Below are 461,373 nucleotides of genomic sequence, written 5' to 3' on the forward strand. Positions count from 1 at the left end.
AGCGGAAGCTCAACAGCTCGAAGTAGCGCCACATCAGGGAATCAGGAATCGACACCAGCTTGCTATACATAATACCCGGCGCTTCTTGAATGCCGACGTAGTTGCCTAGCGACTTGGACATCTTCTTCACGCCATCCAGGCCTTCCAGCAACGGCATAGTCAGGATGCATTGCGGCTCCTGCCCATAAGCGCGCTGAAGCTCGCGCCCCATCAGCAGATTGAATTTCTGATCGGTACCGCCCAGCTCGACGTCGGCCTTCAAGGCCACGGAGTCATAGCCCTGCACCAGCGGGTACAGGAATTCGTGAATGGCAATGGACTGATTGCTTTTATAGCGCTTGTCGAAATCATCACGCTCGAGCATCCGCGCGACCGTGTACTGCGAAGACAAGCGAATGAAGTCAGCCGGACTCAACTGATCCATCCAGGTCGAGTTGAACGCGACTTCAGTCTTGGCCGGATCGAGAATCTTGAAGACCTGAGACTTGTAGGTTTCGGCGTAGTCGAGAACCTGCTCACGGGTGAGCGGCGGACGCGTGGCGCTTTTACCGCTCGGGTCGCCGATCATGCCGGTGAAATCACCGATCAGGAAGATGATCTGATGCCCCAGATCCTGGAACTGCCGCAGCTTGTTAATAAGCACGGTGTGCCCAAGGTGCAGATCGGGCGCCGTCGGATCGAAACCAGCCTTGATACGCAGTGGCTGGCCACGCTTCAGCTTCTCGACCAGCTCGGCCTCGACCAGGAGTTCATCTGCACCGCGCTTGATCAGCGCCAGCTGCTCTTCAACCGACTTCATTACAGCCCCCAACTCAAAGGGAACCAACCTTACAAGATCAGAGCCCAATTACAAGTTTTGCCCAGCGTTTGCCTGCGAATCAGTGACTGATACGCGGGAAGGGTTGCTTCGAGCAGGTTTTGGTTATATTTTATACAGTTATTTCATCTTCATCATGTCATTCATCTTTTCCATTTCACCTTTTTCAAAGTCAAATTACCTATGAAAGACACACCGCCTAAAGCGCCCCCGCTTTATCCGAAGAGTCACCTGCTCGCTGCAAGCGGCATCGCCGCGTTGTTGAGCCTGGCTCTCCTGGTTTTTCCATCCAGCGATGTCGAAGCCAAACGAACCAACATTCCCCTCGATCTGGAGGCACCGGATCAGGACGTACAAGACCAAGACGCTCAACAAGCCACTCAAGCCACACCTGAAACCACCGAATCGCCATTTGCCCAGATCGACAACGCCGACGATCAGGCTCAAGACACCGCCAACGCACAGCCTCAGGCAGAGACTACCGCGCCAGCCGCTGCGAAAGATCCTGCCCACAGGGAGGTCACCGTCAGCAAGGGCGACACGCTGTCGACCCTGTTCGAAAAAGTCGGGCTACCCGCCGCCACCGTTCATGAAGTACTGGCCAGCGACAAGCAGGCCAAGCAGTTCAGCAAGCTGCAGAACGGACAGACGCTGCAGTTCGAGCTGACGCCGGATGGCCAGCTCAAGCAATTGCACACAAAACTCAGCGAAGTCGAGTCCATCAGCCTGTCGAAGACAGCAACTGGTGGTTACGCATTCAATCGCGAGATCAGCAAGCCCAACGTGCGTAACGCCTACGTACACGGGGTGATCAACAGCTCCCTGTCGCAGTCCGCGCAACGTGCCGGCCTGACTCATAGCATGACGATGGACATGGCCAACATCTTTGGCTACGACATCGACTTCGCGCAGGACATCCGCAAGGGTGACGAATTCGATGTGGTATACGAACAGAAAGTGGTCAACGGCAAGAGCGTAGGCACAGGGAATATCCTGTCCGCCCGCTTCACTAACCGGGGCAAGACCTACACTGCCGTTCGCTACACCAACAAGCAGGGCAATACCAATTACTACACGGCTGACGGCAACAGCATGCGCAAGGCCTTCATCCGTACCCCGGTCGACTTCGCCCGCATCAGCTCGATGTTCTCGATGGGCCGCAAGCACCCGATCCTCAACAAGATCCGCGCCCACAAAGGTGTGGACTATGCAGCGCCACGCGGTACGCCGATCAAGGCCACCGGCGACGGCAAGGTCCTGCTCGCCGGCCGCCGTGGCGGATACGGCAATACCGTCATCATTCAGCACGGCGACACCTACCGTACGCTGTATGGTCACATGCAGGGCTTCGCCAAAGGCATACAGACCGGCGGCACTGTCAAGCAAGGTCAGGTTATCGGCTATATTGGAACTACCGGGCTGTCCACAGGCCCGCACTTGCACTACGAGTTCCAGGTCAATGGCGTTCACGTAGACCCATTGGGCCAAAAGCTTCCGATGGCGGATCCGATCGCCAAATCCGAAAAACAGCGGTTCATGCAGCAAAGCCAGCCGTTGATGGCCCGCATGGATCAGGAAAAAGCCACCACGCTGGCCTCGAATAAAAGGTAATCCATGGACTTCTTCTATATAGGTGTGATGTCCGGCAGCAGTCTCGATGGGATTGATATCGCCCTTTTGAAGCAGGATGACCGATCAAGGCTTCTGGCTACTCACTACATCCCCATGCCGGAAGACCTGCATGCCGAGCTGCTGGGGCTTTGCTCCAGCGGCGCGGATGAGCTTGCGCGTGCGGCCATTGCGGAGCAAAAGTGGTGCAGGCTGGTCGCACAGGGCGTACAGACCTTGCTGCAAGATCAAAACATGGTGCCCGCTCAGATTCGCGCCATTGGCAGCCACGGCCAGACTATTCGTCATGAGCCATCGCGCGGCTACAGCATTCAGATCGGCAACCCTGCGCTGCTGGCAGAGCTGACTGAAATTACCGTGGTCAGCGACTTCCGCCGCCGCGACATCGCAGCAGGCGGCCAGGGCGCCCCCCTGGTGCCGGCTTTCCACGAAGCGTTGTTCGACGACAACAAGGATCATCGCGCCGTGTTGAACATCGGCGGGTTCAGTAACCTGAGCCTGATCGAGTCGGATCGCCCGGTCGAAGGCTTCGACTGCGGCCCCGGTAACGTACTGCTCGATGCGTGGATATCTTCACAGCTCCATGAAAGCTACGACAAGGATGGCGCATGGTCGGCGAGCGGCAAGGTTGATTCTGCGCTGCTCGAGAAACTGCTCAGCGATCAGTTTTTCCTCACCAAGGGCCCCAAGAGTACAGGCCGGGAAGTGTTCAACCTGGGCTGGGTTAAACACCATCTGTTCCAGTCGAAAACACTGGCTCCAGAAGATGTGCAGGCCACTCTGCTGGAACTGACAGCATTGACGATCACCGATTCCCTGAAATCTGCACAACCGATTACCCGGGAGCTTCTGGTCTGTGGTGGCGGTGCGCATAACAAGGCGCTGATGAAACGCCTTGCAGAGCTGTTGCCCGATACAGAGGTCAGCAGTACCGAGAAGTTCGGCGTAAACCCTGACTGGGTTGAGGCAATGGCGTTTGCCTGGCTGGCCCATTGCTGCCTCGAAGGCGTTCCGGCCAATCGTCCGACGGTGACCGGCGCCAAAGGCAGGCGCGTTCTGGGCGCGATCTACCCCGCCTGACGCGATGCCGCAATGCAAAACGCCGCTCAATGAGCGGCGTTTTTGTTTACAGCAAGCTTCGATCAGATCGAGAACGAGGAGCCACAGCCACAGGTTGTGGAGGCATTCGGGTTCTTGATCACGAATCGCGACCCTTCAAGCCCTTCCTGATAATCGACTTCTGCGCCGGCCAGGTACTGAAAGCTCATCGGATCGACAACCAGGCTTACGCCCTCGCGCTCGACGATGGTGTCATCGTCTGCCACATCTTCATCGAAAGTAAAACCGTACTGAAAACCTGAGCAACCGCCACCTGTAACGAATACACGCAGTTTGAGACGATCATTGCCCTCTTCGTCGACCAGGGTTTTCACCTTGTGCGCAGCATTTGGAGTGAACTCCAAAGCGGTAGGCGTGAAGGATTCGACACTCATGTCTGATATCTCCCGGCGTTAGCCGTCGTAATGCGTAATGACGGCATTATCCGCTTCTCCTAGAAAATCGGTCAACTATTTGATCGGGAGCGGCTACAAGCTACAAGCTACAAGCTACAAGCTACAAGCTACAAGCTACAAGCTACAAGCTACAAGCTACAAGAGCGTGGTCGGCCCGCCTTTGCCTTGCAACTTGAAGCTTGCCGCTTGAAGCTCAAAGCTGCCTCCCTCAGGGCATCATCCCCGCATGAGACAACCCGGCGCGCTCATCGAGGCCAAACAGGATGTTCATGTTCTGCACCGCCTGACCCGACGCACCTTTGACCAGGTTGTCGATCACCGAAAGCACGACGACCATATCGCCGCCCTGCGGACGATGCACCGCGATGCGGCACACGTTGGCGCCACGCACACTGCGGGTTTCGGGATGGCTGCCCGCTGGCATCACATCCACGAATGGCTCGTCGGCGTAGCGCTTCTCGAACAGTGCCTGCAGATCCACCGAGCGATCAGTGACCGTTGCATAGAGCGTGGAGTGAATGCCACGAATCATCGGCACCAGGTGTGGCACGAACGTCAGGCCGATGTCGCCACCGGCAGCGCGACGCAGCCCCTGGGTGATTTCAGGCAGGTGGCGGTGGCCCTTCACGGCGTAGGCCTTGAAGCTTTCATTGGCTTCCGAGTACAGCGAACCGATATTCAGACCACGGCCCGCTCCGCTCACGCCAGATTTGCAGTCGGCAATCAGACGAGTGTTATCGGCAATACCGGCTTCAAGCAGCGGCAGGAAACCCAACTGGGTAGCGGTGGGATAGCAACCCGGTACGGCGATGAGTCGCGCGTTCCTGATCTGTTCGCGGTTGACTTCCGGCAGCCCGTACACCGCATCCTCCAACAACTGAGGAGCACCATGAGGCTGGCCGTACCACTTGGCCCACTCGACCGGATCCTGCAGACGGAAGTCGGCAGACAGGTCGATCACTTTGGTGCCTGCCGCGAGCAATTCACCAGCCAGGGCATGGGCTACACCGTGGGGCGTGGCGAAGAACACCACGTCACAGGCACCCAGGGTTTTCACGTCAGGCACGCTGAACGCGAGGCCGTCGTAGTGCCCGCGCAGGTTCGGATACATGTCGGCGACTGGCATGCCGGCCTCCGAGCGCGAGGTAATGACCACTACTTCTGCCTGCGGATGCTGTGCCAACAGACGCAGCAGCTCGACCCCGGTGTAACCCGTGCCGCCGACGATACCGACCTTGACCATAACCTGCCCTCAACGAAACAACTGGAAAGCGGTCGATAATAGGAGCCTATCGCCTCTGCGACAACCGACAACGTGACGTATGGGCGCACAAGACACTACTATTCGGCCACCGTGAACCTGGGAATAATCAAAAATGCTCTATCTATGGATAAAGGCGCTTCATGTCATTTCAATGGTCTGCTGGTTTGCAGCCCTGTTCTATCTGCCAAGACTGTTCGTCTATCACTCGATGAGTGAGGACACGGTCAGCCGCGAGCGTTTCATCGTCATGGAGCGCAAGCTGTACCGTGGCATCATGACCCCGGCAATGATCGCAACGCTGGTCTTCGGCGGCTGGCTGATCAGCTTCGACCCCAGCGGTTATTTCAGTCAGGGCTGGATGCACGCCAAGCTCGCACTGGTTGTCCTGCTGATCGGCTATCACCACGTCTGCGGTGCACAGGTCAAACGCTTTGCCCGTGGCGAAAATGGCCGCAGCCACGTGTTTTATCGCTGGTTCAATGAAATCCCGGTACTGATCCTGATCGCTATCGTCATTCTGGTTATCGTCAAACCCTTCTGACTTCAATCATCAGTAACGCGACAGGGCGCCCTGTCTCAGACAGGCGCCCGGCATTGTTTTCCATTTAAAGACAAGGAAGCCCCGTATGGCCGATTCACACTTCAAGATTGTATTTGAAGGGCAGGTGCGTGAAGGCGTCGAGCTCGACACCGCAAAGGCCAACCTGGCGGGGCTGTTCAAAAGCGAACCGTCTGCAGTGCAGAAGCTGTTCAGCGGTCAACCCGTCGCGCTCAAGCGCGGGATCACTTATCAGGATGCGGAACGCTACCTGCGGGCGCTGGACGATGCGGGCGTCGAAGCACGTATCGAACCTGACGTTGAAATCAGCCTGAGTCTGGATGAAGTCGTCAGCCAGCCCTCCCCCAAACCCGCGCATCTGGAAATATCGCCCTACGCACCGCCCAAGGCACAGGTCGGCGCTGATCAGCCCGGTCATTCGACGCTGAAGGTCTTGAGTATCCATGGGCGTATCGGGCGCTTGCGCTATCTGGCGTGGAGCATGGTCCTGAGTGCCGCGACGCTGGTGCTGGTAGGTGTGTGCCTGCTGGTCATGAACGGTTCGCTGGTCGCCGGCGGCCTGCTGATGGCGGTGGTGCTCGTCGTGTTCGCTGTCATTGGTGCGCAGATCGGCGTTCAGCGGCTGCACGATCTGGGTTGGTCGGGCTGGCTTCTGCTGCTGACCATGGTGCCGTTCGTAGGCAGCGTCTTCCCGTTTCTGATGATCCTGCTGCCTGGAACGAAAGGCCCCAACGCTTTCGGCCCGCCGCCGCCACCGAATTCCCGAGGCGTGAAGACCCTAGCCATTCTGTGGGTGTTACTGATCCCGACTGTCCTGATCGGACTCACCGCCGGCGGCGCAGGCATGCTGCGTGATGAGCTGGAATTGCAGACCGACGAATACGAGCAATCGCTCCCTTATGATGACGAAGAAAGCCGTGACAGTGCCTTGACCGCACCAGCGGATGTCAACATAGAGCCCGAAGAACAAAGCGACAAGTAATAGACTGCTCACGGTTCGGCAGACTGCCGGTCGCAACACGCTCAATGGAGAAATGCATGACCCGTTACGCCCTGATCACCGGCGCGTCCAGCGGCATAGGCCTGGCGATGGCCGAAGCGCTGGCACGTCGCGGTCGCAACCTGATCCTGGTCGCCCGCCAGCGCGACCTGCTGGAAACAATTGCACTGGAATTGACTCAGCGTTTTGGCGTGGAAGTGCTGTTTCGAGCCTGCGATCTGGGCGAGCCGCTGAGACTCTCGGGCTTTCTGCTGGAACTGGAAGACGGTGCCCACCAGATCGATCTGCTGGTCAACGCTGCGGGCATCGGCACCTGCGGACATTTTCTGGCTCAGGACTGGAGTGCAGAGCAGGACCTGATCGATCTGAACATTCTGGCCCTGACGCGCCTGTGCCACACGGTCGGCAACCTGATGGCCATTCAGGGCGGCGGCCAGATACTCAACATCGCCTCGGTGGCGGCATTCCAGCCCGGGCCATGGATGAGCACCTACTACGCAAGCAAGGCCTATGTGCTGCATTTTTCCGAAGGGCTGCGCGAGGAAGTGAAGAAAGCCGGCGTGAAGGTCTCGGTGCTGTGCCCCGGCCCGACCAGGACGGCTTTTTTTCGCACCGCGCAGTTGCAGGTCAATGTGGATAACCTGATGAGCCCCGAAGAAGTGGCGCTGTATACCGTTCGCGCGCTGGCAAAAAACCGCGCAGTGATCACTCCCGGTTTCGGTAACCGGCTGTGGACGCTTAGCCCGCGCCTGGTTTCACGCTGGCTGGCTCGCCAGATCAGCGGCTACATCAACAAGAAATACTGCCCGCGCTGACCGACAAACGGCTGGGCGAGCCGCGTCTTGCTCAGTACACTCGGACGCGCTGAAGCACAGCGATACCCTGTGACGACCATCAACCGACAAGGAGCAAACGGCTGTGGACACTTTGTTTACCAAGATCATCAATCGGGAAATCCCGGCGAAGATCATCTATGAAGATGATCAGGTACTGGCCTTTCACGACATCGCCCCACAGGCACCCGTGCATTTTCTGGTTATCCCGAAAAAGCCCATTCGCACCCTGAACGATCTGACCGAGGAAGACAAAGGCCTGGCCGGACATATTCTGTTCACGGCGCAGCGTCTGGCCCTCGAGCTGGGCTGCGAAGAAGGCTTCCGCGTGGTGATGAACTGCAATGAGCTGGGCGGGCAGACCGTCTACCACATTCACATGCATGTACTTGGTCAGCGCCAGATGAACTGGCCACCGGGCTGAGCCAGCGTTTTCGGGCTTCCCGGCCGACCAGCGTGTGTGATCAGCGCTGGTCGGACGACACAAGCCCTGCCCGCTCCGGCTGATTGGGGTAAACTGCCCGCATGATCTTCCGGAGGTGCCCATGGCTACCGAACGTCAATACTCCCCCCTCGACCGTCTGTTACTGCAAGCCGACAGCGCGATGCGTACATTGCTACCGTCCAGCGCGCACTCGCAACGCCCTTCCCCCGCCGTTGTTCAGCCCGAGCACAAGATGAGCGAAGTCGACACGCGCCACGTCGCGGGCCTGATGCGCATCAACCATACCGGCGAAGTCTGCGCCCAGGCGCTTTATCAGGGCCAGGCGCTGACGGCAAAGCTGCCCAAGGTGCGCAAGGCGATGGAGCGTGCGGCTGAAGAAGAAATCGATCATCTGGTCTGGTGCGAACAGCGCATTCATCAGCTTGGCAGCCATACCAGTGTGCTGAACCCGCTGTTCTACAGCCTGTCCTTCGGGATGGGCGCAGTAGCCGGCGTTATCAGCGACCGGGTCAGCCTGGGGTTCGTCGCGGCGACCGAAGATCAGGTCTGCAAGCACCTGGCTGAACATCTGGAGCAACTGCCGACCGAAGACGGCAAGTCCCGGGCTATCCTGCAACAGATGCTCAGCGATGAAGAGCACCACGCTGAATCCGCACTGGAGGCAGGCGGTTTTCGCTTCCCGGCACCGGTCAAGTTCGGCATGAGTGTGCTGGCCAAGGTCATGACCAAGTCGACTTATCGCATCTGACAACACGTATACAACACCCATAAAAAAGGCGCCTGCATCAGGCGCCTTTTTAATGTCCGGAATCCGGGTTTATACGGCGACGTTGCGGCCGTAGAAGATTTCCAGCATTTCGTGTTTGACCTTGGCGGTCACTTGCTCGCGCTGCTCGGGAGACAAGTTGCTGGTGGCGTCGCCAAACAGGTAGTTGTCCAGTTCGAACTGCTTGAGCAGCATCTTGGTGTGGAACAGGTTTTCCTGATACACGTTCACGTCGGTCATCTGGTAACCGTTGCGCGTGTCTTCGGACAGGTAGTTCTGGATCGAGTTGATCTCGTGGTCGATGAAGTGCTTCTTGCCTTCCACGTCACGGGTAAAGCCGCGCACGCGATAATCGACGGTCACGATATCCGACTCGAATTTATGAATCAGGTAGTTCAACGCCTTGAGCGGTGAAATAACGCCACAGGTCGACACATCGATATCCACGCGGAACGTGGCAATACCGTCAACCGGGTGAATTTCCGGGTAGGTGTGGACCGTGATATGGCTCTTGTCCAGGTGCGCCAGGATGGTTTCCGGCAGTGGACCTGGCGACTCTTCGATCTGGCTTTCGGTAGGCGTCACCGGCTGCTCAGAGATCAGAATGGTCACACTGGCACCTTGTGGATCGTAATCCTGACGCGCAATGTTCAGGATGTTGGCACCAATGATATCGACAACATCAGTCAGAATCCGCGTCAGGCGTTCTGCATCGTACACACTGTTGATGTACTCGACATACGCCTGCTGGTCCTGCGGGGTTTCCGCATAGCAGATGTCATAAATGTTGAAGCTCAAGGTCTTTGTCAGGTTATTGAACCCGTGGAGCTTGAGTTTGCTTTTCACCGTTAAAAACTCTCTATATGGGTGCGGCGCCAGCCGCGTGATCAAGCATGCCCGTCAGGTGAGCCCGGCTCATCTGCGTAGGACGGTTAACACCTCTTCGCGTTGGCGATTTTGGTTGTCTGTTCGGACCGGCAGCAGAAAACCAATACATGCTGCGCCCGTAAAAAGTGGCGCATTATGCAGACGTCCGAAGCCGTCTGCCAGAGTGTGCGCCGTTTTTATGATCGTTGGATGTCTGGCGTTCAGCCCAGTTCGACAATTTCATAATCGTGAGTGATCTTCACACCCGCGTTGCCGAGCATGATCGAGGCCGAGCAATACTTCTCTGCGGACAGTTCGATCGCCCGCTTGACCTGCGCTTCTTTCAACCCTCGTCCCTTGACGACGAAGTGCAGATGGATCTTGGTGAACACTTTCGGGTCTTCATCGGCACGTTCGGCTTCCAGAAACGCCTCGCAGCTTTCCACGGGTTGGCGCGACTTCTTCAAAATGCTCACAACGTCAAAGTTGCTGCAGCCACCCAGACCGATCAAGACCATTTCCATCGGGCGTACACCCAGGTTGCGACCACCGCTTTCCGGCGGACCATCCATTACCACCACATGACCACTGCCGGACTCGCCGAGGAACATGGCTTCGCCAGCCCATTGGATGCGTGCCTTCATCGCCAAGACTCCACTGTAAAAAAGGGGTCGCCAGCTTAGCACAGGGCCAAAAGCCGGCCGGAAGAAATGCCTTTTGTAGGAAATGCGTAGGAATGTTCGCAAATAGCTTCCTACACGTCTGGAAAAGCTGGCGAGAATAAAGGCGCAGCCGATACCTATAGGTATGCCATTTGGCCATACACCTTATTTCGGAAGTCTCGCATGGTCGCAATAACCTTTACGCCCAAAGCAAACAGTCTGGACAAGCTGCTGCCCCATGCAGAACGCCGCCGCTGCCCCGCGAAAACCAACATCATCAATGCTGGTGAGCGTTCCGAGTCGTTGTTTCTGATCCTCAAAGGGTCAGTCACGGTTTTGATCGAAGACGACGAGCGCCGGGAGATGATTGTTGCTTACCTCAACAGCGGGGATTTCTTCGGCGAACTGGGCCTGTTCGAGCAACCGGGCAAGGAATCCGTGCGCAGCGCCTGGGTGCGGGCCAAGAGCGAATGCGAAGTGGCCGAGATTTCATATGACTCGTTCCGCGAGCTGACCAGGCAAGAGCCGGAAATTCTGTATGCGCTCGGCAGCCAGATGGCCGAGCGCCTGCGCAATACAACGCGCAAGGTCGGTGATCTGGCGTTTCTCGATGTCACCGGGCGAGTGGCTCGCACGTTGCTCGAGTTGTGCAAGCAGCCGGATGCAATGACTCACCCGGACGGCATGCAGATCAAGATTACCCGCCAGGAAATCGGACGCATCGTCGGCTGTTCGAGGGAAATGGTCGGACGCGTGCTCAAGGCCCTTGAAGAACAGAGCCTGGTCAACGTCAAAGGCAAGACCATGGTGGTCTTCGGGACACGCTGAGCCCTTGGTATTCAGAGCCCGGCGAGCAGCTTGCGGTAAGCCTGCGCCAGACGCTCCAGGACGTCAGCACCCGGAAACGCTTCGTACAAGGCAATGTGGCTGCCTGCCTGGACACGCGGCTCAAGCTCGCACAGCTCATTGAAACGGTTTACCGCGGCCGCCATCTGAACGCGCTCGTTATCCAGCAGCAAGGCACCATGCGCCAGCACTACGGGACGCCTTCCGCCCTGGCTCTGACGCCAGCGCTGAGCCGTTCCAACCATTTTGCGACCATTGAGGTTGACGTTGAAGCGACCGTCGCAGAATGCGCCTGCCACCTCACCCAGTGAGGCTTGGCCACCCAGGTCGGTCATCAGATCGAGAATCGGCTGACATAATCGCAGGTAGGCGGTTTCTATACGGTCACGATCCACGTCAGTGGGCGGTTGCGCGTAGACCAGTGCGATGTTCAGCGTGGCAGAGGACTGCGGCACTGGCTCGCCGCCGGTTTCACGCAAGAGGACGGGCCATGCGTTGTCCGACAGGGTCTCGCTGGCTTCGGCAAAACCCGCTAACCGGCTCATCCGCCGTGGCATGACCAGCGCGCGATCATTGGGCCGCCAGAACAGCAGCCCGTGATCTGCAGCACCTGCACATACCGACGCCAGAAGATCCTGCTCGGCCTGCAGGCCTTGTTCGACACATATGTCGATGATCGAGTCTTGCATGCCGGCCCTCGCAAAGATGTTCAGCTCAATACGCTCAGTCGCTGGACGAAGCGCTTACTGCAATCTTGCGCTCCGGGAAGAACAACCGCTGCAACTCGGCGCCCGGGTGTTCGGCACGCATGAAGGCCTCACCCACCAGAAACGAGTAGACATCGCTGATTTCCATCAGCTCGACATCCGCACGATTGAGAATGCCGCTTTCGGTAACGACCAGGCGATCACGCGGGATGCGCGGGAGCAAGTCCAGCGTGGTTTCCAGGCTCACCTCAAAGGTATGAAGGTTGCGGTTGTTGATGCCCACCAGCGGTGTATCGAGCGTTTTGAGTGCGCGCTCCAGTTCGTCGCCGTCGTGCACCTCGACCAGTACATCCAGCTTCAGGCCCTTGGCAACGGCAGCCAGTTCAGCCATTTGCACGTCATCCAGTGCCGACACGATCAACAGAATGCAGTCAGCGCCCAAAGCACGTGCTTCGACCACCTGATAAGGGTCGATCATGAAATCCTTGCGGATCACTGGCAGGTTGCACGCCGCACGTGCCTCCTGCAGATAGGCATCGGCGCCCTGAAAGAAGTCCACATCGGTCAGCACTGACAGACAGGTCGCGCCACCGGCCTGATAACTTCTGGCGATCTCGCCCGGCAGGAAGTGTTCGCGGATGACGCCCTTGCTCGGCGAGGCCTTCTTGATTTCCGCGATAACGGCAGGCTGCTTTGCCTTGGCCTGAGTGATCAATGCCTTGGCAAAGCCACGTGGCGCGTCGGCCCGGGCTGCCTGTTGTTCAAGCTCGGTCAGGCCCACAATCGCACGACGAGCCGCAACTTCCTCGGCCTTTCGGGCAAGGATCTTTTCCAGTACGGTTGGCACACTCATGCTTCGTTCTCCTGCTTGAATACCGCCGTGAAGGCACCCAGTTCTTCCAGTTTTTCCCGCGCCAGGCCAGTGTGCAGCGCATCGTGCGCCAGGGCCACGCCTTCTTTCAGGCTTGTGGCGTGATCAGCAGCATAAAGCGCGGCGCCGGCATTGAGCACGATCATCTCCGCAGCTTTCTGCCCGTTCTCGGTCTTGCGACGTCCCAACGCATCGCGGATCAGCTCCAGCGAAGCCGCCGGGCTTTCCACGGCAAGGCCGTACAGGCTCTGGCTTTTGATGCCCAGGTCTTCGGGCTGTACCCAGTATTCGGTGACTTCGCCGTTTTTCAGCTCGGCGACGAAGGTCGGTGCGGCCAGACTGAATTCGTCCAGGCCGTCCTGCGAGTGGACCACCAGCACATGCTTGCTGCCCAGACGCAGCAGAACCTCGGCCAGCGGGCGGCAAAGCGCCTGGTTGAACACGCCGACGACCTGATGACGAACGCCGGCCGGATTGGTCAGCGGGCCGAGCATATTGAACAGTGTGCGCAGACCCAGTTCGCGGCGCGGCCCGGCCGTGTGCTTCATGGCGGTGTGATGAGACTGGGCGAACATGAAGCCGATACCCACGCTGTCGATGCAACGCGCTACCTGAACAGGCGTGAGGTTCAGATAAACCCCGGCAGCCTCGAGCAGATCGGCACTGCCGCTTTTGCCCGAGACGGCACGATTACCATGCTTGGCCACGGTGCAACCCGCGGCGGCGATGACGAAAGCGGAAGCTGTCGACACGTTGAAAATATTCGCGCCATCGCCGCCCGTGCCAACGATGTCGACCACGCCGTCCAGGGTTTTCAGTTCGACCTTGCCAGCCAGCTCGCGCATGACCGACACCGCACCGACGATTTCATCGATGGTTTCGCTCTTCATGCGCATGCCCATCAGAAACGAACCGATCTGCGCTTCAGTGCATTGGCCGGTCATGATTTCGCGCATGACATCGCTCATCTCTTCAGTGGTCAGGTCCAGCTGGTTGACCACGCGATTGAGCGCGCTTTTGATATCCATGGGGGTACTCATAAAAAATCCTTAGCCCTGACGATGACCGCCACTCTGCTTGAGAAAATTGGCGAACAGCTCGTGGCCCTGCTCGGTCAGGATCGACTCGGGGTGAAACTGCACCCCTTCGACGTTCAATGTCTTGTGGCGCAGGCCCATGATCTCATCGACCGAACCGTCTTCCAGCGCAGTCCAGGCCGTCACTTCCAGGCAATCGGGCAGCGTATCCTGTTTGACCACCAGCGAGTGGTAGCGGGTGACCACCAACGGATGATTCAAGCCATCGAACACCCCGCCGTCTTGGTGAATGACCGGGCTGGTTTTGCCATGCATGACCTGACGCGCGCGGACCACGTCGCCGCCAAAGGCCTGACCGATGGACTGATGCCCGAGACACACGCCCAGAATCGGCAGTTTGCCCGCGAAGTGCTTGATCACATCCAGCGAGACGCCGGCTTCATTGGGCGTGCACGGGCCAGGCGAAACGACGATGTGCTCCGGGTTCAGGGCCTCGATCTCGGCGATGCTCAGTTCGTCATTGCGAATGACTTTGACGTCCGCCCCCAGCTCACCGAGGTACTGCACGACGTTGTAGGTAAACGAATCGTAGTTATCGATCATCAGCAGCATTTTGCTATCAACCTTTTGATTTACTGACTTGATTCAGGCCTTCCGGATTCTGCTTCACTCATGCATCCCCTCGTCAGCCACAAGGCCGGGGGACGGAGAAAAACATCACAAAATCGAAGGCATACAGGTACGGGACCGGCAGGGCCGGCAAGGAAATAGTCAGGCGCGCCAACGCCAACGGGCGTGAGCCTTGATAACGCGCATCAAAAGCTTGCTGACTGTCGTCACGGAAGGGGTCTCATCGGTACGTTTCAGGACATTAGCGTACCGAATCGGCCGGTGCAATATGAATGTACCGGGCCGCGTCGATTGAAAAGCAGTTAAAGGCTGAAAAGAGGGCCGCGCCTCCTTGCGGAGGCGGGATTGAGGCAGGGGCACGATGGCCTGGGAGGTGGGGAGCCGAGAGGAACATCAGTGCGCAATCTCGCGCACATAGGCTTGGCAGGCCTTCAAAGCGATCAATCCCTGATCGCCGTAGTCGGTGATGGCGACAATTCGTCCAGCAGCCGCTGGGTCAAGTTCGCCTCGCGGGCTTCCATGAACCACGCCGCCGGTGTCGGTGCCGGCTGGCATGCCATCGCGCTTGGCGGGGCTGTTGGCGAGGAGGACTGACAAGCGCAAATCAGCGGTAGCCAGGCGATCACGCAAACGAGCCTGAGCAGTCTGTGCATCGCTCAACTCCTTGTGGATGGTTGTATCGTTGGTGTGCAAACGGACTTCCAGCGCCCGTCGTTGTGCCTGCTCGGCGTTCTGCCAGTCGACGACCGCCAGCGCCGCCTGCTCGCGCTCGCGCTGCCACGTCAGCGCTTGCGTGGACAGTTGCAGGCCATAGCGGGCCGCCTGCCATTTCCAGGCGGCCCATGTACCCAGCCCTGACCCCAGCACGAATGCGAGGATCAGGAATCGCATATCCAGCACTTTCACGGCAGCACCTCCAATGCCCGCTGGTAAAGCGCCTGCCGATCCGCCAGGCCGTTGGTACCGCCGTTGATGCGGCGGGTGATCATCAAAAAATCACCCTGGTCTGCCAGCACGTTGAGGTTGGCCCGATCCCAGAACCATGCCGCCGACATGGCCGCGTGGCCGGGTTGTTCGAGCAGTTGCGGCTGGGCAAGCAAGTCCAGCCCGAGCGCCTCCCCGCACGCCTCGTAGTTGGTCCGCCCCGTCACCTGAATCAGCCCACGGCCCCGATACAACTGACCGTCGCCATCTGCTTCTGGCGTGTTGCCCAGACGCAGCGCCAACTGGCCCGTGTCGTACTTCGCCAGGTAGCTGTCACTGCCCAGCTCGCGCACATAACGAAGCTGCCCGGACTCATGCCCTATCTGAGCAATGAACGCGGCGATACGCAGGCGGGTGTCGATGGCGTAACGGGCCATGGCGATGTTGAGAGCAGGAACGAAAACGCCGGCTTTAGAGCCGGCGTTGGGGAGGATTTGCAGTAGTTGTTGCTGGTTGATAGGCATGGTTACTCCTGCCTTGCTTATGACGCTCGTCAGTGTCCCCCATCGACGAAGCTCTCGTGACTCAAGAACGACGCGCATTACGGGTAAAAAAACGCCCCATCATTGACCTGAGTCGTTAGCAGCAGTCATATCGGCAGGTCGCGGCCATAGCGAAAGCAGAAACAACAACTCCAGCCTCATAGCTGGCGCCGGATGCAATTCGTTTTCGCGCACGCCCTGCCAAATGGCTAACTACTCAGAAGGTGGCACATACACAAAAGGCTGCGCAGGCGCCACTGGCCAGTCGAACTTCCTTGGGTAACCTGGCAATGTGTCAATTAGGGAAAGCTGCACGCGATAAAGACGGAACGCGTACAGCTCAGCTTTTAGGGCTGGCACGGATTTCAATTGCTCTTCGGTCGCCAGATTCATTGCTATGGCGTCTTGAAGAATATCCAGTTCGTCCAGCAACGAGTGAATTCGATAAGTAGCGTTACTTGACAAGTTATTCCGCTGACTCGTCACCAGCTGCAGGACCGCCTCCTCGGTCGGCTCGAGAACCGGGCCGAACTCACCGGCGAGGGCACGGTTAAACAGATCGACGCCATGAGCAGCGGAGTCGTTGGGAGACGCACTAAAAGGCACCTCGCCGTAAGTGTCTTTAAACTCTGCAAACAACACCCACAGATTAATGTATGTGTGTGCCATATCGGACCAACGTGGATCACGAGCGCTTATTACTGTGTACATATGAATACCTTCGGTTTTCTAGTGAGAGAGTATGGGTTTATGAATGATTGACGCTTGCGGGCGTCGGCGGACCTCCTGTTTCGTTTGATGACAGGAACTAAAACGCCGGCGGTGGGGCCGGCGTCAGGGATGATGTTGAGTTGTTGTTGCTGGTTGACAGGAATTGATACTCCTCTGGGGCTTGCGGGACGAGCCCACCCCTTGAGTCGACAAGGCTCTCCTGTTCAAAAGCGAGATTAAATGGCGAATAAAACAACGCCCCCTCAGAGCGGGGCAGTTCGTCTGTACTTGCGCCCTACCGGGGCTAGCTGTTCTGTAGGCACGGGCAAAAAAAAACCGCTCTCGCAGTCATGTCTACAGGGCAGTTGTACCCGAGGGCGGTGAAGGCCATTTGATCTGGAGAGGGTAATCCGGGGTTTGCTCGATCCGGTTCAGTTCTACGCTATAGCGTTTCCATTCGAGCAAACTTGCCTTCTCCGCCTCGGTGGCATCTCCCAGTTCTTCGGCATACTGCAACGGGGCGATACGTGTAGCTGCTTCCTGCAAACGCTGGTCACGAACCAGCAGAGCGGCGGAAGCCAAAGCGGCCTTCTGCGCTTCCGTATCAAGAACCCATTCACCCTCTCGCCAAACGTAATACTTGCCGGGCCATTGTTTGGCGGTGAGCCGTTCAGGCGGCAGACCGAGGCTGCTCCACTCCTCTACCGAGCCGTCGTTTATTCGATACATCAAGCCACGGCGATCTATGACCTGCTGCAGCTCACCATTTATCAGTGTCCAGGCAAATCCTGTGTTCGGTTCGTTAAGCAACTCGGTCATGCTTACAGCATTGCTGGGCGTTTGCTCGCCCAGTCCAGGAACAACCGGTAATTCAACAGGCCCTATCAAGGCCCCAGAGTCGTCTATCAAGTAAGTAGGCATAATGTCCTCAGATCAGTTTAATACGGCCGGGATAGGCCATGTTGCGGCTACGGAAACGAATCCAGTTGTTCATCGGTTGCTGGTCGTCTCTCATAGCAGCTCCCGTCACGCCGTTATCTGTCGTTTCACGGAGATACGCAGAACCTCCAGCTGGAACCAATGCACCGATCGGCAACAAGCCATTAGGGCCTGTGGAGTTGAGGCGTCCATCTGCCTGGGCGTGACCACTGCCCAACAAGTAAGTACCCGTTTCTATGTCAGACCCGCTCCACTCCTGAGCCACCGTCCTCAGCCAAGTGCCGTCCTGCCAAGATCCGGCGACACGCGACGTATCGACGCCACGAGACTCATCCAGTACCCGCAGGAACTCGCCCCTACCTTCGGGCCCTCGGAAGGTCAGGGCGCCGTCGCCACTGCTCCATCCACCTTCCTTGCCGGTACGAGCTGCTTCGGTGTAAACCATCCCGGACTTTTGCGCATGATCCCAAAGCCACGGCCAGTCGGCGCGGTTGAGAAGCCCACCGTTCAACGCTCCGTATCCTCCTGGGCTGAACAACGTCGTTGTTTCGAAGACGGGTCGTCCCAGAGGTGTGTTGTCGTAGCGTCCTACCGGCCACCAACTCCCGGCACCATCGCTGCGCAGATGCCACCAGTCTCCAGCCCCCATCAGAACCAGAAAGGAATAACCAGCAGCATTTAGATGGGTATGAAACCTGATCTTTTCCCCGGCACTTGCATTAACGGTCAGCCGGTTGCCACTGCCGTCTATTCTGCGAACAATGACGTCCTTGACACCTAGTGCCGCGTTTGAGGAGGGCAGTGTGAACGCACGATTGCCGCCAGTGGCATCCAGTAGCAGCAACTCCATCTGGTCTCTTGTAAAAACTGTATCGGTGGTGAAAGAGAACACTTTTTGAGAGTCGACCTCCTCTACCTCTGTCATTTTGCCGCGCTTGGTGATGTAGATCGCGTCAGTATTAAAAACAAGCTCTACCCACTCCGCCGCATTGAGCTTCAACGTATTGCTGCCGGCACCGTATAGGGAGATGATCTCAGCACCATTGGCCTTGATAGTTGCCGCTGCTGGCGATGCGTTATGAAAGGTTATCGACTTACCTACCACTACGTTCGCTTTGGGAGGCAAGGTCAGCGTGATGCCCCCAAGGTTGATTCTGTGCCAATGCCCCGCCGCTCCGGGCAACAGAGTTTCAGAAGCGGTGTAGCCAAACCCGGCACCTTTATAGGCCTGCCTGACTTGCGAACCAATCTGCGTAATTGCGGTTGCGAGCTGGTCTGTTCTGGTTTCATCAGGCTGCTCACCACCGGCCGCCATCGCATTCAAAATCTCCTGCGTGATCGAGTTACCCCACTGCGCAGGAATAAGCGAGCCGGGCATGCCGGTCGCCGGGTTTTCATCTACAAACTTGCCGCTTGCCAAGCCTACGCCCGGCACACTCTTGGGATAATCCACATTGTGTTCCTCAGTTGAAGTTTACGAATTCGACGCTGTGCGCCGGTGCTGCTCGACGGATCAAACATTCGATTGCGAGCCCGGGATTCACCCCGAACCGCTCGCCCCAGTAGCTGGCCCCGAAGCGTCGGCCCAGGCGCTGGCGCCCGCCGGTGTTCAGGGTCCACATGAATTGCGCGTTCCAGGTGCCAAAGTGCGCCTGGCCAAAACGCGAACGCCCCATACGGGGCGCTCGGTGTTCGGTCACGGTGGCATCGGGGTAGCCCTGGCTGATGGCAATGTCGATGTAGAACGCCGCGTTCTGCCCTCCTGTCGCCACAAGCCGCTGTCGAACCGAAAGACGCCGGTCTGCGAACAACGGTTTGAGCCCCAGACACGGGTCGGGCAGGTTCATCACCCGCTCCCAGTCCGGGACCAGCTCACTGACGGTGGCGGGGTCCATCTCGTTGAGCAGGTCGAACGCGCGGCCATCGATGCGCGCGAACTCGCGGGACAGCCCGGTAATCACCTGCTGCAATTCCGGCACCCGCTCCGGATCCCACGCTGGGCCGGGGGGCAACAGCGCCTGCAGTTGCCCGGCGTAGTGTTCGGCAGTTCTTATGAAGACCATTGAATACCCCCGAACGTGAGCAGCTGGTTGGCCGCCGCGGTAACGTTGGCCACGGGTGAAACCAGCACATGATCGGTTTCGCCCGTCGCGCGACTGATAGCCTCGGCGATGTGCGTGAGCAGCAGGGTTTCGCCCAGCCCGCCCTCACGGTTGTGCAGGTCCAGCAGCTGCGCCTCGACCGCCGCCCGCACGGCGGAGGTGTCTGGTGTGAGCCGGATCGTGTAGACCACAGGTTTCTGCACCGGCGCCAGCACATACACATCCGCCGTAACCGGACGCAGCGGCTCGATATACGCCGCGACCGCAGCGAGCTGCTCAGCGTCAGGAATGGGATCGGCCTGGTCGTCACGCATGAAGAACACCGCCACCGTCCCTGGCCCCATGAACCGGCGCACACACCAGGCACGCGTCACGCCCGGTACTTCCAGCGCCCAGGTCACGTAATCATCCTGATTGCCGCCATGCGGGATGACCCGGTAGGAGCGCACGACACGCGCACGCAAGGACTCGATACTTTCCTGCGAGATACCGCCGGACAGTCCGTCGGCAATGACGGTGAAGGTGCTGTCGATGCCTTCGACCGGTTGCACGGCAGTCATCACCAGACCGGCATCCGCATTACCCAGAACACCGGCATCCACCGCTTCGACCGTGGTTGTGTTATTGCCCGCAACCGCGGTGACGCCTTTGGTGACACGGTAGAAGCGTCCATCGCTGAACTGCAGCACAGTGTCCGCATCCAGCACCGCGCCGGCTGCAGCGCTGAAGCGCACCGTGCCGGTAGCGGCCTGTGCCACCTTGCGCGGTTGCCTCAGGCGCAGGATGGCTTGCCGCTCGAGGGTTTCCTCGTCGGCGGTGTCCGGCAGAATCTGGTCGGCGATCCAGTCCTGATAGCCGTACAGCCCATAGGCTGCACCGCTGTGCGCGCGGGACAATACCCGGGCATCGGACTGACGCAGCGCTTCGTCGGCGAGGTCGACCTGGGTTCGGTTGATCAGCGCCGGTAACGTAGGTGTTTCAAACGGCATAAATCACCTGCCACTGTTCAGAAGGGTTGAAACGCACGATCTGACCGTCAGAGACGACCAGCTCGACGCCCAGGTTCAGGCGGTTGCTCTGAACCTGTTCGGTAAGGATGTTGATGTGCGTGACCTGGCCATCTTCGATCAGCCAGTCGAGCGCTTCGCGGGCATAGAACTCGGCATCGCGCTGGGTCTGGGCAGTCAGCCTGACCCGGCGCAGCAGCCACAGCCTGGAACCGATGCGGTCATTGGCCTGTGCCGGGTAGGTGTCGCCCCACCAGCCATAGCGCTCGGCATCGTCGAACGGGTCGTCCGCTTCGGCACGTCGCCAAGTGAACAGGCTGATGACCACCGAGCGCAGCAGAGACGCCTGCAGAGAGCCTTCGATGATCATCCGGCACCTCCAACGGGCGGCCCGCTCTGGCCATTCCCGCCCTGCACGTTGCCGTGCAGATGGCTGATCTGGCTGATACCCGCGGCGAGCTGGTCGCCCTGGGAGACGATCTTTCCGGTCTGGGTGATCTGCGGTGTGTCGAAGTTCACGGCCACCGTCGCCTTGATGTTCAAGGTGTCGGTTTCAATGTCGATGACCTTGCCGCGCTTGAGGTGAATCTTGTCGCCCTCGTCGGTGTAGATCGCCACTTCGCCCGACTCCAGCCCTTTGAGCCGATAGCGCCGGTCGGCCACCACCAGCAGCAGACCGTGCGACCGGTCGCCACCAATGAACGCGGCGATACCTTCAGCGCCGGCCAGTGGATTGCTGGTGAAACCGTAGGGTTCGAAGTGCTCCATGTCGTCCTTGACCTCTCCGGCGGTGAGGCGCATTTGCAGCGCCTGCATTTTGCTGCTGGCCCTGGCGAGCACCACGGTGCCGCGCACCAGCATGCGATTGAGTAAGCTCATGAGGTTGTTTCCTCGTCGATGGGCAGCAGCCAGGAGTAAGCATCCTGATTGACCTGCACCTTGCTGCGCTTGTTGGGGTCACCCGGCTCGGCCTGGAAACCTTCAGGCGGACCGACCACCAGTGTGGTGATCGTGCCTTGGTCACTCAGCGAATAGGTCACGGCTGAAATCAGCATGTTGCGGCTCGTAAAACCGATGACCGGATCGATCACCCGGACCATGGTGTTATGCCGCCAGAGCGCCCCGTTGGACTGCCGCCAGCCCTGGACCTTGTAGGTGGTGAGCAGCGCCTTGCCAGCCCGCTGACCACGCTCCCAATTGGCGCGACTCAGGGCGAGTTTGGGTGTGATCGGCGCATCCTCATGAACGACCAGTACGCGAAGCCGCTTTTTATGCGCGGGATCGTCATGCCGGTTATCCGTGACCTCGGCCGAGACCTCCGACGACTCCTTGCCGAACGTCTGGTCATTACCGGTCTGTTGACCGATGACCCGGTACTCGGAGAAAAGCCCGGAAAAGTCCCGCGCGATGTTCGCGCTCAACACATTCTTGCCAAGTTCGAGCGCGTCTGCGCTCTGTCCGCGACTACCCGGCCTGGCCAGCACCACATTGCCGTATTCGTCATCGGTGGAAAAAATCCGGAACAGGGTCAGCAGCCGGTCAATGGACTTGAACACGGTTTCGGCAGGCTCGATGGTGTGATCGGCCATCTTCGAGGTTTCCGGTATTTCGCTGATCACCGACAAACCATAGGGAGCAGCCAGCGCTTCAACGATCTTCAGCACCCCCACCTCCTTCCACTGACTCGGCTTGTTGATGGCAGAGCAGTCGATGAGGTCGGCGGTTTTCGAGCGTCCGGAAATCTTTAGCGTGACTTGCTTGCCGTCATAGCTGATCGGCGCGGCAAACACCCAGCCGGTCAGAATCAACTCGCCGCCGATACGCACTTCGCACGCGGCGCCGGGCGTGATCGGATGCGAGATTTCAGTGCCCGGCCACTGCCAGGTAATGCTCACGTCAAAGCTGCGCGCCTGACGCTCGATCCCGGCAGAGATTTCCACCGACTTCCAGCCGGCATAGTCGTGCTCGTCAACCGTCAGGGTGACAACGTTAGGGTCGATCATGGGTCACTCCTGAGCGATCTTCAGCGTGCCGGGCGGCACGAAACCCGGATGGGCCAGCCGATTGCGCTGCACCATTTCCTGCGCCCGGCTGGCGTCACCGAATCGGCGATAGGCCAGCACCAGCGCGGGCAACGGCTCGGACACCTTCAGGTCCACCAGACGTACGCCGGAGGCCGCCACCGCGTTGAGGTGCCTGATCAACGCCTGACGCAACGTGTTGAGCGCCAGGTAATGTTCAGGGTCGGCTTTCAACGACGCCTCCCAGATGGCTGAACTCAGCGTGTCGCGCAGTTCGATCACATCATCGGCAACCGGCACATCCACGCGCTGCAGTGCTTGCGTCACTTGCTGATCCAGCGACGGCACCACCGTGAGCGGCGTGACGGTCGTCGCAACCGGCATGCTCGCGATGATTTTCGCCACCTTGACCAACAAGGCATCCTGGACCAGATTGGCCGCGGCCTGCGCCGTCACGCCGGTATCCAGCCCGCTGCTCTGGCTGACCAGATTGATGCCGGACACTGCCTCCGCCTGTTGCGTGGCCTCGGAAATCACCGACCGGTAATCGACCGTTTCAACAGAGGACACGCCGCCATTGCTGCCGGACCTTGCTGCCGCGCTGCTCGCAGCGGTGCCGTTACTGCCACTCGCGGAACCGCTGCCTGAGCCGCCCCCTGTCGAGCTGCCGGAACCTGAACCAGCATTCGTTCCGGTACTCGCCCCGCCAATACTGCTGGTGCCATTCGCTCTTCTGGCTCGACGACTGTCCCCGTCGAAACTGGCGAAGAACGTGGTAAACAGCGTGCTGACCGTCAACGGCGCATTGACCAGCGAATGCACCAGCGCAGTGACATCCGAATAGATCGTCATGAACGGTGTGAACTGCCGCTGAATGGTCGCGAATACACCCGACAGGGCGCTGCGCAGCGCCTGAATATTGATACGCACCGCGTCCACTGTGGCCATCACCGAGCGATAGCGCCTGAGCGCCGAGTCCAGCAAGCTCTCGGACGCGCCCAGCAACTGCCGTCGCGTATTGAGCGTCGACACGGGAAACTTGAGCGGGTTGGCCGGATAGAATTTCAGGTCCAGCCGGACGAGTCCGCCTTCGCTCAGGTTGTGTGTGACGCCACATTCGCCAACCTGGACCTGCACGCGACCCAGCCAGGGATGTACCAGCTCGCCGGCACCTTCCTGCTCCAGTGCCTGCAGCAATTTGTCTCGCTGTTCGAAACAGTCGGGACCGACAATGAACCCCGTCAGCGTATGCACTTTCGACTGTTTGCCCAGCGACTCGAAATAAGGCTCGTCGCGTTGTGGAAACTCATGCAACTGCCCCTTGCGGCCTGCCGGGACGACGGCTTTTTCAATGAAAAAACCGACGCCCCGGAAAGACGCCGGCAGCAGGCTGTCACGCCATGTACTCATGATCCGGCTCCTGCGCCGAGGGTTCGATAACCGACGTTTGGCGATATCGTCAAACCCGGCTGGTTGGTTTGCACTTGCCCGGCACGCATGCCCGGCGGCGCGTTTTCAAAGCGAATGTTGAGCTCGCCTTCAAGTCGCGGGCCGGCCCCGGCTGCGCCCTGTTGCAACAACAGGCTGCCGGGGGCCAGCGGGGTGGGTACGCCGAGCAATTGGCTGGTCGGCGGCACGCCAGTGGCCTGATTGAGCAACTGCTGATTCGCGCGAACGTTCTCGACGGCACCGGCCGCCAGAAACGCACCCGTCCCGCCGCCTGGCCCTGCGTTGCGTATCCGCTGTTCTTCCGCGAACTGATTGGCCTTCTCGGTCGCCCGCTGCAGGACGGTCTTATTCGTGTCGCCACCAAACCAGCTCATGATCGGCTCGATGAATGGCTTGATGTCCGCCCACAGACCTGCGAACCAGGTTTTGATCGGCTGCCAGTTCTCGATGACCATGCCCAGCGGCGAAAAACTGAACAGCGTGGCCAGCACATCGGTAAACGGTTGTGCCTCGGCCTTGATGGTTTCCCACAGGCCGGCCAGGTACTCGGACAGCGGCTGCCAGTTGGCCACGACCATGCCCAATGGCGACCACGCAAACAGCGTCTGCAGAAAATCGAAGACCGGCGTGGCCAGCGCCTTGATCACGTCCCACAGCGCAGCAAAGAATTCGCTCAGTGGCTGCCAGTTGGCTGCGATCATGCCCAGCGGCGTCCAGGCGAAGACCGCCTTGAGTACGTCCCACAGCGCCATTACCGGTCCGCGAATCGCCTCCCAGACCGCCTGGAAATAAGGTGCGACGGTCGACCAGTTGGCGATCAGAAAACCTGCCGCCAGCGCGAGGCCGCGCACGATCAGGCCCAACGGTGACATGCCCATGACCGCAGCCAGCAGCCCGGCGGCACTCGTCGCAGCGAGAACGGCTACTTGCAGTACGCCGAAAGCAATCGCGGCGCCCACGACGCCCTTGATCACCTCTGGATGTTCGGCCGCCAGCGCGGCGACCTGAGAAATCATCGGCCCGATCACGGCCATCGCTTCGTTCATCGCCGGCAGAAACATACTGCCGATATTGATGCCCAGACGATCGACACGGTTGGTCATCTCTTTGATGGCAGTGGCCGTGGTCTGGGAGTTGTCTGCGAACTCCTTCTCGATGGAGCCGCTGTTTTGCACGCCCTCCCCAACCTTGGCCAGGTTGGACCTGAGCACATCGAGGTGGGCCAGCAGCGGCGTGATCGCGCCCAGCGATTCGGCACCGAACAGCTGCGTGATGACGTCCGACTGTTTGCCAGGATCAACACTGGAAACCGCCGTCAGGACCTTTTCAATGGTCCCGGACGGGTCACTCTGCATGCCTTGGGTCAGCTGGTTGACGTCGAGCTGCAACGCCTCGAACGCCCCGGCTTTCGCCGCGCCCCCTTCGGTCAACGATTGCATGAACCGCTTCATGCCGCTGGCGGCCACATCGGCCGGCACATCGACGCTGGCCAGGGTCGCGCCCATTGCCGCCAGTTGCCCGGAGGCCATCCCCGCAACCGGCCCGAGCGGGCCCATTGCAGTCACCATGGTGGCGATTTTCTTTTCCAGGTTGTTGCCGCCGAGCACGTTGATCTTCTCGGACAACGCCGCGACCTGCGGCTGAGTCATCTGAAACGATGACCGCCACGAGGCCATCATGTCGCCCGACTCGGCCGCCGTCTGATCGAATGCGACGCCCATTTTCACGGCGTCGCTGGCAAACCCGGTCAGTTCTTCGCGCGGTACGTTGGCCTTGGCACCTGCGGCGACAATCGCCGCGATACCGTTGGCGCTTTCCGGCAGTCGTTCACTGAGGTCCAGAATGTCGGAACTCATCTGCTGGAACTGTTGCGGTGTTTCAAAGGTGACCGATCGTTTCACGCCGGCCATGCTGGTCTCGAAACCGATCGCTGCCTTTACCCCGGCAATCAAGGGCTCTGCCAAAGCATTGCTCTTGATCATCTCGCCCACTTCGACGTTCCCAAGACCAGAGCCTTTAAGCCTGGTCTCGAAGCCTTCAACGTTGTTGCGGATGGTTGCCAGCGTTGGAGACAGCTTGTCGACGCCGGTAATCAGCGTCTTGATAGTGTCTGCCATCACTCCCCCTGCAGGATCTGGTTGATGCGTTGCGTCTGCAAGATCGACTCGGTGATGATGTCCAGCTCCCTGGACATCATCAGTTCGGGATCGGTCTTCCAGAAGTACGCGAGGTCGTAAACGACGGCGATCAGTCCTTCGAGGTCGCTGATGCCGCTGCCATGAAAAAACTCGCAACCTTCCAGCTCAGCGTGTTGATGTCGCACAGGTCCATCTGATTGACCGACGAGGGCGGGATGCCAGCGCAGACGGCGATGTATTTCGCCGCCACGTCCAGATCCAGGGAGACTTCCTCGTTCTTGTCAATTCTGTACGGCAGGGCCTTGATGGCCCGCGCTTCCTGCGCTGTAGGGCGCCGGAAGGTCAGTTGCGAAAGGGTTTCGCCGTGCGCTTCGATCGGGCTGGCCAGGTCGATGACTTCACTCATTGCCAGCTCCCCTGATTGCCGTCGAATTTCAGCTCGATGGTGCCGTCGTCAGCTTTGCTGCTCGGCTCATCGACCAGGTAGGCGCCGGACAGGACGTAGGTCTTGCCGTTCTTGAACTCACAGGTGATGGTCATATCCACACCGGTAGTGAGCAGCTTGAGCGGCAGATCTGCGGTATGCACGGCGGTGAATTTCAACCACGCGGCCTTATCGACTTCCTTGTAGTAGCCCGGTACGACGGTATCGCGCTTGATGTTCATCAGAGGCGCTTCGCCGCCGCCGCTGATGGTCAATTGGGTGCCATCCACTTTGATGTAGCAGGTACCCGCAACTTTCTGACCCATGTTGTTTATCTCCAGAATGAAAAAACCCGCACGAGGCGGGCTTGAAAGGGTTGGTTAGGCTTATGCCGCTTCGTCGTACTGCAAGCGGAACTGGTTGAGCAGCGCGAACACGCGTAGGCCGTTGATGTAGTCAGGCGGGAACATCACGTTCACGCGGCTTGGGTCATTGCCGTCACGCTCGACGATCAGGTGCTGGGCGAACGTTTCGGCGTTCTCCACATGACCCTCTTCTTCAAGACGTGCGTACTGCGCAATCAACTCGCCACGGATGGTGCTCGGCGTGATGATCGGCTGACCGGCACCGAAGCGCGTGCCATCGTTGGCCAGCTTGTGGCGGCCGTACTTGCTGGTGATGATGCCTTGCAGGCGACGGATGATGAACGCCGACTGGTGCATGGTTTCGCTGTCCAGGTACGAGTTGTCAGCCTGGCCATAAGCGTTCTTCTGATAGGTGGTGATCGAACGCTGAATGCGCACGTAACCGCCTTCGTAGTACGCCGTGGCGATGCCGTAACGCAGCAGCGACTCACGCTCGGTCAGGGTGAAACGCTGACTGGCCGGAGCCGGATCGATGCCAGGCATGGTGCCGCTCTGGGTCGGACGGCTGGCGTCGGCAGAGATGAACACCGCCGTGCGCGCAGCCAGTGCAGCGGCTTGCAGCCAGACCGGTTGCGGAACACCGTTTTCCACACCCTGCAGGGTGATGTGCTGATCGTTGCGCAGTTGACCTGCGGCCACCAGCGTACCGACCGTGCCGCGCTTGGCGCTGTAAACGTGACCGTACAACTGACGCGCCCAGCTCCAGCGACCGGTGCTGTCGTCCATTGCCGCTTTCCAGGCATCCAGCGTAGCGGTGTCGGTCCAGGGCATGCAGATGAACTCGAACGGCTCATCGCCCAGCGCAGCCAGTGCCTTGAGCTGATCAGGCGTACCCACGCCGCCGGTCATGGCTGATACTGCCGCCGTCAGGCCAGCCGGAATGACTTCGCCATTGGTCTTGCCCTGGCGATTGAATTCCAGCTGGATGTCATTGCCGCTTGCCCCGCTCCATTTGCAGGAAAGGGTCAGCACGCCCGCTTCGACAGCCGCAGTGATCGGCAGGTCAGGCGTGGCATTGATCTTCACCGACAGTGCCGTGGCCGCCTGGGCAGCGGTTGCACCGTTAACGACAGTGGCCTGCACTCGCATGCCGCCGACATACAGGTTCAGCAGACCGGCTTCGGTCGCCGCCCCGGTGAGGGTAACTTTCGCACCGGCCTTGGCGCCTTCGGTATTGAGCAGCGGCAGGCACCAGACTTCGCCGGTGGGGTCCGCCTTGCGCCAGGTTTCATACATGGAGGCCAGCATGGAACCCTGACCGCCGATGTTTTTCGCCAGCGCCACACTCGGCACCAGCACCAGAGAGCCCAGTTCGGGGCCGGACACGTCGTCGTTGACCTGCGCAACGATCAGGCGACGCATGCTGGCCGACGCGCTGTTGGCGGCAGAGTTGTCCATCTCCGCATAAAACAGCGGCACGCGGACATCGGATGGAATGTTGTTAAAGCTGATAGCCATTGTTTGGCTTCCTCTTGGTTAAGCCGTGAAGGCTTGATGGGTGGTGGTGGATTGCTCGGTTTTGATGGTGATGTCGCCGTCGTTCTGACGACGCTGCCACCAGGCGTTGAAGGTCACCTGCCGGCCTTCGACGGGCAGCAAATCGCCCGCCTCCGGATCCGGCACAGTGCGGCCCTCGGCCGGTACTACAGTGATGCGTTGAGTCATGGGGTTACCTCTGCTGTGAACTTCGCTTCGATACGGCCATCAGGGCCGGGGGATTTCAGATTCGGATCTGCGGGGTCAACGCAGTCCATCTCGAGGGTGGCGCCGGTAAACCCGGGCAAACCATCCAGATACGCTTCGTGCCAGGTCTCGGCAGGCTGATCGGCGGTGTTGCGGCCCAACTGGAACTGCGCGGCAAAGCCGAAGCGGTACGTCACCCGGTCGCCGCTGATCTGCACCAGCGCGCCACCGGTGTATTGCATCGCGTCGTAATCGTGATCCGGGTTCCAGCCCACCAGTGCACGCCACAGTTCGGCGCGCAGGGCATGCAGTTGCTCACTGGCTTCCTGCCCGCGCTTGTCACCACCATCGAGCACCACCACGACATCGATCGTGTCGGTGATGTTCTGGCGAATGACGTTCTGCAAATCGTTGGCCGTGGACTGATCGCCAGTGGCAATCACGTAAGCCGACGGGTGAGCGAGCTGATCGCCGAGGGCGACCGCAGCCCAGTCGATACCGGCACTGATTCGCCCGGCAAAGCTCGGGCAGGTCGCCTGCAAATGGGCAACTATCGGGGTTATCTTCATAAGGAGTTCCGCGTGTGTTGGAGTGATCTGACGTGATGAATGCGCCTACTGGCTTACCTTGCCCAGCGCCTCATCCGCCTTGTCCGCCGCGCGACTGGCCGCATGCGCAGCCTGGCTGGCGATGGAGGCAGCCGTCTCGACCTTGTCCGCCGCCTGCGTTGTGGTTTCGGCCAGCCTGTCCAGGCGCCGGTCGCGTTTGCCCAGTGCTGCGTCATAGGCATTGCGAACCTCGGCGAGCTGCTGCGTATGCTCGGCATTGGCCGACCACTGCCCGGCCTGAAAACCGAGCATCAGGCAGCCAGCGATCAGCAGCATGGAAATCAACCAGACCTCCAGGCGCCGCCACCAATGGCGAGCGATGAAATCAATTGCGCATCTGTGCATCGTTTGCACCTCCGAGTTGGGATCGCAGCCGGGCTATTTCGGCGCTTTGCGTAGTGACCTTGTCGGTAAGCTGAACGATGTGGCTGGTGAGGGCTTCGATCTTGCCCTCCATCCGGCCAACCGCTGCGGCGAGTTCGTTGCGCTCCTTGGCGAACTGATCAGCCCGCGCTTCAGCCTCTTTGCGCGCCTGGCGCTCGGAGTCGAGCAGTTCATTGAGGCGGCGAACCGTGCCGATGTCCGCGTTGTCCATCGCCCGGTCTGTTGCATCTCTGGAAAGAAACTTGCGCAGCCATAAAAAGCCGCCAAGCAGAATTGTGCCCGTGCCGCCCAGCCAGGTAGCTGTGCCTGGGCCTAGGTCGGTTGGGTCCATGGGTACTCCGTAACAGGCTGGTGGACTCTCAAGGCCCTCGTTGATCGAAAGCCTGAACAAACTGGAAAGAGCCCCTTGATACGGGGCTCCGTTGTCGGGTCAGAACGGAATGACTTGCACCGTCATGCCTGTGCATAACCCCACAGGGCAATGCGCTCGGCAAAGTACGGTGTGACCAGTGCGACGGTCTGCGCCTGGTTGCTGGCTTCCAGGCTCATCTTTTCGCCATCGGTGCCGGGTCCTGTAACCCACAGCGTCACTGGCACCATTTCTGCCTTCGCTTTATCGAGCAGGTTTTTCAGCGCGGTGCGACCGGCAGCCGTTGGCGGAATCCCTGTTTCACCGATAAATGCGGCCATCTTGTTAGTCTTGGCATAGGTCAGAAACGGACCCACGATTTCATCGCGCAGAACGGTCGGCGAGATCAAATCGTTGTTATTGGCGTAGGCACCGCTGGAGCTTTTATCGTAATCGCCGTAAGCGTGGGCTTCCCAGACGATTGCATTGGCCGGATCGACAATCTTCGACTGAAGGTTGGCAGAGACGGTGGCCCAGTTTCTGGCGCTTGCAAACTCCAGCCCACAAATGAACACCGGCTTTTTCGAGCTATTGCGCAACGCCTGCAGCACGGTATTCATCGTGCTGATGTACAGCGCTTCAAGATCAGGCAACGTAATGTAGTCTTTGGCACCTGCCGTGGTATTCGAATACGGCTCGTTACCCAACCCCCAGCCCAGCACCATCGGATCGTCGCATTCAGTGACCAGCTTCTGGTGGAAGTTGGCCAGGTGAACGGCGCTCCAGAAAGTGCCGTTGACACCGTTCCCGTCCTTGATCAATACCGATTCGGTTGCCTTCCAGCCATTCTGATTACCGGCCTCTGCGGCAGGAAGAATGCGTCCGGTCAGCGTCCCGTTTGCATCTGTTTCGTAGCGATGCAACCGCATGTAGTGGTGCGGATCAGGAATGATTCTGGCCTCGCCGTTGGAGTCATCGCGAATCCAGCCAAGCATTTCTTTCCAGCGCTTCACAAAATCGGTGTTCAGGTTCGCCCCTTGGCCTGGCAGACCGTCCAGAGTCGACAGCTGAATGGCGCGCTGAAGTTCGAACGGGAACCGGATCAGACGCACGCCCCGGTTCTTGACCCAGGTCGTGATGGTTCCACGATTGGGCCACTGGTAATGAGTCCCGGCCTCGCCCGGCACGATCTGTCCGGCGTTCGCCACCGAACCCAGGTTGATACCTACCAGCGGAATATTCTTCAGCTGGCTGACAGCAGAACTGCTATTGGACATGATTGATACCTCTAGTTGGCACCGCGAGGCAGCAGCGACGCTGCTGTACCTCTTTCGCTCAACGGCGATAACTCGAGGCTCGCGGCCTTCACATGATTCAACGTCCCGCAGCGGGAACATTTGATCTGGAGCTCTGTGTATTCACCCATGCGGGCCAGCAGTTTCTTGCACTGCCCGCATCTAAAGTTTTTCAACATCTACATTGGCCTCCATGCGCCTGGCCCAATGAAAAACCCCGCCGAGGCGGGGTTTGAGGTGGGTCGCCAGTGACCGGTTGTGGCTGTTGATCAGCCTGTTTCCGGCTGCTGCCCTGAGGCGCAAATCGCATATCGTGGGACCTTTTTACCCCCCTCCGGAAAGCCTGGGAAGGGGCAGTTTCGGGGTGGGTCGAGTTTGACCGGAGTTCAACACGAGTTCGGCCACAGCTGTGCAATCGACCCGGATAAACGGCGTGAAACCGTGTCTTCATTCACCCTTGCGCAGCTTTGTCGGCGACGGCGTTGTTGCTTCTGGAAGCGCTGCGCTCGGCGAGAATCGCCAGCACTTGCTGGTGAAGCTTGTTGATCCAGTTGCGATAGGTGCGGTCTGCGCCCTCATTAATGCCCACTAGGCGCATCTGCTCGCGCACCGGCAACGACTCGACATAACGCAATGTCGCCAGCTGGGCCAGTTCGGGCCCGCGGCTCTTTGCCGGGCTGCGCGACAGCTGCGCAATGGCCGCCTCCACTTCGCTGCTTATATAGTCCAGACCGCTGCCATTGCCCACCAGCGCGCGCGAGCCGGGTGTGCGACGCGGAATGTACGCGCCCCATTCCATGATCCCGGCCATCGGACTGCTCAGCCCGCCGCCCAGACCAATGCGCATGCGCTGTTCACCCCAATGCTGCATCACGGCTTCTACTTTCTCGATCATTGTGTCTCTCCTGTAGGACCTTTCTGAAAAGCTGCGCAGCGTCTTTCGCTACACAGAACAAAGGCCTTACAATACATTTTGTATTTTTATGACACAACGAAGCATTACATTATGTATATTGCTCAACAACCTACAGCCTGTATGATTCGACGCATGAACAGAAAATGGTATGAAGTCGCAAGACAGGTCATGGAAACCCAGGAAATCAGCCAGGAAGAAATGGCTGAGCGGATGGGCGTGACGCCCGGCGCGGTAGGGCATTGGCTGAACGGCAAGCGTGAACCGAAGATCGAGGTCATCAATCGATTTCTGACCGAGCTCGGCCTGCCGATTCTCACCACCTCCATCCCGGCCAGCGAACCCGGCATGCACAACGTGGAGCCCACGGTGCAGCCTTCGCGTTTCTATCGCTATCCGGTCATCAGCTGGGTCGAGGCCGGTGGCTGGAGTGAGGCCGTCGAGCCCTACCCTGCCGGCTATTCGGACACTTTCGAGATCAGCGACTATAAAGCCAAGGGCAGAGCTTTCTGGCTGGTAGTGCGTGGTGACTCGATGACCGCGCCCGCAGGGCAGAGCATTCCCGAAGGCATGTTGATTCTGGTCGACACCGGAATCGAGCCCACTGCCGGCAAGCTGGTCATCGCCAAACTGCCGGAAAGCAACGAGGCCACCTTCAAAAAACTGGTCGAAGACGCCGGACGCTACTTTCTCAAGCCGCTGAACCCCGCCTACCCGACCCTTGCGGTGACCGAGGAGTGCAAACTGATCGGCGTCATCAGGCAGATGACCATGCGCCTCTGAATCCCGGCACGCCCCGCCCAAGCCCCGATAATCGGGGCTTTTTCATGCGCCACTGTTTCAGTCCGGGCAGGTGTCCGTGTAGGAAACATTTGTAGCTTGCGTGAGAAACACCCCTCAATTACTGTATGCACATACAGTAAAAAGGAGTTCACTCATGCTCAAGCAGTTCCCCGACACCTCGCAACATGACGCTTATCTGGCCTTGGCACAGCGGATTCAAGACGCTATCACCAGTGACAAGGCCCAGATCGAGCATCAGGTCCTCCTGATCAGGGAGCCTGGCGAGTCGGTGGCCCACTGGGAGCGCATCATGGATCAGATCAGCGAGGCCGACGGCATCAACGTAACCCGCAGCTCTGAAAACGGCACTGCCCACGTGTTCTGGTACATCGATTCCCTGTGATGCGGACTATACAGATCGTATTTAAAATACAAACTGTATTGTCACGACGCGCTACATATCGTATTGTTTGTCTGCACCCCATTTCGGGAGTACTCACATGCAAACCACAGGGAGTCATGGAATGAACGAAATACTGGATCAACTCCGCAAAGAATTCGCCACGCCGTGCCCTTCGCTGAGCGCCGTCAGAGAGCGTTATTTTTCGCACCTGTCGAACGACAGAAATCTGCTGCGCAAGATCAACGCAGGGCGCATCGACTTGAAGGTCAGCCGTACAGGCGGCAGTCGTCAGGGGCACCCCTTCGTGTACCTGCACGACCTGGCCAACTACCTGAGCGCCATCGTGACCAACAGGGCCGCCTGAGGTCAAAAAAGCACCGCCGCAGCGCGATAATGTTCATCGAACTTTGCAGTCATGAAAAATCTTGCTACGTTTCCGGTACAAAACAAAAACAATCGGGATCCGTTCATGACCAAGACATCGAGGCGCTGGCCCTTCGCGGCCTGCCTGTTATCGCTTGCCTGCGGCACCGCTGCTGCCGCGCCCTATTCGACCATGGTGGTGTTCGGTGACAGCCTGGCCGATGCCGGGCAGTTTCCCGACACCGCCGGGCCCAGAGGCTCTACGCTTCGGTTCACCAATCGGGTCGGCCCCACTTATCAGGACGGCAGTGGAGAGGTGTTCAACCTGAACTCGTCGACGCTGATCGGCAGGATGCTCGGTGTGCCGGCAGGAGATCTGGCGGCTTCCACGTCGCCGGTCAATGCTGCGCTGGGCGCACCCGATGGCAATAACTGGGCAGTCGGCGGCTATCGGACCGACCAGATTCTTGACTCGATCAACTCGCAATCCACCGTCGTCGACCCGAACACCGGCACATTGCTGCGCAGCCGGACCGGTTATCTGCCCGCCAACGGTTTTCGCGCCGACCCCAACGCGCTTTATTACCTGACCGGAGGCGGCAACGACTTCCTGCAGGGTCGTGTGTTGAGTGCCAGCAGCGCCGCGCAAGCTGCCAATCAGCTGGCTGACAGCGCGCAAGCCCTGCAACAGGCCGGTGCGCGCTACATCATGGTCTGGTTGCTGCCGGATATCGGTAAAACGCCAGCCTTGAGCGGTTCGCCACTGGCTTCGGCAACTTCCGCACTCAGCGCGGGCTTCAATCAGCAGTTAGTCAGCCGACTGGCGCAGATCAATGCCCAGATCATTCCGCTGAATGTTCCATTGCTGATCAATGAAGTCCTCGCCGAACCGGCACGCTTCGGGTTCGATCCCAACGAGAATCTGGTCAGTACCTGTTTCAGCGGCAATAGCTGCCGGGAAAGCACCACCAACGGCCGGTCCAGTGCGACGCCGAATCCAAACCGGCTGTTCTTCAACGATCGCGTGCATCCGACCGAGGCCGGGCAGAGGTTGCTGGCCGACTACGCCTACTCGCTGCTTTCGGCCCCCTGGGAAATCTCCCTGCTGCCGGAAATGGCCAATGGCACGCTGCGCATGCATCAGGACGAGATCCGCGCCCAGTGGCTCAGCGACTGGGGCAACTGGCAAGGCATAGGACAGTGGCAGAGCATGCTTTCGGCAGGCGGTCAGAAAATGGACTTCGACGCGCAGGACAGTTCGGCTGATGCTGACGGAAGAGGCTATAACCTGACCATCGGCGGCAGCTACCGATTTGCCGAAAACTGGCGCACTGGGGTTGTCGCCGGGGCGTATCGCCAGAGTCTCGAGGCAGGGCCAAGGGATTCGGACTACAAACTCAACAGCTACATCGCCACTGCGTTCCTGCAGTATCAGGCCAACCACTGGTGGGGTGATCTGGCGGTGTCGGGCGGCAAACTGGACTACGAAAATGCCGAGCGCAAGTTCGCGCTGGGCGTCAGCGAAGGTCAGGAAAAAGGCGATACCGACGGCGAAATGTGGGCTGTCAGCGGGCGGGTCGGTTTCGACATCGCGGGCCCGACCAGTCGCTGGCATCTGTCGCCTTTCGTCAGCGCCGATTACGCGCACATCGATGTCGACGGCTACTCGGAAAAAGGCGACCGCTCGACCGCGCTGACCTTCAGTGACCAGACGCGCAAATCGCGGCGTGCTGGCGTGGGTGTGCAGGGCAAATTCCAGGTGACACCGAGCACACAGGTATGGGGCGAAGTGGCCCATGAAAGGGAGTTCGAGACCGATCAGCAGGACGTGACCATGGCGCTCAACAGCGTCCAGTCAGTCGGTTTCACGCTGCAAGGCTACACGCCGCAACGCGATTTGAACCGGGCCACGCTGGGCGTCAGCCAGAAGCTGACTCAGGACCTGACACTGCGCGGCAATTACAACTGGCGCAAGAACGACGACGTGACCCAGCAAGGGGTGAATGTTGCGTTGAGTCTGAGTTTCTAGACTGCCCGCAGGAGGGAGCGTGAGGAACGATAATCTGACTATCGTGCCCATGCTCCGCGTGGGCATGCCGTTCTGGACGCTTCGCGTCCTGTCCTGAGAGCTGCGGCGCGGCGCAAATCTGTGACGCGGAGCGTCACCCGCGGCATTCCCACGCTGGAGCGTGAGGAACGATAGCTCTCCAACTACCGTTCATTACCAGAGCAGCAAGCCTGACTATCGTGCGACGCTCCGCGTCGCATGCCGTTCTGGACGCTCCGCGTCCTGTCCTGACTCTGCGGCGCGGCGCAGATCTGTGACGCGGAGCGTCACCCACGGCATTCCCACGCTGGAGCGTGAGGAACGATAGCTCTCCAACTACCGTTCATTACCAGAGCAGCAAGCCTGACTATCGTGCGACGCTCCGCGTCCTATCCTGAGAACTGCGGCGCGGCGCAAATCTGTGACGCGGAGCGTCACCCGCGGCATTCCCACGCTGGAGCGTGAGGAACGGTAGCTCTCCAACTACCGTTCATTACCAGAGCAGCAAGCCTGACTATCGTGCGACGCTCCGCGTCGCATGCCGTTCTGGACGCTCCGCGTCCTGTCCTGACTCTGCGGCGCGGCGCAGATCTGTGACGCGGAGCGTCATCCACGGCATTCCCACGCGGGAGCGTGAGAAACGATAATCTCAACTATCGTGGGATGCTCTGCGTCCGCTTTGAGACGCAGAGCAGCAAGCCTGCTCAACCCTCGGCAGGCTGCGAGGCCAGGGCTACGGCGCGGAACATGGCGCGGCGTTTGTTCAGGGTTTCTTCCCATTCCAGCACTGGCACGGAGTCGGCGACAATGCCGCCGCCGGCCTGTACATGCAGCTCACCATCCTTGATCACCGCAGTCCGAATCGCAATCGCCGTGTCCATGTTGCCGTTCCAGGCCAGGTAACCGACTGCGCCGCCATAGACGCCGCGTTTGACCGGCTCCAACTCGTCGATGATTTCCATGGCGCGGATCTTCGGCGCCCCGGACAGGGTGCCCGCCGGCAGAATCGCGCGCAGCGCGTCCATCGCGCTCAACCCGCTTTTCAACTGGCCTGTGACGTTGGATACGATGTGCATGACGTTGGAATAACGCTCGATGACCATTTTCTCGGTCAGTTTGACCGTGCCAATCTCGGACACCCGACCGGTATCGTTGCGGCCGAGATCGATGAGCATCAAGTGCTCGGCGATTTCCTTGTGATCGGAGAGCAGGTCTTCTTCCAGCGCGCGATCCGCCTCTTCGGTGGCGCCGCGAGGACGAGTACCGGCGATCGGACGCACAGTGATCAGATTGTCCTCGACCCGCACCAGCACTTCCGGCGAACTGCCGACGACATGGAAGTCGCCGAAGTTGAAGAAATACATATAAGGCGTCGGGTTGAAGCAGCGCAGCGCCCGATACAGATCGATCGGCGCGGCGCTGAAATCGATGGACATGCGCTGCGACGGTACAACCTGCATCACGTCGCCGGCGAGGATGTACTGCTTGATCGTATCGACCGCCGCCTCGTAATCGTCCTGGGTAAAGCTGGAACGAAACACCGGGTCGGCCGCCGGCGGCCGGTCCAGATCAAGGCCGCGGCGCGGCGTGATCGGCTGACGCAGCTTGTGCATCAGTTCATCGAGCTGTGCAACACCACTCGCGTAAGCGTCCTGTTGCGCCGGATCGATCAGCACGATGGCGTGCATCTTGCCCGCCAGGTTGTCGAACACCACGACCGCGTCAGACACCATCAACAGGATATCCGGCACGCCCAGCGGGTCGGGATTCGGGCAGTTGGCCAGACGCTTCTCGACATAGCGCACACAGTCATAGCCAAAGTAGCCCACCAGCCCGCCGTTGAAGCGTGGCAGCCCGGCAATGGTCGGCACGTTGTAACGCGCCTTGAAGGTTTCGACGAAGTCCAGCGGGTCTTCGACATCCAGGCTTTCGATCTCGACGCCATCATGGGTCACGCTGACGTGATGACCATGCACGCGCATCACGGTGCGGCACGGCAGGCCGATGATCGAATAACGCCCCCACTTCTCGCCGCCCTGCACCGACTCCAGCAGATAGGAGTTGGGCTGATCGGCAAGCTTGAGGTAGATCGACAGCGGCGTGTCGAAGTCGGCCAGGGTTTCGCGGGCAAGCGGGATGCGGTTGTAGCCTTCGGCGGCCAAACGCAGGAATTCTTCACGGTTCATGAGCAACCTCGTGGTTTGAGGACAAAACGGTCAGTAAGGCAAACGTGCCGGCAGGCCGGCCAGAATCAGGTCAGGCGCGCCAACGCCAGCGGGCCAGGGCCTTGATGACTTTCATCCAGAGTTTGCGAGTGACCACCACGATGGATTCTCTTGAGGAGGGACGTTTGATGTCGGGCAACAGTATCTCAGCGTCCATGTCCAGGCAACCGGGAATCAGTCTGCGCAGATCATCGATGACCATCGCCGGGTTTTCCTCGGCAATCGGTCGCCCGTGGTTGTAGCCATAGCTCAACGCGACGCAGGCCACACCGGCAGCCTTGGCAGCCTGCACGTCACTGCGCGAGTCGCCGACGAACAGCGATTGCGAGGCAGGTGCACCAGCCATTTTCATCACGAAGAACAGTGCAGCAGGATCAGGCTTTTTCTGCGGCATGGTGTCACCGCCGACAATCCAGCGAAAGAAACGCCCCAGCTTCATCTCGTCCAGCAGCGGCGCGACGAAGCGCTCCGGCTTGTTGGTGATGAGCGCCATTTCGACACCCATTTTCTGCAGCCACTTGAGGGTTTCGCGCACGCCGGGGTAGACCACGGTGAATTTATGCTTTTGTGCATAAGCGCGCATGAAGATTTCCAGGCCCTGCTCGGCCAGGGCGTCATCGACTCCACTGTGGTCGAGGTTGTTGGCCAGCGCGCGGCGTACCAGCACCGGCGCACCGTTGCCCACCCAGGCCCGCACCGATTCCAGCCCGGCGATCGGACGCCCCAGTTCAGAGAGCATGGTGTCCACCGCCACGGCCAGATCGGGCACCGAGTCCACCAGGGTGCCGTCCAGGTCGAACATGATCAGCTTGGGAAGCTTGCCTGCAAACAACTGCTCGAAGCCGCTCATGCGCGGGATGACGCCAGTTCTGTGCGCATCTTTTCGATCACTTCGCGGTAGTCCGGCGCATTGAAAATGGCTGAACCGGCGACGAAGGTATCAGCACCTGCCGCTGCGATTTCGCGGATATTGTTGACGTTCACGCCGCCGTCGATTTCCAGGCGGATGTCGCGTCCGGAAGCATCGATCAGGGCGCGCGCTTCACGCAGCTTGTTGAGCGTACCGGGAATGAACTTCTGCCCGCCGAAACCGGGGTTGACGCTCATGAGCAGGATCATGTCGACCTTGTCCATGACGTATTCGAGCAGGTTCAACGGCGTGGCCGGGTTGAACACCAGGCCCGCCTTGCAGCCACCCTCGCGGATCAACTGCAGCGAACGGTCGATGTGCTGGGTCGCTTCCGGGTGAAAGGTGATGTAGGTGGCACCGGCCTCGATGAAGTCGCCGATGATGCGATCCACCGGGCTGACCATCAGGTGCACGTCAATCGGTGCAGTGACGCCATATTTGCGCAGCGCGCTGCACACCATCGGACCAATGGTCAGGTTCGGGACGTAGTGATTGTCCATGACATCGAAGTGGACAAAGTCGGCGCCGCTGGACAGCACGTTGTCGACTTCCTCACCCAGACGGGCGAAGTCAGCGGAAAGAATCGATGGGGCAATAACGAAGGGCTGCATGACGCACCTGTTTGAGCAGAATCACGGTGCGCGGATTGTACGCCAAGCTTCGCCCGGAGCGGTAAGCTTCGAGCCTCAAGCCTCAAGCTTCAAGCCTCAAGCCTCAAGCCTCAAGCCTCAAGCTTCAAGCTTCAAGCTTCAAGCATTTTGATTTGCTTCTGCTTGTAGCTTGTAGCTTGTAGCTTGTAGCTTGTAGCTTGTAGCTTGTAGCTAGCAGCTTGCAGCTTGCAGTCACTGCGCCGTTCGCAGTTTTTCGCTGCGCCCCCTCAGCCACTCCAGCACCAGCAGCAAGACCACCGAGAAGCCGATCAGCAGGGTCGCAGCGGCGGCGATGGTCGGGCTGAGGTTTTCGCGAATGCCGCTGAACATCTGCCGAGGCAGGGTCGCCTGTTCCGGCCCGGCGAGGAACAGCGTGACCACCACTTCGTCGAACGAGGTCGCGAAGGCGAACAGCGCGCCGGAAATCACCCCCGGCGCAATCAGCGGCAGCGTCACGCGCCGGAACGCGGTCAGCGGCGATGCACCGAGGCTGGCAGCAGCGCGCACCAGGTTGTGATTGAAGCCCTGCAAAGTAGCCGACACGGTGATGATCACGAACGGCACGCCCAGCACCGCATGGACCAGAATCAGCGAGGTGTAGCTATTGCCCAGGCCCAGTGGCGCGAAGAACAAGTAGCTGGCGACGCCGACGATCACCACCGGCACCACCATCGGCGAGATCACCAGGGCCATGACCAGCGCCTTGCCGGGGAAGTTGCCGCGGGTCAGGCCGATCGCCGCCAGCGTGCCGAAGCCCATCGCCAGCAGGGTCGCAGCCGGGGCGACAATCATGCTGTTCTTCAGCGCGCGCATCCACTCGGCAGAGTTGAAGAAGTCCTGATACCACTGCAACGAGAAGCCTTGCAGCGGATAGACCAGAAAGCTGCCGGAGTTGAATGACAGCGGCACGATGACCAATACCGGCAGCACAAGAAACAGCAGCACCAGCGTGCAGATGATGCGCAAGGTGTAATACCAGAGGCGCTCGATCGGCGATGTGTAAGGGTTCAGCATGGTCACGCTCCTCAGCTCAGACGCAGGCGGCTGGCGCCGACCAGCCAGCTATAAATCAGGTACAGCACGATGGTCGCCAAAAGCAGCAGCCCGCCAAGCGCGGTGGCCATGCCCCAGTTGATGCTGGTGTTGGTGTAGAACGCGACGAAATAGCTGACCATCTGATCGTTCGGGCTGCCCAGCAACGCCGGGGTGATGTAGTAGCCGATCGACAGAATGAACACCAGCAGACAGCCGGCACCGATCCCGGCGTAGGTCTGCGGGAAGTACACGCGCCAGAAGCTCGCAAACGGATGGCAGCCCAGCGAAATCGCCGCGCGCATGTAGGTCGGGGAAATGTTCTTCATCACGCTGTAGATCGGCAGGATCATGAACGGCAGCATGATGTGCACCATCGAGATGTACACGCCGACGCGGTTGAAGACCAGCTCCAGCGGCTTGTCGATGATGCCCATCGCCAGCAAGGCACTGTTGATCAGACCGCTGGACTGCAACAACACGATCCAGGCAGCCACGCGCACCAGAATCGAGGTCCAGAACGGCAGCAACACCAGAATCATCAGCAGGTTGCTCTGCCGCGCAGGCAGGCTGGCCAGCAGATAGGCCAGCGGATAAGCCAGCACCAGACAGATCGCGGTAATCACCAGGCCCATCCAGAACGTGCGGGCGAAGATGTCCAGATAGATCGCCTGGTCCGGAGTCGCCGGGGCGATTTCGCCGAGGTCATCGACACGATGGTCGACCGCCGCCAGCAGGTAATACGGGGTGATGCTGCTGGTATTGCGGCGCACCGCCTGCCAATAGGCCGGGTCGCCCCAACGCTCGTCCAGCGCTTCGAGTGCTTCTTTATAAGAGGCCGGCTCAGTCTTGAACGGCAGCGCGCGGGCGGTCTTGCTCAGCAGGCTGCGGTATCCGGCCAGCTCGATGTTCAGACGCTTGGACAGATCACCCAGCGTGGAATTCTTGCGCGTTTCGGCCAGGTCCAGGCTCATTGCCTTGTAGACCGACTCGGGCGGCAGCCCTTTACCATCCCACTTTTGTACTTCGACCACGGTGGTCGGCAGCGCAGTCACGACTTCGGGGTTGCCGACGCTCTTGTACAGCAGCGCAGCGATGGGCACGAGAAACACCAACAGCAGGAAAATCACCAACGGCGCGATCAGTGCCTGAGCCTTCCAGCGGTTGACCCGCTCGGCGCGAGCGAGACGTTGCTTCAAGTTAGGGCTGGCGCCTTCAGTCAAGGGCACGGCGATGGCCATAGCGAACTCCGGAATCTTTCAACGAGGGGGCGCTCCCCGCTTCAGGGAGCGCCCGGTTCTGACTCAACGCAAACGGATTACTTGGCAGCCCAGGCAGTGAAACGCTGCTCGAGGGATTCGCCGTTGTCGGTCCAGAACGCCACGTCCATCTGCACCTGATCCTTGATGTTCTCAGGCGTGGTCGGCATGTTCTGCAGGGTTTCCTTGTCCAGCAGCTTGACCGCCTGGGTGTTGGCCGGGCCGTAGGCGATGTTCTGCGAGTAGGTCTTCTGCTGCTCGGGGCTCAGCATGTAGGCGATGAACTTCTTCGCGGCATCGGCGTTTTTCGAACCCTTCGGGATGGCCCAGGCGTCGAAGTCATACACGCCACCGGTCCACACGACTTTGAGGTTGCTTTCCTTCTGCACGGCGGCGATCCGGCCGTTGTAGGCCGAGCTCATCACCACGTCACCGGAAGCGAGGTACTGCGGCGGCTGTGCGCCAGCTTCCCACCACTGAATGCTTGGCTTGAGCTCATCCAGCTTTTTGAACGCGCGGTCCTGGCCGTCTTTGCTGGCCAATACCTTGTAGACGTCTTTCGGCGCAACGCCGTCGGCCATCAGGGCGAATTCCAGGGTGTACTTGGCGCCTTTGCGCAGGCCGCGCTTGCCCGGGAATTTCTTGGTGTCCCAGAAATCGGCCCAGCCGCTGGGTGCAGTGCTGACCTTGTCAGCGTTGTAGGCCAGCACGGTGGACCAGACGAAGAAGCCGGCACCGCAGGTGGTGATGGCGCCAGGCACGAAGTCAGCGGCATTGCCCAGCTGTTTCGGGTCCAGCTCTTCGAACATGTCTTCGTCGCAACCACGCGCCAGTTCCGGCGATTCGACTTCTACCAGGTCCCAGGAAACGCTTTTGGTGTCGACCATGGTTTTGACCTTGGCCATCTCCCCGTTGTACTCACCGGCGATGATCTTGCCGTTGCCAGCCTTTTCCCAAGGCGCGTAGAAGGCCTTTTCCTGAGCGGCCTTGTTGGCACCGCCAAAGGAGATGACGGTCAGGTCGGTGGCTGCCATGGCTTGCGCCGCGCACATCATGCCCAACGTGATGGCGGTGAACTTCAAAGATTTCAACATGTGTTCTTTTCTCCACGAGCAGTGTTGGTAAGCGATTGGGATGGGCGATCAGGTCGCCTCTGTTATTGCTTTTGTCGGTAGATCAATGCACTTGCTGCAAGGGGTCGAGCGCTCGGACGTGCTCGACTTGCCAGCCGATGGGCACCACGTCGCCCACGCTCAGGCCGGGGTCCAGTTCGGCAATCGGCTGTTTGACGAAGAAGTCGTGCTTGCCTGCCACTTCCAGACGCACGCGAACGTGGTCGCCCAGATAGATGAACTCGGCCACACGACCGGAAAAACGGTTGGCGCAGCTCTCGCTGCGGCCATTGAGGTTGATGCGCTCGGGACGGATCGACAGGGTGACCGGGCCACCTGGCTGACCGACATTGATTGCCAGCGCGTGGACTTTTTCGCCACGCTCCAGCTCGACCACACAGCGGTCGCCGTCCTGACTGACCAGACGTCCGTTGAGGCGGTTGTTCTCGCCGATGAAGTTGGCGACGAAGGTGTTCTTCGGTTCTTCGTACAAGCTGCGGGGCGGCGCGATCTGCTGGATCTCGCCCTGATGGAAGACCGCGACCCGGTCCGACATGGTCAGCGCTTCGCCCTGGTCGTGAGTCACATAGACCACGGTCACACCCAGGCGCTGGTGCAAGTGCTTGATCTCCATCTGCATGTGTTCGCGCAGCTGCTTGTCGAGGGCGCCGAGCGGCTCATCCATCAGCACCAGTTGCGGTTCGAAGACCAGCGCACGCGCCAGCGCAACGCGCTGCTGCTGGCCACCGGACAGCTGCGCCGGATAGCGATGCGCAAAGGTATCGAGCTGGACCATGCCCAGTGCCTTTTTGACCTTCTCGCCGACGTCGGTCTTGCTCATGCCACGCACCGATAACGGGAACGCCAGGTTCTCGGCCACGGTCATGTGCGGAAACAAGGCGTAGTTCTGGAACACCATGCCGATGTCGCGTTTATGCGGTGGCACGTTGTTGATGGCGCGGCCACCGAGGAGGATTTCACCGGCCGTCGGTGTCTCGAAACCGGCCAGCATCATCAGGCTGGTGGTCTTGCCGGAGCCGGAAGGACCGAGCAGGGTCAGGAACTCGCCCTTGCGAATGTCCAGGTTGAGGTCTTTGACGATCAGTGCTTCGCCGTCGTAGCTCTTCTGCACACCACGAAAGCTGACCAGAACATCATTTGCTCCAGCGCTTGTATCGACGTCGCTCATTACCCACACCCTTGTTTTGTCTGCGTGGGCTCCAGCCTAGAGCAGCCCGAAGCCCCCGCAAATCGGTGGCCGGGAGAGAATCGCCTAGGCCGGCTGGAAGGCCAGGGGTAGGGATTGCCCTACAGAGATGGCGCGATTGGATAAGTCGGCTCAGGCATCCTTCTCGACGCACTGCGTTGCAAGAGGACGCAGAGCGTCCCGAACGGCATGCCCACGCGGAGCATGGGCACAATAGTGCTCTCAAGGACGCCTATCGTTCCGCACGCTCAGCGTGGGAATGCGGGTCTCGACGCACTGCGTCGCAAGAGGACGCAGAGCGTCCCGAACGGTATGCCCACGCGGAGCATGGGCACAATAGTGTTCTCAAGGACGCCTATCGTTCCGCACGCTCCGCGTGGGAATGCAGGTCTCGACGCTCTGCGTCGCAAGAGGACGCAGAGCGTCCCGAACGGTATGCCCACGCGGAGCATGGGCACAATAGTGTTCTCACGGACGCCTATCGTGCCGGGTGTCGTTTTCAGACTCAGAGCAGCTTGTGCTCCATCGCGTACTTGACCAGATCGGCCAGCGAGTTGAGTTTCATTTTTTGCATCAGCCGGGCCTTGTGGGTGCTGATGGTCTTGCTGCTCAAGGCCAGTTGCTGAGCGATGTCGTTGACGTTGGCGCCCTGGGCAAGGCGCTCGAACACCGAAAACTCGCGCTCCGACAGCAGCGAGTGCAGAGGCCGGCTGTCGGTGAGACCCACTTCAAAGACCATGCGGTCGGCCAGGTCCGGGTCGATATAACGACCGCCGGCCGCCACCCGGCGAATGGCCGTCAGCAGCAGCGCCGGGTCGCTGTCCTTGGTGGCATAACCTGCTGCGCCGACCTTCAGGGCACGCGCGGCCATCTGCGCCTCATTGTGCATCGACAGCACCAGAATGGCCGGCGGGTTGGTCAGTGCGAGAATCCTCGGTATCGCCTCGAGGCCATTGACGCCGGGCATGGAGATATCCAGCAGCACCACTTCGCAGGCCACATGACGCAGGGTTTCGAGCAACTGTTCGCCGTTGCTGGCCTCGCCCACCACCTGCAGATCCCTGGCCAGGCCAATCAATTGCTTGATCCCTTCACGCACGATGGTGTGGTCTTCGGCTACCAAAACACGAATCACTGTCTTCGCTCCTGTGCGAGGGTGTCCAGCGGGATATAGGCGCGCAAGGTTGTGCCCTCACCCACCTCGCTGTCCAGCTCCAGTCTGCCGCCGAGCATCAGCACCCGCTCGCGCATCCCGACCAGACCGAACGAAACCGCCCTGCCCGACTCGATGACAAAGCCCTGCCCGTCATCAGCGATGCTCATGCACATCATGCCGTCCTGCAGCGTCAGGCTGATCTCTACCGTGTGCGCGCGGGCATGGCGCATCACGTTGGTCAGCGCCTCCTGAAGGATGCGGAACATGCCCGTAGCCCTGGCATCGCTGAGCGCCGGGAGATTGTCCGGCACCTGCACCAGGCACGGAATCTGCGTACGCGCCTCGAAACGGCGTGCCTGCCATTCGATGGCCGAAGCGATACCGGCGTCGAGAATCGGTGGGCGCAAGGCCGTGGCAACATCGCGCACCAGTTGAAACAACTGAGCGATCAGACGCTTCATGCTGTCCAGCCGCTCGCTCAGGCTAGGGTCGAGGTCGGCATAGGCCAGCTCGCACATCGACGTCTCGAGCTTCAATACCGTCAGCATCTGACCCAGCTCGTCGTGAACCTCGCGGGCAATATGCGCCTTCTCTTCTTCACGCACGCTTTCCAGATGCGCTGACAACTCACGTAACAGATCATGCGCGCGGCGCCGCTCGCTGACGTCAGTGAGGAACACCACCAGGTATTCAGCGTCACGAAAGCGCAGGAAGCTCAACGAGACATCGACAGGCAGCAGGCTGCCATCGGCGCGCAGGCAATGGGTCTCGAACACTTGCGGGCTGTCTTCGCTGGAACGCGCGCTCTTCCACAGGTTGAGCCAGCGATCCATGTGCAGACCGGGCTCGAAATCGATCAGCGGGCGCTCGACCACCTGCCCCGGCGCATAGCCCAGCATGGATTCCGCCGCCCGGTTGGCGTAACGCACGCGGCTGTCCCAGTTGACCCACAGAATGCCGACGGTGCTTTGATCAATGGAAAACTGCGCCAGGCGCAGCGCCTCCTCCTCTTCGACACGGCGGGCGAGTTCTTCACGCGCAGCCAGCAGCTCCTGCTCCAGCGCCTGCTGCTGGCGACGCTGCCAGATCACGATGGCGAAACACGCCAGCAACATCACCAGCAGCAGAATGCACAGGTTCTTCCAGAGTTTGGTCGACTCGATGAAGTGGGACGGGGTCAGCGGCATCCAGCGCGCGTGCAACTGCTCCAGCTCCTTGGCAGGGATCGCTCGCAACGCTTCGCTGACGATGGCGGCCAGCTCCGGCATGTCGCGTCGTGAAGCCACACGCAACAATTGCGGCAGCCCGATATCCCCCACCACCGCCAACCCGGCGAACTCCGGCTCGCGCAGCAGACGACTGAGTTGCGCTTCGTCCACCACGGCATAACGAGCTTGCTGGCTGAGCAACAGCTGCAAGGCCTGGCGCTCCAGCGGCACGCCTTGCAGGTTGAGGTGCGCAAAGTTGCTGCGCAGGTAGTCGGCCGTGGTACTGGGCATGCGTACCGCGACGCGCGAAAGGCTGTCGAGTTTCTCCAAGTCCACGGCAGTGCTGCCATCACGTTCGCCGATCAACAGCTGCGAAACACGCAGATACGGGTCGGAAAACAACCACAGACGCAGGCCTGCGGGGGTTTGCATCAAGCCGGGCGCAACGTCGATTTCCCCCTTGGCCAGCGCGTTCTCCAACGCGCTCTGGTCAGGAAAATTCCGCCACAGCAAGTCGACCGGCAGCGTCGCCGCCAGCGCATTCATCAGGTCGACGTTGGCACCGGACAACTGCTGCAAGCGTTGATCGAACTGCGCGTAAGGCGCGCGCAGTACCAGCCCTACGCGCAAGGGTCCGTGCTGGTCGAGCCAGTTGCGTTGCGCTGCGCTCAACTGCGCAACGGCAGGTGTTTGAGGTTCGTCAGCCTGCGTATTCGCCATCTGAGCCATCAAGAGCAAGGCCAGGCAGCCGATAAAACCGGTACGCAGAAGACGAATCATCAGTATGTCGCTCTCGTGTGTGCGTATCACGGCCGTGTGCCGCGCAGGCTCAGGCCTGACAAAAGCCGATCAACCCATTAGGCTGCCGGGATAGTTTCTGGCTTGGAATATCCGATGTCCTACACCTTTCGCGCAACGTTTCCTGCATTGTTTCTGTCATTGATACTGCCTTGCGCCTTGCCTGCCCTCGCAGCCGACCCGGCGCCTGCCCCGGCCAAGGACGCGGCTGCAGAAGCGCCCGTCGAAAGAGCCCCGCTGCTCAGCCGCTCGCAGGAAGACGCAATAGCGCTGGAACGTCAATTGCCGCGCGAAGATCAGCAACAACTTCAGGCTGGAGACGACAGCTTTCTCGCGCTCTGGAAACCCGCCAACACTGAGGCCCCTGAAGGCGCGGTCATCATTGTGCCTGGCGACGCCGAGTCACCGGACTGGCCCGACGCTGTCGGCCCGCTGCGACGCAAGTTTCCGGATGTCGGCTGGTCGAGCCTGAGCATCACCCTGCCGGACCCGCTCGACAACACGCCGGGAGCACGCGAGCCCGATGCTGCTCCAGCAGATGCAAACACCGCCAAAGCCACTGACGCACCGAAGGAAACCCCCAAGGACGCCACCGCGACGGCAAAAGACCCGGCCGCAGAAGCCGAGGCCCTGGCTGCGGCTGAAACGGCCAAGGCTGCTGCCGACGAAGCGCTCGACAAGGCTCAGGCCGAGCGCATCTTCGCGCGGATCGAAAGTGCGATCAGCTTTGCGCAGCAGAACAAAGCACGCAGTATCGTGTTGATCGGCCACAGCAGCGGCGCGTACTGGGCGGCCAGGTTCCTCAATGAGCGGACATCGCCTGTGGTGCAGAAACTGGTGATGCTGGCGGCGCGTGAGCCTATGAATGCCAAGCCTTCGCTGTTGGACATGGTGCCTCAGCTGAAAGTAAAGGCCGTCGACTTCATCTACAAAAACTCACCTGACGAGGCCGCGAAGGCCCGCCTGCAGGCCAGTAAACGCACCAAGGGGCCAGGCTTTACCCAGATCGGCCTGATCAACATCGCCGGCAGCGGAGATACCGAACAAGAGCAGCTATTCCGCCGTGTTCGTGGCTGGATAGACGCCAAAGAGGAAAAATAAGCGCCACACGCACCAGCAGGTTCAGTTGAACCCGCGTCGGGCTTTGACCACCCGATAGGCATTGTGCAACTCGCTGGTCTTCTCGGTCGCCACCCGCACTTGCTGAGGATTGGCGCCCGAACCGGCAATCTTGTCAGGATGATGGCGGCTGAGCAGACGCCGATAGGCGCGCTTGATGCTCAAAGGATCGGTGTCCGACCTTACCCCCAGCAGCGTCATCGCACTTTTGTAGTCGTCGCCGCTGCTGATCGGCGAGCGCTTCATGGGGTCGTGGTCAGCAGCCAGCGCCTCGACTTGCGGCCCTGTCCAGCCAAGCCACATCCCCCATACCCCGATCAGCTCGCGCTCGACCCGAGAAGCCTTGCCGTCCGCCCAGGCCATCCGCCAGCAGGCACGCAACATATCTTCGGCAATGTCCGGCTGCCCTTGCAGACCACGCAGATAACTGCGCAGGCCATCGCTGCCATCGCGGCCGCGCTTGAAGGCGTTGATGGCGCGCAACTGATCCGTCTCGTTCAGATTCAAACGGCGCATCTCGATACGTGCCTGGTGGATATGACTGGCCAGAACCCGTCCGCCACTTTTGGCCAGACGGCCCAGCAACACAAACAGCAGGTCATTCTGGGGGATCGTTGCACGTCCACCCAGGCGCTCACGCAGATGCGCCCAACTCTGCAGTTTCAGGCGCCGATCCAGCGCCTGACCCAATAGAGCGCCGAGCATCGCGCCTGGAATGCTGGCAATTGCATAACCGACTCCAGCGCCGATCAATGTGCCGGGCCAGAGCATTCAGCGAGTCTCCGCAAGCATCTGCTCGACTTCAGCCAGACGCTCGTGGGTGCCGACATCGACCCAGCGCCCTCTGTAGTGCTCACCCGTGACCAGCCCCTTATGCATCGCCTCGCGCAACAGCGGCGCGAGCTTGAACGCGCCGGGCTCGCAGTTGGCAAACAGCTGTGGATGGAGGATGGCGATACCGCTGTAGGTCAGCCGCTGCCCCGCCGAATCGTCGTCGCGCACCTGACCATCGACCAGCGAGAAATCACCTGTCGGATGATGCGCGGGGTTATCGACCAGTACCAGGTGCGCAAGGCCTTCAAGCGGCACGCGCAATGCGCCGAAGTCGTAATCGGTCCAGATATCCCCGTTGATCACCACGAACGGCTCCAGGCCAAGCAATGGCAACGCCCGCTGTATGCCGCCTCCCGTTTCCAGCGGCAGACCTTCGGGCGAGTAACGGATGCTCAGGTCGAAACGCTGACCGTCGCCCAGGTAATCCTCGATCTGCTGGCCCAGCCACGCATGGTTGATGACCAACTGGTGAAACCCTGCATTGCGCAAGGCGTTCAGGTGGTATTCGATCAACGGTACATCCCCGACACGCACCAACGGTTTGGGCGTGTGCAGGGTCAACGGGCGCATTCGCTCGCCTTTACCGGCAGCGAGAATCATCGCTTTCATGCAGTCCTCTTCGACACAATCAAGATCTTTTCCAAAGTGGCCATCTTTCAAAGCGGCCCTTTATAAAACCGGCTGTTTATCACGTTGACGGTTTCTGTCAGACAGCGGTGTCTACCGGCTGCAGACTGGTAAGCAATTGCCCGAGCTGCGCCAGCTCTGGGCGACGTGACAGTACCGCCTCTATATAAGCGAAAAAGCGCGGAACGTCTTCCAGGTAACGAGGTTTTCCATCGCGGTGGCAAATACGGGCAAAAATGCCGATCACCTTCAAATGTCGCTGTACGCCCATCAGATCACTGGCGCGCTCGAAAGCGGCAAAGTCTTCCTGTACCGGAATGCCGATGGCCCGCGCCTGATCCCAGTAGGTGCGCAGCCAGTCACTCACGCGCTCCTGTGGCCAGCTCAGGAATGCGTCCTTGAACAGGCATGTCACGTCATAGGTAACCGGGCCATAGACCGCGTCCTGGAAATCCAGCACGCCCGGATTGGGCTCGCTGATCATCAGGTTGCGCGGCATGTAGTCGCGATGCACCAGCACTTTGGGCTGTGCCAGGGCGCTGTTGATCAGCAGCTCGCTGACCTGCTGCCAGTCGCTCAGCTGCGCCTCGTCCATCTCGACACCCAGGTGCCGCTTCACGTACCACTCGGGAAACAGCTCCAGTTCACGGCGCAGCAGCGCGACGTCATAGCTGGGCAACGGCGCGTCCATAGGCAGTTGCTGGTAGGCCAGCAACGCCTGGATAGCATCAGCGAACAAGGCATCGGCATTGTCGTCGTCAATGACATCCAGATAAGTCTGACGGCCCAGATCGTTGAGCAGCAAAAAGCCTTGTGTCAGGTCTTCGGCATAAATTTTTGGAACATTAATGCCCGACTTTTCCAATAAATGAGCGATATCCACGAACGGTTTGCAGTTTTCCTGCGGCGGAGGGGCGTCCATGACAATAAAAGTTCGGCCCGCACCCTCCCAGCGAAAATAACGGCGAAAACTTGCGTCACTACTGGCCGCAGTCAACGTAGCCGGGGGCACGGCGCCCCAACCGTGCGCCGAAAACAGCGCCGGCAACTGCTCATCGAGCCAAACTTTCAGGGATTGCAGGCGTATATCTTGATCTGACATTACAAGGGTCTCCGACGGCGCTAGCCGTCAAGCGGGTCATGCTTTATTATCCGGAATCTTTTTCAGCCCATCGAGAGGCGTGCGGCCCCCCCGCGGGCAGATGGCGCGCAGGAAGCCCGGACTAATAAGATGGCATTGAAATCCCCCGCGTTTCGTAAAAAATTTCCGTTGCTCGTAACCGGCAGTCTGCTGGCGATGCAACCTCTGGCCACTCAGTTCGTGGTCGCCGCGGAACAGTATGACTGCTCAGTCTCTGCTTCGGGTGCCTGGAACTGTGCGCCGAAATCCAATGCTGCTGCAGTGGATCTGCCTCCGCGCCCCGTGCATGACACGACGTCGGTCAGCTCCAACGGCACGGTCACCTCACAAGGCACCTCTTCGGGTGAACAGTCTGCGGGTACGCAACTGGTCACTGAAGCCAAGGGCAAAGGTCTGAAGTCGCGTAGTGCTGACTACAGCCACCTCGATTGGGTTCCTCGCGAAAAGCTTACCGCAGCGCAACTGGCCGAGACCGGCCCGTATTGCTCGGGTGCCTACGTCGAACCGATCCGTCCTGGCATGGACGACAAGACGCCGATGAAAGACGCGCCGATGTTCGTGGGAGCCAAGGCTTCGCGTTACGAACAGGACGCGCAGGTCGCGACGCTGGCCGGTGATGTGGTGATGCGCCAGGGCAGCATGCAGGTGCAGGCCCAGGAGGCTGCACTGCATCAGGCCGAGAACCGTGGCGAGCTGAACGGCGATGTCCGTCTGCGCGACAACGGTGCGCTGATCGTCGGTGACAAGGCCGAACTGCAACTCGACACCGGCGAAGCCCGTGTCGACAACGCCGAGTACGTCCTGCACAAGTCGAACATTCGCGGTAACGCCCTGTACGCCAAGCGTGCAGAGAACGCGATCATCCGGCTCAAGGACGGTACCTACACGACGTGCGAGCCGAACAGCAACGCCTGGACGCTCAAGGGCAACAACATCACGCTGAACCCGGCCACCGGCTTCGGTACAGCGACCAACGTTACCCTGCGGGTCAAGGACATACCGGTTCTGTACACGCCGTATATCTACTTCCCGATCGACGACCGTCGTCAGTCCGGTTTCCTGCCGCCGACCATTGCAGCAGGTGGCGACAACGGCTTCACGCTGGTCACCCCGTACTACTTCAACCTGGCACCGAACTACGACGCCACGTTGTACCCGCGTTACATGGCTGATCGTGGCTTGCTGATGGAAGGCGAGTTCCGCTACCTGACCAAGGGCAGCGAAGGTCAGTTTGGCGGCGCGTACCTGAACGACGAGAATGACGACCGCAAACAGCAGTCCGATTACGACAAGACCCGCTGGATGATCAACTGGCAGCACAAGGGCGGGCTTGATACGCGCTGGCTGACCCAGGTCGATTACACCGATATCAGTGATCCGTATTACTTCCAGGATCTGGAAACCGATCAGATCGGCGTAAAAAGAACAGACTTCCTCAACCAGCAGGGCTCCCTGACCTACCGTGGCGACAGCTTCTCGGCAGTGCTCAATGCTCAGGCCTACAAGCTGGCGACGGTTGCCAACGTTACGCCGTACAACCGCCTGCCTCAGCTGACGCTCAACGGTACGTTGCCCTACAACCCCGGCGGCCTGAAGTTCGATTATCAGACCGAAGCCGTCCGCTTCGAGCGTGATCTGCGCAGCGGCGCGTTCATCGATGAAGATGGCAACTCCGAAACACGTCTGGACAACAACATCTCCGGCCTGGCTCGCGCCAACGGTGATCGCCTGAACCTGGCACCGTCGGTCAGCTTGCCGATGAACTGGACCTATGGCTTCCTGACGCCGAAGCTGAAGTATGTCTACACGCAATACGATCTGGATCTGGACAGCCAGGGCAAAAACACCCTGCTGGCCGGCGAAGAGTACAGCAGCAGCCAAAGCCGCAGCGTACCGATCTTCAGCGTCGACAGCGGTCTGTACTTCGACCGCAATACCAACTGGTTCGGCAAGGATTACCGCCAGACCCTGGAGCCGCGCCTGTTCTATCTCTATGTTCCCGAGAAAGACCAGACCGACATCCCGGTATTCGACACCAGCGAAAGCACGTTCAACTTCGCCTCGCTGTTCCGTGACAACCGCTTCACCGGTTCCGACCGCATCGGCGACGAGAACAAACTGTCGCTGGGCGTCACCAACCGCTGGATCGAGAACAACGGTTTCGAACGTCAACGCTTCAGCATCGGTCAGGCGCTGTATTTCGAAGACCGCAAGGTGCAGTTGCCGGGTGTCGCGTTCGCTGACCGTGACGATGCGCGCTCCAACGTTTCGCCTTACGCACTGGAATACGAATACCGCTTCAACCGCGACTGGCGCTTCAACTCCGATTTCAACTGGGATCCGGACAGCCGAAGCACCCGTTCGGGCAGCGCAATGTTCCACTACCAGCCTGAAGACAACCCGAACAAGGTCGTCAACCTCGGCTATCGCTATCGTAACGACCAGATTCGTTACGACGAAAGCACCGGCCGTTGGGTCGTGGGCGGTGGCGACTACGGCACTCCGGGTTCGCCAAACTACGTGAAGGACTACTACAAGATTCAGCAGCACGATTTCTCGGTCATCTGGCCGATCGTGCCGCAGTGGAGCCTGATCAGCCGTTGGCAGTATGACTACAACCGTGAACGCACCATCGAAGCTTTCGGCGGGTTCGAGTACGACAACTGCTGCTGGAAAATGCGTCTGGTCAATCGTTACTGGATCGACTACGACGAGTTCAGCCAGGCAGCACCTCAGAACGAGAAAGGCGACCGCGGCATATTCCTACAAATCGTGTTGAAGGGGCTCGGCGGTGTAACTGGCGCCAAAGTAGACAGCTTCCTCGACAAAGGCATCCAAGGTTATCGTGAACGTGAAGACCAAGCTTTCTGATTGTCTGCGCCCGCTGATGCTGGGCGCGTTACTCCTGAGCGGTGCAGTGCATGCTGCGGTTCAACCTCTGGACAGTGTCGTGGCCATCGTCGACAACGACGTGATCATGAAAAGCCAGATGGACCAGCGTGTACGTGAAGTTCAGCAGACCATTGCCAAGCGTGGCTCTGGTGTACCGCCTGCCGAAGCCCTGCAACCACAGGTTCTGGATCGTCTGATTCTGGAAAACCTGCAGTTGCAGATGGGCGAACGGTCTGGCATTCGAGTCTCCGACGAAGAGCTGAACCAGGCCATCGGCACCATTGCCCAGCGCAACAACATGAGCGTGGAGCAGTTCCGCGCCGCGCTGGCGCATGACGGCCTGTCCTATAACGATGCGCGCGAACAGGTGCGCCGGGAAATGATCATCAGCCGCGTGCGTCAGCGCCGGGTGGCCGAACGTATCCAGGTGTCCCAGCAGGAAGTGAAGAACTTCCTCGCCTCCGATATGGGCAAGGCTCAGCTGTCTGAAGAGTTTCACCTGGCCAACATTCTGATCGCCACACCTGACAGCGCTTCTTCGGACGCCATCCAGGCCGCAGCGGTCAAGGCCAAGGGTATCTACGACCAGCTGAAGAAAGGTGCTGACTTCACCCGTCTTGCAGCCACCTCCTCGTCCAGCGAAAACGCACTGGAAGGCGGCGACATGGGCTGGCGCAAGGCTGCACAGTTGCCACCACCCTTCGGCGACATGCTCAGCTCGATGCCGGTCGGTGACGTAACGCCTCCTGCGCGTACGCCGGGTGGTTTCATCATTCTCAAGCTGTTGGAAAAGCGTGGCGGTCAGGGTCAGGCGCAAATGCGTGATGAAGTGCATGTGCGTCATATCCTGATCAAGCCAAGCGAAATCCGTAATGAGGAAGAGACCAAGCGTCTTGCCCAGAAGATCTACGACCGCATCGAGAACGGCGAAGATTTCGCCGAGCTGGCAAAAAGCTTTTCGGAAGATCCGGGTTCTGCACTCAATGGCGGCGATCTGAACTGGGTTGATCCCAATTCTCTGGTTCCGGAATTCCGTCAGGTCATGAGCGAAACACCACAAGGCGTCTTGTCCAAACCGTTCCAGACCCAGTACGGCTGGCATGTCCTCGAAGTGCTCGGTCGTCGCTCCACGGACGCTACCGATCAGGCTCGCGAACAGCAGGCGCTGAACGTACTGCGTAACCGCAAGTACGACGAAGAGCTGCAAACCTGGCTGCGTCAGATCCGCGACGAAGCCTACGTTGAAATCAAACTCCCTGGCGCGACCCAGGCTGCACAGTGAAACCCAAGCGTTTCGCACTGACACCCGGCGAGCCGGCCGGCATAGGTCCTGACCTTTGCCTGCTGCTCGCCACGCAGCCTCAGCCATACCCCCTGATTGCCATTACCAGCCGTGACCTGCTCCTGGAGCGGGCCGCGCAACTGGGTGTAGCGGTCAGTCTGATCGATGTCACCCCCGAAGCGTTTCCCGACCTGCCTGCACCTGCCGGCAGTCTGTACGTCTGGGATACGCCACTGGCTGCTCCGGTGGAAACCGGCGTACTGAACAAGGCCAACGCGGCGTTCGTCCTGCAAACCCTGACCCGCGCCGGCCAGGGCTGCCTGGATGGGCTGTTCAGCGGCATGGTCACCGCCCCGGTGCACAAAGGCGTCATCAACGACGGCGGTATCGCATTTTCCGGACACACCGAATTTCTCGCTGAACTGACTCACACCGAACAGGTGGTGATGATGCTGGCAACCGGCGACCTGCGCGTGGCACTGGTGACCACTCACCTGCCGTTGCGCGATGTGGCCGACGCTATCACAGCGGATCGTCTGGAGCGAGTGACACGCATCCTGCACGCTGATCTGGTCACCAAGTTCGGCATTGCCCACCCACGCATTCTGGTCTGCGGCCTCAACCCTCATGCCGGCGAAAGCGGGCATCTGGGTCGTGAGGAAATCGACATCATCGAACCTGCTCTGGAGCGCCTGCGCAGCGAAGGCCTGGACTTGCGCGGCCCGCTGCCTGCAGACACTCTGTTTACCCCCAAATATCTGGAGCACTGCGATGCAGTGCTGGCGATGTACCACGATCAGGGCCTGCCCGTGCTGAAATACAAAGGTTTCGGCGCAGCGGTCAATGTGACGCTCGGCCTGCCAATCATCCGCACCTCTGTCGATCACGGCACGGCGCTGGACCTGGCTGGCACCGCGAACATCGACACCGGCAGCCTGCACGTCGCACTGCAAACCGCCTACCAGATGGCCGAGACCCATTCATGACCGAGCAATACCAACACCGGGCGCGCAAGCGCTTCGGGCAGAACTTCCTGCACGACGCAGGCGTTATCGACAAGATCCTGCGTGCCATCCGTGCCAGACCTGAAGACCGGCTGCTGGAAATCGGGCCGGGCCAGGGTGCACTGACCGAGGGCCTGCTCGACAGCGGCGCTCAGCTGGACGTGGTCGAGCTGGACAAGGACCTGATTCCGATCCTGAACGGTCAGTTCGCCAGCAAGCCGAACTTCAACCTGCATCAGGGCGATGCACTGAAGTTCGACTTCAACACCCTCGGCGCCGAACCGCGCAGCCTGCGGGTGGTGGGCAACCTGCCGTACAACATCTCGACACCGCTGATTTTTCACCTGCTGCAGAACGCCAGCCTGATCCGCGACATGCACTTCATGCTGCAAAAGGAAGTGGTCGAGCGCATGGCTGCCGGACCCGGCGGCGGTGACTGGGGTCGTCTGTCGATCATGGTCCAGTACCATTGCCGCGTGGAGCACCTGTTCAACGTCGGACCGGGTGCGTTCAACCCGCCGCCGAAAGTGGACTCGGCCATTGTGCGCCTCGTCCCATACGAAACACTGCCGCACCCTGCCAAGGATCACCGTGTGCTGGAGCGCATCGTGCGTGAAGCGTTCAACCAGCGTCGCAAGACCTTGCGCAACACGCTCAAGCTGCTGTTGACCAGCGATGAGATCACCGCTTCCGGAGTAGACGGCAGCTTGCGCCCCGAGCAGCTCGATCTGGCTGCATTCGTTCGTCTGGCGGACACTCTCAGCGAAAAAGTTGTGACAGAGTGAACCCTGGGGACAAGTAAACGGCAGGCTCAGTCGTCATTTTCCGCTTACTTGTCCTAGACTGATCTACCTGCCGCACACGCCCTTTTTTCGCAGCTATGGATTTCAAGGCCTATTGCATGCCCGATTCTCGTTACAAGGTCGACGTCAGCGTCGTCACACGCTTCCTCTCGGAGCAGTCGCAACCCGAGCAGAACCGCTTCGCTTTCGCCTACACCATCACCGTGCACAACAACGGCGAGTTACCTGCCCGACTGCTGTCGCGGCACTGGGTCATCACCGACGGTGATGGCAATGTCGAGGAAGTGCGTGGCGAAGGCGTGGTTGGCCAGCAGCCACTGATCAAGAACGGCCACAGCCATACCTACAGCAGTGGTACGGTCATGACCACCAAGGTCGGCAACATGCAGGGCACCTATCAGATGCTGGCCGAAGACGGCAAACGCTTCGATGCCGTCATCGAGCCATTCCGGCTGGCCGTTCCGGGCTCGCTGCACTGATGGCGGTGTACGCCGTGGGTGACCTGCAAGGCTGCCTCGAACCTCTGCAATGCCTGCTCGAGCACGTTCACTTCAACCCGGAGCAGGATCGCCTCTGGCTGGTAGGTGACCTCGTCAACCGTGGTCCGCAATCGCTGGAAACGCTTCGCTACCTGTACAGCCTTCGCGAATCGCTGGTGTGCGTGCTGGGTAATCATGACCTGCACCTGCTTGCAGTGGCGCGCAAAAAAGAGCTGCTGAAAAAAGGCGACACGCTGCTTGAAATCCTTGAAGCGCCTGACCGTGACGACCTGCTCGGCTGGGTGCGTCGGCAAAAGCTCATGCATTACGATGCTCAACGCAATGTCGCCATGGTGCATGCCGGTATCGCACCACAGTGGACGCTGAAAAAGGCCTTGAAGCACGCTGCCGAAGTCGAGCACGCGCTGCAGGACGAGCAGTTGTACGGCGCCTTTCTTGACGGCATGTACGGCAATGAACCGACCAGGTGGGACAACGACCTGCAAGGCGTGACGCGTCTGCGGGTCATCACCAACTACTTCACGCGTATGCGCTTCTGCACCAGCGACGGCAAGCTCGATCTGAAGAGCAAGGAAGGGGTCGGCACCGCGATACCTGGCTACGCGCCCTGGTTCAGCCACCAGAGCCGCAAGACCCGCGACGTGAAAATCATTTTCGGCCACTGGGCTGCGCTTGAAGGTCGCTGCGACGAACCGGACGTCTTTGCCCTGGACAGCGGATGTGTCTGGGGCGGTTCGATGACGCTGCTCAATGTCGATACGCTTGAACGCCATCAGTGCAATTGCGATGCTATGGGCAATGCCGCAGACGGGCTTGTTACCCGAGTGCAACCCGGCGCTACTCCCCTTCCGTAACCTCAGGCTCAGGAGCCCAGGCAATGACTGAATTCAAACGTATCCCACCCGAACAGGCCCAGGCTCTGCGCGAGCAAGGCGCCGTGCTGGTCGATGTCCGGGATCCGCAGGCTTTCGAGAGCAATCACATTCCCGATTCCGTGCATCTGGACAACCACTCGATCGCCGACTTCATCCGCGAAGCCGACCTGGACAAGCCGCTGGTGGTCGTCTGCTACCACGGCAACTCCAGCCAGAGCGCTGCAGCCTATCTGGTCAGCCAGGGTTTCTCCGATGTGTACAGCGTGGACGGCGGTTTCGAGCTGTGGCGCGCCACTTACCCACAAGAAACCGTGCAAGGCTGATAGAAAATATTTTTATGACAGCTGATCCCGCGTTCTACGCGGGCTCGCGAGCCATCTGACGAACGGTCAGCCCGTCTTCTCGCGCATCCCTTCTTTATCTTTCCGAATCCGAACTATCCTTAGCCTAGGCCATCCGTATTCAGGGGAGAGCCGGTACACCGGCGCGTGGGTCATCGGTAGTTACTTTTAGGGTGTTCTGGGGGGAAACAGTGGCCGTTAAGCGGCTGCTGCCAGCATCGACTGACGATCCGCCGCCGGCTCCACGTATCGAGCGAGGTGACGTCATGAGTATATTCAGCCACTTCCAACAACGCTTCGAAAGCACGAGGCAAGAAGAGCTCTCGCTACAGGAGTACCTTGAGCTCTGCAAACAGGACCGCAGCGCCTATGCCTCTGCCGCAGAACGTCTTCTGCTGGCTATCGGCGAACCTGAACTGGTGGATACCTCCACCAACTCCAGGCTGTCGCGCATTTTCTCCAACAAGGTCATACGCCGCTATCCGGCCTTTGCCGACTTCCACGGAATGGAAGAATGCATCGACCAGATCGTTTCGTATTTCCGCCATGCCGCCCAAGGCCTGGAAGAGAAGAAGCAAATCCTGTATCTGCTCGGCCCGGTGGGTGGCGGTAAATCGTCCCTGGCGGAAAAACTCAAGCAACTGATCGAAAAAGTCCCGTTCTACGCCATCAAGGGCTCGCCAGTCTTCGAGTCGCCCTTGGGCCTGTTCAACGCCACGGAGGACGGCGCGATTCTCGAAGAAGACTTCGGGATTCCGCGACGCTACCTGAGCACCATCATGTCGCCCTGGGCGACCAAACGCCTGGCCGAGTTCGGCGGCGACATCAGCCAGTTCAAGGTGGTGAAGCTCTATCCGTCGATTCTCAACCAGATTGCCGTGGCGAAAACCGAGCCTGGCGACGAAAACAACCAGGACATCTCTGCGCTGGTCGGCAAGGTGGATATCCGCAAACTGGAAGAATTCCCGCAGAACGACGCCGACGCCTACAGCTACTCGGGCGCACTGTGCCGGGCCAACCAGGGCCTGATGGAATTCGTCGAGATGTTCAAGGCACCGATCAAGGTCCTTCATCCGCTGCTTACCGCAACCCAGGAAGGCAACTACAACAGTACCGAAGGGCTGGGCGCGATCCCGTTCACCGGTATCCTGCTGGCGCACTCCAACGAGTCGGAATGGCACAGCTTCCGCAACAACAAGAACAACGAAGCCTTCATCGACCGTATCTACATCGTGAAGGTGCCGTATTGCCTGCGTGTCAGCGACGAGATCAAGATCTACGACAAGCTGCTGTTCAACAGCTCGCTGTCCAAGGCGCACTGCGCGCCGGACACCTTGAAAATGCTTGCGCAGTTCACCACGCTCTCGCGCCTCAAAGAGCCGGACAACTCCAACATCTACTCCAAGATGCGCGTGTATGACGGCGAGAACCTGAAAGACACCGACCCGAAAGCCAAGTCGATCCAGGAATACCGCGACAGCGCGGGCGTCGACGAAGGCATGAATGGTCTGTCTACCCGCTTCGCGTTCAAGATTCTGTCCAAGGTGTTCAACTTCGATCCGCATGAAATCGCGGCCAACCCGGTGCATCTGCTTTACGTGCTGGAACAGCAGATCGAACAGGAGCAGTTCCCTGCCGAAACGCGCGAACGCTATCTGCGCTTTATCAAGGAATACCTGGCACCGCGCTATATCGAGTTCATCGGCAAGGAAATCCAGACGGCGTACCTGGAATCCTACAGCGAGTACGGTCAGAACATTTTCGACCGTTACGTGCTGTATGCAGACTTCTGGATTCAGGATCAGGAATACCGCGATCCGGAAACCGGCGAGATTCTCAACCGTGTGGCCTTGAACGAGGAACTGGAAAAGATCGAGAAACCGGCTGGCATCAGCAACCCGAAAGATTTCCGCAACGAAATCGTCAATTTCGTGCTGCGTGCCCGCGCCAACAACAACGGCAAGAACCCGACCTGGCTCAGCTACGAGAAGCTGCGGGTGGTGATCGAGAAGAAAATGTTCTCCAACACCGAGGACCTCCTGCCCGTTATCAGCTTCAATGCCAAGGCCAGCAAAGAGGATCAGCAGAAGCACAACGACTTCGTGACACGAATGGTCGAGAGGGGCTACACGGACAAGCAGGTACGTCTGCTTTCCGAATGGTATCTGCGCGTGCGGAAATCGCAGTAAAGCAGCTGCAAGCTTCAAGCTATCAGCTGCAGGCGAAAAGCGATCACCCCCCGGGCTCGGGATTCATCGCGGCTCGCCTGCAGCTTGAGGCTTACAACTTGAAGCTCCCCGGAGGAGCCTATGAGCTATGTGATCGACCGACGTCTCAACGGCAAGAACAAGAGCACGGTAAACCGCCAGCGGTTTCTGCGGCGCTACCGTGACCACATCAAGAAGGCGGTGGAGGAAGCGGTCAGCCGACGCTCCATCACTGACATGGAACACGGCGAGCAGATCAGCATTCCCGGACGTGACATCGACGAACCGGTCCTGCACCACGGTCGCGGCGGCAAGCAGACCGTTGTTCATCCTGGCAACAAGGAGTTCACCACAGGTGAGCACATCGCCCGCCCTCAAGGCGGCGGTGGCGGCAAAGGCCCCGGCAAGGCAGGCAACTCCGGCGAAGGGATGGATGAGTTTTCGTTTCAGATTACTCAGGAAGAATTTCTCGAATTCATGTTCGAAGACCTGGAGCTGCCGAATCTGGTCAAGCGTAACCTGACCGGCACCGACACCTTCAAGACTGTGCGCGCCGGGATCAGCAACGAGGGCAACCCGTCGCGGATCAACATCATCCGTACGCTGCGCTCGGCACATGCACGCCGCATTGCACTGTCCGGCAGCAGCCGGGCGAAACTCAGGGAAGCGACCGCCGAGCTTGAACGCATGAAGCGCGAAGAGCCGGATAACTTTGGTGACATTCAGGAACTGGAAGTAGAGATCGACCGACTGAAGGCACGCATTCGTCGTGTGCCCTACCTCGACACCTTCGACCTCAAGTACAACCTGCTGGTCAAGCAACCCAACCCCAGCTCCAAAGCGGTCATGTTCTGCCTGATGGACGTCTCCGGTTCCATGACCCAGGCGACCAAGGACATCGCCAAGCGCTTCTTCATCCTGCTGTACCTGTTCCTCAAACGTAACTACGACAAGATCGACGTGGTCTTCATTCGTCACCACACCAGCGCCCGCGAAGTGGACGAGGAAGAGTTTTTCTATTCCCGGGAAACCGGCGGCACCATCGTTTCCAGCGCCTTGAAACTGATGCAGGAAATCATGGCCGCACGCTACCCGAGCAGTGACTGGAATATCTACGCGGCACAAGCGTCGGATGGCGACAACTGGAACGATGATTCGCCCATCTGCCGGGAAATCCTCACCAAACAGATCATGCCCTTCGTGCAGTACTACACGTACGTGGAAATCACGCCGCGTGAGCATCAGGCCTTGTGGTATGAATACGAACGCATCGGTGAAGATTTTGCCGACACGTTTGCCCAGCAACAGCTGGTCTCTGCCGGTGATATCTACCCGGTATTCCGCGAACTCTTTCAGCGAAGGTTAGTGTCATGACCGCCAGAGAGCAGAAGCGCCAACCCCTCTCCACGGGGTCAGAGTGGACATTCGAACTGATCCGCGCCTACGACCGCGAAATCGGCAGGATTGCCGAGCGGTATGCGCTGGATACCTACCCCAACCAGATCGAAGTGATTACGGCCGAGCAGATGATGGATGCCTATGCCTCGGTGGGTATGCCCTTGGGCTATCACCACTGGTCCTACGGCAAACACTTCCTCAGCACGGAAAAATCCTATTCGCGAGGCCAGATGGGCCTGGCCTACGAGATCGTCATCAACTCCGACCCGTGCATCGCCTACCTGATGGAAGAGAACACCATCTGCATGCAGGCGCTGGTCGTGGCTCATGCGTGCTATGGCCATAACAGCTTCTTCAAGGGCAACTACCTGTTTCGCACCTGGACCGACGCCAGCTCGATCATCGATTACCTGGTGTTTGCCAAGCAGTACATCATGCAGTGTGAGGAACGGCATGGCATCGATGCCGTGGAGGACTTGCTCGACTCCTGCCATGCACTGATGAACTACGGGGTGGATCGCTACAAGCGCCCCTACCCGATTTCCGCCGAAGAGGAGCGGCGTCGGCAGAAGGACCGGGAGGAGCACCTTCAGCGGCAAATCAACGACCTGTGGCGCACCATCCCGAAAAGTGCCGACAAGAGCAGCAAGGAAGACAACGCGCGCTTTCCGGCAGAGCCGCAGGAAAACATTCTCTACTTCATCGAGAAACACGCCCCGCTGCTGGAGCCATGGCAGCGTGAAGTGGTGCGCATCGTGCGCAAGATCGCGCAGTATTTCTATCCACAGCGCCAGACCCAGGTGATGAACGAAGGCTGGGCGACGTTCTGGCATTACACGCTGATGAATGATCTGTACGACGAAGGCCTGGTCACCGACGGCTTCATGATGGAGTTCCTGCAGTCGCACACCAGCGTGATTTTCCAGCCCGGTTTCGACAGTCCGTATTACAGCGGTATCAATCCCTACGCGCTGGGCTTTGCCATGTATCAGGACATCCGCCGGATGTGCGAAAACCCTACTGACGAAGACCGCCAGTGGTTTCCGGAAATTGCCGGCAGCGACTGGCTCACGGCGATCAAATTCGCAATGACCAGCTTCAAGGACGAGAGCTTCATCCTCCAGTACCTGTCGCCCAAGGTGATTCGCGACCTCAAGCTGTTCAGCATCATGGACGACGACCAGCAGGAGGACCTGCTGGTGCCCGCCATTCATGATGAAAACGGCTATCGGACCATTCGCGAAATACTCGCTGCGCAGTACAACCTGGGCAATCGGGAGCCCAATGTGCAGATCTACAGCATCGACCGCCGAGGCGATCGCTCGCTGACCCTGCGCCATCAACAGCACAATCGCAAACCACTCGGTGACTCGACAGACGAGGTGCTCAAGCACCTGCACCGGCTCTGGGGCTTTGACATCCACCTGGAAACCCTGCAAGGCGATCAGGTGGTCAAGACTCATCACGTCCCCCCGAAAGGCGAGCATGCCGACAGTGAATATCCCCGGCTTGATATGGCGGTCGTTCACCTTTAAGCACTAGGGGAATAGGGTTTTAAACGCTTGTTCATGCAGCTTTAGCCTCCGCAAGTACGACACAAGGTTTATCCTGTCGCGCTTACGGAGGCTTTTTATGCAGATTTATAAAGTGGGCGGTGCTGTACGCGACCGTCTTCTGGGTCAACCTGTCACGGACATCGACTGGGTCGTGGTCGGTGCAAGCACCGAGGACATGCTGATCAAGGGCTATCGCCCGGTCGGTACAGATTTCCCGGTGTTTCTGCATCCGCTGACCAATGAGGAATACGCGCTGGCGCGCACCGAGCGCAAGAGCGGCGTGGGCTACGGGGGCTTTGTTTTCCACGCCAGCCCCGAGGTGACGCTTGAGCAGGATTTGATTCGGCGTGACCTGACGATCAACGCCATGGCTGAAGACAAGGACGGTAATTTAACCGACCCCTACAACGGCCAGAAGGACTTGGAAGCGCGGATATTACGTCACGTTTCCCCCGCTTTCGCCGAAGATCCGCTCAGGGTTCTGCGCGTAGCGCGATTCGCCGCACGCTACGCCGGTTACGGTTTTACCATCGCGCCCGAGACCCTTGGGCTGATGCGACAGCTCAGTGAATCGGGCGAACTCAAGGCGCTGACTGCCGAGCGAAGCTGGAAGGAAATCTCGCGCGCGCTCATGGAAGAACAGCCTCAGGTATTCATTCAGGTGCTGCACGACTGCGGCGCGCTCAAAGAGCTGATGCCCGAAGTCGAAGCGTTGTTCGGTGTACCGCAGCCGGCGGCGCATCACCCGGAAATAGACACTGGCGTCCACGTGCTCAGCGTCCTCGAGCAGTCCGCACGCCACAAACACCCGCTGACGGTGCGCTGGGCCTGCCTGCTGCACGACCTCGGTAAAGGGCTGACGCCGGAAGCCGAATGGCCAAGGCACATCGCTCATGAACACACAGGCCTGCGCCTGATAAAAGCGGTCAACGAGCGTTTTCGTGTGCCGAGGGACTGCCAGGAACTGGCGCTGCTGGTCGGCCAGTACCATACCCACGGCCACCGTGCGCTGGAGTTGAAACCTTCGACCCTGCTGGAGTTGCTGCAAAGCTTCGACGTCTACCGCCGCCCGCAGCGCTTTGAAGAGTTCATTGCAGCGTGCGAGATGGACGCCCGAGGACGTCACGGCTTCGAACAACGCAGTTATCCACAGGCCGACTACCTGCGCGGCGCCGCCGAGGCCGCACGCGCGGTATCAGTACAGCCGTTGCTGGAACAGGGTCTGAAAGGCAAGGAACTGGGTGACGCGCTGAAGAATGAGCGCTTGAAGGCACTGAAAACCTACAAGACCAGCACTGTGTGACGCGGAGCGTGAGGAACGAGAGGTGTCCGGGGGAGCACTTTTCGTAACTATGCGCAGCCATGGACGCTCTGCACTCGGGCTGAAAGACGAGGATGACCTCAGCTACGCAGCAAATCCTCAGGCGTCAGTGCCAGCCCGCGCCACTCGAACGCCACAGGCCAAAGCTGCTGATCGATCTGCGCATCAGCCCAGAGTTTGCTGAAGGCAATGCCCACACCGGGATGCAGACGTTCAGGGGCAATCAACGCCAATGGGCGAAGCACGAAGGCATTCTTCAGGATTTCTGCCCTCGGCAGGATCAGCCCGTCGAAATTACCGACCTGCTCGCCATACAGCAGCACATCGATATCCAGCGGCAACCCTTTGCGATCCGGGGCGTAGCGGCCATTGTCCGCTTCGATGAATTTCAGGCGACGATCCAGCTCCATCAGGGGCAAATCAGTCAGCGCCGATACGACGAGATTGAAGAACGGCCCGCTCTTGATACCCACGGCATGGCTTTCAAAAACCGGCGAACAGCTCAGATCGGTCAGGAAGCCATCCAGCGCATCGAGCCCCGCAATCAGGTGGCGCTCACGCTCGATGTTGCTCCCCAGGCCGAGGAAAATCCGCGTCAGCGACATCCGCGCTCGATCTCCACGCCCACACCGGCAGCGGCCGCTACAGCACCGGGCTTGGTCAGTTTCAGGCGCAGCCAGGGAATATTGAATTCACCCATCAGCACTTCAGCCAGTCGCTCGGCGAAGGTCTCCACCAACTGGAACTGTGCCTGCTCGGCGAACGCCTGAATACGTGTCGAGACACTGGCGTAGTCGAGGGCCTTGCTCAGATCGTCGCCTGCGGCTGCGGGGCGATTGTCCCAGGCAAAGCTGAGGTCCAGACGCAGGCACTGACGAATGCCACGCTCCCAGTCATAAGCGCCAATGACCGTATCGACCTCAAGGCCCTCGATGAAAACTCTGTCCAAGCACTACTCTCCACTGCACGACAAGGGCGCGATGCGCCGTTAGAATCAGGGCATCCTCGCCCGGAATGGTTCGCATGTTTTGGTTACTGGCCACCTTCGCCTACCTGCTTGGCTCGCTGTCCTTCGCCATCCTGCTCAGCCGCCTGAGCGGCAGGCCGGACCCGCGCGCCAGTGGCTCCGGCAATGCCGGCGCGACCAACATGCTGCGTCTGGCCGGGAAAAAACTCGCCATCCTGACCCTGCTCGGCGACCTCTGCAAAGGCCTGGTACCGATCCTGATCGCCAGCACCTTGAGCATGGACATCGCACAACAGGGCTGGATCGGCGTCTGCGCAGTGCTGGGCCATCTGTTCCCGGTGTACTTCCGCTTCCGCGGTGGCAAAGGCGTAGCGACCGCCGCCGGTGTGCTGCTGGGCCTGTATCCGCCCGCCGCTGCCCTGGCGATAGTCGCCTGGCTGCTGACGCTGTACCTGACCCGCACCAGCTCGCTTGCCGCCCTGATCGCCACACCCCTGACACTGCCATTGCTGGCGTGGCAGGAGCCTCATGCGCTGCTGCCGATGAGCGTGTTGACCCTGCTCATCGTCTGGCGCCATCGCGGCAATCTACGCGACCTGCTCGCCGGGCGCGAACGACATTTCTGAGGCGTAACCCGCCTGGTCTGCCGTCACAGCCCCGACAACTGCTCCATGGGCCAGCGTGCCTGCACGCTGATGCTCAAATCTTCCTTCTGCCCGACCTGCAAACGCTGGCACCCGGCAAACGCGATCATCGCGCCGTTATCGGTACAAAACTCGGGCCGTGCGTAATAGACATGGCCGCGCAGGTCGCCAAGCATGCTTTCCAGCGAAGCACGCAGTGCCTTGTTGGCGCTGACGCCACCGGCAATCACCAGGCTCTTGAGACCGGTCTGCTTCAGCGCGCGCTTGCACTTGATGGTCAAAGTCTCCACTACCGCCTGCTGGAAGGCCAGAGCGATGTCGCAGCGGGTTTGCTCACTGTCGTCTCCAGCATTCCGGCATTGCTGCCAGGTATTGAGCGCAGAGGTTTTCAGGCCGCTGAAGCTGAATTCCAGCCCGGGACGATCGGTCATCGGCCGAGGGAAGACAAAGCGCCCTGCCACGCCCTGCATGGCCGCCTTTGAAATCTCCGGGCCGCCGGGGTACTGCATGCCCATCATCTTGGCGGTCTTGTCGAAGGCCTCGCCTGCGGCATCATCCAGCGTCTCGCCCAGCAGCTCGTACTGACCGATGCCGTCGACGCGCACCAGTTGCGTATGGCCGCCCGACACCAGCAAGGCGACGAACGGGAACTGTGGCGGGTTTTCTTCCAGCATCGGGGCCAGCAGATGACCTTCCATGTGATGCACGCCCAGCGCCGGGATATCCCAGGCGAACGCCAGCGCCTGAGCGCACGAAGCGCCGACCAGCAAGGCGCCGACCAAGCCAGGGCCGGCCGTGTAGGCAATGGCGTCGATATCAGTGGCCACGCAGTCCGCCTCGGCCAGTGTCTGGCGAATCAGGGGCAGCATGCGCTTGACGTGATCGCGCGAAGCCAGCTCCGGTACCACACCGCCATAGGCACGATGCAGGTCGATCTGGCTGAATAATGCGTCCGCAAGCAAACCGCGTTCGCTGTCGTATAACGCGACGCCGGTTTCGTCGCAGGAGGTTTCTAATCCCAGTACTAGCATGGGGTTGCGCCTTGTAGGGGGCAGATTTGAAGGCGCGCATAATAGTCGCCGACCGAGGTGCCGACCAGCGGTTTTCGATCAGAGGCTTTGCATTCCTCTCAATGAGGGGTTAACATCCGCAACCCTTAAAAACCGACGTACTTTTGTGCAGTGTTTGCACTGAGCGTTGACCCCGGTAATGAATGAAGGTAGCTCTGGATGCCAGCCGTCAAAGTTAAAGAGAACGAACCCTTCGACGTAGCTCTGCGTCGTTTCAAGCGCTCCTGCGAAAAAGCCGGTGTTCTGGCTGAAGTTCGTAGCCGCGAATTTTACGAGAAGCCGACTTCGGAGCGTAAGCGCAAGGCAGCAGCTGCTGTCAAACGCCACGCCAAGAAAGTCCAGCGCGAACAGCGCCGCGCCGTTCGTCTGTATTAATTTACAGACCTTCGTCGCAAGCTTCTGCCTTGCCCGGCCAACCAGCCGGGCTGTCGGCAGTTACAGCTTCGCTGTTTTGCGTTCGCTTTATTGATTGACCCTGTCCAGGCCGCCGATGCGACTCAGACATTCATTCAAGCACGTCCAGCCTGTTCACAGGCTACATCAGTCATGCCCACTCGGGCAGCACATCGACCGATGACAAGACGAGTATGCCTTGATGACTTCGCAAGAAGCTCAGCCAAGGCAGCGTCTCCGTGTCCCCAGGCTCTGACCACTCGCGTGGGCAGCGAAGCTTGTGGCCTTTCCGATCCTCTCGCGGGATCAAGCTTCATTCCTTTCAGGCCAACACCGTCCTTCGGATGCAAAGACGTGCCCGTTTATTGCCGACGTCTTCAAAAAAGACGGCTGACAGGCTGACGGAACGCTCGTAGAGTCATCCGATACTTTTGCACCACGCTTGAATGATGAGAACGCCATGGCCGGGCTGATTCCCCAGAGCTTTATCGACGACCTTCTGAACCGCACCGATATTGTCGATGTTGTCAGTTCGCGCGTGCAGCTCAAGAAAGCCGGGAAGAATTACACAGCGTGCTGCCCGTTCCACAAAGAGAAAACACCCTCTTTCAGCGTCAGCCCCGACAAGCAGTTCTATTACTGCTTCGGTTGCGGCGCAGGCGGCAACGCCCTCGGCTTCATCATGGACCACGACAACCTGGACTTCCCCCAGGCTGTCGAAGACCTGGCCAAGGCCGCCGGCATGGAAGTGCCTCGCGAACAGAGCGTAAAAGGCCAGAAGCCCCGGGAGCCGACCGATTCCCCGCTCTACCCGCTGCTGACCGCCGCCGCCGAGTTCTATCGCCAGGCCCTGAAAAGCCACCCGTCACGCAAGGCTGCGGTGGATTACCTCAAGGGCCGCGGGCTGTCCGGCGAAATCGCCAGAGACTTTGGCCTGGGCTTCGCGCCGCCCGGCTGGGACAACCTGTACAAACACCTGAGCAGCGACTCCTTGCAGCAAAAGGTGATGATCGATGCCGGGCTGCTGATCGAGAACGCCGAAACCGGCAAGCGCTACGACCGCTTCCGCGACCGGGTGATGTTTCCGATCCGTGATTCGCGCGGGCGCGTCATTGCCTTTGGCGGCCGTGTGCTGGGTGATGACAAACCCAAGTACCTGAACTCCCCGGAAACACCGGTGTTCCACAAGGGCCAGGAGCTGTACGGGCTGTTCGAGGCGCGCAAATTCAATCGCAACCTCGATGAAATCATCGTCGTTGAAGGCTACATGGACGTCATCGCCCTGGCCCAGCAAGGCTTGCGCAATGCCGTGGCGACGCTGGGTACTGCGACCAGCGAAGAGCATTTGAAGCGCCTGTTCAGGGTCGTGCCCAACGTACTGTTCTGCTTCGACGGCGATCAGGCCGGACGCAACGCTGCATGGCGTGCGCTGGAAGCGACCCTGTCGAACCTGCAGGACGGACGCCGGGCGCGCTTTCTGTTTCTTCCCGAAGGCGAAGACCCGGACACGCTGGTGCGCTCCGAAGGCACCGACGCGTTCAAGGCACGCATCAATCAGCACGCGCAGCCGCTGGCCGATTATTTTTTCGAGCAACTGACCAAAGAGTCCGACCCGCGCTCGCTGGAGGGCAAGGCGCACATGGCCACCCTCGCGGCGCCATTGATCGACAAGGTGCCCGGCGCGAACCTGCGTATTCTGATGCGTCAGCGCCTGACCGAAATTACCGGGCTGACCGGCGAGGCCGTCAGCCAGCTGGTGCAGAGCGCGCCGGCAGAGGCGCCACCGAGCTACGACCCGTACGTCGACTACGACGCCATGCCTGATTTTGCCGATTACCAGCCACAAGGCGGTTACGAGCCTCAGCAGGAATGGACGCAGAAGAAAACCGGCGGTCCGAATCAAAAAAAATGGGACAACAAATCCTGGGGCAAAAAAGGCAAGCGCCAGGACTTCGAACCTCGAACGCCGCGTGTACCCACCGCCGTCGAGCCACCCATGCAGGCCGCACTGAGAACCTTGCTGCATCACCCCGAATTAGCGGAAAAGGTCGAAAATGCCAGCCATTTCGCTGCAGAAGACCAATCCAACGCACAACTGCTGGTCGCTCTTATCGAAGCCCGGCAAAAGAATCCGAACCTTCGGTCGTTACAGTTGATAGCGCGATGGCACGGGACTGAACAGGGCCGCTTGCTGCGTGCTCTGGCAGAAAAGGAATGGCTGATTGAGGCCGATAACCTTGAACAACAGTTTTTCGACACTATAACTAGCTTATCCGCTCGCCAGCGCGAGCGCAGTCTGGAACATCTGATCAGCAAGGCTCGGCAGACCGAGCTGAGCGCAGAAGAGAAAATTCAGCTTAGGGAACTGCTAAATCGCAATGTTCCCGCACAAACCCCGACCTCAACTGGCGCGTGAGGTCATAGCTCGGGTATAATCCTCGGCTTGTTTTTTGCCCGCCAAGACCTTCAGTGGATAGGGTGTTATGTCCGGAAAAGCGCAACAGCAATCTCGTATCAAAGAGTTGATCACCCTGGGTCGTGAGCAGAAGTATCTGACTTACGCAGAGGTCAACGACCACTTGCCCGAGGATATTTCAGATCCCGAGCAGGTGGAAGACATCATCCGCATGATCAACGACATGGGGATCCCGGTACACGAGAGTGCTCCGGATGCGGACGCCTTGATGCTGGCCGACGCCGATACCGACGAGGCAGCCGCAGAAGAAGCGGCTGCAGCGTTGGCAGCGGTCGAGACCGACATCGGTCGTACCACCGATCCTGTTCGTATGTACATGCGGGAAATGGGCACCGTTGAACTTCTGACCCGTGAAGGCGAAATCGAAATCGCCAAACGTATCGAAGAAGGCATCCGTGAAGTGATGGGCGCAATTGCGCACTTCCCAGGCACGGTTGACCACATTCTCTCCGAATACACACGCGTCACCAGTGAAGGCGGTCGCCTTTCCGATGTCTTGAGCGGCTATATCGACCCGGACGACGGCATTGCGCCGCCTGCCGAAGTACCGCCGCCTGTCGACCCCAAAGCCGTCAAGGCCGAAGGTGCCGATGACGACGAGGAAGAGTCGGCAGACGCCAGCGACGAAGAAGACGAAGTCGAGAGCGGTCCTGATCCGGTCATCGCCCAGCAGCGCTTCGGTGCGGTTTCCGATCAAATGGAAATCACCCGCAAGGCCCTGAAGAAATTTGGTCGCGACGACAAGCACGCCATTGCCGAAATGGTGGCACTGGCCGAACTGTTCATGCCGATCAAACTGGTTCCGAAACAGTTTGAAGGTCTGGTAGAGCGTGTACGCGGTGCACTCGAGCGTCTTCGTGCCCAGGAACGCGCCATCATGCAGCTGTGTGTACGTGATGCACGTATGCCGCGCGCCGATTTCCTGCGCCAGTTCCCGGGCAACGAAGTCGACGAAAGCTGGACTGACGCACTGGCCAAGGGCAAGAGCAAATACGCCGAAGCCATCGGTCGCCTGCAGCCTGACATCCAGCGTTGCCAGCAGAAGCTGTCTGCGCTGGAAGAAGAGACCGGCCTGAAAATCGCCGAGATCAAGGACATCAACCGTCGCATGTCGATCGGTGAGGCCAAGGCCCGCCGCGCGAAGAAAGAGATGGTTGAAGCGAACTTGCGTCTGGTGATCTCCATCGCCAAGAAGTACACCAACCGTGGTCTGCAATTCCTCGATCTGATCCAGGAAGGCAACATCGGCTTGATGAAGGCTGTGGACAAGTTCGAATACCGTCGTGGCTACAAGTTCTCGACTTATGCCACCTGGTGGATCCGTCAGGCGATCACTCGCTCGATTGCCGACCAGGCACGCACCATTCGTATTCCGGTGCACATGATCGAGACGATCAACAAGCTCAACCGTATTTCCCGGCAGATGTTGCAGGAAATGGGTCGCGAACCGACCCCGGAAGAGCTGGGCGAACGCATGGAAATGCCTGAGGATAAAATCCGCAAGGTATTGAAGATCGCGAAAGAGCCGATCTCCATGGAAACCCCGATCGGTGACGACGAAGATTCGCACCTGGGTGACTTCATCGAAGACTCGACCATGCAGTCGCCAATCGATGTCGCCACTGTTGAAAGCCTCAAAGAAGCGACACGCGAAGTGCTGTCGGGCCTTACCGCCCGTGAAGCCAAGGTTCTGCGCATGCGCTTCGGCATCGACATGAATACCGACCACACTCTTGAAGAGGTTGGTAAGCAGTTTGACGTGACCCGCGAGCGGATTCGTCAGATCGAAGCCAAGGCACTGCGCAAGCTGCGTCACCCGACAAGAAGCGAGCACCTGCGCTCGTTCCTCGACGAGTAATCGCACCCGCGAGTCAACAAAACCCCCGGCATGCCGGGGGTTTTGCGTTTCCGGGCAGAAGAAAATTCAAAATTTGCAGGCCCAGTTGTCAATTCACCGAATCAATAAGAGGTCAGACATCAGTCTAATTGCAGCGCCTGAAAAATTGACCTACAACTATGTATCACACCAGACACCAGCGCTCTTCGAATCAAGCCTTGGATCATTGTAGTTACAAGGTTACGCCACACCATCATCAGCGATAGTCAGACACGGACGTAAGCCGCATATGCGTGGAGTAATCAACACCAGTGACCGGGAAGCGTCATGCCTGTCCGAGGGAAAATTCGCCTCGATCTTCGCTCAATGCCCGGATGCCATGCTTATCGTCAGCCTTGCTGACGGGCACATCATGGATGCCAACGAAGCGTTCGTAGAGCGAACCGGTATCCCCCTTGATGAAGTGATTGGCAAGACACCCACAGAACTGAATCTGTGGGCAGTGCCAGGCATCGGCCCAAAAGTCTTGCTGCAATTGCAGACCGGCGATATCCATAATCTGGAGATACCCTTTCGGCGCAAAAACGGCGAAACCTTTTCAGGGCTCATGTCCGCCCAGCCGTTCGAGCATAGCCCGATACCCGCCGTGCTGGTGATAGTGCGTGACATCACCCAGCTCAAACTGGCCCGACAACAATTACAGCTTTCCGAAGAGAAGTTCGCCAAAGCCTTTCATGCCTCGCCTGACGGGATGGCGATTACCCGGCAGCAGGACGGCATGCTTCTGGAGGTCAACGAGGGGTTCTGCCGCTTGACCGGTTATAGCGAAAAGTACTGCCTTGACCACTCGACATTCGAGCTGGGCATTTGGGTCGACCTGAGCGAGCGTTCAAAGCTCATCGAACGCATGAAAAAGCATGGCTTCGTCAAGGATATGCGGGTCCGGATTCGTAACAACAATGGCGATATTCGACTGTGCGAACTGTCCTCTCAACCCCTCATCATTGCGGGTGAAGACTGTCTGCTGACGATTACCCGGGATATCACCGAAAGCAGGCAAATGCAGGAGAAGCTCCATCTGGCGGCGACAGTTTTCGAGAGCACTGCCGAAGGTGTGCTCATCACCAATACCGACCAGAGCATCAGCGCCGTCAACCGCGCGTTCACGGAAATCACTGGCTACAGCGAAAGTGAAGCCATCGGCCAGACCCCTCGCCTGCTTGCCTCTGGCCAACACGACAGCGCGTTCTATGCCGCGATGTGGCATCAACTGGCAGCCGAGGGCCACTGGCAGGGCGAAATCAGCAACCGTCGAAAGAACGGCGAGCTTTACCCGAGTTGGCTGACCATCAGCGCCGTGCGCAACAAAGACAACCTCTTGACCCACTTCGTCGCCGTGTTCGCCGATATCTCCAGCCTCAAACAAGCACAGGCGCGGCTCGACTACCAGGCGCATCATGACCCGCTCACCGGCCTGCCCAACCGAATACTGTTCGAGAGCAGGCTTCAAGCCGCTCTGCTGCACAGCGAAGAATCCGGCAGCCTCGGTGCAGTTCTGTTTCTCGATCTGGACCGCTTCAAGCACATCAATGACAGCCTGGGCCACCCGGTCGGCGATCTGCTGCTCAAAGGCATCGCACACCGGCTCAAGGAGACCCTGCGCGACATCGACACCGTTGCACGCCTGGGTGGCGACGAGTTCATCGTCCTGCTGCCCGGCCTGCTGCAAACCAGCGACGCACAGGCCATCGCCAATAAATTACTGGCCTGCTTCAGCACGCCCTTTGAAGCTGGCGAACATGAGCTCTACATCAGCCCCAGCATCGGCAGTTGCGTGTTCCCCACCGACGGCACCGACGTGGCCACGCTGGTCAAAAATGCCGATGCGGCGATGTACCGCTCCAAGGCAAAAGGCCGCAACCGGGTCGAAAGCTATACCTGCGACCTCAGTGACCAGGCCAGCGAGCGCATCGCCCTCGAGCAGGAACTGAGAAGAGCTCTGGAGCGCAATCAACTGACACTGGCCTACCAGCCCAAAATCGACCTGCTGACCCACACAATGGCAGGCGCAGAAGCCCTGATCCGCTGGAACCACCCAACCTTTGGCGAAGTGCCGCCCGAGCACTTCATTCCCCTGGCTGAAGAAAACGGCATGATCCTGCAGATCGGCGACTGGGTGCTGGAGCAGGCCTGCCGCCAGATGGGTGTATGGCGCAAGACCTGTCAGCCGTTCGGCCCGCTGTCGGTGAACCTGGCAGGCGCGCAACTGCGCCAGACCAACCTGCTCGAACGCATCGAACAGCTGCTCACGGACAACGGCCTGGAACCCGGTTGCCTGCAACTGGAGATCACCGAAAACTTCATCATGAGCCAGACCCAGGAAGCACTGGCCGTGCTGCACCAATTGAAGACACTCGGCGTGCAACTGGCGATCGACGACTTCGGCACCGGCTACTCCTCACTGAGCTACCTCAAACGCCTGCCACTGGACATCCTCAAGATCGACCAGTCCTTCGTCCGCGGCCTGCCGGAAGACACCCACGACGCCGCTATCGTCCGCGCCATAATCGCCCTGGGGCGCAGCCTGCAACTGACCGTGATCGCCGAGGGCGTGGAGAACAGCGAACAGCAGCAATTCCTGACCACCGAAGGCTGCGAACAGATCCAGGGCTACATCATCAGCCTGCCCCTCGACGCCGAAGAATTCCGCGCAAGATTTCTTCTGATGAATCTTTCGGACTTTTCGGATAGCACAGCCGCGAAACCGCCGTTATAATCCGCGACCTACTGAGGGCCCATAGCTCAGTTGGTTAGAGCAGAGGACTCATAATCCTTTGGTCCACGGTTCGAGTCCGTGTGGGCCCACCATCTTTGAAAGCCGCGCATTGTGCGGCTTTCGCGTTTCTGGGTGGTTCTCCACTAATACAGTCCCATGGTCCAAAAGTACAAGATCGGTACAGTGCTGGTGCGCCAGTACACCTTTGGTGTCCTTTCAGATGGCAACACTAGTCAAACCCCCTTCCGGCACTTGGAAGGCTTTGATCCGCAAAACCGGCTGGCCAACTGTGGCTAAAACCTTCCGCACCAAGCGTGATGCGGAGGACTGGTCACGTCGCACCGAAGACGAAATGGTCAGAGGTGTGTATATCCAGCGCACCGGCTCCGAGCGCATGACGCTGGAGGCAGCTCTCAAACGCTACTTGAGCGACATCACCCCCACTGAGAAGCCCAAACGTCGAAAGCGAAGAAGCTCACAGAACACCTGGGCAAATATTCACTCGCGGCCCTTTCCGCTGAAACTATCGCGAACTACCGCGACAAACGCCTAAACGAAAAAGGGCGTGCCGGCACTACCAGCAATAACACCGTACGCCTAGAGCTCGCTCTGCTGAGCCACCTATTCACGGTCGCAATTCAAGAATGGGGGCTGGGCCTTACATTCAACCCAGTCCTAAACATCCGCAAGCCTAGCCCAGGGGAAGGCCGCAATCGCCGGCTATCACCTGACGAGGAGCGCCGGTTACTGGCCGCCGTAAGCAAGCACAGCAACCCAATGCTTGGCTGGATCGTTGGTATCGCTCTTGAAACGGGTATGCGGTCCACAGAGATCAGCTCTCTACACCGGCCCCAGGTCGATCTAGAGCGTCGCATCGTGAAGCTTGTGGATACCAAGAATGACGCACAACGTACTGTGCCTTTGAGCAAACGGGCGACAGCGCTATTTCAGTCGGCTATGGAAAATCCAGCTCGGCCGGGTGACTGCAGCCTGGTGTTCTTCGGTGAGCCCGGTAAAGATGCAAAGCGTCGACCTTATGCCTTATTAATCATGCAATAGGGACTTGTTTGCTCAGTGATCGAGATACTGGTGATGGACCGGCAACATGAGGAATCTGACATGCATCCTCGACGACGCATAGGGGGCCATCAACCACTTGGGTCGTTTTGGCTTTGCGAAAACCGCCAGAGGAGTCGTTCCCTTTAATGGCTTGCAACACAGCTTCGCCCATTAGCTTGAGGGCGCTTTCACGGCCAATGGAGTCAATTAGTGATTGGCGCATGTCTGATCCCCCTGTTGCCACAAGAGCCGTCTCCGGCCGTGAACTAACGGTGCAGCTCGTCGAAAGTCAGCGTAGCGCGGGCGCTCTCGATAAACCCACCCTCCAACTTTTCACATACATACTCACCTTCGCGATTTCTATAGCCTAAAGCAAGCATCTGTCAGATGCTCTCGGTGAGCCATGTATGCCGCTGTGGCCCGTGCTTGGCTAGCGTACTCCGACGCCTGAAAAATAGCCCTCAACCCTCCCATCGCCAAATCGCTGATCTCGTTTTGCGCTCGCAAAAAATCGATGAACAGCTGCTGTCTCTCGGCCAGCTCCGCTTTTACGCCGCGTGGTAGGCCATCCTCATGCTCGATCCCAAAGATGAAGGCGGCACCGTTGGACTCAACGAACATTACCTCTCTGAATATGCGGCATTCTCCGCCCGGCACAAATGCTTTGATGTCAGCGATCCATAGCTCGTCCGAGCTGCTGTCTGGAAATTTTCCCGCAAAGCGAGGAACTGAAGCCGTATAAATTAATGCGGCCCTTGTCGACTTCTTCATCCCCGCACCTTCTAGCGACCCGGTTACAGACTTTCAAGACGGTGGCACCAACCTGCCGCTGTTGCTTAACGTAACCGTTATTCGTTGCCTGCGAAAAATGTTTTCAACACGAAGAGCGAACTCAGCCGGGTCTACCATTCAGCTTATGAAGCGGGATAGCAGGAAGCAGGCCATTCACGCGACGATGCCGACACCGCCCCCCCCCAACCTGCACATTCCATCCCCAGAGGGTCTCCACACAACTTCTGGACGCAGATTCCAACACGGGGGTCAAGGACTGCTACGCCAGACTGTCTTACGTCCTCCGCCGAGCATCGCCTCACGTGCTACCATCGCCAGACTCTAACGACCAGTGGATAGGACATGCAGATAAGTGACGTTTTCGGCGCACAACCAAAGAGTGTATGGGAGTACCTCTGCGAGAATGGACAGGGTTTATATGTCCCGGCATATCAGCGGCAATACTCTTGGGATAAGTCAAAAATCGCTCGTCTTTTCGAGGACGCTTGTCACGGCTTCTCGATGTTGATAAGCCAAAAAGACGCTATTACGTTTTTGGGAACAATTATTGCGATTCATGACACCCAGTATACGACCGTAGATCCACTGGTAAAAGGGGATGTTCCGTCGAGGGTCATGACGATCATTGATGGCCAGCAACGCCTCACAACTCTACTGCTTATAAACACTTCACTGCATGAGGAGATTCGCGCTCGACAAGCTCGGCTGAAAAACGTCGAGTATCCAGACCGAGAATGGCTGCGCGAGGAATGCATGAAAGTTGTAGGGCGTCTGGCTAAGACTTTCGAAGAAGACAAGGATTACGGAGACGAGGGCTTTCGTTACTATCCAAGGATGATCCGGGCATACGACGATTCCTGGTCCCGAAAAAAAGACAAGGCTAACTATCAATCACCGATCGGCTACTATTTACATTCCTACGGAAAGCATGGCCGTGGCGACCCAACGAAACAATATAAATTCGAAACACCAGAAGAGCGTGATCAGGCGCGCTACAAACTACTCTCAGACGGAAGAAAAATAATTCAAAGCCTCATAAAGGATGTGGCTAAAGAGAAGGACGAGCTGGAATTACCTCGAATTTCTGACATGCTTGATGCATCAGACTTTCAAGATATATTGATAAAGGCTGACTTCCCAGACATTGTCAAGACGACACTACTCGCGGAAAACAACGAAGACTTCAAAGAACTACTTCGCCTTGTTATGTTTGCGAATTTCATTCTAGATCGTGTGGCAGTTACAATTGTAACCGCAAAGAATGAAGACTATGCCTTCGACATGTTCGAGGCACTGAATACTACTGGGGAACCGCTTACTGCATTTGAGACTTTCAAGCCCCGAGTAATTAATAGCGAAAGGCTTCAAAACTACGAAAAGTCCAAAGCATACGAATACATGAAATCCGTAGAGGCATACCTTGACAGGTTTGGTAAAACGGATGACAAGCAGGACGCAACTAGCAGACTTATTGTCGCGTTCGCCTCAGCTGAACGGGGAGAAAAACTCTCAAAGAGACTAAGTGAACAGCGAAGATTCTTCAAAGACAACTTTGATAAGCTGGAAGACGGCGAACCGAAACAAAATTTTGTTAGACATCTTTCCCACTCTGCTCTATTCGTACAGTATGCTTGGCCTGATGAGAAAAATGCTAAGCCGAAGTTGTTCTCCGTAGCTGAGGCTGACACTGATGACGTCGCTCTGTGCTTAGACCTGCTACGCAGCTTTAAACATACGATAACACAAGCCCCATTGATCAGATTTTATTCAGCCATAAGGGTCGCAACTGCGGATGAACGTCCAAAAGCGGTAACTGATTTCGTAAAAGCAGTGAAATCATGCGCTGCCTTCTCGGTACTATGGCGAGCATCCCGCCGGGGCACCGACAACATCGATATGCATTACAGAAAGTTAATGGAGATTGGCCACCCAGGCGTTGGTATGCCACCACTGGCTCGCCGATCAAACGGCAGTGAATCGCCGGTACCTGATGCCGATATGCTGCAGCGAGCATTATCTTACATTCTCGAAGCCGATGGGAAAGTTGGTACTAAAGACGAATGGTGTAAGGCGGCAGCAAAGACACCTGCTTATAAAAATCAACGGGCAATTGCTCGGTTCGTATTACTCGCAGCGGCGCACGATAGTGCTTGTGATCCAGCATCACCAGGGCTCACCGTCGCCGGAAAGCCTGGACTACTCGATCTGCTAAAATATGACAAGTGGATTGATGAAAACTCGCAAACTCTAGAGCATATCGCCCCCCAGTCCAAAGACACTGGATGGTCTGACACACTGTATCATGATGATGAAACAATCGATCGCCTAGGCAATTTGACACTGCTCCCCCGCATCGAAAACGCTTCACTTGGAAACAGTTCTTGGGCAAAGAAGAGATTGATCTATAAAGTCTTGTCTGCTGAGACATCAGATGAACTAGATCCTTTATTGCAGCAGGCGAAAGCTCAGAAAATCGATATCGGCAAAAATACTGCTGAGCTTTTGGCAGTTTCACGCTACCTACCTCTCGCGAAAGCCGTTGCATTGGTAGAAGGTGATTGGTCTACAGATCTGATTGATCGACGTTCGCTCCGCATAGCGGAGCTGGCCTGGGCACGAATTGCCCCATGGCTAGGCCTACCAGGGTAAGAATGCGGTATTGCGGCTGGTAATTCCCGCCGCAATACGTGTCATTTATGACATATCGCGCAGGAACCGTTGCCCTCGTCGCAGCCATAAAGCTCATCCAGGTCTGGCGGTAACGCTGGTCTCAAAGGATTCACAGGTCGACGTTTCTCCTCTCTCGCTCTACGTAGTTCGTAGTCTTGAAGGATTTGCTCCACTCTTTTTGGCTGCTCCAGCTGTTCCAATGACTCTCCCTTAGTCCATGTAAATGGAGATCCGTGTTCGAGAGCATCTTTTTCATATGCTTTAGCGTTTTCGAATTCTTCCGGGTGCTTGACTTTAAGGCGTACCCACTCAACTTTCTGCTGGAAAAAGCAGAAGGTGCAGCCACTCCTGCTCCTCCACTCGTAATAGGTAGGCCAGCCTACGCCAGAAGCTTCAAGGATTTCAGAAACTGCGGGCTTATCAATACCATCATCCCGAAAGGGCAGTTTAACTCTCAGATTTTTGTGCTTTGAAGAATACCCTTCACGAAACTCTTCATCAGCTCGTATGGCAACATATGATGTAACGATGTCGCCGCTATCCAACATCGGTCGAACCCACCGCTCAAACGGTAGTAGTTTAAGTTGCCGAGTACACCACCGAGTTTGAGGTGAAGGTAGAAAGTGGTTGTACTCTCGCAGCCAGAAATCAAAGTCACGATCCGGATTGAGCCGGGTAATTTCTTTTCCAAGAAACCCCTCAAGCTTCCCTAAAAACTCATAGACTTCCGGGAGTTCTTTACCAGTGTCAGTAAAGAAATATTCAATATCGAGCTCAGGTCGATTTTGTCTTAGGTAGATTGCCAGGGCAGCACTATCCTTACCTCCTGAAACACCTAGAACGTGGCGCTCACCCATTACTCAATCCCCCTCATTGACTATAGCTAGACCGACCTTGGCCAAAACTGCGAGCAATATCTCATCGCTATACGCATTAGCACGCAATTGATGTACAAGTGAGGCCGCGAGGTCATTGACCGCGACCCTGTCTCTTTCAGCGATATCAAATTCTCGGATAACCGATTTTGCAGAACTCCCAGAACCCACAACGAACGCAAACGCTTCTCGCGTTGGAGCTCTTCCCTTCACAGCAGCTAAAGCCTCTGCCTGACGGAATTTCGTAGCCCACGACGATATCTCAAATAATGACGAATCGATATCGCCGTCTGCCCACAACCGTGGAGGCTTATTAGCAGCCAGGCTTAAAATACTCTCTAAGCTTGTAGCCTGGCCATCATGCTTCATGAGCCTAGCAGCAAATGCATTCAACCTAAAGTCACCAGTAACGCCCTCAACGATGCTGGCACGATGCCGCAAACTATCCAGATCCGTCGAGCTTGAATCGAGTTCCATTAGCATCTTGGATTCAATAGAGCTCAAAAGTGCTGCATAGGCATTCGATATTTCTAAAATTGGCTTTTCCAGGAGATCCAAATATGACTCTGAAGATGAAGCACCTAGAATCGCGGGAAGATCTACAAATATGACTTTATGCGGGTCATTTGCTCGGAGTAAAACATCCCGAACCGCCATAGCATCAGGAGATAAGGTTCTGGTCTTCCGCACCCAATCTGGGAGTTCATAGACAAGACCTACTAGACCGCGTGCGACATTTAACGCGTCAAACGAGAACGCACCTGCGCCGGTACGTTGGAGAATTTTAGAAATCCCCTCAAGCACTTCATTTTTTTCTTCGTCAATAGCTATCTGACGTAACGAATAACGAGAGTGATCTTGGAGAAACTCATCCATATCCGCGTCTGTGATTTTAGGTAAGAACATCCCATCTTTATAGATGGCAATAGTCCTCTTACGCGATAGAAAGTACGCTGTGAATAGTACAGGATAGCAGCCATTTCTGACGCCAAACGGTGCGGCGCGCCAAATGTCATACACTTCTTTAGCCTGTATTAGTTTCTCGCCGGCTCCGAACAATGCGTCGGCTGCTCTCCACAGAGGAACGAACTGGCAGAGATCAACACAATCCGGCTCCGAAATATGCCAGGCGCCGCGCTCATCTTGTCGATGTAAACCAGTTCTACGCAGTATTGTCTCGTGAAGGCCTCTTTCAGCAGGCCACCCGTTTAGACCTAAATTCTCTTCTCCCTCAGAATTTATCATCCGATGTACTAGATCGCGACGAGCCTTAACTGCATTGGAAGAAAGAACATCACGATTTACCAGCTCGCTAAATATTACCGGTGCCGCATGAAATATTTTGTCTGCCAGATCGGACGCCATCGATGATAGCTTGTTAGCCTTTATCCAAACCTCATCTATAAGCCACGAGGCACCGTCCATAGCCTCACGCATTTCATCCTCAAGTGCTGAGCGGACGGATGCAAGACGTGCAGATAATTCACGCCTTGCAACAGGATCACCTACCAACTGGTGATTTTCTTCGGAAACTTGCTGAAGGCACACAAGCTCTTCGCCTAGCTCCATTATTATACCGTGATTAGGTACATGCCCAAAAATGGTCTCTGGTAGACTATTTTCGCTTAGCTTTCGTATTTTTCGTTTTACTTTTTCTGGTGTCTCGTCGCGCTGAGGAAGATAGAGAACAAACTTGCCAAAACCACCGGTTTCAGATTTTCTCTCCGATACAGCTTCCATATCACTAGAGTCGGAAATAACGACATCCATCCATCGCATCGTTCCAGTCATCTGATAATGGCGCTTGGCAACTATCGGGCGTAGCTTAGCCATATCGGACAATACAGATAAGGCAACTCCGCCCCCTTTAGAATGAGCGTCTGCTACAGCAGCATCTATATCAAAATCACTGCCTTCAAAAGTACTCCAAGAGCCAGTGTGTTTTTTGAAAATCGCAGCACGCCATGCAACTAAATCTGCTAATGCCCTATCTAGAGCACTGCTATCTACGTTATTGAATAGTGCTTTTAGTACTTCTCCATCGGCTGACAAACCAGACCCATTGCGGAAAAGATCTATAATTGCAATATTCTTAATCAGAGCGGTACGCAGCTCATCTCCACGGTTTTCTACTCGTTCAACTGCGTCAACCGCCTGCGCCCAGCGATGCCCGTCAGGAGATGACAATATCGCAGGCTCGAGATTTGCGCGTAAAAAATCCCAGTAATCTCCAGGACGATACCATGCATGTGCGGATGAATCAGTAGACTCTAGAAAAGCGGTAAAGCCAAAGGGTTCCACCGAAGACAAAAACCCAAAGGTGCTCCTCTCATTCTGACCAAACTGTCGCTTTGAGATTGGCCCCAATAACGCCGCCATTGCTGGATGCAACGGCCAGCAGGCGTCTAAACTTTTGGAAAAACCTTTCCCAACACCAGGTCGGCGCCTGCGAACAGCATCTGCAACGACCTCAGAACTACTTATAGTCCAGTCATGCTCAAGCTCACTCTTTAGCGCTTTACCGATGAGTTCTACAACTTCGTCACTTGAAGCGACTAATGGAATATCTACAAATCTTCCCTGAATTTTGGCCCAATCCTCTTTAGCGTCAGAACCAAGTCGCGCAGCGTATTGTCGGAAAGCTTGATGAAGTATCCCTATGACAACGAAAGGAGCCGTACAACGCGCAGCTTGCTCAGCTAGCTCCTGAAAGAAATGAACATCATCCCCACCTAGAGCCGAAGATTCTAAAAACTTCCCCATTTCATCGATAATAAGTAGCAGTCCATCGACAGTTTCTGATACCGCAAGATCTTTTAAAGCCTGGATCAGCACCTCGCCATTCACTTTTCGAGGGTCTACTAACTCAACGCCCGCAACCTTGTTAATTGCTGATGCTATTTCTGCAACAACCCCCGTCCGACGACCAGAAATGGCAATTATCTGCCAGCCTTTTTTTACTGGAAATGCCGTATCAAGCGCAGAATGTAACGTACTCGTTAGTCGATCCCTAGCTAATCCTCGCAGCTTCGCATCCTTGTGAAGCGCGGATGCAAAAGTCACGGCTAGCGAGGACTTCCCTCCGCCAAAAGGCCCGGTCCAAGTAAACGCTCGCTGGGAACTCGCAGTTACCTGCCGTGCCATACTTTCGATCACTGCCTTAGCTGTTCCGTGACAAACATAGCCGCCCAGCGAGTCATATCGACCAATATCAGAGTCGAGACGAATAGAGCGACGGTAGTGCTGGGCTACCGTGATATATTTTAGAAGATTATTTTCTTTACTCACTTATAAGCATCCTTCAGAAGGCGTTCCATAAGGCGCTTAGTTTTTTTACCGTCCATATCACGCCTCATAACTTGCCTAATCCCTGAAGAATCGGACCAAAATAATAATCCGTCAGTTCTAGATTCCAACCCCTGCAGGCGCTCCGCCAAGGAGCTCTCATCCATTTTAAAAACTCTGCCCGGCGCCCCACGACCATGTGCGATAGACTCAAATGCCATCGAACTCTCGCCCGTCGAAACGGGCCAATAATCCAAAATTGCTAAATCAAAAATCCCATCAGGCAGGGAAGCTTTCGGACCCCGCCTAAAAGAAAATGAACCCCGCCCCTCATCTAATATAAGTCCTAACTCCGCCAGCATAGGCTCGGCTAGATCCTCTATTCCAGAGTCTAGTTTGGGACAATACCCTCTTAAGCAGGTTTCAATATCTCGACGCAACGTAGACTCTGAGACCTTGACGCCTCTTTTCGATGCATAATCTGCAATTTGTCGCTGCACTTCCTCGCGCGTAAAGGTTGGGGTCAAAATATTATTAAAAACCCACCACCACGTGGTGGAACGATGCTTGCCAACAGGTACTCCCGCGAGCCGCCAATGCACCAGCCAAGATGTAGCCGGATTCTCACAGAATGGGTCTAGAGATCGTGCCTGATCCCCCAGAATGCGAGTCCATATATCATTCTTCTTAAATAGAGCTTTGTCGGTGGCAGCTTCCTCAAAGACACCGCACGCCAAGGCCCAATGCTTAATTGACGAAACCATATTTTTGCCAACACCAAAAAGCGCAATAGCACTTTCGTCAGTAAATACAGCTTTATCTACGGCATCGCCGCTACCGGCTTCAAAGGCTTTCTTTAGCCACATTTGACGTAACGGAAACGTTTCATGGCCAGAAAAATGAGGAGTGTATGCTTGGTCATCGACAATATTTTTCATAGGACGATCTTACTGGACGCTCTCCCCAGGAGCAATAGTTTCCAAACTGGGGAGGTTCTCCAGTCCGGCAATGGCCTTGATCGTAGCATTTTACTGTATAAAAACACAGCAAAAATATCTATGTCCTCTAAATCGCGCGTTGTCGTACGAACACGCCTGCGTGCATGATGATTGCAATTGTTCCGCAGCACCGACGCACCCCAACGGTTAAGGTCTACGCTTTCGAATGACGAGCTATTCGACCGCTCCGATTTCCTCCCATATTTCATGCCGACGGTGCGCTCGACCATTCGTCTTTTTGACAGCAATCGTTCATCCAATACCGAAGCATCGGTACGATTACGGTACACTCCTGGGCTTACGCTACCTTCGCTCAATTGTGCTCAACACCACGTACTACGGGGCCTCTAGCTATGCCAACCTACGTTCACCTACGAACGCTTTCTCTAGGCATACTAGCTCGCCCAGCAACTCATAATCCTTTGGTGCACGGTTCGAGTCCGTGTGGGCCCACCACCTTTAAAAGCCGCACATTGCGCGGCTTTTGTGCCTCTGGTGATGTCCTCTCAGATAAACCCCTGTAGTGGTCTAGCGATTCCAGACACTCATTCAGGCGAGAATATCGCCAGATAGAAGTGTCTGATTACCACTACAGCTGCATGCATGACAGAGGCAGGTCAGCTTTTGCGCTCTCCCCTATCGCAGCCTTTCCCGGTGCGATTCAGGTTCAAGCCCGCTTGGGCAACTTCCAGTTCGGCCGGATGAAGTGGCAGGTATAACCGTTCGGTATCCGCTCCAGATAATCCTGATGCTCCGGCTCCGCCTCCCAGAACTCTCTGGCGGGCTCGATTTGCGTGACCACACGCCCCGGCCACAGCTTGGAGGCGTCCACGTCAGCCGCGGTATCTTCGGCAATATCCCTTTGCTGTTCGCTCAGGTAGTAAATCGCCGAACGATAGCTTGGCCCAAGATCATTGCCCTGCCGGTTAGGCGTGCTCGGGTCATGGATCTGGAAAAAGAACTCAAGAATCTGCCGATAGCTGATCACCGCCGGGTCAAACACGATCTCAATCGCTTCGGCATGGTTGCCGTGGTTGCGGTAGGTGGCGTTCGGTACGTCACCACCGGTGTAGCCGACTCGCGTATGCAGCACGCCGGGGTAGCGTCGCAACAAATCTTGCATGCCCCAGAAGCAGCCGCCGGCAAGGATGGCGGTTTCGGTTGGGTTGGTCATGGTCTGTCCTTGCGGTTTATGGAGACAGGGATAGTTATGGGGTGATGCCGGGCAATACCAAGCCGGATGAAGTAAAAAACAGGATCGTGTTGCGGAACGAGTAAACGTCCTACAGAAGCCTTGGCGCCTTGCTCCGTTGCCTACAGTTGCGTCAGAATCCGCTGGCTTGAGCGCTTGAGTCAGCGTTTCCAAGGTGGCTCGGTCGCTGACAACTCAGTGATCGGGTTGAGTTGACCCACTGCACACCTGCCAACCAAACAACTATAAGCCCACCCCCGCGAAACCTGCCCACTCATCGACCCTCTCAATCACCCGATCAAAACATCCGATTGGCCATCCTCCGAAACATTCCGTAACATTGTTTCCCGGTGCGACAGATGCGCGCACCGCTTGAGCTTTTATTCCCCATGCTCAGCCCACGACCACGCACGAGCCCACCATGTCTTTGAACACCCCGCAGCAAATCGCTGAAATTGCCGTCGAAAGCGGCGTCAAGAAGGCCCACTTGGGCCTGTCGTCGTTGATGATTCTGGGCTTTCTGGCAGGGGCTTTCATCGCCCTCGGGTTTCTTCTCGATATTCATGTCAGCACCATGATCCCTCACGAGTGGGCGTCGCTGGGCAATCTGCTTGGCGCTGTGGTGTTTCCGGTCGGGCTGATTCTGGTGGTGCTGGCTGGCGGTGAGTTGCTGACTGGCAACATGATGAGCCTGCCCATGGCGCTATTCGCCGGGCGCATCGGTCTGGGTCAGCTGGTGCGTAATTGGGTACTGGTGACGCTGGCCAACCTGATCGGTGCGCTGTTCGTTGCTTATTGTTTCGGCCATGTGGTGGGGCTGACTGAAGGCGCCTTCATGGCCAAGACCGTGGCCATCGCCAATACCAAGGTCGGGGCCAGCTTCGAACAGGCCTTCATCTCGGGTATTGGCTGCAATTGGCTGGTGTGCCTGGCGGTGTGGCTCAGCTACGCGAGCAAGGACGTGATCGGTAAAGTGGTCGGCATGTGGTTTCCGGTGATGGCATTCGTCGCGATCGGCTTTCAGCACATTGTCGCCAACATGTTCGTCATTCCTGCAGCGATCTTCGCTGGCGCCTTGAGTTGGGCGCAGTTCGGCGAGAATTTCGTTCCGGTATTTTTGGGTAACGCAGTGGGCGGCGCGGTGTTCGTCGGCCTGGCCTATCATTTGGCCTTTTCCAATGCGGCAACCCGACCGGCTGAGCTGTCCAGGACCAGCGGCGCGCAAACACCGGAATAATCCGGTCCAACGCCATACAGACGATGCGGCGATAAGAGATGACGACCGCAGAGCGAAAAGCTCTGCGGGGGTGAGTGTCAATACGGCTCAACAGCCACAAACCCTAATAGCGGAGAGCACCGCCTGAGCTCAGAGTACGATCAATCAAGGTGCCGTGCGCCGCTGAGTCGATTGCGCGTATCGGATTACACGCGCGTCAAAGCACACGCCACAATGTCTCCCGCGTTGCAGGACTGAACGTCATCGATTGACGATCCACGACACGCCTCAGCCCTTCGCCAATTTCAATGTCCGGCATAAGACCAAAGCCGTGTTTCCTGAACCACGGCCCGTTCCACAGCGGCTCGCGGAAGGTCGTCAGGCTCACGGCCTGAACCCGAAGGGCCTGCGCATGCGTCACAACGGAGGACAGCAGAGTCTTACCCACGCCACTGCCTGAAGCACGAGGAACGACGGAGATATTGTCCAGATACAACAAACCATCGAGTGGCCGCATGGCGGCGTACCCGATGACCTCATGAGTGCTCTGGTCAACAGCAACGACAACGCGGCAGGCTTCGAATCTGTCTGCACTCAGCGGAGGGAGGTCGGCGACATGTGCCAGAGAGGAAATGGTTTTATAGCGATCACGGGCCAGCGCCGAGAGGCGCCTCAAGTCCGGTAGATCGCTATCTTTCGACAGGCGCAGGTCGAACGCCACCGAGCCTCTCATGCTAATTACCGTAACGGCTCAGGAAAATAGCCGCCCGTTTTGTTACCACGGGCAAAGAGCTCAGATCGATGGTTTCGTTTTCACTGTGCGCACCTTCACCCCAGGCACCTAGCCCGTCCAGGCTTGCGGTTACATAGTTGTTCACATAGGAAATGTCAGCTCCGCCTCTTTCCGCTGACGGTGCCGATTTCAGAACAGGCCCGTCGAGATCCTGGCTGACCTGGCTGTAGGCTTCCAGTAGTTTGCGATTGCTCTCACGATCAGCCATGACCGGCATGATGGCTTTGATTTTCACATCGCTGTTGGTCAGAGGCAGCGGGTAACTGGCTATTTCTTTCAGCTGGTTTTCCGCGGAGACTCTCTGAGCCTCACTGCTGAACCGCAAATCGCCATGCACAGAAGAAATCCGGGCAACCGTTGTCTTTCTTCCAGAAGCAGTACCTTGTCCACTGGCGACATCTTCGACCGCTGTAGAGCCACCCAGAATGAGTCCCGGATTGATGGTCAGGCCTTGCTCATTCGAAAGCTTCCGACGAATCTCATCAAGCACTCGAGCCGACTCATACACTGCCCCGAAACCGGTTTCAGGCTGAAAAATAGTCGCTGAATGTTTGTCTACGCCGGTGCTGGTCAAAAACCACTCGCTCAATCCCCTGCGCTCGGTGATCAACTGGTTGGGCGACAAGGCGAATTCGAAACCCAGCGCAATGTCGCTTCTTTTGGCTTCGGCGATCAGCCATTCTCTGGAGATCTCCGTCGGTTTGGCCGCCAGCTCTTCATCACCGATCAGGACCACCGAGATATTCATGTTCTCCAGCGCGCCGGTGTGTTTCAGCGCCTGCAAAGCGTAGAGCATCGTGACCATGCCGCCTTTGTCATCGATGACGCCAGGGCCCTTGGCTTTTTTACCGCCCTCAAGGTAGGTGAATTTCTGGAAACTGCCTGTTTCAGGAAAAACCGTGTCCAGATGGCCTATCAGTAGAATTCGTTTCGCAGACTTATTGCCATCATGGATCGCAACAAGGCTACCCGCATGATTCATTCCTGCAGGCAGGTCGTGCCAGGTTGTTTCGAAGCCAAGCGCCTCCAGCTCCGGCTTCATCAAATTACCCACTTTGACGACGCCCTCAACATTATCGGTACCGCTGTTGATGTTGACGAGTTTTTCAAGCAAAGCGATCTGCTCGGCGCTGTGGCTATCGACATAGGACGCCATGCTTTGCTCATCATGTGCCGTTCCTGCAGATACACCAGTGCAGAAAAACAGAATCAGGAGCGAGGGGAGAAGACTTTTCATGCTGGATAGCGTCCGCTTTTGTGGTGTCGAGCCAGTGTGCCCAAGAACCCGTCAGATTATCCATGACGGGCGCTATTGTGGCGTCCTGAGTGGCAGGAAGCCGGGCAAGGTTCCTTGAACGACGCCAAAAAAGAGGGATATCAGAAGCTGAGACTTTCCAGTCTCTGAAAGCAAGTCTGGAAGATAAGTCGACGATGCTGCTCGTGCTGATCGGCAACAATCCCCACCCATCTCCCGTCAAATGTGGCTTACTGGGAAATACCACCATCCAATCAGGGATCTCTTCCCTACCCTCGCGGTCTCTTTACGCATGACGAATTCGCGCTCTGCTTTCATACCCTCCTGGCTTCGCCCTGTTCTGCGTCCCTTGCTGGACCCGTATCGCCGTTATCGGCATGCGCGGCTGATCCACGCGGCGCGGATTGCGGTGGGCTTGCTGGTGACTATCCTGTTGACCACCGGCCTCAACCTGCCCCATGGCGAGTGGGCGTCGGTGACCATGCTGATCGTGATCGGCGGTTTGCAGCATCACGGCAATATCGGCAAGAAGTCGGTCGAACGTGCCTATGGAACGTTGATCGGTGCCGGCCTCGGTCTGATCGTGGTGGTCCAGCAGGGCTATCTGGAAATGCCGCTGCTGACCTACGCAATGATGTCGGTGATGTGCGGTTTCTTCGCCTATCACGCCATTGGCAAAGGCGGTTACACCGCGCTGCTGTCGGCGATCACGCTGTTCATCGTTGCCGGTCATGGTTACAACCCGATCAGCGACGGGCTGTGGCGTACCGTCGATATTCTGATTGGTATCGCGCTGGCCCTGGCGTTCTCCTTCGCCCTGCCGCTGTATGCGGTGTTTTCCTGGCGCTACAACCTGGCCAGCGGCTTGCGTGACTGCGCCAAGGTGTACGGGCGCATCGTGCAGGGCCAGCCGGTTACCGCCGATGAGCATTTGAAACTGACCGCCAGGCTCAACGGCACGATGCTGCAACTGCGCTCGCTGCTGCCGTCGGTGTCCAAGGAAGTGAAGATGTCCATGGTCGAGCTGGACGCCATCCAGGGCCACTTCCGCATGTGCCTGAGCACCCTGGAGATTCTCGCCAATATTCGCCCTGCGAATCTGAATCAACTTGCCGACGAGACGCTCAAGGCATCGCTGGACGCTGACTACCGCCAGATTCGCCGGCAACTGATCGGCATGGCCCGCGCCCTGCAAACCGGGGCCACCGAACGTCTGGCACGCACGACCGAAACACCTGAGACACCTGCAGTGAAGGCCGTGATTCCTACCGAGTTGAAGGGCTACCACTTGATGACCCAGCAGTTGGCGCTCAACCTCGACGGCCTGCAGGCGCGTCTGGCCAAGACCGCCAAACGCTGGAAGTTTTAAGGAACCGCCCGTGCCCGATACCCGCCCGCCAGTGCTGGATGAAATCGATCGCCAGCTGATTGCCGCGCTGCAAATCAACGCGCGCGAAAGCGTCGCCATGCTCGCCCGGCAACTGGGCATCGCCCGCACCACCGTCACCTCGCGGCTCGCGCGCCTGGAAAGCAGCAAAGTGATTACCGGTTACGGCGTGCGCCTTGGCCAGCGCGTGGTCAGTGGCGGGTTGCAGGCGTATGTCGGGATTACCGTGCAACCTCGCTCGGGCAAGGAAGTATTGCGGCGCCTCAGTGCCATGGCGCAGGTTCAGCAACTCTGTGCAGTGAGTGGCGAGTTCGATTATGTCGCCTGGTTGCGCACGGATTCTCCCGAGCAACTGGACCAGTTACTCGACCTGATCGGCAGCGTGGAGGGTGTCGAGAAGACCACCACATCGATCATCCTCAGCAGCAAGATCGATCGCGGCCAGCCGGTGTAACTGGTTACTCGATCAAACAGCCATACAAACCGACCAGCAGATTCGTCACTTAGCCCAAACAAACAGCATATCGACGACACTTTGCGTCTTATTAACGTGCCCGCCCTTCTCTAGACTGTTGTTTTTCGCCGTTGCCCATCAAGGTCCGTCATGAAGAACAACCGTCACCCCGCCAACGGCAAAAAGCCGATCACCATGTTCGGCCCCGACTTCCCCTTCGCCTTCGATGACTGGATCGAGCACCCGAAAGGCCTGGGCAGCATTCCCGTGGAGAACCACGGCGCTGAAGTGGCAATTATCGGTGCCGGGATAGCCGGTCTGGTGGCGGCCTACGAATTGATGAAGATGGGCCTCAAGCCGGTGGTGTACGAAGCCTCGAAAATGGGTGGCCGCCTGCGCTCGCAGGAGTTCGAAGGCGCCAAAGGCATCGTGGCCGAACTGGGCGGCATGCGCTTTCCGGTGTCCTCGACGGCGTTCTTTCATTACGTCGACAAGCTGGGCCTTGAGTCCAGGCCGTTCCCCAACCCGCTGACCGCGGCGTCTGGCAGCACCGTTATCGACCTGGAAGGCACCACCTACTACGCACAGATGCTCTCGGACCTGCCGGCGCTGTTTCAGGAAGTCGCCGACGCCTGGGCCGACGCACTGGAAAGCGGCTCGCAATTCGGCGACATCCAGCAGGCCATCCGCGACCGCGATGTGCCGCGTCTTAAGGAGCTGTGGAACAAGCTGGTGCCGTTATGGGACGACCGCACGTTCTATGATTTTGTCGCGACTTCCAAGGCCTTCGCCAAGCTGTCTTTCTTTCACCGCGAAGTATTCGGCCAGGTGGGCTTCGGCACGGGCGGCTGGGATTCGGACTTCCCCAACTCGATGCTGGAAATCTTCCGTGTGGTGATGACCAACTGCGATGAACACCAGCACCTGATCGTCGGCGGCGTGCAGCAAGTGCCGGTCGGCTTGTGGAGCCATGTACCCGAACATTGCGCGCACTGGCCCAAGGGCACCAGCCTGTCGTCGTTGCACCGCGGTGCACCACGTCCCGGCGTGAAGCGCATTGCGCGCGCCGAGGATGGCAGTTTTGCGGTGACCGACAATTGGGGCGACACCCGGCAGTACGCCGCTGTGCTGACCACCTGCCAGAGCTGGCTGCTGACCACGCAGATCGAGTGCGAAGAGTCGCTGTTCTCGCAGAAGATGTGGATGGCCCTGGACCGCACCCGCTACATGCAGTCGTCAAAGACCTTCGTGATGGTCGACCGCCCGTTCTGGAAGGACAAAGACCCGGAAACCGGCCGCGACCTGATGAGCATGACCCTCACCGACCGGCTGACCCGTGGCACGTACCTGTTCGATAACGGCGACGACAAGCCAGGCGTGATCTGCCTGTCCTACTCGTGGATGAGCGATGCACTGAAGATGCTCCCGCAGCCCATCGAGAAGCGGGTGAAGCTGGCGCTGGATGCCTTGAAGAAGATCTACCCGAAAGTGGACATCGCAGCGCGGATCATCGGTGATCCGATTACCGTGTCATGGGAAGCTGATCCGCACTTCCTGGGTGCGTTCAAGGGTGCGCTGCCGGGCCATTACCGCTATAACCAGCGCATGTACGCGCACTTCATGCAGCAGGATATGCCCAGCGAACAGCGCGGCATGTTCATCGCCGGCGACGATGTCTCCTGGACACCGGCGTGGGTCGAAGGCGCTGTGCAGACCTCACTGAACGCCGTGTGGGGGATCATGAACCACTTCGGCGGCAAGACTCACGCCGAGAACCCCGGCCCCGGTGATGTGTTCCACGAGATCGGCCCGATAGCACTGGGCGACTGACAGAAGGAAAACCCCATGCGCGTTGCGCTGTATCAATGCCCACCATTGCCGCTGGATGTCAGCGGCAACCTGACTCGCCTGGAACAGCAGGCTCAGGCCGCCGCCAAGCAAGGGTCACAGGTGCTGATCTGTCCGGAAATGTTCCTCAGCGGCTACAACATCGGCGCTCAGGCTGTCGGTGAGCTGGCGCAGGCGCAGGACGGTCCGGCAGCGACGCGCATTGCCGCCATCGCGCAGGCCAGCGGCATTGCGATCCTCTACGGCTATCCGGAGCGCGCGGGCGATGGGCAAATCTACAACGCCGTGCAGTTGATCGACAGCCAGGGCACGCGCCTGTGCAACTACCGCAAAACGCACCTGTTCAGCGAGCTGGACAAGTCGATGTTCGCCGCAGGCGACGATCATTACCCGGTGGTCGAATTGAATGGCTGGCGCCTGGGCCTGCTGATTTGCTACGACGTGGAATTCCCCGAAAATACCCGTCGGCTGGCCCTGGCCGGGGCCGAATTGATTCTGGTCCCCACCGCGAACATGCTGCCTTACGATTTCGTCTGCGACGTGACGGTTCGGGCGCGGGCTTTCGAGAATCACTGCTACGTGGTGTACGCCAACTACTGCGGCAGCGAGGGCGCGATTCGTTACTGCGGGCTCAGCAGCCTCTGCGCACCGGACGGCAGCCGCCCGTTGCTGGCAGGTCAGGACGAGGCACTGCTGGTCGGCACGCTGGACAAGATACTGCTGGCCCAGGCCAGAACCGCGAACGACTACTTCGTGGATCGCCGCCCGGCGCTTTATACGTCGCTGACTTGATCAGATTAGCCGGATGGATAATTCCCACGCAGGAGCGTGCGGAATAATCCTATAACTATCGTGCCCACGCTCCGCGACCATCGTCATACACAAGCCCGCTTTTGATTCTGGCCGGAGCCCGTAGCGAACTTGTTCGCGAAGACGGTCGCATCAGGCGATGCATTTTCGGAAAGCTTGACGGCCCCTTCGCGGACAAGTCCGCTCCTACGCCCGTTGGGCAGAATCAAAAACGGCCTCCTGCCCGAGGGGTAGGGGCGAACTTGTTCGCGAAGACGGTCGCTCAGGCGATGCATGTCCGGAAAGCTTGGCGGCCCCTTCGCGGACAAGTCCGCTCCTACGCCGGTTGGGCAGAATCAAAAACGGCCTCCTGCCCGAGGGGTAGGAGCGAACTTGTTCGCGAAGACGCTCGCTCAGGCGATGCATGTCCGGAAAGCTTGGCGGCCCCTTCGCGGACAAGTCCGCTCCTACGCCCGTTGGGCAGAATCAAAAGCGGCCTCCTGCCCGAGGGGTAGGAGCGAGCTTGTTCGCGAAGACGCTCGCTCAGGCGATGCATGTCCGGAAAGCTTGGCGGCCCCTTCGCGGACAAGTCCGCTCCTACGCCCGTTGGGCAGAATCAAAAACGGCCTCCTGCCCGAGGGGTAGGAGCGAACTTGTTCGCGAAGACGGTCGCTCAAGCGATGCATGTCCGGAAAGCTTGGCGGCCCCTTCGCGGACAAGTCCGCTCCTACGCCCGTTGGGCAGAATCAAAAACGGCCTCCTGCCCGAGGGGTAGGAGCGAACTTGTTCGCGAAGACGCTCGCTCAGGCGATGCATGTCCGGAAAGCTTGGCGGCCCCTTCGCGGACAAGTCCGCTCCTACGCCCGTTGGGCAGAATCAAAAACGGCCTCCTGCCCGAGGGGTAGGAGCGAACTTGTTCGCGAAGACGGTCGTTCAGGCGATGCATGTCCGGAAAGCTTGGCGGCCCCTTCGCGGACAAGTCCGCTCCTACGCCCGTTGGGCAGAATCAAAAACGGCCTCCTGCCCGAGGGGTAGGAGCGAACTTGTTCGCGAAGACGCTCGCTCAGGCGATGCATGTTCGGAAAGCTTGGCGGCCCCTTCGCGGACAAGTCCGCTCCTACGCCCGTTGGGCAGAATCAAAAACGGCCTCCTGCCCGAGGGGTAGGAGCGAACTTGTTCGCGAAGACGGTCGTTCAGGCGATGCATGTCCGGAAAGCTTGGCGGCCCCTTCGCGGACAAGTCCGCTCCTACGCCCGTTGGGCAGAATCAAAAACGGCCTCCTGCCCGAGGGGTAGGAGCGAACTTGTTCGCGAAGACGGTCGCTCAGGCGATGCATTGTCGGGAAGCTTGACGGCCCCTTTGCGTCCTCTATTTCGCAGCCTTGAGCAGCAGGCTCGCGAACGGGTCGGCTAATCCGCTAGCATGACGCTTCGCCTTGCAAAGCTTTCCGGACGCCCCTCATGCCTGCCGCACACTCCGCCGACACTCAACGCCTCACGCTGGCCAACGGCCTGAATGTGCTGCTGTGTCACGAGCCACGGCTCAAGCGCTGTGCGGCCTCATTGCGCGTGGCAGCCGGCAGTCACGATGCGCCACAGGCTTGGCCAGGGCTGGCGCATTTTCTGGAGCACCTGTTTTTTCTCGGCACCGAACGCTTCCTGGCCGGGGACAACTTGATGACCTTTGTGCAGCGTCATGGCGGGCAGGTCAATGCCAGCACCCGCGAGCGCACCACTGACTTCTTCTTCGAACTGCCGCAAGCCGCCTTCGCCCAAGGGCTGGAGCGCCTGTGCGACATGCTTGCCCGGCCGCGCATGGACATCGCAGATCAATTGCGCGAACGCGAAGTGCTGCACGCCGAGTTCATCGCCTGGCTCGGCGATAGCGCATCCCGCGATCAGGCGCGCCTGCTGACAGCGATCAACCCTGAGCATCCGCTACGCGGCTTTCACGCCGGCAATCGCTACAGCCTGTCAGTGCCTAACCCGGCGTTTCAGCAGGCATTGCATGACTTTTATCGAGGCTTCTATCAGGCCGGGCAGATGACGCTGTGCCTGACTGGCCCGCTGCCGATAGCTGAACTGCAGGCGCTGGCGACAAACCACGGCGCGGTTTTCGCCACTGGGATAAAGGTCACACAGCGCCCGCCTCCAGCATTAATGACCAGCCCTCGACAGGCTGGCGAGCAAAACCATCTGCTGTTTGCCTTCGAGGACTTGCCGGACAAGGCTGACGAAGCGGTGGCCTTCTTCTGTCACTGGCTGAACGCAGCGCAGCCTGGCGGGCTGGTTGCCGAGCTGATCCGCAGGGGCCTTTGCACTTCACTGCACGCCGCGCCGCTTTACCAGTTCGGCGGGCAGCTTTTGCTGGATATCGAGTGTAAAGGCGACCCGGCGAACGCGACCGCTATCAGCAGCCTGCTTTTCAGCTGGCTCGGTTTCTTCGAGGCTCACTGGCCGACGCGAATCGAGGAATACCACCGTCTCGAACAACGCCGTCTGCAGATGTGCGGAGCATTGGCTCTGGCCAACCATCACTGTCGCGAAACGCCCGCGCAGTTGAGCGAGCAAGGCCAAAAAGCCTTAAGCGCATTTCTCGCAAAACTCACGGCTGACGTGGATAACCTCGATCCAGAGCCGGTCGACTGGCGCCTGCCCGCCCCGAACCCGTTTCTTGGTACGGCAGTGGACGACCCCGCTGAAGCCGCGCTGTACCTGCGCTGGCAACTGCCGTCCCCACAGCCCGCCTTTTGGCGGATGCTCGACGCCGCGCTCAAGCCACTGGCCGAAGACGCACGTCAGGCCGGGGTAACACTGACCTTCACCGCGTACGGCCCCTACTGGCAGCTACAGTTGAACGGTTTGCGCGAACCCATTGTGGCAGTCCTGCAACAGAGCCTGCTGCGCTTGCAGCACCCCGATACCCACGCACAGGAACACGACGAGCCAGTGTTGATCCCGATTCGTCAGTTGCTCAAGCAGCTTGCCGATCACTTCCTGCGCAGTAACCCGGAGGTGAGCATAAGCGACCTGCCAAGCGTATGGGCGGCTTCGCGCTGGATCAGTTTCACCAGCGGTTTCGGCCCGGCCAGCCAGTCAATGCTGGACGCGGTGTTGAATGCAGCACCCGGCGTTCGGCAAACTTCCCCGGCCGATCTGCCAACCATTCGCGCTGGCAAGCACTGGGCAGCGCAAGCATCGTCTTCCTCGGAAGACGCCGTGCTGGTGTTCTGCCCGGCGCCCACGACTTCCATCGAAGATGAAGCCGCCTGGCGTTTGCTCGCGCACCTGGCCCAGCCGCCGTTCTATCAGCGGCTGCGGGTCGAGCTGCAATTGGGTTACGCGGTGTTCAGTGGCCTCAGGCAGATCGACGGAAAGACCGGCTTGCTGTTCGGTGTGCAATCGCCCACCTGCAATGCCCAGCAACTGCTTGAGCACATCGCGGCCTTTATCGGCAGATTGCCGCAGTTAGTCCACGACGCAGATTTGCCTGAACAGACAAACGCCCTTGCAGCGCAGTTCGAGCCGTCGAACCTGCCGGAGCAACAGCGTGCCGACCTGCAGTGGCAGGCACACCTTGCCGGGCATCAGAGCGACCATGCGCCCACCTTGCAGCGGGCGCTGTCAAATCTGGAAACACACTCGTTGCTGGCCTCTGCGGATCAATTGATCAAGGCCACAGGTGGCTGGCTGATCGTGGCCAATCGCCCTGCCAGCGCGGCCGTTCCGCAATCCTTACCTGAACAGTAACGGTCTTTCATGCAGATTCTAGCCCTGCTGAATTGTGAAAATGAGTAACATAGCTCCCTAAGCATCTGAACGTATGCCTCCAGCGATGCACTAAGATGTAGTCACCCACCGCTGCACTTATCCGAGGAGATTTTTATGTCGTGGACTAAACCTGCTTACACTGATCTGCGTATCGGTTTTGAAGTCACCATGTACTTCGCAAGCCGTTGATTTCAGTGCGCTGTGAAGCCTCGGTTCGCCGGGGCTTTTTTTATGGTTGTGGCTGTTTTTTATTTCAGAGCGTGTCCCAGGAGCTGTCATGTACATCCAGATTCTAGGTTCTGCTGCTGGCGGTGGATTCCCCCAGTGGAACTGCAACTGCGTCAATTGCGCGGGTTTTCGCGACGGCAGCCTGCGTGCCCATGCGCGGACCCAGTCGTCCATTGCGCTGTCCGACGACGGTATCAACTGGGTGCTGTGCAACGCCTCACCGGACATTCGCGCGCAATTGCAGGGCTTTGCGCCGATGCAGCCGGGTCGCGCATTGCGCGACACCGGCATCAGCGCGATCGTGTTGATGGACAGCCAGATCGACCACACCACCGGCCTGCTCAGCCTGCGTGAAGGCTGCCCGCATCAGGTGTGGTGTACCGACATGGTCCATGAGGACCTGAGCACCGGCTTCCCGCTGTTCGAAATGCTCAAGCACTGGAACGGCGGCCTGAGCTGGAACCGCATCGAGTTGCAGGGCAGCTTCGTGATTCCGGCCTGCCCGAACCTGCGCTTCACGCCCTTCCCGCTGCGCAGCGCCGCGCCGCCCTACTCGCCACACCGTTTCGACCCGCACCCGGGCGACAACATCGGCCTGCTGGTCGAAGACACCCGCACCGGCGGCAAGCTGTTCTATGCCCCGGGCCTGGGCAAGGTCGATGAAGCACTGGCCGAGAAGATGCGTGACGCCGACTGCCTGCTGGTCGACGGCACAATGTGGGACGACGACGAAATGCAGCGCCGTGGCGTGGGCACCCGCACCGGCCGGGAAATGGGCCATCTGGCACAGAATGGTCCCGGCGGCATGCTCGAAGTCCTCGAAGGCTTCCCCGAGCAGCGCAAGGTGCTTATCCACATCAACAACACCAACCCGATTCTCGACGAAGACTCCCCGGAACGTGCGGAGCTGCTTCGTCGCAACGTCGAAGTGGCCTTCGATGGCATGAGCATCGAGCTTTAGGAGCTGACATGAGCGAAGCGACTGCGCTGTCCCCCGCCGAATTCGAACAGGCCTTGCGCGCCAAAGGCGCCTATTACCACATCTATCACCCGTTCCATGTGGCGATGTACGAGGGCCGTGCGACCCGCGAGCAGATTCAGGGCTGGGTCGCCAACCGTTTCTACTATCAGGTGAACATTCCGCTCAAGGACGCGGCGATTCTGGCCAACTGCCCGGATCGCGAGATCCGTCGCGAGTGGATTCAGCGCCTGCTCGATCATGACGGTGCGCCCGGCGAAGACGGCGGCATCGAAGCCTGGCTGCGCCTCGGCCAGGCCGTGGGACTGGACCCGGACCAGCTGCGCTCGCAGGAACTGGTGCTGCCAAGCGTGCGCTTTGCCGTCGACGCCTACGTGAACTTCGCCCGCCGCGCCAACTGGCAGGAAGCCGCCAGCAGCTCGCTGACCGAACTGTTCGCCCCGCAGATCCACCAGTCGCGTCTGGACAGCTGGCCGCAGCACTACCCATGGATCGACCCGGCAGGCTATGAGTATTTCCGCACTCGCCTGGGTCAGGCCCGACGCGATGTAGAGCACGGCCTCGCCATCACGTTACAGCACTACACTACGTACGAAGGTCAGCAGCGTATGCTGGAAATCCTGCAGTTCAAACTCGATATCCTGTGGAGCATGCTCGATGCCATGTCCATGGCCTACGAGCTGAACCGCCCGCCGTATCACAGCGTCACAGACCAAAGGGTCTGGCATAAGGGGATTACCCTATGAAGCACGATCCGCAGTTCCGAGCGTTGACACCCAAATGGCATCAAGGCTATCGCTTTCAGTACGAGCCTGCGCAAAAGGCGCGTGTGGTGCTTTACCCTGAAGGCATGATCAAACTCAATGAAAGCGCGGCCCTGATTGGCGGGCTGATCGATGGCAAGCGCAGCATCGCCGCCATCATTGATGAGCTTCATCAGCAGTTCCCCAATGTTCCCGAACTGGGCATGGACGTCGACGAGTTCATGGAAGGCGCCAAAAAGAAAAACTGGATCGATCTTGTCTGACATAGCACCCGTCACCAACACCCCGTACATACCGCCCACTCCCGAGGTCGGGCTGCCGCTGTGGCTGCTCGCCGAGCTGACCTATCGCTGCCCGTTGCAATGCCCGTATTGCTCCAACCCCCTGGATTTCGCCAAACAGGGCCAGGAGCTGAGCACCGCGCAGTGGTTCAAGGTCATGCAGGAAGCGCGGGAAATGGGTGCGGCGCAGATCGGTTTTTCCGGCGGCGAGCCGCTGGTGCGCCAGGACCTCGCCGAACTGATCGCCGAGGCGCGGCGTCTGGGCTTCTACACCAACCTGATCACCTCGGGCATCGGCCTTACCGAAGAGAAGATCATCGCCTTCAAGGAAGCAGGCCTGGACCACATCCAGATCAGCTTTCAGGCCAGCGACGAGCAGGTCAACAACATGCTCGCCGGCTCGAAAAAAGCCTTCGCGCAGAAGCTGGAAATGGCCCGAGCGGTGAAAAGGCATGGCTACCCAATGGTGCTGAACTTCGTGACCCACCGTCACAACATCGACCGTATCGACAAGATCATCGAGCTGTGTCTCGCGCTGGAAGCGGACTTCGTCGAACTGGCGACCTGTCAGTTCTATGGCTGGGCGCATCTGAATCGCGTCGGTCTGCTGCCGACCAAAGATCAACTGGTCCGCGCCGAAGCCGTCACCAACGAATACCGCGCCCGGCTGGAGGCAGAGAATCATCCGTGCAAACTGATTTTCGTCACCCCTGATTATTACGAAGAACGTCCCAAAGCCTGCATGAACGGCTGGGGCAATATCTTCCTGACCGTGACACCGGATGGCACGGCGCTGCCCTGCCACGGCGCGCGGCAGATGCCGATCCAGTTCCCCAACGTACGCGATCACAGCATGCAGCACATCTGGTACGACTCGTTCGGCTTCAATCGCTTCCGCGGTTACGACTGGATGCCCGAGCCGTGCCGTTCGTGTGACGAGAAGGAAAAGGATTTCGGCGGCTGTCGCTGCCAGGCCTTCATGCTGACCGGCGACGCTGCCAATGCCGACCCGGTGTGCAGCAAATCCTATCACCACGGGATTATCACTCAGGCTCGTGACGAGTCCGAAACCGCTACTCAAACCATTGAAGAGCTGGCCTTTCGCAATGACCGAAACTCACGACTCATCGCAAAATCCTCCTGACCGCCTGAGCGCCGCCCAGGCGGTCGCTGCAGGCGTCGACTTCGCCGAACTGGATGTCAGCTCGGCGGGCCTGTTCTGGAACGAATACCGCCCCGAAGACGGCGCGAGCCGCATCTGGCACTGGTACGCCAACAGCAAGCGCTGCCTGACGCCACAAGGTTTCAGCGTACGCAGCCGGGTGTATGAATACGGTGGTGGTTCGTTCTGCCTCGCCGACGACGCCGTAGTCTTCGTCAACGAGCGCGACCAGCAACTGTATCGACAGGCCCTGGACGCCAGCGAGCCGGTGGCGCTGACCGAGGGCGACAAGCGCTACGGCGGCGTGTTCTTCAGCGGCGGCCGGATTCTGGCCGTTGAAGAGGACCGCAACACGCATCGACTGGTGGCTATCGAGCTGGCTGACGGCAAGCGTCAGTTGCTGGCCGAAGGCGCTGATTTCTACTCATCGCCGATTGTCAGTGCCGACGGCAGACGCCTGGCCTGGATCGAATGGCAGCGCCCGCATCAGCCGTGGACCAGCACCCGTTTGATGTGTGCGACCAGACAGGACGACGGCAGTTGGGCCACTGCGCAGTGCATCGCAGGCGACGGTGCGCAAGAGTCTCTGCAACAACCACGCTTCGATGCCCATGGGCGTCTGTATTGCCTGACTGATCGTGCAGGTTTCTGGCAGCCGTGGGGCGAATCGCCTTCCGGGTTTGCGCCGCTTCACGCCCGTCCGGCGGATCATGCTTCCGCGCCGTGGCAAATGGGCAGTTGCACCTGGCTGCCGATCAACGATGGTTACCTGGCGAGCTGGTTTGCAGACGGTTCAAGTATCCTGGGGCTTTCTCAGGCTGACGGCAGCGTCGAGGACTTCAGCGCGGGTTACAGCCGCTTTCGCAGCCTCGCCATTGACGAAGAGTTCGTCTATTGCATCGCCGCCTCGGCCATCAGCACCTCAGCGGTACTGGCCATTTCTCGCCACGACGCCAGTGTTCAGGTGCTTGCCGGAGGGGGGTCGCCGCTGCCGGCCGATCAGATCAGCCGTCCTCAGACGTTGCGTTACCCCAGTGGCGGGGCCGAGGCTCATGGCTACTTCTATCCGGCCATGACCGGCGCAGAAAAACCGCCGCTGGTGGTGTTCATCCATGGCGGCCCGACCTCTGCGTGCTACCCGGTGCTGGACCCGCGCATTCAGTACTGGACGCACCGCGGCTTCGCCGTCGCAGACCTCAATTATCGCGGCAGCAGCGGCTACGGCCGCGTGTACCGGCAAGGCCTGCACCTCACCTGGGGCGTGGCGGACGTCGAAGATGCCTGTGCAGTGGTCAACCATCTGGCCGAGCGCGGCTTGATTGACGAACGACAGGCTTTCATTCGCGGCGGCAGTGCCGGTGGCTACACCACGCTCTGCGCGTTGGCCTTCCGCGACGTATTCCGCGCAGGGGCCAGCCTTTACGGCGTCAGCGACCCGGTAGCACTGGCCAGGGCGACGCATAAATTCGAGGGTGATTATCTGGACTGGCTGATCGGCGATCCCGACAAGGACATCGAGCGCTATCAGGCTCGTACGCCCCTGCTGCACGCCGACAGCATCAAAGTGCCGGTGATTTTCTTTCAGGGCGAACTGGATGCCGTGGTGGTTCCGGAACAGACCCGGTCCATGCTCAAGGCCTTGCAGGACAACGGTATCAAGACCGAAGCGCACTTCTATGCGGACGAGCATCATGGGTTCCGCAAGGCAAACAACCTGGCAGATGCGCTGGAGAAGGAATGGCGTTTCTATCGGGAGGTGCTGGATGCCTGATCAGGCCGTGTGATCGTTCCCGCGTCAGGGAACGATCAGCGTGTGCAGCGAGGTGTTACTTACGCGAAACGATGATATAGATCGCGTGGATGATGCCCGGGATGTAACCCAGCAGGGTCAGCAGGATATTCAACCAAAAAGCGCCAGCAAAGCCTACTTGCATGAACACGCCTACCGGAGGCAGCAGAATGGCGAAAATGATACGAATGATGTCCATGAAAAGCTCCTGATTGATTGGCTCTGATTGGCCATACAGCTAATCGACCCTGCCCGGCGGCGAGGGTTCAACCGGCTCTGGCACCGCGCCATTATTCTTTCTCGGGAGAGGATCAGGACAAGCATTGCACTGCGGGCACAACATCGTGTGCTGCGAGCAGAAAGAACATCGAATCGTTAAAACGCAAACAAAGAAAACCCCGCCGAAGCGGGGCTTTCCCGACTGTTTCCCTGATTTCCCTTTCACCCCGCCATCCTGGCAGGCTTCCCTACGTGTCCCTGTTATGTCTTGTTGCGCGTCCTGCGCTACGTCCATGAACAAAGATTAACTTTGGATCCCTTTCTTGGGAAGAGGCCAATTGGCGTCACGTAGTGTAAGCAAATGCTTACAAGACTTTTCCAGGTCAGAATTGTGACGCCTTCAACAGGTACAGCGACTCGCTACCCGCGCGTACCGAGGCATCCAGCGAGTGAATACGCGGCAGCAGACGTGCGAAGTAGAAGCGTGCGGTCCCCAGCTTGCTTGCGTAGAACTCCTCCTGCTGCTCCTTGCCGAGTGCTGCCTTGGCCATCATGGCCCACATGTAGGCATACGCGGTGTAACCGAACAGATGCAGATATTCCACAGAGGCCGCACCGATTTCATTGGGGTTGTTGCGCGAGCGATCCAGCACCCAGCCGGTCAGCTCATCGAGCATATTCAAGGCTTTGCTCAGCGGCTGAGTGAACTCGCTGAGCGCGTTGTCCGAGCCGGTGATGAACTGGCGGACTTCATCGGAGAACAGCTGATAGAACGCGCCATTCGAGCCGACGATCTTGCGCCCGACCAGGTCCAGCGCCTGAATGCCGTTGGTGCCTTCGTAGATCTGCGTGATACGCACGTCACGCACCAGTTGTTCCTGGCCCCACTCGCGGATGTAACCATGGCCGCCGAATACCTGCTGGCCATGCACGGTGGTTTCCAGACCGATATCACTCAGGAACGCCTTGGAGACCGGTGTCAGCAGTGCTACCAGATCATCGGCACGCTTGCGCGCGGTATCGTCTTCGCTGAACTTGGCAATATCCAGTTGCAGGGCGACGTAGCTGGAAAACGCCCGACCGCCTTCGTTGAAGGCTTTCATGGTCAACAGCATGCGACGCACGTCAGGATGGACGATGATCGGGTCAGCGGCCTTGTCCTTGTTCTGCGCACCGGTCGGGGCACGGCTCTGCAGACGGTCCTGCGCATACTCGACGGCGGCCTGATAAGAGCGCACGCCAGACGCCAGGCCCTGGATACCGACGCCGAGGCGCTCGTAGTTCATCATCGTAAACATCGCCGCCAGCCCTTTGTTAGGCTCGCCGATCAGGTAACCGGTGGCGGCGTCGAAGTTCATCACGCACGTCGCAGACGCCTGGATGCCCATCTTGTGCTCGATCGAGCCACAACTGACGGTGTTGCGCTCGCCGAGGCTGCCGTCGTCACCAACCATGAACTTGGGCACCAGAAACAGCGAGATGCCCTTCGGGCCAGGCGGAGCATCCGGCAACTTGGCCAGTACCAGATGGATGATGTTTTCGGTCAGGTCGTGTTCGCCACCGGTAATGAAAATCTTGCTGCCGGTGATCTGGTAGGCGCCGTCCGCCTGGGGTTCGGCGCGCGTGCGAATAATGCCCAGGTCAGTACCGGCGTGGGCCTCGGTCAGGCACATCGACCCGGCCCAGACGCCCGAATACATATTGGGCAGAAATTTGTTCTTGAGCTCCTCGGTCGCGTGGGTGTCTATCGACACGCAGGCGCCGGAGGTGAGCATCGCGTACAGACCGAACGCCAGGCTGGCAGAGTTGAGCATCTCTTCGACCTGAGCCGACACCACCTTGGGCATGCCCATGCCGCCAAACTCGGGGTTACCGCCTACACCGACCCAGCCGCCTTCGGCGTAGATCTTATAGGCCTCGGGAAAACCGGCAGGCGTGGTGACGACGGTGTCCTTCCAGTGGCAGCCCTCCTCGTCACCATTGCGGCTCAGCGGCGCAATGGTCTTGCTGGTCACTTTACCGGCTTCTTCGAGAATGGCTTCGACCGTTTCGACGTCGACTGTTTCGGCCAGCTCGGGCAGTTGAGCCCAGAGCTTTGAAACCTCGAAGACTTCATTGAGGACGAAGCGCATATCGCGCAGTGGCGCTTTATAGTCAGCCATGGCAAACCTCGTGAACACGGATCGAAATGCTTTGGGAAGCCGATCGATGCATCCAGCGACGCAGATCAGCAGTCGAGTTCCACGAGTCTAACCGAACAACATTTCAGAGACATAGGGTCGTGTCATGACTGAATAGTCATAACAGGTCACGGGAAGTGCCAGGGTTTGCTCAGGTTGCCGCTTCAGTGGTGCGCACAGCGCCGCGTCGGTTCAACTGCCCGTAAGCCACCACACAATTGCGCCCGGCGCCCTTGGCTGCATACAGCGCCTGGTCGGCGCTTTTGAGCACTTCTTCGGGCGTGCGATGCTCCGGCTGGCGTTCGGCAACGCCGATACTCACCGTCACCGACACGCTGCCAGCCTGCGCGCCGCTTCGACGCTGTCGGCCTTGCTGGTCGTCCTGAGGGCGATTGTCCTTGTTGCGCAGCTGAATTTCGTAACTGGCGATGGTCTCGCGGATGGCTTCCAGGTGCGGCATGCACTCATTGATGCTCTTGGCGGCGAACACAATGGCGAATTCCTCACCGCCATAGCGATAGGCCTTGCCGCCACCATTGGTGATTTTCGACAGCTTGCTGGCCACCAGACGCAGCACCTGATCGCCCACATCGTGGCCGTGGGTGTCATTGAATTTCTTGAAGTGATCCACGTCGCTCATCGCCAGCACATAGTTGCGACCCAGACGCTGCATGCGCTCATTGAGCGCCCGACGCCCAGGCAGCCCGGTAAGCTCGTCGCGGAAGGCCATCTGATAGGCCTCGTGAGCGACGGCAGCGGCAATCATCAGCATCACCTGGCTGCAAAGGATGTTCAGTGTGAACGGCAGGATGAAGGTTTTGGGCAATGCCCAGAGCAAACCCAGCAGGCCGACGATCTGCGCCGCATGCAGCGGTCGCGGCTTTTCCAGGTATTGCCAGATCAGCACCCCGAACGACACCAGAAACATCGCATAGGACAACTGAATCAGGCTCATCCATGCGCCATGCAGGACAGGCCAGCGAATGTCCGCCAGCCAGACTTGCAGCTCGACCGGATAACTTTGCTCAAGCCCCACCGCCACGCCGCCCAGCGCCACCAGCACCGCGAGCCGCGCAACCATGTCCTGGAACAGATGCGTTCGTTCCTCCCATGCCGCATATAACCCGAACAGCAGCGGCAGCAGCAGGCAGACCAGGTGAAAGATCACCGCCGCATCCTCGCGAACCTTGCCGTTGTCACGGTAGTAGTCGGTCTGGGTGTCGAGCAGGTAGTAGGCGATATACACCGTGAGCATCAGAAACAGCTCGCGCTGACGTCGATAAACACAGCAGTACGCACCGCCCAACAGAAGAACCAGAGTAGGAAGCACGTTGAACAGCGAGGTGAAGAAGACGTTCAGGTCCTTTACGTACGCAGCCGCCAGCCCCGCCACCAGCAAACCCAGTGAAGGCAGAAAATGACTCAAGCGTGCAGCTGATGGACGCAACAAAAGGGGTTATCTCCTACCCGGCATCTGGATGACTGGCTGGCCTAATGGCATTGTGCCCTTCGTCAGCGAACAATGCATCGGCAGGATCAACAAACAACTTAATTTCTGTAACGGCAGGAAGTGGGAAATGTTTATTGCGGGATTTCTCGTACCCGTACGTTGGCATGCAGTTCGTGACGCTCTAGGTCGTGCTGCAGCGCAAAGTCATGCTTTACCTGTCATCACTGCACATAAAAGCGCTTTGTTATCGCGATGGCACAGACGACGCAGAGTGCGACGTTAGTGACGGCTGAGTCCTGGCGCTGATCCGGCGGTAACTCGGCAAGGATGCCGAGTTAGCCGCATCCGGGCCATGGATGGCCCGTTGCGGCGACCCCCGGATCAGTGACAGGGCAAAGGAACCCGACGAAGTCGGGCCGGAAACGGAGCTGCGGGCTTTGCCTACTTTGGCCCCATCAAAGTAGGTCGCCGAGGGGCGAAAAGGTGACCTGAGTCGAACCCCAATCCACCCGACATCGCAGAGCCCTGTGTGACGCAGAGCGTCACGAACTGCATTCCCACGCGGAGCGTGAGGAACGATAGTCATCAGGTTCCGGGCCGTGCCTCTAGCCCGACTACTCTAAAGTGCTTTTCGGACACGATGGCATAGACGACGCAGAGTGCGACGTAAGTGACGGCTGAGTCCTGGCGCTGATCCGGGGGTAGCCTGGCAGGACGCCAGGCTAGCCGCACCGGGCCATGGAGGGCCCGTTGCGGCGACCCCCGGATCAGTGACAGGTCGAAGGAACCCGACGAAGTCGGGCCGGAAACGGAGCCAGGGGCTTTGGTCACTTTGGCCCCATCAAAGTGACTCGCCGAGGGGCGAAAAGGTGACCTGAGTCGAACCCAAATCCACCTGACAAAGAAAACCCCTGTGTGACGCAGAGCGTCACGAACTGCATTCCCACGCGTGCGTGAGGAACGAGAGGTGTCCTGGAGAACATCGTGACTATGCACGGGGCCTGAGCGCCTTCTCAGGTCTCGCCGGGAATTCGAATACAGCCATGCGCTAAAACGCACCCATAAAAAAACCGCCTGATCAGCGATCAGGCGGTTTTCATGACAGCAGCGACGCTTAGTAAGCCAGGCCGAAGTCTTCTTCTTTCATGTCCATCAGGTTGGCAGCGCCCGACAGAATGGCCGCCACGTGGGTGCGGGTGCGCGGCAGGATGCGCTGGAAGTAGAAACGCGCGGTCTGGATCTTCGCGCGGTAGAACGCCTCGTCCGACGCACCGGCCGCCAGCTTCTCGGCCGCAACACGCGCCATATCAGCCCAGAAGTACGCCAGGCAGGCATAGCCGGAAAACATGATGTAATCCACCGATGCAGCACCCACTTCTTCGCGATCCTTCATCGCCGCCATGCCGACTTTCAGAGTCAGGTCGCCCCACTCCTTGTTCAGCGCAGCCAGTGGCGTCACGAATTCCTGCACAACTTCGTTGCCTTCATTGCTCTGGCAGAACTTGTGCACGATCTTGGTGAAGCCCTTGAGCGCTTCGCCCTGGGTCATCAACACCTTGCGGCCCAGCAGATCAAGCGCCTGGATACCGGTGGTGCCTTCGTACAGCATCGAAATCCGGCTGTCGCGAACGTTCTGCTCCATGCCCCACTCGGCAATGAAGCCATGGCCGCCGTAGATCTGCACACCGTGGTTGGCGGCTTCAAAGCCCACTTCCGTCATGAACGCCTTGGCGATCGGGGTCATGAACGCCAGCAATGCATCAGCGGCTTTCTTTTGCTCCGGGTCTTCGCTGTACTTGACGATGTCGACCTGCTTGGCCGTGAAGTACACCATGGCACGCGTGCCTTCGGCGAACGCCTTCATGGTCAGCAGCATGCGACGCACATCAGGGTGAACGATGATCGGGTCAGCGGCTTTTTCCGGTGCCTTGGGGCCGGTCAGCGAACGCATTTGCAGGCGATCACGGGCATATTGCAGGCCGCCCTGGAAGGCGACTTCGGCGTGCGCCAGACCTTGCAGTGCAGTGCCCAGACGCGCAGTGTTCATGAACGTGAACATGCAGTTCAGGCCCTTGTTCGGCGGACCGATCAGGTAGCCGGTAGCGCCGTCGAAGTTCATCACGCAGGTGGCGTTGCCGTGGATGCCCATCTTGTGCTCGATGGAGCCGCAGTTCACCGCGTTGCGCTCACCGATGCTGCCATCGGCAGCCGAGAGGAACTTGGGCACGATGAACAGCGAAATGCCTTTGGTGCCAGCCGGTGCATCCGGCAGGCGGGCCAGCACGATGTGGACGATGTTATCGGCCATGTCGTGTTCGCCGGCGGAAATGAAGATCTTGGTGCCGGTGACCTTGTAGGTCCCGTCAGCCTGAGGTTCGGCCCGGGTGCGCAGCATGCCCAGGTCGGTACCGCAATGCGACTCGGTCAGGCACATGGTGCCGGTCCATTCGCCGGACACCAGCTTGGTCAGGTACGCGTCCTGCTGCTCGGGCGTGCCGTGCTCGGAGATCGTGTTCATCGCGCCATGCGACAGGCCCGGGTACATGCCCCACGACCAGTTGGCTTCGCCGACCATCTCGCTGACCGCCAGGCCCAGCGACTCGGGCAGACCCTGACCGCCGTGCGCAACGTCATGCGCCAGACTCGGCCAGCCGCCTTCGACGAACTGTTTGTAAGCCTGTTTGAAGCCGTTCGGCGTCTTCACGCCCGACTCGCTCCAGGTGCAACCCTCGGTATCGCCCACACGGTTCAGCGGCGCCAGCACCTGCTCACAGAACTTGGCGCCCTCTTCAAGAATGGCGTCGACCATGTCCGGAGTGGCGTCATGACAGGCTGGCAGACTCTGATAGTGCGCTTCATAGCCGAGCAGTTCATCACGAACAAAACGAATATCACGCAAGGGGGCCTTGTAGTCAGGCATAGCGATAACCTCTGCTGATGAATCCTGGAACGAATGACCGGGCGGTCGCTGGAGAGACACCCTCAAGCGCCAGACAATCTCGTATGCCTCGCGGTCAAACAGGTGTTTGAAACATACGTTTACGCCCAAACCTTGTCAATAGTGCAGCATGCACCATTCGTCCACGGCCCATGCGTAAGCCACGCAGGCGTACGTCGTGCGGGGGCGAGAGAAGCGTAAGCAAAAGTCTAGTGGAGGGCGAAACCAGGTGCAGGCGTGATACAGGACAATGATGCGGAGAAATTCAGGGAGCAACGCCGTGCGCTGAGGGCACGGCGAGAATTGACGCGAAAATCAGGCGTAGGTGTCGATCAGCGTGCCAAGCATTTCATTGCTGGCTTTCTGCGCAGCCAGTCCGGCTGCAAACTGATCCTTGCCGGCTTCGAGTTCGACCATATTGGACGACAGGTCGGAGCGCTGGCTACGGTCGACCGAGCGCAGGTTCTCGAGCTGAAAGTCTGAAGACTGGCTTCTGCCCGACACTTCGATATTGGAGCTGGCAATCTGGGTGGCCGCCTGATCCACACGACTTTGCCCGACCTGCATTGCGCTAAGGCCCGGGTAGAGGGTGTTGTTCATGGTGATTTGCATAAGCCGATCCTCAGTTCAAAAAACGAACACAAGCCATTGAACCAGCATTTGTCCGGAAATACTCGACAAACAGACTAATGGCACTAGGCCGCACGATAGCCTGGGTCTTGAAAATCCAAAACTGTCTTGCTGGTCAGCCACATAGCGGCGCTGTCAGCTCAACACCTTCAAATCAAGATACTGCGCCACATTTTCGGCACTTGCCTCATCCAATCGCGGCACCCGCCCCAGACAAGGTGCGGGCAGACGCTCGACCAGCGTGGCGAGGTTTTCTTCAAGCCGCGAGGTGTCGGCATCCACGATGTTGGCCACCCAGCCAGCCAGACGTAAACCGTCGCGGGCAATCGCTTCAGCAGTCAGCACCGCATGATTGATGCAGCCCAGACGCACGCCCACCACCAGAATCACCGGTAGATCCAGGGCAATGGCCAGATCGGACAACGTGCTCTGCCCGGACAGCGGCACACGCCAGCCGCCTGCCCCTTCGATCAGGGTGAAATCGGCCTGTCTGGTGAGCATATGCCGCATGGGTTGCAGCACCGAGTCGACCGTCAGCGCGACGCCGGCTTCGCGTGCTGCCAGGTGCGGAGCAATGGCCGGTTCGAAGGCCAGCGGATTGACTTCAGCGTAATCCAGCTCGACAGAACACTCGGCCAGCAACGCCAGGGCATCCGGATTACGCAGCCCCTGTGGCGTGACCAAACAACCGGACGCGACGGGCTTGCCGGCTGCCGTGCTCAGGCCGGACGAACGGGCGGCATGCAGCAAACCGGCAGCCACCGTGGTCTTGCCAGCGTCGGTATCGGTTCCGGTGATGAAGTAGGCGGCAGTCATCTCAGCAGTCTTTCCTGTCAGTCCATCAGTTTTTTTCAAGCACCGCGTACAGCACTTGATAGGTGGCGGGCAGCCCGGCGTCCTGGCGAAAGCCTTCATAGGCCTGAACCATGCCCATGATCCGCTCGCGCCCGGTCAGGCCATTGGGGCGTCCGGGGTTGAGATTGTGCGCACCGAGCGCCTTCAACTCGTGCGTTAGGCTGCGCACGTCCGGGTAATGCAGCACCTGCGGGCGAACGTCGAGGCTGCGCACTTGCAGGCCGCTCGCCGCGCACAGCTGGCGATAGTCATCCTCATGACGAAAGCGGTTCACATGCACCCGCCCGTCCACGGCCTGCCAGCTGTCGCGCAGTTCGTACAATGTGCCGACACACAGGCTGGCAAAAGCGAATACGCCGCCTGGCTGCAATACGCGGCGAGCTTCACTGAGCACTGCAGCGAAATCGGCGCACCACTGCACCGCGAGGCTGGAAAAAATCAGCCCGCAACTCTGCTCACGCAGCGGCAGATGCTCGGCGTCACCCGCAACGAAGTGCTGTGCGCCGCGCAAGGGCTGGGCATGACGCAACATGCCTTCGGCGATATCCAGTGCAATACCTTCGCTGCCACTGAACGTCTGCGCCAGCGCCCGGCTGAAATAGCCGGTGCCGCTGCCCAGGTCCAGCCAGCGAGACGGCTTGCATTGCGCAGGCAGACGCGCCAGCAGCTCATTACCGACGTTGCGCTGCAGTTCGGCAACGCTGTCATAACTGCCTGCAGCGCGGGAAAACGACGCAGCGACCCGACGTTTGTCAGGCAAAACAGAAGGTGGTTTGGGGATTGAAAGATCAGTCATCGTCCAGCTCGTGCAGAAAGGCGTAGATCGCGGCCGCTACCCCGTGAGGGTTTTCCAGCAGGAATGCATGACTGGCCTGCTCGATCAGGCCCACTTCGACATCCGGCAACAAGGCCAGCAGATCACCTGCTGCCTCGGCGGGCACGAAGGCATCCAGCCCGGCGAACAGGTGCAGTTGCGGGCCACGATAGGTTTGCAGCGCGCTGCGGGTGTCGAGTTGCCGGAGTATTTTCAGGCCGTCGAGCAACGCCGTTTTCGACAGGTGCGGCGCGCCGGCCTTGAGCAGCCGTGCCAGACCGCGCGGGTCTTCTGCACCTTGCGTGCACAGCAGGCTGAAACGCTTGAGGGTCAGGTCCGGATCATCAGCACAACCTGCCAGAAATGCCTCGAAATCCTGCGCGGGCATCGCATTCGGCCACGCCCCTTGGGTGACGAAGCAGGCGTTGCTGGCCAGCGTCAGCAACCCGCAGCAACGGTCGCCACGACGCGCTGCCAGTTCAGCCGCGAGCATGCCACCCAATGACCAGCCGCCCAGCCAGGCGTCGTCTGGCAGGTTGGTGTCCAGCTCGTCGAGCCAGTCTGGCAAATCGCAACTGTCGATATCCGGCAACGGCTCGATTTCAACCCGCAAGTGCTCGTCCAGTCCGCGCAACGCAGCGGCAAGCGGCTCCAGCGGCGAAACGCCAAGGCCCCAGCCTGGCAACAGAATCAGACGATCACGCATGAACAGGCTCCGAGGAGTGGCTGGCATCCAGCAGCGGGTAGCACTGCTCCAGAGTGTTCAATAATAGCTGCACGTCCGCTTCGCTGTGCACGGCAGACAATGTCACACGAAGCCGCGCGCTGCCCGCAGGCACGGTGGGCGGGCGAATGGCGGTGACCAGCAGACCACGCTCGCGGAGCAACTGCGAGAGGTGCAACGCCCGACCGGCATCACCGATCATGATCGGCTGGATCGGGGTAAAGCTGTCCATCAATTGCAGCCCGATCTGCTCGGCACCGCGACGAAACTGCTGGATCAGGCGCGTCAGATGCTCGCGACGCCAATGCTCGGTACGCAGCAACTGCAGACTTTTCAAGGTGGCGCAGGCCAGCGCGGGCGGCTGGCTGGTGGTGTAAATGTAAGGCCTGGCGAACTGGATCAAGGTTTCGATCAGTTCTTCACTGCCGGCCACGAACGCCCCGGAAGTGCCGAACGACTTGCCCAGGGTGCCGACCAGCACGGGCACGTCATCCATGCTCAGGCCGAAGTGCTCGACGATACCGGCGCCGTTGGCACCCAAAGGGCCGAAGCCGTGAGCGTCATCCACCATCAGCCAGGCCCCTTTGGCCTTCGCCGAACGGGCCAGCGCGGGCAGATCGGCGATGTCGCCGTCCATGCTGAACACCCCGTCTGTCACTACCAGGGTATCGCCCACGGATTTTTCCAGCCGGGCTTCCAGGCTGCTCACATCGTTGTGCAGATAGCGCGAGAAGCGTGCACCGCTGAGCAGACCGGCATCCAGCAGCGAGGCGTGGTTGAGACGGTCTTCCAGCACCGTATCGCCCTGCCCGACCAACGCGGTCACCGCGCCGAGGTTGGCCATGTAGCCATTGGAGAACAACAGGGCGCGCGGACGACCGGTCAGCTCGGCCAGCGCTTCTTCCAGCTCGTGGTGCGGCGCGCTGTGGCCGATGACCAGATGCGAAGCCCCGCCGCCCACGCCCCAGCGCTCGGCACCCGCCTGCCAGGCAGCGATCACCTCGGGATGATTGGCCAGCCCCATGTAATCGTTGCTGCAGAACGCCAGCAACGGCTGGCCGTCGACGATGACCTGCGGCCCTTGCGGACTTTGCAGCAGCGGACGCTGGCGATAGAGGTGTGCGGCGCGACGGGCATCAAGGCGCGCGCGGAGATCGAAAGACATGCAGGCCCCGGTCCGGAAGATGACAATTCAAAACGGGCCGGAACATGCCAGCCCGTTCAACGGATCAGGCAGAGGCAGCGTCGTAGAACATCGAGCTGCTTTGCTGTTCGACCAGCGCCTGTTCGATAGCGGCCTGGTGCACTTCGTCGGCGTGCCCTTCGCCCGCTTCGGGTTTGATGCCCAGACGCGAGAACAGCAGCATGTCCTTGTCGGCTTGCGGGTTGGCGGTGGTCAGCAGTTTGTCGCCGTAGAAAATCGAGTTGGCCCCGGCGAAGAACGCCAGCGCCTGCATTTGCTCGTTCATCGCTTCGCGACCGGCAGACAGGCGCACGTGGGATTTCGGCATGAGAATACGTGCCACGGCGAGCATGCGAATGAAATCGAACGGGTCGACATCTTCAGCATTTTCCAGCGGCGTACCGGCAACCTTGACCAGCATGTTGATGGGCACCGACTCCGGGTGCTCCGGCAGGTTCGCCAGCTGAATCAGCAGCCCCGCGCGGTCGTCGAGAGACTCGCCCATGCCCAGAATGCCGCCGGAGCAGATCTTCATCCCCGCATCGCGCACATAAGCCAGGGTTTGCAGGCGTTCGCTGTAGGTACGGGTCGTGATAATGCTGCCGTAGAACTCCGGCGAAGTGTCGAGGTTGTGGTTGTAGTAATCCAGCCCCGCGGTGGCCAGCGCTTCGGTCTGTTCCTGATCGAGGCGGCCCAGGGTCATGCAGGTTTCCATGCCCATGGCTTTAACGCCTTTGACCATCTCCAGCACGTAAGGCATGTCCTTGGCGGAAGGATGCTTCCAGGCTGCGCCCATGCAAAAGCGCGTCGAGCCAATGGCCTTGGCGCGCGCGGCTTCTTCAAGCACCTTCTGCACTTCCAGCAGTTTTTCTTTCTCGAGACCGGTGTTGTAGTGGCCGGACTGCGGACAGTACTTGCAGTCTTCCGGGCAGGCGCCGGTCTTGATCGACAGCAGCGTGGAGACTTGCACGCGGTTGGCGTCGAAATGAGCGCGGTGCACCGTTTGCGCCTGAAACAGCAGGTCATTGAATGGCTGTACGAACAGCGCCCTGACCTCGGCTAAAGTCCAGTCGTGACGCAAAGTGGCGGTGGTGCTGGCGCTCATCGGGCGGCTCCTTGGTGTTTCTGGGCAATGCGCGAGGGCGGGAAAGACCCCACTCGCTACACGGATGTCGGGCATATTTAAGGAAGAGTCATGCGCTGTCAACCCAGCTACCCGCACGAGGTTTACATCTGGTTAAAAAACAAACAATCCTGTTTGTTATGTGATGAACGCAGTGAGGTGCCCGCGCCCATCTGCGTGCCCTGCGAAGCAGAGCTGCCGTGGCTGGGCAACGCTTGCGAGTGCTGTGCGCTGCCGTTACCCCGTTCAGGCATGAGCTGCGCGCAATGCTGCAAGCAACCGCCCGGCTTTACCCAGGTCATCGCGCCCTGGCTGTACGATTTCCCGGTCGACGGTTTGATCACCCGCTTCAAACATAACGGTAAATGGCCCATGGGACGACTGCTGGCGGAACTGTGCGCGCACTATCTGCAGCATCGTTTCGAGGAAGACCTGCCACGTCCCGACTGCCTCATTCCGGTGCCGTTGGCCAACAAACGCTTGCGCCAGCGCGGCTACAATCAGGCGGCAATGCTGGCCGGCTGGCTGGGTAAACAGCTGCAACTGCCTGTCGACGAAGGGCATGTGTTGCGCAGCCGCGAGACAACCGCGCAACAGGGCCTGGACGCCAAGGCCCGCAAACGCAACCTGCGCGGTGCTTTCACCCTGATTGATCCCGACGGGGTAAAAGGCCGGCACCTGGCGCTGGTCGATGACGTTCTGACCACCGGCTCGACAGCAGAGGTCATTGCAGGTTTATTGAACACCGCCGGTGCGCGGCGGGTGGATGTGTATTGCCTGGCGAGGACGCCCAGGCCGGGGGATTGATGGGGCGCTGCGGGCTAATGTTCTCATCGCTCCCACGCTCCGCGTGGTAGCGCGGACCACGCTCCGCGTCCGGTTTCGACGTCATGCACAAGAGCGATCATACTGCCCTCTCCTACTCGACCACCCCGGATCACCATGTCCCTGCCTCCCTTACTCACGCAACACATGGTCCGCCGCCCGCAACGCATTGCGCTGCTGCAGCATATTGCCGAACAGGGCTCGATCACCCGTGCGGCGAAAAGCGCAGGGCTGAGTTACAAGGCGGCCTGGGACGCGATCGACGAGCTGAACAATCTGGCGCAAAAACCGCTGGTAGAGCGCAGTGTCGGCGGGCGCGGCGGTGGTGGCGCTAAGTTGTCGGTCGAGGGCGAGCGAGTGCTGCGTCTCTATCAGCGCGTTCAGGCCTTGCAGGCCCAGGTGCTGGAAGCCGCCGAAGACAGCAGCGACCTCGACCTGCTCAATCGTCTGACCATGCGCACCAGCGCACGCAACCAGTTGCTGGGGCGGATCGTCAGTATCACGCGTCAGGGGCACAACGATCAGGTTCGCCTGCAACTGGCCGACGAGGTATTTATCGAAGCACAGGTCACCCATGACAGCACGCTGCGTCTGGAGCTGGAGAACGGCACGGAAGTGGTTGCACTGATCAAGGCCGGCTGGCTGGAACTGCACGCAGACAGCAGCGAAGAAACAAATGGAAACAATTCCCTGACCGGCCGAATCGACAGTGTGACCGACGCTGAAGATGGCCCAAGCGAAGTACGCATCACACTCCCCGGCGGCCAGACGCTGTGCGCCCTGGCGACACCTGAGCACCTGCGTGCACAGCAGTTGAAAACCGGCGTCACGGTGCAGGCAAGATTCGCGGCTTCACTGGTGTTGCTGGGCATACCGCTGTAAGCGCTGGCAGGTCATCACCACGACACAATTTCGTCATATGCGCGCACTAAGGTGGCTGCCATATTCGAGGGAGCCGTGATGATGAAACTATTAGAAGAAAACCAAACCACCGATCTGGAAAACATGGTCGGCGACGATAAGGTCGGCCTCACCCGCCGCGGTTTCATCAGCGCCGTTGCCCTGTGTGGCGCGGCGATGTTCCTGGGCGGCAACCTGCTCAGCCGCACCGTCCTGGCGGACAGCGTCAGCGCGGCGTCTGGCAGATTGCTCGGCTTCCAGAGCATTCCTGCTGCCACCGCCGACAGCATCAGCCTGCCGGCAGGTTACACATCCTCGGTACTGATCAGTTGGGGCCAGCCTCTGCGCGCGGGCGGTCCGGCGTTCGACCCGAGTGGCAAGGGTACCGCCCAGGCTCAGGAGGTGCAGTTCGGCGACAACAACGACGGCATGTGCCTGTTCCCGATGCCGGGTCGCAAAGACCGTGCCTTGCTGGCGATCAACAACGAATACACCAACTACCGCTACCTCTTCGAGCATGGCAAGGAGCCGCAATCGGCTGAAGAAGTCCGCAAGGCACTCGCCGCAGAAGGCGTGTCAGTGATCGAGATACAGCAGAAAAACGGCAAATGGCAGTTCGTGCAGGACTCGCGTTACAACCGTCGCGTGCATGGCAATACGCCGATCAGGCTGAGTGGCCCGGCGGCCGGTCACGACTGGCTCAAGACTGACGCCGACAAGACCGGCACCCGCGTGCTGGGGACTTTCCAGAACTGCTCCAGTGGCCAGACACCGTGGGGCACTTACCTGACCTGCGAAGAGAACTTCACCGACTGCTTCGGCAGCAGCAACGCGGAGCAGACATTCGATGCGGGCATGAAGCGCTATGGCGTCGTGGCTGCCAGCAAAGAGATCAACTGGCACCCGCACGACCCGCGCTTCGACGTGGCGAAGAACCCCAACGAGGTCAATCGTCATGGCTGGGTGGTCGAGATCGATCCGTTCGACCCCGACTCGACGCCGGTCAAGCGCACGGCGCTCGGGCGTTTCAAACACGAAAACGCCGCCTTCACGCAAACCAGGGACGGGCGCGCCGTGGTGTATATGGGCGACGACGAGCGTGGCGAGTTCATCTACAAATTCATCAGCCGCGACCGGATCAATCGCAAGAACCCGAAAGCCAACCGCGACCTGCTCGACCACGGCACCTTGTACGTGGCGCAATTCGACGCAGGCAACGGCAACCCGGATCATCCAAAGGGCAATGGCCAGTGGATCGAACTGAAACATGGCAAGAACGGCCTCGATGCTGCTGCCGGTTTCGCTAATCAGGCTGAGGTGTTGATTCATGCACGGCTGGCCGCCAGTGTGGTCAAGGCCACGCGCATGGACCGTCCGGAATGGATCGTGGTCAGCCCCAAGGATGGCCAGGTGTATTGCACCCTGACCAACAACAGCAAGCGTGGCGAAGAAGGTCAACCTGTCGGCGGGCCGAATCCACGCGCCAAGAACCAGTACGGGCAGATCCTGCGCTGGCGCGAAGGCGGCAACAATGCGTCGGCGCTGGCGTTCGAGTGGGACCTGTTTGTGGTCGCGGGCAACCCGACTGTGCATGCCGGTACGCCACAGGCCGGGTCAAGCAACATCAACGCGCAGAACATGTTCAACAGCCCGGACGGGCTGAGTTTCGATCGGTCGGGTCGGCTGTGGATCCAGACCGATGGCGATTCCAGTAACAAGGGCGACTTCGCTGGCATGGGCAACAACCAGATGCTCTGCGCCGATCCGGCCAGCGGCGAGATCCGCCGCTTTCTGGTCGGGCCGGTCGGTTGCGAAATCACCGGTATCAGCTTCGCGCCCGACTACCGGACGATGTTTATCGGCATCCAGCATCCCGGTGAGAACGGCGGCTCTACCTTCCCCGAGCATTTGCCCAACGGCAAACCGCGCTCATCGGTGATGGTCATCACCCGGGAAGATGGCGGCGTTATCGGCGCCTGATCGGCAATCAGGAAGAGGACGCAGATCGCTCATCGTTATATAAAGGTCTGCTATTGATTCTGGCCGGAGGCCGTGGGAGCGAACGTGTTCGCGAAGAGGGCTGTATGATCGTCGAAAATGCATCGACTGAAACACCGTCTTCGTGAGCAAGCTCACTCCCACAAGGATCTTTACTCCGCCTGATACTGCGCGTCGAGCCCCGCTTTCAGGGCTCATCAAGACCTGAGTATCACGCCGGGCGCAGAGCGTGGGAACGATGAGCAATCAGTCAGTCGATCAACCCGTTCACATCGTAGAACGGGTACGGCCCTTCATAGTCGCCGAACACGGCGTTATGGCTGACAAACCCCTGCTCCGATTGCCAGCGGTGCAGCACATAGCCTGCCGGTTCGAGGTTGAAATGCGCAGGCGCGGCTTCGTCGAGGTCGAGGACGATCTGGTGTGAGGTGCCCGGGCAGATGCTCGCCAGGCTGCCGCCGAAACGTCGCTGCATCGGTCGATGCAGATGTCCGCACAGCAAACGCTCCACCTGCGGATGCTGGGCGATCACACGCTCCAGCGCCGATGCATTGCCAAAGGGCTCGCGGTCCATGTGCCCTATGCCGGTAATGAACGGCGGATGGTGCATGACGATCACGGTCGGCACATAAGGACGACGGGACAGCTGCGCGTGCAACCAGTCCAGCTGACAGTAATCCAGTTGCCCGCCATGCTCGCCGGGAATGGTCGTGTCCATGCCGATCAGGCGCACCGGGTATTTCTCCACCACCCAGTCCAGAGGCCCGCTGGCCGACAACGGCAGGTACACCTGCTCGGCAAACGCAGCCAGCAGGTTGTGTCGATCGTCATGATTGCCGGGCACCAGATAGAACGGCATCTGCAGACGTTCCAGTTCGGGTTTGAGCACGGCGTATTCGTCCTCGCGACCGAAGTCCACCAGGTCACCGCTGATCACCACGATGTCGGGGCGCTGCTTGCTGGCATTGATGTGCGCGACAGCGCGGCGCAACGCCCCCAGGGTGTCGACCACGCCATAGGTCAGGCGCCCGTCGGCTTTGAGGTGCAGGTCACTGATCTGGGCAATAAGAAACGGACGATTCAAAATAATCTCTCTACGAAAAACGGTTTCACGAATGCAGGGTAAACAGCACTTGCGGGTCGACACTCAGGGAAATGACTGCGTTGGCGGCGTAAATCACGTTGTCGGTGCTGTCCACCAGCAGCGGCTGCGGGCCACCGACATCGACCAGCAAGCGACTTTGCGCGCCCTGAAAAAACTGCCCGACCAGGCGCCCATGAAGATGGCCGTTTCCAGACATCAAACGCAGGTGCTCGGGGCGGCAGTAAACAGTGCCCGGTACGTCAGCACCGTGCCACGGCAGCTCGCCACCGCTCACCTTGAGGCCTGAGGTGGTGCGCTCGACCACACTGAACGCATTCAGATTGCCGACAAACCCGGCGACGAACGCATTGGCAGGCTGTTGATAGATTTCCCTCGGCGTCGCCAATTGCGAGACGCAACCTTTTTCCATGACCAGAATCCGGTCGCCCAGGGCCATTGCCTCGCCCTGATCGTGAGTGACGAACACCGAGGTGATGCCCAGCCCGCGCAGCAGCTGGTCCAGCTCACTGCGCAAGCGCTCGCGCAACTGCGCATCCATTGCTGCCAGCGGTTCGTCGAGCAACAGCACCCGGGGACGCGGCGCCAGTGCCCGGGCCAGTGCGACCCGTTGCCGTTGACCGCCAGACAGCTCGTTGACGCGGCGATTGCCGTGGCCGGTCAAACCGACCAGTTCCAGCAACTCATCGCAACGCTTGTTACGCTCGGCAGCCGACAGACCACGAATCTTCAGGCCGTAAACGATATTGCCGGCCACATCGAGGTTGGGAAACAACGCGTAGTTCTGAAACACCATGCCCACGTCGCGCCGCTCGATGGGCAGACGTGTCACGTCCTGATCATCGAAGAGCACCTGGCCGACGTCCGGGCGTTCAAGCCCGGCAATCAGCCGCAAGGTGGTGGTCTTGCCGCAACCGGACGGACCGAGGATCGCCAGCGTTTCGCCGGGTTCGATGGTCAGGTGCAGATCCTTTACAGCAACGGTGCCGTCGGCAAATGCCTTGCGGCAGCCTTTCAGGCGAATGGTGGTTCCGCTCATCGGCTCTCTCCACGGGCAAGACGCGCGCTGATGGCCTGCAACGCAATCAGCAGCGGCACAATCAGCAACAGAAAAAGAAGGGTGTAGGCGCTGGCGACTTCCAGTCGGGCCGAGGCGTAGCTGTCGGCCAGACCCACCGGCAGGGTTTTGGTCATCGGCGTGTGCAACATCCAGGTCAGGTTGAATTCGCCCAGCGACAGGGTCACGACCATCAGCACGCCAGCGAGAATCCCGGCGCGGCAGTTAGGCACCACCACACTGAAGAAACGCTTGATCGGCCCGGCGCCCAGACTGGCGGCCGCCTCTTCGAGCACCGGCAGTTGCTGACGCTGCATCACCGCCATGACCGGGCGCACCAGGAACGGCAGGGTGAACAACACGTGGCCGACCAGAATGAACAACCAACTGCTGCGAAAGCCGCCGAACTGGCCGTAGGTCAGCAGTAACGCAAGGGCGCTGGCCAGACCGGGCATGGCGACGGGCAAGACCATCAATTCCTCGAAGGCCCGGCTGAAGCGATTGTTCATGCGCACCAGTGCATACGCGGCTGGAACACCCACCAGGCACACGCAGATCGCGCACGCCACGGCCAGTTGCAATGACAGCCAGACGGTTGGTGAATAGGCCTGCCAGACCTGCACCAGCCAGTCGAAGGTCAGACCGCTCGACAGACCGAGAAAATAATTGCGCGTCAGGCCGGCCAGCAGCGACAGCACCACCGGCACCAGCATGAACGCACAGACCAACAGGGTGAACGCCAGTTGCGCCACGAACAGCGGTGAACGTTTCACAGGACAACTCCCGATTTACCGACCATACGACGTGCCAGCAACAGCACTGCCCACGTCACCAGCCCGAGGATGACTGACAGCGCGGCGGCCACGGTGAAGTTGGCGTAATTGGTGAACACGTTGTAGATCGCTACCGGCGTGACGTTCAGGCGCGTGCCCAGGGTAAAGGCGGTGCCGAAGGCGCCCATCGACGTGGCGAAGCAGATCGCGCCGCACGACACCAGCGCGGGCGCCAGCCCCGGAACGATCACATCGCACACCACCCGCCAATGACCGGCACCCAATGAATGCGCGGCTTCTTCAAGGCTGCGGTCCAGGCTTTCGCAGGCCGCCATGACGGTCAGAATCACGCGCGGAATCGAGAAATACAGATAGCCGATGAACAGCCCGGTCAGCGAGTAGGCGAACACCCAGCGCTCGCCCGCCAGGTGCAGCCCGAGCGCGGCGAAGATGCCTTGGCGACCAGCCAGCAGAATCACCAGAAAGCCGACCACCACACCGGGAAACGCCAGCGGGAAGGTCAGCAAGGCCACCAGCGCAGAGCGTCCGAAGAAATGATTGCGGGCCAGAAACACACCGCTGATGCCGCCGACCAGCAACGCTGCGAGCGTCACCACCAGCGCCAGCAGGCAGGTTTGCACCAGGCTGCCCAGGTACTGAGCACTGCTCAGGACCTGCCAGTAACCGCTGGCATTGCCATCGGTACTTTTTGCACCGAGCACGATCAAGTGGGTCAGCGGCAGCAGCCAGAATGCCAGCAATACGGCCATCGCCGGGGCCAGCGCCACCGCAGCGGTCGGGCGCAGCCGCAGCCTGAAAAATCCGCCCTTGCGCAGAGCCAGCGCTTGTTCCGGCGAGGCCGACATTACTTCACCTCACGCAGATAACGGGCGGCGAAGGCTTCCTGCACGGCGGCCATGTGCTGGTAATCCACCACGCCGGCACGGGCGTAATCGCTGTCCGGCAGGAACTGCGCAGCCACCTCGGCAGGCATCTTCGAGCGCACCGGACGCAGGTAAGCCTTGGCCCACAACGCCTGCCCTTCATCGGACAGCACGAAATCCAGCACCTTCTCGGCGTTGGCACGATGCGGCGCCTTGGCGACCATGCTCATCACGTACGGAACGCCGATGGTGCCTTCCTTGGGAATCACGAAGGCGACGTTGGCCTTGTCCTTGTAGCGAGCGCGATAGGCGTTGAAGTCATAGTCGACCAGAATCGGCAGTTCGCCGGACAGCACGCGTGCATAGGCGGTTTGCTTGGGCACGATGGGCGAGTTCTTCGCCAGTTTCTGGAAGTAGTCGATGGCCGGACCAAAGTTGTCCAGCGTACCGCCCATGGCCTGGTTGATCGCCACCGCAGACACGTAACCGACGAACGCACTGGACGGGTCGAGGTAGCCGACCATGCCCTTGTACTCGGGCTTGAGCAGATCCGCCCAGCTTTGCGGTACCGGCAGACCGCCCAGTGCGTCGACGTTGACCATGATGCCGAGGGTCCCGGAGTGAATGGCGAACCAGTGCCCTTCAGGGTCTTTCAGGCCTGCCGGAATCTCGTCCCAGTGCTTGGGTTTGTAGGTGTCGACCACGCCGGCCTTCTGCGCCTGCAGGCCGAACGTCACGCCGTAATACACCACATCAGCGACCGGCGCGGCTTGCTCGGCAACGATCTGTGCCAGCGCCTGGCCCGAGTTCTTGTTGTCCAGCGGCACCTGGACACCGGTGCTGTCGGCAATCGCCTTGAGCTGCGTTCCCCAGTCGGCCCATTCGGGCGGGCAGTTGTAGCAGATGGCGGTTTCGGCGGCCTGGGCGAGGCTGGCCGCACCGCATAACAGCAGTGCCGCGAGGGTTTTACTGAGGCTGAGCATGAAGCATCTCCTGGTAGGGCTGGGTGCTTTCGCCGGGCCGGATGTGGCACGGCAGACAATGAGAAACCGGTACTGCGCCAGCAATCCGTGCCAGTAGTTGGTCGATGACGATATGCGCCAGCTCGGCGATAGGCTGAACCACGCTGCACAAGGTCGGGTGCATCTGCGTGCCGAGTGCGATGCCGTCGAAGCCGATCACCGACAGACGCTCGGGAACGCCCCAGCCGTTGCGGCGCAATTCGGCAATCAGGCTGATGGCCAGCAAATCGTTGGAACAGACCAGCGCGCTGGGCGCGTCCGGGCCACGTAACAGGGGTTCGAGTGCAGCGAAATCGGCGCTTGTATGAGCAGGCATCTCAATCACTGGTCGCGCTTCAAGCCCACACGCGGCCATGGCGTCGCGGTAGCCTTCATAACGCAGTCGGGCGCGGTCGGACTGCATGGCCGGGCCTGCGACCATGGCGACGCGCTGATGGCCTGCATCGATCAGGTATCGAGTAGCCAGCGCCATGCCCGCCCGGTTATCCACAGACACCGCGCTGTAATCCGGATTGCCGGTCTGGTGATAGGCCAGCACGAACGGGGTGTCTTCATTGATCAGGCCTTGCAGCACCCGGTTGTGCTCGGCGTCGGTCACCGTCAGCACCAGCCCGTCGACCCGCTGACGCAACAACTCCTCAACCACAGCGCTTTCACGCTCTGCGGTGTAGTCGGTGGTCGCCAGCAGCAGGTTATAGCCCCGCGCCCGCGCCGCCCGCTCCATGGCCTGAAACTGCTCGGCAAACACCGGGTTGAGCAGGTTGGGCACCACCACGCCAATCAGGTTGGTGGTTTGCAGGCGCAGCTGGCGGCCCAGCCGGTTGGGGCGAAAACCCAGGGCGCGGGCAGCGGCGAATACCCGCTCGCGGGTCTCCAGGCGCACTACGTCGGGGCTTGCGAAGGCTCGTGCCGCCGTGGCTCGGGAAACCCCGGCCAGATGCGCTACCTCTTTCAGATCAGTCATGGTCGCTCGCTTGAGATCGATCTCATTGACGGCAACTCTAAGCGGCGAACATGGCCAAACCGCGACCGGGTGATGACCGTTTGGTGACAATCCGACCCTTGAGCACTTTAATCGGATGGGTTTGGCGAAGCGGGACCGGTCTGCGTTACCATCAGCGGTCCGACGCGGCAACCTGCTGCGCGCAGGAGTAGTCATGGCTCACCCGTTTGCAACACTTACTCCCGATCTGGTTCTGGATGCTGTCGAAAGCATCGGTTTTCTCAGCGATGCCCGCATCCTGGCGCTCAACAGTTACGAAAACCGCGTGTATCAGGTCGGTATCGAAGACGGCCAACCGCTGATCGCCAAGTTCTACCGCCCACAGCGCTGGACCACCGAAGCCATCCTTGAAGAGCACAGCTTCACTGCTGAACTGGTCGAGGTCGAAGTGCCCGTGGTCGCGCCCATGGTGCACGACGGCGCCACCCTGTTCGAGCACGCCGGTTTCCGTTTCACGCTGTTCCCGCGTCGCGGTGGACGAGCGCCGGAGCCGGGCAATCTTGATCAGCTGTATCGCCTGGGCCAGTTACTGGGCCGTCTGCATGCCGTCGGCTCGACCAAACCGTTCGCCCATCGTGAAGCCCTGGGCGTGAAGAACTTCGGCCATGATTCGGTCAACTTTCTACTGGAAAACGACTGCATTCCGCGCAGCCTGCTGCCGGCTTACGAGTCGGTGGCCCGCGACCTGCTCAAGCGTGTCGAAGACGTTTACGCGGCCACACCGCACACCAACATCCGCATGCATGGCGACTGCCACCCCGGCAACATGATGTGCCGCGACGAGATGTTCCACATCGTCGACCTTGACGATTGCCGCCTTGGCCCTGCCGTTCAGGATATCTGGATGATGCTGGCCGGCGACCGTCAGGAACGTCTGGGTCAGCTGTCGGAGCTGATGGACGGCTACAACGAATTTCATGATTTCGACCCACGCGAGCTGGCGCTTATCGAGCCATTGCGAGCCCTGCGCCTGATGCACTACAGCGCCTGGCTGGCCCGGCGCTGGGATGACCCGGCGTTCCCGCACAGCTTTCCGTGGTTCGGCACGGAGCGCTACTGGGGCGACCATATCCTGGCCCTGCGCGAGCAGATGGCAGCACTGAATGAAGAGCCGTTAAAACTGTTTTGACCTGATGAGCGTGCAGAACGATAACCCCGACTATCGTGCGACGCTCCGCGTCGCATGCAGTTCTGGACGCTCCGCGTCCGATCCTGAATGTGCGGAGCGACGCAAATCTGTGACGCGGAGCGTCACGAACGGCATTCCCACGCTGGAGCGTGAGGAACGATAGTTCTGTAACTATCGTGCCGACGCTCCGTGGACTGCCCCCCGAAAGTTGGACAGTTTTAACTATCGTGCGACGCTCTGCGTCGCATGCAGTTCTGGACGCTCTGCGTCCGATCCTGAATGTGCGGAGCGACGCAAATCTGTGACGCGGAGCGTCACCCAAGGCATTCCCACGCTGGAGCGTGAGGAACGATAATCTCAACTATCGTGCGACGCTCTGCGTCCGATCCTGGGCAAGCGGCGCGGCACAGATGTCGTGAATCGGTCGAACCTGTGTATAACATCGAGCGCTGCAGCGTGAGTACGATCAAAACCATCAACTGCATCACCCCACAATAAAACCGGAATTTTCTGTATTAAAGGGACGCTCCATGCAAGCTGCCAATCCACGCCGTGGGTACATTCTGGGCCTGAGTGCTTACATCATCTGGGGACTGTTCCCCATCTACTTCAAAGCCATTGCCGCCGTTCCGGCCATCGAGATCATCATCCATCGCGCGCTCTGGTCAGCGCTGTTCGGCTCGATCGTGCTGATGTTCTGGAAGCATCCCGGCTGGTGGCGCGACCTGCGCAACAACCCGCAACGACTGGCCGTACTGGCGCTGAGCGGCACCCTGATCGCCAGCAACTGGATCATCTACGTCTGGGCGGTGAATAACGGACGCATGCTTGAAGCCAGCCTCGGGTATTACATCAACCCGCTGGTCAACGTGCTGCTTGGCATGTTGCTACTGGGCGAGCGCCTCAGACGCCTGCAGATGCTGGCGGTCGCCTTCGCCGCCATTGGCGTCGCCCAGCAGGTCTGGCACGTCGGCAGCCTGCCGTGGGTGTCGCTGGCACTGCCATTGACCTTCGCGTTCTACGGGCTGATCCGCAAACAAGCCCCGGTCGCCGCCCTGCCCGGCCTGGTCGTCGAAACCTGGATGCTGGTGCCGCTGGCGCTGATCTGGCTGGCGCTCAACCCGACGGCCGTGAGCGTCCAGCCAGAATTCTGGACCACGACTCAAGCCATCTGGCTCGCCGCAGCCGGCCCGGTCACGCTGGTACCGCTGGTGTGCTTCAACGCCGCCGCCCGTCATTTGCCTTTCACCACCCTGGGCTTCCTGCAGTACGTCGCGCCCACACTGGTCCTGCTGCTGGCCGTGCTGCTGTATGGCGAACACCTGACCACCAGCACCCTCATCACCTTCGCCTTCATCTGGGCCGGGCTGGCGATCTACAGTGTGGATATCTGGCTGAAATCCCGCGGCCGTCACTGATCAAAAAACACACAAATACTTGCAGGCCACGCCCACTGTGGCCTGCAAGAGGTTCTCCAAGGGTTATCCACAGGCAGACTGACCTTATCTGTGCACAAGCCCTTGAAACTGTTGAATTTTTGATCAATACGCGCCAGGCCTCAGCGGGTATGGCCCGCAAGGCTATTCCCCCAGGTTATCCACAGGCAGGTGCACGATTAACTTGGATAACCCGAAACGGATGACTCCTTGGCCCCCAGCACCAACTCCACCATCAAATCATCCGCCAGGGTCTCGAGCGCCATCTGCAGGTCATCCAGGGACAAGTCCTGCGGGACGCCCAGCACTGCTTTGGCCTGGAACAGTAGTTCGCTGCTCATGGGCGCAGGGGACACGTCGGTGATCAGGTGTTCGACGTTGACGCCCTGCCCGGCCAGCAAACGGGTGATGTCGCGCACGATGCCGGGGCGGTCGTTGCCGACCAGTTCCATGCTGATCAGCCGGGTGGTATCGGACGTCTCGACCACGCTCTCGGCCAGCAGCATGCGGATGCCATGGGCTGACAGGCCGTTCAGCGCCTTGATCAGGTCGTCGTACTTTTCGGCCTCGACGCCGACCTTGAGGATCCCGGCAAATTGTCCGGCCATCCGCGACATGCGGCTTTCCAGCCAGTTGCCGCCGTGCTCGGCAATGCACTTCGAGATGCGTTCGACCTGACCCGGTTTGTCGGGAGCAACCAGCGTTACGACGAGATGATCCACGGTCAATTCCTCTTTCTGCACAGATGATTAGGAGACAGCGTCGGTCATACGAGTATAGGCATGCCCGACGGGCACCTGGCTCGCGGTAAATCGTGTACCGTTTGCCACGCTTTATGGAACAATCCTGAGCGCCTTTGGGGACACGGTGACTATCATCGTGACCCGATATGAATATCCAGTCGTTTAGTGACATATTCAGCGACGTTTTCACGCGACGGCGGCTCATGTAGTATCCCGAATTTCGCACTACATGACACCCGGATCAATAACAGAGCGCTCCCCGAGTGTGCTCGACCCTGCTGAGCAGAGTGAGGCAAGTGCAATGACTGAGTACGTTCAAGTCGGTGACCTGCAAGTCGCCAGAGTCCTGTTCGACTTCGTGCAGAACGAAGCCACCCCCGGAACCGGCGTCGATGCCACTGCGTTCTGGGCCGGTGCGGACAAACTGATCCACGACCTTGCGCCAAAGAACAAGGCACTGCTCGCCAAACGTGATGAGTTACAGGCGAAAATCGACGCCTGGCACCAGTCGCATGCCGGGCAGGCTCACGACGCCTCGGCCTACAAAGCCTTCCTTCAGGAGATCGGCTACCTGCTGCCAGAAGCGGCGGATTTCCAGATCACCACGCAAAACGTCGATGAAGAAATCGCCACCATGGCTGGCCCGCAACTGGTCGTGCCGGTGATGAACGCCCGGTTTGCGCTCAATGCGTCGAATGCCCGTTGGGGTTCGCTGTATGACGCGCTCTACGGCACCGACGCCATCAGCGAAGCAGGCGGCGCGCAAAAGGGCAAGGGCTATAACAAGGTGCGTGGCGACAAGGTGATTGCTTTCGCTCGTGCCTTTCTCGATCAGGCAGCGCCTCTGTCAGCAGGTTCACATGCCGACTCGACAGCTTATAAGCTGATCGACGGCAAGCTGGTCGTCAGTCTCAAGGGTGGCAGCAATACCGGCCTGCACGATGACGCCCAACTGATCGGTTTTCAAGGCGATGCCCTGGCGCCGTTTGCCTTGCTGCTCAAGCACAACGGTCTGCACTTCGAACTGCAGATCGACGCCGCCAGCCCGGTCGGGCAGACCGATCCGGCGGGCGTGAAAGACATCCTCATGGAAGCCGCGCTGACCACCATCATGGACTGCGAAGATTCCATTGCCGCTGTGGACGCCGACGACAAAGTGGTCGTCTACCGCAACTGGCTGGGCCTGATGAAGGGCGACCTGGCCGAGTCGGTGTCCAAGGGCGGTGAAACCTTTACCCGCACCATGAACCCGGACCGCGTCTACACCACGCCAGAGGGCGGCGAAGTCACCCTGCACGGTCGCTCGCTGCTGTTCATTCGCAACGTGGGCCACTTGATGACCATCGATGCGATACTCGACAAGCATGGCAACGAAGTGCCAGAAGGCATTCTCGACGGCCTGCTGACCAGTCTCGCCGCCCTCCACAACCTCAAGGGCAACACCTCGCGCAGCAACAGCCGCAGCGGCTCGATGTACATCGTCAAACCGAAGATGCACGGTCCGCAGGAAGCTGCATTCACCAACGAACTGTTCGAGCGTATCGAGCAGGTACTGGGCTTGCCGCGTAACACCTTGAAGGTCGGGATCATGGACGAGGAGCGCCGTACCACGGTCAACCTCAAGGCCTGCATTCAGGCCGCCAGCGAGCGTGTGGTGTTCATCAACACCGGCTTCCTCGACCGCACCGGCGACGAAATCCATACCTCCATGGAAGCGGGTCCGGTGGTACGCAAGGCACAGATGAAAGCCGAGAAGTGGATCGCTGCCTACGAAAATTCCAACGTCGACATCGGCCTGAAATGCGGCCTGCAAGGTCGCGCACAGATCGGCAAAGGCATGTGGGCCATGCCGGACCTGATGGCCGCCATGCTGGAGCAGAAAATCGCTCATCCACTGGCGGGTGCGAACACAGCCTGGGTCCCCTCGCCTACCGCGGCTGCGCTGCACGCCCTGCATTATCACAAAGTCGACGTGTTCACCCGTCAGGCCGAGCTGGCGCAGCGCGAGCAAGCCTCGGTGGATGACATTCTGACCATTGCGCTGGCACCGAACACTGACTGGACGCCGGAAGAAATCCAGAACGAACTGGACAACAACGCGCAGGGCATTCTTGGCTACGTAGTGCGCTGGATTGATCAGGGCGTGGGGTGTTCGAAAGTGCCGGACATCAATGACATCGGCCTGATGGAAGACCGCGCTACGCTGCGCATCTCCAGCCAGCACATGGCCAACTGGCTGCGTCATGGTGTCGTCACCGAAGCTCAGGTGCTTGAGAGTCTCAAGCGCATGGCATCGGTGGTGGATCGCCAGAACGCCAACGACCCGCTGTATCGCCCGCTGGCACCCGACTTCGACAGCAACATCGCCTTCCAGGCGGCGGTCGAACTGGTCATCGAAGGTACCCGGCAGCCCAACGGCTACACCGAGCCGGTATTGCACCGCCGCCGTCGGGAGTTCAAGGCCATCAACGGCCTGTAACGCGCCGCACGCCCCCTTGCGGGTTCTGGTCCTTGCCGGACCAGAACCTGCAAGGGCTCACCGCCTCAACTTATCCCCAACTCCCGCTTGACCAGCTTCACCAACTGCTTGGTATTGAGCGGTTTGAGAAGGAAGTCCACCACGTTCAGGTGCATGGCATCGATGGCATCGCGCACGTTGGCGTCGCCGGACACGATGATGATCGGCAGTTCGGCACGATCCGACTCACGAACCTTGCGAATCAGATCCAGCCCGTCAAAAGGAGCCATCCGCAAGTCGGTGATCAGCAGTCCGATGGACTGACGCGAGTGGATCATCTGCAGCGCCGTATCGCCACCGGGCGCGGTCATGCAACTGATGTCATTGAGGCTCAGAATTTCGGCCAGCAGCTCGCGCGCGTCGCTGTCGTCATCAACGATCAGGACCCGTTGCGGGGCGTCACGTGCAGGCGTGAGCATGACCTCATGAAGGGCATCGCGCTCATCGTCGCTCAGAATATCGTGGTCAATCATTGCAGTCTCATCATTCCCTGAACTAATCCGACAGCAGATACGGGTCAATCTGCGATGCATTTCGTCGGCATCCTGGCCAATCTTCGCTCGCAATCCATTGCGCTCGTCAAATCAGTTATGCCGCAAGCAGCACGGCGGTGTCACGGGGTTCAAGGTAAGACTTACGTCCAATGGGCACCTGGCTGCAAGCGGCCGACCATGAGCACCAATAACAAGAACGCGGAACAGGCCATGAGCAAGGCAGATGCTTTCACCCAGGCAGGCAAGACAGCCGTGCTGCAGAACATACACGGCACCATGCAGTTTCTGCAAAAATTCCCGCCATTCAATCAGATGGAAAACGCCCATCTGGCGTATCTGGTCGAGCAGTGTCAGCTGCGCTTCTACGCGGCCGGTGAAAGCATCATCAAGCCTGGCGACGGACCGGTGGAGCACTTTTACATCGTCAAGCAGGGTCGCATCGTCGGCGAGCGCCCGCATTCTGCCAAAGGCGGTACGGAAACAACATTCGAAATAACCACGGGCGAGTGTTTTCCACTCGCCGCCCTGCTCGGCGAGCGCGCCACTCGCACCGAGCATCTGGCTGCCGAGGACACGTTCTGCCTGCAGTTGAACAAGCAGGCGTTCATCAAACTGTTCGCGCTCTCCACAACCTTTCGCGACTTTGCCTTGCGCGGTGTCAGCAGCCTGCTCGATCAAGTCAATCAACAAGTCCAGCAGCGCGCCGTCGAAACCCTGGGCACGCAGTACTCTCTGAATACCCGGCTGGGTGAACTTGCCATGCGCCATCCGGTGATGTGCAGCCCGGAAACGCCCATGCGCGACGCCGTGCGGCTGATGCACGAGCAGCAGGTAGGCAGCATCGTGATTGTCGACGAGCGGCAGGCGCCGCTGGGCATCTTTACCCTGCGCGACCTGCGTGAGGCGGTTGCCGATGTGGATGCCGACTTCAGCGCACCGGTCAGGCACGCCATGAGCCTGTCACCGTTCCACCTGAGCCCGGACGCCAGTGCATTCGACGCCGCCATCGCCATGACCGGTCGCCATATCGCCCACGTCTGCCTGGTCCGGGACGGGCGGTTGTGTGGCGTGGTGTCGGAGCGGGATCTGTTTTCCCTGCAACGGGTCGACCTGGTGCACCTGGCGCGGACCATCCGCAACGCGCCACGCATCGAAGCGCTTGCCGGCTTGCGCGGCGATATTGTCCAGCTGGTCGATCGCATGCTCGCCCACGGCGCGTCTTCAACCCAGATAACCCAGATCATCACCCTGCTCAACGACCACACCGTATGCCGGGTGATCGAGCTGACGCTTGCAGAGAAAGGCGACCCCGGCATTGCCTTCAGCTGGCTGTGCTTTGGCAGCGAAGGCCGTCGCGAGCAGACGCTGCATACCGATCAGGACAACGCCATTCTGTTCGAGGCCCGAGATGCAGCAGAGGCAGAGCAGATTCGCCGATCACTGCTGCCGATCGCCGAACGTATCAATCAGAGCCTGGCGCAGTGCGGTTTTACCCTGTGCAAGGGCAACATCATGGCCGGCAACCCCGACCTGTGCCTGTCGCGCCTTGAATGGTCGCAGCGCTTCTCGACGTTTATTCGCGAGGCGACACCGGAGAACCTGCTGGCCTCGAGTATCTATTTCGATTTGCGCGTGGTCTGGGGGGATGAAAGTGGCGTCGAGCAACTGCGCCGCGGCATTCTTGATCAGGTCGCAGACAACCGGCTGTTCCAGCGCATGATGGCCGACAACGCACTGCGCCAGCGTCCGCCAGTGGGGCGCTTCAAGGATTTCGTGCTGGCCCGCAAAGGCAGTGAAAAGGACACGCTGGACCTCAAGGTCGAAGGCCTGACGCCCTTCGTCGACGGTGCGCGCCTGCTGGCACTGGCCAACGGTATCGGCGTCAACAACACGCAGGAACGCCTGCGCCAACTGGTCGAGCGCGAAGTCATCGACCCGCTCGACGGTGCTGCGTATGAGGAGGCTTATCACTTCATTCAGCAGACCCGCATGCAGCAGCACCAACTGCAGAGCCGCCAGAATCTGGCTTATTCCAACCGCATCGACCCCGACACCCTCAACCATCTGGACCGGCGCATTCTGCGCGAATCGTTTCGCCAGGCGCAGCGATTGCAAACCAGCCTGACCCTGCGTTATCAGCTATGAACTTGTTCGAATGGCTCAAACCACGGCCGAAAAAGACACCCTTGCACGCGCACCAACTGGAGCGCCTTGAACGACTGCCGGTGTGCGCGAACCTCAGTGACACATCACTGCGTGAACAGCGCTGGGTCGTGCTGGACCTGGAAACCAGTGGCCTGAACATGAACCGCGATCAGGTGCTGTCCATTGGTGCGGTGGTGATTGAAGACGGCGCCATCGATCTGGGCCAGGAGTTCGAGCGCACGCTGTTGCGCGTCGACCACAAGATCAGTCCGGCCGTTCTGATTCATGGGCTGGCGCCCAGTGCGATTGCCGCTGGCAGTGAGCCGGTCGAGGCCTTGCTGGACTTCATGGAGTTCGTCGGAGACAGCCCGATTCTCGGCTTTCATGCGCCATTCGATCAGCACATGCTGTCGCGCGCCTTGAAGGAAAGCCTGGGCTATCGCTTGCAGCACGCGTTTTTCGACGCCGCCGAAATCGCCCCGATGCTCTGCGAGCACGCCAACCTGCGTCATGCCGGGCTGGATGACTGGACCCGTTTCTTTGGCCTGCATGCCGAACAACGTCACCACGCCAGCGCCGATGCGCTGGTCACCGCGGAACTGGCGCTGATTCTGTTCAGCCACGCCCGTCGTCAGCAGATCGACAGCCCCTTGCGGCTGGAGGAAGCACTCGGGCAATGGCGCAGGCGCAGACAGTCGCATTCGTTCTGACTGCGACTGCGTCAGCGCCTCCCGTTCAGTTCGGGGCGATGGTCTTGGCGATCACATCCACCGTCGCTTCGACCTGCTCCCGGTAGCGCTTGAGCTCGACCTTGTGCAGTTGCTCGAGCTCGATCTGCTGTGAGCAGAGGTTCAGCGCTGCAAGGACCAGCAGACGGTCACCGATCAACGTCGGGTATTTGCGTTTGGTGTCGGCCAGCGACGCATTGAGCATCGCAGCGGCCTTCATGAGGGTCAGGTCTTCGCCAGCCGGCGCCTTGACCGAGTACTCATTGCCCAGAATGGTGAGAACGGTTACACCGCTGCCATCGACGTTCATGCGCCGACAGCACTTGCGCTGGTGGCGCGATCAACCAGTGCCTGGATACGCGCGGCAGTGCTGCCATGCTTCTCTTCCTGCTCCATCAGACTCAGTTGCAAGTTCTCGTTCTCGTCCTTGGCTTTTGCCAGCTCGGCACTGAGCTGTGCATTTGTTTCCTGAAGGGCCTGGTTCTGCTGCACCAGATCGCCGACAAGTTGTTCCAATTGGCTAAGGGAGGCTTCCAACATTTTGATTTCTCGAGCAAATTTCAACGGGCGCGTACGATAAAGAAAAGTCGCTGCGCATACCAGCGCTCACCGCTCTGTCATCACATCGACACATCGATAACGTAGACGCGTAGGGGGCTTGTGACTCCTTATTCGGTATCCGGTTCCTGCTGTTCGTCAGACCGTCTGAAACTGCGACAAATGCGCGCAGGCAATGGGCAGACTGCCATCGTGAAAAAAGCATCCGCCTCGTCTTTTCAAAGGCTTGCGCCCGATCGGCGAAAGAAATGAAGAAATCGTCACGATTAAGTCACCCCCAATACGTGCCTATCGGCTCAAGACTTTAGTCGCACGTCCGATAGGCACCCCACTTACGGCTTTATCTCCGTCTCTAAATCGCATGGAACGCGTAAATGACCCTGGAAGCTTTCTATGTCCCTGCGAAATATGAACATCGCGCCTCGAGCGTTTCTTGGATTTGCCATGATCGGCACCCTCATGCTGATTCTGGGCGTCTTTGCACTGTCACAGATGAGCAAGATCCGCAGCGCCACCGAGGTGCTGGCCGACAGCAACGTGCCCAGCATCAAGAGCCTCGATCGCTTCGCTGAAGTCAGCATTCGTCTGCGGGTGCTGTCCTATCGATTGCTGGTCAATCGCGATCCGGAAACCCAGCAGAAAACCATCGAGCTGATGGCGATGCGCAACAAGCAGATCACTGACGCTCAGGCCGTTTACGAGAAGCTGATCAGTACCCCCGACGAGCGCAACCTCTATAGCCAGTACGTGCAGTTGCTGGGCCAGTATCGCCAGCTTGAAGACCGCCTGAAAACGCTGACCCGTGCGAACAACATCGACGAATTGCAGGGCTTGCTCAACAACGAAATGGTCAGCAACTCCGACCAGATGAACGTTGTGCTGCGCAAGCTGGTGGATATCAATACGGCGCAGTTGAATGAGGTCAAGGAGCAGGCCTCCATCGAGTATGACTCGGCATTCAATATGGTGATCGGACTGCTGATCGCCGCCACCCTGCTGACCCTCGTGTTTGCCTGGATGCTGATCAAGAGCATTACCACACCGATTGCCACCGCACTGCTCGCAGCGGAGACCATCGCGCAAGGCAACCTGACCCGGCCGATCAGTATCGACGGCACCGATGAAGCCGGTCGTCTGCTGCTGGCCATGAAAACCATGCAGGACAAGCTGCGCGATACCTTGCAGGGTATTTCCGGCTCGGCCACGCAACTGGCTTCGGCAGCCGAAGAACTGAATGCCGTCACTGACGAAAGCGCACGCGGGCTGGTGCAGCAGAACGACGAAATAGAACAGGCTGCCACTGCGGTCAACCAGATGACCAGCGCCGTGGAAGAAGTGGCGCGCAACGCCACCAGCACCTCGCAGGCCTCGCGCAGCGCGGCGACCTCTGCGGGCGATGGCCGCGACCTGGTTCAGGAAACCGTCAGCGCCATCGAGCGTATGAGTGGCGACGTGCAAGGCACCGCCGAGCTGATCATCAGCCTGGCCAATGAGTCGCGTGATATCGGCAAGGTGCTCGACGTGATTCGCGGCCTGGCCGACCAGACCAATCTGCTGGCATTGAACGCCGCCATCGAAGCAGCGCGGGCCGGTGAAGCAGGACGTGGCTTTGCCGTCGTGGCCGACGAAGTCCGTGCCCTGGCCCATCGCACCCAGCAATCGACCAGCGAAATCGAACGCATGATCAGCAGCATTCAGACCGGCACGGAACAGGCCGTCAGCTCGATGCGCAACAGCACCGAACGCGCCGAATCGACGCTGAACATCGCCAAGGGCGCAGGCCAGGCCCTGAATACCATCAACAGCGCCGTGGAAGAGATCAACGAACGCAACATGGTCATCGCCAGCGCCGCCGAAGAACAGGCACAAGTCGCCCGCGAAGTGGACCGCAACCTGGTCAACATCCGCGACCTGTCGGCACAATCCACCAACGGCGCCAACCAGACCAGCGCAGCCAGCACCGAGCTGTCACGCCTGGCAATCGACCTCAACGGCATGGTGGCGCGCTTCGCGCTTTGATGCTCGAAAACGGGCGTTTTATTTCCGGAAGCTATGTTGTGTGAAAGCCAGTCTTCGCGAACAAGTTCGCGAAAAATGCTCACACCCTTCGGGCAGAAGCAAACCGTGATCCCTCAGCTTCTGGCCGCAGGCCGTAGGAGCGAACTTGTTCGCGAAAAATGCTCACACCCTTCGGGCAGAAGCAAACCGTGATCCCTCAGCTTCTGGCCGCAGACCGTAGGAGCGAACTTGTTCGCGAAAAATGCTCACACCCTTCGGGCAGAAGCAGACCGTGAGCCCCAGCTTCTGGCCGCAGGCCGTAGGAGCGAACTTGTTCGCGAAAAATGCTCACGCCCTAAGGGCTGAAGCAGACTGCGATCCCTCAGCTTCTGGCCGCAGGCCGTAGGAGCGAACTTGTTCGCGAAAAATGCTCACACCCTTCGGGCAGAAGCAAACCGTGATCCCTCAGCTTCTGGCCGCAGGCCGTAGGAGCGAACTTGTTCGCGAAAAATGCTCACACCCTTCGGGCAGAAGCAGACCGTGAGCCTTCAGCTTCTGGCCGCAGGCCGTAGGAGCGAACTTGTTCGCGAAAAATGCTCACGCCCTTCGGGCAGAAGCAAACTGTGAGCCTTCAGCTTCTGGCCGCAGGCCGTAGGAGCGAACTTGTTCGCGAAAGCTGCCCGTGCCTCAAACCCAGATAGCATCCCACAGCGGGTAATCCCCAAGCTTTTTAACCAAGCCCGCACGTAAAGGATTGGCCACGATATAACGGGCTATCGGCGCAATATCCTCTTCGTCGCGGATTGCTCTGTCGTGGTACCCGGATTGCCACAAAGCGTGAGGACGGACACACAGTTTTCCAACTGCAATCGAGCTTCGGGCCTTTAATTGTTTCATCAAGCTGGGCAAATCACCGGCCTTGAGTTCAAAAAGCCAGTGGAGATGGTCAGGCATGACTACCCATGCCATAGACTTGACCAGCCCCTGCTCTTCGCAACGCTTCATTTCTCGTACGAGCAGCCGTCCCAGCTGCATTTCGGCGAACACAGTTACACGGCCCTTCGTTACTGAAGTGACCATGTAAGTCTGACCAACTGCCGAGTATCTGCCTTTGCGCAGGTGTCGTGTCGTTGCGCAATGAGGCATTCCATCGCCCTCCAGAACCGGTTCAACGTTGAACCTTAGCGTCTGTAGGGCGATGAGCAGAGCGAATGTTTTACAGCCTGTGAGAGATGCTTTCTCGTCGTGAGCATTTGCAAACCGGACGTTTTGTTACAGCCTCACACTCGCAAACGTCGACTCATTACGCGCCTGACTCAGGGCCGACATCGGCCCGGACAGCGGGGCGAGTACCAGGGCCTGCGGGATCGGCATCATCGCGACCTGCTGTGCGGTGTTGGACCCTACGCGCTCGTCACGTGGCGGGATGCCGAAGTATTCGCGGTAGCATTTGGAGAAGTGTGGCGTCGACACGAAGCCGCACACTGACGCCACTTCGATGATCGACATCGGGGTCTGCTTGAGCAGTTGCCGGGCGCGAATCAGGCGCAGTTTCAGGTAGTAGCGCGAAGGCGAACAATGCAAATACTTCTGGAACAGCCGCTCCAGCTGCCTGCGCGAAACGGCGACATACACAGCCAGCTCGTCAAGGTCGATCGGCTCTTCAAGATTGGCTTCCATCAGCGCCACGATTTCCTGCAGCTTCGGCTGATTGGTACCGAGCATATGCTTGAGCGGCACGCGCTGGTGGTCCTGTTCGTTGCGAATGCGCTCGTAGACGAACATTTCGGAAATGGCTGCCGACAACTCGCGCCCATGATCACGACTGATCAGGTGCAGCATCATGTCCAGCGGTGCGGTGCCGCCCGAGCTGGTGAAACGGTTGCGGTCCAGCGTAAACAGCCGGGTGCTCATCGACACCCGTGGAAAGGCTTCCTGCATCGAGGCCAGACATTCCCAATGCACGCTGCACTCGAAACCATCCAGCAAACCCGCACACGCCAGCGCCCAACTGCCGGTGCACACGGCGCCCAGACGACGCGACTGACGCGCCTGGCCCTGTAGCCAGCTGACGTGTTCACGCGTGACGGAGCGCTGAATACCGACACCGCCGCAGACGATGACCGTGTCGAGCAAAGGAGCCTTGTGCATCGCCGCATCCGGCGTGATCTGCAGACCATCGCTGGCCCAGACCTGGCCGCCGTCGACACTCAGCGTGGTCCAGCGATACAGCTCGCGGCCCGATAACTGATTGGCCATGCGAAGGGGTTCTACCGCCGATGCGAGGGAGATCAGGGTGAAGTTATCCAGCAGCAGAAAGCCGATGGACTGAGGCGCGCGGTTCTGGGGTTGAGTCCCTTGATTGAACGATGTCATCACACTATCTCCTCTCATATGGCAATGGTTGGCCCCAGGACAGGCTCTTCTTGTAGCCCTCGTTATTGCAGGGCTTGGTAATGACATCGCAAATCCCATGCCGGAATTTGATCGCTCATTCAAGAACACCTGAAAACGACGTCGCGAAGCGTCTACCCGGCTGCGACCCTCATACCTGTTTGCGACGGCGAGGCCGCCGCACGCGGAGTTCGATGAGCAGTTCGGTAGCACTTCAGGGAAACGATCGAGGGGCGTTCACACGCCGAGTGCTACTCAAGGCACATCCCGAGGCAGCCGTGCCGAGGGCAGGCGTTCGCGCTAAAAAGTGGCGGCCTGCAGGGCGCGTGATCGAAAAGCGCGCAGCCGCAAAAAAAGGGCACGCGACCTGGCATGACCACTGGCGGATCCGCCCCGATAATGAACTTGTCGGCGTTACTCCCCTCCAAAGCACCGCGTTCGCGCAGGCACCGACCTGCCAACCGACCGCTGCCGACCTGCGCAGCAACCGTGTAACGTACTGGCCGTTTTTTCGCAGTTCCGACACTGCAACCGGGCGTGCGTACGATGCAACGAATCTGTAAGCGACCTTGCGCGCACTGGATACGACGCCTCCTGCACTGGATACGACGCCCCCTGTAGGCGTTTGATTTTCCCTGTTACATGATCGGTTCCGACTCGATCGCCCGGCGCAGTGATGGAGCTTCGCGAAAAGCCTCGCCAACCCATAAGCCGCGTCAGCGTTCACCTGCTGATGACCAGAAGAAACTCACAGGAGTCCACCCCATGAAAGGTTCCAAATCGTTGCTGTTGGCCGCTACGCTCTGTATGCCGGTGCTAGCCCAGGCAGCCGAGCCAGAGGCCTGTCATACGGTCAACTTCTCCGATGTCGGCTGGACTGACATTACCGTCACTACTGCGGTAACCAGCGCCGTACTCGAGTCACTGGGTTACAAGACCAAAACCACCATGATTTCCGTACCGGTGACCTACAAGTCGCTGGCCGACGGCAAGAACATGGACGTGTTCCTCGGCAACTGGATGCCGACCATGGAAAACGACATCAAGCCCTATCGCGAAGCCGGGACCGTCGAAACCGTGCGTGCCAACCTGGAGAACGCCAAGTACACCCTGGCGGTCCCGGAAGCGCTTTACGACAAAGGCCTGCATGACTTCGCCGACATCGCCAAATTCAAGAAGGAACTGGGCGGCAAGATCTACGGCATCGAGCCTGGCAACGACGGTAATCGCCTGATCCAGAGCATGATCGACAAGAACGCCTTCGGCCTCAAGGACGCAGGCTTCAAGGTCGTTGAATCCAGCGAAGCCGCAATGCTTTCGCAGGTCGACCGCGCCGTGAAACGCAAAAACGATGTGGTGTTCCTCGGTTGGGAACCGCATCCGATGAACACCCGCTTCAAGATGAAATATCTGACTGGCGGCGATGACTTCTTCGGCCCCAACTACGGCCAGGCGACCATCTACACCAACACCCGCAAAGGCTACAGTCAGGAGTGCAGCAACGTAGGTCAGTTGCTCAAGAACCTGTCCTTCACGCTGAACATGGAAAGCACCCTGATGGGCAACGTGCTGGACGACAAGATGAAGCCTGATGCCGCCGCCAAGGCGTGGATCAAGAAAAACCCTCAAGTACTCGACACCTGGCTCGCAGGCGTAAACACCGTCGATGGCAAGCCAGGCCTGGAGGCAGCCAAAGCCAAGTTGACCCAGTAAGCCGACAGCAGGCGGGACTGACCCGCCTGCTGCCCTCTTCACCTTCCGCAAGCGGACACCCGAAATCATGCTGACTGACCATAAAATCCCTCTGGGCGAGTACATCGCCGCATTTGTCGATTGGTTGACGGCCAACGGCGCCGATTACTTCGACGCGATAGCCTCGACACTGGAAATGATGATCCACGGGTTCACTTTCGCGCTGACCTGGTTCAATCCATTCGTACTGATCGGCCTTATCGCCGCCCTCGCGCACTTCATCCAGCGCAAGTGGGGCCTGACGGTTTTCGTCATCCTTTCGTTTCTACTGATCCTCAACCTGCACTATTGGCAGGAGACCATGGAAACCCTGGCGCAGGTGCTCTTCGCCACGCTGGTCTGTGTCGTCATCGGCGTGCCGCTGGGCATCATTGCCGCGCACAAGCCGCTGTTCTACACCATCATCCGGCCGTTACTCGACCTGATGCAGACCGTGCCCACCTTCGTCTATCTGATTCCGACGCTCACGCTGTTCGGTCTGGGCGTGGTACCCGGCCTGATCTCGACGGTGGTTTTCGCCATTGCCGCGCCGATTCGCCTGACCTACCTGGGTATCCGCGATGTGCCTCAGGAGTTGCTGGATGCCGGCAAGGCCTTCGGTTCGTCACGCCGCCAGTTGCTGACACGCATTGAACTGCCCTACGCGATGCCCAGCATTGCAGCCGGCATTACCCAGTGCATCATGCTGTCGTTGTCGATGGTGGTCATCGCCGCCCTGGTCGGCGCCGACGGCCTCGGCAAACCAGTGGTCAACGCGCTGAACACGGCCGACATCGCGCTCGGTTTCGAAGCCGGTCTGGCAATCGTATTGCTGGCCATCATGCTCGACCGCATCTGCAAACAACCCGAAGCCAAGGTAGGGTCCGACGCATGAGTATCATCAAATTCGACAAGGTAGACGTCATCTTCTCCAAGGACCCGCGTGAAGCCCTCAAACTGCTCGACGAAGGCCTCACGCGTGACCAGATCCTCAAGAAAACCGGACAGATCGTCGGCGTCGAAAACGCCAGTCTGGATATCGAAAAGGGCGAAATCTGCGTCCTGATGGGCCTGTCGGGCTCCGGCAAATCCAGCCTGTTGCGCTGTATCAACGGCCTCAACACCGTCAGCCGTGGCTCCCTGTTCGTCGAGCATGAAGGCTCGCAGATCAACATCGCCAACTGCAGCGCAGCCGAACTGAAAATGATGCGCACCAAGCGCATTGCCATGGTCTTTCAGAAGTTCGCCCTGATGCCCTGGCTGACGGTGCGCGAAAACATCAGCTTCGGCCTGGAAATGCAGGGTCGCCCCGAAAAGGAACGGCGCAAGCTGGTGGATGAAAAGCTCGAGCTGGTGGGCCTGACCCAGTGGCGCAACAAGAAGCCCGACGAACTGTCTGGCGGCATGCAGCAGCGAGTGGGCCTGGCGCGAGCATTGGCGATGGACGCCGACATCCTGCTAATGGACGAACCCTTCTCGGCGCTTGACCCGCTGATCCGCCAGGGTCTGCAGGACGAACTGCTTGCCCTGCAAACCAAACTGAGCAAGACCATTGTGTTCGTCAGCCACGATCTGGACGAAGCACTGAAGCTCGGTAGCCGGATCGCCATCATGAAGGATGGCCGCATCGTGCAATACAGCGTGCCGGAACAGATCGTTCTCAATCCGGCCGATGAATACGTGCGCACCTTCGTTGCACATACCAACCCACTGAACGTGCTGTGCGGTCGCAGCCTGATGCGTACCGTCGAGGAGTGCACCCACGTCAACGGTTCGGTGTGCCTGGACCCGAGTGGCGACTCATGGCTCGATCTGGCCGAAGGCAACGTGATCAAAGGTGCACGGCAAGGTGCCTCGGCCCTCGATCTGCAGAACTGGACCCCCGGCCAGGACGTCGCCTCCCTGGATCGACGCCCCACGCTTGTGCATTCCAACATCGGCATGCGCGACGCGCTGCAGATCCGCTACCAGACCGGCAACAAACTGGTCCTGCAGGACGGCAATAAAGTGGTCGGCATTCTGGGTGATACCGAGCTGTATCACGCGTTGCTGGGCAAAAACCACGGCTGACAAGGCCTGCAACCGACAAGCCCGCTCCACCGCGCTGGACTCATCCAGCCGGGAGCGGGCTTTTTTTCGTCCACAGCCTTCACCCGGGTAACTCCCCTGCCGCTATTTCTGCTCCCTCAGCCGCATGTCGTAAACGCACCTTTGTGTGGCGTCCATAGGCATTTGGCGTCTTCGGTCCGGCCCTACCATCGCTCTCAGAGGGCTCTGTTCAGCCCGAACGACAAGTCAGGCGCCGCGCCGCCGCTGGGAGATCCGCGATGTTCAGCAAGCAAGACCAGATCCAGGGTTATGACGATGCACTATTGTCGGCGATGAACGCCGAGGAGCAGCGTCAGGAAGACCATATCGAGCTGATCGCCTCGGAGAACTACACCAGCAAACGCGTGATGCAGGCGCAGGGCAGCGGCCTGACCAACAAGTACGCAGAGGGCTATCCCGGCAAGCGTTACTACGGCGGTTGCGAGCACGTCGACAAGGTCGAGCAACTGGCCATCGAACGCGCCAGACAGTTGTTTGGTGCCGACTATGCCAACGTTCAGCCGCATTCCGGAAGTCAGGCCAACGCAGCGGTCTATCTGGCGCTGCTTCAGGCCGGCGATACCGTGTTGGGCATGAGCCTGGCGCACGGCGGTCACCTGACTCACGGCGCCAAGGTCAGCTTCTCGGGCAAACTCTATAACGCCGTGCAGTACGGCATCGACACCGCGACCGGGCTGATCGATTACGACGAAGTCGAGCGCATCGCCGTCGAGTGCCAGCCGAAAATGATCATCGCCGGGTTTTCAGCCTACTCCAAGACCCTCGACTTCCCGCGCTTCCGCGCAATCGCCGACAAGGTGGGCGCCTACCTGTTCGTCGACATGGCGCACGTCGCCGGTCTGGTTGCCGCCGGTCTTTACCCGAATCCGCTGCCCTACGCAGACGTAGTCACCACCACGACCCACAAGACCCTGCGCGGCCCACGCGGCGGCCTGATTCTGGCCAGGGCCAACGAAGAGCTGGAAAAGAAATTCAATTCCGCCGTCTTCCCCGGTGGTCAGGGCGGCCCGCTGATGCACGTCATCGCCGCCAAGGCCGTGTGTTTCAAGGAAGCCATGGAGCCCGCCTTCAAGGCCTATCAACAGCAGGTCATCGACAACGCGCAAGCGATGGCGCAGGTGTTCATCGAACGGGGCTTCGACGTCGTCTCCGGCGGCACCGACAACCATCTGTTTCTGGTCAGCCTGATCCGTCAGGGCCTGACCGGCAAGGACGCCGACGCCGCGCTGGGCCGTGCGCACATCACCGTCAACAAGAACTCGGTGCCCAACGACCCGCAGTCGCCGTTCGTGACGTCCGGCCTGCGCATCGGCACACCGGCCGTTACCACCCGCGGCTTCAAGGTGACCCAGTGCGTCGAGCTGGCCGGCTGGATCTGCGACATCCTCGACAACCTCGGTGATGCCGATGTCGAGGCCGACGTCGCCAGCCAGGTCGCCGCCCTGTGCGCCGATTTTCCGGTTTATCGCTGAGTCAGGAGTAGCCTCACATGCAGCATTACTCAGGCTTCGGCCTTCTCAAGCATTCCCTCAGCCACCATGAAAACTGGCAGCGCATGTGGCGCACGCCGACCCCGAAAAAGATCTACGACGTGGTCATTGTCGGCGGCGGCGGGCACGGTCTGGCGACGGCCTATTATCTGGCCAAGGAGCACGGCATCACCAATGTGGCCGTGGTCGAGAAAGGCTGGCTGGGCGGCGGCAACACTGCGCGCAACACCACCATCGTGCGCTCCAACTACCTGTGGGACGAGTCGGCCCACCTGTATGAACACGCGATGAAACTGTGGGAAGGCCTGTCCCAGGACCTGAACTACAACGTCATGTTCTCCCAGCGCGGCGTCTACAACCTGTGCCACACCCTGCAGGACATGCGTGACTCCGAGCGCCGCGTCAGCGCCAACCGGCTTAACGGCGTGGACGGCGAATTGCTCAACGGCCAGCAGGTCGCCGAGGAAATCCCGTACCTGGATTGCTCGAAAAACACCCGTTACCCGATCATCGGCGCAACCGTTCAGCGCCGTGGCGGCGTCGCCCGTCACGATGCGGTGGCCTGGGGCTTCGCCCGCGCGGCCGATGCGCTGGGCGTCGACCTGATTCAGCAGACCGAAGTCATCGGCTTTCGCAAGGAAAACGGCGTGTGCATCGGTGTGGAAACCAACAAGGGTTTCATCGGTGCCAAACGTGTCGGTGTGGTCACCGCCGGCAACTCCGGGCACATGGCCAGGCTGGCAGGCTTCCGTCTGCCCATCGAATCACATCCGTTGCAGGCACTGGTTTCCGAGCCGATCAAACCGATTATCGACAGCGTCATCATGTCCAACGCGGTACACGGCTACATCAGCCAGTCCGACAAGGGCGACCTGGTGATCGGCGCCGGTATCGACAGTTGGGTCGGCTACGGCCAGCGCGGCTCGTACCCGGTGATCGAACACACCATCCAGGCCATCGTCGAGATGTTCCCGGTGCTGTCCCGCGTGCGCATGAACCGTCAGTGGGGCGGCATCGTCGACACCACGCCGGACGCCTGCCCGATCATTTCCAAGACCCCGGTGCCGAACATGTTCTTCAACTGCGGCTGGGGCACAGGCGGCTTCAAGGCCACGCCGGGCTCGGGTAACGTGTTTGCCGCCAGCCTGGCCAAAGGCGAGATGCATCCGCTGGCCAAACCGTTCTCCATTGACCGTTTCCACAACGGCGCACTCATCGACGAACATGGCGCTGCAGCCGTAGCCCACTAACAGGAGAACCCGACCATGCTGCATATCTTCTGTCCTCACTGTGGCGAACTGCGCTCCGAAGAGGAATTCCACCCGTCCGGTCAGGCGCACATCCCGCGCCCGCTGGACCCCGGTGCCTGTACCGATGAGCAATGGGGCGACTACATGTTCTTTCGCGATAACCCGCGCGGCCTGCATCACGAACTGTGGATACACGCCGCCGGTTGCCGCCAGTATTTCAACATGACGCGTAACACCGTGACCTACGAGATTCTCGAGACCTATCCGATCGGTACCAGACCGCAGTTCACGGATCAGGGAGACAAGGTATGAGCCAGACCCATCGCCTGCCCAACGGCGGCCGTATCAATCGCAGCAAGGTGCTCAACTTTACCTTCAACGGCCAGACCTACCAGGGCTTTGAAGGTGACTCGCTGGCCTCTGCCCTGCTCGCCAACGGTGTCGATATCATCGGCCGCAGCTTCAAATACTCCCGCCCGCGCGGCATCTTCGCAGCGGGTTCGGAAGAGCCCAATGCGGTGCTGCAGATCGGCGCGACCGAAGCGACGCAGATCCCCAACGTGCGCGCTACGCAACAGGCGCTGTACTCGGGACTGGTCGCAACCAGCACCAACGGCTGGCCGAGTGTGAACACCGATGTCATGGGCATTCTGGGCAAGGTCGGCGGCAAGCTGATGCCGCCGGGTTTCTACTACAAAACCTTCATGTACCCGCAATCGTTCTGGATGACTTACGAGAAGTACATCCGCAAGGCTGCCGGCCTGGGGCGCTCGCCGACCGAGAACGACCCGGACAGCTACGATGCGATGAACCAGCACTGCGACGTGTTGATCGTCGGTGCGGGCCCGGCAGGTCTGGCCGCCGCCCTGGCAGCAGGTCGCTCCGGTGCCCGCGTGATCATTGCCGATGAACAGGAAGAGTTCGGCGGCAGCCTGCTCGACAGCCGCGAAAGCCTGGACGGCAAACCGGCCGCCGAGTGGGTGTCGACGGTCGTCGCCGAGCTGAAAAGCCTGCACAACGTCACCCTGCTGCCGCGTGCCACGGTCAATGGTTACCACGATCACAATTTCCTCACCATCCACGAGCGCCTCACCGACCACCTGGGTGATCGCGCGCCAATCGGCATGGTCCGCCAGCGCATGCACCGGGTACGTGCCAAACGTGTGGTGCTGGCCGCCGGTACTCACGAGCGTCCGCTGGTCTATGGCAACAACGATGTGCCCGGCAACATGCTGGCCGGTGCCGTATCGACTTACGTCCGCCGTTATGGCGTGGCACCGGGCAAGAAACTGGTGCTTTCCACCAACAACGATCATGCCTATCGCGTCGCTCTGGACTGGCTCGACGCCAGCCTGCACGTGGTAGCGATTGCCGATGCACGGCATAACCCACGCGGTCCGCTGGTTGAAGAAGCGCGGGCCAAAGGCATTCGCATCCTGACCGGCAGCGCGGTCATCGAGGCCCGCGGCAGCAAGCGCGTGACGGCTGCCCGCGTTGCCGCCATCGACGTAAAGACGCACAGCGTGACCAGCCCCGGCGAATGGCTTGAATGCGATGTGGTTGCCAGCTCCGGCGGTTACAGCCCGATCGTGCACCTGGCCTCGCACTTGGGCGGCAAGCCGGTCTGGCGCGAGGACATCCTCGGCTTCGTACCAGGCGAGGCACCACAGAAACGTATCTGCGTAGGCGGCGTCAACGGCGTCTACAGCCTGGCTGACAGTCTTGCCGATGGCTTCGAAGGCGGCGTGCGCGCTGCCAGTGAAGCGGGCTTCAAGGTGGTCGAAGGCGTGATGCCCAAAGCCCTCAGCCGTGCTGAAGAGCCGACGCTGGCGTTGTTTCAGGTGCCCCATGAAAAAGGCACCGCTCGGGCACCCAAGCAGTTCGTTGATTTTCAGAACGACGTCACCGCCGCCGCCATTGAACTGGCAACGCGCGAGGGTTTCGAGTCGGTCGAGCACGTCAAGCGCTACACCGCGCTGGGCTTCGGCACCGATCAGGGCAAGCTGGGCAACGTCAACGGCCTGGCCATCGCCGCCCGTTCACTGAATGTGTCGATCCCGGAAATGGGCACCACCATGTTCCGTCCCAACTACACGCCGGTGACCTTCGGCGCGATAGCCGGACGTCATTGCAAACACATCTTCGAACCCGTGCGGTTCACCGCGCTGCATGCCTGGCATGTCAAAAACGGTGCCGAATTCGAGGACGTCGGCCAGTGGAAACGGCCGTGGTACTTCCCGAAAAACGGCGAAGACCTCCCCGCCGCCGTTGCTCGCGAATGCAAGGCGGTGCGCGACAGCGTCGGCCTGCTGGACGCATCGACACTGGGCAAGATCGATATTCAGGGCCCGGATGCACGCGAGTTCCTTAACCGTATCTACACCAACGCCTGGACCAAGCTGGACGTGGGCAAGGCGCGCTACGGCCTGATGTGCAAGGAAGACGGCATGGTCTTCGATGACGGGGTAACCGCCTGTCTCGCTGACAACCACTTCCTGATGACCACCACCACGGGCGGCGCAGCGCGCGTCCTGCAATGGCTGGAAATCTATCAACAGACCGAATGGCCGGACCTGAAAGTGTATTTCACCTCAGTGACCGATCACTGGGCGACCCTGACGCTGTCCGGTCCCAACAGCCGCAAGCTGCTCAGCGAAGTCACCGATATCGATCTGGGCCGTGAAGCCTTCCCGTTCATGACCTGGAAGGAAGGTCTGGTCGCCGGAGTGCCGGCCCGGGTATTCCGCATCTCGTTTACCGGCGAACTGTCCTACGAGGTCAACATTCAGGCCGACTACGCCATGGGCGTTCTGGAAAAGATCGCCGAGGCAGGCAAACAGTACAACCTGACGCCTTACGGCACCGAGACCATGCACGTGCTGCGCGCAGAGAAGGGTTTCATCATCGTCGGTCAGGACACTGACGGCTCGATGACGCCCGACGACCTGAACATGGGCTGGTGTGTCGGCCGTACCAAGCCGTTCTCCTGGATCGGCTGGCGCGGCATGAATCGCGAAGACTGCGTGCGTGAACAGCGCAAGCAACTGGTCGGCCTCAAGCCGGTGGACCCTGCCAAATGGCTGCCGGAAGGCGCGCAACTGGTCTTCGACACCAAACAGACGATTCCGATGAGCATGGTCGGCCACGTGACCTCCAGTTACGCGCACAACTCGCTGGGCTATTCGTTCGCGATGGGCGTGGTCAAAGGCGGCCTGGCGCGTATGGGTGAGCGGGTCTTCGCACCTCTGGCCGATGGCAGCGTGATCGAAGCCGAGATCGTTTCTTCGGTGTTCTTCGATCCGAAGGGCGAGCGGCAGAACGTCGAGTAGCACACGATGAGCCGATCATCCGCGGCACACAGAATTCAAGCAGGTGAATCATGAGCACAGCCAACGTTTACCAGCAGCGCCCGACCTCCGATGTCAAAGCCGAGTCGCCGCTGTTCCATGCAAACCTCGACAGCCTGATTGGCAAGGGGCGCGCCAGTCCGGGGGTTTTCCTGCGCGAGAAAAAGCTGCTGGGGCATCTGACGATTCGTGGCAATGCCCACGATCCGGCCTTCGCCGCTGGCGTCCACAAGGCGCTGGGCATGGAATTGCCCGCCGCGCTGATGCTGGTCATCAGCGGCGAGAGCTCGCTGCAGTGGCTTGGCCCGGACGAGTGGCTGCTGATCGTGCCGAGCGGCGAAGAGTTTGCGGCAGAACAGAAGCTACGCGACGAACTGAGCGGGCAGCACATCGCGATCGTCAATGTCAGCGGCGGGCAGTCGATTCTTGAACTGAGCGGGCCGAAGGTGCGCCAGGTACTGATGAAGTCGACCAGCTACGATGTGCACCCGGACAACTTCCCGGTGGGCAAGGCAGTCGGCACCGTGTTCGCCAAGTCGCAACTGGTAATCCGCCGGACCGGAGAAGAAACCTGGGAGCTGCTGGTCCGCCGCAGCTTCTCGGATTACTGGTGGCTGTGGCTGCAGGATGCGAGTGCCGAGTACGGGCTGAGCATTCAGGCGTGAAGCGCCCGGAACCGGCGCTGAAACCGCAGCGTCAGTCTTAATGGAGACTCCTGCGGGAGCATTTGCACGATAGCCGACACGATGATTATTGTCCCCACGCTCCGCGTGGGAATGCAGTTCCGGACGCTCTGCGTCCAGCTTGAGCAGGCTGGCTGACACTGTCAGTCAGATTTGCGGATAACGAATACTCTGGAGCATTCATTTAATGAGCCGCGCGCCCGACACATGGATTTTGACCGCCGACTGCCCCAGCATGCTGGGCACGGTAGACGCAGTGACGCGCTTTCTGTTCGAGCAGGGTTGCTACGTCACAGAACACCACTCCTTCGATGACCGCCTCTCGGGACGCTTCTTCATCCGTGTGGAGTTTCGTCAGCCCGAGGCTTTCGACGAACAGGCGTTCAGGGCCGGGCTGAGTGAGCGCGGCGAAACGTTTGGCATGATCTTCGAACTCACCGCGCCCAACTACCGGCCAAAAGTAGTGATCATGGTCTCGAAAGCCGATCATTGTCTCAATGACCTGCTCTATCGCCAGCGTATCAATCAACTGTCCATGGACGTGGTCGCGGTGGTGTCCAATCACCCTGATCTTGAGCCACTGGCTGGCTGGCACGGCATTACGTACTACCATTTCCCACTGGACCCGAACGACAAGCCTGCGCAGGAAGCCAAAGTCTGGCAGGTCATCGAAGAGTCTGGTGCAGAACTGGTTATTCTTGCCCGTTACATGCAGGTCCTGTCGCCGGACCTGTGTCGCAAGCTGGACGGCAAGGCGATCAATATCCACCACTCGTTGCTGCCCGGTTTCAAGGGCGCCAAGCCCTACCATCAGGCGTACAACAAGGGGGTGAAGCTGGTCGGTGCCACGGCGCATTACATCAACAACGATCTGGACGAAGGTCCGATCATTGCTCAGGGCGTGGAAGTGGTCGATCACAGTCACTATCCCGAAGACCTGATCGCCAAGGGTCGAGACATCGAAGGGCTGACACTGGCCCGCGCGGTGGGTTATCACATCGAACGGCGGGTGTTCCTCAACGCCAACAGGACAGTGGTTTTGTAGGCGCAAGCTGCAAGCTGCAAGCTGCAAGCTGCAAGCTGCAAGCGATCCGTATTTCTCGCCGCTTGAAGCTTGCAACTGTTCTTCTCTGCTCTAAATCTGCTTCATCACAATAAAAGCGAGGTGACATGTATGTCTGGTAATCGCGGTGTAGTGTATCTCGGCGCTGGCAAGGTCGAAGTGCAATCAATTCCTTTCCCGAAAATGGAAGATCCACGCGGCAAGCGCATCGAACACGGCGTGATTCTGCGCGTAGTCTCCACCAATATCTGTGGCTCGGACCAGCACATGGTACGCGGCCGCACCACGGCGCAGACCGGGCTGGTACTCGGTCATGAAATCACTGGCGAAGTATTGGAAGCCGGTCGTGACGTGGAACATCTGAAAGTCGGTGATCTGGTTTCTGTGCCATTCAACGTGGCGTGCGGCCGCTGCCGCAGCTGCAAGGAACAGAACACCGGCGTCTGCCTGACGGTCAACCCGGCGCGTCCCGGTGGTGCCTATGGTTATGTCGACATGGGCGATTGGGTCGGCGGCCAGGCTGAATACGTGCTGGTGCCTTACGCCGACTTCAACCTGCTCAAACTTCCGGACCGCGATGCGGCGATGGAGAAAATTCGCGACCTGACCTGCCTGTCCGACATCCTGCCCACCGGCTACCACGGCGCAGTGACTGCCGGGGTGGGGCCGGGCAGCACAGTCTACGTTGCAGGCGCTGGCCCGGTCGGCCTGGCTGCGGCGGCGTCAGCACGCTTGCTGGGCGCTGCCGTGGTGATCGTCGGCGACGTCAACCCGACACGCCTGGTTCACGCCAAGGCCCAGGGCTTCGAAATTGCCGACCTGTCCCAGGACACCCCCCTGCACGAGCAGATCGCTGCCCTGCTCGGCGAACCTGAAGTGGATTGCGCCATCGACGCCGTAGGCTTCGAAGCACGCGGTCACGGCCATGCTGGCGCTCAGGCCGAAGCACCCGCCACTGTTCTCAACTCGTTGATGGGCGTAGTGCGCGTCGCCGGCAAGATCGGCATCCCCGGCCTGTACGTCACCGAAGACCCGGGAGCCGTGGACGCCGCGGCAAAAATGGGCAGCCTGAGCATCCGCTTCGGTCTGGGCTGGGCCAAATCCCACAGCTTCCACACCGGCCAGACCCCGGTCATGAAATACAACCGCCAGCTGATGCAGGCGATCATGTGGGACCGCATCAAGATCGCCGACATAGTGGGTGTCGAGGTGATCAGTCTGGATGATGCCCCGCGGGGTTATGGCGAGTTTGATTCGGGCGTGCCGAAGAAGTTTGTGATTGATCCGCATGGGTTGTTTAGCGGGGCGTAGATCCATCTTCGATCTTTTAAAGCAGCGTAAAGCAGCGCACTTATGCAGGTGCGCTGTTTCCTGAGAGGTCAGTCGAATTTCCTTTCTAAAACCGCACGGCAATATTCACGGAAGACGTGGGATCTGACTGCCTGAAGTTAACACTTACTGAAATACTTTAAGAATGATCTCTCTGCAACATTTCCCCTCTTCTGATTACCTTCAAGGCACGTGCTTGAGAGCGTGAAAGTCTTGGATACTGATAAATTGTATCCATTGGCAGATCTCCAGTGAGCACACGCTGGAATGGCGTTGCGGGAAGCTCGATACGCTTTGGACGGCGCACCACTCCGCTTGGGAGGTGGTAGATATTACGAGGTGCTATTGAGGACTTAGGGGCGGCCCATCTTGTATGCAGCCGCGCGTCGCTTGGTACCGCAGGTAAACGCCGTCGAGTTTTTAAATGAGCCGGCACATTTTCAGGTTGGGCCAGTTTATTGATGAAATCTGGAACAGCTACGGGCCCTTTAGCCCCTGAAACGCCTCCTGTACGCGTTAAACGCGAGGAGGTTGGACTGCCAGGCACAAGAACGCTATGGCGGTGCTCAGTGACTTTTTTCGCAGCGACCAAAGCTTGTCTATTTCGGAATATCAGTGCCAGTATTCGAGCATTAACGTGCCCCGTCGGATCAACCCGATTAACCGGATCCCCCCCACAGTACCCATACGCATTCACCCCACCCTCACCAAACGGGCTCAAACTGTCGGGGCTATTGAACCTCATCAACACCGGGTTAAACGCCCGATACCCGTTACCCAGCAAATAGTGCCCCGTCACCGGGTCAACTCGCTGGCCGGTAAAGCTCGGCAGGCCAGCGGGGCCTGAAGGATGACGATGTCCGTAAGGTGTGTAGGCAAACTCCAACCACTGAGCGACGGTCACTGACTGCTGTTGATCCGTTACCAACAACGTGCCCTCGCGCTGATTATTTTCTGCACTCAGGCACGCCAGCAAATACTCATCCGTGCGCATAAGCGTGTGCTGGACCTGCCCCTGAATCTGCGTAGCCAATTGAGTCTTCTGATAAAAAAAGCGAGTGCTGCCCTGCCCCGCAGGCGAACAATCGGCCAGGCGATCCAATGGATCGTAGCGATAGACACAGAGCACGGATTGCCCGGACGACGCCATGTTGTCACTCCTTTGAAGTCACCCTATGGCAGCAAGTCTGGGCTGACGCTCTGCTGCCGCCCAGCTAGCAGAACTACTAGGCTGTTCCGCCTGCGGGACAAAAAACGCTGGGGAAGCGCCCTACTCCCGCACAGCCCTCACCAATACCGAGTAGTAATGCTCCTGCACGTAGGCGTTGCTGTCAGGTTCCGGCGACCCGCGCATGCTGTCGATTGACGGGAAAAGCCCCAGATTCCAGTTCCGTCTGGCCGGCAATTGCGGCGTGACTCCGTCTTGATCAGGCTCACGTGCAGGCTCGGACAAATCCGAGGCCAGCACCCCGGTAACCTGCCCGTTCTGGTCCAGCACTTTCCCGGCCACGAACATGAAATGAAACGGGTAGTCGGATGACGGGCTGCCCTCCAGCCCCCCTCGCTCGATGAAACCGATACCTTCACCGATCTCGGGAAATGACTGCTCGCCGACGAAGTAATCAGAGTGGCCGCGTGCATTTATCCAGTCATCGAGCGCTGTTGTCGTGATATTCAGGCTCACCGGCTGGCCATCCTGCAGGGCGACGACCTCGACATTGGGCACCACGGGCGTCGGATCGTTAAGGCTCTCGCCCTGGTAATCGAACGCGACTTGTCCACCGGCATATTTCGACACCAGGAATTCGGTGCTGGAGATGCAGCTTTCAGGCACCGCTGCCCTGGCTTCGAGCCTCACATAACCGTCACGATCTGCTGCGATGGAGTGGAAAAGGCTCGATGGCACATTAAGCTTGCCGGGCACCAGAACGTCGTCGTCCATAATGTGCAGGTCTTCATGGTGAACCTGAAGCGTTCCGCTCGCCGTGTCATGAGCGGAATGGGACTCGTGGGTTGCGAAGCTATCGGTCGGCCGCCGGGTGCGGATGCTGCAGATCATTTGATCGACGACATTGCCGCCCTTGAGCGTTGGCCGGTTGATCAGCGTGAACTCATGCCCGCCGATGTGACGCACCCAGGGCAGTGCCAGGCTCTCGGCGCGCGACCTGCCCTGCGGCGGCACCAGCAGAAACACCCGGTTGCGCTCATCCCATTCGGCCCGGTAGATCCTGCCGTTATCCAGCTTGATGTAGTCACGCCCCTCAATCGAGTAACTGCCGCGCTTTGGCCCGCTGCTGATCGCCTCGGCACCTGTCAGGTCGACAGCCGCGCTGGCAATCCCCACACCTCGGGTTCGCTCGGGATAAAGGGCATCGTCGATGTGCAGTTGCAGTTGCGCACCGCTCAGATGTGCATGCTCGGCCGGCTGCTCCAGGCTGGTGACCGACTCATAGGTGTAGCCGCGCTGCGAGGAAAGAAAAATGCGTCGCGCATCGGTTTCCGAGACGTCATCGAGCGACAGCACGGCGATACTTTCGATTCTCGACGGGTCGCTAAAACAGGCTTCGACATGATCGATGACCGACCCCGCATGACTCAGGTAAAACTCATCGTGCAGATGCCCCGCCAGCATGCCGAGATGCCTGGCAGGCGAATGGGCGAACCAGGCTTTTTCCCCTGACTTCAGGCTGACTTCAGCCATCATCAGGTTGTTGCGGGCCAGCTTCTCCTGAAGCTGACTGACCAAGGCAGCTCGCTCGCTGGCGTGCGGCGGAATGTTTTCCTGCGCGGCCAGCAGCGGCCCGTTCAGACGAAGCTGCTTGAGGATATTTTCCCCCAGGCTTAACTCCCTGGACCTCGATGCCGCTCCCCATTCAATGGTATGGCCCAGCAAGGTATTGGCCAACGCCGCCTGGTTGCGCGCAGCAAAAAGAATGGCCAGTTCCTCGGGGGTATCGAGTACATAGTATGGATTTTCCACCGAGGTAATAGACGAGGGCAGCCGCGACTTGATTTTGGCCACGGCGTCGATGTTCCTGGCGACCCACTGAGGGTTGCGTGCATAGGCTTCGTTCGCCGCTTTCGCGCCATAGAACAGCTCCAGTGCAAAGTCATCATGGGCGATGCCGTCGCGATAATCCGACTGGTCGTGCCACAGGTGAGGCAACGCCCGTTTGGGATCGGCTTGCGGGCTGATTTTCTGCAGGGTCAGGGCAACAGGCCGCTGGTCGTGCAACGTCTCGCCCGGCGCCAGCGCCAGGAAGTGCTCGATGGGCAGCGTGCCGCGATAGTGAACGCCGCGATCCGCTTCGATCACCAGTTCCTGCCCGCGGCCATCACTGAGCGTCGCCAGAACGCCGGCCACGGTTTTTCTGCCGACCAGACCTTGCAGCGTATCGCTTATCCGGACAGTCACGAACATGCCCTGAGCGGCAACAATCTGTGCCTGAATTTCAGGCTTGTAGGTCGGGATTGCGGGCAAGACCCTGGCGACGTCCATGCGGCTGCCGTCAGCGCGAATGAAGGCGGTCGTCTCAACATCGGTGCCCGCATGTTCGAGTACTTCGACATGACCCTTACGCTCGGTGACGTATTTGTGCTCGATCACGCCAAGCGCCACGCTCTGCTGGCTTACCCTGCCATCTGCGTCGATGACCCGCACGGAGGCTGTTTCAAGTGTCACCACGCAGTTGTCATACCAGCTGACCGTGTTGGCGGGAGCCAGAAAACGCTGCGGTCGGCCGCTGAAGCCAAGCGGAAAATCTTCGGTGTGGGCAAAACGTGAAAGCTGCGGGGCGTCGACCGTTGACTGCGGATGCCTGCGCCATTGCCCTGCTTCCAGGTCCAGCGTATGCAGCGGTCGCAATTCCGTCCCCGCCAGCCCGCTGACCATCCGGCAGGCATAGCCGTTGAGCATGTAAATCTTCTCGCTTATCCCACCCAGCAGCACCGCCCGAGCACCGCCCTCGACCATCGCGTTGCCGTTCCAGTCGAGGCGCGTGACCTTTCTGCCCGTGGGCCTTTCGGATATCTGTCCATCCTCGGAGACCCGCCAGTGGGAGCTGCTTGTCGACGGCCGACGCCTCGCGAGGTGTTCGCCCTCGGCTTCGCGCTCGATGGCATCGCTGTGCTCAGGGTGTCGAGCCGTTTCGGTCAGATCAGACCTGTCAGACACGCCGTGCTCGCTGACGGTCTGTTGATAATGCAGTGTCGCGGAGCGCAGCCCTTTCACCGCCGATATGCCGCAGTGCAGCGCCGAACGCAGACCGACCAGCAGAAAACCGAAGTTCTTCACCGACGCCTCGTAGTCGTTGGCCCTGATCGACTCGCCGAGGGCCTGGACCTGCTGGCTCATCGTCCAGCTGTTGGTGCCTTGCAGCATCAGCACACCCAGCACCCTGGGAGGGAGCGTGCGCAGCTTGCACAGCACCAGCTCGGCAATGATGTTGAGTGCATCCGTAGCGATGCCTTCATCATTGCCGTCGTAAATATCGAACCCCAGGTTGATGAAGTTGCCCAGTACAGGAATCAGTCCGCCGACCTGATGCACCAGTTGCAGCACATGCTGCGCGCTGGTCGACATGTTCTGAATGTCATCATAGTTAGCCCGGGCACTCAACATCTGCCTGAACGCCAGAGCACTGGCTTCAAGGCGGACCTTCTCGTCGGCGCTCAATAACTCGATGCAATGAACCGGCCTGTCACTGTCCGACAGCGTGGCCCCTTCCAGAGATTGCAAGCGCTCGGCGGCAGTACCGGAGACCAGCACGAGCCGCTCGGCCTCCAGCGCCCGGTAGGTTTCGGTCGCCTGGATGGCGTAGTTCTCGGCCTCGCGCTTGAACGCTGCCTGTGGTGCGGTCAGTCGAGCAGGCAGAAGGCTGTTGTTGACGAAGGCAATGTTCGCCTCGAATAAACCGGTCAGCTTCGCCTGCAACGCGTCCAGACTTGCGGTGTAACGGGTTTTATCGGCGAGCGCCTGAGCCAGCTGCCCGAGCCGTTCATCACGATTGTCGGCAAGCGCCAGCTCGCGGCGCAGGTCTTCGTCATACACCACACTCAGCAGGGTTCGATAACCGAGCGACTCTTCGTGCCTGAAGAACGTGCCGGTATTGATCCAGCCGGCCTGGTAACTGATATCGAACGAAGACCGCGCAATCACCGGCCAGCAGGATTCGTTCAGCCCCAGATAACGGCACAGTTCACGCGCCACGAACTCCGGCTGGGTCGGCTGCAGAACGACTTGCAGTCGCTGTTGGTCCTCGAGGTTCTGCGCAATCACGCTGTAATAGGCGTTGACGGCATCATTCAAGCGCCGGGTATAGGCCGCGTGACGCTGCGCGTGCGGCAACGCCGGCAGGTCCTCCTTGTAATGTGCCAGCAGATAGCGGACCGCGCGCTGCAATGTCACCGAGTGGCCGGCGTCCCATTGCACCTCGCGCAGCTCCTCGGTCAGCGCCACAAACCGCGACCTGATGACGTCATAAGCACCCAGTGCAAGCGGGTCTACGTACAGAAACGGAGGTTCTTTGCTGCGGATATCGAAGGCTTCGATGTCGATATCGCTCAGCGGATGACGACGCTGGACAGGATTGGGCACGATCACTTGCACGATCAGCCGTTCGATATTGATCGCCCCCTCGGCCTCGCCATAGCAAATGGTATTGATCATGTAAGACGACAGTTCCTGGCGCGCCACGTCGAAATATTCGGCAAGATCTTTCGCGCGCCAGGGATTGACGGTGTGCTGCTCCCGGTAGATATCCTGGTGGCCGTCGCTGTCGTAAACGACCAGTTTCAGGGTGATGCCACCGGCTTGCTGGAACATTGCCAGCAGCGCGTTTTCGTTGTCTTGCAGCGATGCACCGAAATGCCGGTAGCTGTTCAGCAAGGTGCGGCATCGATCAAGATGCCACTGCATCTCTTTCTCCAGCTCAAGGTCGATGACACCGTAATCGTCAGTGCCATGCGCCTGGACCTTGTGCTGCCGGAAGGTGTAGACCTGCGACGTATCGAGCATGAAACGCTGGTGTTCTGCCAGGGTGAAAGGCAACGCGGGCGCCATCACTGCGGGGTCGGCTTCGCGCTCTCCGGGCAACAGCGCAGTGATCGCCTGCAGCAGGTCGTCTCGGGTGGCAGCCAGGGGAATATCGACACCGTAGTAATCGAGCAGGCCGTGCAATGAGACGGTTCGATCGTCGCGAATGGCCAGAATGCACCTGGCATCTGCGGACTCCAGATGCGGCGCCAGCGGGGCCAGGCAGTCCGTGAAACGGATCACTCGCAGGTGCAGGTCTGACAGCGTGGCGTGTGCAGGTTGCCGGCCCTCGGAAATGCCCTGCAGTTGCAGCGAGTGAACCGGCCTGCCCTCATTCATCCTGACATGCAGCACACAGGTGAAAGGCTGCATGAAGTCCACCTGAGTCGTGTTGACCAGATCAAGAACGTAGCGCAGGTCTTTAAGGCGTACCCCGGGCAACAGATCTTCATCGATATCGCCAGCAGGGTCCACGCCGGCGATAGCCCGGAGCAACACCTTGAACTGCTGCACGATAGAACCGCCAAAAGCGACGCTCGCAAACAACGGCGAGTCATCGGCCACCGCCACGAACACTCTGTTGGTCGCACAGGTGCCGGTCGTCACGTCCCGTATTCGTGCCCGCAGCGTATTCAGCAACCTGCGGTAATCGCCCCGGGTACGATCGATGCGCTCGCTTCGGACACACGACGAATGTGACTCGCGCTGATGACTCTGCGCAATATCGAACGCCGCTTTGGCCAGTTCGTGCTCGGGGCCTTCCCCCGATGCCGGCGAAGCGACAGAACGGGTAACGCGTTCTGCGCTGTCGCTGAGGGCGTTCAGGTCGTCATCGAACAGCATTGATTTCAGGGTACTCAGGAGTTCGATGTCGTCGGCCCATCGCCCGAACGAGCTGGCAGCCCCAAGTACCTGGATCTCGTCCAGTAGCGTGAAACCTTCGGGTCGGGGACGTTGCAGAATGGCGGCCAGTTGCTCGCGACCTTCAGTTGCCAGTACGAGATGAAGGCTTTCCCTGGTGGCAGCTGGCATGGAAGGAAGTGAGGTGTAGGTGTCGGTCATTGCTGATGCTCCGTGCATTCCAAATGACCGACACCATGCTGTTTCGCGGAAAAAGCGGGGTAATACATAGATGTTTCAGGACGACCCAGGTCCAGTCACCGAGCAAATACCGGACGTTGCCGTGGTTCGCGGCCCCGCCCCGGGAACAAGCTTCTGTTCCTCCAGTCAAACCCTCTGCTTCATCGCCCACTCACGGGCGGTTCGAGTTCGATAAAGGTGACGCAATGAAAACTGCACGCGCAATGGCTTTGGCAACGTTGATGGCTGTGGCGGCAAGCCCGGCATTTGCCTTCAATCTGAATGACGCCGCGAACGCGGTCTCCAATGCCACCAACGGCAATCAGAAAGCCACGGCGGCACCCGAAGTCGCGGGGCTGCTCAATACCCTGGGTACGCAGCTCAATGTCACCCCGGAACAGGCGGTTGGCGGGACGGGCGCATTGCTCGGGCTGGCGAAGAACAAACTGACCAGCACCGATTACTCGCAGTTGGCCAAGTCGGTCCCGGGCCTGGAGCAAATGTCCGGCACGTCCGCGCTGGACAGTCTGGGCGGCGCCAACGGGCTGGGCAGTCTGCTGGGCGGCAAGTCAGGCAATAGTTCGATGCTCAACAGCGCACTGGGCAACGTGCAGAGCATGGGTGATGTGAACAATGCCTTCAAGGCGTTGGGCATGGACAGCACGATGGTCAGCCAGTTTGCCCCGCTGATTCTGCAATACCTGGGACAGCAAGGTGCCAGTGGTTCGGCGTTGCAGAGTCTGAGTGGGTTATGGGGTACCGGGAGCTGAGCCGGACCTTATACGCGTAGCCTTCCTCAATATATCTCCGCTCTTGTACTGCTTTTTTTGCATAGCGCCCGAGATCATCGCACCTGCTGAATTGAAGGCCGCGCCAACCATGGCGGTGCTGCGGCCTTCAGGTAATTGCCGAGCCCATTTGAAAGCAGCCGCCCCAAACGCTGTCGAGTCGTTTTTTTTCCCGGAGTACACTTGCGACGCCAGTCGCGCGTAATACTCGGCCTGCTCAAAACTCAACCCTGAGTCTCCGTGACTGGCAAAATTGCGATTCACTTGACGGAGGTTTTTGATGAAGGAAGACTGGCTGTCATTGAATGGTTCAAGCGCGTCATCAAGCCATTTTCTACTGCCTTGCAGAGGCATCGGTGAGCTAGCAGCAGGGATTAAGCCTTTGCGGGTTGTTTCAATCACATCGCCAAATTGCGCGCTGATCAGTTTTACCGACTTTAGCGCACGCGGAATGAACACTGCCAAAACCATCCGAAATACTTGTCCCGTCGGATCGACGTTATTGACAGGATCTCCTCCACAGTAGGCATAACCATTTATCCCGCCTTCACCAAACGGGCTCAGCGTATCCGGGCTGTTAAAGCGCATCAGCGTCGGGTTGAATGCGCGAAGTCCATTGCCCAGCAAGTAATGTCCAGTGATCGGATCAATCGTCTGCCCTGTAAAACCAGGTACGCCCAGTGCGGCTGTTTGCAGGGATCGCCTGCCATAAGGGCTGTAGACAAACGCCTGATTGCGCATGGCATCAAGGCTGTGCAGCACCGAGCTGGCTTGATCTGTGGCAAGCAGATCGAACAGGAGCTGATCAGATTCCACACGGCGCAATGCCAGTAAAAGATCCTCTGTCTGAACGACAGACTGGCGGGAAGTGCCCTGTATTGCTGTGGTCAGGCGGTTGTTTCGATAGAAACGCCTGACGACCTCCTGCCCCGCTGGCACTATGCTTGCCAGTCGGTCCAGTCCGTCGTAACGGTATAAGCCGATCAGCGAAACATCGGGCGATGACATGAGAGCGGATTCCGGCAACATTAAAGGCCAGTCTCATCCGCCCGTTTCGCCTCGTCTACCTGTCAGAACTGTCAGTGCCCGGGCAACTCCAGCCGCAACGCCGCAATACGCGCGTCCTTTTCGTCCCAGAGCTGATTGACCCAGCCCTGCACTTTCTCGCGAAACACAGGGTCGTTTTCGTAATCGCCCTGCCACAGCGCCGGGTCCAGTTCACGGGTCTTGATATCGACGATCACTTTGGAGACCCGACCGCAGAGCATGTCCCAGAAACCGGGAATGCCTGAATCGGGATAGACGACCGTGACGTCCAGAATGGCATCGAGTTGCTCGCCCATTGCCGCTAGCACGAAGGCTACGCCGCCGGCCTTGGGTTTGAGCAGATGGGTGTAGGGAGAGCCCTGGGCGGCATGTTTGGCTGCAGTGAAGCGCGTGCCTTCCAGGTAGTTTACGATGGTCACCGGCTGGCGCTTGAACAGCTCGCAGGCAGCCTTGGTGATTTCCAGGTCCTTGCCCTTGAGCTGCGGATGCTTCGCCAGGAACGCCTTGCTGTAGCGCTTCATGAACGGGTAGTCCAGCCCCCACCATGCGAGGCCCAGCAGCGGTACCCAGATCAGTTCCTTTTTCAGGAAGAACTTAAAGAACGGCGTGCGCCGGTTGAGTGCCTGGACCAGCGCGGGAATATCCACCCACGACTGATGATTGCTGATGACCAGATAGGAGGTGTCACCACGCAGCCCCTCATCGCCACGAATGTCCCACTGCGTCGGTATGCAGGTGGCGAAGATGACCTTGTCGATCTCGGCCCAGGTTTCGGCGATCCACATCACCGCCGCTGAACAGCGATCGCGCATCCGGCCTCTGAACAACAGCTTGAGCAACGCAAAAATCAATAGCGGACCGATAAGCAGCAGCGTATTGATCAGTAACAGCAGGGCAACAAAACAGCCGGTGAACAGACGGCGCATGACGGACTCTTGAAGGTTCAGGGGCGGCAATAATAAAGATCCTCGCGTTTTACGCCAATTACACAGGTACTTACAAATGTTTCACGTCTCGGCCTTTATGCTGACGTCACATTTATTCTGACGAACCTACCGCAGGTTCGCTGTCTAAAACCGGGCGCCAATCAGGCGCTGACTATTGCGAGGAACCTCCCACGTGAAACCGATCCTGGCGCTATTGTCTTTGCTGGCCCTGCCGGTCATGGCCGCTGAACCGACGTTGTATGGTCGCTACGAGAACATCAAGGTTGCGGAAATAGGCCAGACCTTCAAGGCCAAGATGGACACCGGCGCACTGACCGCCTCGCTGTCGGCTAAGGACATCGAGTTGTTCAAGCGCGATGGTGATGACTGGGTACGTTTCCGCCTGGCAACCAAGGGTGCAGACAACAAAGTGTATGAGCACAAGGTGTCGCGGATCAGCAAGATCAAGGGGCGTGCAGAAGGTGACGACGATGACGACGAAAGCATCAACCCTGCCAAGCGCCCTGTCGTTGACCTGGAACTGTGCCTGGGCGACAAGAAGCGTACGGTCGAGGTCAACCTGGTGGACCGCAGCCACTTCAACTTCCCGCTGTTGATCGGTGCCAAGGCATTGCGTGAGTTCGACGCCGCAGTCAATCCGGCCCGTCGTTATACCGCTGACGAGCCTGATTGCTGAGGTTGTTCATAGTCCTCAGTATCGTGTGACGCTCCACGCCCTATCCGGGATGTGCGGCACGGCGCAGATCTGTGACGCAGAGCATCACCCACGGCATTCCCACGCTGGAGCGTGAGGAACGATAGCCGCCCGCGAGAACACCATCGTACCCATGCTCCGCGTGGGTATGCATTTCTGGACGCTCCGCGTCCTATCCCGAATGTGCGGCGCGGCTCAGATCTGTGACGCAGAGCGTCACCCACGGCATTCCCACGCTGGAGCGTGAGGAACGATAGCCGCCCGCGAGAACACCATCGTGCCCATGCTCCGCGTGGGTATGCATTTCTGGACGCTCCGCGTCCTGGCTTGACTGTGCAGCGCGGCGCAGATCTGTGACGCAGAGCGTCACCCACGGCACTCCCACGCTGGAGCGTGAGGAACGATAGCCGCCCGCGAGAACACCATCGTACCCATGCTCCGCGTGGGTATGCATTTCTGGACGCTCCGCGTCCTGGCTTGACTGTGCAGCGCGGCGCAGATTGACTCAGACCGGCGGCTGGGTCGCGATCATCGACGGGCGTTGACTGACGTCCAGGTACCAGGCGGCCAGTCGCGGATAAGTGCTGCGCCAGTTCAGATCCGGCTGGCGGAAATCCAGATAGCCGAGCGCCGCGGCGACGCTGATCGATGCGACATCGAACGACGTGCTGAGCTCGGTGACCGCATCGCTTTCGAAGTAATGCAGCGAGCGTTCAATCTTCTGCTGCTGGTTGTCCAGCCACTGATCCCAGTGTTTTTCCTGCGGACGCAAGGCGGTTTCATAGCGGATCAGCACCGCTGCATCCAGCACCGCATCGGCCAGCGAGGCCAGGGTCATGCGCCTCCAGCGTGCCGAACCTTCCCGTGGGATCAGTGGCAGGCCCACGTGCTGATGGTCGAGGTAATCAAGAATCACCCGGCTGTCATGAATGACGTTGCCGTCGGCCAGCCTTAACGCGGGAAGTTTGCCGGCCGGGTTGTCTTCATTGAGCTCGGCAGACGGGCTGACCGGTGTCAGTACTGTGGTCTGCAACTCGACGCGATCGAGCTGAGCGGTTTCATGCAGCATCACCATCACCTTGCGGGCGAAGGGCGAAGCGGCGTTGAAGTACAACGTCATCGTGGGCGCTGACATGGGTATTCCTCGAATGAGACAGGATCCTAGACTAGTCAGCCTGTGCTGTGCCTGCAATCAGCACTTCAATCAACCGCGCCGTACCAGCAAGCCCTTGATACTCAACAGGGCCGCCGTCCCCATGCCCAGCCACGCCAGCGTATCCCACCAGCCGTCACCCAATAGCGCAGCGAACAGCCCGCCGCCGATAAGCAGCGCTATGACGGCGGGTATCGCAAAGGTCTTCCAGAATCGCGATGGCTTCGAACTCATTGCGCCACCTGAGCCTGAACAGCGCTCACCGAGCGCGCGGCACGACGCCTCACCCACCACAGATAAACGCCGCTGCCGAGTACGATGATGGTCAGCACGTCCAGCACCGCCCAGAGGATCTTCATCGGCATGCCGCCGTAATCGCCGAAATGCAGCGGTTGCGACATCCCCAGTGCGTCCATGTACCAGGGACGTTCGACCACGGCGGTGACGTGCAGGGTCTGGGCGTCGATCAGCACCGGTGTGGCGAGGTGCGCAGTCAGGTGTGTATTGCCTTTGAGGAACACCGCGTAATGATGCTCGCTGGAGAAGCGCGTGCCGGGGAAGGCGATGAAATCGGCCTGCATGCCGGGCGCAGCGGATTCGGCAATCTCCAGCAATCGAGTCGCCGGGGCGCGCTGGGTCAATGGCGGCGCGTCCTTGTAGGGAGCGATCATGGTAGCCAGCGCATCATTGCGCCAGGAGGCAATCAGCAGATCGGCGCAGGCGCTGATCACCCCGGTCACGCCGACCACCAGCGCCCAGGTCAATGTCACTACGCCAATCAGGTTGTGCAGGTCCAGCCAGCGCGTACGCCTGGATTTATTGACCCGCACCTGGCCGAACTCCAGCTTGCGCATGAACGGCGCATACAACACGGTCCCGGAAACGATCGCCACCACAAACAGCAAGCCCATGAACGCCAGCAACAGTTTGCCGGGCAGATTGGCGTACATGTCTACGTGCAGGCGCAGCATGACCATCATGAAGCCGCCGTTGGCAGAAGGCATCTCCAGTGCCTCACCGGTGCGCGCATCGAGGGCGAAGGTGTGCGAGGAGTTGGGCTCGGTGCCGGCGGTTGCAGCGGTGATTGCCATGACGCCATTGGGGTCTTCGTCGTCCCAGCCAAAATACTGCATCACCTCGCCGGGGCGATGCGCTTCGGCAGCCCTGGCCAGTTGCTCCAGGTCCAGACGTGGCGTATCGGCAGGCATCTCTTTGTAATGCGGAGCGTCGCCGAGCAGATGATCGATTTCATGATGAAAGATCAGCGGCAGGCCGGTGACAGCCAGCATCAACAGGAACAGGGTGCAAATCAGGCTGCTCCAGGTATGCACGATGGACCAGCGGCGCACGGTTTGGCTTTTCATGGTTTATCCACAGACGAAGAGACGCAGCGCTGAGCGCGTCCCCGAAATGACTTGTAAGACTAAGCCGCTCGAAACCGAAAAAGTGTCAGGGCGATCCGTTGTCCGCATGAAAGGGTATGTTTCAGAGTTTTGCCGGAGGGGTGCCGGGCTGTTGATCCCTGGGCAGCACCGACACCCACCACGCCGTGTGTTGCTCGATCTGCACAGGCAAGGTCGGCAGCAGCGCCTTGAGCGCCAGGTCGGTATCGGTCAACGGGAAGGTGCCGGTGACGCGCAGATCGGCCACCTTCGGGTCGACGCCCAGATGTCCTGTCCGATAACGCCCCAGTTCAGCGAGCATGTCGGCCAGCCGAGCGTTGTCCACCACCAGCATGCCGCGCGTCCAGGCGTCGGCGCCGGAAGGCATGCCAAGCAACGGGCCAAGTCCGTTACGGGTCAGCAGCACCTGTTGGCCCTCACGCAGAACCTGTTCACCGGAAGCATTGCGCGGGTGGGCGACAACCGCCGATTGCAACACGCTGAGCAGGGTTCCATCGGACTCGCGCCGGACCAGAAAACGCGTTCCCAGAGCACGCATCTTTCCATCCGCCGTCTCGACGATGAAGGGCCGCGGGTCATCATGATCGCCGGTCTGCACCAGTATTTCACCGTCCTGCAGAATGACCCGACGTTGCTGCGCATCGAAGCGCACATCGATTGCGCTGTGGGTGTTCAGACGAATCAGGGTGTTGTCCGCCAGACGCACGTCGCGCTGTTCACCGGTGGCGGTGCGCTGGTCGGCAAGCCAGTAATCGATCGGCAGATAGCGATCGCCGACGAACAATGCCAGGCCCAAGGCCATGAACACTCCGGCCAGACCGCCACCGAGCTTGCGCAAGCTGTGCCGCAGGGCACCCGGTGACTGTTGCAACGCCTTGCGTGCCGGACCTGCGGGCAAAGCAAAGCGCTGATTGACCATGCCCAACTGGCTCCAGGCCCGGGCATGCTCTTCGTCGGCGGCCAGCCAGCGCGCCAGCTCGGCGTCATTGCCGCCGTTGCTGTCCATGTTCAGTTGCCACTCGATGGCCGCATTGAGCACACGGGCAGAGACCGGTCTGGTGTTCACGTCGGCTCACCGTAGAGCGCCACGTAGCACTGACGCATGGCCTGAGCCAGGTACTGCCTGACGCGCGAGACCGAAACGCCCAGCTGCTCGGCAATCTCGGCGTGACTCATGCCGTCGAGGCGACTGTACAGAAAAGCTGCACGCGCTTTGCTGGACAGTGTGCCGAGCATGCGGTCGATGGCCTTGAGGTCTTCCACAATCAGCAGCTGCTCTTCCGGAGAGGGCTGCTCGGCCTCGGGCACCTGCATCAATTCCCCGAGGTAAGCCTGCTCCAGCGCAGCGCGTCGGAAGTGATCGAACATCAACCCTTTGGCGACGGTTGCCAGAAAAGCGCGTGGTTCTCTGGGCGCAAGCAATTCATGGCGCCCCAGCAAGCGCACGAACGTGTCCTGACTCAAATCCTGAGCACGTTGCGGGCAGGCGACATTGCGTCTGAGCCAGGCCAGCAGCCAGCCGCGATGATCGCGATACAGCGCACCAACGATCTCGCTATGAGTGCTTGGGACTGACGACACGAATGGCCTCGATGAGAAAGTTCTAACTAAAGAGAATCATTCGCGATTGTGGCAGAGCGGAGGGGTAGTGGCAATTCGCGTCTGTCGGGAGGAGGGTCTGAATCGAGCGGGTTCTCGTCCCCACGCGGGAGCGTGAGGAACGAGAATCTCGTAACTGTCGTACCAATGTTCCAGTGTGGACATGCATTCCACGCTGGAGCATGCACAACGCAAGGCGTCCCGGGAGGACGCCTGGTCGTCGGATCAGGCCTGATGGCTGATCTCGCGCAGCGGCTTGCCACGTGCCGGCTTGTCGCCTGCGACGAAGTAGTCGGCCGTGCTGCGTGGCAGAGGCTGACGACCACGGATCTTGTCGGCGATTTTCTCGGCGATCATGATCGTCGGTGCATTCAGGTTACCGGTGGTGATGATCGGCATGATCGAGGCATCGACCACGCGCAGGCTTTGCAAGCCATGCACGCGACCCTGACCATCGACAACTGCCATCTCGTCGGTGCCCATCTTGCACGAGCAGGACGGGTGATAAGCCGTTTCGGCATGCTCACGCACGAACTGGTCCAGCGCCTCGTCGGACTGCACGTCGATGCCGGGGCTGATTTCGCGGCCACGGTACGGGTCCAGCGCCGGTTGCTGCATGATCTCGCGAGTCAGGCGGATGCCGTCACGGAACTCCTGCCAGTCCTGCTCGCTGGCCATGTAGTTGAACAGGATGCTCGGGTACTCGCGCGGGTCTTTGGATTTGACCTGCACACGACCACGGCTCGGCGAACGCATGGAGCCGACGTGAGCCTGGAAACCGTGCTCCTGAACGCCCTTGGTGCCGTTGTAGTTAATCGCCACCGGCAGGAAGTGGTACTGAATGTTCGGCCATTCGAACGCTTCGCTGGAGCGAATGAAACCACCGGCTTCAAACTGGTTGCTCGCGCCGATACCTGTACCGAGGAACATCCACTCGGCACCGATGGCCGGCTGGTTCCACCATTTCAGCGAAGGATACAGCGACACCGGCTGGGTGCAGGCGTACTGCAGGTACATCTCCAGGTGATCCTGAAGGTTCTGGCCAACGCCCGGCAGGTCATGAACCACCGGGATATCGAGCTTGTTCAGCACTTCGGCCGGGCCGACGCCGGAACGCTGGAGAATCTGTGGCGAAGCGATCGCGCCGCCACACAGCAGCACTTCCTTGCGGGCACGGGCCTGGATGCGCGTGTCGCTGTCGCCCACCAGGTAGGCCACGCCGACGGCACGCTTGCCTTCGAACAGAATGCGATCGGTCAGCGCGTGAGTGACGATGGTCAGGGTCGAGCGCTTCTTGGCCTCGTCCAGATAACCACGGGCGGTACTGGCGCGACGACCGTTAGGCGTCACGGTGCGGTCCATCGGACCGAAACCTTCCTGCTGATAACCGTTGAGGTCGTCAGTACGCGGGAAACCGGCTTGCACGCCCGCCTCGACCATCGCGTGGAACAGCGGATTGTTGCCCGCCTTGGGCGTGGTCACGCTGACCGGACCTTCACCACCGTGGTAATCATTCGGGCCGATGTCGCGGGTTTCGGCCTTGCGGAAGTACGGCAGGCAATCGAGGTAGCTCCAGTCTTCGAGACCCGGCTCCTTGGCCCAGCCGTCGTAGTCCATCGCGTTGCCGCGGATATAGCACATGCCGTTGATCAGCGATGAGCCGCCCAGGCCTTTGCCGCGACCGCATTCCATCCGGCGGTTGTTCATGTGCGGCTCTGGCTCGGTCTCGTAGGCCCAGTTGTAGCGACGGCCCTGCAGCGGGAATGCCAGGGCGGCAGGCATCTGGGTACGGAAATCCAGACGGTAGTCCGGGCCACCGGCTTCGAGCAGCAGAACGGTGACGCCTGCGTCTTCGGTGAGACGGGCTGCCAGGGTGTTACCGGCCGAGCCGGCACCAATGATGATGTAGTCGTATTCGGATTGAGTCGTCATAGAGGCTCCCTCATAGAGCTGCGAGTTTCAAGCCTTGGCCGCAAGCAGAAGCCGCCAGGCGATACTCGTGAAAATGGGGTGCGGCAGGCAGCTTTTGAGTGCGTCTGCTTGAGGCCTGCCGCGTGCCACTGAAACCGTGCTTAGAAAACCGAGGCGTAATCGCCCAGTTCGATCTGTACCGACTTGATGCGCGTGTACTGGGCCAGCGAGCTGATGCCGTTCTCACGGCCGACGCCCGACTGCTTGTAACCGCCGACCGGCATTTGTGCCGCCGACTCGCCCCAGGCGTTGATCCAGCAGATACCGGCTTCCAGCAGATGAATCACGCGGTGGGCGCGGTTCAGGTCGCGGGTCACGATGCCTGCGGCCAGACCGAAGTCAGTATCGTTGGCGCGGCGCACCACTTCATCTTCGGTGTCGTAACCGAGGATGCTCATCACCGGGCCGAAGATTTCTTCACGCACGATGGTCATCTCGTCGGTGCAGTCGGTGAACACGGTCGGCGCAACGAACGCGCCCTTGTCGAACACACCGCCGGTCAGGCGATCGCCGCCGCACAACAGACGTGCGCCCTGCTCTTTGCCCTTGGCGATATAGCCCAGCACGCTTTCCATGTGCTCGAAGCTGACCAGCGGGCCGAAATTGATGTTTTCGTCTTCCGGGTTACCGGCGCGGATGCGCTTCACACGCTCGAGGATCTTCGCTTCGAACTCGGCTTTCAGGGCATTCGGCACGAACACGCGGGTGCCGTTGGTGCAGACCTGGCCGGAGCTGTAGAAGTTGGCCATCATCGCGATGTCAGCGGCGCGATCCAGATCGGCATCGTCAAACACGATCAGCGGTGACTTGCCGCCCAGTTCCATGGTCACTTCCTTGAGCGACGAGCTCGAGGCGCTGGCCATGACTTTCTTGCCGGTGTCGGTGCCGCCGGTGAAGGAGACTTTCTCGATGCGCGGGTGCTCGGTGATCCAGGTGCCGACTTCACGGCCGCTGCCGGTCAGCACGTTGAATACGCCGTTCGGTACACCCGCTTCGGTGTAGATTTCTGCCAGCTTCAGGGTGGTCAGCGAAGTGACTTCACTCGGCTTGAAGATCATCGCATTGCCCGCCGCCAGTGCCGGGGCGGATTTCCACAGTGCGATCTGGATCGGGTAGTTCCATGCGCCGATACCGGCCACCACACCCAACGGCTCGCGGCGGGTGTAGACGAAGGAAGAGTCGCGCAACGGGATCTGCTCGCCTTCAATGGCGGGCACCAGACCTGCGTAGTATTCCAGCACGTCGGCGCCGGTCACGATATCCACGTAGCGGGTTTCAGAGATGGCCTTGCCGGTGTCCAGGGTTTCCAGAGCGGCCAGTTCATCGTTGCGCTCGCGCAGGATGTCGACGGCACGGCGCAGGATGCGCGAACGCTCGACCGCAGTCATGGCGGCCCAGATTTTCTGACCCTTTTCGGCCGCGACGACGGCGCGCTCGACATCGTCCTTGCCGGCGCGCTGGATCTGCGCCAGGACTTCGCCGTTCGCCGGGTTGATGGCGTCGAAGGTTGCAGGGTTGCTGGCATCGACATAACCGCCATCGATGTAAAGTTTCTGCAGTTCAAAACGGGCCATAAAGTCCTCGCAAATTCAGTGGGGGGCGATGACTGTTTTCAGTGTGCCGGGTTGGTTCGGCAACAGGCTTATACAGTCGCTCGGTGAGGAGCTTCGAAAGCTTCAGCTCGCCGATTTCGCCAATTGAAAGTCCATGTACTCGTAAGCGATCCGTTGCGCTTGCTCGGTGTCGAATGCATCGCCTGACAGCGCGCCTCTCAGCCACAACCCGTCTATCAGGGCTGCCAGCCCGCGGGCGGCGCTGCGTGCCTGTTCCAGTGGCAAGGTGCGGCGGAACTGACAGCACAGGTTCGAATACAAACGGTGGTCGTTGATACGCTGCAATCGGTGCAGCGAAGGGTGATGCATGCTGGTCGCCCAGAAGGCCAGCCAGGTTTTCATGGCCGGGCCGCTGACCTGACTGGCGTCGAAGTTGCCTTCGATGATCACTTGCAGATGAGCCCTGGGGCTGTCTTCGGTCAGCGCCTGACGGCGTTCGCGGACTTTCTGGATCAAGGCGTTCATCAGGTGCCGCATCGTGGCAGCGATCAGGCCGTTCTTGTCCTGAAAATAGTGACTGATGATGCCGTTTGATACGCCTGCCAGCCGCGCAATCAAGGCAATGCTGGCGTCACCCATACCGACCTGATCGACCGCAGTCAGCGTGGCCTGGATCAACTGTTGGCGGCGGATGGGTTGCATTCCGACCTTGGGCATTGGCGCGATTCTCCCGGGTGTCTGCAGTGATCGTTGTATCGAAATGACGGGGCCAGTCTAAAGATTTTTTATTGAACGATCAATCAATAAAAAACAAGAAGCGCGTTTTCACTGCTTGTCGGGCAGTCTGAATCCGTCCAGCCATCACTTTGCGGCAAGGCACAGATCTGTGACGCGGAGCGTCACGCAAGGCATTCCCACGCTGGAGCGTGCGGAACGATAGGATCTACAACTATCGTGCCCATGCTCCGCGTGGGTATGCCGTTCTGGACGCTCCGCGTCCTCCCTTGAGCAGGTGGCGCGGCTTGGATCTGTGACGCGCAGAGCGTCACGACAGGCATTCCCACGCTGGAGCGTGAGGAACGATGACCTCAACTATCGTGCGACGCTCCGCGTCGCATGCCGTTCTGGACGCTCTGCGTCCGCTCTTCAGAGCCGCAAGGGCTCAATCCTGCAACACCACATCCGCCAGCTCATCGATTGCTTCCTGCCTCTCGCCCTGATTTGGCTTCGGATGTGGGTTGAGCGTCGACCACTGCGGGTGGGCGCGGGCTCGGGAGAGGGGTTCGGGGATTTTGCCTTTGCGCCAGGTCTTGTCCTGCGGTGTGGTCAGTTCGATGCTGTGCAAGGCAGCGTGGCCCCTGACACCCAGCGCCAGCAGCAAGTGACGCTGACGCAGGGCGAGCAGGCGCAGTACCGCATCGTCGACGGTCAGCTCTCTGCGCCCCTTGAGCTTGCCGAGCAACCGGCCGCCGTAGCTGCGCGCGGTGGATAACGCACCACCGGCAATCGCCCCGACCAGCGCCGCCGCACCCAGCGTCACGCCGCCAACCATCAGATCGACCCCTGCCCCGGCCGCCGCGCCAGCCGCCACGCCGCCGCCAACGCGCACGCCCATCAACTTCAGGGTTTCCGGGTTGAACAGGTCATCGCCCCAACGGCCGTCCATCAACGGCAAATCGCTGCTGGACACATCATCCTTGCGAAACGCATACAGCTTGAGCAGTGCCTCGACACACTGCTGCTCGCGCTGCCGAACCGCCTTGCGCAGCGCTTCCACGGCCTGCTGCTCCTGGTCGGCGGTGGTTTCGACACTGCGTCGGCACGCTGCGCAATCAATCAGCAGCTCGGCGATCAGGCGAGCAGCGCTATGGCGTTTGGCCGAGCGCTGTTTTTCCTGATCATTAATCAGCCGTTCAAGCCGCGGCCGCGCGCTTTCCAGCAACAGCGCCAGGCTTTCATACAGACGACGACCGCCGTCTTCCGGGGGCGCTACGCTGTCGAAACGTACCAGCGCATGCAGGCCCAAGCGTGAAAGCGCTTCGCGCCACTCCGGCTCGCGGTGCTGCTGCGCACTGACGAAATTCAGCACCGGCAGCAGTGGCTTGCCGCAGCTCGCCAATACCGCCAGCTCGTCACGGTATTTGGCCAGCACCGGCTCACGCGCATCGATCACATACAGACCCGCGTCCGAGTCGAGCAACTGGCGCATGACCTTGGCCTCTTGCTCGAAACGCTGGCGTGCCTCGCTGCCCTCCAGAAAACGCGCCAGTCGTGCCGGCCCGTCCAGACGCTCGCCGGGTCGGTCCAGGCGCTCCAGATAATCGAGCAGCGCAATGGCGTCTTCCAGACCCGGCGTGTCGTACAGCTCGACCACGGCCTGACCGTCCACAGAAAGGCGCGCGCCCTCGACATGGCGAGTCGTGCTGGGACGATGGGACACTTCGCCGAAGCTGACATCACCGGTCAACGTGCGCAGCAGCGAGGTCTTGCCGACGTTGGTATGACCGACCACCGCCAGCTTGATCGCACGAGTGCCGTCTGCTTCAGTCATGGCCTGTCTCCAGCCAGTTCAAGGGCACAGTGTCGGCGTGCGGCAACTGCAATTGATCCAGCGCGACGTGCCAGTCGCTCAAACGCTCCGAATCAAGCCTCTGCCCGGCAGGCGCGGGAAGCAGCCAGATGCGCGCTGCACCGGCGCAGCGTGCCAGTTCGGCGATCAACGCCAGACTGCCACGGTCCGGCGAACGGCGCGGGTCGCAGGCGATCACTATGCGCGCAGGCGGATACTGGGTCAGTTGCTCCAGCAGTTTGTGGCGCGACTCACGGCTGTCGAGAATACCTGCATCGGCCACACCCGACGGCAGCGCTGGCGGCCAGACCTGCTGATCATCCAGCTCGATGGCCACTAACAAGGCGCCATTGCTTTCAACAGCCCCCAGGCCGGACTGCACCTGATGCAGCGCAGCAGGTTCGGCATCGTTGACACCCAGGCGCTCGCTGCTGGGCATCAGGCGCTCACGCAATTCAAGGTATTCGGGCAAATCCAGATCAAGGCGCAGCGCTGCCCTGCCCTGCTTCCAGCGCCACAGGCAGAACCCGGCCAGCAACAGACGCGGCACGATGCCGTACACCAGCAGCACACCCACCAGCCACGCCGCCCAGGCCTGACGCGCATTCTCGATACTCAACGCGCCATTGCCGCTGGCACGAATCATGGTTTCATCCGGCACGCTGAACCCCAGCCATGCCGGGACGGTACTGAGCGTCTGGGTGAGGCTGACAAACGTGTCGCTGCTCAGAATGGTGGTTTCCCAGACAAACCCGTAACGCCGGGTCGCCATCAGCATCAACAGCAACAGCAGCGCAGTGAGTAACGCCAGCAGCCACAGGCTGTGAACCACCAGCCCGAGCGCCCAGCGATTCAGGCGCTGGCGTTGCAGCAGCAAAACCAGCGCGGGGGCGAGTTGTGCGGCCTGGGCGTCACGGGCGAGCTTTTCACTCAGCCACAGCCACACCCGGCCCAGCCCGGTATTACTGCGCCCGGCGAAGATCAGGCCCAGCGCCCAGGTCAGCAACAGCACAAGGTTCAGCCCAAGCAGGCTGCCCAGCGCCCAGAACACATTGACCGGTGCCTGCCCGTCGCCCATTGCGGCGAACGCCAGGCCCGCGCCACTGATGACCGCGAGCACCGCCAGCGCAATCAACGCCAGCCGTGCGCCCTGCTTCCAGTGATGCAGCGCGCCAAGCATGCCGTCGCGCTGCGCAAGGCCGAGGGCACGGTGGGTAATGCGCGCAGTCAGGTCGCCTCCGGCAGCGCGGGCACGGCGATTGGCTTCCAGATCATCCAGCACGCCAGCCTGCTGTTCACGCAGGCGCACGGCTTCGGTCAGCCAAAGGGTATCGAGGGGGGTCAGTGCAGTCACACAGTGTCTCTTGATTGAATTCAGCGGTGAGCATAACCGCAGTCATGGGACTGAGCACGGCGCATGTCAGTTCATTCGCCTGCCCTGCGACCTCTGATATCCTCGCGGCATGAAAACTCATCTCCCCCTCAGCCTGATTGCCGCCCTCGGTGAAAACCGAGTGATTGGCGTCGACAATTCCATGCCCTGGCATTTGCCGGGGGATTTCAAATACTTCAAGGCCACGACGCTCGGCAAGCCGATCATCATGGGCCGCAAGACCTGGGATTCGTTGGGCCGCCCGCTGCCCGGCCGCCTCAACCTGGTGGTCAGCCGCCAGACTGACCTGCAGCTTGAAGGCGCGGAAGTCTTCGCTTCGCTGGACGCCGCCGTTGTGCGTGCCGAGCAGTGGGCGCAGGAACAGGGTGTCGACGAGGTGATGCTGATCGGCGGCGCGCAGCTTTACGCCCAAGGCCTCCCTCAGGCCGATCGCCTGTACCTGACTCGCGTGGCGCTGAGCCCTGATGGCGACGCGTGGTTTCCGGAGTTCGATACCGCGCAGTGGGCGCTGGTATCCAACACCGAAAACGCCGCCGTCGATGGCAAGCCTGCCTACAACTTCGAAGTCTGGGAACGCGTCTGATCAGCGGTTTTCGGCGCAACTGCAACCGATGACGAAAAACTGCAACAAAAGTGTCGTTTTTGGTTTCACCGTCGCAAATAAAGGGGCAAACGGCGTCATTTGGCCTTTTTCGGGTCGCTGACGTACTTTTGCCTTCACAATAATTTGTTACGGTCTGCCCCTTCGTTTTTTCGACAAGGGGAAATCGCCTATGAAACTCGTGCCAAAACTGTTGGCCGCTGCCGTCTGCTTCGGGCTTGCCAGCCAGGCTATCGCGGCCACCGAACTGAAGCATTGGCCCGAGCCTGCCGCCAAGGCGCTCGACGCAATGATTGCGGCGAATGCCAACAAGGGCAATTACGCGGTCTTCGACATGGACAACACCAGCTACCGCTTCGACCTCGAAGAAGCGTTGTTGCCGTACATGGAAAACAAAGGCCTGATCACCCGCGAAACACTCGATCCCTCGCTGAAGCTGATCCCCTTCAAAGACACCGCCGAGCACAAGGAAAGCCTGTTCAGTTACTACTATCGTCTTTGCGAAATAGACGACATGGTCTGCTACCCGTGGGTCGCGCAGGTGTTTTCCGGCTTTACGCTTCAGGAGCTCAAGGGCTACGTCGATGAGCTGATGGCGCTGAAAAAGCCGATCCCTGCGACCTACTACGAAGGCGACACCGTCAAGCAAATCAACGTCGAGCCGCCGCGGGTATTCACCGGGCAGGCCGAGCTGTACAACAAGCTGATGGAAAACGGCATCGAGGTGTATGTGATGACCGCTGCGTCCGAAGAGCTGGTACGCATGGTCGCTGCCGATCCGAAGTACGGCTACAACGTCAAACCACAGAATGTGATCGGCGTGAGCACACTGCTCAAGGACCGCAAGACCGGCGAGCTGACCACCGCACGCAAGCAGATCACGGCGGGTAAGTATGATCCGAAAAGCAATATGGGCCTGGAGCTGACGCCTTATCTGTGGACCCCGGCGACCTGGATGGCCGGCAAGCAGGCGGCCATTCTGACTTACATCGATCAGTGGAAAAAACCGGTCCTGGTCGGCGGCGACACCCCGACCAGCGACGGCTACATGCTGTTCCACAGCGTCGACGTGAGCAAGGGCGGCGTGCACTTGTGGATCAACCGCAAGGACAAATACATGACCCAGCTGAACGGCATGATCAAGGACAATGCCGAAGCTCAGGCCAGGGAGAAACTGCCGGTTACGGCGGACAAGAACTGGGTGATCGTCAAGCCGGACGAGATTCAGTAAGCGGCACAACATCGCGGGATTGCGGGTTGTTACCAACCCGCAATCCCGGTCAGTCGACTTTTTCGAACTTCAGATCCCAGACGCCGTGCCCGAGCTTCTCGCCACGGCGCTCGAACTTGGTGATCGGCCGTTCCGCAGGGCGCGGGACGTACTGGTTGTCTTCAGCCTGGTTGCGATAACCGGGCGCCACGCTCATCACTTCCAGCATGTATTCCGCGTAAGGCCCCCAATCGGTGGCCATGTGGAACACCCCGCCGACCTTCAGCTTGCTGCGCACCAGTGCGGCGAATTCAGGCTGCACGATGCGCCGCTTGTGGTGACGACTCTTGTGCCACGGGTCCGGGAAGAACAGCATCAGACGATCCAGGCTGTTGTCCGCAACGCAGCGGTTCAGCACTTCAATGGCGTCGCAATCGTAGACGCGCACATTGGTCAGCCCCTGGGTCAGAACGCCGTTGAGCAGCGCGCCTACGCCTGGAGAGTGCACCTCGACACCGATGAAGTCGTGCTCGGGAGCGGCAGCCGCCATTTCCAGCAGCGAGTGGCCCATGCCGAAGCCGATTTCCAGCGTGCGCGGCGCAGAGCGGCCGAACACCTGATCGAAATCCACCGGCGTGTCAGTCAGCGACAGGCCATACAACGGGAGGCCTTGATCGAGGCCGCGCTGCTGACCTTCGGTCATGCGGCCGGCTCGCATCACGAAACTCTTGATGCGGCGGTGCGGGCGCTCTTCGCCTTCTTCGACAGCAGGCGACTCTGGGTGCGGAACGTGCGAATCAGTCATCAACGGGCTCTTACTTGATCAGGCCATCCAGCGGCGAAGACGCGCTGGCATAGAGTTTTCGTGGCATGCGCCCGGCGAGGTAGGCCAGACGACCGGCAATTACGGCGTGTTTCATGGCTTCAGCCATCATCACCGGCTGCTGGGCGTGGGCGATGGCCGAGTTCATCAATACGGCTTCACAGCCAAGTTCCATCGCGATGGTGGCATCGGAGGCAGTACCGACACCGGCATCGACCAGCACCGGCACTTTGGTTTCTTCAAGAATGATCTGCAGGTTGTACGGGTTGCAGATGCCCAGACCGCTGCCGATCAGGCCGGCCAGCGGCATGATCGCGATACAGCCGATTTCGGCCAGCTGGCGGGCGATGATCGGGTCATCACTGGTGTAGACCATCACGTCGAAGCCGTCCTTGACCAGGATCTCGGCGGCCTTGAGGGTTTCGATCACATTCGGGAACAGGGTTTTCTGATCGGCCAGCACTTCGAGCTTGACCAGGTTGCGGCCGTCGAGCAATTCCCGGGACAGGCGGCAGGTGCGCACGGCCTCGGTCGCATCGAAGCAGCCAGCGGTGTTCGGCAATATGGTGTAGCGATCAGGCGGCAGCACGTCCAGCAGGTTCGGCTCGCCGGGGTTCTGGCCCAGGTTGGTGCGGCGCACGGCAACGGTGACGATCTCGGCACCCGAGGCTTCGATGGCCAGACGGGTCTGTTCCATATCGATGTACTTGCCGGTGCCCACCAGCAGGCGCGACTCGAAAGTCCGACCGGCCAGGACGAAAGGCTTGTCGCTGCGAACATTGCTCATCGGAAATCCTCATAACGTGCAGATGGGGTTGGGCGCAGTGCGGATTGCGAACTAGCCACCGCCAATGGCATGCACCACTTCGACCTGATCGCCTTCGCTCAGGACGGTCGTCACATGCTGACTGCGCGGCACGATATCCAGGTTCAGTTCCACCGCGACCCGGCGCCCTGCAAGGTCCAGACGGGTCAGCAATGCCGCGACGGTTTCGCCATCGGGCAATTCAAAGGGTTCGCCGTTCAACTGAATGTGCATGCGAGAGCAGCCATCATTTTTGGGGGGCCAGCATTCTAGCCCGATCAGCCGGTATGACCAAGGCAAAGCCACGCCATTCGTCTCATGCGCGCCTGCTTTGCGGGGAGCAGATACTCAAGGAGGCGAACCCAGCCTCCAGGCCGCCAGCCCGAGCATCGACCAGCCGAACAGAAAGGCCAGACCACCGAACGGCGTGATGATGCCCAGCTTGCTGAAACCGGTGAGGGTCAGGGCGTAGAGGCTGCCGGAAAACAGCAGAATACCGACCGCGAAGGAGAATCCGGCCCAGGTGACCAGGCGTCCGGGGATGTGCGTTGCCAGTATCGCCACGCCGAGCAGGGCCAGCGCGTGAATCAGCTGATAAAGCACTCCCGTGTGGAACACCGCCAGGTACTCGGCACTCAGGCGTTCCTTGAGGCCGTGGGCGGCAAACGCGCCAAGGGCCACACCGGTGAAGCCAAAGAAGGCGGCCAGCATCAAAAAGCTACGAAGCATCAGGGACTCCAGGGAAAAATCGTCGAAAGGCGCACGGTCTGTATAATGGCCCGCTCAACGGGTTCGGCCAAGCCATCTCTATGCTGCAGTCTATTCTTCGTCGCATCGTCAAAGCCCTGCTGTGGTTCGCCGCAGGCAGTGTTCTCGTGGTTCTGGTTCTGCGCTGGGTGCCGCCACCGGGCACGGCGCTGATGGTCGAGCGCAAGGTAGAATCCTGGTTCGACGGCGAGCCTATCGACCTGCAACGCGACTGGGAACCGTTGGACAAAATCTCCGACAATCTGAAAATCGCGGTCATTGCCGGCGAAGACCAGAAATTCGCCGAGCACTGGGGTTTCGACGTCGACGCGATTCAAGCGGCCATTCTGCACAACGAGCGTGGCGGTTCGATACGCGGGGCCAGCACGCTCAGCCAGCAGGTATCGAAAAACCTGTTCCTGTGGTCCGGCCGCAGCTACCTGCGCAAGGGGCTGGAAGCCTGGTTCACCATGCTGATCGAGCTGCTCTGGTCCAAGGAGCGCATCCTCGAGGTGTACCTCAACAGTGTCGAGTGGGATGAAGGCGTATTCGGCGCACAGGCTGCGGCGCAACACCACTTCCGCACCAATGCCAGCGCACTGTCGGCGCAACAGGCCAGCTACCTCGCCGCCGTCCTGCCCAACCCGCGCCAGTGGAGCGCCAGCCACCCGAGCAGCTACGTCTCGCGTCGTGCAGGCTGGATTCGTCAGCAGATGCGTCAGTTGGGTGGGGATGAGTACCTGCAGGGGCTGAACAGCAGCCGTCGGTGGTGATGTTTGCGCTCGGTTTCAATGGCCTCTCGCTACCTACGTTCGAGCATGAGAACGGGCCTTTGTAGGAGCGAACTTGTTCGCGAAGGCATTGTTTCAAACGACGAATCTTTTGCGACTGTACGGGCCCTTTCGCGAACAAGTTCGCTCCTACGTTTGGGCATGGGAGCCGGATGGCTTTTGTAGGAGCGAACTTGTTCGCGAAGGCATTGTTTCGAACGACAAATCTTCTGCGACTATACGGGCCCTTTCGCGAACAAGTTCGCTCCTACGTTTGGACATGGGAGCCGGATGGCTTTTGTAGGAGCGAACTTGTTCGCGAAGGCATTGTTTCGAACGACAAATCCTCTGCGACTATACGGGCCCTTTCGCGAACAAGTTCGCTCCTACGTTTGGGCATGGGAGCCGGATGGCTTTTGTAGGAGCGAACTTGTTCGCGAAGGCTTTGTTCCGAACGCCAAATCTTCGGCGCCTGTACGGGCCCTTTCGCGAACAAGTTCGCTCCTACGTTTGGGCATGAGAGCCGGATGGCTTTTGTAGGAGCGAACTTGTTCGCGAAGGCATTGTTTCGAACGACAAATCTTCTGCGACTGTACGGGCCCTTTCGCGAACAAGTTCGCTCCTACGTTTGGACATGGGAGCCGGATGGCTTTTGTAGGAGCGAACTTGTTCGCGAAGGCATTGTTTCAAACGACGAATCTTTTGCGACTGTACTGGCCCTTTCGCGAACAAGTTCGCTCCTACGTTTGGGCATGAGAGCCGGATGGCTTTTGTAGGAGCGAACTTGTTCGCGAAGGCTTTGTTTCAAACGACGAATCTTCCGCGACTGTACGGGCCCTTTCGCGAACAAGTTCGCTCCTACGTTTGGGCATGGGAGCCGGATGGCTTTTGTAGGAGCGAACTTGTTCGCGAAGGCATTGTTCCGAACGCCAAATCTTCGGCGCCTGTACGGGCCCTTTCGCGAACAAGTTCGCTCCTACGTTTGGGCATGGGAGCCGGATGGCTTTTGTAGGAGCGAACTTGTTCGCGAAGGCATTGTTTCGAACGACAAATCTTCTGCGACTATACGGGCCCTTTCGCGAACAAGTTCGCTCCTACGTTTGGGCATGGGAGCCGGATGGCTTTTGTAGGAGCGAACTTGTTCGCGAAGGCATTGTTCCGAACGCCAAATCTTCTGCGACTGTACGGGCCCTTTCGCGAACAAGTTCGCTCCTACGTTTGGACATGGGAGCCGGATGGCTTTTGTAGGAGCGAACTTGTTCGCGAAGGCATTGTTTCAAACGACGAATCTTTTGCGACTGTACTGGCCCTTTCGCGAACAAGTTCGCTCCTACGTTTGGGCATGAGAGCCGGATGGCTTTTGTAGGAGCGAACTTGTTCGCGAAGGCATTGTTTCAAACGACGAATCTTTTGCGACTGTACTGGCCCTTTCGCGAACAAGTTCGCTCCTACGTTCGGGCATGAGAACGGGCTTTTGTAGGAGCGAACTTGTTCGCGAAGGCATTGTTTCGAACGACAAATCCTCTGCGACTATACGGGCCCTTTCGCGAACAAGTTCGCTCCTACAAAACTATGCAGTTAGTGACGCTCTGCGTCACAAAGAGGACGCAGAGCGCCGCACGATAGCTGATACACAAACAAAAACGCCCCGATCATCTCGGGGCGTTTTTCGTTGCCGGGTAGCCTTACGCGGCGATCGACGTCTTGAGCTTGTTCATCGCGCTTTTTTCCAGCTGACGAATACGCTCCGCGGAGACGTTGTACTTCTGCGCCAGGTCGTGCAGCGTGGCTTTTTCTTCTGCCAGCCAGCGCTGGTAGAGAATGTCGCGGCTGCGTTCGTCCAGCACGTCCAGCGCCTGATGCAGATTGGCGGTGGAGTTGTCGGTCCAGTCGGAATCTTCCAGTTGACGCGCCGGGTCGTAGCGGTGGTCTTCCAGATAATTGGCCGGCGACTGGAACGCGCTGTCGTCATCCGCTTCGGCGGCCGGGTCAAAGGCCATGTCATGGCCGGTCAGACGGCTTTCCATCTCCCGCACTTCACGCGGTTCGACGCCCAGGCTTTCCGCGACGCGATGCACTTCATCGTTGTTCAGCCAGGCCAGACGCTTCTTCTGGCTGCGCAGGTTGAAGAACAATTTGCGCTGCGCCTTGGTCGTGGCGACCTTGACGATGCGCCAGTTGCGCAGGATGAACTCGTGAATTTCGGCCTTGATCCAGTGCACGGCAAAAGACACCAGACGCACGCCCATTTCCGGGTTGAAACGCTTCACGGCCTTCATCAGACCGACATTACCTTCCTGGATCAGGTCAGCCTGAGCCAGACCGTAACCCGAATAACTGCGAGCGATGTGCACGACAAAGCGCAGGTGGGCGAGGACCATTTGTCGGGCCGCGTCCAGATCCTGCTCATAGTAGAGACTCTCAGCCAGTTCACGCTCCCGCTCGGGCGTCAGCAATGGAATGCTGTTGACCGTTTGCACATAGGCCTCGAGGTTTGCACCCGGGACTAAAGCATAAGCAGGTTGCAAAGAAGTGGTCATACGAAAAAACCTCCAGCGCACAGGTTATGTGCAGTTCAGCATTAGCCAGATTGACCCGGAACCGCTAACCAAGTTCCTTGATTTTCAGAGGCCAGCCTGGTGAAACAATAATGTGGCTCTACCGGGGCGCCAGTTCACGAAGATGTCGGGCCACCGCAATCCAGGCACCGATATACCCTAACAGAACCGCTCCAAGCAAGAGGGAAAGACCATCACCCATCGGCACACCGGCCAGCGCGAAGTCACTGCCATAGAGACCTGCCAGCCCGACGACCGCGCCGTTCAGCCAGTTCAGGCCATAAGCCAGAACGCCCCAGGACAGAATGCCTGCCCCGAAGCCGTACAGCGCGCCCATATAAAGGAAGGGCCTGCGCACGTAGCTGTCGGTACCGCCCACCAGCTTGATGACTTCGATTTCGATTCGGCGGTTTTCAATGTGTAGACGAATTGTGTTACCAATTACTAACAGCAAAGCCGAGACCAGCAAAACCGTCAAGCCGAAAACGAACCGATCACCCAGTTTGAGGATCGCGGCCAGTCTTTCGACCCAGACCAGGTCCAGCTGCGCCTGCTCTACTTTAGGCAATTGGGCCAGTCGCGTACGCAAGGCTTCCAGCGCAGGCTTGTCCACTTCGTCCGGCGTCACCAGCACCACGCCCGGAAGCGGGTTCTCCGGCAATTCCTTGAGCGCCTCGCCCAGCCCGGACTGTTGCTTGAACTCGCCCAACGCCTGTTCGCTGCTGATGTACTCGGCATCTGCCACGCCGGGCATCGCCTTGATTTCATCGCGCAGGCGAGTGCCATCAGCGGTGCTGGCATCCAGGTTCAGGTAGATCGAAATCTGCGCCGCGCGCTGCCACGAACCTCCCAGACGCTCGACATTGCTCAGCAGCAACGACAAGCCCATCGGCAGGCTCAAGGCAATCGCCATGACCAGACAGGTAAAGAAGCTGCCAATCGGTTGCTTGCCCAGACGGCGCAGGCTGTCCAGCAGACTGGAGCGATGGCTTTCCAGCCAGGCAGACAACAGCGCGCTGAAATCAGGGCCGTCGTCATCGTGGTCGTGGCGCTGCTTTTTCTGTTTCGGCGGCACTGGATCGGCGGCTTTGGGCGCGACGCGCTCTGAAACCTTGGGGCTGCGTGTGGCACTCATACTCCGGCCTCCCCGTCACCGATCAGACGACCGCGCTGCAGGGTCAGCATGCGATGGCGCATGCGGGCGATCAATGCAAGGTCGTGACTGGCGATCAGCACGCTGGTCCCCAGTCGGTTGATATCTTCAAAAACACCCATGATTTCCGCTGCCAGGCGTGGGTCGAGGTTACCGGTCGGTTCATCGGCGAGCAGCAGGGCCGGGCGGTGAACGATGGCGCGGGCAATGCCGACACGCTGTTGCTGACCGGTAGAGAGGTCACCGGGGTACAGCTCGGCCTTGTCGGACAACGCCACCCGCTCAAGCGCCGAGTCGACCCGCTTGGCGATCTCGGGCTTGGACAAGCCGAGGATCTGCAAGGGCAACGCGATGTTGTTGAACACCGTGCGATCGAACAGCAACTGATGATTCTGGAACACCACGCCGATCTGGCGACGCAGAAACGGGATTTGTGCGTTGCTGATTTGCCCAAGGTCCTGACCGGCCAGCATCAGTTTGCCGGTGGTCGGACGCTCCATGGCCAGCAACAGGCGCAGCAGCGTGCTTTTGCCGGCACCGGAATGCCCGGTGACGAACAAAAACTCGCCGCGACGTACTCGAAAGCTCAGTTCATGCAACCCGACGTGTCCATTCGGGTAGCGCTTACCGACCTGCTCGAATCGAATCATGGACGCTCCCGCTCCGCAAACAGTGCCTGAACAAAGGGTTCGGCCTCGAAGGTACGCAGATCATCGATACCTTCACCGACGCCGATATAGCGAATTGGCAAGCCGAACTGCTTGGCCAGGGCGAAAATCACGCCGCCCTTGGCGGTGCCATCCAGCTTGGTCAGCGCCAGCCCGGTCAGCGTGACGGTCTGGTTGAACTGCTTGGCCTGATTGATAGCGTTCTGCCCGGTGCCCGCATCGAGGACCAGCAGGACTTCGTGAGGAGCGTCTGCGTCCAGCTTGCCGATCACGCGGCGAACCTTCTTCAACTCCTCCATCAGGTTGTCCTTGGTGTGCAGACGGCCAGCGGTGTCGGCGATCAGGACGTCGATGCCACGAGCCTTGGCGGCCTGCACGGCGTCGAAGATGACAGAAGCCGAGTCGGCACCGGTGTGCTGGGCGATGACCGGTATGTGATTACGCTCACCCCAGACCTGCAATTGCTCGACGGCTGCAGCACGGAATGTGTCGCCCGCCGCCAGCATGACCTTCTTGCCTTCCAGTTGCAGCTTCTTGGCCAGCTTGCCAATGGTCGTGGTCTTGCCCGCGCCATTGACGCCGACCACCAGAATCACGAACGGCTTGTGTTCGGCCTTGATCACCAGCGGTTGCTCGACAGGCTTGAGCATCGCGGCCAACTCACCCTGCAACGAGGTGTACAGTGCCTGGGCGTCGGTCAACTGCTTGCGCGCGACCTTCTGGGTCAGGCTCTTGATGATGACCGAGGTGGCTTCAACGCCGACATCGGCGGTCAGCAGACGGGTTTCGATTTCTTCGAGCAGGTCGTCATCGATGGCCTTCTTGCCCAGAAACAGGCTGGCCATGCCTTCGCCGATGCTGGCACTGGTCTTCGACAAGCCCTGCTTGAGGCGTGCAAAGAAGCCGACCTTGCCGGTTTCTGGCTCGGGTGCCGGAGCAGGCACTGCAAGCGCCTGCGCAGCAGGCTGAACCGGTTGCGGCACTGCCTGCGCGACGACTGGCTCTGGCTCTGCAACAGGCTGAACCAGCACCGGCTCAGGCATCCCGAGCGGCACGATATCCGCCACAGGCTCCGCTACGACGGGTTCAGGCTCCAGCGGCTCGGGCGCAACAGGGGCATGGCTTTGTTCAGGGATGGCCGGCGTGACATGCGGCTCGCGCTCGTCGCTCAAGGCCACCGGCTCTTCGGTCACCGGCAAGGTCAGCCAGGGCTGAGGCGAAGGCGCGCCGGGCTCCACATGCAGTTGCGATGCAGGCGCAGCTGCTTCGACAGTGACTTCAGGCACCGATTGCGAGGCAACATGAGGCTCAACCTGCGGCGTCGCGGCAACCTGATCGGCGATCGGGTCGGGTTGCATCGGGGATGATTCTGCTGGCTTCGGCTCGGTTTGCTGCGGCTTCTTGCGCAGCCATCCGAACAGGCCTTTCTTCTCTCCAGCCTCGGCTGGGGTCTTCTTGTCGTCGTTGGAACCAAACATGGATGACGGCTATCTCAAGGTTGCGGGGCGCCAGAGGGCGACCCGGAAAATTCTGACATGCAAAACAGACTGCGTTTAGGACTTCTTGTTCACTCACCGGCCGCTTGTGCAGCTACCTTTACCTGCGTTTCAGACAGGTTTCACTCGCAATCGGCCAGTGAAGGCTGTCTCTGAAGCAAACGGATCAGTATCCTAACACCCCCGCGCCCGCCGACGCTAAGTTCACGCGGGCCGTCCTACAGGTTCAAACTACGAATGAATGCTTTAGCCCGCCGCGCCGCAGGCCTGCTGCTCAGCACAATTTGTCTGCCTTTGACAGCATTGGCTGCCGATCCGCAACCGACTCACGAATTCACCCTCGACAATGGCCTGAAGGTTGTTGTCCGCGAAGACCACCGCGCTCCGGTGGTGGTTTCGCAGATCTGGTACAAGGTCGGCTCCAGCTACGAGACGCCGGGACAGACCGGTCTGTCCCACGCACTTGAACACATGATGTTCAAAGGCAGCAGCAAAACCGGACCGGGCGAGTCTTCGCTGATTCTGCGCGATCTGGGCGCTGAAGAGAATGCGTTCACCAGCGACGACTACACCGCCTATTACCAGGTACTGGCGCGTGACCGCCTGAGCGTCGCGCTGGAGCTGGAAGCCGATCGCATGGCAACCCTGAAATTGCCCGCCGACGAGTTCAGCCGCGAGATCGAGGTCATCAAGGAGGAACGTCGCCTGCGTACCGATGACCAGCCAATGGGCAAGGCGTTCGAGCGCTTCAAGGCGATGGCCTACCCTGCCAGCGGCTACCACACGCCGACCATCGGCTGGATGGCGGACCTGGAGCGCATGAAGGTCGAAGAACTGCGCCACTGGTACGAATCCTGGTATGCGCCGAACAACGCCACGCTGGTGGTGGTCGGCGATGTGCTGCCGGACGACGTCAAAGCCCTGGCAGAGCGTTTCTTCGGGGCGATCCCGCGCCGCGCTGTACCGCCTTCGAAAAAACCGCTTGAACTGGCCGAACCTGGCGAGCGCAAGATCACCCTGCACGTCAAAACCCAGTTGCCGAGCCTGATCTACGGCTTCAACGTACCGAGTGTCGCAACCGCTGAAGATCCACGTTCGGCGAACGCCCTGCGCCTTATCGCAGCGCTGCTCGACGGTGGTTACAGCGCACGCATTCCCGCACGCCTGGAACGTGGCGAAGAGCTGGTCTCCGGTGCCTCGTCGCGTTACGACGCGTTCGCTCGCGGCGACAGCCTGTTCATGATCAGCGCCACACCCAACCAGCAGAAGAAGAAAACCCTGGCCGATGTGGAAGCCGGGATCTGGCGCCTGCTCGATGAGCTGAAAACCAAGGCACCGTCCGCCGAGGAGCTGGAGCGTGTCCGGGCTCAGGTCATTGCCGGTGTGGTCTATGAGCGCGACTCGATCACCAGCCAGGCGACCATGATCGGAGAGCTGGAAACCGTCGGTCTGTCCTGGAAGCTGATGGACAATGAACTGGAGGCGCTGCAGAGCGTGACCCCGCAAGACATCCAGAAAGCTGCCAACACCTATTTCACCCGTGAGCGCCTCAGCGTTGCGCACGTTCTGCCTGAGGAGAAAGCCAAATGATCACGCGCAATGCTCCACGTCATGCGCTGCTTGGCCTGATCCTGGCCGGTTCGCTCGGTGCCTTTTTCGCACTGCCGGCCCTGGCCGACGACGCCCCTGCCGAGCAGAGCCAGGCCGCTCCCGCGCTGGGCAGCAACCTGCAGACCCTCAAGGAACTGGACGGCAAGGCTCCGGCCCGTCGCGCCCTGAATATCCAGACCTGGAATACCGCCGAGGGCGCCCGCGTGCTGTTCGTGGAATCCCGCGAATTGCCGATGTTCGACATGCGCCTGACGTTCGCCGCCGGCAGCAGCCAGGACCAGAAATCGCCCGGCATTGCCCTGCTGACCAACGCCATGCTCAACGAGGGCATCAAAGGCAAGGACGTCAACGCCATCGCCCAGGGATTCGAAGGCCTGGGCGCCGACTTCAGCAACGGGTCCTACCGCGACATGGCGGTGGCCTCGCTGCGCAGCCTGAGTGCTGCGGACAAGCGCGATCCGGCCCTGAAGCTGTTCAGTGAGGTGGTGGGCAAGCCCACCTTCCCTGCCGACTCCCTGGCCCGCATCAAGAACCAGTTGATCGCCAGCTTCGAGACTCAGAAACAGAGCCCCGGCGCTATCGCCAGCAAGGAGCTGTTCAATCGTCTGTATGGCGATCACCCCTACGCTCATCCGAGCGAAGGCGACGCCAAGAGCGTCAACGCCATTACCCTGGCTCAGCTCAAGGCATTCCACGCCAAAGGCTACGCGGCGGGCAATGCGGTGATTGCCCTGGTCGGCGACCTGTCGCGAGACGAAGCGCAGGCCATCGCGGCACAGGTCTCGGCCTCGTTGCCCAAAGGCCCGGCGCTGGCCAAGGTCGCTGACCCGGTCGAGCCCAAGGCCGGCACCACGCACATCGAATTTGCCTCCAACCAGACGCACCTGATGCTCGCGCAGTTGGGTGTCGATCGCAACGACCCCGACTATGCAGCACTGACCGTGGGTAACTCGGTACTGGGCGGTGGCGGCTTCGGCAGCCGGCTGATGACCGAAGTGCGGGAAAAACGTGGCCTGACCTACGGCGTGTCTTCCGGCTTCACCGCCATGCAGGTGGCGGGGCCGTTCATGATCGGCCTGCAGACGCGTGCGGAAATGAGCGAAAACACCCTCAAGCTGGTGCAGGACATCGTTCGCGACTTCCTCGCCAACGGTCCCACGCAGAAAGAAGTCGACGATGTGAAGCGCGAACTGACCGGCAGCTTCCCGCTGACCGCAGCCAGCAATTCGGCCATCGTGGGTCAGTTGGGTGCCATCGGCTTCTACAACCTGCCGTTGACCTACCTCGAGGACTACATGGCCGCCGCCCAGAACGTGACCGTCGAACAGGTGAAAGCAGCCATGAGCAAGCACCTGAGCGCCGACAAGATGGTCATCGTCACCGTGGGTCCTACCGTTGAGCAAAAACCATTGCCGGCGCCGACCGACAAACCCGTCCGCCAACCTGCAGGGGTCCCGGAACACTGATGGCCAATCCACGTCCGAAGGGCCACAACGGCCTGGGTCAGCTTCGTATCATCGGCGGAGAATGGGGCAGCCGCCGCCTGACCTTCCCCGACGCACCCGGCTTGCGCCCGACGCCGGACCGCGTGCGCGAAACCCTGTTCAACTGGCTCGCGCCTTACATTGCCGGCGCCAGGGTACTGGATGTCTTCACCGGCAGCGGCGCGCTGTTTTTCGAGGCCCTGTCGCGTGGTGCCAGCATGGGCCTGGCGCTGGACAGCAACGCCGCGGCCATCGCCAGCCTGCGCCAGAACCTCAATGCCCTGAACTGCGCCAGCGGCCAGGTCTCCCAGACCGACGCCCTGCGCCATCTGGAAACCGCCACCGCCTCGCCCTTCGACGTCGTATTCCTCGACCCGCCCTTCCATCAGGGCCTGCTGGCTTCAGCCTGCAACCTGCTGGAAAGCCACGGCTGGCTGGCCGACACCGCCTGGATCTACACCGAAAGCGAAACCCCGCCATCGACCACCGGCTTGCCGGGCAGCTGGCGATTGCACCGCGAGAAAAAGGCCGGGCAGGTGTATTACGCGTTGTGGCAGCGGGGCCAGGCCTGACAGCTCACGTACCAATGCTCCGCGTTTGGCATGCAGGTCTTGACGACGCAGAGCGTCATGAACGGCATTCCCACGCTGGAGCGTGCGGAACGAAACCCTTGTAACTATCGTGCCGATGCTCTGCGTCAGCATGCAGTTCTGGACGCTCCGCGTCCTCTTGACGACGCAGAGCGTCATGAACGGCATTCCCACGCTGGAGCGTGCGGAACGAGACTCTTGTAACTATCGTGCCGATGCTCTGCGTCGGCATGCAGTTCTGGACGCTCTGCGTCCTCGTGGTCATGCAGAGTGTCATGAATACATTCCGGCGCTTCCCCCTTACATCCCGGACAGCTTAGTGGCAACGTATAGCCAGTCACCCCTGAATTGATCGTTGAGCAAGCACGTGCCCACACGCCCTACCTTTGTGTCCCATGCCAATCCATTCGTCCCGGCCGTCGGCATGGGCAATCCGCATTTGCAGACGCTTTGGGGGCCGCTGCTGCGCAAGCCGACGTTGCTGGCGCGCACGCGCGAGCGGTTGTGGTTGCAGGACGGGGACTTTCTGGACATGGACTGGCATGGTCCTGATCAGCCCGATAAACCCTTGGTGCTGGTACTGCACGGCCTGACTGGGTCGTCCAACTCGCCCTATGTCGCCGGTCTGCAAAAAGCCATGGCGGCGCAGGGCTGGCCGAGTGTGGCGTTGAACTGGCGCGGTTGCTCGGGAGAGCCCAACCTGCTGTCGCGCAGTTATCACTCCGGGGCGAGCGAGGATCTGGCCGAGGTGATCGCCCATTTGCGTTCGCTGCGGCCATTGGCTCCGATTTATGCGGTGGGGTATTCGCTGGGCGGCAATGTGTTGCTCAAGTACCTGGGTGAATCCGGCGCCAACAGTGATTTGCGGGGGGCCGTGGCGGTGTCCGTGCCGTTTCGTCTGGACGAATGCGCCAACCGTATCGGCCAAGGCTTCTCGCGGGTTTATCAGCGGCACTTCATGCGCGAAATGCTGGCTTATATCCGTGACAAGCAGCATCGGTTCCAGCATGAAGGCATCAGCGAGGGGCTGGCCGAACTCGCCGCGCTGGGTTCACTGGAGAACATGCGCACCTTCTGGGACTTCGATGGCCGGGTGACTGCACCACTGCACGGCTTTACCGATGCCACGGATTATTACCGCAGGGCGTCCAGCCGCTACTACCTGGGCCAGATTCAGACGCCGACGCTGATCATCCAGTCCAGCGACGACCCGTTCGTGTTCCCTCACAGCCTGCCCGAACCCAGCGAACTGTCGTCCTGCACCGAATTCGAACTGCACACCAAAGGCGGGCATGTCGGCTTCGTCGAAGGCTCGCTTCGCACTCCGCGTTACTACCTCGAACGTCGCATCCCGCTGTGGTTATGCGCCGCTCAGGAGCGCGAAGGCTCGCCCACGATTTGATAACGAATCAGGCGCCCGTGGCGATTTCACGCTCAGGATCGGTGATCCACTCGCTCCACGACCCCGCATACAGCGTAGCCAGCGGATAGCCAGCCAGACACAGGGCGAACAGGTTGTGGCAGGCGGTGACACCTGAACCGCAATAGGACACCAGACTCTCCGGCGGGCGATCCTGCAGCTTTTCGGCGAAACGCTGCCTGAGCTGCCCGGGCGGCAAAAAGCGTCCGTCCGCGCCGAGGTTGTCGGTACAGGCGGCACACTGCGCACCGGGAATATGCCCGGCCACCGGATCCATAGGCTCTACGTCGCCTCGAAAGCGGGCTTCGGCGCGCGCGTCGATCAGGGTCATTTCCGGGCGCCCCAGACGACCCTGCAAGCGACTGCCGCTGAGCACCATGGACATGTCTGGCTCACCGCTGAAATGACCGGATTCACGGTTCGGCGCATCGAGGCTCAACGGCAGCCCCGCCGCGTGCCAGGCCTTCAGCCCGCCATCGAGCAGGTAGACGCCTTCACGCTTGCCCATCCACGCCAGTAACCACCAGGCCCGTGCGGCATACATTCCCGGCCCATCGTCATACAGCACCACATCGCTGTCGGCGTTGATGCCCCATGCCTGAAAGCATTGCAGCAAAGCGGCGGGATCGGGCAGTGGATGACGTCCGGTCTTGCCCTTGATCACAGTCCCGCTGAGGTCGCGCTTCAGATCGGCAAAAGACGCGCCTTCGATATGCCCTTGGGCGTAACTGCGTTGACCGTAGTCGGAATCTTCGAGCGCGTAACGGCAATCGAGAATCACCAGGCCTGGAGTTTTCTGGCGTTCAGCCAGTTGCTCAGGGTTGATCAGTTGCGCAATGGACATGACACTCTCCCGTGGCAGAGAACTGACAAGCAGGCTGCTCGTCGGTCCCGGAATTCACATCAGAACCTCGGGCAGCGACGCGTGAAACGTTTCGCACAGTGCATCGAACGCTTCGCGAGCCTGAGGCGCGACAAAAACAGATTCGAGCATAAGTACCTGATAGACGCCACGTCGAATAGCCGACTGGTTGATCTGCGTGGAGTTTTCCCGGTTGGTGCACAGAAAACGCACCCACGACGTGAGGACGATCCAGGTGTTGAGACTGGTCCACTCGATCTGCGACTCATCCATCTTCAGGATGCCTGCCTTGATGAATCCCCGATAGATGGTCATCGCCTGCATCAGACAGCGGTATGAGAAACGCCGATAGCGCCGCGCCAGCTCCTCATCGGACGTCAGCAGGTGCTCAAGGTCACGGTGCAGAAAACGGTAGCGCCACATGGCGTCGATGATCGCCAGGAAGTAATCGCGCTTGTCCTCGATGGTCGGCGCACGATCGGCTGGCAAGGTCAGGAAACTGCCGATCAGCACCTCGTACTCGGAGAACAGTTCGGCGATGATCGCCTGCTTGTTGGCGAAGTGGTAATAGAGATTGCCGGGCGAGATTTCCATATGCGCAGCGATGTGATTGGTGGTCACACTACGCTCACCCTGCTGATTGAACAGTTCCAGACTGGTTTGCACGATTCGTTCACGGGTTTTGGTACGCGGTGCCATGCTGGGCCAGACCACTCTATGCTGATCAGATGATGGCAATCTTAGCGCAGGCTGATGCTGCAATGGTGGCAGAATCGTCGCGGTGAGAGTGTTATGTCGACGCAGGCACACGGACCTGGGCCGACACCCGGACGGACCGAAAATCCGCATGACACCTCGCTCATCAACCAGCGTCATCCTTACAAACTTTTTCATACGCCGACCAGGCCCCGTGACTGCGCCAAATAGCCCCAAAATCAGGGATTTCAGTAGAAACATGGCCGATAATCGGCGCAATACGACGTTTGATACCTGCCGCACAGCTTGGCCCATCGGGAAGGCTGCGATACCATCCGAGTCCCACAACGGACTCCGACCAGGACGACGCGATGAACCGAGTGTTGTACCCAGGCACCTTCGACCCGATTACCAAGGGCCATGGAGATCTGGTCGAGCGCGCCTCGCGCCTGTTCGACCAAGTGGTCATTGCGGTTGCCGCCAGCCCGAAGAAAAACCCGCTGTTCCCTCTGGAGCAACGCGTCGAGCTGGCCCGCGAAGTCACCAAGCACTTGCCCAATGTGGAAGTGGTCGGTTTTTCGACCCTGCTGGCGCATTTTGCCAAGGAACAGAATGCCAATGTCTTTCTGCGCGGACTTCGTGCCGTCTCGGACTTCGAATACGAGTTTCAGTTGGCCAACATGAATCGTCAGCTGGCACCGGACGTCGAAAGCCTGTTCCTCACGCCGTCGGAGCGCTACTCGTTCATTTCCTCGACGTTAGTGCGTGAAATCGCCGCGTTGGGCGGTGATATCACCAAGTTCGTTCACCCTGCAGTTGCCCAGGCGCTGACCGAACGCTTCAAGCGCTAGACGCGCTGCATGTGAAGGTGCATCCCGAAGCCTAATGCGGCACAATTCGCCGCATTGGTTTTAATGTGCCCCGGCGTCGGCCGCGGCAGGAGCAATTCATGTCCCTTATCATCACTGACGATTGCATCAACTGCGACGTCTGCGAACCCGAGTGCCCAAACGAGGCGATTTCACAAGGCGAGGAGATCTACGTGATCAACCCGAACCTGTGTACCGAATGCGTCGGTCACTACGACGAGCCTCAATGTCAGCAGGTTTGCCCGGTCGACTGCATCCCCCTGGATGAGAATCACGTCGAGAGCAAAGAGCAGTTGATGGACAAATACCGGATCATCACCAGCAAGGCCTGATAACGGTCTTTACTGCTGCTTGCCGTACCCGTCGCCCGTGCAACCCAGACAACGCACGAAGGCTGCCTTGCCCGGATCCACCACCAGCGCCTTGCCTGTTGCCCCGAGGTTGCCGCCTGCCGCCGCAAAAGGCGCAGCGATCACGAACAGTCCCGTGCCGATGACGGTTGCCGCGATCAGCAAGGGTCGGGCAATCAGCAAGTCACCGATCATGGCAAACGCCGGCGGGTTCTGGATGGTGTAGACCGGATCGCCGCTGCCTGTGGTGACATCGGCGGCAACCGCCGGCAGCGCCTGCAGGCCGATGAACAATGCCAGCGTGGCAGCGAGAATACGAAACGGGCTCATGGCTTGATCCTTCAGGCGTAGCAAATAGTTAAGGTGCCATCACTATAAACAGGGCTGTGGGTTAAGCAAATGGCCCAGAGCCCCTGTCATACGTATTTCAGCGCTGGCATTTCGGGCAATACACGCTGGCGCGCTGGCCGAGTTTGACCTCACGCAGCGTCGTGCCGCACACCTTGCATGGCTGACCGCCACGCCCATATGCAAACAATTCCTGCTGGAAATACCCGGGCTTGCCGTCACCGCCGATGAAGTCACGCAGGGTGGTGCCGCCACGCTCTATGGCGTAGGCCAGAATGCGTTTGATCTCGATGGCCAGCTTCAGGTAACGCGCCCGGGACACACTCCCCGCTTCGCGGCGCGGGTCGATGCCGGCGGCGAACAGCGCTTCGGTCGCATAGATATTGCCCACCCCGACCACAACGGCGTTGTCCATGACGAACGGCTTGACAGCGATCGACTTGCCACGCGAACGCTCGTAAAGACGCTCGCCATCGAACAGATCGGTCAGCGGCTCCGGCCCCAGGCGGATCAACAGTTCGTGGTTATGCGGATCAAGACTCCAGAGCATCGCGCCGAAGCGACGCGGGTCGGTATAACGCAAGGCCAGCCCGGACTCCAGTTCGATATCGACATGCTCATGTTTGAGCGCCGGAAGCCCGGCCTCGACCAGACGCAGATTCCCGGACATGCCCAAGTGGCTGATCAGGGTGCCCACCTCGGCCTGGATCAGCAGGTACTTGGCGCGCCGATCAACCTGCACGATGCGCTGGCCGGACAGGCGCACGTCCAGATCTTCGGGAATGGGCCAGCGCAAGCGGCTGTCGCGCACGATCACGCGGCTGACGCGCTGACCTTCAAGATGCGGCGCAATGCCACGACGGGTGGTTTCGACTTCAGGTAATTCAGGCATGGACAACTCGGTCGTGCAGAAAGGACAGGCCGGGACGGCGCCGGATCAGCGCGCGCCCAGCTCGCGAATGCTTTCCCTCAGGTATTCAAAGTCATATTCGGACAAACCCACGTAGTCCAGCACCAGCGCACCGATGGATTCCCACTCGTGGTCCTCGTCCTGGTTGCCCAATACCCGATAGGACTGGCAGATATGCTCGGCCATTTTCAGGGGCGCCAGGAGGTTCTTGAGCGTGGCATTACGACTGGTATCGTCCTGAAAGATCGCCAATGCGTTGTGATGGTTGGCAATCGCGTCGGTAATGTGCGCAGGCAGACGCCAGGATTTGGCCGTGTAATAGCCAACCACCGAATGGTTGGTGTCGAAGGCGCTGTTTTCAGTATCGACGATGCGGCAATCGGGCCCCGCGTTGGCGTAGGCCTCTTCCAGCACTGGCATGTAGTTGGGGAAACGCTTGAGCATCAACGGAATGCCGCAGTCGTGAAACAGGCCCAGAGCATAGGACTCGTCTGCCGTCTGCGAGCCGATGCGCTTGGCCAGGGTCAGACTGGTCATGGCGACATCCTGCGCCGTATCCCAGAAGCGGTTGAGCGCGACGATGGTTTCATCGGTCATCTCGCCCCTGATCGACTGCGCGTTGATCAGGTTGATCACCGTCCGACTGCCCAGCAGGTTTACCGCCTTGTCGATGGAGGCAATCTTGTTGGACAGGCCGTAGTGGGCGGAGTTGACGATCTTCAACAGCGCCCCGGACAACCCGGGATCCTGCGCGATCAATCGCGCAATCGCCCCCAGGTCCGGGTCGGGCATGTATTGCTCCATCTGCAGGTCCACCATGATTTGCGGCTGCGGGGGCACACTGATGCCCTGCAACGCTTGCTGGATCTGTTCTGGGCTTAGCTCTTCGGACATAGGAATTTACTCACGGTGATGACTGGATTCTGACCCCTTGCGGAGAAACGGTCCATCATCCGAGACGAAGATATTCTCGGAACTTTGCCTGGTACGAAGCTTCGGACTCTGTGTTAACGGCGTGAACGGCGGCTGCAAAACGGCCTGCCAGACGCTACTTTTAAGCCCGACACTGGAGGATCCCATGTCTAAAGCATTGACTGGCAAACGCATAGCAATTCTTGTAACCGACGGTTTCGAACAGGTTGAACTGACCGGTCCGAAAGAAGCGCTGGAGCAAGCAGGCGCCACCGTGGAAATCCTTTCCGCTGAAGAGGGCAAGGTCAAAGGCTGGAATCACGACAAACCTGCCGATGACTTCAAGATCGACGGCACGTTCAAGGCTGCCAATGCCAGTGACTACCATGGTGTGGTGCTGCCGGGCGGAGTACAGAACTCAGACACCATCCGCATAGACAGCGACGCGCAGAAGATCGTCAAGGACATCGAGGCCGCGGGCAAGCCGGTGGCGGTTATCTGCCATGGCAGCTGGCTGTTGATCTCGGCCGGCCTGGTAAAAGGTAAAACCCTGACCAGCTTCAAGACGCTGAAAGATGACCTGGTCAACGCTGGCGCGAAATGGGTCGATCAGGAAGTTGTCACCGACGGCAAGCTGATCAGCAGCCGCCAGCCCGACGACATCCCCGCGTTCAACAGCAAACTGATCGAAGCACTGTCTGCCTGACAGATTCCGTCAGTTAATTGCAGTCATCCCGGCCCAGCGCCGGGATGACGCGTTATAATCCCGCTCTTTTTTCAGGAGCGACGTCATGTCCCTGCCTAGCTTGCGCCTCAAAGCCAACGCCGACCGCCGCCTGCGCGCCGGTCATCTGTGGGTCTACAGCAACGAGATCGATGTAGCCGCCACCCCACTGCATGGTTTTGCAGCCGGTGATCAGGCCATCCTCGAAGCTGCGGGCGGCAAGCCGCTGGGCATCGTCGCCATGAGCCCCAACAACCTGATCTGCGCACGCCTGCTGTCGCGCGACATCAAGCTGCCGCTCGACAAGTCTCTGCTCGTCCATCGCCTCAACGTTGCGCTGTCGCTGCGTGAGCGCCTGTTTGACAAGCCCTTCTACCGCCTGGTCTACGGTGACTCCGACCTGCTGCCGGGTCTGGTGGTCGATCGTTTCGGCGACATTCTGGTCGTTCAGCTGGCCTCGGCCACCATGGAAAACCACAAGGAAGACATCATTGCGGCGCTGGTTCAGGTCATCAAGCCAAGCGGCATCCTGTTCAAGAACGATTCGGCGGCTCGCGATGCGGAAGGCCTGAATCGTTACGTCGAGACTGTTTTCGGTCTGGTACCGGAATGGGTCGCACTGGAAGAGAACGGTGTGAAGTTCGAAGCACCGGTCATGGCCGGGCAAAAAACCGGCTGGTTCTATGACCACCGCATGAACCGCGCGCGCATCGCTCCTTACGTCAAAGGCAAGCGTGTGCTGGACCTGTACAGCTATATCGGCGGCTGGGGGATTCAGGCAGCGGCGTTCGGTGCCAGCGACGTCACCTGCGTCGACGCGTCGTCCTTCGCCCTCGATGGCGTGGAGCGCAACGCAGCCCTGAACGGCTTTGCAGAAAAAATGACCTGCATCGAAGGCGATGTCTTCGAAGCGCTCAAGGAACTGAAAGCCGCTGAAGAGCGTTTCGACGTGATCGTCGCTGATCCGCCTGCGTTCATCAAACGCAAGAAAGACATGAAAAACGGTGAAGGCGCCTACCGCCGCCTGAACGAGCAAGCCATGCGCCTGCTCAGCAAGGACGGCATTCTGGTCAGCGCGTCGTGCTCGATGCACCTGCCGGAAGACGACCTGCAAAACATCCTCCTGACCAGCGCCCGCCATCTGGACCGCAACATCCAGCTGCTGGAACGCGGCGGCCAGGGCCCAGACCATCCGGTACACCCGGCGATCGCCGAAACGCGCTACATCAAAAGCATCACCTGCCGGTTGCTGCCCAACAGCTGATACCGAAGCGCCCCGACCTCTTCGCTCCTGCAAGAGCTCGCTGTTCCTGACTATGACTATCGTGCCAATGCTCTGCGTTGGCACGCCGTTCCGGACGCTCAGCGTCCTCCTGCGACGCAGAGCGTCGCGAAATGCATTCCCACGCGGAGCGTGAGGAACGATAGTTTCGTGATTATCGTGCGACGCTCTGCGTCGTCATGCCGTTCCGGACGCTCCGCGTCCTCTTGCGACGCAGAGCGTCGCGAACTGCAGTCCACGGAGCATGGGAACGATAGTCAAGACCGCAGCCACTGCCGCAAAAGTGCTTTTCTCCCACGGTGGCGCTGACGACGCAGAGTGCGACGTTAGTGACAGGGCGAAGGAACCCGACGAAGTCGGGCCGGAAACGGAGCTGCGGGCTTTGCTTACTTTGGCCCCATCAAAGTAAGTCGCCGAGGGGCGAAAAGGTGACCTGAGCCGAACACCAATCTACCTAACAAAGAAAAACCGCCGTGTGACGCAGAGCGTCACGAACTGCATTCCCACGCGGAGCGTGAGGAACGAGAAGTGTGTGAGGACGCACTGCACACTCCCGATCAACCCCTGCCCAACACCATCCGCAACCCCAGCAACAGCAGAAAGTGCAGCGGGTAGATCGCGTAAGCCCAGCGCCGCATGGGAATCACTGCGAACCCGGGCTTCGCCCGCAGCAGCGCGATGCCCAGCACAGGCGCCAACACGCAGGCGACTATCGAACCGATGGAAATCGGATCGCCCCAGCTCGCACCGGCAAACATCTGCGACCACGCATTACCCGCCAGACAAAAGACCGCCGGGAACACCGCATACCAGAGCCGCTTTTCCAGCACCAGCACAAAGACCAGCGGCAGCAGCACACCGGCAAAGCCAAACATCAGGTATTTCTGGAAGATCGCCGTCAGCAGCAGTGCGACAAGGGCCATCACTCGCGTCGTCGGATTGCGATGCTGCCAGCCCTGAGCAATCACCAGCCCCAGCAGCAGGGTCGGCATCACATTCAGCACCGTCGCGTCAGCCATGAACAGCCGATACGGAATCTCCGCCAGCCCGGCAAATGCCAGCAGCCAGCCCAGATAACGCCATTGCACCTGCGGGGCCACAATCGCTGCGCTGCGCCGGGAAAGATTCACGGCGATGGCCAGGCAGAACCAGGGAAAGGCAAAACGCCCCGGCACGTAAAGAAAATCGACTGACCAGCCCACATAGCGAAGGTGGTCAAGCACCATACTCAACATCGCCAGCCACTTGAGCAGGTCCAGCGCCTTGTTGCGTCCGGGCAGAAAAGGCGGGTTGGAAAGATCCATAGTGCTCCTGAACGGGGAATTGCGTCATGCAGCCAACACATGACCGAACCTTATATTGTCGCTACAGTGCGCACCATAATCGCCCATAAGGAATCGGCCATGACAGACCAAAGCCAACAGTTCGCCAGCGACAACTATTCCGGTATCTGCCCTGAAGCCTGGGCAGCCATGGAGCAGGCGAACAAGGGCCATCAACGCGCTTATGGTGACGATCAATGGACTGCACGCGCTTCGGATGATTTCCGCCGACTGTTCGAAACCGACTGCGAAGTATTCTTCGCCTTCAACGGTACGGCGGCCAACTCGCTGGCATTGTCATCGCTGTGCCAGAGTTACCACAGTGTCATCTGTTCGGAAACGGCTCACGTCGAAACTGATGAATGCGGTGCGCCGGAGTTTTTCTCCAACGGTTCCAAACTGCTGACAGCCCGCAGCGCGGGCGGCAAGCTGACCCCGGAATCGATTCGTGAAGTGGCGCTCAAGCGTCAGGACATTCACTACCCCAAGCCGCGCGTCGTGACCCTGACCCAGGCCACCGAGGTGGGCGGCGTCTATCAGCCGGAAGAACTCAAGGCGATCAGCGCGACCTGCAAGGAACTGGGCCTGCATCTGCACATGGACGGTGCCCGCTTCTCCAATGCCTGCGCCTTTCTGGAGGCTTCCCCGGCTGAACTGACCTGGAAGTCCGGCGTTGACGTGTTGTGCTTCGGCGGCACCAAAAACGGTATGGCGGTGGGCGAAGCGATTCTGTTTTTCGACCATGATTTGGCTGAAGACTTCGACTATCGCTGCAAGCAGGCCGGGCAACTGGCGTCGAAGATGCGCTTCCTGTCTGCACCGTGGGTCGGCCTGCTGGAAAACGACGCCTGGCTCAAACACGCCCGTCACGCCAACCGCTGTGCACAACTGCTCGCCGAACTGGTCAAGGACATTCCTGGCGTGGAGCTGATGTTCCCGGTGCAGGCCAATGGCGTGTTCCTGCAGCTGTCGGAGCCGGCCATTGCTGCATTGACCGCCCGCGGCTGGCGCTTCTACACCTTCATCGGCAACGGCGGCGCCCGTTTCATGTGCTCGTGGGACACCGAAGAAGACCGCGTGCGTGAACTGGCCGCCGATATCAGGCTGGTGATGCAGGGCTGAAGCGTCTAAATCAAGCTTGCAGGTGCAGCCTGACGAGCGACGGGTTAATCTCCTTCTTGACGGCAAACGGCCCACAAGGCCGTCCGGACTTTACCGACCGCCCTCAAGAAGGAGCTTGTCTGCATGTTCGATTTCTCCGCCCGGCTCAAGCAGCATTTCGCTGCCCTGCAGAGTGAAGCGCAATTCTTTTCCGTACGTTACGTGCACCGCACCGGCCAGCGCCTGTGCGTGCGCAAGAATGTGGCCGAGCCGCCGTCACTGATCAGCGACGAGGGTGCCATGCTGACCGTGCGCCTGAACGGCGTTGAAGCCTACGCCGCCACCAACGACATCTCCCTGAAGGGTTTGCAGGCGGCCTTGCAGCAGGCCGAAACGCTGGCCCGCCGTCTGGCACCGCATGCGCTGCTGGACCTGAGCGATCAAGCTGTCTCGAGCGCCAAGGCTGACTACCTGTCGCCAAACATGGATCGAGCCTTCCCGCCGCTGAGCGACTGCATCGGCCTGTTGATGGCCGAATCCAGCGCGGTCCCGGCAGACGAACGCCTGGTCAACTGGCAGGCCATACTGGACCTGGAAACCGTCGAGCAAATCTACCTCAACAGCGCGGGCGCAGAATTGCGTCAGGCACAGCGCTTCGTGTTTCCCGGCATGAGCGTGACGGCCTACGACGGTCGCGACAGCCAGACGCGCACCCTGGGCGGGCATAACTTCGGCCAGCAAGGTGGCATCGAAGTGCTGAGCAGTTGCGGCCTGATCGGGTCTGCCGCCACTGTTGCCGACGAGGCCTTGCAGCTGATCCTCGCCCCCAACACACCATCAGGCCCACGCGACCTGCTGCTGATGCCCGATCAGATGGTCCTGCAGATTCACGAGTCCATCGGCCATCCCCTGGAGCTGGACCGGATTCTCGGTGACGAGCGCAATTACGCAGGCACCAGTTTCGTCAAAACGACTGACTTCGGCACCCTGCAATACGGCTCCAGCCTGCTGAATGTAACCTTCGACCCGGAGATTCCCGAGCAACTGGCCAGCTACGCGCACGACGACGACGGCACGTCAGCCAGCAAGCAGTTCCTGATTCGTGACGGCCTGCTGCAGCGCCCGCTCGGTGGTGCCCTGTCGCAATACCGCAGCGGTCTGGCAGGCGTCGCCAACAGCCGCGCCTCCAGCTGGAACCGTGCACCCATCGATCGCATGGCCAACCTGAACATCGAACCGGGTGACCAGTCGCTGGACAGTCTGATCGGCAACATCGAGCACGGCATTCTGATGTCGAGCAATCGCTCCTGGTCCATCGATGACGCACGCAACAAATTCCAGTTCGGCTGCGAATGGGGCCAACTGATCGAGAACGGCGAGCTCAAGGGCGTGGTGAAGAACCCTAACTACCGTGCGATCTCCGCGCAATTCTGGAAAAACCTCAGCGCCGTAGGTGATGCCAGCACGTTCAAAGTGCTGGGCACGCCGAACTGCGGCAAGGGCGAACCCAACCAGGTGATCCGTGTAGGTCATGCCTCTCCGGCGTGTGTGTTTGCCAATGTCGATGTGTTTGGAGGAGATGCCTGATGTCGCACCAACAGCAGTTCGAGGCGCTGGTCGCCGTGCTCAAGGCTGCCATCAGCCCGACGGAACACTTCACTCTGGCCTACGACGCCGAGGCGTCTGACTTCATCCGGTTCAACCACGGCCAGGTTCGACAGGCCGGGAGCGTCCAGCAGGTCATCGCCACGTTCAAACTGATCGATGACGGCCGGCATGCCAATCTGGAACTGACCTTGTCCGGCGACGCCGAGACCGACCAGCAGCGCCTTGTCGACGCCCTGCAAAAATTGCGCGAAACACTGCCGTCGCTGGCCAGGGATCCCTATCTGTTGCCGAACACGACTGCCTGGCAAAGCAGCAACGTTCAAGACTTGCCGCTGCCGGACAGCGCCCGGGTTGTCGAGCAGATCAGCGAACTGGCAGGCGATCTGGACCTGGTAGGCTTTTATGCCGCAGGCCCGCTTTACCGCGGCTTCGCCAGTTCGTGGGGGGCGCTGGGCTGGCATCAGGCCAACAGCTTCAATTTCGACTGGAGCCTGTTTCACGAAAACGGCCAGGCCGTGAAAGCCAACTACGCCGGTCACCACTGGAGCAACGAAGCCTTCGCGCAGCGTTTTCAGCAGGCCCGCGAACAGCTGGAGTTTCTCGGCCGCCCGCTCCATGCACTCAAGCCCGGACAATACCGCGCGTACCTGGCGCCAGCGGCTCTGGACGAAGTCATCGGCATGCTCACCTGGGGCGGATTTTCCGCGCAGTCACTGGCCAGTAAACGCAGCCCGTTGCAAAGGCTGTATGACGGCGAGACGCCTTTCAGCCCGTTGGTCAACTTCGACGAAAAAGTCAGCGGTTCACTCTCGCCAGCGTTTTCACGCGAAGGCTACCCGCGCAAGGACCTGAAACTGATCGTCGACGGGCAAGCCCGCGATCGACTGGTGGATTCGAGCAGCGCAGCCGAATACGGCCTGCCTGCCAACGGCGCGGATTACGGCGAAGGCCCAAGCGCGCTGAGTATTGCCGGCGGTTCGCTGGAGCTGGATCAGATCCTCGCCAGGCTCGGCACCGGGCTTTACATCAGCAACCTCTGGTATCTGAACTTCTCCGACCGCGCCGCTGCGCGCCTCACCGGAATGACACGTTTCGCAACGTTCTGGGTCGAAGAGGGCAAGATCGTCGCGCCGGTGAGCACCATGCGTTTCGATGACAGCGCCTACAGCCTGCTGGGCAGCGCACTGGAGGACCTGACCAGAGAGAGGGAACTGATTCTCCAATCGAGTACCTACAGTCAGCGCCAGACCGGTTCAATCCAGTTGCCTGGCGCATTGATCAGCCGACTCACCCTCACGCTATAGCAGGAGCCTATGCAGAACTCAGCAGCGCCGATCATGGACGAAAAGACCCTGCGCTGGATGCCCTGGGTCATCGCCATCGCATTCTTCATGCAAAGCCTGGACGGCACGATTCTCAACACCGCCTTGCCGTCCATGGCCCGCTCACTGGCAGAAGACCCGTTGCGCATGCAGTCGGTGGTCATCGCCTACATGCTGACCATTGCGCTGCTGATCCCGGCTTCGGGCTGGATCGCCGACCGGTTCGGGATCAAGCGCATCTTCTTCAGCGCCATCCTGCTGTTCAGCTTCGGATCATTGCTGTGCGCGCTGTCCTGGTCACTGAACGTGCTGGTGGCCGCCCGGGTGATTCAGGGGCTTGGAGGCGCGCTGATGCTGCCCATCGGGCGCCTGATCGTATTGCGCGCCTATCCGCGCTCGGAGCTGGTGCGAATCATGGGTTTTATCACCGTGCCGGGCCTTTTGGGCCCATTGCTCGGCCCGACGCTTGGCGGCTGGATGGTGGAGTACCTGAGCTGGCACTGGATTTTCCTGATCAACATTCCGGTCGGCATCCTCGGTTGCTATGCCGTCAAACACTTCATTCCTGATCTTCCGGGAGGCGGTCGAACGCGGTTTGACGGCGTCGGCTTCATCCTGTTTGGCGCGGCGATGGTATTGATCACCATTGCCCTGGAGGGCCTGGGCGAGCTGCACTTGCCACACATGCGCGTGGTACTGCTGCTGTTTGCCGGAATGGGCTGCCTGGCGGCTTACTGGCTACGTGCCGGGCACATCGAATCGCCGTTGTTTGCCCCTTCATTGTTCCGTACCCGGACGTTTGCCGTCGGTATCATGGGCAACCTGTTCGCCCGCCTGGGCAGCGGCGCGCTGCCCTTCCTGGTGCCATTGCTGCTGCAAGTGGCCCTGGGGTATTCGCCGTCTCAGGCGGGTATGAGCATGTTGCCGCTGGCCGCCGCTGGCATGTTCGCCAAGACTGTCGCCCGCTGGCTGATCGAGCGGCTGGGCTATCGCATGATTCTGACCGGCAACACACTGCTGCTGGGCATCCTGCTGGCCAGCCTGGCGCTGGTCGATGTGCAAACCCCATATTGGGTGTTGCTGGTGCATCTGGGGCTGCTCGGCGCGGTCAACTCCTTGCAGTTCACGGCGATGAATACGGTCACCCTGATCGATCTGGACGATGCCAGTGCAGCGAGTGGCAACAGCCTGCTCTCGGTGGTGGCGCAGCTGTCGCTGAGTCTTGGCGTGGCAAGCGCAGCAGCCTTGCTGGGTGGTTTCAGCGAAGAAGTAGCCACCGGCGAGGTCAGCAGCACGCTGGGGGCGTTCCAGATGACCTTCCTGAGTGTCGGGGTGCTGGCCATGTTTGCAGCAGGTATTTTCCTGCAATTGCCCGCGAAGGAGCCCAGGATGGCCAAAGCCTGATTGACAACGGCTCGTGACTGGAGCACATCTGCAAAGCGAATTCCCCTGGAAAACGGGGGTTTCGCCCGAAAAATCAACGAATTTGAGTATCCGACCAGATACACTGAAGAACCTGGACAACCGGCCGACACTTTTATAGCACTAAGCCACTGTGGTCTCTTGTAAGCACGGGCCGCATGATGCAACCTTGCCATACGCGAAAGTGGGGTTTACCCCTGTCGCGACTAGTATTCCGGAAGCGAGTTTGTTCATGAAAAGCCAAACCGATGCTGCCGGTAGATCCGCAGCCGAGGTAGTGACGCAATTGCCAGTGCCCTCGCGCCTGGGCATGCTGCGTTTCGAGCGGCTGAATGAAGCCAATTGGGCGCTATTGTTTCTCGATCCAAATTGCGAAAGGCAGTTCGGACTGGCAGCCGTTGACCTTTGCGCCTTGATTGGATCCCCTTATGCCAGCCTCATGGAGCCGGAAGCTCGTTATCAACTGCACGATGACATCCAGCTGCAACTGGCCTCTTCCCCGAATTACCTGATTCGTTACACCCTTCACAGCCCCAAAGGCCCGCTTGGCCTGCTGGAAATCGGCGAAGCCTACAAACAGCACAACCGCCATTTGTTACGTGGTTATTTTCTGATCGTCGAAGGCCTTGTCACGACTGGCGAACCGGTCACGGACTCCGATCTGGAAACCCGCAACCTGCGACTGCAGATTGCCCTGGAACTCAACCAGCGCGCCCAGCGCGATCAGTTTGCTCACCTGGAGCGCGTGCGCGCCCAGCAGGATCTGATCCTGCGCCTGACCCGACATCGCTACACCACGGCCAATACCCTGCTCGAAGCGGCAGAGCTGATCACCAAAAGCGCCTGTGATATCTACGATGTCGATCATGTCAGTATCTGGAACCTCAACGACAAGCGCCTGGAGCCGATCACCGACTACAGCCGCGAAACCGGCGACTACCAGTCGCGCACGCCGGTGGATATCAGCCCCTACCCCACCTACCTGCAAGCGCTGAATACCAGCCGAGCGATCGACGCCAGCAATATCCAGACTGACCCGCGCACCTGCGAAATGGCCAAAAGCCTGAACCCGGGAGAAACCAGGGCGGTGCTCGATGCCAGTATTCGTATCGATGGGCAGGTGATCGGCGTGCTGTGCCTGGAAGAGTCCGGCTCGACGCGCGAATGGCAGTCCGACGAGATCGCCTTCGCCGGCGAGCTGGCTGACCAGTTTGCCCAGGTCATCAACAACCATAACCGACGCGCTGCGACCAACGCACTGCACCTGTTCCAGCGCGCGGTCGAACAAAGCGCCAACGCCTTTCTGCTGGTCAACTGCAACGGCGTGGTCGAATACGTAAACCCGAGTTTCACGGCGATCACCCAGTACAGCTCGGAGGAAGTCTCCGGGCACAAGCTGTCGGAATTGCCCGCGCTGGAAAACCTCAACCAGTTGCTGCTGGAAGCCAACTCCAGCCTGACCAACAGCAACAGCTGGCAGGGCGAGTTCAAAAGCCGGCGCAAGAACCTCGAACCCTACTGGGGCCAGCTGTCGATTTCCAAGGTGTATGGCGATAATCGTGAGCTGACGCACTATATCGGCATCTACGAAGACATCACCCAGAGCAAGCTGGCCCAGCAGCGCATCGAGCGCCTGGCGTACACCGACAACCTGACCAACCTGGGCAACCGTCCGGCCTTTATCCGCAATCTGGACGAACGCTTTGCCCGCGACACCGATACGCCGATGAGTCTGTTGCTGGTCGACATCGACAACTTCAAGCGCATCAACGACAGCCTTGGCCACCAGACTGGTGACAAACTGCTGATCAGCCTGGCGCGGCGCCTGCGCAATACCTTGAGCCCGTCCGACATACTGGCGCGCTTTGCCAGTAACGAATTTGCCGTGCTGATCGACAACACCGATCAGGAAGCCGGGCACGCCACCGCCACCCAGGTGCTGGCCACGCTGGACAAGCCGATGTTCGTCGACAATCAGTTGATCAGCGTCACCGGCTCGGTGGGCCTCGCCTGCGCGCCGCTGCACGGTCGTGATCCGCAGACCCTGATGAAAAACGCCGGTCTGGCCCTGCACAAGGCCAAAGCCAATGGCAAACATCAGGTTCAGGTGTTCACCGAAGCATTGAATGCCGAGGCCAGCTACAAGCTGTTCGTGGAAAACAACCTGCGCCGCGCCCTGACCCAGAACGAGCTGGAGGTGTTCTATCAGCCCAAGCTGTGCCTGCTGACCGGTCGTCTGCTGGGCATGGAGGCGCTGTTGCGCTGGAATCATCCTGAAAAAGGCATGATCCGACCGGACCAGTTCATCAGCGTGGCCGAAGAGACCGGCCTGATCATCCCCATCGGTAAATGGGTCGCGCGTCAGTCCTGTCGCATGAGCAAGGACCTGACCGCCGCCGGGTTCGGCAACCTGCAAGTGGCCATCAATGTATCGCCCAAGCAGTTTTCCGACCCGGAACTGGTGTCATCGATTGCCGCCATCCTCAAAGAAGAAGAGCTTGACCCTTCGCTGCTGGAACTGGAGCTGACCGAAGGCCTGCTACTGGAAGCGACAGAAGATACCCGCCAACAACTCGACTCGTTGAAGAAGCTCGGCCTGTCACTGGCCATGGACGACTTCGGCACCGGTTACTCGTCGTTCAGTTACCTGAAGAAATTCCCCATCGATGTGATCAAGATCGATCGCAGCTTCATCCGCGATATTCCGGATGATGAAGACGACATGGAAATCACCTCCGCGGTCATCGCCATGGCTCACAACCTCAAGCTCAAAGTGGTCGCCGAAGGCATTGAAACTGCGGCTCAGCTGGCTTTCCTGCGACGCCACCGCTGCGATGTCGGCCAGGGCTATCTGTTCGACAGGCCTATCCCAGGCCAAGAGCTGATCGAGAAACTGAAGCGCTACCCTCGTCGCCCATCCGCCTGACAACCTTCCCTGCACCCCGCTCTCTCGGGCACACTGTCAGTCTGTTATTACACGGCAGCACTTGTTTCTACGTGTAACGGGACCTATGTAATTGCATTCATCCGTCCTGGCCCCTGCTGCCTGTCTCTAAACGAGAGGATATGGTTCATGACTTTGCGCTCGGAAATTCTAGTGAACAAAAATGTACTGCCTACCGCCGCACAAGCATTGCCGGGTCGTGAAACACCTATGGCGCTTCCGGAATTTCACTTCGTCAACGGCAATCCGCTGCTGGGGCCGTTTTCGAGCAACGTCGAATTCGCCATCTTCGGCATGGGTTGCTTCTGGGGCGCAGAACGCCGTCTGTGGCAACAGGAAGGTGTGGTGAGCACTGTCGCCGGCTACGCAGGCGGATTTACCCCGAACCCGACCTACGAAGAAGTCTGCTCCGGGCTGACCGGCCACACCGAGGTGGTGCTGGTGGTCTACGAGCCAGCAAAAATCAGCTACGAAGAACTGCTCAAGGTGTTCTGGGAAGTGCACAACCCGACTCAGGGCATGCGCCAGGGCAACGACATCGGCACGCAGTATCGCTCGGTGATCTACTGCACGACGCCCGAACAGCTCGACGCCGCCAAAGCCAGTGCCGAAACGTTCCAGGCGCAATTGAACAAAGCCGGCAAGGGCACCATCACCACCGAAATCGAGCAGGCACCGACGGTTTACTTTGCCGAGGCCTACCACCAGCAATACCTGGCCAAGAACCCACAGGGCTACTGCGGGCTGGGCGGCACGGGCGTGTGCATGCCGGCTTGATTCGCGCCTAGCGGCCAGAAAACAGCGTTTTTCAGGCTTCTGCCCGCTGGGCGTAGGAGCGAACTTGTTCGCGAAGATAGTAGTTCAGGTGACGCATTTTCGCCGAATATACTGGCCCTTTCGCGAACAAGTTCGCTCCTACGACCTACGGTCAGAATCAAAAGCGGGCTTATGTATAACGCTGAGCTCCGCGTGGGAATGCAGTTCTGGACGCTCTGCGTCCGCTAGGCAGCGCAACTCGGCCTGGCTATGAACACGCCTACTCGGCAATCAACCAGTCCATCTTCCAGCCGCCCTGGGTCTGGCCCAGTTTCTGGGCGAGGTACGGCATCAGCTCGCGCAGTTCTTCTTCCAGACCCCAAGGCGGGTTGGCGATGGCCAGGCCTGAACCGTTGAGGCTGGCCGGGGTGTCCAGCGGGTGGACGAACAGTTCGACGCGCAGCAGCTTGGGCGCGCCGGTTTCTGCCAGGTCCTGATAGAAGCGGCGCAGCAGGCGGGTATCCTTGATCGGATACCAGATCGCCGCCACTGTCTGACGCATGCGGCCGATGGCTTCCTGGAGCGCGACCGCGCAACGCTTCATTTCATCGAGCTGCTCGAATGGCGGGTCGATGAGCATCACGGCGCGCTTTTCGGCCACGGGCAGCAAGGCGCGCGGGACATGCCAGCCTTCCCCGAGATGCACCGCCACGCGGCGGTCGCCCTTCATGTTCTCCTTGAGCAGACGCCCGTCTTCGGGATGCTTCTCGTTGAGCAGCACACGCTCGCGCTCACGGGTCAGGCGGCGAGCCAGTTCCGGCGAACCGGGGTAGTAGCGCAGCTCGCCATCCGGGTTCATGTCGTGCAGCACTTGCAGATAGTCGGACGCCAGCGCAGGCAGGTCGGTGGCGTTCCACAGACGGCCGATACCTTCCAGCCATTCTCCGGTGCGCGTGGCCTGATCGCCTTTGAGGTCGTACAGGCCGAGCCCGGCGTGGGTGTCGAGATAGGCGAACGGCTGCTCCTTGCGCGCCATGAGGGCGATCAGGCGAGTCAGGGTCAGGTGTTTGAAGACGTCGGCGTGGTTGCCGGCATGGTAGGCGTGACGGTAATTCATGGCAGCTCCTGGCAAGCTGCGCAGTTTAGCAAACCTGAGCAATGAACAAGAATTTGTAACGAATTTGCGGGACTCGTCTCTTTCACTTGAAGGAAATTTCCGAGAAACTCCCGGCCCCTTGTGCCTGCCTGTTTCGATCTCTACTCTGCGCCCGCCGCTGCATATTCAGCGGTGAGGATTAGTAGCCCTCGTTATCCAGGCGCATTGCGCCACCTTGTGCAGGTGCCCTTTCACGGCCTGCGCTTTTATGGTGGTCGTGCGTGGGGCATCTTTGGATGCACCGGGGTTCCTGGACCGGGCTACTACCTGCGCATGATCACCACCCTCGATTAGTAGCCGACGGTGATGGTCTTCTAAAACTTCAGGAGATACATCACATGCTAAAAATCGTCCCCGATCCGCCCCTCTTCACCGCCAACCCCAACGTCAGCCATGAAGACGCCCTGATGCATGCCAGCGACCTGCTGCGCTGCGCCGCCACCAGCGCCTGTGAATTCAGCGACAGCATGACCGGCACCCAGCGCGACATGACGCTGTCGATCATGCACCTGGTGGAAATGGCCAAGGTCATGGTCGACAGAACCATAGACAACCTGCAAGCCGAATGACCCCATGAACTGAAAACGACGCACTTGTAGCCAATCCTGCCACTCACGACAGGCAGGGGTTGCCCGCAGGCGGTTGTCCTTCCAGAATCGGAAAAAGCCCGATCAAAGGAACAGACGTCATGATGCACGCGGATTTGATTGACCAGGAAGACCTGCTCGGCCAGCTCAGAGCCCTGGGCTTCGAAGCACCCGGCGGCGCAACCGCTGAACAAGCCTGCGCAAACGCCGTCTGCGGCCTCAACGCCGAACGCGCGACCGCCTTGCGGCGCCTGGTAGAACAACTCCTCACCGGCAGCGCCACCCTCCTCCCCGCCGTCCGCCAGGCCATCGACCAGCAACTGCTGCCCGCGCTGGCGGCTTACAAGCAGAGTCAGAGTGGATCAGGACGATAAACGCCCGAAAGAACGCCTATCGTACCCATGCTCCGCGTGGGTATGCCTTTCCGGACGCTCCGCGTCCTGCCTTGAGCCTGTAGCGCGGCGTAGATTTGTGACGCAGAGCGTCACGCAATGCATTCCCACGCTGGAGCGTGAGGAACGATAAGGCTCTGACTATCGTGCCCATGCTCCGCGTGGGTATGCCGTTCCGGAGGCTCTGCGTCCTGCCTTGAGCGTGTAGCGCGTCACATAGCGTCAGGCGTGCTCAATACTCAATCCGCACATCGCCCTTCGGCACGCTGCAGCAGGACAGGATGTATCCCTCTGCAACATCATCGTCGGTGATGCCGCCGTTGTGTTCCATCTCGACTTCACCGCTCAGCTTCATGACCTTGCAGGTCCCGCAGATGCCCATCCCGCAGGCCTTGGGGATCATCAGGCCGAGTTTGGCGGCGGCGGCGTGCACGGTTTCGCCCGGTCCCACACGGATGCTCTTGCCGGTGTCGGTGAACTCCACCTGATGCAGGTCGGCGATGTCGACGTCGGGCGCGTCGGCAGCGATTTCGGCCTGCTCGACCGCATCGGCCCTGGCTTCTGGCGGTGTCGCACCAAACGACTCTTCATGGTACTGCGCCATGTTGAAGCCGTTTTCCTGCAACAGACGCTTGACCGCGGTCATGTACGGCGTCGGCCCGCAGCAGAACACCTCGCGCTCCATGAAGTCCGGGGCCATCAGTTCAAGCATCTTCTGGTTCAGGTAACCGCGATAACCCGCCCACGGCTCGCCCAGCCCGTGTTTTTCACAGACCAGATGCAGGTTGAAGTTGTCGATCCGCGACGCCATGTGCTCCAGCTCGCGGTGGTAGATGATGTCCTTGGGCGAGCGGGCGCTGTGCACGAAGACCATGTCGACATTGGCGTTGGTGTCGTAGAACCAGCGCGCCATGGACATTACCGGCGTGATACCGACACCGCCGCTGAGGTAGAGAATCTTCGGGTTCGGGAAGTCGATGGCATTGAACAGCCCGACCGGCCCGTGTACCGCCAGCTCCTGCCCTTCAATCAGGGTGTCATGCAGGTAGTTGGAAACCCTGCCGCCCGGCACGCGCTTGACGGTGATCGAAAAACTGTACGGCACCGATGGCGAGCTGGAGATGGTGTAGGAGCGCATGATCGGCAGGCCGTCGATCTCCAGCTCCAGGGTCACGAACTGGCCCGGCTTGAAGAAGAACATGATCGGCTGGTCGGCCATGAAGCAGAACGTGCGCACGTCCCAGGTTTCCTGGATGACTTTGACGACACGTACCAGGTGACGCCCGTTGGCCCATGTCTGGGTCGTGACCGGGCTCAGGAAACTTTGGGACATACTCGATCTCCACGGCCGACTGTCGGCCTCTCATGCTGCGGATTCTGCGTAACGCGCGAGGCGGCCATTTACCTATCAACGACATTCACGTACTTACCGCGACCAGCCCCGTCCAACAAGGCCTGTCGCGTCGGGAACGGATGCGGCCATGTCGCCCATGGATAAGGTTCACTGCGCGCCCGGCTCCACACTCGCCACCAAGGGTCATAAGCATGATCGACTGATCTATCCTCATGCTTGAAACGCGATCACACCCGTATCAGCCACATTCGCAGGCCGCCCATGCCGCGGTCATGAGGGATTCAATCGATGGACGTCACCGCAACCTTGAGCCTGGGCGATCCGCTGGAACCTGCACGCAAGGCCACTGCCGAGATGCTGCAGAATCGCGAGCGCACGTACTCGCTGCCGCAGCCTTTCTACAGTGATGAGCGACTGTTTGAAATCGACATGCAGGAAATCTTTCACAAGGAGTGGCTGATTGCCGGGATGACGTGCGAAATCCCGACCAAGGGCAATTACCTGACGCTGCAGATCGGCAAGAACCCGATCCTGGTCGTGCGCGGCCCGGACGGTGCCGTCAACGCGTTCCACAATGTGTGCCGCCATCGCGGCTCGCGCCTGTGCACAGCCGAAAAAGGCAAGGTCGCCAAACTGGTTTGCCACTATCACCAGTGGACGTATGAGCTGGACGGTCGCCTGCTGTATGCCGGTACCGAGATGGGCGACGACTTCGACATGAAGCAGTTCGGCCTCAAACCGGTCCACGTCAAGACTGCGGGCGGCTACATTTTCATCAGCCTGGCAGAAAACCCGCCGGCCATCGACGAGTTCCTCTCGACGCTGCGCCACTACATGGAACCCTACGATATGGAGAACACCAAGGTGGCGGTGCAAACCACCTTGATGGAGAAGGCCAACTGGAAGCTGGTGCTGGAAAACAACCGCGAGTGCTACCACTGCAGTGGCTCGCACCCGGAATTGCTCAAGACGCTGCTGGAATGGGACGACGTCACCGATCCCCGCGCCGATCAGACCTTCAAGGATCATGTCGCCGCGTCCGCCGCTGCCTGGGACGCAGAGAAAATTCCCTACGCCCACGCCAGCTTCGGCCTGCGCAACCGTATCGTGCGCATGCCACTGCTTAAAGGCACAGTGTCGATGACCATGGACGGCAAGGTCGGCTGCAAGAAACTGATGGGCCGTATCCAGAACCCTGACCTGGGCTCGATGCGCATTCTGCATTTGCCGCACTCCTGGAACCACTGCATGGGCGATCACATCATCGTCTTCACGGTGTGGCCGATCAGCGCGCAGGAAACCATGGTCACCACCAAGTGGATTGTCCACAAGGATGCGGTCGAAGGCGTCGATTACGACGTCGAGCGTATGCGCCAGGTCTGGGACGCTACCAATGATCAGGACCGTCGTCTGGCCGAGGAAAACCAGCGAGGCATCAACTCCAGCGCCTATCAACCCGGCCCTTACTCGAAAACCTATGAGTTCGGCGTGGTCAACTTCGTCGACTGGTACAGCTCGCGCATGCTGGAAAACCTCGGCGCGGAGCCTGCACCGTATTTGAAGGGCGTGGCGGTCAATCACGAGTAGCGTTTACCCCGCCAACGCGATACGTCAGGGCTGACTCACTTCACGCACGAAGCGAGTCAGCCCTGAAGTATCGCCGACACAAAAGCCTTCCCGCCGATACCGTCATTTCTGACAGTTACGTGAAAAAACCTTTCGTGATCAACTCCCGTTGCAGTCAATCCAACGGACGGAGACACGAATCATGCTCAACCCAAAAATCATCACTCAATACAAAAACAAGAAGGTCGACGCCGCATCGACCATGACGGATATATCAGGGAAAAATATCCTCATGGGCTTCTGGCATAACTGGCCCTCGGAATCAGGTCAGGGCTACCAGCAGGGAATGTTTGCCGAAATGCCGCTGACAGGCATAGATAAGGCCTACAACGTCATTGCAGTGGCTTTCATGAAAGGCGCCGGCATACCGACCTTCAAGCCTTATAACCTGAGTGATGAGGCGTTTCGCGCTCAGGTAGCGGAACTGAATGCCCAGGGCCGGGCGGTGCTGATCTCGCTTGGCGGGGCTGATGCGCATATCGAGCTGCATGCCGGCCAGGAAGAAGCGCTGGCCTACGAGATTATCCGGCTGGTCGAAGTCTATGGCTTTGACGGCCTGGATATCGATCTCGAACAGGCCGCCATTACCTTTGCCGATAACCGCACCGTATTACCCGCCGCACTGAGAATGGTGCGCGAGCATTACGAGACCGAAGGCAAGCATTTCATTATCAGCATGGCTCCGGAGTTTCCTTATCTGCGATCGGCTGCCCGCGATACGCCACTGCTGAAAGAAATCACCACCTACTTTCCGTTTCTGAAAGAAGCCGTCGCCTTCCTCACGTCCTTCAGAAGTGGCGGCGCGTACCTCGCTTATATCGAGGCGCTTGAGGACCTCTATGACTTTATCGCCCCCCAATACTACAACCAGGGTGGCGACGGCATATGGGTCGACGAGCTCAACCTGTGGGTGACGCAAAACAATGATGCCCACAAGAAGGAATTTCTCTATTACCTGACCGACAGCCTGATCCACGGCACGCGCGGCTTTACCAAAATCCCGGCGAACCGGCTTGCGATCGGCTTGCCCACCAATAATGACGCCGCCGCGACAGGTTATGTGATCAACCCGGACGACGTGAAATACGCCCTGGACACCCTGCAGGCCGACGGCAACCCGATTCGCGGTCTGATGACCTGGTCGGTCAACTGGGACAATGGCACGCCCAAGGTTGGCGAAGCCTATAAATGGGAGTTTGCCAAACGCTACGGTTATCTCACCGGCGGCGAAACGCCCGTACCTGACAAGCCTTCAGTACCCACTGGCCTCAGGTCAACCGAACAAACCCCAACGTCGGTGAAACTCGTCTGGTCGCTGTCGGCAGGCCAGAACCCGGTACTGCGCTATGAACTGCGCCGCGACAACAGCGTGTCGTTATTTGCGGACAGCCCTTCGTATGAAGACACCGGCCTTCAGTCCGGTATCACTTACAGTTACCAGGTACGTGCCATTGATGTCATGGGCAACACCTCCGCATTCTCTCCAGCGATCAGCGTGAGTACCCAGGCAGGCGGCGGCGGTGCGGCGAACCCGACACCACCGGTCTTGAGCCTGGCAGGCGTCACCGATAGAAGTGTATCGCTGGAATGGACACAGTCCAGCAGCGAAGCTGGACTCCTCGAGTATCAAATTGCCCGGGATGGCTGGCCTTTTGTGAAGGTCCCTGCTGACCAACCACGCGTCTATACCGATGAGAACCTCACAGCGGGCAGAACGTATACCTACTTCGTTATTGCAAAAGATATACAGGGTAAGTGGTCGGAGATCAGCAACGAGCTGGAAGTCCCAACCGATCTGGAACCCTATAGACCTTCAGTGCCTGTCGACTTCAGGTCAACCGGGCGGACCACCACATCGATAACGCTGGACTGGAGTGTTTCGACGGATGCCAGCGGTCCGTTTGACTATGAGCTGTTCCGCGAGGGTGTTTCGATAGGCAAGGGCAAGGTTCCTCCCTTCATCGACGAAGGCCTTCTGCAAAGCCGCCTTTATGGTTATCACATCATCGCGACCGACAGTCTGGGCAACAGCTCAGGACTCTCTGAAGAACTTCTGGCCACTACAGAATCCGAGGCGTCCAATGATCGACCTGCGCCACCCGGCAACTTGCGTCAGACAGGTGCGACCCCCACCAGTGTTTCACTGGCATGGGATGCACCTACCGGGGGTACTGCCGTTGACGTCTACCATGTCTACAGTTTCGACGCGCCTACTGTGACCGTCGACTCAACCGTACTGACTTATACCGTCAGAGGCCTGACCCCAAGCAAGACCTATCAGTATCTGGTCGGCGCACGCGATAAAGATTCAGAACTGTCCGGGCCCAGCAACGTTGTGCAGGCCTCGACCAGCGCCGCATTGCTTGAATGGAAAACAAATACTGACTACGTGAAGGGGGATAAGGTGATGTATGCCGGTGCCTCTTACATCTGCCTCAATCCTCACCATTCACAAACAGACTGGTACCCAGGCGGTGCGCCGACGCTATGGGCACCCTGGACCGAGCAAGCAGGCGGCAGAGGTTTCCGCGACTGGCCGAAAGAATGGCAGTGAACCTCGCGAGTACCTGCCCTGGCTCATAAACAGACGGTGACGGTGTAATAACTGAACGACTTATCCACAGTGCCCAAAAAGCGTTTATGGATAAGTCGTTTTTTCGTAGGCCCGCAAATAGCTGGGGCAACAACGACTTACCGTGGAACACCTCATTCACAAAGCCTGTATGTTTTTTAACCAACTCTCTGCAGAGCTTAATTTCATTGGGCTACAGACGAGCACGAACACCTTATCCACAGAAGCGCCAACAGACTTTGGGTACAACTTGGTCCAGATAACCCACCCGCTGTGGACAACGTCTGAAATGGCCAAAAAAACCTCGCCGTCAGGAAGATTTCGCGCGCAATCTTCCATCCTGATCATTTTTTGAACAACAGCTCAAGACCCTTTAAATATATGGCCTGCAGACAACCACAAACAAGTTGTCCACAGTCACACCAACAGAGATTGTGGGCAAAGTGAGTGACTGACAGGTAGCGCCTGAATGCTTATCCACAAAAAGCCCAATGGAAATAACCACTTAGATTGATCAATTTTTGATCGCTACGTCACACGCCACGTCCAGCAAGAGCTTCAGCGATTAACGAACACTTTATCCACAGGCACGCGCACAGGGATTGTGTGTAAGTCCATCACGGCTGCCACGTCCACCTATCAGTTTTGCGAGTATCTCGACGCGTGGCACGCGCATAGGCTCTTTTCAGCGCTCCTTGATTAATCAAAGAGGCAATTCCGAGCCACTGTGAATGGACGCACCGGTGCCATGAAAAAATACCAAAGGACTGTATTGTCAGTGGCGTTCATCACAGGCCTGCTATTGGCCTGGCTCGTCAGTGCGGCCCCAGACCAGGGACCTTCTTCTCTGCCAGCGCCAGCGGTGTCGATTGCGCAAGTGTCGACCGTTAGCAGGGAAGTGAATGCGGGCACGTTCGAACAACCAAGACAGGCCGGAGAACCCGCCTTCGAGGGCGCCGTGTTCTTCGTCCATACGGGCCAGTTCATTGCACTCTTTATCGCAGCCTTCGACAGCCAGCCTGAACAGCTCGATCCAGCCCTTCCCGACACACCCCATTCGACGGACTTCTGGACCTACGCCGGCCAGCATTCAGGTCTGGGACCTGACCTTAAGCCATTCGACGAGCCAACCCGCGAGGGGGCGCTGCACCTGGCGATGATCGAAGGCAAAAACGCCTTGCTGAGCTCGAAAATCAACGGCATGCCCGGTCCGCAAACGCCCTATCCAACCACAGCGCAAAGCAATGACTTCTGGGACTTCATCGGCTTTTTTGACAAGCCCGGTACACCTGAAGCGATGAAAACCGATCAGGATCTGGTCTGGCCTGGCGTCTTCGTCTATTTCGAGCAGACCAAGGCCGTTTATCTGGCGCAGCACACCGGACGCCCAAGCGTCGATGCATGGCCTGCACCCGGCACAGAGCGCGGCGCCGGGTACTGGACGTTTGCGGGGACGCTGTCAGGCATTCAGACCTCCCTCCCCAAACCCTGGACCGACCTGAGCACGTCGAAAGGCTCTTATTATCGCAACCCGCTGACGCCGCTACGCAGTGACTACTACGCCTCCACCTTTATCGGATTCGCGCCCCTTCTGAATGCACAATTCCCGGGCGGCGCGCAGAGCAATCAGTACTGGGATTATCGCGGCGTCCATGAAGGCTCATACACCGACCAGAAAGCCTTCGGAGAAAACACCGCGCTCGAAAAACTGCATCGCGCCAAACTGCAGGGCAAGTGGGTTTCGTTTGCGGCCCACTTCTCAGGGGCAGTTGAACAGCCTTACCCGACCTCGCCCACCAACACCACTTATTGGGGAGTGCGCCACATCACCCAGAATGCCGGAACCTGGCAGGACCCCAGGACTGATCTGGACACCGAGACGTGGGTCGGCGCTATCCATTCGGTACAGCAGGGCCAGGGAAAAGCGCTGTACCGTGCGCTGAAATCCTGGACCGCGCCGCCAACCGGCTGGGATTACAGCCAGACCGACGAGTTTGAGTTATTGGGGACCTCCCTCCATGCAGGAACAGTGGCCGACCCCAAAACCCAACAGGAATTTACCTGGCCAGGCGCAGTGCACGAAACGCTGATCGACCACAACCCGGTGTATTTCGTCTCGCTGGCGGAAGGCCTTCCCTCCAAGCATGACTGGCCGCTACCAGCCACACCAGAAAGCAACGAGCACTGGTCGTATATTCCAGAGATACCACCGCTGGGTACCTTCGAAGCCCCGAGACGATTCGATGACTACAGCCAGGCAGGTTCGGTGTACGTGGATGGCACCGTTCCAGGCGCGCGCACGTTCTATGTTTCCAGCTACGAAGGCTATCCCGCCAACGATCTCGACAGCTTCTCGACGGTGGGCATCGTCGATCCTTACTGGGTCTATGCAGGCGGACACGCAGGCACATGGAGCGACTTCAAGCCCTTCGATGACATTACCCGGATCGGCGCACTGCATGAAGCCTCGATCAAGGGGCAGCGTGTAGTGCTGCGCTCACTGTTCGACGGCATGCCCTCTGCCGCGACGCCTTACCCAAGTGATCTTGCCAGTAACACCCACTGGGAATTCGTCACAGTGTTCAAACATGCCGGTACGGCAGACGACCTCAAAGGCCGTGATGACGCCACATGGCCAGGCGCACTGCACCTGGATGACGATCAGCACATCATTTTCGCGGCCCGGCAGCAGGCTCAACCGGTTGCAGGGGGATGGGTTTATCCGGTGGGTGAAACAAGCGATGAGCAGTGGAGCTACGTGACCTCACTCAACGGCGGCACTGCCGAAACGCCACGCGAACGTAACGACATCAACACCCCCGGCGCAATCTTTGCCGACCAGCTTGGCCTGACCCGTCAAAAACTTTTTCGCTCCAGATTTGCCGGATTTGCCCAGGATGTGGGTGCCGTCTATCCCTCAGGTGAAGAATCCAACACGTTCTATGAGTACGCCGGAGAACATGCCGGCACCTTCTCGGACCCAAAACCCTTCACCGATCCTACCTGGCCGGATGCGATACACGTGGCCACCATCAATGGCCAACGGGTGCTCCTCAAATCGAAGATGACCGGAAAGCCCACTTCGCAAACGCCTTACCCGCAAGACCCCACAAGTACAGACTTCTGGGAGTTCATGTTTACCTCAGATCAGGCAGGCACTTACGCCGACCCCAAATCAATGAGCGGCCAGACCTGGATTGGCGCTGTTCACGAGTACAGCTCATCAGGCAGGAGCCAGCTTTACATCGCTCAGCAGTCGGGAAACCCGATCGCCGACAATTGGCCTCTCCCGACTTCGGGCGACACACAGTATTGGAAAGTGCTGGGCCTGGTCCGGCACAAAGGCACGTTTGCCGATCCGAAAGACTTCGATGAAATGACCAGCCAGGGGCTGATTCACGCCACCATCGTTGAAGGGCAGCGCGTCTATTATCGCGCCCTCGCACGAGGCGTTCCTCAAGCCAATGACTGGAGTTACCCCGCGCCCGGAACCCACAACGAGCACTGGGAGTATCTGGGCACAAACCTTCCCGTGGGCACCTGGGCCGATCCGAAAGGCGACTCCGGCTTTACCACGCCGGGCAGCATTCACGCGATGCAAGCCAGAGACCGTACTCTGTATCTGCTTTCCAAGGTCGATGGACTGCTTGCCGAGCACGACTGGCCGATTCCGCTGGTCGGAGAAAATGATTACTGGACAGTGGTCGGGGAATCCCGGCATTCGGGCGAGATCATCGACCCCAAGGATCAGCAGGAAGTGACCTGGACCGGGGCGATTCATATGCGCCAGGTCGACAACACCAGGCGTTATTACCGCTCGAAGATTACGGGCAATCTCGCGGTCATCGGCATCGATCACCCGCTGCCGCTGGAGGCAACCGACAACGCCTGGTGGGAGTTCGCGGGGCAGTCCTCTCACCAAGGCACACTGACTGATCCAGTGCAGACGGGGGAGATGATCAGGCCCGGAGACACTGTCAAGGTTATCCATACTGCGGACGAGTATTACCAGGCTCGCTTTGCCGGTGTTTTCAATACCGGGCATCCGCTGCCTGACTCACAGCAAAGCAATGACAACTGGTTTTATGTGGGTAAAAGTGCCTTTGCAGGCACCTTGCAATCGCCCAAGGACGCTTACGAAATCACCTGGCCCGGTGCGATTCACCGCTTTGAAGTTGATGGAAAGGCTTACTTCGCAAGGGCCCTCATCGATGGCGCTCCCGGCCAGGAAGGATGGCACTATCCGGCACCGCCTGACAGTAACGAGCAGTGGTCTTACCTGGACATGGGCATTCACGCGGGCAGTTGGCTCGATCCGAAACCTCAATCCGATGCGACCTGGCCAGGCGCGCTGCACGTGGTGAAGATCCCCACCGGCATCGGCGAAAGTTTCACCCGATGGTTCTACAGATCAAAAATCTGGGGGCATGTAGCGGATGATGAAGAGGGTTACGCGAACGAAAACAACTTTGATCGTGTGGGCTTTTCGATTTACCAGGGCACGCTGAACAGTCCCAAGCTTTTCGATCAGCCCACCTGGGTGGGCGCCATCCATCTGGACCGGGGAACGCAGTTTCTGTTTGAAGCCAGAAAATCCGGCGAAATGGGTATAGATGTAGGCGAGCGGCCAATGACGCCGACGGATAACGAATCCTGGCACTTCCTGGGTATCAGCAAGCACTTCGGCACCCAGAACGATCCCAAGGAATGGGATGAATACACCTGGCCCGGACGTCTGCATCGCTATGAGCATGACGGCAAAACACTCTATTTTCATGCACAGATGACAGGGACACCCTCAGCCAACAACTGGTACTACCCGACCGATGAAAGCAGCACCGAGCAGTGGGCCTATTACGGTACAACATCCCATGCAGGCACTTTTGCCGACCCTCATATACCTGACGAAGTTACGTGGAGGGGAGCGATTCATCGCGTAGAAAAAGACGGCATACGGTTCTATTTCAAAGCCAGAAGCGCTGGCATACCCGAGCAGCAGAACTGGACCTACCCCACGGACGCGACGAACAATGAGCATTTCATCTACGTAGCGACCGAAAGACACGCCGGCACGCTCAGCGATCCCAAGGATGAGAAGGAGCCCGTCGTACCGGGCGATTATGTAAAAACACCCCATGAGGGCATTGATCTTTATTTCATCGCAAAAAACAGCGGCGTTCCTTCATTGAATGACTGGCCGTTCCCCTTCGACATGCGAGACACCGAAAACTGGGTTTTCTATGGCATCTCCAGAAACGCAGGCACCCTCGATGCCCCCAAGGAGTGGGACGAAGTCAGCTGGCGCGGCGCCGTGCATGTGCACAACGTCAGCGGGATGCGTTTATTGTTTAGCGTGAACTCCGACAAGGAGGGCATTGCAGAACAGGACAAGTGGACGCTGCCTCCGAACGCGCCACTGGATGCGGACGAAGAAAAGAAGCCTCCGGCTCTGGTCGAAAAGTCACCGGCCTGGAAGTTTCTTCAGGTCACGCACCTCAACGGAACACGCGAACAGCCCAAAAGCGTAGCTGACTGGACGCAGAACGGGCTCGTCCACCAGACCACCATCGACTATCAGCGCATGCTGTTCAGGTCGAAGTTCACAGGGAAGAACGACTACCCCAAGGGGCAGCCCGCAAAAGATGACCCCGTTGCCCCCAAGAGTTCTACATGGTGGGAGTTCTTCAGCAAGGGACGGGGCACCCTCCAAGTGCCCAATACCTGGAACGACTACGCCTACCCGGATGATATCTACAGCTACGACTACCAGGGCGAACGGTTGTTATTCCGCGCAGAAAAAGAGGGTCGTCCTTCTGAAAAAGGCTGGTACTTTCCGACCTCGGAATACAGCACGTCAGACTGGACATACCTCTACAAAAATGAAGGTAACTACGCCGATCCCAAAACGTGGAACGAATTTACGCGTGTGGGGGAAATCCATCGTTCCGATCACGACGGCCAGACGTGGTTCTTCAAAGCCTTGCAGGAGGGCAGCCCTGCCAGACACAACTGGTATTACCCTGCTGGTGCCGCAGACAATGGTTTCTGGACCTATGCCGGCAAGCATGCAGGCACCTGGCAGGACCCGAAGGAATGGAACGAGCCTACTTATCCTGGCGCCATTCACTCGCTGAATAACATCACTTTTTACCGTTCGAAATTTTCCGGTAACGCGGCGACGCACTATTGGTACTACCCGACCGCCGAAACAGAAAACGCCTACTGGATCAAGGTCAGCAAGGACGCTTATGCAGCGCCGGGCATCAATGATTTTACCAGGCCATTCGATCAGTACACATGGGTCACCGCGCACAACGCCTATCTGGACGCCATTACCCCGCAACTGGAGCGTGGGATCAGAGGGTTCATGCTGGATATCCACATGGATGTGGGCGATTACAACGGGCAAAAACGGGTTCGGGTATGCCATCTGCCGGCGATCGGTGCATGCTGGGCGGACGCGCCCTTGTTAAGCGACGTACTCAGAGAGTTTGTTGCCTATATGCAGAAAGACCGAAATGCCGTCATTTCCCTGCTGTTCGAATCGACGCTGAGCTCAGACGAACTGCGTCCGGTGCTGGAGCAAGTGCCGGAATTGGCAGATTACAGCCATGTGTCCAATGGATACAGCTGGCCAACGCTTAGGGAAATGATCGACAGTAACAAACGCCTCGTCATGTTATCGAACGGAGAAGTGGCCAAAAGGTACACGCTGGCCGGCAAGCAGGCCGAGGTTCTTTGGGCACCCGATACAGAAGTCGAGAACACCTATAACCTGGGTATAACGTCGCTGGTGCATGACTGGCAGTGCAAAAGCCGCTACGGTTACATGGACCTTTCGTTACGCACCCGGGACGGCGGCCTGCCGCGGTTATTTGTCCTCAATCAATTCCATTCCTGGGGCAGTACTACGCTGCATGCAGGGGACGTGGATAACAACCTGACCTGGTTGCAGCGCAGGGTAGAAAACCATTGCGGTGAAGCGACCGGTTGGCGCAAACCCAACTATCTGGGCATTGATTTCAACCAGGTGGGTGACGCACTGCCCTATGCCGCGACGCTTTCTCAAGGCGGTCTTTATTTCTACGAACGCAACAATGCCGATCGTGGAGGCGACGCCTCCTGCGTGTTGCCGGTCAATCAGAGCGGGGGCAGCAGCGGCGTTCAATATGATCTGAAGCTTGCCTCACGCGGGTGTGAGAACGACGAACTCAGGTCAATGGAACTTGAAGGTGTTCGAGCGGGCACGCGTATCGAACTGTACGACAACCCCAACGGTGACCGGCAAGATGACTTCACGATCATAGACGTCAAACAATCGGTCCCCATGGGCAAAAGGGTGCGAATCGATTCATTCGAGGGCACGACCGATACGTTCTATTACCGTAAGCTCGCCTCTCGCAATAACGGGCTCGACGGTAAGGTTTCACGAATAAGAGTGCTTAACAAGCCAGACGATAACGACATCAGTGACGCAAGCATTGTGTTCTATGAAGGCAACGGGGCAACACAGAATATTGTCTGCACCGTTCCCTTCAACGTCGACAGGCAATTCAAGATGGGCAGTGGCAACAACAACTATGGCTGCGACAACGATGAAATACGCTCGGCCAAAATACTCAAGGCCGGCAAGGGATCAGTGTTCTCGGTTACCGGCAGGCCGGACGGCGGCTTTGGTCAAGGTCGTACAGGCGTGACATTCAAACGGACCATTTTGTTACCCATCACGATTTCCAGTTTCAACCGCAGTTACGAAAACGCGGATGTCAAAGTCGAGGTCAGCAATGGCGGCGGTCTGGACGGGAGCATTTCCTATGCCTACTTCCGGCCGGCCTCCGAACAGAAAGGCAAACCGCCTATCAAAGAGGGCAGCACAGGACCCTAGGGTTACCTTACAACGCCCTCATCGATCAACAGCTTCAGAATCGCGGCTGCGCCCTCTTCAGGGCGCAGCCCCTTGAGCACCTGCCCCCCGCCACCACTGGCCTTGGCGGTGGCGGCTTTCATGCGATCAGCGCCGCTCTTGGCCTTGATCACTTTCAGGCGTTTGGGCCGCGGTCTGGCGGGCTGCAGCGATTGGTCGGTCAATAACTCATCGGTAACTGCCTGAACGATTTCGGTGTCCAGCGTGCCACGCTGCGCGGGCCCGAAGGCGCTTTGTCGAGGTTTGGGAGCCGCGTTATCCACAGTGGCCAGAAACGGCAGGCGAACCTTCAGCCGGCGACGCTGGCCGCGAGGCAGAGCCTGCAAGACCAGCGCGGTGCCGTTGTTCAGCGCCTCGACTTCAGCCAGACCGGTCACCAGCGGCCAGCCCAGCCTCTCAGCCAACAGAAAGGGCAGCATGCCCGACCCTTCACCGGCTTCAGCCTGACTGCCGGCCAACACCACCTGTGCGGCAGAATCGCGAAGGTAGTCAGTCAACGCAACCAGCGCATCGGCGCCCTCGGGTTGCTCCAGCACATGCAGCTCGTTGAGCCCCATGCCAAGGTAAGCGCGCAGCGCCGGTTCTTCGGCATTGCCGGCGTGCAGCACCTGCAAGTTATCCCCAGCCAGTTGCAAACCGAGCTCGACGGCCCGCGCATCCTGTTCGGCGCGGCGCGCACGACCTGATGTCGGGTGCGCCCCGATGGACACCAGACTGATGATCTGTACCGCATGCTTATCCACAGACACTTCAGGCTGCATCGCGTTTACCTCCGCTGCGCCAGGCTTCGACGGCGGCGATCAGCGCCGTGAGTACTTCGGCGCTCTCGCCGATGACCGATAGATCAGCGCGCTTGACCATGTCGCACCCCGCATCCAGATTGATCGCAATGACCTTGTCACAGGCGCCGATGCCCTGCAGATGCTGGATGGCTCCGGAAATACCGACGGCAACATACACCCTTGCGGTCACCCAGGTGCCACTCGCGCCGACCTGCCGTTCGCGGCCCATGAAACCATCGTCCACCGCCACCCGCGACGCCCCTTCGGTGGCACCGAGAGCCGAAGCGGCCTGATGAAACAGGTCCCAGTCCCTGACGCCATTGCCGCCAGACAGAATGAATTCGGCTTCAGCCATGGGGATAACCCGGGGATCGACGGCTACCGCCCCCAGGTCTTCGATACGCGGCAGGCTGCGCGCCACGCCTGTGGACAACTCGACCGGCAATGCCTCGTGGCGGGTTTCGCTGACCGGTTCGGCGCACTCCACAGCGGCCAGAATCAGGCGCGCCAGAGGCCGAACCAGGTCTTCGCGGCCTGCACCTGCGCGGCTTATGCACAGCTGGTCCTTGACCTGCCAGACCCGCGTTGCGGGTCGCTCGCCGATGCTGGCGGCAAAACGTCTTCCCAGCTCGCCACCGCCGCTGCGGCTGTCCGGCAGCAGCCAGTGGCGCGGGTTGAACTGGTTATCCACAGCCCGCAGCCCTTGCACACGCTGTTCAGGTGAATAACCGTCGAACTCGGCACCGTCGATAATCAACAGCCGATCCGCGCCAGCGGTGTCGAAGGCAGTTTCCTTGTGCTCGCCGAACACCACCGTCAGCACGGCGCCCTCGGCCCCCGCCAGCTGACGCGCCAGGCCCAGCAAATCACGGTCATGGCTGCTCAGGCGGCCGCCGACCATATCGGGCACCACGGTGATATAGAACGCTGGCTCGACGAGGGTATGCAGCGGCAACTGCACTTCGGCAGCAACCGAACGCTTGACCGCGCCGCCCTGCTGCGCGCCGCTGCGGTCAATACGCTTGATGCCGTTGGGGCCGATAAATCCCTGACCATGCAGGTTTTTGCGCATCAGGCCATTCGGCCCCATCCAGCTGTTCTGTACGGGCTGCATGGCCGCGTGCAACGGATGCAGTCGATTGCGGGCGATCCACTCGGCGCGTGGATCACGGCGGATAAGGTCGCTCATCAGTGCACCTCCGCAGGTTCACGTTTGGCCGGTGCTGGCGTGCTGGGGATAACTTCCTCGATCAACGCATCGGCCACCAGCTCGGCGATGTCCTTGATCAGCGGTCGCGGTTCGACAACGCCTTCGAGCATGGCTGTGCACTGTGGACAACCCACGGCCACCAGTTCGGCAGCCGTTTCACGAATGTCGTCCATGCGCATGTCGGGAATCCGCTGTCTGCCGGGAATATCCGTGATCGGCGCGCCACCGCCGCCACCGCAGCAGCGGGAACGGAAGCCCGAGCGCTGCATTTCCCTGATCTCGATCCCCAGTGCCCGCAGCACTTCACGCGGCGCCTCGTATTCGCCGTTGTAACGGCCCAGATAACACGGGTCGTGATAGGTCACGCTGGCGCCTTTGTGCTGACTCAGATTCAGGGCGCCGCTGCGCACCAGCTCGGCCATGAAGGTGCTGTGATGCTGCACCTGATAGTCACCGCCAAAAGCGCCATATTCGTTTTTCAGTACATGAAAGCTGTGCGGGTCGCAGGTCACGATGCGTTGGACACTGTACCGGGACAGGGTCTGAATGTTGCGCCGGGCGAGCGTCTGGAAGGTCGCTTCATCACCCAAACGTCGCGCCACGTCGCCGCTGTCGCGTTCTTCGAGGCCCAGCACGGCAAAATCCACACCGGCCGCCTTGAGGACTTTGACGAACGCGCGCAGGGTACGCTGGTTACGCATATCGAACGCGCCGTCACCGACCCAGAACAGCACATCCACGGTTTTTTTCTCGCTGAGCAGCGTCAGGTTCAGATCGGCCGCCCAGTTCATTCGCCCGCCCGGCGCAAACCCGCCGGGGTTGTCGGTAGCAATCAGGTTGTCCAGCACTTCAGCGCCCTTGTTCGGCGTAGCGCCCTTTTCGAGAGTCAGGTGGCGGCGCATGTCGACGATGGCGTCGACGTGCTCGATCATCATCGGACACTCTTCGACGCAGGCCCGGCATGTGGTGCAGGACCACAGCGTTTCGGCGTCCACCAGCCCGTTGACGATGGGCTGATGCGGATTGCCGCCATGCTCGCCCAGCGGTTTGCCTTTACCGTCCAGCGATGGATACGGACTGCCCGCAAATTTTGCGTCGGTGCCACCGGCAAGGCCGACCACCATGTCCTGAATCAGCTTTTTGGGGTTGAGCGGCTGGCCCGCCGCAAACGCCGGGCAGGCCGCTTCGCACTTGCCGCACTGCACGCAGGCGTCGAAGCCCAGCAGTTGATTCCAGGTGAAGTCCTGGGGCTTTTCTACACCCAACGGCGCGCTGCGATCGGCCAGGTCCAGCGGTTTCAAGCCCGTGGAACGTCCGCCACCAAAACGCTCGGCCCGGCGATGCCAGGCCAGGTGCAGCGCCCCGGCGAAGGCATGCTTCATCGGCCCGCCCCAGGTCATGCCGAAAAACAGTTCGCTCACGCCCCACAGCACGCCCAGCCCAAGGACGGCCACCAGCACCCAGCCACCGAAGTGCTCGGGAAGAATGCCGGCCACCGGCAGCGTGACCAGAAAGAAGCTCGCGGAAAACGCCATGAGGCTTTTCGGCAGGCGCATCCATGGGCCTTTCGACAGACGCGCAGGAGGGTTCAGACGACGACGATAGACAAACACCGCGCCGACAAACATCACCGCCGTCATCAGCAGCAGCGCATAGCCAAGCACGCGATTATGCAGACCGAAACCGTGCACCAGAATCGCCAGCACAATCGAGGCCACCGCACCGCCCGCTGTGGCCACGTGGGTATTGGCGATGTATTTGTCGCGTGCGACCACATGATGCAGATCGACCATATAACGCTTGGGCATAGCCAGCAGGCCACCCAGCCAATCGACTTTCGAGGACCGACCGTTGCGCCACAGGGTTACCCGCCGCCAGGCGCCCAGCGCCGCAAGGGCCAGGGCGCTGAACAGCAGGATGGGAAGAAGAGTGTCTAGCATCATGTCGCTCTCAAGGCAAAAGCCTCAAGCTGCAAGCTACAAGCTTCAAGAAAAAGCACGGAACAGAAGCGCTTACTTGCCGCTTGAAGCTAACAACTTGCAGCTGCTCTCAGAAATCCTTACACAGCCGCAAGCCGTCATAGATCGCCGCGTGGGTATTACGCTGCGCCACGCAATCGCCTATACGAAACAGCAGGTAACCGTCACCCGGCTGGCTCAACGATGGCTGTGGCTGAATGGCGAACAGCGCGTCGATGTCGATCTGGCCTTTGTTGCGCGAGCCTTCCTTGAGCGCGTAGTAGATCGCTTCGTCCGGACGCACACCGTTTTCCACCACCACCTGATCGACCACCCGCTCTTCCTTGGCGCCGGTGTATTCGTTTTCCAGCACCGCTACCAGCTTGTCGCCCTCGCGATAGACCTTTTCCAGCATCATGTCGCCGGTCATGATCACTTCCTTGGGGTACATGCTGCGGTAGTAGGTCGGGAACGAGGTTCCGCCAATCGCCACGCCCGGTTTGATGTCATCGGTGACGATTTCGACCTGGCAGCCCTTGTCGGCCAGAAAGTCGGCCACCGACATACCGGTGAACTCGCAGATGGTGTCGTAGACCAGCACGTTCTTGCCTGGCGCCACCTTGCCGTCCAGCACGTCCCAACTGCTGACCACCAGGCCTTCCGCCGCCCCCCAGTGTTCGTTCTGCTCCAGAAACGGATGACCGCCGACCGCCAGCACCACGATGTCCGGGCGCAGGTCGAGAATGGTTGCCGCATCCGCGGCGGTCCCCAGACGCAGGTCGACTTTCAGGCGCGCCAGCTCCAGCTGGAACCAGCGGGTGATGCCGGCGATCTGGTCGCGCTGCGGTGCCTTCGATGCCGTGGTGATCTGCCCGCCGATGAAGTCCTTCTTCTCGAACAGGGTCACGTCATGGCCGCGTTCGGCGGAGACCCGCGCCGCTTCCATGCCGGCAGGCCCGGCACCGACCACGACTACCTTGCGCTTCGGCCCGGCGGATTTCTCGATAATGTGCGGCACGCCCATGTATTCGCGGGAGGTCGCGGCGTTCTGGATGCACAGCACGTCCAGGCCCTGATACTGACGATCGATGCAGTAGTTGGCACCGACGCACTGTTTGATCTGATCGATCTGGCCCATTTTGATCTTGGCGATCAGGTGCGGGTCGGCAATGTGCGCGCGGGTCATGCCGACCATGTCGACATAGCCGCCTTCCAGAATTCGCGTTGCCTGGTTCGGGTCCTTGATGTTCTGCGCGTGCAGCACCGGGGCCTTGACCACTTCCTTGATGCCGGCCGCCAGGTGCAGGAACGGCTCCGGTGGATAACTCATGTTCGGAATGACGTTGGCCAGGGTGTTGTGGGTGTCACATCCCGAGCCCACCACGCCGATGAAATCGATCATGCCGGTGTCGTCGTAATACCTGGCGATCTGTTTCATGTCCTCGTGGCTGAGGCCGTCGGGGTGAAACTCGTCGCCACAGATGCGCAACCCCACACAGAAGTCGGGGCCGACTTCCTTGCGCACCGCCTTGATCACTTCCAGACCGAAGCGCATGCGGTTCTCGAAACTGCCGCCCCACTCATCGGTACGCTTGTTGACGCGCGGGCTCCAGAACTGGTCGATCATGTGCTGATGCACCGCCGACAACTCGACACCATCCAGACCACCGGCCTTGGCACGCGCCGCAGCGCTGGCGTAGTTGCCGATTACCCGCCAGATTTCTTCCGGCTCGATGGTTTTACAGGTTGCCCGGTGTACCGGCTCGCGAATGCCCGACGGCGACAGCAGGGTCGGCCAGTGATCGCCATCCCAACGCGAGCGACGGCCCATGTGGGTAATCTGGATCATGATCTTGGCGCCGTGCTTGTGCATGGCGTCGGCGAGGTTCTGGAAGTGCGGGATGATTCTGTCGGTCGCCAGGTTGACCGATTTCCACCAGCCTTGCGGGCTGTCGATGGCCACGCTTGAAGAGCCGCCACAAATGGCCAGACCGATGCCGCCCTTGGCTTTCTCCTCGTAGTACTTCACGTAACGATCCGTGGTCATGCCGCCGTCGGTGGCGTAGACCTCAGCGTGCGCGGTGCTCAGCACGCGATTGCGGATGGTGAGTTTGCCGATCTGGATCGGCTGGAACATCGCTTCGAAAGCCATAACCCGATCCTCGATTTACAGCGGCTTGACGACGAACAGACCGTCGTCATGACCTTCTTCGGAACCACCGTAAACCTGCTCGGCAACCGTGCGCACAGGGCTGCCGCTGGCAGCGAGGATCTGGTCCATGGCCCCGGCGAACCAGCCGGTGAACATGTAATCGACCTTGCGCCCGACCTTGCCGTAGACGTACACGAAACAGGAGTGCTCCAGCTTCACGCTGGCAGTGCCTTTCTCGACGTCGATGTCCTGGATCTTGAACAGGCCCCAGCCACGCTGCGACAGGCGCTTCATGTAGTGCTCGAACACCGCAACGCCTTGCAGACCATGGCATTCGGCTTCCTTTTCGCACCAGTGCCAGGCGGATTTGTAACCCGCCTTGTAGAGGATGTCAGCGTAGGCATCGGCGCCCAGCACTTCTTCGATGCCCATATGGTTGTTGACGAAAAAGTGCCGGGGCACGTACAGCATCGGCAACGCATCGGAGGTCCAGACGCCGGTTTCGCTGTCGACTTCGATGGGCAGTTGCGGGGCGATTTTAGCCATGGCGGTCAAACTCCAGATGATTCGGGCTACACCCACCGCTCGAAGGGCCGTGGGGGTTCAATTCGATAAGGTATGGCGGGCGGTTTACTCGCCCCAGACGTCGGCCAGAACGTTGACCCAGTTCTCGCCCATGATCTTGCGCACCACGCGTTCGGAGTGACCGCGCTTGAGCAACGTTTCAGTCAGATTGGGAAACTCCCCGACGGTGCGGATGCCCAGCGGGTTGATGATCTTGCCGAAGTTGGTCAGGCGGCGGGCGTAGCCCTTGTCGTGGGTCAGGTACTCGAAAAATTCCTGGCCGTGACCCTGGGTGAAGTCAGTACCAATGCCGATGGCGTCTTCGCCGACGATGTTCATCACGTATTCGATGGCTTCGGCGTAATCGTCGATGGTCGACTCGATGCCCTTGGCCAGGAACGGCGCGAACATGGTCACGCCGACAAACCCGCCATGGTCGGCGATGAACTTCAGTTCGGCGTCAGACTTGTTGCGCGGGTGTTCCTTGAGGCCGGACGGCAGGCAGTGGGAATAGCAGACCGGTTTTTTCGATTCGAGAATGACTTCTTCCGAGGTTTTCGAGCCGACATGGGACAGGTCGCACATCACCCCGACACGGTTCATTTCAGCGACGATCTCACGACCGAAGCCCGACAGCCCGCCGTCGCGCTCGTAGCAGCCGGTGCCTACCAGATTCTGGGTGTTGTAGCACAGCTGCACGATGCCGACGCCAAGCTTCTTGAAGATCTCGACGTAGCCGATCTGGTCTTCATAGGCATGCGCGTTCTGGAAGCCGAACAGGATGCCGGTCTTGCCCAGTTCCTTGGCCTTGCGGATATCGGCTGTGGTGTGCACCGGCATGACCAGATCGCTGTTCTCGCGCATCAGTTTCTGGCTGGTGCAGATGCTGTTGATGGTCGCCTGAAAGCCTTCCCACACCGACACGGTGCAGTTGGCCATGGTCAGGCCGCCCTTGCGCATGTCTTCAAACAGCTCGCGGTTCCACTTGGCGATGATCAGCCCGTCAATAACGATGCTGTCGGCGTGTAATTCGGCTGGGCTCATCAGGCTGTCCCCTTTTTTGATTCCGGTGCGCCGAATCGGCTGTCGGCGCTAATGGGGTCAGCATATGCCGGAGGGTCAGGGGAACCGGGTGCAAAAACGACAGGGGGTTTGCCGAAAGCGTCAAGATGCGACAAAGGGGTACGGCGCGTGGTCGTGCGATGTCGTAAACCTGTTCAATGTCTCGCGCTTGAGACAGAATCGAGCCTATCAATGGATCGGAGCGACTCGATGAAAACGTTTTTGCTGACCCTGGCCCTTATGACGACAGCTGTGACAGGCGTACATGCTGCTCAGAATCCGGACGCGTCGCCCTGCGACGGTGTCGAGGACGACAAGCAGACACTGGAATGCTCGGCCTACAGCCGTACCACTGCCGAACAGTTGCTCAAGGAGAACTTCGACAATCTGCTCAAGCGGGTTCAGTCCCAGTTCGTTGCCAATAAGACGCAGTTCAACGACTTTACCAGCAAACTCAAAACCGCCCAGCAAGCCTGGGAGAAGCTGCGTGACGCCGACTGCGCGGTGGAAGTCTTTCCTTCTGCAGCAGGCAGCAAGGCCTTCACCATCAGCGAAAACGACTGCATTGCACGCATGAGTGACGAGCGCTCGGAGTATCTGGAGTCGATAGCTCAGGAATAACGTCTACGATGAGATAACCTGCCTCTTTATATGAACGAGCTCATCAGGTTTTCTCATGATTATTTGCGGTGTAGAAATCAAAGGCAGCGAAGCCATCTTCGCCCTCGCCACACGGCAGAGCAGCGGCCTCGCCCACCTGCCGCTGGCCACGAAAAAGATCGCGCTGGAGGACGATGAAGAGCCTGCCAACGTCAAGGCTTTCGCCACGCAAATCGCAGGCTTCGTGCGTGAAAACGGCGTCAGCCACATCGCCATCAAGAAGCGCAGCAAGAAAGGCGAATTCGCTGGCGGCCCGACCACCTTCAAGATCGAAACCATCTTTCAACTGATGTCCGATTGCGACGTGGTGCTGATCTCGCCGCAAACCATCAACGCACAGAACAAGAAACACTCCTTCGCCCTGCCTGACACCCTGAACAAGTACCAGCACGAAGCGTACAAGGCGGCGTGTGCAGGGTTGATGAAGAGCGTTTAAGCGCTTCAAGAGCGTCCGGAACCGCATGCCCACGCGGAGTACCCATCGTTACGCACAAGTCCGCTTTTGATTCTGGCCGAAGGCTGTGGGAGCGAACTTGTTCGCGAAGACGGTCGTTCATAAAATGCATTTTTGGAGAATGTACCGGCCCTTTCGCGAACAAGTTCGCTCCTACGCCCGCCGCGCAGAAGCGAGATGTTCAGGCTCTTCAGTACTTGTGTCTAACCATGAGCGCGGAGCATTCATTCACCCGGCAGGTGCTTTTGACCGGACATAAAAAAACCCGCATTTCTGCGGGTTTCTTCAATGCTCAGTCAACTCAGTTGACCTTGGCATCCAGTTCGCCACGCGCGTAGCGTTCGAACATGGCGTCCAGGGAGATCGGCTTGATCTTCGAGGCGTTGCCAGCGGTGCCGAATGCTTCGTAACGAGCGATACATACATCACGCATCGCCGAAACGGTCTTGGCCAGGTACTTGCGCGGGTCGAACTCGCTCGGGTTTTTGGCCATGAATTCGCGGATGGCACCGGTCGACGCCAGACGCAGGTCGGTGTCGATGTTGACCTTGCGCACGCCGTGCTTGATGCCTTCAACGATTTCTTCGACCGGCACACCGTAGGTTTCTTTGATGTCGCCGCCGAACTCGTTGATGATCTTCAGCCATTCCTGTGGAACGGACGAAGAACCGTGCATCACCAGGTGAGTGTTGGGGATGCGCTTGTGGATCTCTTTGATCCGCTCGATCGCCAGGATGTCGCCGGTAGGCGGCTTGGTGAACTTGTAAGCGCCGTGGCTGGTGCCGATGGCGATGGCCAGGGCATCGACCTGAGTGCGCTTGACGAAGTCAGCGGCCTCTTCCGGGTCGGTCAGCATCTGGCTGTGATCCAGAACGCCTTCCGCACCAACGCCGTCTTCTTCACCGGCCATGCCGGTTTCCAGCGAACCCAGCACGCCCAGCTCGCCTTCCACGGAAACGCCGCAGGCGTGAGCGAAGGACACCACGCGACGGGTAACGTCGACGTTGTAGTCGTAATCGGCCGGGGACTTGCCGTCTTCACGCAGCGAGCCGTCCATCATGACCGAGCTGAAACCCAGCTGGATCGAGCGCTGGCAGATGTCAGGGCTGGTGCCGTGGTCCTGATGCATGACCACCGGGATGTGCGGGAATTCTTCGATCGCGGCGAGGATCAGGTGACGCAGAAACGGCGCACCGGCGTATTTGCGGGCACCGGCAGAAGCCTGGACGATCACCGGGGAGTCGGTCTTGTCGGCCGCTTCCATAATGGCGCGCATCTGTTCCAGGTTGTTTACGTTGAAGGCTGGAACGCCGTAGCCGAATTCGGCTGCGTGGTCCAACATCTGGCGCATGCTGATAAGTGCCATTGTCTGTTTCTCTCCCGGTAGGGTCGTTAGTCGAGCAAGCCTGCCGTAGTGGCGGCTGCCATTCAAGTTATAAGCTCAGCCGCGAGGCCGTGCGTGTGTGCCCGAGATCCGACTTATCTGGCCTTGCAGCCGCGACCGATCAGATCGTTGGTAGCGTCCCAGTAGATCAGGCCCTCGCTACCCTTGTTGACGAATGCCAACACATTGTTGCTGTACAGCGTTCCGCTGGCAGCGCCGGGTTCGGCCTTGAGCCTGAACACCTGATCGCTCTGATTCAGACGCACATCGACTTCCTTTTTGGCCGAGTCGATGTAGCGCCAGTTGACCTCAGCATTGCTGTCGCATACCCAGCGATTCCAGGGGTCATTCTGCTGCGGTGAAGTCATGCTCGAACAACCGCCAAGCACTGCCAAAACCCCGAGGGCAATCAAGCCTTTCATTACGTCTCCTGGCTGCCCTGCGAAACGCGGCGTGTGCCGGCCGTTTCAACTGTCAGGGGCAGTTCTGTTCCTGTTTTCGGTCATCGGCCGGCTCACCGGTCACATGCGCCTCGACCCGTTGACTGTTTTCGGTCGTCGGCACATTCACGTCGGCCGGGCTGAATATCTGACAGGTCTTGGCACGCGAGCCAGAACCGGTACAACCAGCCAGTACAATGCAGCTCATAAGAGCCAGGGCAGCGATCTTCATGGCGAAACTCCTTTCGCGGAAAAATATCCACCCTTTAAAGACCACTGAAGCCCGTCAATGTTGCCAACGGGTTTCAGACCTGGCTCACAGACAACCTACATTGCCGGTCCGCGGCATGAATTCGTAACGATCCCATACTTCCGGGCCGCCGCGCTTGTAGACAACCGGCACCGTTTCGGCCTGCCAGCCCGCCTGATAGCAGCTTAGCTGGAGCGGTTGCGTCGGGGAGTCGCTCTCCACCTCTTCAGCCGCAGGCTTGCCCGCGCAACCGGCCAGTAAACCTGCGATGAGAAACCACGGTAACGCCCTGACCATTGACCACTCCTTGTCCAAGGCTTTCACTCAAGCCTTGGCGCGTTGTTCGAGCACTTCCACCGCTGGCAGGACCTTGCCTTCCACGAACTCGAGGAACGCACCGCCACCGGTCGAAATGTAGGAAATCTGTTGTGCAACACCATACTTGTCGATGGCCGCCAGTGTGTCACCACCGCCCGCGATGGAGAACGCCTGGCTTTCAGCAATGGCCTTGGCCAGCGTTTTGGTGCCTTCACCGAACTGATCGAACTCAAATACGCCGACCGGACCGTTCCACAGGATAGTCCCGGAAGATTTCAGTAATTCGGCGAAATGTGCAGCAGTTTGCGGGCCAATATCGAGAATCATGTCGTCATCGGCGACATCGGCAATCAGCTTGACGGTAGCGGCAGCGCTCTCGGCGAACTCCTTGGCAACCACCACGTCAGTTGGCAGTGGCACGCTGACCTTGGCGGCGATGGCGCGGGCGGTGTCGAGCAGATCAGGTTCGTACAGCGATTTGCCGACCTTGTGACCGGCTGCAGCCAGGAAGGTGTTGGCAATGCCGCCGCCGACGATCAACTGATTGCAGATGCCGCTCAGGCTGTTGAGCACATCCAGCTTGGTGGAGACCTTGGAGCCGGCAACGATGGCGGTCATCGGCTGGGCCGGAGCGCCCAGGGCCTTGCCCAGTGCTTCGAGCTCGGCCGCCAGCAAAGGACCCGCCGCCGCCACCTTGGCGAATTTGGCCACGCCGTGAGTAGAACCCTCGGCACGGTGCGCGGTGCCGAAGGCATCCATCACGAACACGTCGCACAGCGCTGCGTATTGCTGCGCCAGCTCGTCGGCGTTCTTTTTCTCGCCCTTGTTGAAGCGAACGTTCTCGAACAGGACCACATCACCGGCCTTCACGTCGACGCCGTCCAGGTAATCGGCAACCAGCGGAACGTCACGACCCAGCGCCTTGCTCAGGTAGTCGGCAACCGGCTTGAGACTGTTCTCGGCAGAAAACTCACCTTCTGTCGGGCGGCCAAGGTGCGAGCAGACCATGACGGCCGCGCCCTTTTCCAGCGCCAGCCTGATGGTCGGCAGCGAAGCGAGGATACGTGCATCGCTGCTGACCACGCCGTCCTTTACCGGGACGTTGAGGTCTTCGCGAATCAGTACACGTTTACCTTGCAGATCGAGGTCGGTCATCTTCAAGACGGTCATGAGCATTCCTGTTTTTTTACTGTTATTGGTCAGCGACGCGCAGAAAGTGATCAGCGACGTCGAGCATTCGATTGGCAAAGCCCCACTCGTTGTCGAACCAGGCCAGCAGATTGACCAGCCGGGGTCCGGAAACGCGGGTCTGACTCGCATCGACAATGGCCGAATGCGGGTCATGGTTGAAATCGCAACTGGCGTGCGGCAATTCAGTGTAGGCCAGCAGTCCCTTGAGCGGACCGCTGGTGGCGGCCTCACGCAGGATACGGTTGATCTCCACGGCATCGGTGTCTCGCGACATCTGCAACGTAATGTCCAGACAGGACACATTCACGGTCGGCACGCGAACAGCTTTGGCCTGAATTCGGCCGGCAAGTTCCGGAAGCAGCCGTTCGATTCCTCGCGCCAGACCGGTGGACACCGGGATGATCGACTGGAAGGCCGAGCGGGTACGGCGCAGATCCTCGTGATGATAAGCGTCGATCACCGGTTGATCGTTCATCGCCGAGTGGATGGTGGTAATGGTCATGTATTCCAGGCCGATGGCCTGATCCAGCAAGCGCAGCAGCGGCACACTGCAGTTGGTGGTGCACGACGCGGCGGAGACCAGCAGCTCGCGGCCGGTCAGCTTGTGCTGGTTGATGCCGAACACCACGGTGGCATCGACATCTCGTTCACTGGCCATCGGCTGGGAAAACAGCACCCGCGGCGCGCCGGCATCCAGAAAGCGCTGGCCATCTTCGCGAGTGTTGTAGACACCGGAACACTCAAGCACCAGATCGACTTCCAGAGCGGCCCAGTCGATGCCTTCCGGCGTCGCACTGCGCAACACCTTGATCCGGTGATCATTGATGTGCAGGTATTGCCCTTCGACCCGCACTTCGCCGGGGAACCGGCCATGTGTGGAATCAAAGCGCGTGAGGTATTCGAGACTGGCCATGTCGGCCAGATCATTGATGGCAACCACTTCAAACCCGGCCTTGGCCCCTCGCTCGCACAGCGCGCGAACGACGCAACGACCAATACGGCCGTAACCGTTCAGAGCAACTTTGTAAGGGCGGGGCTGGGGCATGAAGTTTTCGCCAGGGAATAACAATCATGTGGGAGCGAAGCGTCGCCCGGTCCGCTCCCACAACATCAACATCACATAGCTGATCAGTCTTCCAGCAGCTCTTCAGCAGTGCTCAGGACGTTTTCCAGCGTGAAGCCGAACTCTTCGAACAGCGCTGGCGCAGGGGCCGACTCGCCGAAGGTAGTCATGCCGATCACGCGCCCTTCCAGGCCAACGTATTTGTACCAGTAGTCGGCGTGAGCCGCTTCGATGGCAATACGCGCGCTGACCTGCAACGGCAGCACCGCCTGCTTGTAAGCAGCATCCTGAGCTTCGAAAATGCTGGTGCATGGCATGGACACCACGCGCACGTTGCGACCCTGCTCGGTCAGCTTGTCGTACGCCTGCACAGCCAGACCGACTTCCGAACCGGTTGCGATCAGGATCAGTTCAGGCTCGGCAGCACAGTCACGCAGCACGTAGCCGCCACGCGCGATGTAGGACAGTTGCTTCTCGTCACGCGCCTGATGGGTCAGATTCTGACGGGAGAAGATCAGTGCCGACGGGCCATCGTCACGCTCGATCGCGTGTTTCCAGGCTACGGCCGATTCCACCGCATCCGCAGGACGCCAGGTGTCCAGGTTCGGCGTGGTACGCAGACTGGTCAATTGCTCGATCGGCTGGTGAGTCGGACCGTCTTCGCCCAGACCGATGGAGTCGTGGGTGAATACGTAGATCACGCGCTTCTTCATCAACGAGGCCATACGCACCGCGTTGCGCGCGTATTCCATGAAGATCAGGAAGGTGGCGCCGTAAGGCACGAAGCCGCCGTGCAAGGCGATGCCGTTCATCATGGCGCCCATGCCGAACTCGCGAACACCGTAATGCAGGTAGTTGCCGTTAGGGTCTTCGCCGGTGATGCTCTTGCAGCCTTTCCAGATGGTCAGGTTGGACCCGGCAAGGTCAGCCGAACCACCCAGAATTTCAGGCAGCAACGGGCCGAGTGCACCCAGCGCGTTCTGGCTGGCCTTGCGGCTGGCGATGGTTTCGCCCTTTGCGTTGACTTCGGCGACATAAGCCGCTGATTTTTCGGCGAAATCAGCAGGCAATTGCCCGCTCATGCGACGAATGAAATCATTGGCCAGTTCCGGGAACGCGGCGGAATAATCAGCAAAGCGCTGGTCCCACTCAGCTTCGGCAGCCAGGCCTTTTTCCTTCCCGTTCCACTCGGCATAGATATCAGCCGGGATTTCGAAAGGACCGTAGTTCCACTTCAGTGCAGCACGGGTCAGGGCGATTTCGTCAGCACCCAGCGGCGCACCGTGGGACTCTTCCTTACCCTGTTTGTTCGGCGAACCGAAACCGATGGTGGTCTTGCAGCAGATCAGCGTCGGCTGATCGCTCTTGCGAGCGGTCTCGATGGCCGTCTTGATTTCTTCAGGATCGTGACCGTCGACATTGCGGATCACCAGCCAGCCGTAGGACTCGAAACGCTTTGGCGTGTCGTCGGTAAACCAGCCTTCCACTTCGCCATCGATGGAGATGCCGTTGTCGTCGTAGAACGCGATCAGCTTGTTCAACTGCAACGTACCGGCCAGCGAGGCCGCTTCGTGGGAAATACCTTCCATCATGCAGCCATCACCCATGAACACGTAGGTATGGTGATCGACGATGGAGTGGCCTGGGCGGTTGAACTGCGCGGCGAGCGTCTTCTCGGCAGCAGCGAAACCGACAGCGTTGGCAAAGCCCTGACCCAGCGGACCGGTGGTGGTCTCGATGCCAGGCGTGTAACCGTACTCCGGGTGACCCGGTGTACGGCTGTGCAATTGACGGAAGTTTTTCAGGTCGTCGATGGACAGGTCATAGCCGGTCAGGTGCAGCAGCGAATAGACCAGCATCGAGCCGTGGCCGTTGGACATGATGAAACGGTCACGGTCGGCAAACGAAGGGTTTGCCGGGTTGTGTTTCAGATAATCGCGCCAAAGAACCTCGGCGATATCCGCCATGCCCATGGGGGCACCCGGATGGCCGCTGTTGGCTTTTTGCACGGCATCCATGCTGAGGGCACGAATAGCGTTGGCACGCTCACGACGGCTTGGCATCGCTGATCTCCTGGGAATTAAGAAATAGGATTGAGAAAAAGAAGGCCATTTTCCCTCACGGACAGGCCGGGGGCAATCACAGATAGACGACCATAGGCTTTTTTCCGGGGTTGCGGACATTATTTGCCACGCAAAGACTGGATCACCCGCCTGCACGACAAGTTCACAACGCCTGACCGACGCCATCCATCCCGCAATATCAAAACTTTTTGATATTGCCCTTGCGACACTCCGGATCGCTCTCTAGACTGCGCAGCTATGAACCTGCGTGTACCTGCCATTCGCCACGATGCATGCGACGACCTCTCTGCATTGTGCAAGGCCGGCGGCGATCCCTTGCGGCTGAACGTGCTGCGTGTGCTGACCAACGACTCGTTCGGCGTACTGGAACTGGCGCAGATTTTCGCCATCGGCCAGTCCGGCATGAGCCACCACCTCAAGGTGCTGGCGCAGGCTGATCTGGTCGCGACACGGCGTGAAGGCAACGCGATTTTCTACCGCCGCGCCCTGCCCCACACCGAATTACCGGGTGGCAGGCTGCATGCGGCGCTGCTCGATGAAGTGGATACGCTGGACTTGCCGGACGACGTACAAAGCCGTATCGGCCTGGTGCATCGGCAACGGGCATTGGCCAGTCAGGATTTTTTCGCCCGCACCGCAGAAAAGTTTCGCGCCCAGCAGGACCTGATCGCCGGTTTGGCGCAGTACAGCGAAAGCCTGCTGACCTTGCTCGACAAACTGAGCTTCGGCGCGCAAGCGACCGCTCTGGAAGTAGGCCCCGGCGACGGCGGCTTCCTTCCTGAGCTGGCGCGACGCTTCGGTCAGGTGATCGCGATGGACAACAGCCCGGTCATGCTGGACCTGGCACGCGGCGTCTGCGAGCGCAAGGCACTGGCTAACGTTGAGCTCAGACTGGCCGATGCACTGACCGACGCTAAAGTCAGTGCCGATTGCGTCGTCCTCAACATGGTGCTGCATCATTTCGCGGTACCGGCCGAAGCCTTGAGGCAACTGGCCGAACATGTAAAACCCGGCGGTAGCCTGCTGGTAACAGAATTGTGTAGTCATGACCAGAGTTGGGCCAGGGAGGCCTGTGGCGATCTCTGGTTAGGTTTCGAGCAGGAAGACCTGGCCCGTTGGGCCATCGCTGCGGGGCTAGTTCCCGGGGAAAGCCTCTATGTAGGCTTACGTAATGGTTTCCAGATCCAGGTTCGCCATTTTCAGCGACCGGCTGGCGACACTCACCATCGGTAAAATGAAGGAAACCCGTAGAGATGAGCGAATACTCACTTTTCACCTCCGAGTCCGTGTCCGAAGGGCATCCGGACAAGATCGCCGACCAGATTTCCGACGCGGTTCTGGACGCCATCATCGCTGAAGACAAATACGCCCGTGTAGCGTGCGAAACACTGGTCAAGACCGGTGTGGCGATCATCGCTGGCGAAGTGTCGACTTCGGCCTGGGTCGATCTGGAAGACATCGTGCGTAACGTCATCCTCGACATCGGCTACAACAGCTCCGACGTAGGTTTCGACGGCGCGACCTGCGGCGTGATGAACATCATCGGCAAGCAGTCGGTAGACATCGCCCAAGGCGTTGACCGCAGCAAGCCAGAAGATCAGGGCGCTGGCGACCAGGGCCTGATGTTCGGCTATGCCAGCAACGAGACTGACGTGCTGATGCCAGCGCCGATCACCTTCTCCCACCAGCTGGTGCAGCGTCAGGCCGAAGCGCGTAAATCCGGCCTGCTGCCGTGGCTGCGCCCGGATGCCAAATCCCAGGTGACCTGCCGTTACGAAAACGGCAAGGTGGTCGGCGTCGACGCCATCGTACTGTCGACTCAGCACAACCCGGATGTGTCGTACAAGGACCTGCGCGAAGGCGTGATGGAGCTGATCGTCAAGCACGTCATCCCTGCGCACCTGCTGCACAAGGACACCCAGTTCCACATCAACCCGACCGGCAACTTCATCATCGGTGGCCCGGTAGGCGACTGCGGTCTGACCGGCCGCAAGATCATCGTCGACACCTACGGCGGCATGGCCCGTCACGGCGGCGGTGCTTTCTCCGGCAAGGACCCATCGAAGGTTGACCGTTCGGCTGCCTACGCCGGTCGCTACGTCGCCAAGAACATCGTCGCTGCCGGCCTGGCCGAGCGTTGCGAGATTCAGGTGTCCTACGCCATCGGCGTCGCTCAACCGACTTCGATCTCGCTGAACACGTTCGGCACCGGCAAGCTGTCCGATGACAAGATCATCAAGCTGGTCCGCGACAACTTCGACCTGCGTCCTTACGCAATCACCACCATGCTCGACCTGCTGCACCCGATGTACCAGGCCACTGCAGCCTACGGCCACTTCGGTCGTATCCCGGTCGAAATGACCGTTGGCGATGACACCTTCACCGCCTTCACCTGGGAAAAAACCGACCGCGCCGACGCCCTGCGCGCAGCTGCCGGTCTGTAAAACCCAGAAAAAAGCCCCGGACGACCTGGTCGTTTCGGGGCTTTTTTTCGTCTGGAGATATGGACGCTCCGAGTCCGATCAAGAAAATGCGGCGCGCCGCAGACTTGTGACGCAGAGCGTCACCCAAGGCATTCCCACGCTGGAGCGTGAGGAACGAGAGCCAGCCGGGAGAACACTATCGTGCTCATGCTCCGCACTCACCGTTATACGCAAATCTTGTGGGAGTGAGCTTGCTCACGAAGGGGCAGGTGCAGGCGCGACTATCGTGCGGCGCTCTGCGTCGCATGCCTTTCTGGACGCTCCGCGTCCTCTTGACGACGCAGAGCGTCGAAAACTGCGTTCCCACGCTGGAGCGTGAGGAACGATAACCTCAACTATCGTGCCCGATGCGCTGCGCTTCTGCCCGAAGGGCGTGGGAGCTTGCTCACGAAGACGCCGGTGCAGGCGCGACTATCGTGCGGCGCTCTGCGTCGCATGCCTTTCTGGACGCTCCGCGTCCTCTTGACGACGCAGAGCGTCGAAAACTGCGTTCCTACGCTGGAGCGTGAGGAACGATAACTTCAACTATCGTGCCCGATGCTCTGCGCTTCTGCCCGAAGGGCGTGGGAGCTTGCTCACGAAGGGGCAGGTGCAGGCGCGACTATCGTGCGGCGCTCTGCGTCGCATGCCTTTCTGGACGCTCCGCGTCCTCTTGACGACGCAGAGCGTCGAGAACTGCGTTCCCACGCTGGAGCGTGAGGAACGATAACCTCGACTATCGTGCCCGATGCGCTGCGCTTCTGCCCGAAGGGCGTGTGAGCTTGCTCACGAAGACGCCGGTGCAGTCACTGATTACTCTGCGTGGACATGCCGGCCTGCGCAATCGCAAAACCCGGTAACCAAGCCCCACGCCTTCACCACGCGACGACGACTAGCCTCATCGGGCCCATTCCTAAAGCAAGGATGCTTCGATGCTGCCTACCGTTCGCCTGATGACGTGCGCTCTTGTGTTTGTTCTGCCCGGCCTCGGCCATGCCAGCCAATGCCCTGACTGGCCAGCAGCCAAGGCGCGCAGTGAGGTCACCGCCTTGCAACAGCAGATTGCCGAGTGGGACGACAGCTACCACCGGCAGGGCATTTCGCAAATCGCGGATGAGCTCTACGATCAGGCGCGGCAGAAGCTGAGCCTGTGGCGCTCGTGCTTTGCCGTTTCCATTCCCGAGTCCGATCCGCTAAAGACAGCAGTCGGCCCGTTGCCTCATCCCGTTCCGCACACGGGCGTCAACAAGCTGGCCGACGAAGGCAGCGTCAAGGACTGGCTCAAGGGCCGCAACGATCTGTGGATTCAACCCAAGGTCGATGGCGTAGCCGTCACGCTGGTCTACGAAAAGGGCCGGCTTGTGCAGGCGATCAGTCGTGGTGACGGGCGCAAGGGGCAGGACTGGACCTCGCAGGCGCGCCTGATCAAGGCCATTGCTCAACAACTGCCCCAGGCTGAATCCCCAATCCTGCAAGGCGAGCTGTACTGGCAGCTGGACGATCATATTCAGGCCGCATCCGGCAGCGTCAACGCGCGCAGCAAGGTCGCGGGACTGCTGGCAAGACAGACGATCAGCCCGCAGCAGGCCGACGCTATCGGGCTGTTCGTCTGGGACTGGCCGAACGGGCCTGCCGATATGGCGCAACGACTCGCGGGCCTGCAAGCCATGGGCTTTGAGGACAGCGCGGCCTATACGCATCCACTGGAAAACTACGCCCAGGCCGCCCGATGGCGCGAACATTGGTATCGCAATCCCCTGCCGTTCGCCACGGACGGCGTGATCATGCGCCAGGGTCAGCGCCCACCTGCGCAGCGCTGGCAAGCCAGTGCGCCTTACTGGATTGCCGCCTGGAAACATCCCTACGCCCAGGCGCTGGCCGAGGTGCGCAAGGTCAACTTCAAGATCGGCCGCAGTGGCAGGATTACGCCGGTGCTGGAGCTGACCCCGGTGCGCCTCGATGATCGTACCGTCAGCCGCATCAGCACGGGCTCGCTGCAGCGCTGGCAAACACTGGATATCAGGCCTGGCGATCAGATCGCGGTGAGTCTGGCCGGGCTGACGATTCCACGACTCGACGGCGTGGTGTCGCGTGCTGCCGAACGCGCTGACATGATCGTCCCGCGAGCTGACGACTTTCATGAACTCAGCTGCTGGCAAGCCACTCCCGGCTGCGAAAGTCAGTTCCGCGCCAGACTGGCATGGCTCAGTGGCAAGAAAGGCCTGGCCTTGCCCGGCGTTGGTCCGGGGACCTGGAACGCACTTATCGACAACGGCCAAATCATGGGCTTACTCGATTGGATGACCCTGAATCATGCTGAGCTTGTTAACATTCCCGGCTTCGCTGAACGCAGTAGCGCTAAACTGCTCGACAGCCTGCAAACCGCACGCGAACGGCCGTTTCAGACATGGCTCAAGGCCATCGGACTGCCGCCCACGGGAGGCGCCAGACTGCCCGACAACTGGCACGAGCTGGCTGGCCGCAGCGTCGAGCAATGGCAAGCAGAGCCCGGCATCGGTCCTGGTCGTGCAGCCAGGCTCAGGGCTTTTTTTCAGGACCCACAGGTACAGGCACTGAGCCAGCAATTGCAGGCACAGAGCATTTCAGGTTTTAAGTAGCGGACGTTCATTTTTCTGTCCGTATTCAAACGGAGTTCATATGCAGTTTTTATCACCACTGATTCTTTTCACCAGTTGCACGCTGCTCGCCACAACCGTATTCGCAGACGCACAGGCCCCCGTGCAGTCCGAATGCCAGATCAAAAGCCAGGAAATCAGCAGCAAGATTCAGAACGCCAAGACCGAGGGTGACAAAACGGAGCAGGCCAACCTTGAAAAGGCACTCGCCGAGGTCAATGCCAACTGCACCGAAACGTCATTGATCAAACAACGCAAGCAGAAGGTGCTCGACGCCAAGCAGGAAGTCAGCCGCCGTCAGACCGACCTGAACAAGGCCATGGAAAAGGGCGATCCAGAGAAGATCAACAAGCGCAAGGACAAGCTCGCCGATTCGCGCAAGGAATTGCAGGAAGCCCAGACCGAACTCGAGAAAGTCCAGCCGGACGATTGATCAGGTTGCGACGCTGCCCATGATCGGCAGCGTCGCAAAACGGCTGTCAGGACACGGCCGGGAAAGCCGACACCCCGAACAGCGCAATGATCAGGCCCATGCCCACCAGCCAGACAAGCGAGCGCAGTGCGGCCAGATCAGCCAGGTAAAAGATGATGTACAGCAGGCGACTGGTGATAAACAGCACCGCCAGCACGTCAATGGTCACCAGCTGCGCGTTACCGGCAATGTGCGCAATGATCACCGCTGCAGCAAACGCCGGGGTCACTTCAAAGCTGTTCAGCTGGGCAGCATGCGCGCGGCGCGGGAACCCCTCCAGCTTGTCGAGAAAGGCACGCGGGTCATGATTGTGCCCGCTGCCAAATTTGCCGCTGCCGAACTTGGCGATACCGGCACAGATAATCGGCAGCAGGATCGCGACCAGCACGCACCAGAAAGCAACTGTCATACGTCCATCCTTATAGGTTCAGCTTCATCTGAAGCATCCGGGCAATACCCGCTCACACATTATGAGCCGGGGGTCAGCGAAAGGTTCTTGAAGAACGACCACCGACCTGACGCATTACACCAGTTTAGGAAAGATCAGGCTGAACGTGGTGAATTGGCCTGGCTCGCTCCGCACCGTGACCTGCCCTTCATGCAGGCTCATGATGGAACGCACAATCGCCAGACCGAGCCCGGTCCCGCCCTGCTGTCGCGCGCGGCTGACGTGCACCCGATAGAAACGATCGAACAGGCGTGGCAGGTGCTCGGCATCGATACCATCCCCTGCGTTGCGCACCGCCAGTGTCACTTCATCTTCATGCGTGGCTAGCGTGACGGTAATGACGCTGCCCGACAGACCATGGCGAATGGCGTTGGACAGCAGATTGGAAATCGCTCGCTGAATCATCAGCCGGTCACCGGTCGCCCTGGCGTGCCCCTGAACCTGCAAGGTGATGTCGCGATCCTCCGCCGAAGAGGAAAACAGTTCGGCGACCTTGTCCGCCTCCTCGCGAAGGTCGATGACCTCGACCGGCAACGGCGCTGCTGGCTGACTGACACTGGCCAGAAACAGCATCTGACTGATCATGCGCGACATGCGCTCCAGCTCTTCGGTGCAGGACTCCAGGGCCTGTTTGTACTCCTCCGCCGGACGCGGTCTGGACAGCGTGACCTGCGCCCTGCCCATCAGGTTGTTCATCGGCGAGCGCAACTCATGCGCGAGGTCGTCCGAGAACTGCGCCAGTTGCTGCACATCGCCGTCCAGCCTGTGCAGCATGAAGTTGACGGCATGTGCCAGGTCGCGCAATTCGTCAGGCAGGCCCTTCACTTTCATGCGATGAGACAGGTCGCGAGCCGAGATCAGCGCGGTGACTTTCCTGAACGCCCCCAGCGGCCTGAGCCCGCGACGCACCACCCACCAGACGCCAAAGCCGACCAGCAGCAGAATCACCGGCAAGGCCAGGCAGGTCGATGTGACGTAAGCGTGCAGCAGCACGGTGTCGCTTTCCCTGTCCATGGACAGCCTGACCAGCACGTCCTGACCGGTCTTGAGGCGCACGGTCCTGTAACCCAGCAAAATCTTGTGGCCCTGGGCGGATTTCAGTTCCTGAAAGCCTTGCGGCAGCGTGTCGGCATCGGGAACCGGCAGATTTCGTCCCTCTACGTTACCAACGCTCATCAGCTCTTGCCGAGGGTTGCCCGAGTCGAGAATGGTCAGCGAGAAGCTGTCATGCCCGACGATCTGGTCACGCAGCGTGTGCGGGTACTGGACGATGTCGGCGACGCCCAGAAACCCCTCGCTCATGCTGTGTTCGATCTGCCTGAACTTCTCGCTCAAAGCGTCTTCGGCACGTATATCGAGCTGACGGGAAATGGCTGTATAGGCGAGCATTTCCATGACCAGCACCAGACACCCGATGAGTGCCGCGACCGTCAGTCCGAGACGTGTCGAGAGACGGGTCAGCTTCATTCACGCACTTCCAGTACGTAACCGACACCACGCAGCGTGTGAATCAGCTTGGTCTCGAACGGATCATCGATCTTCGCGCGCAGACGGCGGATCGACACCTCCACCACGTTGGTATCGCAATCGAAATTCATGTCCCAGACCAGCGAAATGATCTGGGTGCGCGACATGACCTCGCCGCTGTGCCGCATCAACAGGTGCAGCAGCGCGAACTCCTTGGTCGTCAGGTCGATGCGCTGCTTGCCGCGAAACGCCCGGTGCCGGCCTTGATCGAGCTCCAGGTCGCCGACCTGCAACACCTTGGCAGTCGTGGTCTGTTCGCTGCGGCGCATGAGGGTGCGGACCCGGGCCAGCAGCTCGGGAAACTCGAACGGCTTGACCAGATAATCATCGGCGCCCATTTCCAGCCCCTTGACCTTCTCCTCGAGACGCCCTCGTGCAGTGACCATCATGATGCGCGTGTTGACGGTTTTCCTCAGGCGGCTCAACACCTCCCAGCCATCCATCTCCGGCAGGTTCACGTCCAGAATCACGACGTCGTAGGCCTGATGCTGCGCGAGATATAGCCCATCGAGTCCGGTGTTGGCGATGTCGACCACATAGCCGCTTTCGGTCAGCCCCTGATGCATGTACTCGGCAGTTTTCGGCTCGTCCTCTACTACAAGGATTCGCATAACCAGGCTTCCTGTTTGATGAACGGTGAATGACGATGCCGTGCAGTGTACTGAAAAGAAACGCCTGTCTCGCGAGATAACAGAATCGTAATTTTCCAGCAATCCCTGTGATAGCTCCCATTGCATAAAGTCCCGCTCAGCCAACTTCAGTGCCTTGGTGCCTGTTTGTATTCTTGCTTTGATGGGGTGATTTCATGGATCTGGAGAACAACGTACGCATTCGGCGTACCGAAGAGTTGGCAGGGAGCCCGGCATGAGAGTCGGCGCACTTTGTCTGATGTTGTTACCGTTCATTGCTCCGGGCATGGCGATGGCCCAGGGCATCAGTCTGCCTCAGGCACTGGAAGCCGCCTTTGCCCGTAACCCGGAACTGGCCGCAGCCCAGTGGGAGATCGGCGTTGCCGAGGGTGATCGCCAGCAGGCTGGACTGATTCCCAACCCGACAGTGTCATGGGAAGTCGAAGACACCCGCCGCGAGACCAGCACCACCACCGTGATGCTCAGCCAGGCACTGGAACTGGGCGGCAAACGCGGGGCGCGCATTGAGGCCGCGAGCAAGGGTCAGGACGCTGCGCGTCTGGAGCTGGAGCGCCGCGGCAATGAACTGCGTGCCGAGGTGGTTCAGGCGTTCTACGCAGCCGCGCGGGCACAGGCTGGCCTGGAGCTGGCGCGCCAATCCAGGACACTGGCCGAACGCGGCCTTGAGGTTGCCGAAGGGCGAGTCCGGGCGGGTAAGGTATCGCCGGTGGAAGCCACACGCGCCCAGGTGCAACTGGCCGAAACCGACCTGCTGGTGCGCCGCGCCGAGACCCTGAAAATCAACAGCAAGCGCGAGCTGGCGCGCACCACTGGTTCGCCGCTCGCCTCTTTCGAACGTCTGGACTACAGCGACCTGTCGCCGGGCAAGCTGCCACCGAGCGCAAAGCTACTGACCGCCCTCAATCAGTCCGCCGAGCTGCGCCTGGCGCAGACCCAGATCGAGCAAAGCGAAGCCGCGCTGGGGTCGGAACGCGCCAAGCGCATCCCCGACCTGACCGTCAGCGTCGGCAGCCAGTACAGCCGCGAAGAGCGCGAGCGGGTCAACGTCGTGGGCCTGTCGATGCCACTGCCGCTGTTCGACCGCAATCAAGGCAACGTGCTCGCGGCATCACGCCGTGCCGACCAGTCACGCGACCTGCGCAACGCCGTCGAACTGAAGCTGCGCACGCAGACGCAGTCCGCCCTCGATCAATGGACCACCGCCGCGCAGGAAGTCGAGTCCTTTGACCGCGTGATCCTGCCCTCCGCGCAACGTGCCGTCGACACGGCAACGCGCGGTTTCGAGATGGGCAAGTTCGGTTTTCTGGAAGTGCTGGATGCGCAACGGACGCTGATTTCGGCGCGCAACCAGTACCTCGAATCGCTGGCCACCGCCACCGAGGCCAGAGTCGCCATCGAGCGAATACACGGTGATCTCAACCGCTTCAGCCTCAACCCCTGACTTTCCTTTTCCGCCTGTATCGAGCGTATCGAAAGGTGCTGCACGCACCTGATCGCCGGGAGCCTTCATGAACAACAAACGAAGCATTGCCATCGCGCTGGCGGTGGTGGTCATCATGGGTCTGGGCAGTCTGACCCTGAACCCGCAGATGCTGCCGTTCGCAGCCGGACCCAAGCCATCGGCCGAGGAGCACGCGCATGACGCCGAGCAGGGGCACTCTGAAGAGCCAGGCCACGCCGACGAGCAGGGCCACGGCAACGAGGCGAAAAAACCGGATGCCGCAGCCTCCGAGCCTTCCCATGAAGAAGAGGAAGAAGGACACATCGAGCTGACCGCCGAGCAGATCAAGGCGGCAGGCATCGAGCTGGCCAGCGCAGAACCCCGGCAGATGAGCACGACCGTGACCTTCCCCGGTGAAATCCGCTTCGATGAAGACCGCACTGCGCATGTCGTGCCGCGGGTCAGCGGCGTGGTCGAAGCGGTGAAGGTCGATCTGGGTCAGGCGGTGAAAAAGGGCCAGGTACTGGCGGTGATTGCCAGCCAGCAGATTTCCGATCAACGCAGCGAATTGAACGCCGCACAACGACGCCAGGAACTGGCGCGCCTGACCTTGCAACGCGAAAAGAAACTCTGGGAAGACAGGATCTCGGCCGAGCAGGATTACTTGCAGGCGCGTCAGGACTTTCAGGAGGCCGACATCAACCTCGCCAACGCGCGGCAGAAGATCAGCGCCATCGGTGCCAGCACCCACCCTTCAGCGGGAAGCCGCTACGAGCTGATCGCACCGTTTGACGCCGTAGTCGTGGAAAAACACCTGGGCATCGGCGAGATGGTCAGCGAGGCGAGCAACGCCTTCACGCTGTCCGACCTGTCGCGTGTCTGGGCCACCTTCGGCGTGGCGCCCAGGGATCTGGACAAGGTGGTGGTCGGTCGTCCGGTCATCGTCAGTGCGCCCGACCTGAATGCCCGGGTCGAAGGACGGGTCGGCTACGTCGGCAGTCTGCTGGGCGAGCAGACCCGCGCTGCGGCCGTGCGCGTGACGCTGGCCAACCCGCAGGGCGCCTGGCGTCCCGGCCTGTTCGTCTCGGTGGAAGTCGCCGCCGAGCAGTCCAGTGTGGCGGTCAGTCTTCCCGAATCGGCGATTCAGTCGGTTGAGGACAAGCCCTCGGTCTTCGTGCGCAACGCTGAAGGGTTTCAACTGACGCCGGTGACACTTGGCCGCCGCGATGGTGGCCACGTGGAAATCGTCAAGGGCCTGGCGGCCGGCACACAAGTGGCCACCGCCGGCAGTTTCATCCTCAAGTCGGAGCTGGGCAAAGGCTCCGCCGAGCACGCCCATTGATCTGCGTCCCACGAGTACACCCACATGTTTGAACGGTTGATTCAATTCGCGATTGAACAGCGCATCGTCGTGATGCTCGCTGTATTGCTCATGGCTGGGCTGGGCATCGCCAGTTACCAGAAACTGCCCATTGATGCGGTCCCCGACATCACCAACGTACAGGTGCAGATCAACACCTCTGCGCCCGGCTTCTCGCCGCTGGAAACCGAGCAGCGCATCACCTTCGCCATCGAGACCAACATGGCGGGGCTGCCCGGTTTGCAACAGACGCGCTCGCTGTCGCGCTCGGGCCTGTCGCAGGTCACGGTGATTTTCGAGGACGGCACCGACCTGTTCTTCGCCCGCCAACTGGTGAACGAGCGCCTGCAGATCGCCAAGGACCAGTTGCCGGAAGGCGTCGATACGATGATGGGGCCGATCTCCACCGGCCTTGGCGAGATCTTCCTGTGGACAGTCGAGGCTCGTGAGGGCGCGCTGAAAGAGGACGGCACGCCGTACACGCCGACCGACCTGCGGGTAATTCAGGACTGGATCATCAAGCCGCAACTGCGCAACGTGCCGGGCGTGGCCGAGATCAACACCATCGGCGGTTTCGCCAGGCAGTACCAGATCGCGCCTGATCCGAAAAAACTGGCCGCCTACAAGTTGACGCTCAACGATCTGGTGGCAGCGCTGGAGCGCAACAACGCCAACGTCGGCGCAGGCTATATAGAACGCGGCGGCGAGCAGTTACTGATTCGCGCACCGGGTCAGCTGGGCACCGTGGACGACATCGCCAACATCGTCATCGCCAATGTGCAGGGCACGCCGATCAGAATCAGCAGCGTGGCCGAGGTCGGCATCGGCAAGGAAATGCGCTCCGGCGCAGCCACCGAAAATGGTCGTGAAGTGGTGCTCGGCACCGTGTTCATGCTGATCGGTGAAAACAGCCGGACGGTCTCGCAGGCGGTGGCCGCCAAACTCGCCGAGATCAACCGCACCCTGCCACAGGGCGTAGAAGCTGTAACGGTTTATGACCGCACCACGCTGGTGGAGAAAGCCATCGCGACGGTCAAGAAGAACCTGATCGAAGGCGCGATTCTGGTCATCGTGATTCTGTTTCTGTTCCTCGGCAACATCCGTGCTGCGCTGATCACCGCCATGGTGATTCCGCTGGCCATGCTGTTCACCTTCACCGGCATGTTCACCAACAAGGTCAGCGCCAACCTGATGAGCCTGGGTGCACTGGACTTCGGCATCATTGTCGATGGCGCGGTGGTGATCGTCGAAAACGCCATTCGCAGACTGGCGCATGCCCAGCAAAAGCACGGCCGCATGCTGACCCGCAGCGAGCGTTTCCACGAGGTATTCGCCGCCGCCAGAGAAGCCCGTCGACCGCTGATCTTTGGTCAGCTGATCATCATGGTCGTGTACCTGCCGATCTTCGCCCTTACCGGTGTGGAAGGCAAAATGTTCCACCCCATGGCCTTCACCGTGGTCATCGCCCTGCTCGGCGCCATGATTCTTTCGGTGACCTTCGTGCCTGCCGCCATCGCCATGTTCGTGACCGGCAAGGTCAAGGAAGAAGAAGGCTTTGTGATGCGCACCGCCCGCCAGCGCTACGCGCCGATCCTGAGCTGGGTACTGGGGCATCGCTCGATAGCGTTCGGCATGGCCTTCGTGCTGATCGTGCTGTCCGGCTTCACCGCCAGCCGCATGGGCAGCGAGTTCATCCCGAGCCTGAGCGAAGGCGACTTCGCCTTGCAGGCATTACGTGTGCCCGGGACCAGCCTGACCCAGTCGGTGGACATGCAGCAGCGTCTGGAAAAAGCCATCATCGAAAAAGTCCCGGAAGTGCAGCGCGTGTTCGCCCGTACCGGCACCGCCGAGATCGCCGCCGACCCGATGCCGCCCAACATTTCCGACAGCTACGTAATGCTCAAGCCGCAAAGCGACTGGCCTGACCCGGACAAGTCTCGCGAAACGCTGATCGCCGACCTGCAAAAGGCCGCAGCCAGTGTGCCGGGCAGCAATTACGAACTGTCCCAGCCGATCCAGTTGCGCTTCAACGAACTGGTTTCGGGGGTGCGCAGTGACGTCGCGGTGAAAGTGTTCGGCGACGACATGAGCGTGCTGAACCAGACTGCCGCAAAAATCGCCTCTACGCTGCAAAAAGTGCCAGGCGCCTCGGAAGTCAAAGTCGAGCAGACCACCGGGCTGCCGGTGCTGACCATCAACATCGACCGCGACAAGGCCGCGCGTTACGGCCTCAACGTGGCTGATGTGCAGGACGCCATCGCCATTGCGCTGGGCGGTCGTCAGGCGGGCACGCTGTATGAAGGCGACCGCCGCTTCGACATGGTGGTGCGCCTCTCTGAGCAACTGCGAACCGACGTGGACGGGCTTTCCAGCCTGCTTATACCGGTGCCCGCAGTTACAGGCAGCAGTGCTGGCAATCAGCAGATCAGCTTCATCGCCCTGTCCCAGGTCGCCAGCCTCGACCTGGTGCTCGGCCCGAACCAGATCAGCCGCGAGAACGGCAAACGCGTGGTCATCGTCAGCGCCAACGTGCGCGGCCGCGACCTCGGCTCGTTTGTCGAAGAAGCGGGCACCACTATCGACAACGGCGTGCAGATCCCGGCCGGCTACTGGACCAGTTGGGGCGGGCAGTTCGAACAACTGCAATCGGCCGCCAAACGCCTGCAGATCGTCGTGCCGGTGGCGCTGCTGCTGGTACTGGCGCTGCTGTTCATGATGTTCAACAACCTCAAGGACGGCCTGCTGGTCTTCACCGGTATCCCGTTCGCCCTGACCGGCGGCGTCATGGCCCTGTGGCTGCGCGACATTCCGCTGTCGATCTCCGCAGGCGTGGGCTTCATCGCCCTGTCGGGTGTAGCGGTGCTGAACGGTCTGGTGATGATCGCCTTCATCCGCAGCCTGCGCGAACAAGGCCACTCGCTGCACGACGCCATCAACGAAGGCGCCCTCACCCGCCTGCGCCCGGTGCTGATGACCGCACTCGTCGCCTCCCTCGGCTTCATCCCCATGGCCCTCGCCACCGGGACTGGCGCCGAAGTACAGCGACCGCTGGCGACGGTGGTGATTGGCGGGATTCTGTCGTCGACGGCGCTGACGTTGTTGGTGTTGCCGGCGTTGTATCAGTGGGCGCATCGGCGGGAGGATGAGGAGGCCGTTGAGGCGTTGAAATAGGGTTCAAAAAACAACCGCTCAAGCTCCAGAAAGCTCGGCACACAGCCTTCTGGAGCTTTGCCCTACCCACAGTGAACTTTCATTTGGGAAAAGGTCGAACGATTCAGCCTTCGACAGTAGACTGTGTCCGTAGCCTTCTTCGCACAGGGGTTTCAGACATTTCCAGGCAAGCGGGTAACCGCAGGACATATAAATCACGCGCGCAAGTGCTTATCGTCAACTTGCAAATGGCAGTCATTGGGGCCGCCGTGCATAAGGACATGTAGATGTTGACGAACAAGGTTCCGGCCATATGACGCGCACCAGTATTTATGACCGCATCTCCGAACGCCGACTGGCTGACGAAGCACTGGCGCGTGAGGCAGCCGAACGTGCTGCCGCGCAGCAGGCACTTGAACGTGTCGAAGCGCTCATTCCTGTTCCAAAGCCGTTGCTCAACGCGCCCTGCAGTTTCAATTTCGGCGGGTTCCACTTCGGCTTTCCGGAAGGTTTCCAGTGCAACGCGATTGAAGCCACCGTTCAAGTGGGTGGAGAGCCTGTCGTGATCTCCGTTCAGCGTCGCGATGTACCTGAAGAGGCAACGCTTGCCGAAGCGTTCGCCGAAGCCGTCAAGGCGCTGCAGCCACTGCATGGCGAAATCCAGGTCATTCGCCACTATGAAACGCTGTTGGCGGGTAATGCAGCGCTGGCGCTGGATTTTCATTTTCGCGCAGGCCTCGAAGAACGGCATGGACGCCTTATCGGTTCCATCGTGCCATGTGCCGATCACAACGAACGCCAATGGCTGAGCGTGGGCTGCGTGATTGACTCCGAAAAGCCCGCGCTGAAAACCTGGTTGCTGGATTTCGACAGCATGCTTGAAGGCCTGACCGCCCCCTGAACTCTATTTCATCGCTGACAGGACACGCTTTAATGGACTATCCGTTGCAGAACATCAGCGTCACCCCAGGTGATCGCACCTCAACTACTCGCAGCCCGCAGGAGTAACGGCGATGTTCGAGGCAGCGCGGTTACTGGATGATATCGAACACACCGGAGCGATGGCGGGCTTTGTGCTCGGAGCGATTGTGGGCATCGCGGCCGTGGCGTATGTCTCGCTCACCGTCGCCACGTGCGGGTTCGGCGGTTTTTTACTGGCCATGGCGGTCGGTCTGGCCGGTAATGCCATTGCCAGCATCGGGGAGAGTATCGGCAGCGCCTTCAGCTCTCCGGCGGGGCAGATCGAATCTGCCTCGCCCAACGTGTTCATCAACGGTAGACCCGCGGCCTTTGCCATCGAAAGCACCGCCGTGTGTGACAAGCACTCGCCGATCGTCAAGGTCGCCGAAGGCTCCAGCAACGTCTTCATCAATGGCCAGCCCGCCGCACGCAAGGGCGACAAGCTGACCTGCGGCGCGAAGATCGGCACCGGCTCGCCCAACGTCTTCATCGGCGGCGGTACCCAACGCTACCTGCCGGTGGACGACGAAGTCTCGGCGATGGCCCGCTACACCGTGGACATTCTGTTGGTCGTGGCCGGCGGCGCCAAGGCCGTGCTCAGCATTGCCAAGTTGGGCATGCAGGCTGGCCTGAAAGCGGCAGGCCCTTGCGCGCTACAGTTCATGGGCGGTGTCTTTCTCGGGGACGCCATTTTTCGCTTCGGCGTCGCCCCCGTGGCCGAAAAAGTGCTGGGCGGCCTGCACGGCAACCCGGTCGACACCACCAGCGGGCGCAAGCTGCTGATCGACGAGTCCGATTTCAGCCTGCCCGGCCTGATGCCGATCGAGTGGACACGCTTCTACGCCAGCGACCTTGATGTCGACAGCGCGCTGGGCAAAGGCTGGGTGTTGCCCTGGGAACAAAGCCTGCGGCGCAAGGGCAGCTTTCTGTACCTCAGCGACAATCAGGGCCGCAGCGTGCCGTTCGTGACACTGGACTACAACCAGCGCATCTACAACGCACAGGAACAGCTGTACCTGGTGCGTACCGAGGGTGGTCATTACCTGCTGCAAACACTGGATAACGTCTTTTACTACTTTGGTGACGTCCCCGACGACAACCAGCCTGTTCCCCTGCAACGTGTCGAAAACGCCCTCGGTCATTTTCTGCATTTCGTACGCAGCGAAGACGGCGTTCTGACCGACATTTGCTCCACCGGCGGGCATCGCGTGCACCTGCACTACGACGAGGTGACCAACCGTCTGAGCACCGTCAAGCGAATCGTCGGCGACCAGGCCGTCGAGACGCTGGTGCGCTATGGCTACGACAACAATGGCCAGCTGAACAGTGTGTACAACCGCAATGGCGACTCGGTGCGCAACTTCAGCTACACCGATGGCCTGATGACCCGCCACGCCAATGCGCTGGGGCTCAGTTGCGAATACCGTTGGGAGGTTCTCGACGGCAAGCCGCGCGTGGTCGAGCACTGGACCAGCGACGGCGAGCACTTTCATTTCGATTATGATTTCGAGGCACGCCAGACGCGCGTAACCGATGTGCTGGGTCGTCGCGCCGAGTTGACCTACAACAAGGACCGTCGCGTCATCGCCAGCACAGATTTCGGCGGTGAGCAGTACCGTATCGCGCTGGACAACACCGGCAATATCACCGGCCTGACGCTGCCCGATGGCAACCAGCTGGGCTTCGAGTACGACGATCTGTCACGCCTGACCGCAGAAACCGACCCGCTGGGCCGAACCACCCGTTATCAGCATCACTACAAGACCACGCTGGTCAAACAGATCACTTACCCTGACGGCGCCGTCTGGACGGCCCGCTACGATTCGAAAGGCAATCTGGTTGCCGAGATCGACGCGTTGGGTCAAAAGACCGAATACCTCAACAGCGAAGATGGCCTGCCACACACCATCATCGATGCGACCTACAAATCCAAATACCTGTGGTGGAACAACCTGGCGCAGGTCGAGCGCTTCCAGGACTGCTCGGGCAAGAGCACCTGGTACCGTTACGACGAGCGCGATCAACTGGTCGCCGTCACTGATGCCCTGAACAACACCACCACACTGGAACGCAAACCCGGTGGCGAAGTGCTGAGCATCAACCATCCGGACGGCACCCGCGAGAGCTTCACCTACAACGCCCACGGCCAGGTGCTCACGCACACCAACGGCAAGGACCAGACCACGCACCTGGCGCGCAACGCCCGTGGCCTGCCGATCAGACGCCAGGACCCCAAGGGTTTGATCGTAGGCTACCAGTACGACAAGGCCCTGCGCCTTGCCGCGCTGATCAATGAAAACGACGCCACCTACACGTTCGCCTACGACGACTCCGACCGGCTGATCGAAGAAAAGCGCATCGACCAACTGACCCGCCGTTTCAGCTACAACCTCGGCGGACATCTGACTCAGGTCGAGGAAATCGGCTACAGCGAGAAAGGTGAGCGACCACAGCGCAGCACGCATTTCGAGCGCGACCCGATTGGCCGCTTGCTGGCCAGACTCAACGACGACGCCCGTCAGGATTTCACCTACGACGACAGCGACCGCCTGCTGTCCATTCAGCGCACGCCCACTGACGGCGGCAGAAAGATCGGTGTCACGGCTGAAAAACTGGAATTCGCTTACGACATTCTGGGCCGCCTGACACAGGAATCGTCGCCCCAAGGCGCGCTGACCTACGACTACGATCCACTCAGCAACCTGACCACGCTGACCCTTCCCACCGGTCAGCACCTGAACCACCTGTATTACGGCAGCGGCCACCTGCATCAACTGAACCTCGATGGCCAACTGATCAGCGACATGGAGCGCGACGACCTGCACCGCGAGATCTATCGCACGCAGGGCAAACTCACCAGTTGCTTTGGGTATGACGCTCTGGGCCGCAAGACCTGGCAGTATGCAACCACCCTGCCCGCGGAAAAACTCTCGCAGATCCAGAACCCGCTCATAAAGCCAGAACGCTACGTCGAGCACGCCTACAACCCGCTCCACCGCCGCTACGAATACGACCCGGCCGGCGAACTGAGCCGCACCCTCGACAAACTGCGTGGCGAAGTCACATACGAATACGAAGCCAACGGCCGCCTGCTTGAACACAACCCCGAAAAACGTTTCGACGGCGAAGAATTCCGCTACGACGCTGCCGGCAACCGCCTCAACTTCAACACCAGCCGCTTCGACCGCGTCAAAGACAACCGCCTCAAAAAGTGGAGCAACCACGAATACAAGTACGACGCGTGGGGCAACCTGGTCGAGAAAATCGTCGGCATCGTGCGCTGGCAAACCTTCACCTACGACTGCGAAAACCGCCTGGTCAAAACCGAGACCATGGCTAACAGTCAGGTGGAAAGCACCAGCAGCTATCAATACGACAGCCTGGGTAGGCGCGTTGGCAAACAGTGGGAGATCAAGGGGCAGACCGACCGGAAACGCTTTCTCTGGCAAGGCCTGCGCTTGCTGCGTGAAGAAAGCCCGGGACAGAGCAGCCTGTACCTGTACGAGCCCGGCAGTTATGCGCCTTTGGCCCGTATTGATGAGAAAGAGGGCGAGGCAGAGAACAAGGTCTACTACTTCCACACCGACCAGATCGGTACACCGCTGGAGATGACCGACGCCGAGGGTCAGATCGTCTGGCAGGCCAAATATCGGCCGTGGGGGGCGGTTGAGAAGCTGGTGGTGAACGAGGTCGAGCAGAACCTGAGGTTTCAGGGGCAGTATTTCGATGTCGAGACAGGGCTTCACTACAACACGTTTCGGTATTACGATCCGGAGATTGGGCGGTTTATTACGCAGGATCCGATTGGGTTGAGTGGTGGGGATAACCTGTATCAATATGCGCCGAACCCTTATGGGTGGGTTGACTCACTTGGCTTGAGCTGTGACTCACTGCATAAATTAGAGACCAAGGGCTATACCGGAGTTACTCGTAATCACTCAGGAGGGCTAGACTACTCAAAAAGCAATGCTCTTTACTCAAATCCAGGACGCCTAAAACCAGATGGCACTCCAGCCAGCGCAATAGTTAAAATAAAATACACCGGCGACTACCAAAAAGACTTTTTAGCAGCTAACAAATTAGGTTTTGGTCAAACTTCAAACCCTAAACTCAACGGAGAAAGCTATGTATGGCATCACCTTGATGATTTCAACCCAGAGACTGGAATAGGCACGATGCAATTAGTCAAGACCGGCGCACATAATGGAATACCCCATGTGGGTGGCGTCAGTCAATACCAAGCTGCGACTGGCCTAAAATATATATATAACGTTTGGTGAGGAAAATTATATGGCAAGCTTAGTCAACACTGAGCAATCATTGACTGACGTAGATATCCAGAGCTTTGAAAAGCTCCTTTCAAATGCTATACCAAATAGCTTTAAAGCGCATTACAAAACCAACAACGGAGGCAGTCCATCTGAAAGCGATATAGAAGAAGGCCACTGGGGTTTACCTGTGTGCGGATTTTACTCGATCAAATACGGGAAGTTAAGAATTGAAGATGTGATATCTGACATATCCCCCATTGAGCCCGAAGATAATGAATATGGAACTTGGACTAGATATGAGTTCTTACCCTTTGCTTACGATTTTGGAGGAAACCCAATATTCTTGTCACTACGCGAAAAAGACTACGGCCGTATTTATTTGTACGCACCTGACGGAAAAAACATTTTCAATGTATCAGATAGTTTTGAAAACTTCCTGCAAAGACTCTATGAGCCAGACTCGACAGCAGGTTAAGTAACGACCTATATCTTTGCTAGCTATCACTACCTTCGATCGTGCGATGAGGCACCATTGATTGAACCTCTGCTAATTTCTGATATTAAAAGTGTAAATATTGATCCCTAACGTTAAAAGTCTGCTCTTTAAAAACTAGACACCACCACACTGGAACGCAAACCCGGTGGCGAAGTGCTGAGCATCAACCATCCGGACGGCACCCGCGAGAGCTTCACCTACAACGCCCACGGCCAGGTTCTGACGCACACCAACGGCAAGGACCAGACCACGCATCTGGCGCGCAACGCCCGTGGCCTGCCGATCAGACGCCAGGACCCCAAGGGTTTTATCGTGGGCTACCAGTACGACAAGGCCCTGCGCCTTGCCGCGCTGATCAATGAAAACGACGCCACCTACACGTTCGCCTACGACGACTCCGACCGGCTGATCGAAGAAAAGCGCATCGACCAACTGACCCGCCGTTTCAGCTACAACCTCGGCGGACATCTGACTCAGGTCGAGGAAATCGGCTACAGCGAGAAAGGTGAGCGACCACAACGCAGCACGCATTTCGAGCGCGACCCGGTTGGCCGTTTGCTGGCCAGGCTCAACGACGACGCCCGTCAGGATTTCACCTACGACGACAGCGACCGCCTGCTGTACATTCAGCGCACGCCCACCGACGGTGGCAGAAAACTCGGTGTCACGGCTGAAAAACTGGAATTTTCCTACGACATTCTGGGCCGCCTGACGCAGGAATCGTCGCCTCAGGGCGCGCTGACCTACGACTACGATCTACTCAGCAACCTGACCACGCTGACCCTTCCCACCGGTCAGCACCTGAATCACCTGTACTACGGCAGCGGTCACCTGCATCAACTGAACCTCGATGGCCAACTGATCAGCGACATGGAGCGCGACGACCTGCACCGCGAGATCTATCGCACGCAGGGCAAACTCACCAGTTGCTTTGGCTATGACGCTCTGGGCCGCAAGACCTGGCAGTACGCAACCACCCTGCCCGCGGAAAAACTATCGCAGATCCAGAACCCGCTCATAAAGCCAGAACGCTACGTCGAGCACGCCTACAACCCGCTCCACCGCCGCTACGAATACGACCCGGCCGGCGAACTGAGCCGCACCCTCGACAAATTGCGTGGCGAAGTCACCTACGAATACGAAGCCAACGGCCGCCTGCTTGAGCACAACCCCGAAAAACGTTTCGACGGTGAAGAATTCCGCTACGACGCCGCTGGCAACCGCCTCAACTTCAACACCAGCCGCTTCGACCGCGTCAAAGACAACCGCCTCAAAAAGTGGAGCAACCACGAATACAAGTACGACGCGTGGGGCAACCTGGTCGAGAAAATCGTCGGCATCGTGCGTTGGCAGACCTTCACCTACGACTGCGAAAACCGCCTGGTCAAAACCGAGACCATGGCCAACAGTCAGGTGGAAAGCACCAGCAGCTACCAGTACGACAGCCTGGGCAGGCGCGTTGGCAAACAGTGGGAGATCAAGGGGCAGACCGACCGGAAACGCTTTCTCTGGCAAGGCCTGCGCTTGCTGCGTGAAGAAAGCCCGGGACAGAGCAGCCTGTATCTGTACGAGCCCGGCAGTTATGCGCCGCTGGCCCGTGTTGATGAGAAAGAGGGCGAGGCAGAGAACAAGGTCTACTACTTCCACACCGACCAGATTGGTACGCCGCTGGAGATGACCGACGCCGAAGGGCAGATCGTCTGGCAAGCCAAATATCGGCCGTGGGGGGCGATTGAGAAGCTGGTGGTGAACGAGGTCGAGCAGAACCTCAGGTTTCAGGGTCAGTATTTCGATGTCGAGACGGGGCTTCACTACAACACGTTTCGGTATTACGATCCGGAGATTGGACGGTTTATTACGCAGGATCCGATTGGGTTGAGTGGTGGGGATAATCTCTATCAATATGCGCCTAATCCTAATGGGTGGGTTGATCCGTTAGGCTGGTGCGTGAATGCGAGTGTTACCCGAGGCACCGCAGGACAGCCTTTGCGAGCAACGGCTACGATTACCATGGCCGACATCAAAAAAGGCGGAACTGCGACAAACGCGTCGTCCCGGAGTTGGGCGAGAAGCCTTGGCAATCCGGACGATGATGCTGGTCACATAATCGCTAAACTTCTTGGTGGATCGGGTGGTAAGGATGGGGTGTTTCCGCAGCTATCAAGAACCAATCGAGGCTTATTTAGAGATTTTGAGGGTGAGATAGCAAACTACGTCAAAACTAACGGCCCAGTAGACGTTGACATTAGGTTTGTGTATGGATCTTCTAATACGAGGCCGTCCAAAATACTCTATGACGTTTATCAAAATGGTCATACCGTCCTATCAGACATGTTCAATAATTGAGAGTTCTCATGAGCAAAGAGAATATAGATGCAGTAGACACACTAAAGCAGTTTATGGGTGCCATGCGTGACTGGGAAGAAAAATTTTATAAAGAACAGATGGAACTCATAAAAGCAGGGCTTGACACCGGTGAGAGCGAAGAAAAATACAAGACAGTTCTAGCTGATATATTCGAAAACTTTTCTATTCCTGATCAGAGAAGCTGGGCGCGTCTAGTAGATTTAGGGTGTGGGCATCCGCCAACATATGACCCTAACCGGGACGATATCGCTACCCCTGTGCTTTCAGGAAAAACGCATACAATAGTAGTTCAACAGACAGCCAGACTAAAAGCCATCTATAAATTTTATTTAAAACCAATAGATGGATCCTACAAGATAATAAAAAAAGAAACAAAAAATGGAGATAGCTGGAAAAAAACTGCACTTTGAAGCATTAAAATGCTGACTAAATCAATAATAAACTTGCCAATGCACATACTACTTGTAGGGCAGACCGACCGAGAAAATCGTCGGCATCGTGCGCTGGCAAACCTTCACCTACGACAGCGAAAACCGCCTGGTCAAAACCGAGACCATGGCCAACAGCCAGGTGGAAAGCACCAGCAGCTACCAGTACGACAGCTTGGGCAGGCGTGTTGGCGAACAGTGGGAGATCAAGGGGCAGACCGACCATCGACTATTTCTCTGGCAAGGCCTTCGCTTGCTGCGTGAAGAAAGCCCGGAACAAAGCAGCTTGTATCTGTATGAGCCTGGTAGCTATGCGCCTTTGGCCCGTTTTGATGAGAAAGAGGGCGAGGTAGAGAACAAGGTCTACTACTTCCACACCGACCAGATTGGTACGCCGCTGGAGATGACCGACGCCGAAGGGCAGATCGTCTGGCAGGCCAAATATAGGCCGTGGAGGGCGATTGAGAAGCTGGTGGTGAACGAGGTCGAGCAGAACCTGAGGTTTCAGGGTCAGTATTTCGATGTCGAGACGGGGCTTCACTACAACACGTTTCGGTATTACGATCCGGAGATTGGGCGGTTTATTACGCAGGATCCGATTGGGTTGAGTGGTGGGGATAACCTGTATCAATATGCGCCTAATCCTAATGGGTGGGTTGATCCGTTAGGCTGGTGCGTCAATGCGAGTGTTACCCGAGGTACCGCAGGACAGCCTTTGCGAGCAACGGCTACGATTACCAAGGCCGACATCAAAAAAGGCGGAACTGCGACAAATGCGTCGTCCCGGAGTTGGGCGAGAAGCCTTGGCAATGCGGACGATGATGCTGGTCACATAATCGCTAAGCTTCTTGGTGGATCGGGTGGTAAGGATGGGGTCTTTCCACAGCTATCGAAAGTTAATAGAGGGTTGTTCAGAGACTTCGAACGAGCAATTGCGAATGAGGTTAAAGACAATGGGCCAGTTGATCTTGAAATCGTTTTCCAATATGCAAATGGCGGCACACGCCCCACTAAAATTTATTATGACCTTTATCGTAACGGGAAGTTAATTGATGGCGCAGAATTCAACAACTAACATAAGCACCGAGCTTAACGAGGAAATCGTAGAAAAAACGTTTCGCGATTTTTCGACGGCATTGCGCAATTGGGAAAATTGGTTTTATACGCACAAGAGAGAGAACAGAAACGCAAATAACAGTACGCCTAATGCGGATGGACGTGCGCGCGCTGAGTTACTAGCAATCTTTTCGACTTACGTTACTGAAAAAGGCAGAAACTATGATCGATTAGAGAACCTGGTATGCAGCATGCATCCTGAATATGAGTTTGAAGAAGAATCGATAAGATTAGAAATCTCTTCAAAAAATACTACAACCTTAGTATATAAAAAAAAGCACGGCCTAAGACAAACCTACAGATTGACCTTCTCAATAAAAGACAATACATGCAGAATACAAAAACGCGAATTTCAAGACAACGAAAAATGGAGAACCACTTACATCTAGACTTGAAGAAAACCAGAAGACCAACAAGCGAAAGGAACATCATTAAACATTCTCTTTTGGCCGTAAGCATCCAAGACGCGGATGATAATATTGAATATTAAAAATGGCTCTTTAAAAACTCAGATAGAGCGATATAGATGAGCAATGGCGCTAAGTATATGACCCGGCCGACAAATTGCGTGGCGAAGTCACCTACGAGTACGAAGCCAACGGCCGCCTGCTTGAACACAACCCCGAAAAACGTTTCGACGGCGAAGAATTCCGCTACGACGCTGCCGGCAACCGCCTGAACTTCAACACCAGCCGCTTCGACCGCGTCAAAGACAACCGCCTCAAAAAGTGGAGCAACCACGAATACAAGTACGACGCGTGGGGCAACCTGGTCGAGAAAATCGTCGGCATCGTGCGCTGGCAAACCTTCACCTACGACTGCGAAAACCGCCTGGTCAAAACCGAGACCATGGCTAACAGTCAGGTGGAAAGCACCAGCAGCTATCAATACGACAGCCTGGGCAGGCGCGTTGGCAAACAGTGGGAGATCAAAGGGCAGACCGACCAGAAACGCTTTCTCTGGCAGGGATTGCGGATGTTGCGTGAAGAGGGTCCTGAGCAGAGCAGCCTGTACCTCTACGAGCCCGGCAGCTATGCGCCGCTCGCCCGTGTTGATGAGAAAGAGGGCGAGGTAGAGAACAAGGTCTACTACTTCCACACCGACCAGATTGGTACACCACTGGAGATGACCGACGCCGAAGGGCAGATCGTCTGGCAGGCCAAATATCGGCCGTGGGGGGCGATTGAGAAGCTGGTGGTGAACGAGGTCGAGCAGAACCTGAGGTTTCAGGGGCAGTATTTCGATGTCGAGACGGGGCTTCACTACAACACGTTTCGGTATTACGATCCGGAGATTGGACGGTTTATTACGCAGGATCCGATTGGGTTGGCTGGGGGTGTGAATCTCTATCAGTATGCGCCTAATCCAATTCGATGGACTGATGCTCTGGGTTGGGCTTGCGAACTGTTCCGGGGAGTGAGCGCCAACCATCCAGCTATTGATGATGCTCGGAAAGGCATAGCTAAACCTGCAAAAGCTGATAGCACAATCACTCCATCAGAACACAACTATGGTGCCGTATCAGACGTCAGCCCTTACACTTCATGGACAAGGGATTTAGAAATCGCTAAATGGTGGGCAAATAAAGATGGCCCAGGTGGTGTGATTCTCGGCACACCTACAGGCGCGCCCAAGCCAGGAGATAACTGGCATTGGGAGCTATCTCCAGACGACTGGGGTGAATCAGAGCTATTGCTTAAAGGAGTCCGGTCTAAACTAGAGGTTTTTAACCCAAATGAACTTTAAAACAATCAACCAAGAAACCATTGAAAATATATTAAAATCTGACGACATAGATATGCACACAGCCAAAGTCCTAGAGCAGGCTAAGGCATGTGTTGAATTCATAAACGGGTTAAATCTTGACATCTATAATGTGGATAGCAGCTCAAGCATGAGACAAATTGTAGATTACAGAATAGGCACTCTCGAGAAAAGCGGCAGAACTTTCTACGGAGCAAAAGAATGCACGCTCAAGTTAGAGAAATTAGCACCAGACCACCCGGTCAGCTGGATCGCTAAAAAAGTGAAAAACAATATTCTAGTTTTAATAATCGACCGCAAATTCAACAGCGTTATACATGCAATGTCAACCGCTACTAAAAGCACTTAACATTAGGTATATAGAGCCCATCAAGACCTCGTTAAAACAGCTACTGAATTGAAGTTGGCGTAGTATGAAGCAACGGCTACGATTACCAAGGCCGACATCAAAAAAGGCGGAACTGCGACAAACGCGTCGTCCCGGAGTTGGGCGAGAAGCCTTGGCAATCCGGACGATGATGCTGGTCACATAATCGCTAAGCTTCTTGGTGGATCGGGTGGTAAGGATGGGGTGTTTCCGCAGCTATCAAGAACCAATCGAGGCTTATTTAGAGATTTTGAGGGTGAGATAGCAAACTACGTCAAAACTAACGGCCCAGTAGACGTTGACATTAGGTTTGTGTATGGATCTTCTAATACGAGGCCGTCCAAAATACTCTATGACGTTTATCAAAATGGTCATACCGTCCTATCAGACATGTTCAATAATTGAGAGTTCTCATGAGCAAAGAGAATATAGATGCAGTAGACACACTAAAGCAGTTTATGGGTGCCATGCGTGACTGGGAAGAAAAATTTTATAAAGAACAGATGGAACTCATAAAAGCAGGGCTTGACACCGGTGAGAGCGAAGAAAAATACAAGACAGTTCTAGCTGATATATTCGAAAACTTTTCTATTCCTGATCAGAGAAGCTGGGCGCGTCTAGTAGATTTAGGGTGTGGGCATCCGCCAACATATGACCCTAACCGGGACGATATCGCTACCCCTGTGCTTTCAGGAAAAACGCATACAATAGTAGTTCAACAGACAGCCAGACTAAAAGCCATCTATAAATTTTATTTAAAACCAATAGATGGATCCTACAAGATAATAAAAAAAGAAACAAAAAATGGAGATAGCTGGAAAAAAACTGCACTTTGAAGCATTAAAATGCTGACTAAATCAATAATAAACTTGCCAATGCACATACTACTTGTAGGGCAGACCGACCGAGAAAATCGTCGGCATCGTGCGCTGGCAAACCTTCACCTACGACAGCGAAAACCGCCTGGTCAAAACCGAGACCATGGCCAACAGCCAGGTGGAAAGCACCAGCAGCTACCAGTACGACAGCTTGGGCAGGCGTGTTGGCGAACAGTGGGAGATCAAGGGGCAGACCGACCATCGACTATTTCTCTGGCAAGGCCTTCGCTTGCTGCGTGAAGAAAGCCCGGAACAAAGCAGCTTGTATCTGTATGAGCCTGGTAGCTATGCGCCTTTGGCCCGTTTTGATGAGAAAGAGGGCGAGGTAGAGAACAAGGTCTACTACTTCCACACCGACCAGATTGGTACGCCGCTGGAGATGACCGACGCCGAAGGGCAGATCGTCTGGCAGGCCAAATATAGGCCGTGGAGGGCGATTGAGAAGCTGGTGGTGAACGAGGTCGAGCAGAACCTGAGGTTTCAGGGTCAGTATTTCGATGTCGAGACGGGGCTTCACTACAACACGTTTCGGTATTACGATCCGGAGATTGGGCGGTTTATTATGCAGGATCCGATTGGGTTGGCTGGGGGGGATAACCTTTACAAATATGTTCCAAATCCCACAGCGTGGGTTGATCCATGGGGATGGGCTTGCAATCGTCCGGAGGGCTATAAATCAGGTGACGTCGATGCCCATGGCAATTTATCACCGGGCCTAAACAGAGCGCCTGGTAATAAAAACATCCCCAGTGATAAATCAGTTCAGTCACACCACTTTATTCAGGATGAGTGGGCAAAGAGGAATGTAGCAGGATATAAGCGTAACGCGGCGCCAGCAGTTTTATTAAAGAGTTCCTCTGGAGAATCACACGCTATTGTTTCATCACTTCAACGAACCAGACGCAGATTGGGTGGATTTAATGGAACCATCAAGGAAGAGTTTGGAACCGCATACAAAGAGCTAATAGACTCTGGAGTTAGTCCTAGCGCAGCAAAGAAAGCTGCGAGCAGATCATATAAATACTTTGATTCCTTGGGAGCATTTGATTAATGATATCCTTCACTGAAAAGAACAGCCCTGCCAACGTAAATGAAATAGAATCCATCTGCAAAGAGTTAGGAATCTCAGAAAAAAACTGGTTGAGAAAATTTTGGCCTGAATGCAATGGTGCGGTATTAGAAGATCAAATCGTATTTTATCCTACCGATCAAATTGTCGAGCGTAATAAAACATATGAAATAGATATAAATTTCCCCGAGTACATTTTGATAGGAGATGACTCTGGAGGCGGATTAATATTAACCCCCAAAAAAGGCTTGGAGAAATTCTACTTTATAGGGTCTGGAGATCCCTTTATTAATGACGCTGAAGTCTTTGACTCCATTGAACAGCTAACTGCCTACGCGATGGCTGATGTAGATAGTGATAGTGATAGTGATAGTGGCAACATAGTTTCAGTTGCAGAGATCAAGCCAAAAGCATCTGACGCGCTGAAAATCAAAAAAGATTTTAATTTAGACTATTCAATAGCACTGCTAACTAAAAAACTAGAAAAAAAAGATGAGATCATCTCAGAAAATGTGAAACTTATTAAGTATAAATCCGCATTAAAATTACACAGGCAATTTGTTAGATTCTCATCAAACCCCTGATTTCAAAAGCTAGCACTAACATGCGGACTCAAAGTAAATTTTATTGATTTCTCATACTTGCTCAATAAAGTTAAAAACTACATAAATGCCAACTGGCTCAGCTTATTTTGAGAAGCAATGCTAGCGATCTTTAAAAATTTAGATTTATTTCTTCTTAAAGATATAGCTTTATTTTTAATCGTAGCTTGGCAGTAGCCCTAATAAAGCAGTTTAATCCCAAACACCAACTGATCAGAGACATGAGTATTGGGACTATCGCACCCAAAACAAACTCACCAGTTGCTTTGGCTATGACGCTCTGGGCCGCAAGACCTGGCAGTACGCAACCACCCTGCCCGCTGAAAAACTGTCACAGATCCAGAACCCGCTCATAAAGCCAGAGCGCTACGTCGAACACGCCTACAACCCGCTCCACCGCCGCTACGAATACGACCCGGCCGGCGAGCTGAGCCGTACCCTCGACAAACTGCGCGGCGAAGTCACCTATGAATACGAAGCCAACGGCCGCCTGCTCGAACACAACCCCGAAAAACGTTTCGACGGCGAAGAATTCCGCTACGACGCTGCCGGCAACCGCCTGAACTTCAACACCAGCCGCTTCGACCGCGTCAAAGACAACCGCCTCAAAAAGTGGAGCAACCACGAATACAAATACGACGCGTGGGGCAACCTAGTCGAGAAAATCGTCGGCATCGTGCGTTGGCAAACCTTCACCTACGACAGCGAAAACCGCCTGGTCAAAACCGAGACCATGGCTAACAGCCAGGTGGAAAGCACCAGCAGCTACCAGTACGACAGCTTGGGCAGGCGTGTTGGCAAACAGTGGGAGATCAAGGGGCAGACCGACCATCGACTATTTCTCTGGCAAGGCCTTCGCTTGCTGCGTGAAGAAAGCCCGGAACAAAGCAGCTTGTATCTGTATGAGCCTGGTAGCTATGCGCCTTTGGCCCGTGTTGATGAGAAAGAGGGCGAGGTAGAGAACAAGGTCTACTACTTCCACACCGACCAGATTGGTACGCCGCTGGAGATGACCGACGCCAAAGGGCAGATCGTCTGGCAGGCCAAATATAGGCCGTGGAGGGCGATTGAGAAGCTGGTGGTGAACGAGGTCGAGCAGAACCTGAGGTTTCAGGGGCAGTATATGGAAATTTTGGTTAGATAAGAGTAGCTCATCCGGTATGTTTTCTAGCGCACATAAATGCGCACCCAAGCTTTGAAAAAATTGGCCGCAGGAGTTTTTTGCGGCTAGGATTAGAGAGCAAGTAGATTACTACTTAAAGCAAATCAATCGTGAATTAAGGCATTCAATCCAAATGAACGCTAAAGACATCATAGAAAAAGTCGACTTCAAATCGTACGTTTCTTCGAATCTATGCGACCCCATCACACGCGAATTATTTAGCAAGTCAAAGATATCTGACATTTCCTTTCTGCTACCTCCAGAAGTATCTGCCTATGATGATCAAAACAAAAATACGCTAAAATCCATTATAGAATTCAGAGCCAACAACCTGGCAGCCCAAGGGCGCCAGCTTAATGGCGCAGACCTATGCGCAGCATCGCTTGAAGGTTCAAGGGATGAGGCGTTGCGAAGCTGGGTCCCCTTGGAAGTAGAAAATCATATCGTAATTTTTATAATAAACTCTGAAAGCTTTGAAATTGACGGCTGCATGTCATTAAGATAAAAACCTCACCTCAACACAGCTAAAATTTATAACAAAACTTAAACATCAGGACACTCACAACAACCAAGACATCAAACTATTCAACTGCGGACTTCATTAGTTGAAAAAATATTAGCCAAGGATGGGCGACATAACTCCGTAGCACATGCCCTTCCTATATAACGTATAAGCCCGGGACTGTGAGAGTATTCACGCCTCATCAAAAAAAGCGCCCCAAAGGACGCTTCACTCAATCATCCACCTCAAAGCACACTCAACGGATACTCCACAATCACCCTCACCTCATCCAGATCCGATTCGAACGCCGTGGCCCGGGTCGTTGCCTGGCGCACGCGCAGCGACAGGTCTTTCAATGATCCGGTCTGCACAATGTATTTCGCTTCGATATCACGCTCCCAGCGTTTTTGATCGGTCAGCGGGTTGCCTTGTGCGTCGCGGCGCATGTAGGTGCTGTTGGCGTTGGAGTAGTCGGCGTCGGTGCCTTTGCCGTAGCGGGTCATGAACGACAGGCCGGGCACGCCGAAGGTGGACATGTCGAGGTTGTAGGTGACCATCCACGAGCGCTCCTTGGGTGAGTTGAAGTCGCTGTACTGGATGGAGTTGGCCAGGTAGATGGAGTCGGACTGCCTGAGGTAGTCGAAGTCATCATCACCTTCGTTGCGCTGGTGCGAAAGCGACAGGGTGTGTGCGCCGTATTGCAGGGCGAGTTTTGCGCTCCAGATGTCGTTGTCGAATTCGCCGAGCAGCTTTTTGCCCTCGTCGGTGGCGTTGTAATAGTTCAGGCTGCCGGTCAGTGCGAGGTCATCGGAAAGTGGCAGCACATAAGACGCCGAGGCGTATTTCTGGTCCCAGGCGTCTTTCAGGCGGCTGGTGTAGAGGCCAAGGCTCAGCGCGTCGGTGGCCTGGTAATCACCGCCGAAGTAGGCAACCCAGGGAGAGTCGACCGCGCCGCCGTAGAAGGTCACGAAACCGTCGCGCATATTGCTGGAAACCGGCTGGCTCATGGAGTGCAGACGACCGCCTTGCAGGGTCAGACCGCTGATACTGTTGTTGATCGCTGTGACGCCACGGAAGCTTTCCGGTAGCAGGCGCGAGTCACCGAATGCCACCACCGGCGTCGACGGGAAGACATCGCCCACGTTGACGACGGTGTCGAAGGCCCTGGCCTTCAGCGAGCCGCCGACTTTGCTGTACTCGTCGCGGGCATTGCCCTGCCCATCGACCGGCAGCACATCGAATGCGCTGCGCCCGCCGTTGCGTCCATCGCCTGTGTCGAGCTTGATGCCGATCATGGCAAAGGCATCGACCCCGACGCCGAATGTGCCTTGAGTGAAACCTGACTGGAATCGCCCGATGATGCCCTGCGCCCATGCTTCGGAGTAACCATTGCCGGTCGGGCTTGACTCGCCGTTGCGGTGGTCGCGGTTCATGTAGAAGTTACGGTTGAGTACCGTCAGCGTGCTGCCTTCGATGAAGCCTTCTTTCTGTTCTTCGGCGAGTGCGGTAATCGGCGTTACACCTGCCAGTGTCGAGCACAGGGCAAGGGACAATGTTCTGAGTTGGGTCATATGTGCTCCGATGGATCGGCAGATTGTTTTAAACGTGTCGACCTGGCTCTTTTTATAGGTGCGAGAGCTGCCAGCGGGGCACCATCTTGAAGTGGCGAAGATAACGTCGAGGTGACAGCGGGATTACAAATATGAAAGGAAGTGAAGTACCGCCTGCGTTAGTTCAATACGGTGAAACAGGCATTGAACGGATACGTCTGTTTTTATTCTCGCCGAAGGCCGTAGGAGCAGGCCGGGCGACGTTTCGCTGGTTAGCGAAGATGGTGCATTTGCAGCGAGCATACCGGCCTCTTCGCGAACAAGTTCGCTCCTACGCCCTTCGGGCAGATGCATGAAAAACGCTTATCGCCGACGTTTTGCCGGGAATAAAAAAAGCGCCCCGAAGGACGCTTAAAGATTCGCCCCGACCAAAGGAGCAGGGAGCTGCTACAAAGGGCGAACAGGGGTGCAGCGGGTCGGGCAGCAAAGGCATCAGCCTTCGGACTTGGTCGACCGCTCAGCCTCGGCTTTCTCGTCAGCATTGACGTACCGCTCGGCTTTGCTGCTGTTCTGTTCCTTGAAACGCATCTCCTGCGCCAGGCGCATCTTGTCGGCAGCGGGGCTTGCGTACTCGTTACCGTCGTCGGCAAAGGCTGCAGTGGCGGACAAGGCAGCTACGGCGAAGACCATCGATTTGACCAGTTTCATCATCATTACCTTTCTCGGTTGAATGTCGGACCTGCGCAGCGCTCGGCGCTCGTCAGGGATGAAACAAGCTTACGGAGGGGGAGCTAACAGGAAGGTGAGCGAACAATGACAATACTGTTAGGAAGCTGACATCTTCGAGATGACCGATTTGTAATGTTTCAGCAACCTTCCGGTTAGTGCGCATTGGTTAGGGTTAAGCCACATTCAAACGGAGACAAAAGAAAATGCGCACAGCCAAATCGTTGTTACTTGCCCTGGTCATCCTTTCGCCCATCAGTGCTTTCGCCTACACCTCTGATGAGGTCAAAGCCACTACGGTGATCAAGGAACACCAGGCCAGCGTGCAGAAGTATGCCGCCCTCCATAACAAGCCGATGCCGGAGATCAAGGAGTACACCTACGGCATGAAGCTGGACGTTGCCAAGCTGGTCCGCAAATCCCCGGATCTGCAAACCTGTAGCGTAATGCCGAAACTGATGACCTACGAAGACTCCAAGGGCAAGCTGAACACGGTTCAGTACCAGGTCCTCAGCGGATGCAGAAACAGCCAATGATTCTGACCCTGCCAGGAAGGCCACTCAGCGTTACATCCCCCGTCAGCCCGGACCTTCATTCGGGCTGACTTTTTTGCGTCTGCAATCCCCTCCTTTTCCCGTCTCAAATCCAGCTTCGTTTGGTAATTCCGGCCTTTTTTGCAACATCACCGCCTCTGCGTGGTCAACGCAAACCCCACTGTGGCGTGTCGAGATGTGTCTGGACGTAGTTCCGGTCCATCAAACACAGGCTCGGTTACGGTGATCGAGACACTGCACTTACGGATTCTGGAATGACCGATGCTTGAACTCGCTGCTGGTTTTATCTGCCTCACTGCGCTTCTGACCTACGTGAACTACCGTTTCATCGGCCTGCCGCCCACCATCGGCGTGATGGTCACCGCGCTGATGTTCTCGTTGCTGCTGCAGGGTCTGAGCTTTCTGGGCTATCCCGGCCTGGAAGATCGCGTTCAGCAATTGATCGGCCAGATCGACTTCGGCGACCTGCTGATGAACTGGATGCTGTCCTTTCTGCTGTTCGCCGGGGCGCTGCACGTCAACCTGGGCGACTTGAGAAGCTACCGTTGGCCCATCGGCCTGTTGGCGACTTTCGGGGTGCTGATTGCCACCACTGTGATCGGCGCACTGGCCTACTGGATCTTTGCCCTGTTCGGCTGGCACGTCAGCCCGTTGTACTGCCTGCTGTTTGGTGCACTGATCTCGCCTACCGATCCGATTGCGGTGCTTGGTGTGTTGCGTACCGCCAACGCCTCGAAACCGCTGAAGACCACGATCGTCGGCGAAAGCCTGTTCAACGACGGAACCGCAGTGGTGGTGTTCACCGTGTTGCTGGGTATCGCGCAGTTGGGCGAGACGCCGACGGTTGGCGAAACCGCTCTGCTGTTCGTTCACGAAGCGATGGGCGGGGTGCTGTTCGGCGGCCTGATCGGTTACGCCGTGTACCTGATGATCAAGAGCATCGAGCAGTATCAGATCGAGGTCATGCTCACGCTGGCGCTGGTGATCGGCGGCTCGGCGATGGCGTCTGAACTGCATGTGTCCGGTCCTATCGCGATGGTCGTGGCCGGCCTGATCATCGGCAACCTGGGACGCAATCTGGCGATGAACGACATGACCCGTCGCTACATGGACGGTTTCTGGGAGTTGCTGGATGACATGCTCAACGCGCTGCTGTTCGCGCTGATCGGTATGGAGCTGTTGCTGTTGCCGTTCTCATGGCAGCACCTGATTGCAGCCAGCCTGCTGGCGGCGGCGATTCTGCTGTCGCGCTTCGTCACCGTCGCTCCGGCCATCCTGCTCCTGCGTCGCTGGCGCAAGGTGCCGCACGGCACGATCCGCATCCTCACCTGGGGTGGCTTGCGCGGCGGAGTCTCGGTTGCCTTGGCGCTGGCGCTGCCGACCGGGCCGGAACGCGATCTGCTGCTGAGCATCACCTACATCGTGGTGCTGCTGTCGATTCTCTTGCAGGGCCTGACCATCGGCAAGCTGGTGAATGCCGTCACCCGCGCCCCGCAGGCCAAAGACCCGGCAGAGCATTGATCAGGCGGATGCAGCGGCGCGCCGGTATTCACTGGGCGTCTGCTGCATCTCCACGCGGAAGTGTCGGTTGAAGTTGGACAAATTGGCATAGCCGACTTCAAAGCAGATGTCCGACACCGACATCTCGCTGTGCAGCAGCAACCGGCAGGCCCGCTGGACCCGCAGTTTGCGCATCAGGTCGATAAAACAATGGCCCGTGGTGCGCTTGAAGAAGCGTGAAAACCCCGGATCGCTCATGTCCAGTCGCTGCGCGATGACGGACAGGCGAATATCGCTGGTCAATTCGGTCAACAGATAGTCGAACGCCTTGTTGATCCGCTCGGAACTGCGCGCATCCAGAGTCGGTGCATACCAGGTGCTGGCCAGCAGGCGAACCTCCTGCGCAGGCGCTTTCATCAGCGTGTTGACCAGTTGCAGGAACAGAATCAGCCGCTCCAGCCCCTGAGCCGGGCCAATCTCTTCGAGCAGGCGCGCGGCCTGCACCGCTGTCGCACCGGTGAACTCCAGGCCGCGTCGCGCCTGCTCGAACAGACGCTGCAAGTCACCCATCTCCGGCAGCGTGCCACGCAAGGCGAGCAACGCTGCACCGTCGAACTGCAGCACCACGTCCCGCCCGGGCAGATGCTCACCGGGGGCCAGATCGCCGATCCAGTCATGCGGCAGATCCGGGCCGATCAGGGCCACATGCCCTGCCGCGAACTCACCGATGTAATCACCGGCCACCAGCTTGCCGCTGCCCTGGCGGATCAGATGGATTTCGAATTCCGGATGATGGTTCCAGCGCGCCAGCGCGTAGGGATAGTCATGCTCGTACCAGCGAAAGCAGTGGTCGGGCTGCGGGAGAATAACCTCAAGCTCGGCAGGGCGCTGCTCGAGCAAGGCGGCTCGGCTGTCAGGCACGGGATGCCCCTTTTTATCGTTATGAATGCGCTGTGGACGCTTGAACATACGCCCTCGCACCTAGCCAACGCTAGCTCGCGATCAAACCGGCACTGATACTTTTTTGCTTTCGGACCGCCGGAGCGCGCTCGGTTAAAAAAGTATCAGTCGCTCATCCGCCCTGCGTTTGTTCAACCTCTTGAGGGCTGCTGTAATCGAGCCGTCCACCAGGGTGACTCAACCGTGGCCAACAACAAAAACAATGACTCCCGCCAGACAAGGCGCGGGGTGGAGAGCACTACGATGAACATTCGGAAAACGCTTTTCCTGTCCGCAGGCGTGTCCGCCGCCCTTTTCAACCTGACCGTCCAGGCTGCCGAAACCGTGACCATCGCCACCGTGAACAACGGCGACATGATCCGCATGCAGCGCCTGTCGAAAACCTTTGAACAGCAGCATCCCGACATCAAACTCAACTGGGTGGTGCTCGAAGAAAACGTCCTGCGCCAACGCCTGACCACCGATATCGCCACACAGGGTGGCCAGTTCGACGTATTGACCATCGGCACCTACGAGACCCCGTTATGGGGCGCCAAACAGTGGCTGGAGCCGATCACCGGCCTTGCGCCGGACTACGATCTGCAGGATATCTTTCCCTCGGTGCGCCAAGGCTTGTCAGTCAAGGACACGCTCTATGCCCTGCCCTTTTACGGCGAAAGCACCATTACTTATTACCGCACCGATTTGTTCAAGCAGGCTGGCTTGAGCATGCCCGAACACCCGACCTGGACGCAGCTGGGCGAATTCGCCGCGAAGCTGCATCAGCCCGACAAGGGCGTTTACGGCATGTGCCTGCGCGGCAAGGCCGGTTGGGGCGAGAACATCGCCCTGCTCAGCACCATGGCCAATGCATTCGGCGCGCGCTGGTTCGATGAGCAATGGAAACCTGAATTGACCAGCCCGGAATGGAGCAAGGCGGCGAATTTCTACGTCGACACTCTGAAAAACTATGGCCCGCCGGGCGTGTCGAGCAACGGTTTCAACGAAACCCTCGCGCTGTTCAACAGCGGCAAATGCGCGTTGTGGGTGGATGCCAGCGTGGCCGGCTCGTTCACCACCGACAAGGCGCAGAGCAAGGTTGTCGACAGCGTCGGCTTTGCACCTGCGCCGGTCGAAGTGACTGACAAGGGCTCGTCATGGCTCTATGCCTGGTCGCTGGCAATACCGACTACCTCGAAACACAAGGATGCAGCCAAGGCGTTCATCACCTGGGCGACGTCCAAGGCGTATATCCAGCTGGTCGCCGAGACAGACGGCATCAGCAACGTGCCACCTGGCACCCGCGCCTCCACCTACAGCGAGGCTTATCTGAAAGCTGCGCCGTTCGCCAAGGTCACGCTGCAGATGATGCAACACGCCGACCCGGCGCACCCGTCGGCCAAGCCCGTGCCCTATGTCGGTATCCAGTACGTGACCATTCCCGAGTTTCAGGCCATCGGCACCTCGGTCGGCAAGCTGTTTTCTGCCGCTGTAACCGGGCAAACCACCACTGAACAGGCGCTCACAGCCGCGCAGGCGGTGACCGAACGCGAGATGAAACGTGCCGGCTACCCGAAGTAGAGCGCCAGCCCTCAACTGTATTGAACGGATGATGAACCCATGAAACGACTTGAAGGTAAAAGCGCGCTGATCACCGGATCGGCGCGAGGCATCGGCCGGGCGTTTGCGCAGGCGTACATTCACGAAGGTGCGCGCGTGGCGATTGCCGATATCGATCTGCAACGCGCACAGGCGACAGCGACCGAACTGGGACCCAACGCGTATGCGGTGCGGATGGACGTCACGGATCAGTCGTCCATCGATCAGGCCATCGCCGCAGTGGTCGCGCAGGCCGGCAAGCTGGATATCCTGATCAACAACGCCGCGCTGTTCGACCTGGCACCGATCGTCGACATCACCCGCGACAGCTACGAGCGGCTGTTTTCGATCAATGTCGCTGGCACGCTGTTCACCTTGCAGGCCGCAGCGAAGCAAATGATTGCCCAAGGGCACGGCGGCAAAATCATCAACATGGCCAGCCAGGCCGGGCGCCGGGGCGAGGCGCTGGTGGCGGTGTATTGCGCGACCAAGGCGGCGGTGATCAGCCTGACCCAATCGGCCGGGCTGGACCTCATCAGGCACGGCATCAATGTCAACGCCATCGCACCGGGTGTGGTCGATGGCGAACACTGGGATGGCGTCGATGCGTTGTTCGCGCGCCATGAAAACCGGCCATTGGGCGAGAAGAAAAAGCTGGTGGGCGAACAAGTGCCTTACGGGCGCATGGGCACGGCGGACGATTTGACCGGCATGGCCATTTTTCTGGCTTCAGCGGACAGCGAGTACGTGGTCGCCCAGACCTATAACGTCGACGGTGGCAACTGGATGAATTGAAGTGAGACAGAGGTAAAGATGAGCCGAACCGCGCAAAAAAGCCTGCGACCGCTTCCATTGCCGAAGCGATTGGCTAAGATGCGCGGACCGTCTGCTGCCTGAGCCGGCTCATTGATGTACAGGAGTACGAATGTCCACTGAAGAGGAGATCGCCATTTCCGGCGGTACACCTATGATCCCTGATCAGCGTCGAGAGCTGATGCTGCGTCAGTTACGCAAGCATCAGGTGCTCAGCGTGCATCAGTTGATGGAGATGTTCGATTGCTCGCACATGACCATCCGCCGCGACATCGCCCTGCTGGAGCAGGAAGGTCGCGCCTACTCGGTCACCGGCGGCGTGCGTATCGCCAGCCAGGTCCACAGCGAACCCAGCCACCAGTCCAAGGCGGTGGTGGAGTTGCCACACAAGCAGGGCATGGCGCGGCTCGCAGCGGGGCTCTTGCACCCGGACATGACGATCTATCTGGACGCAGGCACCAGCACACTCGAAATCGTCCCGCACATCATCGCGCTGTCGGGCATGACCGTGGTCACCAATGATTTCGGCGTGGTCAACGCGCTGGCCGATGCTGCGCATGTGGATGTGATTCATACCGGCGGGCTGCTCGATCATCCGAATCGTTCCAGCGTCGGCGGCCTGGCAGCGGCAACCTTGCGCCAGCTGGCGACCGATGTGGCCTTCATGTCCACCAGCTCGTGGGACCTGCAACGCGGCACCACCACACCGTCGGCGCTGAAGGTCGAGGTCAAGCAGGCCGCCATGCAGTCCGCCTCGCAAACCGTGCTGATCGCCACCAGCTCCAAGTACGGCACCTTCGGTATGTACAAGGTCGCCGGGCTCGAGCAGTTCGACACCATCATCACCGACGCAGCCCTGGCCGAAGCGGCTGCCGACGGGATTCGCAAGCAGCGTATCGAGTTGCTGCTGGCGCCAGTGGGCGGCCGTTCGAAGTAGCTTGTCGCCAGGCGAGCTGTGCCACAGGCCACGAATGGCAGGCATAAAAAAACCCGGTCTCGCGACCGGGTTTTTTGTGTCTAGCCGACTAACCGATTACTCAGTTGCCCGACTTCTTGGCAGCACGAGTACGCTCGCTTTCACCAAGGATTTTCTTACGCAGGCGGATCGACTTTGGCGTCACTTCGCAGAGTTCGTCTTCTTGTACGAATTCCAGCGCTTGTTCCAGAGTGAAACGGATAGGCGGAACCAGAGCGATGGTTTCGTCTTTACCGGAAGCACGCATGTTGTCGAGCTTCTTGCCTTTGGTTGGGTTGACACCCAGGTCGTTGTCGCGGCTGTTGATGCCGACGATCTGACCTTCGTACACGTCTTCGCCATGACCCAGGAACAGCTTGCCACGGGCTTGCAGTGTTTCCAGGGAGTAGGTCAGCGCCTTGCCGGTAGCAACCGAAACCAGAACGCCGTTCTGACGGCCGGACATGTCGCCAGACTTCATCACGTCGTAACGGTCGAAGATGCTGGTCAGGATGCCTGCGCCGGAAGTCAGGGTCAGGAACTCGTTACGGAAACCGATCAGGCCACGTGCCGGGATGTTGTACTCAAGGCGCACACGGCCCTTGCCATCCGGAACCATGTTGGTCAGGTCGCCTTTACGGTTACCCATTTGCTCCATGATCGCGCCCTGCGCTTCTTCAGGCAGGTCGATGGTGACGTTTTCGTACGGTTCGTGCTTGACGCCGTCAACCATGCGGATGATCACTTCAGGACGGCCGACACCCATTTCGAAGCCTTCGCGACGCATGGTTTCGATCAGTACCGAGAGGTGCAGCTCACCGCGGCCGGAGACCTTGAACTTGTCGGCGGTGTCGCCTTCTTCAACGCGCAGAGCAACGTTGTAGAGCAGTTCCTTGTCCAGACGCTCCTTGATGTTACGGCTGGTGACGAACTTGCCTTCCTTGCCGCAGAACGGCGAATCGTTAACCTGGAAGGTCATCGAAACGGTTGGCTCGTCAACGGTCAGCGGCTTCATCGCTTCGACGTTCAGTGGGTCGCACAGAGTGTCGGAGATGAACAGCTGGTCGAAGCCGCTGATGCAGACGATGTCGCCGGCAGCTGCTTCTTCAACGTCGATACGGTGCAGACCGTGGTGACCCATCAGCTTCAGGATACGACCGTTACGCTTCTTGCCGTTGACGTCGATGGCAACCACCGGAGTGTTCGGCTTGACGCGACCACGAGCGATACGGCCAACACCGATGACGCCCAGGAAGCTGTTGTAGTCCAGTGCGGAAATCTGCATCTGGAACGGACCGTCACGGTCAACCTTTGGCGCAGGGACGTGATCGACGATCGCCTGGTACAGCGGGGTCATGTCTTCAGCCATGGCGGTGTGTTCCAGACCGGCAATACCGTTCAGGGCCGAGGCGTAGACGACTTTGAAGTCCAGCTGTTCTTCAGTGGCACCCAGGTTGTCGAACAGGTCGAAGATCTGGTCCAGAACCCAGTCCGGACGTGCGCCTGGACGGTCAACCTTGTTGATGACCACGATCGGACGCAGGCCGGCTTCGAAGGCCTTCTTGGTCACGAAACGGGTTTGCGGCATAGGGCCGTCCTGGGCATCGACCAGCAGCAGTACGGAGTCGACCATCGACATCACGCGCTCTACTTCACCACCGAAGTCGGCGTGGCCCGGGGTGTCCACGATGTTGATGTGGTAGCCATTCCAGTTGATCGCGGTGTTCTTCGCGAGAATGGTAATACCGCGCTCTTTCTCCTGGTCGTTGGAGTCCATCACGCGTTCGTCGTTGAGCTCGCCGCGCTCCAGAGTGCCGGATTGACGCAGGAGTTTGTCTACCAGGGTGGTCTTACCATGGTCAACGTGAGCAATGATGGCGATGTTACGTAGATTTTCGATCACTTGTGTATCTCGATCAGAGGATTCGGTCTGCTGACTGGTTAAGGACAGCGATTACTATTTTGAGTCGGCAAAAGCCGTAACGGCATGACGACGGGTGTCGGGGGGCCGGTGACGCAAGCCACAGGCAAACAGCCCCGGGCACTTAGCTCGGTCGATATACGCGCACATTGGCATGTCCCTCACTGAGCAAATGGTGGGCATGCAGGCGACTCATGACGCCTTTGTCGCAATACAGCAGGTACTGGCGCGTGTCATCCAGTGCCTTGAAACGGCTGTTCAATGCGTAGAACGGCAACGTCTGTATCTCCACGCCGGGCACTTGCAGCGGTTGGTCTTCCTGGGCATCCGGGTGACGGATGTCGAGGATCACCTGACCGGCCAGCGCCTGGCTGACTTCTTCTATATCGACATTGCGGCTCAGATCGTCGATCACCCGATCGATCGAAACCAGCTTCGCGCGTTCGAGCGCCTGCTCGAGAATCGCCATGTCGAACTGTTTTTCTTCGTACTCAACGCGATTTCGCTTGGCGTTGGTCTTCGGGTTGACCGAAATCACCCCGCAATACTCTGGCATGTGCCGGGCAAAATCAGCGGTGCCGATTTCAGTCGCCAGGTCCACGATGTCCTGCTTATGGGTGGCAACCAGCGGCCGCAGGACCAGCTTGTCGGTTGCCGCGTCAATCAGCGACAGGTTGGGCAGCGTCTGGCTGGCAACCTGTGAAATCGCTTCGCCGGTGACCAGCACATCGATTTCAAGACGATCAGCCACGGCGGATGCAGCGCGTAACATCATACGCTTCAAAACTACACCCATATGACTGTTATCGACTTTCTGCAGAATTTCTCCGAGAACTTCCTCGAACGGTACGCTGACGAACAGCACGCGCTGTGAACTGCCGTACTTCTTCCAGATGAAGTGCGCGACTTCCATCACGCCCAGTTCATGGGCTCGTCCGCCCAGATTGAAGAAGCAGAAGTGCGCCATCAGGCCGCGGCGCATGATCTGGTAGGCCGCAACGGTTGAATCGAACCCGCCGGACATCAATACCAGGGTCTGCTCCAGCGCGCCCAGCGGGTAACCGCCCATGCCCTGATGCTGGTCGTGAACGACAAACAACCGTTGGTCGCGAATTTCCATGCGCACGACCAGATCGGGCTTTTTCAGCTCGATTCCGGCCGCGCCGCACTGCATGCGTAGCTTGCTGCCGACGTATTTCTCGACGTCCATGGAGCTGAAGTCGTGGCGACCGGCGCGCTTGCAACGCACTGAAAACATCTTGCCAGGCAACAGGTCGGCGTAGTGCAGCTTGCACTTGGCGACGACGTCGTCGAGATCGCCCAGCGGGTACTCGGCGACCTGCAGAAAGTTGGCAATGCCGGGCATGCAGCTCAGCCGCTCCCTGATGCCCTGCAGCACTTTGGGGTCGGTCAGCCGGGTTTCGACCTCAAGGTTGTCCCATACGCCACCCACGACAATGTCCGCGTCCAGTTCACGGAGCACGGTACGAATGTTCTTGCCCAGTTGCCGGATGAACTTCTTGCGCACCGGCGGGCTTTTAATGGTGATTTCTGGGAAAACTTTAACGATTAGTTTCATGGAAACGGAGCGTGAGGTGCCGACCAAAAAAGGGGGGCGCGGATTATAGCGGAAATTGCTCAAGGTTTAACCAGTTATCGTACACGCAATCAGCTACGCACCAAAAAGAGTCGGCGCACCAAATTGCAGCGCCATAAAGGTGCGTGTTTTTCACGCGTGGTGCGTTTTCGCCCCCTGAAAACCTGCGTTTGAGGCAAAAAACCCAACACGGGGCACTGGCATGCAAATTGCTCCCTTGTGAGGCAGGTTGCCTTGGCAGAGTATCTGCGCCGGCATCACCCAAATTCAAGGGACCATAACTCTATCAAGACGGTCTCTAGCCACCCGGAGGACACCATGTCGAAGTCGGTTCAACTCATCAAAGATCATGACGTTAAGTGGATTGATCTGCGCTTCACAGACACCAAGGGCAAGCAGCAGCACGTCACCATGCCTGCGCGCGATGCACTGGAAGACGATTTCTTCGAAGTCGGCAAAATGTTCGACGGTTCCTCCATCGCTGGCTGGAAAGGCATCGAAGCGTCCGACATGATTCTTCTGCCAGATGACGAAACCGCCCTGCTCGACCCGTTCACCGAAGAGCCGACCCTGGTTCTGGTCTGCGACGTCATCGAACCTTCGACCATGCAAGGCTACGACCGCGACCCGCGCGCCATTGCCCACCGTGCCGAGGAATACCTGAAGTCGACCGGTATCGGCGACACCGTATTCGTAGGTCCGGAGCCAGAGTTCTTCATCTTCGACGAAGTGAAATTCAAGTCCGACATCTCCGGCTCCATGTTCAAGATCTTCTCCGAACAGGCTTCCTGGATGACCGACGGCGACGTCGATGGCGGCAACAAGGGCCACCGTCCGGGCGTCAAAGGTGGTTACTTCCCGCTGCCACCGGTCGACCACGACCACGAAATCCGTACCGCCATGTGCAACGCTCTGGAAGAAATGGGCCAGACCGTGGAAGTTCACCACCACGAAGTGGCGACTGCCGGCCAGAACGAAATCGGCGTGAAATTCAACACGCTGGTCAAGAAGGCTGACGAAGTTCAGACCCTCAAGTACTGCGTACACAACGTTGCCGACGCTTACGGCCGTACCGCTACTTTCATGCCCAAGCCACTGTACGGTGACAACGGCTCGGGTATGCACGTACACATGTCCATCTCCAAGGATGGCAAGAACACCTTCGCAGGCGAAGGCTATGCCGGTCTGTCCGATACCGCCCTGTACTTCATCGGCGGCATCATCAAGCACGGCAAGGCGCTGAACGGCTTCACCAACCCGTCGACCAACTCCTACAAGCGTCTGGTCCCGGGTTTCGAAGCACCGGTCATGCTGGCCTACTCGGCGCGTAACCGCTCCGCATCGATCCGTATTCCTTACGTCAACAGCCCACGCGGCCGCCGTATCGAAGCACGCTTCCCGGATCCGGCAGCCAACCCGTACCTGGCCTTCGCGGCCCTGTTGATGGCTGGCCTGGACGGCATCCAGAACAAGATCCACCCTGGCGACGCAGCTGACAAAAACCTGTATGACCTGCCGCCTGAAGAGGCCAAAGAGATCCCACAAGTTTGCGGCAGCCTGAAAGAAGCCCTGGAAGAACTGGACAAGGGCCGCGCGTTCCTGACCAAGGGCGGCGTCTTCAGCGACGACTTCATCGATGCCTACATCGAGCTGAAAAGCGAAGAAGAAATCAAGGTTCGCACCTTCGTACACCCACTGGAATACGAGCTGTACTACAGCTGCTGATCCAGCCACGCCAGCGTTGATGGCGTAACAGGAGACCTCCTTCGGGAGGTCTTTTTTTGCCCGGATTTTACCGCGTGAACATTTGTTCACCCCGCAACACTGGCTCTGACCGGTCGCCTGGAGTTAAATCTGCATCTCCCAACCGAACCGAGATGGAACTGCCATGCGCCTTATTCTGGCCACTTCCCTGCTGACAATGACGTTCATGTCTACCTGTTTCGCCTTCACTGCCGAGCAAAAACCTTCTGCACTTGAACCTCTGCTGCAAGCGATCAGCGAGCGCCTGACCATCGCCGATCAGGTTGCCCTGAGCAAGTGGGACAGCGGCAAGGCTGTCGAGGACCCGCCGCGCGAGCAGCAAGTGATCAGCGCCGCCCAGGCCCGTGCTGCCGAGTTCAAGCTCGATCCCGATGACGTTCAACGCCTGTTCCGCGCGCAGATCGAAGCCAATAAACAGGTGCAGAACGCCCTGCTCGCCCAATGGCACGCGGCAGGCAAGGCGCCCGACACGGTCAGGCTCAGTCTGGTCGATGACATTCGTCCGAAGCTGGATCGCCTGCAAACCCAGTTGCTCCAGGCCTACGCGGACTTCCAGCCACTGCGCAAGGCAGAAACCTGCCGGATACAACTGGATGCGGCACTAAAGCGTTATCAGACCGACCCGATTCACGATCAGGCGCTGGTACTGGCCACAGCCGACCTTTGCCCTGCGAAACTCTGACACATCAGGCGGATAGCGCAGCATAGGACGATGTGTTCTATGCTGACGGCCAATCTTGCCCTGCTGTCGAGAGTCTCATGCGTCAAAGTCTGATTTGCCTGCTGCTGTTGATCAGCCTGCCTGCGCTGGCGCAGATCTATAAGTACACCGATGCGAACGGCAACACCGCGTTCAGCAACCAGCCGCCCAACGGCACCAAGACCGAAGTGGTCGAGTTACCGCCGCTCAACAGCATCGAAACGCAGACACCTTCCAGGCCAGCCCTCAACCGCGAGCCGCAACCGGCCCCTGTGGCGCCACCCTCGCAGCCGCAAACGGCCTACGACGTGCTGGAACTGAAAGACCTGCCCACCGATGAAGCGTTACGCGCCAACAATGGCACGTTCATCATCGGTGTGAAGATCGAGCCACGCCTGCAACCGACTCACAGCCTGCAACTGCTGCTGGACGGCAACCTGTACGGGCAGCCCTCCAACCTGCCGCGCTTTCAGGTGGTCAACGCAGATCGCGGTGAACACAGTTTCGCGGTGGTCGTGAAAGACGGCGAGCGGATCATTCAGCAGAGCGAAACCATCACCCTGACCGTACAGCGCGTACACCTCGGCAAGCCATGAGCAGACACACGATGCGCCGCCTGCTGACCTGCCTGTTGTTGCTCTTGACGCTGCCCGCAGTGGCCGACGTCTACATCTATATCGACGCGCAGGGTAATCGGGTGTTTACCGACCAGCCGCGCAAGAACGCCACCCGCGTCGACATCGCCCCCAGCAACAACATGACCGGCACGCCGCCGACCCGCACCTTGAAGGCCCACCCCGCCAAACCGGCAGTACAACCGATGTTTCATTACCAGTTGCTGAGAATCCTGGTGCCCGAACCGGACGCTACCCTGGTCAATCCCAGTGGCGACCTGATCGTTACCGTCACCAGCGAACCGGTGTTACAGGCGGGCCACAGCTACCGGCTGCTGCTGGATAACGTTGCCGTCGGTCAGGCCGGCCGCAGCCCGGTGTTCCCGCTGAGCAATGTAGATCGCGGCACCCATCAACTGTCGGTAGAGATTTTCGACGAGCTTGGCCGTGTTCTGGAAAAAACCCCGAACCAGCCGTTTCACGTGCAGCGCATTTCCCTGGCGCAAAAGCGCGCGACCCACCCCTGCAAGGATGATGACTACGGCGTGCGTCCGGAGTGTCCGCTCAAGGACAAGCCCGAGCCAAAAAGCAGCATTCTGCCCTTCTTTTGATCTCGCCAAATCGTCGGCACCTTTTTGGTGCGCTCAATGCCTGCCTGCGCAACAATACAGCCCAATCTGGTTCAGGAACCTTGGCCGGGTAGCGCCGTATGCGGGCACTCTTTACAAAAACGGCCCGATTTTGCAGATAAAGCGCTTCTTTTCGGAGCCTTGGTTTGTTTTTTGCAACTTCACTGGCAAAGCACCGTATTGGTGGCCTTGCTCCTGCTGGTGCAGACCAACCAGCACCCGCATTGCGCGACTGCAATGTGCCAAAAGAGGTCAACACGATTCATGACTATCAGCGATGCGCTGCACAGACTGTTACTGGATAACCTGACCACTGCCACCATTCTGCTCAACGCCGACCTGCGACTTGAGTACATGAACCCAGCGGCGGAAATGCTGCTGGCCATCAGCGGGCAGCGCAGCCATGGGCAATTCATCAGCGAGCTGTTCACCGAGTCGGCCGAAGCATTGAGTTCGCTGCGTCAGGCAGTCGAACAGGCTCATCCTTTTACCAAGCGCGAAGCGATGCTCACTGCACTGACCGGCCAGACCCTGACGGTCGACTACGCGGTGACGCCTATCCTTAGCAAGGGCGATACCCTGCTGCTGCTTGAAGTGCATCCGCGTGACCGGCTGTTGCGTATCACCAAGGAAGAGGCTCAGCTGTCCAAGCAGGAAACCACCAAGATGCTGGTGCGTGGCCTGGCTCACGAAATCAAGAATCCACTGGGCGGCATTCGCGGGGCCGCACAATTGCTGGCCCGCGAGCTGCCTGAAGAAAGCCTCAAGGACTACACCAACGTCATTATCGAAGAGGCCGACCGCCTGCGTAATCTGGTCGACCGCATGCTCGGCTCCAACAAGCTGCCATCGCTGGCGATGACCAACGTGCACGAAGTGCTGGAGCGCGTGTGCAGCCTGGTCGAGGCCGAAAGCCAGGGTTGCATTACCTTGGTGCGCGACTACGACCCAAGCATCCCGGACGTGTTGATCGACCGCGAGCAAATGATCCAGGCCGTGCTCAATATCGTGCGCAACGCCATGCAGGCCATCAGCGGCCAGAACGAGTTGCGCCTTGGCCGGATCACCCTGCGTACCCGCGCCATGCGCCAGTTCACCATCGGCCACGTTCGCCATCGACTGGTGAGCAAGATCGAAATCATCGACAACGGCCCCGGTATTCCGGCCGAACTTCAGGAAACCATTTTCTATCCGATGGTCAGTGGCCGCCCGGATGGCACGGGACTAGGTCTTGCCATTACCCAGAACATCATCAGCCAGCACCAGGGTCTGATCGAGTGTGACAGCCATCCCGGCCACACCACATTCTCGATCTTCCTGCCGCTGGAACAAGGAGCAGCTTCGACATGAGCCGTAGTGAAACTGTCTGGATCGTAGACGACGATCGTTCTATCCGCTGGGTACTGGAAAAGGCCTTGCAACAGGAAGGCATGACCACGCAGAGCTTCGACAGCGCCGACGGGGTGATGAGCCGTCTAGCCCGTCAGCAACCGGACGTGATCATTTCCGACATCCGCATGCCGGGTGCCAGTGGCCTGGACCTGCTGGCGCGGATTCGCGAGCAGCATCCGCGTCTGCCGGTGATCATCATGACCGCCCACTCGGACCTGGACAGCGCCGTGGCGTCCTATCAGGGCGGTGCGTTCGAGTACCTGCCCAAGCCATTCGACGTCGATGAAGCCGTGTCGCTGGTCAAGCGCGCCAATCAGCACGCTCAGGAACAACAGGGCCTGGACGTCGCCCCGACGCTGACCCGCACTCCCGAGATCATTGGCGAAGCGCCAGCGATGCAAGAAGTGTTTCGCGCCATCGGCCGTCTGAGCCACTCCAACATCACGGTGTTGATCAATGGTGAGTCGGGTACTGGCAAGGAACTGGTCGCTCACGCATTGCATCGCCACAGCCCGCGTTCGGCCTCGCCGTTCATTGCGCTGAACATGGCGGCGATCCCCAAGGACCTGATGGAGTCCGAGCTGTTCGGGCATGAGAAAGGCGCGTTCACCGGCGCGGCCAACCTGCGCCGTGGACGCTTCGAACAGGCCGACGGCGGCACGCTGTTTCTCGATGAAATCGGTGACATGCCCGCCGACACCCAGACCCGTCTGTTGCGTGTCCTGGCGGATGGCGAGTTCTACCGGGTCGGCGGTCACACGCCGGTCAAGGTCGACGTGCGCATCATTGCCGCCACCCACCAGAATCTGGAAACCCTGGTGCAGGCCGGCAAGTTCCGCGAGGACTTGTTCCACCGCCTGAACGTGATCCGAATCCACATTCCGCGCATGTCGGACCGTCGCGAAGACATCCCGACCCTGGCCAAGCACTTCCTCAGCCGCGCGGCCCAGGAACTGGCGGTCGAACCCAAGCTGCTCAAGGCCGAGACCGAGGAATACCTCAAGCATCTGCCGTGGCCTGGCAACGTTCGTCAGCTGGAAAACACCTGCCGCTGGATCACGGTCATGGCTTCGGGTCGTGAAGTGCACGTCAGCGATCTGCCGCCGGAACTGCTGAGCCTGCCGCAGGACGCCGCGCCGGTCACCAACTGGGAACAGGCACTGCGCCAGTGGGCCGATCAGGCCTTGTCTCGCGGTCAGTCCAGCCTGCTGGACAGCGCCGTGCCGACCTTCGAGCGGATCATGATCGAAACCGCCCTCAAACACACCGCCGGCCGCCGCCGCGACGCCGCCGTATTGCTGGGCTGGGGCCGCAACACCCTGACCCGCAAGATCAAGGAACTGGGCATGAAGATCGATGGCGGGGACGACGACGAGGCCGATGAGGGCTGAGTGGTTATATGATGGTTGTTCATACCTACGCGGAGCGCTCAGCGTTATACAAGTCCGCTTTTGATTCTGGCCGTAGGGCGTAGGAGCGAACTTGTTCGCGAAAGGGCCGGTATGATCGCCGAAAATGCGTCGTCTGAGACACTGTCTTCGCGAACAATGCGGACGCCGCCCCGATCGCTCCTACGCCCTATGGGCAGAAGCCTGAAAGCCCTGTATTACGGGCTTTCAAGGAGTTATGTATAACGATGAGCGCGGAGCGCGGGAATGACGGTCATAGGCCGCAGCGCATCACTCAGCCAGCGACGGCTTTTCCCACAGGTTGATCCCGCCTTCCACCGCAAAGCTGTCGATCTCGGTCAGCTCTTCGGGGCTGAACGCCAGGTTCTTCAGCGCGCCGACGTTTTCGATGATCTGCTCGGGACGGCTCGCACCGATCAACGCTGAAGTCACACGCGGATCGCGCAACGTCCAGGCCAGGGCCATTTGCGCCAGGCTCTGACCGCGACGCTGGGCGATTTCATTGAGCGCGCGCACGTGGGCGATGTTCTGCTCGGACAGGTGCGAAGCCTGCAGCGAACCACCACCCGGACGATTGACCCGCGCATCCTTGGGCACGCCGTTCAGGTACTTGTCCGACAGCAGTCCTTGGGCCAGCGCGGTAAACGCAATCACGCCAGCACCCAACTCTTCAGTAGCATCGAGCAAGTCTTTCTCGACCCAGCGGTTAAGCAGGTTGTAGGCCGGCTGGTGAATCAGCAGCGGCACTTTCCACTCTTTGAGCAACGCGGCGATTTCTCGGGTCTTGGCACCGGAATACGACGAGATACCGATGTACAACGCCTTGCCCTGCTGAACTGCGGTGGCCAGTGCGCTGGCGGTTTCTTCCAGCGGAGTGTCCGGGTCGAAACGGTGGGAATAGAAGATGTCGACGTAATCGAGGCCCATGCGTTGCAGGCTCTGGTCGAGGCTGGCGAGCACGTATTTACGTGAACCGCCGCCCTGCCCGTACGGCCCTGGCCACATGTCCCAGCCGGCCTTGCTGGAGATGATCAGCTCATCACGGTAGTGCTTGAAGTCTTCGCGCAGCAAACGGCCGAAGTTGATCTCGGCGCTGCCGTACGGCGGGCCATAGTTGTTGGCCAGGTCGAAATGGTTGATGCCCAGATCGAACGCCGTGCGCAGCATGGCGCGCTGGGTATCGATCGGCGTGCTGTCACCGAAGTTGTGCCACAAGCCCAAAGACAGTGCCGGAAGCACCAGCCCGCTGCGGCCGGTACGGCGATAAGGCATGTCTTCGTAACGATTTTCGGCAGCGATGTAGGTCATTGAATCCTCTCTTGTCTGGGGGATATTCGAGGCGTCTTGATTGCGTTTGCGAACAGGCGACGCCTGTTCGCAACGCCGGAATCATGGCTTTTGCCAGACCACCTGCTGAATGTCGACCCGCTTGGGTATCAAGTGGTTGTCGTAAAACAGATCAGCGGTCGCCTGCTGCGCACGCACGATCTCGGGCGTGATCGGCAGACTGGGTGATACAGGCCGATGGTCAAGATACTGAGTGATGACCGCTTCGGACAAGCCCATGCTGCGCGCCAGTATCTGAATACTCTCGGCACGCTGCGAGCGCGACAGCCCGTCGGCCACCGTCAGTTCGTCGAGTACCTGCTGCACGAGCGCCGCGTTTTCGTCGGCAAACGCCCGCCGTGCGGTATAGAACGGACCGGACAATCCAAGCCCCTCGCCGTTGGCCAGCAGGCGGCTGTGGCCTTCGCTCATGGCGATGGAGTAGTAAGGGTCCCAGATCGCCCAGGCATCGACACTGCCGTTTTCAAAGGCCGCGCGGGCATCGGCGGGGGTCAGGTAAATCGGCTGAATATCCTTGAAGGTCAGGCCGGCTTTGTTGAGCAAACGCAGCACCACGTTGTGCGAGCTGGAGCCTTTCTGCAGCGCGACCTTGCGGCCTTTCAATTCCGCGACGCTGTGCACCGGGCTTTCGTTGCGCACCAACAGGGTTTCCACCTGCGGCTTGGGTGGCTCGGCACCGATGTAGACCAGGTCGGCACCTGCGACCTGGGCGAAGATCGGCGGGATGTCGCCGGTGGAGGCGATGTCCAGGCTGCCAATGTTCAGCGCCTCCAGCATCTGCGGCCCGGCCGGAAACTCGATCCATTTGATTTTTTTCTCGGGAAACCGCTTTTCCAGCAGGCCGTTTTCCTTGGCCAGCACCAGCGTGATCGAGCCCTTCTGATAGCCGATGCGAAGAGTGTCGGGCTCGTCGGCAGAAGCTGTACCGAAAAGACCGCTGAAGGCCAGAATGGCGGCGATAAACGTGAATGGTTTCATGGGTGATCCTTTCTCGGTCGACTCTCGTGCCAATGCTCCGCGTTGGCATGCATCCCGTGACGCTCCGCGTCACCTCTCTGCAGCCAGGCTTGGTATCTGGTACGGGAAATTATCAAAATCTATAAGCAGGCCGTTGCAAGCCCAGGTTCTCGCGCAAGGTCGTGCCTTCATACTCGGCGCGAAACAGCCCGCGCCGCTGTAACTCCGGCACCAGCAACTGCGCGACATCTTCCAGGCCGCCCGGCAGGTGTGGCACCAGCACGTTGAAGCCATCCGCCGCACCTTGCTCGAACCAGCGTTGCAACTCATCGGCAATCTGCTCTGGCGTACCGATCAGGCTGTAGTGCCCTCGCCCACCGGCAATCCGCCGTCCCAGTTGCGCCAGGGTCAGGTTTTCCTGATCAGCCAGTTCGGTGAGCAGTTTCTGCCGGCTGCGCTGGCCGCTGTCGGTCAATGGCAACTCTGGCAGCGGGCCGTCCAGCGGGTAGCCCGACAGGTCGAAATTGCCCAGCATGCGGCCCAGCAGAGCGACCCCGACCTGAGGCTCGACCAGTTCCTGAAACGACTCGAATTTGGCTTTGGCCAAGGCTTCGGTTTCGGCCACGACGATGAACACGCCGGGCATGATTTTCAGTGAGTCTGCGTCACGCCCAAAGGCGCGTAACCGGCCTTTGATATCCGCATAAAACGCTTGCGCACTGGCCAGCGAGGTCTGCGCGGTGAACACCACTTCCGCCGTCTGCGCCGCCAGATCACGTCCGACTTCCGAGGAGCCGGCCTGCACCACCACTGGCTGCCCCTGCGGCGAACGCGCCACGTTCAGCGGACCCTTGACGCGGAAATGCTCGCCCTGATGATCGAGCACATGCAGCCTGGCCGGGTCGTAATACTCGCCACTGGCCTTGTCGCGGGTGAAGGCATCGTCTGCCCAACTGTCCCACAGGCCGGTCACCACCTGATGAAACTCTCGTGCGCGGCTGTAGCGCTCGGCATGCGCCACATGCTCGGCGCGACCGAAGTTCTGCGCTTCGGCGGCAGCATCCGACGTCACCAGATTCCAGCCCGCTCGCCCACCCGAGAGATGATCCAGCGAGGCGAACTTGCGGGCTACGTGATACGGCTCGTTGTAGGTGGTGGTCGCTGTCGCGATCAGACCAATATGCTCGGTCACCGCGCTGAGTGCCGAGAGCAGGGTCAGCGGCTCGAAATGATCGGAGCGCGCCATGCGGCTGGCGATATCACCGGTCGCGGCAGCCACACTGTCAGCGACGAACAGCGCATCGAATTTTGCCGCCTCCGCGACCCTGGCCACATGCCGGTAATGCTTGAAATCCAGCCCTGCATCCGCAGGCACATCCGGGTGCCGCCAGGCGGCGACATGGTGCCCGGTGGCCATCAGGAAAGCGCCCAGCTTCATCTGTCGGGCAGTGGTGCTCATACCTCACTCCTTACGTGTTGCCTGGGGTCTCGGCTCAAAAATCCTTGCGCAACTGCACGCCGAAATAACGTTCATCATCACGCGGCACTGATCGATAAACGTAGTTGCCCCCGGTCGCCAGCATTGGCGAGTAGGACTTGTCCGCCAGGTTCTTGCCCAGCAATGCAACGCGCCAGCCACTGTTGTAATCGGCCAGTGCCACGCTGGCGTTCCAGATGCCGTAAGCACCCTGCCTGGTGTCCGGGTTCTGGCTGATGTCGTACTGCACTTCGCTCTGCCAGCTGTAATCGGTGCCCAGTTCGATATCCAGGCCGTTGTCCAGCGGGATGGTGTAATCGGCACGAACGTAGCTTTTCCAGTCCGGGCTGTACGGCAGGGTCTTGCCGTCGACATTGCAGGACGCCGCCGCACCGGCCGGGCAGGCAAAGCTGTCGATGCGTGCTCTGGTGTAGGACAACGCCCCGGAGAATTTCAGGTTTCGGGTGGCTTGCAGGGCGTAATCCAGCTCGACGCCTTCGGTGCTGACGCTGCCTGCGTTGATCAGGCGCGTCACGACCTGCCCGGCAACACTGTCGAAGAAATTCGCCTGATAGTTGTCGTACTCGCTGTGGAACACCGCCAGGTTGGTGGTCAGGCGATTGTTCCAGGTGGTGGCCTTGAGGCCGACCTCCCAGGTGTTCGAGGTTTCCGGCTTGAGCGCCTCGGTGTCACGCGGCTGCATGTTGAAGAACACGTTGTAGGCCGGGCCTTTGTAGCCGCGCGAGTAGGTGATGTAGGTCATCACACTGTCGCTCAGGTCGTACTGCAAACCGAGGCGTCCGGACTTGCCGTCTTCATCCACCGAGCCGGAACTGCTGGTTGCTGGCTGAATGCCGCTGACGGTGGTAGCCGATGTCGATACGCGGCGATGATCGTATTCCAGGTCGTCGTGGGTCCAGCGTGCCCCGGCAATCGCACGCAAGTCCGGGGTGAAGTTGAACGTGGTTTCGCCGAACACCGAATAACTGTCGGTGGTGGTGCTGTAATCGGCGATGCCGCGATCCTGAGTCGTCGGTGTGATCAGCGTGCGCTGATAGGTCTCGTCGCTCTTGCCGTGCATGTAAAACAGCCCGCCGACGTACTCGACAAACCGGCCTTTCGGCGACGCCAGACGCAACTCCTGGGAATACTGGTTGAACGCCAGATCGCCCTTGTCTTCAGTGCCGGGGAACGCCGCGGTGACAGTGCCAAGCCGGTCGCCGTCCTGATACTGGGTGTTGTCCCAACCACGCCAGGCGGTAATCGAGGTCAGGGTGTAGTCGCCCAGTTGCCAGTCGAGCTGGCCGGACAGGCCTTTGTTGACGTCCTCGACATGGCTGCGGTAATCGCTGACGACATTGCGGTTATCGCTGTCGGCACGTACCGGCGCCAGGGCACTGGCGAAGGACGGGGTCAGCGCCTTGGTTACGACACCGTTGGGTGCATCGTCATGGGACTGCATGTAGTCCGCTGCAAGGGTGAAGGTGATGTCGTCATTGGGTGTGAATTCCAGCTTGCCGCGGGCACCCTTGCGGTTGTAACCGTTGACTTCCTGACCATTGAGCTTGTTGTCGACATTGCCGTCATAGCTGCCGAACAACGTCGTGATCGAGCCTTTGAGGGTCTGCGGAATCAGGCTGCCGCCAATGCCGAAACGGGTGCGGCTTTCGTTGCCGCTGTAATAGGACTGATCGATGTAACCGTGAGTCGCTTCGGTCGGTGCCTTGGTGGTGACGTTGAGCACGCCCGCCGAAGCATTCTTGCCGAACAGCGTGCCTTGCGGGCCGCGCAGTACTTCGATGCGTTCCAGGTCGAGCAAGTCCAGCGTGGCCTGACCCGGCCGCGCATACACCACGCCATCGATCACCGTGGCCACGGTCGGTTCGACGCCTGGCGAGGTGGAAATGGTGCCGACACCGCGAACGAACAGCGAAGTGTCCTTGTTGGAAGCCCCGGTGCGGAAATTCAACGACGGCACCTGCTGCACGATGCTGGCCACGCCGTTACGGTTATCGCGCTCCAGTTGTTCGCCCTCGATCACGGACACGGCGACCGGTACTTTCTGCAGCGATTCCTCGCGGCGTGTGGCGGTCACGGTCACCGATTCCAGCGCTACCGTTTCCGTGTTCTGCCCTGCCGCTGTCTCTGCCATGGCCGGAACACACGGCAATGCCGTCAGCCCCATCAGCAACCACCCACAACGACGCCCCCGCGCGGTATGAGCCTGATCGATCGCCTGCGCCAGAAGCGTGTGTCTGACGCCATCCCTACCTGTTGTGTGCATCTGCGTGCCTACCTGAAATATGCCCTGATCCGACAGTGCGATGCGCACTGTCGCCTGTGCGTGCTGACTAAACCGGGTCCGGGCATTCGCGGTGGCGAGTAGCAGAAAAACCATCTTTGTTAGCGCTAACATCACCAGTATCGGAAAACGACTTATAGATCGTCCAATACTGAAAAATTAGTTTTATATTGCTTTTGATTTTATGCGAAGTGATCGAGCATGGCCGACGAAAAGCCTCTGACACGCAAACGCCGCGGCGCAGATGTGTGACGCGGAGCGTCACGAAAGGCATTCCCACGCTGGAGCGTGAGGAACGATAGTCGTCAGGAAGATCGCGGAACGGGTAGCGCGCGAGGTGTCCGGGCAAACACCATCGTACCCATGCTCCGCGTGGGTATGCCGTTCTGGACGCTCCGCGTCCTGGCCTGAACATGCGGCGCGGCGCAGATGTGTGACGCGGTGCGTCACCCAAGGCATTCCCACGCCGGAGCGTGAGGAACGATAGTCGTCAGGAAGATCGCGGAACGGGTAGCGCGCGAGGTGTCCGGGCAAACACCATCGTACCCATGCTCCGCGTGGGTATGCCGTTCTGGACGCTCCGCGTCCTCTCCTGAACATGCGCCGAGGCGCAGATGTGTGACGCGGAGCGTCACGAAGGGCATTCCCACGCTGGAGCGTGAGGAACGATAATCGTCAGGGAGATCGCGGCAAGGGTAGCGCGCGAGGTGTCCGGGCGGACGCTATCGTACCCATGCTCCGCGTGGGTATGCCGTTCTGGACGCTCCGCGTCCTCTCCTGAACATGCGGCGCGGCGCAGATGTGTGACGCGGAGCGTCACGAAGGGCATTCCCACACTGGAGCGTGAGGAACGAGAGTCGTCAGGAAGATCGCGGAATGGCTAGCGCGCGAGGTGTCCGGGCAAACACCATCGTACCCATGCTCCGCGTGGGTATGCCGTTCTGGACGCTCCGCGTCCTGGCCTGAACATGCGGCGCGGCGCAGATGTGACGCGGAGCGTCACGAAGGGCATTCCTATGCGGGAGCGTGAGGAACGATAGCCGTCAGGAAGATCGCGGAACGGGTAGCGCGTGAGGTGTCCGGGCAAACACCATCGCACCCATGCTCCGCGTGGGTATGCCGTTCTGGACGCTCCGCGTCCTGGCCTGAACACGAGGTGAGGCGCAGAGCGTGAGGAACGATAGTCGTAACCGCCCCCCACCCCTCGATCAACGCACCAGGTGCAGGAACTGCATATGCCGTTCGTACTGATCGAGCACGTCGTTGATGACTTGTTCCTTGGTGTAACCCACCAGGTCGTAGTCCTGACTGCCCTCGCTCAAGTGAACCTCGGCGCGGTAGTAGCGGCGGTTGTTCAATTGCTTGGAGCCCATGCCGCCACGGGCGAACGACGGGGTGAAGAAGCCTTTCATCTGCACCTGGTAGATGAACGGACGCTCTTCGCCGTGACCGATTTCCAGGGTCACCGAGTCGTTGGACGGATCGGGGACGTTGACCACGTTCAAGCCCTTCTCGACGAACACCGCTGTCACTTCTTCAATCGCCGGGCGCACGGTCTGATCAAGGAAGCGGTACACCTCGTCTCGCGACGGGTAATGCACCGCCTGGCTCAGACGCTGGCGCCAACCGCCGCGTCGTGAACCGGATACCGGCGCCAGCGAGTACAACTGCGCGATCTTGCGCTGCGACTCCATGACGAACGCCTTGTGCAGGCCCCACATCATCAGCAGCAGAATCAGCGAGAACGGCAACGACGTCAGCACTACAGCCGATTTCAGTGCATCGATGCTGCCCGAGAACAACAGGCCACTGGTGATCAGCGCCGTGGCCACACCCCAGAACACCCGCAGCCATTTCGGACCGTCTTCGTCAGGGTTGCCGCCTTTGGCTGACAGTGTCGACAGCACCACCGTGCCCGAGTCGGCCGAGGTGACGAAGAACACGAAGCTGATGAACACCGTGACGGCAATCACCGTCTTGCTCCACGGATAGGTTTCCAGCAGCAGGTACAGGGTCATCGACGGATCGTCGATAGCCGACTGACCCAGCGCCGTCATGCCATGGTTGAGCACTTGATCGATCGCGCTGTTACCGAAGATCGACATCCACGCCAGGGTGAAGCCCAGCGGGATCAGCAAGACACCGAAGACAAACTCACGGATGGTCCGGCCACGGGAAATACGCGCAATGAACAGGCCCACAAACGGCGCCCAGGCAATCCACCAGGCCCAATAGAACACCGTCCAGCCGCCCAGCCAGTCACTCGGCTCGTTATAGGCATACACGTCGAAACTCTTGCTCGGCAGTGCGCCCAGGTAGTCACCGATGTTCTGCACCAGCGTGTTGAGCAAGTGCTGAGTCGGGCCGGCAAACAGCACGAACAGCAGCAGCGCGCAGGCCAGCAACATATTGATGTCGGACATGACGCGCACGCCCTTGTCGACACCGGCGATCGCCACCAGAATCGCCGCGCCCATCATCAGGGTAATCAGACCGACCTGAATCCAGTGGGTGTGCGCCACGCCGAACAGGTAATCCAGACCGGAGTTGAGGTGCAGCACCCCGAAGCCCATGTCTGCGCCGAGACCGAAGATGGTCGCAATGATGCCGAAGCCATCGACGGCATAACCGATAGGACCATTGATGCGTTTACCAATCAGCGGATACAGCGCCGAACGCAGGGCCAGCGGCAGGTTGTGCCGATAAGCGAAATAGGCCAGCGCCATACCGACGAAGGCAAACACGCCCCAGCCATGCAGGCCCCAGTGCAGAAACAGCAACTGCATGCCCTGGCGCGCAGCTTCTGCAGTGCCACCCTCGCCCTGCGGCGGCTGCAGCAGGTGCGTCAGGGGTTCTGAAACGCAGAAAAAGAACAGCGTGATGCTGATGCCGGCGGCAAACAGCATCCCGGCCCATGACAGGTAACTGAACTCGGGTTCGTCGTGGTCGGCACCGAGCTTGATCTTGCCGAAGCCCGACAAGGCGGTGACCACCACGAAGACCAGGTACAGGGTCATGACCATCATGTAGTACCAGCCGACCGTGTTGGCCGCCCAGTTTTGCGCCGCCAGCAGCCATTCGCCGCTGGCTTGCGGGAACGCGATCACGACGATGCCGAAAATCAGAATAAAACTCGCAGCGAAATAGAACACTGGAGCATTCATGCGAACCATGCCGCTTGAAGAGGAACTCGCAGAACTCATCGGTTGAGTGCCTCCGGACTGATAAAACCAACTGCAAAAAGCGGATACGGCAAGGGTAAGCCTCCTGTTGTGAGCGGGCAGCGAACCACCGGTTTAACTTGAACGAGCGTTCAATTTAAACATGAAAACCCCCACGAGACCTAATCGCGGGCCGGTGAATGCAGGCTCAGGCGTGGGTATGACGCATGCTTGAGCGGGTTCGTTCCCACGCCAAAGAGACCATTTGCAGCCCGCCAAATGCGCGCTCTGTGAACGCTCATGGCGCTTCAATCCCGGCCCGAACGCTGCGCACATCGTCACCGCACCAACCTGTTACCAACTGCCCCAAAACTGCGCAAAAAGTCATTCAGGTAACAGCGCCGCGCTCTTCTTGGAAAAATGCTTTCGTGCTGACCAAAACTGCAAGACCCCGTAAACAAAGCCCTTCAGGCCAATTCGATGAGCAAAAAACAGCAAAGGCGCAAAGTTGGTCTTTTGATTGCATATGCTTGTATGTACAAGTAGAGACAGGCTAAACATTCCGCCTTCTACCCAACTGAATCGGCCTGCTTCGCCAGGCTTTGCTCGCCCTTCATCGGGCTGGTTCGAATTGATCGCCGAGGATTTTTTTGTGACCGAGAATAATCAACACCTGAAGCAGGACTGGACCCGCCATCGCGAAGGCGTCGTACGGGCTGCACGCGGTACTCAATTGACTGCCAAGAGCTGGCTGACCGAAGCGCCGCTACGCATGTTGATGAACAATCTCGACCCGGAAGTCGCCGAAAACCCCAATGAGCTGGTGGTTTACGGCGGCATCGGCCGCGCCGCGCGCAACTGGGAGTGCTACGACAAGATCGTCGAGAGCCTCACTCAGCTCAACGATGATGAAACCCTGCTGGTACAGTCCGGCAAGCCGGTCGGCGTGTTCAAGACCCACAGCAACGCCCCTCGCGTATTGATCGCCAACTCCAACCTGGTACCGCACTGGGCCAGTTGGGAGCACTTCAACGAACTGGATGCCAAGGGCCTGGCCATGTATGGCCAGATGACCGCCGGCAGCTGGATCTACATCGGCAGCCAGGGCATCGTGCAAGGCACTTACGAAACCTTCGTCGAAGCCGGTCGCCAGCACTATGACGGCAACCTCAAGGGCCGCTGGGTGCTCACCGCAGGTCTGGGCGGCATGGGTGGCGCGCAGCCGCTGGCCGCGACATTGGCCGGGGCCTGCTCGCTGAACATAGAATGCCAGCAGAGCCGCATCGATTTCCGCATCAAGACCCGCTACGTTGACGAACAGGCCGCAGATCTCGATGACGCACTGGCGCGTATCGCCAAATACACGGCCGAAGGCAAAGCCATCTCCATCGCGCTGTGTGGCAACGCGGCGGAAATCCTGCCGGAAATGGTCCGTCGCGGTGTGCGCCCGGACATGGTCACCGACCAGACCAGCGCCCACGACCCGCTCAATGGTTACCTGCCCAAAGGCTGGACCTGGGACGAGTACCGTGCCCGTTCGGTGAGCGAACCGGCCAGTGTGGTCAAGGCCGCCAAGCAGTCGATGGCCGAGCACGTCGAAGCCATGCTCGCCTTCCAGCAAGCCGGCATTCCGACCTTCGACTACGGCAACAATATCCGTCAGATGGCCAAGGAAGTCGGCGTCACCAATGCCTTCGATTTTCCAGGCTTCGTCCCCGCCTACATCCGTCCGCTGTTCTGCCGTGGCATCGGGCCGTTCCGCTGGGCCGCGCTGTCGGGCGACCCGCAGGACATCTACAAGACCGACGCCAAAGTCAAAGAGCTGATCCCGGACGACGAGCACCTGCACAACTGGCTGGACATGGCCCGCGAGCGCATCAGCTTCCAGGGCCTGCCGGCGCGTATCTGCTGGGTCGGCCTGGGTCAACGCGCCAGACTGGGTCTGGCGTTCAATGAGATGGTCCGCAGTGGCGAGTTGTCGGCACCGGTGGTGATCGGTCGCGACCACCTGGACTCCGGCTCGGTCGCCAGCCCCAACCGCGAAACCGAATCCATGCGTGACGGCTCCGACGCTGTTTCCGACTGGCCGCTGCTCAATGCTTTGCTCAACACCGCCAGCGGTGCGACCTGGGTCTCGCTGCACCACGGTGGCGGCGTCGGCATGGGCTTCTCGCAGCATTCCGGGATGGTAATCGTCTGCGACGGCACGGACGAAGCCGCCGAGCGTATTGCCCGCGTGCTGCATAACGACCCGGCCACCGGGGTGATGCGCCATGCCGATGCCGGTTACGACATCGCTATCGACTGTGCCAGAGAGCAGGGCTTGAACCTGCCAATGATCGGACGTTGACAACGTTGTCGGCCATCAGGCCGGCACACGTCGGGGACGGGCATGAGCATGCCCACGGGCCGGATGCCTACTTGAAGCTGCCGTCATCCATTTAAGGCTTAGGAGCATCGACAATGAATATGAAAAAGGCCCTGTTGACCACATTGGTATCCGCTGGCCTGCTCGCCAGCGCAGGCGCAAGTCAGGCTGCCGGCTGGTGCGAATCAGGCAAGCCGGTGAAATTCGCCGGTCTTAACTGGGAAAGCGCGATGCTGCTGACCGATGTACTGCAGGTCATTCTGGACAAGGGTTACGGCTGCACCGTTGACGCCCTGCCCGGCAATTCCATCGCCATGGAAAATGCCCTGGGCACCAACGATATCCAGATCTTTGCCGAAGAATGGGTAGGTCGCAGCGAGGTCTGGAACAAGGCCGCCGCTGCCGGCAAGGTGGTCGGTGTCGGCGCACCGATCGTCGGCGCTGTGGAAGGCTGGTACGTGCCACGCTACGTGATCGAAGGCGATGCCAAACGCAAGCTGGAAGCCAAGGCACCCAACCTGAAATCCATCAGCGATCTGGCCCAGTATTCAGCCGTGTTCAAGGATCAGGAAGAGCCTGGCAAGGGCCGCTTCTACAACTGTCCGGCCGGCTGGACCTGTGAGCTGGAAAACAGCGAAATGCTCAAGAGCTACGGCCTGGAAAGCAAATACACCAACTTCCGCCCGGGCACCGGCCCCGCGCTGGATGCGGCGATTCTCTCCAGTTACAAACGTGGCGAGCCGATCCTGACCTACTATTGGTCACCCACGCCGCTCATGGGTCAGGTAGACCTGGTGCGTCTGGAGGAGAAAGCCGGGGTCAACAAGACGATCGATATCAAGGTCGGCGTGTCCAAAGTGTTCCACGATGAGGCCCCTGAACTGGTCGCCATCCTGGAAAAGGTCAACCTGCCGATCGACCTGCTCAACCAGAACCTGGGGCGCATGGCCAAGGAACGCATCGAATCGCCGAAGCTGGCGAAGATTTTCCTGAAAGAGCACCCCGAAGTCTGGCACAAATGGGTCAGCGAAGACGCCGCGAAGAAGGTGGACGCTTCGTTGTAAACGACCGGGCTGTCGGACCGAACGGTTCGACAGCCCTGTCGTTGACCCGACACACCTCATTTGAGAGCCGCTTATGTTTCCTGAAAGCTTCACTTTCTCGATCGCCAACTGGGTCAACGATGGCGTCGACTCACTGGTCACGCAGTACGGCGATGTGTTCCGGCACATCTCCGACACCCTGCTATGGGCCATCGTCAACCTCGAAGGCCTGCTGCGCATGGCGCCGTGGTGGCTGATGCTGATGATCGTCGGCGGCATTGCCTGGCACGCGACACGCAAGATCGTCACGACGCTGGTCATCGTCGGCCTGCTGTTTCTGGTCGGTGCGGTCGGGTTGTGGGACAAGCTGATGCAGACCCTGGCGCTGATGCTGGTCGCCACGATCATCGCGGTGCTGATCGGCATTCCGCTGGGCATTCTTTCGGCACGCAGCAATCGTCTGCGCTCGGTGCTGATGCCGCTGCTCGACATCATGCAGACCATGCCCAGCTTCGTTTACCTGATCCCGGTGCTGATGCTGTTCGGTCTGGGCAAGGTTCCGGCGATCTTCGCCACGGTGATTTACGCCGCGCCGCCGCTGATTCGTCTGACCGATCTGGGCATTCGTCAGGTGGACGGTGAAGTGATGGAAGCCATCAACGCGTTCGGCGCCAACCGCTGGCAGCAACTGTTCGGTGTGCAACTGCCGCTGGCGATGCCGAGCATCATGGCCGGGATCAACCAGACCACCATGATGGCGCTGTCGATGGTGGTGATTGCCTCGATGATCGGCGCACGCGGGCTTGGCGAAGACGTGCTGGTGGGCATTCAGACCCTCAACGTCGGGCGCGGGCTGGAAGCGGGCCTGGCCATTGTCATTCTGGCGGTCGTCATCGACCGTATCACGCAGGCCTATGGCCGCCCACGGCATGAGGCGCACAAATGAGCAGCGTGGAACCGAACAAAATCGTCGTCAAAAACGTGTTCAAGATCTTCGGCAACCGCTCCAAGGAAGCACTGCAGTTGATCCAGCAAAACCACAGCAAGGACCAGGTGCTGGCCCAGACCGGCTGCGTGGTCGGGGTCAACGACCTGTCGCTGTCGATCGGCAGCGGCGAAATCTTCGTCATCATGGGCCTGTCCGGCTCGGGAAAATCAACGCTGGTGCGCCACTTCAACCGGCTGATCGACCCTACCAGCGGCGAGATTCTGGTCGATGGCGAAGACATCCTGCGTTACGACATGGAGGCCTTGCGCCAATTCCGCCGGCACAAGATCAGTATGGTGTTCCAGAGCTTCGGCCTGCTGCCGCACAAGACCGTGCTGGCCAACGTGGCCTACGGCCTGACCGTGCGTGGCGAGAGCAAGGCGCTGTGTCAGGAACGCGCGCAGCACTGGATCACCACCGTAGGCCTCAAGGGCTACGAAAACAAATACCCGCACCAGCTTTCCGGCGGCATGCGTCAGCGTGTAGGTCTGGCCCGCGCACTGGCGGCCGACACCGACATCATTCTGATGGACGAAGCATTCAGCGCCCTCGACCCGCTGATCCGCGCCGAGATGCAGGACCAGTTGCTGGAGCTGCAAGCCAGTCTGCACAAGACCATCGTGTTCATTACCCACGACCTGGACGAGGCCGTGCGCATCGGCAATCGCATCGCGATCCTCAAGGACGGGCGATTGATTCAGGTCGGTACGCCGAAAGAAATCCTTCATTCGCCCGCCGACGATTACGTGGATCGTTTCGTTCAGCGCCGCGTAGCCACCCTTTAAGGACCGTTGCAGATGTCGCGAGCAGAACAGATCGTCATCGGTGAAGCACCTGCGGGCTGGCAGGACGTGGTCGCCGTGGCTCGACATGGCGCAAGACTGGTCCTGTCGGACGCCGCTTGGGCACGGATCGACAACGCTCAGGCCATCGTGCAGCGCATCGTCGTCAGCGGCGAGCGCGCCTATGGCGTGAACACCGGGCTCGGCGCGCTGTGCAATGTGTCACTGCAAGGCGAACAGCTCAGTCGCCTGTCGCGCAATACCCTGCTCAGCCATGCCTGCGGCGTCGGTACGCCACTGGCCGACGAGCAGACCCGCGCAATCATCTGCGCCGCGATTCTCAACTACAGCCAGGGCAAGTCCGGCATTCACCGGCAAGTGGTCGAAGCGCTGCTGGCCCTGCTCAACCGCGGCATCACGCCGCAAGTACCGGCGCAGGGTTCGGTGGGTTATCTGACGCACATGGCGCACGTCGGTATCGCGTTACTGGGCATCGGTCAGGTCAGCTATCGCGGGCAGATCGTCCCGGCTGAGCAGGCCTTGAACGAAGAGGGTCTGGTTCCGGTCATCCTCGGAGCCAAGGACGGTTTGTGTCTGGTCAACGGCACACCGTGCATGACCGGCCTGAGCTGTCTGGCCATCGCTGATGCCGAGCGCCTGAGCCAATGGGCCGACGTGATCGGCGCGATGAGCTTCGAAGCCCTGCGCGGCCAGCTGGACGCATTCGATGCAAGCATTCTCGCCCTCAAGCCGCATCCGGGCATGCAGCAGGTGGGCAAGAACCTGCGCATGTTGTTGGCAGGCAGCGACGTGCTCGCCAGCAGTGAAGGCATTCGCACTCAAGATGCGCTGAGTATCCGTTCGATTCCCCAGGTGCATGGCGCCACCCGCGACCAGTTGGCTCACGCCACTCGGCAGGTCGAGATCGAGCTCAATTCAGTCACCGATAACCCGCTGCTGCTCGGCACGCCCGAGGCTTTCCGCGTGGTGTCCCAGGCCAATCCACACGGCCAGTCGGTGGCCATGGCGGCAGACCTGCTGTGCATGGCGATGGCCGAGCTGGGCTCGATCGCCGAACGACGCCTCGACCGCCTGATCAACCCGATGGTCAGCGGCCTGCCGGCGTTTCTGGTCACCCAGCCGGGCGTCAACTCGGGAATGATGATCGTCCAGTACGTCGCCGCTTCGCTGTGCGCGGAAAACCGCCAGATGGCGCAACCGGCCGTGGTCGACAACTACGTGACCTCCGGTCTGCAGGAGGATCACCTGAGCCTGGGCACCAGCGCCGCGCTCAAGCTGCACAAGGTGCTGGGCAATACCACGCAGATTCTGGCCATCGAGTATCTGCTCGCGGCCCAGGCGTTCGAATTTCTCAAGACACAGGGTTTTGGCGTGGGCACCGGTGCCGCGTGGCGACTGCTGCGCGAGCGCATTCCGGCCTACGACGAAGACCGCTGGCTGGCCCCGGACATCGCCAGCAGCGCGGCCCTGCTCAAAGACGAAACGTCGCTGGAAAGGGTTTTCCAGCACTGCCGTGACAACGCGGCAGGCCTATAAAAGCAGCGTACGGCCACACGCCGTCGCTGACACTTATCAAGGAGTAGCAGCATCGTGACCACCTTATCTGCCAAGACGCTGAACCTGATCCCCGGCCAACTGACCCTGGCGCAACTGCGCGGCATTTATCTGCAGCCGGTCAGCCTGACGCTGGACAGCAGCGCGAACCAGCAGATCGACGACAGCGTCGCCTGTGTCGAGCGCATTCTGGCCGAGAACCGCACCGCCTACGGCATCAACACCGGCTTCGGCCTGCTCGCTTCGACGCGGATTGCCAGCGAAGACCTGGAAAACCTGCAGCGTTCGCTGGTGCTGTCGCATGCGGCCGGTGTCGGTCAGCCGATCAGCGATGAGCTGGTGCGACTGATCATGGTGCTCAAGGTCAACAGCCTGAGCCGCGGCTTCTCGGGCATTCGGCGCGTGGTCATCGACGCCCTGATTGCGCTGATCAATGCCGAGGTCTACCCGCATATTCCGCTCAAGGGCTCGGTCGGTGCTTCCGGTGACCTGGCGCCGCTGGCGCACATGTCGCTGGTGCTGCTGGGCGAAGGTAAGGCGCGCTACAAGGGCGAATGGCTGAACGCTGTCGATGCACTTGCCGTTGCTGGCCTGAAACCGCTGACCCTCGCCGCCAAGGAAGGGCTGGCGCTGCTCAACGGCACGCAAGTGTCTAGCGCCTACGCATTGCGCGGCCTGTTCGAAGGCGAAGACCTGTTCGCTGCGGCTCTGACTTGCGGCTCTCTGACCGTTGAGGCGGTACTCGGTTCGCGCTCGCCCTTCGACGCGCGCATTCATGCCGCACGCGGGCAGCGCGGGCAGATCGACGCGGCGGCCTGCTACCGTGACCTGTTGGGCGAAAGCAGCGGCGTGTCCGAGTCGCACCGCAACTGCGACAAGGTTCAGGACCCCTACTCGTTGCGCTGCCAGCCACAGGTCATGGGCGCCTGCCTGACCCAGCTGCGTCAGGCCGCCGAGGTGCTGGAAATCGAAGCCAACGCGGTGTCCGACAACCCGCTGGTGTTCGCCGCCGAGAACGACGTCATATCCGGTGGCAATTTTCACGCCGAGCCGGTCGCCATGGCGGCGGACAACCTCGCGCTGGCCATCGCCGAGATCGGCTCGCTCAGCGAACGACGCATTTCGCTGATGATGGACAAGCACATGTCGCAGTTGCCGCCCTTCCTGGTGGCCAACGGCGGCGTCAATTCCGGGTTCATGATCGCGCAGGTGACCGCCGCCGCACTGGCCAGTGAAAACAAGGCATTGGCCCATCCACACAGTGTCGACAGCCTGCCAACCTCGGCCAATCAGGAAGACCATGTGTCGATGGCCCCGGCCGCCGGCAAGCGCTTATGGGAAATGGCAGAAAACGTTCGCGGGATTCTTGCCGTAGAATGGTTGGCTGCCTGCCAGGGTCTGGACTTGCGTGAAGGTCTGAAAACCTCTCCGAAGCTGGAGCAAGCCCGCAGCCTGTTGCGCAGCAAGGTCCCGTTCTATGAAAAGGACCGCTTTTTTGCACCGGACATCGAAGCTGCCAGTCAGCTGCTGTCCTCCACTTGCCTGAACCCGCTGGTTCCTGCACGTCTGCTACCGAGTCTGTGATGCACCGCGAGCCTGGCAGGGCTCGCTTTGGTCATCGCTGCGGGAGGCCGGATGCAGGCGTTCTCGCGGCTTTTGCCATACCTGTAATGAAATGGACCTGAAATGACGTCACAAGATGGTTTGAAACGCGGGTTATCCGCCCGCCACATCCGCTTCATGGCCCTAGGCTCTGCCATCGGTACAGGGTTGTTCTACGGCTCGGCCTCGGCGATTCAACAGGCCGGGCCTGCCGTACTGCTGGCTTACCTGATCGGCGGCGCGGCGGTGTACATGGTGATGCGCGCGCTCGGCGAAATGGCGGTCCACGACCCGGTGTCCGGTTCGTTCAGCCATTACGCCACGCGCTACATGGGCCCGCTGGCCGGCTTCGTGCTCGGCTGGACCTATGCGTTCGAGATGATCATCGTCTGCCTCGCCGACGTGACCGCATTCGGCATCTACATGGGCTTCTGGTTTCCGGAAGTGCCGCGCTGGATCTGGGTGCTGGGCATCGTCTTTCTGATCGGCGCGCTCAACCTGTGCAACGTGAAAGTCTTCGGTGAAACCGAGTTCTGGCTGTCGATCCTCAAGGTCAGCGCCATCGTGGCGATGATCGTCGCAGGCTTCGGCATCATGATCTTCGGCATTGGCAGCTCGGCCAGCGGCAGCGAAATCGGCATCAGCAACCTGTGGGCGCATGGCGGCTTCATGCCGAACGGTGTCACCGGCCTGATCGCCTCGTTCGCGGTGGTGATGTTTGCCTTCGGCGGCATCGAAATCATCGGCATTACCGCAGGCGAAGCGAAGGACCCGCGACGCAGCCTGCCGCAGGCGATCAATGCCGTGCCGCTGCGCATTCTGCTGTTCTACGTGCTGACACTGTTCGTGCTGATGTGCATCTACCCGTGGCCGCAGATCGGCACGCAGGGCAGCCCGTTCGTGCAGATTTTCGACAACCTGGGTATCGCCTCGGCGGCGACCATCCTCAACATCGTGGTGATCTCGGCGGCCGTCTCGGCGATCAACAGCGACATCTTCGGCGCAGGCCGCATGATGTATGGCCTGGCCCGTGAAGGTCAGGCGCCCGCCAGTTTTGCCCGTGTGTCGCGTCATGGCGTGCCGTGGATGACCGTGCTGGTCATGGGCATCGCGCTGCTGGGCGGCGTGCTGCTCAACTACCTGATCCCCAAGGACGTGTTCCTGCTGATCGCTTCGCTGGCCACCTTCGCCACCGTGTGGGTCTGGCTGATGATTCTGCTGACGCAGGTCGCCATGCGCCGCTCGATGAGCCGCGAGGAAGCGGCACAGCTGAAATTCGCCGTGCCGTTCTGGCCTTACGGGCCGGCGGCTGCCATCGCCTTCATGCTGTTCATCTTCGGCGTGCTGGGTTACTTCCCGGACAACCGTGCAGCCTTGATCGTCGGCGCAATCTGGATCGTGCTGCTGCTCATTGCCTACGCTGTGTGGGTCAAGCCCAAGGCGCTCAACACCACTCATTGATCAACGAGGCCTCGAATGAAAACGCTCTGGAAAAACTGTCACATCGCAAGCATGGCGCACGGCAAATACTCGATCATCGAGGATGCCGCCATCGTGACCTCCGGAGCGCTCATCGAGTGGCTCGGGCCTCAGGCCGAGCTGGCCGAGCCGGAACATGACAACTGCATCGATCTGGACGGTGCCTGGGTCACGCCCGGCCTGATCGACTGCCACACCCATACCGTGTTCGGCGGCAACCGCAGCGGCGAGTTCGAACAGCGTTTGCAGGGTGTGAGCTACGCCGAGATCGCCGCAGCGGGCGGCGGTATTGCCAGCACGGTGCGTGCCACTCGCGCCGCCAGTGAGGATGAGCTGTACGCCAGTGCCGAGCGCCGTCTGCGGCATCTGCTGAAAGACGGCGTCACGACCGTCGAGATGAAGTCGGGTTACGGGCTGGACCTGGAAAACGAGCGCAAGATCCTGCGGGTGATCCGGCGTCTGGGCAACACCCAGCCCGTCACCGTGCGCGCCACCTGCCTGGCCGCCCACGCGCTGCCACCGGAATACGCCGATCGCGCCGACGATTACATCAACCACATCTGCAACGACATGCTCCCGGCGCTGGCAGCCGAAGGACTGGTCGATGCAGTGGATGCCTTCTGTGAATACCTGGCGTTTTCGCCCGCCCAGGTCGAGCAGGTGTTCATCACCGCAGGGCAGTTGGCACTGCCGGTCAAACTGCATGCCGAGCAGCTGTCGTCATTGGGCGGATCGAGCCTGGCCGCGCGCTACAAGGCGCTGTCGGCGGATCACCTGGAGTTCATGACCGAAGACGACGCCATCGCCATGGCCGCCGCCGGAACCGTCGCGGTGCTGCTGCCGGGGGCGTTTTACTTCCTGCGTGAAACACAACTGCCGCCGATGGACGCGCTGCGCAAGCACGGCGTGCCGATCGCGATTGCCACCGACCTCAACCCTGGCACCTCGCCGGGCCTGTCATTGCGCCTGATGCTGAACATGGCCTGCACGCTGTTTCGCATGACGCCCGAAGAAGCACTGGCGGGGGTGACGTTCAATGCCGCCAGGGCGCTGGGCATGAGCGCGACCCACGGCTCGCTGGAGGTTGGCAAGGTCGCGGATTTCGTCGCCTGGAACATCGAACGACCGGCTGATCTGGCCTACTGGCTAGGCGGCGATCTGGACAAACGCATCGTGCGCCACGGCGTCGAATCATCGATCTGAAGGAGAGCCCTGTGGATAACGTTCTGACATTCAAGCGTGGCCGCATTCCGCTGCTGATCAGCATGCCGCATGCCGGTCTGAAACTGACCCCGGTGGTCGAAGCCGCGCTGGTGGACGAAGCCTTGAGCCTGCCGGACACCGACTGGCACATTCCGCGTCTGTATGACTTCGCCGCCGAATTGGGCGCCAGCACCCTGGCCGCCGAATACTCGCGTTTTGTCATCGACCTGAACCGGCCCGCTGACGACAAGCCCATGTACGCAGGTGCGACCACCGGCCTGTTTCCGTCGATCCTGTTCGATGGTGTACCCCTGTTCAAGAATGGCCAGACGCCCAGCGCCGAGGAGCGGGCGCGCTATCTGCAGCAGATCTGGACACCGTATCACCAGACGCTGGAGCAGGAACTGCAGCGCATGCGTGACGAGTTCGGTTATGCGCTGCTGTTCGACGCCCACTCGATTCGCGGCCACATTCCGCACCTGTTCGACGGTCACCTGCCGGACTTCAACCTGGGCACCTTCAATGGCGCCAGCTGCGACCCGGAGCTGGCCAGCCGGATGGAGCAGGTCTGCGCAGCGGCCAAGGACTACAGCCATGTGCTGAACGGACGCTTCAAGGGCGGCCACATCACCCGCCACTACGGCAACCCGGCCAACAACATCCACGCCGTACAGCTGGAGCTGGCGCAAAGCACCTACATGGACGAATTCGTGCCCTTCCACTACCGCCCGGACCTGGCTGAGCCTACTCGCGCCGTGCTCAAGCCACTGCTGGAAACCTTCATTGCCTGGGGGCAAGAGCGGTTCGGCTGACAACGTCGGACGCAGAGCGTCCAGAAAGGCGCTACCACGCGGAGCGTGGGAGCGATGGCCAGTGTTCGGTGGCCACGATTATCGTTCCCATGCTCCGCGTGGGAATGCCGTTCCGGACGCTCCGCGTCCGCCCTTCAAGGTTCCCGCCTGATCACTTCTTGAGCAAGCGCAAGCCGTTGAACACCACCAGCAAGCTCACGCCCATGTCGGCAAACACCGCCATCCACATGGTCGCCAGACCCGCGAAGGTGATGCCGATGAACAGCACCTTGGTCACAATGGCCAACACAATGTTCTGCTTGAGCACTGCCGAGGTTCGACGGGACAGCTTGATAAACGTCGGTATCTTGCGCAGATCATCGTCCATCAGGGCGACATCTGCCGTTTCGATAGCCGTATCGGTGCCTGCCGCAGCCATGGCGAAACCAATCTCCGCACGGGCCAGCGCAGGGGCATCATTGATACCGTCACCGACCATGCCCACCCGGTGATTGCGGCTGTAAAGCGCCTCGATCGCACTGAGCTTGTCGGCAGGCAGCAGATTGCCCTGCGCTTCGTCGATGCCGACCTGATCGGCAATCGCCTTGGCCGTGTGCGGGTTATCACCGGTCAGCATGACCGTCTTGATGCCCAGCTCGTGCAACTGAGCAATGGCTTCGCGGCTGGTCTCCTTCACCGTATCGGCGACAGCAAACAGCGCAATCGGGCCAGAGGCATCGAGCAACAGCACCACGGTCTTGCCCTGCATTTCCAGCGCATCGAGCCTGGCTTCCAGCTCTGGCGAGCACAGGCCAAGTTCTTCCACCAGGCGATGGTTGCCCAGGTGATACATCTGGCCGTTGATCTCGCCTTTCACACCGCGCCCACCCAACGCCTCGAACGCACTGACTTCATGCAGCGTCAGGCTGCCATCGGCGGCCTTGGCAATGGCCTGGGAAACCGGGTGATCTGAACGACCCGCAAGGCTCGCGGCGATGGCAGGCGCGCTGTCGGCGACTGCGGGGTTCAACGGCACATAGTCGGTCTGCACCGGCTTGCCGTGGGTCAGCGTGCCGGTCTTGTCGAGGGCCAGGTAATCAAGCTTCTCGCCCATTTCCAGATAAACGCCACCCTTGATCAAAATCCCCTTGCGCGCCGCCGCTGCCAGACCGCTGACGATGGTTACCGGCGTGGAAATCACCAGCGCACACGGGCACGCCACCACCAGCAACACCAGTGCCCGGTAGATCCAGTCAAACCATTCGCCACCGAAGAACAGCGGTGCAATCAAAGCCAATGCCAACGCTACGACGAACACCACTGGCGTATAGATACGGGAAAAGCTGTCGACAAAGCGCTGAGTCGGCGCACGCGAACCCTGAGCCGCTTCCACCGCATGAATGATGCGCGCCAGCGTCGAGTTATTTGCCGCCGCAGTAACACGGTATTCCAGTGAACCCGCCTGGTTGATGGTGCCCGCGAAAACCTTATCGCCGACGGTCTTTTCCACCGGCAGACTTTCACCGGTAATCGACGCCTGATCGATGGTCGAGCTACCAGACACCACTTCACCATCAAGGCCGATACGCTCGCCCGGCTTGATCCGGACGATAGCCTCCAGTTCGACGTTTTTGGCTTCGACCTCCTGCCAACTGCCATCCGCCTGCTTGACGGTGGCAAGCTCTGGCGTCAACTGCATCAGGCCGCTGATTGCATTGCGCGCGCGGTCCAGCGACTTGGCTTCGATCAACTCGGCAATGGTAAACAGGAACATCACCATCGCCGCTTCCGGCCACTGACCGATCACAATCGCGCCGGTCACCGCGATGCTCATCAGCGCATTGATATTCAGGTTGAAGTTCTTGAGCGCGATCCAGCCTTTCTTGTAGGTCGTCAGGCCGCAACTGAAGATCGACACCAGTGCCAGCAGCGCCACAACCCAGGTCGGGCCGAGCGAGGCAAAATGGACCACCTCTGCGCCAAGCGCCGCAACGCCGGACAACGCCAGCGGCCACCAGTGTTTCTTCACCACCGGCGCCGGTTCGGCAGACGCTGCACCTTCCTCGACCGGCTCGGCCTGCATGCCCAGCGAGCTGATGGCCTCACGAATCGGGTCGGTGGACGGCAGATCGTGCCAGACGCCCAGCATGCGATTGATCAGATTGAATTCCAGCTTCTGCACACCGGCCAGCTTGCCCAGTTTGTTCTGGATCAGCGTCTGCTCGGTGGGGCAATCCATCGCCTCGATACGGAAGTTGCTCAGACGACCGCCCGCTGCTGGCGCTTCGCCAAAGGTCACTACGGCAGGCTGTGCATCGCTGGAGCAGCACGAATGCGCATGCTCCACGGGTTTTTGCTCGTGCGCGTGCTCGCCGTGATCATGATCGTGGTCATGGTCATGGTCATGTGCGGGGGGGTTCTTGATCGTCGTGCCCATTCGTTGTGGCTCCAGGATTCTGCTTGTTGCCAAGTGAACACCCTGTAGCCACTATAGGGTCAAGCACTCAAACGAGATGAGTCCAAATGAAAATCGGCGAACTGGCAAAACTGACCGACACCCAGGTCGAAACCATCCGTTATTACGAACGCGAAGGCCTGCTGCCCGCGCCCGCCCGCAGCGATGGCAACTACCGGCTGTACACCCAGGCACACACGGAGCGCCTGTCGTTCATCCGCAATTGCCGCAGCCTGGACATGACCCTTGGAGAAATCCGCAGCCTGCTCAACCTGCGCGACAGCCCGCAGGACCAGTGCGAAAACGTCAACGCCCTGATCGACGAACACATCGAACACGTCAACGCCCGCGTCGCAAGCCTGCAAGCACTCCAGGAACAACTGCTCGACCTGCGCCGCCGCTGCAGCGATGGCACGACAGAACATTGCGCGATACTGGAAAGGCTGGAAGTGACGGGCGCTGTGGCAGCGCCAGAGGGCGAGCCTTCACATGTGGGGAGGAGTCATGGGCATTGAGACGGGTTTGAGACCTCTGATGCAAGCTGCGCAGCTTGCACCACCGCCACAAGCTCAGTGATCGCCTTGACGAGCTGATCTTTGGCAGCTTTCTCTTTCGCTGTCTCTTCACCCGCCCGCTCAGAATCAACGCGTTTGAACGCTTCGCGTACCTCCTCGCTGAAGATGCTGATGGAGACAATATTTTCCTGCCGAAAACCAATAGGCCTGAGCGGTGTATCACTTGGGTAATCGGTCGTGTACACCACTTTCAGGGTGTCCTTGTCCCGATAGCCACTGACGGTCGGGATAAGCAAAATTTCCTGATTCACACCCGTCACTTCGGTAGGGGCTCCGACGTCCATGATGTAACCGACGTAGACCTTTCGATCCGCCATCGTGATCATCACTTCGTCCTTGTCGACAAATGCATCGAAAAGCGTCGAGCAGATAGGGCTGTGATCTACAGACTCGCCCAGCAGATAGGCCACAATTTCTTCTTTTTTTCTGGCACCCAGTTGCCACTTGAGAATCCTGACAGTAAGAAAAGCCCCTAGGTCTGGCATCACAAAGGTCAGTAAACCTGACAAGGCAAGGAATACGCCCACTTGGCTAAAATTCCTGCCAGTGATGTCGAAATCCTGCCCTACTTGACTTAAAGCGCCCATGAAATCGGTGTTCACGGCAAAACAGAGTGGGGAGGTCGCGCTCGCCGTTTGGAGCCATTCGGGACACAACACACCCCAGTCATGCGAGAACAGTCCTGCAAGGACTGCGGTGGCAGACATGGCCGCTACAAAGCAGTAAATCCCATAACGGCCCACCTGCAGATAAAGCATCTGGCCCTCATAGCGATGCAACCTGCAGTAAATGGTGGGATCTTTCAGGCACACCAAAAAGCCGCTGACGAGTAGTGGCAGCAGAAGTAAAAAAGCCATTTATCAGGATTCGGCTTGCGGAGTGACCAGTTTTTTAGCCTTGTCGCGGGAGGAGCGAACCAAACCTTCGATTTCTTTGGCGTCCATGGACATGCGGCCGCCCCTCACCACAAGAGTGTCGATGTTCTTGATTGCCTGCATGAAGGCTTCATCTTCAGCCTTCTTCGTATCACTACGATGTCCAATCCGATTGAAAAACATAGTCGATTCCATTGAACAGGGTCAGGGGAGTTACGCCAAAACTATAGCACAACGCTCAATTCACTCTTACGGACTCAAACAGCCATCGGCGCCGTCATTGCCGGGTGATGCTGATAGCCTTCCAGTGAGAAGTCCGAAGGCTCGATCAGCTCTAGCCATTCAGGCTGGTACACACCGGTCTTGGCGAATTCCGGCACGCGGTCGGAGATCACCAGTTTCGGCATCGGGTACGGCTCGCGGGTCATCTGTTCGTTGAGCATGTCCAGGTGGTTTTCGTACACGTGGGCATCGCCGATGAAGTAGGTGAACCAGCGCGGCGTGTAGCCGGTCAGACGGCCGATGAGGCTTAGCAGCGCGGCGCCTTCGGTCAGGTTGAACGGCGTACCGAGGCCCAGATCGTTGGAGCGGATGTACAGCGTCAGCGAGATTTCGCGGGTCTGCGGGTTCGGGTGCAGCTGGTACAGCAGGTGGCACGGCGGCAGGGCCATTTCATCGAGCTGTGCGCAGTTCCAGCCGTGGAACAGGATCCGCCGGCTGCCCGGGTCGTTGATGATGGTGTCGACGCACTGGCGAATCTGGTCGATGGCCTTGTACAGGACCACGAAAGACTGGCCGTCTTCTTCGGACTCGGCAATCTGACGATACCCCTGGCCCAGCGCCAGTTCGATGGCCGCGACATTGCCGGCATCGATACGCTTGTAGGCAGGCCACTTGCGCCATTGCACGCCATAGATTTCGCCCAGATCGTCCTCGCCCTTGCGGAACGGGTTGTTCAGCCACTGAGCGTTTTCGTTGGCGTTCTGATCCCAGACCTTGCAGCCCAGTTCGCGGAATTCGGCGGCGTTGTTTACGCCACGCAGAAAGCCGACCATCTCGCCGATGGCCGATTTGAAGGCCATGCGCCGTGTGGTGATCGCCGGAAAACCTTCCTGCAAGTCATAACGCAGCATCGCCCCCGGAAAGCTGATGGTGTTCACGCCGGTACGGTTGGCTTGCAAGGTCCCGTGCTTGATCACATGAGCGACCAGTTCCAGATATTGCTTCATAAATCACCTGCATTGTTGAACGCGCCGGGCGTTGTCTCACCCGGCGTTTCGGTATTAGGCCGCTGCTTTGCTGGCGGACGGGTCGCGCTTGTAGGCCAGCCAGATCAGCAACAGGCCCGCGATGATCATCGGCAGGCTGAGGATCTGACCCATGGTCACCCAGCCCCACGCCAGGTAACCCAACTGGGCGTCAGGGACGCGGACAAACTCGACCACAAAGCGGAAGATCCCGTAGAACAGCGCAAACATGCCGGAAACGGCCATGGTCGGACGCGGCTTGCGGGCGTACAGATTGAGGATGATGAACAGCGCAACGCCTTCCAGCGCGAACTGATACAGCTGCGAGGGATGGCGCGCCAGTTGCGCAGGGTCGCTGAACGGCGGGAAGACCATGGCCCACGGCACATCGGTCGGCTTGCCCCACAGCTCGGCATTGATGAAGTTGCCGATACGCCCGGCACCCAGGCCGATCGGCACCAGCGGGGCAACGAAGTCCATCAGCTGGAAGAAGCTTTTGCCGTTGCGCTTGCCAAACCACCAGGCCGCGATCATTACGCCGACAAAGCCGCCGTGGAACGCCATGCCGCCCTTCCAGACCTCGAAGATCAGCAGCGGGTTGGCGATGTAGGCCGACAGGTCATAGAACAGCACGTAGCCCAGCCGCCCACCGACAATCACGCCCATGGCCAGCCAGAAAATCAGGTCGGAAAGTTTTTCCTTGGTCCAGGTCGGGTCGAACTTGTTCAGGCGACGCGACGCGAGCAGCCAGGCGCCGCCGATACCGACCAGGTACATCAAACCGTACCAGTGAATTTGCAGCGGGCCGATAGCGACGGCTACCGGGTCAATCTGCGGGTAAGGCAGCATTGCGACTCCTCAATTGGAACGCCCTTGCGAGCGACTGAATCAGGCGCGCATGTTACCGGAGCCCGGCAGGATGCTCTAGCGGCGACCGATGGAAGCCGCCTGAACGAAGTGAAAAAAGATGCGATTGATGTGTCCGGCCGTATGGTTATCGCTTCCACGCGCAGCGTTATGTACAGGTCTTGGAGAGCACTGAATACGTGCCTTTCAGGCTTCTGCCCGCAGGACGTAGGAGCGCACCGGGCGACGCCTGGCTTATTCGCGAAGACGGTGTTTCAGACGGTACGTTTTCGGCGATCATGCCGGCCTCTTCGCGAACAAGTTCGCTCCTACAGGGGCAATGTGTACTCCCTGTGGGAATGAGAGGGCGTAGGAGCGCACCGGGCGACGTCTGGCTTGTTCGCGAAGACGGTGTCTTCAGACGATACGTTTTCGGCGATCATGCCGGCCTCTTCGCGAACAAGTTCGCTCCTACTAGGGCAATGTGTACCCCTGTGGGAGTGAGTTTGCTCATGAAAGCATTAGTAGCGCTTAGTGCCCTTTGACCGAGCTCGGGTTGATCATCCGCGACAGGCCGAGGTTTTTCAGTGCCAGTTGCAGGGAGCTGCTGATGACTTGCGGGTTGTCGTTGGTCATCAGTTGCGCCAGCAGTTCCTTGGCCTTGCTGAGGTTGATCTGGCGCAGCATCCATTTCACTTTCGGCAGGTTGGTGGCGTTCATCGACAGGCTGTCGAAACCCATCGCCATCAACAGTACCGCTGCTGCCGGGTCACCCGCCATTTCGCCGCAGATGCTCACCGGTTTGCCCTCGGCGTGAGCATCACGCACCACGCTTTGCAGCGCCTGAAGCACCGCCGGGTGCAGGTAATCGTAGAGATCGGCCACACGCGGGTTGTTGCGGTCGACCGCCAGCAGGTACTGGGTCAGGTCGTTCGAACCCACCGAGAGGAAGTCTACCTGCCGCGCCAGGTCGCGAGTCTGATAGACCGCAGCCGGCACTTCGATCATTACGCCCACGGGCGGCATCGGCACGTCGGTGCCTTCGTCGCGCACCTCGCCCCAGGCGCGGTGGATCAGGTGCAGCGCTTCTTCCACTTCGTGGGTGCTGGAGATCATCGGCAACAGAATGCGCAGGTTGTTCAGGCCCTCGCTGGCCTTGAGCATCGCGCGGGTCTGGACCAGGAAGATTTCCGGGTGATCGAGGGTAACGCGAATACCGCGCCAGCCGAGAAACGGGTTGTCTTCCTTGATCGGGAAGTAGGACAGCGACTTGTCGCCACCGATGTCCAGGCTGCGCATGGTAACCGGCAGTGGATGGAAGGCGGCCAGTTGCTCGCGGTAGATCGCCAGCTGTTCTTTTTCGCTCGGGAAGCGCTGGTTGATCATGAACGGCACTTCGGTGCGGTACAGGCCCACCCCTTCGGCGCCTCGCTGTTGCGCACGCGCCACGTCGGCCAGCAGGCCGGTGTTGACCCACAGCGGCATGCGATGCCCGTCGAGGGTCACGCAAGGCAGTTCGCGCAGTGCATCCAGGCCCTGGGAGAGCTGACGCTCCTCCTCCACCACCTTGCCGAACTGCTTGCGCATGATTTCGCTGGGGTTGGTGAAGACTTCGCCGTGATAGCCGTCGACCACCAGATCGATGCCATCGACCTTGGAGTAAGGGAAGTCCACCAGGCCCATGACCGTGGGAATGCCCATGGCCCGCGCCAGAATCGCAACGTGGGAGTTGCCGGAACCCTGAACCGACACCAGGCCGACCAGTTTGCCTTCTGGCACCTCGCCGAGCATCGCCGGGGTCAGCTCTTCACTCACCAGAATCGTGTTGTCGGGATAGACCAGCGCCTGTTGCCGCGCTTCCTGGAGATAGGCCAGCAGACGGCGGCCCAGGTCCTTGACGTCCGACGCCCGCTCGCGCAGATAGGCATCGTCCATCAGTTCGAAACGTTTGACGTGCTCACTGACCACCGAGCGCAAGGCACCCTGCGCCCATTGGCCGGTCTTGATCACGTCGGTCACTTCGCTGCCTAGCGAGGCGTCGTCGAGCATCATCAGGTAGACATCGAACAGCGCCCGCTCTTCGGGACGCAACTGAGTGGCCAGCTTGGCTGACAGGGTGCGCATGTCACCGCGTACGCCTTCCAGCGCGTTCTGGAACAACGCCAGTTCGGCGGCGATGTCAGTGACGGTCTTGTCGGGGACCACTTCCAGATCGGCTGGCGGCAGCATGACCACAGCGACACCGACCGCAGCACCCGGCGAACCGGCGACACCGACGAACTTGGCTTCCTGAATGCCCTTGCCCTGACGTCCCAGACCGCGGATCGAGCCGGTCGCTTCGGCATGCGCGATAACGCCCGCCAGTTGCGCGCTCATGGTGACCAGGAAGGCTTCTTCGCCCTCGTCGAACTGCCGGCGCTCCTTTTGCTGGATGACCAATACGCCGACCACACGCCGGTGGTGGATGATCGGCGCGCCCAGGAACGAGGCATAGCGTTCTTCACCGGTTTCGGCGAAATAGCGATAACGAGGGTGATCTGCGGCGTTTTCGAGATTCAGCGGTTCTTCGCGCGTACCGACCAGACCGACCAGGCCTTCATTCGGTGCCATGCTGACTTTGCCGATAGAGCGCTTGTTGAGGCCTTCGGAAGCCATCAGGACAAAGCGGTTGACCTCGGCATCGAGCAGGTAGACCGAGCAGACCTGGCTGCCCATGGCCTCCTTGACGCGCAACACAATAATGCCCAACGCCGCCTTGAGATCCTTGGCGGAGTTAACTTCCTGGACGATCTTGCGCAGCGTATTGAGCATGGCTCGGGGTCGAACTCCGTGTCAGTCGCGCGATAAGAGGCGCGGGGCAAGCTCTTTGAGTGCGCGTCGATACACCTCGCGCTTGAATGTCACCACCTGGCCTAACGGATACCAATAACTGACCCAGCGCCAGCCATCGAACTCCGGTTTACCGGTCAAATCCATCCGCACCCGCTGCTCGTTGGAGATCAGGCGCAGGAGAAACCATTTTTGCTTCTGGCCGATACACAGCGGCTGGCTGTGGGTACGGACCAGTCTTTGCGGCAGACGATAGCGCAACCAGCCCCGAGTGCAGGCAAGTATTTGCACATCATGTCGTTCCAGACCGACTTCTTCATTCAATTCACGATAAAGCGCGTCTTCCGGCGTCTCCTGCGGGTTGATACCCCCTTGAGGAAACTGCCAGGCATCCTGGTTAATACGCCGAGCCCATAGGACCTGACCAGCATCGTTTGTCAGAATAATCCCGACATTAGGACGGAAACCATCGGGGTCGATCACGGCAACAACCTCGCAAACGCATGTCGTCGCATTGTTCCACAAAGGCGATCAAACCAGCAACGAGGCTTATCACCTTATGTGAAGACTTGTGAAAACCTCGTATTCTGGGGCTCTTTTTTCAACTATTTCAGCGAGTAACCCTATGCGTCTGGCTTTATTCGACCTCGACAACACCCTTCTGGGCGGCGACAGCGATCACGCCTGGGGCGATTACCTGTGCCGGCGCGGGATCCTTGATGCCGCGACCTACAAAACCCGCAACGACGAGTTCTATCAGGATTACCTGGCCGGCACGCTGAACATGACCGATTACCTGAATTTTACCCTGGAGATTCTGGGCAACACTGACATGGCGCAGCTCGATCAATGGCATCGCGAGTTCATGCGCGACTGCATCGAACCGATGATGCTGCCCAAGGCGCTGGAATTGATCGCCAAACACCGCGAGGCCGGCGACAAGCTGGTGGTGATTACCGCCACCAACCGCTTTGTGACGGCACCTATCGTGGCGCGACTGGGGATCGATACCCTGCTGGCGACCGAATGCGAGATGGCTGACGGCCGCTATACCGGCCGCACCACAGGTGTGCCCTGCTTCCGTGAAGGCAAGGTGACACGCCTCAATCAGTGGCTGCAAGACAACGCGTTCAGCCTTGAGGACAGCTATTTCTACAGTGATTCGATGAACGACCTGCCTCTGCTGGAGCAGGTGGCCAACCCGGTTGCGGTCGATCCGGACGATAAATTGCGTGCCGAAGCCGAGCGACGCGGCTGGCCGGTAATTACCCTGCGTCACTGAGTGCTGGCAATACTCAGGCCGGTTTGAAGCCCGTCAGACCGGCCATCGCCACGAAGCACACGAGGCTGATCACCGTCAGCGCCAGGGTAAAGCCGCGCTTGCCGCCTTGGGCACCGAGACGCAACCGGTTGAGCCTGGCCACCAGCCAGACCCAACTGCACAGCCCCAGGGTGTAAAGCACGCTGCTGCCCAGCACCCAGGTCTGGCCCAGTGACAGGCCTTTCAAATGCACCAGCCACCAGCCACTGAACGGCAGCGTCGCCAGGCACACGGCCATCAACACCCAGAAAAACAGCAGTGGCCGCTTGAGCAGGCGATTCTGCACGGTCGTGTCGCCTTCAAGACGCACCTTGATCACCCCGCTGGCCAACACCAGCGCGCTGATCAGCAACAACGCGATGGCGACGATGTGCAAGGTATTAAGGGTGGTGATGGGTTCCATGACGCGGTGTTCCTCTGGAATCGGGCTTGGGTGAGTTTAGCAGTGTGGACACTAGAATCGCGCCTTAAGCGCCATCGCGCCCGTGCTCCGGTGGTTACACCTGTCTGGACGCTCCGCGTCCTCTTGCGACGCAGAGCGTCGTGAACTGCATTCCCACGCTGGAGCGTGAGGAACGATAGTCGTCAGTCAGATCACCATCGTGCCCATGCTCCGCGTGGGTATACCGGTCTGGACGCTCTGCGTCCTCTTGCGACGCAGAGCGTCACGAACTGCATTCCCACGCTGGAGCGTGAGGAACGATAGTCGTCAGGGATAACACCATCGTGCCCATGCTCCGCGTGGGTATACCGGTCTGGACGCTCTGCGTCCTCTTGCGACGCAGAGCGTCGTGAACTGCATTCCCACGCTGGAGCGTGAGGAACGATAGTCGTCAGTCAGATCACCATCGTGCCCATGCTCCGCGTGGGTACACCGGTCTGGACGCTCCGCGTCCTCTTGCGACGCAGAGCGTCGTGAACTGCATTCCCACTGGAGCGTGAGGAACGATAGTCGTCAGTCAGATCACCATCGTGCCATGCTCTGCGTGGGTATGCCGGTCTGGAGGCTCCGCGTCCTCTTGCGACGCGGAGCGTCGTGAACTGCATTCCCACGCTGGAGCGTGAGGAACGATAGTCGTCAGTCAGATCACCATCGTGCCCATGCTCCGCGTGGGCATGCCGTTCTGGACGCTCTGCGTCCTCTTGTGACGGAGCGTGAGGAACGAGAAGTATCCTCGGCCTCAGCCCAGAAACAACCGGTACGCCGGGTTCTCGCTTTCATCCCAGTACCGGTAACCAATCTCGTCCAGCGCAGCACCGACCAGGTGCCGCTCTTCCTCCGGCACTACCAGCCCGGCAACCACTCGGCCATCGGCTGCGCCGTGGTTGCGGTAGTGGAACATCGAGATGGTCCAGCGCCCGCCCAGGCGGTTGAGGAAGTTGAACAGCGCGCCCGGTCGCTCCGGGAACTCGAAGCGCAGCACCACTTCATCGTCGACACGCTCGGCATGCCCGCCGACCATGTGGCGGATGTGCAGTTTGGCCAGTTCGTTGTCGGTCAGGTCCAGCACCGGGAAACCCTGTCCGGTCAGGCTGGCGATCAGGGCGCTGCGCGGATCGTTCTCGGGATGGGTCTGCACGCCGACGAAGATGTGCGCCTCGCGATCGGTGTGGTAGCGGTAGTTGAATTCGGTGATCTGCCGCTTGCCGATGGCCTCGCAGAACGCCTTGAAGCTGCCCGGTTGCTCGGGGATGGTCACGGCAATGATCGCCTCGCGGCCTTCGCCCAGTTCGGCGCGCTCGGCCACGTGCCGCAAGCGATCGAAGTTGACGTTGGCCCCTGAATCAATCGCCACCAGCGTCTGGCCGCTGACGCCGCGCTGCTCGACATACTTCTTGATCCCGGCCACGCCCAGCGCGCCGGAGGGCTCGGTGATCGAACGAGTGTCGTCATAGATGTCCTTGATCGCCGCACAGATCTCATCCGTGCTGACGGTGATCACTTCATCGACATAATGGCGGCACACTTCAAAGGTGTGATGGCCGATCTGCGCGACCGCCACGCCATCGGCAAACAGCCCGACCTGGCTCAACACCACGCGCTCCCCGGCAGCCATCGCCGCCTGCAGGCAGTTGGAATCGTCAGGCTCGACGCCGATCACCTTGATCTCCGGGCGCAGGTATTTCACGTAAGCCGCGATACCGGCAATCAGACCGCCACCCCCGACCGGAACAAAGATCGCATCCAGCTGGCCCGGTTGCTGACGAAGGATCTCCATCGCCACAGTGCCTTGCCCGGCGATGGTGTCAGGGTCGTCATACGGATGGATGTAGACGAAACCCTGTTCGTCGACCAGCTTCAGCGAGTAGGCCAGCGCTTCCGGGAACGAATCGCCGTGCAGCACCACGGTGGCACCCCGCGAGCGCACGCCTTCGACCTTGATCTCCGGCGTGGTGCGCGGCATGACGATGGTCGCCTTGATCCCCAGCTCACGCGCTGCCAGCGCCAGGCCCTGGGCATGATTGCCTGCCGAGGCCGTCACCACGCCCCGTGCGGTCTGCTCTGCGGGCAGTTGCGCGAGCTTGTTGTACGCACCGCGAATCTTGAACGAGAACACCGGCTGCAGGTCTTCGCGCTTGAGCAGCACCTGATTGCCCAGCCGTTCGGACAGCTGGCGAGCGCCTTGCAGCGGCGTTTCGATGGCAACGTCGTAGACGCGCGAGGTGAGGATTTTCTTGACGTACTGTTCAAGCATCGGGGTGGCATCACTGACGAAGCGGGCAAGGTCGGGAAGTCTACTCTGCGTACCGAAAGACGACCATACGAATGACAGGGCTTTGCGGCGCAGTCGCCGCTATAATGCGGGCCTTTTTGCATCCCCCCTCTTCTACCTACATCAGGCACCGTGGAGCCCGCATGACCCAGGATCAACTCAAACAGGCAGTCGCCCAGGCAGCTGTCGACTTCATCCTTCCGAAGCTCGATGACAAAAGCATTGTGGGCGTAGGCACCGGCTCCACGGCCAATTGCTTCATCGACGCACTGGCAAAGCACAAGGCCGCCTTTGACGGCGCTGTCGCCAGCTCGCAAGCCACTGCGGCGCGCCTCAAGGCGCACGGCATTCCGGTCTATGAGCTGAACACGGTCAGCGACCTGGAGTTCTATGTCGACGGCGCCGACGAAAGCGACGAGCACCTGAATCTGATCAAGGGCGGCGGCGCGGCACTGACTCGCGAAAAAATCGTCGCGGCGGTGGCCAAGACCTTCATCTGCATCGCCGACGGCAGCAAGCTGGTGCCGGTGCTGGGCGCGTTCCCGCTGCCGGTCGAAGTCATTCCGATGGCCCGCAGCCACGTTGCGCGGCAACTGGTGAAACTGGGCGGCGACCCGGTTTACCGCGAAGGCGTTTTGACCGACAACGGCAACATCATCATCGATGTGCACAACATGAGCATCACCAACCCGGTGGAGCTGGAAGCACAGATCAACGCCATCGTCGGCGTGGTCACCAATGGCCTGTTCGCCGCACGTCCGGCCGATCTGTTGCTGCTGGGTACCGCTGAAGGCGTGAAAACCCTGACGCGCTGATAAAACCGGTCATGCCCACGCAAGGTGGGCATGACCCTCACAGGCTCAAGGCTTGCGGAACACGTAAAACAGGTTCGGCTCGCTCACCAGATACAACGCCCCTTCCGCATCCATGGCCATCCCTTCAGCCTGCGGCACGTCCTTGCTCAGCCCCATCGCCCCTTTTGCCAGCGAGCCGCTGCCAATCGGATGACCGCTGGTGTCGAGTTCGAGAATGCGCTTCGACTCATCGGACAACGCCAGCAAATGGCCGCTGGTCTCATCGAATTGCAGGCTGGAGAGGTCACGAACCGACAGTCGGCCATCGCGTTTGCTATTGGAGATGACCTGCAGATTGCCGGGAGCCTCGGAGTTGGTCCTGGGAAAGCCGCGCACCTCGATGATCTGCACCGGATCACGCTCGCGGGCGACAAACAGGCGCTTGCCGACCGAATCATAGGCCAGCCCTTCATAGCCTTTGTTGCCGCTGGCGGTGATGCCCAGCGTCAGTTGCTCGGCCTGGGCGGCGTCCAGACTTTTGGTGTTGTCATCGACGTGAATCTGAATCAGCCGGAGCCTGCGCTCATCGCTGATCACGTAAGTGCCCGGACTGATGTATTCGACGGCCTCGGCATCACCGAATCCCACCAGTGGAATGCGCCGCAGGACGCGACCGTCCAGGCTCAGTTCGACCAGTTCGGGGTTCTGGTTGGTCACCGTAAACAGGCTCTTGCGGTCCGGGTCGTAACTCAGGCCCGAGACATCATCCTGCAGCCCGTCGATCACCTGTGCTTCTGTGACGACGCGGTACTGATCCAGGCCAATGGAGTGAAGCGAGTCGGACTGCCAGAACACCTGCCAGTCGAACAGGGCGCTTTCAACATAACGGTATCGCTGATTGGCGATCACGAATATAACGATCAGAGGTACAAGGGCCAGAAGCAGGACTAAAGAGCGAGTAGAGCGGCGCATTAAGGGTGACTCGGACGGATTGAGCGGACGGGATTGATACCATGCCATCCTGAAAGCAAGCTTAATGGCATGGTGCTATATGTTTGCCGAATGTGTATCGGCGACCTGTGTAGCTGCCGTCCTGGCTCAGTGCTTGCGCAGCGCCCTGTGAAACGAATAGAACAGGTTCGGTTCGCTGACCATGTACAGCGTACCGGCCTCATCGAGGGCCACGCCTTCTGCGCGCGGAATTGTATCCTTCAAACCGTTCATGCCGCCCAACAATGTCATGAAGCTCACCTGCTCGCCTTGATCGTCGACTTCCAGCAACATGTGCGAATCGGCAGACAGCGCGAGCATGTGGCCCGTGCGCGGATCAATGCTCAGCGAGGACAGATTGCGCATGTCCAGCGAGCGACTCGATAGCGGCTGCTTGTCGCCTGCCAGCACGTCGCTACCATTACTTTTCCAGGTGTACAGCGCAGGAGGTCGCTCCTCGCCCAGTATCAGCTGCTGACGCTGCGGGTCCCAGGCGATGCCTTCGAAGCCCTTGTTCTGGTTGGCGGACTTGCCGAGTTCGTACTGGGGGAAATCCGCGATGTTCAGGGTGGTGGTGTCGGCGTTCACTTTAACGATGGTCAACTTGTGCTGGCGCTCATCGGTGATCGCAATCAGGCCATCGTTCATGACGGCAACGCCTTCCGGATTGCTCCAGCCCACCAGCGGGATCTTGCGCAGTACATCGCCCGTGAGCGTCAGCTCCACCAGAAACGCATTTTTGCCCATGACCGCAAACAGCGTTTTGGTCACCGGGTTATAGGACAGGTCCGACGCCTCGTCCTTTTCCATGCCGGGCAGCACCTTGGCGTCGATATCCACGTGGTAGTCCGGCAGCCAGATGCTGGCGTGACGGCCTGCCTTGCTCTCGAATCGCTCCTGGAACCAGAGCAGCGCGCGATCATCCCAATGCATGATGAACGCCAGCCCATAGCCCAGCAAGGCAACCACTAACAACCACGAATACCAGCGCATGTTGCGCAGGTAAGCGAAGCGTTTTTTGGTACGAGGCGGCGTTGCGGCAGTACTGGCCATTCATGTGTTCCTGAGCAAATGAGACTTCATGACGACGGGGTGCCCTTGCAGGGACGGCCGGATTATCCGGAACAGGTGTGAAAAAAACGCAAAATCGACCGAACTATCAGTCACCCCACAAACAAAAGCCACCCGGGAGTGATCCCGCGTGGCTTTGGGCGCTGCCTGAACATGCTGTCGGCTTACCTGACGACGCTCTCGAACGGCGTCTGCCCGACCAGTTCCAGGGCGATCTGGTCGCCGGCTTCGAACGGCCCGACACCGGCAGGCGTGCCGGTCATGATCAGGTCGCCGGCCTGCAGCGAGAAGTTGGCTGCCATGTGCTGGATCATCGGCACGATCGGGTTGAGCATCATGTTGCTGTTGCCGTCCTGAACCACCTTGCCATTGAGGGTCAGGCGGATACCGATGTCCTCCAGATCAGGGAAGGTCTCGGCGGGCACGAACGGCGGGATCACCGCAGCGCCGTCAAAACACTTGGCCAGCTCCCACGGCAGGCCTTTCTCACGCAGACGCGACTGGACATCACGCAACGTCAGGTCCAGACCAGGCGCAAAGCCGCTGATCGCGTCGAGTACTTCTTCGCGCGAAGGGTTCTTGCTCAGGGGCTTGCCGATCAACACCACGATCTCGGCTTCGTAATGCACCGAACCGCGGTCTGCCGGGATGCAGAAGCCACCCTCCAGCGCAACCACCGCGCTGCCAGGCTTCATGAACAGCAGCGGCTCGGTAGGCACCGCGTTGCCCAGTTCCTTGGCGTGTTCGGCGTAGTTACGCCCGATGCAGACCACTTTACCCAGCGGGAAGTGAATGTTGGTGCCATCGACATATTTGTGCTGGTAGCTCATGACGTCTCCTGAGGCTGTAAGAGGTAGCCTGCTTATTGTTGCGACCTTGTTGTTGCGACGGATCAAATGGTTGTGGCAGCTCAAACGGCGAAGATTTTGCCGGGATTCATGATCCCGTTGGGATCGAACACCGCTTTCAACGCCTTCATGTATTCGACTTCGACCGGCGAGCGACTGTACGTCAAATAGTCACGCTTGGTCATCCCGACGCCATGCTCGGCCGAAATCGAGCCGTTGTATTTTTCGACGGTCTCGAACACCCACTTGTTGACCTTGGCACATTTGACGAAGAACTCGTCCTTGTCGAGGCTCTCGGGCTTGAGGATGTTCAGGTGCAGATTGCCGTCGCCAATGTGGCCGTACCACAGCACTTCGAAGTCCGGGTAGTGTTCGGCAACGATGGCATCGATTTCAGCCAGAAACTCCGGCACTTTCGAGACAGTGACCGAGATATCGTTTTTGTATGGCGTGAAGTGCGAGATGGTTTCCGAGATGTATTCGCGCAGCTTCCACAGGTTGCGTAATTGCTGTTCGCTCTGGCTCATCACGCCGTCCAGCACCCAACCCTGCTCGACGCAGTGCTCGAAGGTCGCCAGGGCCTGATCGGCGAGGTCTTCGGTGGTCGCTTCGAATTCCAGCAATACGTAGAACGGGCACGGCGTGTCGAAAGGCGACGGCACATCACCGCGCGCCATGACGCGGGCGAAGGATTTGTCCGAGAAGAATTCGAAGGCGGTCAGGTCGAGCTTGCCGTGAAAGGCATGCAGCACCGGCATGATCGAGTTGAAGTCCGAGGTGCCCAGCACCATCGCGGTGAGGTTCTTCGGCGCACGATCGAGGCGCATGGTCGCTTCGACGACAAAGCCCAGCGTACCCTCGGCACCGATGAACAATTGGCGCAAATCGTAGCCGGTGGCGTTCTTGATCAGGTCCTTGTTCAATTCCAGCAGATCGCCCCTGCCGGTGACGACCTTGAGGCCGGCGACCCAATTGCGCGTCATGCCGTAGCGAATGACCTTGATACCGCCGGCATTGGTGCCGATATTGCCGCCGATCTGGCTGGAGCCCGAAGAAGCGAAATCGACCGGGTAATAAAGGCCGTTGTCTTCAGCCAGCGCCTGCAACTGACGAGTGATGACGCCCGGCTGACAGACCGCCGTGCGGTCGGTGAGGTTCAGATCCAGCACCTGGTTCATGTAATCGAACGAGACGACCACTTCACCGTTGGCGGCCACCGCGGCCGCCGAAAGACCGGTTCGTCCACCCGAAGGCACCAGCGCCACCAGCCGCTCATTGGCCCAGCGCACGATGGCCTGCACCTGTTCGGTGGTCTTGGGGAATACGATGGCCAGTGGCGCGGGGGTGAACTGCTTGGTCCAGTCCTTGCCGTACGTCTCCAGAGAACCGGCATCCGTGAGTACCTTGCCAGGGTCAACCAGGGTCTGCAGCTCATCAATCAAAACGCGATCGGTCATTGAATCAACTCTCGAACGATTCATGGGCATCCTGAGAACGGTTCACGTTCGGGATGAGGTTTCGCGGGGCTCATATGCTAGCATACGCCCCCCGCGAGTCGTGCCCAGAGCCGATCCGGCCCCCCCCCCTGCCAATTTTCTTCGGGACACAGGTTTACGCAGATGAGCAAGACTTCCCTCGACAAGAGCAAGATCAAGTTCCTTCTTCTCGAAGGCGTCCACCAATCCGCTGTCGACGTCCTCAAGGCAGCCGGTTACACCAGCATCGAGTACCACACCAAGTCTCTGCCGGAAGCCGAACTGAAAGAAAAGATCGCCGACGCCCATTTCATCGGTATCCGCTCTCGTACTCAGTTGACCGAAGAGCTGTTCGATTGCGCCAAGAAACTGGTTGCGGTCGGCTGCTTCTGCATCGGCACCAACCAGGTTGACCTCAACGCGGCGCGCGAGCGCGGTATCGCAGTGTTCAATGCGCCCTACTCCAATACCCGTTCGGTCGCCGAACTGGTATTGGCCGAAGCCATCCTGCTGCTGCGCGGTATCCCCGAGAAGAACGCTTCCTGCCACCGTGGCGGCTGGATCAAGAGCGCGGCCAACTCCTTCGAGATCCGTGGCAAGAAGCTGGGCATCATCGGTTATGGTTCGATCGGTACGCAGCTGTCGGTGCTGGCCGAAGGTCTGGGCATGCAGGTGTACTTCTACGACACGCTGACCAAACTGCCGCTGGGCAACGCCACTCAGGTGTCGAGCCTGAACGAGCTGCTGGGCATGTCCGATATCGTCACCCTGCACGTTCCGGAAACCTCGGAAACCCAGTGGATGATCGGCGAGAAAGAAATCCGCGCGATGAAGAAGGGCAGCATCCTGATCAACGCCGCGCGTGGCACGGTGGTCGAACTGGACGCACTGGCTGACGCCATCAAGGACAAGCACCTGATCGGCGCCGCCATCGACGTGTTCCCGGTCGAGCCGCGCTCGAACGACGACATCTTCGAAAGCCCGCTGCGCGGTCTGGACAACGTGATCCTGACGCCGCACATCGGTGGCTCCACAGCCGAAGCGCAGGCCAACATCGGTCTGGAAGTGGCGGAAAAACTGGTCAAGTACAGCGACAACGGTACGTCGGTGTCCTCGGTCAACTTCCCGGAAGTGGCGCTGCCTGCGCACCCTGGCAAGCACCGCCTGCTGCACATCCACGAAAACATCCCGGGCGTGCTCAGCGAGATCAACAAGGTCTTCGCCGAAAACGGTATCAACATCTCCGGTCAGTTCCTGCAGACCAACGAGAAAGTCGGTTACGTGGTCATCGACGTCGACGCCGAATACTCCGACCTCGCCCAGGCCAAGCTGCAACAGATCAAAGGCACCATCCGCAGCCGCGTGTTGTTCTGATCTGAGCGCCGTGCCCACCCCGTGTGGGCACGAGCGATGTTCTTGCGGGCACCTATCGTTCCTCACGCTCCAGCATGGGAATGCAGTTCACGACGCTCCGCGTCGCAAGAGGACGCAGAGCGTCCAGAAAGGCATGCGACGCAGAGCGTCGCACGATAGTTGCGATAATCGTTCCTCACGCTCCAGCGTGGGAATGCCGTTCACGACGCTCCGCGTCGCAAGAGGACGCAGAGCGTCCAGAAAGGCATGCGACGCAGAGCGTCGCACGATAGTTGCGATAATCGTTCCTCACGCTCTGGTGTGACCCCCGAAGGTTGGACAATTATCCACCTACGCTGCCTTGGCGGCCTGCATTCTGTATTCCACAGGACTCAGGCCGTTAAGCTTCAGTTTTATGCGTGAGTGATTGTAATACTCAATGTACTCTTCGATACCCGCTTGAAGCTCATCCAGATCGTTAAATTTGTTCAGGTAGAAAAATTCGGATTTCAGCGTGCTAAAAAAGCTCTCAATAGCCGCGTTGTCGTAGCAGTTACCCTTGCGCGACATGCTGGCTGCGATCGAATTCTCATTGAGCAGTCGCTGGTAAATAGGCATCCGATATTGCCAGCCCTGGTCGGAATGCAAAATCGGCTTTTCATGCGGTCCAAGCCGCTTAAATGCTCCTTCAAGCATTTCGTCGACCATGGAGTACAGCGGGCGCCTGGCAATCGCATAGGAAATGATTTCGCCGCTGTACAGATCCATGATCGGCGACAGATAAAGTTTCTGGCCTCCTACTTTGAATTCGGTCACGTCGGTGGCCCATTTCTGGTTAAGGTATTGCGCTTTGAAATCACGCTTTAGCAGGTTAGGCGCGGCCTTGCCTGTTTCGCCTTTGTAGGAACGGTATTTCTTCACGCGTATCAGGCTCTTCAGGCCTAGCTGCCCCATTAGTTTCTGCACCGTCTTGTGGTTCACAAGATGGCCCGCCCTGCGCAAAGCTGCCGTGATGCGACGATAGCCATACCGGCCCTTGTGCTCGTAGAAAGTTGCCTGAATCAGGTCTTTCAGCCCGGCGTATTTGTCATCTACCAGCAGTACCTTTTGTTGATAGTAAAAAGTGCTGCGTGCCAGACCGGCAAACTTCAGCAGGCCGTCCAGAGAATGTAAAGGCCTCAGTTCCATCACGATTTGCGCTTTTTCTGCTGCGCTATTCGTTGCTTCTTCTGAACCAAGGCATCGAGCTTTTTTAGATAATCGACCTCCATCCGCAGTTGCTTCACCTCGGCAAGCAACTCGTCACGCGAGCGCGATTCATCGTTGATCGGAGCGGAGTTCACAGGGGGAAGGGGCGTCGTCATCTTTCTTGGGCGTCCAACTTTCTTAGGGGGCTTTGAGGATGCGTTAAGAGCACCTTCGTCAAAAAGGCGCTGCCATAGATTGATGATGCCGAACTGACGGATATCGAACAAGGCCGCTGTCTGGCGCAGTGATAATCGCTCATCATGCATGCGCTTCAAAACAGCTAGCTTGAATTCGTCACTGTAACGCTGCCGCCTTTTCTCTTTAAGAGCGGCTGGGCCGTGGATCTGATAAGCCGCGACCCACTGACGAAGGCAGGAAAAGTCCACATCGTGGCGACGCGCAACATCCCTCAAACCTGCCTTGCCGGCACAATACTCTTTCACGGCTGCGAGTTTTGCCTGCTCTGTATATTTACCCATGACGCCTCCAAAGGTTGCATCCAACCTTCGGGGGTCACACCACTCCCGCGTGGGAATGCCGTTCGTGACGCTCTGCGTCACACCAGCACTGACAGCCCTACTTCACGTTGATGGTGATCTTCTTCGATTCGACCGAAGGGTTCAGCGGCATGTGGCCTTTGTCGCCCATCAGCAATTGCAGGGTGTGCTGGCCCGGCGGCAGGTTGATTTCGGTTTCGGTCTGGCCCTTGCCGAAGTGGCGGATGTTGTCGCTGACCGGCAGCGGTGCATTCATCGCCGGCTGGTCCTTCACGTCGATCAGCAGGTGATGGTGACCGGTCTCGGGAACATCGACACCCGCAGGCGCGACGCCCATGCCTTTGAGACCGAATTGCACCTTGAACGGTGAGGTGACCGTTTCACCGTCCTTGGGCGAGATGATGTACACCTCGGCGCCTTCAGGGGCTGCGGTGCGTGGTATATCGGCGGCGCTGGCCAGCATGGATGCGCTGAGCAACAGGCCGGCGACCATCGTTCCAGAAAATAAGGATTTCATGATTGCTCCGGCTGCAGTTGGCGTAAGTCGACCCTCATACGACGAATCCGTCGGTTCAGGAGTGCTCACGATAGACCGCAGCCAGGCTCAATGGCTCATTGCGTTGATGAAACTGTTTTCATGAACGCAGCCTGCAGGTCACTGGAACAGCTCGTTGCCCCGGCGTCTGAACCACCCCGTCAGTGACAGTCGATCACGACTGGCGGGCATGACTTCGTGGGGAATTTCGCCGGACAGAAAGACCACCAGGCAGCCGCCCGCAGGCTGAACGTCGTAAGCCACATCATCCTTGAGGTACATGCGCAACTGACCGCCGTGCTCGGGCAGCCAGGCGTTGTTGAGGTAGAGCACCGCCGACACCATGCGCCTGTCGTCATCGCGGAATCGGTCCACATGCCTGAGGTAGCGGGCACCCGGCGGATACAGCGCAAAATGGCTTTCGTAATCCTCCAGCCCGAGGAAAAGGCCGCGATTGAGCGCCTGACGCAAACTGTCCATCAGCTCAAGATAGCGATCGCAGCACTGCACCTGCCCCGGTTCAAGCCACTGAATGCGGTCACCGCGAATACCCTCGCGTATTTCCAGTGCCGGCCCTTTGCCAATCGCAGCAGGCTCGAGCTCACCTTCCGCTGCACGTTTGCGGCACTCTTGCTCAAGTTCCAGAGTCAGAGCTTCGGGCAGGAAAATATTCTGCTGCGACCAGCCGTTGGCGGCCAGATCGTCGACGATTCGCAACAGCAGTGGGTGGTCAGAGGGTATGCGCATGGCGTGCATAGTATCCATAAGCTCTGAAATCGGACAGAGGCTTATACAGGCGGTATCACGCGCGCGAGATTTCATTCACCGAAGGCACTCATAACTCGACAAATCCACGCCAACACCGGGAGAATAGCGGCCTGCCGACAGGAGTCCCCAATGCGTCGTTTGTTTGTTTTGCTGTTGATGTTCTGCACCTCACCTGCCTGGGCAGACAGCTACGATCAGTTGTACAAGTCTGCAGGCTGGCCGGAACAGCGCGCGCATTTCAACGATGCCCTCAAAGCTGCCCAACAGCGTTACAGCAACAACCTGCCGCCTGCGGTTTATCAAGCGCTGGTCAACAACAGCAATCAGCGTTTTGCCCCCCAGGCCATGGACCAACGCGCCTCGAAGCGCCTGCGTGAAAGCCTCAAGGACCCTGCCCCGTCGCTGCAGTTTTTCCAGTCGCCGCTGGGCCGCAAGATCGTCAATGCCGAGCTGACCGCCACTCGCGCCGATCAACTGGCCAAACATGCCCAAGGGCTGCCGCATATCGAAGCGGACGCAACGCGTCAGTTGTTGATCGGCCATCTGGCCCAGGCGCTGCCGGCCAGAGAGGCCGGCGCGGAAGTCAGCCTTGCCATCGCCGGTGTTGCCGCAGACAGCCTGAGCCAGATGATTCCCGGCCTGTTCGGCGGAGGCCAGGCGCAGGGCATGCTCGAAGGCCAGCGCGAGCGACTGATGGCGCAGATGAGTGCCGATCTGAACAACACGCTGCTGTACGTCTATCGCGACCTGTCCGACCCTGAGCTCGAAGAATTCTCGACCTTCGCCGAATCGCCGGAAGGCAAAGCCTATTACCAGGCCGCTCTGGCCGCGATTCGTGCCGGGCTGGCGGTCGGGCAGAGTGCGTCGAGCCTCAATCCCGGACAGTAAAAACCGTTCAGGCCTTCAAGCGCCTGAGGTCAAAGGAATGGACACCATCGTATGAAAGACTCATTGGCTTTGCTCGCCACCGGTATCGTAATGGCCTTTTTCGCCTGGCTGTTCTGGAGTTCTCTGGGACAGGACGCCTTTGCCGTGTTTGGGGCGTTGATGCTCGTCATAACGGCCGTTGACAACTCCCGCCTGCGCCGACAGGTAAAGGCGCTGCAGGCCGGCAAAACTGAAAAACTCTAACGCAAGCGCCCTTTCAGAAAATCAAAGTACCGAGCCCGCAGCTCTGGCGTTTCGTTGGCCAGATGATGCCGGGCGTGCCCGAGCATCAGTATCTGCGGCTGGCTGAACTTGTCTTTCAGGATCGCCAGATTGTGCGACCAGTCGACCGTCATGTCCGCCTCGCCCTGGATGATCAGCGGGCTGCGCAGGCTGCGCGGCGCACTTTCAACACGCACGATCCATTGCGCCAGCGCGCCGACCCAGGCCGTGGGCAGTCGCAGCGGCTGTAACGGATCGGCCATCAGAAACGGCAGGAACGCGGGCGCATTGGAGTTTTCGGTGAAACGGCGGGCAATGCCGTTCACGAACGGTCTGAGCAGGTGATAACTCAGACGCGACCAGCCCCAGGCGCGCGGCCTGACCAGCGGCGCCAGCAGGATCACCTCGCCCTGCGCGGGCGAGTCTGCGCCTTGATGAAGCAGGTGATCCGTCACGATGGCACCACCCATGCTTTGTCCGCACAGGTGCCAGGGGTGCGGCAACCCAAGGCCTTCGGCTTCAAGCAGCAGGCGCTGCAACACCAGCTGGTACTCGGCAAAGTCATTGATGCAGGCACGGCTGCCGCTCGACAGACCATGCCCCGGCAGGTCGCAGGCGATCACCGCAAAGCCCTGCTCCAGAGCCCATTCGATCACATGCCGATACAGCCCCATGTGGTCATAGAAGCCGTGAAACAGAAACAGCGTGGCGACCGGGCTGTCAGGCAGCCATACCTGCCCGACCACCTCGTAGCCCGCCACATCGAGGCGCCCCAGCCAGCTGCGTATGACGTTCTCGCCACACAGTCCGGCAAGACCGTAGAAGCGCTGATAGGCCAGTCCCTCCATGGAAAGCGGGTCAATAACGCTCAGCGGCAGCAGGCTGGCACGCAGGTTATCGGGGTCAAACGTGGCGGACATGTGGTTTCCAGATTTCAACAAATGGCTCGTAAAGTTGTGTAACGATATTCTTCTGTCTGCTTCGGCATGGCAAGCTAAGCGGCTGTAATCGCAGATATCTGTCATCGAACGTGCACATTGTTGTCTGCACACTGGGCGATACTCGCGAATTCACCCGCCCGAATTCGCCCTGAAGCCGTTTCAAACAGACTCGTGTGTCGGGTTTCATCGAGTCAACTGCGTCACAACGATAGTCTCCATTCCTGCCTACGCCATTTACAGAGAAACCGGATGAAACGCAGCCTCTTCATTCTAGCCATCATCATCGCCCTGCTTGCGGGTGGCGCGGGCTGGTACGTAAATAGCAAACTGCCGGTACGTGATGGCGAGATCGCCATGAGCCGTCTTCAGGCCCCCGTCACCCTGCGCTACGACGAGCGTGGCGTGCCGCACATCCGCGCCGAGAACGAAGCCGACCTTTACCGTGCGCTGGGCTATGCCCAGGCTCAGGACCGACTGTTCCAGATGGAAATGCTGCGTCGCCTGGCACGTGGCGAGCTGGCAGAGGTACTGGGGTCGAATCTGCTCGAGACCGACAAACTGTTTCGCACCCTGCGCATTCGCGAACACGCGGACGCGTATGTCGCACGTCAGGACAAGAACACCCCGACCTGGAAAGCGCTGGAAGCCTACATCGACGGCATCAACCAGTATCAGGACACCCACGCAAGGCCGATGGAGTTCGACGCGCTGGGCATTCCCAGACGACGCTTCACCCCAGAGGACACGGTCAGCATCGCCGGCTATCTGGCTTACAGTTTTGCCGCGGCGTTCAGAACCGAGCCACTGCTGACCTACGTCCGTGATCAGTTGGGTCCGGAGTACTTGAAAGTCTTCGACCTGGACTGGCACCCGGACGGCATGCTCGACTCGAAACCGGCACTGGCCGACGCCGACTGGAAGGGCCTGAATCAGCTCGCGCAGTTGAGTCACAAGGCGCTTGAAGACGCTGGCCTGCCGCAGTTCGAAGGCAGCAACGCCTGGGTGATTTCCGGCAGCCGCACGCAAAGCGGCAAGCCGATCCTCGCCGGTGACCCGCACATCCGCTTCTCGGTGCCTTCGGTATGGTACGAAGCGCAGCTGTCGGCGCCGGGCTTTGAGTTGTACGGGCACTTTCCGGCGCTCAACCCGTTCGCGTTGCTGGGCCATAACATGGACTTCGGCTGGAGCCTGACCATGTTCCAGAATGACGACGTGGACCTGATTGCCGAGAAGACCAACCCGGATAACCCGAATCAGGTCTGGTACCACGGTCAGTGGGTGGACATGAAACGCACCGAGCAGCAGATCGCCGTCAAAGGCCAGGCCCCGGTCACACTGACGCTGCTCGAATCGCCGCACGGCCCTATCGTCAACAACGTGATGGGCAAGAACGCCGGCCAGGCGCCAATTGCGATGTGGTGGTCTTTTCTGGTGTCTGCCAACCCGGTGCTGGACGGTTTTTACGAGGCCAACCGCGCCGATACGCTGGACAAGATGCGTAGCGCGGCCGAGAAGATTCAGTCGCCGGGCCTCAACATCGTCTGGGCCAACGCCAAAGGCGATATCGGCTGGTGGGCTGCGGCGCAATTGCCGATCCGCCCGCAAGGCGTCAACCCCACCTTCATTCTGGACGGCAGCACGGCGCAGGCCGATAAGCTCGGTTTTTACCCGTTCAGCGCCAACCCGCACGAAGAAAACCCGGCGCGTGGTTACATCGTCTCAGCCAATTTCCAGCCGCTGTCGCCGACCGGTATGCAGATTCCCGGCTACTACAACCCGGCCGAACGTGGCCAGGAGCTGAACCGACAACTGAGTGACGCCAGCATCAAGTGGGACCTGGCCGCCAGCAAAGCGCTGCAACTGGGCACGCAGACCGACTATGCACCGAGCATTCTCAGGCCATTGATTCCGGTGCTGCGCAGCGTTGTCAGCGACCCGGACGAACGGGCACTCGTGGAGCGACTGGCCAGCTGGAAAGGCGATTACCCTGTCGATTCGGTGGGTGCCACGCTGTTCAATCAGTTCCTGTTCGACCTGACCGAAGAGACCTTTCACGACGAACTGGGCGACGCGATGTTTGAAACCCTGCTGTCGAGCCGCGTACTGGACGCTGCCCTGCCGCGCCTGGCCGCCGATGCCGATTCGCCGTGGTGGAACAATCGCAATTCACCCCACGAAGAAAGCCGCGCCAACACCGTCAAGGTGGCCTGGCGCGCCAGTGTTTCGCATTTGAGGTCGCTGTACGGCACCAACCCGGACGAATGGGTGTGGGGCAAGGCGCATACCCTGACCCAAGGCCACCCATTGGGTTCGCAGAAGCCGCTGGACATGATTTTCAACGTCGGCCCGTACGCAGCGCCGGGTACGCATGAAGTGCCGAACAACCTGTCGTCGAGCATCCGCCCTGCCCCGTGGCCAGTCAGCTACGGCCCCTCGACCCGCCGCCTGATCGACTTCGCCGACCCGGCACATAGCCTGGGGATAAACCCGGTAGGACAAAGCGGCGTGCCATTCGACAAGCACTATTCGGATCAGGCCAAGGCCTTCGTGAACGGCGAGTACCTGCCACAGCGCTTCAGCGAGAAGGATGTGGCGGAGCATACGGAAGGGGTTCTGCGGCTGGTGCCGGGGGCGTAGCGACACTCTCTGCGCCGAGCCCGGAAATGGGGCTTCTGCCCGGAGGGCGTGGGAGCGAGCTTGCTCGCGAACTGTCGGGAACCGACAGTGAAACCGTCACGTGCGGTACATCAGGCACAACCGAGGTCGCTGGTTTGGCTGCCGGTCCCCGGCAGTTCGCGAACAAGTTCGCTCCTACGCCCTGCGGGCAGAATCTGTGTATCGCCCCGATCAGGCTGCTTCCAGGCGTTTTGCGGCTGGTGCAGGGGGCGTAGCGACACTCTCTGTACCGAGCCCAGAAATGGGGCTTCTGCCCGGAGGGCGTGGGAGCGAGCTTGCTCGCGAACTGTCGGGAACCGACAGTGAAACCGTCACGTGCGGTACATCAGGCACAACCGAGGTCGCTGGTTTGGCTGCCGGTCCCCGGCAGTTCGCGAACAAGTTCGCTCCTACGCCCTGCGGGCAGAATCTGTGTATCGCCCCGATCAAGCTGCTTCCAGGCGTTTTGCGGCTGGTGCAGGGGGCGTAGCGACACTCTCTGTACCGGGCCCGGAAATGGGGCTTCTGCCCGGAGGGCGTGCGAGCGAGCTTGCTCGCGAACTGTCGGGAACCGACAGTGAAACCGTCACGTACGGTACATCAGGCACAACCGAGGTCGCTGGTTTGGCTGCCGGTCCCCGGCAGTTCGCGAACAAGTTCGCTCCTACGCCCTGCGGGCAGAATCAAGAGCGGACCTGCGACCAACGTCTTCGCGAACAAGTTCGCTCCTACGCCCTGCGGGCAGAATCTGTGTATCGCCCCGATCAGGCTGCTTCCAGGCGTTTTTCGGCTGGTGCAGGGGGCGTAGCGACACTCTCTGCGCCGAGCCAGGAAACGGGGCTTCTGCCCGGAGGGCGTGGGAGCGAGCTTGCTCGCGAACTGTCGGGAACCGACAGTGAAACCGTCACGTACGGTACATCAGGCACAACCGAGGTCGCTGGTTTTGCTGCCGGTCCCCGGCAGTCCGCGAACAAGTTCCTACGGCCTTCGGCCAGAATCAAGAGCGGACCTGCGACCAACGTCTTCGCGAGCAAGCTCGCTCCCACGCCCTGCGGGCAGAATCTGTGTATCGCCCCGATCAGGCTGCTTCCAGGCGTTTCGCGGCTGGTGCAGGGGGCGTAGCGACACTCTCTGTACCGAGCCCGGAACTGGGGCTTCTGCCCGGAGGGCGTGGGAGCGAGCTTGCTCGCGAACTGTCGGGAACCGACAGTGAAACCGTCACGTACGGTACATCAGGCACAACCGGGGTCGCTGGTTTTGCTGCCGGTCCCCGGCAGTTCGCGAACAAGTTCCTACGGCCTTCGGCCAGAATCAAGAGCGGACCTGCGACCAACGTCTTCGCGAGCAAGCTCACTCCCACGTCCTGCGGGCAGAATCTGTGTATCGCCCCGATCAGGCTGCTTCCAGGCGTTTTGCGGCTGGTGCAGGGGGCGTAGCGACACTCTCTGCGCCGAGCCCGGAAATGGGGCTTCTGCCCGGAGGGCGTGGGAGCGAGCTTGCTCGCGAACTGTCGGGAACCGACAGTGAAACCGTCAAGTGCGGTACATCAGGCACGACCGAGGTAGCTAGCTTTGCTGCCGGTCCCCGGCAGTTCGCGAACAAGTTCGCTCCTACGCCCTGCGGGCAGAATCAAGAGCGGACTTGCGACCAACATCTTCGCGAACAAGTTGGCTCCCACGCCCGGAGGGCAGAATCAGGAGCGGACTTGTGTATCGCGCGCAATCAGGTCTTCACGCCGCCGGAGCACGCCTTGGATCAGGCTGTTTCCAGGCGTCTGCCGCGCTTTCCTCGATGGCTTGCTGGATCGCACGCTTGCGGTTGTTTTCCGCGCGGCGGGTGAAGAACCAGACCAGAAAGGTCGCCAGTGACACGGCCAGCAGGATCAGGCTCGCCACGGCGTTGATTTCAGGCTTCACACCCAGACGCACGGCTGAGAACACTTCCATTGGCAAGGTGGTCGAGCCGGGCCCGGAAACGAAGCTGGCGAGTACCAGGTCGTCCAGCGACAGAGCGAAGGACATCATGCCCCCGGCTGCCAGCGACGGTGCGATCATCGGGATAGTGATCAGCAAGAACACCTTCCACGGACGGGCGCCCAGGTCCATTGCGGCTTCTTCGATCGACAGGTCCAGCTCACGCAGGCGCGCCGACACCACCACCGCCACGTAGGCCGCACAGAACGTCGTGTGCGCGATCCAGATAGTCATGATGCCGCGTTCCTGCGGCCAGCCGATCATCTGCGCCATGGCCACGAACAGCAGCAACAGCGACAGACCGGTGATCACCTCCGGCATCACCAAGGGAGCTGTGACCAGCCCGCCAAAGAACGTGCGGCCCTTGAAGCGGCTGATGCGGGTCAGCACAAACGCAGCCATGGTCCCCAGCGCCACCGCAGCAACGGCGGTGTAGCAGGCGATTTCCAGCGAGCGCATCACCGAGCCCATCAGTTGCGAGTTGTCCAGCAGGCCGACGTACCACTTCACCGACCAGCCGCCCCAGACCGTCACCAGTTGCGAGGCGTTGAACGAGTAGATGACCAGAATCACCATCGGTGCATAGATGAACAGCAAACCCAGCACCAGCATCAGGTTCGAGAATCGAAAGCGGTTCATGCCTTGCCCTCCAGTTCTTTGGCCTGACTGCGGTTGAACAGGATGATGGGCACGATCAGCACCAGCAGCATGATGACCGCCAGCGCCGAAGCCACCGGCCAGTCACGGTTGTTGAAGAATTCCTGCCACAGCACGCGGCCGATCATCAGGGTTTCCGGGCCGCCGAGCAGCTCGGGAATCACGAACTCACCGACCACCGGAATGAATACCAGCATGCAGCCGGCGATCACGCCGTTCTTGGACAGCGGCACGGTGATTTTCCAGAAGCTGTTGAAGGTGCTCGAACCCAGGTCGGACGCGGCTTCCAGCAGGCTGGTGTCGTGCTTCACAAGGTTGGCGTACAGCGGCAGGATCATGAACGGCAGGTAGGAATAGACCACGCCGATGTACACCGCCAGGTTGGTGTTGAGGATCTGCAACGGCGCGTCGATCAGGCCCAGCCACATCAGGAATGCATTGAGCAGCCCGTTGTTGCTGAGAATGCCCATCCACGCATACACGCGAATCAGGATCGCCGTCCAGGTCGGCATCATGATCAGCAGCAACAGCACGGTTTGCAGGTCCTTGCGCGCGCTGGCGATGGCGTAGGCCATCGGATAGCCAATCAGCAGACACAGCAAGGTGCTGATGAAGGCCATCTTCAGCGAGCCCAGATAGGCCGAAACGTACAGATCATCGCCACTGAGCAAGGTGTAGTTGGCGAAGTTGAGGACCATCTGCAGCTTTTCGTCGGCGTAGCTGAAGATTTCGGTGTACGGCGGGATCGCGACGTCGGCCTCGGCGAAGCTGATCTTGAGCACGATCAGAAACGGCAGAGCAAAGAACAGGAACAGCCAGAGGAACGGCACGCCGATGACCATCTGCCGCCCGTTGGGCTTTATGCGCTCGAACGCGCGCTTGATCTTGCGGATTTTCATGAGCGCAGTACCACGCCGCTGTCGTCTTCCCACCACACGTAGACTTCATCACCCCAGGTAGGCCGTGCGCCCTGACGCTCGGCGTTGGCGACAAACGACTGCACCAGCTTGCCGCCCGGCAGCTCGACGTAGAACACCGAATGACCGCCCAGATAGGCGATGTCGTGGACCTTGCCACGCGACCAGTTGTATTCGAAGCCTGGCTGCTCGGTGGTGATCAGCAGCTTCTCCGGACGCAGTGCGTAGGTAATGTGCTTGTCTTCCACCGACGTACTGACGCCGTGGCCGACATAGATATTGCGCTCCAGCTCGGGACTGCGGATCAGCGCATGGGCTTCCATGTCCTCGATCACGTCACCTTCGAAGAGGTTGACGCTGCCGATGAATTCGCAGACCAGACGGCTGGTCGGGGTCTCGTAGATGTCGATCGGGCTGCCGATCTGCGCGATCCAGCCCAGGTGCATGATCGCGATGCGCTCGGCCATGGTCATGGCCTCTTCCTGATCGTGAGTCACCATCACGCAGGTCACGCCGACGCGCTCGATGATCTCCACCAGCTCCAGTTGCATCTGCGAACGCAGTTTCTTGTCCAGCGCACCCATCGGCTCGTCGAGCAGCAACAGCTTGGGCTTTTTCGCCAGCGAACGGGCCAGGGCCACGCGCTGACGCTGACCGCCAGAGAGCTGATGCGGCTTGCGCTTGGCGTATTGGGTCATCTGCACCAGCTTGAGCATCTCCGCCACGCGGGCTTCGATTTCCGGCTTGCCCAGCTTGTCCTGCTTGAGGCCGAAGGCGATGTTGTCCGCCACGGTCATGTGCGGGAACAGCGCGTAGGACTGGAACATCATGTTGATCGGGCGTTCGTACGGCGGCATGTCGGTGATGTCGACGCCGTCGAGGTAGATGCGGCCTTCGGTCGGCCGTTCGAACCCGGCCAGCATGCGCAGCAGTGTCGATTTGCCGGAGCCAGAGCCGCCAAGCAGGGCGAAGATCTCGCCCTTGTTGATCTGCAGGGACACATCGTCCACCGCGATCGTCTCGTCGAACTTTTTCGTGACCCGATCAATCCTGACCAGCACCTCTTTGGGTTGCTGACCGCCTTCGAGGGCTTTCTTGTAGGCGCCGGAGGCAACTGCCATGGGTGAAACTCCCAACAGATAGGCAACCCGGCCCATATGGCCGGGTGCTGGATTTTTATTTGCCCGACTTGACCTTGGTCCAGCTGCGGGTCATCAGACGTTGCACCTTGGGTGGCAACTCGCTGTTCACGAACAGCCGGTCCAGCACTTCCTGAGGCGGGTAGACCGCTGCGTCAGTACGGATTTTCTGGTCCATGAACTCGCCGGAGGCGGGATTGGGGTTGGCATAGCCGACTTCATCGCTGACCTTGGCGATCACCCTGGGGTCGAGCATGTAGTTGATGAAGGCGCTGGCTTCCTTGATGTTTTTCGAATCAGCCGGAATGGCCAGCATGTCGAACCACAGGTTGCCGCCCTCTTTCGGGATGCTGTAGGCGAGCTTCACGCCCTTGCCCGCTTCTTCTGCACGAGCCTTGGCCTGGAACACATCGCCTGAGAAACCTGCGGCAACGCAGATGTCGCCGTTGGCCAGGTCGGTAATGTATTTGGACGAGTGGAAATAGGTCACGTAAGGACGAATAGCCATGAGTTTGGCTTCGGCCTTCTTGTAATCGGCTTCCTTGGTGCTGTTGGGGTCCAGCCCAAGGTAGTTGAGCACCGCTGGCAACATTTCATCGGCAGAATCAAGAAACGCTACGCCACAGCTGGAGAGCTTCTTGATGTTCTCCGGCTCGAACAGCACGGCCCAGGAGTCGATCTTGTCGACGCCCAACACGGCCTTGACCTTCTCGACGTTGTAACCGATGCCGTTGGTGCCCCACAGGTACGGCACGGCGTACTGGTTACCCGGATCGTTCTTCTCCAGACGCTTGAGCAGCGCAGGGTCGAGATTCTTGTAGTTGGGCAGCAGCGACTTGTCGAGCTTCTGGAACGCACCGGCCTTGATCTGCTTGCCAAGAAAGTGGTTGGACGGCACGACCACGTCGTAACCGGTGCGCCCGGCCAGCAGCTTGGCTTCCAGGGTTTCGTTGGAGTCGAACACGTCGTACATCGGCTTGATGCCGGTGGTGGCTTCGAAGTCCGCCAGGGTGGTCTTGCCGATGTAGTCGGACCAGTTATAAATATGCACGGTGGACTCAGCCTGGGCACTGAGGGTCAGTGTCAGGCCGGCAGCCGCCAGCAAGGCTTTGGAAAGAATAGAAATAGACAAAGAATGAGTCCTTTTAACAGAGGGGCCTGAGCGCCGGAGGGCGTCCGGAAAACCAAACCGGCGCGCAACTTACCGTCTATGCGTCCAACCAGCAAAGGTTTAGGCAATATTCCTGTCTGCTGGAGGCTGCGCAGCCGAGGCTACGCAGCATCCACAGGTTTGATGACAGGCTTATTTACCTGACTTTATCTTGGTCCAGCTGCGGGTCATGATTCGCTGCGTAGCTGCAGGCAGGTCAGCGATTGCATACAGTTTGGCCTGTACGTCGGCAGGTGGATAAACGCCAGGGTCACTGGTGATTTCCTTGTCGACCAGCGCCGTAGCCGCCGCGTTACCGTTCGGGAAGCGCACGGCGTTGGTGATTTCGGCCATGACTTCCGGCTTCATCAGGAAGTTCATGAACTTGTAGGCACCTTCAACGTTTTCGGCATCCTTGGGAATGGCGACCATGTCATAGAAGCTGCCGGCGCCTTCTTTCGGAATGTTGTAGGCAACCTTCACCTTGCCACCGGCTTCGGCAGCACGGGATTTGGCCTGGTAGATATCACCCGAGTAACCGACCGCTACGCAGATGTTGCCGTTGGCCAGGTCCGAGATGTACTTGGACGAGTGGAAATAGCCAATCGACGGACGAATCTTCATGAACAGCGCTTCAGCTTCGGCGAGCTGCTTCTTGTCCTGCGAGTCGGTCGGGTAGCCCAGATAATGCAGGGCAATCGGCAGCATTTCGGTCGGCGAGTCGAGGAAGCTGATGCCGCACGACTTCAGCTTGGCAGCGTTCTCGGGCTTGAACAGCAGGTCCCAGGAATTGACTGGCGCGTCAGCACCCAGAGCGGCCTTGACCTTGTCCGGGTTGATGCCGATCCCGATCGACCCCCACATGTACGGGAATGCGTGCTTGTTATCCGGGTCGCTGACCGACACGGCCTTGAGCAGTGATTCGTTGAGGTTCTTCCAGTTCGGCAGCCTGGACTTGTCCAGCTCCTGATAAACGCCCGCCTTGATCTGCTTGGCCAGGAAGTTGTTGGATGGCACGACCACGTCATAGCCGGATTTGCCAGCGAGCAATTTGGCTTCCAGCGTCTCGTTGCTGTCGAAAACGTCGTAGACCACCTTGATGCCCGATTCTTTCTCGAACTTGGCAACGGTGTCCGGCGCGATGTAATCGGACCAGTTATAGACGTGCAGCACTTTGTCATCGGCCTGCGCAGCAGTGGCCACAACGCCCATCAGGGACAGCGCGAGAAGGGTCTTGCCAAATTTTTTCATGCGTAGCTCCAATGTATTTTTATCACTGACCGTCAGTTAGCGGCGTGTAGCCATTAGTCTGGCAACTTCCTGGGCAGGCTTTCAAGCCGAAGCCCCCTCAAACAATGCACATTGCGCTTGAATCGACGCTTTTTTTGGCATTTTCAGCCCTGCAACACCGCCAGCGTCAGATCCAGGCATTTGCGCGCCTTCTCTACCAACTCATCGATTTGCGCGAAACTGATCACCAGCGGTGGCGCAATGATCATGGTATCGCCCACAGCCCGCATGATCAGGCCATTGTCGAAGCAGAAGGTTCGACAGATCATTCCCGCGCCTTTGTCGGTATAGCGCTCGCGGGTGGTCTTGTCCTTCACCAGTTCAATGGCCCCGAGCAGCCCGACACCCCGGACTTCGCCCACCAGCGGATGATCGCTCAACTCACGCAAACGCTTTTGCAAATACGGTGCCGTTTCCGACCTGACCCGTTCGACGATCTTTTCTTCGCGCAGGATACGGATGTTCTCCAGCGCAACCGCGGCCGCCACCGGGTGCCCGGAGTAGGTAAAGCCATGATTGAAATCGCCACCCTCATTGAGCACCGCAACGATTTCATCGCGCACGATCAGGCCGCCCATCGGTACGTAACCGGAGGTCAGGCCTTTGGCGATGGTCATCATGTCCGGCTTGAGGCCGTAGAAATCGCTACCGAACCACTCACTGGTACGCCCGAAGCCACAAATCACCTCATCGGCGGCGAACAGGATGTCGTAGCGGGACAGGATTTCCTTGATCTTCGGCCAGTAGGAATCAGGCGGGACGATCACACCGCCTGCGCCCTGGATCGGCTCGGCAATGAACGCCCCGACGCTCTCGACGCCCAGCTCGAGAATTTTCTTTTCCAGTTGCTCGGCCGCCCAGATGCCGAACTCGTCCGGCGTCATGTCGCCGCCTTCGCCGAACCAGTACGGCTGTGGAATGTGCACCACCCCCGGGATCGGCAGGTCGCCCTGTTCGTGCATGTAGGTCATGCCACCCAGGCTGGCACCGGCGACGGTGGAGCCGTGGTAGCCATTGACGCGGCTGATGATGGTTTTCTTGTTCGGCTGGCCTTTCAGCGCCCAGTAATGACGAACCATGCGCAGCATCGTGTCATTGCCTTCAGAGCCTGAACCGGTGAAGAACACATGGTTCATGCCCTCGGGAGCGATGTCGGAGATGGCCTTGGCCAGTTCCAGCACCGGCGGGTGGGCGGTCTGGAAGAACAGGTTGTAGTACGGCAGCTCGCGCATCTGTTTGCTGGCTGCGTCGGCCAGTTCTTCGCGGCCATAACCGATGGCCACGCACCACAGGCCGGACATGCCATCAAGGATCTTGTTGCCCTCGCTGTCCCACAGATAAACGCCCTCGGCACGGGTGATGATGCGCGGGCCTTTCTCTTTCAGTTGTTTGTAGTCGCTGAACGGTGCCAGGTGATGCTCGCTGCTCAGGGCCTGCCATTCGAGGGTTTGCGGGTTGTTGGCACTCATGCAGCACTTCCTTTGATCAGGTCAGTTGGCAGAGCGCCGCGCCTCGACCGCGGCGGCGCTCTGCGTGATCAGACGGCGAAAAGCAGGAATTCCCGCTCCCACGAACTGATCACGCGCTTGAAGTTTTCATGCTCGGCGCGCTTGACCGCGACGTAACCGATGATGAATTTCTTGCCCAGGTATTTTTCGATGGTCTTGCTGTTTTCCATGCGCTCCAACGCGTCTTCGATGGTCAACGGCAGACGCAGATTGCGCCGCTCGTAACCCCGTCCGACCACCGGTGCGCTCGGGTTGATGCCTTCGACCATGCCGATGAAGCCGCACAGCAGACTGGCGGCGATGGCCAGATAAGGGTTGGCATCGGCACCCGGCAGACGGTTTTCCACGCGACGGTTTTGCGGCACGGCATCCGGCACACGCAGGCCGACGGTGCGATTCTCTTCGCCCCACTCGACGTTCACCGGCGCCGAGGTGTCGGGCAGAAAGCGCCGGAACGAATTGACGTTGGGCGCGAACAGCGGCAACAGCTCGGGGATGAACTTCTGCAGACCACCGACGTGGTTCAGAAACAGCTCACTCATGGTCCCGTCTTCGTTGGAGAAGATATTCTTGCCGGTCTCGATGTCGATGATGCTCTGGTGCAAGTGCATGGCACTGCCTGGCTCGCCGGTCATCGGCTTGGCCATGAAGGTCGCCGCGACATCGTGCTTGAGGGCGGCTTCGCGCATGGTGCGCTTGAACACCAGAATCTGGTCAGCCAGCGACAGGGCATCACCGTGACGGAAGTTGATTTCCATCTGCGCCGTGCCGTCTTCGTGGATCAGCGTATCCAGGTCCAGGTTCTGCAGTTCGCACCAGTCATAGACGTCTTCGAACAGCGGATCGAACTCGTTGGCCGCTTCGATCGAGAACGACTGACGGCCGGTTTCCGGACGCCCGGAGCGGCCGATCGGCGGCTGTAGCGGATAGTCAGGGTCGTCGCTACGCTTGGTCAGGTAAAACTCCATCTCCGGCGCCACGATGGGCTGCCAGCCCTGATCGGCGTAGAGCTTGAGGACCTTCTTCAGCACGTTGCGCGGCGACAGCTCGATGGGGTTGCCTTGCTTGTCGTAGGTGTCATGAATCACCTGCGCAGTGGGCTCGACCGCCCAGGGCACCAGATACACCGCGTTCTGGTCGGGACGGCAGATCATGTCGATGTCTGCCGGGTCCAGCAGCTCGTAGTAGATATCGTCCTCTACGTAGTCACCGGTCACCGTCTGCAACAGCACGCTTTCAGGCAGGCGCATGCCTTTTTCTGCGATGAACTTGTTGGTCGGCGAGATCTTGCCGCGCGTGATCCCGGTGAGGTCGGACATCATGCATTCGACTTCGGTAATCTTGTGTTCTTTCAACCAATCGGTGAGCTGGTCGAGGTTGGTACTCATAAATACCTCAGGGTTTTATTGTCCTGATCGTGATCAGGCGTTCCAGACGCATCGGCGTCATGATGTACAACTCGTTTCGGCAGACGCCGAATAGGGGTAAGGTGACAGCTGCGGGGCCGGATTTCCAGACGGCCGCGGTCACACTGACGACGCCGCTATACTGGTAGTGTCCAGCGTTGAGAGCAGGGCAGACTGGCTTCGATGACCGTTCAGGGATGTCGCAATGCGTGGCAACCCACCACGAGCAGCGATATCACAGGCATGATGAGCGCTGTACGGACTTGATAGTCGCGTGTCGACCAGGGAAAGGTGAAGCATTGGACCCCCGCTGTTGTTGCTCTACTGGGTTGCGATCGAGCTTAGCCTCGTTCATTTTTTTATACAACAGCCCGTTAAAAACAGTAGACAGGCCGCTTTAGCTCTTATTTAACATCGGTAAAAAACGGAATAAAACGCCCTAAATAGCAGCAAAAAAGGCCATATGGCGCAGTTTTAGGGCAAAAAAAGGCTCTATTGACTTCATCATGGCTTTCGGATTGACTGAGATCCGCAATCATTGATGATTGATATTTTTAACAACAAAGGTGTTGCATCATGTCGGTACCCCCGCGTGCCGTTCAGCTTAACGAAGCGAACGCGTTCCTTAAGGAACATCCTGAGGTTCTGTACGTTGACCTTCTGATTGCAGATATGAATGGTGTGGTGCGTGGCAAACGCATCGAACGCACCAGCCTCCATAAGGTTTACGAGAAGGGCATCAACCTGCCTGCCTCTTTATTTGCTCTGGATATCAATGGCTCCACGGTGGAAAGCACCGGCCTGGGCCTGGACATCGGTGATGCTGACCGAATCTGTTATCCCATCCCCGATACCCTGTGCAACGAGCCATGGCAAAAGCGCCCTACCGCGCAATTGCTGATGACCATGCACGAACTCGAAGGCGATCCGTTTTTCGCCGACCCGCGTGAAGTATTGCGCCAGGTCGTCGCCAAATTCGACGAAATGGGCCTGACCATCTGCGCCGCGTTCGAGCTGGAGTTCTACCTGATCGATCAAGAGAACGTGAACGGTCGCCCACAACCGCCCCGCTCGCCGATCTCCGGCAAACGACCGCATTCGACACAGGTCTACCTGATCGACGACCTCGACGAATACGTCGACTGCCTTCAGGACATCCTCGAAGGTGCGAAGGAACAAGGCATTCCTGCCGACGCCATCGTCAAGGAAAGTGCCCCGGCCCAGTTCGAAGTCAACCTGCATCACGTCGCCGACGCGATCAAGGCGTGCGATTACGCGGTATTGCTCAAGCGCCTGATCAAGAACATCGCCTACGATCACGAGATGGACACGACCTTCATGGCCAAGCCCTATCCGGGTCAGGCGGGTAATGGTCTGCACGTTCACATTTCGATTCTGGATCGCGACGGCAAGAACATCTTCACCAGCGAGGATCCCGAGCAGAACGCCGCATTGCGTCACGCAATCGGCGGTGTGCTCGAGACCCTGCCGGCACAAATGGCCTTCCTGTGCCCGAACGTCAACTCGTATCGCCGGTTCGGTGCGCAGTTCTATGTGCCCAACTCACCGACCTGGGGCCTGGATAACCGTACGGTCGCCGTTCGCGTACCGACCGGCACCGCCGATGCGGTACGTATCGAACACCGCGTTGCCGGCGCCGATGCCAACCCGTATCTGGTGATGGCTTCGGTCCTGGCGGGCGTGCACCACGGCCTGGTCAACAAGGTCGAGCCTGGCGCTCCGGTCGAAGGCAACTCCTACGAGCAACACGAACAAAGCCTGCCGAACAACCTGCGCGATGCACTGCGCGAGCTGGACGACAACCCGGTGATGGCCAAGTACATCGACCCGAAATACATCGACATTTTTGTCGCCTGTAAAGAGAGCGAGCTGGAAGAGTTCGAACACTCCATCTCCGACCTCGAGTACAACTGGTACCTGCATACGGTCTGATTGAGGCCGAGTAACACAAAACGCCGCAGGCCTTGAGCCTTGCGGCGTTTTGGTTTGGCGTGCAGCCCCCGGACACCTATCGTTCCTCACGCTCCAGCGTGGGAATGCAGTTCGTGACGCTCCGCGTCACACAGTGGAGCGTTGACGCCTACTTCAGGCTGTACGAGTTGCGGCACTCTTAAAGCCCGAGTTTCATTTACGCACGCTATCTCGCCAGACTGAAGATTTGTGACGCAGAGCGTCACGAACTGCATGCCAACGCGGAGCATTGGCACGATAAACAGTTAGATTTGTGTATACCGACGAGCGCGGAGCGCGGGAGCGATAATCGTTTGGCGACGGCAGCGATTCATCCCGTCAGAATCCCTTACAATGCCTGCAGCCCAACCAAGAGCCACGCCCATGACACGCGCCGCCACTCCTCGCAAACCTCAAGCACGCAGCCAGGCCAGAATCGATTCGATTCTCGACGCCGCCCGCACGCTGCTTGCCGAACAAGGAGTGGCCAGCCTGTCGATTTACAGCGTTGCCGAGCGCGCCGGCATTCCGCCCTCGTCGGTGTACCACTTCTTCGCCAGCGTCCCCGCGCTGCTTGAAGCACTGACCGCCGACATCCACGCCGCCTTTCGCGCCTCGCTGCAGGCACCCATCGATCACGACCAGCTCACCACCTGGCGCGACCTGTCACGCATCGTCGAGCTGCGCATGCTGGCCATCTACAACGCCGACGCCGCCGCCCGCCAATTGATCCTCGCCCAGCACGGCCTGACCGAAATCAACCAGGCCGACCGACAGCACGACATTGAACTGGGGCACTTGATGCTCGAGGTGTTTGATCGACACTTCCAACTGCCTGCGCTGCCAGATGACGTGGACGTGTTTGCACTGGCGATGGAACTGGGGGATCGGGTGTATGCGCGGTCGGTGCAGTTGCATGACGAGATCACACCGCGCATGGCTGAGGAAGGGATGCGGGTGTTTGATGCGTATTTGGGGTTGTATTTGCCGGTGTTTTTGGGAAGGAGGGCCTGAGCTAGCGATATTACTCATTCTTATCCGGATCCCGAATGAAAGTACCGTACTGCGCAGTATATTTTTTATCGTATTCACTAAACCGGGCGAGTGCGTCATCATACTTTTTTGCGTAATCCACTAATGAATCATGCGCTGTGATTTTACTGCGCTTAGAGGTATGAGTATTTTCCGCATAGTAATTCATCAGATAAGCAGCATCCTCTGTGCGCTGCTTAAGGCTATTGTATCTTATGGATGCGCTCCTCTTTCCGCCAGGCAAGTCAGCTGAAACCTCAACAATTAGTCTTCTCCGTGCGTTTTGCATATCTGTAAATTGCGAAGACTGCCTACCCGAAACAGGTTCAGTCAAGGAAGAAGACGCAAACGATGAGGTCGGCGGTAGTACTCCACCGGGTGAAGCCGCGGTTTTAGCTGAAGAGACATCCGCCGATAATGAACGTACTGAATTGTGCAAAGTAACTGACGCATTAGCACTTGATGAAGACGGCTTCCCGATAGTAGATACCACTGGCTTAGCAATACGCTTAAACTTCGTCCAAGATACACTATCGATAGCCCGTATACCGGAAGGAATCTTTAACAGTGCATGCCCCGAAGGATCCACAACCCCAATCGGATCCCCTCCACAATACCCATACGCATTCAGCCCGCCCTCATCAAACGGACTCAAACTGTCCGGGTTGTTGAACCGCATCAACACCGGGTTGTAAGCCCGGTACCCATTCCCCAACAGATAATGCCCGGTCACCGGATCGCGTCGTTCGCCGTTAAACCCCAGCAAACTGGTCAAGCCACTTTCAGCCGGATGGTGACCGTAGGGGCTGTAAGCCACAGGCTCAATCCCGGACTTATCCACAAGCCGCAGGACAGAACGCTGCTGATCGGTCGCAAGCAGCGTCGTGTCCACCACACCATCAACCTGCCGCTGCTGAGCCAATAACAGGTCTTCATGCTGAAAGACCGTGCGTCGTGATGCACCCTCTATTTCGGTCGCCAGGCGGTTCTTTTGATAGAAGCGCTGCACATCCGCCTGCCCTGCCGGCGAGCTGGAAGCCAGACGGTCCAGCGGGTCGTAGCGATACTTGCACAGCACTGTCTGGTCGGGAGAGGTCATGGCTGATGCTTCAAATAGAACCAGCCGTCAGCATCCGGCAAAACCGATACGCCGCCTACCTCGCATAAATGCTAGGTAAACGCTCGGCTTCGAGCCTGAAAGCATCATGCTTGAGGTTTTTGATCGCCGCCTCAAGCTGCCTGCATTGCAGAATGATGTAGGCGTCGATGGGGCTGGGGGATCGGGTGTATGCGCGGTCAGTGCAGTTACATGACGAGATCACACCGCTCATGGCTGAGGAAGGGATGCGGGTGTTTGATACTTGTTTGGGATTGTATTTGCCGATGTTTTTGGGGAAGAGAACACTGCCTTAACGCTTATGACCTCACTCCAAAAATCATGAAACTCAAAACATTAACTATTATTTCCACGCACGCGTTCGAGCTTATTTTTAAACTTAATATAGTCACTTTCTTCTCTATTAAGACGCTGCCAATACTTACGCAAAGTTTTCTTATACGTAGCAATATACTTACCATCAACAGCACTTGACTTTAATTGATAATGATTCACCATACGTTTACCGGCTGAAATCCGGCATTTAAAACGAGACTCCTGTTTTGAGATCAAATCTTTAGTATGAGGTACATCGGACCCTAACCCGATCCTTAAGAGAGAAGTATATCTTTTAACCTCTTTGTCTGAAAGCAGAGCGCTATTTTCTAATGTCAAAGTACTTACTGAGGCGTTAGCAGTCGTCGCTGAAGACGGGCCAGCGATTGACATATCAACCGCTGAACGACGCGTAGAGCTGGAAGAGGACTGACCTACACCTGGGATAGTACCTGCCGTGTGATTTGCCGTATACGAGTTGGCGTAATTCACTTCAACACTTGAAGACACTGATGCGAAAAGTTTAGAGGAGCCTTTTTTCATTATAGGCGGTGCCTGCACAATCACACTCTTTCGGCCTTGGTTTGAAGCACTCGAGAAAACACCCTCTGCTATCTGAGTGATAACTCTGAATTTTGCATGCCCCGTCTCATCCACAAATCCAACCGGATCCCCTCCACAATACCCATACGCATTCAACCCGCCCTCATCAAACGGACTCAAACTGTCCGGGCTGTTAAACCGCATCAACACCGGGTTATAAGCCCGATACCCATTCCCCAGCAGGTAATGCCCGGTAACCGGATCACGCCGCTCGCCATTGAACCCCAGCAAACTGGTCAACCCGCTTTCCGCCGGGTGATGACCATAGGCGCTGTACGCCACTGGCTCAACCCCGGACTTATCCACAACCCGCAGGACAGAACGTTGCTGATCGGTCGCAAGAAGCGTCGTGTCCACCACACCATCGACATCCCGCTGCTGAGCCAATAACAGGTCTTCATGCTGAAAGACCGTGCGTCGTGATGCACCCTCTATTTCGGTCGCCAGGCGGTTCTTTTGATAGAAGCGCTGCACATCCGCCTGCCCAACCGGCGAGCTGGAGGCCAGACGGTCCAGCGGGTCGTAGCGATACGTGCACAGCACTGTCTGGTCGGGGGAAGTCATGGCAGCTTCTTCAAATAGAACCAGCCGTCAGCATCCGGCAAAACCGATACGCCGCCTACCTCGCATAAATGCTAGGTAAACGCTCGGCTTCGAGCCTGAAAGCATCAGGCTTGAGGTCTTTGATCGCCGCCTCAAGCTGCCTGCATTGCCGAATGATGTAGGCGGCGATGGGCTGGGGGGATCGGGTGTATGCGCGGTCAGTGCAGTTACATGACGAGGTCACACCGCGCATGGCTGAGGAAGGGATGCGGGTGTTTGATACTTGTTTGGGATTGTATTTGCCGATGTTTTTGGTGAGGATGTCTTGCGCCTAAGATAGCGAAATTACTTAAAGCGGGTCCGGTCACATATCCCGAATCTCTGATGCATGAGCTATATTGTATTCTTCTTTATAGCCTTTCAGCACATCGCGGTACTCATTTAAAGTTTTTTCATACCTCGTCTTTGACGCAGAATACATCTTGATTCGCCGCCCAGACTTGGTCTTTTCTTTGTAAAAATCATAAAGTATTGAGGCCCCTTCAACCTTGCGCTTATGCAATTCAAGCCTTTTGCTTGCAGCTCTGAATTCTGGAGAAACTACCGGACTGGCTTTTCTATCAACCCAAGATCTCATTCGGCTGAGATAAGACGGATCAGACATCTTCTCAATTATTCCTGCTCTAGGGACAACTGTTAATTCTACGCCGACAGCCGAATAAGGCGCCAGCGCCGCATGGGCGGGGCCCATCGGTCTAGTTGAAATACCAGCACTGGATGACAAGGAAACCGGGATTGTACCCGTATGACTTACAATACTTGTTTGAACATTCTGAGAAATTAAATGTTTTACTTTACTCGTAATAGGCCTGGATCTTATCCTGGCTTTTCTAAAAGACAAGAAACCAACCTTGCTTATTGCTCTTATAGCAACGATTGTGATATGACCGGAGGGGTCCACAACCCCAACCGGATCCCCTCCACAATACCCATAGGCATTCAACCCGCCCTCATCAAACGGACTCAAACTGTCCGGGCTGTTGAACCGCATCAACACCGGGTTATAAGCCCGATACCCATTCCCCAACAGATAATGCCCGGTCACCGGATCGCGTCGTTCGCCGTTAAACCCCAGCAAACTGGTCAAGCCACTTTCAGCCGGATGGTGACCGTAGGGGCTGTAAGCCATAGACTCAGTACCCGCTTTATCCACAAGCTGCAAAACAGAACGCTGCTGATCCGTCGCCAACAACGTGGTTTCGATCGCACCCTCAACACGCCGCTGCTGAGCCAATAACAGGTCTTCATGCTGAAAGACCGTGCGTCGTGATGCACCCTCTATTTCGGTCGCCAGGCGGTTCTTTTGATAGAAGCGCTGCACATCCGCCTGCCCTGCCGGCGAGCTGGACGCCAGACGGTCCAGCGGGTCATAACTGTAGCGGCATAACACTGCTTGATTTGAAGAGGTCATGGCCAGATGCTTCGGAGGGAATCAGCCTTCAGCATCCAGCAATACTGATACGCCGCCTACCTCGCATAACTGCTAGGTAAACAGCAAAAAACCCCGGAGGGCTACAACCGTCCGGGGTGTTTTTTGCCCATCGTTTACAACTTGGCGATGGAAACCTCAGTCGACTTCACGAAGGCGATGACTTCGCTGCCGACGACCAGCTCCAGCTCCTTGACCGAGCGGGTGGTGATGACCGAGGTCACGACGCCCGATGCAGTCTGTACGTCGATTTCCGACAGTACGTCGCCGTGGACGATTTCCTTGATGGTGCCTTTGAACTGGTTGCGAACGTTAATGGCTTTGATAGTCATGGCATGTCTTCCTTTGGGGATCAGGGTTAATTTGCCCAGCGCAATTGCGTGGGCAGTGGCGAAAACGGTTCCGGGTCAGGTGGCGAACCCGGCAGAGCCAATACACGGTTGAGCACTTCGGCCTCCAGCGCCGCGAGGCGATGCGAACCACGAACACGCGGGCGTGGCAGGTCGACCAGCAGATCAAGGCCGATCTGCCCTTCTTCGATCAGAATCACACGGTCGGCAATGGCCACGGCCTCGCTGACGTCATGGGTGACCAGCAGCACCGTGAAACCATACTGGCCCCACAGTTTTTCGATCAGTTGCTGCATTTCGATCCGGGTCAGAGCGTCCAGCGCACCCAACGGCTCGTCGAGCAACAGCAGGCGCGGCTTGTGAATCAGCGCGCGGGCCAAGGCAACGCGTTGCTTCTGACCACCGGACAATGCGGCAGGCCACTCGTTGGCGCGCTCAGCGAGGCCGACGGCTTCAAGCGCTTCAAGGGCCTGCGCCCGCCAGTCGCCGCTCAGGCCGAGGCCAACGTTGTCGATGATCTTTTTCCAGGGCAGCAAGCGCGCTTCCTGGAACATCAAGCGCGTATCTTCGCGGGCATCGTCCAGTGGCGCAGAGCCGGCGAGCAGCTGGCCTTGCGTCGGTTTGTCGAGACCGGCGAGCAGGCGCAACAGGGTGCTTTTGCCACAACCGCTGCGGCCGACGATGGCGACGAACTGACCGGCCGGAATGTGCAGGTCGATGTCCTTGAGCACTTCGCGGGCGCCGAACGCTTTTTTCAGTTTGCGTACCGCCAGCGGGATGCCACGCAGCAAATGTGGAGGTTGCTGTTTCAGACTGGTCATGCGGCACCGCCTTTGCTCGTTTGATAGGCCGGGTGCCAGCGCAGGCAGACACGTTCCAGGCCTCGCGCCGCCAGATCGGCCAGCTTGCCGAGTACGGCGTACAACACGATGGCCAGCACCACGACGTCGGTTTGCAGAAATTCCCGCGCATTCATCGCCAGGTAGCCGATGCCGGAGCTGGCGGAAATGGTCTCCGCGACGATAAGCGTCAGCCACATGAAGCCCAGCGCAAAGCGCACACCGACCAGAATAGAAGGCATGGCGCCCGGCAGGATCACATGACGAAACAGGCTGAAACCTGACAGGCCATAGCTGCGGGACATTTCTACCAGCGCCGGATCGATGTTGCGGATGCCGTGGTAGGTGTTCAGGTAAATCGGGAACAGGGTGCCCAGCGCAACGAGGAATATCTTGGCGGTCTCGTCGATGCCGAACCACAGGATGACCAGCGGGATCAGCGCCAGGTGCGGCACGTTGCGGATCATCTGCACCGAGCTGTCCAGCAGACGCTCCCCCCATTTGCTCAGGCCGGTAATGAAGCCCAGCGCCAGACCGATGCCGCCGCCGATGGCGAAACCGATCCCGGCGCGCCAGCCGCTGATTGCCAGATGGGTCCAGATTTCGCCGCTGGCGACCAGGTTTATGCCGGCTTCGATGACCGCGCTGGGCGCGGGCAGAATGCGTGTGGATAACCAGCCGGCGCTGACCGACAGCTGCCAGACTGCCAGCAACAGGACTGGAAGTGCCCAGGGCGCCAGTCGGTGAACGATGCGTTGCGAAGCACTGAGGCTCATGGAGTTGTCTCCTCGAAGGGCCTGACGATCACTGTGCTTGAGCAACAGCAGCAGGAGGTGTCCAGACCACGTCAGCAATGCTGAGCGGCTTTGGAATCAGCTTGAGCTGGTAGAAGGTGTCGGCGATTTTCTGCTGTGCCGCCACTACCGGCTGGGTAAGGAACTGCGCGCCGTAGCCCTGACGCTTCACCGAGGTCAGGGTGATGTCGGCCGGCAGCCCCAGCAACGGTGCGACCTGTTGGGTCACTTCATCGGGGTTGGCCTTGGACCATTCCCCCACCGCACGGACCTCCTCGACCAAGGCCTGAATGACCTTGGGGTTTTTCTGTGCGTACGGCTTGGTGGCGAGATAGAACTGATGGTTGTCGACAATACCGGTGCCATCTTTCAAGGTGCGCGCCTGCAATTGCTTTTCAGCAGCGGCCTGGTACGGGTCCCAAATGACCCAGGCGTCCACGCTGCCACGCTCGAAAGCCGCACGCGCATCGGCCGGAGGCAGGAAGACGGTCTGGATATCGGTGTATTTCAGGCCGGCATCTTCCAGTGCCTTGACCAGCAGGTAATGGACGTTCGAGCCCTTATTGAGGACGACTTTCTTGCCCTTCAGGTCCTTGACCGAGGTAATCGGCGAGTCTTTGGGGACCAGAATGGCTTCACTGGTCGGTGCTGGCGGCTCGTAGGCCACATACAGCAGGTCCGCGCCCGCGGCCTGAGCGAAGACCGGCGGCGTTTCGCCGGTGACGCCGAAATCGATGGAGCCTACGTTCAGGCCTTCAAGCAGCTGAGGACCACCAGGGAACTCGGTCCACTGGACTTTCACGCCCTGCTCGGCCAGACGCTTCTCCAGCGAGCCCTTGGCCTTGAGCAGCACCAGCGTGCCGTACTTCTGGTAACCGATGCGCAGATCTTCCGCCTGGGCCTGAGTGACCGCACCAAGAGCGACCGCAGCAGCAAACAGCGCAACAAGGCCTCGACGCAAAATGACAGTGCGCATATGCGCTCCTTTACCTATTTGGGGTGATCCCCTGCTCGACCGGTTACGAAGGAGCAAGGTGTGAATAGGCACGACATTAACAGCCCTTTTTTATATCTATAAATCTTATTTATTCATTTAGTTATTCCATAAATGAATATGGAAAAGTGTTCGTGCTTGTACGTTGGCAACCTGTGACGCGGAGCGTCACGACAGGCATTCCCACGCTGGAGCGTGAGGAACGATAGCCCTGTAACTATCGTGCCCATGCTCCGCGTGGGTATGCTGTTCTGGACGCTCTGCGTCCGCGCTTGATCAAGCGACGTAGCAGGCGGCTATGAGGGCGCAATAAAAAAGGGCCGATAAATCGGCCCGAATAACCCCACGCTTGGTAGATCGAAAATCAGCGGTTTGGCTGTGGTGTCAGGCGCAGATAAGGGGTGACCGCCTTGTAGCCCTTGGGAAAGCGCTGCTTGATCTCGGCTTCGTCCTTGATCGACGGCACGATCACTACGTCATCACCGTCCACCCAGTTGGCGGGCGTGGCGACCTTGTAGTTGTCGGTCAATTGCAGGGAGTCGATAACGCGCAGAATCTCGTGGAAGTTACGCCCGGTGCTGGCCGGATAGGTAATGGTCAGACGCACCTTCTTGTTCGGATCGATCACGAACAGCGAGCGCACAGTCAGTGTGTCGTTGGCATTGGGGTGAATCAGGTCGTACAGGTCGGAAACCTTGCGGTCGGCATCGGCCAGAATCGGGAAGTTGACCAGGGTGTTTTGCGTGGTGTTGATGTCATCGATCCACTTGATGTGCGAATCGACCGGGTCCACCGACAGCGCAATGGCTTTCACGCCACGCTTGGCGAACTCGTCTTTCAATTTGGCAGTGAAGCCCAGTTCTGTGGTGCACACCGGCGTGAAGTCAGCCGGATGAGAAAACAACACACCCCAGCTGTCGCCGAGCCATTCATGAAAACGTATACGCCCCTCACTGGATTCCTGTTCGAAATCAGGGGCTATGTCGCCAAGTCGCAGTGTCATGGTGTTGCTCCTTGTCTGTATCGGGAAGGCCTTGGTATAGCACCACTGTGCGCCCTGTCGAGAGAAGTTAAAAAGAATAAATAATGCACCCGATAGACCTGCCAGGAATATCAAAAAACAGGCAAAAGAAACCCCGCATAGGGCGGGGTTCCTTTAAGCCTCAATACACTACATGAAGTTGTAGGTGTAGTTGAAGATCAGACGGGTCTGGTCGATGTTGGTAGTGGAAGCGTTCAGGTCGTTATCGCCACGGTAGGTACCATGACGCAATGTAGTGCCGAAGCCCTTCATCGGACCGCTCTGGATCACGTAGTCAACGCGCATGTCGGTTTCCCACTCCGAGTATTCTTCTTTACCGGTAGTGCGGTCACGGATGTCGTCTGCGTGCAGGTAAGCGATAGCTGCTTTCAAGCCTGGAACGCCGACTTTGGCGAAGTCATACGAGTATTGACCGAACGTGGTGTTCTCACCGGCACGGTTGAAACTGTTGATCATCGAGTCAGTGAACAGATAGAAGCTAGCGCCGCCATTGCCTTCTGCGCGGTTGTGACCGTTTACGACAGCGCCTTGGTTCAAGTTCACGAAACCGCCGTCATCACCAACTTGTTGGTGACCGACCATGAGTGCGTGACCGCCCAGAGAGTAGGTGAACATGGCAGACCATGTCTGGTTGTCAACTTCACCAGGCGTCTTGGCGTAACCACTGTTGTTGTTGAAGCCATAACCAGCAGCGCCGCTGCTGTTCTTACCGTCGGAGCTGCTGTCAAAGTAACGCAGATCAGTCTTGAACGATTGATTGCTGTCGATCTGGTAAACATGAACCAAACCCAGGAAGTGCTGCTTGTAGAAGTCTTCCAGATTGGCGTAGTAGTACTGCAGGGTCAGGTCTTTGGTGACTTTCCAGTCAGCACCAGCAAAACGGAATTCGTCGCTGGACTGAGAAGCGCCGTTAACTGAAAGATCAGTCCAGTTACTCGAAGCACGACCGATGGACTTGCTCAATTGACCAGCAGTGAAGGTCACGTTGTCCAGCTCTTTGGACGTCAGGATGCCGCCCTGGAACGCCTGAGGCAGAAGACGACCGTCGTTGCTGACCAGAATTGGCAGGTTAGGTGCCAGTGCGTTACCGACTTTCAGCTCGGTTTTCGAGAAGCGTACCTTGCCGTTGGCGCCCAGACGGCTCCACTCGTCGACAGCAGAACCATCGCTGTCGGTAGGCAGAATGCCGCCATTCAATGCACCGGAGTGGGCGCCACGGCCGCCGTCAAGGTGAACACCGACCAGACCTTGCAGGTCCAGACCAAAACCAACGGTGCCCTGAGTGAAGCCCGACAGGTAGTCGAATTTCAGGCCAGTGGCCGTCTCACGGTTGTTGTGGGTAGTGCCTTCGCGGAAATCGTTGTCAAAATACAGGGTACGAGAACTGACGGACGCTTTACTGTCTTCCAGGAAACCAGCTGCGCTGGCCTGCTGAGCCAATACACCAACGGTGACGGCCAAAGCCAGGGTGGACTTCTTCATTACTACGCTCCTCGTGAATCTAATTTTTTATATCCATGGTGCCGGGCTTGGCCCTGACCCACGGATTAGCGATAGGCGACAGTCCCGATCCGAGATCAATGGATTCTGTTCGCCCTGACTTTTGACTAGACCGCTTTGGTCGATGCCAACACGTCGGTGCAATGTTTTTATGCGCTGAAGAAACCGTTGCTGGAATCTTGAGAACATCCAGTCATATGTCACAACTCGTGTCAGCAAAGACGTCACGGAGTGTATCGACCTGACTACCCATTTCCCAAAACTTATTTTGGTACCGTTCGTCAGATCTATCGTTTTCGTGCCCCCGACCGGAAAAATGCACCTTCACCGGCCTCGATCCCCGCCAGCAGAGTGCTGATGCAAAACTGGCGAAAGCCTTGTATTACGGGAACTTCGGGGAGATTAGTCAGTTAATGTGACAGTTGTCATCACTTTGACGGCGCACCATGTTCAAGCACAAAAAATTTTTTTCACTTTGCTTTTTTGGGCCATTTTCAAGCATTTTTCGGCCTTCAGAGCCGTCCCTCACTGTAGTCCATGTGAACAAAAAGGCAATTCTGGTGTCGGGCGCCATGGCAGCCAGCCGATTGGCCAATGCGCAAACGGCTCATTTGTGCACGTGAGGGGCGAAGATCCATCATCGAGTTCGGATGGACGAGTGCATCAGTATGGGTTTCTGCACGCTAGTGGTGCGCAAATTGAGTGCGCTTCTGGAAAACCGGAAGGCTGGAACGTGTACTGCGTTATCAAGGAGGAACGACGCGGCACTACGACTCCACTCTATAGCCAAATCACTTCCGGCACACGAGCAACATGTATAAATATTTATAATTCAAAGAGTTATGTGTTGCAGGAATAAAGCATGGCCTCACGCAGGGAGGATCCGCTTCTCACGCGAACACGTTTTTTCTGAAACGATTTGAAAACTGGCACGCCCCCTGCAATAGGTATTACATCGCCAGTTTTGGGGACCTTGGTACAGGCAGGCCGGGGATTCCCCTCTTTTATTCCTCCCGGAGACTGACCTCCAGTCTCCAGCGCCCGTCCACCTTCTCAGTGCGCCAGTCGCCATGAAGTGGACGGGCTGCCAGGAGCGTCAGCACCAACCCCTTCTCTCCACGTTCTACCTTCCAGCGCGCAATCCTGTTGTCGAACCTCAGTTGGCCCGTCCACGGCTGTCCTGACGCATCGACGTTGAGTACCACTGCACCATCGACTGTCGCGCCGCGATACTTCGGTTCTTCGTTGAACCAGAGCGCCAGACCGGCAGGCAATTCTTCGATCTGCTCCAGTTCGACCGGGTCAGGCTGCTGCAGGCGGCCGATAATCGTGCCCACGGTAAACCCGACAATCGCCATGGAGCCAAGAACACGCGGCCATAGCTTCGGTCTCGGGTCCTCTTCAAGGGTAGAATGCATCCCGTCCTTTCGTTCGGAGCCGTGCATGTTTCACGTCATCCTTTTTCAACCAGAAATTCCGCCGAATACCGGCAATGTCATCAGGCTATGCGCCAACAGTGGCTGCACCCTGCATTTGATCGAACCCTTGGGTTTCGAGCTGGACGACAAGCGCCTGCGTCGTGCCGGGCTCGACTATCACGAGTATGCCACGCTGCAGACACATGCTGACCTGGCAAGCTGTCTGGAGAAGATCGGCAACCCGAGGGTGTTCGCCTTCACCACCAAAGGCTCTCGGCCTTTTCATGATGCGAGCTTCGAGCCAGGCGATGCCTTTCTGTTCGGTCCGGAGAGCCGTGGCCTGCCCGCCGATATTCTTGACTCGCTGAGCAGCGAGCATCGCTTGCGACTGCCCATGCGCGAAGGCTGCCGCAGCCTTAATCTGTCCAACACGGTGGCCGTGGCTGTCTATGAAGCATGGCGTCAGCACGGGTTTGCCTAGACCGAGCGACCATGCACAAAAAAGCGCCCCGAAAGGCGCTTTTTGTTTGCAGCGGTAACGCTTACTGAACAGTCGGCGTTTCGCCAGCTTCCTGCATGCGCTGCAGTTCTTGCGCGTACAGGGCGTCGAAGTTCACCGGAGCCAGCATCAGCGCAGGGAACGAGCCACGTACGACCAGGTTGTCGATGGCTTCGCGAGCGTAAGGGAACAGGATGTTCGGGCAGAATGCGCCGAGGGTGTGGCTCATTGCGCCGTCGTCCAGGCCCTTGATCAGGAAGATACCGGCCTGTTGCACTTCAACGATGAAGGCAACTTCGTCGCCATTGTTGACGGTCACGGACAGGGTCAGCACGACTTCGTAGAAATCGCCTTCCAGCTGCTTCTGACGGGTGTTGAGGTCCAGGCTGACGGTCGGCGTCCACTCCTGGCGGAAGATTGCCGGGCTTTTTGGCGCTTCGAACGACAGGTCGCGAACGTAGATACGCTGCAGGGAGAATTGTGGGCCGTTTTCTTCGTTGGCAACGGCGTCGTTGTTCGGTTGATCGGTCATCTCGGATCCTTGTCAGATTAGGCTGAAAGATTAAGGGGTATCAGGCCAGCAGCGCATCGAGCTTGCCGGCACGCTCCAGAGCGAACAGGTCATCGCAGCCGCCCACGTGGGTCGAACCGATCCAGATTTGCGGTACGGAAGTACGACCGGCCTTCTGGGTCATTTCGGCACGCAGCTGCGGCTTGCCGTCGACCCGGATTTCCTCGAAGGCCACGCTCTTGCTCTGCAGAAGCTGTTTGGCACGTATGCAATACGGGCAGTAGTCGCTGGAATAGACGATGACTTGAGCCATGTTCACTTCACCAGAGGAAGGTTATCGCCGCGCCAGCTGGAAATGCCGCCGGACAGCTTGGCCGCCTTGAAGCCGGACTTGAGCAGCTCGCGGGCGGTGGTGCCAGCATGCTGCCCCATTGCATCGACTATGATCAACGTCTTGTCCTTGTATTTCTCCAGTTCGGCGGTACGGGTCAGTACCTTGTCCTGCGGGAAATTCAGGGAGCCGACGATGTGCCCTGCGGCGTAATCCTTTTTCGAGCGCACGTCGATGACCACGCCCTGATCGCTGTTGACCAGCGCGGTCAGCTCGCGAGTGCTCAGGCTGGCGCCGCCCTTGCTCATTTCGTAAGCAATCAGCAGTCCCAGCAGAATGACGAAGGCACCGGTGATCAAATAGTGGTTAGTGGCGAATTCAAGCAGGTGAGCAACCATCAGTAGGTTCCAGGGCGTTAAAATGTCGGCCAGTATACACAGCAGCCAAGGTCGGCCAAAGTCCGTACGACAGTGACGCCGTTTGAACTTGTCCTTAAAATGCCGTTCCCTTGTACTTTGTTCATCTCTTTATCCAATCAGCATCGAGTGGGTTCTATGACTGCCACGCCAAAACCTCTGGTTCTTATCATCCTGGATGGCTTCGGACACAGCGAAAGCCACAAGGGCAATGCCATTCTGGCCGCGAAGATGCCGGTCATGGATCGTCTCTACCAAACCATGCCCAATGGCCTGATTTCCGGGTCGGGCATGGACGTCGGTCTGCCGGACGGGCAGATGGGCAATTCCGAGGTCGGGCACATGAACCTGGGTGCCGGCCGCGTGGTGTATCAGGACTTCACTCGGGTGACCAAAGCGATTCGCGATGGCGAGTTCTTCGAAAACCCGACCATCTGCGCCGCTGTGGATAAAGCTGTCAGCGCCGGCAAGGCCGTGCACATCATGGGCCTGCTGTCCGATGGCGGCGTACACAGCCACCAGGACCATCTGGTTGCGATGGCAGAACTGGCGGTCAAACGCGGTGCAGAAAAAATCTACCTGCACGCCTTCCTTGATGGCCGCGACACACCACCGCGCAGCGCGAAGAAATCCCTCGAGCTGATGGACGCAACCTTCGCCCGCCTGGGCAAGGGCCGCACCGCCACGATCGTCGGCCGCTACTTCGCCATGGACCGTGACAACCGCTGGGACCGGGTTTCCTCTGCCTATAACCTGATCGTCGACAGTGCTGCCGATTTCCACGCCGACAGCGCCGTTGCCGGGCTCGAAGCCGCCTACGCACGCGACGAGAACGACGAGTTCGTCAAGGCCACCCGCATCGGCGAAGCCGCCCGCGTTGAAGATGGCGACGCGGTGGTGTTCATGAACTTCCGCGCCGACCGCGCCCGTGAACTGACTCGTGTGTTCGTCGAAGACGATTTCAAGGACTTCGAGCGCGCCCGTCAGCCGAAGGTCAACTACGTGATGCTGACCCAGTACGCGGCGAGCATTCCTGCACCGTCCGCTTTTGCTGCGGGCAGCCTGAAAAACGTGCTGGGCGAGTACCTGGCGGACAACGGCAAGACCCAGCTGCGCATCGCTGAAACCGAAAAATACGCCCACGTCACCTTCTTCTTCTCCGGCGGCCGAGAAGAACCGTTCCCGGGTGAAGAGCGCATTTTGATCCCGTCGCCGAAAGTCGCCACTTACGACCTGCAGCCGGAGATGAGCGCACCGGAAGTGACCGACAAGATTGTCGATGCCATCGAACATCAGCGTTATGACGTGATCGTCGTCAACTACGCCAACGGCGACATGGTTGGCCACAGCGGGATCATGGAAGCCGCGATCAAGGCTGTGGAATGCCTGGACGTGTGTGTCGGGCGCATCGCCGAGGCGCTGGAGAAAGTCGGTGGTGAGGCGCTGATTACCGCGGACCACGGCAACGTCGAGCAGATGACCGACGACTCCACCGGACAGGCGCACACTGCGCATACCTCCGAGCCGGTGCCGTTCGTTTATGTCGGCAAACGTCAGCTGAAAGTTCGCCAAGGCGGCGTTCTGGCCGATGTCGCGCCGACCATGCTGCACCTGCTGGGCATGGAGAAACCGCAAGAGATGACTGGTCACTCGATCCTCGTGGCCGAGTAATCCGGAAAAACCGGCCTTTAGCCATCAGGCAAGGCCGGTTTTTTATGTTTCAGGCCTCAAAGCAGTGGCTGCGAGGCGTTTTTTTTGCAGCGCATGGCGGGCATACTAGGCCTGACATTTTTTCTCACAATTCCTCGGTATCGCCCACCCACATGCTTCGCGCCTTGATTGCCCTTGCTCTGATCTGCCTGCTCAATCCGGCGTTTGCCGAAGACGAGCGTGTGCAAACCCAAAAACAGATAGATGCTGCGCGTCAGGATGTGGCGGAGCTGCAAAAAGTCCTGGGCAAGCTTCAGGAAGAACGTGCAGGCGTCCAGAAGGACCTGCGCACCACTGAAACCGAAATGGGCAAGTTGGAAAAGCAGGTCGAGGTCCTGCAAAAGGAACTAAAAAAGACGGAAACCGAGCTGCAAAAGCTCGACAGTGAAAAAAAGAAACTCAACAGCGCCCGCGTTGAACAGCAACGCCTGATCGCCATCCAGGCCCGCGCCGCCTACCAGAGTGGCCGTCAGGAATACCTCAAGCTGCTGCTCAACCAGCAACATCCCGAGAAGTTCGCGCGAACCCTCACCTATTACGATTACCTGAGCCAGGCGCGCCTGGAGCAGCTACGCAATTTCAACGAAACCCTGCGCCAGCTGGCCAATGTCGAAAAAGACATCGACCTGCAACAGGCCCAGCTGCTGGTGCAGAAAAGCAACCTGGACAGCCAGAGCGAAGAACTGGCCAAGGTTCGTCAGGAACGTCAGCAGGCACTGGCCAAGCTGAATCAGGACTACAAGGCCCGCGATCAGAAAATGCAGGCGCGGCAGCAGGATCAGGCCGACCTGGCCAAAGTCCTCAAGACCATCGAAGAAACCCTGGCCCGCCAGGCACGTGAAGCCGAAGAAGCTCGCCAGAAGGCGCTGGTCGCAGCCCGCGAGGCGGAAGAGAAGCGTCAGCGCGAAGCTGAGGCCGTCGCCCGCAACAACAGCAACAACAGCAGTAGAAAAAGCGATGATGAACCGGCACCGCGTCGCCCGGTCAAAGCCCCCGGCGCAGTCGTTTCCAGTGCCGGTGTTTCCTACGGCGGACCGTTTGCAGAGGCCAAGGGAAAACTTCCATGGCCCATCGATGGTCGACTGCTTGCGCGTTTCGGTGAAGCCCGCGGTGATGACGAACGGACCAAATGGGACGGCGTCATGATCAGCGCCGCAGCCGGAAGCCAGGTACGTGCCGTGCATGGCGGACGAGTGGTGTTCGCCGACTGGTTGCGCGGTGCCGGGCTTCTGGTCATTCTCGACCATGGCAACGGTTATCTGACCCTTTACGGGCACAACCAGAGCCTGCTCAAGTCGGCAGGTGACATTGTAAAAGCCGGTGAAGCGATTTCCACGGTCGGCAATAGTGGCGGTCAGGACACGGCAGCGTTGTACTTTGCTATTCGTCAGCAGGGTCGCCCCAGCGATCCGGCCCAATGGTGCCGCACTCAAGGATAAGTCGGCGTCAATATCTGTAGGAGTTCGTTAGACATGCTGCATTTGTCCCGCCTCACCTCGCTGGCCCTGGCAATTGCCATCGTTATCGGCGCGCCTCTGGCGCAAGCTGCCGAAAAGACCGCGCCAGCCACGCCTGCAGCAGTCTCGCCCGCCAAAACCAACGCCGCCGCAAAGCCGCCGCTGCCGCTCGACGAGTTGCGCACCTTTGCCGAGGTCATGGACCGGGTCAAGGCGGCCTACGTGGAGCCGGTCGACGACAAGACCCTGCTGGAGAACGCCATCAAAGGCATGCTCAGCAACCTTGATCCGCACTCTGCCTACCTCGGCCCGGAAGATTTCCAGGAGCTGCAGGAAAGCACCAGCGGCGAGTTCGGTGGGCTGGGCATCGAAGTCGGCGTCGAGGACGGTTTCGTCAAGGTGGTTTCGCCCATCGACGACACACCGGCTTCCAAGGCTGGCATCGAGGCAGGCGACCTGATCGTGAAGATCAACGGTACGCCGACCCAGGGCCAGAACATGCAGGAAGCGGTCGACAAGATGCGCGGCAAGATCGGCGAAAAGATCACCCTGACGCTGGTCCGCGATGGCGGCACGCCGTTTGACGTGACCCTGGCGCGGGCAACCATTCAGGTCAAGAGCGTCAAGGCGCAGATGCTGGAAAATGGCTACGGCTATATCCGCATCACCCAGTTCCAGGTCAAGACCGGTGACGAAGTCGGCAAGGCGCTGGCCAAATTCCGCAAGGACAACGGCAAGAAGATGAGCGGCCTGATTCTCGACCTGCGCAACAACCCGGGCGGCGTGCTGCAATCGGCCGTGCAGGTGGCGGATCACTTCCTCACCAAGGGTCTGATCGTCTACACCAAAGGCCGCATCGCCAACTCCGAACTGCGCTTCTCGGCAGACCCGGCAGACGCCAGCGAAGGCGTGCCACTGGTGGTGCTGATCAACGGCGGCAGCGCCTCGGCATCGGAAATCGTTGCCGGTGCCCTGCAAGACCAGAAACGCGGCATCCTGATGGGCACTGACACCTTCGGCAAAGGCTCGGTGCAGACCGTCCTGCCGCTGAACAACGATCGCGCCCTGAAGATCACCACCGCGTTGTACTACACGCCGAACGGCCGCTCGATCCAGGCCCAGGGCATCAACCCGGACATCGTGGTACGTCGGGCCAAGGTCACCAACGAAGCGGACGGCGAGAACTACAAGGAAGCCGACCTGCTGGGTCACCTGGGCAATGGCAACGGCGGCGCAGACAAACCGACCGTCAAGAGTGGCGCAGCCGCAAAGGCGCGTCCGCAGGATGACGACTTCCAGCTCAGCCAGGCGCTCAGCCTGCTCAAGGGGCTGAGTATCACCCGCGGCAACTGACGGATGCGCTTTCTAACTTTGTTATTGCTGACCCTCTCGATCACTGGCGCTGCCCATGCAGCGCCAGCCGAGAACAGCGGCAAACCGTCCAAGGCCTACCTGAGCCTGATCATCGATGACCTGGGCCAGAATCCGCAGCGCGACAGCCGCACACTGGCGCTTCCCGGCCCGGTCACCCTGGCAATCATGCCCGACACCCCGCATGCCACCGAGTTTGCCCGCCAGGCTCATCGCGCAGGCAAAACGGTCATGCTGCACATGCCCATGGACCCCGCGACCGGTCCTTACGCCTGGCACCCCGAGCTGCCACTGCCTGAGCTGGAAAGCCGTCTCAATGCTGCCCTGCTGAAAGTGCCGTACGCAGCCGGCATCAACAACCACATGGGCAGCCGGATGACCGCCGAGCCGGTCGCCATGACCTGGCTGATGGCCGAGCTACAGCGTCGTCACCTGTTTTTTGTCGACAGCCGCACCAGCGCGAAAACCGTGGCGGCCGCCGAAGCGCAGCGCATCGGTCTGGCCAGCGTCTCGCGTGACGTATTCCTGGACGACGAACGCACTGCAGAAGCCATCACCCGCCAATTGCAGACCGCGATAAAAATCGCCCGCAAATATGGCTCGGCCGTGGTTATCGGCCACCCCTACCCTGTCACGCTGGACGTACTGGAACGCGAACTGCCCAACCTCAAAGCGCAAGGCGTCGAATGGATCGACCTGCGCAGCATGATCGGCGAACGCGGCAATCAGGCGAGTGCGGCGCATGGCAAGAACGGGATTTATCGCTGACGCAGCAAACCACTGCACCGCCCTGTCAGTTCTGTCAGTACCTTCCAAGCAAGGACAGGCCCACACTGCGCTTACTCGGTTTGGGCAGTATGGACATCCGATAGCAGATCTCGTCTGACGCTATCCACCACTCCCGCTGTTGTACGAGAAGATCACAGGCACGAGCATAGTGGCCCTCACCGCCCACCCCGTACCTGCCCACTATTTCTCTCTCGGGCATGAAGCGCCCGGGCAACAACGGGTAACCATTCCATGAGCGATTTCACTTCAACCGTCACGGGTGCGGGGGCGATGCAGGGCTTCATCTGCGGCACCTCCATAGAGGATTCCGAACCGCAGGCAACTCAAGCCGTTTCAATTGTCGCAGTCGACATAACGGCAGTTTCAGATGATCGCGTCGAGGTCATCGTCATGGTCTACGGCGCAAACGGGGCGACGGTAGAGGCGCTTAGAGCCGATGGCACCTGGGCCTCCATCGGCTCGGTTGCCATGAGCATACTCAATCCGGATGTGCCTGCAAGTTATCTCGTAGACCCTGACCACATTCGCCTGCGTGTCGCCGGCTTTCCAGACTCTGACACCACGTTTCGAGTCCGTCCGATACTGACCCGCCTGTCATCGCACAAGAACAACGACGGCAGCCTGTCAGTCAGCGGCTCTACCACTATGCAGTCGGGGCTGGTGGAAGCGTTTTCCGATTCGGAATGGAAAGGCATCGGTATCGTCAGCGGCGGGGTCTTTTCCAACCCGGCCGTACCGTCTGCTTATCTGCACACCGCCGATACCCTGCGTGTTCGAATATGCAGCCATGATAAAAATATTTGCTCTTATGCACTGGATTCAACGCTCGAGTTCCCTCACCCGCGCTCCGTGCTTATTCAACCAATGCAGGACGCTGCTGCCGAGCAGGCGGCAATGTCCTGGAGAATACGCAAGGCGGACTATCAGCCAACCGGCTACTTTGCGCTCGCAGGACAAGAGTTCGAGGTACGGGTATGGGGCAACGTCGATAATCTGACCTTGCTGGTCGGTACACAAGGCCTGGCTGACCGCGACGATCCGTCAGAGCAGTCCGAGAACATGCGAGCGCGGCCTCTGACCCGAGGAATAAACATTATTCGAGACCCCTTGGGAGGTGCCATTCACATCCGTAACCTGATCGGCTCCAGGCCGGGCGTAGCAAGGGTTATCTTCGGAAGTGGCGCCATTCCGATGCCCTACTATGTCAATGGGATTACAGCGACCCAGTGGCGAAAAATGCTTCTACTCACCAAGGCGCCTGAGGTCGAGCTGGTGGGTACGCACATAGTAGTGGCAGCATTTCGAAGCACGGCGCTCAAGTTTTCTGATGTCGAACCCAGTGCCATAGTGCATTCTCACGAAGAAGTCATGCGGCTGGAGGCAGAAGTCAGCGGGTTTGACGGTTCTGCACCCATTCACACAAGGTCTCGCTTGTTGATCTATGCGGTGGAAGGCTCCGCCAGCAAAATTCCCCATGCGACCACAGGTTGCATTGCCTTGCCCTACAGAGAAGCGATCGGTGAGTTCAATGAGGCTCTACTCGGAGGGCTGGCCGCTGAGCGATGGGTCACGCTGCACGAGTACGGACACCATTATCAAACCTCTTACAACTCATACGGCCTGTTTGGCGAAATCACCGTCAATCTTTATGCCCTTGCTGTAGGACGACACTACATCAACGAATACACCTATGTACTTCCAGAGCGGTGGAATGGCACCGTGAATTGGCTGGCGTTACCACGCACTGAAAAAATCTACGGGGCGCCTGAATCCGACCCTTTGGCAATGTTTGAACAGCTTCGCAAGGGATTAGGCGAGGACTTCCTGCCAGACTGGCATCGTTACATCAGAGAACATCCAGGCGAGGCCCCGGGTCTTAAATACTTCGTACTGACTGCGTCTATCGCCGCCAAACGTAACCTGACCGAGTTTTTTGCCGATTGGGGCTTACTCAAACTCACGGATACCGACGTATGGATTGCCGTAAACGCCCTTGGATTTCCTTACCCGTCACAGCGGCTGGCTGCCATCAGGCCTTACTTGAATCAGGTTTGACTGTCATGGATCAGCTCGGCTTGGTAGAGGTAGGTACATGAATACGCCCGGATTGCGTCGGCAGGTTCAAGAGCAGACGTAAGCCAAATCTGCTTTGCGTGTCCACCACCGTCTCAGCCTTGATAAACGTGTCAATTCCGGCTTAAAGGAAGGTGTTCCCATGATGGGGGCCCAGACACATTTATCAGGGATTGATGATGAAACCGACCATGATGACGGGGGCGTGCTGCATTGCCGCACTGCTGCCTTTTTCCATCCACGCCACACCTGCAGACCTGGGCGAAGGGCTGATGGCTCTCGCACCTTCGATAGCCCTGCTCAACGCCGACGGCTCACGCGACCACTGGAACGGCATCGGCCGTATCAACAGCAGGTCAGGGTCAAACTGCACGGCGACGCTGATCGATAGCCGAAGCGTCGACAGCCCGTCTGACGCGCCCGCCTACGTACTCACCAGCGGCCACTGTATCAATCGCCAGAATGGCGTGATCATCACCGATGGCGAAATCGAAGGCAGCGTGCAGTTCAATTTTTTCACCGACAGCACCGCCCGCAGCTATCCATTGAAGCGGGTCAGCTGGAGCAGCATGCAGGGTGTGGACCTGGCGATTGTCGAGCTGCAGCCCACGTTTGAAACACTCGTCAACGACGGCATTCAACCCATCAGGCTCGCCGCGGAAATGCCCGAACAGGGTCGCGCTATCTTGTGGGTGGGCGCACCGCTCGACAAGGAGACCGGGCATCTGCGCATGGCGGCCTGTGTTCACCAGACGTCGGCGGTGATCATGGAGCCGCCTTGGGTCTGGCGTCACACCGTCCGTAATCAGTGCCGGGATGTCGGTACGGGCGCGTCCGGCAGCCCGCTGCTGACCCGCGACAGCGGCGAGCTCTATGCGGTGATGAACCTCACCAATCAGGCCTCGTCGGATAACCCGAGCGAAGACCTCAGTGACGAAATACCCGGTTTTCCGCCGATGGTCGCCGACAGTAACTATGGCAACCCGGTCACGCTGCTGAAGAAGTGCTTTGTCAGCGGCACGCTGAGTACGGACCCGGCGACCTGCGATCTGTTTCCAGCCTTCTCGGTCGATTTTGAAACGCTGGGCCGGCAGCCCGCGCAGCATGCCAGAGTACAACTGGATGCCGAGGGCAGGAATGTCTATCCATCCTGGGACTTGCGCTTCATGGTCAACACGCCGTTGTATCGCTACAAGAAGGTCGATTCGGCCATGCAGTGCGAAGACCCGGTGGGTTACAGCCATACCATCAGCTCGCAGGACGCGACCATCGATGACCCTGTGGACAAACAGATCGGCATCAACTGGCTGTGCATGGTAGGTGTGTCTTCGGCCGAACAACGCTCCAGCATCGGTCTGATGCGCAACGCACTGACGCTTGGCATAGAGCTGCAACCGGCAGGCCCCACGCCGGCACCGCAAATGGAGATCGGCACAAATCGATCTGGCGCGACATCGGTCGTCTGGTCGCACGAGCACCGGCTGATCGACTACTACACGGTCAAAATGGGCAAGCCGGAAACCACCGACTGCTCTGCCCCTGAAGGCTTCAAGCCACAATTTCGCGATCTGACATTACGCGCGAAGTCGTTGCCGTTGAAGATCTGCACCTACGCCCACGATATCAACGGTCAGCCATCCGCCTTGCGCGAAGACATCATCCCGTCGCCCGCAGCAGGCTGAGCGATTACTGATAGCGCGCCTTGACGGCATCGACCCAGCCTTCGGCGCGCATCTGATCGAGGGCCTTTTGCAGGCGCCTGACAACCTCGTCAGGGGTGCTCTTGTTGACCGCCAGGTAGAGTTCGGCGCTGTTGAAACGCAGCGCCGTCTTGAAGCCCGTGACGCCTTCCAGCTTCGCCAGATAGCGGCCCACTGGATCACCCACCGCCCACAGATCGATCTGGCCGTTGGCGAGCTTTTTCACGTTGTCGCGGTCACGCAACATCAGAATCGGATTCAAGCCCATGGTTTTAAGACGCTCGCCAATCGCATCGCCCTTGTAGGCACCGATACGGTAATCCCTGGCCTGCTCCAGCGACGTCAAGGTGATCGGGCTGTCGCCGCGCGCCAACATGATCCAGTCGTAGGAACCTACCGGGCCGACCCATTTGAAGAGGTTTTCCCGTTCGGGCAGGCGGGTCGTGGAAAACACGCCGTAACCGGGCTTTTCCAGGGCCAGTTTGTAGACCCGGTCCCACGGAAAGCGCAGCGTCATGCTGTAGCCGATATTGGCGCGCTTGAACATCTCGCGCACCACTTCGGCGGCGATACCGTCAATGTTGTTTTCCTGGGCGAAATTCTTGCCGTCGACCGCCATGTTGAACGGCGGGAAGTTCTCGGTCAGCAACACCATGGAATAAGGCGTCGACTCGCTGGCCCGGACACCTTCACTCGACAAGACACCGATCCCGATCAGTGCAAGCAGTAGGCGTTTGAACATGTTCCGGCACTCGATCGTGAACGACGCATGCAGAGTGCCGTGAACCCGGCGCACTGTCTAGCCCGGTACTTCGCGATGTCGCTTATGGACAACTTCGGTATGAGCGCTATCCGCACCGTCGTGAAGCCCCTCAGGCTCAATAACTATTTACCTCACGCGGCACAGCAGAATTTCATTGAATGACAGGCACCTGACACCACTTATCAAGGAATGATGATGGATATTCAAAGACGGGTTTTTCTGGCTGTACTTGCGGTCTCGATGACGAACGTCGCGTCTGCACAACACATCGACTACGGCCAGGGAATGGCATCCTTCACACCCTCTTTGCTGCTGGAGAACGAGGATGGCAGGTTTGATCACTGGAATGGCATAGGCCGTATGGAAAGTCGGGGAAACCGCATGTGCACTGCAGTGCTCATCGATTCTCGTGGCAACCCTCAGGTCGACAGCCCTGATGTACCCGCCTACGTATTGAGCAGTGGCCATTGCACTTACACCCAGCCAGGCCAGTTGGGTGTTGATCTGGAAATAGAGGGGCATGTCGAATTCAATTATTTCAAGGGCATGTCCAGAAATCGCAAGAGCTATGCGCTGAAGAGAATCAAATGGAGCAGCCTGCGCGGTACAGACCTCGCTCTGCTGGAACTGGACACAACGTTGTCCCGCTTGTTCAAGGACGGCATTAAACCGCTGGCACTGGCGCAACAGGCGCCTACCGTCGGCATGGACGTGCTGTCTGTCAGCGCCCCTCTGACAGCCACCGGCTATACGCTGCGTTTGTCCGCCTGCAAACTGGAATCGGTGGTAAACATCGTCGAACACCCTTACGCCTGGAATGCCAACCTGAGCAATCGATGCGAAGACGTGTTACCGGGAAGCTCGGGCAGCCCCCTCGTAGACCGCTATACAAACAGAATCATCGGCATCATGGGAAGCTGCGGAGCAAAGCCGTTGCTTCACCGACTCGCCGTGCGAGGTCAATGACGGACAGGCTTCGTGGCGTGTCGATACCAACTATGCAAGCCCGATAGACTCGCTGTCTGCCTGCTTTGCCGACGGGGTTTTCGACATTAACCGCCCCGCGTGCACGCTACAATCCGCGGCGCAACTGACGCTGGCAAATCCGGACTATCGCAAGCACTACATCCGGCTCGAACGCGATAAGAACGGGGACGTGATTGCCCCGCGCTGGAACATGGCGTTCACCGTCAATACCTCGATGTTCAAGTTCAAGGCCACGCGTAATCCCGCTGAGTGTCGCGAACCGGACGGTTATAAAAGCTCCAGAGATGCCCGTACCGCGCATATCAATGCTGTTATCGGCACAGAGCCCGGCATTTATTCGCTGTGCATTGCGGGCCACAATGGTAATCAGGGGGCAGCACCGGGTGTCAGGGAAAATGCGTTCATCCATACCGTCGAACTGGTCGAGGCAGATCAAACGCCTGCTCCCCATGTAAACATCGAACGGCTGGATAACGGCAAGCACCAGATAAACTTCATTTCTGGCTTGCCGACACACGCCAATCACGCCTACAAATTCGGCGCCCCCGAACTCACGGATTGCGCCGATTTATCAGGCTACAAATCGGTTTATTACAACTTCAGCATCAGCCCGAAACTGCTTCCGATCAAGCTCTGCACGATGGCCAGGGACGAAGCGGGTCATCCGTCCGCACCGCGCACGGACCTGCTACAGGAACAGGCGTCAGAAAAACAGGCTTCGGAAGGCTGAAATAAACGAGCGCACCGACGATGAAAAAGGTGCGCTCGTCTGACCGCTATGGCGACTCAGCGCACGACAATCCCGCGGCTGGCCATGTAGGCCTTGGCCTCGGGAACCGTGTATTCGCCAAAATGGAAAATACTCGCCGCCAGCACAGCGCTGGCGTGACCCTCGATGACACCGGCAGCCAGATGCTCGAGGTTGCCGACGCCACCCGAAGCAATCACCGGAATACCCAGTGCATCACTGATGGCGCGCGTGACGCCCAGATCGAAGCCGTTCTTCATGCCGTCCTGGTCCATGCTGGTCAGCAGGATCTCGCCAGCGCCCAGGTCTTCCATCTTTTTCGCCCAGAGCACCGCGTCCAGCCCGGTGGGTTTGCGCCCGCCGTGGGTGAAGATTTCCCAGCGCGGGGTTTCGCCCGGACCGGAGACCTTCTTGGCGTCGATAGCGACCACGATGCACTGCGACCCGAAACGCGCGGCGGCTTCACCGACGAACTCGGGGTTGAACACCGCGGCCGTGTTGATCGAGACCTTGTCGGCACCGGCATTGAGCAGGTTGCGGATGTCCTGCACGGTACGCACGCCGCCGCCGACGGTCAGCGGGATGAACACCTGACTGGCCATGCGCTCGACGGTATGCAGCGTGGTGTCACGGCCATCAACGCTGGCGGTGATGTCGAGGAAGGTGATTTCGTCGGCACCCTGCTCATCGTAACGACGAGCGATTTCCACCGGATCGCCTGCGTCGCGGATGTTCTCGAACTTGACGCCCTTGACCACTCGACCGTTGTCGACGTCCAGGCAAGGGATGATGCGTTTGGCTAGGGCCACAGGGTCAATCTCCAGCTGTTCAGCGTTGTTCGCGGTCGCAGAGCGCCTGAGCTTCGGCCACATCCAGCGTGCCTTCGTAAATCGCACGGCCGGTGATTGCGCCGATGATGCCCGGAGCCTTCGCATTCAGCAGCGCCTGAATGTCGCCCAGGTTATGGATGCCACCCGAAGCGATCACCGGGATCCGCGTGGCAGCCGCCAATGCCGCGGTGAACGGAATGTTGCAGCCCTGCATCATGCCGTCTTTGGCGATGTCGGTGTAGACAATGGCCGACACGCCATCGGCTTCGAAACGCTTGGCCAGGTCGATGACCTGCACCGAACTGACTTCAGCCCAGCCGTCGGTGGCGACGAAACCGTCCTTGGCATCCAGACCGACAATCACCTTGCCGGGGAACGCACGGCAGGCTTCGGCCACGAACTCGGGCTCTTTGACGGCCTTGGTGCCGATGATGACGTAGCTCACACCCGCCTTGACGTAATGCTCGATGGTTTCCAGCGAACGGATGCCGCCGCCGATCTGGATCGGCAGGTTCGGGTAGCGTCGGGCGATGGCCGTGACCACATCACCGTTGACCGGCTGACCTTCGAACGCACCGTTCAGATCGACCAGATGCAGACGGCGGCAACCACCTTCGACCCATTTGGCGGCCATGGCCACCGGGTCATCGGAGAACACCGTGGAATCTTCCATCCGGCCCTGACGCAGACGCACGCAGGCGCCGTCCTTGAGATCGATAGCGGGGATAATCAGCATGCTTATTCCTTGGTCTGAAAGAGCGGCAAGCTGCAAGCGGTTAGCTGCAAGTATGCGTACTCACTGATTCTTGCGGCTTGAAGCTCAACGCTTGAAGCTGCTTTATCTAATTCTTTTCGAGTGCCCACAAGTCACTTTCGATGCTCTCGAAGCGCTCCTTGAGCTGCTGCTGAACATCGAAAATGGCGCGATTGTAGTAATGCGGAGCAATCTCGCGAGTGAACAGCTCGAGGACTTCAGCCACTTCGAACGAGCCCATTTCCAGCTCGAAGCGCTCTGCGAACAGGCGCTTGAGCTTGTCGATCGCCTGTTGCTCGTGCTCGGGCGAGAGGGTCAGGATCGGCGGCTTGCCCTTGGCTTTGCTCATGCGCTTACCAGCGACCATCCCAGGCGGCGAAGTTCTGCAGCAACTGCAGGCCGTGGGTATGGCTCTTTTCAGGGTGGAATTGCACGGCGAAGCGCGAACCGTCGGCCAGCGCAGCGGCGAAGTCGAGGCCGTAGTGGCCACGCCCGACCACCTGACGCTGATTGGCGGCATCGATATAGAAACTGTGCACGAAGTAGAAACGCGCCTGATCCGGAATGTCATGCCACAGCGGGTGATCCACCGCCTGAGCGACCTGGTTCCAGCCCATGTGCGGCACTTTCAGGTGCTCGCCCTGTTCATGCAGGTCCTTGCCGAAGAACTTTACCTGGCCGGGAAACATGCCGATGCAGTCCACGCCGCCGTTCTCTTCGCTGCTGTCGAGCAACGCCTGCATGCCGACGCAGATACCCAGAAACGGACGGTCCTGGCTCACTTCCTGAACCAGCGAATCAAAGCCCAGACGGCGAATCTCGGCCATGCAGTCGCGAATCGCGCCCACACCCGGAAAAACGATGCGATCGGCTTCGCGAATCACCTTGGCGTCACTGGTAATCAGCACACGGCCTGCGCCCACATGCTCCAGCGCCTTGGCGACAGAGTGCAGGTTGCCCATGCCGTAATCGATGACCGCAACTGTCTGCATCAGAGCACACCCTTGGTGGATGGCATCTGCCCGGCCATACGCTCATCCAGCTCGACCGCCATGCGCAGCGCACGACCGAACGCCTTGAACACGGTCTCGATCTGGTGGTGAGTGTTGGTGCCACGCAGGTTGTCGATGTGCAGCGTCACGTTCGCGTGGTTGACGAAGCCCTGAAAGAACTCCTGAAACAGGTCCACATCGAAGCCGCCTACAGTGGCGCGGGTATACGGCACATGCATCTGCAGGCCCGGACGCCCGGAGAAATCGATGACCACGCGCGACAGCGCTTCGTCGAGCGGCACGTAGGCGTGGCCGTAGCGACGAATGCCCTTCTTGTCGCCGATCGCCTGGCTGAACGCCTGGCCCACGGTGATACCGACGTCTTCCACCGTGTGGTGATCGTCGATTGCCAGGTCGCCCTTGCATTCGATGTCCAGATCGATCAGCCCGTGCCGGGCGATCTGGTCGAGCATGTGCTCAAGAAAAGGCACGCCGATATCGAATCGGGCCTTTCCGGTACCATCCAGGTTGATCGAGGCTTTGATCTGGGTTTCCAGAGTATTGCGCTCGACGTACGCCTTACGTTCGGCCATCACCAGCTCCGCAAAATCATTGGGCGAAAAAAAGGCGAGCATTATAGGCCCAGAAGCGCCCGCCATGAAGCAAACAGACGACCAGCAGGGCATTTAACGGGCGAAGAGGCTCGCGATTGCGTTACATACCTTGTCGATATTCCCTTCATTCAAACCTGCCATGCACACCCGGCCACTGCGCAGCATGTAAATGCCGTGAACATCTTTCAGTTCGTCGACCTGCTGCGGGGTCAGACCGGTGTAGCTGAACATCCCGTTCTGCCTGAGGATAAAGCTGAAATCGTGGCCGGAGACCTTCTGCGCCAACACCTCGACCAGCCGCGTGCGCATGTCGATGATGCGCAGGCGCATGGCCTCGACTTCACCCAGCCACTGCTCGCGCAAGTGCGGCGTGTTGAGCACTTTCGAGACCAGAAACGCGCCATGTGCAGGCGGGCTGGAGTAGTTGCGGCGCACGGTTGCCTTGAGCTGGCCGAACACATTGGCCGCCGACGTCGTGTCCTCACAGACCACCGACAGCCCGCCTACCCGCTCGCCGTACAGCGAGAAGATTTTCGAGAACGAGTTACTGACCAGCGTAGTGATACCTGCGTTGGCCATCGCCCGGATGGCATAGACGTCTTCGTCGATGCCTTTGCCGAAGCCCTGATAGGCGATATCCAGGAAGGCGATGAGCTGACGATCCTTGATCACTTCGATCAGGCGGTCCCATTGCGCCACTGTCAGATCGGCACCGGTCGGGTTATGGCAGCACGGGTGCAGCAGCAGGATGCTCTGCGCCGGCAGCCCCTGCACCGTGTCGAGCATGGCCTCGAACCTCACGCCACCCGTCTGGGCATCGAAGTACGGGTACGCATTGACCTTGAAGCCCGCCCCGCCGAACAGCGCGTTATGGTTTTCCCAGGTCGGGTCACTCACCCAGACCTGCGAATCCGGAAACGCGTATTTGAGGAAATCGGCACCTATCTTCAGCGCGCCCGAGCCGCCCACGGTTTGAATGGTGGCGACGCGGCCTGCCTGAACCAGCGGGTGATCGGCGCCGAACAACAGGGTTTGCACCGCCTGCCGATACGCCGCCAGGCCTTCCATCGGCAGGTACACGGACGCTGCCTGTTCGCCTTCGGCCAGTTGCTGTTGCGCTGTTGCCACGCATGCCAACTGCGGAATGCGGCCCTGTGCGTCGTAATACAGGCCGATGCTCAGATTGACCTTGTCCGCACGCGAGTCCTTGCCAAAGGTCTCCATCAGCGAAAGGATCGGATCACCGGCGTATGACTCCACGTGGGCTAGCATGCAAACAACTCCTTCGGGCAATAAAATCAGGGCTGACTAATGTAGCAGCGTATGCACCGGAACGGGCAGTGCATCGAGTACATAGGGTCAACTGAATATGACTATCGCGACGAATAAAATCCGGACGCAATGATCAAAAGCGCAGTGCACCCAAAACCCGGACAAAAAAAAGCGCCTGCACCGAGGTGCAAGCGCTTTTCAGTTACCGGCAGGCTTTTAGTGGAACAGCACTGCGGTCTTTTGCAGGGTAATCCAGACGCCCCACGCCAGCGGGATGCCTACGGCCAGCCAGGCGGCGATGACCAATGGCTTGCTGCCTGCGGATGCTTTCCACTCCAGCGAAGTCGTGGCGTTGGCACCCTTATCGTGACCGATGGCTTGTTCAGCCGCCAGTTCGGCGTCGGTCATGAAGTACTTGTCGGCAACCGGACGAATCAGCAGGTTGCAGATAAAGCCCAGTACCAGCAGGCCCGACAAGATGTACAGGGTGATGTCGTAGGCGTCGGCACGTGCAACACCGTGGGCGAGTTGGTACTCACGCAGGTAGTTGACCAGTACCGGACCCAGCACACCGGCCGCAGCCCAGGCAGTCAGCAGACGACCGTGAATCGCGCCGACCATCTGCGTACCGAACAGGTCTGCCAGATAAGCCGGAACCGTCGCAAAACCGCCACCGTACATCGACAGCACGATACAGAACGCAGCCACGAACAGCGCGATGCTACCCATATGGCTCAGGGTCGGAACCGACGCATAAAGCAGGAAGCCCAGTGCGAAGAACACGAAGTAGGTTGCCTTGCGACCGATGAAGTCCGAGCACGAAGCCCAGAAGAAACGACCGCCGATGTTGAACAGACTCAACAGACCGGTGAAGCCGGCTGCAATCGCAGCAATGGCTTTCAGTTGATCGGCATTGAGCTGGCTGAAGGTCAGGTCGACGCCCAGCAGTTTGCCGGCGAACACTTCCTGCAGCAGTGGCGAAGCCATGCCCAGGATGCCGATACCGGCCGATACGTTCAGGCACAGCACCAGCCAGACCAGACGGAACTGCGGTGTTTTCCAGGCCACGCTGACGTGCACGTGACGGTTGGTGATCATCGAGTTCTTGGCCTTGGCAGCCGGAGCGGTCCAGCCTTCAGGTTTCCAGCCGGTTGGCGGAACGCGGTAGCCCAGCGCACCGCCGATCATGAAGATGAAGTAGATCACCGCCATCACCACGAAGCTCTGCCATACGCCAACGCTTTCAGCCGAAGCGAAGTGCCCCATCAGAGCCGTAGCCAGCGGTGCACCCACCATCGCGCCGCCGCCAAAGCCCATGATCGCCATGCCGGTCGCCATGCCGCGCTTGTCCGGGAACCACTTGATCAGGGTCGATACCGGGGAGATATAGCCCAACCCCAGACCGATACCGCCGATCACGCCCGAGCCCAGCCACATCAGCCAGATCTGGTGCGTATAAATGCCCAGTGCGGAAATCAGCAAGCCACCACACCAGCAGAGTGCCGAAACAACACCCGCCTTGCGTGGACCTGCGTGCTCCAGCCAGCCACCCCAAATGGCAGCCGAGCAACCCAGGAAGATGAAAAACAGTGTGTAGATCCAGCCCAGCATGGAGATCTGCCAGTCACAGGTCGACGCGAACATCTGCGCGAAAAAACCCATGTCCGGTGTGCAAGCGACAGGTGCCGTAACACCGATAGCCTTCGACAGCGGCAACCAGAATACCGAGAAGCCGTAAGCCATACCGATACAAAGATGGATGGCCAGTGCTGCAGGTGGAACAAGCCAACGGTTGAAACCTGGCTTGGCGATAATGCGCTCTTTGGACAAGAACGCAGGCTGAACGGCTTCGCCGCCCAAGGCTGTGCTTGTGCTCATTATAATTACCCCGATGTGTGAAGCTCGCAGATGGTCCGCTGGTCCGCCACAGACTCAGTGCCGAGCGGCCATGTCTGTTTTATCGGCAGGTTCTCCGGATACGTGACAAAAAGACGCACCCTGGCCAGCAAAAACGGAGACTATCACTGTCTGATGGCAAATAAGCATCTCACTACATGCTTTTTATTATCTATTTTCATACGCTAATCCACGTGCTCTATGGCCCCATAGATGCAATCAATTAAGCACTGACGAAAACCTGCCTTGGGCTTAGTTGGGCCAGCACCTGTGTGGCCGTTCGGCCGGCTTGAAAAGACTTGGAAGATATATCGCGACAAGACGACTCGCATTTTGTCATCTGCTCCCAGACGTAATGGCGCACGGTGCCAGCATCCCGAACCGGAGGCCAGACAGCAATAACGGTATCCGCAGCCCGGTCGGCTCGTCAGAGCGGTATACTCGTGGGCTATTTTTGAACATCGACACAAGGACTCGCCCATGAAAGCGTTCGGCAAAATCCTGGGGCTGTTTATTCTCGGGTTGTTGCTGATCATCGTGGCTCTCGGCTTCGCCCTGACCCACCTGTTTGATCCCAACGACTACAAAGACGAGATTCGCCAGCTGGCACGCGACAAGGCCAACGTCGAGCTGACGCTCAACGGCGATATCGGCTGGAGCCTGTTCCCCTGGCTCGGCCTGGAATTGCACGACGCCCATGTCGCCACCCTGACCGCTCCCGATCAGCCGTTCGCCGATGTGCAGATGCTCGGCCTGTCCGTTCGTGTTCTGCCACTGCTGCGTCGCCAGGTACAGATGAGCGACATTCGCGTCGAAGGCCTGAACCTGACCCTGCACCGCGATGAAAACGGTCATGGCAACTGGGAAGACATCGGCAAGCCAGCCGTGGCAAGCACTGAAACACCTGGCGAGACAACACCGGCCCCGGCTCCGGACGCGCCCAAAGCGGATCGCCCTGCCCAGCCGATCCGCCTGGATATCGACAGCCTGACCGTCAACAACGCCCGCGTGGATTACAGCGATGCCCGAAAAGGCCGGACCTTCATGGCCGAGAGCATTCAGCTGAGCACCGGGCCGATTCGTGAGGCGTCCGATATCCCGATCAAACTGACGGCGTTCCTGAGCACCAACCAGCCCGTCGTGCGCGCCAAGACCGAGCTGGTTGGCGCATTGCGCATGGACCGTGTGCTCAAGCGTTATCAATTCGAAGACATGCGCCTGTCCGGTGAAGTCGCCGGCGAGCCGCTGCAAGGCAAGACCGTGACCTTCTCGGCGCAGGGCCAGTTGCTCGTCGACCTGGCTGCCAATATCGCCGAATGGAACAGCCTCAAAGTCTCGGCCAACCAGTTGCGTGCACTCGGCGAACTGCGTGCCCGCGATCTGGACAAAACGCCGCAGATCAGCGGCGGCCTGTCCATTGCCCAGCTCGATCTGCGCGCGTTCTTCGAAAACATCGGCCAGCCGCTGCCAGCCATGTCCGAGGGCGCGCTGAGCAAGGTTGAAATGGTCACGCGTCTGGCAGGTACGCCTACCAGCCTTGCGCTGGAAAACCTCAACCTGAAAGTCGACGACAGCAGCTTCACGGGGCGCATCGCGGTGGACGACTTCGCCAAACAGGCGCTGCGTGTCCAGCTCAAGGGCGATACCTTCGACGCTGACCGCTACCGTCCGGCTGAAAGCGAAGAAAGCAAAGGCGCCAAGGCCGCGCGCAAATCCGAGGTGCAGTCCGGTGAAGCCGCCGCCGCTGCGGGCGACTCGCCGCTGCCCGAACAACCGACCAAGGCCGCCTGGAGCACGGCAAAACTGCTGCCGCTGGAGCGCTTGCGTACGCTGGATGTCGAGGCTGACCTGAGCTTTGGCAAACTGACCCTGAACAAACTGCCCATCGACAACGCAGCGTTCAAGACACAGGCCAACGGTGGCGTTATCAAAGTCGATACGCTGAGTGGCGACCTGTACAACGGCAATTTCGAGGTCAAGGGCAATCTGGACGCGCGTCCGGACACGCCTGTGGCCACTGTGCAGACGCGCATTGCCAAAGTGCCGGTCGAACGCGTTCTGGAAAGCCAGGGCCAGACGCCGCCGGTGCGCGGCCTGCTGACCCTCGACAGCAACCTGACCGGCACAGGCAACAGCGAAAAGGCCCTGATCGACAGCCTGAACGGCACCGCCAGCTTTGCGCTCAATAACGGCGTACTGGTCAATGCCAACCTGGAGCAGCAGCTGTGCAAGGGTATTTCGATCCTCAACCGCAAGACGCTCAGCGGCGAACCGCGCGCCAAGGACACTCCTTTCCAGCAGCTCAACGGCAATCTGGTGATACGCAATGGCGTCGCCAGCAACCCGGACCTCAAGGTCCGCACGCCAGGCATGGCCGTCAACGGTAACGGCGACGTCGACCTGCGCGTGCTGGGCATGAACTACCGCGTCGGCATCATCGTCGAAGGCGACAAGAGCGACATGCCGGACCCGGCCTGCGAGGTCAACCCGCGCTTTGTCGGCATCGAGTGGCCGGTGCAGTGCCGTGGCCCGCTGGAACTGGGTGCCAAGGCCTGCCGTCTGGACAAGGAAGGCGTCGGTCAGATCGCTGCGAAACTGGCGGGCGACCGGATCAGCGAGAAGCTTGAGGACAAGCTGAACGACAAACTCGGCGACAAGGTCAGCCCCGAGCTCAAGGACGCCCTCAAGGGCCTGTTCAAACGCTAGGGCAACATGCACTGCTCAGGAGCGCCCTCGCGGCGCTCCTTTTATATCCCGACTCACATCTCGACGAGAGCCCTCCAGGCCATGCAACCCGAACAATTCTCCAGCGCCGTGCTGGACTGGTACGACCGTCATGGCCGTCATGACCTGCCCTGGCAACAGGACATCACGCCGTACCGGGTCTGGGTATCGGAAATCATGCTGCAGCAGACTCAGGTCAGCACCGTTCTGAGCTACTTCGACCGCTTCATGGAGGCCCTGCCGACCGTGCAGGCGCTGGCCGAAGCGCCCGAGGACGAAGTACTGCACCTGTGGACCGGGCTGGGTTACTACACCCGCGCCCGCAACCTGCAGAAAACGGCAAAAATCGTCGTCGCCGAGCATGGCGGCGAATTTCCCCGTGATGTCGAAAAACTCATTCTGCTGCCCGGCATCGGCCTGTCCACCGCAGGCGCAATCGCCAGCCTGAGCATGGGCATTCGTGCGCCGATCCTCGATGGCAACGTCAAACGCGTGCTGGCGCGCTTCACCGCGCAAGAGGGCTACCCTGGCGAACCCAAGGTGGCCAAGCAGCTGTGGGCCACCGCTGAACGCTTCACGCCGCACAGCCGGGTCAACAACTACACCCAGGCGATGATGGACCTGGGGGCGACACTCTGCACCCGCAGCAAACCCAGCTGCCTGCTCTGTCCGCTGGAGCGCAGTTGTGAGGCGCACATGCTGGGCCTGGAAACGCGCTACCCGATCCCCAAGCCACGCAAGACCGTGCCGCAGAAACGCACGCTCATGCCGATGCTCGCCAACGAAGACGGCGCGATCCTGCTTTATCGCCGCCCTTCCAGTGGCTTGTGGGGCGGCCTGTGGAGCCTGCCGGAACTGGACGACTTCGATGACCTTCAGCACCTGGCCACGCAACACGCGCTGCAACTGGGCGAGCACCATGAACTGCCGGGACTTATCCACACCTTCAGCCACTTCCAGTTGAGCATCGAACCCTGGCTGGTCAAGGTCCGCGAGTCCGCCGATCACGTGGCCGAGGCCGACTGGCTCTGGTATAACCTCGCCACCCCGCCACGCCTGGGCCTTGCCGCCCCGGTGAAAAAGCTGCTCAAACGCGCAGCCGACGTATTGAACGCAGGAGAGTCGTCATGACCCGCACCGTAATGTGCCGCAAATACAAAGAAGAACTGCCCGGCCTGGAACGCGCCCCATATCCGGGAGCCAAGGGCGAAGACATCTTCAACCACGTCTCGCAGAAAGCCTGGGCCGACTGGCAGAAACACCAGACCCTGCTGATCAACGAGCGTCGCCTGAACATGATGAACGCCGAGGACCGTAAATTCCTCCAGACCGAGATGGACAAGTTTCTCTCCGGCGAAGAATACGCCCAGGCCGAAGGCTACGTTCCCCCCGAAAAATAAAGCGTTTCACGCAGTGAAGGTCGTAAGCGTCGGTAATAATTCAAATTTTTTAAAAAACACGCTTGACGACCTCCTGAAAAACACGTCTAATGCGCCCCGTTGCCCAGATAGCTCAGTCGGTAGAGCAGGGGATTGAAAATCCCCGTGTCGGCGGTTCGATTCCGTCTCTGGGCACCACCTTCCGTTTTCAGGTGATGCCAAGCACACATGAAAGCACACAAAAAGCCCGCCTCGTGCGGGCTTTTTGCTGTCTGGGGTTTGCGGATGCTCCCCCGGCAGGCCACAAAGATCGAGGGCGGACCCAGCTCGTTCTGGAAATCTAGTCAAAACAAGCCAGCAAAGCGCTCACCTCACCAAGGTCAGATACCACAAAAACGAAGTGAAGCTTATACCTTGGACGGGAGGATGCCAGCTCATGACACAAGACGCATCTACCGTTTCGTGGCAACCCGGTTTGACTTCATCACTGCTAATCGCGCGCCTGAAATCGTTGGCACCATATTTTCGCTTGCTCGAATTTCTTAGCACATGACAGAGTAACCTGCTGCCACCGAAATGGAGGCTGTGTCGTAGGGCGCGGCGGGATTTTCAACCTGCGCCACTATAAAACAGTCATGACTTAAGAAAAGGACGTCGCATGAAAAGGCCATTTGTCGCACCGCGGCTTGTCGGCGCACGGTTTGATGACCATACGATTCCATTGGAGCTGCTCAAGGATTTGGCAGCCCTCGAAGAATTCGTGGTGGCCGTAGCCAAGTGGAAGTTCGTACAGCAACACGGCAGAGTCCGAGCGCCTAAAGGGTTTACGGATCACTTATCCATAAACCTGTCTTCTGTCGGAGAGGGAAGCGCTGTCCCCAACATCGTGATCGAATACAATGACCCCACAGCAGGGCTATTTGCTGCTGCTAATGAAGAATATTTCTTTCAAGCGGTGCAATCGATCGGCAATGCAATCGACGCTGCCGAACAGGGTTTTTCGATTACAGAGCACATACCCGCTACTCTGCTTGGCTATTTCGACAGATTCGGCAGAGGTTTGCGTGATGGGGAGGTATTGGAATTTAGACCAGGTACTGATCGGCCTGCCAGGCTTTCAAAGGTAACCCGGCGTAGGCTTCTGCTAGCATCACAGAATCAGGTTCTTACGGATGAAGTCACTGTCCGAGGGCTAGTACCTGAGATTGATCAAGCGAAAATGAGCTTTGAGCTGCTGCTACCCGATAGCAAAAAAATCACTGCAAAAATGGATGCAATACATCTCGACACCATCCTTGAGGCTACGCGAGGATTTCGTGAAGGCCTTAAAGTCTCAGTGTCGGGTGTTGGCAGATTCGACCGAATGGAAAAGCTCCACTCTCTGGACCTTATTGAGGACGCAGTCATTATTGAATCTAATGACCCGCTAGCACGACTGGACGAGCTCAGACTCTTGCGAGTCGGATGGCTTGACGGTCGCGGCGTGGTTCCCAGCCCTCAAGAGTTTGATTGGATAGAGTCATTCTTTAGGGACTACTACCCAGCTACGCTGCCAACGCCATTTATCTACCCTACTGCCGAAGGTGGCTTCCAGCTGGAGTGGAGGACAGGCAACCAAGACGTCAGCCTTGAAATTTTTCCAAAAGAAAAAACAGCTGAGCTACATGGGCTTAACATCCAGGATGGAGCAGACACCTTTATGGAGCTGAATCTCGAAGCCAAAGCTGACGTCGATTCGCTAATAGATTTCATTTCCAAGGCGGCAAAGGGTGAAGTGTGATGGATGATCAAACTCAGTTGCTGCGCCAGGTTCACCCTAGCTTTGTCCAAGACGGGAAAATCACCTCTCAAGTATTTCGCCCAACCCCCAAGGACGACAAAAAGCTTTCTTCGTATGACGGTGATTTGATTACGCCAGACGCTTCGTACGCTCACTTCACCGCAAGGGAGGATTGCCGTTCTGCAGGCGTTGTTTCTATCACCGCGGGAGAGTGCCTAGCACTTGGACTCCCAACCTTGGCTGACCCAGAAGAGTTTCCCGAGCACGTCCTGATCGATTTCAGTGATTACGAAAAGAAAGAGATCGAGAAAAAAGCAAAGATCCTTAGGGCTAATGCCGAGTCTCGCGACTGGCTCTATAAGCCATAGCGTAGAGCCCGGCCTGGACTTGAGCCTCTGATTCAGCTAAGCCGTAGAGATACATCCCTAATCAGGGTTGGTGATAGCAAATGAGCTAGATACTCAGCCATTTGCCTTCAACATTCTCTGCTTGAACTCATCGGCGCTGAATGGACGAGGTTCCCCGCTTGGCTCGCCTTCGATCAGCGCAAGCCGGATGGCTTCGATGTCTGCGCTCCGGGCCTGTTCGCGACGAATCAAGTCGCGAATATGTTCGCTGTCGCTGGTGTAAGCGTCTACGTCGGTCTGCGCGTTTATCAAGGCGCCCTTTTGATCGGTCATCCGTACGGTCTCCATAATTGAACTCCAGAATCGTTATCGACTGCGAGAGGCCTTCGCCTGGAAGAGGCATGCTCACACATGCGTTAAGCAGCGCGGAAGCCCAGAGCTTCGAGCCCCTCAAGACCAGCCATCCAGAGCCCTGCCACCTCCATCCCATTGAACTAATTTTCCCTGCCCACCCTCGAAGCCATACATTTGCTTCCACAAGGAAAATTCCGTGCTCAAGTTAACTGCCTCCGCCCTCATCCTCGCCGCCACTCTGGGTCTGGCTGCCTGCGACAGCAAATCCGAACAGAAGGCACAGGACGCTCAGGCGCATCAGGAGAAATCCCAGGAGAAGATGGAGTCTGCTCAGGACAAAGTGAACGAAGCGGCCAAAGAGAACACCGAAGCGGCCAAGGACAAAGCCGAGTCCAAGGAAGCGGCTGCCGAAGAGTCGAAGACCTTCGTGCCGACCTCCGAAGTGACCAACACCATTCAGCCTGAAAAAAAGTAAAACAGTGAAAACTCTTCACAAAGTTTTCACAGCGGCCGCGTCATTGTAGAGCTGCTCCCAAGTGTGAATCCTTAAGCCCGCTCCCCCATCGCGGGCTTTTCTTTGCCCGGAATTTGACGGGCAAAGCCCTTTTCGAACAGATTCGATCCCCATTCCCGACGCGCCGTTCTCGTTAAAAAAATCGCACAATATCTGACGCCAAAAAATCACTTGATTTATTTATAGGATTATTGCACTCATGCATTAACGCCACAGGTTCTGGTGTCGATAGCCTCATCACAGTAAGTCCGCAAACACACCTAGGGGCACGTTATGTTCGGAAATAAGAACAAAGCTGAGCTGACGGCCATGAAGGCCGAGGTAGATGGACTCAAAGGACTGACAAGCGCGCTGGAAAAATCGATGGCGGTGGTCGAGCTGGGTCTCGACGGCAAGATCCTCCGGGCCAACGATAACTTCCTCGCGGCGATGGGCTATCGGGCTGAAGAGCTGGCGACCAAGACGCATCGCGACTTCTGCGAGCCGGAAATGCTCCGCAGCCGCGAGTACGCTGATCTCTGGGCATCCTTGAAGGCCGGGAAATTTATCTCGGGCACCTTCAAACGCGTCGGCAAGAATGGCCACAGCGTCTGGCTCGAAGCCAGCTACAACCCGGTGACGGATGCGCAGGGCAACGTCGTCAAGGTGGTCAAGTACGCCCTGGACGTCACCACACGCGTGATGCTGGAGAACGAAACCAACAGCAAGCTCGCCGCTGTCGACCGGGCGATGGCTATCTGCGAATTCGAACCCAACGGCAATGTGATAACCGCCAACAACAACTTCCTGAACGTCATGGGCTATGCGCTGGCCGAAATCAAGGGTAAACACCATCGCTCGTTCTGCGAGCCGACACTGGTCAACAGTCCGGAATACACCGAGTTCTGGCGCAAGCTGAACCACGGCGAGTTCATCGGCGACCAGTTCAAACGTATCGGCAAACAGGGTCGGGTTGTCTGGCTGGAAGCGACGTATAACCCGGTTTTCGATGTCGACGGCAAACTCTACAAAATCGTCAAGTTCGCCAGCGACATTACCCAGCGCGTCGAAAAACAGGAAGCGGACGCGCACGGTGCGTCGCGCGCTTATCACATCTCGGCAGAAACCGAGAAAGTGGCCGAGCAGGGAACCCTGGTCATTCAGGAAACCGCGCGGGAAATGCGTCAGATCTCCGAAAACATCGGTGCATCGGCGAAACTGGTGAGTCAGCTGGGCGATCGCTCCGAGCAGATCACCGCCATCGTCAACACCATTCGCGGCATCGCCGATCAGACCAACCTGCTGGCGCTCAACGCGGCCATCGAGGCGGCACGCGCGGGGGATCAGGGCCGTGGGTTTGCCGTGGTGGCCGACGAAGTCAGGCAACTGGCGGGACGTACCAGCGGCTCGACCACCGAGATTGCCGAAATGATTGGCAAGATCCTCGCCGAAACACGCGAAGCCGTGGCCAGCATGGATGCCACGCAGGAAGGTGCCATTCGTGGTGTGACACTGGCCGATCAGGCCGGCCAGGTGATCGTGCAGATCCGCGATGGCGCAAGCGATGCAGTCGAGGCCGTCAACATGTTCGCCACGCGCATGGACGAAGCTGAAGCGTTTGCAAAACCGGGCAAGCGTTGACGCTTCGGTAGCGCCGCGCCAATCAAGAACCCGCGCGCTGCGGGTTTTTTATTGACCGCTGATTACTGCACAAACCTTGGTTATCAGGCCCGTCTGCGCTTCAATAGCGCCCATTGCACCCCACGCCAGCCAAAGGACCGCTCATGGCCTCGCCAGACAAGCAGCAAAAACGTGCCAAGCGCGCAAAGATCAAGGCCAAGCAGAACCGCTCGGGCAAGGCTGCAACCAGCCTGGTTCATCCAGTATTCGCCTCGGCGCTGGTCAACCAGCCGTTCGACGACGTTGAACTCGACCTCAATACCTTCGACTTCAGCGACATTGTCGAGAACGGTTTTGACCCGGCCGACTACGACGACCTGTTCACGGCCATGAAGCAAGCCGAGGCCATCAGCCAGCTCGCGCTGTGCGTCGTCTTCCTGCAGTACCCGGTGCTGGCACTGGTGATTTCCGAAGAGGACGAAGACCCGGCCACGGACTTCATGATGGGCCTGCTTATCGTGTACCGCGCCATGTACCACGATGAAGACGAAGACAGCGCGATCGAGTGGATCGAAAGCCCTGCCTTCCAGAAGGATTACACCCTGGCGTCCGGCCTGCTGATGAAGAGGGAGACCAGGGCCGCACGCTGATGGAAGCTCGTGCCAATGCGCGGCATTGGCACGAGGGTCATGAGCCCAAGGGCGCGATCAACCCAGCGCAGCAGCGCCCACGCGACCGTCCTTGCGACGACGCGATACGATCAGGCCAGCGCCGATCACCAACAGGCTGAGTACGCCGGTGGCGATGATTTCGAGGCGATGCTCTTCCTGCATCAGCATGATGGTCAGCACCGCGACGATGAACGCGATCACTGCCCAGGTCAGCCATGGGAACAGCCACATCTTGAAGTCGATGGCCTCGCCCGCAGCAATACGCTTCTGGCGCATACGCAGCTGCGACACCGCGATCACCAGGTACACCAGCAGTGCGATGGCACCGGAGCTGGCGAGCAGGAAATCAAACACGGCCGCCGGCGCGATGTAGTTGGCGAACACGGTCAGGAAAGCCGCCGCAGTCGACATGATCACCGCCCAGTGAGGCGTACCGCCCTTGCTGGTGCGCTTGGACACGGCCGGTGCATCGCCGCGCTTGCCCAGCGAGAACAGCATGCGCGAAGCGGTGTACAGGGCCGAGTTCAGGCAGCTGGTCACAGCGACCAGGACCACCAGGTCGACAATCAGCTTGGCGTTCGGAATGCCCATTGCATCGAGCACGGTCTGATACGAACCCACCTCGGCCAGGCGCGGATCGTTCCACGGCACCAGCGACACCACGATGAAGATCGAAACCAGATAGAACAGGAAGATCCGCCAGATCACCGAATTGGTGGCCTTGGTGATCTGCTTGCCAGGGTTCTTGGACTCGGCCGCTGCGATGGTCACAATCTCGGTGCCCATGAACGAGAACATGGTGGTCAGCATTGCTGCCAGCACCGCGCCCATACCGTTTGGCAGGAAGCCGCCGGTATCGAACAGGTGGCTGACACCGCTGACGTTGCTGGTGGGCAGCAGACCGAAGATCGCCGCAACACCCAGCACCACAAACGCGATGATTGCCACGACCTTGATCAGCGCGAACCAGAACTCGAATTCACCGTAGTTCTTCACGCTGAACAGGTTGGTTGCCGTCAACACCAGCGTGATGACCAGCGTGAACACCCAGATCGCGATATTGGGGAACCAGGCATGCAGAATGGTTGCAGCGGCGTTGGCTTCCAGTGGAATCACCAGCACCCAGAACCACCAGTACAACCAGCCGATGGTGAAACCGGCCCAGTGGCCGATAGCGCGGTCGGCATAGGTTGAAAACGAACCGGTATCCGGCGAGGCAACGGCCATTTCGGCCAGCATGCGCATCACCAGTACCACCAGCGTACCCGCCGCGGCATACGCCAGCAGCACGGCAGGCCCGGCTTCGGCAATCGCGTGGCCGGAGCCGACGAACAACCCGGCGCCAATCACGCCAGCAATCGACAGCATCGTAATGTGTCGAGGTTTCAGCCCTTGTTCGAGCTCGGAAGAGTTAGCGGTACTGCTCATAAAACCACCTGTGCAAGACGAGCGAGGCACACCGGAGCGTTACGTAAAAAGAAACCTACGGTGCCGTTCTTTATATTTGACGCAAGAATTGCGCCAAAATATTTCGAAAACGACGTCGCTTAGAGAATACGAGGCCTGTGGCTTGACCCGTGAAGCCTGCAGGACGATGGCTTTTCTGCGCCGTCTGTAGGATTTGTTACCAAACGCCTCAGATTCGTCTACATGCACGCACCAAAAATGCCCCAAACCTTCCTCAAAGCGCAAACATGGTGCAGAAATCAGACCGCCGCTCAGCAAATGCTACTTCCAACACCCGGCCAAAGCTGGCAACATCGCGCCTTTTTCGCGCACGCCCCTGTTTTACAGGGCATCGTGCTTGCCTTCTTGCGACCGTCCGTTGCCCAGATGAGACAACCCGTCGAGCGCCTCCACGCTGGACACAATACGTCGATGGTTGTCCTTTAAACGCTGTGCTAGCTTGGCGTTCGCTGGCAGCCAGCGCGCACACTTCAACGAGGACCCCACATGGCCGAGGCCACGCCCGCCCTGGAAATCCGCAACCTGCACAAGCGCTACGATCAGCTCGAGGTGCTCAAAGGCATCTCGCTGACGGCTCGCGACGGCGACGTCATATCGATCCTCGGCTCGTCCGGCTCCGGCAAGTCCACGTTGCTGCGCTGCATCAACCTGCTGGAAAACCCGCATCAGGGCCAGATTCTGGTGGCCGGCGAAGAATTGAAGCTCAAGGCAGCGCGCAATGGCGATCTGATTGCCGCCGATAACCGGCAGATCAATCGTCTGCGCAGCCAGATCGGCTTTGTGTTCCAGAATTTCAACCTGTGGCCGCACATGAGCGTGCTCGATAACATCATCGAAGCCCCGCGTCGCGTCCTCGGTCAGAGCAAGGCCGAGGCCATTGCGGTGGCTGAAGAGCTGCTGGCCAAGGTAGGTATCGCCGACAAGCGCCATGCCTACCCCGCGCAACTTTCCGGCGGGCAGCAGCAACGCGCCGCCATTGCGCGTACGCTGGCCATGCAACCACGGGTTATCCTGTTCGACGAGCCGACCTCGGCCCTCGACCCGGAGATGGTTCAGGAAGTACTCGGCGTCATCCGCGCACTGGCCGAAGAAGGCCGGACCATGCTGCTGGTAACCCACGAAATGAATTTTGCACGTCAGGTATCAAGTGAAGTGGTGTTTTTGCATCAGGGAATGGTCGAAGAACAGGGCACACCGCAGCAAGTATTCGAAAACCCGCTGTCGGCAAGGTGCAAACAATTCATGTCGAGTCACCGCTAACGGAGCAACACCCATGCAATCGTACAAAAAGATCTTGCTGATCGCAGCGGCCACCCTTGCCTTCAGCGGCAGTGCCTTTGCTGAAACCATGAAAATGGGCATCGAAGGGGCCTACCCGCCGTTCAACAACAAGGACGCGAGTGGCCAGGTGGTGGGCTTTGACTATGAAATCGGCCAGGCCCTGTGCGCCAAGATGAAAGTCGAGTGCGAAGCGGTGACGTCAGACTGGGACGGCATCATCCCGGCGTTGATGGCCAACAAGTTCGACTTCCTGATCTCGTCGCTGTCGATCACCGAAGAGCGCAAGCAGGTGGTCGATTTCACCAATCCGTATTACTCGAACAAGCTGCAATTCATCGCGCCGAAAACCTCCTCGATCGACGTATCGAGCGTGGAAAAAGCCAAAGAGAGCCTTGTCGGCAAGTCAGTGGGTGCACAGCGCTCGACACTGGCCGCCACCTGGCTGGAAGACAAGCTCGGGATCATGGACGCCAAACTCTATGACACTCAGGAAAACGCCTTCCTCGACCTGTCCTCCGGTCGCGTCGACGCCATGCTGGCCGACAAATACGTCAGCTTCGAGTGGCTGAAAAGCGAAGCCGGTCAGCACTTCGAGTTCAAGGGCGAGCCTGTCGTGGAAGACGACAAGATCGGCATCGCCGTGCGCAAGGGTGACGACGCCCTGCGCGAGCGCCTGAACGCGGCCCTGAAAGAAATCATCGCTGACGGCACCTACAAGAAGATCAACGACAAGTATTTCCCTTTCAGCATCCTCTGATTCACCTGACCGCGTCGCCGCCGCTTGCTGTCGAAGCGCGGCGACCGGCCCTGACAAAGCCTGCCCATGAACATTGATCTCCACGGATTCGGCCCGGCCCTTGCGGCTGGCGCGCTGATGACGGTCCAGCTTGCTCTCTCGGCCCTGTGCCTGGGGCTGGTGCTCGGACTGCTCGGCGCCTTGGCCAAGACCTCGCCCTACAAGCCGCTGCAATGGCTGGGCAGTACCTACTCGACCCTGGTACGCGGCATTCCCGAACTGCTTTGGGTGTTGCTGATTTACTTCGGCACCGTCAACGGTATGCGCGACCTGGGCAAACTGTTCGACATTCCCGACCTGGCCCTCAGCGCCTTTGCTGCCGGGGTCATCGCCCTGGGCATTTGCTTCGGTGCCTACGCGACCGAAGTGTTTCGCGGCGCGATTCTGGCCATCCCCAAAGGCCACCGCGAAGCCGGGCTCGCGCTGGGCATGTCACGCTCGCGCATCCTTTTCAAACTGGTCCTGCCGCAGATGTGGCGCATCGCCCTGCCCGGCCTGGGCAACCTGTTCATGATTCTGATGAAAGACACCGCGCTGGTCTCGGTGATCGGCCTGGAAGAAATCATGCGCCACGCGCAGATCGCCGTGGGCTTCACCAAGCAAGCGTTCACCTTCTACATGGTCGCGGCCTTCATGTACCTGGGCCTGACCGTGCTGGCCATGGCCGGCATGTACTTCCTTGAAAAACGCGCCAGTCGCGGCTTTCTGAGGAGCGCGTCATGAACTGGGAAGTCATCATCAAGTGGCTGCCACGCCTGGCACAGGGCGCAACCCTGACCCTGGAACTGGTGGCGATTGCCGTCATCGCCGGGCTGATCCTTGCCATCCCGATGGGCATCGCCCGCGCATCGCGGCACTGGCCGGTGCGCGCCCTGCCCTACGCCTACATCTTTTTCTTCCGCGGCACACCACTGCTGGTGCAACTGTTCCTGGTCTATTACGGGCTGGCGCAGTTCGAGTCGGTGCGCCAGAGTGCGCTGTGGCCGTACCTGCGCGACCCGTTCTGGTGTGCCGTGGTGACCATGACCCTGCACACCGCCGCCTACATCGCCGAGATCCTGCGTGGCGCCATGCAGGCTGTGCCGCCAGGTGAAGTCGAAGCGGCACGGGCGCTGGGCATGTCGAAATGGAAGGCGCTGTTCTATATCGTCCTGCCACGCGCAGCACGCATCGGCCTGCCGGCCTACAGCAATGAAGTGATCCTGATGCTCAAGGCCAGTGCGCTGGCCAGCACCGTCACCCTGCTGGAACTGACCGGCATGGCGCGCACGATCATCGCCCGCACCTACCTGCCGGTGGAAATCTTCTTCGCCGCCGGCATGTTCTACCTGGTCATGACCTTCGTGCTGGTGCAGGGCTTCCGGCTGCTGGAAAAACTATTGCGTGTAGACGCAAGCCAAGGGCGCTGATATGAAAGGTGCTGGCGTCGATCCAGTCAGCACCTTGCCATACGAGTCCGCCACCATGCCCTCTGAACCTCGCTTGCAGGATGAACACCTCGGCAGCCACTTCGGTGCGCTGGACAGCTTCCTGTTCGCGCATCAGGCCTTGTGGCGGCCCAAGCCGTTCACGCACCTCTCCCTGCCTTGGGAAGACAAATACCCGGACCTCGCGCTCTGGCTGCGGCAACGCACGCTGGAACAGGCCGAGGCCGCGCACAATCACCCGGAACACCTCGACGCGCCCTTCCCGTTCAAGCAACTGGCCGCCGAAGCGGTCGCGCTGAGCCACGTCGCCGAACTGCCCGTGCACGCCCTGCAGCCAGTCGAGGCGCGCATGAGCGTCGATGTGCCGGGGCGCAAGTGGCAGCAGATCGAAGCCTTCGCCAGCCATCTGGACATGCGTGACAGCGCGACTCACTGGCTGGACTGGTGCGCTGGCAAAGGCCACCTGGGGCGCCGCCTGACCGGGCCCGGCCAGCGTCTGACCTGTCTGGAGAATGATCCGGCGCTGATCGAAGCAGGCCTGGCCCTGAGCACGCGGCAAGGCATCGACGCCAGACATGTGCAGCAGGATGTCATGGCCGACGATACGTGGCGCTACCTGCAACCCGAACATACGCCTGTGGCGCTGCATGCCTGCGGCGACCTGCACATTCAGTTGATGGAGCTGGCCAGCCAGACGGGCTGTCGGCGTATGGCGATTGCGCCGTGCTGCTACAACCGTACCCGGCACGACCTTTATCAGGCGCTGTCCAGCGAGGGCAAGGCGTCCGGCCTGAAGCTGTCGCGAGACGAGCTCGGCCTGCCGCTCAGTGAAACCGTGACAGCGGGCGCGCGCGTACGTCGTCAACGCGACATCTCGATGGCCCGCCGCCTGGGCTTCGACCTGCTGCAGCGCCGCCTGCGCGGCATCGATGACTACTTGCCCACACCCTCGCTGCCGACGTCATGGCTGGATGCACCCTACGCGGACTACTGCAACCATCTGGCAAAACTCAAGCATCTGCCTGCACCGGGCCAGCAGGACTGGGCTGCGCTGGAAGCCGCAGGCTGGAAAAGACTGGCCGAAGTGCGCAACCTGGAACTGGTCCGCGATCTGTTTCGGCGTCCGTTGGAGATGTGGCTGGTGCTGGACAGGGCGATGTACGTGCGCGAGCAGGGTTACAGCGTGAGCGTTGGCACTTTCTGTGACAGCCGGATTACACCGCGCAACCTGCTGATTCTGGCCCGAAAATCGTGACTGAAATCGGTTGAGCAACCTGTGGATAAGTCTGTTGATGAAAATGTGGATGAGTGCGTTAAAGCTTGGCGCGCCAGTTACTGAAGCCCCTTATTTTTTTCCGCCATCCTTCCCGTAACCCGCAAAAACAATGCCTTGCGGCTCAATGCACCCGACTGCACATAATCACCCGGCTGCGCAAAACTTTATCGGCAAATTGTGCATAAAGATTTGGTAAAGGCTCTGGCGCAAGCGTTTTGCGCGGCTCAATCGTGCACACGCAGACGCCTGTGCACGAGCTGTCGGGGCGCAAAATTTCAGACCTCTTCGACACACTCCAGCGAGCGCTCGACCATGACCTTGGCCATTTCCAGCATGTGCATGGAAGCGAACGCCAGATCGCGCTGCGAACCGGTCAGTTCATCGCCGAGTTCGTGAGCGGTGGCCGATGCGCAGCGCAGGAAATCCAGCGCGTGCACCAGGGTGGCTTCCAGGCTGATGAAGTCGAACTTGCTGTCGTGGGGTTCCTTGGCCGGTCGGGAGATTGGCAGGTAACACTCCATGGCGCGCTTGACCACAGCCTTGTCGAAGACCGGTGCTGCGCTGGACGGTTTGTTGGGCGGATCGGGGGTTACTTTGACCATGCTTTAGCTCCTTCTATTGAAGTCGCTGCCATTTCGCTACTAAACGAAAAGGCGGCAACTGTACGCGAGTTAGTAGACCGGTGAGCTAAGAACCGGCGCACCCGAAGGTGCCAAGCGCACAGTCGCCATAGCATCAGGACGAAGCCTAATGAAACGCGGCTGTGTTACGCCTTAACTCACTACGGGCTACTAAACCCGATCGCTGATAGGCAGCGACGGGCGGAGAGTAGAAGCCCAGATAGAGGGGCGCAAGCGGTCGGGGATTCTCTCGGAAATGTCCTTCAAAAGAAAGAGACGGTGCCTGCAAAAACGCGCCTGAAAGCGTTGCAAAAGGTGAGTTCACAGTACGACGCTTTGATTCTGGCCGAAGGCCGTAGGAGCGAACTTGTTCGCGAAGACTGAATACGCAGCGCCGCATTCCTGTCATGACTCACGACTAAAACTGATCATCCTTCAACCGCGCAAACGGCACACTGCGGTTCTGCAGCTTGCGCAACGTCAGCTTGTAGGCACTGGACTTGATCTGACTGCCCATCGGCGTCTCCTCCAGCAAAATCCGCCCCGACGCAAAGGCACAGCCCGTACTCATCATCTTGTACTTGAGCAGGTACAGCCCCGGGTCCATCTTGGCGAACACAAACACCGCCCCGGCCGGCACAAACGCATGCCGAAACGCCCTGCGCCCCACCGCATCCGTAACCTTGGCATACACCGCCGACTCGCCCGCCGAGTTATCCACAGTGATCTGCGACCAGCCGTTGTCCTTGAGCACCGGCATGTCCTTCACATAACCCGCCTTGTCCGGCCACGGCGCGCCCATCGGATCGAGCGCCGGCACGCCACACTCGGACGCCGCCGCATCCACCGATTTGGCCGGGCTCGCTACAGGCTCCTCGACCGGCTCGGCAGGCGCGGGCTTGACCCACGTCTGCGCAACCGGCGCAGGCTCCGACGGCACAAACGACTTGCCTGCACCCGGTTCGTAGCCCATCCACGCGCCACCCGCGCAGAAAACCACAAACAACAGCGCCCAACGCCACGCACTGCGACGACGCCTGTCACGGGAAGGAGATGCAGAAGCGTAGGAAGAGGACTTGGGCGCCGGTCCCGAACGAGCCGCCTGAGACGGCGCAGCAGCAGTCGCTGCAGAAGTGGCGGCATACACATGCACCGCCTGCCCACGCGCCGCATGCGCCTGCTTGCGGCGCGCAGCGTCCATACGCGCCTTGTGCTCATTGGCAGCGAGCTGCGCATCATAAGCCGCACGCCGCGAAGGGTCAGCCAGCACATCGTGAGACGCGTTGACGACGCCCATCATGTCCGAGGCGTAAGGATCTGGATTCCTGTCCGGGTGCAGCTTCTGCGCCAGCTTGCGATAAGCCTTCTTGATCTGCTCAGGAGAGGCATCGCGAGCAACACTCAGCAGCTCGTAATGCGTAGGCGTTCTCTGCATTGCACTTGCTGTCCATGGCTGACTGCCATTTTCGATACAGTTGTATCGGCCAAAAAGCCGGTAGCTCCAGTGCAAATCCGACGCAACAGCAACCAGCGCACAAGAAAATGCCCGAATCCAGAGGATCCGGGCATTTCTTGAAACATCGATGAAGCCTTCGTCGGCATCCAGACGCACATTCATGCGATTCAGACAGCCATCCTCAGCCCCACCCTGCGCAAAGCCGACAGGCCAGGCGCATGTGCAAATATCCTTCAACAACTCTTCAGCGAATGACCAGCCTGCGGCATACAACACCCCAAACCCGGTTACGATCCATCGCATCACTCATCAGATAGTCCTTTATCTGCATGGCTGAAAAGCTAACGACCCGTGCTGCTGACTCAGTAGCCTGGGCCGTTGAGAACAAGCCTATGCAAAGCCCTCCTGCCCCGCAACTGCCCAAAAATGGCGGGGTCGGATGGGTGCCTGTTCGTACGCCAAATCGCCATCAACGCTGGACCCATTGGTTTGCGCGACCAGGTTAAAAATCCAGCGTTCTGTCAGGCACAAGCGACGAGCGCCAAAGGCAAAATCAACGCCCGAATTCAACGCCATCCGCCCCACCACACAGACCAATCTGTCAAAACCGAAGGACACGTCCTGCACCACCACCCGCCCGCATCCGACCCGAGGCGCCAATGGTCGATTTTTTTCAACTGAATCAGACAGCTATGCTTTACAAGCGCATCAGACTCTATATACTCGCAGCCCATTAGCCGGTATAGCTCAGTTGGTAGAGCAACTGACTTGTAATCAGTAGGTCCCGGGTTCGACTCCTGGTGCCGGCACCATATAAATCAAGGGCTTGCAGCGATGCAGGCCCTTGTTTTTTGCGGTACACGTAACAAGCCACGTAACAAGCCATCCTTTCACTGCGCCTGACCAGGCCTTAGACGTGATTACTCGCGTCGGCAAAAGCGCACACGCCAACACACGTCCGCACCTCCCCAAGCAGCCCACCCAAGGGCAGCGTCTCAAAATTTGCTGGGGCAGAAAAAAAGAGCGATATTAGTAATATGCTTTGCTGAAAACGGCTACAGCCCTTGTAAAACAAGGCTCTCAGCGTTTTGGGGAAATAGCGATATTGAAGCGATATGAAGGCGATAATATTACCTTTATGAACAGTAATATTTACCTTCCTTAAAACCCAATGATTCCGGGGGTTTGGTAAAATATCGCTATTCATATAGCTACCATATCGCTATCCCCTGCTATATGAAGGACCCAGCGAAACCGGGGCCTCCAGCCCCTTTTTCCTCACATCTAGCTAATATCGCTATTTTTTTTACCCCACCCCTATTTTCAGAACGAAATCCCACCTTCCGGTCACGTTTCAGCGCCATCGACCCGGTCGGGGCATAGGAGATCAACATGTCCGAGGATTTATGCGTCACTGACCAGATCGCGTTGTCCCGCCATCGAGTTTTCCTCCTGAGGGAGTTGAATCGAACCAGGAGCATGGCGCTTCGTTCGGCGATCTATGACCAGCTCGCCCATTTTTCTGCGCTGCTCTGCATGCCGATACCTGCCCTCGATACCATTGGCTTGCCCGAACAATCAGCTGAGGACGCATTGATTCCCTTCTGGTCAGCACTCGACCTACTGGATGGCAAAGGCGAACAGTACAACCATTCGGCGGCACCCGAGTCGTTGCTCGCGATCAACTTCAAAGATCTGCAATCACGTCTTGACAAGCATGGTTGCGGGCTACAGATCGACTCATCTCTCCGCAGATTTCTAACCGAGTCCGTTAAGCCGAAATTCGTCGAGGCCAACAAGAACGTGGCCAGTGTTTTATTGAAGAAAACAGTCAGGTGTATGGTTTTTCAAGCCCGTGAGTAACTGTGTAACGCAGTGAAACCTCCAAACTGACCTACGAGCCTTGTCGCTCAGGGCTTTCAGCCCATCCACTGCGAACGAGGCTATGACCGAAATCGGCGTGCGATTTGATCGATCCTGATTTCGAAAACCCTGGCCTCAGGGTCTTTTTTAGTTTTTCACCCAGAGAAACCGGGGGCTTCTGCACGTAGCTCCTGAATGCTTTTCCAAGGTCCACAGTGCAATCCCACTGCATTCCTCTGCAAAACTTTGCACTCTGTGAAATGGCTGATCAGCCGCAGAGGCCCACGGCCCGCTTGGGCTTGAAGGGCTATTGCACTGCATCGAGATTTGCAAAAAAAACGGACGCGAAGCCCGTCGGCGGGAGGGGGATAAGTGCTTTTCCTTGCGTTTTTTTATTCCTAGGCCAATTTTCCCTCAAGCCAAGATCATCTGAGATTCAGTCCTTCTATCGGAGAGTGGCGGCGAAGCCAAAGCAAGCCAAGCCACTGTACGCACATACAGTTAAATTCGGAGGTCAGATGGTCACGGCAGTGGTTATCACAGAGAAAAAAGCAGAGGTTGATGCATGGGTCGCGTTGCTTGAGGACATCACTGCGTTGCTCGCTTGTCCCGGAGTCCATCACATATTGCTGCTGCAACGTGCTTGCGCTCTGCATACCTCGCAAATCGTGAACGCAGAGGAGTACAGCGACATGCTGGAACTCGCTGACGGAGCGCTCGCATATGCAATTGAGGAGCAGCTATACCTCCCTGCATCAGAAAGTGCCGCCTGATGCAGGTCTTGGTCATTCCAAGAGGCGCAAGGGTATAGCGTTGGAACCGAGAGAGAGGGAGCGGGACGAAGCGATACAAGGGAACGTGATAGTCCGATCGACTCACTGCGAATATTTAGGCAGGCATGCAAACATTGCCTGGCTTTAGGCAGGCATGCCCAAAAGAGGAACAGCGGCTTCCGGAGCTGGTGGACGTCACATTGGCCACCAATGGCCCACAACGGTTTGTGCTCAGTGGTATTGAATACGTCGGCGGCTGTGCCTACGCGCAGGCTTGTGTTATTGAGAATATCGCAGCATGCTGCGACGCGGAGTATTTTGGTTCACAAGGAAATATTATATTACTGAATGAATACACCTCCCTCTTAAAAGGGGTGATACTTTTTTAATCGTAGTGCTGTTAAGCGCTGCTACACTCCAGTTCTTCTAAAGACACATCTTATAATTAACTGCTCTTTAGTTTTGTCTATCGCCCGTTGTGACCCACCGAAGAACCTCTGCACTCATCTGTAAATACGTAGAATTTTAGATCAGGCGATCACAACGGATTGCATCACAGATGCAGGCCGTGTGCGCAGACATCATGACGCCACACACGGCTTGACATCATTGCTAGTTACGGTACGGGCTAGGAGAAAGTGTTGACATTCGAATTGATCCGCTCGGGTTCATAGTCACAATAAATCGCTCTGGAGACGCTGGGATGTCAGCATGGATACCCATTGCGTGCTGCAGAGCTTCGCGCATGTCACTCCAATCAGATATAGCGCTACGCATATCGTCCACATTCTCACGTGGCAGCATTCCCGGATTGATTCCTGACGCTCCCGTCATGAACCTATGCTGCATGTCCGCAAAATCCAGTGTTCTTTGCGTATGTGAGTAAAGATTGTTGTAGCGGTTTCTCAGGCTTTGAGGTGCTTGACTACTAATAAATTCATGCTGATCTCTTGGTAGACCAGCAGACTCCGCAAGTTGATGTCTGACGCTCAGAAGCTGATTGGAAGTTACGTTATCTTCGTCACCCGAGTTATTACTAACTCGGTCTGGGGAGTTCACCTGATGGGCCATCCTGGATCCGCCGACACATATATTTCCCATTCGTATACCCTCTTCAAGTACAGCATTTATGACGCCACTTGAGTGGTCATAGGGAGCGGTTTGGTTCCAAGCTTATAAGATAATTTCCCAAAATATTGCTAGCGCCGAATTTAGACATCAAAGCGTCACTGACTTGAGTTTGGCGGACAGTAACGCTGCCTTCGCAGCGTCTGCCGTGAACGCAACTGCATTACCAGGCACCGGGGTGGGCCCGTGCTGATGCGCGGCGAGTTGGATATTCATATCCTGAACCAGATCGAGCAGGTCACACACCACCTGAAATATGTTCACGGCCCCGGATCCGATCCAGTTTTTCGGAGCCTGCAGACGCTGACTCTCGCTGGTGATGCTCTCTCGCAATCCCTGAATGCGTTCGTGCATGTCGCCACCCACCGTGGCGTTGTGCTTCTGGCCGACCACCAGGTTCAGGTCACGCCCGGTGGCTTGGTGCAAGTCGTCCACCGCCGCCAGACTCGCAGATCCACCCGACAGCAGCTTGAGCGCTCCCAGGGCCTCGATCTTCTTTACGCCACCCACTGACTCTGTCGAATGGTCGTCCACTGTCCTGGTGTGGCTCTGGAAGCTTTCGGTGTTCGTCATGGCGTCGACTTCGCGCTCGATCGCCTGGTCCTGAATCTTGCCGTCAGTCTTGCGCAACCAGTTGCCATCCGCGTCGACGCGCTGCTGCACAGCGTCACTGTGCTGCCACACCTGGTCACCCTTGGGGACCTTCGGCAATGTCAGGCCATGCGGCAGGATCGTCTGAATGTAAGGCTTATGCGGCAGGCCGTAGGCGAAACACACCACTACGCTGGTGCCCTCCTCCGGAAAGGCGAAGAACCCCATTTCATCCCCACCCACTGGCATAGGCAGCGGCACACCGGCCAGTACCGGCAACGTCGTGTCGATCTCGCCGTCTGGCCCCATCACCTGCAGGTCGACCGAGAAGCGCGGTCGGAAGTCATCACACAGCCCGGCGCTGGCCGGCGCATCCGCCACGGCTACGACCTTGGCGAAGCGCGGCAAGTGATAGCCACCAGTGAGTTCAGGGAATTGTCGCTCTACGCTGCGCTTGATTGCGTCGTCCATTTGATAGCCATCTGCGTGCCGGCCAGCGTAACGTTCGTGATCCGCTCGCCCTGGTTGATTGATACGCCTGGTCGCAGGCCCGGCAAGGCCGCGATTATTGCGCTCTGGCTGCCCTGGTAACCGTCGAAAAGGTTAACCGGCAACTGCAACGGCGACCGAGCGCCGAAGAAACTGTCAGCCCAGGCACCGACGTAGATCTCGCCGTCGCCCTGTTGCTGCCAGATAAAGTCCTTGATGCCAAACACCCGCGCCATGCTGTCCAGTGCCTGGTAACCAGCGGCCAGGTTGTAGAAGAACGGCGTCTTGGTGCGTGTATACGCCTGATCCGGTACCCGAAAGCGCAGGCCGGTCTTGCTGCCGATATCGGCCAGTACCGCGCGCAGATCTACATGGCGCAGGTTCATGGGCAACGGGTTGGCCAGCACCGCAGCTAACTCGCGGCACAGCACCACCTGCTCGATGCCGTTGGTGGCAGTGCAGCGCTCGACATAGCCAATGAAATGACGCTGCAGGACCGCTTCGTTGTAGCCGATATCGAATGTGACCAAACCTTTGACGGTAACACCGGCCTTGATCGTGAACGTGGCGCGTCCCGGACTCTTGAGATCCAGACGAACATCGTCATTGATCAGCGGCATGGTCACGCCGCCGATCGTCAGCACCTTGTGCAGCTTCATGCTCATGGCGTGCCGCCCAGGTAGGTGTCCACTTTCTTGAGCACGGCCTCAAAACCGGTCAGCTCTTCGGGTGTGCCCGATCCGCTGCCCGCAACACCATCACCTGGTGCTGACTGCGACGTTACGCCGTTGCCGGCACGCCGGTTCTCAACCTTCTCCGGGTTGGATAGCTTCTCGCTCAGGGTGAACTGGACGATCCACTGAGCCAGTGTGTCGTCTTCACGGGCGCTGACCCCGTCAGAAAACGTCACCTGCCGGATCCCGAAGGCCTTGGCCGTGTCGTTCACGATGCGGTAGGTCTGGAGCTGGCCACCGCCTGCAGTCGCCTCGGCCAGGCGCATGATAGTGCGCAGGTCCTCAAGGGCCTTGTAGGGGATTGTCAGCGCGACGGTCAGCGTCTTGGGTTTGAACCCCTTGTGCGATTTGTCGGTAGCCGATGTCTGGCCGCCCAGCTCGTCGGCCTCGATCTTGAGGTTGGCCGTCAGCTTCATGCGGTGGCCGACGATCTGCTCGCCATTGAGTAGCAGCGTCATAGGCCCACCAGTTCCTGGACAAAGCTCAGACTCTCCGCAGATCCGACCAACAATGCGCCTGCACACAGCGGCCATTCATGACCAGGTGCTTCGCCTTCGAGCAGTTCGCGACGCAGCTGGCCCAGGTCACCCGGTCCCAGCATCCTGGACTGTATCGATACGTCGTCGGCACTGTTGGTGAACTGGGCTTTCAGATCGGCCAGCTGCTGCTCGCGCTCTTGTACCTGCGCCTTCTTTCGCGCCTGCAGATCTGCAAGGTCCGACATGGGCGAGCTGTCGGCGGCATAGCCTTCGAGTACCGCCAGTTGTCCGGCCATGGACTGGCTGGCCAGCTTGGTGATCGGGCAGCGCTGCAGCGGCAACTGGCTCCAGAGCGGCATTTGCCCGGCGATCGGCATGATCCATTTTTCCACTTCCAGCTTGGCCAGGTGTTCGGCACGGCGCTCGGCGCGCACCAGGTCAGGCATAGGCAACACCACGTTGAACCGCCCCAGCGTTGCCGCGAGCTGGTCCAGGCGCGTGGCAAGGAATATCAGTACCAGGGCGCTCTGCTGACCTTGCGGGCGGACTGCGTCGGTCGTGTCAGTCAACTTATCGGCCAGCAGCTGCAGCAGGTTGGGCGCAGACAGAAAGCGTTGGTGACCACCGCTGCCCTGCCCTACACCGTGCTGAAACGGCGTCACCACAATGCACGACGGAATGTTTTCAAACTGCGCGACCAGCGCATCACGTCCGGCGCTGATGGCGGACTTCGCGGCACCTGCGATCAGACCAGGACTGGTGGTGGCGATATCGGCCAGCATCGATACGCGCTGGCCGGTGATGACCATTTCGCTCTGGATCAGGTCACGAGCGTCCGCCATCTGATCCATCCACTGGGTGGCCTGCACCGGCCATTGCAGTTTGATCGGTGCCCATTCATTCGCCATTGAGCACGACCGCTTCAATCCATCCAGGAGTAACCGGCTGTGTGGTCTCCTTCGGGTAGCCAGGCACCTGCGGCCATTCACGCACTGCCTGCCGCCAGGTCAACAACTGGGTGAATTGCTCGGGTGTGATCGGCAGTTCACCGCCCAGATCGCGAGCATCGCGGTACTGCGATACCAGGTTATCCGACACCTTCAAACGCAGCTCCATCCAGAGCCTGGCTAACAACGTGGGATCGCCCTGGACAACAACGTCCTCGGCGTAGTCGGTAGCGTGGCCGCCGGCGTCCAGGTAGTCGACAACGGCTTGATACAGCGGTGGATTGTAGTCCTGGGTAACATGACAACGGTTGCCAGCAACGGTTATCACGAACGAGCCATCGTTTTTACGGGCGACGTCGGTAAACATTACCGCGACGGTCTCAGGCTCCTGAGCCGGGGACTGGTCCAAAGGCGGCAGCACCTCTTCGAGTATGTTGAGTGAAATATCAGTCATGGTGCGTATCTCCAGGCGAAACCATAGATGGTCGATCCCCCACTAAATTGAATGACGGTGCCGCCTGCTGCTTGACCACCACGACCTATAACGCCGGCGCCGCCGGAGTAGTAGTGCATCAGCGTGTAGCACCAGGTGCCGCCTGCCGGGAGCTGCACGGACGTGCCCACTACCGCAACCGAGAAAAAGTTACTGGTGTCGGGCCGGAAGAAATTCTGTTCTCCCCAGAGCACCCCCATGTCTGATGCATCTACCTGCAGGCGCAGGCCTGCGCCATTGTTTGACCAGCCCAGCCTCAACGTATTGGCGTTCTGACTCGCACCGCCACCTTGCTGCACAGGGGTGAAACCGAGACGGTTCTGCAGGTAATAAATGCCGCCGTTAGAGCTACGACGGAAATAAGGGAACTCCGGGTTGTCGCTGGCGAAACCAGCGGTCTGGATCGAATCCCCGGCGACGCGCTGGTTCAGCAGAGAGTTGACCTGAGAAACCGTGTAGCAGTCCGTGATGCCGTAGCCGGCGATGGAGTTGGATTTGTTGGCCTTGTCGTTGGGGTTGAACGAGTGCTCCGTCCAGATCCGGCCAATGTCCGAGGTGTCGACCGTCAACTTCAGACCGACGTCCGACCAACCGATGTACACCTTGTTGGTCTTCTGGCCTGCACCGCCACCTTGCTGCAAGGGCGTGAAGCCAAGCTGCGGCTGCAGGTAATAAACCTTTTCATCAGAGATGCGACGGAAATACGGATAGTCGGTGTTGTTGCTGGCAAAACCGGCGTGAATAATGGAGTCGGCCAGTACCCGTCTGCCCACCAGGTCGTTGACCTGCTCGACGGTATAAGCGTTGGTGATCCCGTAGCCGCTCAGCGAGGTGGCCTTGTTGGCCTTGTCATTGGGGTTGAATGAGGTTTCCGTCCAGATCCTGCCCAGATCGTTGCCGTCGACGCTCGCTTTGAGCGTCGCGCCGGTCCAGCCGATGTTGATCTGATTGCCCTTCTGGTCAGGCCCACCGCCTTGCTTCACGAAACTTTTGTTCGCGTCATCCTTGCTGTACGCATCGGTGATGCCGTAGCCGGCGAGCGTTGTCGGGTTACTGCCGCCGGTCACCAGACCTTTCACGTTGACGTTTACTTTTGTGTACGCACCTGCCGCGACACCGCTATCGGCCAGCGTCAGCGCGATCTCTGTATCGCTCGCGCCGTCATAGGTACCAGAGCCAGTGGCCGCACCTTTGAACTTCAGGGTTCGGGCCGTCGACAGGCGCGCCGCTTTGCCCACTACGGTGGTGCCGTCGACGATCGCAGCGATGACGGCATCCAACGCCGAGCGCACCGCGTTGACTAGTTTGGTACTGGCCAGCACAGCACTGCTGTTGCTGTTCGGATCGTCGCTGATCGCGTTGGGCAGCTTGCCAAGGCCCACATCGTCCTTTGTCGTGGCGCGAGCGCGCAGCTCCGGATAGTCACCAACCCGCGCCGCGAAGTGCTTCACCAGCTCGCTGTCGATCGCCTCGATCGGACGCAGGTCGACCAGGCTGCTGGTACCGGAGATGTCGGCCAGCGGTACCAGGTAGTGCCTGGCCGAGGCGCTGTCGGTGTAGTCGACCTTCGCTTCCTGGCCGAACACAACCTTGAACGAGGCAACGACGTCGCTCAGCTCGCGCTGCAGCACCACATCCAGCCAGGCTTTGGTCGGCACTGCCGGCACGGTCACAGGTAGTACGGTATCGAGCTGCAGACGAACGCCTTCGACATAAGCCACGCCCGGATTGAGCTGGTAGGCATTGCCCACCTTCTGCAGCTGCAGGCCTGCGCCGAAAAAGCAGGCGCGCCCGAACATGTCCCGGTTGCTGATGCGTTCACGCTCATCGATGCCTTTCATGCGCGCGGTGTAATCGAACTGCCAGGTACTGGCGTCGATCTTGATGCCAGTCAGTTGCTGGGCACCGTCGAACACCACCAGGAAGTTGCGCGTGACGTTGTTGCCGATCTGGTCGGGCAGGATGTTTTTGCGCTTCTGTTGCACCGGCACGTAGGCGACCGACAGCAGCACGTCGTCGCTGGTCTCCATGCCGATCCAGTTCCAGTCGAAGTCACCGATATCGGTGCCCATCAGCAGGCTATACACCACCTGGTTAGGGTTCACGTAACCCTGCTGGGTGATGTTTGCGGTGTAGACGATCTGGGACGCTGGCGGCTTCACGCCCGCGCGATTGACCGGGCCGCTCACATTGAGGCCTGGCACGTTGGCCAGCACGAAGCGGGCCACGGTCAGCGGCAGGTTGGCCGCTTGTTTCTGGGCGATCAGTTTCTCGCCGGCGAGGGTGATGCTTGCAGCCATGAGGGCTCCTAAAGGCTGGCGACCAGCGTTTGCTGATCGTCATTGAAATCCACCAGGGCAACAGCGAGCCGCACCGGGGTGATGGTTACAAAGTCATACCGGCGACAGGTGCGCCCGTACTGACGGATCAGCACACGCAACAGGTCGGGGTTCTCGGACAGTTGGGAATCGCTCAGGGTGAGCAACACGACGTCCCAGTCGCGTTCGGGCATACGTTCCTGGATCTCGACATAACCCACGCCGAGGCGCTCCAGGATGCGTTTCAAACCGGCAGTGCTGCCGGCGTCCACGGAGTTGATAAAGGCGTACTTGACCCGCAACCGGAACAGGCTTTCGGGTTCGGCGGGAAACCGCGTGACGTCGCGCTGCCAAGCCCACAGCTCCAAAATGGACAGGTGGCAGGTGTCCGCGTCGAACTGCAGATAAGGCCAGCGCAGCCACTGGGTGGTCTGTTCCCACCAGAGCTGGGCGGTGGCCACCAGCTTGGTCAGCTCCAGCCCTTCGAGCCAGAACGGCAGCTTGAGCTTGATCATTGCAGGACCACCGCCAGGCTCTGGATCCGGGGGATGGTCAGCGCGGACACGATGTCGGCATTGGCGAAACGCAGCGAGCTGATGTTGGGAAACTGGACGTGCAGTTCTTCGGTCAGGCGGCTGAAACTGAAACGCGACTGGGGAAAGGTGCGGGTCGGGGCGTAATCGCTCTGCGTGCTCTCGCGAAACGCGGCCCGGATGAACAGCCCGACTTCGGTCTGCAGCGCCTGCAACTGCAGCTCCGTCAGGTTGGCCACCGGCCAGACGTTGACGCTGATCGCGTGCCAAGTTTCGGGTATGGCCATGGCCAGCAGGTCGTCACCGTGACCGTGGTTGCCGCCGTCACGGATATGCGTGTTGATCTGCTCAAGGAAGGTGTCGGCTGGCACGCCGGCGTCGAACAGCACGAAGGCATTGGCGCTGCCTGGTCCACGCGGTGCGCCGTGTTCAAAGTACACGCCGTCAGCGGCAACCCCAGGAAACCCGGTAATAATTGCCCGATACACCGCGTCGGTGTGCCATTGGTTGACCGCCGAAAACTGGTTGCGCACGCGCAGACGTAGCTGGTCGTCATGCTCGGAATCCGCGCCAGGCGTCTGCAGCCAGTCGGTATTGTTCACCACCTGGACAACGCCCGGTACCGACTGAGGCAGCACGGCGTAATAACCAGGTGCCAGGTTGTAGCCGCTGCCGGCTCCCACGGCCTTGACCGGCACCACCAGCTGACTCTGGCCCTCTTCAAAGCTGCGCGGCTCGGTGGTCACCAACTGGTAGATATGACCGTTGAGGGTCGGTGACTGGACGACAGTGCCGATCGGCACTTCCAGCTCGCCACCGGTATTGGCGCGGGTAAAGAGCAGTTCACCAACGGCCACCGTCGCAGCCTTGCGCTCGATGTTTACCGCCCAGGCCAGCATGTCTAGCCACTGCGCACCGGCAGTCTTGACGAAGAAATTCGGCAGCACCGTACCGCTGACGAACTCCAGCAGCCACAACACCGGCTTGGTAACAAGTGCCGTGATGATCCGCCAGAACGGGCTGTACGCGCTGGTGTTGGTCAGCGTGCTGCCCTGCTCGACGGCGAGCTTTTCCCAGGCCTGTTTGAGCTGCGTCTCAGTGGTCGGAATGCCGGAGTCACCCAGCGCCTTTTTGAAGTCGACGGTCATAGGGTGATCTCCACCTGGCCGAACTTCACGGTCGTGGCGGTCACCAGGTACACACCCGGCTGGGTCTGCTCGATCTGCGCAGTGCCTGGTACCAGGCGTTCGTCATCCTCGACGAGCAGCTCCATCTGCTGAATGCAGTCACGCTGACGCAACCGGTCGCGCTCGGCCACCAGGGTGATCAGCAGGCCGCTTTCGCGGATCAGGTGCGCGATGTCCTGGGCGATTGAGGCGCGGTCATCTACCAGCAGGGGCTGGCGGGCCGGATCGAGCACCAGGTCATTGTTCATGATCAACAGATCGACGTATTCGCTCATCAGCCGCCCACCGCCATAGCCATCATGTTTTCCAGCTCCAGCGGGGTCATCTGCTTGGAAGTATTGATGTTCACGGTCTCGACGTGGGTGCCGGGGCGCTGGTTGGGATTCATGGCGTTGCTCTGGTTCTGGAAGCTTTGCATCAGTCCTCCTTTCGGGACGGCCTGCGGTTTGGTGGGGCTGATCGACGTATTGGCGTTGATCGCCTTGCGGGCCTCGATACCCTTGTCCGATTTGGCGGGCAGCTCGATGACCTTCTCGACGCGCTCTGGCAGAGCAGCTTTGGCCGGCATAGAAAACGCCAGGTCAGCCGACGCCGGCGGCAGCATGATCGGGTCGGCCTGGCTGATCTGCGGAGCAGGCATCTGCAACGGTTTGAAGGGCAGCACGTTGGGTTGCGGCAGGCTGATGGGCGGTGCCGGTTGGATCTGAACTGCAGGTGCGGGAACCTGCACATGCGCAGACTGAGCGACGGCAGCCGGTACCAGGGCCAAGGGTTTGGGTGCCTGAGTTGCGGGAGCCTGCGCAGCCGAGGCGACTTTCGCCCCCGGCACTGTGCCCGCTGGCGGTGTGGTCACCACTGCCGGCAGTTGTGGACCCGGTACAGGTACGCCCACCTGACCAGGCAGATCGGGCACCTTCGGCGGCTCTGGCAAATCGCCAAACGTGGTCTCGATGTTGATACCGGGGATCTTGTTGGCCATCTCGATCAGGCCATTGATTGCGCCCTTCACCGTGGACAGGATGCTGTCCCAGGCAGTTTTGGCGATGCCGGACCAGCCGCCCATCGAGTCGAACCAGCTGGACAGTTTGGCCATCTGATCGCTGATCCACTGGAACGCGGTGGTGTTCATCAGCGCCGTGCACAGATCGTCCCAGTACACGACCGCCGCAACCACGGCAGCGGCCAACAGGACAATGCCGGCCACGATCAGCAGCACCGGGTTGGCCAGCATGGCGGCGTTGACCAGCCAGATCGCGCCCTGCCACAGCAACATGCCGACACGCACGATCGCCATCCAGGTGTACAGACCGATCAGGCCGACGACGAATGCCGCGACCATGACCGTGTGGAACAGGAACATGGCGATCGATTTGAAGCCTTGCCAGGTGAGCAGCTTCCAGACGGTGAGCATGCCCAGCCAGACCATCTTGCTGACCCCGACTACCAGGGTCAGCAACGACATGGCGGCAATGAAGCCAAAGACCACCAGCGTGGTGATACCGATGATGCGCGTGATGTTCGGGAACAGTTGCGTCCAGCGGGTCAGGGTCTTGGCAATGCCCACCAGACGTTCCATCAGAGGCATCAGCGTCGGGATCAGGGACTGACCGAAGGCAATGCGCAGCGCTTCGACGGCTTTGCCAAACTGCTCCCAGGGGTCGACCATGGCCTTGGCCATCTTCTCGGCGTTCTCCAGGCCCCGGACCTTGCCCAGTTCGGCAATGCCGTTGCGCAGGCGATCGGTGTCCTTGGCCAGCGCGCCGATCACCTGGGCACCTTCACCGCCGAACACTTCCATCAGCTTGGTGCCGGCAGCCGCGCTGGTCAGGTCGCCGTACTTGCCCTGCAGCTTGTCCATGATCTGCAGCATGGGCAGTGCATTGCCGGCGGCGTCCGTGAAGCTCAGGCCGGTTTTCTCGGCAGCCGCGCTGAGGTTTTCAAAAAACGCCTTGTAGCGCCCGCCGGCGTCGCCGCCTTCCATGGTGCTGGACAGCGTACCGACCACCGCCATTTGTTCGGCAAAGCTGACACCGGCCTGGGTGGCGATCGCCCCTACTTCCTTGAAGGCGTCTTTCAACTGGGCACCATCGGTGCGAAACAGCTTCACCGCCAGCGCGGTCTGGCCGGTCAGTTGCTGGGCCCATTCCACCCGGCCCATCTTGTCAGCCTGAGACTTGAACAGGTTGTACATGGTGCCCAGGTACGCGCCAGTGGTTTCGGCGTCGGATTTGGTGACCTTGGCCAGCAGGTTACTGGCGCTGGTGATGGTGGCCAGCTGGCCGCCGACCAGGCCCTTGATCGCGCCATCGATGACACGTGACGACGCCACGAACTCGGCGGCGCTGGTGGCGTAGGTGATCGAGAATTCGAGTGCAGTCCGGTTCAGCGACGCCAGCGCGTCTTCAGTGGTGCCCAAGGCGCGCATGTCGCCCAGCGCCCGGTTCACTTCCAGCGCCGGTTCCAGTGATTCGGTGATGGCCTTGCCCGCCCCCACCATGCCGGCCAGGCCCGCCCCCATCTGAATGATGTTCTGCTGGCTCTTGGCGGCAAGGTCGCTGAAGCTGGTTTTCACCTTGCCCAACGGGGCACTGACCTTGTCGGTCAGTTTCAGGATGAAAGCCAGGCGGGCGGAACGGTCAGCCATCAGGGTTATCCGTTAAAGGCAGTGGAAATGCCGTTGGCGACGGCAATTTCCATGCGTCTCCAGTGTTCGTCTTCAAGCCACTTGGCGGTGCCCATGCTTTCAATCGTGGGCTCAGCGCCAGGCAGCCAGCGTTGGGTCAGGGCCAGCAACTGGCCCAGCCCGTCCTGGGTCAGGCCTTCGGCATGTTCGAGGGCTTTTTTACGATCACTTCAACGTCCGGCGAATACTCTTCAAGCAACGCACCGGCCAGGGTCATGGTGGTGATCGGGTTTTCCAGCAGCGCTTTCAGTGCGGCCTTGTCTTCGTCCTTGACGGTCCCCATCAGCAGGTTGTGGGCCGGGGCGACCTTGTTGGCCTGGGTCGTTGCGTTGAAGTACTTGGTGATCACCTGCGGGGTCAGGTTGAAGGTAAATTCCTTGTCGCCACGTTCCAGGGTGATGCTGCGGTTTACTTCGCTCATGTCGGTGTTTCCGTAGGTTGAGTTGTAAAGGGTCAGGGTTGTGCCGGCGTGCGTTGCACGACCTGGCGGATGTAGTCCTGCAGGCCGAGGATCATTTGCCGGCTGAGGGCAAGCTCGTCTCTGAGGGTGAAATAATCCGATCGAGCGTCTGCTGCGAGTTCGGCGCTGCCTGCATCAGCCAGGCCGGTGGTGCCGGCGGTACCGGGCATTGCGGGGCAGACAGCTTTGATGCGCAGCCGGTAACTGCCATCAGCAACAGCAAGCTGCAGAGTGTTGATTTGAGCGCGGGCACGGTTCAGTTCCTCGGTGTGGTGGGTATCGAGCTGGTCCCGCGCTGCCAGCTGATCGCGAGCCAGGCGCGCCGCCTCTCGCTCGGTGTGCAGATCTGCAGTGGCGTCGACCAGATCAGCGCGGGCAGCGACGAGCTGGTTGCCCTGGTACTCGAAAGCGCACCAGGTCAGCAGACCGACCACCAGCAAAAACAGGGCAAGGCGCAGCGGGCTGATGGTCATTGCAGGCACAGCCTCATTTCGGCCAGCCGACGGTTGTGCAGGCCGCGAATAAAGGTCTTGCGACCGTCGGCGCCGGTCACATAGGCCCACACCGGCGTCGTGCCGTCGGAAGCCCAGGCCAGCGCCTTGCAACCCTCGGTAATGCGGCCCGCATTGATCAGGCCCACGGCGCGGCTCGCGCACGTCGTCGGCACGCCGAAGTTGTGGCCATGGCTGCTCAAGGCGTCGAACGTGTTCTGCCCGATCGCCTGGTTGGTCAAGCAGTCGGCCAGGCTCAACTGGCCCTTGGCGATGACCAGGCCTTCCACCTCGGCACAGCGCGCATCCGACCAATATTCACCGACCACCACTGGATCCGGACTGGTGTGCCTGGTGATGCCCTTGCAGACCGTGGGCAAACCACTGGCCAGCTTGTCGGCGTACACCACGTTCTGGCCGTTGCCTTCCCAAGTGCCCAGGAAGGCGGTCAACGTGGCGCTGCAGAGCAGCAGAACGCCGGCAGTGATCTTGACCCGCAGGCTCATGGCTTGACCCTCCAGTCCCGCAGCATCTGGCGGTACTTGGGGATCAGCAGCAGGATCTGCAGCACCATGTAAAACGCAGTCAGCATGTAGGCCACGGCGGACCAGTCAACGGCACCGGTCGCACCGGTGGCGGCGACGCCGATCGCGGGCGACGCCTTCACCAACGCAATGGCGGTGTCCTGAGCAGCTTGATTCGTGCTCATCAGCGAAGTCCTTTTTCGGTCACGGTTTGGCAAGGCACGCAACGGGTCATGCCGCCTAACGCCTGGCGCGCCGGTGGGATCTCCTTGTCGCAGTCCTGGCAATGGGTGAGGCTCGGCCCGCTCGCTCGCGGTTTGGCCAACTGGGCCGCAATAGCCTGGTCGCGCTGTCGCTGCTCCAGAGCCTGCGCACGATCGAACGGGCAGACCATTACGTCAGGCCCTCGATTTCAGCAGCAGCCAGGTACGGCACGCCGTTGATCTTGATGAAATCCGGACTGGTGACGTCGAACGGCACCTTGTGGGTGTTCTTCGCGCCGCCCTTGGGATCGATGCTCAGCAGGCTTGACACGCGGACCTTGCAGCCGAAGGCCTCGATGCGCAGTTCCTCTTCGCCGGCCTTGGCGAAGAACACGATGTCGAACGGCTCCAGCTCGCGGAAACTGCCGGCAGTCTTGGCCTGCTCGATGAGCAGATTGAAGTTGGTGGTGTCCAGCTCCAGTTCGCCGGCTGCAGCGACATCGCCGTCGACGTGCCCGTTGGGCACGCCCTTGGTCTGGGCCACGGTGCTGTTGTCCGTGATGTCGATGGTGCCGGCCTCGACGTGAACGAGCAGATCGCCCAGGTTCACGTCGAAGTTCTTACCGCCAATTTTTGCGGCCATGGGTTACTCCGAATCCGTAACGGAAAGGTCCAGCGCGATGTTCGCGGTCAGGTCTTTCGGGCAGTTGAGGGGGCGCAGCTTGAGATAGGCCACGACAGAGGTTTTGCTCGTCCAGGTCAGCACGATGTCGCCGTCCTTGGGCTGCTCGATCTCGCCTGGAAACACCTGGCCGGCGAATTTGGTGGACTTGGCCATCGCGCGCAGCGGGGCCATCAGCTTGGATGTGGTGGTCGCCATGCTGTTGGCCGAGCTGTTCAGGGTCCGGTCGCCCACGTAGCGGATCAGCAGAGCGCGCACGCGGCGGGCTGCCTTGTCGACGACACGCAGGTTCTCGATCACCTGGAAGTCACTGCCGGGGGTGTCCAGCATGTTGCCGTCGCCCCAGTAGGTGCCCGGATAGTCCGGGTACGTCTGCGGCACGGACAGACGCGCTGCGTCGAGCTGTGAAAGCACCGCGGTGCTCAGCGGGATGCCGTCCATGTCTTTGGGTTCAGCGCCCAGGCCCAGGACCGCGCCGGTGGCAACGCGCATCGGCGTGTCAGCAATGCTCACGGCTGCATTGGCCAGCCGACCGGCCAGCACGCCCAGGTTGTTGCCGTGCAGTTGCGGTACCGGCAGAACCCGAGGCGCAGCCAGGCCGTCGACAATGGTTTTCTGCTCGACAACGTAAGCGCTCCAGCTCAACTGCGGAGCAATGCCGGCAGTCGCGGCGAGTACGAAGACGCGGCGGCCCAGCTTGTTGCTCAGGTCATTGGCTGCAACGTGCATCGCTGACAGCTCGGCCTGAGTGGTTACCGGGTTGACGATCACCACCGCTTCGAATGAATAAGTGCGGGTGGCGCTCTCAAGCGCCTGTTGCCAGGTGGTTTCGCCTGCGATCGGAGCGGCGATGCAGGCCCAGCGATCGCCGCCGTTGCTGCGTGCTGCCAGGATCTGGGTTTTCAGGTCGCTGTCCGCAACGCCCAGCTGGACGTCCAGATCACTTTGGGTGTCCAACGGGACCAGCTTGCCGACGTTCTTGGCAGCGGGACCGATGAACAGGAAATAGCGTTCGATCTCGCTCACGGCACCCTGGCCGAGGTTGAGATTGTTTACGCTGACTTTGCCGAGTGCCATAAAGCGGTGCCTCGTTAGCGGGGTGAATTAAGGATTTGTTGCAGCACCAGGTTCACCAGTTGGCTGGTTTCGCTGTCACTGGCACCGAGGAACTGACGCGCAGGCAGCTGGATGTTCCAGCTTTGCGCACCGGTGGATTCGGCTCGTTCGTCGTCCAGAACGCGGATCAGCAATCCCGCTCTGGCGTAGTTCAGGTGTTGCTGGATCCACGCCACGGATGGGCGGGTCAGGGTCTTTTTGCCTTTCTGACGGGTCTTGAAACCCAGACGGCGCAGGCTCTTGGCCTGTTTTTCGGTAGCGGCGGTGCCCGGAGGGACCTTGTTCCACTGGCGCATCTGTGCGGCGGTGCGCCGTTCGGACACGCCGTTGTGTTGCTGCGAGGCAACCCAGCGGGTCAGCGTGTTGCGCCAGCCCAGTTCGGCTTCAGTACCGGTCAGGCGAGTGACATCGAGCAGCTTGCCCAGGCCGGTTTCCATCTTCTTCTTGCCCTTGGACGTATCCTTGCGGGCAGCGAACGGGGTTCCATTCAGGTTCTGCTGGTTGCGGATCCGCTGGCGGCTCAGACTGCGCACGCGCTTGGCAACGTTGTTCAACAGACGTCTGCGCTTGGGCGTCGGAAGCTCCATCAAGGCCAGCAGGTCCTGGGCTTCGAGCATGCCGCGAATGTCCAGATCAAAGGCCATGACCGGTCACCTCGCCGCTCTCAGCCACCCACAGTTCGAACGGCACGAACGACCAGGTATTGCCGAACGCCTCGATCTCGCCGGCAGGATCCTCGGCCAGGTACTGCGCTTCGGTGAACTGCAGCTTGATGTCGACGTCGGCCAGGTCGTTGTCGAGCATGACCACGTCGAACACCACGTTCGGCAGACCGTCGCGGTCCTGGTCGTGAGCTTCCAGCCAGCTGCCAACCAAGGCGAACAGGCGCGCCGGGTGATCCGCGAACCGCTCGATCGAGATGGTCGCGCCGTAATGCATGTCACCCATGTGCATGCCTTGGGTGTCAGGTTTCCAGACCAGCTCGACCTGCACCTGGTCGGTCCAGCTGTCGAGCTGCTCTGGGGCGACCAATTGGCGCTCGAGCAGGTAGGCGGTCAACGCCTTGAGCTTGATCACAGCAGCGCCGCCGTGATGCGGCCACGGCCCTGCAGCGACCGCACAGCAGCCTGGCTGAAAGCGAGGAAGGTTTCGGAGCGCTCTGGCAGTTCCTTGCCCACGTTTTCGGCGCTTTCGCGGCGATTGACCGTGGCGAACTGAGTCAGCAGGCTGGCTTTGGCGCGGCTGTAGACGGCGCGCTTATAGGTCGCCGCTTGAAAGGTGCGCTCTGGCAGGATGGTGGTGTCTGCGGATTCAACGTTGGACACGCCAGCGCCCTGCCATCGCGCTTTTAACTTGGCCAGGTCGGTATTGACCTCGACCATGGCCATGTTCAGATCGGCGGCCAGCATCTCTACCAGGTACTCCGCCGGCAGGCGGTAACCTTTCTGAAACTCGGAGACTGCAAGATCAGGCCAGAAACCGTCGTTTCTGACGAATTGTTCAACAAAGGTGGTGGGTTTCCCGGAAAAGCTCATACACTCCCCCTCCATGCGATAGAGGACTGCGAGTCATGAACGATGACGAAGAAAGGATTGAATCGCTGAGTGCGCGGCTTAAAGAGCGCCAAATGGCTGAAAAATTTAAGATTCATGATGTCAAAAATAAGCTTGAGCAAGCACAAGCCATCACGCTCCGACTGCTCGATGGGGAGCACCGCGAAACTGCAAACGTCGAAGACATACTTGCAATCGCTGACACTTGCGCCACTGTGTTGGCAGATTGCGTCCAGGTGTTGGGAATCGGCGACCTGGAGATCACCGCGACATTCCCTGATGCAAGAGTGCCTACAAGTAAACTTTCGTAATAATCTGCCATCAGCCTCAAGGCGCCGCTCGTCTGCTGACCATGAAGGTTTGCCAGAAAAGTTCATACACTTTCCCCGCCTGTAATGGAGGACTGCGGACCATGAGCGATGGGAAAGGAAAATTTGTATCTCTGAAAGCGCGCTTTAAAGAACGCCTTATGTCGGCAAGGCGTAAGCAACAGAACCTTGATAGACGTATCGAGGAAGCACATGCAATGGCGATGATGTGCCTGCGCACCCAGAACGTTCATCCTGATGCGATCAAGGAGGCATTGAAGCTTACTGACCGATACGTCAGCACTCTGAATGACTGCGTCCAGGTCCTTGGAGGCAGTCAGGTAGAAATTACTGCGACCTTCCCGGACGGGAAAGTGACAATAAATAAGCTTTTGCAGTGATTCACTAACGAGCTTATATCGCCTCTCGTTCAGAAATCCCTGAGCTTTGCCGGAAAACCTCATATACTTTTTCCTGCAAGCAACGGAGGAGGACGGCAAATGGACGATATAAGAAAAAAGATTATCTACCTGGAAGAAAAGCTTAGAGAGCGTGAACTGGCCATAAAACGCCAGCAATACCTCAAAGAGAAAAAGCTCAGGCAGGCACACACGCTTGCACTTATTAGCCTTGAAACAAACGGCGATCTTCATCCGGATGTCGTTTTGGCAGCGTTGAAAATCGCTGACAGGTACATGAGTACACTGAGAGGATGCGTCCAGGTTCTTGGGGGCAGTAATCTGCGGACGACCGCAACTTTCCCCGAGGGGGAAGTTGATATCGACAACCTTTCGCAGTGACCCGATGAACATAGCAACCTCTTAAAGCATGCGCCATGCGCAAGGCTTTTTGCATTAGGGGCGGGAAAACTGTTTCAGTGGGTCAGGGCCATAAATGGTTGGCTCACATCCACAGTTTCTCGCCGGGGGGGGTAGTCGGTTATTCGGTGCCGTTGCCGGCGTTTTCTTTGGCCTGCGCCTTGGCCAGCGCCTTGCGGCAGTCAGACAGGCGTGTCCCTACGCCGATGCTTTCGTAGAGCTGTTCGGCCCGTTCGAAGTGGTGAATAGCGACAGGCCAGTCCTTGCGATGCAGCGCGATCATCCCCAGCAACTTGTGGTAACGAGCCGGAATGCGCTCATACAGCTGCCATTCGCCATCCACGCGGTGCAGCAAGTTGGAGACGTAAGGCTCAGGGCTGCGCCTGGCCTTGAATTCCGCCTCGGCCCAATCGATCACCTCGTCTGCAACAAAGGTCGGAATGTCACGGTTGAAGCGCTCAGGCAGTGCCTGCCCTTGAGACATGGCGAAATCGGCCAGCTCCAGGCCCTGGGTAAACTGCTCGGTGTCGAACAGCCAAATCAGGACGTACACCAACACAGAGTTCGGGAAATTCAATTCCGAATCGCGATACCGCTGTACGTACTCCAGGTATTTGGGCAGCAGCTCGTCACGCTTGAGCAACTGGCGCAGCGAGTGGCTGTTGATCGCGCTGATGCGCTCCAGATCGCCCGCCAGCGCGTCTTCCATCAACTTCAAGTGCTTGCGTGCATTGGCAGGGCTGGACATCGCGGTGTCCGCCGAATAAGCCACTGGGGCACTGGCGATCGCAGCCGCTGGGCCTTCTGCGATCAAGCGGCGTTTATGCGCCAGTGCCAGGCTCATGCTTTCACCAGTTCGACGTTTTCGGTCATGGCGAACTTTTCCAGCTGCTCGATCACATAGCCTTCGTTACGGCTGTTGTAATCCTCAACGCGGGAGCGCTTCGGGTTATCAACGGTCTGCTTTCGCCAGCTGGAGTCCTGGAAGTAGATCGACAGGTTGTCGAAGCTGGTAACCACCACGGCGTTGACCGGGAAGAACGGCGCGGCGAAGCTCGGCAGACCGCCGTAGGTCGCGATGACCTGCGCAAGTTCGATGCGCTCTTTCTCGGTAGGCACGTCACCCTGCTTGGAATAAAGCTTGGCCTTGTCGTGAGCCAGCAGGTCACTGCCGATGATCGCAATCAGGTCGCCGCCGTCACGAACGCGCTCGTCCACCATCTGCTTGGTGTCATGCACCAGAGCATCAAGGTTGGCGTAGTCGCCACCTTCGCCCAGGGTAATTTTGCCGGCTGCCAAGCCCTGGCTAAGCACCTGCTCAGGGATCTGCTCGCGAGCAATTTGCAGCCAGCCCTTGTTCACGTCCTGCAGCATCGGGAAAGCGTCAATGTCGGTCTGCGCAGCGGCATGGGTGCCGTGGAAGCCGATCATCAAACGGTCCAGTGCGATCTGCTTTTGCACGGCAGCTGCATAGCGCTGCTGGAAGTCCGGGAACTTGGCCCAGGCGTCGATCTTCGCGTAAGGCAGGCTGACGTCGGACTCGGTGGAGAACAGCTCATAGCTGTCGTCATCCAGCGCCGAAGCATCCTTGGCTTCGCGATCCTTGGTCTTGGTGTTGGTGCGGCCCGTCACAGGACCCGACACGCCGAGGAACACCTTCTCACCTTTGATCTCGGTCACGGGGATGACGTTGATGCGCTGCAGGAAATCGGACTTGTGGGTGATCGCCTCGTTGAGTTCCTGGGCAATCGAGGGCTCGACGCTAAACGTCTTGCTAACCAGCTCGACACCATAGGACTCAGCCAGGGAAACCTGCAGGGCCGCGAACATTTTTGCGCCGAAGGCGCTCAGAGACCTGGCCATGTCAGAGTACCCGCTTCGGTTTAGGGTCAGCGGCACCGGTGGTGCGTGACAGGTGGCGGCCTTCCGGCTTGTCCAGCAACGCGCTGAATTGCGCCTGCAGCTTGTTCATGCCGGCCAGCACTGCAGCGTTGGACGAGCCCTTGCGGCTCAACTGCTTTTCGTCTTCGGCGGCGGCCACAATGTCATCGACCGCCGTCTGTACGTCGTCGATCGGGGCCTGGTCGGGTGCCGGCGGTGCCTCTGCGAAACTGTCAATCAGCGCCTGAATGCCGGCAGTGACGATCAGTTGCTGTTCGATCAAGGCCTGCAGCGCTTTGGCTGTAGCTTCATCCATTGGGGGTTTGCTCTCGGTAGGGGTTTGCGGGGTGGTTTCGGCTGGCACCTCTTCAATGCCAAAGCGCTTGAACAGGCCGGTGAACAAGCTGAATAACTTGGCTACGTCGCCCTGCGGCTCTTCCTCTGTCAGCGGGCCGATCTCTACAGCCGCCGCGTAATGCACGGGCTTGCCGGTCTTGCGGGAGAAATAGAGTTCCTGGGTGCCCAGGCTCGCCGGCGAGTCGGTGACGGCCAGACCGGTCAGATAGGCCTTGCCGGTGGTGGCAAAGTCCGGGGTGATCTCGATGCTGGTGAAGAGTTTTTCACCCTGGTCATTGAGCCAAAGCAGCTTGTCGTTAGGTTTCAACTGCGCTTCCAGTGCGACTTGGCCGGGGGCCAGACCCTCGACGTCCTCTATCAGGCGCACGGCAAACACGGTGCCGTAGGAACCTGGCCAGCGGTCATGTTCGGACCAGATGGTGGCCGTGTACGTGGCGGTGCTGTACGTCTCGGCGATGTCGCGCAGTTCCTGGGGCGTGATGACGCGACCATCGACGGTAGGACCGCTAGTGGCGACGCGTTTCCAGAAGCTGACAAGGGAACGGGGCATGGGAAGAACTGCGCTCATCGGTAAGTTGAGGCCCCAAGATAGGGAGCCGCAACGCCTCCAACAAACGGTTTACTTTCGCGCTTCTCCTATATTTGATTTATAGGAGAAACACGGATTTTAACTGCACGTTTTCCGCGTTTTCGCCGCATAGACTGCGGCCCATGTACTACTCAACCGAAGTCAAAGAAGCCGCCAAACGCCTGTTTCTACGCCGTCACAAGGCCAAGGAAATTCAGGCGCAGTTGAACCTGCCCAACATCCGGATCGTGTACCACTGGATCCGGGTTGGTGGCTGGGAAGACATGCTGACGGATGAAGAACCGCTGACCGCCGTCAGCCGGCGTATCACCTTGCTTCTGGAGAAAGCTGACTCGCTGACCAAGGGCGAGCTGGACGAACTGGACCGGTTGACGACCGTTCGCGAACGCCTGGTTAAGCAGTGTGTAAAGCCTGTGGCTGCGCCGATCCGTGATGACCAGGACGACGATGGACATCGCCGCGATGATCAACGCGGTGAGCGTCGGGAGCGTGGCAAGCGCGACGGCAAGAAGCGGGAAAAGAAGGTCAAGAACGACGTCAGCGAGCTGCGCGAAGTGGACTTTCTCGACAAGTTCATCAGCAAAATGTACGGCTACCAGAAAGAGCTGTTCGCCGCGAAACAGAACCCGCTGACCGCCAGGATCCGGAACATCCTCAAAAGCCGCCAGGTGGGCCTGACCTACTACTTCGCCGGCGAAGCCTTCATGGACGCGGTGCTGACCGGCGATAACCAGGTGTTCCTGTCGGCCAGCCGCGCCCAGTCCGAGATTTTCCGCAGCTACATCATCGCCTTTGCCCAGGCGTGGTTTGGCCTGGAGCTGACCGGCAACCCGATCGTGCTCAGCAAGGACGGCAAGCCCTGGGCCGAGCTGCGCTTTCTCAGCACCAACAGCAGCACCGCGCAGGGTCACCATGGCCATGTGTACGTCGACGAATATTTCTGGATCCGCGACTTCGAGAAACTGAACACCGTGGCCAGCGCCATGGCGACCCATAAGAAGTGGCGCAAAACCTATTTCTCCACGCCCAGCGCCGTGTCGCACCAGGCCTATCCGTTTTGGCAAGGCGAGAAGTTCCGCAACAGCAAGCGCAAGAACGCTAAGGAGCCATGGCCGAGCGATAAGCAGATCTCTGCCGGCGCGCTGTGTCCGGACGGTCAGTGGCGCAAGGTGATCACCATCCTGGACGCCATCGCCGGCGGCTGCGATCTGTTCGACCTTGAACAGCTGCAGCTGGAGTACGACGACGACAAGTTCCAGCAGCTGTTCATGTGCAAATTCATCGACAGCAGCCAGAGCGCATTTTCCCTGGCAAATCTGGAGCGCTGCTATTCGGACCTGTCTTTGTGGGCCGACTTCGACCCGGACGATCCGCGCCCGTATGGCAACAGCCCGGTCTGGATCGGTTACGACCCGAGCCGGACACGCGACGACGCGACGTGCGTGGTCATCGCACCGCCGCTGGAGAACGGCGGCAAGTTCCGGATCCTGGAGAAGCACAGCTGGCGTGGCCAGTCATTCAAGTACCAGGCCGAGCAGGTCAAGAAGCTGACCGAGCGCTTCAACGTTCAGCACATCGGTATCGATACGACCGGCATCGGCTACGGCGTCTTCGACCTGGTCCGCGACTTCTACCCGCGTGCCACCTCGATCCATTACAGCCTGGAGACCAAGAACCTGTTGGTGCTCAAGGCGCAGGACACCATCCAGGGCAGCCGCATCGAATGGGACGCCGGCTGGAACGATATCGCTCAGGCCTTCCTGACAATCAAGCGCGGCACCACCGCCAGCGGCCAGGTGACCTACAGCGCGTCGCGAACCGACGCGACAGGTCACGCGGACGTGGCTTGGGCGGTCATGCACGCCCTGCAGTACGAACCCCTCAACACGGACAAAAAGCGGCGCAGTCGCTACGCACTCACTGGATCAACTTCCCATGGCAAAACCCAAAACCCTGCAGCAGGAAAAACCGGCGCAACGGCCCATGCGTGCATTCACATTCGGTGCGCCGGAATCCGTGCTGACCGACAACATCGCGCAGTACCTGGGCGTGTTCGCGAGCGACGACGGTCGCATCTTCACGCCGCCAGTCTCACGCAGGGGGCTGGCCAAGCTGCTCAAAGCCAACGCACACCACGGCGCGATACCAGGGTTCAAACGCAATCTGCTGCTGCGTGAGTTCATCCCTTCAGCAGGCCTGTCAGTGGCCGAAATAGGTAGGGCTGCGCTGGACTTCATGGTGTTTGGCGAAGCGTACTTCTATCGGGTGCCTAACCTGCTGGGCCAGATTCTGGAGCTGCGACACCTGCCGGCCATCAACATGCGGGTCAAGGTCGACGGTGGGTTCATCCAGTTGGAACAGAACGGGCGAGAAACGGAGTTCGACGCGGACGAGATCGAGCACGTCCTCAACTACGACGTCGAACAGAACATTTACGGCGTGCCTGAGTACCTGGGCGGTCTGCAGGCACTGCTGCTCAACGAGGCAGCAACACTGTTTCGCCGGCGCTACTACAGCAACGGCGCGCACGCGGGATACATCTTCTACACCAACGACCCGAACCTGACCGAAGAGGACGAGGACGAACTGCGTGCCCAGATCACGGCCAGCAAAGGCGTGGGCAACTTCCGATCGATGTTCGTCAACATTCCGGGCGGTTCCGAGAAGGCCATTCAGATCATCCCGGTGGGTGATTTCCAGGCCAAGGACGAACTGGAGAAGGTGAAGAACATCACGCGCAATGACGTGATTGCGGCCTGGCGTATGAACCCGGCCCTGGCCGGAATCATCCCGGAGAACAGTGGCGGATTCGGTGACATCGAGAAGATCGATCGCGTTTACACCAGCAACGAGATCAGGCCGATCTGTCAGCTGTTTGACCAGGCTAATGCGACTTTGCGAGAGGACAGGCGGTTCGCCTGGAAACCGCTGCCGGATACATCTGTAACGGCTTGATATGACCGAAAGCACAGATAATGCCATTACAGATATGGCAAAATAGTAGCCATAGGATGGCCCTGGGGAGGGAACATGCGGATTTATTGCACAACATGCGGGCACAAGGGACGGATCAGCTCACGGGAAGAAGTGACGAGGGCGTATGTGAAGTTGTACTGCCAATGCTTGGACGCCAGTTGCGGCCATACATGGGTGGCCAACCTGACGTTTTCGCACACGCTCAGGCCGTCCGGGCAGCAGCTGGACGTGATGCTTTTTGATCGGTTACGGGATCTGACACCTGACAAACAAAAAGAACTGTTTGAGCAACTGGGTAGACAGGCCGTCGCCTAAGAGCGAGGCCGCCGATCACTGACCAGCGGCAAGACTTCGGCTTACTCAGTCTCTGGATGCAGAGTCAACGCTTCCATTAAGCGCAGTACCTGACCTCTTTCTTGGTCTGTAATCTGGCGAAAATACTCAACCAGCTGATTCTCAGCGTCGGAGAGTGAAACTCGCTGGCTCCCAATCAGAGTGCAAATTTCACTTCTCATAGCTGCTGTATCCAACATGCCTTAACTCCTTGATATGCATTGAGGAGCAGGCTTTATCGGATTAAGGCTGATGTTTTTTATGGGACAAAGGAAAGATAGTGTCCGAGCTACTAACGAATTTATTCAACGTCATCCGCCATTGCTTTCAAAAATCGCCGGAGCGCTTTCTGATCGCCCGCTGGGATTCGGCGGTACTGCTCAACAATTTGAGCCTCTTCAGCTGTGAGGCCTTGGACCTGCTTAACCCCCGTGAGTACGTAAACCGTATCGACGCCAAGGGTGGCGACAGCTGCGAGATAAGCTATGTCGGGGTTTCGAGCGCCCCGCTCGTAGCTTCCTTGCGTATTACGATTCACGCCACCCGCCTCGGCTAGATCCTCTTGGCTCAGCGCCAAACGCTCGCGCTCCTCCCGCAGGCGTTCACCCGAAGACTTTTCATTCCCTGAATTTGATGCACAAATTTTCAAGCTATCCCTCTGTACAAGACCAAAATAACGTGCATAATCAATACCGCTGAACACGAAACAACCCAAACAAACAGGAGTGAACGCACTATGCACGCGCCAGTTACGCCTGAGCAAGCCCGCGCTGCGCTTGATCGTCAGGGGATGAGCATCGCTCAATTTAGTCGTCTTCATAGCTTGAACAAGAATTTGGTCAGCGACCTTCTAAACGGTCGTAGAAAAGGTCGCCGAGGGGAGGCACATCGGGCCGCCGTCCTTTTAGGGATTAAAGACGGCGTGATTGAACAGTAATGACACGCAGCAGCAGGGAAAAGCAGAACATGAAAAGCCCAGTTCTAAAGACACGCCGCGAAGTAGTCAGCGCGATCATCTGCAGTTATCCAGGTGGACGGGAGTGCGCAGCTGCTCGTATCGGCTTGGCATTGAAGAAGTTCGATAACCACGCTTACGAGAACAACAACAGTAGGCCACTCAGTGACGCGCAGCTGTTCCAACTGGAGCAAGAAGCCGGTACCCAGTATTTGGCTAACTACGTGGCGTCCATGTATGGAGGTCTTTTCGTTCCGGTGGCTGATCCTGATTCGCTGGACAACGTCGAGATGTATGCCCTTTCCATTCAAGCGGCGGCAAAGCGTGGATGCGTCGACCAGGAGATCTCTAAGGCTCTTGCCGACGGTTGCATTAGCGCAGCCGAGGCCGAGCACATTCTCAATGCACACAACCTGCACATGGCTGCACGTCATGCGGAAGTGTTGGCAGCTATCGATCTGTACCGCGCTAAATCAGGGACTGAAAAATGAACAACGTATCAGCTGATATGGATTATCAAGAGACCATCCGCGCTGCAGCTCAGGCATTTATCGAGCGCCATCAGGGCGAGCACTTGGGCGATCTGGGCCAACTGCTTAGTCGAACGATCGATCACCTGGTCGAAAGCTTTGAGGTCAAAGAGTCTTTTGCAAACCATCTGGTGCACCAGGCCTACAGCAACGTTCTGGCCGTCATCGGTCGCCAGCGTATAGACCTTCAAGCAAGCGCAGAAATGACAGTAGTGATCAGTGATCCCATTCGTGGGCTCGCTTGGTCTGTACCTGTTCATCTGATCTACGAACACCTGATCGCTGCCGGCCACGGCAAACCCGTCCCCCCCGCCACGTAAACACCCCCAAACATTGCCTGCCCCACTCCAGTGGGTATGGGTGAGCTGCGCCCAAATTCGAGGTTTAACGATGGCCAACGCCGTGATCGTCACCGCTCAACTGCCCCAGGCAGAGGCTCAAGCACTGCTTGAAGCACTGCGTGAACAGTACCGCCTGAGTCTCAATGAATACTGGTACGACGATCAATACCGCTTTGTAGCGGACGGCCAACGCCATGGCGCAATTCTCGCCCACGTCCCTGTTATGGCAGCGCAAAAACGCCTTATGGCAGCCCTGAGCCAAAGCCTCAAAGCAGTGAAGCATTCATGAGAGACGATCTACGCCACGACGTTCTGCAGCGCATTCAGTCCGACTACGGATTGAAGCTCCGCAAATCAACCAACTATATGCGCGGCGGCACCTGCCCAAAGTGCAACAAAAAGGAGCTTTACACCCGCTTTGACAGCCCGTGGCAGTTGATTTGCGGCCGGCAGGAGAAGTGTGGACACACGCTGCACGTCAAAGAGATTTACGACGACCTGTTTGAGGATTGGAGCAAGCGCGCACCCGCGACCGATAACGCCCCTACCGCAACTGCTCGCGCCTACATGGAATTTGCCCGCAGCTTCGACATGTCGTTGATCACCGGCTGGTTTACTCAAGACACTTTCTTCTCGTCACAACATGATGCCGGCAGCGCCACAGTGCGTTTCGCACTAGAGAAAGGTGGCTACTGGGAGCGGTTGATTGACCGCCCTGCCCGGTTCGGGAAAATGAAGGCTCGCTTCAAACCAGGCGAAAGCTACAAAGGCGTGTGGTGGTGCCCCCCGTGTGTCGAGCTGCTGGAGGTCAAAGAGCTGTGGATTGTCGAGGGGATCTTTGATGCCATCGCGCTTGTGCATCACGGCGTGGCAGCAGTATCCGCTATGTCGTCCAATGCATTTCCTGACGAGTCATTGAAGCGCCTCGCCAAAGACCGTGAAGGCAAATTACCGAAGCTAGTGTGGGCATTGGACAACGAGCCAGGCGCACACGCGTACACCAAGCGCTGGGTCCGCCAGGCGCGGGAACTGGGCTTTGTCTGCGAGGCGGCCCAGATCCCCCAGCGTGACGGTCGCAAGGTCGACTGGAACGATCTGCATCAGCGTTGGTGGGCTATAGACGAGGATGACAAACGGACCGAGCAGACCCAGAAGGACCTGACTGTTGCCAGACACCACGGCGCCCTCTTGATCGCCGACAACGCAACGGAAAAGGCGTTGGTGCTTTTCGACTGGAAACGCCGTAGTGAATTCCACCTTGAGTTCGGTAACCGCCTCTACTGGTTCAAGCTCGACCTGGAGAAATTCAACCGGGCCATGCAAGACCTCGAGGACAGCGAGCATCAGGACGATCAGTTACTGAACGACAAGCAACGTCGAGCCAAAGCCATGCAGCAATGTGGCGCGATTCAGCGAATCGCCACCTGCAACCCCAAGGCGCTGTACTACCAGGAGAACAAGCTAACCGACGAGTCCTGGTACTACTTCCGGATCACGTTTGCCCACGACGCCGCGCCGATCAAGAACACCTTTACCAGCTCGCAGATCGCCTCGTCCGCCGAGTTCAAGAAACGACTGCTCGGGATCGCACCCGGTGGGATGTTCACCGGCACCACGCAGCAACTGGACGCGTTCATTGAGGAGCAGACAAACGCGCTCAAGACCGTGCAGACAATCGACTTCACCGGCTACACCCGCGAACACGGTGCCTACGTTTACGGCGACGTGGCCGTGCGCGACGGCAAGGTTTACAAACTGAACGAGGAAGACTTTTTCGACATGGAGAAACTGAGCATTAAAACGCTCAGTCAGTCCGTCACGCTGAACATCAACACCGATCTGAACAAGTTCACAACGCGCTGGCTCGACATTCTGTGGCAGTGCTTTGGGGCCAAAGGAATCGTCGTTCTGGCGTACTGGCTTGGAGCATTGTTCGCGGAACAGATCCGGCAACACCAGAAGAGCTATCTGTTTCTTGAGGTCGTTGGCGAAGCCGGTGCGGGTAAGTCCACGCTGATCGAGTTTCTGTGGAAGCTGCTTGGTCGCCTCGACTACGAAGGCTTTGACCCATCCAAGGGCACACCGGTTGCCCGCGCCCGTAACTTCGCGCAGGTCGGCAACCTGCCGGTCGTGCTGATCGAATCCGAACGGGAAAAGACCGATGGCAGCGCGACTAAGCAGTACGACTGGGACGAGCTGAAAACCGCTTACAACGGCCGTAGCGTCCGGTCGACCGGGGTCAAGAACAACGGCAACGACACGCGGGAGCCGCCGTTTCGCGGTGCTTTTGTGTTCGCCCAAAACCATGCTGTGAACGCCTCGGAGCCCATTCTGCAGCGTATAGCCCACGTCGGCATGACAAAGGACGGCCAGACAGCCAAAACCAAACTGCTGGTGGAAGAGCTCGAGCAGATGCCAGTCGACAAGGTGAGTGGCTTTCTGGTGATGGCAACAACCCGGGAAGCGCAAGTGATGCAGACCGTGAAAGCGAGTGTGCCGCTCTATGAACAGCGGCTGCTGCAGTTGCCCGAGATCCGCACAGTGCGTATTGCCAAGAACCACGCCCAGTTGCATGCGCTGGTCGACGCCCTGGTACATGTCGTGCCACTGCAGCAACACCAGGTTGACGCAGCCCATGCCGAGGTTCAAAGCATGGCCAAAGAGCGACAACTGGCAATCAACGCTGATCACCCGATGGTCGTTGAGTTCTGGGAGCTTTACGAGTACCTGAACAGCCACGCTGGTGCGTTGAACCACTCTCGTAATGAGGGGCTGATTGCGGTGAACCTGAACGACTTTGCCGAAGCTGCGGCGAACAAGCGGCAGAAGGTCCCGGATCTGGCCGAACTCAAACGTCACCTAAAAACCAGCAAGTGCCCGAAGTTCATCGAGACAAACCGCAACGTGTGTTCGTCCTGGGATATCGACGCCGCCGATAAGCCGAAAACCGTGCGGTGCTGGATTTTTCAGGCCGCTTGATCACTAGCACGAGGAGGAACACACATGCACATTCAAGTCATCACGGGCGAAGGTTGCCAAGGTGCTACGAAGCAGCTCAAGCATTTGAAAGAACTGCACGATTGGATCGGCGAAGCAAACCAACTTGTACATGCCGAGGCATACAGCACTGCTGGCCTGGTAGAGATTCTGGAAGTTCGGAGCACCACAAAGCAGGAGCTTTTAGTAATGGAATGCAGCCAGGATCAGATCCAGGCGGTGCTGGAATGGCAATCAGAGACGGAAGATCTGGTCGATCTGGAAGACTTGGTGATTCACCTGGTGCGCAGGGCAGGACTGCAGCCATAAGAAACTGACGGCAACGATGTCAGCAAAAGAACGGTACTGAGGAGTTGCAGCTCCCCAGTACCAACCACTACTAGGAGTACGGTGATGAAGACGGAACACCCAAGCAGCAGCGATCCAAAGGCTAGCACACCATCCCAAAACCTGCTGACTATCGCCCTGATCGGCGCAGCATTGATCAGTTACCAGGTGCACAAGACTCCGCACGCTCGCGGGCGACTTGAAAGCCTGGCCACACAGGCCACGACCCAAGGTGGTCTGAGCGCCAACGACATGCGCGTTCTGGCCAGCATTCTCGACATCCCCTCCCCCAGTAATTGAGCCGTCAGGTTCTGGCTTTGAGCATCAGGGCGGGACGTTACACTGCCCTGATTGCTGCTTGAGATAGAGAGCAATCATGAACTCCCAAACAAGCAACGTTCTCACTTTTGAGGACCTGCAGCGCATCACCGGCTACCAACGCCGCTCCGACGTCGAACGCTCGCTGATCACTCAGGGGATCCGCATGTTCCGGGGGCGCACTGGTCCGTGGACGACGTTGGACCTCATCCACCATGCTGCGGGCATAGAGCCTGTAACCTCAGAGAGTTATGGCACCGATATTCTATGAGGAAAGCGCGTAGGCGGAAGCACAATCCGCACATCCCCCCGCACATCGACCAGGCCGCTCTTCCAGCGGCCATCTATTTTGATCATCGCAACGCCGGCGTCTGGTACACGCTGCATTACGACGAGACCGGCAAACAGCGCCGGCGCAATGTGGCACCTGCTGACGTGAGCCTGGCCGATTTGCACCAGATCATGGAGCAAACCTCGGGGGTCGATAAAGGCACACTGCGTTACGTCTGCGCGCAGTTTCATCTGAGCGATCGTTACAAGAAACTCAGCCTCAAGACTCACAGCGACTACTGCTATTCGCGAGACGTCTTGCTTGGCATACCGACCCGGCTGGGCAAACCGTTGGGGGAACTGCTGGTGAAGAAATTCACGGCGGCACTGATCCAGCGGATTGTCGATCGCCTGGCGGACGAGGGCACGCCGTCTAAAGCGGCGCATGTCCTGCGCTACCTGCGCCGGGTACTGCAGTGGGGTCGCAACCGGGGTTACCTCGACAGCAATCCGGCGCAGGGCATTGAAGCGCCGGTGGAGCGCAAACGCCGGCGTTTGCCTGAACACCAAGTCATGGAGGTGCTGGTCGACCGTGCGCTGGCATTTGGCCGCTTGGCCAGGAACGAGAAAGGTGGCTGTCCGGAGTACCTGAGCTACGTGATGGAGATCGGTTACCTGTGCCGCTTGCGGGGCATTGAGACCATCACCCTGACCGACGCCCACGAGCTGGCCGAAGGCGTCATGACCAACCGGCGCAAGGGCAGCCGGGACAACATTGTCCGCTGGACGCCACGCCTACGCGCCGCCTGGGAGGGAGCGAAGGCCTACCGGGCCAAAGTGTGGGCCAGCAAATCAACGGTCGTTCCGATTCGTCCCGACCGGCGTTACATCATCGTGGCCAGTCATGGCGGTGCTTTGCGCAAATCCAGTCTGGATACGGCATGGCAACGATTCATCACCTCGGCCATTGAGGACGGCACCATAACGGTCGAGCAGCGGTTTGGCCTGCATGACCTTAAGCGGCGTGGTATCACCGACACGGCGGGCAATAGGGCGGATAAACAGGAGGCCAGCGGTCATCGGGACGGAGCAATGATGGATGTCTACGATCTCAGCGTACCGCTGGTCAACGCTTCTCGGACGTAGCGAGTTTTCACATTAACTGTAAACCGTCTTCGGTTCTGACATGCAAACCCACTCAAAAACGACATCCGCGCAGGGCTTATGCTGCACCCTCACACTTGACGAGGTAGTGCAGATGCTGAATTTTTGGAAAAAACGCCGTGAGGATGAGCAGCAGCGAAAAATCGAGCATCTGCTCAATGCTCAGGAGGCTTTTTTGGAGCTGTACGAACCGGACATGCGGACCACTTTTCAAGGCGAAATGGCCAAGGTAAAGGCCAGAATTGAACGAGGACTGCAGGATGATAAAGGGTGATTCCAGGTGACGTGCGGTGTGACACGATGATTGACATACGTGTCAACTTCTAACTACTATAGTCACGCACTATAGTGATTCACTCGAGTGTAACCAGGGTGGTTACAGGGATCTTCGGATCGCACCCCGCTACTGCCGAGAGGCAGTTCGTCCATGACGAGGCAACAGCGACCTGCCCTACCGTAATGCGCGCAAGACGGTAGCTGAGAATCCCACCTAGAGTGGGATTCGCCGTTTCCGGACCTTCACTTTTTTTTCTGACATCGGTTCCGCACTTCCTTAGGGTAAGAGTGGCCCTTGGGTTTCATCCGGGTATCCGATGCTACCTTGAAGATGTTGTAGCCCTTCTTGCTGACCGGAAAATCAATGCCTTCGCCCTTCCGGGCAAAAAATGCACTGGTGACATGCATCCTCAACAGCCGGTGCTCGTGAAAAAATGCCAGACATATCTTGTAGGACTCAAGCTTTCCGGTGGCGCTGTTAAGCATTTCAAAGGTGAAGAAACGTTCGTCTTTGGTTTGATAGATGGTCGCGCCCTGATCAAGCCTTTCTAAAATCCCCCTGAGCTTTTTCGAAGCCTCGTAGCGCTCAAGACATACCCGTCGTTCATGGCGACCATCGGGGTATTTGAAGGGAATGCTGTACTCACTTTCATCGTCAGTAAAGCAATGCAGCCCATAAGTGACGACAAATTTTGGCGTAATCTTGTCGCCTTGGAACTCGACTTCGTGGCACGTCAGGTGCCCGAGCTCGTAGGTTACGCCATCGTGCTCGAACGAATCCCATCGTTGGATGGAATCGACTTGAAATTTGGTCAAGCTCAGTCCTCGAGCAGCGGCTAAACGGCCACTTTACCTGAAAAAATCCGCACCGTTGTGGACAGCCAGGGTTTCCCATGGACTGCCCATTTAACCAATATCTCTTTATCGGTAGCGCGGCTTACCCAAGCATAGGCATGGGCGGTTCGTCATCCGCCTCGGCCACCGAACGCGGCAAGCCCAGCACGTAGATCGGACCTATTTCTTTCGCTCCGGCCGGGGTGTAACGATCACCACTGGTAACCGCCACGATCACCCAACCAAGATCCAGATGCAGATTGACGTCGTGCTCAGTGAACGATTCGTAAATCTCTTTTATATCGACATGCTGCATAGATTCTCCTTGTCCTTGCAAGTGGCCGTCCTACGATGGCACGGCTGGGGTTCCTTTTCTTTGCGTTATTCGAAGCGCTTTAGACCCAACTGAAATTGATATTTTTCGCGGGTTCAGATTCCGGCGCTGCTTTCGCCAGAACATAGATAGGCCCTTGTGCCTTCTGCCCGCTTTCATAGCGTTCGCCTGGCACGATGGCTACCAGTGTCCATCCTGCCTTTATCAGATCTTCCGCGTGCTGCGCACTGGGCGCTTCCTGCAATGCTCTTACCTCATGTAGCAGCATTAAAAGTCCCCCTCGTCAAATTGCCCGAGCGTTGGCCGCTCAGCCTCATACTGGTCTGTAGTCTTCGGCTCACCCTCACCCAACCAACCGATCACATAGCTAGTAGTAGGCAAACTTTCCCACTCCCCCGTCTCTGGGTTGCGATCATGAGCCAATCCGGCCCTGACCAGCAGCAATACCCAGCCGTCTTTAAGATGCCGGTTAACTTCACGGTCGGTAACAAGCTCTCTAACCTGCTTAACATCGCCAATCAAAAAATCTGCCATCAGTCACGCTCCTTGTAGTGGTGGCTTATTGTTAGCACAGACCCTCAATGACTGGAAACATTGCATGGGCGGGTAGGGCAAGAGCCATCGTGATGGCAGCGACAATCTTCGATGACGAAAAGCGCGAACCCACGTAAAAATAACGCTTTCGCCCACGTAACAAAGGCTAATCGGCTGCTGTATTTCAGACGTTTCAGGTATACGCCACGTAACAAGAATATCTGTAACCCTATGATCTGTATGTTAAAAGCAGCTTCCTTGTAATCAGTAGGTCCCGGGTTCGACTCCTGGTGCCGGCACCATATAAGGTTCCAAAGGTGGCTTTCACAGCCTTTGAAATCTCCGAAAAACCCGCCTTTTGGCGGGTTTTTTCGTTTTGCGATCTTGGACGCTGACCTGGCACGGCTTGATACTATTTGGGCAGAGCACTGGTCGGATCCATAAGACCAACTACTGTAGAATTTCGCCCCTCAACGGCAGTGATGCTGACTTCATCTATGGATAAGGAATGCTGGATGGGCGGCAAACCTAGGCCTAACCCCTCTATCGTTAGCGGCATGACCGTGGCGTTTGTAGAGGGCGGCCGTAAGTACTATGTTGATGCCGAAGCGCAGCGATACTATTCATGGGACTCGCTCCACGGTGAATTTGAGGTCTTTGACCGGCGTGGCTTTCATTTGGGATCGGTCTGCCCTGATACTGGCATTACGCTGAAGCCCCCGGTCCGCGGACGACGGATCAAACCGAACTGAGAGGTTCACATGAGTTTTGTCGAACTATGCCTGGAAGGCAGCGTGCTGGAAGAGGAAATCGAGCAGTTCGTTGAGGACTGGCACGAAGGACGCGAAGGTGCAGACATGGAACTGCACGAGTATCTCGGCATGAGCTGGGAGGAATACCAAATATGGGCAACAACCCCGTCAGTGCTTTCTTTCGTGCTAGCTGCTAGAAAACGTGGCACCTCTCTAGATCAAGAGCTCTCGCTGGACAGATCTAAAATAGCCGCTCGCGCGGGCTCAGTAGCCGAAGCAACCAAAGTGGAAGCCTGGCTGCGCAGCGTTGGCAAGATCTAATGTATCCAGAGGAAAAAATGGCGCGCCGCGTGCTGGCCAGACGGAATTTGCTTCCCCCATTTGATCTCAACGCCCTCGCTACCGAATACGGCGAACTCGACTACCTCGACCTCCCCTACGAAGTTGATGGAATCACCATCGGAATCGGCAGCGCGCAAAAACCTCGAATATTGGTCAACGCATCCGCTCCGGCAACTCGCCGCAAATTTACTTTGGCTCATGAGCTTGGGCACATTGTCATCCCATGGCATACCGGCACCATTATTTCGCATCTGGATTCTCATCAGACAGATGCTGCTTACATGCAGATGGAAGCCGAAGCCAATCGCTTCGCAGCAGAATTGCTCATGCCTGCAGATTGGCTGACTGAGCAGTTTGAAAGCACCGACACCGTCGAGGCTTACTTTCGTAAGGTACAAGACATCGTAGGTGCATCCAGAGAAGCGATGTTCTACAAATTATTCAAATCGCTACCTACGCCGATTATCTGCGTACAGGTTGATAACGATTTACGCGTGCTCAATGGACAACGATCACCGTCCGCGCCCTCGGTACTCTCAGCAGGTGCGCTGGCTGGCCCGAGCTGCTTCATAGCGGACAACCGATATGAAGAGTTCGAAATCGATGGCCAGCGCTTCGTCAGCTGGTGGTTTGTAGGCCGTGAAATAAAAGAGATTGACCCGCGACCTTGGCGCGCAATTTATAGCGACATACTCAAAGAAACCGGGATGCAAGGAAGTCTTCAGAGCATCAGCGCTATCTTGGCAGGCGCTTGTAACAAAAACAAAGCCCAAAGCGAGCACGATATTTGCGGTGCTGTGTATCGGGCGTTTTCGAATTACGAGCGATACGAACCAGTAGTGAATCATCCTTTGTTCGAGCAATACGTCATCAAGCGGGTCAGGGAGTTGAAGCTTCGCCATTGACAGTAACGAAATCCCGCCTTGAAGTAGTTCTCTCCGGTTACGCTGCAGCAATCTATCCGTCCGTTCAGTTCCAGGCGCCAACCATTTGCCCGTTTCTCTCTCCGAAACTAAACGGGCGCTCAAACCAAAACGGCATCCCATAGAGAACGTGGCGTTGCCACAATCGTCCCCGTGGCAATCGGTGTGACAAACACCGAAGTCACCAGCAATAGCGATGTAGATGATGGTGACGCACACCATGTATTGGACTGCACCTCACTCACTAACAGTCAGGCACGTCCTGTCATCACTTAACTGCCTTCACCTGACTCAGAATCTCGCGGCGTTCGTCTCGTCAGCCAGTGCTGACGAGACCCGCCCACTTCTCCGGAAGTGTTCAGAAGGCCAGATCATGAGATGTCCAAGCTCCCGGTCGTAAAGAACCGCCACTCCCGCGTCAGTGGACATCTCTCACAGGTCGCAGGGGCCTTGATTCCTGATAACACTCAACATTCTTGTCGGGATAAAGTGGGGAGGGTTTCAAGAGCTGGCTTCGAGAGGCGTTTGATCATGGTACTGGTAGGAAAACGGGATAGGCAGAACTTTGGCTATGGGTGGCAATTGAGCTAGGCCGGGCAGCAAGCGTTGCGCGATCTATTTGGCGGCAAGCATTACGGCACGGTCAAAACTCACAGTGATCGATGGTAGCAGTCTGTACACTGGTGTCGACTGATGGTGGCCGCACACTGCTGGCATCGAACGAAAGCTACCTCGATTTATTGCAGGGGAACGTCCGCCCCGCCCGAGATATCCTCCATACGCACAACCTCGAAAGCTTCCACGAATTGCGGGCAGCCTATGCGTGCGGGCGCTATGAGCAAATCACCCATCATCTCGTGCCTATCAACGGTGGCGGTGGCGGTGGCAGGTGCTGGCGCCTCGATCCACGCCTTGATCAAGAGGCACGCTTACAAATCAGCAATGAACTCGGACACGGCCGTATCGACTTGGTAATGGCTTATATCGGGGCACGAGCATGAGCAAGCCATTCGATATGGAGCTGTTCCTGGCAAGCGTACTGACCGGGTCGCATGCCACACGCGAGCATCACCTACGCCAATCGAAGGCCATTCAAAAACGGCGATGTCTAATCGCTGGGACCATGACAATCCATGGACCTGGAAGCAAAAAGTATCTCGACTGGTTCCCAAATCACCACCTGACTCAGCACGCTGAATCGACGCGCTAGTACAATCTGCTGATCATCCACTTGCTCACTCTTCGTTTGGGGAAATCCTGGTAGTTCAAGCATTAGGTGAATGTCAGCTATCGGCCGATTTTGTTGAAAAAGTTGGTTTGCCAAAACTGCTTGACCATTGATTGGTTGAAATTTCGTTTTTGCACATTGCTACGTGAAGTCCGAGTCTGGAGGCATCTGCCTAAAGTAAAGACTTCAATCTCGGGCGTATACTTTTCTGCTGCGAAAAAATGGTCAACGTTTCAACAGAATCAGCCAAAAGTGGCCGATCGTAACCAGCAGCTTTCGGCCAAATTCAATATTATCGCAAAGAGCCTGAGTGAGTATCGAAAAACTAATGCTTATGCAGACTCTGGAGCATATTTAGTAACTGGCACAGGCTGATCGGTCGCAAAAGTTGTCACATGACAAACTGGCTCACCTAACAATATTCATTATAATTGTATAGGCGGCAATTTCATTAAGCGATTAGCTATATGCAAACTGGAGGCCAATCTAATTCCAACCAATGGGCATAGGAAGGCAATAGGCAATAACAAAAATGCGTGAACATAACCGATCTTTGACAGATGAGCGGATATTGCGACCAATAGGACGTATACAAACAGTGCAATTAACGACACATATACTGACCATAACTTATAGCTTTGGACGGCTCCTGGCTTTATAGATCGTTGAAAACACCGTTGATCTTCGGATCACATATACAAAATCACGAGCAGATAAATACCCCTTAAGGGCCGAAAATGCACCATCCTGATAGTCCAGAGCCAAACGTATAGCTCGCGCATCAAGATTGGATCTAACTCCGAACGCTTCACGCAAATCCATTACCAAAACCATGGGATGCACCGTGCTCCATGAGCCCGAGTGAACCAGTTCGCGCAAACGTTGTGTGCGCTGATGGGAAATGCTAGCTGAATTGTTAACCCAAGTAATTGACAGCGTAAGAAAAGCGATAATTAGTGGGACAACAATAGCTTGCCAAAGCTGAATATTCATGACTTTCCCTTGTATTGTAATACTGCATAATTTGGAGATTCTAAAATCTGAAATTACTGCGAAATTTAGCGACTGCCCAACGGTCACACACTGACATTTCTGGCCGGAAGCTTTCAACCAGTAGAGTCGTAAAAAGACTGACATGAGTCTAAGCCAAACATTAAAACTCTATGTAATATTAGATATTATTTATTGCACGTGCATTAGTTGTCTGAATTCCTGTTCGATGGCCGTCCGAGTCTCATGCATTTCGTAATTCACTTTCTCGAACAATTTTTGAAGGTGAGGTGTCTCACCCTGCCCCAGCGCCTCCCCTGACCGCGTAGCTACTCTAGCCTGATCCAATGTCTGAGCAGCCGAAACATAGAAGTCTGAAATTTTTTCTGACGTCGCCTTAGAAAAATAAATTTTATTTTTCTCATAAAACTCAACGAAGGCATCAAATTTGGGCAATGCCGATTCATATGCCTGCGTGATTGAAGGTCGTTGTCTTCCAAAATAATCGGGTCGAATAGTTTCATATATCGCCTCATGCAAATCAACGAGAAGCTTGTAGCTTTCATCTATAAATACAGCTCTTTTTTCGATCAAATTTGCATGCCGCAATTGAACCAAGTGACGCTCGGTTTGCAATGCGCTTTCCAGATTCTGTGTCTGGCGAGAGTGCTCTGATTTGAGTTTCTCTATAAGAACCTCAAAAGTCGCCTTCTCTCTCAAGCTGATGCGCCCCTTCCAAATACTACCCAGCCAAGCCGAAAGTCCGATAACGACGATTGCCGTACCACCAACTTGAGCGATTAAAGAGTTAAATATCTCAAACATATCGAACTACTCCGATAAAAAATTGCGTGCATAAACTTTTAAAAAACAATTCCATGGAAGATTGCCAAACCTTTAAAAGGTCTAATCCTTGCCATCGCAATCGCAATCGCAATCGCAATCGCAAGAATAAACTCGCCCATTTGAAGTTCGAAGACATTTTTGACTATGTCCGATTTTTTGCAGGCTCGCCTTCCCTGCATTATCCATTACGTCTGTGATCTAGCCATTCGATGCTCTTAGTGATTGGATCAACGCGAACAAATATAAATCCACTCGGCGGATTGACATTAGAGTCAAAACCAATCTCGTCAAGCTGCTTTATTCCTGCATGATACTCAGCTAGGAAATCCAAAAAAATATCAACTATTTCGTTATAGTCGTTTTTTACTGACAATTTCTTTGGGAGAAGTAGTTTGAATTTTTTGCCATCATTTGCTTCCGCATATATGGAGAAAGCGAGGGAGTATGGATTTTTCGTATTCAGCTTACCTGCTGATCCTAAGAGGACTGGCTCTATTTTAGGTTGCGACATCACCTTGCCTGCTGTTTCGGAAAGTTTTTCCTTCAGAAGCAAGTAATGATCCTTACCCATCTCGCCAAAAAGTGCCTTAAAGTAAGATTGTGCTATATAAGCCGCGACAATTGGAAAAATAAACCACTCAAGACATGCTTGAGGTCCACTAGGGGGCCTAGACTCAAGCGCTATACGGATATTTGGGTTGTGCAATGCCTTCTCGAAATCAACATACAATTCACTTGGCATGCCCTCTTCATATATTAGTGCAACGTCTGGCTGATTCATCTTTTTCCCTTAATACGTAATGTCGAACACTGCGGCGTGACCAATCGAAAAATCCAGCACCACCGGATGCGAGCAATTATCATTAGCAAACCGTCGATCAACGACCATAGACATTCGCCACACTGAAAAACTCGGCCTCCCAAAAAAATTGCTAAGTTCTTTTAACTATAGCAATATCCAGAGCGGTGGAGTAGCGTTATGCCACGCACGAGATATCACCTAGGGAAGGGAGAATACCAGGAATGAAATATCGTCACTTAAATGTATTCATGATGAAACCAGATACTGTGATCAATGGTTTCTCGGACCTACTAGTTTCGGATAAGGACGTAGTCCCATATGAACTCGATGCAGATTTTGGCTTGGAAGGAGTTTTATATGTAAAACGCACAGTTGAAAAAAGGCCGAATTGGGGCGAGTTGGTTGACACAATTACCGGAACCAACGTAATACAGATCGGAAACAAATCTAGCTCTGCGGTATTATTCATAAAAACAGATACCGACATATTCGCCATAACTTTTGGTTACGGACGCCACCTAGTAAACCTTGCGAACTTCGCCCAAGACTTCGGGCTAAAAACCGCTTTAAATACTCTTAATCACGAAAGCTTAAGAAGCGTAGACATTCATACATTAGAAGACCAACCGGTTCAAAAAAGATCACAGGCCGCACGCGACTCAGAAATAAGTGTGTTTGGCATTGATATATCTAGAGATATATTGAGAGCTGTGACTGGAACACCTAAACCAGGTATAGATTTCAAAAATATATCTGGCGGTGACGCAATGTTTTCATTTGGTATTGAAATGGAGATCAGCGATTTACCAATCATAACTGAGAATTTAAAAACTTATTACCTAAAAGATGATTATAAAACAGACTTTCTATGGGTAGACAACGTCAGAAGAATCAGGGAAAAATCACACATAGACCAGCTAGACCAGATTCTGCTTGAAGCAATTAAAAACCGTGATTCCGGTATAGTTATAACACTACCAGAAATAGAGAAATGGGACTCGATAACTGGCTTCAGCTTTACTCGAGCCAAAAGTGATCGATCACCGACTGTATCATCGGAAAAATACCTTTCGACGATTGACAATACAAAGCTATCTATCGAGTTAGTCAAAAGAGATCATTTGTATGTTTTCGACATACATGATAACGAATTTGATCACTCTATATACAAATGCATCTATTATGAAATAGTAAACGCAAAAAAAACCAACATAATATTTGGAGGAACCTGGTATGAAATTGACAATTCATTCATAGGGAGAATCAATTCTAGCTTAGCGGATATAGGTGTTTCTGAACTTCAATTTCCAGGGGTCTACGTGTGGCAAGAAGGTGAGAAGGCGAAAATAGAGGCTGAAGGTGATTACAATATTAGGGCCTCTCAGCTGCACGGATATCACCTATTAGACAAGAGACTGATCAAAAGTAACAAATCGACTAGTTCAGTTGAATTGTGCGATCTTCTTTCAACTGAGAAGCAATTCATACACGTCAAACATCGCAAAGGGGGATCTGCTGGACTAAGCCATCTTTTCGCACAAGGGAGCGTCGCCGCAGAGATATTGCTCGGAGACCGAGAATTTAGAAAATCAGCCAGAAAGGTATTGGGTACTTTCAGTAACGCTGCACGCGAAATCATTCCACTCGATAACTTTCGAAGCGCAGGATATGAAGTGGTTTTTCTGATATTGGGCGACGATGCCGCAACAGTGAAAAGCAATTTGCCCTTCTTCAGTAAAGTAAACCTTGTTAGGGCATATGATAGTCTTTCCCAGCGAGGTTACTCTGTGAAAATATCAGCCGCCGTAAAAATAGAAAGACCATGAACGCTTTCACGGAGTTTGAATAATAATGCCCGCGGGTCTCACTGACGCTTTCTCAGGAGATTTAATATCGTTTTCATCCCATATTTCTTACCTAAACGCGATAAAAATAACGGTTCTACATCAGCAGCGAAACCGAGCAATCCTTGAAGCCTAAACACTTCTTTTTGTTCAAGCAGTCCCAGACCGTACCTATGGACAAGAGCGCTAATTTCTCGCTTTCTATCACGACCAAGAGAAACTTTATTTTCGTTTGTGATTACTAACCCGGTAATCCTGCGGCTCCCTCGCTTAGACAAATGTATTGTTTTGTCAACATTCAAACTCAAGCGTGGGTATTTCAAACTAGACAACAAATCTTTTATTACAGGTACGACTAACTCAGAAGCGTAAGGTAAAGCCGTGGAGAATGTTAAATCATCAGCATAGCGAGTATAAACAAATTTGTTTTGAGATGCCCAATCAGCTACTGCACTATCAAACTCATACATAATGGAGTTTGACAATATTGGTGACGCTGGAGAGCCGATACTCAGGGCACCTCCATTCCCTCTATTAATACATGACAGCCTTGCAATATATCGAATTTCTAGCAAATCAAGAAAAGGTAAGCTTTTCTGAAAATGTGCTATCAGGTCATCGATTTTAATAGACGGGAAGAAATCTTTAAAATCCACCTTAACCATGTATTCGTTTGTTCGGTGCGTCTCGGCATTCTTTTTAATGCTTGCACCTTTTACATATGCCGACGCGGCCTCATGAATTGGCAATAAATGAAAAACGTTACGAATCAACCAATATTGAACATACTTTGTTTCCCTGGCAGGTTGAGAGATTATTCGCAACCCGCCATTCTTTTTCGGAATACTGTAAGTTTTATAAGAATAAGGAGCCCTCGAAACCACACGCACTAACTGTTCATTAGTCAATGACAAATCAGCCAACATTTTCTCAAGCGTTTTATGGGCGATCACTTCCCACCCCCAAACAGCCGACGAATAACTCTAAGCCGGTGATTATCTTTTCCCGATGTATTATAGAACTCTTTACACTCTGTAGAAATACGTAGTTTATCTATCGGTACAGAAGAGCTCGCAGAAAAATTAACCCTGTGGAACTCAGCGTTCCTAGCGACGTAAAATTGGGAGTCACTGTAAATCTCAAGACTAATGAGCCTGAATCGCTGAAGCAGAAAAAGCTTACCCCTTAGCTGATCCCTGCCAGCGTCAACACCTAGCCTGGAAAGATAATCCAATAGCTCGCTCTCTTTAACGGCAACAAACAGCTTTATAAGCTCATACAAGAGAACAAAAATATGGGAGCTATTTGATATTTTAAAAAGCTGTGATTTCGGCAGTTCGTCCAACTCGCGCTGAACATCAACCACAACATCCTCTATGATCTCAGCAGTTATAGTAAGTGGAAATCCGACTTCAAATGGATAACTTTTTACTGCAGTTCGCTTACCATTTGAGATATGTCGAAAAATTCCTAACTTTATGAATGAGTCATTCTGAAAGTGACCTTCCGAGCAAACAGCAACAATTTTGTCGTTGAACTCCTTTAACTGAGAAAAAGCACCAAGCTCAGCTATTGCTCCGGGACTCTCTAGTATAATAACCACCAGAGAACACATTGCAGCCAACTCCACCTCAAGATCAATCAGATTTCTAAAGATAGCGTCGACTTGCCAATTAGTGACATCTTCAGGCTTGAAGAATTCAACTCTATTATTGAGGTCTGTCTCAAGAGCGTGACGTAGCGACTGTACTGAAGGGGTGGGATCGTCAGGATGCCCCTTTTCAGGCGAGCGACCACCACACAGTAGAACGATGTGAGACTTACAGTACTCGACTCTTGATGACTCTATTTTTATCGATGATAGAGCAGCAAGTCGAGGATCCGTCATTTATAAGAGGTTCTTTACCAAGAAACAGCCGCAGAGAATATCTGTGGACCGTAATGAGCCCGCGATTGGAGGGCCGCAGATATTCTCTGCGGAATAAATCCAAGCAATTTTCTAGAGTCTGGCTAATCGCCCGACTAAGCATCGGTACCAGGACCGAGCTTGTACGCGTAAAGAACGCGTCGACTATCCCAAACGGCAATGACGCTGTCAATATGACATACGCGAAATTTAAGAAATTTTAGCTCATTCCTCTCTCAGATCACGAATAGTCGCTCATATCAATAACGAACCCGCTCCATTATTTGATCCACGATCAGGGTATAAATAGAGTTAACGCCTCAAATACTATTACCTTAAGCCATTGATTTTTAAACAAATAGCAATTGAATTCGACTCTTGGTGCCGCACCAAATAAATGGAAGGTCGCAGCAATGCAGGCCATTTTTCTCAGAAATAACACCAGGCATAGGCAAGGCATTCAACGCACGCATCAGCGTCCAGCATCCCTCTCGCAACATTTCTCCGCTTCATACCGGCCCCTCGCAAGCGTCAATCTCTCTAACGCTGAATCACAGCGTCACTCATTTCCGATCACCATCCTTGCTATCGATAAGAATATTCAATCACCGAGCCGTCTCTTTTAAGGTACACCCCTCATATACGAAGTGGAACACGTACTGTCTGCCAACGAGGTGGATATCTATCAGGGTTGGCTCGACACCGTTCGAGACACGCGGTCCAAAGCAAGAATCACTACCCGGATCGACCGAGCGGCGCTTGGCCACTTCGGCGTAACCGAGCCGGTGGGTGATGGGGTCTTTGAGATGAAGCTGGATTTTGGGCCTGGATTTCGGGTGTATTACGCGATTCAGGGCCAAAAAATACTATTTCTCTTGGGTGGCGGCTCAAAGGACAAGCAGCAAAACGATATAGACCAAGCCAAGGCTCTATGGAAATGTCACAAGGTGAAAAAGAAATGACGATTCGTACGCGCTCCCATGATGAAAGCGTTCTGGAAATGCTCCGTGAAGACGAAGCGTTTGCCATCGAATACCTGTCTGTTGCGCTGGAAGAAATTGACGAAGATGGGGGTGAAGACGTTTTCCTTACGGCTATCCGTCGACTGATCGAGGCTAGAGGTGGCATGGGTAATCTGTCGAAGAACACGGGCCTGGCCAGACCTAACCTTTACAGGTCTATCACTGCTGGCGGCGACCCGAAGCTTTCCACCATCCTCAAGGTGCTCCAGGCACTGGGCGTGGGAATGTCGAAGGTCGTTTCGCACAGAGCTGACATGGGCAGTCAAAGCCCCGACCAGTGACGATTCCTCACCCCGAAATGGCGCCGCTTTCACGACAACGAGCAGTTTTTTGTAGTCGTCAGAGCGCCATCCGGAAGTGAAGCTGTTTGGCTTTATCTGCTCTCAGCGTTTTGTGAGGGTTGTGAGCATATTCGCCAGTCGTCAGCGTCCACATGCCTGAACAGTATGTAGCCACCACCGTTAGCTACATGGTTCTTGATTTCATACTCCCGCCAGTCCGACATCGCTTGCCCACAAATGTCCTGCGGCTTGTGCTCGATCAGCCAGGCGACGGCATTGATGAATTGCCCATGCGAAAACACCGCAATGCGCTGGGCAGGATGCTCCGCAAGTCGAGCCAGGAAGGCCTGCGCTCTTGCTATAAATCCTGAAAAAGATTCGGCGCCTGCTCCATCCGTAAACGCCGGTTCTGACCTGGACCAATAGGCTTCAACCCAATCCCGCCGCTGAGCAACGGTCGTGTTGGCACATCGCGCGGGTTCGAGGTAGGTAAACTCTTGAATGGGCCAGGTTTCAAGCGGAGTGTTAGGAAAAGCAGCTGCGGTCGCCATGGCGGTTGCCTGCGCTCGGGAAAACGGCGAGGCGACAATCAAATCCGGCGCATGTGTGAATGATCGGGCCACTAGCTGTGCTTGTTCTACTCCCTTCAACGTGAGAGTAATAGTCGCGTGATCCACACTGGCTTCGCCTGCGTTGGCAGCGCTTTGTCCGTGACGAATTAGTCTGACCTGCTTCATTAATCAGAGACTCGCGTAAGAGGCAGAGGCTGAGCGCATTCAAGCGTACGCCCCCTTCTGGCAAAACCCGTCAGCATCAGGGGGGCATACAACCGGTTGATTACCAGTCGCGCGGCGCAATCAGCTCCTCAATGTCCGCGTCGGTGAAGCCATAAGCGTCTGCTATGCGTACGAAATCCTCAGCAATGGTTTCGCGGGCGACGGTTTCGATCTCACTGCCGTTCTCTTCGAATACCTCCTCCAGCTCGTTGATTTGCTCTGTCGCTTTGTGAGTCAGGGCATACAGCGCGTCCAGGTCGGAAGGCTTTTGCTGCTCGATTTCGTGACACAGGTTGACCAGCACTTTTTCGCACATTTTCACAACGGCATCAGGGAAATACTCGTCCTGATACATGCCTTTCAGGAAGGTGTGTTCGGCCATGGTTTCATTGGTCAACTGCATGGGTATCCCTCGTCGATGTACAGTGGGCGCTCAGTGAGTCCAATGGAGGTGACAATCGGAGATGTATTACAGAGATTATTGCCCATTCTGCAGGCTGGGCGTATACGGCGGCGAAGCCAGGACTGATAGTCTACAAGACAGTTGTAACTTATAACTCCGTTGTGAGCACCGAAGATCAGGTTTTCTAGCCATGAACGAACCCCTTGATTACAAATTAATGGATAGCATCGTCGTCTGCATCAACGATACCGCGGGCTTTGGAAGAAAGGCGTTTGAAAGCTTCAGCTTGGCGACCGATGTCGCAAGGGACATGGGCGTCGATGGCGACGACGCAAATGATCTGATGGTCGAGTTCTTCGAACGTTTCTCTATCGATCTTAACGATTACGACCCTTATCGGTACTTTTTGGAAGAAGGTTTCAACTTCTTTTCCTTCAGGCGCGCCAAAGACAGACGCGGCAACATTCCGTTGAGGGTGGGCATGTTGTATTTAGCCTTGAAAGCGAGACGTTGGGATACGCAAGCATTTGAACAAGCCACATTCAGCGATGCTCCCCTGTATGAGCGCACAGAAGATATTCCGATTGATGGCTACAAGATAAAGAGCCGTTGATCTTGCCTGTGTGAACCACTTGGTATGCATGTCATACCCCAAGCGCTTTACGAAAAGTGGATGCGCTCGGTGATGACCTCAGGTTGCAGCAATCCATGTAATTCAAACCCCCTTTCAGCGTGACGGAGGTTTCCTGTATGCGTGGCCTTGAGCAGGCCGTGACCACCAAGCTCTATCGGGAAAGAAAAGCTCCCGAGGCAAAGCCAACAGAAACAACCTGAAAACCTTCGTCCTCCCCAAACTCCTCAAGCTTCCCACCCACCCCGTCGATACCCTCCATACAACCCCGCAATCATGGATCGATGAAATGGTTATCTCACTAACCCCCGGCAACAACACGTCTCCCACCATCACCCTGCCCAATTCCGGCATCACGCTCACCCCGCAGCCGCTCACCGATGCGCAGAAAGAAGCGTTTAAGAACGCTGCTGCCAGTACACCCGCTGTCGTCTATCACCCGAGTACCGAAGTACCTGCGACCACTGAACCGATGGAAGCGGTTGATACCTGGATAGGTCGCTCGCAGTCGCCTGATTTCCCGAAGATGGCGGCGCAGCACAGTAACTCGACGGAGGCGCTGAAGACGTCGTATGAAGCGTTCACGTCGACGCTGGCGTCGGTGTATCCGGATCTGGCCAGCAAGAAGTTCGGCTTCACGATCGAGGCGGACGGTAATCTGAAGGCGATCAACAGTTCCGGTGAGTTGAGCGAGGCGGATACCAAGCAACTCAATACATTGTTGAATGCGTCCAGTGGGCTGAAAGCCGCAGCGGCTACCTATCGGGAGACGGCCATTGACCTGGTCGACGCCGATTCGCCCTGGAGCGGCAGTTATCTGGGTCGCTACAACCTGAACAAGGAAAACTTCGCCAATTCTCTGGACCTGGGCGCGCTGTTTATTCCCAAGACGTCGACGCCATCGAAAGATCAGATCGACGGCATGTTCTTCAATCAACTGGCGTACAAAGGTGAGCTGCACACCCAGGAATCGGAGGCGGCCATGCTCGCTGCACGTGCGGCGGAGAAAGCTGCCTCGGCGGGTTGATCCAAAACCCGTCAGCACATCGGCAGACGTTGCGAGCGGAGGTAGTAGTTGTCGAACTCGCCGCTCTCAACGAGCTGAAACCCGTGACGAACGTAGAAGCGGTTGGAGTCGCTTTCTTTCAGGGCGCCCACTCGTACTGTGGATGCGGTCGCGTCCGCTTGTGCGAACACTTGCCGAAGCACGGCAGCACCAATGCCCTGCCCTTGAACAGCAGGCTTGATGTACAGGTGATCCAGCAGCAGGCCGTCGCTGCTCGGTTTGACGACCACGAAGCCGACCTTGCTGCCGGCGACCTGGATGTAATGTGTGCATGACGCAGAAAACCCTTCACGAAAACGCTTTCGGGCGCGCACCGGATCGAACCGGCCAACACGCTCGAGGCTTTCACGCATGGCTTCGATACGTATGGCCACCAATGTTTCGAAGTCTTCGGGCTGGACCGTTACCAGGGTGATGTCGGGATCATTTTCTAGAATCTGTTGCATTGTGTTTGCTCCCGTATAAAAGGCTCGACGTCAGGTGCCCTATCCAGGAACCGCGACCACTTTAGCTTTGTTGGCGGGCCTGATCGTCAAGGCGCTCATTGCCCATCGAGTCGCTTACGAACGATTTTCCCCAGGCTCGTCAGACGATATCGCTGATTGCTGCTGGTCGGTTTCTCCGGAATCGTCATGGCGAGAACGCCCTGCTCAAGCGCGGGCGAAAGGTAATGTTTACGGAAGTGTTCCGCGTCAGCCAGCTTCAACTGGTGCTGAAGCTCAATGCGTTTGATGTCTCCATTTACGAGCACAATCAGCTTTTCGACTTCCGGGGTGACTTCCGGGGTGGCTTCCGGGGCGACTTCCGGGGTAAGGAATGTGAGGGTGACTCCAGAGTTTCCTTCGCTATACCAAACAGGAGGCGCAAGGCCGTTCTCTTCGCAGGCCTGACGAATAAGTACGCTGCCGCGACCCAGCTTTTCCATATAGCCCTGTAAATAAAGTGCGTGGGCAATATCAGGATTGCGCAGCACTGAAATATGGCCCTGTTGCAGCTTGTCCGCATCGACGCCGTCCGGAAGGCTGCCGGAGTTCCAGATCTGCAGTCGGACCGGACTGATCTCTACTTTGATGCCGCCGGAAAAGCTGCTGTAGTCTCGATGAGCGAAAGCGTTGACGATGCCTTCACGTATAGCCATCTCCGGATACAGCGGTAAGTCTTCACGCTGATTGCGACCTTGGCTAAAGCGCGCCTTGACCGGGGTATTCGTGTAAGCGCAACCACTCCTCCCGCGTCATCTCCCAGACTTCCACCTCGAACCGTCCGCCAACAAACTCGCCCTCCTGCGTGCTCACCTTGCGCATGCCTTCGCTGATCGAGATGCGCCGCGAGGCTTCATTGGGGGCGGCTTTGGGCACTTGCATCAGGGGCATGCCCATCACGTCGAACCACTGTCGATTGATCACGCGGCAGGCCTCTTTCATGTAGCCGTGGCCTTGCCAGTCCGGGTGCAGCCAGAAGCCGCGGTTGTTGCCGGGATGGGTCATCAGGGTGATGCTGCCGATGATGTCGTGGGGCGCGCTCTGCAGGCGGATCATCCAGTGCCACTCGGTGCCGTTTGCTATGGCGGGCAGTGCGACGTCCTGAATGTAGCGCAGCGCACCGTCCTGTGGATAAGGCCAGGGGACACGGTTGTTCAGGTAGCGCACGATGTCCCATAGCGGAAAGCGTTGCTGAACCGCAGGCGCATCCTCGAGCTGAAGTGGCGTCAGCAGCAGACGCTCGGTGTACAGCGTGGGGGTGATGGTCATGACGATGTCCCTGTTCATCGAACGATGCTCACTGGATGAACGGTCCCGTATGCCGGGGATTTAAGTCGAACTGCCGGCTGCAGGTGGGGGTCTATCCTGCATCTTTTATACATCGGAAACCCCAGTGCCCAGAATCATTACGGATCAGACACCCCAAAGCGTGGTGGATGAGCAGCAGGTCAAATTGTTTGGCTCGCCCAAGGAACGGCTGGATTTTTATCGACGCGAAATTCATTACGAAACCACCAACCTCTCCAACCGCACCAACGCCTATTTGTCGGCGCAGTCATTCCTGGTGATCGCCTACGCGTCTTCGATGGCCAATATGAACACGGCCTGGGGCGCGATGTTTACGCTGGTAGTGCCGCCGATGCTCGCCTTGCTGGGGCTACTCAGTACGCTGTTCGCCTGGCCGGGTATTCGGGCGGCGTGCGACATCATCCAGCACTGGCACCACAAACAGGCGCAACTGTTGCTCAGCGAGCCGGTCATCGGGCTGACTTATGACGATTCGCCGTTGTTCAGCGATTGGGAATCCAGCGAAACCGGGCCGAAAAAGTCCTTGCTGTTCTCCAAGCGCAGTCCTTGGCTGTTCAGCTTTTTCTGGATTTTCCTCGGCGGTTTCGCAGTGTTTGTTCAGTTGATTGCGGACTGAGTCAGGTGCGGACCTGTCATGTTCTTTGACGTGACTGACAGACTTGGGATGGGTAGATGTGACGGAGAGCGTCAGGGAAGGTATGCCCACGCTGGAGCACGAACGGTGTTTCAGTCATGCATTTTCGGCGATTATCCAGCCCTCTTCGCGAACAAGTTCGCTCCCACGGCCTCCGGCCAGAATCAAAAGCAGACTTGTATAGCGATGAGCGCTGGAGCATGGGCACGATCAGGATTCAGGCGACGGTCTTTGTCAGGCCGCCGCCCTCGGATCAGAAAACGTTGATCGGGTAGTCAACGAAGATGCGTGTCTCGTTGCCTTCGCTGTTGTAGGCCTGTGCATCGTCCGAGACCCGCAGGAACGAGTTGCGCAGGCGGATCGAGAGGTCTTTGGCCGGGCCGCTCTGGACCACGTAAGTCAGCTGGCTGAATATCTCGCGTTCCGTGCCGTCGCCGCTGCCTGCGGTGCCATCGTCGATGTTGTCGCCGCGTACGTAGGCAGCCTTGTAGCTCAGGCCGGGCAGGACCAGCCCGGACAGGTCGACGCCATAGGCCGCCTGCCAAGAACGTTCGTCCTTGCCGTTGAAGTCGGACCAGTAGGAGTTGGCGAGGTAGATGGTGTTACCGCCATCACCAAAACCGCCATCGTTGCGATAGCCTCCGTAGGCGTAACCCATGTCACCGGTGCTGCGCTGATGCGCCAGGGTGAAGGAGTGGATGCCCACGGCCCAGGTTGCGGCCAGGCTCCAGATCTTGTTGTCACGCGCATCGCTGGCAGTGAAGTCTTTATCCAGTCGGGTTTTGTAGCCGTTGAAGTCGAAGGTCAGTGACTGGTCTTGCGGCAGGGCGAAGACATAGTTCAGGTTCAGGTACTGCTTCTTGAACACGTCTTCGTTGTCGGAGGCATAGAAAGCGGCGCTGAACTCATCGGTGAATTTGTAGCTGGCGCCGTAGACGTTGATGCTCTTCAGGTCACCACTGTCGCGGCCTTCGGCGCTCTTGCGCGCTTCCTGGGTGAAACGCCCGGCGACCACTTCCAGCCCCTCGATCTCTTTGGAGGTGATCAGGGTGCCGGTGTAGCTTTCCGGCAGCAGACGGGAGTTGTCGTAGTTCAATACCGGCAATTGCGGCATCTGATCGCCGTATTTGATGACGGTATTCGAGAAGCGTGCTTTTACCGCTGCGCCTGCACGGGACAGGTCATCGGCAGCCGCGCCGCTGTCGCCCTGCTTGAAGAAGTCGATGCCGCCATTGCCGCTGCGGCCCTTTCCGCCATCAAGGCGAATGCCGTACAGCGCAAAGGCGTCGACGCCCACGCCAACCGTGCCCTGAGTGAAACCGGACGCGAAGGTGCCCATGAAGGCCTGGCCCCATTCGGATTTGTCTTCACGGTCGTTTTTGAAGTCGCGATTGATGTAGGCGTTTCGCAGGTTGACGTTCAGGCTGCTGTCTTCGACAAAGCCCTTCGAATCGGCCTGCCCCTGGGCCATGGCCTGACTGGCGCTGATGATGCCCAAAGCGAGCATGCCCATACGTGTGTTAAGCATTTTGTCTTCCTTGTTCTGCAAATGACATGCGCTGTGGCGGCGGCCAATGGCCGTCTGGCTTCCCGCCTCTGGTCAGGCGGTGAAGCGCCGCACGACGTCATCGCAGTGGACTACGAAGCACGTACAGGGGGTGGAGCCACAGGCAGTGGGGCGCGAATCCTAGTTCGGGTGCCTGGGGGTGTCAAACGTGTGGATGGCCGGGGCCTGGTCTGGTGTATTGCTTAATCTGTCAGCACACGCGCCAACGCTTCGAATTCGGCATCGTTGAACAGGCCTGCCGGATAGCGCTGCAGCAGCATGGCGCGTACGTCCGGTCTGGCTTTCACGGGCCTGGTCGTCCTTAACCAATCCGCCACTCGCTGGCGTGCCTCGTTACTGAGCGAAGCAGAAAAACCACGAACTCGCTGTTGGCTCATACCTGCATTCATAACGAAAACCTCTTGATTCATGAGGGGCTAAATCTACTGATGCCATGTGACAGTCAAGCTAAGAAAACGGGTTTTCGCCAGTGGAATTTAGGATAACTGCCGATAAATCTGATGAACTTAGTTATAAAGTAACGCATAAAAAAGCCCATCTGATGATGGGCTTAATACAGCAAAAACGGGACCAACTATCCAGTTGTTAGATACAACTAGTTACTAAGCACTAGTGCTTGTGAGGCGCTGGCTGTTGCTGTGTCAGGCAGTGGATATTGCCCCCGCCCAGCAGCAATTCACGGCCTGGCGCCATCACCACCTCATGCTCTGGAAACAGCTTTTGCAGGATCTCGCGGGCCTTTCCGTCCATCGGATCGTCGAAACTCGGCGCAATGATGCCGCCGTTGACGATCAGAAAATTCACATACGACCCGGCCAGACGCACCGAAGGGTTGCGTCCCTGGCTGCCATGCACCTGATCGACGCCCGCGCATTCTTCTTCTGTGGCGAACAATGGGCCCGGAATCGGCATTTTATGCACGATAAACGCACGCCCCTTGGCATCCCGAGTGTTTTCCAAAATACTCAATGCCGCATGGCAGCGTGAGTAGTTGGGGTCTTCGGGATCATCGGTCCAGGCCAGTAACACCTCGCCCGGACGGATGTAGCAGCAGAAGTTATCCACATGCCCGTCGGTTTCGTCGTTGAACAGGCCTTCCGGCAACCAGATGACTTTATCCACAGCCAGGTAATCGCCGAGGATCGTTTCGATCTGTTCGCGGGTCAGGTGCGGGTTGCGGTTGCGATTGAGCAGGCACTCTTCGGTGGTGATCAGCGTGCCCTCGCCATCCACGTGGATCGAGCCGCCCTCGAGGACGAAGCCTTCGGTGACGTAACGCGGGCAGCGCTCGATTTCGAGTACCTTGCTGCCCAGCTGCGAATCGAGATTCCACGGCGCATACAGGCCGCCATCGAAGCCGCCCCAGGCATTGAATTCCCAGTTCACGCCGCGCACTTCGCCACGGTCGTTGATGACGAACGTCGGCCCGCTGTCGCGCACCCAGGCATCGTTGCTGCTCATTTCCACAACCCGGATGTTCGGCATGTCCAGCCGCGCACGGGCGTTGTCGTATTGTGCAGCCGACACAGCCACCGTGACCGGCTCAAAGCGGGCGATGGCCTTGGCGATGGCGACGTGGGCAGCCTGGGCGGGCTTGCCACCCAGGCGCCAGTTGTCCGGGCGCTCGGGCCAGACCATCCAGACCTGGGTTTGCGGTGCCCATTCGGCCGGCATGTGGAAACCGTCGGCGCGTGGCGTGCTATTGAGCGTGGTCATGGCGATCAGGACTCCAGCGAACCGTCGAGGGTCTTCACCGCGCCATACAGGTTAGGGCGGCGATCACGGAACGTGCCCCAGGCACTGCGGATGTGCTCCAGTTCGTCCAGGTCGAAGCTGTGGACCAGCACGCCTTCTTCGGTTTCGTTGAGCTCGGCGACTTTTTCACCGAACTGGTTGGCGATGAACGACGAACCGTAGAAGGTGATGTCGTAGCCGTCCTGCTCTTCGTTGCCAATGCGGTTGCTGGCAATCAGCGGCATCAGGTTCGCGCCGGCGTGACCTTGCTGCACGCGCTGCCAATGGTCGCGCGAGCTGATGGTCTTGTCATGCGGCTCGCTGCCGATGGCGGTCGGGTAGAACAGAATTTCCGCGCCCTGCAACGCCATGCTGCGCGCGCACTCCGGGAACCACTGATCCCAGCAGATACCCACGCCGATTTTCGCGTAACGGGTCTGCCAGACTTTAAAGCCGGTGTCGCCCGGGTTGAAGTAGTACTTTTCGTGGTAGCCAGGGCCGTCCGGGATGTGGCTCTTGCGGTAGATGCCCAGGTTGCTGCCGTCTGCGTCGATGATCGCGATGCTGTTGAAACGCGCACGCCCTGCCAGCTCGAAGAAGCTGATCGGCAAGACGACCTGCAGTTCTTTGGCGATTTTCTGGAAGTGCTTGATTGCGACGTTGGACTCGAGGGTGGTCGCCAACTGCAGATAGTCCGGGTTCGGCTTCTGGCAGAAGTACGGGGTTTCGAACAGTTCCTGAATCAGAATGATCTGGGCGCCCTTGGCGGCAGCTTCGCGTACCAGCTTTTCAGCGGTCTCGATGTTGGCTTCCAGATCCCAGGAGCAGGCCATCTGGGTAGCAGCGACAGAAACGATACGGCTCATGAAAATATCTCCAGGGGCGGTTGCAAAGGACTTATCACCATAGCAGACAGGCGATGACGATTATGAACGTCTTTATAGCGGATATAAATCGGTATTAAAAGCTTATTATTTTCTTATCATGAATTTATTTGTAGATTTTACCGATATTAATCTGCTTAAGACTCATGACCGCGCTCATTCCTACGAGCTGGGTGTGACGCGACGGCCCTTCGCGAACAAGTTCGCTCCTACGGCCTTCGGCCAGAATCAAAAACAGATCCGGGTATGACGATAATCTCCGGCCAACCTCTATCGTGCCCATGCTCCGCGTGGATATGCCGTTCTGGACGCTCTGCGTCCTCTATTCCAGTTCGCGCAGCACCTTCGATACGTTGTCGACGAAAAAGTCCACGCTTTGCCGGGTGGTGCACATCGGGGGTTTGATTTTCAGGATGTTCAGGTAGTCGCCGGTCGGCTGCATGAAAATGCCCAGCTCACGCAGGCGTTCGCACAGGCGCGCGGTTTCTTCTGTGGCGGGTTCCAGGGTGTGGCGGTCGCGGACCAGTTCCATGCCCAGATAAAAGCCCATGCCGTGCACCGCGCCCACCAGCGGATGTATATCGGCCAGGGCCTGCAGCCGCGCCTTGAAGTGGTCGCCCACGATCCGGGCGTTGTCCCAGAGTTTTTCCTCCTCCATGACATCCAGCACCGCCATGCCGATCCGGCAACTGACCGGACTGCCACCGGATGACGAGAAGAAATAACCCTCGGCCTCCAGCGCCTCGGCGATCTCACGGCGGGTGATCACCGCGCCCAGCGGATGGCCGTTGCCCATGCCTTTGGCCATGCTGATGATGTCCGGCACCACGCCCTGCTCTTCGAAGCCCCAGAAGTGATGACCCAGCCGGCCATAACCCACCTGCACCTCATCGGCAATGCACACGCCACCCACAGCGCGGACCTTCTGATACACCTGTTGCAGATACCCCGGCGGCAGGGAAATCCCGCCCGCATTGCCATACACCGGCTCGCAGATGAAGCCCGCCACCTGCCGTTGCTGCTCAGCCAGCGTGGCAAGGGCCTGATCGACACTGCGCACGTACTCAGGCGCACTGTCCGCGCCCCTGAACGGCCCGCGATAGGTGTTGGGCGCGGTGACCGGATGCACCCAGTCCGGGCGCGTGCTGAGCGCCTGCGGGTTGTCGGCGATAGAGGTTGAAATGGCATCGGTGGCCACCGACCAGCCGTGATACGCCTCCAGCACACTGAGCATGTCGCGACCACCGCTGTAAGCCCACGCCAGCCTGATCGCTAGATCGTTGGCCTCGGTGCCGCTGTTGACCAGAAACACGCGATCCATGCCCTCGGGGGCCAGCTTGAGCAGGCGCTCGGAGAACTCGGCGATCGCCGCATAATGAAAACGCGAGTTGGTGTTGAGCAACGACCACTGGCGCGCCGCCTCGTGAGCCATGCGCGGATGGCCATGACCGAGAACGGCGACGTTATTGAGCATGTCCAGGTAGGAGCGGCCCTGCATGTCGATCAGGTGGTTACGCCAGCCGCGCTCGATGTGCGGCGGGGCCTGGTAGTAGTGCTTTTGCGAGCGGGCAAAGCTGGCATCACGGCGCGCCAGCAATTGCCCGGCGTCCTGCAAGGCTGGCGCGTCACAATCAAAACCCAGCAGCGCCGAGGGCGACGGGCACACTGCGCGCCAGGCATCTGCCCAGGCCGGTGTGCTGAACAGCGGCGGGCTGAGGTCCGGCGCGGTACATAATTGCAGCAACAGCGAGCCACCGCCCTGCCCGATCAAAGAACCCGCCGCCACTTGACCCTGCAGCGAAGCCTCCGGCAACACACCCCACAGCTTCAAACTGACGCGCTCGCCGACCAACAGCACCGCAGCATCGGCCGTCAGCCGCAAGGTGCCCTCGAACGGCGCATGCAGCGGCGTTGCTGCGGGCACATGCAATTCGACGTGCAGCGCAAAGGTCTCCGGCTCGCTGGCGAAGTCAGGCAAGGTGCGTGACAGACGGTATTCACCGAACCTGCTGGCTGCCAGACCACTGTCCCCGGCCGCTTGCGAAAGCAGGTATTCATCGATGCCGCTCTGCTCCCAGTTGCCTGCCACGAAGTGCTCGCTGAGCACGCCCAGATCCACCAGCACCGGCTGAAGCCCCGCCAGGCTGGGCAACAACGGCGAATAGGCAGGTTGCTCGACAGGCGGCAGGTCCAGACAAACCGCGCGCAGAATGGCGGCTTCCATCAGCGCCATCGGCACCGAAGTGGCGACATCGAAAATGTTCCATTCGCCGGCAAGGTTGGCCTGGATATACGCATTGCCAGGCTCGACGCTGGCCTGTTGTTCGCTGCTGAGCACAAGCACTGCGGATCGAGCCACGATCAGCGGCCAGAGCGCCTGCAATTCCTCGATCTTCAGCGGATTGAGGGCGTGATAGGCGGCAATGGCCGGGAGGATGTACAGCGGGTCGCCCTCGGCGTGGTGCAGCAGCGCCGCGCAGGTCACCGACAGATCGGCCACTCGCCAGGTACTGAGCAGATCGCCGAAATCAATCAGCCCCTGCAAGTGCCACGGGTGCCCCGCCTCGCGTCGCCAGACTGCGTTGTGCTCGGAGATGTCCAGATGCACTGCCTGTATCGGCAGTGCGGCAATCAATGGCAACAGACGACGATGAGCCTGCTCGCCGGCTTCGATCAGACAAGCGCGAGCGTCGGCATCCTTGATCACCGGCAGCAGGTGCTTGATCAACGCGTGGGCGTGGCGCGGGTCCCACTGCAGGATGCGCTGCAGACCGGGGTGGTCGAAATCGGCCAGCGCAATATCCACATGGGCGCACAGTTCGCCCAGCTCGACCACGATGTCACGCCCCAGGTGCTCGACATGCCCCAGCGATTGCCCGTCGATGAACTCCAGCAGACGCACATGCACCGCCTGCCCGTCGATGTCGACCGACAGTAACTGTTCGGTGTCGATGGCACGGATCACGCCCGGCACCTTGACCGTACTGTGGCCAGCCAGATGATGCAACGCCGCGTGCTGGGCGTTCAGCTCGCTGGTCGAATACGCCCCGTGGCAGATTTTCAGCACATAACGCCGCGTGCCGGTATCCAGCAGAAAGTTGCGATCCTGCTGGCTGCCCAGCGCTTTCAGGGTGCCGCTCAGCCCGTAGTGCTGCGCGAGCAATTGCAGCGCCTGGTCCGCGCTGACCTCGGGGCAAGGCAGACTGGACCGGCGGATGAGCGTGGCAAGCGGCATGGAGAACCTCGTTCTTGTTGTCAGGCCCGGGCTCAATGAGCAAGGCGTGATGGGCAGTCGCGCAACTGTAGGGGCATTGACTATAGGGGGATTGCACTGCGCGACCAATCCGCACCTGCACCTCAGGTCGGAAATCAGCCGGAGTTTTATTCAACCGCCTGCTCGGGTTTAATGGTTCGATCCTGTCATACGCGCTCAAGCGCTATGCTGCATTACTCCAGAACACACAAGAAGGTCAGTTCATGCGAATACTCGTTACCGGGGGCGCAGGTTTCATCGGCTCTGCACTGATCCGCCACCTGATAAACAACACCGACCACGAAGTGCTGAACTTCGACAAATTGACCTACGCGGGCAACCTTGAATCGCTGCAGTCGATTGCCACCGACACGCGCTATGAGTTCGTGCAGGCGGATATCTGCGATCAGGCCCGTGTCAGCGCGGTGCTCGAGCGCTTCGCGCCGCAGGCGATCATGCACCTGGCGGCTGAATCCCACGTCGACCGCTCCATCGATGGTCCGGCCGAGTTCATCCAGACCAACATTGTCGGCACGTACAGCCTGCTGGAAGCCACGCGCGCCTGGTGGCTGAAACTGCCGGAAGCGCAGCGCCAGGCGTTCCGCTTTCACCATATTTCCACTGATGAGGTGTATGGCGACCTGCACGGTGTCGATGATCTGTTCACCGAAACCACACCGTATGCGCCCAGCTCACCCTACTCGGCGAGCAAGGCGGCGTCCGACCATTTGGTGCGTGCCTGGCACCGTACCTATGGCCTGCCGGTGGTGGTGACCAACTGCTCCAACAACTATGGGCCGTTCCACTTCCCGGAAAAGCTCATCCCGCTGGTGATTCTCAACGCCCTGGCGGGCAAGCCCCTGCCGGTGTACGGCAATGGCCTGCAAGTGCGCGACTGGCTGTTCGTCGAGGATCACGCACGGGCACTGCTCAAGGTGGTGACCGAAGGTGAAGTCGGCGAGACGTACAACATCGGTGGCCACAACGAGCAGAAAAACATCGACGTGGTGCGTGGTATCTGCGCGCTGCTCGATGAGCTCGCCCCGCAGCATCCGGCAGGCGTCGCGCAGTACAGCGACCTGATCACCTACGTGGTCGACCGTCCGGGCCACGATCAGCGTTATGCCATCGATGCCGGCAAGATCGACAACGATCTGGGCTGGACGCCCGAAGAAACCTTCGAGTCCGGGCTGCGCAAGACTGTGCAGTGGTACCTGGATAACCTGGACTGGTGCCGCAGGGTTCAGGACGGCAGTTATCAGGGCGAACGACTGGGCTTTACCGAGCCTAAAGACCTGATTGCCTGATCAGCACCCTTCTCGGCAGGCGCGCCTCAGGGCAGACTGTCGAGTCGCCACGACTTATTGAACATTGCAGGGGAAGCCACGTGAACGTAGTCGCAACAAAATTGCCGGAAGTCCTGATTCTCGAACCCAAGGTATTCGGTGATGAACGAGGTTTTTTCTATGAAAGTTTCAACGCCAAGGCTTTTCAGGCTGCCACTGGCCTGACCCGTGAATTCGTACAGGACAACCACTCGCGTTCGCAGCGCGGCGTCCTGCGCGGTCTGCATTATCAGATCGAAAATGCCCAGGGCAAACTGGTGCGCGTCACGGTCGGCAAGGTGCTGGATGTGGCCGTGGACATTCGCCGCAGCTCGCCGAACTTCGGCCAGTGGGTCGGCGTCGAGCTGTCCGCTGAAAACGCCCGTCAGCTGTGGGTTCCGGAAGGCTTTGCCCATGGCTTCGTGGTGCTCAGCGAACACGCCGAGTTCCTGTACAAGACCACCGACTACTACACACCGTCTGCCGAACGCTGCATCGCCTGGGACGATGCGGATCTGGCCATCGACTGGCAGTTCGACGGCCAGCCCAACCTGTCGGCCAAGGATCAGCAAGGCAAGCGCCTGAAAGAAGCCGACCTGTTTCCCTGAGCCCGCGACCCAAGGCCGCCCGGCGCAATGTCCGGGTGCCTGACAAGCCGGCGGCGGGCATAATACGCGCCTGATGCCCACGTCAGGATGACCGGGTGTTTTTGTTGCCTGCCGCGGCGTGATCGCCAGCAGGCATCGTCAACCCTTCGGCGACGGCCAATCGATGACCATGACTCCCGCTCTGCCGCCCCGCCCTCGCTGGCGCAGCCTTGCCCTTCTGGCACTCTGCCTGGCGCCGTTGCTGTGGCCGCTGGAGCATCTGGCCGAACGTTATTACCGCAACGTGCTGGCCAATCAGAACCGCCAGACCCTGGACCTGTACGTCGCCAACCTGCTCGGCACCCTGCACCGTTACGAAACCCTGCCGCAGATCCTCGGCGACCTGCCGGCCTTGCGCGCCGCACTGGCGGCACCGGGCGACACACCTACCCTGGTAAACGCCAACCGTCTGCTCAGCGAAATCACGCGTCAGACCGGTGCCGATGTCATGTACCTGATGGACGCAAACGGCCTGACCCTGGCGGCCTCCAACTCGGATCACAAGGACAGTTTCATTGGCCGAAACTTCTCGTTCAGGCCCTATTTCATCGATGCGCGGGCGGGCAGAACCGGGCGGTTCTTCGGCCTCGGCACGACCTCTGCCAAACGTGGCTACTTTTTCGCCGGCCCGGTGCGTGACGGTGAGCGAATCATCGGCGTGCTGGTGGTCAAGGTCGATCTGGACCACACCGAAACCCTGTGGGGCAAGACGCCCGAGCAACTGCTGCTGACCGACCAGAACGGCGTGGTGATTCTGACCTCCAACCCCGAATGGCGTTTTCGGGCGACCCGCGACCTGACCGATGACGAGAAAAAAGCCATCGTCGCGATCCAGTCCTACCCGACCCGCGATCCGCGCCCGTTGAGGATCGATGAAAACGCCTGGCTGACCCAGACCCAGGCCATCGAAGAGACCGGCTGGAACGTCAACATCCTCGCGCCTCGCGCCCTTGTCGACCGTCAGGTGCGCACGGTGGTGGCGATTGGCGGCGCAGCGCTGCTGGTGCTGATGTTGTTGCTGGGCCTGATGATGCAGCGTCGTCGTCATTATCTGGACCGCATCGCTTTCGAGGCCAAGGCGCGCCGCGAGCTGGAGATGCGGGTTATCGAGCGGACCAGCGATCTGGAGGGGCTCAACAGCCGTCTGCGCCAGGAAGTGCTGGAGCGCGAACAGGCGCAGCAGGAACTGGTGCAGGCTCAGGACGAACTGGTGCAGACCAGCAAACTGACGGCGCTGGGCACCATGTCGGCGAGTATCAGCCATGAGCTGAATCAGCCGTTGGCCGCTATCCGCAGTTACGCCGAAAACGCCGAAGTGCTGCTCGATCATCAGCGCACCGAGGACGCCCGCGGCAACCTCAAGCTGATCAGCGAACTGACCGGGCGCATGGCCTCGATCATCGCGCACTTGCGCGCCTTCGCCCGTCGCGACCGCCACGCCCCTGAAAGCGTGGCACTGCAACCGGCGCTGGAAGATGCGCTGGCGTTGCTGGCCAAGCGGCGGCGCGCCATGGAAGTCGAACTGATCCGTGACCTGCCGGACGCCACAATCTGGGTGCAGGCCGGTGAAACCCGTCTGCGTCAGGTGCTCGGCAATCTGATCGCCAACGCGCTGGACGCCCTCACTGAAAAAGGCCCGCCGCGCAGGCTGTGGATAAGTGTCGAGCAAACCGCCGAGGGCGTTAACCTGTACATTCGTGACAACGGCCCCGGCTTTTCCCAGGAAGCACTGGCGCGGGCTCGCGAGCCCTTCTTTACGACCAAGACTCGCACCCAGGGCCTTGGCCTCGGTCTGGCCATCTGCGATACGCTGATGCGCGCGCTGGGCGGCGAATTGCTGTTCGCCAACCATCCCAGCGGCGGTGCGCTGCTGACCCTGCGCCTGCGTGCCGGGGCTTCCGGGGCCAATCTTCAACCGCCAGAGGACCTTTCTGCATGAGTTCGGACACAGCCATCGACAGCCAGATTCAGGTGGTGCTGATCGACGACGATTCGCACCTGCGTCAGGCCCTGCGTCAGACGCTGGACCTGGCTGGCCTGAACGTTCTATCGCTGCCCGAAGCGACCGGGCTGGCCGAGCGCATCGGCCACGACTGGCCGGGCGTGGTGGTCAGCGATATTCGCATGCAGGGCATGGATGGCCTGGAACTGCTCGACCAGCTTCACGCGCAGGACCCCGACCTGCCGGTACTGCTGATCACCGGGCATGGCGATGTGCCGCTGGCGGTAAAGGCCATGCGCGCCGGGGCCTACGACTTTCTGGAAAAACCCTTCGCCAGCGACGCCATGCTCGACAGCGTGCGCCGTGCCCTGGCGTTGCGCCGTCTGGTGCTGGATAACCGCAGCCTGCGCCTGGCCCTGAGTGATCGCCAACAACTGAGCACACGCCTGATCGGTCAGTCGCCGCCGATCCTGCGTCTGCGCGAACAAATCGGCGCATTGGCCGGGACGCGAGCCGACGTGCTGATCCTCGGCGAAACCGGCGCAGGCAAAGAAGTGGTTGCCCGCGCGCTGCACGACCTGTCCAACCGCCGCAGCGGCCCGTTCGTGGCGATCAACGCCGGCGCGCTGGCTGAATCGGTGGTGGAAAGCGAGCTGTTCGGTCACGAGCCAGGCGCCTTCACCGGCGCGCAGAAGCGGCGTATCGGCAAGTTCGAATTTGCCAACGGCGGTACGCTGTTCCTCGATGAAATCGAAAGCATGAGCCTGGACGTGCAGGTCAAGCTGCTGCGCCTGCTGCAGGAGCGCGTGGTTGAGCGAATGGGCAGCAATCAGCAGATCCCGCTGGACATCCGCATCATCGCCGCGACCAAGGAAGACCTGCGTCACGCGGCCGATCAGGGCCGCTTCCGGGCAGACTTGTATTACCGCCTGAACGTGGCCTCGCTGCGCATCCCGCCGTTGCGCGAACGGGGTGAAGATGCGCTGATGCTGTTCGAACATTACGCCGATGCCGCGAGCATGCGCCACGGCATCCCCAAGCACGAACTCAAGCCGGGCCAGCGCGCGCTGCTGTTGCGGCATAACTGGCCGGGCAACGTCCGGGAACTGCAAAACGCTGCCGAGCGTT

General features: G+C 58.8%; 410 protein-coding genes, 3 tRNA genes and 12 pseudogenes (2 of these 425 only partly in view). 200 read left to right on the forward strand and 225 right to left on the reverse strand.

The annotated features are described in order from the left end of the window. Positions 1-799, reverse strand: the 5' portion of a protein-coding gene (tyrS, locus tag AC54XV_RS23980; RefSeq protein ID WP_024639964.1) for a tyrosine--tRNA ligase. Its footprint begins 413 nt before the window's first position; only the first 799 of its 1,212 coding nucleotides appear in the window; it begins with the start codon at positions 797-799; the stop codon falls past the left edge of the window. Positions 800-1,000: 201 nt separating this feature from the next. Between tyrS and AC54XV_RS23985 the strand changes: the two genes are divergently transcribed. Both AC54XV_RS23985 and AC54XV_RS23990 read left to right on the forward strand, forming a co-directional pair. Beyond that, positions 1,001-2,428: a peptidoglycan DD-metalloendopeptidase family protein gene (locus AC54XV_RS23985; protein ID WP_003401947.1), complete on the forward strand. Its 1,428-nt coding sequence runs from the start codon at positions 1,001-1,003 to the stop codon at positions 2,426-2,428. Positions 2,429-2,431: 3 nt separating this feature from the next. Then, positions 2,432-3,526 carry an anhydro-N-acetylmuramic acid kinase gene (locus tag AC54XV_RS23990; RefSeq protein ID WP_003401948.1) on the forward strand — a complete coding sequence of 365 codons (1,095 nt, stop codon included), beginning with the start codon at positions 2,432-2,434 and terminating at the stop codon, positions 3,524-3,526. 62 nt (positions 3,527-3,588) lie between these two features. Here AC54XV_RS23990 and erpA read toward each other — a convergent pair whose 3' ends face one another. Both erpA and argC read right to left on the reverse strand, forming a co-directional pair. Then, the gene (gene erpA / locus AC54XV_RS23995) at positions 3,589-3,939 is read right to left on the reverse strand and encodes an iron-sulfur cluster insertion protein ErpA (RefSeq protein ID WP_002551953.1); all 351 of its coding nucleotides are present in this window, start codon (positions 3,937-3,939) and stop codon (positions 3,589-3,591) included. Between the two features lie 229 nt (positions 3,940-4,168). Then, positions 4,169-5,203 carry an N-acetyl-gamma-glutamyl-phosphate reductase gene (argC, locus tag AC54XV_RS24000; RefSeq protein WP_122319892.1) on the reverse strand — a complete coding sequence of 345 codons (1,035 nt, stop codon included), beginning with the start codon at positions 5,201-5,203 and terminating at the stop codon, positions 4,169-4,171. Positions 5,204-5,336: 133 nt separating this feature from the next. Between argC and hemJ the strand changes: the two genes are divergently transcribed. The 5 genes from hemJ (at position 5,337) to coq7 (ending at position 8,809) form a co-directional block, all read left to right on the forward strand. Next, the gene (gene hemJ, locus AC54XV_RS24005; protein WP_003401951.1) at positions 5,337-5,765 is read left to right on the forward strand and encodes a protoporphyrinogen oxidase HemJ; all 429 of its coding nucleotides are present in this window, start codon (positions 5,337-5,339) and stop codon (positions 5,763-5,765) included. An 85-nt stretch (positions 5,766-5,850) separates the two neighbouring features. Further along, the gene (locus AC54XV_RS24010; protein WP_024640876.1) at positions 5,851-6,765 is read left to right on the forward strand and encodes a DUF805 domain-containing protein; all 915 of its coding nucleotides are present in this window, start codon (positions 5,851-5,853) and stop codon (positions 6,763-6,765) included. Between the two features lie 56 nt (positions 6,766-6,821). Further along, positions 6,822-7,598 carry an SDR family NAD(P)-dependent oxidoreductase gene (locus AC54XV_RS24015; RefSeq protein ID WP_496717253.1) on the forward strand — a complete coding sequence of 259 codons (777 nt, stop codon included), beginning with the start codon at positions 6,822-6,824 and terminating at the stop codon, positions 7,596-7,598. A gap of 103 nt (positions 7,599-7,701) precedes the next feature. Then, positions 7,702-8,040 carry a histidine triad nucleotide-binding protein gene (locus AC54XV_RS24020; RefSeq protein WP_003316306.1) on the forward strand — a complete coding sequence of 113 codons (339 nt, stop codon included), beginning with the start codon at positions 7,702-7,704 and terminating at the stop codon, positions 8,038-8,040. Between the two features lie 121 nt (positions 8,041-8,161). Further along, positions 8,162-8,809 carry a 2-polyprenyl-3-methyl-6-methoxy-1,4-benzoquinone monooxygenase gene (gene coq7 / locus AC54XV_RS24025; RefSeq protein WP_003401955.1) on the forward strand — a complete coding sequence of 216 codons (648 nt, stop codon included), beginning with the start codon at positions 8,162-8,164 and terminating at the stop codon, positions 8,807-8,809. A 69-nt stretch (positions 8,810-8,878) separates the two neighbouring features. Here coq7 and speD read toward each other — a convergent pair whose 3' ends face one another. Beyond that, positions 8,879-9,673, reverse strand: a complete 795-nt coding sequence (speD, locus tag AC54XV_RS24030; RefSeq protein ID WP_003316303.1) for an adenosylmethionine decarboxylase — start codon at positions 9,671-9,673, stop codon at positions 8,879-8,881. 242 nt (positions 9,674-9,915) lie between these two features. Next, the gene (locus AC54XV_RS24035) at positions 9,916-10,338 is read right to left on the reverse strand and encodes an OsmC family protein (RefSeq protein ID WP_003401957.1); all 423 of its coding nucleotides are present in this window, start codon (positions 10,336-10,338) and stop codon (positions 9,916-9,918) included. 201 nt (positions 10,339-10,539) lie between these two features. Between AC54XV_RS24035 and crp the strand changes: the two genes are divergently transcribed. Continuing rightward, the gene (gene crp / locus AC54XV_RS24040) at positions 10,540-11,184 is read left to right on the forward strand and encodes a cAMP-activated global transcriptional regulator CRP (protein ID WP_058399200.1); all 645 of its coding nucleotides are present in this window, start codon (positions 10,540-10,542) and stop codon (positions 11,182-11,184) included. Positions 11,185-11,195: 11 nt separating this feature from the next. Here crp and AC54XV_RS24045 read toward each other — a convergent pair whose 3' ends face one another. From AC54XV_RS24045 to AC54XV_RS24175, 27 genes are all read right to left on the reverse strand, one after another. Further along, complete coding sequence (locus AC54XV_RS24045) at positions 11,196-11,891, reverse strand: lipoate--protein ligase family protein (RefSeq protein WP_024640874.1); 696 nt, start codon at positions 11,889-11,891, stop codon at positions 11,196-11,198. A 34-nt stretch (positions 11,892-11,925) separates the two neighbouring features. Then, positions 11,926-12,762, reverse strand: a complete 837-nt coding sequence (gene trpC, locus AC54XV_RS24050; protein WP_011269105.1) for an indole-3-glycerol phosphate synthase TrpC — start codon at positions 12,760-12,762, stop codon at positions 11,926-11,928. Next, positions 12,759-13,808, reverse strand: a complete 1,050-nt coding sequence (gene trpD / locus AC54XV_RS24055; RefSeq protein ID WP_024639970.1) for an anthranilate phosphoribosyltransferase — start codon at positions 13,806-13,808, stop codon at positions 12,759-12,761. Before trpD ends, trpC begins: the two co-directional genes overlap by 4 nt. Before the next feature lie 21 nt (positions 13,809-13,829). Then, positions 13,830-14,429, reverse strand: coding sequence for an aminodeoxychorismate/anthranilate synthase component II (locus tag AC54XV_RS24060; RefSeq protein WP_004415847.1), 600 nt, complete (start codon positions 14,427-14,429; stop codon positions 13,830-13,832). A gap of 411 nt (positions 14,430-14,840) precedes the next feature. Then, a complete protein-coding gene (locus AC54XV_RS24065) occupies positions 14,841-15,353 on the reverse strand; it encodes a lysis system spanin subunit (protein WP_172980079.1) in 513 nt (170 codons plus the stop codon). Continuing rightward, positions 15,350-15,895 carry a glycoside hydrolase family 19 protein gene (locus AC54XV_RS24070; RefSeq protein WP_057457391.1) on the reverse strand — a complete coding sequence of 182 codons (546 nt, stop codon included), beginning with the start codon at positions 15,893-15,895 and terminating at the stop codon, positions 15,350-15,352. Before AC54XV_RS24070 ends, AC54XV_RS24065 begins: the two co-directional genes overlap by 4 nt. A gap of 231 nt (positions 15,896-16,126) precedes the next feature. Beyond that, positions 16,127-16,624, reverse strand: coding sequence for a tail fiber assembly protein (locus tag AC54XV_RS24075; RefSeq protein WP_024643155.1), 498 nt, complete (start codon positions 16,622-16,624; stop codon positions 16,127-16,129). 354 nt (positions 16,625-16,978) lie between these two features. Continuing rightward, a complete protein-coding gene (locus AC54XV_RS24080; protein WP_024639975.1) occupies positions 16,979-17,545 on the reverse strand; it encodes a tail fiber assembly protein in 567 nt (188 codons plus the stop codon). A 7-nt stretch (positions 17,546-17,552) separates the two neighbouring features. Further along, positions 17,553-19,016: a hypothetical protein gene (locus AC54XV_RS24085; RefSeq protein WP_024639976.1), complete on the reverse strand. Its 1,464-nt coding sequence runs from the start codon at positions 19,014-19,016 to the stop codon at positions 17,553-17,555. A 10-nt stretch (positions 19,017-19,026) separates the two neighbouring features. Continuing rightward, positions 19,027-19,626 carry a YmfQ family protein gene (locus AC54XV_RS24090; protein ID WP_060400818.1) on the reverse strand — a complete coding sequence of 200 codons (600 nt, stop codon included), beginning with the start codon at positions 19,624-19,626 and terminating at the stop codon, positions 19,027-19,029. Then, the gene (locus tag AC54XV_RS24095) at positions 19,614-20,654 is read right to left on the reverse strand and encodes a baseplate J/gp47 family protein (protein WP_496717260.1); all 1,041 of its coding nucleotides are present in this window, start codon (positions 20,652-20,654) and stop codon (positions 19,614-19,616) included. Before AC54XV_RS24095 ends, AC54XV_RS24090 begins: the two co-directional genes overlap by 13 nt. Beyond that, entirely contained in the window at positions 20,644-21,042 is a 399-nt protein-coding gene (locus tag AC54XV_RS24100) for a phage GP46 family protein (RefSeq protein ID WP_024643159.1), read from the reverse strand. Before AC54XV_RS24100 ends, AC54XV_RS24095 begins: the two co-directional genes overlap by 11 nt. Further along, positions 21,039-21,551, reverse strand: coding sequence for a phage baseplate assembly protein V (locus tag AC54XV_RS24105; RefSeq protein WP_003372720.1), 513 nt, complete (start codon positions 21,549-21,551; stop codon positions 21,039-21,041). The genes AC54XV_RS24100 and AC54XV_RS24105 overlap by 4 nt, the downstream gene beginning before the upstream one ends. Continuing rightward, positions 21,548-22,675, reverse strand: coding sequence for a phage baseplate assembly protein (locus AC54XV_RS24110; RefSeq protein ID WP_024643160.1), 1,128 nt, complete (start codon positions 22,673-22,675; stop codon positions 21,548-21,550). The genes AC54XV_RS24105 and AC54XV_RS24110 overlap by 4 nt, the downstream gene beginning before the upstream one ends. 3 nt (positions 22,676-22,678) lie before the next feature. Continuing rightward, positions 22,679-24,103: a DNA circularization protein gene (locus tag AC54XV_RS24115; protein WP_024643161.1), complete on the reverse strand. Its 1,425-nt coding sequence runs from the start codon at positions 24,101-24,103 to the stop codon at positions 22,679-22,681. After that, a complete protein-coding gene (locus tag AC54XV_RS24120) occupies positions 24,100-26,259 on the reverse strand; it encodes a phage tail tape measure protein (RefSeq protein ID WP_011269113.1) in 2,160 nt (719 codons plus the stop codon). Before AC54XV_RS24120 ends, AC54XV_RS24115 begins: the two co-directional genes overlap by 4 nt. Continuing rightward, positions 26,259-26,465: a hypothetical protein gene (locus AC54XV_RS24125; protein ID WP_103360398.1), complete on the reverse strand. Its 207-nt coding sequence runs from the start codon at positions 26,463-26,465 to the stop codon at positions 26,259-26,261. Before AC54XV_RS24125 ends, AC54XV_RS24120 begins: the two co-directional genes overlap by 1 nt. Next, a complete protein-coding gene (locus tag AC54XV_RS24130; protein WP_003316280.1) occupies positions 26,390-26,686 on the reverse strand; it encodes a phage tail assembly protein in 297 nt (98 codons plus the stop codon). The genes AC54XV_RS24125 and AC54XV_RS24130 overlap by 76 nt, the downstream gene beginning before the upstream one ends. Beyond that, positions 26,683-27,030: a phage tail tube protein gene (locus AC54XV_RS24135; RefSeq protein WP_011269114.1), complete on the reverse strand. Its 348-nt coding sequence runs from the start codon at positions 27,028-27,030 to the stop codon at positions 26,683-26,685. The genes AC54XV_RS24130 and AC54XV_RS24135 overlap by 4 nt, the downstream gene beginning before the upstream one ends. A 60-nt stretch (positions 27,031-27,090) precedes the next feature. After that, positions 27,091-28,587: a phage tail sheath subtilisin-like domain-containing protein gene (locus AC54XV_RS24140; RefSeq protein WP_003401998.1), complete on the reverse strand. Its 1,497-nt coding sequence runs from the start codon at positions 28,585-28,587 to the stop codon at positions 27,091-27,093. A gap of 18 nt (positions 28,588-28,605) precedes the next feature. Beyond that, a complete protein-coding gene (locus AC54XV_RS24145) occupies positions 28,606-28,794 on the reverse strand; it encodes a DUF2635 domain-containing protein (RefSeq protein WP_003394899.1) in 189 nt (62 codons plus the stop codon). After that, positions 28,791-29,381, reverse strand: a complete 591-nt coding sequence (locus tag AC54XV_RS24150; protein ID WP_011269116.1) for a phage tail terminator protein — start codon at positions 29,379-29,381, stop codon at positions 28,791-28,793. The genes AC54XV_RS24145 and AC54XV_RS24150 overlap by 4 nt, the downstream gene beginning before the upstream one ends. Before the next feature lie 45 nt (positions 29,382-29,426). Continuing rightward, the gene (locus AC54XV_RS24155) at positions 29,427-29,765 is read right to left on the reverse strand and encodes a lipoprotein (RefSeq protein ID WP_011269117.1); all 339 of its coding nucleotides are present in this window, start codon (positions 29,763-29,765) and stop codon (positions 29,427-29,429) included. Further along, positions 29,746-30,135, reverse strand: coding sequence for a hypothetical protein (locus tag AC54XV_RS24160; RefSeq protein WP_003411734.1), 390 nt, complete (start codon positions 30,133-30,135; stop codon positions 29,746-29,748). The genes AC54XV_RS24155 and AC54XV_RS24160 overlap by 20 nt, the downstream gene beginning before the upstream one ends. 122 nt (positions 30,136-30,257) lie before the next feature. Next, positions 30,258-31,430 carry a cellulase family glycosylhydrolase gene (locus AC54XV_RS24165; protein ID WP_024639983.1) on the reverse strand — a complete coding sequence of 391 codons (1,173 nt, stop codon included), beginning with the start codon at positions 31,428-31,430 and terminating at the stop codon, positions 30,258-30,260. Between the two features lie 11 nt (positions 31,431-31,441). Further along, positions 31,442-31,627 (reverse strand): Com family DNA-binding transcriptional regulator, encoded by a 186-nt coding sequence (locus AC54XV_RS24170; RefSeq protein ID WP_011269119.1) that lies wholly within the window; start codon positions 31,625-31,627, stop codon positions 31,442-31,444. A gap of 272 nt (positions 31,628-31,899) precedes the next feature. After that, positions 31,900-32,343 carry a hypothetical protein gene (locus AC54XV_RS24175; protein ID WP_024652211.1) on the reverse strand — a complete coding sequence of 148 codons (444 nt, stop codon included), beginning with the start codon at positions 32,341-32,343 and terminating at the stop codon, positions 31,900-31,902. A gap of 189 nt (positions 32,344-32,532) precedes the next feature. On the opposite strand from AC54XV_RS24175, the gene AC54XV_RS24180 reads away from it, so the two are divergent. The 4 genes from AC54XV_RS24180 (at position 32,533) to estP (ending at position 35,939) form a co-directional block, all read left to right on the forward strand. Continuing rightward, positions 32,533-33,144, forward strand: coding sequence for a LexA family protein (locus AC54XV_RS24180; protein ID WP_024639984.1), 612 nt, complete (start codon positions 32,533-32,535; stop codon positions 33,142-33,144). Positions 33,145-33,298: 154 nt separating this feature from the next. After that, the gene (locus AC54XV_RS24185) at positions 33,299-33,547 is read left to right on the forward strand and encodes a DUF1654 domain-containing protein (RefSeq protein WP_496717267.1); all 249 of its coding nucleotides are present in this window, start codon (positions 33,299-33,301) and stop codon (positions 33,545-33,547) included. 121 nt (positions 33,548-33,668) lie between these two features. After that, on the forward strand, positions 33,669-33,911 hold the full coding sequence (locus tag AC54XV_RS24190) for a pyocin activator PrtN family protein (RefSeq protein ID WP_003316268.1): 243 nt from the start codon (positions 33,669-33,671) through the stop codon (positions 33,909-33,911). A gap of 105 nt (positions 33,912-34,016) precedes the next feature. Beyond that, the gene (estP, locus tag AC54XV_RS24195; protein ID WP_096104107.1) at positions 34,017-35,939 is read left to right on the forward strand and encodes an esterase EstP; all 1,923 of its coding nucleotides are present in this window, start codon (positions 34,017-34,019) and stop codon (positions 35,937-35,939) included. Positions 35,940-36,661: 722 nt separating this feature from the next. On the opposite strand, the gene trpE is transcribed toward estP, so the two are convergent. The 9 genes from trpE to AC54XV_RS24240 form a co-directional block, all read right to left on the reverse strand. Beyond that, positions 36,662-38,143 carry an anthranilate synthase component I gene (gene trpE / locus AC54XV_RS24200; RefSeq protein ID WP_003402019.1) on the reverse strand — a complete coding sequence of 494 codons (1,482 nt, stop codon included), beginning with the start codon at positions 38,141-38,143 and terminating at the stop codon, positions 36,662-36,664. Positions 38,144-38,213: 70 nt separating this feature from the next. Beyond that, positions 38,214-39,032, reverse strand: a complete 819-nt coding sequence (locus tag AC54XV_RS24205) for a phosphoglycolate phosphatase (RefSeq protein ID WP_496717270.1) — start codon at positions 39,030-39,032, stop codon at positions 38,214-38,216. Beyond that, positions 39,029-39,703 carry a ribulose-phosphate 3-epimerase gene (gene rpe / locus AC54XV_RS24210; protein WP_003304938.1) on the reverse strand — a complete coding sequence of 225 codons (675 nt, stop codon included), beginning with the start codon at positions 39,701-39,703 and terminating at the stop codon, positions 39,029-39,031. The genes AC54XV_RS24205 and rpe overlap by 4 nt, the downstream gene beginning before the upstream one ends. A gap of 231 nt (positions 39,704-39,934) precedes the next feature. After that, positions 39,935-40,756 carry an ABC transporter permease gene (locus tag AC54XV_RS24215; RefSeq protein ID WP_024638077.1) on the reverse strand — a complete coding sequence of 274 codons (822 nt, stop codon included), beginning with the start codon at positions 40,754-40,756 and terminating at the stop codon, positions 39,935-39,937. A gap of 11 nt (positions 40,757-40,767) precedes the next feature. Beyond that, on the reverse strand, positions 40,768-42,015 hold the full coding sequence (locus AC54XV_RS24220) for an ABC transporter permease (protein WP_003402025.1): 1,248 nt from the start codon (positions 42,013-42,015) through the stop codon (positions 40,768-40,770). A gap of 77 nt (positions 42,016-42,092) precedes the next feature. Beyond that, complete coding sequence (locus tag AC54XV_RS24225) at positions 42,093-43,127, reverse strand: polyamine ABC transporter substrate-binding protein (RefSeq protein WP_024642212.1); 1,035 nt, start codon at positions 43,125-43,127, stop codon at positions 42,093-42,095. Positions 43,128-43,209: 82 nt separating this feature from the next. Further along, the gene (locus AC54XV_RS24230) at positions 43,210-44,334 is read right to left on the reverse strand and encodes an ABC transporter ATP-binding protein (RefSeq protein ID WP_011269125.1); all 1,125 of its coding nucleotides are present in this window, start codon (positions 44,332-44,334) and stop codon (positions 43,210-43,212) included. 523 nt (positions 44,335-44,857) lie between these two features. Next, positions 44,858-45,487, reverse strand: coding sequence for a response regulator (locus AC54XV_RS24235; RefSeq protein ID WP_003341145.1), 630 nt, complete (start codon positions 45,485-45,487; stop codon positions 44,858-44,860). After that, the gene (locus AC54XV_RS24240; RefSeq protein ID WP_240884899.1) at positions 45,484-47,496 is read right to left on the reverse strand and encodes a sensor histidine kinase; all 2,013 of its coding nucleotides are present in this window, start codon (positions 47,494-47,496) and stop codon (positions 45,484-45,486) included. Before AC54XV_RS24240 ends, AC54XV_RS24235 begins: the two co-directional genes overlap by 4 nt. A gap of 114 nt (positions 47,497-47,610) precedes the next feature. Here AC54XV_RS24240 and AC54XV_RS24245 point away from each other — a divergent pair, with 114 nt between their 5' ends. Then, positions 47,611-48,615: an alpha/beta hydrolase family protein gene (locus AC54XV_RS24245; RefSeq protein WP_024651923.1), complete on the forward strand. Its 1,005-nt coding sequence runs from the start codon at positions 47,611-47,613 to the stop codon at positions 48,613-48,615. Between the two features lie 21 nt (positions 48,616-48,636). Here AC54XV_RS24245 and AC54XV_RS24250 read toward each other — a convergent pair whose 3' ends face one another. The 3 genes from AC54XV_RS24250 to AC54XV_RS24260 all read right to left on the reverse strand — a co-directional run bounded on the left by AC54XV_RS24250 (position 48,637) and on the right by AC54XV_RS24260 (position 51,196). Further along, entirely contained in the window at positions 48,637-49,404 is a 768-nt protein-coding gene (locus tag AC54XV_RS24250) for a DnaJ domain-containing protein (RefSeq protein ID WP_024639774.1), read from the reverse strand. Next, entirely contained in the window at positions 49,405-50,076 is a 672-nt protein-coding gene (gene murU, locus AC54XV_RS24255) for an N-acetylmuramate alpha-1-phosphate uridylyltransferase MurU (RefSeq protein WP_024639775.1), read from the reverse strand. Between the two features lie 97 nt (positions 50,077-50,173). Then, positions 50,174-51,196 (reverse strand): aminoglycoside phosphotransferase family protein, encoded by a 1,023-nt coding sequence (locus AC54XV_RS24260; protein WP_024651925.1) that lies wholly within the window; start codon positions 51,194-51,196, stop codon positions 50,174-50,176. 129 nt (positions 51,197-51,325) lie between these two features. Here AC54XV_RS24260 and AC54XV_RS24265 point away from each other — a divergent pair, with 129 nt between their 5' ends. The 11 genes from AC54XV_RS24265 (at position 51,326) to AC54XV_RS24315 (ending at position 65,396) form a co-directional block, all read left to right on the forward strand. After that, the gene (locus tag AC54XV_RS24265; protein ID WP_060400820.1) at positions 51,326-54,106 is read left to right on the forward strand and encodes an LPS-assembly protein LptD; all 2,781 of its coding nucleotides are present in this window, start codon (positions 51,326-51,328) and stop codon (positions 54,104-54,106) included. After that, positions 54,087-55,409, forward strand: coding sequence for a peptidylprolyl isomerase (locus AC54XV_RS24270; protein ID WP_024639777.1), 1,323 nt, complete (start codon positions 54,087-54,089; stop codon positions 55,407-55,409). Before AC54XV_RS24265 ends, AC54XV_RS24270 begins: the two co-directional genes overlap by 20 nt. After that, positions 55,406-56,395: a 4-hydroxythreonine-4-phosphate dehydrogenase PdxA gene (pdxA, locus tag AC54XV_RS24275; protein ID WP_003402040.1), complete on the forward strand. Its 990-nt coding sequence runs from the start codon at positions 55,406-55,408 to the stop codon at positions 56,393-56,395. The genes AC54XV_RS24270 and pdxA overlap by 4 nt, the downstream gene beginning before the upstream one ends. After that, a complete protein-coding gene (gene rsmA, locus AC54XV_RS24280; RefSeq protein WP_003402042.1) occupies positions 56,392-57,198 on the forward strand; it encodes a 16S rRNA (adenine(1518)-N(6)/adenine(1519)-N(6))-dimethyltransferase RsmA in 807 nt (268 codons plus the stop codon). The genes pdxA and rsmA overlap by 4 nt, the downstream gene beginning before the upstream one ends. A 116-nt stretch (positions 57,199-57,314) precedes the next feature. Continuing rightward, entirely contained in the window at positions 57,315-57,695 is a 381-nt protein-coding gene (gene apaG, locus AC54XV_RS24285; protein WP_024639778.1) for a Co2+/Mg2+ efflux facilitator ApaG/CorD, read from the forward strand. After that, on the forward strand, positions 57,695-58,570 hold the full coding sequence (locus tag AC54XV_RS24290) for a symmetrical bis(5'-nucleosyl)-tetraphosphatase (protein WP_011269135.1): 876 nt from the start codon (positions 57,695-57,697) through the stop codon (positions 58,568-58,570). The genes apaG and AC54XV_RS24290 overlap by 1 nt, the downstream gene beginning before the upstream one ends. A 23-nt stretch (positions 58,571-58,593) precedes the next feature. Beyond that, positions 58,594-58,914 carry a thiosulfate sulfurtransferase GlpE gene (gene glpE, locus AC54XV_RS24295; RefSeq protein WP_003402047.1) on the forward strand — a complete coding sequence of 107 codons (321 nt, stop codon included), beginning with the start codon at positions 58,594-58,596 and terminating at the stop codon, positions 58,912-58,914. A 284-nt stretch (positions 58,915-59,198) separates the two neighbouring features. Further along, complete coding sequence (locus AC54XV_RS24300; RefSeq protein WP_003316247.1) at positions 59,199-61,121, forward strand: PrkA family serine protein kinase; 1,923 nt, start codon at positions 59,199-59,201, stop codon at positions 61,119-61,121. A gap of 120 nt (positions 61,122-61,241) precedes the next feature. Beyond that, a complete protein-coding gene (locus AC54XV_RS24305) occupies positions 61,242-62,513 on the forward strand; it encodes a YeaH/YhbH family protein (RefSeq protein WP_011269137.1) in 1,272 nt (423 codons plus the stop codon). Then, complete coding sequence (locus AC54XV_RS24310; protein ID WP_003402050.1) at positions 62,510-64,072, forward strand: SpoVR family protein; 1,563 nt, start codon at positions 62,510-62,512, stop codon at positions 64,070-64,072. Before AC54XV_RS24305 ends, AC54XV_RS24310 begins: the two co-directional genes overlap by 4 nt. A 97-nt stretch (positions 64,073-64,169) precedes the next feature. Next, the gene (locus tag AC54XV_RS24315) at positions 64,170-65,396 is read left to right on the forward strand and encodes a multifunctional CCA addition/repair protein (protein WP_003402052.1); all 1,227 of its coding nucleotides are present in this window, start codon (positions 64,170-64,172) and stop codon (positions 65,394-65,396) included. Positions 65,397-65,494: 98 nt separating this feature from the next. Here AC54XV_RS24315 and folK read toward each other — a convergent pair whose 3' ends face one another. Together folK and folB are read right to left on the reverse strand one after the other, a co-directional pair. Continuing rightward, positions 65,495-66,019: a 2-amino-4-hydroxy-6-hydroxymethyldihydropteridine diphosphokinase gene (folK, locus tag AC54XV_RS24320; RefSeq protein WP_096127038.1), complete on the reverse strand. Its 525-nt coding sequence runs from the start codon at positions 66,017-66,019 to the stop codon at positions 65,495-65,497. After that, entirely contained in the window at positions 66,010-66,363 is a 354-nt protein-coding gene (gene folB, locus AC54XV_RS24325) for a dihydroneopterin aldolase (protein ID WP_003316242.1), read from the reverse strand. Before folB ends, folK begins: the two co-directional genes overlap by 10 nt. Before the next feature lie 74 nt (positions 66,364-66,437). Between folB and plsY the strand changes: the two genes are divergently transcribed. Continuing rightward, on the forward strand, positions 66,438-67,007 hold the full coding sequence (plsY, locus tag AC54XV_RS24330; RefSeq protein ID WP_003402056.1) for a glycerol-3-phosphate 1-O-acyltransferase PlsY: 570 nt from the start codon (positions 66,438-66,440) through the stop codon (positions 67,005-67,007). A 23-nt stretch (positions 67,008-67,030) separates the two neighbouring features. On the opposite strand, the gene tsaD is transcribed toward plsY, so the two are convergent. Then, a complete protein-coding gene (gene tsaD, locus AC54XV_RS24335) occupies positions 67,031-68,056 on the reverse strand; it encodes a tRNA (adenosine(37)-N6)-threonylcarbamoyltransferase complex transferase subunit TsaD (RefSeq protein WP_003394970.1) in 1,026 nt (341 codons plus the stop codon). Positions 68,057-68,254: 198 nt separating this feature from the next. Here tsaD and rpsU point away from each other — a divergent pair, with 198 nt between their 5' ends. From rpsU to AC54XV_RS24365, 6 genes and pseudogenes are all read left to right on the forward strand, one after another. Next, positions 68,255-68,470 carry a 30S ribosomal protein S21 gene (gene rpsU, locus AC54XV_RS24340; protein WP_002551877.1) on the forward strand — a complete coding sequence of 72 codons (216 nt, stop codon included), beginning with the start codon at positions 68,255-68,257 and terminating at the stop codon, positions 68,468-68,470. Positions 68,471-68,948: 478 nt separating this feature from the next. Further along, positions 68,949-70,904: a DNA primase gene (gene dnaG / locus AC54XV_RS24345; RefSeq protein ID WP_496717287.1), complete on the forward strand. Its 1,956-nt coding sequence runs from the start codon at positions 68,949-68,951 to the stop codon at positions 70,902-70,904. Between the two features lie 67 nt (positions 70,905-70,971). After that, positions 70,972-72,822, forward strand: coding sequence for an RNA polymerase sigma factor RpoD (gene rpoD, locus AC54XV_RS24350; RefSeq protein WP_003411788.1), 1,851 nt, complete (start codon positions 70,972-70,974; stop codon positions 72,820-72,822). A gap of 268 nt (positions 72,823-73,090) precedes the next feature. Further along, complete coding sequence (locus tag AC54XV_RS24355; protein WP_496717290.1) at positions 73,091-75,577, forward strand: EAL domain-containing protein; 2,487 nt, start codon at positions 73,091-73,093, stop codon at positions 75,575-75,577. A gap of 15 nt (positions 75,578-75,592) precedes the next feature. Then, positions 75,593-75,669: transfer RNA gene (locus AC54XV_RS24360), tRNA-Ile, on the forward strand. A gap of 128 nt (positions 75,670-75,797) precedes the next feature. Beyond that, positions 75,798-76,615 (forward strand): annotated as a pseudogene (locus AC54XV_RS24365) (tyrosine-type recombinase/integrase); the annotation flags it as partial. A 381-nt stretch (positions 76,616-76,996) separates the two neighbouring features. On the opposite strand, the gene AC54XV_RS24370 reads toward AC54XV_RS24365, so the two are convergent. Then, complete coding sequence (locus AC54XV_RS24370; protein WP_496717291.1) at positions 76,997-77,407, reverse strand: hypothetical protein; 411 nt, start codon at positions 77,405-77,407, stop codon at positions 76,997-76,999. 363 nt (positions 77,408-77,770) lie between these two features. Between AC54XV_RS24370 and AC54XV_RS24375 the strand changes: the two genes are divergently transcribed. Continuing rightward, complete coding sequence (locus tag AC54XV_RS24375) at positions 77,771-80,077, forward strand: DUF262 domain-containing protein (RefSeq protein ID WP_496717293.1); 2,307 nt, start codon at positions 77,771-77,773, stop codon at positions 80,075-80,077. A 41-nt stretch (positions 80,078-80,118) separates the two neighbouring features. On the opposite strand, the gene AC54XV_RS24380 is transcribed toward AC54XV_RS24375, so the two are convergent. From AC54XV_RS24380 to msrA (AC54XV_RS24395), 4 genes are all read right to left on the reverse strand, one after another. Beyond that, positions 80,119-80,955 (reverse strand): phosphoadenosine phosphosulfate reductase domain-containing protein, encoded by an 837-nt coding sequence (locus AC54XV_RS24380; protein WP_496717294.1) that lies wholly within the window; start codon positions 80,953-80,955, stop codon positions 80,119-80,121. A 3-nt stretch (positions 80,956-80,958) separates the two neighbouring features. Next, positions 80,959-84,261 (reverse strand): DUF6079 family protein, encoded by a 3,303-nt coding sequence (locus AC54XV_RS24385; protein ID WP_496717296.1) that lies wholly within the window; start codon positions 84,259-84,261, stop codon positions 80,959-80,961. After that, on the reverse strand, positions 84,258-85,196 hold the full coding sequence (locus AC54XV_RS24390) for a DUF4007 family protein (RefSeq protein WP_496717298.1): 939 nt from the start codon (positions 85,194-85,196) through the stop codon (positions 84,258-84,260). The genes AC54XV_RS24385 and AC54XV_RS24390 overlap by 4 nt, the downstream gene beginning before the upstream one ends. A gap of 727 nt (positions 85,197-85,923) precedes the next feature. After that, on the reverse strand, positions 85,924-86,430 hold the full coding sequence (gene msrA, locus AC54XV_RS24395) for a peptide-methionine (S)-S-oxide reductase MsrA (protein WP_024693084.1): 507 nt from the start codon (positions 86,428-86,430) through the stop codon (positions 85,924-85,926). 439 nt (positions 86,431-86,869) lie between these two features. Here msrA (AC54XV_RS24395) and AC54XV_RS24400 point away from each other — a divergent pair, with 439 nt between their 5' ends. Continuing rightward, complete coding sequence (locus AC54XV_RS24400) at positions 86,870-87,685, forward strand: formate/nitrite transporter family protein (RefSeq protein ID WP_110393118.1); 816 nt, start codon at positions 86,870-86,872, stop codon at positions 87,683-87,685. Between the two features lie 196 nt (positions 87,686-87,881). Here the strand turns inward: AC54XV_RS24400 and AC54XV_RS24405 are convergent, their stop codons facing one another. Next, positions 87,882-88,385: a GNAT family N-acetyltransferase gene (locus tag AC54XV_RS24405; protein WP_058399061.1), complete on the reverse strand. Its 504-nt coding sequence runs from the start codon at positions 88,383-88,385 to the stop codon at positions 87,882-87,884. 13 nt (positions 88,386-88,398) lie between these two features. Further along, the gene (locus AC54XV_RS24410) at positions 88,399-89,694 is read right to left on the reverse strand and encodes a M20 family metallopeptidase (protein WP_058399059.1); all 1,296 of its coding nucleotides are present in this window, start codon (positions 89,692-89,694) and stop codon (positions 88,399-88,401) included. Positions 89,695-90,004: 310 nt separating this feature from the next. On the opposite strand from AC54XV_RS24410, the gene AC54XV_RS24415 reads away from it, so the two are divergent. The 11 genes from AC54XV_RS24415 to AC54XV_RS24465 all read left to right on the forward strand — a co-directional run bounded on the left by AC54XV_RS24415 (position 90,005) and on the right by AC54XV_RS24465 (position 103,145). After that, complete coding sequence (locus tag AC54XV_RS24415; protein ID WP_011269160.1) at positions 90,005-91,081, forward strand: FUSC family protein; 1,077 nt, start codon at positions 90,005-90,007, stop codon at positions 91,079-91,081. Between the two features lie 10 nt (positions 91,082-91,091). After that, positions 91,092-91,553 carry an Lrp/AsnC family transcriptional regulator gene (locus tag AC54XV_RS24420; protein WP_024640981.1) on the forward strand — a complete coding sequence of 154 codons (462 nt, stop codon included), beginning with the start codon at positions 91,092-91,094 and terminating at the stop codon, positions 91,551-91,553. A 150-nt stretch (positions 91,554-91,703) separates the two neighbouring features. Beyond that, on the forward strand, positions 91,704-93,383 hold the full coding sequence (locus AC54XV_RS24425) for a flavin monoamine oxidase family protein (RefSeq protein ID WP_003341224.1): 1,680 nt from the start codon (positions 91,704-91,706) through the stop codon (positions 93,381-93,383). Positions 93,384-93,398: 15 nt separating this feature from the next. Next, positions 93,399-94,193 (forward strand): carbon-nitrogen hydrolase family protein, encoded by a 795-nt coding sequence (locus tag AC54XV_RS24430; RefSeq protein ID WP_060406099.1) that lies wholly within the window; start codon positions 93,399-93,401, stop codon positions 94,191-94,193. A gap of 1,457 nt (positions 94,194-95,650) precedes the next feature. Then, entirely contained in the window at positions 95,651-97,939 is a 2,289-nt protein-coding gene (gene pqqF, locus AC54XV_RS24435; protein WP_104652568.1) for a pyrroloquinoline quinone biosynthesis protein PqqF, read from the forward strand. A 135-nt stretch (positions 97,940-98,074) separates the two neighbouring features. Continuing rightward, positions 98,075-98,149: a pyrroloquinoline quinone precursor peptide PqqA gene (gene pqqA / locus AC54XV_RS24440; RefSeq protein WP_003422658.1), complete on the forward strand. Its 75-nt coding sequence runs from the start codon at positions 98,075-98,077 to the stop codon at positions 98,147-98,149. Between the two features lie 88 nt (positions 98,150-98,237). Next, positions 98,238-99,149 carry a pyrroloquinoline quinone biosynthesis protein PqqB gene (pqqB, locus tag AC54XV_RS24445; protein ID WP_024641268.1) on the forward strand — a complete coding sequence of 304 codons (912 nt, stop codon included), beginning with the start codon at positions 98,238-98,240 and terminating at the stop codon, positions 99,147-99,149. Between the two features lie 8 nt (positions 99,150-99,157). Next, on the forward strand, positions 99,158-99,913 hold the full coding sequence (pqqC, locus tag AC54XV_RS24450; protein ID WP_104652567.1) for a pyrroloquinoline-quinone synthase PqqC: 756 nt from the start codon (positions 99,158-99,160) through the stop codon (positions 99,911-99,913). After that, complete coding sequence (gene pqqD, locus AC54XV_RS24455) at positions 99,910-100,194, forward strand: pyrroloquinoline quinone biosynthesis peptide chaperone PqqD (RefSeq protein ID WP_496717304.1); 285 nt, start codon at positions 99,910-99,912, stop codon at positions 100,192-100,194. The genes pqqC and pqqD overlap by 4 nt, the downstream gene beginning before the upstream one ends. Beyond that, positions 100,187-101,356: a pyrroloquinoline quinone biosynthesis protein PqqE gene (gene pqqE / locus AC54XV_RS24460; RefSeq protein WP_104652566.1), complete on the forward strand. Its 1,170-nt coding sequence runs from the start codon at positions 100,187-100,189 to the stop codon at positions 101,354-101,356. The genes pqqD and pqqE overlap by 8 nt, the downstream gene beginning before the upstream one ends. Then, a complete protein-coding gene (locus tag AC54XV_RS24465) occupies positions 101,319-103,145 on the forward strand; it encodes a S9 family peptidase (RefSeq protein WP_148193971.1) in 1,827 nt (608 codons plus the stop codon). Before pqqE ends, AC54XV_RS24465 begins: the two co-directional genes overlap by 38 nt. Before the next feature lie 55 nt (positions 103,146-103,200). Here AC54XV_RS24465 and AC54XV_RS24470 read toward each other — a convergent pair whose 3' ends face one another. The 10 genes from AC54XV_RS24470 to bioB form a co-directional block, all read right to left on the reverse strand. Next, a complete protein-coding gene (locus AC54XV_RS24470; RefSeq protein ID WP_002555565.1) occupies positions 103,201-103,362 on the reverse strand; it encodes a YqaE/Pmp3 family membrane protein in 162 nt (53 codons plus the stop codon). 403 nt (positions 103,363-103,765) lie between these two features. Then, positions 103,766-105,544 (reverse strand): acyl-CoA dehydrogenase C-terminal domain-containing protein, encoded by a 1,779-nt coding sequence (locus tag AC54XV_RS24475; protein WP_024659547.1) that lies wholly within the window; start codon positions 105,542-105,544, stop codon positions 103,766-103,768. Positions 105,545-105,713: 169 nt separating this feature from the next. After that, positions 105,714-107,012 carry a GGDEF domain-containing protein gene (locus AC54XV_RS24480; RefSeq protein WP_024659548.1) on the reverse strand — a complete coding sequence of 433 codons (1,299 nt, stop codon included), beginning with the start codon at positions 107,010-107,012 and terminating at the stop codon, positions 105,714-105,716. Between the two features lie 1,114 nt (positions 107,013-108,126). Further along, the gene (locus tag AC54XV_RS24485) at positions 108,127-109,932 is read right to left on the reverse strand and encodes a phenylacyl-CoA dehydrogenase (protein ID WP_011269169.1); all 1,806 of its coding nucleotides are present in this window, start codon (positions 109,930-109,932) and stop codon (positions 108,127-108,129) included. Between the two features lie 333 nt (positions 109,933-110,265). Then, complete coding sequence (locus AC54XV_RS24490; protein ID WP_003419817.1) at positions 110,266-110,562, reverse strand: hypothetical protein; 297 nt, start codon at positions 110,560-110,562, stop codon at positions 110,266-110,268. A gap of 153 nt (positions 110,563-110,715) precedes the next feature. Beyond that, positions 110,716-111,396 carry a dethiobiotin synthase gene (bioD, locus tag AC54XV_RS24495; protein WP_058822070.1) on the reverse strand — a complete coding sequence of 227 codons (681 nt, stop codon included), beginning with the start codon at positions 111,394-111,396 and terminating at the stop codon, positions 110,716-110,718. A 25-nt stretch (positions 111,397-111,421) separates the two neighbouring features. Next, entirely contained in the window at positions 111,422-112,231 is an 810-nt protein-coding gene (gene bioC, locus AC54XV_RS24500) for a malonyl-ACP O-methyltransferase BioC (RefSeq protein WP_058822071.1), read from the reverse strand. Then, the gene (locus AC54XV_RS24505; RefSeq protein ID WP_496717311.1) at positions 112,224-112,955 is read right to left on the reverse strand and encodes an alpha/beta fold hydrolase; all 732 of its coding nucleotides are present in this window, start codon (positions 112,953-112,955) and stop codon (positions 112,224-112,226) included. The genes bioC and AC54XV_RS24505 overlap by 8 nt, the downstream gene beginning before the upstream one ends. Beyond that, a complete protein-coding gene (gene bioF, locus AC54XV_RS24510) occupies positions 112,948-114,138 on the reverse strand; it encodes an 8-amino-7-oxononanoate synthase (RefSeq protein WP_103360417.1) in 1,191 nt (396 codons plus the stop codon). Before bioF ends, AC54XV_RS24505 begins: the two co-directional genes overlap by 8 nt. A gap of 64 nt (positions 114,139-114,202) precedes the next feature. Beyond that, the gene (gene bioB / locus AC54XV_RS24515) at positions 114,203-115,261 is read right to left on the reverse strand and encodes a biotin synthase BioB (protein WP_003372416.1); all 1,059 of its coding nucleotides are present in this window, start codon (positions 115,259-115,261) and stop codon (positions 114,203-114,205) included. Between the two features lie 90 nt (positions 115,262-115,351). Here bioB and AC54XV_RS24520 point away from each other — a divergent pair, with 90 nt between their 5' ends. The 3 genes from AC54XV_RS24520 (at position 115,352) to AC54XV_RS24530 (ending at position 118,984) form a co-directional block, all read left to right on the forward strand. Beyond that, complete coding sequence (locus AC54XV_RS24520) at positions 115,352-116,086, forward strand: ComF family protein (RefSeq protein WP_096127115.1); 735 nt, start codon at positions 115,352-115,354, stop codon at positions 116,084-116,086. Positions 116,087-116,221: 135 nt separating this feature from the next. Beyond that, positions 116,222-116,986: a TOBE domain-containing protein gene (locus tag AC54XV_RS24525; protein ID WP_104652564.1), complete on the forward strand. Its 765-nt coding sequence runs from the start codon at positions 116,222-116,224 to the stop codon at positions 116,984-116,986. A gap of 81 nt (positions 116,987-117,067) precedes the next feature. After that, the gene (locus AC54XV_RS24530) at positions 117,068-118,984 is read left to right on the forward strand and encodes a PhoX family protein (protein WP_496718993.1); all 1,917 of its coding nucleotides are present in this window, start codon (positions 117,068-117,070) and stop codon (positions 118,982-118,984) included. A gap of 268 nt (positions 118,985-119,252) precedes the next feature. Here the strand turns inward: AC54XV_RS24530 and AC54XV_RS24535 are convergent, their stop codons facing one another. Genes AC54XV_RS24535 through AC54XV_RS24560 form a run of 6 tightly spaced genes read right to left on the reverse strand, consistent with a single transcriptional unit; the run spans position 119,253 to position 124,804 of the window. Further along, complete coding sequence (locus tag AC54XV_RS24535) at positions 119,253-120,086, reverse strand: phosphodiesterase (RefSeq protein ID WP_003402149.1); 834 nt, start codon at positions 120,084-120,086, stop codon at positions 119,253-119,255. 25 nt (positions 120,087-120,111) lie between these two features. Further along, a complete protein-coding gene (locus tag AC54XV_RS24540) occupies positions 120,112-121,143 on the reverse strand; it encodes an ABC transporter ATP-binding protein (protein ID WP_496717314.1) in 1,032 nt (343 codons plus the stop codon). Further along, positions 121,140-121,934: an ABC transporter permease gene (locus AC54XV_RS24545; RefSeq protein WP_003316181.1), complete on the reverse strand. Its 795-nt coding sequence runs from the start codon at positions 121,932-121,934 to the stop codon at positions 121,140-121,142. Before AC54XV_RS24545 ends, AC54XV_RS24540 begins: the two co-directional genes overlap by 4 nt. Next, the gene (locus AC54XV_RS24550; protein ID WP_003402154.1) at positions 121,931-122,800 is read right to left on the reverse strand and encodes an ABC transporter permease; all 870 of its coding nucleotides are present in this window, start codon (positions 122,798-122,800) and stop codon (positions 121,931-121,933) included. The genes AC54XV_RS24545 and AC54XV_RS24550 overlap by 4 nt, the downstream gene beginning before the upstream one ends. Then, on the reverse strand, positions 122,800-123,801 hold the full coding sequence (locus AC54XV_RS24555; protein ID WP_003402156.1) for an ABC transporter substrate-binding protein: 1,002 nt from the start codon (positions 123,799-123,801) through the stop codon (positions 122,800-122,802). The genes AC54XV_RS24550 and AC54XV_RS24555 overlap by 1 nt, the downstream gene beginning before the upstream one ends. Then, positions 123,785-124,804, reverse strand: a complete 1,020-nt coding sequence (locus tag AC54XV_RS24560; RefSeq protein ID WP_058399250.1) for a LacI family DNA-binding transcriptional regulator — start codon at positions 124,802-124,804, stop codon at positions 123,785-123,787. The genes AC54XV_RS24555 and AC54XV_RS24560 overlap by 17 nt, the downstream gene beginning before the upstream one ends. Positions 124,805-124,997: 193 nt before the next feature. Between AC54XV_RS24560 and AC54XV_RS24565 the strand changes: the two genes are divergently transcribed. After that, positions 124,998-125,972 (forward strand): serine/threonine protein kinase, encoded by a 975-nt coding sequence (locus tag AC54XV_RS24565; protein WP_058399249.1) that lies wholly within the window; start codon positions 124,998-125,000, stop codon positions 125,970-125,972. Positions 125,973-126,502: 530 nt separating this feature from the next. Continuing rightward, on the forward strand, positions 126,503-127,390 hold the full coding sequence (gene rarD / locus AC54XV_RS24570) for an EamA family transporter RarD (RefSeq protein ID WP_003402166.1): 888 nt from the start codon (positions 126,503-126,505) through the stop codon (positions 127,388-127,390). Between the two features lie 197 nt (positions 127,391-127,587). Here rarD and AC54XV_RS24575 read toward each other — a convergent pair whose 3' ends face one another. Continuing rightward, positions 127,588-128,130: a glycine cleavage system transcriptional repressor gene (locus AC54XV_RS24575; RefSeq protein ID WP_011269179.1), complete on the reverse strand. Its 543-nt coding sequence runs from the start codon at positions 128,128-128,130 to the stop codon at positions 127,588-127,590. Positions 128,131-128,452: 322 nt separating this feature from the next. Between AC54XV_RS24575 and AC54XV_RS24580 the strand changes: the two genes are divergently transcribed. Then, positions 128,453-130,630 carry a malate synthase G gene (locus AC54XV_RS24580; protein WP_024659822.1) on the forward strand — a complete coding sequence of 726 codons (2,178 nt, stop codon included), beginning with the start codon at positions 128,453-128,455 and terminating at the stop codon, positions 130,628-130,630. Between the two features lie 65 nt (positions 130,631-130,695). On the opposite strand, the gene AC54XV_RS24585 is transcribed toward AC54XV_RS24580, so the two are convergent. Further along, on the reverse strand, positions 130,696-131,142 hold the full coding sequence (locus tag AC54XV_RS24585; protein WP_003402175.1) for a response regulator: 447 nt from the start codon (positions 131,140-131,142) through the stop codon (positions 130,696-130,698). Between the two features lie 231 nt (positions 131,143-131,373). Here AC54XV_RS24585 and AC54XV_RS24590 point away from each other — a divergent pair, with 231 nt between their 5' ends. Next, positions 131,374-133,308 carry a DUF294 nucleotidyltransferase-like domain-containing protein gene (locus AC54XV_RS24590; protein ID WP_024659821.1) on the forward strand — a complete coding sequence of 645 codons (1,935 nt, stop codon included), beginning with the start codon at positions 131,374-131,376 and terminating at the stop codon, positions 133,306-133,308. Beyond that, positions 133,305-134,018 (forward strand): 3'-5' exonuclease, encoded by a 714-nt coding sequence (locus tag AC54XV_RS24595; protein WP_024659820.1) that lies wholly within the window; start codon positions 133,305-133,307, stop codon positions 134,016-134,018. The genes AC54XV_RS24590 and AC54XV_RS24595 overlap by 4 nt, the downstream gene beginning before the upstream one ends. Before the next feature lie 25 nt (positions 134,019-134,043). Here the strand turns inward: AC54XV_RS24595 and AC54XV_RS24600 are convergent, their stop codons facing one another. After that, on the reverse strand, positions 134,044-134,346 hold the full coding sequence (locus AC54XV_RS24600; RefSeq protein WP_003316170.1) for a cell division protein ZapA: 303 nt from the start codon (positions 134,344-134,346) through the stop codon (positions 134,044-134,046). Then, positions 134,343-134,576, reverse strand: a complete 234-nt coding sequence (locus AC54XV_RS24605) for a hypothetical protein (RefSeq protein WP_003402183.1) — start codon at positions 134,574-134,576, stop codon at positions 134,343-134,345. Before AC54XV_RS24605 ends, AC54XV_RS24600 begins: the two co-directional genes overlap by 4 nt. Positions 134,577-135,053: 477 nt before the next feature. On the opposite strand from AC54XV_RS24605, the pseudogene AC54XV_RS24610 reads away from it, so the two are divergent. Both AC54XV_RS24610 and AC54XV_RS24615 read left to right on the forward strand, forming a co-directional pair. Further along, a pseudogene (locus AC54XV_RS24610) lies at positions 135,054-135,470 on the forward strand (MCP four helix bundle domain-containing protein); the annotation flags it as partial. Positions 135,471-135,560: 90 nt separating this feature from the next. Further along, positions 135,561-136,613 (forward strand): methyl-accepting chemotaxis protein, encoded by a 1,053-nt coding sequence (locus AC54XV_RS24615; protein WP_404944247.1) that lies wholly within the window; start codon positions 135,561-135,563, stop codon positions 136,611-136,613. A 666-nt stretch (positions 136,614-137,279) separates the two neighbouring features. Here the strand turns inward: AC54XV_RS24615 and AC54XV_RS24620 are convergent. Beyond that, positions 137,280-137,738, reverse strand: a complete 459-nt coding sequence (locus AC54XV_RS24620; protein ID WP_024660127.1) for an REP-associated tyrosine transposase — start codon at positions 137,736-137,738, stop codon at positions 137,280-137,282. A gap of 126 nt (positions 137,739-137,864) precedes the next feature. After that, positions 137,865-138,968: a choline metabolism transcriptional regulator GbdR gene (gene gbdR, locus AC54XV_RS24625; RefSeq protein ID WP_003402189.1), complete on the reverse strand. Its 1,104-nt coding sequence runs from the start codon at positions 138,966-138,968 to the stop codon at positions 137,865-137,867. 783 nt (positions 138,969-139,751) lie between these two features. Here gbdR and AC54XV_RS24630 point away from each other — a divergent pair. From AC54XV_RS24630 to fdhA, 10 genes are all read left to right on the forward strand, one after another. Beyond that, entirely contained in the window at positions 139,752-140,699 is a 948-nt protein-coding gene (locus AC54XV_RS24630) for a choline ABC transporter substrate-binding protein (RefSeq protein WP_011269185.1), read from the forward strand. A 64-nt stretch (positions 140,700-140,763) separates the two neighbouring features. After that, the gene (gene choW / locus AC54XV_RS24635; protein WP_170846044.1) at positions 140,764-141,612 is read left to right on the forward strand and encodes a choline ABC transporter permease subunit; all 849 of its coding nucleotides are present in this window, start codon (positions 140,764-140,766) and stop codon (positions 141,610-141,612) included. Further along, positions 141,609-142,787: a choline ABC transporter ATP-binding protein gene (gene choV, locus AC54XV_RS24640; RefSeq protein ID WP_011269186.1), complete on the forward strand. Its 1,179-nt coding sequence runs from the start codon at positions 141,609-141,611 to the stop codon at positions 142,785-142,787. The genes choW and choV overlap by 4 nt, the downstream gene beginning before the upstream one ends. A gap of 257 nt (positions 142,788-143,044) precedes the next feature. Then, positions 143,045-144,298 carry a serine hydroxymethyltransferase gene (gene glyA / locus AC54XV_RS24645; RefSeq protein ID WP_024640219.1) on the forward strand — a complete coding sequence of 418 codons (1,254 nt, stop codon included), beginning with the start codon at positions 143,045-143,047 and terminating at the stop codon, positions 144,296-144,298. Positions 144,299-144,315: 17 nt separating this feature from the next. Further along, positions 144,316-145,566, forward strand: coding sequence for a sarcosine oxidase subunit beta family protein (locus AC54XV_RS24650; RefSeq protein ID WP_058823188.1), 1,251 nt, complete (start codon positions 144,316-144,318; stop codon positions 145,564-145,566). A gap of 15 nt (positions 145,567-145,581) precedes the next feature. Beyond that, positions 145,582-145,878 carry a sarcosine oxidase subunit delta gene (locus tag AC54XV_RS24655; RefSeq protein ID WP_003316160.1) on the forward strand — a complete coding sequence of 99 codons (297 nt, stop codon included), beginning with the start codon at positions 145,582-145,584 and terminating at the stop codon, positions 145,876-145,878. Further along, the gene (locus AC54XV_RS24660) at positions 145,875-148,895 is read left to right on the forward strand and encodes a sarcosine oxidase subunit alpha (protein ID WP_058399316.1); all 3,021 of its coding nucleotides are present in this window, start codon (positions 145,875-145,877) and stop codon (positions 148,893-148,895) included. Before AC54XV_RS24655 ends, AC54XV_RS24660 begins: the two co-directional genes overlap by 4 nt. A gap of 50 nt (positions 148,896-148,945) precedes the next feature. Then, the gene (locus AC54XV_RS24665) at positions 148,946-149,578 is read left to right on the forward strand and encodes a sarcosine oxidase subunit gamma (RefSeq protein WP_003402202.1); all 633 of its coding nucleotides are present in this window, start codon (positions 148,946-148,948) and stop codon (positions 149,576-149,578) included. A 205-nt stretch (positions 149,579-149,783) separates the two neighbouring features. Beyond that, complete coding sequence (purU, locus tag AC54XV_RS24670; protein ID WP_003402204.1) at positions 149,784-150,641, forward strand: formyltetrahydrofolate deformylase; 858 nt, start codon at positions 149,784-149,786, stop codon at positions 150,639-150,641. Positions 150,642-150,770: 129 nt separating this feature from the next. Continuing rightward, positions 150,771-151,970 (forward strand): formaldehyde dehydrogenase, glutathione-independent, encoded by a 1,200-nt coding sequence (fdhA, locus tag AC54XV_RS24675; protein ID WP_024640215.1) that lies wholly within the window; start codon positions 150,771-150,773, stop codon positions 151,968-151,970. A 157-nt stretch (positions 151,971-152,127) separates the two neighbouring features. Here fdhA and AC54XV_RS24680 read toward each other — a convergent pair whose 3' ends face one another. Next, on the reverse strand, positions 152,128-153,138 hold the full coding sequence (locus tag AC54XV_RS24680) for an RHS repeat-associated core domain-containing protein (protein ID WP_258081720.1): 1,011 nt from the start codon (positions 153,136-153,138) through the stop codon (positions 152,128-152,130). A 120-nt stretch (positions 153,139-153,258) separates the two neighbouring features. Next, entirely contained in the window at positions 153,259-159,084 is a 5,826-nt protein-coding gene (locus AC54XV_RS24685) for a hypothetical protein (protein WP_496717324.1), read from the reverse strand. A 224-nt stretch (positions 159,085-159,308) separates the two neighbouring features. Here AC54XV_RS24685 and AC54XV_RS24690 point away from each other — a divergent pair, with 224 nt between their 5' ends. Next, a complete protein-coding gene (locus tag AC54XV_RS24690; protein ID WP_003402209.1) occupies positions 159,309-159,872 on the forward strand; it encodes a DUF2780 domain-containing protein in 564 nt (187 codons plus the stop codon). On the opposite strand, the gene AC54XV_RS24695 is transcribed toward AC54XV_RS24690, so the two are convergent. Both AC54XV_RS24695 and yihG read right to left on the reverse strand, forming a co-directional pair. Further along, a complete protein-coding gene (locus AC54XV_RS24695) occupies positions 159,852-160,898 on the reverse strand; it encodes an RHS repeat-associated core domain-containing protein (protein WP_496717326.1) in 1,047 nt (348 codons plus the stop codon). The genes AC54XV_RS24690 and AC54XV_RS24695 overlap by 21 nt on opposite strands. Positions 160,899-160,969: 71 nt before the next feature. Continuing rightward, positions 160,970-161,863 carry a 1-acylglycerol-3-phosphate O-acyltransferase, YihG family gene (gene yihG / locus AC54XV_RS24700; protein ID WP_024641133.1) on the reverse strand — a complete coding sequence of 298 codons (894 nt, stop codon included), beginning with the start codon at positions 161,861-161,863 and terminating at the stop codon, positions 160,970-160,972. A 193-nt stretch (positions 161,864-162,056) separates the two neighbouring features. On the opposite strand from yihG, the gene rloA2 reads away from it, so the two are divergent. Next, positions 162,057-162,560, forward strand: coding sequence for a retropepsin-like aspartic peptidase RloA2 (rloA2, locus tag AC54XV_RS24705; protein ID WP_003402218.1), 504 nt, complete (start codon positions 162,057-162,059; stop codon positions 162,558-162,560). 523 nt (positions 162,561-163,083) lie between these two features. Here rloA2 and AC54XV_RS24710 read toward each other — a convergent pair. From AC54XV_RS24710 to AC54XV_RS24755, 10 genes are all read right to left on the reverse strand, one after another. Beyond that, positions 163,084-163,713: a glutathione S-transferase family protein gene (locus tag AC54XV_RS24710; protein WP_011269197.1), complete on the reverse strand. Its 630-nt coding sequence runs from the start codon at positions 163,711-163,713 to the stop codon at positions 163,084-163,086. A gap of 69 nt (positions 163,714-163,782) precedes the next feature. After that, positions 163,783-163,965, reverse strand: a complete 183-nt coding sequence (locus AC54XV_RS24715; RefSeq protein WP_003402221.1) for a hypothetical protein — start codon at positions 163,963-163,965, stop codon at positions 163,783-163,785. Next, on the reverse strand, positions 163,962-165,095 hold the full coding sequence (locus AC54XV_RS24720; RefSeq protein WP_011269198.1) for a PepSY-associated TM helix domain-containing protein: 1,134 nt from the start codon (positions 165,093-165,095) through the stop codon (positions 163,962-163,964). Before AC54XV_RS24720 ends, AC54XV_RS24715 begins: the two co-directional genes overlap by 4 nt. Before the next feature lie 121 nt (positions 165,096-165,216). Then, positions 165,217-166,200, reverse strand: a complete 984-nt coding sequence (locus AC54XV_RS24725) for a FecR domain-containing protein (protein ID WP_058399444.1) — start codon at positions 166,198-166,200, stop codon at positions 165,217-165,219. After that, positions 166,197-166,715, reverse strand: a complete 519-nt coding sequence (locus tag AC54XV_RS24730; protein WP_011269200.1) for an RNA polymerase sigma factor — start codon at positions 166,713-166,715, stop codon at positions 166,197-166,199. Before AC54XV_RS24730 ends, AC54XV_RS24725 begins: the two co-directional genes overlap by 4 nt. Before the next feature lie 243 nt (positions 166,716-166,958). Continuing rightward, positions 166,959-168,665 (reverse strand): choline dehydrogenase, encoded by a 1,707-nt coding sequence (betA, locus tag AC54XV_RS24735; RefSeq protein WP_003402225.1) that lies wholly within the window; start codon positions 168,663-168,665, stop codon positions 166,959-166,961. 140 nt (positions 168,666-168,805) lie between these two features. Then, positions 168,806-170,278, reverse strand: a complete 1,473-nt coding sequence (betB, locus tag AC54XV_RS24740; RefSeq protein WP_496717330.1) for a betaine-aldehyde dehydrogenase — start codon at positions 170,276-170,278, stop codon at positions 168,806-168,808. A 102-nt stretch (positions 170,279-170,380) separates the two neighbouring features. Further along, a complete protein-coding gene (gene betI, locus AC54XV_RS24745; RefSeq protein ID WP_496717332.1) occupies positions 170,381-170,974 on the reverse strand; it encodes a transcriptional regulator BetI in 594 nt (197 codons plus the stop codon). Between the two features lie 445 nt (positions 170,975-171,419). After that, entirely contained in the window at positions 171,420-172,808 is a 1,389-nt protein-coding gene (locus AC54XV_RS24750) for a GTPase/DUF3482 domain-containing protein (protein WP_058399443.1), read from the reverse strand. Then, entirely contained in the window at positions 172,801-174,180 is a 1,380-nt protein-coding gene (locus AC54XV_RS24755; protein WP_058399442.1) for a DUF2868 domain-containing protein, read from the reverse strand. Before AC54XV_RS24755 ends, AC54XV_RS24750 begins: the two co-directional genes overlap by 8 nt. Positions 174,181-174,289: 109 nt before the next feature. Between AC54XV_RS24755 and AC54XV_RS24760 the strand changes: the two genes are divergently transcribed. Further along, on the forward strand, positions 174,290-174,802 hold the full coding sequence (locus tag AC54XV_RS24760) for a dihydrofolate reductase (protein ID WP_003402228.1): 513 nt from the start codon (positions 174,290-174,292) through the stop codon (positions 174,800-174,802). 190 nt (positions 174,803-174,992) lie between these two features. Further along, complete coding sequence (locus tag AC54XV_RS24765; RefSeq protein WP_003402229.1) at positions 174,993-176,051, forward strand: HAD family hydrolase; 1,059 nt, start codon at positions 174,993-174,995, stop codon at positions 176,049-176,051. Between the two features lie 49 nt (positions 176,052-176,100). Here the strand turns inward: AC54XV_RS24765 and trmB are convergent, their stop codons facing one another. From trmB to AC54XV_RS24785, 4 genes are all read right to left on the reverse strand, one after another. Continuing rightward, positions 176,101-176,748 (reverse strand): tRNA (guanosine(46)-N7)-methyltransferase TrmB, encoded by a 648-nt coding sequence (gene trmB, locus AC54XV_RS24770; RefSeq protein ID WP_213582310.1) that lies wholly within the window; start codon positions 176,746-176,748, stop codon positions 176,101-176,103. Positions 176,749-176,845: 97 nt separating this feature from the next. Beyond that, positions 176,846-177,640, reverse strand: coding sequence for a thiazole synthase (locus tag AC54XV_RS24775; RefSeq protein WP_003304387.1), 795 nt, complete (start codon positions 177,638-177,640; stop codon positions 176,846-176,848). A gap of 51 nt (positions 177,641-177,691) precedes the next feature. Then, on the reverse strand, positions 177,692-177,892 hold the full coding sequence (gene thiS / locus AC54XV_RS24780; RefSeq protein ID WP_003402231.1) for a sulfur carrier protein ThiS: 201 nt from the start codon (positions 177,890-177,892) through the stop codon (positions 177,692-177,694). A 114-nt stretch (positions 177,893-178,006) separates the two neighbouring features. Further along, positions 178,007-178,387 (reverse strand): DUF423 domain-containing protein, encoded by a 381-nt coding sequence (locus AC54XV_RS24785; protein ID WP_011269203.1) that lies wholly within the window; start codon positions 178,385-178,387, stop codon positions 178,007-178,009. An 80-nt stretch (positions 178,388-178,467) separates the two neighbouring features. Between AC54XV_RS24785 and mtgA the strand changes: the two genes are divergently transcribed. Continuing rightward, positions 178,468-179,178, forward strand: a complete 711-nt coding sequence (gene mtgA, locus AC54XV_RS24790; protein WP_003402232.1) for a monofunctional biosynthetic peptidoglycan transglycosylase — start codon at positions 178,468-178,470, stop codon at positions 179,176-179,178. A 1,682-nt stretch (positions 179,179-180,860) separates the two neighbouring features. Here the strand turns inward: mtgA and rpoH are convergent. The 4 genes from rpoH to ftsY all read right to left on the reverse strand — a co-directional run bounded on the left by rpoH (position 180,861) and on the right by ftsY (position 185,032). After that, the gene (gene rpoH, locus AC54XV_RS24795) at positions 180,861-181,715 is read right to left on the reverse strand and encodes an RNA polymerase sigma factor RpoH (protein WP_003402233.1); all 855 of its coding nucleotides are present in this window, start codon (positions 181,713-181,715) and stop codon (positions 180,861-180,863) included. Positions 181,716-181,833: 118 nt separating this feature from the next. Then, positions 181,834-182,868: a permease-like cell division protein FtsX gene (ftsX, locus tag AC54XV_RS24800; protein WP_003402234.1), complete on the reverse strand. Its 1,035-nt coding sequence runs from the start codon at positions 182,866-182,868 to the stop codon at positions 181,834-181,836. After that, on the reverse strand, positions 182,865-183,536 hold the full coding sequence (gene ftsE, locus AC54XV_RS24805) for a cell division ATP-binding protein FtsE (protein WP_002555631.1): 672 nt from the start codon (positions 183,534-183,536) through the stop codon (positions 182,865-182,867). Before ftsE ends, ftsX begins: the two co-directional genes overlap by 4 nt. Then, positions 183,533-185,032, reverse strand: coding sequence for a signal recognition particle-docking protein FtsY (gene ftsY, locus AC54XV_RS24810; RefSeq protein ID WP_496717339.1), 1,500 nt, complete (start codon positions 185,030-185,032; stop codon positions 183,533-183,535). Before ftsY ends, ftsE begins: the two co-directional genes overlap by 4 nt. A gap of 255 nt (positions 185,033-185,287) precedes the next feature. Between ftsY and AC54XV_RS24815 the strand changes: the two genes are divergently transcribed. From AC54XV_RS24815 to AC54XV_RS24830, 4 genes are all read left to right on the forward strand, one after another. Then, the gene (locus AC54XV_RS24815; protein ID WP_496717341.1) at positions 185,288-186,640 is read left to right on the forward strand and encodes a M16 family metallopeptidase; all 1,353 of its coding nucleotides are present in this window, start codon (positions 185,288-185,290) and stop codon (positions 186,638-186,640) included. After that, positions 186,637-188,127 carry a M16 family metallopeptidase gene (locus tag AC54XV_RS24820; protein ID WP_060405814.1) on the forward strand — a complete coding sequence of 497 codons (1,491 nt, stop codon included), beginning with the start codon at positions 186,637-186,639 and terminating at the stop codon, positions 188,125-188,127. The genes AC54XV_RS24815 and AC54XV_RS24820 overlap by 4 nt, the downstream gene beginning before the upstream one ends. Further along, positions 188,127-188,717: a 16S rRNA (guanine(966)-N(2))-methyltransferase RsmD gene (rsmD, locus tag AC54XV_RS24825; protein ID WP_058823419.1), complete on the forward strand. Its 591-nt coding sequence runs from the start codon at positions 188,127-188,129 to the stop codon at positions 188,715-188,717. Before AC54XV_RS24820 ends, rsmD begins: the two co-directional genes overlap by 1 nt. Before the next feature lie 385 nt (positions 188,718-189,102). Continuing rightward, complete coding sequence (locus AC54XV_RS24830; protein ID WP_032619941.1) at positions 189,103-190,137, forward strand: hydrolase; 1,035 nt, start codon at positions 189,103-189,105, stop codon at positions 190,135-190,137. Between the two features lie 7 nt (positions 190,138-190,144). On the opposite strand, the gene AC54XV_RS24835 is transcribed toward AC54XV_RS24830, so the two are convergent. Further along, on the reverse strand, positions 190,145-190,999 hold the full coding sequence (locus AC54XV_RS24835; RefSeq protein ID WP_060400480.1) for a sulfurtransferase: 855 nt from the start codon (positions 190,997-190,999) through the stop codon (positions 190,145-190,147). 54 nt (positions 191,000-191,053) lie between these two features. Beyond that, entirely contained in the window at positions 191,054-191,716 is a 663-nt protein-coding gene (locus tag AC54XV_RS24840) for a TetR/AcrR family transcriptional regulator (RefSeq protein ID WP_011269213.1), read from the reverse strand. Positions 191,717-192,084: 368 nt separating this feature from the next. Between AC54XV_RS24840 and coaD the strand changes: the two genes are divergently transcribed. Both coaD and AC54XV_RS24850 read left to right on the forward strand, forming a co-directional pair. After that, positions 192,085-192,564: a pantetheine-phosphate adenylyltransferase gene (gene coaD / locus AC54XV_RS24845; protein ID WP_003348749.1), complete on the forward strand. Its 480-nt coding sequence runs from the start codon at positions 192,085-192,087 to the stop codon at positions 192,562-192,564. Positions 192,565-192,662: 98 nt separating this feature from the next. Further along, positions 192,663-192,914, forward strand: a complete 252-nt coding sequence (locus tag AC54XV_RS24850) for a YfhL family 4Fe-4S dicluster ferredoxin (protein WP_003316325.1) — start codon at positions 192,663-192,665, stop codon at positions 192,912-192,914. Positions 192,915-192,923: 9 nt separating this feature from the next. On the opposite strand, the gene AC54XV_RS24855 is transcribed toward AC54XV_RS24850, so the two are convergent. From AC54XV_RS24855 to AC54XV_RS24865, 3 genes are all read right to left on the reverse strand, one after another. Beyond that, the gene (locus AC54XV_RS24855; RefSeq protein ID WP_003411945.1) at positions 192,924-193,262 is read right to left on the reverse strand and encodes a hypothetical protein; all 339 of its coding nucleotides are present in this window, start codon (positions 193,260-193,262) and stop codon (positions 192,924-192,926) included. Positions 193,263-193,359: 97 nt separating this feature from the next. Next, on the reverse strand, positions 193,360-194,172 hold the full coding sequence (gene mutM, locus AC54XV_RS24860; RefSeq protein ID WP_003372546.1) for a bifunctional DNA-formamidopyrimidine glycosylase/DNA-(apurinic or apyrimidinic site) lyase: 813 nt from the start codon (positions 194,170-194,172) through the stop codon (positions 193,360-193,362). A gap of 45 nt (positions 194,173-194,217) precedes the next feature. Beyond that, entirely contained in the window at positions 194,218-195,030 is an 813-nt protein-coding gene (locus tag AC54XV_RS24865; protein WP_172452203.1) for an HDOD domain-containing protein, read from the reverse strand. A gap of 238 nt (positions 195,031-195,268) precedes the next feature. Between AC54XV_RS24865 and AC54XV_RS24870 the strand changes: the two genes are divergently transcribed. Both AC54XV_RS24870 and AC54XV_RS24875 read left to right on the forward strand, forming a co-directional pair. Beyond that, entirely contained in the window at positions 195,269-195,808 is a 540-nt protein-coding gene (locus AC54XV_RS24870; RefSeq protein ID WP_003372548.1) for a type 1 glutamine amidotransferase domain-containing protein, read from the forward strand. Positions 195,809-195,893: 85 nt separating this feature from the next. Continuing rightward, on the forward strand, positions 195,894-197,090 hold the full coding sequence (locus AC54XV_RS24875) for a class I SAM-dependent rRNA methyltransferase (RefSeq protein WP_003393654.1): 1,197 nt from the start codon (positions 195,894-195,896) through the stop codon (positions 197,088-197,090). Between the two features lie 575 nt (positions 197,091-197,665). On the opposite strand, the gene AC54XV_RS24880 is transcribed toward AC54XV_RS24875, so the two are convergent. Continuing rightward, the gene (locus AC54XV_RS24880; RefSeq protein ID WP_060409455.1) at positions 197,666-198,412 is read right to left on the reverse strand and encodes a TraX family protein; all 747 of its coding nucleotides are present in this window, start codon (positions 198,410-198,412) and stop codon (positions 197,666-197,668) included. Positions 198,413-198,511: 99 nt separating this feature from the next. Between AC54XV_RS24880 and AC54XV_RS24885 the strand changes: the two genes are divergently transcribed. The 6 genes from AC54XV_RS24885 (at position 198,512) to msrA (AC54XV_RS24910) (ending at position 207,604) form a co-directional block, all read left to right on the forward strand. Next, entirely contained in the window at positions 198,512-199,552 is a 1,041-nt protein-coding gene (locus AC54XV_RS24885) for a threonine aldolase family protein (RefSeq protein ID WP_011269215.1), read from the forward strand. Between the two features lie 123 nt (positions 199,553-199,675). Beyond that, positions 199,676-201,118: a TldD/PmbA family protein gene (locus AC54XV_RS24890; protein ID WP_060405816.1), complete on the forward strand. Its 1,443-nt coding sequence runs from the start codon at positions 199,676-199,678 to the stop codon at positions 201,116-201,118. After that, complete coding sequence (locus AC54XV_RS24895; protein ID WP_060409456.1) at positions 201,118-202,443, forward strand: TldD/PmbA family protein; 1,326 nt, start codon at positions 201,118-201,120, stop codon at positions 202,441-202,443. The genes AC54XV_RS24890 and AC54XV_RS24895 overlap by 1 nt, the downstream gene beginning before the upstream one ends. 9 nt (positions 202,444-202,452) lie before the next feature. Next, positions 202,453-203,865, forward strand: coding sequence for a multidrug transporter subunit MdtD (gene mdtD / locus AC54XV_RS24900; RefSeq protein WP_060409457.1), 1,413 nt, complete (start codon positions 202,453-202,455; stop codon positions 203,863-203,865). A 250-nt stretch (positions 203,866-204,115) separates the two neighbouring features. After that, a complete protein-coding gene (locus AC54XV_RS24905; RefSeq protein WP_003402271.1) occupies positions 204,116-206,809 on the forward strand; it encodes a bifunctional diguanylate cyclase/phosphodiesterase in 2,694 nt (897 codons plus the stop codon). A gap of 147 nt (positions 206,810-206,956) precedes the next feature. Continuing rightward, positions 206,957-207,604, forward strand: a complete 648-nt coding sequence (gene msrA, locus AC54XV_RS24910; RefSeq protein WP_003402273.1) for a peptide-methionine (S)-S-oxide reductase MsrA — start codon at positions 206,957-206,959, stop codon at positions 207,602-207,604. Positions 207,605-207,863: 259 nt separating this feature from the next. On the opposite strand, the gene AC54XV_RS24915 is transcribed toward msrA (AC54XV_RS24910), so the two are convergent. Next, positions 207,864-208,700: a 23S rRNA (adenine(2030)-N(6))-methyltransferase RlmJ gene (locus tag AC54XV_RS24915; protein WP_003402281.1), complete on the reverse strand. Its 837-nt coding sequence runs from the start codon at positions 208,698-208,700 to the stop codon at positions 207,864-207,866. A gap of 377 nt (positions 208,701-209,077) precedes the next feature. On the opposite strand from AC54XV_RS24915, the gene AC54XV_RS24920 reads away from it, so the two are divergent. Continuing rightward, on the forward strand, positions 209,078-209,308 hold the full coding sequence (locus AC54XV_RS24920; protein ID WP_011269220.1) for a DUF6124 family protein: 231 nt from the start codon (positions 209,078-209,080) through the stop codon (positions 209,306-209,308). 119 nt (positions 209,309-209,427) lie between these two features. Next, a complete protein-coding gene (locus tag AC54XV_RS24925; RefSeq protein WP_024639826.1) occupies positions 209,428-209,700 on the forward strand; it encodes a hypothetical protein in 273 nt (90 codons plus the stop codon). Between the two features lie 250 nt (positions 209,701-209,950). Here the strand turns inward: AC54XV_RS24925 and gbcB are convergent, their stop codons facing one another. Beyond that, positions 209,951-211,051, reverse strand: coding sequence for a glycine betaine monooxygenase reductase subunit (gbcB, locus tag AC54XV_RS24930; RefSeq protein ID WP_024661241.1), 1,101 nt, complete (start codon positions 211,049-211,051; stop codon positions 209,951-209,953). Positions 211,052-211,360: 309 nt separating this feature from the next. Between gbcB and gbca the strand changes: the two genes are divergently transcribed. The 3 genes from gbca (at position 211,361) to AC54XV_RS24945 (ending at position 223,155) form a co-directional block, all read left to right on the forward strand. Continuing rightward, on the forward strand, positions 211,361-212,659 hold the full coding sequence (gbca, locus tag AC54XV_RS24935) for a glycine betaine monooxygenase oxygenase subunit (RefSeq protein WP_011269222.1): 1,299 nt from the start codon (positions 211,361-211,363) through the stop codon (positions 212,657-212,659). Positions 212,660-212,840: 181 nt separating this feature from the next. Next, positions 212,841-215,252 carry a fibronectin type III domain-containing protein gene (locus AC54XV_RS24940; RefSeq protein WP_058399134.1) on the forward strand — a complete coding sequence of 804 codons (2,412 nt, stop codon included), beginning with the start codon at positions 212,841-212,843 and terminating at the stop codon, positions 215,250-215,252. Between the two features lie 766 nt (positions 215,253-216,018). Then, complete coding sequence (locus AC54XV_RS24945; RefSeq protein ID WP_496718996.1) at positions 216,019-223,155, forward strand: PI-PLC domain-containing protein; 7,137 nt, start codon at positions 216,019-216,021, stop codon at positions 223,153-223,155. Between the two features lie 2 nt (positions 223,156-223,157). Here AC54XV_RS24945 and etfB read toward each other — a convergent pair whose 3' ends face one another. From etfB to AC54XV_RS24975, 6 genes are all read right to left on the reverse strand, one after another. Then, positions 223,158-223,955, reverse strand: a complete 798-nt coding sequence (etfB, locus tag AC54XV_RS24950) for an electron transfer flavoprotein subunit beta (RefSeq protein ID WP_058399137.1) — start codon at positions 223,953-223,955, stop codon at positions 223,158-223,160. Then, positions 223,945-225,165, reverse strand: coding sequence for an electron transfer flavoprotein subunit alpha (etfA, locus tag AC54XV_RS24955; protein WP_058399138.1), 1,221 nt, complete (start codon positions 225,163-225,165; stop codon positions 223,945-223,947). The genes etfB and etfA overlap by 11 nt, the downstream gene beginning before the upstream one ends. Continuing rightward, positions 225,165-227,126 (reverse strand): dimethylglycine demethylation protein DgcB, encoded by a 1,962-nt coding sequence (dgcB, locus tag AC54XV_RS24960; RefSeq protein WP_024652327.1) that lies wholly within the window; start codon positions 227,124-227,126, stop codon positions 225,165-225,167. The genes etfA and dgcB overlap by 1 nt, the downstream gene beginning before the upstream one ends. A gap of 109 nt (positions 227,127-227,235) precedes the next feature. Next, complete coding sequence (gene dgcA / locus AC54XV_RS24965; RefSeq protein WP_003405157.1) at positions 227,236-229,296, reverse strand: dimethylglycine demethylation protein DgcA; 2,061 nt, start codon at positions 229,294-229,296, stop codon at positions 227,236-227,238. A 15-nt stretch (positions 229,297-229,311) separates the two neighbouring features. Further along, a complete protein-coding gene (locus tag AC54XV_RS24970) occupies positions 229,312-229,842 on the reverse strand; it encodes a DUF5943 domain-containing protein (protein ID WP_003405158.1) in 531 nt (176 codons plus the stop codon). A gap of 84 nt (positions 229,843-229,926) precedes the next feature. Then, the gene (locus AC54XV_RS24975) at positions 229,927-230,904 is read right to left on the reverse strand and encodes a dipeptidase (protein WP_003405167.1); all 978 of its coding nucleotides are present in this window, start codon (positions 230,902-230,904) and stop codon (positions 229,927-229,929) included. 228 nt (positions 230,905-231,132) lie between these two features. Between AC54XV_RS24975 and AC54XV_RS24980 the strand changes: the two genes are divergently transcribed. Both AC54XV_RS24980 and AC54XV_RS24985 read left to right on the forward strand, forming a co-directional pair. Next, positions 231,133-231,543: a lysozyme inhibitor LprI family protein gene (locus AC54XV_RS24980; RefSeq protein ID WP_003405168.1), complete on the forward strand. Its 411-nt coding sequence runs from the start codon at positions 231,133-231,135 to the stop codon at positions 231,541-231,543. 55 nt (positions 231,544-231,598) lie between these two features. Further along, positions 231,599-232,018, forward strand: coding sequence for a DUF3010 family protein (locus AC54XV_RS24985; RefSeq protein WP_003405170.1), 420 nt, complete (start codon positions 231,599-231,601; stop codon positions 232,016-232,018). Positions 232,019-232,337: 319 nt separating this feature from the next. Here AC54XV_RS24985 and fba read toward each other — a convergent pair whose 3' ends face one another. The 7 genes from fba to tkt form a co-directional block, all read right to left on the reverse strand. Continuing rightward, positions 232,338-233,402, reverse strand: coding sequence for a class II fructose-bisphosphate aldolase (fba, locus tag AC54XV_RS24990; RefSeq protein ID WP_003316351.1), 1,065 nt, complete (start codon positions 233,400-233,402; stop codon positions 232,338-232,340). A gap of 113 nt (positions 233,403-233,515) precedes the next feature. Further along, positions 233,516-233,842, reverse strand: coding sequence for an MliC family protein (locus AC54XV_RS24995; protein WP_024661273.1), 327 nt, complete (start codon positions 233,840-233,842; stop codon positions 233,516-233,518). Positions 233,843-233,894: 52 nt separating this feature from the next. Beyond that, positions 233,895-234,092: a hypothetical protein gene (locus AC54XV_RS25000; RefSeq protein ID WP_003405172.1), complete on the reverse strand. Its 198-nt coding sequence runs from the start codon at positions 234,090-234,092 to the stop codon at positions 233,895-233,897. Between the two features lie 84 nt (positions 234,093-234,176). Beyond that, the gene (locus tag AC54XV_RS25005; protein WP_003316354.1) at positions 234,177-234,407 is read right to left on the reverse strand and encodes a lipoprotein; all 231 of its coding nucleotides are present in this window, start codon (positions 234,405-234,407) and stop codon (positions 234,177-234,179) included. A gap of 27 nt (positions 234,408-234,434) precedes the next feature. Then, on the reverse strand, positions 234,435-235,598 hold the full coding sequence (locus AC54XV_RS25010) for a phosphoglycerate kinase (RefSeq protein WP_003405174.1): 1,164 nt from the start codon (positions 235,596-235,598) through the stop codon (positions 234,435-234,437). Between the two features lie 22 nt (positions 235,599-235,620). Then, complete coding sequence (epd, locus tag AC54XV_RS25015; RefSeq protein ID WP_011269230.1) at positions 235,621-236,664, reverse strand: erythrose-4-phosphate dehydrogenase; 1,044 nt, start codon at positions 236,662-236,664, stop codon at positions 235,621-235,623. 83 nt (positions 236,665-236,747) lie between these two features. Beyond that, positions 236,748-238,745, reverse strand: coding sequence for a transketolase (gene tkt / locus AC54XV_RS25020; protein ID WP_003405179.1), 1,998 nt, complete (start codon positions 238,743-238,745; stop codon positions 236,748-236,750). A gap of 258 nt (positions 238,746-239,003) precedes the next feature. On the opposite strand from tkt, the gene AC54XV_RS25025 reads away from it, so the two are divergent. The 4 genes from AC54XV_RS25025 to AC54XV_RS25040 all read left to right on the forward strand — a co-directional run bounded on the left by AC54XV_RS25025 (position 239,004) and on the right by AC54XV_RS25040 (position 244,297). Further along, the gene (locus tag AC54XV_RS25025; RefSeq protein ID WP_003316359.1) at positions 239,004-239,999 is read left to right on the forward strand and encodes an ArsR/SmtB family transcription factor; all 996 of its coding nucleotides are present in this window, start codon (positions 239,004-239,006) and stop codon (positions 239,997-239,999) included. A gap of 20 nt (positions 240,000-240,019) precedes the next feature. Continuing rightward, the gene (gene metK, locus AC54XV_RS25030) at positions 240,020-241,210 is read left to right on the forward strand and encodes a methionine adenosyltransferase (RefSeq protein ID WP_003372639.1); all 1,191 of its coding nucleotides are present in this window, start codon (positions 240,020-240,022) and stop codon (positions 241,208-241,210) included. Between the two features lie 950 nt (positions 241,211-242,160). After that, complete coding sequence (ligB, locus tag AC54XV_RS25035) at positions 242,161-243,846, forward strand: NAD-dependent DNA ligase LigB (protein ID WP_058399492.1); 1,686 nt, start codon at positions 242,161-242,163, stop codon at positions 243,844-243,846. A gap of 40 nt (positions 243,847-243,886) precedes the next feature. Next, the gene (locus AC54XV_RS25040; protein WP_003405184.1) at positions 243,887-244,297 is read left to right on the forward strand and encodes a DUF1090 domain-containing protein; all 411 of its coding nucleotides are present in this window, start codon (positions 243,887-243,889) and stop codon (positions 244,295-244,297) included. Positions 244,298-244,343: 46 nt separating this feature from the next. Here the strand turns inward: AC54XV_RS25040 and AC54XV_RS25045 are convergent, their stop codons facing one another. From AC54XV_RS25045 to AC54XV_RS25055, 3 genes are all read right to left on the reverse strand, one after another. After that, positions 244,344-244,745, reverse strand: coding sequence for an MAPEG family protein (locus AC54XV_RS25045; protein ID WP_003405186.1), 402 nt, complete (start codon positions 244,743-244,745; stop codon positions 244,344-244,346). 114 nt (positions 244,746-244,859) lie between these two features. Continuing rightward, positions 244,860-246,251: a heavy metal sensor histidine kinase gene (locus AC54XV_RS25050; RefSeq protein WP_058399493.1), complete on the reverse strand. Its 1,392-nt coding sequence runs from the start codon at positions 246,249-246,251 to the stop codon at positions 244,860-244,862. Continuing rightward, entirely contained in the window at positions 246,248-246,922 is a 675-nt protein-coding gene (locus tag AC54XV_RS25055) for a heavy metal response regulator transcription factor (protein ID WP_003405189.1), read from the reverse strand. The genes AC54XV_RS25050 and AC54XV_RS25055 overlap by 4 nt, the downstream gene beginning before the upstream one ends. Positions 246,923-247,175: 253 nt before the next feature. Between AC54XV_RS25055 and AC54XV_RS25060 the strand changes: the two genes are divergently transcribed. From AC54XV_RS25060 to AC54XV_RS25145, 18 genes and pseudogenes are all read left to right on the forward strand, one after another. Further along, positions 247,176-248,402 (forward strand): TolC family protein, encoded by a 1,227-nt coding sequence (locus tag AC54XV_RS25060; protein ID WP_058399494.1) that lies wholly within the window; start codon positions 247,176-247,178, stop codon positions 248,400-248,402. Between the two features lie 67 nt (positions 248,403-248,469). After that, positions 248,470-249,744 carry an efflux RND transporter periplasmic adaptor subunit gene (locus AC54XV_RS25065; RefSeq protein ID WP_024641033.1) on the forward strand — a complete coding sequence of 425 codons (1,275 nt, stop codon included), beginning with the start codon at positions 248,470-248,472 and terminating at the stop codon, positions 249,742-249,744. A gap of 24 nt (positions 249,745-249,768) precedes the next feature. Beyond that, a complete protein-coding gene (locus AC54XV_RS25070) occupies positions 249,769-252,933 on the forward strand; it encodes a CusA/CzcA family heavy metal efflux RND transporter (protein ID WP_058399495.1) in 3,165 nt (1,054 codons plus the stop codon). A 292-nt stretch (positions 252,934-253,225) separates the two neighbouring features. Next, the gene (locus tag AC54XV_RS25075; RefSeq protein ID WP_003405196.1) at positions 253,226-253,813 is read left to right on the forward strand and encodes a hypothetical protein; all 588 of its coding nucleotides are present in this window, start codon (positions 253,226-253,228) and stop codon (positions 253,811-253,813) included. A 112-nt stretch (positions 253,814-253,925) separates the two neighbouring features. Further along, positions 253,926-258,152: an RHS repeat-associated core domain-containing protein gene (locus AC54XV_RS25080; protein ID WP_496717362.1), complete on the forward strand. Its 4,227-nt coding sequence runs from the start codon at positions 253,926-253,928 to the stop codon at positions 258,150-258,152. Between the two features lie 10 nt (positions 258,153-258,162). After that, positions 258,163-258,618 carry an SMI1/KNR4 family protein gene (locus AC54XV_RS25085; protein WP_058398349.1) on the forward strand — a complete coding sequence of 152 codons (456 nt, stop codon included), beginning with the start codon at positions 258,163-258,165 and terminating at the stop codon, positions 258,616-258,618. A 138-nt stretch (positions 258,619-258,756) separates the two neighbouring features. Then, positions 258,757-260,985 (forward strand): annotated as a pseudogene (locus AC54XV_RS25090) (RHS repeat-associated core domain-containing protein); the annotation flags it as partial. A gap of 8 nt (positions 260,986-260,993) precedes the next feature. Beyond that, complete coding sequence (locus AC54XV_RS25095) at positions 260,994-261,416, forward strand: NTF2 fold immunity protein (protein WP_058398350.1); 423 nt, start codon at positions 260,994-260,996, stop codon at positions 261,414-261,416. Between the two features lie 58 nt (positions 261,417-261,474). Continuing rightward, positions 261,475-262,509 (forward strand): annotated as a pseudogene (locus AC54XV_RS25100) (RHS repeat domain-containing protein); the annotation flags it as partial. Then, complete coding sequence (locus AC54XV_RS25105; protein ID WP_496717365.1) at positions 262,487-262,939, forward strand: NTF2 fold immunity protein; 453 nt, start codon at positions 262,487-262,489, stop codon at positions 262,937-262,939. The pseudogene AC54XV_RS25100 and the gene AC54XV_RS25105, both read left to right, overlap by 23 nt. A 169-nt stretch (positions 262,940-263,108) precedes the next feature. Further along, positions 263,109-264,296 (forward strand): annotated as a pseudogene (locus tag AC54XV_RS25110) (RHS repeat domain-containing protein); the annotation flags it as partial. Continuing rightward, entirely contained in the window at positions 264,286-264,663 is a 378-nt protein-coding gene (locus AC54XV_RS25115; protein ID WP_003405200.1) for a hypothetical protein, read from the forward strand. The pseudogene AC54XV_RS25110 and the gene AC54XV_RS25115, both read left to right, overlap by 11 nt. A gap of 96 nt (positions 264,664-264,759) precedes the next feature. Continuing rightward, positions 264,760-265,086 carry a DNA/RNA non-specific endonuclease gene (locus AC54XV_RS25120; protein ID WP_080311196.1) on the forward strand — a complete coding sequence of 109 codons (327 nt, stop codon included), beginning with the start codon at positions 264,760-264,762 and terminating at the stop codon, positions 265,084-265,086. An 8-nt stretch (positions 265,087-265,094) separates the two neighbouring features. Then, complete coding sequence (locus tag AC54XV_RS25125) at positions 265,095-265,517, forward strand: NTF2 fold immunity protein (protein WP_058398350.1); 423 nt, start codon at positions 265,095-265,097, stop codon at positions 265,515-265,517. Positions 265,518-265,575: 58 nt separating this feature from the next. Continuing rightward, positions 265,576-266,610, forward strand: a pseudogene (locus AC54XV_RS25130) (RHS repeat-associated core domain-containing protein); the annotation flags it as partial. After that, a complete protein-coding gene (locus tag AC54XV_RS25135; protein WP_496717367.1) occupies positions 266,610-267,212 on the forward strand; it encodes an SMI1/KNR4 family protein in 603 nt (200 codons plus the stop codon). The pseudogene AC54XV_RS25130 and the gene AC54XV_RS25135, both read left to right, overlap by 1 nt. Before the next feature lie 253 nt (positions 267,213-267,465). Further along, a pseudogene (locus AC54XV_RS25140) lies at positions 267,466-268,362 on the forward strand (RHS repeat domain-containing protein); the annotation flags it as partial. 163 nt (positions 268,363-268,525) lie between these two features. After that, positions 268,526-268,897, forward strand: coding sequence for a hypothetical protein (locus tag AC54XV_RS25145; RefSeq protein WP_104652571.1), 372 nt, complete (start codon positions 268,526-268,528; stop codon positions 268,895-268,897). A 242-nt stretch (positions 268,898-269,139) separates the two neighbouring features. Here AC54XV_RS25145 and AC54XV_RS25150 read toward each other — a convergent pair whose 3' ends face one another. Beyond that, complete coding sequence (locus AC54XV_RS25150; protein ID WP_104652572.1) at positions 269,140-270,465, reverse strand: OprD family porin; 1,326 nt, start codon at positions 270,463-270,465, stop codon at positions 269,140-269,142. 471 nt (positions 270,466-270,936) lie between these two features. Beyond that, on the reverse strand, positions 270,937-271,158 hold the full coding sequence (locus AC54XV_RS25155) for a hypothetical protein (RefSeq protein WP_003343801.1): 222 nt from the start codon (positions 271,156-271,158) through the stop codon (positions 270,937-270,939). 218 nt (positions 271,159-271,376) lie between these two features. On the opposite strand from AC54XV_RS25155, the gene AC54XV_RS25160 reads away from it, so the two are divergent. Beyond that, complete coding sequence (locus AC54XV_RS25160) at positions 271,377-271,706, forward strand: DUF2790 domain-containing protein (RefSeq protein ID WP_003343803.1); 330 nt, start codon at positions 271,377-271,379, stop codon at positions 271,704-271,706. A gap of 279 nt (positions 271,707-271,985) precedes the next feature. Then, positions 271,986-273,245, forward strand: a complete 1,260-nt coding sequence (locus AC54XV_RS25165) for a cation:proton antiporter (protein WP_104652573.1) — start codon at positions 271,986-271,988, stop codon at positions 273,243-273,245. Here the strand turns inward: AC54XV_RS25165 and AC54XV_RS25170 are convergent, their stop codons facing one another. Next, positions 273,246-274,145, reverse strand: coding sequence for an AraC family transcriptional regulator (locus AC54XV_RS25170; protein WP_024652175.1), 900 nt, complete (start codon positions 274,143-274,145; stop codon positions 273,246-273,248). Positions 274,146-274,427: 282 nt separating this feature from the next. On the opposite strand from AC54XV_RS25170, the gene AC54XV_RS25175 reads away from it, so the two are divergent. From AC54XV_RS25175 to AC54XV_RS25185, 3 genes are all read left to right on the forward strand, one after another. Next, a complete protein-coding gene (locus AC54XV_RS25175; protein WP_104652574.1) occupies positions 274,428-275,744 on the forward strand; it encodes an ABC transporter substrate-binding protein in 1,317 nt (438 codons plus the stop codon). Between the two features lie 39 nt (positions 275,745-275,783). Further along, entirely contained in the window at positions 275,784-276,557 is a 774-nt protein-coding gene (locus AC54XV_RS25180) for an L-iditol 2-dehydrogenase (protein WP_096104456.1), read from the forward strand. 130 nt (positions 276,558-276,687) lie between these two features. Further along, on the forward strand, positions 276,688-277,512 hold the full coding sequence (locus AC54XV_RS25185; protein ID WP_003316379.1) for a DeoR/GlpR family DNA-binding transcription regulator: 825 nt from the start codon (positions 276,688-276,690) through the stop codon (positions 277,510-277,512). A gap of 100 nt (positions 277,513-277,612) precedes the next feature. On the opposite strand, the gene typA is transcribed toward AC54XV_RS25185, so the two are convergent. Both typA and thiI read right to left on the reverse strand, forming a co-directional pair. Further along, the gene (gene typA, locus AC54XV_RS25190; RefSeq protein WP_003405222.1) at positions 277,613-279,433 is read right to left on the reverse strand and encodes a translational GTPase TypA; all 1,821 of its coding nucleotides are present in this window, start codon (positions 279,431-279,433) and stop codon (positions 277,613-277,615) included. Between the two features lie 142 nt (positions 279,434-279,575). Then, positions 279,576-281,030: a tRNA uracil 4-sulfurtransferase ThiI gene (gene thiI, locus AC54XV_RS25195; RefSeq protein ID WP_003426934.1), complete on the reverse strand. Its 1,455-nt coding sequence runs from the start codon at positions 281,028-281,030 to the stop codon at positions 279,576-279,578. A 336-nt stretch (positions 281,031-281,366) separates the two neighbouring features. Here thiI and glnA point away from each other — a divergent pair, with 336 nt between their 5' ends. From glnA to ntrC, 6 genes are all read left to right on the forward strand, one after another. Further along, positions 281,367-282,773, forward strand: coding sequence for a glutamate--ammonia ligase (glnA, locus tag AC54XV_RS25200; protein ID WP_003343817.1), 1,407 nt, complete (start codon positions 281,367-281,369; stop codon positions 282,771-282,773). Positions 282,774-282,936: 163 nt separating this feature from the next. Further along, a complete protein-coding gene (locus AC54XV_RS25205) occupies positions 282,937-283,494 on the forward strand; it encodes a chorismate mutase (RefSeq protein ID WP_024659535.1) in 558 nt (185 codons plus the stop codon). Positions 283,495-283,571: 77 nt separating this feature from the next. Further along, the gene (locus tag AC54XV_RS25210; RefSeq protein ID WP_003405230.1) at positions 283,572-284,108 is read left to right on the forward strand and encodes a DUF4124 domain-containing protein; all 537 of its coding nucleotides are present in this window, start codon (positions 283,572-283,574) and stop codon (positions 284,106-284,108) included. 11 nt (positions 284,109-284,119) lie between these two features. Then, on the forward strand, positions 284,120-284,737 hold the full coding sequence (locus AC54XV_RS25215) for a DUF4124 domain-containing protein (RefSeq protein WP_496717375.1): 618 nt from the start codon (positions 284,120-284,122) through the stop codon (positions 284,735-284,737). Between the two features lie 282 nt (positions 284,738-285,019). Further along, the gene (gene glnL, locus AC54XV_RS25220) at positions 285,020-286,105 is read left to right on the forward strand and encodes a nitrogen regulation protein NR(II) (protein ID WP_002555720.1); all 1,086 of its coding nucleotides are present in this window, start codon (positions 285,020-285,022) and stop codon (positions 286,103-286,105) included. Then, positions 286,102-287,538 (forward strand): nitrogen regulation protein NR(I), encoded by a 1,437-nt coding sequence (gene ntrC, locus AC54XV_RS25225; RefSeq protein ID WP_003405235.1) that lies wholly within the window; start codon positions 286,102-286,104, stop codon positions 287,536-287,538. The genes glnL and ntrC overlap by 4 nt, the downstream gene beginning before the upstream one ends. A 288-nt stretch (positions 287,539-287,826) precedes the next feature. Here ntrC and mgrA read toward each other — a convergent pair whose 3' ends face one another. From mgrA to betT, 5 genes are all read right to left on the reverse strand, one after another. Next, positions 287,827-288,864 carry an L-glyceraldehyde 3-phosphate reductase gene (gene mgrA / locus AC54XV_RS25230; protein WP_003426913.1) on the reverse strand — a complete coding sequence of 346 codons (1,038 nt, stop codon included), beginning with the start codon at positions 288,862-288,864 and terminating at the stop codon, positions 287,827-287,829. 81 nt (positions 288,865-288,945) lie between these two features. Beyond that, positions 288,946-289,881, reverse strand: a complete 936-nt coding sequence (locus AC54XV_RS25235) for a sulfonate ABC transporter substrate-binding protein (RefSeq protein ID WP_096104454.1) — start codon at positions 289,879-289,881, stop codon at positions 288,946-288,948. Between the two features lie 112 nt (positions 289,882-289,993). Beyond that, positions 289,994-291,319: an LLM class flavin-dependent oxidoreductase gene (locus AC54XV_RS25240; protein WP_096104453.1), complete on the reverse strand. Its 1,326-nt coding sequence runs from the start codon at positions 291,317-291,319 to the stop codon at positions 289,994-289,996. A 34-nt stretch (positions 291,320-291,353) separates the two neighbouring features. Further along, positions 291,354-293,669, reverse strand: coding sequence for a TonB-dependent receptor (locus tag AC54XV_RS25245; RefSeq protein ID WP_116800560.1), 2,316 nt, complete (start codon positions 293,667-293,669; stop codon positions 291,354-291,356). A gap of 1,178 nt (positions 293,670-294,847) precedes the next feature. After that, entirely contained in the window at positions 294,848-296,803 is a 1,956-nt protein-coding gene (betT, locus tag AC54XV_RS25250) for a choline BCCT transporter BetT (RefSeq protein WP_205902143.1), read from the reverse strand. A gap of 649 nt (positions 296,804-297,452) precedes the next feature. On the opposite strand from betT, the gene hutU reads away from it, so the two are divergent. From hutU to hutG, 9 genes are all read left to right on the forward strand, one after another. Further along, positions 297,453-299,150, forward strand: a complete 1,698-nt coding sequence (gene hutU, locus AC54XV_RS25255; RefSeq protein ID WP_011269249.1) for a urocanate hydratase — start codon at positions 297,453-297,455, stop codon at positions 299,148-299,150. A 113-nt stretch (positions 299,151-299,263) separates the two neighbouring features. Next, complete coding sequence (locus tag AC54XV_RS25260) at positions 299,264-300,232, forward strand: ABC transporter substrate-binding protein (protein ID WP_003405245.1); 969 nt, start codon at positions 299,264-299,266, stop codon at positions 300,230-300,232. A 73-nt stretch (positions 300,233-300,305) separates the two neighbouring features. Beyond that, on the forward strand, positions 300,306-301,157 hold the full coding sequence (locus AC54XV_RS25265; RefSeq protein ID WP_003343849.1) for an ABC transporter permease: 852 nt from the start codon (positions 300,306-300,308) through the stop codon (positions 301,155-301,157). Then, the gene (locus AC54XV_RS25270) at positions 301,154-301,984 is read left to right on the forward strand and encodes a quaternary amine ABC transporter ATP-binding protein (protein ID WP_003405246.1); all 831 of its coding nucleotides are present in this window, start codon (positions 301,154-301,156) and stop codon (positions 301,982-301,984) included. Before AC54XV_RS25265 ends, AC54XV_RS25270 begins: the two co-directional genes overlap by 4 nt. A 12-nt stretch (positions 301,985-301,996) precedes the next feature. Continuing rightward, on the forward strand, positions 301,997-303,538 hold the full coding sequence (locus AC54XV_RS25275) for an HAL/PAL/TAL family ammonia-lyase (protein ID WP_003405248.1): 1,542 nt from the start codon (positions 301,997-301,999) through the stop codon (positions 303,536-303,538). Positions 303,539-303,592: 54 nt separating this feature from the next. Beyond that, positions 303,593-305,140: a histidine ammonia-lyase gene (hutH, locus tag AC54XV_RS25280; protein ID WP_003405250.1), complete on the forward strand. Its 1,548-nt coding sequence runs from the start codon at positions 303,593-303,595 to the stop codon at positions 305,138-305,140. Between the two features lie 102 nt (positions 305,141-305,242). Continuing rightward, positions 305,243-306,619 carry an amino acid permease gene (locus AC54XV_RS25285; protein WP_024641051.1) on the forward strand — a complete coding sequence of 459 codons (1,377 nt, stop codon included), beginning with the start codon at positions 305,243-305,245 and terminating at the stop codon, positions 306,617-306,619. Positions 306,620-306,634: 15 nt separating this feature from the next. Further along, positions 306,635-307,840, forward strand: coding sequence for an imidazolonepropionase (gene hutI, locus AC54XV_RS25290; protein WP_496717382.1), 1,206 nt, complete (start codon positions 306,635-306,637; stop codon positions 307,838-307,840). 11 nt (positions 307,841-307,851) lie between these two features. Beyond that, entirely contained in the window at positions 307,852-308,652 is an 801-nt protein-coding gene (gene hutG, locus AC54XV_RS25295) for an N-formylglutamate deformylase (RefSeq protein WP_011269254.1), read from the forward strand. A 151-nt stretch (positions 308,653-308,803) separates the two neighbouring features. Here hutG and AC54XV_RS25300 read toward each other — a convergent pair whose 3' ends face one another. Then, entirely contained in the window at positions 308,804-311,068 is a 2,265-nt protein-coding gene (locus AC54XV_RS25300; protein ID WP_496717384.1) for a heavy metal translocating P-type ATPase, read from the reverse strand. A gap of 86 nt (positions 311,069-311,154) precedes the next feature. Between AC54XV_RS25300 and cadR the strand changes: the two genes are divergently transcribed. Beyond that, a complete protein-coding gene (cadR, locus tag AC54XV_RS25305) occupies positions 311,155-311,601 on the forward strand; it encodes a Cd(II)/Pb(II)-responsive transcriptional regulator (RefSeq protein ID WP_003405262.1) in 447 nt (148 codons plus the stop codon). Here the strand turns inward: cadR and AC54XV_RS25310 are convergent. From AC54XV_RS25310 to AC54XV_RS25335, 6 genes are all read right to left on the reverse strand, one after another. Further along, on the reverse strand, positions 311,589-312,518 hold the full coding sequence (locus AC54XV_RS25310; protein WP_058823214.1) for a hypothetical protein: 930 nt from the start codon (positions 312,516-312,518) through the stop codon (positions 311,589-311,591). The genes cadR and AC54XV_RS25310 overlap by 13 nt on opposite strands. Positions 312,519-312,521: 3 nt before the next feature. Continuing rightward, a complete protein-coding gene (locus tag AC54XV_RS25315) occupies positions 312,522-312,719 on the reverse strand; it encodes a hypothetical protein (protein ID WP_010434507.1) in 198 nt (65 codons plus the stop codon). Between the two features lie 74 nt (positions 312,720-312,793). Further along, positions 312,794-313,765 (reverse strand): thymidylate synthase, encoded by a 972-nt coding sequence (locus AC54XV_RS25320; protein WP_003405274.1) that lies wholly within the window; start codon positions 313,763-313,765, stop codon positions 312,794-312,796. Positions 313,766-313,819: 54 nt separating this feature from the next. Further along, positions 313,820-314,632 (reverse strand): prolipoprotein diacylglyceryl transferase, encoded by an 813-nt coding sequence (gene lgt, locus AC54XV_RS25325; RefSeq protein ID WP_003405275.1) that lies wholly within the window; start codon positions 314,630-314,632, stop codon positions 313,820-313,822. 528 nt (positions 314,633-315,160) lie between these two features. Further along, the gene (ptsP, locus tag AC54XV_RS25330) at positions 315,161-317,440 is read right to left on the reverse strand and encodes a phosphoenolpyruvate--protein phosphotransferase (protein ID WP_003420161.1); all 2,280 of its coding nucleotides are present in this window, start codon (positions 317,438-317,440) and stop codon (positions 315,161-315,163) included. A 21-nt stretch (positions 317,441-317,461) separates the two neighbouring features. Beyond that, the gene (locus AC54XV_RS25335) at positions 317,462-317,941 is read right to left on the reverse strand and encodes an RNA pyrophosphohydrolase (protein ID WP_002555745.1); all 480 of its coding nucleotides are present in this window, start codon (positions 317,939-317,941) and stop codon (positions 317,462-317,464) included. A gap of 142 nt (positions 317,942-318,083) precedes the next feature. Between AC54XV_RS25335 and AC54XV_RS25340 the strand changes: the two genes are divergently transcribed. After that, positions 318,084-318,740, forward strand: coding sequence for a histidinol-phosphatase (locus AC54XV_RS25340; RefSeq protein WP_496717390.1), 657 nt, complete (start codon positions 318,084-318,086; stop codon positions 318,738-318,740). 13 nt (positions 318,741-318,753) lie between these two features. Here the strand turns inward: AC54XV_RS25340 and AC54XV_RS25345 are convergent, their stop codons facing one another. Both AC54XV_RS25345 and ilvA read right to left on the reverse strand, forming a co-directional pair. Then, positions 318,754-319,182, reverse strand: coding sequence for a DUF2269 family protein (locus tag AC54XV_RS25345; RefSeq protein WP_011269259.1), 429 nt, complete (start codon positions 319,180-319,182; stop codon positions 318,754-318,756). A gap of 778 nt (positions 319,183-319,960) precedes the next feature. Beyond that, on the reverse strand, positions 319,961-321,475 hold the full coding sequence (gene ilvA, locus AC54XV_RS25350; protein ID WP_011269260.1) for a threonine ammonia-lyase, biosynthetic: 1,515 nt from the start codon (positions 321,473-321,475) through the stop codon (positions 319,961-319,963). Between the two features lie 161 nt (positions 321,476-321,636). On the opposite strand from ilvA, the gene rpiA reads away from it, so the two are divergent. Then, on the forward strand, positions 321,637-322,308 hold the full coding sequence (gene rpiA, locus AC54XV_RS25355; protein WP_003397175.1) for a ribose-5-phosphate isomerase RpiA: 672 nt from the start codon (positions 321,637-321,639) through the stop codon (positions 322,306-322,308). Positions 322,309-322,353: 45 nt separating this feature from the next. On the opposite strand, the gene AC54XV_RS25360 is transcribed toward rpiA, so the two are convergent. The 4 genes from AC54XV_RS25360 to AC54XV_RS25375 form a co-directional block, all read right to left on the reverse strand. Next, positions 322,354-323,259 (reverse strand): SdiA-regulated domain-containing protein, encoded by a 906-nt coding sequence (locus tag AC54XV_RS25360; protein ID WP_032655850.1) that lies wholly within the window; start codon positions 323,257-323,259, stop codon positions 322,354-322,356. A gap of 126 nt (positions 323,260-323,385) precedes the next feature. Beyond that, positions 323,386-324,330, reverse strand: coding sequence for an SdiA-regulated domain-containing protein (locus tag AC54XV_RS25365; protein ID WP_003397170.1), 945 nt, complete (start codon positions 324,328-324,330; stop codon positions 323,386-323,388). Between the two features lie 182 nt (positions 324,331-324,512). Beyond that, positions 324,513-325,178: a fumarylacetoacetate hydrolase family protein gene (locus AC54XV_RS25370; RefSeq protein WP_032655851.1), complete on the reverse strand. Its 666-nt coding sequence runs from the start codon at positions 325,176-325,178 to the stop codon at positions 324,513-324,515. Positions 325,179-325,258: 80 nt separating this feature from the next. Next, positions 325,259-326,653 (reverse strand): D-2-hydroxyglutarate dehydrogenase, encoded by a 1,395-nt coding sequence (locus tag AC54XV_RS25375; protein WP_496717394.1) that lies wholly within the window; start codon positions 326,651-326,653, stop codon positions 325,259-325,261. 162 nt (positions 326,654-326,815) lie between these two features. Between AC54XV_RS25375 and serA the strand changes: the two genes are divergently transcribed. Continuing rightward, complete coding sequence (serA, locus tag AC54XV_RS25380; RefSeq protein WP_002555754.1) at positions 326,816-328,045, forward strand: phosphoglycerate dehydrogenase; 1,230 nt, start codon at positions 326,816-326,818, stop codon at positions 328,043-328,045. Positions 328,046-328,375: 330 nt separating this feature from the next. On the opposite strand, the gene AC54XV_RS25385 is transcribed toward serA, so the two are convergent. From AC54XV_RS25385 to AC54XV_RS25395, 3 genes are all read right to left on the reverse strand, one after another. After that, positions 328,376-329,751, reverse strand: a protein-coding gene (locus AC54XV_RS25385; protein WP_104722995.1) for an IS3-like element ISPsy9 family transposase whose coding sequence is annotated in 2 segments (ribosomal slippage) — positions 328,376-329,280 and positions 329,280-329,751 — 1,377 coding nt in all. Because the reading frame shifts where the segments join, the coding sequence is not laid out codon by codon here. A gap of 97 nt (positions 329,752-329,848) precedes the next feature. Continuing rightward, positions 329,849-330,286 (reverse strand): DUF4399 domain-containing protein, encoded by a 438-nt coding sequence (locus tag AC54XV_RS25390; protein WP_011269266.1) that lies wholly within the window; start codon positions 330,284-330,286, stop codon positions 329,849-329,851. A 138-nt stretch (positions 330,287-330,424) separates the two neighbouring features. Then, the gene (locus AC54XV_RS25395) at positions 330,425-331,060 is read right to left on the reverse strand and encodes a 2OG-Fe(II) oxygenase (RefSeq protein WP_024640573.1); all 636 of its coding nucleotides are present in this window, start codon (positions 331,058-331,060) and stop codon (positions 330,425-330,427) included. Positions 331,061-331,201: 141 nt separating this feature from the next. On the opposite strand from AC54XV_RS25395, the gene AC54XV_RS25400 reads away from it, so the two are divergent. Continuing rightward, positions 331,202-331,960, forward strand: a complete 759-nt coding sequence (locus AC54XV_RS25400) for a DUF2059 domain-containing protein (RefSeq protein ID WP_003420191.1) — start codon at positions 331,202-331,204, stop codon at positions 331,958-331,960. A 51-nt stretch (positions 331,961-332,011) separates the two neighbouring features. Next, the gene (locus AC54XV_RS25405; RefSeq protein ID WP_011269268.1) at positions 332,012-332,203 is read left to right on the forward strand and encodes a hypothetical protein; all 192 of its coding nucleotides are present in this window, start codon (positions 332,012-332,014) and stop codon (positions 332,201-332,203) included. Here AC54XV_RS25405 and bipL read toward each other — a convergent pair. After that, positions 332,200-333,141, reverse strand: a complete 942-nt coding sequence (gene bipL / locus AC54XV_RS25410) for a phospholipase BipL (protein ID WP_003420194.1) — start codon at positions 333,139-333,141, stop codon at positions 332,200-332,202. The two genes, AC54XV_RS25405 and bipL, sit on opposite strands and share 4 nt — an antisense overlap. A gap of 270 nt (positions 333,142-333,411) precedes the next feature. Between bipL and AC54XV_RS25415 the strand changes: the two genes are divergently transcribed. After that, a complete protein-coding gene (locus AC54XV_RS25415; protein WP_496717399.1) occupies positions 333,412-335,799 on the forward strand; it encodes a penicillin acylase family protein in 2,388 nt (795 codons plus the stop codon). Positions 335,800-337,547: 1,748 nt separating this feature from the next. Here the strand turns inward: AC54XV_RS25415 and AC54XV_RS25420 are convergent. From AC54XV_RS25420 to AC54XV_RS25450, 7 genes are all read right to left on the reverse strand, one after another. Further along, on the reverse strand, positions 337,548-338,429 hold the full coding sequence (locus AC54XV_RS25420; protein WP_004407356.1) for an ABC transporter permease subunit: 882 nt from the start codon (positions 338,427-338,429) through the stop codon (positions 337,548-337,550). Next, positions 338,426-339,346, reverse strand: a complete 921-nt coding sequence (locus AC54XV_RS25425) for an ABC transporter permease subunit (RefSeq protein ID WP_003372160.1) — start codon at positions 339,344-339,346, stop codon at positions 338,426-338,428. The genes AC54XV_RS25420 and AC54XV_RS25425 overlap by 4 nt, the downstream gene beginning before the upstream one ends. Beyond that, the gene (potA, locus tag AC54XV_RS25430; RefSeq protein WP_011269271.1) at positions 339,343-340,485 is read right to left on the reverse strand and encodes a polyamine ABC transporter ATP-binding protein; all 1,143 of its coding nucleotides are present in this window, start codon (positions 340,483-340,485) and stop codon (positions 339,343-339,345) included. Before potA ends, AC54XV_RS25425 begins: the two co-directional genes overlap by 4 nt. 55 nt (positions 340,486-340,540) lie before the next feature. Continuing rightward, on the reverse strand, positions 340,541-341,635 hold the full coding sequence (locus AC54XV_RS25435; protein ID WP_004407351.1) for a polyamine ABC transporter substrate-binding protein: 1,095 nt from the start codon (positions 341,633-341,635) through the stop codon (positions 340,541-340,543). A 171-nt stretch (positions 341,636-341,806) separates the two neighbouring features. Next, complete coding sequence (locus tag AC54XV_RS25440; protein WP_024641448.1) at positions 341,807-342,904, reverse strand: polyamine ABC transporter substrate-binding protein; 1,098 nt, start codon at positions 342,902-342,904, stop codon at positions 341,807-341,809. A gap of 143 nt (positions 342,905-343,047) precedes the next feature. After that, positions 343,048-344,412, reverse strand: coding sequence for an aspartate aminotransferase family protein (locus AC54XV_RS25445; RefSeq protein ID WP_024640640.1), 1,365 nt, complete (start codon positions 344,410-344,412; stop codon positions 343,048-343,050). A gap of 68 nt (positions 344,413-344,480) precedes the next feature. After that, positions 344,481-345,839 (reverse strand): glutamine synthetase family protein, encoded by a 1,359-nt coding sequence (locus AC54XV_RS25450; RefSeq protein ID WP_002555767.1) that lies wholly within the window; start codon positions 345,837-345,839, stop codon positions 344,481-344,483. A gap of 594 nt (positions 345,840-346,433) precedes the next feature. Between AC54XV_RS25450 and AC54XV_RS25455 the strand changes: the two genes are divergently transcribed. After that, positions 346,434-347,810, forward strand: coding sequence for a glutamine synthetase family protein (locus tag AC54XV_RS25455; RefSeq protein ID WP_003413528.1), 1,377 nt, complete (start codon positions 346,434-346,436; stop codon positions 347,808-347,810). A gap of 402 nt (positions 347,811-348,212) precedes the next feature. Continuing rightward, complete coding sequence (locus tag AC54XV_RS25460) at positions 348,213-348,842, forward strand: TetR/AcrR family transcriptional regulator (RefSeq protein WP_057457920.1); 630 nt, start codon at positions 348,213-348,215, stop codon at positions 348,840-348,842. A 10-nt stretch (positions 348,843-348,852) separates the two neighbouring features. Here AC54XV_RS25460 and AC54XV_RS25465 read toward each other — a convergent pair whose 3' ends face one another. Next, positions 348,853-349,959, reverse strand: coding sequence for an RHS repeat-associated core domain-containing protein (locus AC54XV_RS25465; protein WP_080396114.1), 1,107 nt, complete (start codon positions 349,957-349,959; stop codon positions 348,853-348,855). A 103-nt stretch (positions 349,960-350,062) separates the two neighbouring features. On the opposite strand from AC54XV_RS25465, the pseudogene AC54XV_RS25470 reads away from it, so the two are divergent. Continuing rightward, positions 350,063-350,273: pseudogene (locus tag AC54XV_RS25470) on the forward strand (TetR/AcrR family transcriptional regulator); the annotation flags it as partial. A 40-nt stretch (positions 350,274-350,313) separates the two neighbouring features. Here the strand turns inward: AC54XV_RS25470 and AC54XV_RS25475 are convergent. Then, a complete protein-coding gene (locus AC54XV_RS25475; RefSeq protein WP_080396113.1) occupies positions 350,314-351,459 on the reverse strand; it encodes an RHS repeat-associated core domain-containing protein in 1,146 nt (381 codons plus the stop codon). 103 nt (positions 351,460-351,562) lie between these two features. On the opposite strand from AC54XV_RS25475, the pseudogene AC54XV_RS25480 reads away from it, so the two are divergent. Further along, positions 351,563-351,773: pseudogene (locus AC54XV_RS25480) on the forward strand (TetR/AcrR family transcriptional regulator); the annotation flags it as partial. 29 nt (positions 351,774-351,802) lie between these two features. Here the strand turns inward: AC54XV_RS25480 and AC54XV_RS25485 are convergent. The 8 genes from AC54XV_RS25485 to AC54XV_RS25520 all read right to left on the reverse strand — a co-directional run bounded on the left by AC54XV_RS25485 (position 351,803) and on the right by AC54XV_RS25520 (position 359,891). Next, complete coding sequence (locus AC54XV_RS25485; protein ID WP_080393393.1) at positions 351,803-352,909, reverse strand: RHS repeat-associated core domain-containing protein; 1,107 nt, start codon at positions 352,907-352,909, stop codon at positions 351,803-351,805. Between the two features lie 134 nt (positions 352,910-353,043). Beyond that, positions 353,044-353,259, reverse strand: coding sequence for a TOBE domain-containing protein (locus AC54XV_RS25490; protein WP_002555770.1), 216 nt, complete (start codon positions 353,257-353,259; stop codon positions 353,044-353,046). A gap of 26 nt (positions 353,260-353,285) precedes the next feature. Next, on the reverse strand, positions 353,286-354,098 hold the full coding sequence (gene ssuB, locus AC54XV_RS25495; RefSeq protein WP_003427335.1) for an aliphatic sulfonates ABC transporter ATP-binding protein: 813 nt from the start codon (positions 354,096-354,098) through the stop codon (positions 353,286-353,288). Next, entirely contained in the window at positions 354,095-354,892 is a 798-nt protein-coding gene (gene ssuC / locus AC54XV_RS25500; RefSeq protein WP_004407339.1) for an aliphatic sulfonate ABC transporter permease SsuC, read from the reverse strand. The genes ssuB and ssuC overlap by 4 nt, the downstream gene beginning before the upstream one ends. A 28-nt stretch (positions 354,893-354,920) precedes the next feature. Next, positions 354,921-355,886, reverse strand: a complete 966-nt coding sequence (locus AC54XV_RS25505) for a sulfonate ABC transporter substrate-binding protein (protein WP_024642824.1) — start codon at positions 355,884-355,886, stop codon at positions 354,921-354,923. A 382-nt stretch (positions 355,887-356,268) separates the two neighbouring features. Beyond that, on the reverse strand, positions 356,269-356,907 hold the full coding sequence (locus AC54XV_RS25510) for a peroxiredoxin (protein WP_003318285.1): 639 nt from the start codon (positions 356,905-356,907) through the stop codon (positions 356,269-356,271). 168 nt (positions 356,908-357,075) lie between these two features. Continuing rightward, on the reverse strand, positions 357,076-358,428 hold the full coding sequence (locus AC54XV_RS25515; protein ID WP_024640520.1) for an OprD family porin: 1,353 nt from the start codon (positions 358,426-358,428) through the stop codon (positions 357,076-357,078). A 1,022-nt stretch (positions 358,429-359,450) separates the two neighbouring features. Further along, positions 359,451-359,891 (reverse strand): hypothetical protein, encoded by a 441-nt coding sequence (locus tag AC54XV_RS25520; RefSeq protein ID WP_004407332.1) that lies wholly within the window; start codon positions 359,889-359,891, stop codon positions 359,451-359,453. Between AC54XV_RS25520 and AC54XV_RS25525 the strand changes: the two genes are divergently transcribed. Continuing rightward, a complete protein-coding gene (locus tag AC54XV_RS25525) occupies positions 359,890-360,345 on the forward strand; it encodes a tRNA (cytidine(34)-2'-O)-methyltransferase (RefSeq protein ID WP_004407330.1) in 456 nt (151 codons plus the stop codon). The two genes, AC54XV_RS25520 and AC54XV_RS25525, sit on opposite strands and share 2 nt — an antisense overlap. A gap of 61 nt (positions 360,346-360,406) precedes the next feature. Here AC54XV_RS25525 and secB read toward each other — a convergent pair whose 3' ends face one another. From secB to AC54XV_RS25540, 3 genes are read right to left on the reverse strand one after another with little or no spacing between them, the layout of a single operon-like run. After that, positions 360,407-360,895, reverse strand: coding sequence for a protein-export chaperone SecB (secB, locus tag AC54XV_RS25530; protein ID WP_003372189.1), 489 nt, complete (start codon positions 360,893-360,895; stop codon positions 360,407-360,409). A gap of 40 nt (positions 360,896-360,935) precedes the next feature. Then, positions 360,936-361,187, reverse strand: coding sequence for a glutaredoxin 3 (grxC, locus tag AC54XV_RS25535; RefSeq protein WP_011269283.1), 252 nt, complete (start codon positions 361,185-361,187; stop codon positions 360,936-360,938). 2 nt (positions 361,188-361,189) lie between these two features. Further along, the gene (locus tag AC54XV_RS25540) at positions 361,190-361,603 is read right to left on the reverse strand and encodes a rhodanese-like domain-containing protein (protein ID WP_024642259.1); all 414 of its coding nucleotides are present in this window, start codon (positions 361,601-361,603) and stop codon (positions 361,190-361,192) included. Positions 361,604-361,759: 156 nt separating this feature from the next. On the opposite strand from AC54XV_RS25540, the gene gpmI reads away from it, so the two are divergent. The 6 genes from gpmI to AC54XV_RS25570 all read left to right on the forward strand — a co-directional run bounded on the left by gpmI (position 361,760) and on the right by AC54XV_RS25570 (position 370,703). Further along, the gene (gene gpmI, locus AC54XV_RS25545) at positions 361,760-363,292 is read left to right on the forward strand and encodes a 2,3-bisphosphoglycerate-independent phosphoglycerate mutase (RefSeq protein ID WP_024642260.1); all 1,533 of its coding nucleotides are present in this window, start codon (positions 361,760-361,762) and stop codon (positions 363,290-363,292) included. 152 nt (positions 363,293-363,444) lie between these two features. Beyond that, positions 363,445-364,770 (forward strand): murein hydrolase activator EnvC family protein, encoded by a 1,326-nt coding sequence (locus tag AC54XV_RS25550; protein ID WP_011269286.1) that lies wholly within the window; start codon positions 363,445-363,447, stop codon positions 364,768-364,770. Between the two features lie 33 nt (positions 364,771-364,803). Then, on the forward strand, positions 364,804-366,141 hold the full coding sequence (locus AC54XV_RS25555) for a S41 family peptidase (RefSeq protein ID WP_010433148.1): 1,338 nt from the start codon (positions 364,804-364,806) through the stop codon (positions 366,139-366,141). 3 nt (positions 366,142-366,144) lie between these two features. Next, a complete protein-coding gene (locus tag AC54XV_RS25560) occupies positions 366,145-366,927 on the forward strand; it encodes a divergent polysaccharide deacetylase family protein (protein WP_004407320.1) in 783 nt (260 codons plus the stop codon). Between the two features lie 252 nt (positions 366,928-367,179). After that, on the forward strand, positions 367,180-369,003 hold the full coding sequence (locus tag AC54XV_RS25565; protein WP_058399548.1) for a M60 family metallopeptidase: 1,824 nt from the start codon (positions 367,180-367,182) through the stop codon (positions 369,001-369,003). A gap of 197 nt (positions 369,004-369,200) precedes the next feature. Continuing rightward, positions 369,201-370,703, forward strand: a complete 1,503-nt coding sequence (locus tag AC54XV_RS25570; protein WP_058399547.1) for a trypsin-like serine peptidase — start codon at positions 369,201-369,203, stop codon at positions 370,701-370,703. Between the two features lie 4 nt (positions 370,704-370,707). On the opposite strand, the gene AC54XV_RS25575 is transcribed toward AC54XV_RS25570, so the two are convergent. Beyond that, a complete protein-coding gene (locus AC54XV_RS25575) occupies positions 370,708-371,463 on the reverse strand; it encodes a substrate-binding periplasmic protein (protein ID WP_058399546.1) in 756 nt (251 codons plus the stop codon). 210 nt (positions 371,464-371,673) lie between these two features. On the opposite strand from AC54XV_RS25575, the gene AC54XV_RS25580 reads away from it, so the two are divergent. Continuing rightward, the gene (locus AC54XV_RS25580; RefSeq protein WP_496717414.1) at positions 371,674-372,450 is read left to right on the forward strand and encodes a trypsin-like serine peptidase; all 777 of its coding nucleotides are present in this window, start codon (positions 371,674-371,676) and stop codon (positions 372,448-372,450) included. 190 nt (positions 372,451-372,640) lie between these two features. Next, complete coding sequence (locus AC54XV_RS25585; RefSeq protein ID WP_235592085.1) at positions 372,641-373,201, forward strand: hypothetical protein; 561 nt, start codon at positions 372,641-372,643, stop codon at positions 373,199-373,201. 56 nt (positions 373,202-373,257) lie between these two features. Here AC54XV_RS25585 and hisF read toward each other — a convergent pair whose 3' ends face one another. From hisF to AC54XV_RS25620, 7 genes are all read right to left on the reverse strand, one after another. Next, entirely contained in the window at positions 373,258-374,028 is a 771-nt protein-coding gene (gene hisF / locus AC54XV_RS25590) for an imidazole glycerol phosphate synthase subunit HisF (RefSeq protein ID WP_002551458.1), read from the reverse strand. Positions 374,029-374,047: 19 nt separating this feature from the next. Then, complete coding sequence (gene hisA, locus AC54XV_RS25595) at positions 374,048-374,785, reverse strand: 1-(5-phosphoribosyl)-5-[(5-phosphoribosylamino)methylideneamino]imidazole-4-carboxamide isomerase (protein WP_003372206.1); 738 nt, start codon at positions 374,783-374,785, stop codon at positions 374,048-374,050. Positions 374,786-374,891: 106 nt separating this feature from the next. Then, on the reverse strand, positions 374,892-375,152 hold the full coding sequence (locus AC54XV_RS25600) for a DUF2164 domain-containing protein (RefSeq protein ID WP_162496708.1): 261 nt from the start codon (positions 375,150-375,152) through the stop codon (positions 374,892-374,894). 4 nt (positions 375,153-375,156) lie between these two features. Then, positions 375,157-375,795, reverse strand: a complete 639-nt coding sequence (hisH, locus tag AC54XV_RS25605) for an imidazole glycerol phosphate synthase subunit HisH (RefSeq protein WP_058823357.1) — start codon at positions 375,793-375,795, stop codon at positions 375,157-375,159. Further along, positions 375,795-376,388: an imidazoleglycerol-phosphate dehydratase HisB gene (gene hisB / locus AC54XV_RS25610; protein ID WP_002551454.1), complete on the reverse strand. Its 594-nt coding sequence runs from the start codon at positions 376,386-376,388 to the stop codon at positions 375,795-375,797. The genes hisH and hisB overlap by 1 nt, the downstream gene beginning before the upstream one ends. Positions 376,389-376,481: 93 nt before the next feature. Continuing rightward, positions 376,482-377,681: an amino acid aminotransferase gene (locus tag AC54XV_RS25615; RefSeq protein WP_103713708.1), complete on the reverse strand. Its 1,200-nt coding sequence runs from the start codon at positions 377,679-377,681 to the stop codon at positions 376,482-376,484. 216 nt (positions 377,682-377,897) lie between these two features. Further along, a complete protein-coding gene (locus tag AC54XV_RS25620; RefSeq protein ID WP_032607658.1) occupies positions 377,898-379,559 on the reverse strand; it encodes an OFA family MFS transporter in 1,662 nt (553 codons plus the stop codon). 498 nt (positions 379,560-380,057) lie between these two features. Here AC54XV_RS25620 and AC54XV_RS25625 point away from each other — a divergent pair, with 498 nt between their 5' ends. The 6 genes from AC54XV_RS25625 (at position 380,058) to AC54XV_RS25650 (ending at position 385,828) form a co-directional block, all read left to right on the forward strand. Beyond that, positions 380,058-382,283, forward strand: coding sequence for an AsmA family protein (locus tag AC54XV_RS25625; RefSeq protein ID WP_129451363.1), 2,226 nt, complete (start codon positions 380,058-380,060; stop codon positions 382,281-382,283). 81 nt (positions 382,284-382,364) lie between these two features. Further along, positions 382,365-383,432 carry an A/G-specific adenine glycosylase gene (gene mutY / locus AC54XV_RS25630; protein ID WP_011269294.1) on the forward strand — a complete coding sequence of 356 codons (1,068 nt, stop codon included), beginning with the start codon at positions 382,365-382,367 and terminating at the stop codon, positions 383,430-383,432. Further along, positions 383,429-383,701 carry an oxidative damage protection protein gene (locus AC54XV_RS25635; protein WP_002555777.1) on the forward strand — a complete coding sequence of 91 codons (273 nt, stop codon included), beginning with the start codon at positions 383,429-383,431 and terminating at the stop codon, positions 383,699-383,701. Before mutY ends, AC54XV_RS25635 begins: the two co-directional genes overlap by 4 nt. Positions 383,702-383,802: 101 nt before the next feature. After that, a tRNA-Phe gene (locus AC54XV_RS25640) sits at positions 383,803-383,878 on the forward strand. 460 nt (positions 383,879-384,338) lie between these two features. Then, a complete protein-coding gene (locus AC54XV_RS25645; protein ID WP_011269295.1) occupies positions 384,339-385,460 on the forward strand; it encodes a hypothetical protein in 1,122 nt (373 codons plus the stop codon). Continuing rightward, positions 385,460-385,828, forward strand: a complete 369-nt coding sequence (locus tag AC54XV_RS25650; RefSeq protein ID WP_024642268.1) for a hypothetical protein — start codon at positions 385,460-385,462, stop codon at positions 385,826-385,828. The genes AC54XV_RS25645 and AC54XV_RS25650 overlap by 1 nt, the downstream gene beginning before the upstream one ends. 93 nt (positions 385,829-385,921) lie before the next feature. Here AC54XV_RS25650 and AC54XV_RS25655 read toward each other — a convergent pair whose 3' ends face one another. Beyond that, positions 385,922-386,140 carry a ribbon-helix-helix domain-containing protein gene (locus AC54XV_RS25655; protein ID WP_235203238.1) on the reverse strand — a complete coding sequence of 73 codons (219 nt, stop codon included), beginning with the start codon at positions 386,138-386,140 and terminating at the stop codon, positions 385,922-385,924. 217 nt (positions 386,141-386,357) lie between these two features. On the opposite strand from AC54XV_RS25655, the gene AC54XV_RS25660 reads away from it, so the two are divergent. From AC54XV_RS25660 to AC54XV_RS25670, 3 genes are all read left to right on the forward strand, one after another. Then, positions 386,358-386,636, forward strand: a complete 279-nt coding sequence (locus AC54XV_RS25660; RefSeq protein WP_003318312.1) for a lipoprotein — start codon at positions 386,358-386,360, stop codon at positions 386,634-386,636. A 312-nt stretch (positions 386,637-386,948) separates the two neighbouring features. Then, positions 386,949-388,295, forward strand: coding sequence for a methyl-accepting chemotaxis protein (locus AC54XV_RS25665; RefSeq protein ID WP_103378611.1), 1,347 nt, complete (start codon positions 386,949-386,951; stop codon positions 388,293-388,295). A 143-nt stretch (positions 388,296-388,438) separates the two neighbouring features. Then, positions 388,439-388,924, forward strand: a complete 486-nt coding sequence (locus AC54XV_RS25670; protein ID WP_004407280.1) for a hypothetical protein — start codon at positions 388,439-388,441, stop codon at positions 388,922-388,924. A gap of 57 nt (positions 388,925-388,981) precedes the next feature. Here the strand turns inward: AC54XV_RS25670 and gabP are convergent, their stop codons facing one another. Then, entirely contained in the window at positions 388,982-390,373 is a 1,392-nt protein-coding gene (gene gabP, locus AC54XV_RS25675) for a GABA permease (RefSeq protein WP_496717422.1), read from the reverse strand. A gap of 525 nt (positions 390,374-390,898) precedes the next feature. On the opposite strand from gabP, the gene AC54XV_RS25680 reads away from it, so the two are divergent. From AC54XV_RS25680 to AC54XV_RS25700, 5 genes are all read left to right on the forward strand, one after another. After that, a complete protein-coding gene (locus AC54XV_RS25680) occupies positions 390,899-391,672 on the forward strand; it encodes an ABC transporter ATP-binding protein (RefSeq protein WP_004407276.1) in 774 nt (257 codons plus the stop codon). A 13-nt stretch (positions 391,673-391,685) separates the two neighbouring features. Continuing rightward, positions 391,686-392,450, forward strand: coding sequence for an ABC transporter substrate-binding protein (locus AC54XV_RS25685; protein WP_032655861.1), 765 nt, complete (start codon positions 391,686-391,688; stop codon positions 392,448-392,450). Positions 392,451-392,516: 66 nt separating this feature from the next. Then, a complete protein-coding gene (locus tag AC54XV_RS25690; RefSeq protein WP_496717424.1) occupies positions 392,517-393,212 on the forward strand; it encodes an ABC transporter permease in 696 nt (231 codons plus the stop codon). Beyond that, a complete protein-coding gene (locus AC54XV_RS25695; RefSeq protein WP_003318320.1) occupies positions 393,209-393,898 on the forward strand; it encodes an ABC transporter permease in 690 nt (229 codons plus the stop codon). The genes AC54XV_RS25690 and AC54XV_RS25695 overlap by 4 nt, the downstream gene beginning before the upstream one ends. 1 nt (position 393,899) lies before the next feature. Next, positions 393,900-395,171 (forward strand): methyltransferase, encoded by a 1,272-nt coding sequence (locus AC54XV_RS25700; RefSeq protein WP_496717426.1) that lies wholly within the window; start codon positions 393,900-393,902, stop codon positions 395,169-395,171. A gap of 296 nt (positions 395,172-395,467) precedes the next feature. Here the strand turns inward: AC54XV_RS25700 and AC54XV_RS25705 are convergent, their stop codons facing one another. Continuing rightward, on the reverse strand, positions 395,468-395,794 hold the full coding sequence (locus AC54XV_RS25705) for a DUF6124 family protein (RefSeq protein WP_003434742.1): 327 nt from the start codon (positions 395,792-395,794) through the stop codon (positions 395,468-395,470). 436 nt (positions 395,795-396,230) lie between these two features. Beyond that, entirely contained in the window at positions 396,231-397,247 is a 1,017-nt protein-coding gene (locus AC54XV_RS25710) for a J domain-containing protein (protein WP_496718999.1), read from the reverse strand. A 757-nt stretch (positions 397,248-398,004) separates the two neighbouring features. On the opposite strand from AC54XV_RS25710, the gene AC54XV_RS25715 reads away from it, so the two are divergent. From AC54XV_RS25715 to AC54XV_RS25730, 4 genes and pseudogenes are all read left to right on the forward strand, one after another. Continuing rightward, positions 398,005-398,080: transfer RNA gene (locus AC54XV_RS25715), tRNA-Thr, on the forward strand. Between the two features lie 580 nt (positions 398,081-398,660). After that, a complete protein-coding gene (locus tag AC54XV_RS25720; protein WP_011269305.1) occupies positions 398,661-399,131 on the forward strand; it encodes a hypothetical protein in 471 nt (156 codons plus the stop codon). 518 nt (positions 399,132-399,649) lie between these two features. Next, complete coding sequence (locus AC54XV_RS25725; RefSeq protein ID WP_496717428.1) at positions 399,650-399,904, forward strand: hypothetical protein; 255 nt, start codon at positions 399,650-399,652, stop codon at positions 399,902-399,904. Beyond that, positions 399,904-400,179 (forward strand): annotated as a pseudogene (locus AC54XV_RS25730) (hypothetical protein); the annotation flags it as partial. The gene AC54XV_RS25725 and the pseudogene AC54XV_RS25730, both read left to right, overlap by 1 nt. A gap of 337 nt (positions 400,180-400,516) precedes the next feature. Here the strand turns inward: AC54XV_RS25730 and avrPto1 are convergent. From avrPto1 to AC54XV_RS25840, 22 genes are all read right to left on the reverse strand, one after another. Beyond that, entirely contained in the window at positions 400,517-401,005 is a 489-nt protein-coding gene (gene avrPto1, locus AC54XV_RS25735; protein WP_496717430.1) for a type III secretion system effector AvrPto1, read from the reverse strand. Positions 401,006-401,122: 117 nt separating this feature from the next. Continuing rightward, positions 401,123-402,094 (reverse strand): hypothetical protein, encoded by a 972-nt coding sequence (locus tag AC54XV_RS25740; RefSeq protein WP_496717431.1) that lies wholly within the window; start codon positions 402,092-402,094, stop codon positions 401,123-401,125. Then, a complete protein-coding gene (locus AC54XV_RS25745; protein WP_496717432.1) occupies positions 402,067-402,777 on the reverse strand; it encodes a hypothetical protein in 711 nt (236 codons plus the stop codon). The genes AC54XV_RS25740 and AC54XV_RS25745 overlap by 28 nt, the downstream gene beginning before the upstream one ends. Next, the gene (locus AC54XV_RS25750; protein WP_055010898.1) at positions 402,774-403,304 is read right to left on the reverse strand and encodes a baseplate complex protein; all 531 of its coding nucleotides are present in this window, start codon (positions 403,302-403,304) and stop codon (positions 402,774-402,776) included. The genes AC54XV_RS25745 and AC54XV_RS25750 overlap by 4 nt, the downstream gene beginning before the upstream one ends. Then, positions 403,301-404,233 (reverse strand): hypothetical protein, encoded by a 933-nt coding sequence (locus AC54XV_RS25755; protein WP_496717433.1) that lies wholly within the window; start codon positions 404,231-404,233, stop codon positions 403,301-403,303. The genes AC54XV_RS25750 and AC54XV_RS25755 overlap by 4 nt, the downstream gene beginning before the upstream one ends. Then, a complete protein-coding gene (locus AC54XV_RS25760) occupies positions 404,223-404,726 on the reverse strand; it encodes a hypothetical protein (RefSeq protein ID WP_496717435.1) in 504 nt (167 codons plus the stop codon). Before AC54XV_RS25760 ends, AC54XV_RS25755 begins: the two co-directional genes overlap by 11 nt. Further along, entirely contained in the window at positions 404,723-407,065 is a 2,343-nt protein-coding gene (locus AC54XV_RS25765) for a phage tail protein (RefSeq protein ID WP_496717437.1), read from the reverse strand. The genes AC54XV_RS25760 and AC54XV_RS25765 overlap by 4 nt, the downstream gene beginning before the upstream one ends. An 8-nt stretch (positions 407,066-407,073) precedes the next feature. Further along, positions 407,074-407,598, reverse strand: coding sequence for a phage tail protein (locus AC54XV_RS25770; protein ID WP_496717439.1), 525 nt, complete (start codon positions 407,596-407,598; stop codon positions 407,074-407,076). After that, complete coding sequence (locus tag AC54XV_RS25775) at positions 407,595-408,764, reverse strand: baseplate J/gp47 family protein (RefSeq protein ID WP_496717441.1); 1,170 nt, start codon at positions 408,762-408,764, stop codon at positions 407,595-407,597. Before AC54XV_RS25775 ends, AC54XV_RS25770 begins: the two co-directional genes overlap by 4 nt. After that, positions 408,761-409,078, reverse strand: coding sequence for a DUF2590 family protein (locus AC54XV_RS25780; RefSeq protein ID WP_003342289.1), 318 nt, complete (start codon positions 409,076-409,078; stop codon positions 408,761-408,763). The genes AC54XV_RS25775 and AC54XV_RS25780 overlap by 4 nt, the downstream gene beginning before the upstream one ends. Continuing rightward, positions 409,078-411,447, reverse strand: coding sequence for a phage tail tape measure protein (locus tag AC54XV_RS25785; RefSeq protein ID WP_496717444.1), 2,370 nt, complete (start codon positions 411,445-411,447; stop codon positions 409,078-409,080). Before AC54XV_RS25785 ends, AC54XV_RS25780 begins: the two co-directional genes overlap by 1 nt. Positions 411,448-411,452: 5 nt before the next feature. Beyond that, complete coding sequence (locus AC54XV_RS25790) at positions 411,453-411,596, reverse strand: DUF6890 family protein (protein ID WP_003342293.1); 144 nt, start codon at positions 411,594-411,596, stop codon at positions 411,453-411,455. A 20-nt stretch (positions 411,597-411,616) separates the two neighbouring features. Further along, complete coding sequence (locus tag AC54XV_RS25795) at positions 411,617-411,907, reverse strand: putative phage tail assembly chaperone (protein ID WP_003342295.1); 291 nt, start codon at positions 411,905-411,907, stop codon at positions 411,617-411,619. A gap of 32 nt (positions 411,908-411,939) precedes the next feature. Continuing rightward, positions 411,940-412,419, reverse strand: coding sequence for a lysis system i-spanin subunit Rz (locus tag AC54XV_RS25800; RefSeq protein WP_129450447.1), 480 nt, complete (start codon positions 412,417-412,419; stop codon positions 411,940-411,942). Continuing rightward, complete coding sequence (locus AC54XV_RS25805) at positions 412,416-412,943, reverse strand: lysozyme (protein WP_496717447.1); 528 nt, start codon at positions 412,941-412,943, stop codon at positions 412,416-412,418. Before AC54XV_RS25805 ends, AC54XV_RS25800 begins: the two co-directional genes overlap by 4 nt. Then, on the reverse strand, positions 412,940-413,146 hold the full coding sequence (locus AC54XV_RS25810) for a hypothetical protein (protein ID WP_003342302.1): 207 nt from the start codon (positions 413,144-413,146) through the stop codon (positions 412,940-412,942). Before AC54XV_RS25810 ends, AC54XV_RS25805 begins: the two co-directional genes overlap by 4 nt. Beyond that, entirely contained in the window at positions 413,146-413,355 is a 210-nt protein-coding gene (locus AC54XV_RS25815; RefSeq protein WP_004415373.1) for a TraR/DksA family transcriptional regulator, read from the reverse strand. The genes AC54XV_RS25810 and AC54XV_RS25815 overlap by 1 nt, the downstream gene beginning before the upstream one ends. Further along, positions 413,355-413,807: a phage protein gene (locus tag AC54XV_RS25820; protein WP_003342306.1), complete on the reverse strand. Its 453-nt coding sequence runs from the start codon at positions 413,805-413,807 to the stop codon at positions 413,355-413,357. The genes AC54XV_RS25815 and AC54XV_RS25820 overlap by 1 nt, the downstream gene beginning before the upstream one ends. A 3-nt stretch (positions 413,808-413,810) precedes the next feature. After that, positions 413,811-414,923 (reverse strand): DUF2586 domain-containing protein, encoded by a 1,113-nt coding sequence (locus AC54XV_RS25825; protein ID WP_496717450.1) that lies wholly within the window; start codon positions 414,921-414,923, stop codon positions 413,811-413,813. A gap of 14 nt (positions 414,924-414,937) precedes the next feature. Then, complete coding sequence (locus tag AC54XV_RS25830) at positions 414,938-415,606, reverse strand: phage virion morphogenesis family protein (RefSeq protein ID WP_496717452.1); 669 nt, start codon at positions 415,604-415,606, stop codon at positions 414,938-414,940. After that, positions 415,596-416,039, reverse strand: coding sequence for a phage tail protein (locus AC54XV_RS25835; RefSeq protein ID WP_496717453.1), 444 nt, complete (start codon positions 416,037-416,039; stop codon positions 415,596-415,598). The genes AC54XV_RS25830 and AC54XV_RS25835 overlap by 11 nt, the downstream gene beginning before the upstream one ends. Then, a complete protein-coding gene (locus tag AC54XV_RS25840; RefSeq protein WP_003413621.1) occupies positions 416,036-416,497 on the reverse strand; it encodes a head completion/stabilization protein in 462 nt (153 codons plus the stop codon). The genes AC54XV_RS25835 and AC54XV_RS25840 overlap by 4 nt, the downstream gene beginning before the upstream one ends. Positions 416,498-416,532: 35 nt before the next feature. On the opposite strand from AC54XV_RS25840, the gene AC54XV_RS25845 reads away from it, so the two are divergent. From AC54XV_RS25845 to AC54XV_RS25855, 3 genes are all read left to right on the forward strand, one after another. Further along, positions 416,533-416,826: a hypothetical protein gene (locus tag AC54XV_RS25845; protein WP_129450455.1), complete on the forward strand. Its 294-nt coding sequence runs from the start codon at positions 416,533-416,535 to the stop codon at positions 416,824-416,826. Between the two features lie 101 nt (positions 416,827-416,927). Next, positions 416,928-417,224 carry a hypothetical protein gene (locus AC54XV_RS25850; protein WP_129450457.1) on the forward strand — a complete coding sequence of 99 codons (297 nt, stop codon included), beginning with the start codon at positions 416,928-416,930 and terminating at the stop codon, positions 417,222-417,224. 99 nt (positions 417,225-417,323) lie between these two features. Beyond that, on the forward strand, positions 417,324-417,623 hold the full coding sequence (locus tag AC54XV_RS25855) for a hypothetical protein (protein WP_129450459.1): 300 nt from the start codon (positions 417,324-417,326) through the stop codon (positions 417,621-417,623). A 139-nt stretch (positions 417,624-417,762) separates the two neighbouring features. Here the strand turns inward: AC54XV_RS25855 and gpM are convergent, their stop codons facing one another. The 3 genes from gpM to AC54XV_RS25870 are packed head-to-tail and all read right to left on the reverse strand — an operon-like array spanning position 417,763 to position 420,429. Continuing rightward, the gene (gene gpM, locus AC54XV_RS25860; protein ID WP_496717456.1) at positions 417,763-418,485 is read right to left on the reverse strand and encodes a phage terminase small subunit; all 723 of its coding nucleotides are present in this window, start codon (positions 418,483-418,485) and stop codon (positions 417,763-417,765) included. Beyond that, on the reverse strand, positions 418,482-419,504 hold the full coding sequence (locus AC54XV_RS25865) for a phage major capsid protein, P2 family (RefSeq protein ID WP_103713688.1): 1,023 nt from the start codon (positions 419,502-419,504) through the stop codon (positions 418,482-418,484). The genes gpM and AC54XV_RS25865 overlap by 4 nt, the downstream gene beginning before the upstream one ends. A gap of 1 nt (position 419,505) precedes the next feature. Then, on the reverse strand, positions 419,506-420,429 hold the full coding sequence (locus AC54XV_RS25870) for a GPO family capsid scaffolding protein (RefSeq protein ID WP_129450465.1): 924 nt from the start codon (positions 420,427-420,429) through the stop codon (positions 419,506-419,508). 161 nt (positions 420,430-420,590) lie between these two features. Between AC54XV_RS25870 and AC54XV_RS25875 the strand changes: the two genes are divergently transcribed. From AC54XV_RS25875 to AC54XV_RS25885, 3 genes are all read left to right on the forward strand, one after another. Further along, positions 420,591-422,645: a terminase large subunit domain-containing protein gene (locus AC54XV_RS25875; RefSeq protein ID WP_129450468.1), complete on the forward strand. Its 2,055-nt coding sequence runs from the start codon at positions 420,591-420,593 to the stop codon at positions 422,643-422,645. After that, a complete protein-coding gene (locus AC54XV_RS25880; RefSeq protein ID WP_239987053.1) occupies positions 422,572-423,423 on the forward strand; it encodes a phage portal protein in 852 nt (283 codons plus the stop codon). The genes AC54XV_RS25875 and AC54XV_RS25880 overlap by 74 nt, the downstream gene beginning before the upstream one ends. Positions 423,424-423,498: 75 nt before the next feature. After that, a complete protein-coding gene (locus AC54XV_RS25885) occupies positions 423,499-423,759 on the forward strand; it encodes an ogr/Delta-like zinc finger family protein (RefSeq protein ID WP_010204973.1) in 261 nt (86 codons plus the stop codon). Positions 423,760-424,078: 319 nt separating this feature from the next. Here AC54XV_RS25885 and AC54XV_RS25890 read toward each other — a convergent pair whose 3' ends face one another. After that, complete coding sequence (locus tag AC54XV_RS25890) at positions 424,079-424,597, reverse strand: helix-turn-helix domain-containing protein (protein WP_440074013.1); 519 nt, start codon at positions 424,595-424,597, stop codon at positions 424,079-424,081. On the opposite strand from AC54XV_RS25890, the gene AC54XV_RS25895 reads away from it, so the two are divergent. From AC54XV_RS25895 to AC54XV_RS25940, 10 genes are all read left to right on the forward strand, one after another. After that, positions 424,514-424,714: a DNA-binding protein gene (locus tag AC54XV_RS25895; protein ID WP_032655901.1), complete on the forward strand. Its 201-nt coding sequence runs from the start codon at positions 424,514-424,516 to the stop codon at positions 424,712-424,714. The genes AC54XV_RS25890 and AC54XV_RS25895 overlap by 84 nt on opposite strands. A gap of 29 nt (positions 424,715-424,743) precedes the next feature. Further along, positions 424,744-425,223: a YmfL family putative regulatory protein gene (locus AC54XV_RS25900; protein ID WP_275896819.1), complete on the forward strand. Its 480-nt coding sequence runs from the start codon at positions 424,744-424,746 to the stop codon at positions 425,221-425,223. Continuing rightward, positions 425,220-425,582 carry a hypothetical protein gene (locus tag AC54XV_RS25905; protein WP_046270885.1) on the forward strand — a complete coding sequence of 121 codons (363 nt, stop codon included), beginning with the start codon at positions 425,220-425,222 and terminating at the stop codon, positions 425,580-425,582. The genes AC54XV_RS25900 and AC54XV_RS25905 overlap by 4 nt, the downstream gene beginning before the upstream one ends. 70 nt (positions 425,583-425,652) lie before the next feature. Continuing rightward, entirely contained in the window at positions 425,653-425,892 is a 240-nt protein-coding gene (locus AC54XV_RS25910) for a hypothetical protein (RefSeq protein WP_010204980.1), read from the forward strand. After that, positions 425,889-428,582 (forward strand): toprim domain-containing protein, encoded by a 2,694-nt coding sequence (locus AC54XV_RS25915; protein ID WP_129450474.1) that lies wholly within the window; start codon positions 425,889-425,891, stop codon positions 428,580-428,582. Before AC54XV_RS25910 ends, AC54XV_RS25915 begins: the two co-directional genes overlap by 4 nt. 24 nt (positions 428,583-428,606) lie before the next feature. Then, positions 428,607-428,909, forward strand: a complete 303-nt coding sequence (locus AC54XV_RS25920) for a hypothetical protein (protein WP_129450476.1) — start codon at positions 428,607-428,609, stop codon at positions 428,907-428,909. An 84-nt stretch (positions 428,910-428,993) separates the two neighbouring features. Further along, positions 428,994-429,227: a hypothetical protein gene (locus AC54XV_RS25925; protein ID WP_060408857.1), complete on the forward strand. Its 234-nt coding sequence runs from the start codon at positions 428,994-428,996 to the stop codon at positions 429,225-429,227. A gap of 76 nt (positions 429,228-429,303) precedes the next feature. After that, positions 429,304-429,516 (forward strand): hypothetical protein, encoded by a 213-nt coding sequence (locus AC54XV_RS25930; protein WP_004407165.1) that lies wholly within the window; start codon positions 429,304-429,306, stop codon positions 429,514-429,516. Beyond that, positions 429,513-430,661: a site-specific integrase gene (locus AC54XV_RS25935; RefSeq protein WP_129450478.1), complete on the forward strand. Its 1,149-nt coding sequence runs from the start codon at positions 429,513-429,515 to the stop codon at positions 430,659-430,661. The genes AC54XV_RS25930 and AC54XV_RS25935 overlap by 4 nt, the downstream gene beginning before the upstream one ends. A gap of 112 nt (positions 430,662-430,773) precedes the next feature. Continuing rightward, the gene (locus tag AC54XV_RS25940) at positions 430,774-430,953 is read left to right on the forward strand and encodes a hypothetical protein (protein ID WP_129450480.1); all 180 of its coding nucleotides are present in this window, start codon (positions 430,774-430,776) and stop codon (positions 430,951-430,953) included. Between the two features lie 245 nt (positions 430,954-431,198). Here the strand turns inward: AC54XV_RS25940 and AC54XV_RS25945 are convergent, their stop codons facing one another. The 4 genes from AC54XV_RS25945 to AC54XV_RS25960 form a co-directional block, all read right to left on the reverse strand. Next, positions 431,199-431,771 carry a YjaZ family protein gene (locus AC54XV_RS25945; protein WP_129450482.1) on the reverse strand — a complete coding sequence of 191 codons (573 nt, stop codon included), beginning with the start codon at positions 431,769-431,771 and terminating at the stop codon, positions 431,199-431,201. A gap of 121 nt (positions 431,772-431,892) precedes the next feature. Continuing rightward, positions 431,893-432,105: a hypothetical protein gene (locus AC54XV_RS25950; RefSeq protein ID WP_129450484.1), complete on the reverse strand. Its 213-nt coding sequence runs from the start codon at positions 432,103-432,105 to the stop codon at positions 431,893-431,895. A gap of 79 nt (positions 432,106-432,184) precedes the next feature. After that, positions 432,185-432,391, reverse strand: coding sequence for a hypothetical protein (locus tag AC54XV_RS25955; protein WP_129450487.1), 207 nt, complete (start codon positions 432,389-432,391; stop codon positions 432,185-432,187). Further along, on the reverse strand, positions 432,391-432,657 hold the full coding sequence (locus AC54XV_RS25960) for a hypothetical protein (RefSeq protein WP_129450490.1): 267 nt from the start codon (positions 432,655-432,657) through the stop codon (positions 432,391-432,393). The genes AC54XV_RS25955 and AC54XV_RS25960 overlap by 1 nt, the downstream gene beginning before the upstream one ends. 557 nt (positions 432,658-433,214) lie before the next feature. Here AC54XV_RS25960 and AC54XV_RS25965 point away from each other — a divergent pair. From AC54XV_RS25965 to AC54XV_RS25980, 4 genes and pseudogenes are all read left to right on the forward strand, one after another. Next, positions 433,215-433,409 (forward strand): colicin E3/pyocin S6 family cytotoxin, encoded by a 195-nt coding sequence (locus AC54XV_RS25965; RefSeq protein WP_231992749.1) that lies wholly within the window; start codon positions 433,215-433,217, stop codon positions 433,407-433,409. Positions 433,410-433,418: 9 nt separating this feature from the next. Further along, entirely contained in the window at positions 433,419-433,730 is a 312-nt protein-coding gene (locus AC54XV_RS25970) for a hypothetical protein (protein ID WP_104684650.1), read from the forward strand. A gap of 17 nt (positions 433,731-433,747) precedes the next feature. Continuing rightward, positions 433,748-434,656 (forward strand): ImmA/IrrE family metallo-endopeptidase, encoded by a 909-nt coding sequence (locus AC54XV_RS25975; protein WP_240892922.1) that lies wholly within the window; start codon positions 433,748-433,750, stop codon positions 434,654-434,656. A 701-nt stretch (positions 434,657-435,357) separates the two neighbouring features. Beyond that, positions 435,358-435,675 (forward strand): annotated as a pseudogene (locus AC54XV_RS25980) (integrase domain-containing protein); the annotation flags it as partial. An 857-nt stretch (positions 435,676-436,532) separates the two neighbouring features. On the opposite strand, the gene AC54XV_RS25985 reads toward AC54XV_RS25980, so the two are convergent. The 3 genes from AC54XV_RS25985 to AC54XV_RS25995 form a co-directional block, all read right to left on the reverse strand. After that, positions 436,533-436,895, reverse strand: a complete 363-nt coding sequence (locus tag AC54XV_RS25985) for a hypothetical protein (RefSeq protein WP_240892921.1) — start codon at positions 436,893-436,895, stop codon at positions 436,533-436,535. 189 nt (positions 436,896-437,084) lie between these two features. Further along, positions 437,085-437,717: a hypothetical protein gene (locus tag AC54XV_RS25990; RefSeq protein ID WP_240892920.1), complete on the reverse strand. Its 633-nt coding sequence runs from the start codon at positions 437,715-437,717 to the stop codon at positions 437,085-437,087. A gap of 199 nt (positions 437,718-437,916) precedes the next feature. After that, positions 437,917-438,519, reverse strand: coding sequence for a hypothetical protein (locus AC54XV_RS25995; RefSeq protein ID WP_496717465.1), 603 nt, complete (start codon positions 438,517-438,519; stop codon positions 437,917-437,919). A gap of 242 nt (positions 438,520-438,761) precedes the next feature. Here AC54XV_RS25995 and AC54XV_RS26000 point away from each other — a divergent pair, with 242 nt between their 5' ends. Next, a complete protein-coding gene (locus tag AC54XV_RS26000) occupies positions 438,762-440,366 on the forward strand; it encodes a DUF6119 family protein (protein WP_240892918.1) in 1,605 nt (534 codons plus the stop codon). Between the two features lie 38 nt (positions 440,367-440,404). Here the strand turns inward: AC54XV_RS26000 and AC54XV_RS26005 are convergent, their stop codons facing one another. Continuing rightward, complete coding sequence (locus tag AC54XV_RS26005) at positions 440,405-441,337, reverse strand: retron St85 family RNA-directed DNA polymerase (RefSeq protein WP_240892917.1); 933 nt, start codon at positions 441,335-441,337, stop codon at positions 440,405-440,407. Further along, complete coding sequence (locus AC54XV_RS26010; RefSeq protein WP_240892916.1) at positions 441,334-442,272, reverse strand: retron St85 family effector protein; 939 nt, start codon at positions 442,270-442,272, stop codon at positions 441,334-441,336. The genes AC54XV_RS26005 and AC54XV_RS26010 overlap by 4 nt, the downstream gene beginning before the upstream one ends. Before the next feature lie 656 nt (positions 442,273-442,928). Here AC54XV_RS26010 and AC54XV_RS26015 point away from each other — a divergent pair. Together AC54XV_RS26015 and AC54XV_RS26020 are read left to right on the forward strand one after the other, a co-directional pair. Next, a complete protein-coding gene (locus tag AC54XV_RS26015) occupies positions 442,929-443,252 on the forward strand; it encodes a type II toxin-antitoxin system RelE/ParE family toxin (protein ID WP_240892928.1) in 324 nt (107 codons plus the stop codon). Continuing rightward, a complete protein-coding gene (locus AC54XV_RS26020; protein WP_024640497.1) occupies positions 443,228-443,593 on the forward strand; it encodes an addiction module antidote protein in 366 nt (121 codons plus the stop codon). The genes AC54XV_RS26015 and AC54XV_RS26020 overlap by 25 nt, the downstream gene beginning before the upstream one ends. Positions 443,594-443,685: 92 nt before the next feature. On the opposite strand, the gene AC54XV_RS26025 is transcribed toward AC54XV_RS26020, so the two are convergent. Together AC54XV_RS26025 and AC54XV_RS26030 are read right to left on the reverse strand one after the other, a co-directional pair. Further along, positions 443,686-444,330, reverse strand: coding sequence for a histidine phosphatase family protein (locus tag AC54XV_RS26025; protein ID WP_024660731.1), 645 nt, complete (start codon positions 444,328-444,330; stop codon positions 443,686-443,688). Between the two features lie 100 nt (positions 444,331-444,430). Next, positions 444,431-444,772 (reverse strand): DUF5713 family protein, encoded by a 342-nt coding sequence (locus AC54XV_RS26030; RefSeq protein ID WP_024660732.1) that lies wholly within the window; start codon positions 444,770-444,772, stop codon positions 444,431-444,433. 190 nt (positions 444,773-444,962) lie between these two features. Here AC54XV_RS26030 and AC54XV_RS26035 point away from each other — a divergent pair, with 190 nt between their 5' ends. Together AC54XV_RS26035 and AC54XV_RS26040 are read left to right on the forward strand one after the other, a co-directional pair. Beyond that, a complete protein-coding gene (locus AC54XV_RS26035; RefSeq protein ID WP_024640494.1) occupies positions 444,963-445,385 on the forward strand; it encodes a DUF1493 family protein in 423 nt (140 codons plus the stop codon). 307 nt (positions 445,386-445,692) lie between these two features. Beyond that, positions 445,693-446,430 carry a hypothetical protein gene (locus tag AC54XV_RS26040; RefSeq protein WP_017278317.1) on the forward strand — a complete coding sequence of 246 codons (738 nt, stop codon included), beginning with the start codon at positions 445,693-445,695 and terminating at the stop codon, positions 446,428-446,430. A gap of 11 nt (positions 446,431-446,441) precedes the next feature. On the opposite strand, the gene AC54XV_RS26045 is transcribed toward AC54XV_RS26040, so the two are convergent. The 3 genes and pseudogenes from AC54XV_RS26045 to AC54XV_RS26055 form a co-directional block, all read right to left on the reverse strand. Further along, the gene (locus tag AC54XV_RS26045; RefSeq protein ID WP_240846516.1) at positions 446,442-446,915 is read right to left on the reverse strand and encodes a GNAT family N-acetyltransferase; all 474 of its coding nucleotides are present in this window, start codon (positions 446,913-446,915) and stop codon (positions 446,442-446,444) included. A gap of 95 nt (positions 446,916-447,010) precedes the next feature. Next, positions 447,011-447,676: pseudogene (locus AC54XV_RS26050) on the reverse strand (Fic family protein); the annotation flags it as partial. Further along, positions 447,651-448,220 carry a GNAT family N-acetyltransferase gene (locus tag AC54XV_RS26055; protein WP_496717470.1) on the reverse strand — a complete coding sequence of 190 codons (570 nt, stop codon included), beginning with the start codon at positions 448,218-448,220 and terminating at the stop codon, positions 447,651-447,653. The gene AC54XV_RS26055 and the pseudogene AC54XV_RS26050, both read right to left, overlap by 26 nt. A gap of 160 nt (positions 448,221-448,380) precedes the next feature. Between AC54XV_RS26055 and AC54XV_RS26060 the strand changes: the two genes are divergently transcribed. After that, positions 448,381-448,875: a hypothetical protein gene (locus tag AC54XV_RS26060; protein ID WP_024642609.1), complete on the forward strand. Its 495-nt coding sequence runs from the start codon at positions 448,381-448,383 to the stop codon at positions 448,873-448,875. A 271-nt stretch (positions 448,876-449,146) separates the two neighbouring features. On the opposite strand, the gene AC54XV_RS26065 is transcribed toward AC54XV_RS26060, so the two are convergent. The 4 genes from AC54XV_RS26065 to AC54XV_RS26080 all read right to left on the reverse strand — a co-directional run bounded on the left by AC54XV_RS26065 (position 449,147) and on the right by AC54XV_RS26080 (position 456,313). After that, complete coding sequence (locus AC54XV_RS26065; RefSeq protein WP_004407011.1) at positions 449,147-450,421, reverse strand: OprD family porin; 1,275 nt, start codon at positions 450,419-450,421, stop codon at positions 449,147-449,149. A 648-nt stretch (positions 450,422-451,069) separates the two neighbouring features. Next, complete coding sequence (gene aguA, locus AC54XV_RS26070) at positions 451,070-452,176, reverse strand: agmatine deiminase (RefSeq protein ID WP_496717473.1); 1,107 nt, start codon at positions 452,174-452,176, stop codon at positions 451,070-451,072. Positions 452,177-452,181: 5 nt separating this feature from the next. Further along, complete coding sequence (gene aguB, locus AC54XV_RS26075; protein ID WP_003372277.1) at positions 452,182-453,060, reverse strand: N-carbamoylputrescine amidase; 879 nt, start codon at positions 453,058-453,060, stop codon at positions 452,182-452,184. Positions 453,061-453,400: 340 nt separating this feature from the next. Then, on the reverse strand, positions 453,401-456,313 hold the full coding sequence (locus AC54XV_RS26080; RefSeq protein WP_496717475.1) for an aminotransferase: 2,913 nt from the start codon (positions 456,311-456,313) through the stop codon (positions 453,401-453,403). Between the two features lie 242 nt (positions 456,314-456,555). Here AC54XV_RS26080 and rfbB point away from each other — a divergent pair, with 242 nt between their 5' ends. The 4 genes from rfbB to AC54XV_RS26100 form a co-directional block, all read left to right on the forward strand. Beyond that, positions 456,556-457,638: a dTDP-glucose 4,6-dehydratase gene (gene rfbB / locus AC54XV_RS26085; protein WP_024652757.1), complete on the forward strand. Its 1,083-nt coding sequence runs from the start codon at positions 456,556-456,558 to the stop codon at positions 457,636-457,638. A gap of 80 nt (positions 457,639-457,718) precedes the next feature. Further along, positions 457,719-458,264, forward strand: coding sequence for a dTDP-4-dehydrorhamnose 3,5-epimerase (rfbC, locus tag AC54XV_RS26090; RefSeq protein ID WP_003318259.1), 546 nt, complete (start codon positions 457,719-457,721; stop codon positions 458,262-458,264). A 169-nt stretch (positions 458,265-458,433) separates the two neighbouring features. Continuing rightward, positions 458,434-460,242 (forward strand): sensor histidine kinase, encoded by a 1,809-nt coding sequence (locus tag AC54XV_RS26095; protein WP_032607501.1) that lies wholly within the window; start codon positions 458,434-458,436, stop codon positions 460,240-460,242. Then, a protein-coding gene (locus tag AC54XV_RS26100) for a sigma-54-dependent transcriptional regulator (protein ID WP_496717477.1) crosses the window boundary here: on the forward strand, positions 460,239-461,373 show its 5' portion. It continues 257 nt past the right edge of the window; the window shows 1,135 of its 1,392 coding nt (coding positions 1-1,135); the start codon lies at positions 460,239-460,241; its stop codon lies beyond the right edge, outside the window. Before AC54XV_RS26095 ends, AC54XV_RS26100 begins: the two co-directional genes overlap by 4 nt.

The sequence above is a fragment of the Pseudomonas fragariae (ex Marin et al. 2024) genome, assembly GCF_059621105.1.

What these genes read in the sequence shown, in the direction of transcription:
- plsY (WP_003402056.1), top strand. Translation starts at nt 66,438, where the DNA reads ATGTTTTGGTTACTGGCCACCTTCGCCTACCTGCTTGGCTCGCTGTCC.
- pqqB (WP_024641268.1), top strand. Translation starts at nt 98,238, where the DNA reads ATGTACATCCAGATTCTAGGTTCTGCTGCTGGCGGTGGATTCCCCCAG.
- AC54XV_RS25565 (WP_058399548.1), top strand. Translation starts at nt 367,180, where the DNA reads ATGAGCGATTTCACTTCAACCGTCACGGGTGCGGGGGCGATGCAGGGC.
- AC54XV_RS25060 (WP_058399494.1), top strand. Translation starts at nt 247,176, where the DNA reads ATGAGAGTCGGCGCACTTTGTCTGATGTTGTTACCGTTCATTGCTCCG.
- AC54XV_RS25180 (WP_096104456.1), top strand. Translation starts at nt 275,784, where the DNA reads ATGAAACGACTTGAAGGTAAAAGCGCGCTGATCACCGGATCGGCGCGA.
- mtgA (WP_003402232.1), top strand. Translation starts at nt 178,468, where the DNA reads ATGCTGCAGTCTATTCTTCGTCGCATCGTCAAAGCCCTGCTGTGGTTC.
- gbcB (WP_024661241.1), bottom strand. Translation starts at nt 211,051, where the DNA reads ATGTCCCAAAGTTTCCTGAGCCCGGTCACGACCCAGACATGGGCCAAC.
- AC54XV_RS24940 (WP_058399134.1), top strand. Translation starts at nt 212,841, where the DNA reads ATGCTCAACCCAAAAATCATCACTCAATACAAAAACAAGAAGGTCGAC.
- AC54XV_RS25925 (WP_060408857.1), top strand. Translation starts at nt 428,994, where the DNA reads ATGAAGACGGAACACCCAAGCAGCAGCGATCCAAAGGCTAGCACACCA.
- AC54XV_RS26065 (WP_004407011.1), bottom strand. Translation starts at nt 450,421, where the DNA reads ATGCTTAACACACGTATGGGCATGCTCGCTTTGGGCATCATCAGCGCC.
- AC54XV_RS25870 (WP_129450465.1), bottom strand. Translation starts at nt 420,429, where the DNA reads ATGCCCCGTTCCCTTGTCAGCTTCTGGAAACGCGTCGCCACTAGCGGT.
- AC54XV_RS25045 (WP_003405186.1), bottom strand. Translation starts at nt 244,745, where the DNA reads ATGACAGTTGCTTTCTGGTGCGTGCTGGTCGCGATCCTGCTGCCGATT.
- AC54XV_RS25000 (WP_003405172.1), bottom strand. Translation starts at nt 234,092, where the DNA reads ATGAAGATCGCTGCCCTGGCTCTTATGAGCTGCATTGTACTGGCTGGT.
- AC54XV_RS25485 (WP_080393393.1), bottom strand. Translation starts at nt 352,909, where the DNA reads ATGACCTCTTCAAATCAAGCAGTGTTATGCCGCTACAGTTATGACCCG.
- AC54XV_RS25930 (WP_004407165.1), top strand. Translation starts at nt 429,304, where the DNA reads ATGAACTCCCAAACAAGCAACGTTCTCACTTTTGAGGACCTGCAGCGC.
- AC54XV_RS24045 (WP_024640874.1), bottom strand. Translation starts at nt 11,891, where the DNA reads ATGCAAGACTCGATCATCGACATATGTGTCGAACAAGGCCTGCAGGCC.
- secB (WP_003372189.1), bottom strand. Translation starts at nt 360,895, where the DNA reads ATGACCGATCAACCGAACAACGACGCCGTTGCCAACGAAGAAAACGGC.
- AC54XV_RS25135 (WP_496717367.1), top strand. Translation starts at nt 266,610, where the DNA reads ATGATATCCTTCACTGAAAAGAACAGCCCTGCCAACGTAAATGAAATA.
- AC54XV_RS25665 (WP_103378611.1), top strand. Translation starts at nt 386,949, where the DNA reads ATGTTCGGAAATAAGAACAAAGCTGAGCTGACGGCCATGAAGGCCGAG.
- AC54XV_RS24315 (WP_003402052.1), top strand. Translation starts at nt 64,170, where the DNA reads ATGCAGATTTATAAAGTGGGCGGTGCTGTACGCGACCGTCTTCTGGGT.
- AC54XV_RS24165 (WP_024639983.1), bottom strand. Translation starts at nt 31,430, where the DNA reads ATGTCCAATAGCAGTTCTGCTGTCAGCCAGCTGAAGAATATTCCGCTG.
- AC54XV_RS25840 (WP_003413621.1), bottom strand. Translation starts at nt 416,497, where the DNA reads ATGAGCTTTTCCGGGAAACCCACCACCTTTGTTGAACAATTCGTCAGA.
- AC54XV_RS24150 (WP_011269116.1), bottom strand. Translation starts at nt 29,381, where the DNA reads ATGAAGATAACCCCGATAGTTGCCCATTTGCAGGCGACCTGCCCGAGC.
- AC54XV_RS25520 (WP_004407332.1), bottom strand. Translation starts at nt 359,891, where the DNA reads ATGCACGGCTCCGAACGAAAGGACGGGATGCATTCTACCCTTGAAGAG.
- AC54XV_RS24665 (WP_003402202.1), top strand. Translation starts at nt 148,946, where the DNA reads ATGAGCACAGCCAACGTTTACCAGCAGCGCCCGACCTCCGATGTCAAA.
- AC54XV_RS25550 (WP_011269286.1), top strand. Translation starts at nt 363,445, where the DNA reads ATGCTTCGCGCCTTGATTGCCCTTGCTCTGATCTGCCTGCTCAATCCG.
- AC54XV_RS24760 (WP_003402228.1), top strand. Translation starts at nt 174,290, where the DNA reads ATGAAAACTCATCTCCCCCTCAGCCTGATTGCCGCCCTCGGTGAAAAC.
- AC54XV_RS24400 (WP_110393118.1), top strand. Translation starts at nt 86,870, where the DNA reads ATGTCTTTGAACACCCCGCAGCAAATCGCTGAAATTGCCGTCGAAAGC.
- hisB (WP_002551454.1), bottom strand. Translation starts at nt 376,388, where the DNA reads ATGGCCGAACGTAAGGCGTACGTCGAGCGCAATACTCTGGAAACCCAG.
- AC54XV_RS25365 (WP_003397170.1), bottom strand. Translation starts at nt 324,330, where the DNA reads ATGGCCAGTACTGCCGCAACGCCGCCTCGTACCAAAAAACGCTTCGCT.
- apaG (WP_024639778.1), top strand. Translation starts at nt 57,315, where the DNA reads ATGCCCGATTCTCGTTACAAGGTCGACGTCAGCGTCGTCACACGCTTC.
- AC54XV_RS26045 (WP_240846516.1), bottom strand. Translation starts at nt 446,915, where the DNA reads ATGCAACAGATTCTAGAAAATGATCCCGACATCACCCTGGTAACGGTC.
- AC54XV_RS24890 (WP_060405816.1), top strand. Translation starts at nt 199,676, where the DNA reads ATGTTCGATTTCTCCGCCCGGCTCAAGCAGCATTTCGCTGCCCTGCAG.
- AC54XV_RS24410 (WP_058399059.1), bottom strand. Translation starts at nt 89,694, where the DNA reads ATGAAAAGTCTTCTCCCCTCGCTCCTGATTCTGTTTTTCTGCACTGGT.
- betB (WP_496717330.1), bottom strand. Translation starts at nt 170,278, where the DNA reads ATGGCCCGTTTTGAACTGCAGAAACTTTACATCGATGGCGGTTATGTC.
- AC54XV_RS25695 (WP_003318320.1), top strand. Translation starts at nt 393,209, where the DNA reads ATGAACTGGGAAGTCATCATCAAGTGGCTGCCACGCCTGGCACAGGGC.
- purU (WP_003402204.1), top strand. Translation starts at nt 149,784, where the DNA reads ATGAGCCGCGCGCCCGACACATGGATTTTGACCGCCGACTGCCCCAGC.
- trpD (WP_024639970.1), bottom strand. Translation starts at nt 13,808, where the DNA reads ATGGATATCAAAAGCGCGCTCAATCGCGTGGTCAACCAGCTGGACCTG.
- AC54XV_RS25940 (WP_129450480.1), top strand. Translation starts at nt 430,774, where the DNA reads ATGCTGAATTTTTGGAAAAAACGCCGTGAGGATGAGCAGCAGCGAAAA.
- cadR (WP_003405262.1), top strand. Translation starts at nt 311,155, where the DNA reads ATGAAAATCGGCGAACTGGCAAAACTGACCGACACCCAGGTCGAAACC.
- ftsY (WP_496717339.1), bottom strand. Translation starts at nt 185,032, where the DNA reads ATGTTTGGTTCCAACGACGACAAGAAGACCCCAGCCGAGGCTGGAGAG.
- AC54XV_RS25740 (WP_496717431.1), bottom strand. Translation starts at nt 402,094, where the DNA reads ATGGACGACGCAATCAAGCGCAGCGTAGAGCGACAATTCCCTGAACTC.
- AC54XV_RS25575 (WP_058399546.1), bottom strand. Translation starts at nt 371,463, where the DNA reads ATGTTCAAACGCCTACTGCTTGCACTGATCGGGATCGGTGTCTTGTCG.
- AC54XV_RS25175 (WP_104652574.1), top strand. Translation starts at nt 274,428, where the DNA reads ATGAACATTCGGAAAACGCTTTTCCTGTCCGCAGGCGTGTCCGCCGCC.
- AC54XV_RS25285 (WP_024641051.1), top strand. Translation starts at nt 305,243, where the DNA reads ATGACGTCACAAGATGGTTTGAAACGCGGGTTATCCGCCCGCCACATC.
- AC54XV_RS25965 (WP_231992749.1), top strand. Translation starts at nt 433,215, where the DNA reads ATGACCGTGGCGTTTGTAGAGGGCGGCCGTAAGTACTATGTTGATGCC.
- AC54XV_RS25680 (WP_004407276.1), top strand. Translation starts at nt 390,899, where the DNA reads ATGGCCGAGGCCACGCCCGCCCTGGAAATCCGCAACCTGCACAAGCGC.
- rfbB (WP_024652757.1), top strand. Translation starts at nt 456,556, where the DNA reads ATGCGAATACTCGTTACCGGGGGCGCAGGTTTCATCGGCTCTGCACTG.
- AC54XV_RS25745 (WP_496717432.1), bottom strand. Translation starts at nt 402,777, where the DNA reads ATGAGCATGAAGCTGCACAAGGTGCTGACGATCGGCGGCGTGACCATG.
- AC54XV_RS25080 (WP_496717362.1), top strand. Translation starts at nt 253,926, where the DNA reads ATGTTCGAGGCAGCGCGGTTACTGGATGATATCGAACACACCGGAGCG.
- AC54XV_RS24720 (WP_011269198.1), bottom strand. Translation starts at nt 165,095, where the DNA reads ATGAAAAGCCAAACCGTGCGCCGCTGGTCCATCGTGCATACCTGGAGC.
- AC54XV_RS25975 (WP_240892922.1), top strand. Translation starts at nt 433,748, where the DNA reads ATGGCGCGCCGCGTGCTGGCCAGACGGAATTTGCTTCCCCCATTTGAT.
- AC54XV_RS24870 (WP_003372548.1), top strand. Translation starts at nt 195,269, where the DNA reads ATGTCTAAAGCATTGACTGGCAAACGCATAGCAATTCTTGTAACCGAC.
- coaD (WP_003348749.1), top strand. Translation starts at nt 192,085, where the DNA reads ATGAACCGAGTGTTGTACCCAGGCACCTTCGACCCGATTACCAAGGGC.
- AC54XV_RS24600 (WP_003316170.1), bottom strand. Translation starts at nt 134,346, where the DNA reads ATGAACGTCGATGGCAGCGGTGTAACCGTTCTCACCATTCTGGGCAAT.
- AC54XV_RS25070 (WP_058399495.1), top strand. Translation starts at nt 249,769, where the DNA reads ATGTTTGAACGGTTGATTCAATTCGCGATTGAACAGCGCATCGTCGTG.
- AC54XV_RS25540 (WP_024642259.1), bottom strand. Translation starts at nt 361,603, where the DNA reads ATGGTTGCTCACCTGCTTGAATTCGCCACTAACCACTATTTGATCACC.
- AC54XV_RS25970 (WP_104684650.1), top strand. Translation starts at nt 433,419, where the DNA reads ATGAGTTTTGTCGAACTATGCCTGGAAGGCAGCGTGCTGGAAGAGGAA.
- AC54XV_RS24555 (WP_003402156.1), bottom strand. Translation starts at nt 123,801, where the DNA reads ATGCTCAGCCTCAGTAAAACCCTCGCGGCACTGCTGTTATGCGGTGCG.
- AC54XV_RS25455 (WP_003413528.1), top strand. Translation starts at nt 346,434, where the DNA reads ATGTCGGTACCCCCGCGTGCCGTTCAGCTTAACGAAGCGAACGCGTTC.
- choV (WP_011269186.1), top strand. Translation starts at nt 141,609, where the DNA reads ATGAGTATCATCAAATTCGACAAGGTAGACGTCATCTTCTCCAAGGAC.
- AC54XV_RS25885 (WP_010204973.1), top strand. Translation starts at nt 423,499, where the DNA reads ATGCGGATTTATTGCACAACATGCGGGCACAAGGGACGGATCAGCTCA.
- AC54XV_RS25310 (WP_058823214.1), bottom strand. Translation starts at nt 312,518, where the DNA reads ATGGCTTTTTTACTTCTGCTGCCACTACTCGTCAGCGGCTTTTTGGTG.
- AC54XV_RS24305 (WP_011269137.1), top strand. Translation starts at nt 61,242, where the DNA reads ATGAGCTATGTGATCGACCGACGTCTCAACGGCAAGAACAAGAGCACG.
- AC54XV_RS25655 (WP_235203238.1), bottom strand. Translation starts at nt 386,140, where the DNA reads ATGACCGATCAAAAGGGCGCCTTGATAAACGCGCAGACCGACGTAGAC.
- AC54XV_RS25810 (WP_003342302.1), bottom strand. Translation starts at nt 413,146, where the DNA reads ATGAGCACGAATCAAGCTGCTCAGGACACCGCCATTGCGTTGGTGAAG.
- AC54XV_RS25320 (WP_003405274.1), bottom strand. Translation starts at nt 313,765, where the DNA reads ATGAAGCAATATCTGGAACTGGTCGCTCATGTGATCAAGCACGGGACC.
- AC54XV_RS24680 (WP_258081720.1), bottom strand. Translation starts at nt 153,138, where the DNA reads ATGGCGTCGTCCGGGCAATCCGTGCTCTGTGTCTATCGCTACGATCCA.
- AC54XV_RS24925 (WP_024639826.1), top strand. Translation starts at nt 209,428, where the DNA reads ATGATGCACGCGGATTTGATTGACCAGGAAGACCTGCTCGGCCAGCTC.
- AC54XV_RS25145 (WP_104652571.1), top strand. Translation starts at nt 268,526, where the DNA reads ATGAACGCTAAAGACATCATAGAAAAAGTCGACTTCAAATCGTACGTT.
- AC54XV_RS24520 (WP_096127115.1), top strand. Translation starts at nt 115,352, where the DNA reads ATGCGCTGTCAACCCAGCTACCCGCACGAGGTTTACATCTGGTTAAAA.
- AC54XV_RS25685 (WP_032655861.1), top strand. Translation starts at nt 391,686, where the DNA reads ATGCAATCGTACAAAAAGATCTTGCTGATCGCAGCGGCCACCCTTGCC.
- AC54XV_RS24765 (WP_003402229.1), top strand. Translation starts at nt 174,993, where the DNA reads ATGAAACTCGTGCCAAAACTGTTGGCCGCTGCCGTCTGCTTCGGGCTT.
- AC54XV_RS24080 (WP_024639975.1), bottom strand. Translation starts at nt 17,545, where the DNA reads ATGCCTACTTACTTGATAGACGACTCTGGGGCCTTGATAGGGCCTGTT.
- gpM (WP_496717456.1), bottom strand. Translation starts at nt 418,485, where the DNA reads ATGAGCCTGGCACTGGCGCATAAACGCCGCTTGATCGCAGAAGGCCCA.
- AC54XV_RS24505 (WP_496717311.1), bottom strand. Translation starts at nt 112,955, where the DNA reads ATGCGTGATCGTCTGATTCTGTTGCCAGGCTGGGGCCTTGGCGTTTCG.
- AC54XV_RS25690 (WP_496717424.1), top strand. Translation starts at nt 392,517, where the DNA reads ATGAACATTGATCTCCACGGATTCGGCCCGGCCCTTGCGGCTGGCGCG.
- AC54XV_RS24105 (WP_003372720.1), bottom strand. Translation starts at nt 21,551, where the DNA reads ATGAGCTTACTCAATCGCATGCTGGTGCGCGGCACCGTGGTGCTCGCC.
- AC54XV_RS25570 (WP_058399547.1), top strand. Translation starts at nt 369,201, where the DNA reads ATGAAACCGACCATGATGACGGGGGCGTGCTGCATTGCCGCACTGCTG.
- AC54XV_RS25890 (WP_440074013.1), bottom strand. Translation starts at nt 424,597, where the DNA reads ATGAAGACGACTAAATTGAGCGATGCTCATCCCCTGACGATCAAGCGC.
- metK (WP_003372639.1), top strand. Translation starts at nt 240,020, where the DNA reads ATGAGCGAATACTCACTTTTCACCTCCGAGTCCGTGTCCGAAGGGCAT.
- bioD (WP_058822070.1), bottom strand. Translation starts at nt 111,396, where the DNA reads ATGACTGCCGCCTACTTCATCACCGGAACCGATACCGACGCTGGCAAG.
- AC54XV_RS24010 (WP_024640876.1), top strand. Translation starts at nt 5,851, where the DNA reads ATGGCCGATTCACACTTCAAGATTGTATTTGAAGGGCAGGTGCGTGAA.
- crp (WP_058399200.1), top strand. Translation starts at nt 10,540, where the DNA reads ATGGTCGCAATAACCTTTACGCCCAAAGCAAACAGTCTGGACAAGCTG.
- AC54XV_RS24470 (WP_002555565.1), bottom strand. Translation starts at nt 103,362, where the DNA reads ATGGACATCATTCGTATCATTTTCGCCATTCTGCTGCCTCCGGTAGGC.
- AC54XV_RS24785 (WP_011269203.1), bottom strand. Translation starts at nt 178,387, where the DNA reads ATGCTTCGTAGCTTTTTGATGCTGGCCGCCTTCTTTGGCTTCACCGGT.
- AC54XV_RS24375 (WP_496717293.1), top strand. Translation starts at nt 77,771, where the DNA reads ATGCAGATAAGTGACGTTTTCGGCGCACAACCAAAGAGTGTATGGGAG.
- AC54XV_RS24130 (WP_003316280.1), bottom strand. Translation starts at nt 26,686, where the DNA reads ATGAGTGAAGTCATCGACCTGGCCAGCCCGATCGAAGCGCACGGCGAA.
- AC54XV_RS24875 (WP_003393654.1), top strand. Translation starts at nt 195,894, where the DNA reads ATGTCCCTGCCTAGCTTGCGCCTCAAAGCCAACGCCGACCGCCGCCTG.
- AC54XV_RS24835 (WP_060400480.1), bottom strand. Translation starts at nt 190,999, where the DNA reads ATGTCCATTGCGCAACTGATCAACCCTGAGCAACTGGCTGAACGCCAG.
- glyA (WP_024640219.1), top strand. Translation starts at nt 143,045, where the DNA reads ATGTTCAGCAAGCAAGACCAGATCCAGGGTTATGACGATGCACTATTG.
- AC54XV_RS25635 (WP_002555777.1), top strand. Translation starts at nt 383,429, where the DNA reads ATGACCCGCACCGTAATGTGCCGCAAATACAAAGAAGAACTGCCCGGC.
- AC54XV_RS25825 (WP_496717450.1), bottom strand. Translation starts at nt 414,923, where the DNA reads ATGGCACTCGGCAAAGTCAGCGTAAACAATCTCAACCTCGGCCAGGGT.
- AC54XV_RS24220 (WP_003402025.1), bottom strand. Translation starts at nt 42,015, where the DNA reads ATGGCCATCGCCGTGCCCTTGACTGAAGGCGCCAGCCCTAACTTGAAG.
- AC54XV_RS24370 (WP_496717291.1), bottom strand. Translation starts at nt 77,407, where the DNA reads ATGAAGAAGTCGACAAGGGCCGCATTAATTTATACGGCTTCAGTTCCT.
- AC54XV_RS24530 (WP_496718993.1), top strand. Translation starts at nt 117,068, where the DNA reads ATGAAACTATTAGAAGAAAACCAAACCACCGATCTGGAAAACATGGTC.
- AC54XV_RS26080 (WP_496717475.1), bottom strand. Translation starts at nt 456,313, where the DNA reads ATGCCGCTTGCCACGCTCATCCGCCGGTCCAGTCTGCCTTGCCCCGAG.
- AC54XV_RS25375 (WP_496717394.1), bottom strand. Translation starts at nt 326,653, where the DNA reads ATGACCGATCGCGTTTTGATTGATGAGCTGCAGACCCTGGTTGACCCT.
- bioF (WP_103360417.1), bottom strand. Translation starts at nt 114,138, where the DNA reads ATGTCTTTCGATCTCCGCGCGCGCCTTGATGCCCGTCGCGCCGCACAC.
- AC54XV_RS25490 (WP_002555770.1), bottom strand. Translation starts at nt 353,259, where the DNA reads ATGACTATCAAAGCCATTAACGTTCGCAACCAGTTCAAAGGCACCATC.
- AC54XV_RS24820 (WP_060405814.1), top strand. Translation starts at nt 186,637, where the DNA reads ATGATCACGCGCAATGCTCCACGTCATGCGCTGCTTGGCCTGATCCTG.
- AC54XV_RS25510 (WP_003318285.1), bottom strand. Translation starts at nt 356,907, where the DNA reads ATGACACTGCGACTTGGCGACATAGCCCCTGATTTCGAACAGGAATCC.
- AC54XV_RS24170 (WP_011269119.1), bottom strand. Translation starts at nt 31,627, where the DNA reads ATGTTGAAAAACTTTAGATGCGGGCAGTGCAAGAAACTGCTGGCCCGC.
- AC54XV_RS24380 (WP_496717294.1), bottom strand. Translation starts at nt 80,955, where the DNA reads ATGGGTGAGCGCCACGTTCTAGGTGTTTCAGGAGGTAAGGATAGTGCT.
- AC54XV_RS24605 (WP_003402183.1), bottom strand. Translation starts at nt 134,576, where the DNA reads ATGTTGGAAGCCTCCCTTAGCCAATTGGAACAACTTGTCGGCGATCTG.
- AC54XV_RS24390 (WP_496717298.1), bottom strand. Translation starts at nt 85,196, where the DNA reads ATGAAAAATATTGTCGATGACCAAGCATACACTCCTCATTTTTCTGGC.
- dnaG (WP_496717287.1), top strand. Translation starts at nt 68,949, where the DNA reads ATGGCCGGGCTGATTCCCCAGAGCTTTATCGACGACCTTCTGAACCGC.
- AC54XV_RS24710 (WP_011269197.1), bottom strand. Translation starts at nt 163,713, where the DNA reads ATGTCAGCGCCCACGATGACGTTGTACTTCAACGCCGCTTCGCCCTTC.
- coq7 (WP_003401955.1), top strand. Translation starts at nt 8,162, where the DNA reads ATGGCTACCGAACGTCAATACTCCCCCCTCGACCGTCTGTTACTGCAA.
- AC54XV_RS25065 (WP_024641033.1), top strand. Translation starts at nt 248,470, where the DNA reads ATGAACAACAAACGAAGCATTGCCATCGCGCTGGCGGTGGTGGTCATC.
- AC54XV_RS24585 (WP_003402175.1), bottom strand. Translation starts at nt 131,142, where the DNA reads ATGATTGACCACGATATTCTGAGCGACGATGAGCGCGATGCCCTTCAT.
- thiS (WP_003402231.1), bottom strand. Translation starts at nt 177,892, where the DNA reads ATGCACATTCAGTTGAACGGCGAACCCTTTGAATTGCCCGATGGCGAA.
- AC54XV_RS24885 (WP_011269215.1), top strand. Translation starts at nt 198,512, where the DNA reads ATGACAGACCAAAGCCAACAGTTCGCCAGCGACAACTATTCCGGTATC.
- estP (WP_096104107.1), top strand. Translation starts at nt 34,017, where the DNA reads ATGACCAAGACATCGAGGCGCTGGCCCTTCGCGGCCTGCCTGTTATCG.
- AC54XV_RS25025 (WP_003316359.1), top strand. Translation starts at nt 239,004, where the DNA reads ATGAACCTGCGTGTACCTGCCATTCGCCACGATGCATGCGACGACCTC.
- lgt (WP_003405275.1), bottom strand. Translation starts at nt 314,632, where the DNA reads ATGCTGCCTTACCCGCAGATTGACCCGGTAGCCGTCGCTATCGGCCCG.
- AC54XV_RS25780 (WP_003342289.1), bottom strand. Translation starts at nt 409,078, where the DNA reads ATGAGCGAATACGTCGATCTGTTGATCATGAACAATGACCTGGTGCTC.
- AC54XV_RS26020 (WP_024640497.1), top strand. Translation starts at nt 443,228, where the DNA reads ATGTCACAAGGTGAAAAAGAAATGACGATTCGTACGCGCTCCCATGAT.
- AC54XV_RS24215 (WP_024638077.1), bottom strand. Translation starts at nt 40,756, where the DNA reads ATGCTGAACCCTTACACATCGCCGATCGAGCGCCTCTGGTATTACACC.
- AC54XV_RS24685 (WP_496717324.1), bottom strand. Translation starts at nt 159,084, where the DNA reads ATGACCGACACCTACACCTCACTTCCTTCCATGCCAGCTGCCACCAGG.
- pqqC (WP_104652567.1), top strand. Translation starts at nt 99,158, where the DNA reads ATGAGCGAAGCGACTGCGCTGTCCCCCGCCGAATTCGAACAGGCCTTG.
- AC54XV_RS25235 (WP_096104454.1), bottom strand. Translation starts at nt 289,881, where the DNA reads ATGAAACCATTCACGTTTATCGCCGCCATTCTGGCCTTCAGCGGTCTT.
- hisA (WP_003372206.1), bottom strand. Translation starts at nt 374,785, where the DNA reads ATGCTGATTATCCCCGCTATCGATCTCAAGGACGGCGCCTGCGTGCGT.
- AC54XV_RS24650 (WP_058823188.1), top strand. Translation starts at nt 144,316, where the DNA reads ATGCAGCATTACTCAGGCTTCGGCCTTCTCAAGCATTCCCTCAGCCAC.
- rpiA (WP_003397175.1), top strand. Translation starts at nt 321,637, where the DNA reads ATGACCCAGGATCAACTCAAACAGGCAGTCGCCCAGGCAGCTGTCGAC.
- aguB (WP_003372277.1), bottom strand. Translation starts at nt 453,060, where the DNA reads ATGAGCCGTATCGTTTCTGTCGCTGCTACCCAGATGGCCTGCTCCTGG.
- AC54XV_RS25390 (WP_011269266.1), bottom strand. Translation starts at nt 330,286, where the DNA reads ATGAAATCCTTATTTTCTGGAACGATGGTCGCCGGCCTGTTGCTCAGC.
- glpE (WP_003402047.1), top strand. Translation starts at nt 58,594, where the DNA reads ATGACTGAATTCAAACGTATCCCACCCGAACAGGCCCAGGCTCTGCGC.
- AC54XV_RS24525 (WP_104652564.1), top strand. Translation starts at nt 116,222, where the DNA reads ATGTCCCTGCCTCCCTTACTCACGCAACACATGGTCCGCCGCCCGCAA.
- AC54XV_RS24895 (WP_060409456.1), top strand. Translation starts at nt 201,118, where the DNA reads ATGTCGCACCAACAGCAGTTCGAGGCGCTGGTCGCCGTGCTCAAGGCT.
- AC54XV_RS24905 (WP_003402271.1), top strand. Translation starts at nt 204,116, where the DNA reads ATGAAAAGCCAAACCGATGCTGCCGGTAGATCCGCAGCCGAGGTAGTG.
- AC54XV_RS25760 (WP_496717435.1), bottom strand. Translation starts at nt 404,726, where the DNA reads ATGACTGATATTTCACTCAACATACTCGAAGAGGTGCTGCCGCCTTTG.
- AC54XV_RS25440 (WP_024641448.1), bottom strand. Translation starts at nt 342,904, where the DNA reads ATGAAAAAATTTGGCAAGACCCTTCTCGCGCTGTCCCTGATGGGCGTT.
- AC54XV_RS25525 (WP_004407330.1), top strand. Translation starts at nt 359,890, where the DNA reads ATGTTTCACGTCATCCTTTTTCAACCAGAAATTCCGCCGAATACCGGC.
- etfB (WP_058399137.1), bottom strand. Translation starts at nt 223,955, where the DNA reads ATGCAGCCTGAAGTGTCTGTGGATAAGCATGCGGTACAGATCATCAGT.
- aguA (WP_496717473.1), bottom strand. Translation starts at nt 452,176, where the DNA reads ATGACCACGCTCAATAGCACGCCACGCGCCGACGGTTTCCACATGCCG.
- AC54XV_RS25600 (WP_162496708.1), bottom strand. Translation starts at nt 375,152, where the DNA reads ATGAGCAAAGCCAAGGGCAAGCCGCCGATCCTGACCCTCTCGCCCGAG.
- hisH (WP_058823357.1), bottom strand. Translation starts at nt 375,795, where the DNA reads ATGCAGACAGTTGCGGTCATCGATTACGGCATGGGCAACCTGCACTCT.
- AC54XV_RS26055 (WP_496717470.1), bottom strand. Translation starts at nt 448,220, where the DNA reads ATGACCATCACCCCCACGCTGTACACCGAGCGTCTGCTGCTGACGCCA.
- AC54XV_RS25155 (WP_003343801.1), bottom strand. Translation starts at nt 271,158, where the DNA reads ATGATGATGAAACTGGTCAAATCGATGGTCTTCGCCGTAGCTGCCTTG.
- AC54XV_RS25125 (WP_058398350.1), top strand. Translation starts at nt 265,095, where the DNA reads ATGAGCAAAGAGAATATAGATGCAGTAGACACACTAAAGCAGTTTATG.
- AC54XV_RS24225 (WP_024642212.1), bottom strand. Translation starts at nt 43,127, where the DNA reads ATGTTGAAATCTTTGAAGTTCACCGCCATCACGTTGGGCATGATGTGC.
- fba (WP_003316351.1), bottom strand. Translation starts at nt 233,402, where the DNA reads ATGGCACTTATCAGCATGCGCCAGATGTTGGACCACGCAGCCGAATTC.
- grxC (WP_011269283.1), bottom strand. Translation starts at nt 361,187, where the DNA reads ATGGCTCAAGTCATCGTCTATTCCAGCGACTACTGCCCGTATTGCATA.
- AC54XV_RS25055 (WP_003405189.1), bottom strand. Translation starts at nt 246,922, where the DNA reads ATGCGAATCCTTGTAGTAGAGGACGAGCCGAAAACTGCCGAGTACATG.
- AC54XV_RS25475 (WP_080396113.1), bottom strand. Translation starts at nt 351,459, where the DNA reads ATGACTTCCCCCGACCAGACAGTGCTGTGCACGTATCGCTACGACCCG.
- AC54XV_RS24230 (WP_011269125.1), bottom strand. Translation starts at nt 44,334, where the DNA reads ATGAGCGACGTCGATACAAGCGCTGGAGCAAATGATGTTCTGGTCAGC.
- AC54XV_RS24075 (WP_024643155.1), bottom strand. Translation starts at nt 16,624, where the DNA reads ATGTACACAGTAATAAGCGCTCGTGATCCACGTTGGTCCGATATGGCA.
- AC54XV_RS25990 (WP_240892920.1), bottom strand. Translation starts at nt 437,717, where the DNA reads ATGTTTGAGATATTTAACTCTTTAATCGCTCAAGTTGGTGGTACGGCA.
- gbca (WP_011269222.1), top strand. Translation starts at nt 211,361, where the DNA reads ATGGACGTCACCGCAACCTTGAGCCTGGGCGATCCGCTGGAACCTGCA.
- AC54XV_RS25400 (WP_003420191.1), top strand. Translation starts at nt 331,202, where the DNA reads ATGCGTCGTTTGTTTGTTTTGCTGTTGATGTTCTGCACCTCACCTGCC.
- glnA (WP_003343817.1), top strand. Translation starts at nt 281,367, where the DNA reads ATGTCGAAGTCGGTTCAACTCATCAAAGATCATGACGTTAAGTGGATT.
- AC54XV_RS24250 (WP_024639774.1), bottom strand. Translation starts at nt 49,404, where the DNA reads ATGCTCTGGCCCGGCACATTGATCGGCGCTGGAGTCGGTTATGCAATT.
- AC54XV_RS24425 (WP_003341224.1), top strand. Translation starts at nt 91,704, where the DNA reads ATGAAGAACAACCGTCACCCCGCCAACGGCAAAAAGCCGATCACCATG.
- AC54XV_RS24190 (WP_003316268.1), top strand. Translation starts at nt 33,669, where the DNA reads ATGAACGAAATACTGGATCAACTCCGCAAAGAATTCGCCACGCCGTGC.
- AC54XV_RS24880 (WP_060409455.1), bottom strand. Translation starts at nt 198,412, where the DNA reads ATGGATCTTTCCAACCCGCCTTTTCTGCCCGGACGCAACAAGGCGCTG.
- AC54XV_RS25415 (WP_496717399.1), top strand. Translation starts at nt 333,412, where the DNA reads ATGAAACGCAGCCTCTTCATTCTAGCCATCATCATCGCCCTGCTTGCG.
- AC54XV_RS24695 (WP_496717326.1), bottom strand. Translation starts at nt 160,898, where the DNA reads ATGTCATCGCCCGATGTTTCGCTGATCGGCTTATACCGTTACGACGGA.
- AC54XV_RS24485 (WP_011269169.1), bottom strand. Translation starts at nt 109,932, where the DNA reads ATGCCTGACTACAAGGCCCCCTTGCGTGATATTCGTTTTGTTCGTGAT.
- AC54XV_RS25865 (WP_103713688.1), bottom strand. Translation starts at nt 419,504, where the DNA reads ATGGCCAGGTCTCTGAGCGCCTTCGGCGCAAAAATGTTCGCGGCCCTG.
- rpoD (WP_003411788.1), top strand. Translation starts at nt 70,972, where the DNA reads ATGTCCGGAAAAGCGCAACAGCAATCTCGTATCAAAGAGTTGATCACC.
- AC54XV_RS24095 (WP_496717260.1), bottom strand. Translation starts at nt 20,654, where the DNA reads ATGCCGTTTGAAACACCTACGTTACCGGCGCTGATCAACCGAACCCAG.
- AC54XV_RS25645 (WP_011269295.1), top strand. Translation starts at nt 384,339, where the DNA reads ATGAAAAGGCCATTTGTCGCACCGCGGCTTGTCGGCGCACGGTTTGAT.
- AC54XV_RS25240 (WP_096104453.1), bottom strand. Translation starts at nt 291,319, where the DNA reads ATGAGCACCACTGCCCGACAGATGAAGCTGGGCGCTTTCCTGATGGCC.
- AC54XV_RS25935 (WP_129450478.1), top strand. Translation starts at nt 429,513, where the DNA reads ATGAGGAAAGCGCGTAGGCGGAAGCACAATCCGCACATCCCCCCGCAC.
- AC54XV_RS25720 (WP_011269305.1), top strand. Translation starts at nt 398,661, where the DNA reads ATGTCCGAGGATTTATGCGTCACTGACCAGATCGCGTTGTCCCGCCAT.
- bioC (WP_058822071.1), bottom strand. Translation starts at nt 112,231, where the DNA reads ATGACTGATCTTTCAATCCCCAAACCACCTTCTGTTTTGCCTGACAAA.
- AC54XV_RS24115 (WP_024643161.1), bottom strand. Translation starts at nt 24,103, where the DNA reads ATGAGTACATGGCGTGACAGCCTGCTGCCGGCGTCTTTCCGGGGCGTC.
- AC54XV_RS25795 (WP_003342295.1), bottom strand. Translation starts at nt 411,907, where the DNA reads ATGAGCGAAGTAAACCGCAGCATCACCCTGGAACGTGGCGACAAGGAA.
- AC54XV_RS24715 (WP_003402221.1), bottom strand. Translation starts at nt 163,965, where the DNA reads ATGAGTTCGAAGCCATCGCGATTCTGGAAGACCTTTGCGATACCCGCC.
- AC54XV_RS24100 (WP_024643159.1), bottom strand. Translation starts at nt 21,042, where the DNA reads ATGATCATCGAAGGCTCTCTGCAGGCGTCTCTGCTGCGCTCGGTGGTC.
- AC54XV_RS25260 (WP_003405245.1), top strand. Translation starts at nt 299,264, where the DNA reads ATGAATATGAAAAAGGCCCTGTTGACCACATTGGTATCCGCTGGCCTG.
- AC54XV_RS25650 (WP_024642268.1), top strand. Translation starts at nt 385,460, where the DNA reads ATGGATGATCAAACTCAGTTGCTGCGCCAGGTTCACCCTAGCTTTGTC.
- AC54XV_RS24560 (WP_058399250.1), bottom strand. Translation starts at nt 124,804, where the DNA reads ATGACTGATCTGAAAGAGGTAGCGCATCTGGCCGGGGTTTCCCGAGCC.
- AC54XV_RS25615 (WP_103713708.1), bottom strand. Translation starts at nt 377,681, where the DNA reads ATGCTAGCCCACGTGGAGTCATACGCCGGTGATCCGATCCTTTCGCTG.
- AC54XV_RS25115 (WP_003405200.1), top strand. Translation starts at nt 264,286, where the DNA reads ATGAACTTTAAAACAATCAACCAAGAAACCATTGAAAATATATTAAAA.
- AC54XV_RS24110 (WP_024643160.1), bottom strand. Translation starts at nt 22,675, where the DNA reads ATGATCGACCCTAACGTTGTCACCCTGACGGTTGACGAGCACGACTAT.
- AC54XV_RS24185 (WP_496717267.1), top strand. Translation starts at nt 33,299, where the DNA reads ATGCTCAAGCAGTTCCCCGACACCTCGCAACATGACGCTTATCTGGCC.
- ilvA (WP_011269260.1), bottom strand. Translation starts at nt 321,475, where the DNA reads ATGCTTGAACAGTACGTCAAGAAAATCCTCACCTCGCGCGTCTACGAC.
- AC54XV_RS25820 (WP_003342306.1), bottom strand. Translation starts at nt 413,807, where the DNA reads ATGGCCGCAAAAATTGGCGGTAAGAACTTCGACGTGAACCTGGGCGAT.
- rsmA (WP_003402042.1), top strand. Translation starts at nt 56,392, where the DNA reads ATGACCGAGCAATACCAACACCGGGCGCGCAAGCGCTTCGGGCAGAAC.
- AC54XV_RS25815 (WP_004415373.1), bottom strand. Translation starts at nt 413,355, where the DNA reads ATGGTCTGCCCGTTCGATCGTGCGCAGGCTCTGGAGCAGCGACAGCGC.
- AC54XV_RS24015 (WP_496717253.1), top strand. Translation starts at nt 6,822, where the DNA reads ATGACCCGTTACGCCCTGATCACCGGCGCGTCCAGCGGCATAGGCCTG.
- AC54XV_RS24475 (WP_024659547.1), bottom strand. Translation starts at nt 105,544, where the DNA reads ATGGCTGACTATAAAGCGCCACTGCGCGATATGCGCTTCGTCCTCAAT.
- AC54XV_RS25085 (WP_058398349.1), top strand. Translation starts at nt 258,163, where the DNA reads ATGGCAAGCTTAGTCAACACTGAGCAATCATTGACTGACGTAGATATC.
- AC54XV_RS23990 (WP_003401948.1), top strand. Translation starts at nt 2,432, where the DNA reads ATGGACTTCTTCTATATAGGTGTGATGTCCGGCAGCAGTCTCGATGGG.
- tsaD (WP_003394970.1), bottom strand. Translation starts at nt 68,056, where the DNA reads ATGCTAGTACTGGGATTAGAAACCTCCTGCGACGAAACCGGCGTCGCG.
- AC54XV_RS24550 (WP_003402154.1), bottom strand. Translation starts at nt 122,800, where the DNA reads ATGTCGGCCTCGCCGGAACAAGCGCTGGCTCTGCGCAAGGGCGGATTT.
- hutI (WP_496717382.1), top strand. Translation starts at nt 306,635, where the DNA reads ATGAAAACGCTCTGGAAAAACTGTCACATCGCAAGCATGGCGCACGGC.
- AC54XV_RS25275 (WP_003405248.1), top strand. Translation starts at nt 301,997, where the DNA reads ATGTCGCGAGCAGAACAGATCGTCATCGGTGAAGCACCTGCGGGCTGG.
- betA (WP_003402225.1), bottom strand. Translation starts at nt 168,665, where the DNA reads ATGACGACTCAATCCGAATACGACTACATCATCATTGGTGCCGGCTCG.
- AC54XV_RS24160 (WP_003411734.1), bottom strand. Translation starts at nt 30,135, where the DNA reads ATGGACCCAACCGACCTAGGCCCAGGCACAGCTACCTGGCTGGGCGGC.
- AC54XV_RS26025 (WP_024660731.1), bottom strand. Translation starts at nt 444,330, where the DNA reads ATGAAGCAGGTCAGACTAATTCGTCACGGACAAAGCGCTGCCAACGCA.
- AC54XV_RS25775 (WP_496717441.1), bottom strand. Translation starts at nt 408,764, where the DNA reads ATGACCGTCGACTTCAAAAAGGCGCTGGGTGACTCCGGCATTCCGACC.
- AC54XV_RS24430 (WP_060406099.1), top strand. Translation starts at nt 93,399, where the DNA reads ATGCGCGTTGCGCTGTATCAATGCCCACCATTGCCGCTGGATGTCAGC.
- AC54XV_RS25755 (WP_496717433.1), bottom strand. Translation starts at nt 404,233, where the DNA reads ATGGCGAATGAATGGGCACCGATCAAACTGCAATGGCCGGTGCAGGCC.
- AC54XV_RS25340 (WP_496717390.1), top strand. Translation starts at nt 318,084, where the DNA reads ATGCGTCTGGCTTTATTCGACCTCGACAACACCCTTCTGGGCGGCGAC.
- mutY (WP_011269294.1), top strand. Translation starts at nt 382,365, where the DNA reads ATGCAACCCGAACAATTCTCCAGCGCCGTGCTGGACTGGTACGACCGT.
- AC54XV_RS24750 (WP_058399443.1), bottom strand. Translation starts at nt 172,808, where the DNA reads ATGACTGAAGCAGACGGCACTCGTGCGATCAAGCTGGCGGTGGTCGGT.
- AC54XV_RS25800 (WP_129450447.1), bottom strand. Translation starts at nt 412,419, where the DNA reads ATGACCATCAGCCCGCTGCGCCTTGCCCTGTTTTTGCTGGTGGTCGGT.
- AC54XV_RS25580 (WP_496717414.1), top strand. Translation starts at nt 371,674, where the DNA reads ATGATGATGGATATTCAAAGACGGGTTTTTCTGGCTGTACTTGCGGTC.
- AC54XV_RS25160 (WP_003343803.1), top strand. Translation starts at nt 271,377, where the DNA reads ATGCGCACAGCCAAATCGTTGTTACTTGCCCTGGTCATCCTTTCGCCC.
- AC54XV_RS24590 (WP_024659821.1), top strand. Translation starts at nt 131,374, where the DNA reads ATGAGCAAGGCAGATGCTTTCACCCAGGCAGGCAAGACAGCCGTGCTG.
- AC54XV_RS24995 (WP_024661273.1), bottom strand. Translation starts at nt 233,842, where the DNA reads ATGAAAGGCTTGATTGCCCTCGGGGTTTTGGCAGTGCTTGGCGGTTGT.
- AC54XV_RS25960 (WP_129450490.1), bottom strand. Translation starts at nt 432,657, where the DNA reads ATGGCAGATTTTTTGATTGGCGATGTTAAGCAGGTTAGAGAGCTTGTT.
- AC54XV_RS24060 (WP_004415847.1), bottom strand. Translation starts at nt 14,429, where the DNA reads ATGCTGCTGATGATCGATAACTACGATTCGTTTACCTACAACGTCGTG.
- ptsP (WP_003420161.1), bottom strand. Translation starts at nt 317,440, where the DNA reads ATGCTCAATACGCTGCGCAAGATCGTCCAGGAAGTTAACTCCGCCAAG.
- AC54XV_RS26095 (WP_032607501.1), top strand. Translation starts at nt 458,434, where the DNA reads ATGACTCCCGCTCTGCCGCCCCGCCCTCGCTGGCGCAGCCTTGCCCTT.
- rsmD (WP_058823419.1), top strand. Translation starts at nt 188,127, where the DNA reads ATGGCCAATCCACGTCCGAAGGGCCACAACGGCCTGGGTCAGCTTCGT.
- etfA (WP_058399138.1), bottom strand. Translation starts at nt 225,165, where the DNA reads ATGAGCGACCTTATCCGCCGTGATCCACGCGCCGAGTGGATCGCCCGC.
- AC54XV_RS24945 (WP_496718996.1), top strand. Translation starts at nt 216,019, where the DNA reads ATGAAAAAATACCAAAGGACTGTATTGTCAGTGGCGTTCATCACAGGC.
- murU (WP_024639775.1), bottom strand. Translation starts at nt 50,076, where the DNA reads ATGAAAGCGATGATTCTCGCTGCCGGTAAAGGCGAGCGAATGCGCCCG.
- AC54XV_RS24630 (WP_011269185.1), top strand. Translation starts at nt 139,752, where the DNA reads ATGAAAGGTTCCAAATCGTTGCTGTTGGCCGCTACGCTCTGTATGCCG.
- AC54XV_RS25555 (WP_010433148.1), top strand. Translation starts at nt 364,804, where the DNA reads ATGCTGCATTTGTCCCGCCTCACCTCGCTGGCCCTGGCAATTGCCATC.
- AC54XV_RS25560 (WP_004407320.1), top strand. Translation starts at nt 366,145, where the DNA reads ATGCGCTTTCTAACTTTGTTATTGCTGACCCTCTCGATCACTGGCGCT.
- AC54XV_RS25805 (WP_496717447.1), bottom strand. Translation starts at nt 412,943, where the DNA reads ATGAGCCTGCGGGTCAAGATCACTGCCGGCGTTCTGCTGCTCTGCAGC.
- fdhA (WP_024640215.1), top strand. Translation starts at nt 150,771, where the DNA reads ATGTCTGGTAATCGCGGTGTAGTGTATCTCGGCGCTGGCAAGGTCGAA.
- AC54XV_RS25300 (WP_496717384.1), bottom strand. Translation starts at nt 311,068, where the DNA reads ATGGGCACGACGATCAAGAACCCCCCCGCACATGACCATGACCATGAC.
- AC54XV_RS24815 (WP_496717341.1), top strand. Translation starts at nt 185,288, where the DNA reads ATGAATGCTTTAGCCCGCCGCGCCGCAGGCCTGCTGCTCAGCACAATT.
- rpsU (WP_002551877.1), top strand. Translation starts at nt 68,255, where the DNA reads ATGCCAGCCGTCAAAGTTAAAGAGAACGAACCCTTCGACGTAGCTCTG.
- AC54XV_RS25905 (WP_046270885.1), top strand. Translation starts at nt 425,220, where the DNA reads ATGAACAACGTATCAGCTGATATGGATTATCAAGAGACCATCCGCGCT.
- AC54XV_RS26035 (WP_024640494.1), top strand. Translation starts at nt 444,963, where the DNA reads ATGAACGAACCCCTTGATTACAAATTAATGGATAGCATCGTCGTCTGC.
- AC54XV_RS25950 (WP_129450484.1), bottom strand. Translation starts at nt 432,105, where the DNA reads ATGCAGCATGTCGATATAAAAGAGATTTACGAATCGTTCACTGAGCAC.
- AC54XV_RS25395 (WP_024640573.1), bottom strand. Translation starts at nt 331,060, where the DNA reads ATGCACGCCATGCGCATACCCTCTGACCACCCACTGCTGTTGCGAATC.
- gabP (WP_496717422.1), bottom strand. Translation starts at nt 390,373, where the DNA reads ATGAGCAGTACCGCTAACTCTTCCGAGCTCGAACAAGGGCTGAAACCT.
- AC54XV_RS24140 (WP_003401998.1), bottom strand. Translation starts at nt 28,587, where the DNA reads ATGGCTATCAGCTTTAACAACATTCCATCCGATGTCCGCGTGCCGCTG.
- AC54XV_RS25010 (WP_003405174.1), bottom strand. Translation starts at nt 235,598, where the DNA reads ATGACCGTCTTGAAGATGACCGACCTCGATCTGCAAGGTAAACGTGTA.
- AC54XV_RS25345 (WP_011269259.1), bottom strand. Translation starts at nt 319,182, where the DNA reads ATGGAACCCATCACCACCCTTAATACCTTGCACATCGTCGCCATCGCG.
- AC54XV_RS24415 (WP_011269160.1), top strand. Translation starts at nt 90,005, where the DNA reads ATGACGAATTCGCGCTCTGCTTTCATACCCTCCTGGCTTCGCCCTGTT.
- AC54XV_RS24300 (WP_003316247.1), top strand. Translation starts at nt 59,199, where the DNA reads ATGAGTATATTCAGCCACTTCCAACAACGCTTCGAAAGCACGAGGCAA.
- AC54XV_RS24355 (WP_496717290.1), top strand. Translation starts at nt 73,091, where the DNA reads ATGCGTGGAGTAATCAACACCAGTGACCGGGAAGCGTCATGCCTGTCC.
- betT (WP_205902143.1), bottom strand. Translation starts at nt 296,803, where the DNA reads ATGAATGCTCCAGTGTTCTATTTCGCTGCGAGTTTTATTCTGATTTTC.
- AC54XV_RS25750 (WP_055010898.1), bottom strand. Translation starts at nt 403,304, where the DNA reads ATGACGCTGCTACTCAATGGCGAGCAGATCGTCGGCCACCGCATGAAG.
- AC54XV_RS25315 (WP_010434507.1), bottom strand. Translation starts at nt 312,719, where the DNA reads ATGTTTTTCAATCGGATTGGACATCGTAGTGATACGAAGAAGGCTGAA.
- AC54XV_RS26030 (WP_024660732.1), bottom strand. Translation starts at nt 444,772, where the DNA reads ATGCAGTTGACCAATGAAACCATGGCCGAACACACCTTCCTGAAAGGC.
- AC54XV_RS25150 (WP_104652572.1), bottom strand. Translation starts at nt 270,465, where the DNA reads ATGACCCAACTCAGAACATTGTCCCTTGCCCTGTGCTCGACACTGGCA.
- AC54XV_RS25625 (WP_129451363.1), top strand. Translation starts at nt 380,058, where the DNA reads ATGAAAGCGTTCGGCAAAATCCTGGGGCTGTTTATTCTCGGGTTGTTG.
- AC54XV_RS24120 (WP_011269113.1), bottom strand. Translation starts at nt 26,259, where the DNA reads ATGGCAGACACTATCAAGACGCTGATTACCGGCGTCGACAAGCTGTCT.
- AC54XV_RS24205 (WP_496717270.1), bottom strand. Translation starts at nt 39,032, where the DNA reads ATGAGCGGCTTCGAGCAGTTGTTTGCAGGCAAGCTTCCCAAGCTGATC.
- AC54XV_RS25460 (WP_057457920.1), top strand. Translation starts at nt 348,213, where the DNA reads ATGACACGCGCCGCCACTCCTCGCAAACCTCAAGCACGCAGCCAGGCC.
- dgcA (WP_003405157.1), bottom strand. Translation starts at nt 229,296, where the DNA reads ATGGCTTTCGAAGCGATGTTCCAGCCGATCCAGATCGGCAAACTCACC.
- AC54XV_RS25165 (WP_104652573.1), top strand. Translation starts at nt 271,986, where the DNA reads ATGCTTGAACTCGCTGCTGGTTTTATCTGCCTCACTGCGCTTCTGACC.
- AC54XV_RS25405 (WP_011269268.1), top strand. Translation starts at nt 332,012, where the DNA reads ATGAAAGACTCATTGGCTTTGCTCGCCACCGGTATCGTAATGGCCTTT.
- AC54XV_RS26010 (WP_240892916.1), bottom strand. Translation starts at nt 442,272, where the DNA reads ATGACGGATCCTCGACTTGCTGCTCTATCATCGATAAAAATAGAGTCA.
- AC54XV_RS25505 (WP_024642824.1), bottom strand. Translation starts at nt 355,886, where the DNA reads ATGCGCACTGTCATTTTGCGTCGAGGCCTTGTTGCGCTGTTTGCTGCT.
- rarD (WP_003402166.1), top strand. Translation starts at nt 126,503, where the DNA reads ATGCAAGCTGCCAATCCACGCCGTGGGTACATTCTGGGCCTGAGTGCT.
- ntrC (WP_003405235.1), top strand. Translation starts at nt 286,102, where the DNA reads ATGAGCCGTAGTGAAACTGTCTGGATCGTAGACGACGATCGTTCTATC.
- potA (WP_011269271.1), bottom strand. Translation starts at nt 340,485, where the DNA reads ATGGCAGTTGCCTCCGGCGCCTACAAGAAAGCCCTCGAAGGCGGTCAG.
- AC54XV_RS25515 (WP_024640520.1), bottom strand. Translation starts at nt 358,428, where the DNA reads ATGAAGAAGTCCACCCTGGCTTTGGCCGTCACCGTTGGTGTATTGGCT.
- AC54XV_RS26000 (WP_240892918.1), top strand. Translation starts at nt 438,762, where the DNA reads ATGAAATATCGTCACTTAAATGTATTCATGATGAAACCAGATACTGTG.
- AC54XV_RS25895 (WP_032655901.1), top strand. Translation starts at nt 424,514, where the DNA reads ATGCACGCGCCAGTTACGCCTGAGCAAGCCCGCGCTGCGCTTGATCGT.
- AC54XV_RS24260 (WP_024651925.1), bottom strand. Translation starts at nt 51,196, where the DNA reads ATGTCAGATCAAGATATACGCCTGCAATCCCTGAAAGTTTGGCTCGAT.
- erpA (WP_002551953.1), bottom strand. Translation starts at nt 3,939, where the DNA reads ATGAGTGTCGAATCCTTCACGCCTACCGCTTTGGAGTTCACTCCAAAT.
- AC54XV_RS25050 (WP_058399493.1), bottom strand. Translation starts at nt 246,251, where the DNA reads ATGAAGCTGACCCGTCTCTCGACACGTCTCGGACTGACGGTCGCGGCA.
- AC54XV_RS24970 (WP_003405158.1), bottom strand. Translation starts at nt 229,842, where the DNA reads ATGGCTAAAATCGCCCCGCAACTGCCCATCGAAGTCGACAGCGAAACC.
- bioB (WP_003372416.1), bottom strand. Translation starts at nt 115,261, where the DNA reads ATGAGCGCCAGCACCACCGCCACTTTGCGTCACGACTGGACTTTAGCC.
- serA (WP_002555754.1), top strand. Translation starts at nt 326,816, where the DNA reads ATGAGCAAGACTTCCCTCGACAAGAGCAAGATCAAGTTCCTTCTTCTC.
- pqqF (WP_104652568.1), top strand. Translation starts at nt 95,651, where the DNA reads ATGCCTGCCGCACACTCCGCCGACACTCAACGCCTCACGCTGGCCAAC.
- AC54XV_RS24565 (WP_058399249.1), top strand. Translation starts at nt 124,998, where the DNA reads ATGGCTCACCCGTTTGCAACACTTACTCCCGATCTGGTTCTGGATGCT.
- AC54XV_RS25105 (WP_496717365.1), top strand. Translation starts at nt 262,487, where the DNA reads ATGGCGCAGAATTCAACAACTAACATAAGCACCGAGCTTAACGAGGAA.
- AC54XV_RS23985 (WP_003401947.1), top strand. Translation starts at nt 1,001, where the DNA reads ATGAAAGACACACCGCCTAAAGCGCCCCCGCTTTATCCGAAGAGTCAC.
- AC54XV_RS24135 (WP_011269114.1), bottom strand. Translation starts at nt 27,030, where the DNA reads ATGGGTCAGAAAGTTGCGGGTACCTGCTACATCAAAGTGGATGGCACC.
- AC54XV_RS24090 (WP_060400818.1), bottom strand. Translation starts at nt 19,626, where the DNA reads ATGGTCTTCATAAGAACTGCCGAACACTACGCCGGGCAACTGCAGGCG.
- AC54XV_RS25700 (WP_496717426.1), top strand. Translation starts at nt 393,900, where the DNA reads ATGAAAGGTGCTGGCGTCGATCCAGTCAGCACCTTGCCATACGAGTCC.
- AC54XV_RS25910 (WP_010204980.1), top strand. Translation starts at nt 425,653, where the DNA reads ATGGCCAACGCCGTGATCGTCACCGCTCAACTGCCCCAGGCAGAGGCT.
- rpe (WP_003304938.1), bottom strand. Translation starts at nt 39,703, where the DNA reads ATGCAGCCCTTCGTTATTGCCCCATCGATTCTTTCCGCTGACTTCGCC.
- trpC (WP_011269105.1), bottom strand. Translation starts at nt 12,762, where the DNA reads ATGAGTGTGCCAACCGTACTGGAAAAGATCCTTGCCCGAAAGGCCGAG.
- avrPto1 (WP_496717430.1), bottom strand. Translation starts at nt 401,005, where the DNA reads ATGGGAAATATATGTGTCGGCGGATCCAGGATGGCCCATCAGGTGAAC.
- AC54XV_RS25215 (WP_496717375.1), top strand. Translation starts at nt 284,120, where the DNA reads ATGCGCCGCCTGCTGACCTGCCTGTTGTTGCTCTTGACGCTGCCCGCA.
- AC54XV_RS26040 (WP_017278317.1), top strand. Translation starts at nt 445,693, where the DNA reads ATGGTTATCTCACTAACCCCCGGCAACAACACGTCTCCCACCATCACC.
- mdtD (WP_060409457.1), top strand. Translation starts at nt 202,453, where the DNA reads ATGCAGAACTCAGCAGCGCCGATCATGGACGAAAAGACCCTGCGCTGG.
- AC54XV_RS24245 (WP_024651923.1), top strand. Translation starts at nt 47,611, where the DNA reads ATGTCCTACACCTTTCGCGCAACGTTTCCTGCATTGTTTCTGTCATTG.
- AC54XV_RS24620 (WP_024660127.1), bottom strand. Translation starts at nt 137,738, where the DNA reads ATGCCTCATTGCGCAACGACACGACACCTGCGCAAAGGCAGATACTCG.
- tkt (WP_003405179.1), bottom strand. Translation starts at nt 238,745, where the DNA reads ATGCCAAGCCGTCGTGAGCGTGCCAACGCTATTCGTGCCCTCAGCATG.
- AC54XV_RS24310 (WP_003402050.1), top strand. Translation starts at nt 62,510, where the DNA reads ATGACCGCCAGAGAGCAGAAGCGCCAACCCCTCTCCACGGGGTCAGAG.
- AC54XV_RS25425 (WP_003372160.1), bottom strand. Translation starts at nt 339,346, where the DNA reads ATGAAAATCCGCAAGATCAAGCGCGCGTTCGAGCGCATAAAGCCCAAC.
- AC54XV_RS25765 (WP_496717437.1), bottom strand. Translation starts at nt 407,065, where the DNA reads ATGGCTGCAAGCATCACCCTCGCCGGCGAGAAACTGATCGCCCAGAAA.
- argC (WP_122319892.1), bottom strand. Translation starts at nt 5,203, where the DNA reads ATGGTCAAGGTCGGTATCGTCGGCGGCACGGGTTACACCGGGGTCGAG.
- AC54XV_RS25420 (WP_004407356.1), bottom strand. Translation starts at nt 338,429, where the DNA reads ATGAACCGCTTTCGATTCTCGAACCTGATGCTGGTGCTGGGTTTGCTG.
- AC54XV_RS24850 (WP_003316325.1), top strand. Translation starts at nt 192,663, where the DNA reads ATGTCCCTTATCATCACTGACGATTGCATCAACTGCGACGTCTGCGAA.
- AC54XV_RS24265 (WP_060400820.1), top strand. Translation starts at nt 51,326, where the DNA reads ATGGCATTGAAATCCCCCGCGTTTCGTAAAAAATTTCCGTTGCTCGTA.
- ligB (WP_058399492.1), top strand. Translation starts at nt 242,161, where the DNA reads ATGCTGCCTACCGTTCGCCTGATGACGTGCGCTCTTGTGTTTGTTCTG.
- AC54XV_RS24580 (WP_024659822.1), top strand. Translation starts at nt 128,453, where the DNA reads ATGACTGAGTACGTTCAAGTCGGTGACCTGCAAGTCGCCAGAGTCCTG.
- AC54XV_RS25710 (WP_496718999.1), bottom strand. Translation starts at nt 397,247, where the DNA reads ATGCAGAGAACGCCTACGCATTACGAGCTGCTGAGTGTTGCTCGCGAT.
- AC54XV_RS24540 (WP_496717314.1), bottom strand. Translation starts at nt 121,143, where the DNA reads ATGAGCGGAACCACCATTCGCCTGAAAGGCTGCCGCAAGGCATTTGCC.
- dgcB (WP_024652327.1), bottom strand. Translation starts at nt 227,126, where the DNA reads ATGCTAGACACTCTTCTTCCCATCCTGCTGTTCAGCGCCCTGGCCCTT.
- msrA (WP_024693084.1), bottom strand. Translation starts at nt 86,430, where the DNA reads ATGACCAACCCAACCGAAACCGCCATCCTTGCCGGCGGCTGCTTCTGG.
- pqqD (WP_496717304.1), top strand. Translation starts at nt 99,910, where the DNA reads ATGAAGCACGATCCGCAGTTCCGAGCGTTGACACCCAAATGGCATCAA.
- AC54XV_RS25040 (WP_003405184.1), top strand. Translation starts at nt 243,887, where the DNA reads ATGCAGTTTTTATCACCACTGATTCTTTTCACCAGTTGCACGCTGCTC.
- AC54XV_RS25360 (WP_032655850.1), bottom strand. Translation starts at nt 323,259, where the DNA reads ATGCGCCGCTCTACTCGCTCTTTAGTCCTGCTTCTGGCCCTTGTACCT.
- AC54XV_RS25445 (WP_024640640.1), bottom strand. Translation starts at nt 344,412, where the DNA reads ATGAGTGCCAACAACCCGCAAACCCTCGAATGGCAGGCCCTGAGCAGC.
- AC54XV_RS24035 (WP_003401957.1), bottom strand. Translation starts at nt 10,338, where the DNA reads ATGAAGGCACGCATCCAATGGGCTGGCGAAGCCATGTTCCTCGGCGAG.
- AC54XV_RS25075 (WP_003405196.1), top strand. Translation starts at nt 253,226, where the DNA reads ATGACGCGCACCAGTATTTATGACCGCATCTCCGAACGCCGACTGGCT.
- thiI (WP_003426934.1), bottom strand. Translation starts at nt 281,030, where the DNA reads ATGAAACTAATCGTTAAAGTTTTCCCAGAAATCACCATTAAAAGCCCG.
- AC54XV_RS24070 (WP_057457391.1), bottom strand. Translation starts at nt 15,895, where the DNA reads ATGCCTATCAACCAGCAACAACTACTGCAAATCCTCCCCAACGCCGGC.
- AC54XV_RS24655 (WP_003316160.1), top strand. Translation starts at nt 145,582, where the DNA reads ATGCTGCATATCTTCTGTCCTCACTGTGGCGAACTGCGCTCCGAAGAG.
- glnL (WP_002555720.1), top strand. Translation starts at nt 285,020, where the DNA reads ATGACTATCAGCGATGCGCTGCACAGACTGTTACTGGATAACCTGACC.
- AC54XV_RS24915 (WP_003402281.1), bottom strand. Translation starts at nt 208,700, where the DNA reads ATGAATTACCGTCACGCCTACCATGCCGGCAACCACGCCGACGTCTTC.
- AC54XV_RS25855 (WP_129450459.1), top strand. Translation starts at nt 417,324, where the DNA reads ATGGACGATATAAGAAAAAAGATTATCTACCTGGAAGAAAAGCTTAGA.
- AC54XV_RS24490 (WP_003419817.1), bottom strand. Translation starts at nt 110,562, where the DNA reads ATGCAAATCACCATGAACAACACCCTCTACCCGGGCCTTAGCGCAATG.
- AC54XV_RS24660 (WP_058399316.1), top strand. Translation starts at nt 145,875, where the DNA reads ATGAGCCAGACCCATCGCCTGCCCAACGGCGGCCGTATCAATCGCAGC.
- AC54XV_RS25210 (WP_003405230.1), top strand. Translation starts at nt 283,572, where the DNA reads ATGCGTCAAAGTCTGATTTGCCTGCTGCTGTTGATCAGCCTGCCTGCG.
- gbdR (WP_003402189.1), bottom strand. Translation starts at nt 138,968, where the DNA reads ATGACATCGTTCAATCAAGGGACTCAACCCCAGAACCGCGCGCCTCAG.
- AC54XV_RS24980 (WP_003405168.1), top strand. Translation starts at nt 231,133, where the DNA reads ATGAAAACGTTTTTGCTGACCCTGGCCCTTATGACGACAGCTGTGACA.
- ssuB (WP_003427335.1), bottom strand. Translation starts at nt 354,098, where the DNA reads ATGACCAGTCTGAAACAGCAACCTCCACATTTGCTGCGTGGCATCCCG.
- bipL (WP_003420194.1), bottom strand. Translation starts at nt 333,141, where the DNA reads ATGTCCGCCACGTTTGACCCCGATAACCTGCGTGCCAGCCTGCTGCCG.
- AC54XV_RS24855 (WP_003411945.1), bottom strand. Translation starts at nt 193,262, where the DNA reads ATGAGCCCGTTTCGTATTCTCGCTGCCACGCTGGCATTGTTCATCGGC.
- AC54XV_RS25770 (WP_496717439.1), bottom strand. Translation starts at nt 407,598, where the DNA reads ATGATCAAGCTCAAGCTGCCGTTCTGGCTCGAAGGGCTGGAGCTGACC.
- AC54XV_RS25465 (WP_080396114.1), bottom strand. Translation starts at nt 349,959, where the DNA reads ATGACCTCTCCCGACCAGACAGTGCTGTGCAAGTATCGCTACGACCCG.
- AC54XV_RS24975 (WP_003405167.1), bottom strand. Translation starts at nt 230,904, where the DNA reads ATGAGCCCAGCCGAATTACACGCCGACAGCATCGTTATTGACGGGCTG.
- msrA (WP_003402273.1), top strand. Translation starts at nt 206,957, where the DNA reads ATGACTTTGCGCTCGGAAATTCTAGTGAACAAAAATGTACTGCCTACC.
- AC54XV_RS25995 (WP_496717465.1), bottom strand. Translation starts at nt 438,519, where the DNA reads ATGAATCAGCCAGACGTTGCACTAATATATGAAGAGGGCATGCCAAGT.
- mgrA (WP_003426913.1), bottom strand. Translation starts at nt 288,864, where the DNA reads ATGACCTACATCGCTGCCGAAAATCGTTACGAAGACATGCCTTATCGC.
- AC54XV_RS25370 (WP_032655851.1), bottom strand. Translation starts at nt 325,178, where the DNA reads ATGAGCTACCAGCACAAATATGTCGATGGCACCAACATTCACTTCCCG.
- yihG (WP_024641133.1), bottom strand. Translation starts at nt 161,863, where the DNA reads ATGCGCCGTCTGTTCACCGGCTGTTTTGTTGCCCTGCTGTTACTGATC.
- mutM (WP_003372546.1), bottom strand. Translation starts at nt 194,172, where the DNA reads ATGCCTGAATTACCTGAAGTCGAAACCACCCGTCGTGGCATTGCGCCG.
- AC54XV_RS25265 (WP_003343849.1), top strand. Translation starts at nt 300,306, where the DNA reads ATGTTTCCTGAAAGCTTCACTTTCTCGATCGCCAACTGGGTCAACGAT.
- AC54XV_RS24775 (WP_003304387.1), bottom strand. Translation starts at nt 177,640, where the DNA reads ATGAGCAATGTTCGCAGCGACAAGCCTTTCGTCCTGGCCGGTCGGACT.
- AC54XV_RS24840 (WP_011269213.1), bottom strand. Translation starts at nt 191,716, where the DNA reads ATGGCACCGCGTACCAAAACCCGTGAACGAATCGTGCAAACCAGTCTG.
- AC54XV_RS24465 (WP_148193971.1), top strand. Translation starts at nt 101,319, where the DNA reads ATGACCGAAACTCACGACTCATCGCAAAATCCTCCTGACCGCCTGAGC.
- trpE (WP_003402019.1), bottom strand. Translation starts at nt 38,143, where the DNA reads ATGAACCGTGAAGAATTCCTGCGTTTGGCCGCCGAAGGCTACAACCGC.
- AC54XV_RS25725 (WP_496717428.1), top strand. Translation starts at nt 399,650, where the DNA reads ATGGTCACGGCAGTGGTTATCACAGAGAAAAAAGCAGAGGTTGATGCA.
- AC54XV_RS25185 (WP_003316379.1), top strand. Translation starts at nt 276,688, where the DNA reads ATGTCCACTGAAGAGGAGATCGCCATTTCCGGCGGTACACCTATGATC.
- AC54XV_RS25205 (WP_024659535.1), top strand. Translation starts at nt 282,937, where the DNA reads ATGCGCCTTATTCTGGCCACTTCCCTGCTGACAATGACGTTCATGTCT.
- AC54XV_RS24920 (WP_011269220.1), top strand. Translation starts at nt 209,078, where the DNA reads ATGCTAAAAATCGTCCCCGATCCGCCCCTCTTCACCGCCAACCCCAAC.
- epd (WP_011269230.1), bottom strand. Translation starts at nt 236,664, where the DNA reads ATGCCCCAGCCCCGCCCTTACAAAGTTGCTCTGAACGGTTACGGCCGT.
- AC54XV_RS25705 (WP_003434742.1), bottom strand. Translation starts at nt 395,794, where the DNA reads ATGGTCAAAGTAACCCCCGATCCGCCCAACAAACCGTCCAGCGCAGCA.
- AC54XV_RS25845 (WP_129450455.1), top strand. Translation starts at nt 416,533, where the DNA reads ATGAACGATGACGAAGAAAGGATTGAATCGCTGAGTGCGCGGCTTAAA.
- AC54XV_RS25095 (WP_058398350.1), top strand. Translation starts at nt 260,994, where the DNA reads ATGAGCAAAGAGAATATAGATGCAGTAGACACACTAAAGCAGTTTATG.
- ftsX (WP_003402234.1), bottom strand. Translation starts at nt 182,868, where the DNA reads ATGAGTGCCACACGCAGCCCCAAGGTTTCAGAGCGCGTCGCGCCCAAA.
- hemJ (WP_003401951.1), top strand. Translation starts at nt 5,337, where the DNA reads ATGCTCTATCTATGGATAAAGGCGCTTCATGTCATTTCAATGGTCTGC.
- folK (WP_096127038.1), bottom strand. Translation starts at nt 66,019, where the DNA reads ATGTCGCTGACGCGGATTTTCCTCGGCCTGGGGAGCAACATCGAGCGT.
- AC54XV_RS24155 (WP_011269117.1), bottom strand. Translation starts at nt 29,765, where the DNA reads ATGCACAGATGCGCAATTGATTTCATCGCTCGCCATTGGTGGCGGCGC.
- AC54XV_RS25785 (WP_496717444.1), bottom strand. Translation starts at nt 411,447, where the DNA reads ATGGCTGACCGTTCCGCCCGCCTGGCTTTCATCCTGAAACTGACCGAC.
- AC54XV_RS24595 (WP_024659820.1), top strand. Translation starts at nt 133,305, where the DNA reads ATGAACTTGTTCGAATGGCTCAAACCACGGCCGAAAAAGACACCCTTG.
- AC54XV_RS24180 (WP_024639984.1), top strand. Translation starts at nt 32,533, where the DNA reads ATGGAAACCCAGGAAATCAGCCAGGAAGAAATGGCTGAGCGGATGGGC.
- AC54XV_RS25955 (WP_129450487.1), bottom strand. Translation starts at nt 432,391, where the DNA reads ATGCTGCTACATGAGGTAAGAGCATTGCAGGAAGCGCCCAGTGCGCAG.
- betI (WP_496717332.1), bottom strand. Translation starts at nt 170,974, where the DNA reads ATGCCCAAGGTCGGAATGCAACCCATCCGCCGCCAACAGTTGATCCAG.
- AC54XV_RS25875 (WP_129450468.1), top strand. Translation starts at nt 420,591, where the DNA reads ATGTACTACTCAACCGAAGTCAAAGAAGCCGCCAAACGCCTGTTTCTA.
- AC54XV_RS24290 (WP_011269135.1), top strand. Translation starts at nt 57,695, where the DNA reads ATGGCGGTGTACGCCGTGGGTGACCTGCAAGGCTGCCTCGAACCTCTG.
- AC54XV_RS25450 (WP_002555767.1), bottom strand. Translation starts at nt 345,839, where the DNA reads ATGAGTACCAACCTCGACCAGCTCACCGATTGGTTGAAAGAACACAAG.
- AC54XV_RS25920 (WP_129450476.1), top strand. Translation starts at nt 428,607, where the DNA reads ATGCACATTCAAGTCATCACGGGCGAAGGTTGCCAAGGTGCTACGAAG.
- AC54XV_RS25985 (WP_240892921.1), bottom strand. Translation starts at nt 436,895, where the DNA reads ATGAATATTCAGCTTTGGCAAGCTATTGTTGTCCCACTAATTATCGCT.
- AC54XV_RS24240 (WP_240884899.1), bottom strand. Translation starts at nt 47,496, where the DNA reads ATGATTCGTCTTCTGCGTACCGGTTTTATCGGCTGCCTGGCCTTGCTC.
- AC54XV_RS25620 (WP_032607658.1), bottom strand. Translation starts at nt 379,559, where the DNA reads ATGAGCACAAGCACAGCCTTGGGCGGCGAAGCCGTTCAGCCTGCGTTC.
- AC54XV_RS25850 (WP_129450457.1), top strand. Translation starts at nt 416,928, where the DNA reads ATGAGCGATGGGAAAGGAAAATTTGTATCTCTGAAAGCGCGCTTTAAA.
- ftsE (WP_002555631.1), bottom strand. Translation starts at nt 183,536, where the DNA reads ATGATTCGATTCGAGCAGGTCGGTAAGCGCTACCCGAATGGACACGTC.
- AC54XV_RS24985 (WP_003405170.1), top strand. Translation starts at nt 231,599, where the DNA reads ATGATTATTTGCGGTGTAGAAATCAAAGGCAGCGAAGCCATCTTCGCC.
- AC54XV_RS25830 (WP_496717452.1), bottom strand. Translation starts at nt 415,606, where the DNA reads ATGGCCTTTGATCTGGACATTCGCGGCATGCTCGAAGCCCAGGACCTG.
- AC54XV_RS25005 (WP_003316354.1), bottom strand. Translation starts at nt 234,407, where the DNA reads ATGGTCAGGGCGTTACCGTGGTTTCTCATCGCAGGTTTACTGGCCGGT.
- gpmI (WP_024642260.1), top strand. Translation starts at nt 361,760, where the DNA reads ATGACTGCCACGCCAAAACCTCTGGTTCTTATCATCCTGGATGGCTTC.
- AC54XV_RS25270 (WP_003405246.1), top strand. Translation starts at nt 301,154, where the DNA reads ATGAGCAGCGTGGAACCGAACAAAATCGTCGTCAAAAACGTGTTCAAG.
- rpoH (WP_003402233.1), bottom strand. Translation starts at nt 181,715, where the DNA reads ATGACCACTTCTTTGCAACCTGCTTATGCTTTAGTCCCGGGTGCAAAC.
- AC54XV_RS24145 (WP_003394899.1), bottom strand. Translation starts at nt 28,794, where the DNA reads ATGACTCAACGCATCACTGTAGTACCGGCCGAGGGCCGCACTGTGCCG.
- AC54XV_RS25670 (WP_004407280.1), top strand. Translation starts at nt 388,439, where the DNA reads ATGGCCTCGCCAGACAAGCAGCAAAAACGTGCCAAGCGCGCAAAGATC.
- AC54XV_RS25900 (WP_275896819.1), top strand. Translation starts at nt 424,744, where the DNA reads ATGAAAAGCCCAGTTCTAAAGACACGCCGCGAAGTAGTCAGCGCGATC.
- AC54XV_RS24690 (WP_003402209.1), top strand. Translation starts at nt 159,309, where the DNA reads ATGAAAACTGCACGCGCAATGGCTTTGGCAACGTTGATGGCTGTGGCG.
- ssuC (WP_004407339.1), bottom strand. Translation starts at nt 354,892, where the DNA reads ATGAGCCTCAGTGCTTCGCAACGCATCGTTCACCGACTGGCGCCCTGG.
- AC54XV_RS24175 (WP_024652211.1), bottom strand. Translation starts at nt 32,343, where the DNA reads ATGATCGAGAAAGTAGAAGCCGTGATGCAGCATTGGGGTGAACAGCGC.
- AC54XV_RS25915 (WP_129450474.1), top strand. Translation starts at nt 425,889, where the DNA reads ATGAGAGACGATCTACGCCACGACGTTCTGCAGCGCATTCAGTCCGAC.
- trmB (WP_213582310.1), bottom strand. Translation starts at nt 176,748, where the DNA reads ATGCGAGCCGGCCGCATGACCGAAGGTCAGCAGCGCGGCCTCGATCAA.